Below are 461,373 nucleotides of genomic sequence, written 5' to 3'. Positions count from 1 at the left end.
ACCAGAACCTCGGCCTCGACAAGCCCCTGCCGACACAGTTCTGGGACTTCCTCGTCGGCATCTTCGCCGGCCGCGACTACTCCATCGGCCACTGCAACGCACCCTGCTTCGGCTACTCCTTCGCCACCAAGCAGGACGTCTGGTCGACGCTGATCGACCGGCTGCCCACCACCGCCTCGCTGGCCATCGGCGGCGCCGCGGTGTTCCTGACCGTGGGTCTCGGTACCGGCCTGCTCGCCGCCTACAAGCGCGGCTCGTTCCTGGACAAGGCGCTGACCTCGCTCTCGATGGTGCTGAGCTCGGCCCAGATCTACATCCTCGGTCCGATCGCGCTGGGCCTCTTCGTCTACAGCGGTCTCATGGACTCGCCCAAGTACGTGGAGTTCACCTCCAACCCCGCGGGCTGGTTCATGGGGCTGCTGCTCCCCTGGCTCGTGATGGCGACGATCTTCACCGCGCAGTACACCCGTATGTCCCGCTCGACGATGATCGAGCAGCTGCAGGAAGAGCACGTCCGGACGGCCAAGGCCAAGGGCATGTCCAGCTCGTACGTCTTCATGCGCTACGCCTGGCGCGGTTCGCTGATCCCCATCGTGACCATCCTCGGTATGGACCTGAGCTCGCTGTTCGGCGGCGCCATGATCACCGAGTTCACCTTCCAGCTGGCAGGGGTCGGCCGGCTCGCGATCGACTCCGTCATCACCCTGGATCTGCCCATGGTCCTGGGCGTGCTGGTCTTCAGCGCCGCCCTGATCCTGGTGTTCAACATCATCGTGGATGCGACGTACGCCTTCATCGACCCGCGCGTGCGCCTGTCCTAGGAGAGCCTGAAGTGACCACACTCACCAAGACCGAAGGCACCACGGTGCCGGCCGGGTCCGACCCGTTCCTGTCCGTTCGTGACCTGCATGTGCGGTTCTCCACCGAGGACGGCGTCGTCAAGGCGGTCGACGGTCTCTCCTTCGATCTGGAGCGCGGCCAGACGCTCGGCATCGTCGGCGAATCAGGCTCCGGCAAGTCGGTGACCAACCTCGCGATCCTGGGGCTGCACAACCCCAAGGCCACCGAGATCGGCGGGGAAATCGTCCTGGACGGCCAGGAGTTGACCGGAGCCAGGGAGAAGACCCTGGAAAAGCTCCGTGGCAACAAGATGGCCATGATCTTCCAGGACGCGCTCACCGCGCTGTCGCCGTACTACACGGTCGGCCGGCAGATCGCCGAGCCGTTCATGAAGCACACCGGCGCCAGCAAGCGCGAGGGCCGGCAGCGCGCCATCGAGATGCTGACCAAGGTCGGTATTCCGCAGCCGACTCTGCGGGTGGACGACTATCCGCACCAGTTCTCCGGCGGTATGCGCCAGCGCGCCATGATCGCCATGTCGCTGGTCTGCAACCCCCAGCTGCTGATCGCCGACGAGCCGACCACCGCCCTCGACGTCACCGTCCAGGCGCAGATCCTCGACCTGCTCAAGGACCTCCAGCAGGAGTTCGGCTCCGCGATCATCCTGATCACCCATGACCTCGGCGTGGTCGCCAACACGGCGGACGACCTGCTGGTGATGTACGCGGGCCGGGCCGTCGAGCGCGGCTCCGTCAAGGAGATCCTCACCCAGCCCCGGCACCCGTACACCTGGGGCCTGCTGAGCTCCATGCCGCGGCTCTCCTCGGACGTCAGCGAGTCGCTGCACCCGATCCCCGGCTCCCCGCCGAGCCTGCTCAACCCGCCCTCCGGCTGCGCCTTCAACCCGCGCTGCGGCTTCACCGGCGAGGTCGGCGGTACGCGCTGCACCGACGAGCGGCCGCTGCTGGAGCTGGGGCGCGCCGCCGCGTGCCACCTGAGCGCCGAGCAGAAGCAGACCCTCTTCACCGAGCAGATCAAGCCCCGGCTGGGCTAGGGAGCGACCACCATGACAGACAACGTCACCCTCCCGGCGCCTCGCGACGCCGCGCCCACGCCGGGCGAGCCGCTGCTCACCGCCGAGGGCCTCACCAAGCACTTCCCGATCTACGGCGGCTTCCCGTTCAAGCGGAAGGTCGGCGCGGTCCAGGCGGTCGACGGCGTCGACCTGACCGTGCACGCCGGCGAGAGTTTCGGCCTGGTCGGTGAGTCGGGCTGCGGCAAGTCCACCACCGGGCGGCTGCTCACCCGGCTCATGGAGCCGACCTCCGGCAAGATCACGTACGCGGGTCAGGACATCACGCACGCCGGCCGCAAGGAACTGGCGCCGGTCCGCTCCGAGATCCAGATGATCTTCCAGGACCCGTATGCCTCGCTCAACCCGCGGCAGACCGTCGGCACCATCATCGGCGGCCCGATGGAGATCAACGGGATCAACCCGCCCGGTGGCCGGGAGAAGCGGATCCGTGAGCTCCTGGAGACCGTGGGTCTCAACCCGGAGCACTACAACCGCTTCCCGCACGAGTTCTCCGGCGGCCAGCGGCAGCGCATCGGCGTGGCCCGCGCGCTCGCCCTGGAGCCGAAGCTGATCGTCGCCGACGAGCCGGTCTCCGCGCTCGATGTCTCCATCCAGGCGCAGGTCGTCAACCTGCTCCAGAAGCTCCAGCGCGAGCTGGGCATCGCGTTCCTGTTCATCGCCCACGACCTGGCGATCGTGCGGCACTTCAGCGAGCGCGTCGCGGTGATGTACCTCGGCAAGATCGTCGAGGTCGGATCCCGCGACGACATCTACAACCGGCCGCGCCACCCGTACACCCACGCCCTGCTCTCGGCCGTGCCCGAGGCCAAGCTGGTGGAGAACGACGAGGAGGACCGCGAGCGGATCCGCCTGGCCGGTGACGTCCCCTCCCCCGTCAACCCGCCCTCCGGCTGCCGGTTCCGTACGCGGTGCTGGAAGGCGCAGGACAAGTGCGCGACCGAGGAGCCGCCGCTGGTCCAGATCTCCGGGAACGCGGGCGGCCACCTCACGGCCTGCCACTTCCCCGAGGAGCCGACGACCGCGGCCCGCGACGAGGACATCATCCTCGACCCGGCCCTGGCGGCGATCGAGGAGGCGGCGGCCGACCGGTCCGACAAGACCGCCTAGCCGGCCGCGACTGCCCCGCCCGGAGCCCGCTTCCCTCTATGGGGAGCGGGCTTCGGCCTTTGTACGCCCGGGGACCACCCGCTCCTCACCGTGGCGCTATTCGGTCGGCACCACATGCCGCTCCTCCGCGAAGTGGCAGGCCGAGGCGTGATGGGCCGGGCCCTTTGCGTCATGGAAGGCGGTGGGTACTTCCAGGGGTGGGACGACCTCTGCGCACAGCTGCTGGGCCTTCCAGCAGCGGGTGCGGAAGGGGCAGCCGGAGGGCGGGTTGGCGGGTGAGGGGACGTCGCCCGCGAGCAGGATCCGGTCGCGGTGGGCGCGGGCATCCGGGTCGGGAACGGGGACGGCGGAGAGCAGCGCCTGGGTGTAGGGGTGGGTGGGGTGGTCGTAGATCTGCTCCTCGGTGCCGATCTCGGCGAGCCGGCCCAGGTACATCACCGCGATGCGGTCGGAGATATGCCGTACGACGGACAGATCGTGGGCGATGAAGAGGTAGGAGAGGTCGAAGTCGTTCTGCAACTGCTCCAGGAGATTGACCACTTGGGCCTGGACGGAGACATCGAGCGCGGAGACCGGCTCGTCGGCGACGATGATCTCCGGGCGCAGGGCGAGGCCGCGGGCGATGCCGATGCGCTGGCGCTGGCCGCCGGAGAACTGGTGCGGATAGCGGTTGATGTACTCGGGGTTGAGCCCGACCACGTCCAGGAGTTCCTGGACCTTTCGGCGGCGGTCTCCCTTAGGAGCCACCTCGGGGTGGATCTCGTACGGCTCGCCGATGATGTCGCCGACCGTCATCCGGGGATTCAGGGAGGTGTAGGGGTCCTGGAAGACCATCTGGATGTTGCGGCGTACGGACCTCATCGCCCGTCCCGAGAGCCGGGTGATGTCCTCGCCGTGGTAGCTGATCCGGCCCGCCGTCGGTCGCTCCAGGCCGACCAGCAGCTTGGCGACCGTGGACTTCCCGCAGCCCGATTCGCCGACGATACCGAGGGTTTCGCCCTTGCGGAGGTCGAAGGAGACACCGTCGACGGCCTTGACCGCGCCCACCTGCTTACGGAAGAGCACCCCTTGGGTGAGCGGGAAGTGTTTGACCAGGTCGCGGACTTCGAGGATCGGTTCGCCGACCGCCCGCGCGGCGGCGGCCCGGAACTGCTGGAGCCGGCCGGGCTCCACGCCGTCCGCTGCGCGGCCACCACCACCGTGCTCCATCGGATGTCCAGACAGGGGACCCGTATCGTCAGGCGAGGGGGGAATACCTTCTTTCAATGGCTCTGACCTCGGCTTTCAGCATGGATCTGCAGTGTTGTCAGTGGTGGCCCGTAGGTTGAACGGGGGAAGGGAGGTGAACAACCGTGCGCCGTAGCTACAAGTTCTTGTTGAGGCCGACGGTGGGCCAGCAGGGCGCGCTGGTGGCGATGCTCGCGGATCATTGCGACCTCTACAACGCGGCGTTGCAGGAGCGGCGGGACGCCTGGCGACACTCCTCGAAGAGGACGGTCCGGTACGGCGACCAGTCCGCGCAGCTCAAGGGCATCCGAGCCTTCGCCCCCGAGCAGGCTCGCTGGTCGTTCTCCTCCCAGCAGGCGACGCTGCGCCGGTTGAACAAGGCGTTCGAGGCGTTCTTCCGGCGCGTGAAGTCCGGGGATATTCCGGGATACCCCCGGTTTCGGTCCCGTGCGCGGTTCGACACGGTGGACTTTCCCAAGGACGGCGACGGCTGCCGCTGGGACTCCACCCCGCGCGACGGAACCACCCGCGTCCGCCTCCAGGGCGTCGGTCACGTTCGCGTTCACCAGCACCGGCCGGTCAGGGGCCGGGTCAAGACGGTGAGCGTCAAGCGCCAAGGCCGCAAGTGGTTCGTGGTGCTGTCCTGTGATGACGTGCCTCCTGAGCCCCTGCCCGCCACTGGGCGCGAGGTCGGCATCGACATGGGCACCACCCACTTCCTGACCACCACCGACGGCGTACACATCGAGAACCCGCGCTTGCTCACCAAGGCCGCTGCCGAACTGGCCGCCGCGCAGCGGAACCTCGACCAGTTCCCGAAGCGGGGCAAGGCGAAGAACCGTACGAAGAAGCACCGCCAGGCTGTACGGCGGGTCGCGAAGCTGCACTCGAAGATCCGCCGTCAGCGTCTCGACCATGCACACAAGGCCGCCAACTTCGTGGTACACGACGCGGACGTGATCGCCCACGAACGCCTCGACATCGCAAACATGACGCGCCGTCCGAAGCCCAGGCCGGGCGGGGACGGCACCTTCGAACCGAACGGGGCCGCCGCAAAAGCGGGCCTCAACAGAGCTGTTCTGGACGCGGGTTGGGGGGTGTTCCTCGCGGTCTTGACCGCCAAGGCAGAGTGCGCCGGGCGTCGGCTGATCGCGGTGGACCCCCGCAATACTTCCCGCACCTGTCCGCTGTGCGGGCACGTGTCGGCGCAGAACCGCGACGGGGAAGGCTTCGAGTGCACCGCCTGCGGTTTCATCGAGCACGCGGACACGGTTGGTGCGCTCAACACAGCAATCAGGGCCGGGCTGGCCCTCTGCGCAGCGGCATAGCCACCGACGCAGGAAACCCGCCGCTTCAGTGGTGGGTGGAGTCACCGAGGGTCTCCTTCCAGAAGTGGCAGGCGCTGGCCCGGCCGGGCCCGGCCTCGTAGAGCGGCGGAAGGTCGGTCCGGCAGATGTCCTGGGCCAGGGGGCAGCGGGGGTTGAAGGGGCAGCCCGGCGGGATGGCGGTCAGATTGGGCGGCAGGCCCTTGATCGCGTACAGCCGCTGTCCCCTCTGGTCCAGCCGTGGGATGGAGTCCAGCAGACCGCGGGTGTACGGGTGGGCGGGCGCCTTGTAGAGCTGGTGGACGGGTGCGGTCTCGACGATCCGGCCCGCGTACATCACCGCGATCGTGTCGGCGACATCCGCGACCACGCCCAGGTCATGGGTGATCAGAATCAGCCCCATGGTGAGCTCGCGCTGCAGCTCCGCCAGCAGATCCATCACCTGCGCCTGGACGGTGACGTCCAGCGCCGTGGTCGGTTCGTCCGCGATGATCAGGTCGGGGCCGAGGGCCAGCGCCATCGCGATCATGATGCGCTGGCGCATACCGCCGGAGAACTGGTGCGGATAGTCCCCCACCCGCTCCCTGGCCGCGGGGATGCCGACCCGCTCCATCAGCTCCACGGCCCTGCCACGGGCCTCCTTACGGGACATCCCCTCGTGGACCCGGAACATCTCCCCCAGCTGCGCGCCGACGCTGAGCACCGGGTTCAGCGAGGACAGTGCGTCCTGGAAGATCATCGCCATCTTCGCGCCACGGACCTTGCGCCGCTCGTCCTTGCGCAGCTTGAGCAGATCGCGCCCCTGGAAGAGGACCTCGCCGCCGGTCACGAACCCGGGCGGCGAGTCGAGAATGCCCATCACGGCCTGCGCGGTGACGGATTTGCCGGAGCCGGACTCCCCGAGCACCGCCAGCGTCTGCCCCGGCTCCACCCGGAAGCTGACGCCGTTGACGGCCTTCGCCACGCCGTCCCGGGTACGGAACTCCACCCGCAGGTCCCGCACGTCGAGCAGGGCCGTGTACGCCGTGGCCGCGCCCGTTGCCGCGCCCGTGGGCCGCCCGTCCTCGTCCGTCATCTTCCCGCTCCTCAGCGCAGCTTGGGGTCGAGGGCGTCGCGCACCGCGTCGCCGAGCATGATGAACGCCAGCACCGTGATGCTCAGCGCGCCCGCCGGCCACAGCAGCATGTGCGGCGCGCTGCGGATGTAGGTGGAGGCCGTGGAGATATCGATGCCCCAGGAGACGGTGGGCGGCTTGAGGCCCGCGCCCAGGTAGGACAGGGTCGCCTCCAGCGCGATGTACGTACCGAGCGCGATGGTGGCGACGACGATGACCGGGGCGACGGCGTTCGGTGCGATGTGCCGCAGCAGCAGCCGTCCGTTGCCGGCGCCCAGCGCCCGCGCGGCCTGGACGTAGTCGTTCTGCTTGGCGGTGACGACGGAGCCGCGGGCGATCCGGGAGATCTGCGGCCAGCCGAGCAGCACGATGAAGCCGACCACCGGCCAGACCGTGGTGCTGACGACGACGGAGAGGAAGACCAGGCCGCCGAGGATCACCGGGATGCCGAAGAAGATATCGGCGAGCCGGGAGAGCAGGGAGTCCCACCAGCCGCCGAAGAAGCCGGCCATCCCGCCCAGCAGGCTGCCGAGCAGCGCGGCGCCGGCCGTGGCGCAGACGCCGACGGTGATGGAGGCGCGCGCCCCGTAGACCACCCGGGTGTAGACGTCCCGGCCCTGGGTGTCGAAGCCGAAGGGGTGGCCGGGCTGGGGTCCCTGCTGCGCCTTGGCCAGGTCCGCGCGGTACGGGTTGCCGGTGGCGATCAGCTGCGGCCAGATCGCGATGACCACCAGGAAGACGATGACCAGGGCGGAGACCACAAAGACCGGGTTGCGGCGCAGATCGTGCCAGGCGTCGCTCCACAGGCTGCGTGGTTTGCCCAGGGGCACTCCGGTGGGTGGCCCGGCGCCGGGCGGTGCGGCGCCCGGCCGGCGCTCCAGCGACTCCGCCTCGCCGATGGCCAGCGCGGCCGAGCCGCCGTCGCCGTGGCCGATGGCTTCCTTGGGTACGTAGGACTCAGGCATAACGGATCCTCGGGTCGAGGACGGCGTACAGCAGGTCGACGAGGAGATTGGCGAGGAGGAAGACCAGCACCAGGATCGTCACAAAGCCCACGACGGTCGGCGAATTCTGCCGCAGGATTCCCTGGTAGAGCTGGAATCCGACGCCATGGATGTTGAAGATGCGTTCCGTGACGATCGCGCCGCCCATCAGGGCGCCGATATCCGTGCCGATGAAGGTGACGACCGGGATCAGCGAATTGCGCAGCAGATGCCGGGTGATGACGCGGTGTTGGGGCAGGCCCTTCGCGATGGCCGTACGGACGTAGTCGGCGTGGGCGTTCTCCGCGATGGAGGTACGGGTCAGCCGGGTCACATAGGCGAGCGAGACCAGCGCCAGCACCAGCCCCGGCAGCAGAAGTTCGTTCCACGGCACTTCCGGTGCCACGGACGGCGCGGCCCAGCCCCACCGCACACCGAACAGGAATTGCAGCAGATAGCCGCTGACGAAGGTCGGGATGGACACCACGATGAGGGAGAGGAGCAGCACCGAGGTGTCGATGCCCCGCCCGCGCCGCAGTCCGCTGAACACCCCCAGCACGATGCCCACCACCATCTCGATGACGATGGCGACGATGGTCAGCCGTAGCGTGACGGGAAAGGCCGAGACCATCAGCTCGGTGACCGACTGGCCGTTGAACGCGGTCCCGAAGTTCCCCTGGAAGATCTGCCCCATGTAGTGCAGATATTGCTGCCACAGCGGGTGGTCGAGGTAGAGGTCGCGGCGGATCTGCGCGGCGGTGGCGGGGTCGGGTGCCCGGTCGCCGAACATCGCGGCCACGGGGTCGCCCAGCGCGTACACCATGAAGAAGATCAGGAATGTGCTGCCGATGAACACCGGGACCATCTGGAGCAGCCGCCGGATCACATAGCGTCCCATGAAGCCCAGCCTCCCTCACCGGTCGGTCAGTTGACCTGGATCTCGTTGTAGACGGGCACACTGAACGGATTCAGCGACACATTTCTGATCCGGTCCGAATAGCCGCCGCTGCCGTTCTGGTACCACAGCGGAATGGCCGGCATCTGCGCGGCGAGGATCTTCTCCGCGTCCTGGAACTTCGCGACGGCCCGGGCGGTGTCGGCGGCGGCATTGGCCTCATCGACCAGCTTGTCGAAGGTGGGGTTGCTGTACTTGCCGTCGTTCGACGAGGCGTTGGTGTAGTACAGCGGCTGCAGAAAGTTCTGGATCAGTGGATAGTCCATCTGCCAGCCGGCCCGGAAGGGCCCGGACAACGTCTTGGCCGAGATCTTGTTCCGGAAGTCGGCGAATGTCCCGACCGGATTCCCGACACATGCCTTGTCGCTCCCCAGCGAGGTGTTGATGCTGTTGCAGATCGCGTCGATCCAGTCCTTGTGGGACCCGCTGTCCGCGTTGTACGTGATCGTCATCTTCCCGCCGGGCAGCCCGCCCCCCTCCTGGATCAGCTGCTTCGCCTTGCCCGGGTTGAAGACACAGGCTTCCCCGCACAGCCCCGCCTTGTATCCGCCGCCCGCGCCCAGCACCGGCGAGGTCCAGTCCGTGGCGGGTGTCCGGGTCTTCTGGAAGATCTCCTTGGTGATCTGGTCCCGGTTGATCGCCATGGAGATCCCGCGTCGCACCTTGTCCTTTCCCGCCCCACCCCAATTCTTTTCGTACATCGGGAAGGTCAGGGTCTGAATGATCCCGGCCGGCTTATTGATATAGCGACCGCCGAGGTCCTTCCGGACATTCTTGAGCTGCGCGGCCGGCACATCGTCCACAAGGTCCAGATTCCCCGCCTGCAAATCGGTATAAGCGGTGTTGCTGTCCGTGTAGACCCGCAGATCGATCCCGCCGTTCCGCGCCGGATCCGCCCCCGGATACTTCTCCCACTTGCGCATCCGCAGCACGGACCCCTTGTCGTACGAGTCGACGGTGTACGGCCCGTTGCCGACCGGCTTCCGCAGCCAGGCGGCGTGGTCCTGGAAGAATGCCCGCGGCAGCGGCATGAACGCCGCGTACCCCAGCGTGTCCGGCCAGCTGGAAAACTTCTGGTTGAGCTTGACGGTAAAGGTCCGGTCATCCTTCACCACCAGCCCCGACAGCGTCTTGGCCGTGGGCGAGCCATGCGCCGGATGCACCCGGTCGAAGCCGTCAATATATTGAAAGAACGCCGCATTCTTCTGCTTGTTGTCCAGCAGCGCCCCATAATTCCAGGCATCCACGAAGGACTTGGCGGTGACCTTCTCCCCATTGCTGAAGAACCAGCCGGGTTTCAAGGTCACCGTGTAATTCCGCGAATCCGTCGTCGCGATCCGGTCCGCGATCACATTCTCCGCGGCCCCCGTCTTCGGGTTGTACCTCTTGAGCCCCCGGAACAGCATCTCCAGGACCTTGCCGCCCTGGACCTCATTGGTGTTCGCCGGCTCCAGCGGGTTCTGCGGATCCCCCCAGGACGAGCTGACCACCCCGGAGCGGCCCGCACTCCCCCCGCCGCAGGCCGTGGCCGCGAGGGCGACGGCGGCGGCGGCGCACACGCCCCACTTCGCGCGCAGGGCTCCACGCATGAAGCCTCCTCAGGTCCGGATCGTGCCTAGGGCCTGTCCGCCCTGGGCCACATAAGATCGCAAAGCCGGACGTAGCGCACTTCGGCGGCGACGGCCGGTGCTCCGAAGACCTGAGAAAACCCTCGTATGCCGGAACGGAGTTGGGGTCGGCGGCACGGCGCCGTGCCGTCGCGGTACGACAAGGGGGCGCCCCCTCGCGCGAAGGGGCGCCCCATCATGTCGACCGGCCCGGGCCGGCGGAAGTGTTACCGCTTGGCCCGGGAGGCGGTGCGGCCGCGCTCCTTCTGGTCCAGGACGACCTTGCGGATACGCACGGACTCCGGGGTCACCTCGACGCACTCGTCGTCGCGGCAGAACTCCAGGGACTGCTCCAGCGACAGCTTGCGCGGCGGCACGATCGCCTCGAAGGAGTCGGCCGAGGCGGAGCGCATGTTGGTGAGCTTCTTCTCCTTGGTGATGTTGACGTCCATGTCGTCGGCGCGGGAGTTCTCGCCAACGATCATGCCCTCGTACACCTCGGTGCCCGGGTCGGTGAAGAGCACACCGCGCTCCTGGAGGTTCGTCATCGCGAAGGCGGTGACGGCACCGGCGCGGTCGGCGACCAGCGAACCGTTGTTACGGGTCTTGAGCTCGCCGAACCACGGCTCGTGGCCCTCGTGGATGGAGTGCGCGATACCGGTACCGCGGGTGTTGGTCAGGAACTCCGTACGGAAGCCGATCAGGCCGCGGGACGGGACGACGAACTCCATGCGGACCCAGCCGGAGCCGTGGTTGGACATGTTGTCCATCCGGCCCTTGCGGGTGCCCATGAGCTGGGTGACGGCGCCCATGTGCTCCTCGGGCACATCGATGGTGATGCGCTCGACCGGCTCGTAGGTCTTGCCGTCCACCTGCTTGGTGACCACCTGCGGCTTGCCGATGGTCATCTCGAAGCCCTCGCGGCGCATCTGCTCCACCAGGATGGCCAGCGCCAGCTCACCGCGGCCCTGCACCTCCCAGGCGTCGGGGCGCTCGGTTTCCAGGACGCGGAGGCTGACGTTACCGACCAGCTCGCGCTCCAGGCGGTCCTTGACCTGGCGGGCGGTGACCTTGCGGTCCTTGACCGCGGCCTTGGCGTCCGCGCCCTTGCCGGTGCCGCCGCGGCCGACCAGCGGGGAGGTGTTCGTACCGATGGTCATGGAGATCGCGGGCTCGTCGACCGTGATCAGCGGCAGCGCGATCGGGTTCTCCGGGTCGGCGAGGGTCTCGCCGATCATGATGTCGGGGATGCCCGCGACCGCACAGATGTCACCGGGGCCGGCCACCTCGGCGGGCTTGCGGGTGAGCGCCTCGGTCATCATCAGCTCGGTGATGCGGACGTTGGAGGTGGAGCCGTCGCGCTTGATCCAGGCGACGTTCTGGCCCTTGCGCAGCTCGCCCTGCTCGACGCGGAGCAGCGCGATACGGCCGAGGAAGTTGTCCGCGTCGAGGTTGGTGACGTGCGCCTGCAGCGGGGCGGACTCGTCGTACTCGGGGGCCGGGACGTGCTCCAGCAGCGTGGTGAAGAACGGCTCCAGGTTGGTGCTGTCGGCCGGGACGGTGCCGTCCTCCGGCTTGGTCAGCGAGGCGACGCCGTCACGGGCGCAGGCGTAGACGATCGGGAACTCGATCTGGTCCTCGTCCGCGTCCAGGTCCAGGAACAGGTCGTAGGTCTCGTTGACGACCTCGTCGATCCGGGAGTCGGGACGGTCGGTCTTGTTGATGCACAGGATGACCGGCATCCGGGCCGAGAGGGCCTTGCGGAGCACGAAGCGGGTCTGCGGCAGCGGGCCCTCGGAGGCGTCGACCAGCAGCACGACCGCGTCGACCATCGACAGACCGCGCTCGACCTCGCCACCGAAGTCGGCGTGGCCGGGGGTGTCGATGATGTTGATCGTGATCGGGTCCCCGCCGGACTTGGGGTGATACTTCACCGCCGTGTTCTTGGCGAGGATCGTGATGCCCTTCTCACGCTCCAGGTCGTTGGAGTCCATCATCCGGTCGTCGAGCTTCTCGGCGGCGTGCTCGGCGAACGCACCGGCCTGCTTGAGCATGGCGTCGACGAGGGTCGTCTTGCCGTGGTCGACGTGGGCGACGATGGCTACGTTACGAATGTCGTGGCGGGTGGGCATACTGGCGGCGCTTCTCCCGGAATCGTGGATGGCGACACGTCCATCCGGTACGCGCGCCTGCCGGGCAAACACGCCACGGCCTCACCCCATGGTACGTGGCCGCGGCGGCATTACCCGCCGCAGCCCGTGTGCACACCACCTGACCTGCGGTTTCTTACCGATTGTTAGCTTTGGGGAAGCCCTGGCTTCTTGTAACCGATGTCTTGGAAGCGGGGCGTGGCGAAGCCGAAGGCGCCGACGTTGGCGAGCGACTTCTTCGTGGCCACCAGCGCGGGCCGCTGGTAGAGCGGAATCGATCCGGCGGCCGCCCAGATCCGGGCGTCGGCCTGCTCCATCAGCGTGTGCGCGGCGCCCTCGTCCAGCTCGGAGGCGGCCTGGTCGAAGAGCTGGTCGATGTGGTCGGTGCCGACCCGGGTGTAGTTCTGCTCGACGGTCAGCGAGCCGTCCGGCGCGGGCTGCGGCTTGGCGTAGATCGGCCGGGCGTCGGTCGCGGGGTAGGCGGTGCCGGGCCAGGAGTACAGCGCCAGGTCGTAGTCGCCGGAGGCGATGTGGTCCTGGAAGTAGCTGGCGTCGGAGACCCGCTGGAGGGAGGCCTGTACGCCGATCTTGCCGAGCATCGTGGCGATCCGGCGGCCGACGGCGCGCAGCTGCTCGGAACCGGTGCCGTCGGGGAGCACGAAGCGCAGGGTGAGCGGCTTGCCGTCCTTCTTGACGGTGGCGACCCGGGCCGCCTTGCCGCCGGCCGGCCCGGCCACTCGGACCGCGTCGTAGGAGCGCGCGGCGCCGATGTGCCGGGCGCCCGGGTTGCCGCCGGATCCGGGCAGTTGCGGGGGCTGGCCGTTCTCGATCAGCTCGGCGGCGGTCAGCGTCTGTGCCGCCCGCTTCTTGTACCGCTTGTACCGCGCATACGCCGAGGACCCGGTGTCACCGTCCGCGTCCTCCTTCTCACTGGCCGCCGCCTCCTTGTAGAACGAGGCGCTCTGCCGCAGCAGGGCGGCCTGCTGCACCTCGGAGCCGACCGCGCCGATGAAGGACAGCGGGGCCTCGGCGGCGGCGGGCCGGGCGCCGGCCTCGTGGTCGCCCCGGACGGGCGCGCCGGCATGGCCGGGAATGGGGCGTCCCGGGTTACGGCCGTCCGCATCGCCGTCGTACACGCCGTCGCCCTGCTCGCCGGGGAAGTCGTACCCGTCCCGGTCGCCGTCGGGCCCGTCCCCGTACCGGTCGTCCGACGGCTCGTCGCCGTCGTCGTACCCGTATCCGTCGGCATCGCGCCCGGCACGGGGAGCGGACGCGCCCCGCTTCTCGCCGGCCTGCTGCCGGTCGGTGCCGTCGCCCTTCCAGCCGGCGTCGGCGAGCAGCGCCTTGGCCGCGCCGGTGTCCTGGCCGCCGAGCGCATCACTGTGGTCCTCGTAGCCGTGCTGCCCGGCCATCAGCAGATGGCTGCCGAGCGGCTTGGACGGCAGGCCGAGCGGCTCGAGGACGACATCGGCGAGCGCCTGCCGGTCGATGGCGCGGGCCACCGCGCGACGCACCCGGTCGTCGGCCAGCGGCCCGCTGCTGCCGTTGAGGGCGAGCTGGGTGTAGGCGGGCTCCAGGGCCTTGCGGATGGTGTAGCCGCGCAGTACCGCGTTCTCCGCGGCGGCGGTCTTGGCGGTCTTGGCGGTCTTGGCGTCGGACCTGGCCTCGGAGCGTCCCTGGGCCCGCGCACCGTCGTCCTGCGGGCCGGCGTTGCCGGAGCCGGGCTTCCTGGGTGAGCCGGAGGCGGCCGGGCGCAGGGCGGAGGCGACCCGCTTCGCGGCGATCTGGTCGACCGCGGCGACATCGATGCTCCCGTCGGCCAGCGCCGCGGCCCGCTTGTCCCCGGGCAGCGACTGCAGCACGATCGTGCGGAGCTTGGCGGGCTCGCCCCACCACTTCGGGTTGCGTACGAGGACGACGCGCCCCTCCTCGGCGTCCCGCTTCCCGACCAGGAACGGTCCGGCGCCGATCTTGAGCTGCTCACGCGCGGCATCGTTGAAGGCGTTGGCGTCGCCCATCACGCTCTTGGGGTAGAGCGGTGTGAACAGGGACCGCCAGTCGGCATAGGGCCGGGCGAAGGTGACCTTGACCTCCCGGGGGCCGGCGCCCTGCTCGACCTTGCCGATCCGGTCGTAGCCGGCGTTGCGGGCGGTCCAGTACGCGTTGTCCTTGCCGCGCAGGGCATTCCACTGGGCGATGAAGTCCGCGGCGGTGATCGGTGTGCCGTCGCTCCACCGCGCCTTGGGGTTGATCTTGTACGTGACGACCTGCTTGGGGTCGCGGGCACTGATCTCCGCGGCGTCGAGGTAGTCGGCGTTGCGCTGCGGGGTGCCGGCGGCGTCGACGGTGAACATGCTGGGCAGCACCGCGCCGGCGATCCGCGCGGTGGTCGCGTCGGCATCGGCCTGGAAGGCGTTCAGGGTGCCGGGCATCGCGTCGATCGCCCAGCGCAGCGTGCCGCCGCTCTTGAGCTCGCTGCGGGGCGCGGGGGCGATGTCCTGGGACGCCGCGACGGACGCCTCGCGGTCGTCGCCGCTGCATCCGGTCAAGGCCGGCAGCGGGAGCAGCACCCCCGCCACGATGAGCGCGGCACTGCGGCGTCCGCGGCACACCGCGCGGCGGCCTGAGGGGTGGTCGTGGTCGGTCATGACGGTTACCTCCGGGCTCGCCCGCGCCGCGCCGAGCACTGTCCGAGAGCTGGCCGGCGCACCACGTTCGGCCGACTTTGCGGCTCATCACATCTATGGCCCCCTACTGAAAGCGACCGGTGCGCGGCCCGCCGCCCGACACGTCGGCCGCCGCGTCAAGGCCACCCACCCGGCCCAACACCGGGCCCGCGGGCGGGAAAAAGGCGGGACGTTCCAGGGGCACGGACGACCGCACATCCGCCCGCTCTCGTATCGGCGTTCGATCTCCGCCGCGGCGCATGGTTGCCGAAACGCACCGGTTCGAGTCGTAATCGCGCCGGACCCCTTCCCAACGCCTACTGTGACGCGCGACACTCTCGGGCGCATGAGATCGCCCACCACACCTTCAAAAGTGAGGGCACGTGCTATGTCCCTTCAGGACGAACTGACGGCGGTTGAACGCGGCCTGGACGAACTGATCCGGTCGGTGGGAAGACTGGAGGCGCGGATCGGCGCCGGTCTGGACATCCGCCGGGTGCGCAGTGACACGGACCATCTGCGCGAGAGTCTCGCCCTGCTGAAGCAGAGCGTGGCCGCCGGGCCACCCGGCCGTCCGGGCGCCGCCGACGAAGAGATGGTGCCGATCTCCGACGCCCCCTACAACTCCGCGCTGTGGACGGACGCCGAGGACGAGGGCCTCGGCTCCAGGAACGGCCACGCCCCCTGACGCCGAAAACAGCCCCACCGTCCGACCCTCATCCCGTCCCGCCCCGCCCCGGCGGTGCACCATCCGCCCCCGCCCCGACGGAGCGCCCTTCACGGAGACCGACGTTGGCCACTGGCACCGAACCCTCATCAGCTACGGGCGCGACCGGCGTGCACTCCGCCGCGCGCGCCGCGATCCCCGCCCGCCATCTGCGCACCGACCGCTGGTGGCTGGCGCCGGCCGGCACCGCCGCCGGGCTGCTCGCGTTCATCGTCTACTCGACCTGGCGGGCGTTCGCGAACGCCGACTACTACCACGCGCCCTATGTCTCGCCGTTCTACTCGCCGTGTCTGGCCGAGAACTGCGAGACCATGCGCGGCGGGCCCAACTGGGAGATCTTCGGCAGCTGGTGGGGCCTGTCCCCCGCGCTGCTGATCCTGATCTTCCCGCTGGGTTTCCGGCTGACCTGCTACTACTACCGCAAGGCCTACTACCGCGGCTTCTGGGCCTCGCCGCCGGCCTGCGCGGTCGCCGAGCCGCACAAGAAGTACACCGGTGAGACCCGCTTCCCGCTGATCCTGCAGAACATCCACCGCTACTTCTTCTACTTCGCGGTGCTGGTCGCCGGGGTGCTGACGTACGACACCGCGCTCACCTTCCGCGACGAGCACTACCACTGGGGCCATATGGGCCTGGGCTCCCTGGTGTTCCTCGTCAACATCGTGCTGATCTGGGCGTACACCGTCTCCTGCCACTCCTGCCGGCACATCGTCGGCGGACGGCTGCGGCACTTCTCCAAGCACCCCGTGCGCTACCGGCTGTGGGGCTGGGTCGGCAAGCTCAACGAGCGGCACATGCTGCTCGCGTGGTCCTCGCTGATCAGCGTGGCGCTGGCGGACTTCTATGTGTTCCTGCTGGCCAGCGGGGCGTTCGAGGATCCGCGCTTCTTCTGACGGCAACTGCCCCAACTACTCCTACGACAGCTTCTCCTAAGGAAAGGTGTGCCCCCAGATGGCGCATGTGGACCGGCAGGCATGGGACGTGGTCGTGGTGGGCGCGGGCGGCGCCGGTCTGCGTGCCGCCATCGAGGCCCGCGAGGCCGGCATGCGGACGGCCGTGATCTGCAAATCCCTTTTCGGCAAGGCCCATACGGTGATGGCCGAGGGCGGTATCGCGGCCAGCATGGGCAACGCCAACGAGCACGACAACTGGCAGGTCCATTTCCGCGACACCATGCGCGGCGGAAAGTTCCTCAACCACTGGCGGATGGCCGAGCTGCACGCCCGTGAGGCCCCGGACCGGGTCTGGGAGCTGGAGACCTGGGGCGCGCTCTTCGACCGCACCCCGGACGGCCGGATCTCCCAGCGCAACTTCGGCGGCCATGAATACCCGCGCCTGGCCCATGTCGGCGACCGTACGGGCCTGGAGCTGATCCGCACCCTGCAGCAGAAGATCGTCTCGCTGCAGCAGGAGGACGAGCGGGAGTTCGGCGCGTACGACGCCCGGCTGAAGGTCTTCCAGGAGTGCACCGTCACCCGCGTACTGAAGAGTGACGGGCGGGTCTCCGGCGCCTTCTGTTACGAGCGGGAATCCGGCCGCTTCTTCGTCATGGAGGCGCCGGCGGTGGTGCTGGCCACCGGCGGCATCGGCAAGTCCTTCAAGGTGACATCAAATTCCTGGGAGTACACCGGCGACGGCCATGCGCTGGCGCTGCTGGCCGGTGCGCCGCTGATCAACATGGAGTTCGTGCAGTTCCACCCCACCGGGATGGTCTGGCCGCCGTCGGTGAAGGGCATCCTCGTCACCGAGTCCGTGCGCGGTGACGGCGGGGTGCTGCGCAACAGCGAGGGCAAGCGCTTCATGTTCGACTACATCCCGGACGTCTTCAAGGAGAAGTACGCCGAGAGCGAGGACGAGGGCGACCGCTGGTACGAGGACCCGGAGCGCAACCGGCGCCCACCCGAGCTGCTGCCCCGCGACGAGGTCGCCCGCGCCATCAACGCCGAGGTCAAGGCGGGCCGCGGCTCTCCGCACGGCGGCGTCTATCTGGATGTCTCCACCCGGATGCCGGCCGAGGTGATCAAGCGCCGGCTGCCGTCCATGCACCACCAGTTCAAGGAGCTGGCGGATGTGGACATCACCGCCGAGCCGATGGAGGTCGGCCCGACCTGTCACTACGTGATGGGCGGGGTGGACGTGGACCCGGACACCGCGGCGGCGACCGGCGTACCGGGCCTGTTCGCGGCCGGTGAGGTGGCCGGCGGGATGCACGGCTCCAACCGGCTGGGCGGCAACTCCCTGTCCGACCTGCTGGTCTTCGGCCGCCGGGCGGGTCTGCACGCGGCCGAGTACGCGGCATCGCTGACCGACCGGCCACAGGCCGACCCGCTGCAGATCGACGCGGCGGAGGCGGAGGCGCTGCGCCCCTTCAGCGCCGAGGAGGCCGGGGACGCCGAGGAGGCCGCCGGCCGCGACAAGGGCCCGGCCGAGAATCCGTACACCCTGCACCAGGAGCTCCAGCAGGCGATGAACGACCTGGTCGGCATCATCCGCAGGGAGGGGGAGATGGCCGAGGCGCTGAAGCGGCTGGCCGATCTGCGGGTCCGGGCCCGGCGGGCCGGCGTGGAGGGGCACCGGCAGTACAACCCGGGCTGGCATCTGTCCATCGATCTGCGGAACATGCTGCTGGTCAGCGAGTGTGTGGCGCGGGCGGCGCTGGCGCGCGAGGAGAGCCGGGGCGGGCACACCCGCGACGACCATCCCACGATGGACCGGAGCTGGCGCAACATCAATCTGGTCTGCGAACTCGCCGATCCGCAGTGCGACGCGCGGGCCGCCGACCCGTCCCTGGGCCAGATCCGGCTGTCCCGCCGCGAGACCCCGCCGATCCGCCGCGATCTGCTGGAACTGTTCGAGAAGGACGAGCTGGCGAAGTATCTGACGGACGAGGAGCTGAGCCGGTGAGCGAGCCGCAGGCAGTACAGGACGGGAAAGAGAAGTCCGGACAAGCCGGTGCCTACCAGGCGCACTTCAGGGTGTGGCGGGGCGACGCGGACGGCGGAGAGCTGGCCGATTTCCAGGTCGAGGTGCACGAGGGCGAGGTGGTGCTGGACATCATCCACCGCCTCCAGGCGACCCAGACACCCGATCTCGCCGTGCGCTGGAACTGCAAGGCGGGCAAGTGCGGTTCGTGCAGCGCGGAGATCAACGGGCGGCCGCGGCTGATGTGCATGACGCGGATGTCGGTGTTCGACCGTACGGAGACGATCACGGTCACGCCGATGCGGGCGTTCCCGGTCGTCCGCGACCTGGTCACCGATGTGTCCTTCAACTACGCCAAGGCCCGCGAGATCCCCTCGTTCGTGCCGCCCGCGGAGCTGGCACCCGGTGAGTACCGCATGCAGCAGGAGGATGTGGGCCGTTCGCAGGAGTTCCGTAAGTGCATCGAGTGCTTCCTGTGCCAGGACACCTGCCATGTCGTCCGTGACCACGAGGAGAACAAGGCCGCCTTCGCCGGTCCGCGCTTCCTGATGCGGATCGCCGAGCTCGACATGCATCCGCTGGACGCGGCGCCGGAGTCCGGTATCGACCGCAGGGGCAGCGCGCAGGACGACCACGGGCTGGGCTACTGCAACATCACCAAGTGCTGCACCGAGGTCTGCCCCGAAAACATCAAGATCACCGACAATGCGCTGATCCCGCTGAAGGAGCGCGCCGCGGACCGTAAGTACGACCCGCTGGTCTGGCTCGGCAACAAGATCCGGCGCCGTACGGAATGACTCCCGGGGAGTTGACTCCTCCCCCTCGTAAAGGAGGGGGATTCCTAGCTCACGTCGCCTGCGGCCCGGCGGACCAACAGGTCTTACACGATCAGCACTAGCCGGGTTGAAGACCAGCCCGGACCAGCATCACGCGGGCGGAGTTCTTATCCCTGGGGGATACGGCTCCGCACGCGGTGCAGGCATAGGTTCTCTCGGAAAGAGGTAGTGCGTGCTTGGTTCTCGCTCCGCACTGCGCACAGTCCATGGTGGTGTGCGCGGGGTGTACCAGGTGCACGGCCCGCCCGTGCTTGCGGGCCATCTCGGCCAACGCCGCCTTGGTGGCGCCGATCGCGGCGTCGGCGGCCTTGCGGGCCATCGAGGACTTGACAAGGAACTTCGGCTTGAAGTCCTCCACTGCCAAAGCGTCATGGTCACGGACAACGCGCTTGGCCCACTTGCGGGCGGTGTCCTGACGCTGCCGAGCCACCTTCTTGTGCAGCTTCGCCGTCTGCTTCTTCGCGGCGTGGTAGCCCTTCGATCCGGGCTGCCCGCGCTTGGGCTTCCGTCGGGCCATCATCCGCTGATACCGGGCGAGACGCTGCGCGGCCTTCTCTCCATGCTGGGCATGCGGAAGGTCGTGGGCATCGGATGTGGTGGTCGCGGTCTCCTTCACGCCCCAGTCGATTCCGATCACCGCGCCGGCAACGGGCAGTTCCTCGGTCACCGTGGGGACAACAAAGCTTGCGTACCAATGCCCGATGCTGTCGCGGTAGACGCGCACACTGGACGGCGGTTGGGGCAGCTCCCGCGACCACACCACGGCCACCGCGATCCCGCCCGCCAGGTGCAGGCGCCCGTCCTTCAGCCGGAATCCGCGCTTGGTGTATTCAAAGGTCGGCAGCGCCTCGCACTTCTTCTTGTACTTGGGCATCCCGGCCCGCTGCCGCACAGGCAGCCGGGCCTTGATGTCCTTGAGCGCTTTGGCGCGGGACTTACCGAAGTCGCGTATCAACTGCTGCTGAGGAACGCATGCACCCGCACGCAGCCACGGGATACGAGCACGCGCCTCGGTCAGCATCGCGGCAAGCTGCACCGGCCCGCAGGTCCGCTTGTCCACACCTTCGGAACGGGTCTTGTTCCAGACCCCGACCTGCTTGGACTTGGCCACACACTCGTTCCACACCCACCGACACCTCGGACATGTTCCATGTGATGAAGGCGGCCGTCGGGCTCCAGCGGGCCCGGCACGAGGACGCCGGGATCCATCCCACGATCCCGGCCGTGCTGCGGATGGCGACCCTGGGCGGCGCGGAGTGCATCGGCATGGCGGACCGCGTCGGATCGCTGACACCGGGCAAGCGCGCCGATGTCGTCGTCCTGGACCCCGCCACGCTCAACTTCGCCCCGCGCTTCGACTGGACCGGCCAGATCGTGTTCAACGGGCAGCCGTCGAACGTCAGCGAGGTCTTCGTCGACGGCCGTCTGCGCAAGTCGCAGGGCGAGCTGGTGGAGGTGGACACCGCCCGGGTGGTCCGGGAGGCGGAGCGGGCGGCGGCGCGCCTGCGCACCGCCGCCTGACCCGACCGGTGGGCCGTAGGCCCTGTCGTCGAACTCCCGCCTGCCCCGCGTCCCGGCAGCCCTCCTCAGAACAGACTCAGCAGCGCTTCCGTCGGATCCGCCGCCGGCGACTCCCCGTCGGGCAGGCCGAGTTCGAACCAGACGGTCTTGCCGCGCGGGGTGCGGCGGCTGCCCCAGCCCTCGCTCAGCAGACCGACCAGCTGGAGTCCGCGGCCGCCCTCGTCGGTGTCCCGGGCGCGGCGGCGGCGCGGCTGGGCGAGATCGGCGTCCCAGACCTCGCAGACCAGCGAGCGGTCCAGCAGCAGCCGCAGCCGGATCTCCCCGTGGCCGTGCCGCAGCGCATTGGTCACCAGCTCGCTGACCAGCAGCTCGGTGGTGTCGACCAGCTCCTGAAGGCCCCAGTCCGTGAGCTGCTCGCGGGCCAGTTCGCGGGCGCGGGCCACCGACCGGGCCTCCGGCGCCAGACTCCAGTCGCCCACCGCGTCCTTGGGCAGCCCGTGCACCCGCGCCATCAGCAGCGCGATGTCGTCCTCGCCGTGCGAGGTGTCCAGGGCGCTCAGCACATGGTCGCAGGCGTCCTCCAGCGGGCGGTCGGCGCCCGAGAGCGCCGTACGGAACGCCTGCAGCCCCTCGTCCAGCGGATGGTCGCGGGACTCCACCAGACCGTCGGTGTAGAGCGCGAGCAGCGCGCCGTCCGGCAGCTCGACCTCGATCTCCTCGAAGGGCTCGCCGCCGACGCCGAGCGGCATCCCCGGCGGCACGTCGAGCAGCAGCGCGTCCTCGCCCTCCTCGACCAGCACCGGCGGCAGATGCCCGGCGTTGGCGAACGTACAGCGCCGGGTGATGGGGTCGTAGACGGCGTAGACGCAGGTGGCGAGGTAGACCTCGGAGAGATCGGCGGTACGGGCGGAGCGCCCGGTCTCGGGCGCGGGATCGGCGGCCCCGGACCGGCTGCGCGCGGCGCGCGCGCTGCGGCGGCCGTCGCCGTCGCCGCCGAGCCCGCGGGCGATCTCGTCCAGCGCCGAGAGCACCTCGGCCGGCTCCAGATCCAGCAGGGCCAACGTCCGTACGGCGGTGCGCAGTTCACCCATCGCCACGGCGGCGCGCAGCCCGCGGCCCATGACGTCGCCGACCACCAACGCCGTACGGTGGCCGGGGAGTTCGATGACATCGAACCAGTCGCCGCCGACCTCGGTGGCGGTGGTGCCGGGCAGATAGCGGCAGGCGATGTCCAGGCCGGCCGCCTCGGGGTCGCCGGGCGGCAGCAGGCTGCGCTGCAATATCAGCGCGCGTTCGTGCTCGCGGCGGTAGAGGCGGGCGTTGTCTATACAGACCGCGGCGCGCGCGGCCAGCTCCACGGCGAGCGCCGTGTCGCGCTCCCCGAACGGCTCGCTGCCCTTCGTACGGGAGAACTGCACCAGCCCGACGACGGTATCCCTGGCGACCATCGGGACGGCGAGGGTGGAGTGCACCACCGCGCCGAGCTCCGGCCCGTCGTCGCTCTCCCGGCCGGGGATGATCTGCGCCTGGGCGGTCCGCAGGGCGCCCGCGCAGGGGGAGTTGAAGGGGTAGCGGTGTACGGCGCCGACCGCGATCGGGTCCGAGGCGTCCTCGGGGACGGAGGCGGTGGCGAGCGGGGCGTCCGACACCGCGCTGGCGAAGGCGACCCGGCGCAGCTCCGCGCTGCCGTCGCTCATGCCGGGCGGGGCCTCGTCGTTGGACAGCAGGCCCTGGTAGAGGTCCACCGAGGCCAGATCGCAGAACTGCGGGACGGCGACGTCCAAGAGGGTGCGGGCGGTGGTCTCCAGGTCGAGGGAGTTGCCTATCCGGGCGCCGGCCTCGTTGAGCAGGGCGAGGTTGCGACGGGCGTTGGCGGCCTCGCGCTCGGCCCGGCGCCGGCCGGTCACATCGGCGGCGAGCGCCGCGACGCCGATCGGGCGGCCGCTGGCGCCGTGCAGCCGGTAGAGCGACACCGACCAGCGGCGGCGGTCGTCCTCGCCGGGCACCAGGCCGACCAACTGCATATCGGTGACCGGCTCGCCGGTGTCCAGAACGCGGCGCAGCGCGGCGGCCATCCGATCGGCCTCGGAGCGCGGCAGGAAGTCGTGCGGGGTGCAGCCGCGGTACTTGCTCGCCGGGCCGCCGAAGACGGTGGCGAACCGCTCGTTGACCCGCAGCAGCTTCAGGTCCGTGCCGAACAGGGTGAAGCCCATGGGGGATTGACCGAAAACGGCCTGCGAGGCGGCGAGGTCGGTCTCGATGCCGCGCAGCGCCCGGACATCGACGCAGACGCAGACCGCGGCGCGCTCGCCCTCCTCGTTGCGGGAGGGCATCACATAGATCTCGGCGAGCCCGTCGGCCTCGCCGCCCTCTTGCCTGCGGTAGGGCACCAGGCCGGTCCACTCCCGGCCGTCGAGAATCTCGGACACCTTGCGGTGGCCGGTCTCGTGCAACTCGCTTGGCACGAACGCCTCGACGGGGTCCTTGCCGATCGCGTAACGGGCGGGAATGCCGAGCATCTGCTCGGCGCGCTCGCTCCATTGGTCGATCCGCCCGTCGGGGCCGAGCGAGAAGGAGGCCACTCTGATGTAGTCGTAGATCGACCCGGGCCGGCTGCTCTGCCATACGGGCGGACCCGGCAGATCGCACGCGCGCGGACGGCCACCTGGGTCGCCGGGGCCGTCCGCACCACCCTGACCATCGGCCTGTGCGGGTTCTGCCCCGCCAGATGACATCTCGCTCACGAGCCCCGTCCCCTCCAGCTCATCGTGCCCGGACCGGACCAGCCTGAGTATCCAGTACCACGGCTATCCGGAACACGGTCTTCACGATCACAGCACAGTCTCGATCGCAGGCCATCTACAAAATGTCGATGAAATGGCAACGATCAGGACTCCACATGTCTCCTAACCAGCCACCGACAGCTCGAACCACACTGTCTTGCCACTCTTTCCACGCCGGGTCCCCCAGCGCCGCGAACTGCACGCGACCAGCTGCAATCCACGGCCTCCCTCGTCATCGGGGGTGGCGGTGCGCTCCTGCGGCGGGTCGGGCAGCGGATCGGAGACCTCGACGAGCAGCCCGCCGGCACTCAGCAGCACCATCCGGACGCCGATCGGTCCGCTGGCATGGCGCAGGGAGTTGGTGACGAGCTCGCTCACGAGGAGTACGGCCACATCGGCGGCACCGTTCAATCCCCAGTCGTCCAGCACCCGGCGGACCGCGGTGCGAGCGGTGCGCACCGCACCGGGGTCGGCCGGAAAGCTCCATTCGGCGACCGGTGAACCGGTGGCCCTGGCGCGCCTGCGGACGTTTCCGGATCCCGGTTCCGGGACCCCTGCCGCTGCGCTGTCGCTCACGCCGATCACATCCCAGCCTGATGGCATCCCCCGTCGAATGGCCCGCATGAAGGGGTCAATTTGGACATACCCGATATCGAGGGCTAAGTATCGCCTTCAACGGTGCACTGTGGCATAAATAGCGCATATTGCGGCAGTGGAGCCGGGCAGGCACGTCAGGCGGGCAACCTCACGCGGCGGAGGGGCCGCGGTACGCGGGGCGTGGGCAGCGGCGGGCGGATGACGACACGCTCTCGCCAGGGCTGCACGCTCCGGCTACGACCTGGCCGATTTTGACCGCACATGTGTCGGGACGGCGGTCATCGCCGTACGCCCGGCACCCCGGCCGTCGCCGCCAGCCGCCGCATCGCCTCGGCGACCGCCGGGCGGTCCTGGTCCAGCCAGTCGACCTGCGCCTCCTCGCCGGGCCGCAGCCAGCGCAGCTCGTCATGGTCCTGCAGCGGCCGCGGCACCCCGGACACCAGCCGGGCCGTCCACACCTGGAGGACATAGCCGGGCCGCAGCACCCACTCCCCCGGAATCCGCTCCAGGGCCCTCGCCTCGACGCCCAGCTCCTCGCGCAGCTCGCGCTCCAGCGCCTGTTCGGGCGTCTCACCGTCCTCCACCTTGCCGCCGGGCAGCTCCCAGCGGCCGGCCAGCGCGGGCGGTGCGCTGCGCCGGGCGGCCAGCAGCCGCCCGCGCTCGCACACCGCCGCGCCCACCACTACGCGCACGCTCGTCATGCGCGGCAGCCTACGTCCCCCGCCCTCGTCCCGCTTCTCGCTCCGCGCCCCTCAGGTCGTCGCGCGGTCGGCCTTCTCGACCACGTAAAGCCGCTGGTGGCCACGTGTATCGAGCCGGTCGGCCACCCGCTCCGCCTCCGCTCGGGTGGCATAACGACCGACGCGATACCGGTTGCCACCTTCGTCCTGGCGGATGACGAGCCAGGGGAGCACGGCTCCACCGTCGGTCATTGCGCCCCTCCGTCCGCCGCGTAGCGCGCCGTCACGCGCCCCTCGTCTGCTGATGCCGAAATCGCATTCCGCATATGCCCGAGCGTACGCCCGACCTTTACGCACCGGATATGGATTTACACAAAGAGGTACCGAACCGGCCACCCGCGGGCACCGGCGAACCGGAAGTGACCTGCGAGTGGCCGGTGGGGCCCGATGGGCTCGGGCGTACGTACGAAAGCGCTGAGGTGGCGCGGGACCGGCTCAGGCCCCGACGGGCGCCTTGTCCTCGTCGGCCTCAGCAGCCTTGTCCGCCTCACGGGCCTCGTCCGCCGCACGGATCTCGGCCTCGGCGCCGACCAGCGACGGGTTGCGCCACGAACTGCGCACGCCCCAGTAGTAGAAGGCGAGCCCGATCGCCGCGACCAGGAGGATGTCCCAGCCCTCCGGCAGATAGCCCTTGCCGCCGAATTCCTTGCCGCCCATGTACGAGACAGCGGCCATGACCAGCAGATACGCCACCATCCAGGCCCCGGCCTTGAGGTGCGGGAGCAGCGCGGCCCACGGCTTACGGCCCTGGGTCAGCGGCTTGCCGATCTCGTACCAGGCCCAGACCGGCAGCCCGACGGCCATGATCAGGATGACCTTGCCGGTGAGCGGCCAGCGGCCCCAGTACAGGACCAGCGAGCCGAAGACCATCGCGACCGGCGCGATGACCGGCATCGCCCGCAGCTTGACCGGACGCTTGAGATCCGGCGAGATGCGGCGCAGCGACATCACGGCAACCGGCCCCGTGATGTACGAGATGACCGTGGCGACCGAGACGATCTCGGCGAGCGAGCCCCAGCCGCGGAAGACCGCGAGGAAGAGGAAGGCGATCGCGAGGTTGAGCAGCAGCGCCGGGCGCGGGACACCGGTCTTCTTGTCCACCTTGCCGAAGATGCCGGGCAGATGGCCGTTCTCCTGCACACCGTGGATCATGCGCGAGGTGGTGGCGGCGTAGATCATGCCGGTGCCGGACGGCGAGACAAAGGCGTCCGCGTACAGCAGCAGCGCCAGCCAGTTCAGGCCCCAGGCCACCGCGAGGTCGGCGAGCGGCGAGTTGAAGCCCAGACCGGCCCAGCCGCCGCCGGCGGCCAGCTTGTCACCGGGGACCGCCATCAGGAACGCGACCTGCAGCGCGACATAGATGACCAGCGCGATCACGATCGACCAGATGACGGCCTTCGGCAGCGACTTGCCGGGGTTACGGGCCTCGGCGGCGAGGTTCAGCGGGGACTGGAAGCCGTTGTAGGCCCAGACGATTCCCGAGACGGCGACGGCGGTGAAGACCGAGCTCCAGCCGTTGGGCGCGAAGCCGCCGTGCTGGGTGACATTGCCGGTGTCGAAGTGCGCCGCCATCAGGGCGCTCGCGGTCAGCACCGGCACAACGACCTTGAAGACCGTGATCGCGGTGTTGGTCTTCGCGAACAGCGAGATCGCGAACCAGTTGAGGAAGAAGTAGAAGATCAGCAGGATGCTGGCGAGTCCGACGCCGGTGCCGGTCAGCTCCTGGCCGTCATAGAGCGCATGCGCCCAGCCGTAGTCCCAGGAGCTCATGTACTGAACGGAGGCGGTGGCCTCACCGGGGATGACCGAGACGATCGCGATCCAGTTCGCCCAGGCCGCGAGGTATCCGGCGAGCGAGCCGTGCGAGTACTGGCCGTAGCGGACCATGCCGCCGGCCTTCGGGAACATCGAGCCGAGCTCGGTGTAGGTGAGCGCGATCGTCAGCGCGACGAGCGCGCCGATGATCCAGGCCACGATCGCGGCCGGTCCGGCGATGGCGGCGGCCCGCTCGGCCCCGAAGAGCCAGCCGGAACCAATGATGGACCCAAGACCCGTGGCGGTCAGGGCGATGGTCCCGAGGGACCGACGGTAATTCGAGTGCGAGTCCTGCTCCGCACTCGGGGTATTCGTCGTGCTCACGTGCTTGGTCTCCTGGTCTTCCCCCGTGCCGTGCACAAACTTCGCCATCGTAAGAGCGATTCAGAGGGTCGACTTCCCCCACCTACGCAAAACTCCCGCCCAGTTGAGGGTCTGTGAGGTATCCAACACCGAGACCAGGGCCGCATTTCCTCACAATGCCGTACAAATGCGACATCAACCTGAGAACCAAAGGCAAGCCCGGGGCGTCCAGGCGGCACACGCAGGGCGTTGGACGGACACACCAATCACTTCACAGGCAGGTGATAGGCGACCCGATAGCGGTCCGCGAGCGTGACGACATCGGCCGTCTCGACCGGCCGGCCGCCCGCGAAGTAGGTACGCGAGATGACCAGCACCCCATGCCCCGGCACCCCGCCCAGCGCCATGGCCTCCTCCGCCAGGGCGGGCCGGGCCCCGACCTCCTCGACGACGTTGTCCACCACCACATCGATGGCCGCCATCCGCTCGACCACCCCGCGCCCCGCCAGCGGCCCCTCCTCCGGCAGCATCACGGGCGTCCGGCCGGTGACCTCCAGCGGCTCCCAGGACGTCGAGAGCATCGACGGCTCACCCTCCGCCCGGAAGACATAGCGGGTCCGCATCACCTTGGCCCCCGGCGGAATGCGCAGCCGGGTCGCGACCGCCGAACTCGCCGCCTCCTGCTCGCTGCTGGACTCCCAGGTGCCCCGCACCCGTTCGTCCGTCTGCTCCTGCCGGAACGGCGTACACCCACCGGCCGAGTGGAAGCCGGCGCGGGCGATACGGCGCGGGACGGGCTGCTCGCGCACATACGTCCCCGATCCCGAGCGGCCCTCGACCAGGCCCTCGGCCATCAGGACCTTGCGCGCTTCCAGGGCGACGGTGTCCGAGACGCCGTACTCCTCGCGGATGCGCGCCTGGGAGGGGAGGCGGGTGTGCGGAGGCAGCACCCCGTCGACGATTTTCTGGCGCAGGTCGCCGGCGACTCGGAGGTACGCGGGCTGCTCACCGAAAGGCACGTGCCCCTCCCAACAGCTTGACAGTCAGCAACAGCGTCGCAACCGCGCGTTGCCGACCGCAACCTTGGGCCAGATATTCACCTGATGTGATGAAACCCAGCTCAGCCTGTACGGATCAAGACCGGGCACCGGCGCGCCCGGGCGCCCCCGCACCTCCCGCCCCGTCCGCACCCCGCGCACCGCCACCCCACGCCACCCCGCTCCGGCCCCACTTCCCGGTACGCGCTGCCCACCCGTGTCACGATCGAAACGGGACCACGGCCGCCACGCGAAGCGCCCACCACGGGAAACGGTCGCCACGGGCCCACGCTCTCCACCGGACAAGAACCCCGGCAGGAAGGGACCCCATGCCCGCCGAACCCCACCTCTCCCCCATGCCCAAGGACTGGCAGCGGGCGCTCGCCGTGGTCGCCCACCCCGACGACCTCGAGTACGGCGCGGCGGCCGCCATCGCCGAATGGACCGCCGCCGGGCGGGAGATCAGCTACCTCCTGGTCACCCGCGGCGAGGCCGGTATCGACGGACTGGCACCCGCGGAGTGCGCCACGGTCCGCGAGGCCGAGCAGCGGACCGGCGCCGCGCTCGTCGGCGTGCACACGGTCGAATTCCTCGACCACCGCGACGGCACCGTCGAGGCCGGTACGACCCTGCGCCGCGAGCTCTCGGCGGCCATCCGGCGCCACCGCCCCGAGCTGGTGATCACCCTCAATCACCACGACACCTGGGGCGGCGGGAACTGGAACAGCCCCGACCACCGAGCGGTGGGCCGCGCCGTACTGGACGCGGCGGGCGACGCCGGCAACCGCTGGATCTTCCCCGAGCTCGCCGACGCACAGGGACTGGCGCCCTGGAACGGCGTCCGCTGGGTGGCCGTGGCCGCATCCCCGTACCCCACGCACGCCGCCGAGGTCGGCCCCGGCATCGACCGCGCGGTCGCCTCACTGGCGGCCCACGGCGCCTACATCAGGGGCCTGCGCGGCGCCGAACAGGACCCGCACGCCTACGCCCGCACGTTCATCGAGCAGTCGCTCCGCTCCGGCGGCGAACGCTACCGGGGCCACCCCGCGACGCTCTTCCAGGTCTTTCCCCGCTAGGGCGTGTCCCGGGAGGGCCGCCGCAGGGCCTCGGCCACGAACCCGGCCACCAGCGCCGCGACCTCCTCCGGCCGCTCCAGCGCCATGGCATGCGTCCCGTCCACCCCCGCGACGGTCACCTGCGGCCGTGTCCGCGCCAACTCCCCCAGATCGCGCCGCAGTCCCTCCACATGCGCCGCCATCAGCTCGTCGACCCACGGCGGCACGCCCGGCACCGGCGGATTCGGACGCAACGCCCGGGCGATCAACAACGGCCGCGCCACCCGCCGGTAGAGCGCGAACAGATCAAGCGCCGCCATCGCCTCCTGCGCCTCCACCGCCTGCTTCCGCCCCGGCCGCAGAAACAGCTGCCCGTCCGCGGTCTCCCCGAGCGACCGCCGCACCCCGGCCTCCATCAGCTCCCCCGGAATCCCCAACTGCGCGGCCATGGCCGCCTGATAGCCGAGTACACCGTCCAACGCCCCCGCATCGAACGGCCGCCCGCCCGCCTCCTCCGCGAACCTCCGCGCCTCCGCCAGCCGTTCCCGCACATACGACGCGTCCAGCCCCACGTACTGCTCCGGACGCCCCATCCCGTGCCCGTCCAGATTCACCGCCGCCGGCGCACCCCCGTCCCGCTCCAGACACAGCGCGGCGACCATCCCGCCCATCGAATGCCCCACCACCACGGCCTCCGGCGCCCCGCAGGCCGCCAATACCGCCGTCACATCCCCGACCGCCACCTCGAACGTCCACGGCACCGCACCGTCCCCCGACCGCCCGTGCCCCCGCAGATCCATCGCCCACACCCGATGCCCCACGGCCAGCAACGGCGCGACCCGCTCCCAGTCCGCCAACGTCCGCCCCGCACCGTGCAACAACAGGACCGGCACCCCGCCCCCGCCGTGGTCCCGCACGGCCAGCTCCACACCGTCGTCCGCCACACACACCATGTCCTTGCCTGCGCTCAGAGTCATACCTGCACGCTAGGCCCGGAAAAATCCTCCAAGATCATCTCTACAGGTGATGCCACAGCCGCGCATTTCACGGCATAATGAATCAACCCCGTTTTCCCCGGCCCCTGTTGGGCAGCGCGCCGAGGCGCGCCTCGGACCACGGGCGGGGCGCGAACGAAGACGGCACACAAGAGATGGCCCACCGCTGACGATCTCGCGGCCCGAACCTCTCCGTTCGCCGTCATGGCCCAAAGGTCGCATCGGGCGCTGCCGCCACCCGGGCCGGTTCTGTGGGCCGTCGGTGGCAAAGCGGCCCACGCCTGCTCGCGCCTGCCGTCAGGCTCCCCCACCGGGCTGAACAATCGCCCTGGTCAAGACGTACGGACGCGTCTCAGCGGACTGAGGGGAACGACCGATGGACAGAGCGGGACATCCGGATCGCAGAGCTCTGCTCGCCGGCGGACTTGCGGTCGCCACGGCCGCGCTTGCGGGGTGCTCATCGACGAGCGCCGCCCCGTTGGCAACCAGCGCTTCACCGGAAGCGCGGCCGACCACGCCCGCCGCGGCATTCGCAAGACTGATGGACGGCAACAAGCGCTGGGTGAGCGGAGACCTTCAACATCCCGACCGGGATCCGAACCGGCGCGAGTTCGTAGCCCAGGGGCAGGAACCTTTCGGGTCGATCCTCTCGTGCATCGACTCCCGGGTCCCGCCGGAACTCCTCTTCGATACCGGGCTGGGCGACCTGTACGTGATGCGCACGGGCGGGGAAGCGGTCGGCCCGGTGGTCACGGGTTCCGTGGAGTACGGGCCCATGACGAGTGGCACTCCGCTCGTCGTGGTCCTCGGGCATCAGCGTTGCGGCGCCGTCGAGGCGTCGTACAAGTCCCTCCGTGACGGCAAACCTCTGCCCGGGAAGCTCGAAGCGATCGCCAGGGCTCTGCAGCCGGCGTACGAGCTGGCAGTCCGGCAAGGTGGTGCCGACCCGGTCGAGACCATGGCTCGCGCCCAGGTCAAGCTGACCGCGGCCGCCCTGCGCTCCAACCAGGACCTGGCCCCACTCGTGCGAAAGGGCGACCTTGCCGTGGTCGGCGCCTACTACTCGCTCGACACCGGCAAGGTGGAAGTCCTGGCCGGCGCGCCTTCCTGAGCTGAGCGGTCGGATACGAAAAGGGCCGGACTCAACAGAGCCCGGCCCTTTCCGACCCACGCACGTGACGGACAACCTCACGTGCGGGACCGAACGGCTCAGACGTTGAAGCGGAACTCCACCACGTCCCCGTCCTGCATCACATAGTCCTTGCCCTCCATGCGGGCCTTGCCGGCCGCGCGGGCGTCGGGCACCGAGCCGGTTTCGACGAGGTCGGCGAAGGAGATGACCTCGGCCTTGATGAAGCCCTTTTGGAAGTCGGTGTGGATGACGCCGGCGGCCTCGGGGGCGGTGGCGCCCTTCTTGATGGTCCAGGCGCGGGTTTCCTTGGGGCCGGCCGTCAGGTAGGTCTGCAGGCCGAGGGTGTCGAAGCCGACGTGGGCGAGGGTGGCGAGGCCGGGCTCGTCCTGGCCGACGGACTGGAGGAGTTCCAGGGCCTCGTCCTCGTCGAGCTCGGCGAGGTCCGCCTCCAGCTTGGCGTTGAGGAAGATCGCCTCGGCGGGGGCGACCAGGGCGCGCTGCTCGTCCTTGAAGTCCTCGTCGGTCAGCTCGTCCTCGTCGACGTTGAAGACGTAGAGGAAGGGCTTGGTGGTGAGGAGGTGCAGATCGTGCAGGAGCTCCTCGCGCCCGGAGCCCTGGACGATGCCCGCGGAGAAGAGGGTGTCGCCCTTCTCCAGGATCTCCTTGGCCTCCTCGACCGCCTTGACCTTCGGGGCCACGTCCTTCTTGATCCTGGACTCCTTGACCAGGCGCGGCAGCACCTTCTCGATGGTCTGGAGGTCGGCCAGGATCAGCTCGGTGTTGATGGTCTCGATGTCGTCCTTGGGCGAGACCTTGCCGTCGACGTGGACGACGTTCTCGTCCTTGAAGGCGCGGATGACCTGGCAGATCGCGTCGGACTCGCGGATGTTCGCGAGGAACTTGTTGCCCAGGCCCTCACCCTCGGAGGCGCCGCGGACGATGCCCGCGATGTCGACGAAGTCGACGGTTGCCGGGAGGATCTTCTGGGAGCCGAAGATCTCGGCGAGCTTGGCGAGGCGGGGGTCCGGGACGCCGACGACGCCGACGTTCGGCTCGATGGTGGCGAACGGGTAGTTGGCCGCCAGTACGTCGTTCTTGGTCAGGGCATTGAACATGGTCGACTTGCCGACATTCGGCAGACCGACGATTCCGATCGTGAGCGACACGGTGGCGACTCGACTTCCGACGCGAGAGGTGGTGGGGTGGGCAGCCGCTCCGGGACCGGATGCCGGAACCCGGGAGGGGCGATCCACCAGTCTACGGGGCGGGCCGGTGCGAACGGTCGCTACCAGGGACGGCCGCCACCGGCCCGCCCCGGCTCCGTATCGAACGCAGCCCCAAGCTCGGCCAAACCGCGTGTCCCGCAACCGGTTAATCCCACTTAGCGGCCTACCGTTGGCGAGTGGAGCAACACGAAGCGCGCACCCCCCAACACAGCCCGCCGCGGTCCGGTCTCCCGGCCGCGGGCCAGGACGCCCGGCTCCCGCGCCCCGCGGAGGCCGTGGCTTCCGATCCCGACGACGACTTCCTCACCGCGATGCGGGCCTCCGGGTTCGCATCCGTGCCGGCGTCCGCATCCGCGGCCGTACCCGCCTCGGCGCGCGGTCCGGCGCAGGCCGCGGCCGCCCGTGCGCCCGCCAGGGCAGCCGTGGCGGCCTTCCCCGGACGTGCCCCGGCGCCACCGGGCGGCGCCGGATCGCCTGCCGTCTACCGGGCGCGCCCCCAGCGGCCGGTGCCCGCCCCGCCGCCCGCCCCGGTGCGCCGGATGCCGGCGGCCAAGCTCACCGGCCTCGGCTGCTGGCTGCTGGCGACCGTGGCGCTGCTGGCGTTCGCGTTCCTGGACCGGCTGCTCCTGGCCGGCGCGCAGCCCGCGTACGGCTTCTTCTTCCTGCTGGTCAGCGTGGGCGCGGCGATGTGGGTCAGGCCGTACGACCTGATCTGTGCGCCGGTCACCCTGCCGATCGCGTTCACGATCGGCGCGCTGCCGATCCACCACGGTGCGGACGGGTTCGGCGGGCTGCTGATGGGCGTCTTCACGGTCCTCGCGCTGAACGCCGGCTGGCTCTACGCCGGCACGCTGATCTGCGCGCTGCTCGCGATCGTCCGCCGCGCGCTGATCATCGCGCGGCGTCGGGCCAGCCGAGCGGCGAGTCGACCGCAGGGCGGGCAGTACGGGCCGCAGGACCGGTCGGCCGGGCGGCCGGCGGACCGGGCGCGGCCGGGTACCCGTCCGCGGCAGGTGGCTCGCCAGCCCGAGCGGCGGACGCAGCCATCGCGGCCCCGACAATCCCCGCGTTGTTCTGAAGCTGAGCCGGCACGATCTCGGCCCTGATGCCCTCGATCAGCGGCAGGAACTTCTCCGCCTTGCGGGACACCCCGCCGCCGATCACGAACAGCTCGGGCGAGAAGAGCATCTCCACATGGGCGAGGTACTTCTTGACCCGGTGCGCCCACTGCTGCCAGCTCAGGTCGTGGTCCTCCTTGACCTTGGAGGAGGCCCGCTTCTCGGCGTCGTGGCCGTGCAGTTCCAGGTGGCCGAGCTCGGTGTTGGGGACGAGGCGGCCGCCGGTGAAGACGGCGCTGCCGATGCCGGTGCCGAAGGTGAGGACGATGACCGTGCCGGACCGGCCGCGGCCCGCGCCGTAGCGCAGCTCGGCCAGGCCGGCCGCGTCCGCGTCATTGAGGACGGTGACCGGGCAGCCGCCGGTCTCGCCGCCCAGCCGGTCGGTGAGCAGGGCCGCGGCGTCGGTGTTGATCCAGCCTTTGTCGACATTGGCGGCGGTACGGGTGATACCGCCGGTGACCACGCCGGGGAAGGTCGCGCCGACCGGCCCCGACCACCCGAAGTGCTCCACGACCTGCCGGACGCCGTCCGCCACCGCATCCGGAGTGGCCGGGTGCGGGGTCAGTACCTTGTAGCGCTCCTCCGCGAGATCGCCGCGCTCCAGATCCACCGGGGCACCCTTGATGCCCGTTCCGCCGATGTCCACGCCGAAGACCCTCATGGGAAAAGGCTAGGCGTCGACGGGGCCCCTCGCCCCCGGGATCGACCGACCCGCCCCGGGGAGCGGCCGGCTCGCCCCGGGAGGGACCGGCTCGCCCCCGGAGGAGCGGCGCCCGGCCGTACGACGACCGGGGGCGGCAAAGCTGCGGCGGGCCTCAGCCCTCGGTGGCCGCCTTGGCCTCGGCGCGCAGGTCGCGGCGGAGCTCCTTGGGCAGGGAGAAGGCGATGGACTCCTCGGCGGCCGTGATGGTCTCGACGTCCTCGTAGCCGCGCGCGGCGAGCCAGTCCAGGACGCCGTGGACGAGGATCTCGGGGACGGAGGCGCCGGAGGTGACGCCGACCGTGCTCACGCCCTCCAGCCAGGCCTCGTCGATCTCCTCGGCGTAGTCGACCAGGTGGGCGTCGCGGGCGCCGGCGCCCAGCGCCACCTCGACGAGGCGGACGGAGTTCGAGGAGTTCTTGGAGCCGACGACGATGACGAGGTCGGCCTCGGCGCCCATCTGCTTGACCGCGGTCTGGCGGTTCTGTGTGGCGTAGCAGATGTCGTCGCTGGGCGGGGAGAGCAGGTTGGGGAAGCGGCCCTTGAGGGCGTCCACGGTCTCCATGGTCTCGTCGACCGAGAGCGTGGTCTGGGAGAGCCAGACCACCTTGTCCGGGTCGCGGACCTCCACGTTGGCGACGTCCGCGGGCCCGTCGACGAGCGTGATGTGCTCGGGGGCCTCACCGCTGGTGCCGATGACCTCTTCGTGGCCCTCGTGGCCGATCAGCAGGATGTCGTAGTCGTCGCCGGCGAACCGGACGGCTTCCTTGTGGACCTTGGTGACCAGCGGGCAGGTGGCGTCGATGGTGGCGAGCTTGCCGCGCTTGGCCTCTTCGTGGACGACCGGGGCGACGCCGTGCGCCGAGAAGATGACGATGTTGCCCTCGGGCACCTCTTCCGTCTCCTCGACGAAGATCGCGCCCTTCTTCTCAAGGGTTTTCACGACGTACTTGTTGTGCACGATCTCGTGGCGTACGTAGACGGGAGCGCCGTACTGCTCAAGGGCCTTCTCGACGGCGATCACGGCGCGGTCCACGCCCGCGCAGTAGCCACGGGGGGCGGCGAGCAGGACCTTGCGGGCGGGAGTTGCAGTCATGCGTCCCATCGTAAGGCCGTGCCCCCTCGCCGGAAGATCGCGGGCTGTGGCCCAGACTGGGGCTTCCTATTTCGAGGAGGCAGGGATGGGTTCGCTGCGGCGGACGCTGACGTTCCGGGACCTGATCGTCTACGGGCTGCTGTTCATCGCCCCGATGGCTCCGGTCGGAATTTTCGGCACGCTGCAGGCCACGTCGCACGGCGCGATCACCGTCGTCTACCTCGTCGCGACCGTCGCGATGGCGTTCACGGCGTATGCGTACGCCCAGATGGTGCGGGTCGCCCCGCAGGCCGGGTCGGTCTACACCTACGCCCGGGTGGGGCTCGGCGAGGGCGCGGGGTTCGTCGCCGGGTGGATGGCGATGCTGGACTATCTGCTGATCCCCGCGGTGGCGTATCTGTTCTCCGGGATCGCGCTGCATGCGCTGGTGCCGTCGGTGCACCAGTGGGTGTGGACGGCGCTCGCGGTGGTCGTGACAACGGTGCTGAATCTGTGGGGCGTACGGATCGCGGCGCTGGTGGGGTTCGCGGTGCTGGCGATGGAGATCGTGGTGCTGGTGGTCTTCGTGGTCGCGGCCGTATGGGCGCTGGTCGCGCACGGTGCGCAGCGTGGCTGGGCGACGCCGTTCACCGGCGAGGGCGCCTTCTCGACGAGCGCGGTGCTGGCGGCGGTGTCGGTCGCGGTGCTGTCGTTCCTGGGCTTCGATGCGATCGCGTCGTTCGCGGAGGAGTCCGCGGGCGGGGCGCAGCGGGTGGCGCGGGCGGTGCTCACCTGTCTGGTGGTGGCGGGGGTGCTGTTCGCCGTACAGACGTATCTGGCGGCGCTGCTCGCCCCGATGTCGGCGGCCGAGCTGGCGGCGGAACCGGGCGGGCAGGGGGAGGCCTTCTACACGACGGCCGACGCGGCCGTGGGTGAGTGGCTGCAGAAGCTGGTGGCGGGCAGCAAGGCGATCGGCGCGGCGTTCGCGGCGCTGGCGGGGCAGGCGGCGGCCGGCCGGCTGCTGTTCGCGATGGCCCGGGACCGGCGGCTGCCGGGGGCGATGTCGAAGGTGGACGCTCGCCGCGGGGTGCCGCACCGGGCGCTGCTGGGGGCGGCCGTGGTGACGCTGGTGGCGGCGGTGTGGGCGGCGCGCAGGGACGACGGGCTCGATCAGCTGTCGTCGATCGTGAATGTGGGCGCGTTGACCGCGTTCGGGCTGCTGCATGCGTCGGTGATCGGCTGGTTCCGGGTCCGTGGGCAAGCGGAGGTGCCGAGCGTGCTGCGGCATGTGGTGGTGCCGTTGCTGGGGCTCGCGGTGGTGATCGCGGTGGTCGTCGAGGCGTCCGCCACCGCGCAGATCGTGGGCGGGGTCTGGCTGGTGGTGGGGCTTGTGGTGCTGGCGGTGCGGTACGGGCGCCGGGGGCGGCGGACCGGGCGCGGGGCCGAGGGCCGGGGCTGAGCTCGAAGGGCTGAGCACGGACGGCCGCGGGGCTGTAGGGGGCGGCCCGCCCGGCGCCCCACGCCCGGCCACATACCGCGTGACCGCCGCCACTGTCAGTGCCCGCCGTTACTCTCGCTCGTATGGCTGTCTCTACGTCCCCGGAAACGCCGATCCCGGTCGGCGAGGTGTCCCGGCTCATCGGCGGGTGGATCGACCGGCTCGGCGCGGTGTGGGTCGAGGGGCAGATCACCCAGCTCTCCCGGCGGCCCGGCGCGGGCGTGGTCTTTCTGACGCTGCGGGACCCGTCGTACGACATCTCGGTGAGCGTGACGTGCTACCGCCAGGTCTTCGACAAGGTCGCCGACGTGGTCAGCGAGGGCGCCCGGGTGGTGGTGCACGCCAAACCGGAGTGGTACGCCCCGCGCGGCCAGCTGTCGCTGCGGGCCGCCGAGATCAAACCGGTCGGGGTCGGTGAACTCCTCGCCCGGCTGGAGCAGTTGAAGAAGTCGCTGGCGACGGAGGGGCTGTTCGCGGCGGACCGCAAGAAGCCGCTGCCGTTCCTGCCGCAGCTGATCGGCCTGGTCTGCGGCCGGGCGAGCGCCGCCGAGCGGGACGTCCTGGAGAACGCCCGGCATCGCTGGCCGGCCGTCCGCTTCGAGGTGCGCAATGTGCCGGTGCAGGGCGTGCATGCGGTGCCGCAGGTGATCGCGGCGGTCCAGGAGCTGGACGCGCTGCCCGAGGTGGACGTGATCATCGTGGCGCGCGGTGGCGGCAGCGTGGAGGATCTGCTGCCGTTCTCCGACGAGCAGCTCGTACGGGCGGTGGGCGCGGCGGCGACACCGGTCGTCTCGGCGATCGGACATGAGCCGGACACCCCCCTGCTGGATCTGGTCGCCGATCTGCGCGCCTCGACGCCGACGGACGCGGCGAAGAAGGTGGTGCCGGACGTGGGCGAGGAACTGGCCCGGGTCCAGCAGCTGCGGGACCGGGCGCTGCGCGCGATCGACGGCTTCCTGCAGCGCGAGGAGCGAGGGCTCGCCGCGGCGCTGCAGCGGCCGTGCATACAGCGGCCGCACCGGATGGTGGAGGACCGCGAGGAGCAGGTCACGGCGCTGCTGGAGCGCGGTCGGCGGACGCTGGGACATCTGCTGGACCGCGCCGACTCGGAGCTGACGCACACCCTGGCCCGGGTGGTCGCGCTCTCCCCCAAGGCGACGCTGGAGCGCGGCTATGCGGTGCTGCAGAAGCCGGACGGCACGGCGGTGCGCTCGCCGCGCGAGGTCGGCGCGGACGAGGCGTTGCGGGCCCGGGTGGCCGAGGGCGATTTCACGGTGCGGGTGGACGGCGCCCCGGGCGCGGTCGCACCCCCCGCATAGGACGAAGACGGACTCTTAGGGTGGGAAACATGGCAAAGGCGAAGACGGACGGCGCGGCGGACGCGGAGCAGCAGGGCGCGGCGGCCGGTGCGGAACCCCGGGCGGACGCGGTGGCGTCGGTGGACTCCACGCTCGGCTACGAGCAGGCGCGGGACGAGCTGATCGAGGTCGTCCGCAGCCTGGAGGCGGGCGGCACGACGCTGGAGGAGTCGCTGGCGCTGTGGGAGCGCGGCGAGGCGCTGGCGAAGGTCTGCCGTCGCTGGCTGGACGGCGCGCGGGCCCGGCTGGACGCGGCGCTGGCGGAGTCGTCGGGCGGGGCAGACGCGGGGGCGGAGCGCGCGTAACGGGAATGGAGTGGAGCGGGCCCGGCAGCGGGCGCGGCACTCCGCCGTACACACCCCTTCCGGATCGCGGAAGGCGACTGTCACGTCATGTGAACCGGCTCACAACCACCCCCATTTAGTTGAAACTTAATCTATCTGGATTACAGTGGTTTCCCGTAGAACCTCAGCCCACGCCGACCCACCGAGGTGCCTTTATGTCTCTCGCCCTTGACACCGCCGCTCAAGACCTCCTGTTCCGTGAGGCCCAGACCGCCAACACGTTCACGGACGAGCCGGTGACGGACGAGCAGATCCAGGCCATCTACGACCTGGTGAAGTTCGGCCCGACCGCCTTCAACCAGTCGCCGCTGCGGATAACCCTGGTCCGTTCCGAGGAGGCCCGTCAGCGTCTGGTCAACCACGCCATGGGCGCCAACGGCCCGAAGACCCTGAGCGCGCCGCTGACCGCGATCCTCTCCGTGGACCTGGACTTCCACGAGAAGCTGCCGCAGCTCTTCCCGCACGCCCCGGGCATCAAGGACTCGTTCTTCTCCGAGGCAGCCGTCCGCGAGGTCGCCGGCACCCAGAACGCCACCCTGCAGGCCGGTTACTTCATCGTCGGTGTCCGGGCCGCCGGCCTGGCCGCCGGCCCGATGACCGGCTTCGACTTCGCCGGTGTCGACAAGGAGTTCTTCGGCGACGGCAAGCAGAAGTCGTTCCTGGTCGTCAACATCGGCAAGCCGGGCGACGACGCCTTCTTCCCGCGCTCGCCGCGACTGGACTTCGACGAGGCCGTCGCCAGCATCTGAGCGGGCACGCCGTAGGGAGTCCGTACGACGACCCCATACGACAACGAGGCCGCCGCACCCTCCTGGGTGCGGCGGCCTCCGTGGTCTCCGTGGGCCCTGGGCCCTCAGCCCTTCTTCGCCACCAACGCGGCGGCCAGGTCCGCAAGCCGTCCGTACGGCGCGGTGCCGGTGATGACCGTGGTCACGCCGGACTCCTGGCGCACCAGCGCCTTGTACCTGTCGCCCTTGTAGCGGTCCCACTTCTTGCTGGCGACGGCCTGCTTGCCCTTGACCTTGGACGCGCCGAGCGTGACCTCCCGGATGAACTTCTTCGCCGGCGCGTCGCTCTGCTCGATGGCCGCGTACTCCTGCTCCGGGTCGAGCATGCCCAGATGCCAGGCGCCGCCCTTGCCGTCGTCGCTCGCCTTGTACGAGACCGAGGTGGCACGCCAGGTCTTGGGCAGCCCCTGGGGCGCGGCGACCGGGTACGGCGCCGCCCGCCGGGCGGTGATGAGCTCGACGCGGTAATCGACCGCCTTGACCGCGTTCTTCTCCGCGTCCGCGCCGTCATCGTGCGGGATGAAGAAATAGATCGCGCCTACAAGGACGCCGATCACTGCCAGCGACAGGACCATGTCCCGCACCGTTTGCCTGCCTCGCATACCTGCCACGCCCCTATGGTCCCCCATGCCCGCGGCGCCCCCCGACAGGCCCCCCGGTGACGGCTGTCACCTGCGCCGACCGCGTGGCCTCCGACGCCCCGGCGGCCGCTCATGCGTGGGGCCCTCTGCTCATTTTGGCGGCCTGGAGATACAGTCGTACCACCCTCATCCTTCGCGGCCGTCGCCGTACAGAAAGGTGCGCTCGATGACCGAGCATCATCTCCCGTCCCAACTCGAGGTCAGCCCCGAGGCCCCGGACCGCAACCTCGCCCTGGAACTCGTCCGGGTCACCGAGGCCGGTGCCATGGCGTCGGGCCGCTGGGTGGGCCGAGGTGACAAGAACGGCGCGGACGGCGCGGCGGTCAAGGCCATGCGCGCGCTGATCCACACCGTCTCGATGAACGGCGTCGTGGTCATCGGGGAGGGCGAGAAGGACAACGCCCCGATGCTCTACAACGGCGAGCGCGTGGGCGACGGCACCGGCCCGGAGTGCGACGTGGCCGTGGACCCGGTGGACGGTACGACGCTGACCGCCAAGGGCATGGCGAACGCCGTCTCCGTGATGGCGGTCGCCGAGCGCGGCTCGATGTTCGACCCGTCCGCGGTCTTCTACATGGACAAGCTCGCCACGGGCCCGGAGGCCGCCGACTTCGTCGACATCACGGCACCGGTGGCCGTGAACATCAAGCGGATCGCCAAGGCGAAGAAGTCCGCGGTCGAGGACGTCACCGTGGTCATCCTGGACCGGCCCCGCCACGACGGCCTGGTCAAGGAGGTCCGGGAGGCCGGCGCCCGGATCAAGTTCATCTCCGACGGCGATGTCGCGGGCGCGATCATGGCGGCCCGCGAGGGCACCGGCGTGGACCTGCTGCTGGGCATCGGCGGTACGCCCGAGGGCATCATCGCGGCCTGTGCGCTGAAGTGCCTGGGCGGCGCCTTCCAGGGCAAGCTGTGGCCCAAGGACGACGAGGAGCGGCAGCGCGCGCTGGACGCCGGGCACGACCTGGACAAGGTCCTGGAGATCGACGACCTGGTCCGCGGCGACAACGTCTTCTTCGTCGCCACCGGCATCACCGACGGCGAGCTGCTGCGCGGTGTGCGCTACCGCGCCGAGAACGCCTACACCCAGTCCCTGGTGATGCGTTCCAAGTCCGGCACCATCCGCCAGATCGACTCCCAGCACCGGCTGTCCAAGCTGCGTGCGTACAGCTCGGTGGACTTCGAGCGCCCCAGCTGAGCGGCGCCCTGACACACACTTCGCCCCCGTCGGAGATTCTCCGGCGGGGGCGAAGTGGCCCATGCGCCCTGCGGCCCGGCATGCCGGCCGAAGCCGCTGGTGCGGCGGTCAGCCTGCCGCGGGCATATGGGCCGCACGCTGGAGCTCGGTCTCCCGACGCCGTCGACGGGTCAGCACGACCCGTCGCTCGGCCGCGGTCAGACCGCCCCAGACGCCGTACGGCTCCGGCTGGAGCAGCGCATGCTCGCGGCACTCGACCATCACGGGACAGCGGGCACAGACCCGCTTCGCGGCTTCTTCCCTGGCAAGCCGCGCGGCGGTCGGTTCCTTGGACGGGGCGAAGAACAGCCCGGCTTCGTCCCGGCGGCACACCGCCTCCGAATGCCAGGGACCCGCCTCGTCGCGCGCAGGCAGGCGCTGGGACGGAACAACAGCGGCATCCTGCAGGGGCTGATGCGGTAGCAGCACGGTCTACTCCTGACGACGGCTTCGGCGAGAGAATCACCCTTGCCCGTCTCGCTGCGCACGGCCTTTTCGCACCCCGCAGCCGTACGAGAGACGATGCACCAGCCCTACCCGCTGTGCGCACGCTTATGCACACCGTGGCGATCGTGCGACAACGAGAAAACAACGAGAACGGCAGCCTCAGCCGTCGACGCCCTTACGGAAGCGGTCCCGGCGCTCGCGGTGATCCTCCCGCAGCCGCTCGTGCCGCTCCCACTGCTCCTGTCGCATGCGCTGATGCCGCTCGCGGTGATCCTCCCGCAGCTGCTGGCGCAGCTCCCGGTGCCCCTCGCGCAGCCGGCTGCGCAGATCGCGGATCCAGGCGCCGCGCTTGGGCTTGGCCTCCACGCTGCCCAGTACGGCATAGCCGTTGACGATCACCAGCGGGGCATCGGCGTCCTCCGCGTCGTTCGTCTCGACCTCGAAGGCGCCCAGCACACCGGAGCCGCTGCTGCGCAGCGTGATGTTCTCCGGGACCCGGATCTCCACGCTGCCGAAGATGGCCGTGACATTGATCTGGATCTGCTGCTGCGGGAAGACCGCCTCGGTCAGATCGATCTCCACACTGCCGAAGATCGCGACGGCGTTGATCCGCGCCGGGGCCTGCCAGCGGCCCTTGCGGACGGAGGCGCTGAAGATCGCGACGAGGTTCTGGTCCGGGACCGGGCTGCCGGGCCCGTACGCGTACGCCCCCGGGCCGGGCTGCGGGCGGCCGCCGCCCGCCGCGGGCAGGTCCCGGACGACGGGCTCCAGCTCGCCCATGGTCTTGGCGCGGTAGACCGTGTCGATCCGCTCGGCATGCTCCTCGGGGTCCAGCCGGCCCTCCGCCAGCGCCTCGCGGAGGATCTCGGCGACCCGGTCGCGGTCCGCGTCGGACGCGCGCAGGTCCGCCTCGGCCACGGGCTTGGTCAGATTCACCGGCTGCCGGTCCGGTCGCTGGTCCTGCTTCTGAAGCGGTCCGGTTTCGGGGCCCGGTCGTCCCCCGTTGTCTGCATCCACGGCCCCAGCGTATCGAAACGCGATAGATCGCGACCAGGGATACGCGAAGCCGGGTCGCGCGGCAACTGAGCCCTACCTCACAGCGGCTCCCGCGCACCAGGGTTCTACGCTGTTCAGGCGCTGCCGTAGATGCCAGCCGGACCCCTCCGAGTAAGGAATGACCTTCGATGCCGGAATTCGCCTACACCGACCTTCTCCCCGTAGGTGAGGACAACACGCCATACCGCCTGGTCACCTCGGAGGGCGTGAGCACCTTCGAGGCCGACGGCCGTACGTTCCTCAAGGTCGAGCCGGAGGCACTGCGCAAGCTGGCCGCCGAGGCGATGCACGACATTTCGCACTATCTGCGCCCGGCCCACCTCGCCCAGCTCCGCAAGATCCTGGACGACCCCGAGGCCAGCGCCAACGACCGCTTCGTGGCCCTCGACCTCCTCAAGAACGCCAACATCGCGGCGGCCGGCGTGCTGCCCATGTGCCAGGACACCGGCACCGCGATCGTGATGGGCAAGCGCGGTCAGAACGTCCTCACCGAGGGCGGCGACGCGGAAGCCCTCTCCCGCGGCATCTACGACGCCTACACCCAGCTGAATCTGCGCTACTCGCAGATGGCCCCGCTGACGATGTGGGACGAGAAGAACACCGGCTCCAACCTCCCGGCCCAGATCGAGCTGTACGCGACCGACGGCGGCGCCTACAAGTTCCTCTTCATGGCCAAGGGCGGCGGCAGCGCCAACAAGTCCTTCCTGTTCCAGGAGACCAAGGCGGTCCTCAACGAGGCCTCCATGATGAAGTTCCTGGAGCAGAAGATCCGCTCGCTGGGCACGGCCGCCTGCCCGCCGTACCACCTGGCGATCGTCGTCGGCGGCACGTCGGCCGAGTACGCCCTCAAGACCGCCAAGTACGCCTCCGCGCACTACCTGGACGAGCTGCCCGCCGAGGGCTCGCCGACCGGCCACGGCTTCCGCGACAAGGAGCTGGAGGACAAGGTCTTCGAGCTGACCCAGAAGATCGGCATCGGCGCCCAGTTCGGCGGCAAGTACTTCTGCCACGACGTCCGCGTCGTCCGCCTCCCCCGCCACGGCGCGTCCTGCCCGGTCGCCATCGCGGTCTCCTGCTCCGCGGACCGCCAGGCCGTCGCGAAGATCACCGCCGAGGGCGTGTTCCTGGAGCAGCTGGAGACCGACCCGGCGCGCTTCCTCCCGGACACCACCGACGAGCAGCTGACCGAGGGCGCGGGCCCCGACCTCGACGCGGTCGCCATCGACCTCAACCGTCCCATGGACGACGTCCTCGCCGAGCTGACCAGGCACCCGGTCAAGACCCGCCTCTCCCTCACCGGCACGCTGGTCGTCGCCCGTGACATCGCCCACGCGAAGATCAAGGAACGCCTGGACGCCGGCGAGGAGATGCCGGAGTACCTGAAGAACCACCCGGTCTACTACGCGGGCCCGGCCAAGACCCCCGAGGGCTACGCCTCCGGCTCCTTCGGCCCGACCACGGCCGGCCGGATGGACGCCTACGTCGAGCAGTTCCAGGCGGCCGGCGGCTCCAAGATCATGCTGGCCAAGGGCAACCGCTCCCAGCAGGTCACCGACGCCTGCCACGCACACGGCGGCTTCTACCTCGGCTCCATCGGCGGCCCGGCCGCCCGCCTCGCCCAGGACTGCATCAAGAAGGTCGAGGTCCTCGAGTACGAGGAGCTCGGCATGGAAGCCGTCTGGAAGATCGAGGTCGAGGACTTCCCCGCCTTCATCGTCGTCGACGACAAGGGCAACGACTTCTTCCAGGACCCGGCACCGGCACCGACGTTCACGAGCATTCCGGTGCGGCAGGCCAACTGACCGCCTGAGCCCCACAGAGCCCCTGGCATCCGCCAGGGGCTCTTGTCGTTGTACCGCTTCCGGCCCCCTAGGGGGTCCGCCCGCGGGTCGCTGTCACCGCACGCCCGACGCTGAGGAGTGGCGCGGAGTCCCCTTCCGGCACCCCCGCGACATGGAGGTATTGGGGGCTGAGGAACATCGGAACGAAAACTGGCGCCAAGGATCTGTCGGCCCTGGTGGGCGGCTGACGGTGCGTCGGCTCCGGGACGGGTCTGAAGTCGTTCCACAGATAACACCCCAATATCTGCCGTAGCTTGATCCGTGACCTGCGGTGACGTTCTCCGGGCCGTATGTGAAGCGGCCCTGTTATCCGCGGCAAGGGGGAAGTGGTGCCGACCGTTGTGCAGACGCCGACCGGGAAGGCGTTGACCGTTCGTGCGGCGGCCGAGGTGTTCCTCGACTCGCTCGGCAATCCGAACACGGTCCGGAACTACGGGATCGGCGTGGGCAAGACCGCCGAACGGCTCGGCGAGGCCCGGCCGCTGGCATCGGTCGCGGACGACGAGATCGGCGAGACCCTGGAGCTGCTCTGGGGCACCGCGGCGGTCAACACCTGGAACTCCCGCCGGGCGGGGGTGCTGTCCTGGCTCGGCTGGTGCCGTGAGCGCGGCTACGAGGGGCCGATGGTTCCGGCCTGGGCGAAGCGGCTGGCGGTGCCGGACTCCGAGACCCCGGCGCGCTCCAAGATGGCGATCGACCGGCTGATCGCGCGGCGCGAGGTCCACCTGCGGGAGAAGACGCTCTGGCGGATGCTCTACGAGACCGCCGGGCGGGCCGAGGAGATCCTGGGCGTCAATATCGAGGAGCTGGACTTCGCCGGGCGTCGTTGCCTGGTCAAGGCCAAGGGCGCGCGGAGCAAGGCCCGCCGCAGGGGTCAGGCGCGCGAGGACTTCGTGCTGGAGACCGTGTACTGGGACGCCGGCACCGCCCGGCTCCTGCCCCGGCTGCTGAAGGGCCGCATCCGCGGGCCGGTGTTCGTCACCCACCGCCGTCCGGGGCCGGGCAAGGTCGTCAGCCCCCGCGACGTCTGCCCGGACACCGCGCTGGCCAGGCTGTCGTATGGGCAGGCCCGAGCGCTGCTGGACGAGCACACTGCCCTCCGTGGTCCCGGTACGGGTTGGGACCTGCACGAATACCGCCACTCCTCTCTGACCCACCTCGGCGAGCAGGGCTCGTCGCTCCTGATGCTCATGGCGAAGTCCCGGCACAAGAAGCCGGAGAACGTCCGCCGCTACTTCAAGCCGTCCCCAGAGGCGATCGCCGAGCTCACGAGCCTGCTCGCTCCCGGCGACAGCAGCCGATGAGCCGCTGACCGCCTGACCACCTGATCAAGCCGATCGAGGACCGGCCGGGACACCGGCGGGAGGCGGGTGAGGTAGCTGAGGTAGCTGAGGAGGAGCGCGGACGGCCCGCTTCCCGTCCCTCCCGGCGGGGCCGGTCCCTTGACATCGCGGCGCCTGTTGTGGCTGGTCAGGGCGGTGAATGGGCCTTTTTGGCCCTCCGTCATAGTGGGCGCCATGGACTATGACGTAGTGGTGGCCGGAGGCGGCCCGGTCGGACTGATGCTGGCCTGCGAGCTCCGGCTCGGAGGCGCGCGGGTGGCCGTCCTGGAGCGCCTCACCGAAGTGAACCCGACGATCAAGGGCGGGGCGATCACCACGCCCAGCGCCGAGGCGCTCTACCGCCGGGGCATGCTGCCCGCGCTGGCCGAGGTGCAGCAGCAATCGATGGACCGCTTCCACGCGTTCATGCGCGAGCGCAACGGCGGGGACGGAGGCGGGGCTGCGAGCCAAGGGCTCGGGTTCGTCGGGCACTTCGCCGGGATCATGCTGCGCGCCGACCTGGTCGACCGTACGGAGCCGGGCCTCGGCGACGCCGGACCCGCCGCCGAGATCGCTCTCGTGACGCAGCAGGACATCGAGCGGCTGCTCGGCGAGCGGGCGGACGAGCTCGGCGTCGACGTGCGCCGGGGAGTGGAGCTGACCGGCTTCGACGCGGACGAGGAGGCCGTCACCGTGCGGACGAGCGACGGGGCGATACGCGCCGGCTGGCTCGTGGGCTGCGACGGCGGCCGCAGCGCGGTCCGCAAGCTCGCGGGGTTCGAATTTCCCGGTACGGACCCGGAGATCACCTGTCACCAGGCGGTCGTGGAGATGACCGGTGCCGAGGACCTGAAGGTCGGCTGGACCGCCACGGACACCGGGGTGTACGCCTACGGGCCGATGCCGGGCCGCGTCGTCACCGTGGAGTTCGACGGCCCGCCGGCCGACCGGGACGCGCCGGTCACCACCGAGGACCTCCAGGCGCGGCTGCGCCGCGTATCCGGCGTGGACGTCACGATCACCGGGGTGCGGACCGCGACCCGCTTCACCGACCACGCCCGCCAGGTCACCGAGTACCGCAAGGGCCGGGTGCTGCTGGCGGGCGACGCGGCGCACGTGCACTCCGCGTTCGGGAGCCAGGGGCTGAGCCTGGGCATCGGGGACGCGATGAACCTCGGCTGGAAGCTCGCCGCGGTGATCGGCGGCCGGGCGCCGGAAGGGCTGCTGGACACGTACACCTCCGAGCGGCACCCGGTCGGCGCGCAGATTCTGGACTGGACCCGGTCCCAGGTCGCGGCCATGCGCCCGGACCCGCAGTCCCGGGCCCTGCGCGAGATCGTCAGCGACCTGGCGGGGACGGTCACGGGCACCACGTACCTCACCGCGCGGCTCAACAGTGCCGGGGTGCGGTACGAGCTGCCGGGCGAACACCCGCTGACCGGCCGCAGCACCCCGGACCTCGAACTCACCGACGGCACCCGCCTCGCGGACCACCTCCACGGCGGCCGGGCGCTCCTGCTCGACCTCACCGACGACCCGGAGCTCCGCGCCCTCGCCGCGGGGTACGCCGACCGCGTCGACACCCTGACGGCCGGCTGCCCGTCCCGCCCGGAACTGGCGGCGGTCCTCGTCCGTCCGGACGGCTTCACGGCCTGGGCGGCCGACGCGGGGGCGCAGGCGCCGACGTCGACGGCCGGGCTGGCGGAGGCGCTGGAGGAGTGGTTCGGAGTGCCAGAGGGTGCGGTGACGCCGGGCTGATCCGCCGCTCTGCTGACCGACTCGAACCACGAGCCGATCCCACCCACGGCCGCCGCACCCACCCGGTGTGGCGGCCGCCCGCACCCCAGTCCCGGCCCAGCAGCGGCCCGGAGCTCTCACCGGCCGCCTACCGCACGCGCCGCCACGCATAGCCGCCACGCCCTCCGCCGGTGTTACGGCTCCCGGCACTTTACGAGCCGGTGAGCAGACCGGCGTCGATCTCGGCGGGGCCGACCCCCTTGCGGCCCATCAGGTCCGGCAGCGAACGCAGGGCCCTCAGGACGGGCAGGCCCTCCGGGGTGGCACCGAAGTCGACCACCCTCACCAGGAGCTTCAGAAACGGCCGTACGGTGCCGAACCGGGTGACCAGCTGGGTCCGCCATGCCTCGTCCGCGTCGGAGTCGAGCGGCGGGGTCAGCTCGAACAGTGCGGCGATCGCGGCGGCCAGCTCGTGCCGCGGCACCACCTGCTCGATCCGCTCCCACATCGCGTCCAGCGTCTCCACCTCGGGCGGGGTGACCTCCCCGGTGTCGGTGTCGACCTGCTCGGACGTGGTGTCGAACACGATCTGGAAGGCGGCGGCCGGCTTCGCCGACGTCGGCTCCACCCGCGGCAGGCGCTTCAGCTTCTCCTTCGCCGTCTCCCGCTCCGCGCGGGCCAGCAGCTTCGTCGCGATGAGCACTTCGAGCAGGTCCAGGGCGTCATCGACCGCGCGGGTCGTCAGGTAGACCGCGGTCGCCGGCAGCGTCGCCAGGCGCCGGGAGTCGCCGTGCCGGCGCAGCAGCGACGCCTTGCCGTCGATGCCGTACCGGGACAGCTCCGCCGGCCGCCGCGGCGGTATCGCGGACACGTCCACCTCGCCCATCCCGAGATCGGAGACCTCCGCCGCCCGCTCCAGCGCCCACTTCATCTGGGGCCCGGAGATCCGCACCGGTCCCCGGCGCAGCCGGTCCAGCTCCGACACCCGGGCGCCCGGCGGCACCGTCAGCAGGGAGTCCAGCACCGCCCGCTGACCGGTGCTCAGCAGGCCGTAGAGGGTGTCCCACAGCCGCTGGTTCGCCGCCTCTCGCACGGAGGCGACCAGCCGGGCCAGCGTGGTCACGCCGGGCAGCAGCCCCCGCCGCTCGCGCAGCCACCCCGTCGCCGCGTCGAACAGCGCCTTCGGGCCCTCCCCGGTCGTCCAGGCCCGCGCGTCCGCCCACGCCCGCAGCTCCGCCTCCGCGTCGGCGAACTCCGTGTACTCCAGGAGCTCCCGCAGCTCCCACATGTGCTCGAACCGGGTTTTCTCCCGTTCGCCGTACGCCTTCAGCACCGAGGCGTCCGCGATGCCCAGTTGCTCGGCGAGGTAGTCGACGACTCCGGCCGGCACGTCGGTCGGGTCGTCCAGGAACACCCCGAGGTAGCGCACGGTCGTCGGCTGTACCGCGAAGCCGAGCCGGTTGTGGGACCGCCGTTTGGACTCGATCAGTTCCCGGTCCGCATCGTCCAGGAAGAAGAACCGCTCCAACCCCGTACGCGACGGCGCCCCGTCGTACGCCGCATAGCTTGCGGCCTGCTCATCCGTCAGAAACTCGACCGGCACTCCGGACCTCCGGACAGTCAGTGATCAACACGACTGCCGAAGGCTCCGCCTCCGCCGAACCCCGGGTCAAAGTGCTCTCAGGCGCGCGAAGGGCTTAGCGCCAGTTTTCGTTCCGTTGTTCCTCGCCCCCCGTATTCGACCAGGCCGACGGCGGGAAGCATGACGGCGGGTCCATGCCCCCGGAGGCTCCCCGCGACCCCGCTCCACAGGGCGGCGACGGTAAGTAACTCCGTGACAGCCCCTGCGACCGGCTGAATCAGCCCCGTCCATCTGCTGTTTCCCCCTCGCGGGTGGGCGGGGTTGTCGTAATGCGGGAACGCGGGAATGCAGAAAATCCCCCGTACCCAGAAGGGCACGGGGGGATTCGCTCGCAACCGGCCTAGCTCCGGTTGGCGCCGCCGTTGCAGGACCAAATCTCGATCTCGGCGCCGGGGAAGGTCTGATTGTTCCTGGCGTCCAGGCAGCGACCGGACGACCTGCAGACGAGCTCATTCGTCGGGCCCGTGGCGGGGGGCCGCGGGCTCACCCGGTAGAGCACGGTGCCGCCGGCCGGAACGGTGGCGCTGATGGTGCCGTCGGTGCTGACGTGGCTGGTGTGTGCCCACAGGTCGTTGAGGTTGTAGCCAGCGCTGCTCGCCGGGAGGCCGGCGGCCGCCGCGGTGGTGGAGATGACGGCCTGGGAGGACGTTTCGTTGAACAGGGCCACGGCGACGTCGCCGTTGGCCAGGGGGCGACGCAGCACGTTCAAGCCGTTCTCGGTGGTGACCGCCGTGCCCTGTTCGCCACGGCTGTCCTGATTGACAGCGATGACGTCCTTGTTGAGGTAGACGCTCAGGTCCTGGTCGCTGATGGGGAAGCCGGAACTACCGGCGGCCGCGGGGGTACGCAGGTCGGCACCCGAGATCAGCGGGGCCGCGAGCACTGCGGCGACCGAGAGCTCGGACTTCTCCTGGTCATACGTCAGGCGCTTGTTGGGGTCGTTGGAACCCGACGCAAAAGCGTAGTTGCCGGTCCCCAGCATGTCGATGTCGTTCCATCCGCCGGGACCGGCCCACTTCGCCTTGTCCAAGTCGGTGTGGATGAGTCGTTTGAGGCCGTCGAAGGAGGCGTCCCGGTCCCCGTCGATGCGCCACATGTTGGCCACGCTCTTGCCCCATTCCCAGGGAGACTCGCCCTGGGCCGCGGGCTGGAGCGAGAGGCTGAAGACGATCGGACGGCCGGTCCTCTCAAGGGCGTCGCGCATGGTGCTGTCCCGGGTTTCCAGCGGCAGCTTTTCGTCGCCGGGCCGTTGGGAGGGGTCGCTGGCCGTGCAGTTGTCATACTTGAGGAAGTCCACGCCCCACGAGGCGAAGGTATCGGCGTCCTTCTGCTCATAACCAAGACTTCCGGGGAAGCCCTGACACGTGTGGTACGTCGGGCTCTCGTAGACGCCGAACTTCAGGCCCTTGCCATGTACATACGAGGCGAGTTCGGCCAGGCCATGGGGGTACTTGGTCGCATCGGGGACGAGGCGGCCTTCGGAGTCGCGGGACCGCTCCATCCAGCAGTCGTCGATGGTGAGGTACTGGTAGCCGGCGTCGCGCATGCCGCTGGATGCCATGAAGTCGGCAGTGTCCTTGACGATTTGCTCGGTTGCGTTGCAGCCGAAGGTGTTCCAGCTGTTCCAGCCCATCGGTGGGGTGAGGGCCAGGTGGTTGTCCAGGGCCTGAGCCTGGGCGGGGCCTGCGGTGAGCAGGGGGACGCCGAGCAGGGGAAGCGTGAGGGAGAGGGCTAACAGCAGACGGGAGAGCACACGCATGGAGGCCTCCAGTAGGGAGTGGGGGGCCGGGTGGATTCCGGCCGGCGAGCCGGGGACCCGGGTGTGTTCGACCGGCGGGAGCACGCCCATGTCCTGAGTGGTCGTCACCTCCGGCAGGGTGACCGTGCCCACCTCGGTCCAGGTGGTTGCGTCGGTGGAGTAGTCGGTGCGGCGGATCCGATGTCTGACGCGGTGCGCGGGCAAGCGAACCAAAAACAACATAAACAGTCAATGCCCACAGCAATTCACCTTGCTGATCCGGCCAGTTCAAACAAGATGAAACGGATCTCAACGTCTGCGCTACCTGCGGCGACCCTCTCGGGGCGCTCGGGGGGAGGGCCACCGTTGTTGCGTGCAGACCCTCGGACAACACCCCGGCAGCCGACCGTGGTCCGGGAGCCGAAGCAACTGCGCAGCGCGCCGCTGACCACGCCCTACCTGCCGCGATGACGAGGACAGGCACAGGGCGGCCAGGCCTGACCGAGCCCGAACGGGTCGACCCGGTCGCCGGTCACGACATGGACCGTCGCCCGCTCCTCCATCACGACACCGTCACGGGTCGCGGTGTAGACGCGCAGGGTCATCAGGGACTGCCGGGGTGGCGGCCCCGGCAGCGTGCGGTCGGCGCTCACCAGACCACCTCGGCGGGCTGCGGCCGACGCTCGTACGCGGCGTAGTACGGGCGGACGAGCGGCGTCGCATCACCGTCCAGCGAACGCTCGGCGGGCCCGCGGCGACAGGCCGCGCCAGGGAACTGCGGCGGGCTCCACGGCAGCACGAGGACCGTACGGACGGTCACCGGGCAGCCGCACGCCGAGGGGGCGGGCGCCCGGTGTCGTCCCGTCGCCCGGGGGGTGAGTAAAACCCACACCCACACGAGGCAACGGACAATAGGCTGAACCACGTTGACGCTCCTTGCTGATCAAGCGTTGGCCATGCCCCGGGGCCGTGTGCGCGGCCGCCGGGGTCACTTGTGCCGTCCGCACCGCCTTCGAGCGGATCATCACGTTCCGTGTTCACATCGTTGCCCTGCGGCGTAGCCTCCGAAAGGGAGGAGCTCCTTACTCCTGCAGCCGTAAGGACGGAAGTGAGGCTGTGGCCAAAGAAATTGATCCCTCGGCGTCGTTGGCGGCGCTTTTCGGATCCCGTCTCCGCAGACTCCGCCTGAGCGCCGGTCTGACGCAGGCTGAGCTGGGCCTGCGGGCAAACACGCACAGCACACGCATCAATCAAATCGAGCGAACCACCGGCGCCAAACCCACGCTTGAGCTGGCACGCGCCTTGGACGAGGCGGTGGGCGCCGAAGGATTGCTGATTGAACTGTGGCCGTATGTCTACCGGGAGACGTTTCCCGACTGGTCGCGGGCATTCATGGAGAAGTCGCAGCGGGCTGTGGTTATCAGGCAGTTCATGGCGGCCGTCGTACCCGGTCTCCTTCAGACCGAGGACTACGCCCGCGACCTCTTGAGACTTGACCGGTCGCTCGCATCCGCTGAGCAGCTGGAGGAACGGGTGGCTGCCCGACTCGGTCGCCAGGCCCGGCTTGAGCAGTCCGACGGCCCGGAGCTGTGGGCTGTCCTCGACGAGGCGGTGCTCGCGCGACCGCTGAGCGATCCAGCCGTAATGCGGGCGCAGTTCGCGGGGCTACTGACAGCAGCAGCCGATCCGCGCATTACGTTGCAGGTTCTGCCTTTCAGAAGCGGCGGGCACGACGCGATGGGCGGGTCTCTCACGGTCCTGACCATGCCGGACGGCTCCGAAGTGGCCTACACCGAAGGCTCCGACTACGGTCAACTCATCGAGGATCCACAGGAAGTGAAGTCGTACAGCGTCGCCTACGATCGGCTTCGAGCTCTGGCCCTGCCGCCGAACATGTCGCTCGACATGATCCGATCCGCGATGGAGGACACCCACGATGCTGAGCGCGTCCCGTCCCGATCTGCACGCCGCCGTCTGGCGCAAGTCCAGCTACAGCAATCAGGCGGGCGGCGACTGCGTGGAGGTCGCCGACAACGTCCCCGGCCTCGTCCCCGTCCGTGACTCCAAGACCCCCCACGGACCCGCCCTCCTCATCCCCGACCATGCCTGGGCCGCGTTCATAGCGGGCCTGAAGGGTGAGCGGCCCGCAGCCAGGTGACATACGCCGGTGCCATGATCACTAAACTGTTCGAGTGACACCAGACCTGTGTCACATCACTCAGTTCATGACCACATGGGGGAGACGAGCCATGCGCAAAATGAGCCGTTCACTGGCAGTTGCCGTCACGGCCGTGGCGGTTGCCGGTATCGCCTTCGCCGGGGTCGCGCCGGCCAGTGCCGCTCCGGTTGGTGCCGCGGCGAGCAGCGCCAAGTGCGACGACATCCGGAAGGCCATCAGGCACCACGTGGACGCGGGCTACAGGTACCAGGCACTCGCCAAGCAGGAAGCCGACAAGGCTCACCCGAACCGGGACAAGATCGCCCAGTACAAGGGGATGGCGAAGGCCGAGTTCAGCGCCGCCGATGCGTACCAGGTGCAGTACGCGAAGCAGTGCACGCGGTGATGTCGCTGCGGTGATGTCGCTGCGATGACGTACGAGGGCCTGGCTCTTCGGAGCCGGGCCCTCGTACGTGCGTGCGCCGTTGGGTGAGCGGGCTTCCATATCCGGGAACAGATCGGCGGCCGCGGGTACTGAAAGAGGTATGAGCGAAAACGGCGACTTCAGCGGATCCGGCGACGGCGGCTCCGGCGGCTTCAGGACCGAGCACGACTCGATGGGCGAGGTGCGGGTGCCCGCGCACGCCAAGTGGCGGGCGCAGACGCAGCGTGCGGTGGAGAATTTTCCGATCTCCGGGCAGCGGCTGGAGCGGGCGCACATCGAGGCGCTGGCTCGTATCAAGGCCGCGGCGGCAGTGGTGAATGCCGAGCTCGGGGTGGTGGACAAGGACATCGCGGGGGCGATCCAGGAGGCGGCCGCCGAGGTGGCGGAGGGGCGGTGGGACGAGCACTTTCCCCTCGATGTGTTCCAGACCGGGTCCGGCACGTCGTCGAACATGAACACCAACGAGGTCATCGCGACGCTGGCGAGCGAGCGGCTGGGCCGCGAGGTGCATCCGAACGATCACGTGAATGCCAGCCAGTCGTCCAATGACGTCTTTCCGTCCTCGATTCATATCGCGGCCACGTCAGCGGTCCTCAACGCTCTCATCCCGGCGCTGGAGCATCTGGCGGAGGCATTGGAGCGCAAGGCGGAGGAATTCGCGGGGGTCGTGAAGTCGGGGCGGACGCATTTGATGGATGCGACGCCGGTGACGCTGGGGCAGGAGTTCGGCGGCTATGCCGCGCAGGTGCGGTACGGCGTCGAGCGACTGCGGAGCTCGTTGCCGCGGCTGGCGGAACTGCCGCTGGGCGGTACGGCGGTGGGGACGGGTATCAACACTCCACCCGGGTTCTCGGCCGCGGTGATCGCCGAGGTGGCGCGGGCGACGGGGCTGCCGCTGACCGAGGCGCGAAATCACTTCGAGGCGCAGGGGGCGCGGGACGGGATCGTCGAGACCAGCGGTCAACTGCGCACCATTGCCGTGGGGCTCACCAAGATTTCCAATGATCTGCGGTGGATGGCCTCCGGGCCGCGGACCGGGCTCGCGGAGATTGCGCTGCCGGATCTGCAGCCGGGCTCGTCGATCATGCCGGGGAAGGTCAACCCGGTGATTCCGGAGGCGGTGCTGATGGTCGCGGCACAGGTCACGGGGAATGACGCGACGGTGGCTGCGGCCGGGGCGGCGGGCAATTTCGAGCTGAATGTGATGCTGCCGGTCATTGCCAGGAATGTGCTCGAATCCATCCGCTTGATTGCCAATGTTTCGCGGCTGCTGGCGGACCGTACGGTCGACGGGATCACGGCGAATGTGGAACGGGCCCGGGAATACGCGGAGTCGTCCCCCTCCGTCGTCACGCCGCTCAACAAGTACATCGGGTACGAGGAGGCGGCGAAGGTCGCGAAGAAGTCGCTGGCCGAGCGGAAGACCATTCGTCAGGTGGTCATCGAGGGCGGCTATGTCGAACGGGGGCTGCTGAGTGAGGAGCAGTTGGACGAGGCGCTGGATGTGCTGCGGATGACGCATCCGTAAGCGGGCATCCCGTGAGGCGCACGCACCCGCCGTACTCGTCCGTAACGGCGCAGGGGGCGCGCGTTACCGCGCCCGTAACGCCCGGTGCGACTCATGTCACGGCGGGCGTAATGCCGCGCCTCTAAGATCTGCGCATGACAGCGGACATGGTGGACACGACGGAAGGCGAGACGGCCGGCGGACGCGGGACGGCCGGGGCGAGGCGGGCGGCGGACGGTGCGGCGACAGCGCAGCACTGGGCGCCGGGGGACCATATCCTGTGGCGCTATCGCGACAACGCCGATGCCCGGCAGATCCACATCTGTCGGCCGGTGACCGTTGTCCAGGACACCGAGGAGCTGCTCGCGGTGTGGATGGCGCCCGGCACCACCTGCATCAAGCCGGTGCTCGCGGACGGCACACCGGTGCACCATGAACCGCTGTCCACCCGCTACACCAAGCCCCGCCGGACCACCCACGACCGCTGGTTCGGCACCGGGGTGCTGAAGCTGGCCCGGCCCGGCGACCCGTGGTCGGTGTGGCTGTTCTGGGAGCGTGGCTGGCAGTTCAAGAACTGGTACGTCAACCTGGAGGAGCCGCGCCGTCGTTGGACGGGCGGCATCGACTCCGAGGACCATTTCCTCGACATCTGTGTCTATCCGGACCGGCACTGGGAGTGGCGGGACGAGGACGAGTTCGCGCAGGCGCAGCGGGACGGGCTGATGACGGCGGCGCGGGCCGCCGAGGTCAGATCCGCCGGCCGGGCCGCGGTCGCACAGATCGCGGCGTGGGGCGGGCCGTTCGCGGACGGCTGGGAGGACTGGCGGCCCGATCCCGCCTGGGAGGTTCCCCCGCTGCCGGAGAACTGGGACCGTGCACCGGATTGTTTGCGGTCGTGAGGGAGTGAAGTGAAACAACGTGAGTGAAGGGGGCGAACCGTGGAAAGGTGCGCCTATGGGCGAAGCTGTTTCTCGCCGGGCGAGGAGCGGGGCCGAGCCCCCTTGCTGCGCCCCGGGTCTTCAAACGTAGGATCGTCCTCCGCAAGACTGCACAGGCGCAACTCCAGAACTGGAAAACGAACTTGACCGCGGTCGTAGGAGGGGCGAGGTCGTGAGTGCGACTAGCTACGACGGATACGAGGGTCTGAACCGGTTAGCGCTGGACCGGGCCGGTCAGGCCGAGGCGTTCGACGCGATCGGAGACCGGTACAACGAGGCCTTTCCGCACAAGGAGGGCCAAATCGCTTCGGGCGCCTGGCTGGCCGACGCGCTGCCGAACGGCTCGCGGATCCTGGATCTCGGCTGCGGCACGGGGCTGCCGACCGCTCGTCAGTTGTCGGACGCCGGGCACCGCGTCGTAGGAATCGATCTCGCCCCCTCGATGGTCAAACTGGCCCGGGACAACGCCCCGGGCGCTGAATTCCACCGGCTGGACATCGCCGATCTGCGCGGCGGCCGACTCGGCGGCCCCGGCTCTTTCGACGGTATCGTCGCTTATTTCTCCCTTCTGATGCTGCCCCGTGCGGAAATCCCTTACGCACTGGGCATGCTGCATGATCTGCTACGACCGGAGGGGCTGCTGGCCCTGTCGATGGTCGAGGCGGATGTGGACGACTTCACGATTCCGTTCCTGGGCAACTCGATCCGGGTATCGGGTTACCTGCGGGACGACCTGCGCCGGGTCGTGCACGACGCGGGTTTCGACGTCGTCGGGGAGGATGCCTACGCATACGCCCCGGCGAGTACGGACGTACCACCCGAGATCCAGCTCTTTCTGCACCTGCGACGCGCCTGAGACGCAGCGCGTTGGGCGCGCCCGCACAGGGCGGCGCGCTCGGAACGCGGAGCGTCGGGCGCGCAGCCCCGGACGGATGGAATCCCACGCGTGACGGAGCACCCCACCTCCCACGAATCGCGGCGGTCGGCCTCGACCGCCGCGCCCTCGGCGTCCCCTGCTCGGGGACCGGCCGGGACGGCGCCGCTCGGCGCGGTGCCCGACCCGCGCAGCGCCCTGCAGCAGCCTGCCGTGACCGGGTTCGCCCCGGTGCCCGGCAGCGGCTTCGCGGTGCGCGGCGGTGACGACGTCGGTCTGGCCGGTGGCGCCGTCATAGCCTCGGCGGGTCCGCAGGCCGGGCACGCCGATGACGAACCGGTCGCGGACCATGGCGCGGCGCGGCGGGACCCGGCGGCGGAGGCGGAGGGCACTGCCGCCGGTCACTCCAGCGGGCCTGCCGCGCCACGCGCCGCCGGTCATGACGACGATCATTTCGCCGGTCGTTCCGGTCGTGCCGGCGCGCGGGACGATGCGCCGATCCCGTGCGGTGAGGCGTACGGCGACTCTTACGGGGAGGTGGCCATGCCCGCGAGCGGGCGGCCCGGCGGCGCGCCGGATGCGGAGCGGGAGACGGCGCGAGCCGGGCGGCGGGTGGCGCAGGGCGCGGTGGGTCGCGTCGAGGCGCCCGAGCCGGGTGAGGAGCCGCACCGCGGGCAGCGCCCTCGGCACGGCGGCGAGGGCATCGGGCGGCCGCGCGAAGGCGGAAGTCCGGGCGGCGGCGGACGGTCGCGGCCGCGCGGCGGCGATCCGGGCGGGACGGTGCCGGGCCCGTCGCCGGCGCCGCACGACGGGCGGTCCTCCGCTTCGGGTGCCCACCACGATGAGACGTCACGGGCGGCGGGGGCCGGGGAGGCCACCGGGGCCCAGGTGCCGCCGCCGGCGAGCCCGCCGCAGGGCCCGCCGCCCGTTCCTCCGGCCCGCTCGGCGCATCCGGGCGAGAGCGGTGAGGTGGCGGCGGCCCGTCAGGCGGGCGGTGACCGGCTGCGGTTCATCGGGGCGGCCACCCGGCGGATCGCCCGGGGCATAGATCTCGACGAGATCGTGCTGGGCCTGTGCCGCGCGACGGTGCCGACGTTCGCCGACGCGATCCTCGTCTATCTGCGGGATCCGCTGCCGGTGGGTGATGAGCGGCCGACCGGCCCGGTGGTGCTGCGGCTGCGGCGTACCGACCGGATTCCGGAGGAGCCGGACACCAACGGCGCCCGGCTGCCGGTGCTGCCCGCGCAGCCCGATCTGGGCCCGGCGATGGGCGGCAGCGCGGCGGAGCTGGCCGAGGTGCGGCCCGGCGGTCCGCTGGCCGAGGTGCTGCGGGGCGTACGGCCGCTGTTCGGCGAGGCGCAGGCGGCGCGTACCGCGCTGCCCGAGCTGCTGGGTCCCGACCCGTGCCTGCCCGGCGGCCATCGGGTGATCCTGGCGCCGCTGCGCGGCCGTCGGCGGGTGATCGGTGCGGCGGTGTTCCTGCGCCGCCCGGACCGGCCGGCGTTCGAACCGGACGATCTGCTGGTGGCGGCGCAGCTGGCGACGCACACCGCGCTGGGTGTGGACAAGGCGGTGCTCTACGGCCGCGAGGCGTATATCGCCGATGCGCTGCAACGCACGATGCTGCCGGACTCGCTGCCGCAGCCGACCGGGGTCCGGCTGGCCAGCCGCTATCTGCCGGCCGCCGAGACGGCCCGGGTGGGCGGCGACTGGTACGACGCGATCCCACTGCCGGGCAGCCGGGTGGCGCTGGTGGTCGGCGATGTCATGGGGCACTCGATGACCTCGGCCGCGATCATGGGCCAGCTGCGGACGACCGCGCAGACGCTGGCGGGTCTCGATCTGCCGCCGCAGGAGGTGCTGCACCATCTCGACGAGCAGGCGCAGCGGCTGGGTACGGACCGCATGGCGACCTGCATGTACGCGGTCTACGACCCGGTGGCGCACCGGATCACCATCGCCAACGCGGGGCATCCGCCGCCGGTGATGCTGCACCGCGGCGGGCGCGCCGAGGTGCTGCGGGTGCCGTCGGGCGCGCCGATCGGCGTCGGCGGGGTGGACTTCGAGGCGGTGGAGCTGGACGCTCCGGCGGGCGCCACGCTCGTGCTGTACACGGACGGGCTGGTCGAGTCGCGGATCCGGGACGTGTGGACCGGTATCGAGCAGCTGCGGGAGCGGCTGGCGGAGACGGCCCGGCTGACGGGTCCCAACCCGCCGCCGCTGGAGCCGCTGTGCGACGAGGTGCTGGACATGCTGGGGCCCGGCGACCGCGATGACGACATCGCGCTGCTGGCGGCCCGGTTCGACGGGATCGCGCCGAGCGATGTCGCGTACTGGTATCTGGATCCGAAGGCGCAGACGGCCGGGCAGGCCCGGCGGCTGGCCCGGCGGGCGCTGGCGCGCTGGGGCCTGGACGAGCTGACCGACCAGCTGGAGCTGCTGGTCAGCGAGGTGGTGACGAACGCGGTGCGGTACGCGGAGCGGCCGATCACGCTGCGGTTGCTGCGGACGGACGTACTGCGCTGCGAGGTCGGGGACGACGTTCCGCAGCTGCCGCGGCTGCGTCAGGCCCGGCCGTCGGACGAGGGCGGGCGGGGTCTCTACCTCGTCAACCGGATGGCGCGGCGCTGGGGCGCGACCCGTCTGAGCATGGGAAAGGTCGTCTGGTTCGAGCTGTCGATGCCGCCGGGGGCGCCGCGCGGCTGAGTCCGGGGGCGCCCGTTCCCGTATCCCACATGTTGGACCCCGTCCGAGACCGGATGGGGTCCAACTCTTGCCGACATGCCGTCGGAAGAGTTGACTGCTTGGGTGGACGTAAGGGACTGACTGACCCAATTCGGGACTGACCGACCCCCTACTCCAGTCGTCGATACAGGAGGCACTCCTCCATGACCAGCACCGCGCACAACGTCCCGCGCACAACGAACAACGCCGGTATTCCGGTGGAGAGCGACGAGCATTCACTCACTGTGAGTGCGGACGGCCCCATCCTGCTCCAGGACCACTACCTGATCGAGAAGATGGCCCAGTTCAACCGGGAACGGGTCCCCGAGCGGGTGGTGCACGCCAAGGGCGCCGGCGCGTATGGACACTTCGAAGTCACCAACGACGTCAGCCAGTTCACCAAAGCGGATCTCTTCCAGCCGGGCAAGACCACCGAGATGCTGGCCCGCTTCTCGACCGTGGCGGGCGAGCAGGGCTCCCCCGACACCTGGCGCGATCCCCGTGGCTTCGCCCTGAAGTTCTACACCGAGGACGGCAACTACGACCTGGTGGGGAACAACACCCCGATCTTCTTCGTCCGGGACACGATCAAGTTCCAGGACTTCATCCGCTCGCAGAAGCGCCGCCCGGACAACGGGATGCGCGACAACGACATGCAGTGGGACTTCTGGACGCTGTCGCCGGAGTCGGCGCACATGGTCACCTGGCTGATGGGCGACCGCGGCATCCCCAAGACCTACCGCAATATGAACGGCTACGGCTCGCACACCTATATGTGGGTCAACGCCGGCGGCGAGAGGTTCTGGATCAAGTACCACTTCAAGACCGACCAGGGCATCGACTTCCTCACCCAGGAGGACGCGGACCGGATCGCCGGCGAGGACGCCGACGCCCACCGCCGTGATCTGTACGACGCCATCGACAGCGGCAACGCTCCGTCATGGACGCTGTATGTACAGGTCATGCCGTTCGCGGACGCCCCGGACTACCGGTTCAACCCGTTCGACCTGACCAAGGTGTGGCCGCACGGCGACTACCCGCTGATCGAGGTCGGGCGGATGACGCTCAACAAGAACCCGGACGACTACTTCATCCACATCGAGCAGGCGGCGTTCGAGCCGTCCAACATGGTGCCGGGCATCGGCCCGTCGCCCGACAAGATGCTGCTGGGCCGGCTGTTCTCCTACCCGGACACCCACCGCTACCGCATCGGCCCGAACTACGCCCAGCTGCCGCCCAACCGGCCGCGGGTGCCCGTCCACTCGTACGCCAAGGACGGCCCGATGCGCTACGACCCGAACCGTGTGGCCAGGCCGTACGCCCCGAACGGGTACGGCGGTCCGGCGGCGGACATCCTGCGCTACGGAGAGCCCGCGGGCTGGCAGACCGCCGGCGAGATGGTGCGCGAGGCCTACACGCTGCGCCGCGACGACGATGACTTCGGCCAGCCGGGCACGATGGTCCGCCAGGTCCTCGACGACGCGGCCCGCGACCGGCTCGTCAACAACGTCTCCGGACATCTGCTCAACGGCGTCAGCCGTCCGGTGATCGACCGCGCGCTCCAGTACTGGCGCAACATCGACAAGAACGTGGGCGACCGGATCGCGAAGAAAGTGAACGGCGGCTGAGCCGCCGAAACGCCCGCGCACACGCACCGCGGCCCCCGCCATCGAGGCGGGGGCCGCGGTGCTGTGTGCGCTCGGGCGTCAGTTGAAGCCGGGCACGCTGTTGGCTCTGTTGCCGTCGCCTCCAGGGCCGCCGGTGGTTCCGGTGCTGGTGCCGCCGGTGTCGACGCCGCCGTCCGTGCCGCCGTCCGTGCCGCCGGTCGGCGGGCCGGACGCGGTGCCGGTCGGTGTGGCCGGGCCGGTCGGCCGGCCGGTCTGGGTGTGGGTCGGCGTACCGCTCGGCGTGCCGGTCGGCGTCGGCGTACCGCTCGGCGACTTGCTCGGCGTCGGGGTCGTCGACGGGGTGTTGCTCGGCGTCGGCGTGCTGGTCGGGGGCACCCCGGCGCCGAGGTCCGTGTCCAGGTCGAATTCGGCGCCGATGTTGCCGCCGAGCGCGGACTCGGTGTACTCCGCCCACACCTGGGCGGGGTAGCCGCCGCCGTTGACCCGGCCGCCGCCGCCGGTGCCCTTGAGGGTGACCTGGGCGCCGCCCTTGGGGGACTCGCCGAACATGCCGACCGCGGTGACCAGCTTGGGCGTGTAGCCCACGAACCACGCCGACTTGTTGTCGTCGGAGGTGCCGGTCTTGCCGACCGCGTGGTAGGCGGTGTTCTTCACGGCGTCCGAGGCCGTGCCGTCGTTGACCACACCCGCCAGTACGGAGGTGACGGTGTCGGCGGTCTTACGGCTGAGCACCTGGTCGCCGATCGGGTTCTTCAGCGGCTGTTCCGTGTCGACGCCGTTGACCGGGTGCACGGCCTTGGTCACCAGCGTCGGGGTGACCTTCTTGCCGTGGTTGTCGAGCGTGGCGTAGGCCCCGGCCATCTGGAGCGGGCTGGCGCCCATGGTGCCCAGGGTCATGGCGGGCTTGACGTCCATCTTGGAGCCGTCCATGCCCAGGCTGACCGCGGTCTTCTTGATCTTGTCCAGGCCGACGTCCGCGCCCATCTGCGCGAAGACCGCGTTGACGGAGTTGTTGGTCGCGATCTGGACGCTGATCTTCCCGTACTGGTGCTCGTCCTCGTTGGGCGGTGCGAAGGGGATGGTGCCGCCGACGACCGGGCGGCGGTTACGGCCGTCGTAGATCGTGTTCGGGGTGATCGGCACCTGGTCCTGGGTGGTGACCGCGTTGTTCTCCAACGCGGACGCCAGGATCAGCGGCTTGAAGGTGGAGGCCGGCTGGTAGTCGGAGCGGGTGGCGTTGTTCGTGTAGTGCTTCGGGTAGCCCGCGCCGCCGTACATCGCCACGATGTGACCGGTCTTGGGGTCCACGGAGGTGGCGCCGAGCTGGGCGTCCCCGTCGACCTTGCGCTGCTTGGGCTTGAGGTCGTCGGTCAGCTTGCGCTGGACGGCCTTCTCCAGCGCCTTCTGCTTGTTCTTCTCGATACCGAGGGTGATCGTCCAGCCGCCGCGCTCGAATGCCTTCTCGTCGACGCCCTGGGCGAAGAGCTCCTGCTTGGCCTGGGCCACGAGGTAGCTGGTCTGGCCGGTCAGGCCGGGCAGCGGCTTGGGGTCCTTCGGGACCTGGAACTTCTGCTTGGCGCGCTCCTGCGGGGAGAGCCAGTGCATCTCGACCATGTTGTTGAGCGTGTAGGCCCAGCGCTCCTGGACCCGCTCCTTGCCGTCCTGGGTCGCCAGGGTCCAGTCGTACTGGTTCGGCGCCTGGAGCAGCGAGGCGAGGTAGGCGCCCTCCGAGACGGTGAGCTTCTCGACGTCCTTGCGGTAGTAGGCCTGGGCGGCGGCCTGGATGCCGTAGGCGCCGCGGCCGTAGTAGCTGGTGTTGATGTAGCCGGCGAGGATCTTGTCCTTGCCCAGCTTGTTGTCCACCTTGAGCGAGATGACGATCTCCTGGAGCTTGCGGCTGACCGTCTGCTCCTGGCTCAGGTAGTAGTTCTTGACGTACTGCTGGGTGATCGTCGAGCCACCCTGCTTGCCGTGGCCCATCAGCGTGTTGAGGATGCCGCGCGCGGTGCCGAACAGGTCGACGCCGGAGTCGTGGTAGAACGACTTGTTCTCGGCGGCGACGAAGGTGAACTGGACCTTCTTGGGTATGCGGTTGAGCGGGACGTTCTCGCGGTTGCGCAGTCCGGTACGCGCCATGATCTTGCCGTCGGCGTACTTGTAGACGTTGCTCTGCAGCTGCGCGTCCTTGTTGCCGTCGCTCGGGATGTCCACGTACAGATACAGGCCGATGAAACCGAGGATGCCCAGCAGGCAGACCCCGAGGAAGGTTCCGAGGATCTTCTTCCAGGTGAAGAGGCGGCGTATGCCGGACTTCTTCTGTTTCGGTTTGGCCCGGCGGGTGCTCCCCTGTCGCGCCCGTCTCGCTTCCGCTCGGCCCATCGCTTCAGCAACTCCAGTCGTTCCGCCCCCAGCTAATTCAGCTGTTGAAGCTAACACCGCATCTGTCAACAGATACTCATCGATCACGGCTTTTTCCGACGTGACATACAGCACCCGGGATTGACGGAACCTTCGGGTGGGTGTTCTGCGTCGCCACGCCCTCACCTGCGAACTTGTCACGCACGCGGCTCCGCATACGGCTGGACAGCTCGGCGATCCGAGGATTAAAGTGCTATCACTTTGCTAGACCAGCGACATCACCAATTGCGGCGGACATCACTCGCCGTATCTGGAGAAACGGGGACCCTTATGTCCGACCGGACAGCGGCCGACCGCACCACCGACCCCGGCGACGACCTCACCGTCGACGCCCCCCAGATGCCGCGGCCACAGGTCCGCGAGACCCCGGCGCACAGCATCCCGGGCGGCGTCGCCCTGCTGCTCACCGTCCTCGGCGTCGCACTGGGCATCGCCGTGATCATCGTCGGCGGCATACTCGGCTCCGGCGGCAACAACGCGGCCGGTGTGCCGATGGTCATCGTCGGCGTCCTGCTGCTGCTCGGCTCCTTCTTCTGTATGACCGGCGTGAAGATGGTCGCGCCCGGCGAGGCCCGGGTCATCCAGCTCTTCGGGCGGTACGTCGGCACCATCCGCACCGACGGACTGCGCTGGGTCAACCCGCTCACCACCGCCCGGAAGATCTCCACCCGGGTGCGCAACCACGAGACCGCGGTACTGAAGGTCAACGACGCCTACGGCAACCCGATCGAGCTGGCCTCGATCGTCGTCTGGCAGGTCGAGGACACCGCCCAGGCGCTCTTCGAGGTCGACGACTTCCTGGAGTTCGTCGCCACCCAGACCGAGGCGGCCGTCCGGCACATCGCGATCGAGTACCCCTATGACGCGCACGACGAGGACGCCCTGTCGCTGCGCGGCAACGCCGAGGAGATCACCGAGAAGCTCGCCCTCGAACTGACCGCCCGGGTCCAGGCCGCCGGCGTACGGATCATCGAGTCCCGCTTCAGCCACCTCGCCTACGCCCCCGAGATCGCCTCCGCGATGCTCCAGCGGCAGCAGGCCGGCGCGGTCGTGGCCGCCCGCCAGCAGATCGTCGAGGGTGCGGTCGGCATGGTCGAGCAGGCGCTGGAGCGGATCAGCGAACAGGGCATCGTCGAGCTGGACGAGGAGCGCAAGGCGGCCATGGTGAGCAATCTGATGGTGGTGCTGTGCGGCGACCGGGCCGCCCAGCCGGTCCTGAACACGGGCTCCCTCTACCAGTGAGCGAGCGGACCATCGAGTGGTGCGAGGCCGGGCGAAGCGAGGCTTGGGCATGAGCACCGACACTCCCGAGGGGGCCGGCGCCGAGCGCGAGCGGCCCCCCGCGCGCCGGCCGCAGCAGCGCAAGCAGGTGCTGCTGCGGCTGGACCCGTTGATCCATGACGCGCTGACGCGCTGGGCCGATGACGAGCTGCGCAGCGCCAACGCGCAGATCGAGTTCCTGCTGCGCAAGGCGCTGTCGGATGCGGGGCGGCTGCCCCGGGGGGCGGGGGCGATACCGCGGCGCGGGCGGCCACCCAAGGCGAAGGACCCGGACGGCGACCAGGACGGGCAGGGCGGACAGGGCGCCCGGAGCGACTAGACACCTCGTCTATACATTGCGCGTATACACCTGATGTAGAGTGCTCGGCATGCCCATCGGACACCCAGGGCGATGCCCCCTGCCCGCACTCCCGGAGGCCCACGCATGACCCCGGCCGGTTCCCTGCTCCACGCCAGCGCGCTGCGCAAGTCGTACGGCACCACCCCCGCCCTCGACGGCGCGGACTTCTCCCTGCACGCCGGCGAGGTCGTCGCCGTCATGGGCCCCTCCGGCTCCGGCAAGTCGACGCTGCTGCACTGCCTGGCCGGGATCATCGGCCCGGACTCCGGCACCGTCCACTACGGCAACCGCGAGCTGACCGCGATGAGCGACGCCGAGCGCAGCGCCCTGCGCCGCGCGGACTTCGGTTTCGTCTTCCAATTCGGCCAGTTGGTACCGGAGTTGACCTGTCTGGAGAATGTCGCGCTGCCGCTGCGGCTGACCGGCGCCAAGCGCAAGGAGGCCGAGGCCCGTTCGCTGGAGTGGCTGGAGCGCCTGGAGGTCGACACGGTCGCGGCCAAGCGGCCCGGTGAGGTCTCCGGCGGACAGGGCCAGCGGGTCGCGGTGGCGCGTGCGCTGGCCGGCACGCCCCGGGTGGTCTTCGCCGACGAGCCCACCGGCGCGCTCGACTCGCTCAACGGCGAACGTGTGATGACCCTGCTGACCAACGCCGCCCGCGACACCAGCGCCGCCGTCGTCCTGGTCACCCACGAGACCCGGGTCGCCGCCTACTCCGACCGCGAGGTCGTGGTCCGCGACGGCGTGGCCCGGGAAATGGTGGGCGCGGTATGAGGGCCCGCCATCTTGCCCTGGGCGTACGGTTCGCGGCCGGCGGCGGCCGCGAGGGCTGGATCCGGACGGTCCTGACGGCCGTCGGCGTGGCACTCGGTGTGATGCTGCTGCTCGCGGCGGCGTCGATTCCGCACGTCCTGGACGCCCGGCAGCAGCGCGGCGACGCCCGGACGGCCGTCGAGGGGGCGAAGCCGGTCGCGCGCTCCTCGGCGACCCTGCTGTACGCCCGCACCGAGACATCCTTCCGCGGCGATGCGATCACCGGCGCGCTGCTGCGCCCCGACGGGCCCGATGCGCCGGCCCCGCCCGGGGTGCGCGAACTGCCGCACAGCGGCGAGATGGTGGTCTCCCCGGCGCTGAAAGAGCTGCTCGCCTCACCGGAGGGAAAGCTGCTGCGCGAGCGGCTGCACTTCACGACGGTCGGCACCATCGGGCAGCCCGGGCTGGCCGGGCCGGGCGAACTGACGTACTACGCGGACAGCGACACCCTCTCCACCGCACACGGCGCCCATCGCCTCGCCCGCTTCGGCGTCGGGACGGAGGCGCCGCCGCTGAACCCGATGCTGCTCCTCACGATCATCGTGGCCTGTGTGGTGCTGCTGATGCCGGTGGCCATCTTCATCGCCACCGCGGTCCGCTTCGGCGGTGAGCGCCGCGACCGGCGGCTGGCCGCGCTCCGGCTGGTCGGCGCCGATGTCCCGATGGTGCGCTGGATGGCCGCCGGGGAGGCGCTGTTCGGTGCGCTCGTCGGGCTGCTGCTGGGGGCCGCGATGTTCCTGGCCCTACGGCAGTTCGTCGGCTCGGTCACCCTCTGGGGCGTCAGCGCCTTCCCCGGCGATCTGACCCCGCTGCCGGCGCTGGCGGCGCTGATCGCCGTCGCCGTCCCGCTGTGCGCCGTCGCCGTCACGCTCCTCGCGCTGCGCGGGGTGACCATCGAACCGCTGGGGATCGTACGGAACAACGCCGGCCGGCGGCGCCGGCTGTGGTGGCGGCTGCCGATCCCGGTCGCGGGTATCGCCCTGCTGCTGCTCAACGGCCGGGTCGACCGGGGCAACGGCGTGGTCAATCCGTATCTGATCGCGGGCGGCGCGGTGCTGGTCCTGTTCGGCATCACCCTGCTGCTGCCCTGGGTCGTCGAGGCGGTGGTGGCACGGCTCGGCGGCGGCCCGCTGCCCTGGCAGCTGGCCACCCGCCGGCTCCAGCTGGGCAGCGGCTCGGCGGCCCGCGCGGTCAGCGGGATCACCGTCGCGGTCGCCGGGGCCATCGCGCTACAGCTGTTCTTCTCCGCCATCCAGAGCGACTTCATGAAGGTCACCGGGCAGGACCCGAGCCGTGCGCAGCTGTCCCTCACGCTGCCGTCCGGTGATGTCGCGACGATCCGGAAGATGATGGCGCAGTTCCGCACCACCGAGGGCGTACGCGGGGTGATCGCGACCGTCGAGGCCTCCGCGTCCCGTCCCGGCCCGGTCCGCAAGGGGGAGGACTTCGCCCCGACCACCCAGGTCACCGTCGGCGACTGCCCCACCCTGAGCGAGCTGGCGCACACCGGTGCCTGCAAGGACGGCGATGTCTTCATCGTCAAGGACAACAGCGGGCTGGTCGACGACGACTATCTCTTCAAGACCGCGCGCCCCGGTGCCCAGGTGCTCTTCAACCGGGACCCGGAGACCGAGGAGTCCGACGGCGCACCGCGGCTGTGGACCCTTCCGAAGTCGGCCCGCACGGTCGACTCCCGCAAGGCCCCCTCGGGAGAGATGGTCTTCGGGATCTTCGCCACCCCCGGGGCGCTGGACACCACCGTGCTGGACGATCCGATGGCCCGCGCCATGGTGAAGACCGACCCGGCGGTGCCCGATGCGGCCGAGTACGTCCGCAACACCGCCGCCCGGATCGATCCGCAGATGCGCGTCATCACCCTGCAGAACCTGGAGCGGGACAAGCAGTACAACAGCGTGCGCACCGGGCTGCTGGTCGCGTCCACCGCGACCCTGGCGCTGATCGCCGCCAGCATGCTGGTGACGACGCTGGAGCAGCTGCGTGAGCGCCGCCGGCTGCTGTCCGTGCTGGTGGCCTTCGGCACCCGGCGGGCCACCCTCGGCTGGTCGGTCCTGTGGCAGACCGTCGTCCCGGTCGTCCTGGGGCTCGCCCTCGCGCTCGCGGGCGGCGCCGGGCTGGGCCTCGCGCTGCTGAACATGGCGGGCAAGACCACCTTCGACTGGTCGGTGGTCTGGCCGATGCTCGCGACCGGCGCCGGTCTGGTGCTGCTGGTCACTCTGTTCAGCCTGCCGCCGCTGTGGCGGATGATGCGCCCGGACGGGCTGCGTACGGAGTGATCCCGGCGGACCGGGGCGGTGCGCCCCGGGGCGCACCGCCCCGGTCCGCTATACAGCACGCGTATACACCAGCGATACACCCACGAGTAAGGTGGTCGGCATGTCAATCGGTCATACGCTGCTGGGCCTCCTGGAGTCCGGCCCCCGCCATGGCTACGACCTCAAGCGGGCCTTCGACGAACACTTCGGCCAGGACCGACCGCTGCACTACGGGCAGGTCTACTCCACGATGTCCCGGCTGCTGAAGAACGGCCTGGTCGAGGTGGACGGCGTGGAGGCCGGCGCCGGTCCCGAGCGCAAGCGGTACGCGATCACGGACGCCGGTATCACCGATGTCGCCCAGTGGCTGGCCCGCCCGGAGAAGCCCGAGCCGTATCTGCAGTCGACGCTCTACACCAAGGTCGTCCTGGCGCTGCTCACCGACCGCGACGCCGCCGAGCTGCTGGACACCCAGCGCGCCGAACATCTGCGGCTGATGCGCGGACTGACCGAGCGCAAGCGCACCGGCGACCTCGCCGACCAGCTGATCTGCGACCACGCGCTGTTCCATCTGGAGGCCGATCTGCGCTGGCTGGAGCTGACCGCCGCCCGGCTCGACAAGCTGGCGGAAGCGGTCCGTACATGACGCCGGAGGGATCCCTGCTCGCAGCGGAGGGGCTGTACAAGTCCTACGGGGTGACGCCGGCGCTGGACGGCGCGGAGTTCTCCATCCACCCCGGCGAGGTCGTCGCCGTCATGGGCCCCTCCGGCTCCGGCAAATCGACCCTGCTGCACTGCCTGGCCGGGATCATCAGCCCGGACTCCGGCACCGTCCGCTACGGCCCGCACACCCTCACCGGGATGAGCGACGCCCAGCGCAGCGCCCTGCGCCGTACCGAATTCGGCTTTGTCTTCCAATTCGGCCAGCTGGTGCCGGAGTTGACCTGTCTGGAGAATGTCGCGCTGCCGCTGCGGCTGAACGGCACCAAGCGCAAGGACGCCGAGCGGCAGGCCCGGGAGTGGATGGAGCGGCTGGAGGTCGAGTCCGTGCACGGCCAGCGGCCCGGTGAGATCTCCGGCGGTCAGGGCCAGCGGATCGCGGTCGCCCGCGCGCTCGCCACCCGGCCGCGGGTGATCTTCGCGGACGAGCCGACCGGCGCCCTGGACTCGCTCAACGGCGAACGGGTGCTGACCCTGCTGACCAACGCCGCCCGCGACACCAACGCCGCGGTCGTCCTGGTCACCCACGAGGCCCGGGTCGCCGCCTACTCCGACCGGGAGATCGTCGTCCGCGACGGCAAAGTGAAGGACATGCTGGCGGGCTTGATATGAGTCTGCTGCGCTCGCACGCCGGTGCCGACGGCGGGCGCGGCGGCGAACGCGCGCCCACCGCACCCGCGCCCCCGGGCCCGCGCGCCACCCCGCGCACCGGACCCGCCGGCTGGGCCCGTGACCTCGCGATGGGCATGCGGTTCGCGGCCGGCGGCGGCCGCGAGGGCTGGATCCGTACGGCGCTGACGGCCGCGGGCGTCGCCCTGGGTGTGGCCGTCCTGCTGCTCGGCTCGTCCGTGCCGACGCTGATGGACTCCTGGCACGGCCGGGAGAAGGCCCGCGAGAACCTCGGCCAGGCCCACGAGCCCCGGTCCGCCGACAACACCGTGCGCTACACCTCCGTCGACACCACCTTCCGCGGTGCGCCGATCCGCGGCCGGCTGGTGCGCCCGGACGGTGCGCATCCGCCCGTACCTCCGGGCATCCGCCAACTGCCCGGCCCCGGCCGGATGCTGGTCTCGCCGGCGCTCAAGGAGCTGCTGGACTCCCCCGAAGGCGCGCTGCTGCGCGACCGGCTGGACTACACGGTGGCCGGTGTCATCGGTGACGACGGCCTGCTCGGCCCGCAGGAGCTCACCTACTTCGCGCAGAGCGCCACCCTGGCCGCGCCCGACGGCTATCGCATCGACCACTTCGGCAAGAGCTGGGACCCGCAGCCGATGCGGGCACCCGCCGTGCTGCTCGTGATCATGACGTGTGTGGCGCTGATGATGCCGGTGATGGTCTTCATCGGCACCTCCGTACGGTTCGGCAACGAGCGCCGTGAGCGCCGGCTGGCCGCGCTCCGGCTGGTCGGCGCCGATGTGCGGATGACCCGCCGGATCGCCTCCGGCGAGGCGCTGTTCGGCTCGCTGCTGGGGCTGGCCGGCGGCGCCGTGCTGTTCCTGGGCGGCCGGCAGTTCGCCTCGGTCATCACACTGTGGGGCATCAATGTCTTCCCCTCGGACGTGGCCCCGGGCCCGCTCGCCACGGCGCTGATCGCCCTGCTCGTCCCGACGGCGGCGGTGCTGGTGACGCTGTTCGCGCAGCGCGGCATCACCGTCGAGCCGCTGGGCATCGTCCGCAACCGCCCGCCGATCCGCCGGCGGCTGTGGTGGCGGCTGGCGCTGCCCACCGTGGGCACCCTGCTGCTGGTGCCGCTGGTCTGGCAGCGGCCGTGGTCCGACACCCCGCTGAACACCATCCGGCTCGCGGCCGGTTCGATGCTGCTGCTGTTCGGTGTCACCGCGCTGCTGCCCTGGCTGGTGGACGCGGTGGTCGGCCGGCTGCGCGGCGGCCCGGTGCCCTGGCAACTGGCCGTCCGTCGCCTGCAGTTGAGCAGCGGCTCGGCCACCCGCGCGGTCAGCGGCATCACCGTCGCGGTGGCCGGCGCGATCGCCATCCATATGCTGCTGACCGGTATGCAGGCCGGTTACACCCAGGCGTACGCGGAGTCCGGCAAGCTCCCGCAGCTCGGTCTGTGGGGCAACTCCAAGGGCTGGCCGCAGACCCAGCGGGCGCTCGCCGCCCTGCGCGGGACCACCGGGGTGACGGCGGTCCGCGGCACGATCGAGGGCCTGGTCGTCCCGATGCCGCTCGCGGGCCGGGCCCCGGCCGACCGCGCCCAGGCGACGGTCGCCGTCGGCAGCTGCGCCGAGCTGCGCCACCTGGCCCGTCTGGGCTCCTGCCGGGACGGCGACGTGTTCCTCACCGACGTCCCGGCCCGGGACCGCGTCATCGCGCCCGGTGCGACCATCGACCTCAACGCCCCGCTCGCCGAGGGCGGCCCGGCGGCTCCGCACCCCTGGAAGATCCCCGGGACGGCCCGCACCGCCCGGCAGATCGCGCCCGGATACGGCCCCGGTACCTTCTCGTACGACCTGCTGGCCACCCCGTCCGCGCTCGACACGGGCCGGCTCAACGACCCCATGACGGAGATCAAGGTCGACTTCGACCGGGCCACCCCGGACGCGGTGGAGCACATCCGCAACACCGCGGCCCATATCGACCCGTCGCTGAACGAGTTCTCCGCGGTCGACAATCCGCACACCGCGCAGTACACCAGCGTCCGCAACGGCCTGTTCTTCGGCGCCGCCATCACCCTGCTGCTGATCGGCGCGGGCCTGATCATCTCCACCGTCGAGCAGCTCTACGAGCGCCGGCGGCTGCTGTCCACCCTCGATGCGTACGGCACCCGCCGCGCCACCCTCGGCTGGTCGGTGCTGTGGCAGACCACCCTTCCGGTCGTGCTCGGCCTGGGCCTCGCACTGGGCTGCGGGCTCGCGCTGGGGTCACTGCTGCTGTCGATGATCGACAGCGCGGTGATCGTGGACTGGCCCGTGGTGGCGGCGATGACCGGTATCGGCGGCGGCGTGATCCTCTTCGTGACGGTGCTGAGCCTGCCGCCGCTGTGGCGGATGATGCGGCCCGAGGGACTGCGGACGGAGTGAGCACACCGATACCCCCCAAGGGCCCGGCGGCCCGCCGCTGGTGCGCGGACCTCGCCATGGGCGCCCGGTTCGCCGTCACCGGCGGCCGCGAGGGCTGGATCCGTACGGCCCTGACGGCGCTCGGCGTCGGCCTGGGCGTCGCCGTCCTCCTGCTGGCCGCCGCCCTCCCCAACGCGCTGAACGCGGCCATGGACCGCCAGTGGGCCCGGGCCGCCGTCCCCGCCGTGGAAGGCACCGGCCCCTCGGACCACTCGCTGCTGACCGCCTCGCTGAACAGCGCCTACCGCGAGGTGCCGCTGCGAGGCCGGGTCGTACAGCCCGAAGGCCCGCACGCCCCCGTACCGCCGGGCCTGTCCCGACTGCCCGGCCCCGGCGAGCTCGCGGTCTCCCCCGCCCTCGCCGACCTGCTGTCCTCCCCCGACGGCGCACTGCTCAAGGGCCGCTTCCCGCATCTTCGGATCACGGCCGAGATCGGCGCCGCGGGCCTCACCCACCCCGGTGAACTCCTCTTCTACCAAGGCAGCGACGCCCTGCGGCGGTCCGTCGGCGGGGTCGAGCGGATCACCGCCTTCGGCGACCGCGGCGCCCCGTTCCGGACCAGCCCCCTGGTGGCGCTGGCGATCAGCGTGGGCTGTGTCGCGCTGCTCGCCCCCGTCGCCGTCTTCATCGCCACCGCCGTACGCTTCGGCGGCGAACGCCGCGACCGCAGGCTGGCCGCGCTCCGCCTGGTCGGCGCCGACCGCCTCACCACCCGCCGGATCGCCGCCGGCGAGGCGCTGGCCGGCGCCCTCCTGGGCCTGTTCACCGGCACCGCCCTCTTCCTCGCCCTGCGTATTCCGCTGGCGTCGCTCTCCGTCTTCAACTTCGGCGTCTTCCCCTCCGACGTCGTCCCCGACACCGCGCTGGGCGCCCTCGTCGCGCTGGCCGTCCCCCTCGGCTCGGTCGGCGTCACGCTGTTCACCATGCGACGGGTCACCGTCGAACCGCTGGGCGTGACCCGTGCGGCGCCGCCGCTGCGCCGCCGGCTGTGGTGGCGGACGCTGCTGCCGGCCGCCGGGGTGGCGCTGCTGCTGCCGTCGGCGATCGGCGGACTGCGCTCCGGCGACGCCGCCAACGCCCGGCTGATCCTGGGCACATCACTGCTTCTGCTGGGCGTCGCGGCGCTGCTGCCCTGGCTGCTGGAGGTCGCGGTGGCCCGCCTGGGCCGCGTCGGCCACGGCGGCCAGTCCTGGCAACTGGCCGTCCGGCGGCTCCAGTTGAGCAGCACCGCAGCCAGCCGTTCGGTCAGCGGCATCACCGTCGCGGTGGCCGGCGCCATCGCCGTACAGCTCCTGCTGACCAGCATCTGGAGCGACGGGCCCGAACAGCCCCGCTCCGCCACCGCGGGCACCGAGGTCAGCACCCGGGACGGCGCGGTGCCCGCCGCCCGGGTCCCCGAGATGCGCGCCCGGCTCCGCGCCACCGAGGGCGTCCTCGACGCCCGCACCCTGCTCACCGGCTACGCCGACACCGCCCGGCACCAACAGGCCATGGCACACGGCTCCTCCGCCGAGGACTTCGACCCCGAGCCCTACGCCCTGATCGTCGCCGACTGCCCCACCCTCCGCCGGACGGCCCACCTCACCACCTGCTCCGACGGCGATGTCTTCCTCACCGACGACCCCGAGGCCGCCCACCGCACCCCGCACCCCGGCGAACGGCTGGCCCTCGACCCGGTCGGCAGCCGCGCGGACCACCGGGCGCCCGCCACCTGGACGGTCCCCACGACCGCCCGCCGCGCCACCGTCGCCGACACCGGCCTGAGCCCCGGCCTCACCACCCCCGGCCTGCTCGCCACCCCCAAGGCCCTGGACCCCAACCTCCTCCGCCGCCCCGGCATTTCCGTTCTGCTGCGTCTGGACCCGGCCCGCCCCGACGCCGTCGACCACGTCCGCAACACCGCCGCCCGCATCGACATCCGGGCCGACGTGGTCACCTACACCACCGACACCGGCAACGAGGCCGTCGACCTCACCCGCCGCGGCCTGACCGCCGGCGCCGCCGCCGTACTCCTGCTGATCGGCTCCGGCCTGCTGATCACAACCGTCGACCAACTCCGCGAACGCGCCCGCCTGTTGTCCGCGCTCGACGCCCTGGGCACCCCCCGCGCCCTGCTCGGCCGCTCGGTCCTGTGGCAGACCGCCGTCCCCGTCGCCCTGGGCCTGACCCTGGCGATCACCTGCGGCCTCGCCCTCGGCGCACTCCTGGTCCACACGGCCGGCCGCCCCCTGCACCCCGACTGGTGGGCCATCCTCACGATCACCGGCACCGCGGCAGCCGTCATCCTGGGCGTCACCGCCCTCTCCCTGCCGCTGCTGTGGCGCCTGATGCGGCCCGACGGCCTGCGCACGGAGTGAACCTGCGAGATCATTTCCCCGGCACCGCCACACCCACCGCCGCCCGGCCGCCCGGCCGGCGCCGCGCCAACTACTCAACGGGGGACCCCATATGCGCAAACTCGTCTACTGCATCGCCGCCACCCTCGACGGTTTCATCGCCGGCCCGGACGGCGCGGATCCCACCGGCCCCGACGGCTTCTGGCCGATCTCCGAGGACTACCTCCAGCACCTGATCACCGAGCTCCCGGAGATCCTGCCCGTCCACGCCCGGTCGGCGCTCGGCGTCACCGCCGAGGGCACCCGCTTCGACACCGTCCTGGAAGGCCGCCGCACCTACGAGATCGGCCTCGCGGCCGGCCTCACCGACGCCTATCCGCACCTGCGGCACATCGTCTTCTCCCGGACCCTGCGGCAGAGCCCCGACCCGGCGGTGGAGCTGGTGGCCACCGACCCGGTCGCGACGGTACGCGAGCTGAAGAGCCGGCCCGGCAAGGACATCTGGCTGATGGGCGGCAGCGAACTCGCCGGCGCCCTCTACCCGGAAATCGACCAGCTCCTCATCAAGCTGGGCCCGCTCACCCTCGGCAACGGCATCCCCCTCTTCTCCCGGGACACCACCTTCGACCCGCGCACCTGGGAGCTGACCGAGCACACGGTCCTCAAGAGCGGGGCGGCGTTCTTGACGTATACGCGGGCGGCCGAGGCGTAGCGATTACGGGCGACACCCACGAACGGACGAAGGCGGTCGTACAAGACGTGTGCGGCCGCCTTTGCCTACGATGATGGCCTCGACACCAGCCAACGGGAGGCATCTGATGTCTGCAGCACCCGTCGAGCCACCGCACCAGGACGAGCCGCTGACGCAGCTCGCCGTGGCGAACAGGCTCATGGAGCAGAACCCGGGCCACCGCGTCGAGATCATCGGAGGCGTCATCGTCGTGACCCCACCACCGAACGTTCCTCACGAGCGGGCGCTGAAGAAGATCGCGGCCCCCTTGGCCGCAGCAGGCCTGGACGACGGCGAGGAATCGGAGGTGTTCCAGGGGATCGGTGTATGGCTGCCGGACGGCCCCGAGGACTACGCCATCCCGGATCTGTGCCTGGTCGACGCCGATATCGACGATCACAAGATCACAAACAATTGCTACGACCCCGCGGCCTTCCGCTTGGTCCTCGAAGTCACGTCGAACAACTACAACAACGATCTCAAGGCGAAGGTCATTGCCTACGCCAACGCCAAGATTCCCGTCTACGTGATCATCGACCGCAAGCACAACCGCATCCACGTTCTCACCGATCCGGCCCAGAACGGGTACGACAGCCATCGGGTCCACGCCCCGGGCGAGCAGATCACCCTTCCTCCCTCCATCGGCGCCGAGGTCAAGCTCGACGTCGAGGCGCTGCTCAAGGCCGGGCAGCCGCGAGCCTGACCCTCACCCCTTCGCAATCCGCACCGGCAACCCCCGCAACGCCCCCCGCAGCGCCTCCGCGAACTCCTCGAACTCCCCCTGGCGCGCGGCGCCCGTGCGCATGGCCAGGGCGATCGTCCGGGAGGGGGCCGGGTCCGCGAAGTAGCCGGTGGTGAGGTGGTCGTTGCGGCCGGTCTCGACCCGTAGCGCGGTCCGCGGCAGCAGCGTCACCCCGAGCCCGCCGGCCACCAACTGCACCAGCGTGGACAGGCCCGCCGCGCTCGTCGTGACCGGGGTGTTCTCGTCCCTCCCGGCCTCCCGGCAGATGTCCAGGGCCTGGTCGCGCAGGCAGTGCCCCTCGTCGAGCAGCAGCAGATCCAGTTCCTGGAGGGCCTGGCGCGGAATGTCGCCGCGGCCGCCCAGCCAGTGCTCCTTGGGGGCGACCAGCACGAAGTCCTCGTCGAAGAGCGGGAGTTCGGTGACCTGGGGGACGCCGAGCGGCACGGCGAGCAGCAGCAGGTCGAGGCGTCCGTGGGCCAGGCCGTCCAGGAGGGATGCGGTCTGCTCCTCGTGCACCTGGAGGTCCAGGTCGGGATAGGTCTCGTGGACCAGCCGCAGCACGGCCGGCAGCAGATACGGCGCGACGGTCGGGATCACACCGAGCCGCAGCACGCCGGTGAACGGCGCACGGGCCGCCTCCGCCTCCTCCATCAGATCCCCGACGGCCTCCAGGACCGTACGGGCCCGGGCCGCCAGCCGCTCCCCCGCGGGCGACAGCAGCACCTTGCGCGTCGTACGCTCCACCAGCTGCACCCCGAGCGCTTCCTCCAGTGCGGAGACCGCCCCGGACAGCGCGGGCTGGCTCATACCGATCTCGGCCGCCGCCTCGCGGAAATGCAGATGCTCGGCCACCGCCACGAACGCCCGCAGCTGGGCCAGGCTGGGCTGGCGGGGCCGTCCGCCCTGACTCACGGGTGACACCACTGATAACCACCTCCGATCAACATCAACCAGTCTAGCTATTTCCCTGATCAATGCCTGCTATGGCACTGTGTAACCCGTCCAAGCCTCAAGGAAAGTCCTCAAAAGGGACTTTTTGTGCAACAAGGAGAGCGCGTGCTCACTGTCGGTGACAAGTTCCCCGAGTTCGACCTGACTGCCTGTGTCTCGATGGAGAAGGGCAAGGAGTTCGAGCAGATCAACCACAAGACCTACGAGGGCAAGTGGAAGATCGTCTTCGCATGGCCCAAGGACTTCACCTTCGTGTGCCCGACCGAGATCGCCGCCTTCGGCAAGCTGAACGACGAGTTCGCCGACCGTGACGCCCAGATCCTCGGCTTCTCCGGCGACTCCGAGTTCGTGCACCACGCCTGGCGCAAGGACCACCCGGACCTGACCGACCTGCCCTTCCCGATGCTGGCCGACTCGAAGCACGAGCTCATGCGTGACCTCGGCATCGAGGGCGAGGACGGCTTCGCGCAGCGCGCCGTCTTCATCGTCGACCAGAACAACGAGATCCAGTTCACGATGGTGACCGCCGGCTCCGTCGGCCGTAACCCCAAGGAGGTCCTCCGGGTCCTCGACGCTCTCCAGACGGACGAGCTGTGCCCGTGCAACTGGAGCAAGGGCGAGGACACCCTCGACCCGGTCGCTCTCCTCTCGGGCGAGTGAGCTGATCTGAGATGGCTCTCGACGAACTGAAGTCCGCCGTACCGGACTACGCCAAGGACCTCAAGCTGAACCTCGGTTCGGTGATCGGCAACAGCGACCTGCCGCAGCAGCAGCTGTGGGGCACCGTCCTGGCCTGCGCGATCGCCTCGCGCTCGCCGAAGGTGCTGCGCGAGCTGGAGCCGGAGGCCAAGGCCAACCTCTCCGCCGAGGCGTACACCGCCGCCAAGTCGGCCGCCGCCATCATGGCGATGAACAACGTCTTCTACCGGACCCGGCACCTGCTGTCGGACCCGGAGTACGGCAACCTGCGCGCCGGTCTGCGGATGAATGTCATCGGCAACCCGGGCGTGGACAAGGTCGACTTCGAGCTGTGGTCGCTGGCCGTCTCAGCCATCAACGGCTGCGGTATGTGCCTGGACTCGCACGAGCAGGTGCTGCGCAAGGCCGGTGTGGACCGCGAGACGATCCAGGAGGCCGTCAAGATCGCGTCCGTCCTCCAGGCCGTCGGCGCGACCCTGGACGCCGAGGCCGCGCTCGCCGAGTAATTCGGCCGGCCGGTCGGCCGGTTGACCGGTGGCCCGGTCGACCGCCGCGTACGTTGAACCCCGCAGACAGGACGTCTGCGGGGTTCAGTGCGTCGGGGCGCCGGGCGGCCAGGGCCCGACAGGCCCTAGTCCCGCGACTCCTCGGCGGCGCGCGTCGCCGGGGGCAGAGTCGGCGCCACCCCGAGCGCGGTGGCGCCGCGTGGGGCCACCGACATCCGTAGCGCCTGTTCCCTGGAGTGCGACCGCAGATAGCCGACGACGGTGTTGGTGACCGCCACCAGCGGGACCGCGACGACCGCGCCGCCGATGCCCGCGGTCAGGCCGCCCGCGGCGACCGACAGGATCACCGCGAGCGGGTGGACGCGGACCGCCCGGCCCAGGATGAACGGCTGGAGGACATGGCCCTCGATCTGCTGGACGGCCAGGACGACCGCCAGCACCATCAGGGCCTGGAACACGCCCTGGGTGACGAGCGCGACGACACATGCCAGTGCGCCCGAGACCACCGCGCCGATCAGCGGGATGAAGGCGAACAGGAAGATGAAGACGGCGAGCGGGACGGCGAGCGGCACATTGAGGAAGTAGAGGCCGATGCCGATGAAGATGGCGTCGATGAGGGCGACGATGACCGTGCCGCGTACATAGGCGGTCAGCGTCCGCCAGGCCCGCGGCCCGGCGCCCGCCACACCCTCACGGGCCGCGCCCGGGACCAGCTTGAGCAGCCACTCCCAGATCCGCCGCCCGTCGTAGAGCAGGAAGAGGGTGGTGAACATCGCGAGCAGGATGCCGGTGAACACTTCGAGGACGACGGTGACGCCCTCCAGGCCGGCCGAGGTGATCGCCTCGGTGTTGGCGCCGATCGCGTCCTGCAGATTCTTGGCGATGCTGTTGATCTGACCCTCGGTCACATGGAACGGGCTCTTCAGCAGCCAGCCCTTGAGCTCGGTGATGCCCTCCTGGATGCGGCTGGAGACCGAGTCGATGTTGTCCTGGACCTGCCACACCACGAACCAGCCGACCAGGCCCATGATGACGAACCCGCCGATGAAGGTCAGCGTGGTGGCCAGCCCGCGCGGCAGCCCGCGCCGGCGCAGCCACCCCACGGTGGGCTGCAACAGCGCGGTGATCAGCGTCGCCGCGGTGAAGGACAGCACGACCAGTTCGATGGTGGTGATGACGCGTGCGAGCACCCACAGCGTGGCCGCCAGCACCAGCAGCCGCCAGCCCACCTCGGCGGCGACGCGTACGCCCCACGGCACCGCCGCGACCGGGTCGGGGCGGGCCGCGACGGCCGGCGCGTAGGCGGGCGGCGCCGGCACGGACTCCGGCGGACGGGCGGCCGGGGCCGCATGCTCCGTGCCGTCATGCGGCACACCGTCCACCGTCTTCGGCACCTGTGTACGGGGCGTGGTGAGGATGCCCACCGCACCGTCACCCACCGGACCGTCTCCCACCGAGCCGGCGGCCGCAGGCGCGTCCGCGTGCCCGGCACGCCTCAGCTCTTCCGGGTCGTCGGCCTCCGCCGCAGCCTCCGCGCGGCGGCGCTGCTCCTCCAGCCGCTGCGAGAGCCGCGTCAGACCGGCACCGAGGCCACCGACCCACTGAGGCAATCTGGACATGTCCTTCCTCTTCCCCTCCCACGCACCACGAACTGTCGGCACGACGTTACCTGTGCCGGATACGCGAAACCCCCGACGCTGTCGCGTTCGGGGGTTTCGGAAGTGCCGGTGCTGGGCCGACGGGCCTAGTACCAGCTGTTGGCCTGCCAGAACGACCAGGCGCCACAGGGGCTGCCGTAGCGGTCGTTCATGTAGTTGAGGCCCCACTTGATCTGGGTGGCCGGGTTGGTCTGCCAGTCGGAGCCGGCCGAGGACATCTTGGAGCCGGGCAGCGCCTGGACGAGTCCGTAGGCGCCCGAGGAGGCGTTGGTGGCACGGTAGTTCCAGCCGGACTCGTGGTCCACGATGTTGCTGAAGCACTGGAACTGGTCGCTTGCCATCATCTGACGCGCCATGGACTGCGTCTCAGCGACGGAGTACGAGCCCTTGACGGTGAAGTCGCTCGCGTCGCGCGCCGCGGAGCGGGACGCGGCCAGCGCCTTCTCCTTGCGCGCGTCGGCGTCCTTCTTCGCCTTCGCCTCGTCCGCTGCGTCCTTCTTGGACTGCGCGGTCTCCGCAGCTGCCTTACGGGCCGACTCCTGTGCCGACTTCAGGGCTGCCGCATCCGCCTGGGTGGACTGGTCGTCCGCCTGCTGCGTCAGGGAAGCCGTCTGCACCTGGGCCTGTGCGCCCGCGGGGATATCAGCGATCGTCGCATCGGCAGCGGCTGCCTCGGTGTTGCCTACCGAGGCGGGCTGCCCTGCAGCGACGCCGACTACGGCGCCGACGGTGGTGACCGCGGTGGCGGATGCCACGGCGAATCCCCGGACCGAGATCCGGCTCACACGTTTTCCTTCCAGCATCGCCCGCATAGGTGACCTCGCGGACGCAATCGTGCCCCTGGCGCTGGTCTCCCCTTGTTCCGGGCCCTGTTGAGCGGGCGGGACCGGCTGGTCACGGGAGGCACTGGCCCGGTACGTCCCCCTGGGGGTCCGCGTGGTGCTCGGGCGGCATACGGCGACTCACTATGAAGTTCGCTTGCTCTACGCACCGCTGGGGGTGCTGGATGCCGTATGCGGGGCCTGACAGGACCCAGACTCTGCCCGAACGGGCTACCGGGAATCAATTCCCCGACGGGTGTGAAAGCTCACACCTCGTTTACGCCTCAAGATTTTCGGATATTCGAGCGCAGCAGAACGCCGCCCGGTTAAGCTCCTTGGCTTCACCGGGCGGCGCGTGGTTCACAACGGGTCAGATCCTGCCGTCCTCCAGCATTTCGGTCACCAGCGCCGCGATCGGCGACCGCTCCGAGCGGTTCAGCGTGACGTGGGCGAACAGCGGATGCCCCTTCAGCTTCTCGACGACCGCGACCACGCCGTCGTACCGCCCGACCCGCAAATTGTCCCGCTGTGCGACGTCATGGGTCAGTACGACCCGGGAGTTGGCGCCGATACGGGACAGAACCGTCAAAAGGACGTTCCGTTCCAGCGACTGGGCCTCGTCCACGATGACGAACGCATCGTGCAGCGACCGTCCGCGGATATGGGTCAGCGGCAGCACCTCCAACATGCCGCGCCCCACCACCTCTTCGATGACGTCCTTGGTGGTCACCGCGGACAGCGTGTCGAAGACGGCCTGGGCCCAGGGGCTCATCTTCTCCGCCTCGCTGCCCGGCAGATAGCCCAGCTCCTGCCCGCCGACGGCGTACAGCGGGCGGAACACCATCACCTTGCGGTGCTGCCGGCGCTCCAACACGGCCTCCAGGCCCGCGCACAGCGCCAGCGCCGACTTGCCCGTGCCTGCCCGCCCACCCATCGAGACAATGCCGACGTCCGGGTCCAGCAGCAGATCCAGCGCGATCCGCTGCTCGGCGCTGCGACCGTGGATCCCGAACGCCTCCCGGTCGCCCCGCACCAGCCGGACCGCACCCTCCGCGGTGACCCGGCCGAGCGCCTTGCCGCGCTCGGACTGCAGCACAAGTCCGGTATGTACCGGAAGTTCGGAGACTCCCGGTACGTGAGCGGTCTCGTCGGCGAACAGGTCGTCGACCTGCTCGGCGGAGACGGTCAGCTCGGCCATCCCCGTCCAGCCGGATTCGGTGATCGCCAGCTCGGCGCGGTACTCCTCGGCCAGCAGCCCGACCGAGGACGCCTTGATGCGCAGCGGCAGGTCCTTGGAGACGACCGTGACGTCGTACCCCTCGGCCTGCAGATTGCGCGCCACCGCGAGGATCCGCGAGTCGTTGTCGCCGAGCCGGAAGCCCGCGGGAAGTACCCCGGGGTCGGAGTGGTTCAGTTCGACCCGGAGTGTCCCGCCGAGATCCCCGATGGGGATGGGCGAGTCCAGCCGCCCGAACTGCACCCGGTACTCGTCCAGCAGGCGCAGCGCCTGCCGCGCGAAGTAGCCGAGCTCGGGATGGTGCCTTTTGGCCTCCAGCTCCGTGACCACCACGACCGGCAGCACAACCTCGTGCTCGTCGAAGCGGGCCATGGCGCCTGGATCCGCCAGCAGCACACTGGTGTCGAGGACATAAGTACGCCGGTCGTTCTCACGGCGCTGCTTGCTGTTCACCACGGGTGGACGAACCCCCTCGGATGAGGTTGGGGTGCGACGGCGTCGCGGGGCGGTGTTCTCCTGGGGACTCCGCTCTCCCAGCAACCGCTGGGCGGCGTCCCCAGGACCCCCGGCCATCTAGTGACCGGACCGGGCTCGGGCCACGATGCATGGGCCGAGCGCCGGCCCCTCGCGTCGCCCGTGCGGTGCGCACGGCTCTCCGTGATGTGCAAAGGGCCTCCCGGGCGGACGACCCCATGCCGTCCGCTGAGATGCGGCGCCCGATGGCTTGTTCCGGACGCCGACCTGGAAGGGATATTCCCTCGAACCCCCGCCCCCATGCCACGGCATATGACGCACGGTCGATGAACCTTTGGTTACGCGTGATCGCGAACCGTCGGCAAGCGGACGGGCGCCCGGAAGGGAGGGTGCGTCAAAAAGCCCCCGCCAGGGCTTTTTGGGGCCGGCGGGGGCTGATGACGCCCGGCGGAAACCGGGGCGTAGCAGCTATAGAGGATGTGCGGCACATCACGGGTGCCGAGGAGGTACGGGCCTCATCAGGGCCAACAGCCCCAAAAAGGGACCAGATAACTAGAAACCGTAGCGCCGGTGACGGGCCGCGTAGTCGCGCAGTGCGCGCAGGAAGTCGACCTTCCGGAACGCCGGCCAGAAAACCTCGCAGAAGTAGTACTCCGAATGGGCGCTCTGCCACAGCATGAAGCCCGACAGCCGCTGCTCACCACTCGTCCGGATCACCAGGTCCGGGTCGGGCTGGCCGCGGGTGTAGAGGTGCTCGGAGATGAGGTCGATGTCGACGATCTCGGCCAGCTCCTCGAAGGAGGTGCCGCGCTCGGCGTGTTCCAGCAGCAGCGAGCGCACCGCGTCCGCGATCTCCTGCCGGCCGCCGTAGCCGATCGCGACATTCACCAGAATGCCGTTGTTGCCGAGGGTCGCCTGCTCGGATTCCTTGAGCACCTGCTGGGTGGCATCGGGGAGCAGATCGCGGTTGCCGACGTGGTGCACCCGCCAGCGGCCGTCGGCCGCCAGATCGCGCACGGTGTTCTCGATGATGCCCAGCAGCGGCTTCAGCTCGCCCTCGGGCCGGTCGAGGTTGTCCGTCGACAGCAGCCAGAGCGTGACGACCTCGACATCGGTCTCCTCGCACCAGCCCAGCAGTTCACCGATCTTGGCCGCACCCGCCTGGTGGCCCTGCTCGGTCGTCCGCCCGTCGGCCCGCGCCCAGCGCCGGTTGCCGTCCAGGATGACGCCGATGTGCTTGGGCACCTGGGCGTGATCCAGGCGACCCTCCACCCGGCGCGCGTACAGCCGGTAGACGAGATTGCGCAGTGCAGGCGGATACGGGATGCGCATCCCGGAAGATCGCAGCATGTGTGGTCCAGCCCCTCCGTGCCGAATGGCGGTCGCCCCGTCGCCTCAAGTGGGCAACTTTACTTCTCGGCTGTCTCGACAGCCCAATCAGGTAGGTCACAGGTACGTGATAGGGAGATGAGCATGACTGGCACCGACTACCGCGCCGCGGATTCCCGCTACGACTCGATGAAGTACCGTCGAACGGGCCGCAGCGGCCTCAAACTCCCCGCTATCTCCCTTGGACTCTGGCACAACTTCGGGGACGACCGCACCCTGAGCTCCCAGCGGGCCATCCTGCGCCGCGCCTTCGACCTGGGTATCACCCACTTCGATCTGGCCAACAACTACGGCCCGCCGCCCGGGTCCGCCGAGCTGAACTTCGGAAAGATCTTCGCGCAGGACTTCCGTGGCTACCGCGACGAGATGATTCTCTCCACGAAGGCCGGATATCTGATGCACCCCGGCCCCTACGGCGAATGGGGTTCGCGGAAATATCTCCTCTCGTCGTTGGATGCGTCACTGAAGCGGATGGGTGTCGATTACGTCGATATCTTCTACTCGCACCGCTTCGACCCGGAAACCCCGCTCGAGGAGACGATGGGCGCGCTGGCCTCCGCCGTCCAGCAGGGCAAGGCCCTGTACGCCGGTGTCTCCTCCTACAACGCCGAGCAGACCCGTGAGGCGGCCGGCATCCTGCGTGACATGGGCGTACCGGCGCTGATCCACCAGCCCTCGTACTCGATGATCAACCGCTGGACCGAGGACGACGAACTGTTGGACACCCTCGAAGCCGAGGGCATGGGCTGCATCTCTTTTGCGCCACTTGCGCAGGGCCTGCTGACCGACAAGTACCTGCACGGCATTCCCGAGGGCTCGCGCGCCTCCCAGGGCAAGTCGCTGGACCCGAACCTGCTGTCCGGCGAGGTCGTACGGCGGCTGCGCGGCCTCAACGACATCGCCGCCCGGCGCGGCCAGTCGCTGGCCCAGCTCGCCCTGAGCTGGGTGCTGCGCGACGAGCGGATGACCTCCGCCCTGATCGGCGCCAGCAGCGTCGCCCAGTTGGAGGCCAATGTCGCGGCCCTCGACGCCCCCGTGATCACGGACGACGAACTGGCCGAGATCGACGAGTTCGCCAGGACCACGGATGGCGTGAACATCTGGGCGCGGCGGTAAGGCTCTCCGTCCGGCCGTTGCGCACGTAACAAAAAAGCGGGCCGGTCCGTGGGGGGGATACGGACCGGCCCGAGGGGGGGGTTCCACCATAACCCCGCGGGAGGGATGCTCCGTGCACCGGCGCGCGCGGCGGCGTGGCTCGGGCGGATGCGGGGCGTACGCGCCGGGCCCGGCCCGGCGGGGCGCAGGCCGCGGTCAGGCGGCCGCGGCGGCGCCCAGGAGCAGTCCGCAGAATGCCCCAAGGATCATGAAAGGCCCGAGCGGCATGGCCGCTTTCCGTGCGCCGCGCCGGACGATCATGATCCCCGCGCCGTAGAGCGCACCGATCAGCACCCCCGCCGCACCGCCGGTGACCAGGGTGCGCCAGCCGTACCACCCAAGGGCGACGCCGAGCCCGATCGCCAGCTTGACGTCACCCAGCCCGATCCCCGGCGGGTTGACGACGTACAGCAGGAGATAGAACGCGCCGAGGAACAGACCGCCCAGCAGCGCCCGCCGCCACGCCCCGGTGTCCCCCGTGAGCCAGCCGACCAGCCCCAGCGCCCCCGCCCCCACCACGGCCAGCGGCAGCGTCAGCTCGTCGGGGAGGCGCCGGGCCCGCCAGTCGACGGCCGCCATCAGCACCGCGACCGGCGCCATCACCAGCCAGACGGCGAGTTCCGGCCGCGGCCCGGTGGCCGCCGCCAGGGCGGCGCAGACCAGCGCGGTGACCGTCGCCGTCGGCAGCGCCCCGGGCCCGTACGTCCCGCAGTCCGCACAGCGCCCCCGCCCCAGCCAGCCCCGCACCGCCCCCGCGATCGCATGTCCCCCGGGACACACCGCGCGCCATTCCTCCCCGGGCTCCACGGCCATCCGGTGGGCGGGCCGCGGTATGAGCATCCCGGCCGCGGCCCCGTAGGCGGCGGCGAGCACCATCAGCATCACTGACACGCGTCGACCCTAGAGGGCGGGAGCTGATAGAACGCTGGGCATGGCGCGTTGGGAGAACGGCCCGGGGGTTCTGCGGGGCGCGGATGTCGGCATTCCGGTGGAGATCGCGGCGTCCTACCGCGCCCGCACCCGCGGACTGCTGGGCCGCGACGGCATCGAGGGGGCGCTGCTGCTGACCCCGGCGAGCGGTGTGCACACCTTCCGGATGCGGTTCGCCATCGATGTCGCCCATCTGAGCCGGGACTTCACCGTGCTGGCCGTATGCACGATGTCCCCGGGACGGCTGGGACTCCCCCGCCTCCGCGCCCGGCACATCCTGGAGGCCGAGGCCGGCGCCATGGTGCTCTGGGGCCTGCGCCCCGGCCTCCGCCTGAGCATCGAAACGGCCGACGGCACGCGCTGACCGGCCCGCCGGCCGCCGCACCGCCCGCGCCGGGCGGCGCTCACTCCCGCCGGTCGGCGACCAGCGCCAGCAGTCCGGGGAACCGCGCTTCCAGATCGTCCACCCGGACATGGCTGCGCCGCTCCAGCCCGTACTGCCGCTGACGGATCAGACCGGCGTCCCGCAGCGCGCGGAAGTGGTGGGTGAGCGAGGACTTGGGCCGGTCGAGGCCGAACCAGCCACAGGTGTGGTCGAACGCCTCCGACTCCAGCAGCAGCGTGCGCACGATGCGCATCCGCAGTGGATCGCTCAGCGCGCCCATCACGACCTCCAGCCGCAGATCGGCGCGCTCCGGCTCCGGCAGCGGCTCGGGCGCATCGGCCGGCACGGGCCGCTGCGCCGCCACGAAGCCGGGCCGCGATGCGCACACCTCGGCCTGCGGCCCGCCTGTCTCGCCCGCCTCATGTGACGCGCTTGCCGCACCTGACTCCGCGGCACATACGCCCGTCTTGGTCGACATCCGGCGCTCCTCCCGGTCACCCGATCACTCAGTACGACTTGCATCGTACTGCGACTGCCTGTACGAATCTTCTCGTACCGCTTGTACGAATCATCTCGTACAAGCCGGAGGAGGGGACCCCTATGCCCGAAACCCGTACGGCGCCGACGGCCCGCACCGTGGCGACACCCGCGCCCGCGCCGCCGGCGACCTCGGCGCCGCCGCCCACCCGCGAGATCTGGTTCGCCGCCTGGCCGGTGGTCGCAATCTTCATCCTGTCGAATGCGGCGATGCCGCTGTACGCGGTCTGGCAGCGCCAACTCGGCTTCGGCTCCGGCACCTTGACGCTGATCTACGCCGCCTACGTGGTCGGGCTGCTCGGCGCGCTGCTGGTGGCGGGCGTCGCTTCGGACCGTGTCGGGCGCAAGCCGGTGCTGGTGCCGGCGCTGCTCCTGGGCATCGTCGCCTGCCTCATCTACGCCACCGCGCCCTCGGTGGCCGCCCTCGCCACCGCCCGGCTGCTGACCGGCGTGGCCACCGGAGCCGCCGTATCGGCCGGCATGGCCGCCGTCACGGACATCGCCGCCAGGGTTGGGACCGGCGTCGGGCCGCTACTGGCCTCCACCGGGATGGTGCTGGGCGCCGGGATCGGCCCCGTACTGGCCGGGGTGCTGTCGGAGACCGTGCCCGCGCCGACCGTCACCGTCTTCGTCGTCGAAGCCGCTCTGCTGGCAACGGCGTTGGCGGCGGTCGTCAGGATGCCGCTGCCGCAGCGCCGTACGGGTTCCGGCACGGGGTCGGGTACGAGGTCCAGCACGGGCGCCGCCACCGGCTCCTGGGTCCGGCTGCCGGCCGTCCCCCGCGCGAACCGCCGCCATCTCGCCCTCGGACTCGCCGCCTTCGCCCCCGGCATCAGCGCCACCGCCTTCGTCCTCTCCCTCGGGCCGTCCCTGCTGGCCGGTCTGCTCGATACGGCGAACCGCGCGGTCGCCGGCGGTATGGCGCTGGCGATGTTCCTGGCCGCCACCGGCGTGCAGTTCGCACTACGGCGCCTGGCGGTCCGGACGATCCTGCTCACCTCCGGCGCCGCCACCGTCGCCGGCACACTGGCCCTGGTCACCGCCGTGCACACCGCCGCGCTCGCCCCGCTGGTCGCCGCCGTGATCCTGGCCGGCGCGGGCCAGGGCGCGGGCCAGCTGGGCGGGCTGACGCTGCTGAGCCACGAGGTCCCGGCCACCCGCCGCGCAGAGGCCAACGCGGCCCTGAACGCGGGCGGTTACTTCCTCGCCGGCGCCCTCCCGGTCGCCGACGGCTACCTCGGCGACGCCATCGGCCTCCCGGCGGCCGCCACCGCCTTCGGCCTCGCGGTGGCCGCGCTGGCCGCGGCGGGCGCGGCGCTGGTGGCGGTACGGGGCGCGGATGCGCGGTGAGCCGGTGCCCCCGCGGGCATACGGCGCGGTGCGGGGGGCGCGGCGCGTACGTGCGGCGCGTACGTACGGCGACGGCCTACACCGCGACGTGCACCGGGCGGTCGGCAGCGGGGTCCCCGCTCCGCTCCGACCGCCGTTGCAGGGCCGCCGCCCACCCCGTGGCCGCGAGGGCCAGCACTCCGGTGCCGGCGCCGACCCAGGCCACCGAGGCGAAGCCGAGGCCCGCGTCGATGGTGAGGCCGCCGAGCATCGGGGTGAGCGTGATCCCGACGTTGAAGGCCGAGGTGTTCACGGCCGGTACCAGCGTCGGCGCCTCGGGGGCGAGGCGGAACACCCGTGACTGCACCACCGGGTTGACGAGATATCCGGTGAACCCGAGGACGAAGACCAGCGCGATGGTGACACCGAGGCTCCCGGCCGTCAGCGCCAGCGCCGCGGAGGCGACCGTGAGCGCACCGCCCCCGATGACCAGGGTCCGCAGCGGCGCCACATCGGCGACCCGGCCGCCGAGCGTCACACCGATCAGTCCGCCGGCCCCGTACAGCGCGAGCACCGCCGGCACCCAGCCCTCGGGCAGCCCGCTCACCTCCGTCAGCAGCGGGGCGAGATAGCTGAAGGTGACCACCGCGGCGCCGAAGGTCAGCGTCGTGACGAGGTAGGACACCCACAGCGCCGGGCGCGTCAGCCCGGCCAACTCCCGTCGCACAGAGGGAAGTTCGGCCCCTTCGGCGCGTCCCGCTGGCAGTGCGGCCCGCAGCGAGAGCGCGCTGAGCGCGGTGAGTCCGGCCACGCCCCAGAACGCCGCGCGCCAGCCCGCGTGCTGACTGAGGACCGTACCGGCCGGCACACCCACGATGGTGGCGAGGGTGAGCCCCATGGCGACCACCGACAACGCCTTCCCCTTGGCCCCCGACGGCACCAGGCTCACCGCCGTCGCCGCAGCCACCGCCCAGAACCCGGCGTATGCGAGGGCGCTCACCACACGGGTCGCGAACAGCACCCCGTATCCCGGCGCGAGCGCGCCGACCACATGGCCGGCGACAAAGACGAGCTGGAAGGCGATCAGCGCGGTACGGCGCGGCACCCGCAGCGTGGCCACGGCCAGCACCGGTGCGCCGATGACCATGCCGATGGCGAACGCGGAGATCAGCAGACCGGCATCGGGGATGGAGACGCCGAGGTCGGTGGCGATGTCGGGGAGGAGCCCGGAGAGCATGAATTCGGAGGTGCCCTGGGCGAATATGGCGAGCCCCAGCAGGTGCACGGCAAGTGGCATGAGACGGCGCTCCGTTACGTAGAGGGAGGAGATCTGCGGGCATGATTTTGAATTGGTCAGTACAAAACGAGCTCGAACGAGCCCGGGAGGGATGCCAGGAAGAACCTGGAGTGGTGTCGGATCCGGTAACTCGGCGAGGACGGCTGACAGTTGAGCGGCGCGAGCGGTCCGCCCAGCAGGCGGTCAGCAGACGCTCAGTAGGCGCTCAGCGGGCGATCAGAAAGCGCCCAGCGCCGCGTCCGCGACAGCCTCCAGCGCCGCACGGTCGACCCCGGCCCGTGCCGAGACGCGCAGACCGCCGACCGATGCGATGACGAGATGGGCGAGGGTACGAGCGTCCTTGTCGGGTGCGATATCGCCGTCGCGCCGGCCGGACTCGATCGCGGCGCGGATCGCCTCCAGTCGTACACCGTAGTCGCGTTCCAGCGAGGCCGCGACGGACGGATCATGGGCCGATACCTCGACGCAGGTGTTGACGACCAGACAGCCGCGACCGTCCGTGTACCGCGTGAACTCCTCGTCGATCACCCGCTGCAGCAGCGTGCGAATCTTCTCCCGTACCGGCAGGTCACCCTCCAGCAGCTCGAACAACTCCCCGTTCTTTCGCTCCATGTAGCGGGCCAGCGACCGCTCGAAGAGGTCGTGCTTGCTCTTGAAGGTGTTGTAGATGCTGCTGCGCCCCAGCCCCGTGGCTTCGCACAGGTCCTGGGTGGACGTCGCTTCATAGCCGGTGGCCCAGAACGCCTCCATCGCGGCGTCGACCGCCCGCCCCTCGTCGAACTTCCTGGGTCGTGCCATATGACAACGCTAGCACGTATTAGAACAGTCGGTCCAATACTTGCCCACGGCGTCCATCTGCCCGTATCAACGGCCCGGGTCACGAACCGCGCGGGAAGCTGACCTCGACCCGGCGGTTCTTCTTGCGGCCTTCCTCGGTGCTGTTGTCGGCGATCGGATACTGCTCGCCGTAGCCGCGGATCTGGAAGCCGACGGACGAGCCGAGGTCCTTGGCCAGCTCCTGCTGCACGGCGTTGGCCCGCTGCCTGGAGAGCGTCAGACCGTGCGCGGCCGAGCCGAGGTTGTCGGTGAAACCGAAGACCCGCAGGCTGGTGGCGTGCTGCTTCTTGATCTCCGCGGCGATGGTCCCGATACGGGACAGCGCGTCCGGCGTCAGCTTGGCGCTGTCCTTGCCGAAGAGCACCTCGGCCTGGAGCGCGAACGTCACATTGTCGTTGGTGTCCTGACGGCGCTCCGAACCGTCGTCGGTCTCCACGATGGACTTGATGTTGAGGACCTTGGACGGGGCGAGCTTGGCGCCCTGGACCATCCGCAGATCCGGGTCGTTGGGGTCGATGTGCACCGGCGGGGTGGAGTCCTCGGTCAGGCCCGGCGGGTCGGCATGGGCGGCGGGGACCGTCAGCGCCGCGGTCAGCAGCAGCGCGACGGCGGCGGTGACGGCGGTACGGGGCGCTCGGCGCGCTCGACACATCCGGGGCATCTGGGTCGCGGTCATCGGTGCCCGCTCAATCCGTGATCTGCACGCTGGCCGGCGGCAGGGTCGGTAGCTGGAAATCGACCTCGGTCACCTTGGCCGGCGGCGCCGGGAACTGCGCGAAGATCGGGCGGCTGGCTCCCGGCAGCAGACCGCTGAGGCCGGTCGTGCACAGGCATTCGCCGTTGGTGTCACGGAGCACCAAATACCGTTTCTTGCCCGCCTTGTCGACGAGGGTGGCCCCGGAGATGGAGGAACGGGAGCGCAGCTCGGTCTCGTTGGAGCGCCAGTCGATGGCGTTGAAGGCGCGGGTGCCGTGGTTGGTCACCGTGCCGTTGACGGTGACGAATCCGCCGGAGTCACGGACGACGGAGTGCAGGGTGACCGCGATGCCGTCCGCGCCCTTCATCTCGCCGATCACCTTGTCGGAGTCGGCCGCGGGGGCGCCGGGGCCGGTGTCCTTGGGGGCGGTGCTGCGGGCCGGCGGCTTCTTGTCGTCCGTCGCCTGCGATCCGCCGTCGCCGCCACCACCGCAGCCGGCCACGACGAGAGCCAGGCCGACAGCGCTCGCCATGGCGACCGCTCCCCTGGCGGCCTTCGTGGTGCGCCGAATGCTCATGGATGCGATTCCTTTGATCGTCGTCCGGTCGGGCCGGTGATCGTCGTCCGGTCGGGCCGGGTGGTGGTCGGGGTGCGGGTGCGGGCGGTCAATGGGCGAGGCGTACGGAGAAGAGGTCAAAGGCCTCGGGGAGATCCTGGGGGCGGTCGGGGTCGAGCGTCCAACCCTTACCGTCGCAGGTGATCTTGACGAGGGCGGGCTTGGGGGCGTCCTCGGCCTTGCCCTCCTTGCCCTTGCCGTCCTTGGCCTTGCCTTCGTTGGCCTTGCCGTCGCTGGCCTTGCTGTCGTTGCCGTCGTTTCCGTCTGCCCCGTTCGTGTCGTCCTTGGCGGGGTCGAGGGTGCAGCGCGGGCCGACGACGGACTTCGCCTCGGCCGACGCATGCTTGCTCTCGGTCCCGGGGATCACCGAATCGCCCACGGTGTTACGGGTCTTGACCGTGACGGCGAAGGAGGTGGGCCAGGAGTCCGGGGTGCAGCCCGAGACCTCGGCGTCGTTCCGCCCGGCGAACCAGTCCGCGCTCCCGCAGGCCGCTTCGGACGGGGCGCCGCGCCCGTTCAGCAGTTCTTCCCAGGCGGTCGGGTCGCTCTCGTAGCTGCCGTCGCCGACGCCGTCGAGCAGGTCCTTGGTCAGCAGATCACGGTACTTCTGGCCGGCGGCGAGCGCGGCCGCGTCGGCGGCGGTCTGCGCACCGTTGCGGGTGGCCGCCGCCTGGCCGACGGCGAAGAAGGCGAGCGCGAGAAAGAGCAGGCCCCCGACCGCAACGATGTAGAGCGGAAAGGCCTGCCCGGCGTCGCGCCCACGATGGCGCGTGATGGTGGCCGTCACGGCGGTGGCGGCGGTGGCGCCTAGATACCGACGACGTCGGAAATCTTGTTGGCGATGGCATTGGCGATCTGACTGCCGAAGTCCGTGGTCGACAGGACCAGGACGATCGCCACGACCACCGCGATGATGCCGAGGTACTCGATCGAGGTCTGTCCCCGGTCGTTCCCCAAAATCCGCTTCGCCATCGATTTCCCCTCCATGGGCGGCCGTACCGCTCTGGTCCGGCTGGTCTGTCCCCGTGGTGTCGGCGCGTTCGACCGCGCTCATGACACCAGAAAAGTACGCCGGAACAGTGTCCCTGGAACAGGGATTCCGTACCCAATCCTCTTTTGGCAACACGGCTGACGGGCACAACGGCATGTTTCGGCCACTCAGTCGCACCCCGTCCACCCCCGCTCCCCCTCCGGGACCATGCCCCGTTCCGATGCCCATGCGGGCCGGCCGGCCTGAGGGCACCGTAGTGCGAACCCGGCCGCCGGCCCACCCACTGTGGCACAACTCGTTGCTCGTGCGAAGGCGTTGACGAGAAGCGGGCCCTGGACCGTACTCATCCGGCCGGGTGCGCGACGGTGCCGGCGGGCCCGTACGCCCGGCCCGGGCAGTCGTGGCCGCCGGACGGGTCGGGGGCGTACCGGGTCCTTACCGCGAAGGCCTCGGCCGCGGGACCGCAGCCGAGACCGGCCCGGCCGGCGATGTGCATCCGCAAGGACGGCCCGAAGTGGCGCCGGGTGAGCGAGGGCAGGACCGAGGCCGGTGCCATGGCCCGGGCCGGGGTTTCGGGCATGGGTCAATCGCCGATCAGGGAGCCGAAGCTGGTGCCCGAGCCCAGGAAGAAACCGGCGATGAGCAGGATCATCGTGGCCGGGACCATAAAGGTGGTGACGACCATGGTGGCCTTGGGGACCGCGCGGGCGGCCCGCCGCCTGGCGTTCTGGGCGTCCGTGCGCCGCATGTCGTTGGCGATCTGGATCAGGGTCTCGACGATCGGGGAACCCAGTTCCTCGCCCTGCTGGAGGGCGGTGACGAACTGGGCGACCTGTTCGGAGTCATTGCGTTTGCGTAGTTCGTCGAAGGCGGCGCGACGGCTGACGCCCATGTCCATCTGCCGGAGCGTGATGCGGAGTTCATCGGCCCAGGGGCCCTCGTACTTCTCCGCGACCCGGTCGAGGGCCTGCCGGAAGCTCAGACCGGCGCTGACCACGACGGCGAGCACATCCAGAAAGTCCGGAAGGGTGCGTTCAATGGTGTCCTTGCGCTGCCGGATCGCGGCCCAGATGCCGACCTCGGTCCAGAAGAGGCCGAACAGCACCATCAGGACGCCGAGAACCGGCTGACCGCGCAGAAACATCACCAGCGCGCCGAAGAAGCCGAGTCCGCCGTAGACGGCGCGCCGGGCGGCGTACCGGTCGACGGTCAGCCCGCCCGGATTGCCGGCCAGATCGATCCGCCGGCGGATACGGGCCACGCGCTTGTCGCCCATCAGCCGCAGCACCAGCGGCGCGTAGCGCATACCGGTGCGGTCCACCGCCGAGCCGACGGCCGTGGTGCGCGTCGCGCCGACCTCCAGGGACAGTGCCAGGTCGGGCGGGAGCCGGGCCTCGCGGCGGTAGAGCGCGATACCGCAGCAGATGCCGACGACCGAGAGGGCGAAGGCCGCGGCCAGCAGAATTCCGATTCCCATTCCTGTTCCCATCGCGATACCGGTGCCGGTCCCGGGCCCTAGACGTCGATCTTGGAGAGGCGGCGGATGAAGAAGAAGCCGAGCCCGTAGAGGGCGAAGGCCACCACGACGGCGAGCTGTCCCAGGAAGGAGGAGGTCATCCGGTCGATGGCGCCCGGCGCGATCCGGTTCATCAGCAGCAGGGTGCCGATGCCGAGCAGCGGGACGACATAGGCGGTGACCACGACCTGGGAGAGCTGGGTGCGCACCTCGCGGCGGGTCTCCTTGCGCTCCTCCAGGGTCTTGGTGAGGTTGCGCAGCGAGCCGACGACGGTGCCGCCGGCGCGGTTGGAGAGCACCAAGGTGGTGACCAGGACGACGAGTTCGCGGGAGGGCAGGCGTTCGGCCAGTTCGCCGAGCGCTTCGTCGATGGAGTGGCCGACGGCGAGCTTGTCGGACACCTTGGCCAGCTCCTCACCGGCCGGCGCCTCCAGCTCCTCGGCCGCCATGCCCAGTGCGGTACGCAGCGCCAGCCCGGCCTGGGTGGCGTTGGCGAGGATCCGGGAGAGTTCGGGGAGCTGGTTGATGAACTTCTCGATGCGCTTCTGGCGCTGCCAGTTGAGGAAGGCGAACGCCGCCCAGACGGCGACGAGTGCGGCGATCGGTCCGAAGAAGGGGGCGAGGGTGGCCTGGGCGATCAGCCACAGCGCGAGGACCGTACCGAGCATGTAGACGAAGAATTCGCCGGGGGTGACGTCCAGTCCGGTGGCGGCGAGCCGCAGTTCTAGCCGGCGGCCGAAGCGGGTGCCGCGCAGGGTGCGGTCGACGGACGGGAAGCGGCGGCGCCGTCCCGTCACCGGCAGCCCGCGCTCGTCGGCGAGCCGGTCGACGATGGCCTGCCGCTGGGCGCGCCCGGCCGCGTAGCTGCGTACGCCGGCGATCGCGAGCACCCCGCACAGCAGGGTGGCCCCGATGGTGAGCAGGGCGAAGGGGTTCCCGCCGGTCATGAGCTGGCCTTCCGGGTGGCGAGTTGGTCGTCGGTGGCCGCGACGCCGAAGGCGGGCGGGGTGGGTTCGCTCGCCATGAAGAGGCGTTCGGCGACCCGGCGGGGCAGCGGGAAGTAGCGGAAACGGCCGTGCACGACGCGGTCGGCGCCCATCGGCTCGGCGTCGAAGCGGCAGACCGTGGCGATCCGGTAGTCCTCGTGGCCGCGGGAGTCGAGGAGGGCGATCTCGCTGATCCGGCGGGAGCCGTCGGCGTGCCGCCCTAGCTGGACGATGCAGTCGACGGCGCTGTTGATCTGGTCCCGCAGCGCCTCGAAGGGGATCTTGACATCCGACATGGAGGCCAGCGTCTGCAGCCGCATCAGGGCGTCCTCGGCGCTGTTGGCGTGGACGGTGGCGAGCGAGCCGTCGTGGCCGGTGGACATCGCCTGGAGCATGTCGAGGGTCTCGCCGCCGCGCACCTCGCCGACGATGATGCGGTCGGGGCGCATACGCAGCGAGTTGCGCACCAGGTCGCGGATGGTGATCCGGCCCTTGCCCTCCACGTTGGGCGGCCGGGACTCCAGGCGGATGACATGGCTCTGCTGGAGCTGGAGTTCGGCGGCGTCCTCGACGGTGATGATCCGCTCCCCGTCGGGGATCAGTCCGGAGAGCGCGTTGAGGAGGGTGGTCTTGCCGGCGCCGGTGGCACCGGAGACCACCACATTGAACTTGGCGCGCACCAGCCCCGCCAGCAGCATCAGCATCTGCTCGTCGAGCGTGCCCATGCCGATGAGTTCGGCGAGGGTGTAGGCGCGCGGGAAGCGGCGGATGGTGAGGGTGGCGCCGTTCAGGGCGAGCGGCGGGATGATGACATTGACGCGCTCACCGGACGGCAGCCGGGCGTCGACCATCGGATTGGACTCGTCCACCCGGCGGTTGACGGTGGAGACGATCCGCTCGATGGTCTGCATCAGCTGCTCGTGCGAGGCGAAGCGGACGGGGACCAGCTCGACCCGGCCCGAGCGCTCGACGTACACCTGGTCGGGGCCGTTGACCATGATCTCGGTGATCGAGGCGTCTTCGAGCAGCGGCTCCAGCACGCCCAGGCCGAGCGCCTCGTCGACCACCCGGCGGATGAGCTGGGCGCGTTCGGCGGTGGAGAGCACCGGGCCCTCGCGGCTGATGATGTGCCCCAGTACGCGTTCCAGCCGCGAGCGGCGCTCGGCCGCGGCCAGTGAGGACATCTCGGCGAGGTCGATCTCCTCCAGCAGTTTGGCGCGGTAGACGGCGACCATATGGCTGTCCTGGCGCGCCTCGCCGGCCGGCTCGGGTGCGACGATCCGGGCTTTCAGACTCATCGCGGGGGTGCTCCTTCGTACGTACGCGCCGCTGGGCCGAGCGCACGGTGCGTTTCGGGGCGGGGCATGGTGGCGCTGCGGCTGGCGGAGCCGAAGTCGACGCCGGGGATGATCGAGGGGATCGGTACGCGCACCGTGGCACGGACCGAACCGCCTGCGCCACCCACCGAGATCGTCGCGCCGTCCGCGACCCAGCCGGTCATCGCGGCCTTGCCGGCGGCCTGCGGGTCAACCTCCCGGTCGGCCCGGTCCATCGAGGCGGTACGGGCGGCGGCGCGCGCTCCCGTGCCGGCCTGCTGGACGGTGAACGCCGCCAGACCCAGCTGGACCACGGCCAGCCCGATGACCAGCAGGATCGGCAGAAAGCCGAGGAATTCGATGGACACCTGGCCCCGGTCGCGGCCGTGGCCGCGGAGCCGGGCGGGGAGGCGTACGGCGATCACCCTGTGTCCTCCTTCGCGGCGCCGGCCGAGCCGGTGACCTTCCACGGGAAGGTGCCCGCGCCGGGGAAGAGCACCGGGACCTTGATCCGGACCGTCGTCTTCCACAGGCCCGCCTCGGTGCCGCAGGTGATCGCGGCGCCACCCTGCCAGGCGCTGGGCAGCTCGTCCTGGGCGGCGGTGTGGCAGGCGCCCGGGCCGCCGCCCTCGGTGGCGGTGGCGGCCCGCGCGCCCCGGTCGGCGGCGTGGGCGGCGAGCGAGTAGGTGTACCCGACCAGCACGAGCTGCCAGAGCAGGACGAGGACCAGCAGGATCAGCGGGAGCAGCCCCATGAACTCCACGGAGACCTGCCCGCGGTCGTTGCCGCCCAGGGGGCGCCGCACCGCTCAGCCCTCCTCGTACGGACCGGCCGGATCGAACGGCCCGGGGCCGCCGGCCGCCGCCGCGGGACCGCGCCGCGCACCGAACCGGGGGGCCGGCCCCGATCCGGACCCGGAGGCCGACCCCGAGGCCGGACCCGGACCTGCCCCGGAACCGGGAGCCGCCCCCACCGTTATGGCCTTGCGCTTACGCCCCGTCAGCGAGGGGCGCGCCCGGTGGCTGCCCCGCCCCTGCCGCGCGGCCGGCGAGTCGACCAGGCCCAGCTCACCGGCCAGCGCCCACAGCGCCTGCTTGACCGTCGACCGGCCGTCCAGGTCCTGCAGCCGGCCCGCGTCGACACAGGGCTGGAGCTCCTTGAAGGCGGCCGGCACATGCGTCCTGGCCACCTGGGTTCCGGTGGCCTTGGCGACCAGCGGCGGCTGGATCTCGGTGTTTCGGGTGAGGCGGTTGACCACCGTCGTGGTGTCCTCCGCCTTACGGATCTGGAGCCGGTCCCACAGCCGCACCTGCCGCTTGGCGGCCCGTACGGCCACCACGTCCGGGGTGGCCACCAGCAGCGCCACATCGGCGAGTTCGACGGCCGCGGCGTTCGCGGACTGCATCTGGGAGCCGCAGTCGACCAGCACGACTTCGTAGCGGGAGCGCAGCGCGCCGATGATCTGCCGGGCCGCCCGGTCGTCGACCTCCTCGCCGCGCTCCCCCTCCTCGGGCGCCAGCAGGATGCCGAGCCCGGTGTGGTGATCGTGCACCGCGTCCTGGAGCACCCGTACGGAGATGTCCTGGATCCCCGCCAGATCGACCACCGAGCGGCGGAACTGCACGTCCAGATAGGAGGCCACATCGCCGGACTGGAGGTCCAGGTCCACCAGCGCCACGCTGCGGCCCGCGGCCCGCGCGGCCAGCGCCAGCTGCACGGCGGTGACGGTGGTGCCGACCCCGCCCTTGGCGCCGGTCACGGTCACCAGCGTGCCGCTCGGTCCGGGCAGCGTCTCCGGGCTGCCCCCCAGGTGCACCCGTACGCCCGCCGACCACTGCGCGGCGGCCTGCACCCGGGCGGCCAACTCGTCGTACCCGAGCGGTAGTCCCACGATGCCGCGCGCGCCGGCGTCCATCGCGGCGGAGAACAGCGCGGGTCCGGCGTCCGTGGTGATCAGTACGACGCCGACGGCGGGGAAGCGCAGCGCCACCTCGCGGATCAGCTCCAGCGCCGGTGTCGGCCCGATCCGCTCATGGACGAGCACGACCTCGGGCAGCGCCTCGACGGCGGACGGCGGACCGGCGGGCGGGGCACCGGCGGGCGGTGTGCCGGCCCCCGCGGCGGCGCCGGCCAGCGCGTCGATCAGCGCCGTGGAGTCGGCGACCGCGGGTGCGGGCTCGGCGTCCGGCAGCTGGTTGAGCAGCGAGGACACCGCTCGCGCCGCGTCCGGGTCGCCGATCGCCGGGAGGATACGGATGGTCACCTGAGCCTCCGGGTCACTTGTCGCCGTCGAGGGTGTAGGTGCGCTGGCCGGGCGGGATGGCGGCCTCGCTGCCGGGGGCGAGCAGGGCGAGCCGTACGTGGGAGGCGAAGGACTCGGCGTAGGCGACCCGTTGGGCGTCCTGGGTGCCGAGCGCGAAGGTGATCGGGACGGCCTCGCCGGCCTGGCGGCCCGTCGTGGTGCTGCCCGGGTCCTTGGCCTCCAGCGGCGTCAGCTTGCCGACGTCGATGACCTGGGCGCCGGCCACGATGACCTTGGAGACCGGCTTGTCCTCGGGGCGCTTGCCCTCGAAGGTGGCGTAGATGTTCACCCGGGCACCGGGGTTGATCTTGCCGGCCACTCCGGTGGCGGCGTCGATCATGATGGCGATCTCCTGCTGCCCGGCCTTCAGCGCCGGCCGCTCGACGATCATGTCGTCCTGGAGCAGCGACCCCTTCTTCAGCGGGGTCACCGCGATCTTGCCGCTGACCTGGTCCAGATCGGTCACGGCGGTGGGCGGCAGCCAGCGCTGCGGCATCTTCACCTTCTCGAACTGCCCAGGATCCAGCGCTTTATAGGCCGCGACATCCGTCTTCAGCCGATACGCCGTCTTTTCCGGCCCGACCTTGGACTCGACGTTCTTGATCACCGACAGCACGCCGACGAACGCGCCGACCGCACAGAGGACCGACAGGAGCAGCAGGATCACTCCGCGGCGCTGGCGTGAGTTCATGGGGGAGGGACCTCGATCAGGACGGGGGACGGAACGGGCGGACGGTCAGGGGGCGGGGCGGTCGTCGGGCGGGTCGTTTCGGCGGGGGGGGGCGGAGGGTGGCCGGCCGGCGCGGGGCGGGCCATGGGCGGTCCGGTCGGGCTCAGCGCACGCGGGCCACCGTCCGCGGGGCGCCGGGCACCTCCCGATGACCGGACAGATCCGGGTGGCCGGGGAGGTCCGGATGCCGGAAGCCGTCCGGTTGACCGGCGAAATCGGGGTGGCCGGGCAGATCCCAAGTTCCGGGGGTGCAGGGGCCGTCGGACGCATAGGGGTTACCCGGCACCGGACGTCCCGACCCGTACGGGTTCCCCGGCGCTCCCGGGCCGCCGCTCGCGACGTCGGGGCCGCGTACGTCCAGCTGCCCCGGGCCACCACGGCCACCGGGCCCGCCGCCCGGTACGTCCGTGCCGCCGGGTCCACCGGACGTACCGGGCACCCCCGACGGGGCCACCGGCGACAGCCCGCGCTCCGCCCACGGCGGGGGAGGCGGCTCGGTCGCCGGCCCCGAGGGGGCGGCGGGCGCGCCGGAGCCGTGCGGCGCGGGGGCCGGTGCGGGAGCGGCCGCGGGGGCGGAATCCGGCGCGGGAGCGGAGTCGGCGGCCGGCGCGGAAACCGGAGCCGGGTCCTTGGCCGGTGCCGTGGCGGTGCCTGCCACCGGCCCCGGCCCCCCTATGGCCGCGGGGCCTCTGCCGGACCCGCCACCCCCCGCCGCCCGGTCCCTGGCCAGGGGCGCCGCGCAGAACGCACAGCGGTCCCCCAGGACTTCCAGCCCGCACCAGCCGCACTCCTCGCGCCGTACCGACGCCACCAGCTGGTAGAGGACCGACAGGTCCGGAATGGCCGCCGCGAATTCGATCAGCTTCTGGGTCCCCCACCACCGGGCGGACTCGGCGGGCAGCCGCGCCTCGTACACCCCCTGCACCCGCCAGGCCGGCGCGAGCGCCCCGGTCACCCACTCCGCGGTGAGCTGGCCGCGGGCGACCGCGAGCTGGGTGGCGAACCCGGGCGCCCGCAGCCCGGCCTCGGTGCTGTGCCGGTCCAGATGCAGCAGCTGCGGCTCGGGGTTGGCCAGCACCGCGAAGTGCGCACCGGGCAGCCAGGACTTCATATGGGAGCGCAGATCGACCTCGACCCGGTCCAGGCCGCTGACACTGCCCAGCAGTGCGCCCGCATGGATGTAGTGGGACAGCAGCCGCGCCGCACTGGCCAGCACCCCGGGGCTGAAGTCGCAGAGCGACAACTGCCGCAGCTGACGGGCCAGCAGGGCCACACCCAGCGGCGGCAGTGACAGCGGCAGGATGGCGATCCGGTCGCTCTCCAGGACCGCGCGCAGGGTGTGCAGCCGGCGGATGTGTTCCGGCGGACAGGCGGCGGAGTACAGCACGACGAGATGGCCGTGGTGTTCGAGTACGGCGCTGGTCTCCGTAAGGGCGTCGTCCAGCGGCTGCAGATGCGGGGCCTGCAGGACGACCGCGGCGGGGGTCTGCCGGTCGGTCGCCGGCAGCGCGAGGTCAGGGCTGGTGACTGCAATCGCGGTCGGCACGTCGCTCCCCCACTCCCTCCGGCCGCCGGGGGTCCCGGGACCGCGGATCGGCACAGCTCTGCGCCATCGGCGCCATACGCTCAGCACTTTATCCACAGAGATACGTCCCAGAGAACACGTTCTGGGCTACTCGTCATGACCATCCCTCCGCAGGGAAATGACGCATACCGCCCAAGCGACAATCACGGGAACGCCCGCTTCCGGCAAGAGTCTTGACAGGATCAATGGTCTGGACCACGTTGTACCGCAAGCGCAGGGGCCCCTGAACGCGCATCCGCACCACTCCCCCACCTTCCCCCCACCCGGAGGCAGTCGTGGTTCGCGCACGATCAGGAAGAGCGAAGAGCAGGTTCAGGACAAGGCTGCTGGCAGGAGTGGCCGCCACGGTGCTGACGTCGGCCGGCATCGTCACGGCGGGCACCGCCAGCGCGTCCGAGGAACACCCGGCCCCGGCCTCCCCCGCCGCCGTCCCCGGACACGCCGTCACCGGCTACTGGCAGAACTTCAACAACGGCGCCACCGTGCAGAAACTCAAGGACGTCGACGCCGCGTACGACATCATCGCGGTCTCGTTCGCCGAGGCCACCGGCCAACCCGGTGCGGTCACCTTCCAGCTCGACCCAGCCGTCGGATACGGCTCCACCGACGAATTCAAGGCAGATATCAAGGCGAAGCAGGCGGCCGGCACGTCGGTGGTCCTCTCCGTCGGCGGCGAGAAGGGCTCGGTGTCCGTCACCGACGACACCTCCGCCAAGAACTTCGCCGACTCCGTCAACGGCCTGATGGACGAATACGGCTTCAACGGCGTCGACATCGACCTGGAGAACGGCCTCGACTCGACCTATATGACGCAGGCGCTCAAGGCCGTGCACGACCGGCACAGCGACGTCGTGGTGACCATGGCCCCGCAGACCATCGACATGCAGTCACCGCAGAACGAGTACTTCAAGACGGCGCTCGGCATCAAGGACTTCCTGACCGTCGTCAATATGCAGTACTACAACAGCGGTTCGATGAACGGCTGCGACGGCAAGGTCTACGCACAGGGCTCGGTCGACTTCCTGACCTCGCTCGCCTGTATCCAGCTGGAGGGCGGCCTCGATCCCTCGCAGGTCGGCATCGGCGTACCGGCCTCCGCCCGCGCGGCCGGCAGCGGCTATGTCCCGCCGTCCGTCGTCAACGCCGCCCTGGACTGCCTCACCCAGGGCACCCACTGCGGCTCGTTCAAGCCGTCCAAGACCTATCCGGGCCTGCGCGGCGCGATGACCTGGTCCACCAACTGGGACGCCGCCAACGGCAATGAATTCGCCGGCCAAGTGGGCGCCCACGTCCACGGCCTGCCCTAACAGGAACCCGCGCGCCGCGCCCTCCGGCGTCCCGGCGCCCCCCACAGCCAGGTCCCGCGCACCCCGTGCACGGGACCTGGCGACCTGCTGCCCTTATTTCCTGCTACGTGCCGCTTCCCGCCGGATCACCTGCGGGTGGCCGCCGGCTTCGGCAGCGTGCATCCCTCGGCGCTCAGATCCAGCTTGTTGCCGACGCCGAAGCACTTCGGGATCCCGTACGTCTCCTGCGCGTAGTTGATGCCCTTGTGCACCGTGACATTGCCGTTCTCGTCCACCTCGCACGGGTTGTTGACGGTGCACTTCTCGCCGTCCTCGTTGCCCGTGTTGTTGATGGCCGTGACCTTGCCCGTGGTGGTGTCGACCACCGGCGACCCGGAGGTCCCGCCTATGGTCTTGCACTCGGGGGTGTAGCGGACCGAGTCCTTCCAGGTCCAGTCACCCTCCTTGAGGGTGGGCACGAACCCGTCGATGTTGCAGGAGTAGATCTTCTTCCAGTAGCCGGAGACGACGCTGATCCCCGCACCCTTGGCCGGGTGGTCGGTGGCCAGCTCCAGCGGCTTGATCCCGTACTTCTGCTCGATCTCGGCGTAGGTCGACCCGGTCTCGTACAGCGAGACATCGGTGTCGGTCATCGTGGCGTACGCGATCTTGGTGGCCTTGATCGTGCCCAGGTTGCCGGCCGACTTGTCGAGCAGCGTGAAACTGCGGCTGGACGACTGGTCGACGATGACCTCGCCCGCGCCGGGCATACCGCTTTCCAGACAGTGGCCGTTGGACATCACCAGGGCCGGGTCGTTCTGCTGCGAGGTGGGCATCTTGACGATCGAACCGGAGCAGTTGCTCAGCGCGACGGTGCCGGCGAAGTCCACCGCCTTGGTCTTGTGACGGTCCGGGTGGTGCGGGGCCGCGTGGGCCGTTCCGACGGTGCCCACCAGGGCTGCGGCGCCCAGCACGGCCGTGGCCAGGGTGCCGACGAGAGGTCGATTCATGTGGGGGTCCTCTCAGCTTCTGTCACCGAAGGTCCTTCCGGCACCTTCGGTTTTGTCGTGCGCATTGTTAGTGCCACAGCCGCCCGAGGCAATGAATTTCCGTAAAACGATGGCAAGTTGCCGGGTTCACCCACACCCCGGCCGCCGCCCCACAACCCCACATCTGGCCATCCAACACCTTGACCCGGCCATGCCAACGCCCAAAACTGGCGCAGTCGCTTCGCCTCACACCCCACAGGAGACCGCATGCGACCACGTATCCGCGGCGGACGCACCACCGTCCTCGCCGCACTCCTCTCCCTCGCGCTCGCCGCCCCGATAGCCGCCGCCCAGGCGCAGGAATCCCCGCCCACCGGGCCCGCGCCCGGCGCCGCACGGGACGCCGAACTCCCCCACCAGTACGAGGTGAAAGGCCCCGCCACCCCCACGGAGCGCACCGCCCTCACCGCGACCGGCGTCAGCATCGACGAGGTACACGCCCGCGCCGTCGTCATCACCGCGACCCGCACCCAGGCCGCCTTGGTGCGCCAACTCGGCTACACGCTCCGCCTGTTGCCCGATCCGCCGGGCGCCACCACGGCCTCCCCCAAGCCCCGCGTCAAGGACTTCCCGGCCGGCTACACGAACTACCACACCTACGACGAGGCGACGAAGGAGATCGACGCCCTCGTCGCCAAGTACCCGGCCATCCTCGGCAAGCAGGTCATCGGCACCTCCCACGAGGGCCGCAACATCCTCGCCCTCAAACTCAGCAAGAACGTCACCAAGGACGAGCAGGAGCCCGAGGTCCTCTTCACCGCCCACCAGCACGCCCGGGAACACCTCACGGTCGAGATGGCCCTCTACCTCCTCAACGAGTTCACCTCGAAGTACGGCAGCGACGACCGCATCACCAAGATGCTCGACTCCCGTGAGATCTGGATCATCCCCGACCTGAACCCGGACGGCGGCGAGTACGACATCGCCTCCGGAAAATTCCAGAGCTGGCGCAAGAACCGCCAGCCCAACGCCGGGACCAACGAGGTCGGCACCGACCTCAACCGCAACTGGGACTTCAAATGGGGCTGCTGCGACGGCTCTTCGACCGACCCCGGCGACGAGACCTACCGCGGCCCCTCCGCCGCCTCGGCCCCCGAGGTCCAGGTCGTCTCGAAATTCGTCCACAGCCGCAACGTCGGCGGCAAGCAGCAGATCAAGACCGCCATCGACTTCCACACCTACAGCGAACTCGTCCTGTGGCCCTTCGGCTTCACCAATGACGAAACCGGCCCCGGCATGACCCAGGACGACCACGACGCCTTCGCCACCATCGGCAAGGACATGGCCGCCAGCAACGGCTACACCCCCGAGCAGTCCAGCGAGCTCTACATCACCGATGGCGCGATCGATGACTGGCTGTGGGGGGACCAGAAGATATTCGCGTACACGTTCGAGATGTACCCGTCGTCCGCGGGGAGCGGCGGCTTCTATCCGCGGGACACCGTGATCCCCAAGGAAACCGCCCGCAACAAGGACGCGGTACTCAAGTTCCTGGAGATCTCCGACTGCGTCTACCGCTCGATCGGCAAGGAACAGGAGTACTGCAAGGAGGGTTGAGCGACGCACAACGCGGCGCCCCGGAACCCGTCGTCGGGTTCCGGGGCGCCGGCTCGTGGCGTGCCGGGGCGCGTGCCCTAGACGACCAAGCTCACCAGCGCCGCCACCGCGAATCCGGCGACCGAGAGCACCGACTCCAGGACCGTCCAGGACTTCAGCGTGTCGCGCTCCGAAATACCGAAATATTTCGAAACCATCCAAAAGCCCCCGTCATTCACGTGCGAGGCAAAGATCGACCCCGCCGAGATCGCCATGATGATCAGCGCCAGATGGGCCTGCGACATGCCCTGGCCCTCGATGAGGGGGACGACGATTCCCGCTGTCGTCACGATGGCGACCGTTGCCGAGCCCTGGGCCACCCGTAGGACGAGGGAGAGGAGGTAGGCCAGGACGATGACGGGGAGGCCGACGTTGTGGAAGGTGTCGGAGAGGGCGGTGGCGACGCCGCTGCCCTTGAGGACGGCGCCGAAGATACCGCCGGCGCCGACGACCAGGATGATGTTGCCGACCGGCTTGAGCGAGGCGGTGGAGACGGTCTCCAGGGACTTGCGGGACCAGCCGCGACGGATGCCCAGCAGGTGGTAGGAAAGCAGCAGGGCGAACGTCAGGGCGACGAAGGGGTGCCCGAAGAACTCGATGACCGAGCGGCCGGTGGAAGGCGCCAGGGCGATCGAGGAGAACGTCGCCAGGAGGATGAGGATCAGGGGGGTGCCGATGATGGTGAGGACGGTGCCCAGGGAGACCGGCCGCTCGTGGGGTTCGACGCCGTCCCCCAAGCTCTCGGCTTCGTTCGAGCAGGGGGTACCCCCATCGGCCTTCTCCGCGGTGACGGCGGCCTTGGCCTCCTCGGCGGCCTCGACCATGTCCTGCGGGACCGCGACGAAGAGGCGCTTGCCGATCCAGGCCGCGTAGCCCCAGGCGGCGAGCACGGCCGGGATGCCGCAGACGATGCCCATGAGGATGATCCAGCCCAGGTCGACCTTGAACAGGCCGGCGGCGGCGACCGGGCCGGGGTGCGGCGGCAGGAAGGCGTGGGTCATGGACAGGCCGGCCAGCAGGGGCATGCAGTAGAGGAGGATCGACTTACTGCTGCGCTTCGCCGCCGCGTAGACGATCGGCGCGAGGACGAAGATGCCGACGTCGAAGAAGACCGGGATGCCGAAGATCAGGCCCGTGAGGCCCATGGCCAGCGGGGCGCGCTTTTCACCGAAGACCCGGAGCAGGTGGGCGCTCAACACCTCGGCGCCGCCGGAGACTTCGAGGATCGCGCCGAGCATGGTGCCCAGGCCGATGATGATCGCGACATGCCCCAGGATGCCGCCCATACCGGTCTCGATCATCGAGACGGCGTCGGACTTCTGCACCGTGCCGAAGAGTTCGGTGACGGAGAGGCCGGCGGCCAGGCCGACGGCGATGGAGACGCCGAGCAGCGCGACGAAGGGCTGCAGCCGGACCTTGATGATCAGGAAGAGGAGCAGGGCGATGCCCAGGGCGGCGACCGTCAGGAGGCCCGCGGTGCCCGGTATCAGGGCGAGCAGTCCACCGGTGTGGGGTGGTGGCGGCGGGGTGGGGGTCGTGGCAGCGAGGAACATGGAGTGACTCCGTGGGCAGGCAGGGGAGCTTCCAGGGCAGGGGGGACCGCGGCACGGCGCCCCGTCGGTTCGGGACGCCGTGCCGTGCGGCGAGGGGTGCGCGTGCGGTGGGTGGTGCGCTCGCGCCGGTGTTAACGGCAGGCGGGGCAAGGGGGTGGGCGCCTCAGCTCAGGACCGCGAGCGCGTCGATCTCGATGAGCAGGCCCTTGGGCAGCCCGACGTAGACCGTGGTGCGGGCGGATGCCGCCTCCTTGAGGCCCTCGGCCTCGAAGTAGGCGTTGTAGATCTCGTTCATCTCGGCGAAGTGGTCCACGTCCGTGAGGTAGACGCGCATCATCATCACGTCGTCCCAGCTCGCGCCGCCCTCCTCCAGGATCGCCTTGACGTTGGCGAAGGTCTGCAGGGTCTGCTCGCGCAGTGTGGGGCCGGCCGGGGTGGGGGCCTGGCCCTCGACGGCGGGGAGGAAGCCGACCTGGCCCGCGACCTGAAGGAGGTTGCCCTTCTTGACGCCGTGGGAGAACTTCGCGGGCGGGGTGGTGTGGGTGGCCGGGGTGAGCGCGATCTTCTCGGTCATGGTGTTCAGGCTTCCTGTACGGGACCGGTGGGTGAATGGGGAATTGCGGTTCCGGAGTACTCCCGGCTGATGGTGTCGGCGGTGCGGCGTACCAGCGGGAGCAGTGTGAGGAGTTCATCGGCGGTGACGACGACGTTCGGCGCGGAGACCGACATGGCGGCGACCACGCGTCCGTCCGCCCCGCGGATGGGGGCTCCGACGCAGTTGATGGACTCCTCGTGGCCACCGAGGTCGGTGGCCCAGCCCTGTTCGCGGACCTTGGCCAGTTCGGCGAGGAAGGCCGTGGCGTGGGGCGTCGAACGGGACGTGTAGAGGGGGTAGTCGAGCTTTTCCGCGAGGGCGCGGCGCTCGGGTTCGGGGAGGTCGGCGAGGAGCAGCTTGGCGACCGCGGCGACGGTGATCGCGACGGGTTTGCCGATCCGCGAGTACATCCGGACCGGGTAGCGGCTCTCGACCTTGTCGATGTAGAGCACCTCGTTCTCCTCGTAGACCGCGAGGTGGACGGTGTGTCCGCATTTCTCGTTGAGTGCGACGAGGTGGGGGTGGGCGATCTCGCGTACGTCGAGGTTTTCGACGGCTTGCTGGGCGAGGGCGAAGAGACGGGCGCCGAGGCGGTAGCGCTGGTCGGGCTGGCGGTAGACGATGCCGTGTTCGTGCAGGGTGCGCAGCAGGCGCAGGGCGGTGGATTTGTGCACGCCCAGCCGGCTCGCCACCTGCTCCAGGTTGGCCGGCCCTTCGGCGAGCAGCGGAAGGATGCTCAGTGCGCGATCGACTGTCTGACTCATGATCGAACCTCGCCGGTCCCGCCCCGACGTGCGTCCGGGACGCGCCTTTTCATGGTTCTCTCGCTTGGCTCGTTCACTGTGCTCGGACCTCCACCCGTGCGGTGCGCACCCCGTCGGTCGTCCAATCGGGGCCGAGTCGCAGTGTGCCCCAGTCGGCGGCGCCGAGGGCGGCGAGCCGGTCGGCGAGGGCGCGGGCGGGCGGGGTGCCGAGGTCGCCGGGGACGGTGAGGGAGGCGGCGGCCATGAGGTGGCCGTGCCGGATGCGGGCGTGGACGGGCAGGTCGCGGAGGGTGCCGGAGAGGAATCCGGCGGCGAAGGCGTCGCCGGCGCCGACCGGGGCGACGACGGCGACCTTGAGGGCGGGGGCGTGGGTGACGGTGTCGGTGCCGTCGGCCTGCCGGTCGAGGACGGTGGCGCCGGCGGCGCCCTGTTTGACGACGAGGGTGGCGGGTTCGGGGAGGGCGTCGCGGATCGCGTCGGGGCCGTGCAGGTCCCAGGCGGCCTCGGCCTCGTCCTCGCCGACGAAGACCAGGTCGCAGCCGCGGGCGAGGTCGAGGAGGATCTCGGGGCCCTGGGCGGGGTTGCGCCAGAGGCCGACGCGGTAGTTGACGTCGAAGGAGACGAGGGGGCGGCCGGGGGTGCGGCGGGTGAGGGTGCGCAGGACGTCGAGGCAGCTGCCGGAGAGGGCCGCGGTGATGCCGGTGAGGTGGATGATGCGGGCGTGGTGCAGCGCGTCGTGGTCGAGAAGGCCGGGGGCCATGGCGGAGGCGGCGGAGCCGGCGCGGTAGTAGAGCACTTCGGCGCGGTCGGTGGCTTCGCCGTCGACGCCGGTGGCACGTTCGCCGGCGGTGCGGAAGTAGATGCCGGTGGGGCGCAGCGGGTCGCGCTGGACGTGGCGGGTGTCCACGCCGCAGTCGGCGATGGCGGCGACGAGGTGGTCGCCGAAGCCGTCGGTGCCGACCCGGGAGATCCAGCGGGTGGTGTGGCCGGTGCGGGCGAGGGTGCAGGCGACATTGGATTCGGCACCGCCGATGGCGCGGTCGAAGGAGGGTACGTCGGCGAGCCGTCCGGGCAGGCTGGGCAGGAAGGTGACCATGGACTCGCCGAGGCAGACGACATCGACGTCCGGGACGGTTTCGCCGTCCGGGCCGGTGGTGTCGCTGACGTTCGAGGGCCTGGTCACAATCGGCTGCGCTCCTTCGCTGTGCGTGGGACGCGGCGGACGCGGATGTCCGGTGTCCTTGTGCGTCCGGGCGGGGCCGTGTCCGCACGGCATGCGGACGTTTCCCGCCTGGTTCCCGCCAGGTTTCGCACCATTGACCGGGCGCTGGCTCGGATGTTAGACAGCTGTAAGCGATATGCGCAATGAGTGTTGCAGAGAGTGCAACAGGATATCTGAGGAGGCCCCATGACCGGCGAGCGGCTCGCGCAGGGACTCAAGGGACTCGCGGACGAACGGGTCGATCACCGCTTCAAGGCGCTCCCCCCGGACGCCGAGGGCCTGACCGTCGGCGAGCTGGCCGCCGAGCGACGCAACCTCTTCGCCGACGGGTTCACCACCCCCGTCCTCGCCCTCTCCGCCGAGTCGGTCGAGCACAACCTGGCGCTGATGGAGACCTACTCCACCCGGCACGGCCTGGCCTTCGCCCCGCACGGCAAGACCTGCATGGCCCCGCAGCTCTTCGCCCGCCAGTTGGAGCACGGCGCCTGGGGCATCACCGCCGCCGTTCCCCACCAGGCCCGTGTCTACCGCAGCTACGGCATCCAGAAGATCTTCCTGGCGAACGAGGTCGTGGACGCGGCCGCGCTGCGCTGGCTCGCCGGCGAGCTGGCCGACGATCCGGACTTCCGCTTCATCTGTTACGTCGACTCGCTGCGCGGCATCGAGCTGATGGACACGGCGCTGCGCGCGGCCGGCGCCACCCGCCCGGTGGACGTCGTGGTCGAGCTGGGCGCCGGTGAGGGCGCCCGTACCGGGGTCCGTACGGAGACCGAGTGCCTGGAACTCGCCGATGCCATCGCGGGCGTGGACACCCTGCGCCTGGTCGGCATCGCCGGCTACGAGGGCGAGGTGCCCCGGGCCGACTTCGAGCGGGTGGCGGCCTGGCTGCGCCGACTGGTCGCGCTGGCCGTGGAGTTCGACAAGGCGGGCCGGTTCGCCGACCTCGACCAGATCGTCATCAGCGCCGGCGGCAGCGCCTGGTTCGATACGGTCGCCGAGGTCTTCGCGGAGATCCCCGCCCTGTCCGCCCCGGTCCTCAAGCTGCTGCGCTCGGGCGCGTATGTCTCGCACGACGACGGCCACTACCGCCGTCTGACCCCCTTCAACCGCATCCCGGAGGAGGGCGCCCTGGAGCCCGCGTTCCGTCTGTGGGCACAGGTCGTCTCCCGCCCCACGCCCCAGCAGGCGTTCCTCAACGCGGGCAAGCGCGATGCGGCGTACGACCTGGATCTTCCGCAGGCCCAGGTCGTACGGTCCGGCCGGGACGGCACCCTGCGGCCGGCGGACGGCCTCACCGTCACCGGGCTGTCCGACCAGCATGCGTGGGTCGCCACCGAGCGGAGCGGCGATCTGGAGGTGGGCGACTGGGTCGGTCTGGGCCTGTCGCACCCGTGCACATCCTTCGACAAGTGGCAGCTGATCCCGCTGGTCGAGCGGGACGGCACGGTCACGGACTTCATCCGCACCTTCTTCTAAAGGCAGCCCCGGCCCATGGACACCGTGCTCCGCGGCATACGCGTCATCGACGGGTCCGGCGGCCCGTCCTACCGCGCCGATGTCGCCCTGGCCGGCGGCCGGATCGCCGAGATCCACCGCGAGTCGGACGGCGGCCCGCGCCCGGGCGCCGCCCGTGTCGTCGCCGCCGACGGGCTCGCCCTCTCCCCCGGCTTCATCGATATGCATGCGCACAGCGATCTCGCGCTGCTGCGTGACCCCGGGCACGAGGCCAAGGTGGCCCAGGGCGTCACCCTCGAAGTCCTCGGCCAGGACGGCCTGTCGTACGCGCCGGTCGACGACCGCACGCTCGCCGAGGTCCGCGCGCAGATCACCGGCTGGAACGGCGGGGCGCCCGGCGACACCTCCCTCGACTTCAACTGGCGCACGGTCGGCGCATACCTCGACCGCCTCGACCACGGCTTCGACGGCCAGGGCATCGCCGTCAACGCCGCCTACCTCGTCCCGCAGGGCACCGTCCGGATGCTCGCCCTGGGCTGGGACGACCGCGAGGCCACCGCCGACGAGCTGGCACGGATGAAGCAACTGGTCGCCGAGGGCCTGGAGCAGGGCGCGGTCGGCCTCTCCTCCGGTCTGACGTACACCCCCGGTATGTACGCCTCGGACGCCGAACTGACCGAACTGTGCCGGGTGGTGGCCCGCTACGACGGCTACTACTGCCCGCACCACCGCTCCTACGGGGCGGGCGCCCTCCAGGCGTACGAGGAGATGGTCGCGCTCACCCGCGAGGCCGGCTGTGCGCTCCATCTCGCGCACGCCACCATGAACTTCGGCGTCAACAAGGGCCGCGCGCCCGAGCTGCTGTCCCTCCTGGACGGCGCCCTGGACGCCGGCGCGGACATCACCCTCGACACCTACCCCTACACCCCGGGCTGTACGACCCTGGTCGCGATGCTGCCGAGCTGGGCGAGCGAGGGCGGTCCCGAGGCGATCCTGGCCCGCCTGAAGGACGATGCGACGGCCGAGCGCATCCGCCACGTCATGGAGGTGGAGGGCGCCGACGGCTGCCATGGCGTCCCCATCGAGTGGGACACCATCGAGATCTCCGGGGTCTCGGACCCGGGCCTGGCGGGCTGTGTCGGCAAGACCCTCGCCCGCAGCGCCGCCGAACGCGGCGAGGAACCCTGGGTCACGGCCCGCCGCCTCCTGATCGACGACCGCCTCGGCTCGACGATCCTCCAGCACGTCGGGCACGAGGACAACGTCCGCCAGATCATGCGCCACCGGGTGCACACCGGCGGCAGCGACGGCATCCTCCAGGGCTACAAGCCGCATCCGCGCGCGTACGGCACCTTCCCCCAGTACCTCGGCACGTACGTCCGCGAACTGGGCGTGCTGTCGCTGGAGGAGTGCGTCGCCCATCTCACCTCGCGCGCCGCGGCCCGACTGCGGCTGCCCGACCGCGGCCTGGTCCGCGAGGGCTACCGCGCCGATCTGGTCCTCTTCGACCCCGACACGGTCGCGGCGGGATCGACCTTCGACGCCCCACGCACGCTCCCGACCGGCATCCCGCACGTCCTGATCGACGGCCGGTTCGTGATCGAGGACGGGCGGCGGACGGATGTGCTGGCGGGGCGGGCGGTGCGGCGGACGGCCGGTCGCGGCTGAGGGTCAGAGGGCCAAAGGGGCCCACCCCTCCGTCTCCCCGAAGTGCCGTTTCGCACGCCGAGGCGGCTTCTTGTCACGCGGCGGAGTCGGGGGCCGGGTCCCGTCCCCGTCCCTGTCCTGCATGGCGGCCAGCACCAGTTCGCGCAGCTCCTGCTCGTTGTTGGTCAGCTTGGCGCCCATCGCGGCGGCCCGCTCCTCCCGGTCGGTGGAGCGACGGATGGTGAAGAAGACCACCGGACCGTCGTAGTTCCCGTCCGCCTTGAGCCGCTCCACCATCTCGAAGCCCGCAGAGTGGTCCGAGCCCCGGCTGATGTCGGAGATCAGCAGGTCCGGGGTGCGATTGCGGAGAGCCTGCACGGCGGCGGCGCTCTTCGGCACGTGGTTCACCTGCGCCCCGAGACCCTCCAGCACCTCGCGCACCACGCCCTTGCGGTCCGGCTGGTCGTCAACCCACAGGACGTCGAAGGCCGGTGCCGGGTAACCGCTCTGCGGCGGGTACCCGCTCGGCGCCGGGTACCCGCTCGGCGCCGGGTACGCCCCCTGTGGCACCGGGCCCTGCGGCGCCTGCCCCACCGGCACCCCGCCCTGCTGCGGCGGCATCTGCAACGACTGGGGCTGCGGTGTCCCGTAACCCCCGTACGGCTCGTGCCCCGGCCACGCCAGCGGCGGCCCGAAGCCCGTGGCGTAGCCGTCCACGCGGGACCCCGGCATCTCCTGCCACACCGGGGCCCACTCCTGGGACATCCGGGTCGGCTCCCCGCCGGAGCCGAGGGGGCCCTCGCGCAGCCGCTGGAGCAGCCGGTCCGCGTCCGGGCGGCCGGTCAGCTCGTCGACCAGTGAAGTGAACGCCGGATTGATCACCAGGTCCGGGAATTCATTGGGCAGTTGGCGCTCCAGCGCGGTCAGTACCGCTTCGCCGGACGCGCTGAGCGGCTCCGGCGGCAGCAGCTCGTACCTCGCGAGAAAGTCCCGTACCTCCGCCAGCGACTGTACGACCGGCTGCCCGGCCGCGGCGGCCAGCAGCGTCCGCCGCACCTCCCGGTACGTACGGAATTCGGCCATCACATCGCCGTCGATGGTGCCCGACGGGCCGGTCATCATCCGGTAGAAGTCGGGATAGAAGTACTGCAGCAGCAGCGTCCTGATCACCGCGCCGGGGCCGAAGTCGCGCCAGACGGGGTTGAGTGTGGCTTCCAGGACGAAGCCGTTGACCAGGCGCTTGACGCGGCGCGGGTTGCGGTCCGAGCGCTGGGCCAGCAGGTCCACCAGGGCGTCGTCGAGCAGCGGCTCCACGCCCGCGGTCCGGGCGCACCAGCGGATGTACTCCTTGACGCCGTGGTTGTCGGCGGCCGGAATCCGGTAGCTGGTCTGAAAGATCTTTTCCATGAACGCCGAGCCGGCCGGCGACAGATCACGCAGCAGTCCGTTCGGCCCCAGCGCCGAGCGGTCGCAGCCGATCACGAACGCCAGCCCCGGTACGTCCAGATAGACCTTCACCGCCTCGCAGACCGCGAGGACCGTCTCCTCCGAGCAGCGGTCGAGGTCGTCGATGAAGACCACCAGGAGCCGGCGTGGCCGGAACTCGGCGGTCTGCGACCACTCCTGCACCAGATCGCCGATCGCGCCCCGCATCTCGTTGCGGGCCTGGGAGTTGACGGAGAGGCTCTTCCACAGCTCGTCGACCAGGCCGGCCACCCCGAGCGGCCCGGCGGCGACCGTGGTCAGCGCCCGTACGGCCCGCAGCAGCGCGCGCCGTTCGGTGACCCGCTGCAGTCCGCGGCGCAGCACCCGCCGGTCGAAGCGCATCAGAACGGACTTGATCAGCCCTTCCAGCGCGTCGGCGCCGGTCGAGGTCCAGGCGTTGTACCAGACGGTCTCCACCTCGGGAGCGAGCGCCAGCTCCGCATCGACGAGCCGCATCAGGCTGCTCTTGCCCATGCCCCAGCCGGCGTCCACGGCGAGCGTGAACGGGGTGGACTCACGGGAGGCGACCAGCAGCCCGGCGAGCTGGCGGGCGGCCCGGCCGGCGCCGAGCAGATCCGCGCCGGACTCGGCGACCGGTTCGTCGTTGAGCAGTGCGAAGGGGCCGTGCGCCGGGGGCGGTGCGGGCGTGCCGGTCGGTGCGGGGGCGGGTGGCGGTAAGGGCGCCGAAGTGGACATGCGCCCGGAGCGTACCGGCGTACGTCTCCGCCCGCCGGTCCCCCGCGAAATCAGCAGCACGCACGGAATCGGCGCCGCGGTGGCCGGCGCATCCCGTCACCGTCCGTGAGGAATCCCACACCTTCCGCTGATCGACGTGGGGAAAAACACCGGGCGGGCGCCGAAACGCGCCCGTAAAGTGGCGGACATGCAGGTCATCCAGTCAACGAAGCTCGCCAACGTCTGCTACGAAATCCGTGGCCCGGTGCTTGAGGAGGCCATGCGGCTGGAGGCGGCGGGGCACCGCATCCTCAAGCTCAACACGGGCAACCCGGCGGCGTTCGGCTTCGACTGCCCGCCCGAGATCCTGGAGGACATCCTCCGTACGGTCGGGACGGCGCACGGCTACGGCGACGCGAAGGGCCTGCTCTCCGCCCGCCGCGCGGTGATGCAGCACTACCAGACCAAGGGCGTCGACCTCTCCGTCGACGACATCTACCTCGGCAACGGCGTCTCCGAGCTGATCCAGATGTCGATGCAGGCGCTGCTGGACGACGGCGACGAGGTGCTGGTGCCGGCCCCGGACTATCCGCTGTGGACGGCGTCGGTCTCACTGTCCGGCGGCACGGCCGTGCACTACCGCTGCGACGAGCAGGCGGACTGGATGCCGGACCTCGCCGACATCGAGCGCAAGGTCACCGACCGCACCAAAGCGATCGTCGTCATCAACCCCAACAACCCCACGGGCGCGGTGTACGGCGATGAGCTGCTGCGGGGCATCGCGGAGATCGCCCGCCGGCACAACCTGATCGTCTGCGCCGACGAGATCTACGACAAGATCCTCTACGACGGTGTCACCCACACCCCGTTCGCCTCGCTCGCCCCCGACCTGCTGACCTTGACCTTCAACGGGCTGTCCAAGGCGTACCGGGTCGCCGGCTACCGCAGCGGCTGGCTGGCGGTCTGCGGCCCGAAGGCGCATGCCTCCTCGTACATCGAGGGGCTGACGATCCTCGCCAATATGCGGCTGTGCGCCAATATGCCGGCCCAGCACGCGGTCGCCACCGCCCTCGGCGGCCGGCAGTCGATCAATGATCTGGTGCTGCCCGGCGGCCGGCTGCTGGAGCAGCGCGATACGGCGTACGAGCTGCTGACGCAGATCCCCGGTGTCAGCTGCGTCAAGCCCAAGGGCGCGCTGTACGCCTTCCCGCGGCTGGATCCCAAGGTCTACAAGGTCAAGGACGACCGGCAGATGGTGCTCGATCTGCTGCGCGCCGAGAAGATCATGATCGTGCACGGCACCGGCTTCAACTGGCCGGAGCCCGATCACTTCCGCCTGGTCACGCTGCCCAGCAAGGACGATCTGACGGATGCCGTCACCCGGATCGGCTCCTTCCTCGACGGTTACGGACAGTACTGAACCACCGCGACTTCTATACGGACCACAACTTTAGACAGTGTCTAAGCTAGGATGGCCTCCTGGACGTTCTTCAGGAGGCCATCCCATGTACGAACCGATCCGCACCAAGTCGGTCCACACCATGGCCGCAGCCCAGGAGATCCCGCACCGCTCCCGCGAGGAGGAGCTGGACATCCGGCTCGCGGGGCAGCTGACCGCCCTGCTCACGGTCACCGACGAGCTGCATGCGCTGGCGACGCGGGCCGACACCCAGGAGGCCCGGGAGCTGGACGCCGCCGCGCTGTCCGACGCCGCAGACCGCATCGCCGAGCAGGTCGCGCGGCTGAGCGGCGGCCACTACCCGCTGCGCGCCGAGCCCAGCGACGGCGGCACCCCCGCCCGGGTCGAGGCGCTCCGGCAGCGCGCCCACACCCTCGCCGGGAACGCCCTGGCGGTCGCCACGTCCCGGGACGACGCCGCGGCGATGGCCCTCGCGACGGAGCGGATGGAGGCGCACACCGCGCCGCTCCGGGATCTCGCCACGGCGTGAACGTGCCGGTGGGCGGGCCGCCGTCGGGCGCACCGGCGCGGCTCCGGCATCACTCCACCGGCCTATCCGGGGCGGTTCATCTCGCGGCGGCCGGTGCGACGCGGTCGGCCGCGGACGTGACCTCCGGTGTGTCGAGACGGTCCGCGGACACCTCGGCGACCACGTCCCGATGATGGTGGACGCCAACCAGCAGTGGGACCGGGCCACCGCCCAGCGGTTCGGCCGGATCCTGGAGCAGGCGCTCGCCGACCACAAGCTCTCTCGCGGGCATGCGCATACAGTCCGGGGCCGCCCGCCCGCTTCGAGTAGCCGAAACCGAGGCCCTCGTGCCCGGCCTCGGTGGTGATCTTGCCGTCATGCGGTCCCGCGAACCGTGACGCCGTGGTGGCGGGAAACCCTCTCCCGCCACCACGGCGATCAGCCACCGGACACGGTGCTCAGCCGAGCCGCTGAACCAGCGCGCGGTACTCGTCCCACAGCTCCTTCGGCGTGTGGTCACCGAAGGTGTTGAGGTGCTCGGGGATCAGCGCCGCCTCCTCGCGCCACACGTCCTTGTCGACGGTGAGCAGGAAGTCGAGGTCGGCGTCGTCGAGGCCGAGGCCCTCGGTGTCCAGCGCGTCCTTCGTGGGCAGCACGCCGATGGGGGTCTCGACACCCTCGGCCTTGCCCTCCAGCCGCTCGACGATCCACTTGAGCACCCGGCTGTTCTCGCCGAAGCCCGGCCACACGAAGCGGCCCTTGTCGTCCTTGCGGAACCAGTTGACGTAGTAGATCTTCGGCAACTTGGACTGGTCCTTGTCCGCGCCGACCTTGACCCAGTGGGCCATGTAGTCGCCCATGTTGTAGCCGCAGAACGGCAGCATGGCGAACGGGTCGCGGCGCAGCTCGCCGACCTTGCCCTCGGCCGCCGCGGTCTTCTCGCTGGCGACGTTGGCGCCGAGGAAGACACCGTGCTGCCAGGTCAGCGACTCGGTCACCAGCGGTACGGCGCTGGCGCGGCGGCCGCCGAAGAGGATCGCCGAGATCGGTACGCCCTTGGGGTCCTCCCACTCGGGCGCGATGATCGGGCACTGGCCGGCCGGGACGGTGAAGCGGGCGTTGGGGTGCGCCGCCGGGGTCTCGGACTCCGGGGTCCAGTCGTTGCCCTTCCAGTCCGTGAGGTGTGCGGGCAGCTCCTCGGTCATGCCCTCCCACCACACATCGCCGTCGTCGGTGAGCGCGACGTTGGTGAAGACGGAGTTGCCCCACATCGTCTTCATGGCGTTGGCGTTGGTGTGCTCGCCGGTGCCGGGCGCGACACCGAAGAAGCCGGCCTCGGGATTGATGGCGTAGAGGCGGCCGTCCTCGCCGAACCGCATCCAGGCGATGTCATCGCCGATGGTCTCGACCGTCCAGCCGGAGATGGTGGGCTCCAGCATCGCGAGGTTGGTCTTACCGCAGGCGCTCGGGAAGGCGGCGGCGACGTACTTGGACTCGCCCTGCGGCGGGGTGAGCTTGAGGATCAGCATGTGCTCGGCCAGCCAGCCCTCGTCGCGGGCCATGACGGAGGCGATGCGCAGCGCGTAGCACTTCTTGCCGAGCAGGGCGTTGCCGCCGTAGCCGGAGCCGTAGGACCAGATCTCGCGGGCCTCGGGGAAGTGCGAGATGTACTTGGTGGAGTTGCACGGCCACGGAACGTCGGCCTCGCCTTCGGCCAGCGGGGCGCCGAGGGTGTGCACCGCCTTGACGAAGAAGCCGTCCTCGCCGAGCTCGTCGAGCACCGGCCGGCCCATGCGCGTCATGGTGCGCATCGAGACCGCGACGTAGGCGGAGTCGGTGATCTCCACCCCGATGGCGGAGAGCTCGGAGCCGAGCGGGCCCATGCAGAACGGGACGACGTACATCGTCCGGCCGCGCATCGAGCCGCGGAAGATGCCCTTCTCGCCGGCGAAGATCTCCCGCATCTCGGCCGGGGCCTTCCAGTGGTTGGTCGGGCCGGCGTCCTCCTCCTTCTCGGAGCAGATGAAGGTGCGGTCCTCGACGCGCGCCACGTCCGTGGGGTCGGATGCGGCGTAGTACGAGTTGGGGCGCTTGATCGGGTCGAGCTTCTTGAACGTTCCCTTGTCGACGAGCTCTTCGCACAGACGCTCGTACTCCGCCTCCGAGCCGTCACACCAGACGACCCGGTCGGGCTGGGTGATCGCTGCGACCTCGTCGACCCAGGAGATGAGGTCCTGGTGACGGGTCGGAAGGGTGGGAGCCGCGTTGTCGCGCGCCACGATCGCTCCTAGATGAGGGTGTGGACGGATTCCTGCCCGTTTTGAGGGGAAAATCCGCTTCTTTTTTTGTTTGCCCCTTGGGGGCTGCGACCCGGATGCTTCGTGACCGCTCATCCGGTGCCGACCGCACTCATTTGATCATCCGACCCCAATAAGGTTCTGTCCAGAGGGCGACTTCGTGACCGTCACCACTTCCGCACGAATCGGTAACTTACGGTTGCGTAGGTAGCATTGCGCCATGACTTCCGCGCCCGACGCCGCCGAGAGCCAGCCCCCCTCCGCGCCGCCCGCGATCGCGGCGGTCGCCGCCGCGGCCGCGCCACTCAAACCCAAAATGCGTGGCTGGCTGCACGCCGGAATGTTCCCCGCCGCCCTCCTCTCAGGCGTCATCCTCACCGCGCTCGCCGACAGCCCCCGTGGCCGCCTGGCCTGCGCCATCTACACGCTCACCGCCTGCCTGCTCTTCGGGGTGAGCGCCCTCTACCACCGCGGAAATTGGGGCCCGCGCACCGATGGCGTCCTGCGACGCCTCGACCACGCCAACATCTTCCTGATCATCGCCGGCACCTACACACCGCTGACGATGCTGCTCGTGCCCGGATCGCGCGGCCAGGCCCTGCTCTGGGCGGTCTGGGCGGCGGCCGTGGCCGGTATCGCCTTCCGAGTCTTCTGGGTCGGCGCACCACGCTGGCTCTACACCCCCTGCTACATCGCGATGGGCTGGGCCGCCGTCTTCTTCCTGCCCGACTTCCTGCGCAGCGGCGGCGTCGCCGTCCTCGTGCTCGTCGTCGTCGGCGGACTGCTCTACAGCGCCGGTGGCGTGATCTACGGAATCAAGCGCCCCAACCCCTCACCCCGCTGGTTCGGCTTCCACGAGGTCTTCCACTCCTTCACGCTGGCGGCCTTCGTCGTCCACTACGTCGGCATCTCGCTGGTGGCCTATTCGCACGCCTGAGCCACCCCGGCCCTGACCGGCAGGCACCCCCGCCCCCTCGCGCCACCGTGGCCGCGGCCTTGAGGCCGCGGCCATCTGGCGTGTGGGGGCTTTCGCGCGCCGTCGCATGCCCCTCACCCCTCAAGACATCCCCCTCAAGTCAAGACACCCCACTTAGGCGTCACCCCTCAAGACATCACCGAAAGTAACGGTCCCCACGCCACAGAGTGACACACGCCACTGACAGTCAGGATCCCGTCAATAATTGACAGTCTCTTTCTTTTGCGAGTTACTGTCACTTCAGGCCCGGGTTCCGTTCCCGGCTTCTCACGTCCGACACGATCTCGGACGGCCGACTCTCAGAGGTGTGCCATGACTTCACAGACCGACCGGCGCTGGTGGGCGCTCGGCGCGCTGGTTGCCGCCATGCTCGTGCTGGGCTTCGACACGACGATCCTCAACGTCGCGCTGCCGACGATGGCCGCCCAACTGGGCGCCGACACAGGACAACAACAGTGGATCGCCGACGCCTACATCGTGGTGTTCGCCGCCCTGATGCTCCCGGCCGGGCTCCTCGGTGACCGGTTCGGCCGCCGGCGGATGCTGATCACCGGCCTCCTGATCTTCCTCGTGGGCTCGCTGCTCGGCACCCTCGTCGACGGCCCCGGACTCATCGTCGCGGCCCGCGCGGTGATGGGCGTGGGCGCGGCGCTGATCATGCCGCTGGCGATGTCCGTGCTGCCCTCGCTCTTCAGGCCCGACGAGCGGCCCAAGGCGGTCGGTGCGATCTCCGCCGCCTCGGCGCTCGGCCTCCCGCTCGGCCCGCTCGTCGGCGGCTGGCTGCTGGACCACTTCTGGTGGGGCTCGATCTTCTTCGTGAACGTCCCGCTGGTGCTGATCGGCATCGCCGCCTGCGTCTTCCTGCTGCCCGAGACCCGCGACCCGAGCTCACCGAAGGTGGACGCGCTCTCCGCGGTGCTCACCGTCGCCGGGCTCGGAGCCCTGGTGTTCGGCATCATCGAGGGTCCGGGGCGCGGCTGGGGCGACCCGCTCGTGGTGACCGCGCTCGCCGCGTCCGTCGCCCTGCTCACCGGCCTGGTGCTGCGCGGCCGCGGCCTGGACCGGCCGATGCTCGACCTGCGGCTGCTGCGCGGCCCCGGCTTTCTCTGGAACACCGTCGCCGCCGCGCTCGGCACGCTGGTGCTGTCCGGCCTGATGTTCCTTCTCCCGCCGTACCTGGAGGCCGTATTGGGCCATGACGCGTTCGGCACCGGGCTGCGGATGCTGCCGATGATGGCCGGGCTGATGGTCGCGGCCAAGGGCAGCGGCGCGCTCGCCGAACGCATCGGCCCACGCCCCGTCATCACCGGCGGCCTGACCGTCCTGGCCTGCGCCGCGTTCCTCGGCTCCACCACGGACGTGCACGACGGGTACGGCGCTACTGCTCTGTGGCTGTCCATCGCCGGCGTCGGCTTCGGTTTCACCATGGTCCCCGCCATGGACGCCGCATTGGGGGCCCTGCCCGCCGAGCGGGCGGGCAGTGGGTCGGGGCTGCTGATGACCGTGCGGCAGTTCGGCGGTTCGCTGGGCGTGGCGCTGCTCGGGAGTCTGCTCGCCGGGGCGTACGGCGAGCGGGTCGACACCGCCGGACTGCCCGCGCGGGCCGCCGACGCGGCCGGGGACTCGGTGGTGGCCGCCCACTTGGTGGCCGAGCGGACCGGCATACCGCAACTGGCCGCATCGGCGGACCGCGCCTATCTGCACGGGATGAGCCTGGTCCTGCTGCTGTGCGGGATCGCGGCGCTGGTCGCGGCGGCGCTGACGGCCGCCTTCCTGCCCGACCCGCGTGCGCGGCGGCGCGGCCGGCGTACGGAGCCCGGTACGCCGACGAAGCTCGGTATGCGTGCGGAGCCCGGTATGCGTGCGGACGAGGCCGTGGCCCCTGGGACACCTGATGCCTGACAATGAGGCCCATGGTCTCCGCACGTACATCCGCCACTACGCCGCCCGGGACGCCGAAGATCGGGCTGCGTGAGCGGAAGAAGATCCAGACCCGGCAGGCGATCCGGCGGGCCGCCTACCGGCTCTTCGAGGAGCAGGGCTACGACGCGACGCCCATCGATCAGATCGCCGAGGCCGCGGATGTCTCGCCGAGCACGGTCTTCCGCTACTTCCCCTCCAAGGAAGACATCGTGCTCACGGACGAGTACGACACCGTGCTGGAGGCCGGGATCCGGGCCCGTCCCGCGGGCGAGCCGATGGTCGAGTCGATGCGGCAGGTCACCATCGAGGCGCTGCGCAAGATCACCGCGGAGGACCGTGCCGAACTCGTCCAGCGCATCCGGCTGATCCGCGAGGTGCCCGCCATCCGGGGCCGTACGGCGGAGAACATCGCCCGGGACGCCGCGATGATCAGCGCCGTACTGGCCGAACGCTCCGGCCGCCCGGCCGACGACCTGGAGCTGCGGGTCATCAGCACGGCGATTCTGGCCGCGCTCCAGGAAGCGATGCTGAGCTGGGTCGAGGAGGGCCGGACCACCGACCTGGAGGCGCTGATCCATCAGACGATGGACGTGTTGGCGCGGGGGCTCACGCTCTGAGGGCGGGGGCGTGCGGGGAGAGGTGCGGGCCCGGCGCGGGGTCCGATGCGCCCGCGTCTCTCGCCGTTCCCCGCTCTTCCGGCTCCTCCGGCTCTCACGGCTCGCCCAGCCGGGCCGCCAGTCGCGTCCGTAGTTGCGTCAGCCTCTCTATATGCGCGTCCAGTTCGGCGAGCCGGTGCCGGACCACGGTCTCGGCGGCCGAACAGGCCCCTGAGTGCGGGCCCTTGGGAATCAGTTCCGGCACCCCGCTGGGCGGCATGGTGCGCAGCAGATGCGCAAAGGCCCGTACATCGCCCACGGTCAGGCCCGCCTCGCGCAGTTCGCGTACGGCGCGCAGCCGGCGGATGTCCTCCGCGTCGTACTCGCGATGGCCCGACGGTGTCCTGCGGGCCTCCACCAGCCCCTGCTGCTCGTAATAGCGCAGCGTCCGCGGTGTCAGTCCGACGGCCGCCGCCGCGTCTCCGATACGCATCCGCCGTTCCCCCTTCCCCGCTGTCCCCTTCAGTGCACTCTCGCTTCCTCCGCCGTCCCGTTCAGTACGCCCTCGATTCCGGCCGCCCCGTACAGCAGGGCTTCGTCCGCGCCGTATTCGCCGATGAGTTGGAGGCCGAGCGGCAGCCCGTTGGCGGCGTGGCCGGCGGGCAGGCTGACGGCCGGGAGGCCGGCGTTGCTCCAGGGCAGGCACATGATGGAGGTGCCGGTGGTGGTGAGATCGGCGGGCGCGGGGCCGGTGGCCGACGGGGCGATCCACAGGTCGATACCGGCGGCGGCCCCGTCCGCCGCGAGCCGTTCGCGGAACGCTCCCCGTCGTATCCGGGCCGCTTCATAGGCGGCGTCCCCGATCGTGTGCCCCTGCCGGATCGCCGCCGTGGTCTGCTCCCGATAGCGGTCGCCGTAGCGCGCGAACCATGCGGCGTGCGCCCGCGCGACCTCATAGCGGTTCATGGTGAACAGCTGCTCGACGATTCTCTCGAAGTCGTCCATCACCGGCACCTCGTGCACCGTGTACCCGGCGGCCCGTAGAACTTCCTGCTGTTCCTCGAAGGCGCGGAGGGCCTCGTCGCCGGCGCGCTCCAGATAGGGGCCGGCCGGCACGCCCAGCACCGGGCGCCGCGCCCGCCCCGGACCCGGCTGCCGCCACCCGTCGACCAGCACCGACGCCGCAAGGGCAACGCCTGCCACGTCCGTGGCGTAACACCCCAGGGTGTCGAAGCTGGCGGCGTTGGGGATCACCCCGTCGACCGGGATCCGCCCGTAGCTGGGCTTGAAGCCGACCACTCCGCAGTAGGCCGCGGGCCGGATCATCGAGCCGACGGTCTGCGTCCCGATGGCCAGCGGCACCATCCCCGCGGCGACCGCGGCCGCCGACCCGCTGCTCGAACCGCCCGGTGTATGCGCCGGGTTGTGGGGATTGCGGGTCGGGCCCGGGGCGGTGACCGCGAACTCCGCGGTCACGGTCTTGCCCGCGATCAGCGCACCGGCGGCGCACAGCCGGTCGACGACGGTGGCCTGCCGGCCGCCGAGCACCTGCGGCGGCAGCGCCGAGCCCGCCCGGGTCGGCAGACCGTCGGCCCGCACGATGTCCTTGATGCCTACGGGAACGCCGTAGAGGGCGGGCCGGCCGGCGGCGTCCCGCGGACCGGCCGCCGCTCTTCGCTTCGCCGCCTCCAGGAGCCGCGTACGCCGCCCGTCTTCCGGCACGAACGCCCGCACCTGCGGATCGATCGCGTCGATACGGTCACACGAACGGTTCACCGCGTCGACGGGGCCGTCCGTGCCGGCCCGTAACGCCGCGGCTTCCTGGACAAGGGGTCGATGCCCGAGCAAGGTCGTCACGCTGTGCAGGCTACAACCGGCCACTGACAGCGGCCAGTTGCTCGCCGTTCACCGCGGCTTCCCTGCCCCTGACCTCACAACTCCACGATCACGGCGCCCAGATGACGTCCTTCGGTCAGCTCGCGCAGCGCCCGCGGTGCCTGCTCGATGCCCTGCAGCCGGGCGTGCGGGAAGGTGAGTGTGCCGTCGCGCAGGCCCTTGCCGAACTGCGCGTTCCACTCCGGGATCAGGTCCAGGTGGTCGTAGAGGGCGACGCCGCGCAGGGTGATGCTGCGGGAGAGCAGCGAGAAGGTGTCGATCTCGGTGGTGGCCGGGCCGTCCTGGGAGAGCTGGCGGGAGAGCGCCCCCACGATGGCGAGCCGGGCGCCCCTGTTGGCGACGGCGATGGCGGCCTGCAGCTGCTCGCCGCCCACGTTGTCGAAGAGCGCGTCGATGCCCTCCGGGGCGGCCCGGCGCAGCTGCTCCTCGATGGGGCCCGCGCCGCGTATCACCACCGCGTCATAGCCGAATTCCTTGATCAGCCGGTCCGCCTTCTGCTGCGATCCCGTACTGCCGATGACCCGGGTGGCACCGCGCAGCCGGGCGACCTGGCCCGCCAGGGAGCCCACACCGCCCGCCGCACCGGTGACGAAGACCGTGTCGCCGGGGCGCACTTCGGCGCCGCGCACCACGCCCATCCAGGCGGTGGGGCCCTGGGAGAGGTGGCCGGCCGGGTCCGGCAGCAGGTCAGGGTCGAGCCGGTGCGCCTGGCCGGCGTCCAGCAGGGCGTACTCGCGCCAGCCGAGGAAGTGTTCCACCAGGTCGCCCGGCTCGAGGTCGGTCCCCGGGGCGGCGACCACCTCGCCGATCGCGGACCCGTGCAGCGGCTCACCGAGCTGGTAGGAGGGCATCGGCACAACGCTGGTCTCGTCCATCAGGGTGCGCATCACGGCGGCGACGCCCATCAGGGTGTTGCGTACCAGGACCTGGCCGGGCCCGGGTTCCGGGACCGGCACCTCCACGATCTCGAAGAGGTCTTCGGTGACCGGCCCCTGGGGGCGGGCGGCCAGGCGGACTTCGCGGTGCGTGCGGTTCGTCATGCCCCGAGGCTAAAACTTGACGCGCACGTCAAGGTCAATCCGGTCGCTGGTCCTAGGACTTGAGGCGGGGCCCGGTAGGAGGCCGCTGTGCTGACGCCCCCGGAGGACCCCGGCAGAAGGCCGCTGTGCCGACGCCCCCGGAGGACCCCGGTAGAAGGCCGCTTTACCGGCCCCCGGAGGACCCCGCCCTCCCGCCTCACCCCCGCAGTCGCTCCGTCAGCTCCTCCGGGTCCGTGGTCGGCCGCTCGCAGGTGAAGTGGCGGCAGACGTAGGCGGCCGGTCCGCCGTCGACGAGGGGGCGGTCCTTGAGGAGCGGCACCTCGTCGGCGTCGTCGGACCCGGGGGAGCCCAGCGCGACGACCGCTCCCGGGGCGGTGCCGAGCAGCGCGGCGCGGTGCAGCGCGACGGTGGCCGGGTCGCCGTGCGGGCCGACGACCGCGACCTCGCGAGGCCCGTCCAGCGCGGCCTCGGCGACCGCGAGCCCCCAGCCGATGAAGCGCGGGGCCCGGCCGCCGAGTGCGGTGACGATGCCCAGGGCGCGCTCCGCGGCGTCCCGGTGGAGCTCGCTGCCGGTCAGCGCCGCGTACGACAGCAGCGCGCCGGCCGCCGCGGTCCAGCCGGAGGGCGTCGCGTTGTCGGTCGGGTCCTGGGGGCGGCGGATCAGCGCCTCGGCGTCGGCAGCGGTGTCGTAGAGCGCGCCGTCCTCGGTGGTGAACTGGAGCAGCACGGTGTCCAGGAAGAAGCCCGCGAACTCCACCCAGACGCCCTCCCCGGTGACCGAGGCCAGGGTGAGGAAGCCCTCGGCGACGTTGGCGTAGTCCTCCAGAACGCCCGAGTTGGCGCCGGGTGCGCCGTCGCGGGAGGTGCGGTGCAGCCGGGCCTGCCAGTCCATGTGGACGCGGACCAGCAGGTCGGCGGCGTCGGTGGCGGCCTGGATCAGGTCCGGGCGGCCGAAGTAGGCGCCGGTCTCGGCGAGCGCGGCGATGGCCAGCCCGTTCCAGGAGGCGACGACCTTGTCGTCCCGCCCCGGCCGCGGCCGCTCCGCGCGCGCCGCCAGCAGCCGCTCCTTGACGGAGACCACCCGCGCGGCGTCCATCAGGCCCTCGATGTCGGGGAGTTGGAGGACCGAGGCGCCCTCTTCGAACGTGCCCTCCTCGGTGACGCCGAAATAAGTGGCGGCGAACTCGGCGTCCTTCTCCCCCAGTACGGCGCGCAGCTGCTCCGGCGTCCATACGTAGTACGCGCCCTCGGTGTGCCGGCCCGTACCGTCGTCGCTGTCCGCGTCCAACGCGGAGGCGAAGCCGCCCTGTTCGGTGCGCAGTTCGCGGACCATGAAGTCGGCGGTCTCGACGGCGATCCGACGGGCCAGGTCCGAGCCGGTGGACCGCCACAGGTGGGCGTAGGTCCGGCACAGCAGGGCGTTGTCGTAGAGCATCTTCTCGAAGTGCGGCACGGTCCAGTTCGCGTCCACCGCATAGCGCGCGAATCCGCCGCCGAGCTGGTCGTAGATGCCGCCGCGGGCCATCGCCGCGCAGGTCGCCTGCGCCATTTCCAGGGCCGCCGCGGAGCCGGTGCGCGCGTGGTGACGGAGCAGGAATTCCAGCGTCATGGACGGCGGGAACTTGGGCGCGCCGCCGAATCCGCCGTGCACCGCGTCGAATTCGCGGGTCAGGCCCATCAGGGCGGTGTGCAGCTCCTCGGGGCGCGGCGGCCGCCGGTCCGCGGGCAGCGACTCGGTCAGCGACCGTCCCGCCAGGTCGGCGACGATCCGGCCGGCGACCTCGCCGACCTCGTCGCGGCGGTCCGTCCAGGCGCTGCGTACCCCTTCCAGGACCTGCCCGAAGGACGGCATGCCGTGACGGGGCTCGGGCGGGAAGTAGGTGCCGAAGTAGAAGGGCTCGGCGTCGGGGGTGAGGAAGACGGTCATCGGCCAGCCGCCCTGGCCGGTGGCGGCCTGCACGGCCTCCATGTAGACGGCGTCGACGTCCGGGCGCTCCTCGCGATCCACCTTGACGGCCACGAAGTGTTCGTTGAGCAGCTCGGCGGTGGCCTGGTCCTCGAAGCTTTCGTGGGCCATCACATGACACCAGTGGCACGAGCTGTAGCCGACGCTGAGCAGCACCGGCACACCGCGCCGCCGGGCTTCCTCGAACGCATCGGTGGACCAGGGCCACCAGTCGACCGGGTTGTCGGCGTGCTGAAGCAGATACGGGGAAGTCTCATGAGCCAGGCGGTTCGGCATGGGTCCATCCTCTCCCAAAGGGGCTCGGTGAGTCGGGAGCGGAGGGAGTTATCCACAGGCCTGCCGGAATTCGTGCGGACGCGGAACACTGTGCGTACGGCGACGATCACCGCTGGAGACTGCTGGAACTGCTGGAGGGGGATGGCATGCCGGGCTCACTGGCTGTGCTGCGCGACGGCCACCGGGCGGAAGCGGAAGCGCTGTTGACCAGGGCTGTCGAGGAAGAGGTGCGGCGCTCGGGCGGGCGCCTCGACGGGGACTCGCTGAGCGGCAGAGCGCGGGCGGCGCTGGAGGATCTGGCGGCCAGCGCCGCCGAGGAGTACGCCGCGTATGTCCGGGCGCTGGACGAGGAGGCCGCCGGTCGGTCGTCGCTGGGGCAGCGGCTGTCGCGCAAGGAACTGGGCACCCCGGCGGTGGCGACGGCCGTGGCGGCGGTGGCGGCTTTCGGCACGGACCTCGCGTACGGCACGGGCGCGGGCGCGGCCCTGGGTGCCGGGGCCGCCGTGGCGGTGGCGGGCGCGGCGGCCACGGTCGTGAAGCTGACCGCGGGCCACTGGCCGGCGGCGCACCGGGAGGCGGGGATGCGGGGCCGGCCGGGCGGCCCCGAGCAGCTGCGGCTGCAGTGGCTGACGGCGCTGGAGGTGCGGGGCATCCGGCCGTTCCTGGACCAGCAGCGGATGCTGACGGCGGCGGCCCGGGGCAGCGGTAACGCCGCCAAGCCCGCGGCCTCGAAGACCACCCGGGGGCCTCAGCTGCGCGGTGCGGACCGTAGCGCGGCGGCCCGGCAGCGGTCCCTTCTGGAGCACTCCTTCTCCCAACTGCCGCGCCCGGACGGCCCGTTCGCCGGGCGGCGGGCGGAGCTGACACAGATCGCGCAGTGGGTGCACGCGGCCCGGGCGAGCACGGAGACCAAGCCGACGGTGGTGGTGCTGCACGGTGAGCCGGGCTCGGGGCGTACGGCGCTGGCGGTGCGGGCCACCCATCAGCTGCGCGATCAGTTCCGCGGCGCGTGTGTGGTGGATCTGCGCAGCGAGACGCCCGGTGAGGTGCCGTTGCCGACCCGGGACGCGCTGCTGCATCTGCTCAACCGCCTGGGGGCGCCGCGCGAGCAGCTGCTGTTCCGTGAGCGGCCGTCCCAGGAACAGCACGTCAAGCGGCTCACCGAGCTGTATCACGATCATCTGACGGGCCTCCCGGTGACGGTTCTGCTGGATGACGCCGCGGATCCCGAGCAGGTGCGCACGTTGGTGCCCGAGCGGTCCGACAGCCTGGTGCTGGTCACCTCCCGTACACCGCTCGAACTGCCCGCGGACCTTCAGGCGTGGGTGCATCAGCTGCCGGTGGGGCCGCTGGACGCCGTGGGCACCGAAGAGCTGCTGCGCGCGACCGCCGACGAGGAGGCCGCGGGCGAGAGCGGGCCGTACGACTCGCAGGCGATCGAGGAGATCTCCGAGCTGTGCGCTGGCCTGCCGATGGCACTGCGGGTGGCGGGCTCCTCGCTCGGTTCGCGCACCGCCGCCACGCTGGCCACGGACCTGGCGGCCCACCGCCCGGTGCCGGCGGTGGAGCGTGCGCTGTCGCTGCGCTACGCCGACCAGACGGAGACGGCCCGGCGGCTGCTGCGCCGGCTGGCGCTGGTGGGCCGGGCGAGCCTGGGAGCCGCGGCCGCGGCGGCGCTGCTGGGGGTCGAGAACGCGGAGGCGGAGCGGCAGCTGGCGACGCTGGCCCGGGCGGGGCTGATCGAGCATGTGCGCGGCGAGCGCTACCGCCTGCACGCACTGGTGCACACCTTCGCGCACGACCGGCTGGAGGACGAGGAGGATCCCGGCGAGCGCGGCGCGGCCCAGGAGCGGCTGATCCGCGGCTATGCGGAGCTGGCCGACTCGGTGATCCGGCTGGTCGACGGCAATACCTCCACCCGCGCCGACCGCTTCGGATCGCACGGCTTCACCTCCCTGGACGCGGCCCTGCAGTGGCTGGACGACGAGACCAGCTTCATCACGTCCGCGCTGCGCCACGCCGACCAGGGCGTGGACCAGGCGGCGGTCTCGCATCTGCTGGGTGCGCTGGCGGACTACTGCCTGCTGCGCGGCGACCTCTACCGCCTGGGCGAGCTGAGCGAGCTGACCCGGGCCGTCGGCCAGGGACTGCTGGTCCGCTCGGTGCAGTGGCGGACCGGTGTGGCGGCCCGGCAGCTCGGTGAGCTGGACAAGGCCCGTACGACGCTGTCGTCGGTGGTCGATCTGTATTTCGAGGCGCAGCATCCGGCCGGCGCCGCCCGTGCGCTGCGCGACCTGGGCATCACGCTCCAGCAGCAGGGCAATCTCACGGAGGCCGCGGCCAAGCTCCGGGAGGCGCTGGAGCTGCAGTCCGGTGCGGACATGCACGGCGACCGGGCCTGGACGCTGCACGCCCTGGCGGCGGTGGAGCGGGACCGGGCGCAGATCAGCGAGGCCATCGCCATGCTGCGGGAGGCGCTGGAGCTCCATGAGGAGAGCGAGAGCGTGCACGGCCAGGCGTGGGCACACTTCCAGCTCGGCCAGGTGTATCTGCGGATGGGCGATGTGCCGCGGGCGGAGAGCGCCCTGCACGCGGCGATGGAGCTCTACGGCCGTACGCACGACGAGCGCGGCGAGGCCTGGGCGATGACACAGCTGGCCCGCGCCCGGCTGGTGGACGACGATCCGGGGCCCGCGGTGGACCAGCTGCGGCAGGCGCTGCCGCTGCACCATCAGCACGAGGACGCGCGGGGTGAGGCCTGGACGATGTACTACCTGGGCCAGGCGCTGGAGGAGCGCGGCGAACACGATGCGGCGCTGCGGCAGCTGGAGCGCTCGCGGACGATGTTCAGCCGGATGCAGGACGGCTACGGCCTGGCGTGCGCGCGGCACCACTCGGGGCGGGTCACTCGTGATCTGCGGGCCGAACAGACCGGTTCGCTGCGCAACAGCGGCTTCGCCCGGCAGCTGCTGCAGGACGCCCGTAAGGACTTCCAGCGGATAGGAGTACCGCACGGCGAGGCATGGTCCTGCCTGGAACTGGTGATCATCGATGCCGGCAACGGCCGGGCGGCACAGGCGCTGGAGCTCGCCGACGAGGCGGCGCGGACATTCGCCGGCTACGGCGACCGGCGCGGCGAGGACTGGGCGCGCTTTCTGCGCGTCACGCTGCTGCCGCTCGCCTCACCGGGCGGATCCGTCGTGGGCGCGGCCGTCGCCCAGGAGGAACTGGCGCAGCTGATCCGGGACAAGCACGCGGCCCGCGACTCCAAGCTGGAGGACTGCGCCGAGGCGTTCGCCCTGCTGCTGGACCGCGGGGTGGAGCCGGAAACGGGCTGGCAGGCATGGCGCCTCGGCATGGTGCCGAACCGCCATGCGCGCGAGGTGATGGGGGTGCTGGTCGCACCGATCGCGGAGTGACGACGGCCTCCGGCGGCGTGCGCGTGGCACGCCGCCCGGTCCGCCCGCCGGTGGTGCACCGGCGGCCGGTGACGGTCCGGTCGCGATCGGCCCCGGCTCGCTGACCGCTTGGATCAGCGAGCCGCCGGGCCGGTCAGCCGGCCACAGCCATTCGGCCGGCCATCGACCGCCACCCGGTCTTCACGCAGCGCCCGGCCCCGCGGCCCTTTCGGCCGCGCGGACCACCCGGTCCTCGCGGCCGGGACCGGCCGTCCTTGGACCTCAGCTGGTCTTCGGCTTCGGTGCTGTCGACGTCGCCGAGGCGGTGGTGCCCGCCTCGGTGTCCTCCGGCTGTTCCTCGAAGTCCACCTTCTTCATCTGCTTGTTCATGGACTTCATCAGCAGCCACACGGCGCCGCCGATGACCGCGAAGACGATGAAGCCGAGGACGCCGGGGGTCACCTTGTCCTTGTCGAAGCTGTCGGCAAGGGTGACGAAGTGCGTCAGGGCGAGGGTGCTGGTCGCGCTCATCATGGGGTCAATTGTTGCGGATGCCCGCGAAGAGGTCGTCCTCGGGGAGGGAAGTGTCCACGAGAGACTTCGCGAGCTCGTACTCCTCCGTCGGCCAGACCTCCCGCTGGATGTCCATCGGCACCCGGAACCAACCGCCGTCGGGGTCGATCTGGGTGGCGTGCGCGATCAGCGCCTTGTCACGGATCTCGAAGAACTCGTCGCACGGGATGTACGTGGTCAGCGTGCGCTCGCGCTGCTCGAACTGCTTCCAGCGCTCCAGCCACTCGCCGTACGGCGATTCCATGCCGCGCTCCAGCAGCGCCTCGTGCAGCGCGATGGTGCGCGGCTTGTTGAAGCCCTGGTTGTAGTAGAGCTTCTGGGGCTGCCAGGGCTCACCGGCCTCCGGGTACTTCTCCGGGTCGCCGGCCGCCTCGAAGGCCACCATCGTGATCTTGTGGGTCATGATGTGGTCCGGGTGCGGGTAGCCGCCGTTCTCGTCGTAGGTCGTGATGACCTGCGGCTTGAACTCCCGGATCAGCTTGACCAGTCGCCCGGCCGCCTCGTCGACGTCCTGCAGGGCGAAGCAGCCCTCGGGCAGCGGCGGCAGCGGGTCGCCCTCGGGCAGCCCGGAGTCGACAAAGCCCAGCCACTCCTGCTTGACGCCCAGGATCTCCCGAGCCTCGTCCATTTCCTTCTTGCGTACCTCGTGGATGTGCTCCTCGATGTACGGGTCGCCCTGGAGTTTGGGGTTCAGGATGGAGCCTCGCTCACCGCCTGTGCAGGTGGCGACCAGCACGTCCACCCCCTCGGACACGTACTTGGCCATGGTGGCCGCACCCTTGCTCGACTCGTCGTCGGGGTGGGCGTGGACCGCCATCAATCGCAGCTGCTCAGTCAAGACTCGATCCTCAGTGAAGGGCCGGAGAAGATGCCTCCTATAGTGACCGAAGCAAGGGGGCGCTGTATTCCCTGGGGCGGGGACCCCCCGGGGGTTCATGGTCCAGGTCCCCGTACCAGGAGGACTGATCATGACCGCGGTGCGCGAAGGGCTCCCGGACGGACGCTACGGCCGCTCCGCCGACCAGCGCGCGGACCGCAAGCTCAAGATCGTCGGCTCGGTGCTCGGCGTCGCGCTGCTGGGCGTGATCGGCTGGGCGGGCGTCTCGTACATCACAGGGCAGGATCTCAGCGGCCGGGTGATCACCTGGGACGCGGTGTCCGACCACGCGGTCAAGGTCCATCTCGAGGTCGTCAAGGGCACGGACGACAAGGGTGTGTGCACGCTCCGCTCACAGTCCGCCGACGGCTCCGAGGTCGGCCGCAAGGACGTCACCATCGACCGGCGCGCGGACCAGGTGGACACCGAGGTCACAGTGCGTACGACAAAGCGGGCGACCAACGCGGTGCTGGTCGGCTGTACGGTGTCCGGCAGCCGCTGACCGACCGGACCCCCCGGCCAAAGTCAACCGAAGCGACCTGACCGCGCCCACCCGCTCATCGGCAGGGCGTGTCGTGACCGCCTCTGATCAGCGATGATGCGTTCCTGTGCGGTCACTGTGAATTTCCTCTTCCCCGTTTTGTGCCGGAATTGTTAGGCTCGTGGTTTCGCCCACCTGTGAAGGCGCAAACCTTCCTGGTAGGGCGTTTGATTTATCCCCAGTACCGACGAGGAGCACCTGTGACCCAGACCAGCGAGAACGTCACCTGGCTTACCCAGGAGGCGTATGACCAGCTCAAGGCCGAGCTGGAGCACCTGTCTGGTCCCGCACGCGCCGAGATCACCGAGAAGATCGCGGCGGCCCGCGAGGAAGGTGACCTGAAGGAGAACGCCGGGTACCACGCGGCCAAGGAAGAGCAGGGCAAGCAGGAGCTTCGCGTCCGCCAGCTCACCCAGCTGCTGCAGAGCGCGAAGGTCGGCGAAGCCCCCGCCGCCACCGGCGTCGTCGCTCCCGGCATGGTCGTCACCATCGCGTTCGACGGGGACCCGGACGACACGCTGTCGTTCCTTCTGGCCTCGCGGGAGTACGCGAGCTCGGACATCGAGACCTACTCCCCGCAGTCGCCGCTGGGCACCGGCGTGAACGGCAAGAAGGTCGGCGCCGCCGCGGAGTACGAGCTCCCCAACGGCAAGAAGGCGTCCGTGAAGATTCTCGACGCCAAGCCGTACACGGGCTGAGGCCCGAGACGCCCGCAGACGACGAAGCGGCCCGGAGCGTGAGGCTCCGGGCCGCTTCGCTGCGTCGTACGCCGTCGGCGTGCTCCACGCCGTACGCCCCTCAGGCCGTGGCCGACCGGTATTTGCGGACCGCCAGCGTCCGGAAGAACGCGATGATCAGGACGGACCAGATCACCGAGGCCAGCACCGGGTGCTCCATCGGCCAGGCGCCGGTCACCGACTTCGGCACCCGGTCGATGGAGTTGCCGAACAGCTCCCGGGCCGCGGCCACCGTCGCGCTGAACGGGTTCCACTCCGCGACATGCTGCAGGAACGCCGGCATGCCGTTGACCGGGACGAAGGCGTTCGAGATGAAGGTCAGCGGGAAGAGCCAGATCAGCCCGCCGGACGTGGCCGCCTCGGGCGTACGCACCGAGAGGCCGATGAGCGCGCCGATCCAGGAGAAGGCGTAGCCGAGCAGGAGCAGCAGCGCGAAGCCGGCCAGCACCCCGGCGATGTTCTCGTGGGTGCGCCAGCCGATCAGCAGCGCGACGACCGCCAGCACCACCAGCGTCAGCGCGGTCTGTACGAGGTCGGCGAGGGTTCGGCCGGTGAGCACCGCGCCGCGGGACATCGGCAGCGACCTGAACCGGTCGATGAGCCCCTTGTGCATATCGTCGGCGATGCCCGCGCCGGCGCCCGCCGTGGCGAAGGTGACGGTCTGCGCGAAGATCCCGGCCATCAGGAACTCGTGATAGGCCTCGGCGTCGCCCGCCGGGGCGCCGGGGATGTTGATGGAGCCGCCGAAGACGTAGGTGAACAGCACCACGAACATGATCGGCTGGATCAGCCCGAAGATCACTACCTCGGGGATCCGGATCATCCGGATCAGATTGCGCTTGGCGACGACGAGTGAGTCGCGTATGGACCGGCCGAGGCCGCCGCGGGACTGTGGGGTCCGGATGCGGGCGTCACCACCGGCCGTTCGGGTCACCGTGGTCACTTCACGCCCTCCTTGTTCGTCGTCACGCCGGCGTCCACGGCTTCGGCCGCGGCGGCCGCACCGCTCGGCGCGACCGGCTCGCCCGGCTCGGCGCCCTTCCTGCCCTTCTTCTGCCGCCCGACGGCGCCCCCGCCGCCCTTGCCACCGTTCTTGCCGTTCGCGCCGTTCTCGTCGGCCTCGGCGGCGTGCCCGGTCAGCGAGATGAACACATCGTCGAGGGTGGGGCGGCGCAGCCCGATGTCGTCGATCTCCACGCCCCGGGTGTCCAGTTCGCGGATGACCTCGGCGAGCAGCTTGGCGCCGCCGGTCACCGGGATCGTGAGCTTGCGGATGTGCGGTTCGATCGTGCCCTCGCCCTTGCCGAAGCCGCGCAGGACCTCGTCGGCGATGGAGAGGTGCTCGGGGGCGTGCACCACGACCTCGACGCGCTCACCGCCGGTGCGCGCCTTGAGCTGGTCGGACGTACCGCGGGCGATGACCTTGCCGTGGTCGACGACGCAGATGTCGTGCGCCAGGCGGTCGGCCTCCTCCAGATACTGCGTGGTGAGCAGCAGGGTCGTACCGCCGGCGACCAGTTCCTGGATGACGTCCCACAGCGCCTGGCGGTTGCGCGGGTCCAGGCCGGTGGTCGGCTCGTCCATGAACATCACGGGCGGGCTGACGACCAGCGCGGCCGCGAGGTCGAGCCGGCGGCGCATACCGCCGGAGTACGTCTTGGCGGTGCGGTCGGCGGCGTCGCCGAGATTGAAGCGTTCCAGCAGCTCAGCGGCCCGGCGCTTGGCGTCGCGACCGCTCATCTGGTAGAGCTGCCCGACCATCACCAGATTCTCGCGGCCGGTCAAGTACTCGTCTACGGCGGCGAATTGGCCGGAGAGGCCGATGGACCGGCGCACTTGGTCAGGGTGCGCGAGGACATCGATCCCGGCGACCACCGCCTTGCCCCGGTCGGGCTGGAGCAGGGTCGTCAGGACCCGTACGGCGGTGGTCTTGCCGGCACCGTTGGGGCCGAGCATTCCGAGGACTGTTCCTTCGGGAACGTCGAGATCGACGCCGTCCAGTGCCCTCACGTCACCGAAGGTCTTCACCAGACCTTCGGCGTAAATGGCGCCTGGCATATGGGTACTCCCATGGCTTGGGTCAGTTCCAGGTCGAATATTACGTTTCGCGGACTTCGCCTGCCCTGTGGGCATTTGTCCGCAGCGGGAGGCCATGACTCACCCGGCGCCCTCGCAGCCGCGATGCTACTCACGAACGCGATACATCGCGATCGAATTTCGATTTCCACCGCACGAACAGAACGGGAACACCTGTTCGCCAACATGCGTGCGGCGCCACGGTATACCCGCGGCGCCGCACGTCCCATCCTCTATCGGCGTAGTTCGCTTATCGGCGTCGTCCACTCATTCCGCGACGACGTACCCCGCCTCGCCGAGCGCCGCGCGCACCTCGTCGCAGTGCTCCGGCCCCTTGGTCTCCAGATGCAGCTCCACCTCGACCTCGGTCAGACCGAGCTGCGGATCCGTACGCACATGGCCGACATCGACGACGTTCGCATCGACCACCGACAGCACACCGAGCAGCATCGCCAGCGCCCCCGGCCGGTCCGTCAGCCGCAGCCGCAGCGACAGATAGCGGCCGCCGGCGGCCATACCGTGCCGCAGGATGCGCTGCATCAGCAACGGGTCGACGTTTCCGCCGGACAGCACCGCGACCACCGGCCCCTCAAAGTGACCCGGGTCGGCCAGCAGCGCCGCCACCGGGCTGGCCCCGGCCGGCTCGACCACCAGCTTGGCCCGCTCCAGGCACAGCAGCAGCGCGCTGGAGAGCTGGTCCTCGGTCACCGTACGGACCTCGTCCACCAGTTCCTCGACGATCCCGAACGTCACATCGCCGGGCCGCCCCACCTTGATGCCGTCCGCCATCGTCGACAGCCCCTCGATCGCCAGCGGACGCCCGGCCGCCAGCGACGGCGGATAGCAGGCCGCGCCCGCCGCCTGCACCCCGATGACCTTCACATCCGGCCGCAGCGCCTTGACCGCTAGCGCGATGCCCGACGCGAGCCCGCCGCCGCCGATCCCGACGACGATGGTGCGCACCTCCGGGCACTGCTCCAGGATCTCCAGGCCGACCGTGCCCTGGCCGGCGATGATGTCGCGGTGGTCGAAGGGGTGAATGAAGACCGCACCGGTCTCGCGTGCGTACTCCTGGGCGGCGGCCAGCGTCTCGTCCACCACCTGGCCGTGCAGCCGCACCTCCGCGCCGTAGTCGCGGGTCGCGGCGACCTTCGGCAACGGGGCGCCGACCGGCATGAACACCGTCGACCGGACACCGAGCAGGGACGCGGCGAGCGCCACGCCCTGCGCGTGGTTGCCCGCGCTCGCGGCCACCACACCGGCCGCCCGCTCCTGCGCCGAGAGCCCGGCTATCCGTACATAGGCGCCACGGATCTTGAAGGAGCCGGTGCGCTGGAGGTTCTCGCACTTGAGATGTACGGGGGAGCCGACCAGCCCGGACAGATAGCGGCTGCCCTCCATCGCGGTGGCCCGGGAGACACCGGAGAGCATCTTGTGCGCCTCGCGTACCTCATCGACCGTGATCATGGCATGCGCGCCCGCGGTGACCGGACCATCGGCGGGGGGTGCGGCGGGGGTCTCGTGCGGCGTACGCGGCGTGTGATCGGCCATGCCGCCAGTCTCGCAGTTTGCCGACCGGCGGGCCTTTTTGTCCGACGGGCGGACCTTCCTGGTCGCAGGGCGTGTCACGCCCGCGGCGGGCAGCTGCCGGACCGCGCGTCCCCTACGGCCGCCCGGGGGTTACGGGGCGTTATCGGAATGGACAGCGCAGGTACGCTCCGCGCCGGGTCCGCGTACTCTGTCCTCCAATCCGTACACACCCCATGAAGCGAGCTCCCGGCCATGCCCACCTCTTCGGACATGACGACCCACACCGACCCCGCTCTCCTCGACGCGCTGCAGCACCAAGTGGCCGTCTTCGCCCGCCGCGCAGAACAGAGCCGGCTCGGCGGCGTCGGGCAGGCGCGCAACTCCATGGACCGCGCCGCCTACCTGCTGCTCAACCGCCTGGACCAGGAAGGTCCGATGGGCGTCAAGGCCCTGGCCGCCGGCATGGGCATCGACTCCTCGACGGTCACCCGGCAGGTCGCCCCGCTGGTCGACTCCGGGCTGGTCAGCCGCGCCACCCACCCCGAGGACGGCCGGGCCGTGGTGCTCCAGCTGTCCGAGCGCGGCCACGCCCGTCTGGACGAGGTGCGGGCCTCGCGCCGTGCGCTGATGGCCCTGGTGACCGACGAGTGGTCCGAGGAGGAACGCGAGGCGTTCACCACGCTCCTGACGCGGTTCAACGCCTCCCTCGCCGACATCACCGCGTCCTTGACGCCGGCGGGCCCGACGTCCTGACGTCGGCGGTTCCGACGTCCTGACGTCGGCGGGTCCCGCGCCCGGACCGCGCCGGGCGGCCGCCTGCCCGCCGTCCGCCGCGTCCGCCACGTCCGCCGCGCCTCTTGACCCGGTGGCCGCACTGCCGTGCTATAGGAGCGCCAAGGGTCGGGTGTCCGTCATCCGGGAGGCGCGGTGCGAGAGCGGCGACTGGCGCAGGAGCGCCGCCACGCCCGGGAGTTCGAAGTGTTCGTGGCGGGCGCGGCGGGCCGTCTGCTGCATACCGCCGCCCTGCTCACCGGTGAGCCGGTATCCCGACCCGCCCCGGCCGCCGAGGAGTTGCTGACCTGCGCGCTGTCGCGGACCTACGCCGTCTGGGACCGGCTGCGCGGCGAGGATCCCTACGAGCGCACCCGCCAGGAGATGGCCGCCCACTTCGCGCACACCGCGTGGCGGCACCGCCGGCCACGCGGCGGGCTCCTGGACCGGCTGTCCCCACAGGAGCGGCTGGTGCTCGTCCTACGTCTCTACGAAGGCGTGGCCGAGGAGCAGACCGCCGCCCAACTCGGCCTGCCCACCGAGCGGGTACACGCGCTGTGCCTGCGCGCCCTCGCGGAGATGCGCAGCCGCCGGCCCGAACCGAAACCGGCGGCCCCATGAGCCTGCCCGACCGCAAGGAGACCGAGGTACGGCGGATGCTGGCCGGGCCGCATCCGCTCGTACCGCCCGATCTGGCCGTCCGGGCCGCCGCCCGCGGCCGCCGTCGTAAGGCGCACCGCCGGGTGCTGCGCCGCATCGGCTGGCTGCTCGCGCTCCTCGCGCTGACGGCTCTGGCCTGGGCGGTCGTCGCCCAGCCCTGGACGCCGCCACCGGTCCGCACCACCCCTCCGGTGGAGGGGTGGTGAACGCCGGCGACGACCGGACCGTCAGCCCAGTGCCTGGGTCAGATCGGCCAGCAGATCGTCGACGGACTCGATGCCGACCGAGAGGCGTACGAGGTCGTTGGGGACCTCCAGCGCGGAACCGGCCGTCGAGGCGTGCGTCATCCGCCCCGGGTGCTCGATCAGCGACTCGACGCCGCCCAGCGACTCCCCGAGGGTGAACAGCCCGGCCCGGTTGCAGACCTCCACCGCCGCCTGCTCGCCGCCCGCGACCTGGAACGACACCATGCCGCCGAAGGACCGCATCTGCTTGGCCGCGATCTCGTGGCCGGGGTGCTCGGACAGCCCCGGGTAGTAGACGCGGGTCACCTTCTTGTGGGAGACCAGCAGCTCCGCGATGCGTGCCGCGTTGGCGCTGTGCCGGTCCATACGGACGGCCAGCGTCTTGATGCCGCGCATCACCAGCCAGGCGTCGAACGGTCCGGCGATCGCGCCCATCGCGTTCTGGTGGTAGGCGAGTTCCTCGCCGAGGGTGTCGTCGTTGACGACCAGGGCGCCGCCGACCACGTCCGAATGACCGCCCATGTACTTCGTCGTGGAGTAGACCACCACGTCGGCGCCGAGGGCGAGCGGCTGCTGAAGGTAGGGGCTGGCGAAGGTGTTGTCGACGACGAGCCTGGCGCCCGCCTCGCGGGCGATGCCGGCCAGCGCCGCGATGTCGCTGATGCCGAGCAGCGGGTTGCTGGGCGTCTCCACCCAGATCACCTTCGTACGGGGCCGCAGCGCCTCGCGTACGGCCTGCGGGTCGGAGGTGTCGGCCACCGACCACTCCACGCCCCACCGCTCGACGACCTTCGCGAACAGCCGGAACGTCCCGCCGTAGGCGTCATTGGGGATGACGACATGGTCGCCGGGGGTCAGCAGGGTCCGCAGCAGGCAGTCCTCGGCAGCGAGGCCGGAGGCGAAGGCGAGGCCGCGGCGGCCGCCGTCGAGGGCGGCGAGGTTCTCTTCCAGGGCGGTACGGGTCGGGTTGGCGCTGCGGCTGTACTCATAGCCGCCGCGCAGCCCGCCCACGCCGTCCTGCTTGTAAGTGGACACCTGATAGATGGGCGGCACCACCGCGCCAGTGGCCTGGTCGGGCTCCTGACCTGCGTGGATGGCACGGGTTTCAAAATGCTGGGGGCGCTGGTCGCGTTGATCGCTCATGCCTGCTGAGGGTAGTCGGCCCCGCGCCCGAGGGCGCCGCCTGTGGCAGGGCCGAACTTTCCGGAACTTTCTGGTTCGCTGGATAGTGGATACATACGAAGGACCGCACACCGGTTCCCACCGCGGTGCTGCGGCCCCGCTCCACCCGCCCGACCGCTCCGCGTACGCCCGCACGCCGCACCGTTACAGGTACAGGACACCCCACATGGATGCTCTGCTGGTTCTCCTCGCCGCGCTCACGCTCGGCGGCTTCGTCTTCCTGCCCTGGATGCGGCGCCGGCGGGCCGTACAGCACACCCGGCAGGGTCTGGTGGTGGCCACCGACCCGATGGCCGGCTACGGCTTCGTCCCGCTGGAGCAGCTCGACGTACGGCTGCCGGGCCCCGACCAGGAGCTGGACGAGGCGCTGGCCGAGATGCGGCGGACGCACGACTGGCGCCCGGCGGCCGAGCTGCTGAAGTCCACCGGCGACGACTGGGAGCGCCGCTGGCAGCGGGTGCAGACGCTGGCCGGCGCGGCCGCGTTCGAGCTGGCCGAGGGCGGCACGGAACAGGGCGGCGGGGGCCGGACCGGCGGCATCTGGCTGCGCACCTGGCGCTCCGAGGCCCCCAAGGACCCCGGCGGCGCCCAGACACACGCCCAGTTCCTGGTCGTCCAGGCGTTGCGCGATCCGGGCTCGCAGGACTTCCGCATGATCCTTGAGGAGGCCCGTACGGTCTGCCGGGAGGCGGCGCTGCTGGCGCCCGGCAGCCCGATCCCGTACATCACCGAGCTGGCCGTCGCCCGCGGCCTGGGCGACCGCCCGGCCGACTACGAGGAACTCTGGTCCAAGGTCGCCCAGCGCGCCCCGCAGCACATGGGCGCGCATCTGGCCGCGCTGCCGTACTGGTCACAGAAGTGGCACGGCTCCCGCACGGAGGCCGAAGCGTTCGCCGAGCGCGCCGCGGCCGCCGCCCCCGCGGGCACCCTCCTCCCCGCCCTCCCCCTCTTCGCGGTCTACGAGCACCTCCCCGAGGCCAACATGGTCCGCAGCCTCTACCAGAGCGCGGTCGTCGAGCGCGCCATCGAGGGCGCCCACTTCGCGCTCCGCGAGGCGCCCGCCGACCACCCCATGGCACCGCACGTCCGCCATCTGCTCGTCTGGTTCCTGGTACGCGCCGAGCGCTACGCCGAAGCCATGGAGCAGCTCCGTCTCGTCGACGGCCATGTGGGCGCCGTCCCCTGGTCCTACGGCCGCAGCCCCGCCGCCGAGTACGCCGCCTACCGCGCCCTGGCCATCGCCGGCTGGGAACAGCTCGGCGGCACCTCGGCGGGCTTTCCGCCGCCGGGAAAGTAGGGCGGGTGCCGCCGGGAAAATAGGGCGGATAAGGAAAAGAGGGCGGGTAACCGTCCGCGGAATGCCGTCCCCTCCCCCGGTGTTGATCCCCATGCCCCCTCAGGTCCCCTCTCCCTCCTCAGGAGCCTGATCCTCATGCTGTTCTCCCGCTTCAAGACCCACCTCCCCACCCCCGAGGAAGCGCTCGAAGGCCGCCCCGAACGGGCCTTCACCGTCCCCGCCCGGCACACCGTCCTCGGCAACCCGCTGCTCGGCCCGTACCCGGACGGTCTGGAGACCGCCGACTTCGGCCTGGGCTGCTTCTGGGGCGCCGAACGGAAGTTCTGGCAGGCCGAGGGCGTCTGGACCACCCTCGTCGGCTATCAGGGCGGCCACACCCCACACCCCACCTACGAAGAGGTCTGCAGCGGCCACACCGGCCACACCGAGGCCGTCCGCGTCGTCTACGACCCGGCAGTCGTCCCCTACACGTCCCTCCTGAAGCTCTTCTGGGAGTCCCACGACCCCACCCAGGGTTTCCGCCAGGGCAACGACGTCGGCACCCAGTACCGCTCCGCGATCTACACCCACTCCCCCGCCCAGCAACAGGCCGCCGAAGCCTCCCGCGATGCCTACCGCACCGTCCTCCACAACTCCGGCTACGCCGACATCACCACCGAAATCCTCCCCGCCGACAGCCGCCCGTTCTATCCGGCGGAGGGCTACCACCAGCAGTACCTCGACAAGAATCCGGCGGGGTACTGCGGGATCGGCGGGACGGGGGTCAAGCTGAGTACCCCGTTCGAGACGAACTGGGGGGCCTCATGCCCCACAGGACTCGCCCCGGCACCGACGGAGGAATGACAGGTCGGCCGGCGTCCGGGCCAGGTCGGCACCGTGCCGACTGAGGGTCCTCCGTGCCGCTGCCACGGCGGTGCCCTGACGTGCATGGGCGACGGCCGACGGGTCCTACGGAATAAACAAGTCCGCCAGATAGGTCGGCTTGGCCTCTACCTCCGCATAGCGCCCGGTCTCCTTCGACCAGGCGACGTTCCCGGCGGTGAGCGCATGGAAGTCCCTGACACAGCGGAGCGCGTCGACGATGACGTCGTCGGCGAGGCCGGAACGTGCCAGCCGCCCGGGCAGGACCTGTTCGAGATCGAGGATGCGCTGGACGTATCCGGCCTGCATCACGGCCACTCGCTCCGCCGCCTCCTGGAGGCTGCACCGGTGATGGTGGCAGATCACCGCGACGGCGTTGAACGCGTAGTCATGGGCGAGTTCTTTGGGCAGCGAGTAGAGATCGTTAATGCAGGCATTCGCGTAGATCACTGCCTCTCGCATGTCCGCGAAGGCTGGATTCGCATGCAGTTGGTCGGGCAGGTCCACACCGATACCGATTTCCATCAGGTCCAGAACGGCGTCGAATGCGAATGAGGCACGGCGATGGGCGAGATATTGCTGCAGGCCGGGTACACGCCCTTCCTCCCGATGAATCATATCGGCCCGGTAGCTGTCGAAATACCACAACAGGTGCGGGACAAATCTGCGCTGCCATGCGGAAGAACGGACAGCCACGGTACGGCGCCACAGATCGGCCAGAGAACGCGCCAGTCGCCCAGTCGTAACGTTTCCGTCGAATACGGCGAACAACGGACCGAACGCGTCCCGCCACTGCTCGGGTTGGTAACCGCGCACCGGGTCATCGTCGAACTGGTCGTCCAACTGGAACAGCCACGCGTTCCACTGGGTGATCAGCGTCAGCGCCTCCTGTGAGGCGTTCGGGCACAGCCACGCGGTGAGCCGGTCCACACGAGTGCGCTGCACATGCCGACGTGCCTCTTCGGTGGGCACCAGACCGAACTCGTCCAACCACGCCTCAGCGGCCGCCGCGGCCTCCTGGAGTTCTGGATTGAGCGCTGCCAGTACGGGTATGTACAGGTCCGGAATTCGGAAATTTTCCATACGTCAGCTCGCTCTCGGTAATTCTCTGCCATTCGCGGCATCCAGCGACATTGCCGATGCGGCATGCCAAGGCCCGCATGGAGCATGACCAGGCAGTCCCAACCACCGATGTAAATTACCCTGCTGGTCGATGACGTTCGACAGAGGTCTCGTTTCTTTGGCGCTCTTCGTCTTGCGCCGGGCAGCACCGCAGACGGGAAATTCGATTGGTCGTGGATACAAGTGCCCTGCGATCCCAGCCAGTTGAGGACATTCCGGGTCGGGCCTGGGTCAGCTGCGGCGGTCGGGCTTGTTCAGACGAGCCAGGAGCAGAGCGACGTCGTCGCCCAGGCCGTGAGCCTTCTGCGTACCGGCAAGCAGGGCATCGACAACGGTCTCCAGGTCCGCCGTGGGAGCCCCCCGCAGACCCCGGAGAAACCTCTCGAAGCCCTGGTCGATGTCCTTGTTCACGGCCTCGAGCAGGCCGTCGGTGGTCAGCGCGAGCACGCTGCCCGGAGCGATGCGCAGGCGGGTGGTCGGGTACCGCTGCTCCCGGTCGATCCCCAGAGGGAGGCCGCCGGGGACCTCCAGGAGGCGCGGCGGCTTGCGGGGCGTGATCAGCGCTGGGGCCGGATGGCCCGCCCGGCACACCTGGAGCCTTCCGTCGGAGGGGGTGAGCGCGATGTAGCAGCACGTGGCGAACAGGGCCCTGTCCGGGTCGGTGTTCAGCTCGGCCAGCAGGCGGTTGGTGCGTTCCAGGACGGCCGCGGGTGGGTGTCCTTCGTTCGCGTAGGCGTGCACGGCGGTGCGCAGCCGCCCCATGAGAGACGCGGCGTGAACGCTGTGTCCCTGCACATCTCCGATGACCAGAGCCACGCCGCCGTCGGGCAGGCTGATGGCGTCGTACCAGTCCCCACCGATCCACATGCCGGAGGTGGCGGCCTGGTAGCGGGCGGCGATGGTCACACCCGGCACCGTGAGCGGCCCACGCGGCAGCATGCCGCGTTGGAGCTCGGTCGCGAGCGCGTGTTCCGACTCGTACATGCCGGCTCGCTCCAGTGACTGGGCGAGCAGTCCCATGGCGGCGACCAGGAGGGCCCGCTCCTCCGGCAGGAATTCCTGCGGCTCGGGGAAACTGACGAGGCAGGAACTGACGCGGCCGCGCGAGTCCGTGAGCGGCAGTGCCGCCCACGCCTGTCGGGCCGACTGCTCGAGCGGTGCCAGGTGCGGATATCCGGTGATCAGCGCGTCCGCGGAGCCGATGAGGACGGGCGCCCTACGGTCGAGTGACTCCTCCACGAGTGTGCGGACCGTGGCGTCGAGGACTCGCATGGAGTCCTCGCCCTGCTCGTCGTCGGCGCACGAGGCGACGACGGCCAACTGGTCCCCCTCCGGGGCGATCACTGCCAGCGCGCCTGCTCCGAAGGTACGCAGTCCTGCCTGTGCGGCGGCCATGATGTCCTTGACCGTCACCGCGGCGGCCAGAGCCGCGGTCAGCTCCTGCATCCAGCGGTCACGGGTGGCGCGCTCGTACAGCCGCCGCCTCTCCGCTTCGTGACGCTCATGGACGGCCGTGGTGTCCATGACTACTCCAACCATGCGGGCCGGCAGCCCGTCGGCGCCGGGCAGGACGCGGCCCCGGGCTTCCAGGGACCGGTGGCCGTCGTCGGAGGTGACGCGGTACTCGATCTGGTAGTTGCCGCAGGATTCCGCTATCAACCCCAAGGCATCGCGCACATCGGCCAGATCGGACTCGTGTACTGCGGCCAGGAAGCTCGAGATGTCCGACGGGCCGTTCTCGGGCATGCCGTGCAGCGCGAGGGTGAGCGGATCGCAGCTCACCTCGCCAGTGGAGATCTCCCAGAAGAAGAAACCCGCCTGCACGATGCTCGCGTTGGCCTGGAAGGCGCCGGGATTGGACTCATCCTCCCGGAATACGGCAGTACGCACCGACCCGACGTCTTTCACTGGATCCCCCTGCGGCGGCGTGCACTACTTCCCTCTGAGGAGCCGACCGGGCTCGACCGGATGAGCCACGCAGTGCAACGGGCGGCCGATGGAAACCAGCCAGTGAGGCGACTCGAGAGCCTGCGGGACTGCGACACCATTCCCTCCTAGATGCGAACGGGCTCTTGCAGCGGAGCGTGCTCTCGCCCTTCCAGGGAAGATCGCCGGACCGACCCAGCTGTGGCCGGATCGTGCGCATGGTAGTAACTTCCTGGATCTTTCGCCAGACGTCCCACCCGGCAGACCGCGTCGACCGGGCAAGCGAAGGCGTTCCTACGCTCGGCCCACGCCGGTCGCTCAACGCGCGGCACAGGTGGGTCCTGGCAGAGCGCCCGCCGCTTCGTTTCAGGCGCCCAGCTGGGCGCCTCAACCCGTACGAGCCGGCCTTGCCCCCGACCGCTGCACCTGGACGAGAACCCCAACGGCTACTGCGGGATCGGCGGGACGGGGGTCAAGCTAAGTGACCCATCCGAAGGCGGCTGGGGCTCGTGTCCGACGGGGATCGCGCCCGTCGAGGACTGACCTTGGGAATCTTGGCCGGAGCAGGGCGTAGGGGCGAACGCCCCGCTTGGCACGGATGACCCCGTAATTCCCGAGCTCAGAGCTTCGGAGCGATCAGGCCTCGGCAGCGGCATGGCCGCCGGCCGCACCCCGCCCTCCGGTCTACCTCTGATCTTGGCCAGTGCTCCGCCCTTCAGGGCGGGGGTGAAGGTCATCCTTGGTCCGGAGGCGCGGAGCGCCGGAGCGCTCTGCGGCTCCGGGGTGACGGTCAGACGGGACGCTGCTGGTTTTCGATGTACTGCTTGACGACGGTCAGGGGTGCCCCGCCGCATGATCCTGCGAAGTAGGAACCGGACCAGAAGTGTCCGCCCCACAGGTACCGGCGGACGTGGCTGTCGTACTCCTGGCGGAGCCTGCGGGAGCTGACGCCCTTGAGGGAGTTGACCAGCTTGGAGAGCTGGACTTTGGGCGGGTAGTGCACGAGCAGGTGGACGTGGTCCTGTTCGCCGTTGAACTGTTTCAGTTCGGCCTCGAAGTCGTCGCAGACCTCCCGCATGATCTCTTCGGTGCGGGTCAGCATGGCGTCGGTGAACGCCTTCCGCCGGTACTTCGTGACAAAAACCAAGTGAACATGCAGGTTGTGGACGACGTGACGTCCGGTGCGTACGTCGGGATTAGGATTCCAGCGCGGTGACATAAACCAATATTATGTTTCTCGGTCGTGAGTCAAGACGCCCTGGTCAAGCGACAGTTCGGGCACCGTGCCCGGCTTTCGCTGTCTCCTGCCGGGGTTCGCGCGGCGGATGATCAGGCGCACGCGGCCCGCACGATGTGGAATCTTCTCCACGCGTGGTGGCGGATGATGCCGAAGGAAATGCGGACTCTTGCGAACGCGGACGCCGCGATCCGACAGGCCCGCGAGGACATCGACTTCCTGGCCGCCCTCCCCGCCCAGGCCGCGCAAGCGGTACTCAAGACGTACTTCCGGGCGTGGAAGAACTGCTGGGAGGGCCGCGCCGACGCCCCGAACTTCAAGGGCCGGTTCCGCACGGTGATGTCCGTGGACATCCCGCAGGGCCGCGACCTGAACATCACCCGCGTGCACCGCCGCTGGGGCATGGTCAACATTCCCAAGGTGGGCCGGGTCCGCTTCCGGTGGACCAAAGACCTTCCGGTCGGCAAGCGTGCCAATGCGAACAACCGGATCACCGGGGCACGACTGATCAAGGACGCGCTCGGCTGGCACATCGCCTTCCGTGTTCAGACCTTGGAGGTCAAGCCCGATCCCCACCAGGGGCCGGACGTCGGCATCGACGTGGGTGTCACCGTGCCCATAGCCCTCTCGGACGGCGAAACGTACGAGCATGGCGAATGGCTGACCGGCAAGGAGAAGGCCAGGCTTTTGCACCTGGAGCAGCGCGCCGCGCAGCGTAAGCAGCACCGCAAGCCCGGCGAGCGCACCAGCCGCCGGCTGCACCGCACCTACGACCAGATCGCAGGACTCCGCGCGAAAGCCAAGCGCCGGGCCTTGGACTGGCAGCACCAGACGACCACCGTCATCGCCCGCACATACGGCACCGTCGTGGTCGAAGCGCTCACCATCACGAACATGGTCAAGTCGGCCAGGGGAACCATCGAGGAGCCGGGGAAGAACGTCGCCCAGAAGTCTGGGCTGAACCGCTCCATCAGCGGGGAGGCATGGGGCCGGACGGTCACCATGCTGACGTACAAGACCGCCCAGCTCGGCGGCACCCTGCACAAGGTCCCCGCCCCCGGCACCTCCAGGCGCTGCTCGGCGTGCGGCTTCACCACGCCCGGCAACCGGGAGAGCCAGGCCGTGTTCGTGTGCAAGAACCCGGACTGCGGCTGGTCGGGCAACGCCGACCACAACGCAGCCCGGAACGTCTTGCACCTGTACCGGATGGGCCTCGCGCTCATCCCGGCTGCCGGGAGGGCAGTCGTCAGGCGCGCGAAGCGCGTCAAGCCCGCTGCCGCAAGGTAAGCAGGAATCTCCCGGCTTCAGCCGGAAGAGCACTTCAATGAGGCGACGACAGGACGTTGACCACCGCGTTCAGTGGCTCCGGTGACGTGGAGAACTCACCGAGGAAGGGATAGGACAGTTCTGTGACGAGGAACAGGTTGGCGGCAACGAGGACGCTCACCGCCCCGACCATCCCGTAGTGCATCTGAGCCTGCTCGGAGCCGAAGACGACGGAGAACCCGAGGACCAGTCCAGTGGTCAGAAAGATCACCATCCACAAGGACAGGGGTGGGCCGACGTTACTGCGTGCCTCAAGCAGCCGTCCCGTTCGTGCGAGATCCAATTCCCTCAGGGACGCGAGCGAGCTGGCGAGGAAGGCTCGTTGGGTATCGCTGCGGGGCTTGATGTTCTCGTACGTGCTGTGCAGGCGGTTCAGCGCGTTCTCCGCCTCGGGCGTGGTATTGCCGCGCGCGGCGTGGGGCCACTCGGCCGCCGCCGCGCGTCCGTACTCCATCAGGCTCTGCCGGATCCGTGCGCTCTCGGCCGTGCCGAACACATTGCGGGCCCTGGCCATCTGCACCGCCGCGGCGCCCTCGGTCCGCGTCGTCTGGTCTGCCGAGTTCACCTGGCCCCAGAGCGCGAGGACGATGAAGCCGATGAGGAACCCGTAGACAACAGCGATAACAGGGAAGAGGAACTGTGCGACCTCGTTGTGCTCGCCTTGCTTGAGGCGAGGGAATCGGTGCCGGACAAACGCCTGGATGATTGCTGTCCCGCCGGCGATACCGACGACGAGCCCTGCCAGCAGCAACCAGGAAGGGAGGTTGATCACGATCCAACGGGTCACCGCTCCACGCTCCTGACATACCCCACACCCGCCACCACCGGCGCGGTGGCCAACGAAAGCCCCGGTCTGTGGACACGCCCTCTTCGTCTCTTCAGCGCGAGATGACCGCATCTTCGGCGCGAGACGACCGCACATGATCGGCATCCACCCGGCACGGGACGGGGGCTCGCCCGGGACGCAACGGAGGTGTTCAGCTCAGAAGAGGAGAGGCCTCTGTGGATCAGCCGGTGTGCCCCGGGGCCCGGGATTGTTGGCCGGGCCCCGCGAGACCCTGCGCGCCATGAGGGTGCACGTTCTGTACGGCGAGGGTGGGTTCGTACCCAACGAGCTGGGCCAGGGGCGACCGGATGCCTATCCATGGCACCTCGCCTTGGAGGCCGCCGAGCAGGCGGCGAACGCCCGGTCCTGACGGCCCAGGAACCAGAGGCCCCCACCACGGCTTGACGTGGATCAAGCAGCCGCGCAGGCGCTCTCAGCCATCAGTCGGCGTGCGATTGCCGTAGGGCAGTCCCGCCCCAGCTCTCCCCAGATGGGTCACTTAGCTTGACGCCCGTCCCTACCGGGTTGTGTTGCCACGTGCTTCGCTCGGCCGGTCAGTGGACGACGACGCCTGGGACAAGCGCGACGAGGCCGGAGACAAAGCTCCCTACGCCTGCGAGCGTGACGATGGTGGCCTTGCCATCCGAGAACAGGCCTGAGCAGAAGGCGCGTAGCTTAAGTTTCTGCCAGCGGTGCTGGCGGACCTGCGGACATCCCATGAGAAGTCCCGAAGCGTTGTTCCGGCAGCCGTCATCTCGCCCTCGGACCGGAGCACCACACGTAACAGGGGCTCGGAAGAAGCACCACGCGGTAGTGACTGCTGAGAGCACGATCACCACGATTGGTCCTGCCGCATGGTTGATCCACGCGGCGATCAGCAGAAGGCCACTTAAGACCCCCCACTACTTGCCCAGACCACCAAGCCCTTTTCCTGCCGCCCCCGAGGTTGCCATGACCTGCATTTTGTTGGGTCTGCTCCCGCCGTCTGTACGTGCTGCCCCTCCTTGGCTGGACAGCAGCGTAGATAGGCGGATTCGTGCTCGTTGCGGATCGACCAGTAGTCCGTTGCTGACCTGCTTCGACGCCACTCCGCCTCGCGCATGACGCGGGAGCACTTCATCCCGGTGGGGCGCACCGGCGATGTCCTCCACCGCATGGTCGACGCGGTCCGACCCGTCCCGGTGGGCATGCCTGACGACATCGCATGGATGAGCTGGGAGGATTCGCAGGTCGAGGTCTTCGAACACGACATCTACACCGTGCTGCTGGCAGCCGATCCGACCCAGATCCCAGCTGCGCTCGGGGACGTACCGCGGCACAAGCGGCCACGCTGGCCAACGGCGACTTCACCCTCACGCACGACGACCTGCTCGCCGGCGACCTGGACCGCTTACACCGTCTCCGGCCGATGGATGAATGACCGTCAGGCCGCAGATGAATGGCCGTCAGATCGCAGCAGGCTGTTCCGTGCCCCTCGCATTCGCCTCCGCATTGCGGATTCGGTGGCGCTTTGTCACGAGGACCGCGGTGCGGGTGAGGACCATGGCAAGTGACATGAAGACAAAGGCATTTGCGTAGACGTCCGGGCCGCTGAGTTCGTTCTCGATGCTGAAGCGGATCAGGTCGTCGGTGAACCAGTGCTCGGCTCCGTAGGCGAAAAGGACCCGGGCGCTGGAGAGGACGATCCAGACGAGGGCATATCCGAATCCGCCGGTGGTGTAGATCCGGCCGTCGGTGCCGCGGTGTGCGGGGAGCAGTGCGCCGGCCACCAGGCCGCAGATCACGCCCACGCCGAGGCCGATGAGCTGGAACGACGGCGCGTTCCCGGAAGTCGGGAAGGAGCGCACGAAGATTGCGATGATGAGGGCGACCGCGATCACGGAACGCAGCATCCGCATATTGGTGAGCCGGCGGTGGCCCAGGTCGGTCGCGAGGATGATGGTGAGGATTGTTCCGCTCGCAATGAGTGCGATGACGAACTGACTCAGGTGGCTCATCGGCAGCCGGGCCTTTCTTTTTACGAAAACCGCGGCGTCCGCGGCATGTCCTCAACGACGTTATGGCGGCGGGACTTTGTCGCGGGACGACCGACCGGTGGATTCGGGTGTCCACCGGTCGGTGGACAGCGCGGCGGTGGGGGGCGGGTGATAGGACAGGGGCATGGTGGAGGCTGGGGTGGGGCGCGCGGCCGAGGCGCGGGTGCGGTGGTTCGGGCTGTGGGACAGCTACTTCGTGATCTGCTATCTGGTCACCACGGGGCTGGTGTTCACGTCCGGGGTCCCGCAGAGTCACCGTGTCATCGCCATCGGCGCGCTGACGCTGGCCGTGCCCTGGTACGCGGGCGTCGGGCGGCCGCTGATGCTGCGCCACGACAGCGACCGGCGGAACGTCGTCTTCCCCGTCGGCCTCTTCGTGCTCTTCGTCGTGGCCGGCGCGGTCGATCTGATGAGTTCCTTCGCCCTGTTCGCCATCGTCCCGATGGTGATGATGAGCCTGGCGACCAGGCCGGCCATCGTGGTCGCCGGGCTCGGCAATCTCGTCCCCGTGACGATGCTGTGGTGGCAGGGCGGCACCGCGTCCCCGGCTGTGCTGTCCGTGCTGCTCGCCTCGCTGCTCGGGATCGCGCTGTCCGTACTCCTCGGGCTGTGGATCAAGCGGGTGGTGCGGCAGAACAAGGAACACGCCGAGCTGATCGAAGAGCTCCGGAAGAACCGCGAACAGATGGCTCGGCTGTCGCACGAGGCCGGCATCGCCGCCGAACGCGAGCGGCTGGCGCGGGAGATTCACGACACCCTGGCGCAGAGCCTGACCAGCATCATCGGCCTCGTTCAGGCCGCCGAATCGGAGGTGGAGGGAGCCCCGGGCCTGGACCGTGCCCGCAAACACCTGGCGCTGGCCGGGCGGGCGGCCAAGGAGGGCCTGGTCGAGGCGCGCGATTTTGTGGCCGCCCGGACGCCCGCTTCGCTGCGGGAGAGCTCGCTGGCCCAGACCGTACGGCGGCAGACGGACGCTCTGACCGCCCAGACGGGGCTGCCGGTGCGGTTCGCCGTCGAGGGGGACGAACAGCCCCTGCCGATGGCGGTCAGCGTCGTCCTGCTGCGCGGCGCGCAAGAGACCCTCGCGAACATCCGCAAGCATGCCGCCGCCCGCAGGGTGGTGGTCACGCTCCGGTACGCCGGGAGTCATGTCGCTCTCGTCGTCACCGATGACGGCGAGGGTTTCGACGCGGCCGCGGGAGAGGATGCGGGGGAAGACGATCGGGATGGGGGCTTCGGGTTGCGTGGCTTGCGGGCACGAGTGGCGGAGATCGGCGGGGTGACGGCGGTCAGCAGTGGACGGGGGGAGGGGACCACCGTCGAAGTGAAGGTTCCCCTGGTGGAAGCGCCCCGGGCGGAGGCGCCCCCGGCGGAGGCGCCCCGGGTGGAGGCGTCCCTGGGCCATGCGGCGGAGGGGGCGAGCCATGGGCGCTGAGCAGGCGGCCACGGTCAGGGTGCTGCTGGCCGATGACCATCCCGTCGTCCGTGAGGGGCTCTGCGCGATGCTGGAGTCCGACCCGGGGATCGAGGTCGTCGGGCAGGCGGGCTCCGGTGAAGAGGCCGTGACGCTGGTGGGCCGGCTCGCTCCGGACGTCGTGCTGCTCGATCTGCGGATGGGCGGGCTGGACGGGGTCGGCGCGACCGGGCAGATCCTTCGGCGGTCGCCAGGCACCAAGGTCGTGATCGTCACCACCTACGAGGAGGACTCCGACATCCTGCGCGCCGTGGAGGCGGGCGCGGCGGGCTATCTCCTCAAGGGCAGTTCCCGGGCGGAGCTGATCGGCGCGGTGCACGCTGCGGCGCGCGGTGAGACGGTGCTGACGCCGTCGCTGGCCACCAAGCTGTTCCGGGCGCGGGCGGTGGAGGCGCCGCTGCTGTCCGGCCGGGAGTGCGAGGTGCTGCGGCTGGTCGGCCAGGGTCTGACCAATGCGGAGATCGGCCGGGAGCTGTTCATCGGTGAGGCCACGGTCAAGACGCACCTGCTGCGCGCGTTCAAGAAACTGGAGGTGTCGGACCGGACCGCGGCCGTGATGACGGCGTGGGAGCGCGGGTTGTTGTCCTAGCGCCCGGGAGCCGCGCCGCCCCGGCCGCCCCTCTCCCTGTGACGCCCCTCCTGCGCCCGCGCACCCCTTGAGAGCAGTCACCTTCCGGAGGTCGGACAGCGATGCGCTCACCGTCGTCCGTGCCGAGCTCCTGGTGCGGCATCTGCTCACCACGGCGGTGGCGCCGGGCGGACGGCTGGTGATCGGCCCGTACACGGGGAGGCCGTTGTCCGAATGGGCTCGAACTCGGGGCAAAGTCCGTGGTGGTGAGCCCGTGTCTTCTTCATCGGCTTTCGGTCGCCGTAGCGCCGTCGCCCCCGTCCGGTCCGGCGCCAGGAACGCACCGGAGAAGAGAAGAAACGAATTTGCCCATCTCCGGCCGGGCCTGGATTTCGGCCATTCCTTGGCGATGAGGTTTCCCGATCGTGGCCTTGACGGCCGCATACGCATTACTCAACGCTGACCTGTGCGCCGGGCGTAACCGAGCGTTGCCCGTTACGTGTTACCCCCGCACTGCCCCAGATGGCCGGAGGTTCGCCGGACGGAAAGCGGCGAGCGAAAAGCGAAAGAAAAGCGAGAGAAAAAAGAAAAATGGTCGTGAAGGATCAGGCACTGTTCCCGTCCGCGAGATGTGGCGTGTTGCGCGCACCTCTTCATCCCGCGTCATGTGCGGCGGAAAACCGCGTCGGCTTTACGGAAGGCGGGCCCGAAGAAGGGCAGTTGCGGCCGTTACGGATTGCGGGGCCGCGGCGCCGTACACGCCACCAGGACCGACGCAGGAGGAAGCGATGACCGCTCCGGTAGCCGCCAAGGACACCGCGCGGGAGAGCGCCGGGCGGATCGTGGCCGACCTGGCCGAACGACTCGCCGACCCCGGGAGCGTGGTGCGGGCCGCCACCGCCCCGGGCAACCTGGACCGCTGTCCGGGCAGACCGGCGCCGGAGCCCCCTTGGCACGGTCTCGCCCTCTCGGAGGGCCACCCCGGAGTGGCGCTGCTCTTCGCCGAGCTCTCCCGCACGGCCCCCGCGCACCGCACCGCCATACACGCCCATCTGACCGCCGCCACCCGGGAACTGCCGGCGCCCAGCGGCGGCTGCCTCTTCGAGGGCGCACCGGCGCTGGCCTTCGCGGCACGCACCGCCAGGCACGATCCGGACGACTACGCCGAGCTGCTCGACCACCTCGACGAGCTGGTCGGCGCGCAGCTACGGGCGTTGCTCGCCGAGGAGAGCGCCCGTCTCGACGCGGGGCGGGCCGGTGCGCGACTGGGCGCGTACGACACCCTCGCCGGCGCCGCCGGACTCGCCCGCCATCTGCTCCTGGACCCCGCCCGCCACCCTCGGCTTCTGCGCGACACCCTCTCCTACTTCGTACGGCTCACCCGCCCGGTCAGGGCCCATGGACACACCGTCCCCGGCTGGTGGGTGCCCACCCAGCCGGCCGTCGACCCCGACGCCCGCTTCACCCGCGGGCACTTCAACCTCGGGCTGGCACACGGTATTTGCGGTCCGCTGGTGCTGCTCGCCCGCGGCTGGGAGGAGGGCATCCGCGTCCCCGGCCACGAAGAGGCCATGGCCCGGATCGCCGACCATCTCCTGGCGTTCCGGCGGTACGACGGCCTGTGGCCGGGTGCGATCGGCTTCGACGACTTCCTCTCCGGCGACCGTGCACCCGCCGTGGACGACAACATGGTCGCGTGGTGCTACGGCACGCCGGGGGTGGCGCGGGCGCTGTATCTCGCGGGGCGCGCGCTCGACCGCGCCGACTGGCGTCGTACGGCCGTGCAGGCGCTGGGTGATGCGCTGGGGCTGCGGCCGCCCGGGGCCACCGACAGCTCGCTGTGCCACGGCTGGGCCGGTCTGCTGCACATCACCTGGCGGATGGCCGACGACAGCGGCGACCGGCGCCTGACGGAGCTGGTGCCCCGGCTGGCCGCACCGGTCCTCGACGCGTACGACGCCGCTCTCCCCTTCGGCTTCCACTACGAGCGTCCGGGTCTGCCGCCGGACCGGTCCCTGGCAGCGCACCGCGCCGGGTTCCTGGAGGGCGCCGCCGGGATCGGGCTCGCCCTGCACACCTACGCCACGGGCCGGGCGCCGTCCGGGCATTGGGACGCGGCCCTGCTGCTCAGCTGAGGTCTGAGTCCTTCTCCCTCTGCTGCATCTTCTGCATCCGCTGCTGTGCGTTTCACGGACGGACCGCCCGGAAGCGGAAGTTGTCGTGGGTGAGTGTGATGTCGGGGTCGTGGAAGCCGGCCGCGCGCAGCCGGTCCGGGAGGGTTTCGGGGGGCACCGGAACGTAGGTGTCGCGCAGATGGATGAGGCGGAAGCCGCGGCCGGCGCGGCCGTCGCAGCCCGCGAAGACACCGCCGGGGCGCAGCACCCGGCACACCTCCGCGAAGAGTTGGTCCTGCTGCCGCGGCGACGGCACATGGTGCAGCATCGTGAAGCAGACGACGGCGTCGAAGCCGCCGTCCGGCAGCGGCATCGCACTGCCGTCGCCGTGCACGACGTCGATCCGGCCGCCGTACTCCGTGCGCAGCCGCCCGGCCGCGTCCTCGTCGACCTCGAGGACGCTCAGCCGGCCGCCGACCAGGCGCTCCAGCACGCGCGTCGTGGCACCGTATCCGGGCCCGATCTCCAAGGTGTCGGCGTCCAGTTGGACGTCTTCCAGGGCCCACGGCAGCAGGTCCTTCTCCACCGAGCGGGCCCACGTCCGGGAGTTGCACAACCACTGGTGATAACGGTTCATGGAGGTCATGGGCCGAGCGTAGGAAGCGGCCGCCGTGACCACCACGCGACAGGGGGACATGTTGTATCGCAGGACGGACAACGACGCCGCTGACCTTCCGGGCGGGCAGGACGGACCGGGTGGGAAGGACGGGCCGGAACGGCAGGTGGCACCGCCGGGGCCGCCCGCCGAAGCGGCCGTCGTTGTCGGGAGCTTCGCGATGGGCGGCGGGCAGTGGTTCCCGGCCCATCAGCACGCTCACCATCAACTGGCCTGGGCGAGGCGGGGAGTTCTGGCCGTACGGGCGGTCGGCAACACCTGGGTGCTGCCGCCGTCGATGGCGCTGTGGATCCCGGCCGGCACCCGCCATGCCACCGGGGCGGCGGGCCCGGCGCTCTTCCGGAGCCTGTACTACCTGCCGGCGCGCTGCCCGGTCGGCTGGACCGCGCCCACCGTCGTCGGCGTCTCACCGCTGCTGCGCGAGCTGATCTCGTATCTGGCGGACGACACCCTGGCCGCGGCCGCCCGCGAACGGGCCGAGGCCGTGGTCCTCGATCAGCTGCGCCCGGTGTCGGTCGCCACGGTGCAGGCCCCGATGCCCCGCGACCCGCGGGCCCGCCGGGTCGCGGAGGCGCTGCGCGCCGATCCGGCGGACGGGCGGACGCTGGCGGAGTGGGGCGCGCGGGTGGGCGCGAGCGGCCGGACGCTGGCGCGTGCGTTCGTCACGGACACCGGTATGCCGTACGGGCAGTGGCGCACCCGGGTCCGGCTCCAGGCGGCCATGCCACTGCTGGCCGCCGGCGGGACGGTCGCGGCGGTGGCGGCACGGGTGGGCTACGCCTCGCCGAGCGCGTTCGTCGCCGCGTTCCGGCGGGCGGTGGGGGTGCCACCGGGCGCGTACTTCGCGCCGCTGGAGGCTTGAGCGCGGGCTTACCCGTCTCCCAGTCGCGCCCGGTCCGCCGCCGCTCTGCCCTGGTGCCAGCCGTCCACGTCGCGTACGCCGCGCAGACGGACCGGGGCGGTGTCCGGGAAGAGGGCGGTGGTGGTTTCCTCGACGGCGAGTTCGCGGGCGGCGAGGACCGGGAGGAGGTCGGGGGCCGCGTCGGCGGACTCGACGGTGGCGGCGGCCGTGGCGGCTTCGGTGGCCGCGGCCAGCCGGTCGCGGATGCGGTCCGCGTAGCCGACCAGGAAGGTCTGGCGGAAGTCCCGGGTACGGCGGGAGCGGCCGCGGGCGTGGTGGTCGTCGCCCGCGCGGTTCATCGCGGCGGTCGCCTGGAGCAGCAGCGAGGTGTAGAGCATCTCGGCCGCCTCCAGGTCGGGCGCGAAGCCGACGAGGGTGGAGAAGCCGACATCGGCGGCCCAGACGGCCTGGCAGCGGTTGGCGGCCGCGACGGCGTCGAGGAGCAGCGCCTTGGCCTGTTCGTACGGTCCCTCGATGCCGATGCGGACCGCCGAGGGGCCGCCGGCCTGCCCGCCCGGGGAGCCGTCCGCGCGGTCGAGGAGCGCCTCGTCGATGCTGTGCCGGGCCATCAGCTCCTGAGCCTTGGCGGACAGCGCCTCGGCCTCCTCGGCGTAGTCGGTCGCCTCGGCCTTGGCGAGCAGTCCGCGGATCTTGCCGAGGGCGCGCGAGGCGGCCGCGCCGCCGGCCGCGGTCCTCGTCGGTGCGGCCTGCGGCGGTGTCGGCAGCGGGGCGATACGGGGCAGCCGGGCGAGGGAGCGCAGCGCCTTCAGCACGTCGTACGCGATCTCGAAACGGGAGGCGCGGCGGCGCTTGGCCAGTGCGTCGAGATAGCCGCGGTCGGATCCCCACCAGACCTCGGCGCCGAGCCGGTGCAGCTGCTCGGCCCAGCGGGTGTCGTGCGCGGACCGGGCCCCCGACGCGCGGGCCGCCTCGGCGGCGATGGCATCGACGACCAGCGCCACCAGCGCCGCGTCGGCCGCCTCGCGCCGTACGATCCGCTCCAGGTCGGCGGGGTGCCAGCCGCCCGCCCAGCACTGCCGTACGCCCGCCACGGCGGCCGCGACCACCGCCGCGCTCACCGCCTCCCAGCCGGCCTCGGCCGCGGCCAGCATCGAGGCGCCCGCCTCGATGGCGTCCTCGGCGCGCTCGCCGTCCGGCGCGTAGCGGACGCTGCCGAGCACATCTGCCACCAGCTCGTCGGCCGCCGACGGCTGCGGCCCGCCACGCCCTATTCTTCCGCGCTCACTCACCCGGTCACTGTACGGAGGGCGCGGCGGCCGCCGCGCCCCGGAGGCCGTCGGCGGTGGCGGACCCGGCTTGTCGCCGCTGGACGCTGCCCGGCTTCAGAGCCGCAGCTGATAGATGCCCACGCCGCTCTCCGCGCGGTAGCCGAGCGCCGCGTTGACCGCCCGCATCGGTGTGTTCTCGTCCGCGACGGTCGTCATGATCTCCTGTACGCCCGGCTGTTGTGCGCGCAGATACTCCAGCATCCGCAGCTTGACCGCCCGGCCCAGGCCGCGGCCGCGGTGCCGGGGGACGACGACGGTGTCGTACTGCACGGCCCGCACGGTCTCGGGTGTGGGCAGTACGAGCTCGGTGTAGCCGGCCACCGCGCCGTCCGCTTCCGCGATGACCGCCACGGTCAGCAGCACCCCGCCGCGGTCGAGGACGACCCGGGCCGCGGCGCGTACCCGTTCGACGTCCCACGGGTCGTGCTGTTCGTCCCGATCGCCGGTCGGCGCGTCCTCCATGGCGTCGTGGGCACGGGCGTGCGCGGCGGCGTGCTCGTCGGGGACGACGCCGCTCCAGCTGGCGAAGCGATAGCCGTCGGGGAGCGGGACGTTCCCGGGCCCGCCGGGGGCCGCCGGCGCGGTGACGTCCTGCACGTACGCCACCAGCGGCAGCGCGCACTCCGCGCCGTGGGCCAGGGCGAACTTCTCGCCCGCGCCGCCCTGTTCGACCAGGGCGCTCACCGACGTACGGCCCTCGGCGGCGAGAACCGTGCGCACCTCGGCCCACAGCGCGCGGCCCACCCCGCGACCGCGCTGGTCGGGGTGGACCGTGAGGGTGTCGAGGGAGGCGTTGCCGGCGTTCTCCTCGGTGTCGAAGAGGCGGAGCAGGGCGACTCCCGCGTAGCCGGTGGCACCGCCGGGAGCCGGCAGCGTGAACGGGACGGCTCGGCTGTGCAGGGAGGGTATCCGCAGCCGGCCGGCCTCGGCGGCCCGTTCGGGGGCGGGGCTGCTCGGCCGGTCGTGGGCGTGAGCGGCGGCCACCACGGCGAACCAGGCGTCGGTGTCGATTTCCATGTGGCGCACCGTACGCAGCGACGACGCCCGGCGCGCCGTATTTTCACGGCACCACCGGGCGTCGGTCACTGCGTGTCACGAACAGTCACATCACATCGAGTCATGTGGTGTCGGCAGCGCTGTCACATCGTGACGTCACTTCAGCGCGCTGCCGGCCACCCACTGCGACCAGTCCATGTTCCAGCCGTTCAGGCCGTTGTCCGGCTTGATGGTCTGGTCCGGGGAGTTCACCTCGACGACATCGCCGATCTGCGAGTTGTCGAAGAACCAGGCGGCTTCGGTCATGGGGTTCTTGGCCCCCTTGACGTCTTCCAGGCCGATGCAGCCGTGGCTGGTGTTGGTCTTGCCGAAGATGCCCTTGCCCCAGTAGTTGCCGTGGATGAAGGTGCCGGAGGCCGACAGGCGCTGGGCGTGCGGGACATCGGGGATGTCGTACTCGCCCTTGCCGTCCTTCTTCTTGAAGCCGACGGTCGAGCCGTCCATCCGGGTCTGCTGGAACCGCTCGGAGATGACCATCTTGCCGTTGTAGGTGGGGTGCTCGTCGCTGCCGGCCGAGATCGGGATGCTCCTGAGGAGCTGGCCGTCACGCACCACGAACATCAGGTGTGCCTTGGTGTCAACGGCGCTGACCTGCGAGTGACCGATGTGGAAGCTGACGGTCTTGTTCTGGATGCCCTTGACGCCCGGCGACGCCTCGACGCCGTCAAGGCCGAGCTCCATCGTGACGTCGGAGTTCGCCTGCCAGTACTCCTGGGGACGGAAGTCCAGCCGCTTGTCGTTGAACCAGTGGCCGACGACCTTCTGGTTGCTGCTGGAGGCGACCTTGATCGCGGACTCGACGTCCGCCTTGTTCTTGATCGGCTTGTCGAAGTTGATCGACACCGGCATACCGACACCGACGATCGAGCCGTCCTCCGGCGTGAAGTTCCCGACGAAGCTGTTCGCCGAGGAGACGGTGGTGAAGGTGGCGTTCTCCACCGCCGTGCGTCCCTGGGAGTCCACCGCATGCGCGGTGACCTTGTACTTCGTCGCGCGGCTCAGTGCCTGGTTCGGCTGCCAGGAGGTGCCGTCGGCGGACAGTGCGCCCTCGACCGTCTTCTTGGAGTCGACGGAGGTCATCGTGACGTCGGTGAGCTGTCCGCCACCGACCGTGACCGCGGCATCACTGTTGATGCCCACGCCGGTGGCGCCGTCCTTCGGCGAGATAGTGATCTTGGCGTCGGAGGCGTCCTTCGCGGCCGCCTCGTCCACCTGCTGAGTGTTCTCGTGCCGGGGGCCGTCGGCACCGCTACCGCCCCGGTCAGCCGCATTGCTGCCGCCACACGCCGCAAGCGTGAGTACGCCCCCAAGCAGCGCGGCGCTGGCTATGAGGCCCTTGCGGCGCTTGCTGTCCGTCATCACGTGTGCATCTCCATTACTACCGATTGCGCATAAATCCCCGAGCGAGCTGCCAACTGAACGCAGGCATGAGTGGACGCAGGCATTCCGGCCGACGCCATATGAACGCCTTTTCCGTTTCGCCCGTTCCGTGCATCCCAACAGTGTGGGGAGGGCCACCGGCCAATCTCTACAAATTGTGTGGAAAGCCACTTATTCATTTGCCGGCGCGAACGAGGCGCTGATCGAGGCGCCGATCAGGCCGCCGCGGGCCGCCCACGTAGTCGACCCCCGCACGGCCGGAAGCCGTACGGGGGTCGTGATCAGCAGGTGGGTCGGGGTACCGGGCGGCGCTACCCGGCCGTGTCGTCCGCCAGGTCCCATTCCGCCGCGTCCCACTCGGCGTCCGGGTCGTAGTCGGTCAGCTCCTCGCTGCTCCAGGAGGCCTGCGCCAGCTCGGTGCCCGGCACGGTGTTGACGAGGTCGAACGGATCGATCAGCTGGGCCAGCGCCTCCGCGGGATCCTCCTTGACCGTCTCCCGGGACTGCCGGCGCTCCTCGTCGGGCAGCGAGGGATCGCCGTCGATGTGGTCGAGGGCGGCGCCGGTCAGCTGCCCGGCGTCCGCGATCTCCATGATCAGTTCCACATGAAGCCGTACAAAACGTGATGTCTCACCATTGCTCATAGCACGGAGGTTAGGCATGGACGGGTCCTGACTTCCCCGCGACCCGCGGCGGTCACTAACATCTGAGGTCAACGGCCAATTCGCCGAACCCACAAGGGGGATCGCTTCCGTGTCCGCACGACGACCACTGCTGACCGCCGCAGCCGCGGGATCGGTGCTGCTCGCCCTGTGGTTCGTACCGTCCGCCAACGCGATCGTGGGGGATGACGGAGCGACAAATTCCGGTCTGCGGACGGCTTCCGCACCGGTCGAATCGGGCCTGGCCGACCGGGCGCACAGCGGGGCACAGGACACCGACACCCGGTCCACGACGACCACCTCGCGCGGCAGCGGCCCGGACACCGGCGCCGCCGCCACACCGCGGCACTTCCTCGCCGACACCGGCAGCCCGGACACCACGCCGTACGTGGTCGGCGGCGCCGCCTGTCTCGCGCTCGGCGCCGGCCTGGTCGGCTACTCCGTCCGCCGCACCCGCGACGAGACGGCCTGAGGCTCACCCGGGGCACCCGGCACCAGCCGTCCGGGCGCCCCGCCGTCCTGTTACGCCAGCTTTCCGGTGACCGACTCCGCCGCCGTCACCAGCTTCCCGGCCCGTACGAACGCATACGCGCCCTCCAGGTCCGGCGCCAGGAAGCGGTCCTCGCCCGGCCCCTCGACGCCCGCGGCACGCACCGCGTCCAGCACCGCGCGGGTGGCGGGAGCCGGCGTCAGGCCCTCGCGCATCTCGATGGCACGGGTCGACGCATAGAGCTCGACGGCGACGATCCGGGTCAGGTTGTCGATCGCGGTCCGCAGCTTGCGCGCCGCCGACCAGCCCATCGAGACATGGTCCTCCTGCATGGCGGAGGACGGGATGGAGTCCACCGACGCGGGCGCGGCCAGCCGCTTGAGCTCGCTGACCAGCGCGGCCTGCGTGTACTGGGCGATCATCAGGCCGGAGTCGACGCCCGGGTCGCCGGCCAGGAAGGCGGGCAGCCCGTGCGAGCGGTTCTTGTCCAGCAGCCGGTCCGTACGGCGCTCCGCGATCGAGCCGAGGTCGGCCGCGGCGATGGCGAGGAAGTCCAGGACATAGGCGACCGGCGCACCGTGGAAGTTGCCGTTGGACTCGACCCGGCCGTCGGGGAGGACGACGGGGTTGTCGACGGCGGCGGCCAGCTCGCGGTCGGCGACCAGGCGGGCGTGGTCGAGGGTGTCCCGGCCGGCGCCGGCGACCTGCGGGGCGCAGCGGATGGAGTAGGCGTCCTGGACGCGCGGGGCGTCGTCCTGGTGGTGGCCGGTGAAGCCCGAACCGGCCAGCACCTTGGCCATGTTGGCGGCCGAGGCGGCCTGCCCGGGGTGCGGGCGGATGGCGTGCAGCTCGGGCGCGAGGACCTTGTCGGTGCCGAGCAGCGCCTCCAGGGAGAGGGCCGCGGTGATGTCCGCCGAGGTGAACAGCCGGGCGAGGTCGGCGCAGGCCATCACGAGCATGCCGAGCATGCCGTCGGTGCCGTTGAGGAGGGCCAGGCCCTCCTTCTCGCGCAGCTCGACGGGGGCGATGCCGTGCGCGGCCAGCAGCTCGCCGGCCGGCCGTACGACGCCGTCGGGGCCCTCCGCGTCGCCCTCGCCCATCAGCGTCAGCGCACAGTGCGAGAGCGGTGCGAGGTCGCCGGAGCAGCCGAGCGAGCCGTATTCGTGCACGACGGGCGTGATGCCGGCGTTGAGTATGGCGGCCATCGTCTCGACGACGAGCGGGCGGACGCCGGTGTGCCCGGAGGCGAGCGTCTTCAGCCTCAGGAACATCAGGGCGCGGACGACCTCGCGCTCGACCCGCGGGCCCATACCGGCCGCGTGCGAGCGCACGATGTTGCGCTGGAGCTGGACCCGCAGCTCGGGGCTGATGTGCCGTACGGCGAGGGCGCCGAAGCCGGTGGAGACGCCGTAAACGGGGTCGGGCTTGGCGGCGAGCTCGTCGATGAAGGCGCGGGAGGCGGCGACGGCCGCGAGGGCCTCCTCGGACAGCTCGATCCGGGCGGCGCCGCGGGCCACCGCGATGACGTCCTGTGCGGTCGTGCCGGACGTCCCCAGCACCACAGTGTGCATATCCATATTCAGGCACCCTAGAGACTGAATCGCCGGATGTCACCACCGGATTTCGGGATCACCCCTTACCCGGAGTACACGCAAGGGACCGGGGGTGTGCAAACGACCCCGGTGTGTGCGGCACGAACTGGCTCCTCACCTCCGGAAGCGTCGACGCTCCGGCCCCGGCCGCCGGTCCGGGGCGTCCGCGAGCCGTACGACCGGGTCGTCCCTGCCGCCGTGCCGCCCGGCGACCACCGGCTCGCCCGACCGCGCCGCCTTGGCCTTGTACTGCGCGGCGTCCGCGAGCCGGAAGAGCCGGCGGGCGCTGTGCACCGGCCCGATCGGGTCGCCGGTCGAGGCGACACCCACGGCGACGCCCTCACCGAGGTCCAACTCCCCGGCCCGTTCGCACAGTTCACCGGCCACCTTGACCACCTCGTCGGCCGGCGGGCCCACCGCGAGCAGACAGAATTCATCGCCGCCGAGCCGGGCCGCGAGCGTGCCGGGCAGCATCGCGCCGCACAGGGACAGCACCGAGCCGAATCGTTCCAGCAGACGGTCGCCGACCGCATGGCCGCGCGAGTCGTTCACCAGCTTCAGCCCGTTGAGATCGCACACCACCAGGCTGACCACCGCCTCGTCCAGGCGGTGCAGCTCCAGCGCCTCGTCCAGCCGCATATCGACGGCCCGGCGGTTGGCGAGGCCGGTCAGCGCGTCGGTGAAGGCCAGCCTACGGGCCTCCGCCAGACGCTCGGTCTGGGCGATACCGGCGGCCGTCACGGCGGCGAGCACGCTCGCGAAGTCGGCGTCCGCCCGCCCGAACACCGGCTCGCCGGTGCGCCGGGCGACATACAGCTCACCCCACGCCCGGCCGTGCAGCACGATCGGCGCGACCACACAGCAGCCACGGCCGCGGCGGCGCAGCGCGGCCACCCGCTGCTGGTTTCCGGAGCCACCCCGCCCCGCCCCGGCCCGGCCCTGCGGCGGCTCCCCGGGCGCCGGGCCGCCTTCCGCGGTCTCCACCCAGGCGCTGGGCTCACCGCCGCCGGCCCACTGCTCGTGCAGAAAGCCGACGATCTCCGGGAATTCGTGTACGGGGTAGCTCTCGTCTTCCGGGAACTCCTCCTCGCCCTCGGCGAGTTCGCCGATATTGACCAGCACCCGCAGCTTGCCCAGTTCGCGCTCCCATTTCGAGATCGCCGCGAAAGAGCCGCCCAGGGCCTGGCGCACGCCCTGTGCCGCGGCGTGCGCCGATTCTCGCGGCGTATGCGCGGCCGCCATCGCCTGCGCCAGCTCCACCACGGCCCGCAGCCTCGCATCGCCCTCGCCCGTCACCGGATCCTCGCATTCCGTCACCGTGAGCACGCTCTGTACTACAGCGTAGGAATGTTTAACCCCTTTCGCCCCTTTCCGTACGTGATTGACACCCGGCCGTGATGCGCTTCATCCCTGGTGGAGGGCGAACCGGGCCACTTTGGGGGCACGTTGGCAGGGGCGCACGGAATCCCTTACGGAGAGTCACCGGTGGCTCGCCGTCCGGCGCCGTCTCACTCGCCGGGCCACTCCGGGTCCCGCTTCTCGTTGAAGGCCGCCACGCCCTCCGCGCGGTCCCCGGAGAAGGCCACGCTGCGCCACGCACCGTCCTCCAGGTCCAGGCCGGTCCGCAGGTCCAGGCCGTGCCCCAGCCGCATCGCGCGCTTGGCCGCGCGCAGACCCACCGGCGAGTTACGGGCGATCTTGGCCGCCAGCTCCAGCGCCTCGGCGCGGTCCTGCCCGTCCGCCACCACCTGGTCGACCAGGCCCAGCTCCGCGGCCTCGGCCGCCGGCACCCGGCGCGCGGTGAACACCAGCTCGGCCGCCCGGGCCGCGCCCACCCGGCGCGGCAGCAGCTGGGTGCCCCCGCCGCCCGGGATGACGCCCACCGACACCTCCGGCAGACCGACCACCGCCGTACCGTCCGCGACGATCAGATCGCAGGCCAGCGCCAGCTCGAAGCCGCCGCCGAGCGCGAAACCGTGCACCGCGGCGATGGTGGGCATCGGCAGTTCCAGTACGCCGGTGTAGGCGGCGCGGGTGTGCGGGCGCTGGCGCATCAGATCCGCGTCGGTGAAGGAATTGCGCTCCTTGAGGTCGGCGCCCACGCAGAACGCCCGCTCATGGGTGGAGCTGAGGACCACCGCCCGTACGGAGCGGTCCGCGGACAGCTCGGCGCAGGCCTGCGCCAGGCTGTCGGCCATGGCCGTCGAGACGGCGTTCATGGCCTTGGGACGGTCCATGACCAGTTCCGCCACGAAGCCATGGCGCTCGACGGCGACCCAGCCGTCGGCTCCGAACCGTTGCCGTTCCATGCGGCCCTCCCTGTTAACGGACGTTGACCTGAAGTGGGGATCATGTCAGGTGGAGCGTCCGCGGGACAGGACGGAAGGGAAGGCAACGGGCTCGGTCAGCTGCGGCGGCTCAGCAGCCACGGCTCCACGACGCCCAGGCCACGCACCGGCCGCTGCCACATCGGCTGCAGGGCGAAGCGGTAGGACGGCGGCGCCTCGCCCGTGCCCTCCTCGGCCGCCTTCTCCGCGGCCGCGGCGTCCGCCTCGGAGACGGGTGCGTCGCCGATCCGGCCCAGCTCCTCCGCGAACGCCTCGTCCACCAGCACGGTGTCCTTCGGCGCTATCGAGGTGAGGCGGCTGGCGAGGTTGACCGTCGTACCGAAGACATCGCCCATCCGGGTCGTGACCGTGCCGAAGGCGATGCCGACCCGCAGCTCGGGCATCGTCTCGTCGTTGGTCATCGTCTCGATCAGGCGCAGCCCGATCTCGGCGGCGACACCCGCGTCGTCGGCCGAGAAGAGGACCTCGTCGCCGAGGGTCTTGATGAGCCGGCCGCCGTGCGCGGCCACCAGGTCGGAGCAGGTGGTCTCGAAAGCCTCCACCAGCTCGCCCAGTTCTTCCTCCTCCAGGCGGCGGGTCAGGCGGGTGAAGCCCACCAGGTCCGCGAAGCCGACGGCCAGCCGCCGGTCGACCATCTCGGCGTCGTCCTGGGCCCGTACGACCCGGCCGGTGGCGGCGGCGAGCTGCCGCCGCCAGACGTAGACGAGGAACTCCTCCAGCTCGGGGAGCAGCAGCTCGACCAGCGGATAGGTGATCTCCGTACGTGTCAGGCCGGAGTCCTGGGGTTCGGTGAGGCCCTCCAGGAAGGAGTCGATCTGCCAGTCGGCGAGGCGGGCGGTGGTCTGGCCCGTGGAGCGCGCGACCTGGATGGCCATGGCCTCACTGAGCAGACCGGCCTCGACGAGACCGGCGAGGCGGCGCAGGGCCAGCACATCGGCCTCGGTCAGAGCCTTGACCTGGCCGATGTCGGCGAAGCCCATCGCCCGCCAGAAGCGGGCCGCGAGATCCATCGAGACGCCGGCGCCGCGGGCCGCCTGGAACGGCGTGTAGCGGCGGTCGGCGCCGAGGATGAGTTGTTCGAGGCGGATGGCGATGGTGTTCTCGTCGCCCTCGTCGGCGGCCCCTGAGGGATCGCCGACGGGGACGTCGCTCACGGCATCGTCCTCGGTGTCCATGTCGCGCGGGGCGGCGCCCGAGTCGTCGGCGGTCACCGGCCGCTCCCTGTCCGATCCCTGCGCACTGCCCTTCCGATCACTGCTCGCCGGTGGTCCGCTCCCTGGCGGACCGCCTCAACGATACGGCAGGTGTGCTCTGGCTCACTCTCACATGCCCGCTCTGACCACGGAAGAGGTGGGGACACGCCGGGCGGCGGCCGTGCCGTACCGGGTCAGCCGTCCGCCGGGCGCAGGTGGACGATGTCGCCCGCCGCCACGGGCTGCTGTACGCCGTCACCCGTGGCCAGGACCAGGCGGCCGTCGCCGTCGATGGCCACGGCTTCGCCGAGGATCTCGGTGTCGCCGGGGAGTTCGGCGCGTACGGAGCGGCCCAGGGTGGCGCAGCCGGCCACATAGGCCTCCTGGAGGCGGCTGGCGACGGGGTCGCCGTCGGCGGTCTGCCACTCGCCGTACCAGTGCTCCAGTGAACGGAGTACGGCGCGCAGCAGCGGGTCGCGGTCGGTGGTGCGGGCGCCGGCCAGGGTGAGGGAGCCGGCGGTGGGCACGGGGAGTTCCGCGGCGGTGAGGGTGACATTGAGGCCGATGCCGATGACCACGCCCTGGCCGGCTCGTTCGGCGAGGATGCCGCCGATCTTGCGTTCCGCGCCGGTGGGGATCCCCCCTGGACCGGGCTTGTCGGAGTCCTCGGGGGAATTCGCCAGGAGGTCGTTGGGCCACTTGAGTGCGGTGTCGATGCCGGCCGTGCGGGAGAGCGCGGTGGCGGTGGCGACGCCGGCGAGCAGGGGGAGCCAACCCCAGCGTTCCAGGGGGACGCGGGGGGTGAGGTAGACGGAGAAGAAGAGACCGGAGCGGGGCGGGGCCGACCAGGTGCGGTCGAGGCGGCCGCGGCCGGCGGACTGTTCCTCGGCCACCAGCACGGCGCCCTCCGCCTCGCCCTTGGCCGCGCGGGCCGCCAGGTCGGTGTTGGTGGAGCCGGTGGCGGGAACGACGTCAAGAGAGGTCCAGAGGGCGCCGGGGCGTACCAGGGCGCGGCGCAGCGCGGTGGCGTTGAGCGGGGGACGGCCCAGATCGCTCCAGCGGCCGGTTTCTTTGTCCCGGTTTTCCGGTGGTTGAGGGGTCATGGCACCAGCCTAGGTGTGGTCAACGACGCAGTGCCGCTGAGCAGTCCCGCCGATACGCTACGAGTCGGTAGCCAAACCCGTACCACCCTCAGTACGAGCACCAGTCCAGGACGAGCAGGAGCCGCATCCCGATGTCCGAGCCGGAAGCAAACATCCACACCACCGCGGGCAAATTGGCGGATCTGCAGCGACGGGTCGAAGAAGCCACGCATGCCGGATCCGCCCGTGCAGTGGAAAAGCAGCACGCGAAGGGGAAGTTGACGGCGCGTGAGCGCATCGATCTGCTGCTGGACGAGGGCTCGTTCGTCGAGCTGGACGAGTTCGCGCGGCATCGGTCGACCAACTTCGGGATCGAGAAGAACCGTCCCTACGGAGATGGTGTCGTCACCGGTTACGGCACCGTCGACGGGCGGCCGGTCTGCGTCTATTCGCAGGACTTCACGATCTTCGGCGGATCGCTCGGCGAGGTCTACGGCGAGAAGATCGTCAAGGTGATGGACTTCGCGCTGAAGAACGGGTGTCCGGTCGTCGGGATCAACGACGGCGGTGGCGCCCGGATTCAGGAGGGCGTCGTCGCCCTGGGGCTGTTCGCGGAGATTTTCCGGCGCAATGTGCATGCGTCGGGTGTGGTGCCGCAGATTTCGCTGATCGTCGGGCCGTGTGCGGGTGGCGCGGTGTACTCGCCCGCGATCACCGACTTCACGGTCATGGTCGACCAGACCTCGCACATGTTCATCACCGGTCCTGACGTCATCAAGACCGTGACCGGTGAGGATGTCGGGTTCGAGGAGCTGGGCGGCGCCCGTACGCACAACACCACCTCGGGTGTGGCGCACCACATGGCGGGGGACGAGAAGGACGCCATCGAGTACGTCAAGGGTCTGCTGTCGTACCTGCCGTCCAACAACCTCTCCGAGCCGCCGGCCTTCCCGGAGGAGGCGGATCTGGAGACCTCGGACACCGACCGTGAGCTCGATGTCCTGATCCCGGACTCGGCGAACCAGCCGTACGACATGCATGTCGCGATCGAGCATGTCCTGGACGACAATGAATTCCTGGAGACCCAGGCGCTGTTCGCGCCGAACATCCTGACCGGCTTCGGGCGGGTCGAGGGCCATTCGGTGGGCATCGTCGCCAATCAGCCGATGCAGTTCGCCGGCTGCCTGGACATCAATGCCAGCGAGAAGGCCGCGCGCTTCGTGCGGACCTGCGATGCGTACAACATCCCGGTGCTGACGTTCGTGGACGTGCCGGGCTTCCTGCCGGGGACGGACCAGGAGTACGACGGGATCATCCGGCGCGGCGCCAAGCTGATCTACGCGTATGCGGAGGCGACGGTCCCGCTGATCACGGTCATCACGCGTAAGGCGTTCGGTGGCGCGTATGACGTCATGGGCTCCAAGCACCTGGGTGCCGATCTCAACCTGGCCTGGCCGACCGCGCAGATCGCCGTCATGGGCGCGCAGGGCGCGGTCAACATCCTGCACCGCCGCACGCTGGCCGCGATCGAGGACCCGGCCGCGCAGGACGAGCGGCGCCAGGAGCTGATCCAGGAGTACGAGGACACCCTGCTCAACCCGTATGTCGCGGCCGAGCGCGGCTATGTCGACGCGGTGATCATGCCGTCCGAGACGCGCCGGCACATCGTCCGCGGGCTGCGCACGCTGCGTAACAAGCGCGAGGCGCTGCCGCCGAAGAAGCACGGCAACATCCCGCTCTGACCGGCAGCAACCACCGACCGTCGAAGGAGGCCCGGTCTCGATGATCAAGGTCGTGCGAGGTAATCCCACCCCTGAGGAGTTGGCCGCCGCACTGGCGGTGGTCCAGGCCCGCGCGGCAGCGGCCGCCGCTGTCGCGCCCGGTGGCACCGACCGTCGCAGTGAATGGTCGGACCCGGCTTCCACGGTTCCGGCGCGGGCCCGTATGCCGCACCCGGGCCCGCGTGCCTGGCGGACGAGTTACTGGCCGCGTTGACCGGCTGAAATCGAACGGTGACCCATGGCTCAGGTCGGTGCATGGTGCACTGACTAGTCCTTTGCGCCGCGGCGCCTGAGTACGCGTACTCAGGCGCCGCGCGCACGACGGGCACAGGATCGATACATGCTGTGGTCAGATCCGCCCGATGAACCGCCCGAGGAGCTGCGCGATGTGCAGGTCAAGCTCCGCCGGATGGGCATTGTGCTGGCCGTGGCCGCGGTGGTGCTGATGGTCCTGCTCTCCGGAAGGTGACCGTTCCCGTCCGCGGGGAGGCGACGCTCACACTTTCCACCCGCAACCATTGCCGCTGAAATCCCCTCTTTCCCTCTCGACAGCGCAATTCGGGCGTCCGCCGCCGGGGCGCCGGCCGACGGGAGTGGGAGAGCGATGAACAGGCCGCTGAGGCATATAGCCGTCTTCTGCGGGGTGCTGGTGCTGGCGCTGCTGGCCCGCGCGACCTGGGTCCAGTTCGTCCAGGGCAACGAGCTCGCCAACGACCCGAACAACCGCCGCGTCAAGATCGAGGCGTTCTCCTACCCGCGCGGCAACATCATCGTCGGCGGCAAGCCGATCACCGGCTCCGTGGCGACCTCCGGCGACTTCAAGTACAAGCGGACGTACAAGGACGGTCCGATGTACGCGCCGATCACCGGCTTCGCCTCGCAGGCCCAGGGCACGACCCTCCTGGAGGGCATCTACAACAAGGTGCTCAGCGGCAAGGACGACCGGCTCGCCCTCAAGCGCGCCAAGGACATCCTGACCGGCGAGAAGCCGCGCGGCGGCGATGTCCTCACCACCATCGACCCCAAGGCGCAGAAGGCCGCGTACAAGGGGCTGACCGACCTCAACGCCAAGGGCGCGGTGGTCGCCCTGGACCCGCGCGACGGCAGGGTCCTCGCGCTGGCCTCCACCCCCTCCTACGACCCGTCGGTCTTCGCCGGGATCTCCAACGCCGAGGGCAAGAAGTTCCAGGCGCTGGACGCCGACAAGAGCAAGCCGCTGAGCAACCGGGCGCTGCGCGAGACCTTCGCTCCCGGTTCCACGTTCAAGATCCTCACCGCGGCGGCCGCCCTGGAGCACGGCGTGGTCAGCGATATCAACGCCTCGTCGGGCGCCGCCGCCCCGTACCAACTGCCGCTCAGCACGACGAAGATCGGCAACGATGTCGCCGGCGCGCCCTGCGACAAGGCCTCCCTCAAGACCGGCATGCAGTGGTCCTGCAACAACGTCTTCCTCGACACCGCGCTGAAGGTCGGCAAGGACAAGATGCGCGAGACCGCGCAGAAGTTCGGCTTCAACTCCGACGTCTACGACAAGGACCTCGGCGACCTGCTGGCGACCAAGAGCCTCTACCCCGACAAGCTCGACAAGCCGCAGACCGCGCTGACCGGCATGGGCCAGGGCAGCCTGACCAGCACGCCGATGCAGATGGCGATGGTGGCCGCCGCGATGGCCAATGACGGCAAGCTGATGATGCCGCACATCGTCGACGAGGTGCGCGGCTCCGATCTGTCGACGATCGAGAAGATCGAGCCCAAGATGATGTCCCAGGCCGTCTCCGCCGACACCGCGAAGAAGGTGCAGGAGATGATGGAGTACACCGTCTCGGAGGGCACCGCCAACAAGGCCAAGATCGACGGCGTGACGGTCGGCGGCAAGACCGGCACCGCCCAGCACGGCGCGAACGTCAACGACGAGCGTCCCTACGCCTGGTTCGTCTCCTACGCCAAGCAGAGCGACGGCAGCTCCCCGGTGGCGGTCGCCGTCTTCGTCGACCCCAAGGACATGGACATCCCCCGGGAGGAGATCGCCGGTGGCAAGCTGGGCGGCCCGATCGCGAAGTCGGTCATGGAAGCGGTGCTGAACAAGTAGTCCGACCGTCCGGCCGGACCCGGTCCCCGGGGGCTCCGTACGATGGCGGGCATGACCGAAGAGCCCCGCCCCCGCCGTCTCGTCCTCGCCTCCCAGTCCCCCGCCCGCCTGGCCCTGCTGCGCCAGGCCGGGCTGGCGCCCGAGGTCGTCGTCAGCGGCGTCGACGAGGACGCCCTGACCGCCGCCACCCCCGGTGAGCTGGCCCGCATACTGGCCGAGGCGAAGGCCGCCGCCGTCGCCGCCCGCCCGGAGGCCGCGGGCGCGCTGGTCGTCGGCTGTGACTCGGTCCTGGAGCTGGACGGCCGGGCGCTCGGCAAGCCCGCCGACGCTGAGGACGCCACCGCCCGCTGGAAGTCCATGCGGGGCCGCTCCGGCATCCTGCGGACCGGCCACTGCGTCATCGACACCGCGGCCGGCCGCCAGGTGTCCGCCACCGCCTCGACCACGGTCCGCTTCGGCGAGCCCACCGACGACGAGATCGCCGCCTACGTCGAAAGCGGCGAGCCCCTCTTCGTCGCCGGCGCCTTCACCCTCGACGGCCGCTCCGCCCCCTTCATCGACGGCATCGACGGCGACCCCGGCAATGTCATCGGCCTCTCCCTGCCGCTGCTCCGCCGCCTCCTCGCCGACCTGGACGTGGCAATTACCGATCTGTGGACCTGAGTTCCTCATAGGCTGCCCGCATGGCAACCGTTGTCGAACTGATCAGCTACCCCGTCAAGGGGTGCGCCGGCGTCCCGACCGCCGAGGCGGAGCTGACGCCGGCCGGCCTGGCGCATGACCGCAGCTTCATGGTGGTCGCGGCGGACGGCGTCTTCCGCAGCCAGCGAAAGGACCCGCGGCTGGCGACGGTACGCCCCGAGGTGAGCGCCGACGGATCCCAACTCACCTTGTCGGCGCCGGGAGTCGAGCCGCTCCGCTTCGCTGTCGACCTCGGCGGCGAAGCCGGGGCGCCCCGGTCGGACATCGAGATGTTCGGGATGCCGTACCGCGCCGTCGACCAGGGCGAAGCGGCGGCCGGCTGGCTCTCCGAAGTGCTCGGCGCGCCCAGCCGGCTCGTCCGCGTACCGCCGGAGCACGACCGGGTGACCGACGGCCTCACCCCCGGCACCTCCGGCTTCGCCGACAGCAGCGCCGTACACGTCCTCTCCCGGGCCTCCCTCGACGACCTCAACGCCCGTATCACCGCCGCAGGCCGCGCCCCGGTCCCGATGGAGCGCTTCCGGCCCAACATCGTCGTGGACGGATGGGACGAGCCGCAGACGGAGGACGGGGCGCGGCGGATCACGGTCGGCGGCGGTGAGTTGGGGTTCGCCAAGCTCGCCATCCGCTGTGCCGTCACCCTGGTCGACCAGCCGACGGGGACGAAGCAGGGCCCGGAGCCGCTGCGCACGCTCGCCTCCTACCGGCGGGTGCCCGAGGGCGGGGTGGCGTTCGGCTCGAAGTTCTCCGTGCTGGCGACCGGAAAGGTGGCGGTGGGCGACGCATTCAACGTCACGGCGTGGGGAACCGATTGATCCGATACGGCCCGATCAGCCGGATCAGACCGATCAGTCCCGCCTCATGAGGAGTGCGCACATGCCCAAGATCCTGATCATCGCCGGCGACGCCACCGAAGATCTGGAGTTCTTCTACCCCTACCAGCGGCTGCTGGAGGAGGGCTACGAGGTCCGGATCGCGGCTCCGTCACGCAAGAAGCTGCAGTTCGTCGTGCACGACTTCGTCGACAACTTCGACACCTACATCGAACGGGCGGGCCACTCCTGGCCGTCCGACCTCGCCCTGTCCGAGGTCGACCCGGCCGAGTACGCCGCGCTGGTCCTCCCGGGCGGCCGGGCCCCCGAGTACCTCCGCAACGACACCGACTACCGGCGCGTGGTCACCCACTTCTTCGACGCCGACAAGCCCGTCGCCCACATCTGCCACGCCGCCATCACCCTCGCCCCCCTCGGCGTCCTCAAGGGCCGCCGCACCGCCTCATACCCGGCCTGCGCGCCGGACGTGGAAATGGGCGGCGGCACGTTCGTCGACGGCTCGGCGGTCGTCGACGGCAAGGTCGTCTCCGCCCGCGCCTGGAACGATCACCCGGACTGGATGCGCGCCTTCCTGCGTGTACTGCGGGAGGAGGCGCCCGTCCAGGGCTGAGCGGCCCCGGTGGCCCGCCGCAGTCCGCCGCACGGGCACCGGCCCGTCGGCCGGACTGCGGCCGTCGGCTCCCTCCGCGGCACACCCGGCCCCGGATCACCGGGCCGTGGCACACCAGGCGCTCAGGGCACCGGCAGCGCGTAGAGCGACGTGTCGTTGAGGATGAACACCCGGTTGCCGTCCGCCACCAGCCACGAACGCTCGGACTTGGGGAGCTGATACGTCAGGACGGTGACGCCGGTCGTCAGATCCGCCGCGTACACCCGGTACCAGGGCTCGCCCTCGATGGACCAGAGGGCGCGCCCGTGGATGAACACCGGGAGGCCGTAGGCGCTCTCCCCGTTCCCGCCCTGGATTTCGCTGCCGTCGCTGGTCTTCCTGATGCTGGGCCACTGGCCGTGCGCGGCGCAGACGGTGTCATCGTCGAAGACCGTCGGCGGGCTCCAGTCCTCGTGCCTGTCCCACGCGTCCTGCTCCTCGATCGACCACAGCTTCTTGCCGTCGCCGATCCGGCGGGCGGTGAGCGTCTTGCCGTTGAGGTAGACGGTGGTGCCGTGGACGGCCGGGCGGATCATGCCGGTTCCTTGGCCCCGCAGTTCCCACACCTGGTGGCCGTCGGCCGTGTCGACGGCGAGCACGTTGCCGTCGCTGGTGGAGAGGATCAGGCGGCCGTGAGCGACGGCACCCGGAGGTTTGATCTTGGTGCGGTAGTTGGCGGCGATCTTCGCCGTCCAGCGGATCTTGGCGTCGGAGCGGCGGACGGCGCGGAGTTGGTGGTCCTTCGTCAGGACGTAGACCGCCTCGTCGTCGGCGGCCAGGAGGACGCTCGCATCGGCGTCGACGGTCCAGCGGGGCTCGCCCGTCGAGGCGACGAAGGTGCGGATCGTGCCCTTGGTGTCGGCGGCGGCGATCAGCCGGTCCGAGAGGGAGAGATAGCGGCTGGGCGCGCTGACGTCACGTACGGCCCAACGGCGTTTGCCGTCCACGACGTTGTGGGCCGCGATCCCGCCGCCGGCCGCGCCGAAGACGATGACGTCGCGTACGGGCAGCGGCGCCGGGGTGTCGTCGGCGAGCACCTCGACCGGGCCCCAGAGCGCCTTCGGCGACCCGCCGACGATGTAGTCACCGTCGTCCGCGGACAGCACATGCGCCTCGGGGGTCTTGACGGCCGGTGGGAAGGCGAAGAGGTCGACCTTCTTCCTGGGCGCCGGGGTGTGGCCGGGCGGCCAGAGCGCGACGGCCGCGCCGCCGCCCGCCGCGAGGACCACCCCACCCGCGGCCAGGCCGGTGAGGAGCCGGCGCCGGGTCACCGCGTTCGGGGAGCCGGACGCCTCGGGCAGGACCAACGTGGTCAGCTCATGGATCCGGCTCTCCCGCTCCTTGATCGCGCCGGCCACCTTGCCGCGCCGCCAGGCCCGTTCGGCTCCCTTGGGCGGCGCGAAGGCCGCGTCGATCTGGGCCGGGGTGGGCCGGGCGGCCGGGTCCTTGGCGAGGCAGGGGGCGATGAGCGCCCGAAGCTGTTCCGGGACGCCGTCCAGGTCGGGCTCGTCGTGGACGACCTTGTACTGGAGGGCGGCGATATGGGTGGCGTCGAAGGCCCGTCGACCGCTGGCCGCGTAGGCCAGGACCGCGCCGAGGGAGAAGATGTCGGCGGGGGCCGCGACACGGCGGCCCAGGACCTGTTCGGGGGCGCCGTAGCCCGGCGTGACCGGGATCTGTCCGGTGGTGGTGAGGGTGAGGCCGTGCTCCGGGCGGGCGATACCGAAGTCGATGACACGCGGGCCGTCCGACGTCAGGACGATGTTCGGGGGCTTGAGGTCGCGGTGGATCAGGCCCGCGGCGTGAATGTCCGCCAGAGTGCGGGCGATCGACGCGGCGATGGCGCGTACGGCCGGTTCGTCGAACGGGCCGTACGCCTCGACGGCTTCGTCGAGGGTCGGTCCGGTCAGGAACTCGGTGGCGATCCACGGGCGGCCGCCCTCGGTCTGCGCGCCGAGGACGCACGCCACGCCCTTGCTGGTCACGGCCTGCGCCGCCTGCGCCTCACGGACGAAGCGCTGCACGAGGTTCGCCTCGTCGGTGAGCTCGGGCCGGAGCACCTTGACCGCGGCGACGGTCCCGGCGCCGTCCTGTCCGACGTAGACCTTGCCCATACCGCCTTCGCCGAGCACACCGAGCAGGCGGTACGGGCCGAGGCGCAGGGGATCGCCGGTGCCGAGGGGGTTCATGGGTGATGGTGGCTTTCTGCGGAGGTCGGTGGAGGGCTGGCCGTGGGTCTGTCCGTGGGGCTACTGGAGGGGGAATCCGGCGAGGAAGTGCTCCCCCGACGCGATGATCATCTTGCTCTGCTCATGCGCGGTGAAGCGGTTGCCGTTGGCCTTGTAGAGGTGGTCGGTGGTGCGCGAGGCGAGGCCGATCGCCCGGAGCGCCCCCGCACTCTCGCTGTACGTGTACGCGTACCGGGAGCCGATGACGGGGCGGGACGTGAGGGACGCCTGCGCGCCGTCGCCGCCCTTCTCCGTCCATCGCGGCTTCCCGCTGCCGGCGTCGGCCCCCACGAGGCCGAGGCCCTTCTCCACCGCGTACACCACACCGTCCTTCAGGACCGGCGGCCCGTAGCTCTTCCCTGCGGCCGATTCCCACGCCTGCCCGCCGTCGCTCAGCCGCAGCGCCCGCAACCGTCCGGTGCCCAGGTAGAGGTGCTTGCCGTCGGCCGTCAGCGGGTGGTGCACGTCGGCCGGCTTGACGCCGTCCCACGGCTTCTCCCAGGCGACCTTCCCGGTACGGATGTCACGGGCGACGACCCGGACCTTGCCGTCGTTCATCTCCTGGAGGAGCAGCAGCCGGTTGCCGGCGGCCTTGGCTGCGAGGAAGTGATGCCGGTGAGATTTGGCGGGATGGAACGGCAGCGGATCGTTCCACGGCCGGCGCCCCGTGGTGAGGTCCACGGCGGTCACGGACCAGGGAAGCAGGCGATCGTACCCCTTGACCTTCCCGTGGGAGATCGCCATGTAGAGCGTGTCGCCGGCGACCGCCAGCAATCGGGCGTTGAGGCCGCCGTGCTGGGCGTCCGACACCGCGGCAAGGTGCTTTCCGGCCTTGCCCGTGGCGAGGTCGACGCGTGCGATGAACCATGAGACGGATTTCGGGAACGCGCTGCCCTCGGCACGTTCCTCGACTCTCACGTTCTGATAGACGCGCTTGCCGTCCGAGACGACCTGCCAGGAGTCATCCGTCCACAGCGAGATCGGCGGCCATTTCGAGTCACCGGACTTCGGGTCGATGCCGCGCGCTTCGGCACCGGCCACCAAGATAGCCAGGTCGCCGGCCACGAAGGGCACTTCGGGCGACTGATCCTCACTGGGGCCACCGGACTGGATCTGCCACACCGAGTCCAGCTTTTCCCTCTTCAGCGCGCTGACGCTCGGCCCCGGCGTCGGCTTCTTGTACGGCCCCGCCGGCCCCGTCCCCGGCTCGCTCCGCCCCAGCCACGCCCATACGCCCGCCCCGGCCCCGGCCACGCCGAGTACGGACCCCGCCCCGGCCATCAGCAGCCCCCGGCGGGAGAGACCGCTCGCGGTGGGGGCGTCGGCGGACGGCACGGTCGGCGGCTGGTCGGCCGGTGCCGGCAGACGCTGCGGGACGATCTGCCAGACCTCGCTCGCCCGCCGCCCGATCTCCGCGAGCACCGCGGCCGGCAGATGGTCGGCGAACTCCCCGCTGCCGTCATGGAGTTGAGAGGAAAGCTCGGCGGTGGTCGGGCGCTCCGCGGAGTCCTTGGCCAGGCAGCGGGAGAGGATCGGGACGAGGGCGGCGGGGGTGCCGGTGAGGTCCGGTTCGCCGTAGCGGACCCGGTAGAGGAGGTCCGCGGGCCGGCCGTCGCCGAACGGGCCGTGGCCGGTGGCGGCGAAGACCAGGACGCCGGCGAGCGCGAAGACGTCACCGGCCGGGGTGTGCTCCTCTCCGGTGGCCTGTTCCGGCGACATGAACGCGGGGGTGCCGACCGCGGCGCCGGTGTGGGTCAGCCGGACATCGCCGAGGGCGCGGGCGATACCGAAGTCGATGACCTTCGGGCCGTGGGCCGTGACCATGATGTTCGACGGTTTGAGGTCACGGTGCACGACATCGGAGTGGTGCAGTTGACCGAGCGCCCCGCACAGCGCCGCCCCCAGGGCCCGTACGGATGCCTCGGGCAGCGGGCCGGCCAGCTCCACCGCCTCGTCGAGCGGCGGGCCGAGGACGTACTCGGTGGCCATCCAGGGGGTTTCGGCGAGCGGATCGGCGTCGACGACCTGGGCGCCGTAGCGTCCGCCGATGACCCGGGCGGCGTCCGACTCCAGCCGGAAGCGGGTACGGAATGCGGTTTCCGTGGCGATCCTGGCGTGCATCGTCTTGAGCGCCAGGGTCCGGCCGCCCGGGGAGCGGCCGAGATAGACGGTGCCCATGCCGCCGCTGCCCAGCCGGGCGATCAGGCGGTACGGGCCCAGGCCGGGCGGGTCGTCGTGGGCGAGAGGGGAAGGCATGGCGGGCGTCAGTCCTGGCGTGCGGCGGGCGGAAGCGGGATGTTGGCGGCCAGCAACTCGGCCGACTGGCGGGCGAGGGCCGCGATGATCCGGCCGGGCAGCCAGCCGGGGCCGAGCGCGGCGGCGGCGCGGCCGGCGGGGTTCCCGGCGGCGTCGAGCACGGTGGCGGGGGACGGCGCAGCGGCGGCGAAGCCGGCCGGGGCCTCGGGTGCGGGTGCGGGTGCGGGTGCCGAGGTGGCGTCGTCGGCGATCGGGCTGAGCGCGTCCAGCAGCTCGGCGGGGCGTGGCCGGACCGTCGGGTCCCGGGACAGACAGCCCGTGATGACGGTCCGCAAGGCGGCCGGCAGCTCTTCCCGCTCCGGCACGGTGTAGCCGGTGGCGGCGTAGGCGAGCGTCGCGCCGAGCGCGTAGACATCGCCCATCGGGTGCGGTCGCCCGCCGTTCGCCTGCTCCGGCGGCAGGCTCCCCGATTCCAGGCCCGGCAGTCCGGAGCGCGGTGTGCCGTCCTCGGCCGCGGCCCGTACCGCCCCGAAGCAGGTGAGCCGGGGCCCGTCCGCGGCCAGCAGCACGGCCGCGGGGGACACGCCGGCGTGGATCAGGTTCTGCCCGTGCCCGATGATCAGGGTCTCCACGAGGGCCGCGCCGAGCGCCCGTACGGTGCGTTCGGGCAGCGGCCCGCCGTACAGGGCGAGCGCGGTGGGCAACGGGACCGCGGGGAGGTACGGGCGGGCGTACCAGGGGGCGTCGCCGGGCGCCGCGAGCTCGGTGGCCGGTGAGGACCACGGACCGAGCAGATAGCGCGAGGCCTCCGCCTCGGCCAGGAACCGCCCGGGGTCGGCCCCCGGCAGCGGGACGCTGATCAGCACCGTACGGTCGCCGTCCGCGCTCCGCCCGATGAACCGCTGCTCCGGTACGGGTATGCCGGACGTCTCGTCGTCCAGCCCGCGGAGCACCGCGTACGGGCCGATCGGGCCCATCGCCCCGCTTCGCGCCCGGCCTCCCGTACCCGCAACTGGCGCATGCATGCGCACCATCCCCCGTCCGACGACACAGCGTGATGAGCCTACCCGGGCGTGTCGCGCGGTCTCGGGCGGAGTCGAATCCGCCCGGGAGCGGGCGGAGTTAGGGGCGGGCCGGCAGGAGGCGGGCCCGGCGGAATCCGGGGGCGGGTCAGGCGGAGGTGGGGGCCGCCGGGGCGGGGCCGTTCGGGGCGGCGTTCGGAGTGCGGTCCGCACCCTCGTCACCCGTACGGCCCTCTCCGTAGGCCACCAGTGTCAGCACCAGCAGCCCCAGCACCACCATCATCGCGAGGAACGCGACCCAGCCGACCAGGCCGACGGCGAAGGCGCCCAGGAGGCCGTGCACCACCGCGCAGCTGATGAGGACGGTACGGGTGAAACCGCCGGGGGCGCGGTCGCGCAGGGCGGTGCGGAGCAGGACGACGGCGCAGAAGAGGAGGTAGAGGCCGAAGAGGCCGCCGCCGACCCAGGAGCCGGTGGACATCGCGCGGGGCTCCAGCCCGGCCAGGGACATCTGCTGCCTGTCCACCACGATGCTCAGGATCCAGTTGAGCAGCACGATCCCGAACGCCTCCAGGATCAGTACCACCGCCGCGGCCAAGGCCACCGGCCGTCGCGCCATCACCCCGTCCACCCCACTTCCACCGTTTGCCGAGCACGATGCGCCATGAGGACGCCGGTTGCCGCTCTTACCGTTGGCCACGCGAGTACAGCTGTTACCTCAAGCACAAGAGGGCATCGCGCACGCTACTAACGGGTAATAGCTGGGGCAAGGGTTCTGCACGAGTGGGTGCGGATGAGTGCGGGCAAGCGGCCGGCGGCGCGCCGACGGACGGAGCCGGACGCAAAGTTTCCTTCGCCCATTCGTAGGGACTCCACAAAGAATTGACGATTCGCAGGACGCTCAAAGTTCGAGACCTAGGCCACACCGGGACGCGGGTCGGAGCCCAGGAATCCGGGCCTACCCTGGGATACCAGGGGGCTTAGGTCCCTCACTGGCGCCCCGAACACACTCCGTGTGGGCAAGCTCACCCCAGGGAACGGGTCGGCACGCGGTGTCGCCAGTCCCTAAAATCGCCGCATCCATTAGTTGCGGCGAAGCGCCAAGGAAGGACCCCCATCGTGCGCAAGGTGCTCATCGCCAACCGTGGCGAAATCGCTGTTCGCGTTGCCCGTGCTTGCCGGGACGCGGGGATCGGCAGCGTGGCCGTCTACGCCGACCCCGACCGGGACGCTCTGCACGTACGCGCGGCGGACGAGGCATACGCCTTGGGCGGTGACACACCTGCCACCAGTTACCTGGACATTGCCAAGGTCCTGGCCGCCGCCGCCGATTCGGGCGCGGACGCCATCCACCCCGGTTACGGCTTCCTCTCCGAGAACGCCGAGTTCGCGCAGGCCGTCCTCGACGCGGGGCTGACCTGGATCGGCCCGCCCCCGCAGGCCATCCGCGACCTCGGCGACAAGGTCGCGGCGCGGCACATCGCCCAGCGCGCCGGCGCGCCGCTGGTCGCCGGCACCCCCGACCCGGTTTCCGGTGCCGAGGAGGTCGTCGCCTTCGCCAAGGAGCACGGCCTGCCGATCGCGATCAAGGCGGCCTTCGGTGGCGGCGGCCGCGGTCTGAAGGTCGCCCGTACGCTCGACGAGGTCCCGGAGCTGTACGACTCCGCGGTGCGCGAGGCGGTCGCCGCCTTCGGCCGCGGCGAGTGCTTCGTCGAGCGCTACCTGGACCGCCCGCGGCACGTCGAGACCCAGTGTCTGGCCGACAAGCACGGCAACGTGGTCGTCGTCTCGACCCGTGACTGCTCGCTGCAGCGCCGCCACCAGAAGCTCGTCGAGGAGGCCCCGGCCCCGTTCCTGACGGACGAGCAGAACGACGAGCTGTACCGCGCGTCCAAGGCCATCCTCAAGGAGGCCGGTTACGAGGGCGCCGGCACCTGCGAATTCCTCGTCGGCCAGGACGGCACCATCTCCTTCCTGGAGGTCAACACCCGCCTCCAGGTCGAGCACCCGGTCACCGAAGAGGTCACCGGCCTCGACCTGGTCCGCGAGATGTTCCGGATCGCCGACGGCGAGGCGCTGGGTTACGACGACCCGGCGGTGCGCGGCCACTCCTTCGAGTTCCGTATCAACGGTGAGGACCCGGGCCGCAACTTCCTTCCGGCGCCCGGCACGGTCACCAGGTTCGACGCCCCCGCCGGTCCCGGCGTGCGCCTGGACGCCGGCGTGGAGTCCGGTTCGGTCATCGGCCCGGCCTGGGACTCCCTGCTGGCCAAGCTGATCGTCACCGGCGCCACCCGCGAGCAGGCGCTGCAGCGCGCCGCCCGCGCGCTGTCGGAGTTCCATGTGGAGGGTATGGCCACCGCCATTCCGTTCCACCGCGCGGTGGTCAAGGACCCGGCGTTCGCACCCGAACTCACCGGCTCCGACGGCCCGTTCACGGTCCACACCCGCTGGATCGAGACCGAGTTCGTCAACGAGATCACGCCGTTCGCCGCGCCCGGCGCGGACGAGGCCGAGGCCGACACCCGTGAGACGGTCGTCGTCGAGGTCGGCGGCAAGCGCCTGGAGGTCTCGCTGCCGTCCTCGCTCGGGATGCCACTGGCCCGCGCCGCGGTCGCCGGTGGCGCCAAGCCCAAGCGCAAGGCCACCAAGAAGGCCGGCAGCGCCGCATCCGGCGATGCGCTCGCCTCCCCGATGCAGGGCACCATCGTCAAGGTCGCCGTCGAGGAGGGCCAGCAGGTCGCCGAGGGCGAGCTGGTGGTCGTCCTGGAGGCGATGAAGATGGAGCAGCCGCTGAACGCGCACCGCTCCGGCACCATCAAGGGCCTGACCGCCGAGGTCGGCGCGGCGCTCACCTCCGGCGCGGTGATCTGCGAGATCAAGGACTGACGCGGTAGCACTTCGGACCACGTGCGGGGCTCCCGGCAACCGACTGCCGGGAGCCCCGCACGTCTGTCCGCACAGGCCTAGGAGTTGCCCACCACGTCCTCCGGGAACGTCAGCTGCTTGTCCATCCACTGGAGCGCGGCGGGCAGTTCGCGCCGCCAGGTGGCGAAGTTGTGGCTGCCGTGGTCGAGGACGATCGAGTCGGCCTTCATCGGCGGTTTGACCGCGGCCAGGAAGGCCTGGGCCGCCGGATAGTTCTTCTCGCCCGTACGGCTGGTGCCCACCAGGACGCTCACCTGCGGGGCGGGCAGATGCTGCAGCCGCCACATCAGATCGTGCTCCTGGCGGCGGCGCACCCGGTCCTGGCCGTCGCCGAAGAGGTCGCCGGTCGTGGGGTCGTTGCTGACCTTGTAGTCGGGCGAGAGGGCGGCCGCCGCGGTGTAGGTACGGTCGTGCCGCATGGTCAGCTGGAGCGCGCAGCTGCCGCCCGAGGAGTAGCCCAGGACGCCCCAGCCGCCGGGGTCGTGGCCGACGCGGTAGTGCGACCTCAGCGCGTCCGGCACATCGCGGGCGAAGAAGGTCTCGGCCTGCGGGCCGCCCGGTACGTCGACGCACTGGGTGTCGCGCGGCGGCGCGATGGTGGGCCGCAGCATCACGATCACGGTCGGCTGCATCTTGCCGGCGCGGATCAGCCCGGCGGCGGTCTGCGGCAGCCGCAGATGCTGGCCCAGCAGGAAGGTGCCGCCCGGGTAGCCGCTGAGCGCGACGATGACGGGGAACCGCTGGCGGGCGTACTGCGGCTGGAAGTACTGCGGCGGCAGATAGACATACGCCGGGTCCACCGCCCGGGTCCGCTTGCCGACGATCCGTACGGATTCGACCTTGCCCGACTGCTCCGGCGGGCCCTTCGGCAGGCCGTGCACCTTGTCCAGGCCGTCCGGGCCCGATGTCTGGACGAGGCCCTTCGACGGGTCCCCGGCGGGCCCGGCGGTACCGGCGTTGCCCCATTTGCCGTGGGCGGCGGGCGCGTCGTCGTACAGGCCGAGCAGCTCGTGCCAGGAGGCGTAGAACTGGAAGTTGGCGTTCACCGCGAGGCCGAGCGCCGCCACGATGGTCAGCTGGGTCGCGGCGATCGAGCCGAGCCGCCCCAGCAGCGCCCGCGGTCCGCGCCCGGCGAACCGCGGCCACAGCCAGAGCGTGAGTCCTACGCAGACCACGGCGACCGCGGCCATGGCGTACAACAGCGATCGGCTGGTCAGTCCCATGACGTTCCCCAGATGTTCCGCGCCGTCGCCCGCTCCCCCGGCGGTCCGCCACGGCGTATTCCAGGGCCTCCGGGAGAGCCCGGAAGACCTCATTGCGCCAGGTTTGATGCCTCTTGGCGGCGTGACGTTGCGACGCCGCCGAGGTGTTCGGCCGCGCGACCACCGGGGTATGCCGGGACTTCATGCCCGGTCCGCCGGCCGTCCACCCCAGGGGGCGGCGGGACCCGCCCGGCCCCGGCGGAGGACGCCTCCGACACCTCGTGCGTACGGCACCGGGGCCCCCTCCGATGGGGCAATGGCATGCTGGAGCCACCGGACCGCAACCGGCCGGGTCGAGGGAGGACGGCGATGGCGACCGAGACGGCAGGGCAGCGGCAGGCGACGCGAGGTGCGGTGGCGACCGTACCTGCGCGCACGCATGACGTACGCCCGATGCGAGCCGATGCGCGCCGCAACTACGAGCGGCTGCTGACCGAGGCGCGCACGGCCTTCACCGAGCACGGCACGGACACCTCGCTGGAGGACATCGCACGCCGCGCCGGCGTCGGCATCGGCACCCTCTACCGGCACTTCCCCAACCGCACCGCCCTGATGGGCGCGGTCTTCCAGGGCGAGGTGGACGCCCTGCTGACCTACGCCAGGGAGCTGGCCGATGCGCCGCAGCCGTGCGCCGCACTGGTCGAATGGCTGCGCGCGATCATCACGCACGCCAGCACCTACCGCGGGCTGTCGCGCGCGCTGATGACGGCGTCGGCGGACGACAGCTCGGGGATGGCGCGGTGCAGCGTGCCGATGCGCGAGGCCGGCGACGCGCTGCTGACCCGCGCCCAGCGGGCCGGGGCAGTGCGCCCCGATGTGAGCATCAGCGATCTGATGCAGCTCACCAACGGCATCGCGCTGGCCGTCGAGGAGTCCCCGGACGATCCGAAGCTCGCCGACCGGCTGCTGACGCTCACCCTGAGCGGGCTGAAGGCGGAGAGCTAAGGGCTGTCCCGTAGTCCCTGGTGGATCACGGCCGGGAGCTCTCCGAAGCGCCTTCGGGCTCCGAGGTGGCGCGCCCGTTGCCCGGCGCGCCCCCGGCTCCTCCGCTCAGCGGCGTCGTGGGGCCAGATCGGCGACCCGGCCGCCCGATGCCTCGGTCAGTGGCGTGGCCGAGCGCAGCTGTGGCGCGCCGCCTCCGCCGCCCGGCGGGTGGCTGCGCCGCTGGCCCGGCAGCGGGACGTCCCGCCGTGGGCCCCTGCGCTCCCCCGCGCCGCCGTCCAGGCCGGGCTGGCCCGGCCCGTGGCCCGCGCCCGAACCGCTGGCGACAGCGATCTGCACGCCCTGGTCGGCCAGCGCCTGAAGCTCCGTGGCGGCGCGGTCGTCGTGGCCCGGTGGCTCGTCCGTGACCAGGCGGGTGATCACATCCGTCGGCACGGTCTGGAACATCGTGTCGGAGCCGAGCTTGGTGTGGTCGGCGAGCACCACCACCTCCCCCGCCGCCTGGACGAGCGCCCGGTCGACGCTCGCGGAGAGCATGTTGGAGGTGGACAGGCCGCGCTCGGCGGTCAGCCCGCTGCCCGACAGGAAGGCGCGGGACACCCGCAGGCCCTGGAGGGACTGTTCGGCACCGCTGCCGACCAGCGCGTAGTTGGAACCGCGCAGGGTGCCGCCGGTCATCACGACCTCGACCCGGTTGGCATGGGCCAACGCCTGGGCGACGAGCAGGGAGTTGGTGACGACGGTCAGGCCGGGGACACGGGCGAGCCGGCGGGCCAGCTCCTGGGTCGTGGTTCCCGCACCGACGACAATGGCCTCGCCCTCTTCGACGAAGCCCGCCGCGAGATCGGCGATGGCCGTTTTCTCCGCGGTCGCTAGATGGGATTTCTGTGGAAAACCGGATTCGCGGGTAAAACCTCCCGGCAGGACCGCACCGCCGTGCCGGCGGTCGAGCAGTCCCTCTGCCTCCAGCGCCCGCACGTCCCGCCGTACGGTTACTTCGGAGGTCTGGACGACGCGGGCGAGCTCCCGGAGCGATACCGCTCCGTTGGCGCGCACCATTTCAAGGATCAATTGGCGACGTTCTGCAGCGAACACGAAACTGACAGTAACGCCAACGACCGTCTGTTTTCAGCAGGTTGCACCAATTAACGGAAGTTGTTCACACCGCGGAGCGTGACGTGGTATGCGGTGTGCATATGTCGGGCGAATGTCGAACTGCCGGGCGGTGCGACCTGCTTGCTACCTGGTCAGCACCCTTGGGGGAGCTCACCGCGGCAGACCCCCAGGATGACCCGGTCACCCTCCCCGCAGGGACGTTTCATCCCAAGTGCTCAGTGGGGGCACAAAGATTTCAATCGCTCATTGCCGTCCGCCCGGCGACTCTCTGTGGGCTGTTCGCGGGTCTTTCGCGGCTACTCGCCGGCCGTCTTGCGGCTGTGGAGCTGACGGGCGACCTCGGCGATCGAACCGGACAGCGACGGGTAGACCGTGAAGGCGCTGGCGATCTGCTCGACCGTCAGATTGTTGTCGACCGCGATCGAAATCGGGTGGATCAGCTCGCTGGCGCGCGGGGAGACGACCACACCGCCGACGACGATGCCGGTGCCCGGACGACAGAAGAGCTTCACGAAGCCGTCGCGGATGCCCTGCATCTTGGCGCGCGGGTTGCGCAGCAGCGGGAGCTTCACGACCCGGGCGTCGATCTTGCCGCTGTCGACATCGGCCTGGGAGTAGCCGACGGTGGCGATCTCCGGGTCGGTGAAGACGTTCGCGGAGACGGTCTTGAGGTTCAGCGGGGTGACCGCGTCACCGAGGAAGTGGTACATCGCGATCCGGCCCTGCATCGCGGCGACGGACGCCAGCGCGAAGACGCCGGTGCAGTCGCCGGCCGCGTACACACCGGGGGCGGTGGTGCGGGAGACCTTGTCGGTCCACACGTGACCGGAGTCCTTGAGCTTGACGCCGGCCGCTTCGAGGCCGATGCCCTCGGTGTTGGGGATCGAGCCGACCGCCATCAGACAGTGCGTACCGGAGATGGTCCGGCCGTCGGCGAGGGTGACCTCGACGCGGTCGCCGACCCGTTTGGCGGACTGGGCCCGGGAGCGCGCCATCACGTTCATACCGCGGCGGCGGAAGACATCTTCCAGGACGGCGGCGGCGTCCGGGTCCTCGCCCGGCAGCACGCGGTCACGGGAGGAGACGAGGGTGACGCGGGAGCCGAGCGCCTGATAGGCGCCGGCGAACTCGGCACCGGTGACACCGGAACCCACCACGATGAGCTCCTCGGGCAGCTCGTCGAGGTCGTAGACCTGCGTCCAGTTCAGGATCCGCTCACCGTCGGGCAGGGCGTCCGGGATCTCGCGGGGGTGCGCGCCGGTGGCGATCAGCACCGCGTCCGCGATCAGCCCCTCCGAGGTGCCGTCGGCGGCGGTGACCGTCACCTTGCGCGAACCGTCCGGCGCCTGGCCCGGCTCCAGACGGCCGCGACCGCGCATGACCCGGCCGCCGGCGCGGGTCACGGAGGCGGTGATGTCATGCGACTGGGCGAGTGCGAGGCGTTTGACTCGTCGGTTGACCTTGCCGAGGTCGACGCCGACGACCCGGGCCGGCCGGTCGATGTGCGGGGTGTCGTCCTCGACGATGATGCCGAGCTCCTCGTACGAGGAGTCGAAGGTCGTCATCACCTCGGCCGTAGCGATAAGAGTCTTCGACGGCACGCAGTCGGTGAGCACCGACGCCCCGCCCAGACCGTCGCAGTCGACGACGGTCACCTCCGCGCCGAGAGAGGCGGCCACCAGGGCCGCTTCGTATCCGCCGGGTCCGCCACCGATGATCACGATCCGAGTCACGTACTCCATTGTCCCGCACGCCCGAACCTTGCTCTCGCCCGGGGGCGGTCTGCGCGCCTTCCGGGCCCCGGGGTGGCTCCGCACCGCCGTGTTGTGCGAACCCCCGCTACCACGAGCCCGAGGGGCAACCTCCCGTACCCTCGGAACCATGTCGCTCTACGCCGCGTACGCCGGCAACCTCGACGCGCGGCTGATGTCCCGCCGCGCACCGCACTCGCCGCTGCGCGGCACCGGCTGGCTCAACGGCTGGCGGCTCACCTTCGGCGGCGAGCAGATGGGCTGGGAGGGTGCACTGGCGACGGTCGTCGAGGACCCGGACTCCCAGCTCTTCGTCGCGCTCTACGACATCGCCCCCATGGACGAGGAGTCCATGGACCGCTGGGAGGGCGTCGGCCTGGAGATCTACCGCCGGATGCGGGTGCGGGTGCACACCCTCGACGGCGACGAGACGGCGTGGATCTATGTCCTCAACGGCTACGAGGGCGGTCTGCCGTCCGCCCGCTATCTGGGCGAGATCGCGGATGCCGCGGAGTCGGCGGGCGCACCGCACGACTATGTGATGGAGCTGCGGAAGCGGCCCTGCTGAGGGGCGGGCCGTAATACGGGGGACGGCCTGGAACCGGCGAGGAACCGGCGAGGGCCGCCGCCGTACGGGCGGCGCCGCGCACCCGGGCCGGCTTTTGGCGGATGCCACAAGACAACGATCCGAGTACCGTGAGCAGCGACATCTACGCGCGTAGGGGATTACCGGCTACCCTCGTCCGCGTGAACGCATCTGTTACCCCGGACATCGCGCGCGACCCGCAGGGCGCCGCCGCCGACGCCGCCGCCCGCCTGCGCGAGCTGACCGGCGCCGAGACCCACGACGTCGCCCTGGTGATGGGCTCCGGCTGGGCCCCGGCCGCCGAGGCCCTGGGCGCGCCCGAGTACGAATTCCCCGTCACCGAGCTGCCCGGCTTCCCGCCGCCCGCGGTCGCAGGACACGGCGGCAAGATCCGCTCGTACCAGGTCGGCGCGAAGCGGGCGCTGGTCTTCCTGGGCCGTACCCACTACTACGAGGGCCGCGGTGTCGCCGCCGTGGCGCACGGCGTCCGTACCGCCGTCGCGGCCGGCTGCAAGACCGTCGTCCTCACCAACGGGTGCGGCGGTCTGCGCGAGGGCATGCGCCCCGGGCAGCCGGTCCTCATCAGCGACCACCTCAACCTCACCGCCACCTCCCCGATCGTCGGCGCGAACTTCGTCGACCTGACCGACCTGTACTCGCCGCGGCTGCGCGCGCTGTGCAAGGAGGTCGACGCGAGCCTGGAGGAGGGCGTCTACGCCCAGTTCCCCGGCCCGCACTACGAGACCCCCGCCGAGATCAAGATGATCCGGACCCTGGGCGCCGACCTGGTCGGTATGTCCACGGTCCTGGAGGCCATCGCGGCCCGCGAGGCCGGTGCCGAGGTGCTCGGTCTGTCCCTGGTGACGAACCTCGCCGCCGGTATGACGGGCGAGCCGCTCAACCACGAAGAGGTGCTCCAGGCCGGCCGCGACTCCGCGACCCGGATGGGCAGCCTGCTCGCCCAGGTGCTCGGCAAGCTCTGAGCCACCAGAGCAGGACGGCCGACGGCCGGCGGGTGCGCACACAGCGGCGCGGGCTGATCCGTGAAGATCGGCCGGCACGCCACCCGCCGGGCCGGCCCGCCGCCTGCCGCACGCTGCCATCGAGCGGCATCGACCGGCGTTGACCGGCATTGGCCGGATTGGCCGGTTCGGCGGCTCGATCCTCGCGCGTACGGGGTAAACGTGACGAGCCGGACGAGCCCGCCTCATCGGCACTCCTCAGCGCGCCCCCCACCCGTATCCACCGTCAGGAGCATCACGTGGCTACCGATCCCGCGGAGCTGATCACCCGGGCCAAGGCATGGCTGGCCGAGGACCCCGACCCGGAGACCCGGGACGAGCTGTCCAAGCTCATCGAAGCCGCCGACGACGCCGAGATCGCCGGCGAACTGGCCGCCCGCTTCGCCGGCACCCTGCAGTTCGGCACCGCCGGGCTCCGCGGTGAGCTGGGCGCGGGCCCGATGCGGATGAACCGTTCGGTGGTCATCCGCGCCGCGGCCGGCCTCGCCGCGTACCTCAAGGCACAGGGCGACGGCTCGGGGCTCGTCGTCATCGGCTACGACGCGCGCCACAAGAGCGCCGACTTCGCCCGCGACACGGCGGCCGTGATGGTCGGCGCGGGCCTGCGCGCCGCGCTGCTGCCGCGCCCGCTGCCCACGCCCGTCCTGGCCTTCGCGATAAGGCACCTGGGCGCGGTGGCCGGCGTCGAGGTGACCGCCAGCCACAACCCGCCGCGCGACAACGGCTACAAGGTCTACCTGGGCGACGGCTCGCAGATCGTGCCGCCCGCGGACGGCGAGATCGCCGCCGAGATCGCGGCGGTCCGCTCGCTGGCCGACGTACCGCGGCCCGGGTCCGGCTGGGAAACCCTCGACGACGCGGTGCTGACCGCCTACCTGGCCCGTACGGACGCGGTGCTGACGCCCGGCTCCCCCCGGGACACCAAGGTCGTCTACACGCCCCTGCACGGCGTCGGCCGGGACACCCTCGTCGCCGCCTTCGCCCGGGCCGGCTTCCCGGCGCCGACGGTCGTCGCGGAGCAGGCCGAGCCGGACCCTGACTTCCCGACGGTCGCCTTCCCCAACCCGGAGGAGCCCGGCGCGATGGATCTCGCGTTCGCCGCCGCGCGCTCCCTGGGCGCCGGCGACGTGGACATCGTGATCGCCAACGACCCGGACGCGGACCGCTGCGCCGTCGCCGTCCCGGCCCCCGGCACGCCGGACGGCTGGCGGATGCTGCGCGGCGACGAGGTCGGCGCGCTGCTCGCCGCGCATCTGGTGAGCAAGCGGGCGTCCGGCACCTTCGCGACCACGATCGTCTCCTCCCAGCTGCTGTCCCGGATCGCGGCCGCCGCGGCGCTCCCGTACGAGGAGACCCTGACCGGCTTCAAGTGGCTGGCCCGGGTGGACGGCCTGCGGTACGCCTACGAGGAGGCGCTGGGCTACTGCGTCGACCCCGAAGGCGTACGCGACAAGGACGGCATCACCGCCGCCCTGCTGGTCACCGAGCTGGCGGCGGAGCTGAAGCAGACCGGCCGCACGCTCGGCGACCTGCTCGACGACCTCGCGGTGGAATGCGGACTGCACGCCACCGACCAGCTCTCGGTCCGCGTCGAGGACCTGTCGCTGATCGCCGACGCCATGCGGCGGCTGCGCGAACAGCCGCCGGCCGCGCTGGCGGGCCTGACGGTGTCACGGGCCGACGACCTGAACCAGGGCACCGAGTCGCTGCCGCCGACCGACGGCCTGCGCTACTACCTGTCCGGTTCGCCGGAGGCCGGCATCGAGGCCGCCCGCGTCGTGGTCCGCCCCAGCGGCACCGAGCCCAAGCTCAAGTGCTACCTGGAGGTCGTGGTCCCGGTGGCCTCGGCCCAGGCCCTGCCCGAGGCCCGCACGCAGGCGGCCGCGGCACTGGCCGCGATCAAGCGGGACGTGTCGGCGGCGGCCGGTATCTGACACGCGGTCCGCCCGGTCGGGCAAGCGGCGATGTCGTGGGTCGGGCCCGCCTCTCGTACGAGGGGCGGGCCCGCGTCTGTTACGGCCTGCCCGGGCGCGTGGACGACGCTGCTGTACGGCGGCGCGCCAAGAGCACGGCGTGCGCGAGGACGGCGCTCAGGCGCTCAGAGCGCGATCATCACGGCCAGCCCCACCGCACCCACCACGGCCGGCGCGATGACCGCGTAGGACCAGCGCACCACCGGCTCGCCCTGGGCGCTCTCGCGATCCGCGGCGCGCTCCTTGATCTCGCGCAGTTCGTCGAGGGCCTGGTCGGCCATGGCGCGCGGCACCGGGCCGCCGGCGTCGGCGTTCGGCCCGAAGCGGGGCCGGGACGCGTCGGCGCCGCGCATCGCCTGCCGGCTGACCTTCTTGCGCTGCCGCAGCGAGACCGGGATGGCCCACAGCTGGTACTTGCCGCCGGCGGTGGACACCTCGGTGGAGAACGACGCCCGCAGATCCTGGACGGCGCCCCACGGCAGCGTGATCGTACGGAACGGGTTACGCACCGTCAGCCGGTCCTCGCCCGCCCTGACCAGCGGGCGCACGGTGTAGGCGACGACCAGCGGCGCGCCGAGCAGCAGCGCGAACAGCGCCGTGAGCTTGGTGTCGGCGGCACCCCGCAGCAGCGCGTCGCCGCCTAGCCAGAGTCCGAGCAGGAGCAGCAGGACGCCGCCGACGAGGGCGGCGGGCGAGCGGTAGCTGCGCTCGGCGTACTGCTGCTGAGGCGGGGTGGACCGTTCCTGGCGCGTCATGTCGCCGATTCTGCCTGACCGTCCGGATGCCGGACATTGCGTTACGGCATCATTCGGGCGGTGGCGGCGGACGCGCCCCGGCGCCCGTCACGGTCCTGCGCGGTGCCTGTGACCGGGCATGTTCCCGCCCCGGCGGGCTCCCGTACCATCCGGATTCGGACCTCCGAGGGGGATGACATGGCGCTACGCGCGTAGATATGCTCCCCTCGTGACCATGCCCATCACTGTTCCCGCATACGGCAAGGAAGCCGCGGGGCGTCTGGCGTCAATGGCGGACGTGACCGCCGACGACGGTGCGCTGCGCCGCTTCCTCCACGGCCTCCCGGGGGTCGACGCGGTCGGCCTCGAGGCCCGCGCCGCCACCCTCGGCACCCGCTCGATCAAGACCACGGCGAAGGCGTACGCCATCGATCTCGCCATCTCGATGATCGACCTGACGACCCTCGAAGGCGCGGACACCCCGGGCAAGGTCCGGGCGCTGTGCGCCAAGGGCATCCACCCCGATCCCACCGACCGCACCTCCCCCAAGGTCGCGGCGATCTGCGTCTACCCCGACATGGTCGCGACGGCCAAGGAGGCGCTGGGCGACTCCGGCATCCATGTCGCGTCCGTCGCCACCGCCTTCCCGGCGGGCCGCGCCGCCCTGCCGGTCAAGCTGGCCGACACCCGTGACGCGGTCGCGGCCGGCGCCGACGAGATCGACATGGTGATCGACCGGGGCGCCTTCCTCTCCGGCCGCTACATGGAGGTCTTCGAGGAGATCAAGGCCGTCAAGGAGGCGTGCGCCCGCCCCGATGGGAGCGCGGCCCACCTCAAGGTCATCTTCGAGACCGGTGAGCTCCAGACGTACGACAATGTCCGCAGGGTCTCCTGGCTCGCGATGCTCGCGGGCGCCGACTTCATCAAGACCTCGACCGGCAAGGTCGCCGTCAACGCCACCCCGCCGGTCACCCTCCTCATGCTGGAGGCGGTCCGCGACTTCCACGCCGCGACCGGCGTCCAGGTCGGGGTGAAGCCGGCCGGCGGCATCCGTACCACCAAGGACGCCACCAAGTACCTGGTGATGGTCAACGAGACGCTCGGCGAGCCCTGGCTGACCGCCGACTGGTTCCGCTTCGGCGCCTCCAGCCTCCTGAACGACCTGCTGATGCAGCGCCAGAAGCTCAGCACCGGCCGCTACTCCGGCCCCGACTACGTCACGGTGGACTGAGGCACCCATGACCTTCGATTACGCACCCGCACCCGAGTCCCGCGCGGTCGTCGACATCGCGCCGTCCTACGGCCTGTTCATCGACGGCGAGTTCGCCCCGGCCTCCGACGGCAAGGTCTTCAAGACCGTCTCCCCGTCGTCCGAGGAGGTCCTCTCCGAGGTCGCCCAGGCCCACGCCGACGACGTCGACCGCGCCGTGAAGGCCGCCCGCAAGGCCTTCGAGAAGTGGTCCGCACTGCCCGGCGCCGAGCGCGCCAAGTACCTCTTCCGGATCGCCCGGATCATCCAGGAGCGCTCGCGCGAGCTGGCCGTCCTGGAGTCGCTGGACAACGGCAAGCCGATCCGCGAGTCCCGCGACGCCGATCTGCCGCTGGTCGCCGCGCACTTCTTCTACTACGCGGGCTGGGCCGACAAGCTCGACCACGCGGGCTACGGCCCGAACCCGCGCCCCCTGGGCGTCGCGGGCCAGGTCATCCCCTGGAACTTCCCGCTCCTCATGCTGGCGTGGAAAATCGCCCCGGCGCTGGCGACCGGCAACACGGTCGTCCTCAAGCCCGCCGAGACCACCCCGCTGTCCGCGCTGTTCTTCGCGGACATCTGCCGCCAGGCGGGCCTGCCCAAGGGCGTCGTCAACATCATCACGGGCGACGGCTCCACGGGCGCCGCGTTGGTCGCGCACCCCGACATCAACAAGGTCGCCTTCACCGGCTCCACCGAGGTCGGCAAGGCCATCGCCCGTACGGTCGCCGGTACGGACAAGAAGCTGACCCTGGAACTGGGCGGCAAGGCGGCGAACATCGTCTTCGACGACGCCCCCATCGACCAGGCCGTCGAGGGCATCGTCAACGGCATCTTCTTCAACCAGGGCCACGTCTGCTGCGCGGGCTCCCGCCTCCTCGTCCAGGAATCGGTCCAGGACGAGCTGCTGGACGCCCTCAAGCGCCGGATGCAGACCCTGCGCGTCGGCGACCCGCTCGACAAGAACACCGACATCGGCGCCATCAACTCCGCCGAGCAGCTGGCCCGTATCACCGCGCTGGTGGAGGCGGGCGAGGCCGAGGGCGCCGAGCGCTGGGCCCCGGCCTGTGAGCTCCCCGGCTCCGGCTACTGGTTCGCGCCGACCCTCTTCACGGGCGTCACCCAGGCGCACCGCATCGCCCGCGAGGAGATCTTCGGCCCGGTCCTGTCCGTGCTGACCTTCCGCACCCCGGCCGAGGCCGTGGAGAAGGCCAACAACACCCCGTACGGCCTCTCCGCCGGCATCTGGACGGAGAAGGGCTCGCGGATGCTGTGGATGGCGAGCAAGCTGCGCGCGGGCGTCATCTGGTCCAACACGTTCAACAAGTTCGACCCGGCCTCGCCCTTCGGCGGCTACAAGGAGTCGGGCTTCGGCCGCGAGGGCGGCCGCCACGGTCTGGAGGCGTACCTCAATGTCTGACCGACTCTCCGTCTTCAAGACCTACAAGCTGTACGTCGGGGGGAAGTTCCCCCGGTCCGAGAGCGGGCGGGTGTACGAGGTGACCGACTCGAAGGGCGCATGGCTCGCCAATGCGCCGCTGGCCTCCCGCAAGGACGCCCGGGACGCGGTGGTCGCCGCCCGTAAGGCGTTCGGCGGCTGGTCGGGCGCCACGGCCTACAACCGCGGCCAGATCCTCTACCGCATCGCCGAGATGCTGGAGGGCCGCCGCGACCAGTTCATCGCCGAGGTCGCGGATGCCGAGGGACTGTCCAAGTCCAAGGCCACCGCCCAGGTGGACGCGGCGATCGACCGCTGGGTCTGGTACGCGGGCTGGTCCGACAAGGTCGCCCAGATCGCCGGCGGTGCCAACCCGGTCGCCGGCCCGTACTTCAACCTCTCCTCCCCCGAGCCCACCGGTGTGGTCGCCGTCCTGGCCCCCCAGGAGTCGTCCTTCCTCGGCCTGGTCTCGGTGATCGCCCCGGCGATCGTCACCGGCAACACGGTGATCGCGGTGGCCTCCGAGGACTCCCCGCTGCCCGCCCTCTCCCTGGCCGAGGTGCTGGCCACCTCCGACCTCCCCGGCGGCGTGGTCAACATCCTCTCCGGGCGTACGGCGGAGCTCGCGGCCCCGCTCGCCGCCCACCAGGACGTCAACGCCATCGATCTCGCGGGCGCCGACGCCGGATCGGCCAAGGACCTGGAGACGGCCGCGGCCGACAACCTCAAGCGGGTGCTGCGCCCGGGCACGACGGACTGGACCGCGGACCCCGGCACCGACCGCCTCCTGGCCTTCCTGGAGACGAAGACGGTGTGGCATCCGATGGGCGTCTAGCGCCAGGTTCGTCGCCCTTGTGACGACTGCGAAATCGACTGTGCGGGGCCCCGGCCGAACGGCTGGGGCCCCGCACAGCTGTCCGCTCTCTTCACTAAGATGATCATGCCCGCGCCATGGACGCCCCCCTCGTCGAGAGAGGCCTTTGTCGCCGCCCGGAACCGAGGAGAGTGACCGTATGCCGAAGATCGACCATCTGACGCCCTGCCGCCCGTTCCTCCACCCGGGCGAGGTGCTGCGGGAGGCCAGGAACTACTGCGTCTACCCCAACCTCCCGCTCGTGCCCGCCCATCTGCGGGCTCCCCGGAAGCAGTCGTCGGGCGAGAAGCGGGCCTGGGGAACACTGAGCAGCGCCCTCGACAAGGTGTCGCGGCCGCTCGGCCGGGCGGCCACCAGCCGGCTGGTCGACAACCGGCTGGTCAACAACCCGCTGTCGCGCGCGGTCGGGAACATCGCGGAGGGGCTGAGCCAGGCTCAGGAGAACTTCGAGGACGCTGTGGACGACGCCGCGGAGCGCATGATGTTCGGCAAGCCCATGGAGGGCGACTGGACGAGCATGGCCGGCCGGTTCCACGTCCAGGTCACCAACGCGGGCGGCACCCCGCGGCACCAGGCGATCACCGACCGCCGGCTGTTCGTGTTGACGGACCAGGCCACCGGGTGGCGGGAGCGCCCGCCCGAGCTGGAACTCGCCGCCCAGACAGCGCTTTCGAACATCGCGGAGCTGCGGCCCAGGCCGCGCACCACGTTCCCCCGTGGCCGCTTCGATCTGGTCTTCGTCGACGGCTCGTGGCTGGCGCTCGGCTGTTCGTTCAAGGACGACATGGAAGCGCTGATCGCGGCCTTCTACGGGCGCTGATCCGCGGACCGGCCGCGGCTCCGTCGGCGGGCGCGGGGGTCGCGCCCGCCGACGCCGGCCGGCGCCCGGGCCTCACCCCGGCAGGATTTTCGCCACGTGCTTCACCAGCGGTACGTCCCTGATGGCGGCGCCGCGGGAGAGGTTGCCGGTCACCAGGGAGGTGCTCAGCGGCTTGAAGTCGGCGACCTGAGTGCTGACTGCGTTGGCGAGCGGGTCGACGGGCGTGTTGGCCAGCGGGTCCAGCTGGATGTTCTTGAGTGGGCCGATGCCGCCGGCCGTGGAGTGCAGCAGCGCGCCGGTCAGCGCCGAGGCCGTCTTGCCGGTGTCGGTGCTGCGCGCCGGGGCGGGCGCGGGGGCCGCGCCCGCCGACGCCGCACCGCCCGCCGCGATCGCGGAACCGGCCGCGGAGATCACCAGGCCCGCGCGCAGCAGAGTGCGCGGGATGCGGCTGGGCTTGGGACGTGCGTGGGAGGGCATGTGCCACCTGCCTGTGGTTCGAGTGCCTTACGGGGCGGTACGGGGTGGTTCGAGTGCCGTACGGGGCTGTACGTGACCGTGCGGGGCGAGAGGGTTCGGGTAATCGATTGACTGCGTAGCGTAGTTGAGGGGGCGAGGGCCGATCCACCTCGCGCGCCAGGGGTACCCCACACAGCGCAATACGCGACAATGAGTACCCGTGAGCTCCCACTCCTCCACACGGCCGCCCGCCGCCCGCGTCGTCCTGCTGACCGGGCCCTCCGGTTCCGGCAAGACGTCCCTGGCCGCGCAGAGCGGCCTTTCCGTCCTCAATCTCGACGACTTCTACAAGGAGGGGACGGACCCGACGCTGCCGCAACTGCCCGAGGGCGGCGGCGCCGACTGGGACTCGCCGCTCTCCTGGGACGCCGGCGCGGCCGTCGCGGCCATCGACGCGCTGTGCCGTACGGGACGTACCGACGTCCCCGTGTACGACATCTCCGTCAGCGCCCGGGTCGGCGCCTCGGGGCTCGACCTCGGCGGCGCCCCGCTGTTCATCGCGGAGGGCATCTTCGCCGCCGATGTCATCGCGGACTGCCGCGCGGCGGGGCTGCTGGCCGATGCGCTGTGTCTGCGCGGCCGCCCCTCCACCACCTTCCGCCGGCGGCTGGCCCGGGATCTGCGCGAGGGCCGCAAGTCGGCCCCGTATCTCGTACGCCGCGGACTGCGGCTGCTGCGCAACGAGCGGTCGATCGTCGCCCGGCACACCGCGCTGGGCGCGCACGCGTGCGCCAAGCCGGAGGCGCTAGCCCGCATATCGGCCGCGAAGACGGCGGATGCGGTGGGCACGGCGGTACGTTCCTGACCCGCGCGGCCGTACGTCACTGACGCGCCCGGCCGTACATTCCTGACGCACACGGCCCTGCGCTCCCGACGCGCACGGACGTACGCTCGCCGGGCGCGGCCCGAACGGCGGCCGACGGCGAAGAGGGGATGCAGGCAGATGCCCAGGCAGCACAGCTATCGCACCAGCGTCACATGGACCGGCAACACCGGCTCCGGGACCAGCAACTATCGCGCGTACGACCGGGATCACGAGGTGCACGCCGAGGGCCCGCCACCGCTGCCGGGCACCGCGGACCCGGCGTTCCGCGGCACGGCCGACCGCTGGAATCCCGAGCAGCTGCTGCTCGCCTCGCTCGCGCAGTGCCACATGCTGTCGTATCTGGCGCTGAGTGCGCTGGAGGGTGTGGTCATCGTCGCGTACACGGACGACGCGGAGGGCACCATGGCGGAGGACGGCGCGGGCGGCGGACGGTTCACGGAGGTCGTGCTGCGGCCGCGGGTCGAGGTGGCCTCGGCCGACGATGCCGAGCGGGCGCGGACGCTGCACGGCGATGCGCACGAGAAGTGCTTCATCGCCAACTCGGTGAATTTCCCGGTGCGGCACGAGCCGGTGGTGACGGTCCGGGGCGCGTAGCCCTGCCCGGCCGCGGCGCCCCTGCCGGCCGCGGCACGCACACAGCAAGAAGCGGGTTCGGACAGACCCCCCGGCCGCCCGAACCCGCTTCTTTTCCCCCGTGCTCCCCCGTACTTTCCCCCGTATCCCCCGATACGCCCGGCCTCCGCGGAGCACTGATCGCTCCGCTTCCGCCGGTTCCCCCGTATCCCCGTTCCCCCTCGGGCTTTCCCCGTTGCCCCCTCGGGCTTCCCCCGATCCTTCAGGCCACCAGCTCGCCGAAGGACTCCTCCTCGTCACGGCCGAAGCTGAGGACCTCGTCCTCGCGCAGCCGGCGCAGGGCGCGCCAGATGCTCGACTTCACCGTGCCGACACTGATGTTGAGAATGTCCGCGATCTCCGGGTCCGTGCGGCCTTCGTAGTAGCGCAGCACCAGCATCGTGCGCTGCGTCTCGGGCAGCCGGACCAGCGCCTGCCACAGCACGGCGCGCAGCTCGGTGCCGCGCATCGCGTCCACGTCGCCGGCCGTCTCCGGCAGTTCCTCGGTCGGGTATTCGTTGAGCTTGCGCCGGCGCCAGGCACTGATGTGCAGATTGGTCATGGTGCGCCGCAGATAGCCGCCGAGCGCCGCCTTGTCACTGATCCGGTCCCACGCCCGGAAGGTCGAGAACAGCGCGCTCTGCAGCAGGTCCTCGGCCTCGTAGCGGTCGCCGGTCAGGTGGTAGGCGGTGGCGTACAGGGAGGCGCGGCGCTCCTGGACGTAGGCGGTGAAGGCCGCTTCGGCCTCGGCCGCCTCCGACGCGGAGCGCCGTTCCCCCGTGGCCTCCCCGTACTCCGCTCCCCCGTTGTTTCCCCCGTGGGAGGCGTTTCCCCCGTGGGAGGCGTTTCCCCCGTGGGAGGCGTTTCCCCCGTGCCCCCCGGTTCCCCCGTTGATCCCCACCGTCGTCGCGTCGATGGCCACCATGAAGGGCGGCCGCTGACGCCCGGCGCCGCGAGCGCACCCGCGCCCTCCGGCACTGGACTTCTCCGGCCGTACGACGTCATGGAGCCGCGTGATAACTGCGCTGGAAGTGGTGCCGTGCAGTGTGTTCATCTCGCGCCCCCCGTCGTAGAGCCAGCTCGTTCGGTGTGTCCGGGGTGTTGATCTCTCCCGGTGCCCAAAAGACTGCCAAGCCAGTTTCATCGCGTTGTCCGCCGACTGTCACAGCCCTGTCACAGGGGGCCGGTCCGCCCCGCGCCGGGGCGCGACGAGTGCGGGCCTTGTGTACGAGAGCGCCACTGGTCGATGTCCCGGCGTCCCATGGGCCAGAATGGCTGACGTGCCTTTCCTGTTGCTGATCGAGGACGACGACGCCATCCGCACGGCCCTCGAACTCTCGCTGTCCCGCCAGGGTCACCGTGTGGTGACCGCGGCGACGGGCGAGGACGGCCTGAAACTGCTGCGCGAGCAGCGCCCGGACCTGATCGTGCTGGATGTGATGCTGCCGGGCATCGACGGTTTCGAGGTGTGCCGGCGGATCAGGCGTACGGACCAGCTGCCCATCATCCTGCTCACCGCGCGCAACGACGACATCGACGTCGTGGTGGGGCTGGAGTCCGGTGCGGACGACTATGTCGTCAAACCGGTCCAGGGGCGGGTGTTGGACGCCCGGATCCGGGCCGTGCTGCGCCGTGGCGAGCGCGAGTCCAACGACTCGGCGACGTTCGGCTCGCTGGTGATCGACCGGTCGGCGATGACCGTCACCAAGAACGGCGAGGATCTGCAACTGACACCGACCGAGCTGCGGTTGCTGCTGGAGCTGAGCCGCCGGCCCGGCCAGGCGCTCTCCCGGCAGCAGCTGCTGCGGCTGGTGTGGGAGCACGACTATCTGGGCGACTCGCGTCTGGTGGACGCCTGTGTGCAGCGGCTGCGCGCGAAGGTGGAGGACGTACCGTCCTCGCCGACACTGATCCGTACGGTCCGCGGCGTCGGCTACCGGCTGGACTCCCCGCAGTGAGGGAACGTTTCACGGAGCGCGGGACGGCGGACGGCGCGGGCGGGGCGGACGGCACGGGCGGGGCGGACGGCACGGACGGCAGGAACGAAGCGCCGCAGGCGCCCGCGGGCAGGCGGCGGGCGCCGCGGCTGCTGCGCCGGGCGTCGGGGCTGCTGCGCTGGACCAGTCTGCGGCTGCGGCTGGTCGTGGTGTTCGCGCTGGTGGCGCTGACCGCCGCGGTCTCCGCGTCCGGTATCGCGTACTGGCTCAACCGCAACACCGTTCTGGACCGCACACAGAACGCCGTCCTCAAGGATTTCCGAAAGTCGCTGGAGGACAGTACGCGGTCGCTGCCGCTGCACCCGCGGTGCGCAGAACTCCAGGACGCGGCGCGGCAGATAGCGGGCGGGCCGCAGAATTACGCGGTGCTGCTGATCGGCGTGGACCGCGAGGGCAAGGACTGCGCGGCCACCACCGACAAGGATCTGCTGACGCTCAAGAGCGTGCCCACGTCGCTGCGTACCGCGGTCAACGAGGTGCGCCCGGTCGATGAGTCCAACCGCTACGAGCACCATCTGTACTGGCAGCGCAAGGAGGTCGGGGACACCCCCTACCTCGTCGCCGGGGCGAAGGTGATCGGCGGCGGACCGACCGGCTACATGATGAAGTCGCTGGCCACCGAGCAGCAGGACCTCAACTCGCTGGCCTGGTCGCTGGGGATCGCGACGGCGCTCGCGCTGGTCGGCTCGGCGCTGCTGGCGCAGGCCGCCGCGACGACCGTGCTGCGGCCCGTACAGCGACTGGGGCATGCGGCGCGGCAGCTGGGCGAGGGGCGTCTGGACACCCGGCTGCGGGTGACCGGCACGGACGAACTCGCCGATCTGTCCCGTACGTTCAACCGTACGGCGGAGCGTCTGGAGAAGCGGGTCGAGGAGCTGAGCGGGCGCGAGGCGGCGTCCCGGCGGTTCGTGGCCGATATGTCGCACGAGCTGCGGACTCCGCTGACGGCGATCACCGCGGTCTCCGAGGTGCTGGAGGAGGAGGCCGACTCCCTCGATCCGATGATCGCGCCCGCGGTGCAGCTGGTGGTCAGCGAGACCCGGCGGTTGAACGACCTCGTGGAGAATCTGATGGAGGTCACCCGCTTCGACGCGGGGACGGCCCGGCTGGTGCTGGACGATGTCGATGTCGCGGACCAGGTGACCGCCTGTATCGACGCGCGGGCCTGGCTGGACGCGGTGGATCTGGACGCGGACCGCGGCATCGTGTCCCGGCTGGACCCGCGGCGGCTCGATGTGATCCTGGCGAATCTGATCGGCAACGCCCTCAAGCACGGTGGCTCGCCGGTGCGGGTGTCCGTGCACACCGAGGACGCGGCGGGGGACGGCGAGGGCGGCAGGACGGGCGGCTCGGCGGTCACGGGCGGCGCCGGGGCGGGCGGTCCGGCCGGTCCCGAGACGGCCGGTGAGCCGGATACCGACGGCGGTGACGGCGGCCCTGAGGGGTTTGAGCAGGAGGCGGACGAGGGCCGGCCCGGCGGCGGGGAGCTGGTGATCCGCGTACGGGATCACGGCCCCGGCATCCCGGAAGAGGTCCTTCCGCATGTCTTCGACCGCTTCTACAAGGCGAGCGCCTCCCGGCCGCGGTCGGAGGGCAGCGGTCTGGGCCTGTCGATCGCGCTGGAGAACGCGCACATCCACGGCGGCGAGATCACCGCGGCCAACCACCCCGAGGGCGGCGCGGTCTTCACGCTGCGGCTGCCGATGGACGCCTCCCGGCTGGCGGGCGGCGGCAGGAGGGACGACGGTCCGGCCGGCGCGGCCGGCGAGGGCACGGAGGGCGAGCGATGACGCCGACCAGGCGGAGATGGCGGCGTACGGCCGGCGCGGCGGCGCTCGCGCTCGCCGCCGCGGGCTGCGGAATCCGGGGCACGTCCGTACCTGTCGACGCGGGCGGTGCGCCCTCGCGGGTGAGCTGCAAGGCGCCGACGGACGAGACGCCGCCGGGCTCGCCCAGTGGTACGCAGGCCACCGTCTATCTGGTGTGCGGCTCGGCGCTGGCGCAGGTGGAGCGGACGGTGCCCCCGGCCAAGGGCGCGTCGGACGCCGATCCGCGGCTGCCGGCCGCCCGGGCCCTGCTGAACGAGCTGCAGCGGCATCCGTCGGCCGACGAGGAGAAGGCCGGCTTCAGCAGCGCGCTGCCGACGGATCTGAAGGTCCGGGGGCCGCGCGCGGGCGATCCCGCCGATGCGCTGCGGCTGAGCATCCGGCCGGACGATCTGCCGTCCTTCGCGCTGGCGCAGCTGGTGTGCACCTACGGCGCGAACGCGGCGCTGGGCCGCACTCATGCGGCGGTGCTGGGCGGGCCGGGCGACGATCCGGCGCACCGCTATGACTGCTCCGCGGATGTGCTGGCCAATCCGGACATAGCGGAGAACGCCGGCTGGGGGGACCCGCTGTCCGAGAAGGGCTGAGCCGGGGCGGCCGGGGCGGGTGCGCCGCGGCGGGCCAACACGGGTGCAATGGGGCGGAACCGCGGCCCCCGCTACCGGCGTCCTGGCCTTTGTGCAGCCTCATGGCCCCGGCACCACCGCCGCCCCCCGTATGCGCGTCACCGGACTTCTCCTCCTCGTGGCGCATCTGCTGACCGTCGGCTGGCTCACGCTGCGTCCTCGTACCGTGCCATGGGTGCCCGCCGCGAATCTCGAACCGCTGGCGACGATCAGGGCCGAGCTGGCGCGCGACCTGTCGTGGGACGTCGTGCAGCATCTGGGCGGCCCGGTGCTGCTGCTGGCGCCTCTGGGAGTGCTGCTCCCGCTGTCGGCCGGGCGGCTGGACGTGTCCCCGCTGGTGTCCCTGACCCGTACCGTCTTCGCCGGTGCGATGATCGCGCTGGCCATCGAGCTGCTGCAGTCAGGGGTACCCGGCCGGGTGCCGGACGTCGACTCGGTGCTGCTGAACACCCTCGGGGTGGCCCTGGTGCATCTGGCGGTCGTCCCTGGGGCCCGGTCCCGGCTCCGTCGCCGGTACGAGCATCTCGGGGGAACGACCCCGAAGATCCCCAGGGTTGAACTGACCCCGCAGGCTGACGTCCTCTCGGTCAGCCGGACCTACCTTTGAGACATCGGGGCAAACGCCCCACGAAGTCGAAAAGGAGTCGCCCATCATGGCCGCCGCACTGGTCCGTACCCGCAACAACCGAATGATCGCCGGAGTGTGCGCGGGCCTGGCCCGTCGCTTCGGTACGACCCCGACGACGATGCGCGTGATCTTCGCGGTGTCGTGTCTGCTGCCCGGCCCGCAGTTCCTGGTCTATCTGGCGCTGTGGATACTCCTCCCCTCGGAGGACAAGGCCACCAGCGCCGCCGCCTGGTGAACCACCGGCCCGTACGCGCGAGGGCGTACGGGCCGTGGCTTGGCGCAGTGCGCGTCCCTACAGGACGGGCTGTCCTTACAGGACGGTGCCCGACGGGACGGGCTGTGTGCTGGGCTCAGCCGCCCAGGGGGAGGGTCTTGGCGACGGCGCTGGTCGGCAGGCCGCCGAGCAGCTTGTTGCCGCTGGAGTTCAGGTGGGTCTTGACCTTGTTGTCGTCCGACTTGGTCTTGGTGACACCGGAGACGGTCTTGGTGGCCCCCGAGACGGTCTTGGTGGCGTCCTGCACCGGCAGGCTCTTGAGCACGCCGGTGGCGCCGGCGGTGTCGATCGCCTGGGCCGCGTTGGCGGCGCCCGCGGCGGTGACGGCGAAGGCGGCGCCGAGCGCGGCGACACCGAGAGTCTTGATGGTTCCCTGCTTCATCGAATTACGTCCTCATTGATGGGGGCTTGACCGGCCAATCAACCTAGTGATGCGGCAACCGGCGCCGCAAACAGCCACGACGAATGAAAAAACGGCCGGTGGACATTCCACCGGCCGTTGCGCTATATGCTTCGCGCTACTGCTTACACAGTGTCAGATTCGCTGCTCACAGCGGTCGTTGCACTCACCGGGCGAAAGAGCCATTCGGCGCGCAGCTCCGCGTAACCGGGCTTGATGACGTCATTGATCATGGCCAGACGTTCATCGAAAGGAATGAACGCTGATTTCATCGCATTGACTGTAAACCACTGCATGTCATCGAGCGTGTATCGAAATGTCTTGACCAGGTGCTCGAATTCCCGGGACATGTTCGTACCGCTCATGAGCCGGTTGTCGGTGTTGACCGTGAGCCGGAACTGCAGTCGGCGCAGCAGACCGATGGGGTGCTCCGCGTAGGACGGGGCGGCGCCGGTCTGGAGGTTGGAGGTGGGGCACATCTCCAGCGGGATGCGCTTGTCCCGTACGTACGAGGCGAGCCGGCCGAGCTTGACCGAGCCGTCGTCGGCGACCTCGATGTCGTCGATGATCCGGACGCCGTGGCCGAGGCGGTCGGCGCCGCACCACTGGAGCGCCTGCCAGATGGACGGCAGGCCGAAGGCCTCACCGGCGTGGATGGTGAAGTGGTTGTTCTCCCGCTTGAGGTACTCGAACGCATCGAGGTGGCGGGTGGGAGGGTAGCCGGCCTCGGCGCCCGCGATGTCGAAGCCGACGACGCCGGTGTCGCGGTAGCGGTTGGCGAGTTCGGCGATCTCCAGGGCGCGGGCGGCGTGCCGCATGGCGGTCAGCAGGGCGCCGACGCGGATGCGGTGGCCGTTCTCGCGGGCCCGCCGTTCGCCCTCGCGGAAGCCCTCGTTGACCGCCTCGACGACCTCTTCGAGGCTCAGCCCCTGTTCGAGGTGCTGCTCGGGCGCGTAGCGGACCTCGGCGTAGACCACGCCGTCGGCGGCCAGGTCCTCGGCGCACTCGGCGGCCACCCGCACCAGTGCGTCGCGGGTCTGCATGACGGCACAGGTGTGCGCGAAGGTCTCCAGATAGCGCTCGAGCGAGCCGGAGTCGGCGGCCTCGCGGAACCAGATCCCGAGCTTTTCCGGGTCGGTTTCCGGCAGTCCTTCGTAGCCGGTTTCGCGGGCCAGGTCGACGACCGTGGCGGGGCGCAGGCCGCCGTCGAGGTGATCGTGGAGCAGCACCTTGGGGGCGCGACGGATCTGTTCACTGGTCGGGAGGGTGGTGGTCTCGCTCGTCATTTCGGCACTCTAGCCCCTACGCGCGTAGATCTCACCGAACGATACGTAACAGTGACCCGTCCACAGGGTGGCGGGCACGCCACCATCTGCCATCGTTCTCGTCATGGCTCAGCAAGCACTGCCGGTCCGCGAGGCCCGGCTGGGAAAACCGCTGGGAACGGGCGGGACGGAGAGTGCGGTGAGCGGGGTCGCCCTCTTACTGCCCGGTGGCGGACCGACCGGCGTGCGACGCCCGTCGCCGGTGTCCGCACTGGCGGTACGCCCGCTCGCGGCCCGGCTGGCGAAGGCGGGGCGCACCGAGGGGCTGACCGCCCATGTCGTGCACTACCGCTGCCGCGGCTGGAACGGCGCCGAGGCCCACCCGGCACGGGATGCGGCCTGGGCCCTGGAGGAGGTGGTCCGCCGCTACGGCGATGTCCCGGTCTGTCTCGTCGGCACGGGCATGGGCGCCCGCGCCGCCCTGCACGCCGCCGGCCACCCCGCCGTCAACTCCGTACTGGCGATCGCCCCTTGGCTGCCCGATCCCCGCCAGGACAGCACCCGGCCCGATCCGGTCAAACAGCTCATCGGCCGTCAGGTCCTGCTGGTCCACGGCACCAACGACGAGCGCACCGACCCCGATCTCTCCTACCGCTACGCCGAGCGCGCCAAGAAGGTCAACCGCGACACCTGCCGCTTCGAGGTGCACTCCGACGGCCACTCCCTGCACCAGCACCGCGCCGAAGTCCTCGCCCTGGCAGCCGACTTCATGCTCGGCTCCCTCTTCGCCCGCGACTACGCCCGCCCCCTGCGCGACGCCCTCGCCGCACCCCCACCCCTGGGCCTCCGCATGCCCCTGGCCGCGGGCTTCGGGACGTCACTGCGGCACTGAGCCCACGTCGGCGCCGGTCGCCCGGTCATCTGGGCAACAGGCGTCCCCGGCGGCTCAGCAGGAACTTTTTGAAGGCGGCCACCGGGGGTGTGTCGGGGTGGCCGTCGAGCCAGGCGACGCCGATTTCGCGGACCGCGCGGGGGGCTGTCACGGTCAGTTCGGCGACGCCGGGGCGGGGGACGGCGGGGGGCGGGAGGAGTGCCACGCCCAGGCCGGCGGCGACCAGGCCGCGGAGGGTCTCGGCTTCCTCGCCCTCGAAGGCGATGCGTGGGGTGAAGCCCGCTTCGGTGCACAGGGCGTCGGTGATCCGGCGCAGGCCGTAGCCCGGTTCGAGGGTGACGAACAGCTCGCCGGCGGCCTCGGCGAGGCGGACCCGTTTGCGAGCGGCCAGCGGGTGGTCGTCCGGGACGACCAGGCGCAGTTTCTGTTCATCGAGCCGGCGGGCGACCAGGTCCGGGTAGTCCGGGACCGGTGAGGTCAGGCAGAGGTCGAGGTCGCCGGCGCGGAGCCGTTCGATCATCGCCTCGCCGTAGTTCTGGACGAGCTGGAAGCGGACGCGCGGGTGGTCGGCGCGGAAGCTGCGGATCAGGCCGGGGACGGTCTCCGAGCCGAGGGTGTGGAGGAAGCCGAAGGCGACCTTGCCGGCGGCGGGGTCGACGTCGGCGCGTACGGACTCGGTGGCGCGTTCCAGGTCCGTCAGCGCGCGTTCGGTGGAGGCGAGGAAGGCGCGGCCGGCCGGGGTGAGGGAGAGGGTGCGGCCGTGCCGGGCGAAGAGGGCGACGCCGAGGTCGTCCTCCAGGCGGACGAGGGCGCGGCTGAGGGTCGGCTGCGGCATGCCGAGCTCCCGTGCGGCGCGGGTGACGTGCTCGTGCCGGGCGACGGCGGCGAACTGGGCGAGCCGCGGGGCCAGGGTCAGCGCCCACGAGTCGGTGCCGAGCTCGGCGGGCTCCCCCGCGTCCGGGCCAAGGCGGCCCGGTTCGGCCATGTCTTTTCTGTTGCGACCTTGCAACAGCGGTGCGCGTGAACTGGGATCATGTGTCACAGCATCGATTATGGCGTTTCTATGCATTGGACGCATGAACTGCGGAGTCCTACCTTCGAAACATGCCTCCCGCTGATACCGGGGCGTCCGTCACCGACCGTGCGGCCGCCTCTCCCCAGTCGTCCACAGACTCCTCTTCCTCCGCCGCCGCGCTCGACCCCGAGTCGGGCAAGCTGCGGCCGGGCGGCCCCGGCTACCGCCGGATGAGCTTCGCCCTCTTCGCCGCCGGAGTGGCCACCTTCGCGCTCCTCTACTCCACGCAGGCGCTGCTGCCCGCGATCTCCAGCGACCTCGGGGTGAGCCCGGACCAGGCGAGCTGGACGGTGTCGGCGGCCACCTTCGGGCTGGCGCTCGGGGTGATTCCGCTGAGCGCGGTGTCCGAGCGCTTCGGGCGGCGCACGCTGATGACGGTGTCCCTCTCGGTGGCCGCGCTGATCGCGCTGCTGGTGCCGTTCGCCCCGTCGATCGGCGCCCTGATCGCGCTGCGCGCCGTCCAGGGTGTGGCACTGGCCGGGCTGCCGGCCTCGGCGATGGCCTTCCTGGCCGAGGAGGTACGCGCCAAGGCGCTGGTGGCGGCCATCGGGCTGTTCGTGGCGGGCAACAGCATCGGCGGGATGTCCGGCCGGATCGTGACCGGCTGGGTCGCCCAGGCCTGGGGCTGGCGGGCCGCGCTCGGTGCGGTGGGTGTGCTGGCCGTGGTGTGCGCGGTGACCTTCCGGCTGCTGGTGCCCAAGGCCCGGCATTTCGCGCCCCGTTCGGTGGGCCCGCGGGCGCTGGCCCGTACGCTCGGCGGCCACCTCTCCGACCCGTTGCTGCGCCGCCTGTACGGCATCGGCGCGCTGTTCATGACGGTCTTCGGCGCGGTCTACACGGTCATCGGCTACCGCCTGGTCTCCGAGCCGTTCAACCTGCCGCAGGGCATTGTCGGTTCGATCTTCGTGGTCTATCTGGTCGGTACGGTCTCCTCGGCCGCGGCCGGCCAGCTGGTCGCCCGGGTCGGCCGCCGCGGCGCCCTCTACCTGGCCGTCGGCACCACGTCGACGGGTCTGCTGCTGACTCTTGCCGACTCGGTGTCCGCGGTGCTGGCGGGCCTCATCCTGATCACCGCGGGCTTCTTCGCGGGCCATGCGGTCGCCTCGTCCGCGGTCAGCCGCACCGCCAAGACGGCGCGCGCCCAGGCGTCGGCCCTCTACCAGTGCGCGTACTACGTCGGCAGCAGCCTGGGCGGTGCGCTCGGCGCCGCCGCCTTCCACGCCGTCGGCTGGGAGGGCACCGTCCTCCTCGGCCTCGCCGCGATGCTGGGCGCCGCCTCGATCACCGTCTACGCCACCCGTAAGGCCGTGGCCGAACGCCGGCTGCTCCACCTGGAGAAGGCCGCGTAACACCGCCGCAGCGCCGCGGCGCATCGAGCGCGAAGGGCCCGCCCCGCCACCTGTCCTGGTGGGGCGGGCCCTTCGTCCTGGCGGTCTCAGCCGGCGGGGAAGATCCCGGTGTCCAGGGTGAGTTCGAAGGGCGCCGGTAGCACCAGCTCGTCGCCGAACTTCACGGTCTGCAGTACGCGGTAGACGTCGTCCGTCGGTTCTCCGTAGAGCGTGATCGTCGGCCCGGCGGAGGCCCATCGGTCAACGAGCAGGTAGAGCGGGACGCCGGCCCGGGCGTACCCCGCGGCCTTTGCGATCCGGTCGTTGCTCGCGTTGGACTTGGAGGTGACCTCGACGATCAACTTGGCAGTTGCCGCCGGTACGTAGTGGCCGGGCTCGCCGCAGAGGACATCGACGGGAACCACGGCCAGATCCGGGATGTAGAGGCCCTTACGCAGCGGAATTCCCGCCCCGAGCGTCTGGTAGACGCCCCAGTCCTCCGGGAGCACGGAGTACAGGCGGCGATGGACCTTCTCGGCGATTACGTTGTGGTTGTTGTCGGGCGGCGGCGACATGGTGACGATCCCCTCGATGATCTCCACCTTCCAGCCCTCGGGTGCGTCCGCCTGTTCCCAGATACGGACGAGGTCGTCCCACTCGCGGCCATTGCCGGACGGGTGGTCGACGGTGAGTGCGCTCATGGCGGTCTCCTCTATCGGTACGTCACCGATCCCAGCATGCCGAACAGGACCCGAACCGGTCCACAGGTTCCGTTCACCCATACGAGAAAACCCCAGGTCAGCCGATACGTTCCAGCACCACGGGCCCCGCCGTATAGGTGGCGTCCTCCGAGCCGACGACGGCACCGCCGTCCAGCGCCTCCAGCGCGTACGGCAGCTTCTCGGGCGTGTCGGTGTGGAGGGTGAGCAGGGGCTGGCCGGCTGTGACGCGGTCGCCGGGCTTGGCGTGCAGCTCCACACCCGCGCCCGCCTGGACCGGGTCCTCCTTACGGGCGCGGCCGGCGCCCAGGCGCCAGGCGGCGAGGCCGACGGCGTAGGCGTCGAGGGTGGTGAGGACGCCGGAGGAGGTGGCGGTGACGACATGCTGTTCGCGGGCCACCGGGAGGGCGGCGTCCGGGTCGCCGCCCTGGGCGCTGATCATGCGGCGCCAGTGGTCCATGGCGGAGCCGTCGGCCAGCGCCTTGGCCGGGTCGGCGTCCTTGAGGCCGGCCGCGTCGAGCATCTCGCGGGCGAGGGCGAGGGTGAGGTCGACGACGTCCTGGGGGCCGCCGCCGGCCAGCACCTCGACGGATTCGCGGACTTCGAGGGCGTTGCCGGCGGTCAGGCCGAGCGGGGTGGCCATGTCGGTGAGCAGGGCGACCGTCCTCACGCCGTGGTCGGTGCCCAACTCGACCATGGTGGAGGCGAGTTCACGGGCGTCGTCGAGGTGCTTCATGAAAGCGCCGGAGCCGACCTTGACGTCCAGGACCAGGGAGCCGGTGCCCTCGGCGATCTTCTTGGACATGATCGAGGAGGCGATGAGGGGGATGGACTCGACGGTGCCGGTGACGTCGCGGAGGGCGTAGAGCTTCTTGTCGGCGGGGGCGAGGCCGTCGCCGGCGGCGCAGATGACGGAGCCGACGTCGCGCAGCACGTCCAGCATCTCGTCGTTGCTCAGCTGGGCGCGCCAGCCGGGGATCGCCTCCAGCTTGTCGAGGGTGCCGCCGGTGTGACCGAGGCCGCGGCCGGAGAGCTGGGGCACGGCGGCGCCGCAGGCGGCGACGAGCGGGGCGAGCGGGAGGGTGATCTTGTCGCCGACGCCGCCGGTGGAGTGCTTGTCGGCGGTGGGGCGCGGCAGCGACGAGAAGTCCATCCGCTCGCCCGAGGCGATCATGGCCGCCGTCCAACGGGCGATCTCCGTGCGGTTCATGCCGTTGAGGAAGATGGCCATCGCCAGGGACGACATCTGCTCATGGGCGACCTCGCCGCGGGTGTAGGCGTCGATCACCCAGTCGATCTGATCGGCGGTCAGCTCGCCGCGGTCGCGCTTGGTGCGGATGACGGAGATGGCGTCCATGGACGGTTCCTTTCGAACGGGTAACTCCCGTTCTACACGCATAGAAACGAGCGTGGCCAGAGAGGGCCGGGAAACGACGCGGATGCTACCGGGTCAGATGCCCCGGCCCGAACGCGTCCGGCAGCAGCTCGGAGAGCGGGCGGATGCCGGCCGCGGTGTCCACCAGGAGGTCCGGGCCGCCGTGTTCGTACAGGAGCTGGCGGCAGCGGCCGCACGGGACGAGCAGTTCGCCCGCGCCGTCCACGCAGGTGAAGGCGGTCAGGCGGCCGCCGCCGCCGGCGAACAGGGCGGAGATCAGGCCGCATTCGGCGCACAGGCCGAGACCGTACGAGGCGTTCTCGACATTGCAGCCGGTGACGGTGCGGCCGTCGTCCACGAGGGCGGCGGCGCCGACGGGATAGCCGGAGTACGGGGCGTAGGCCCGGGACATCGCGTCCCGGGCCTGCCGCCGCAGCGACTCCCAGTCGGGAGCTGTGCTCATGCCGATACCTCGCTTCGCGAGGCCTCGCACTCGCTCGGCGCGCACCTCTCGACGGTTCGGTCGCTGCGCTCGCTCACTTGCCCTGGCCTCTTCGGTAGATCTTGCCGATGGCCTTCGGTGGCCGCAGTCTCTGTGCGGCCAGCGAGAGCACCAGCAGCGTGGCGATGTACGGGGCGACGCCGACGATCTCCAGCGGGACCGTGTCGGAGGTGGCGTACCAGACGGCGAGCAGCACGGCGGCGACCAGGCTGATCACGGCCTGGGTGCGCTGTCCGCCGCGCAGCTTCCACACCGCCAGGCCGACCAGCAGAACGGCGAGCAGGAGCAGCAGCGCGTGGACGGTGGGGCCGCCGCCGCGCAGCTGGAGCGCGTCCATGAAGCCGAACAGGCCGGCGCCCATGGCGACGCCGCCCGGCCGCCAGTTACCGAAGATCATGGTGGCGAGGCCGATATAGCCGCGGCCACCGGTCTGGCCGTCCTGGTAGATGTGCACGTAGATCGCGAGGAACGCGCCGCCGAGGCCGGCCAGCGCGCCGGAGACGGCCACCGCCGCGTACTTGTAGCGGTAGACGTTGACGCCCAGCGACTCGGCCGCGATCGGGCCCTCGCCGCAGGAGCGCAGCCGCAGACCGAAGGCGGAGCGCCACAGGACGAAGAAGGTGAGCACGAAGATGACGGCGGTCACCACGGTCAGCCAGGAGACGTTGGTGACCAGGGAGCCGGCGATGCCGGCCACGTCGGAGACCAGGAACCAGTGGTGCTGCTCGATCGAGTAGAGCCAGTCGGACAGGCCGGGAACGGTGAACGTCGGCATGTCGGGCATCGGTGGCGACTGCTTGTCGTTGCCGCCCGCGGCCGACGCCGCGCTACCGTCCGCGCCGAACCACAGCTTGGCGAGGAACTGGGTCAGTCCGAGCGCCATGATGTTGATGGCGACGCCGGAGATGATGTGGTCGACGCCGAAGGTGACGGTGGCGACGGCGTGCAGCAGTCCGCCGAGCGCGCCACCGAGGACGCCGGCCAGCGCCGCGGCCCAGGGGCCGTGCTGCCAGCCGACGGCGCCCGCGGAGAAGGCGCCGAGCATCATCATGCCTTCGAGGCCGATGTTGATGACGCCGGAGCGCTCGGACCACAGACCGCCGAGGCCGGCCAGGCCGATCGGCACGGCGGCGTTGAGCGCGGCGGTGTACTGGCCGGATTCGGTCAGGTTGTTGGCGCCGGTGACGATCCGCAGCAGGGACAGCAGGATCAGGCTGCCCGAGATGATCAGCAGGACCTTGGGGTAGCTGAGCTTGGCCCGGCGGATCTTGGGCTTGTGATGGTGGGGGCTCTGGTCGACCGGAGCCGTGAGGTTCGTACTCACGAGGACACCTCCGCCTTCTCGGTCTTACGGGCCTGGGCGGCGAGCTCCTCGCCGACCTGCCGTTGCTGGAGTCTGAGGCCGTAGCGGCGCACGAGTTCGTAGGCGATGACGACGCAGAGCACGATGACGCCCTGCATCACGCCGACGATCTCCTGCTCGTAGTCCTCGAATTCGAGCTGGGTGCCGGTGCGCTCCAGGAAGCCCCACAGCAGCGCGCCGGCGGCCATCCCGGCCGGGTGGTTGCGGCCCAGCAGCGCGATGGCGATGCCGGTGAAGCCGATACCGATGGGGAAGTCGGTGCCGTAGTTGTACGAGACGCCGAGCAGGGTCGGCATACCGATCAGGCCCGCCGCGGCGCCGGAGAGCAGCATGGAGGTGACGATCATCCGCTTGACGCTGACGCCGCTCGCCTCGGCCGCGGACTCGGACTGGCCGACCGTACGGAGGTCGAAGCCGAAGCGGGTGCGGTTGAGCACGAACCAGTACACGAAGCCGACGATGACGGCGATGACGATGAAGCCGTCGATGGGCTTGGGGCTGGTGGGGATGGTGAAGAAGTGGCTGGAGGCCGGGAGGTTGGGCGTGTGGAAGAGGTTGCCGTCCTTCCGCGCCAGCCGGCCTTCCTGGAGGAAGTAGCCGATGACCGCGGCCGCGATGGCGTTCAGCATGATCGTGGTGATCACCTCGCTGACGCCGCGGGTGGTCTTCAGCAGGCCCGCGATACCCGCCCAGACCGAGCCGACCAGCATCGCGACGAGGATGATCAGCGGGATCTGCAGGAAGCCGGGGAGCGTCAGCGCACCACCGACCACCGCGGCGAAGAACGCCGCGATGCGGTACTGGCCGTCGACACCGATGTTGAAGAGGTTCATCCGGAAGCCGATGGCGACGGCCAGCGCGGACAGGTAGTACGGGATCGCCTTGTTGATGATCCAGACCTGGCTGTCGCTCTTGGAGCCGAAGTCGGCCATCACCGTGTAGGCGTGGATCGGGTCCTTGCCGGTGGCCAGGATGATCACCGAGGTGATGGCCAGCGCGGCGACGATCGCCAGGACGGGCGCGGCGATGCCCAGGATCAGCTTGTTCTTGTCGAGCTTCTTCACTCGGACTCCCCCTCCTGGGACGAGCGCGGCTCCGGGTCCGCGGCGGGGCCGTTGTCGGAATGGGTGAGATGGCCGCTGGCGGCGCCGGTCATGGCCGAGCCCAGCTCCTCCGGGGTGATGGTGGCGGGGTCCGCGTCCGCGACGAGCCGGCCGCGGTACATCACCCGCAGGCCGTCGGACAGGCCGATCAGCTCGTCCAGGTCGGCCGAGATCAGCAGTACGGCGAGACCTTCGTGGCGGGCGGTGCGGATCTGGTCCCAGATCTGCGCCTGGGCGCCGACGTCCACGCCCCGGGTGGGGTGCGCGGCGATCAGCAGCTTGGGGTGATGGCTCATCTCACGGCCGACGATCAGCTTCTGCTGGTTGCCGCCGGAGAGCGAGGCCGCGGTGACCTCGATGCCGGGCGTACGGACGTCGTACTCGGCGACGATCCGCTCGGTGTCCGCGCGGGCGGCCTTCAGGTCGAGCAGCCGGCCCTTGGCGTTGGGCTTTTCGGTGACATGGCCCAGGATGCGGTTCTCCCACAGGGGGGCCTCCAGCAGCAGGCCGTGCCGGTGGCGGTCCTCGGGGATGTAGCCGATGCCGTCCTCGCGCCGGGTGCGGGTGGGCAGATGGCTGATGTCGATGCCGTCCAGCGTGATGGTGCCGCCGTCGGGGTCGCGCATGCCCATGATGGCCTCGACCAGTTCGGCCTGGCCGTTGCCCTCCACGCCCGCGATGCCCAGGACTTCGCCCTTGTGGATGGTCAGCGACACATCGTCCAGGACGGTGCGCTCGATCCCCTCCGCGTCGGCGGTGGTCAGCCGCAGCCCTTCGACCTTCAGCAGCTCCACGTCCGTGACGGTGGACTCACGGGTCTGCGGCGAGGGCAGTTCGCTGCCGACCATCAGCTCGGCGAGCTGCTTGGGCGTGGTCTCGCTGGGGACGACGGAGGCGACGGTGGTGCCGCGCCGGATGACGGTGATGTCGTCGGCGACCGAGAGCACCTCGCCCAGCTTGTGGGAGATGAAGATGACGGTCAGGCCCTCGGCCTTGAGCTCACGCAGGTTGTCGAAGAGCGCGTCGACCTCCTGCGGGACCAGGACCGCGGTCGGCTCGTCGAGGATGAGCGTACGGGCGCCGCGGTAGAGGACCTTGAGGATCTCCACGCGCTGGCGGTCGGCGACGCCGAGGTCCTCGACGAGGACGTCGGGGCGGATGCCGAGGCCGTAGCGGTCGGAGATCTTGAGGATCTCGGCGCGGGCCTTGCCGCTGATGCCGTGCAGTTTCTCGCCGCCGAGAACGATGTTCTCCAGGACGGTGAGGTTGTCGGCGAGCATGAAGTGCTGGTGCACCATGCCGATGTTGCGGGCGATGGCGTCGGCCGGGCTGTGGAAGCTGACCTGTTCGCCGTCGATGCTGATGGTGCCCTCGTCCGGCTTCTGCATGCCGTAGAGGATCTTCATCAGCGTGGACTTGCCCGCGCCGTTCTCGCCGACCAGCGCGTGCACGGTGCCGCGGTGGATGGTGATGTCGATGTCATGGTTGGCGACGACTCCCGGGAACCGCTTGGTGATCCCGCGGAGTTCCACCGCCGGTGCTGCGGCGGGGGCGCTGTCTGCCTGGGGGCTGCTGGACGCTTTGATGGCGCACTCTCCTCGGGGGACAGGGAGTGGTACGGAGGAGCGGGGAGGTGACGATATCGCGCCAACTCCGCGCTACGCGCGTAGTGTTGGCGCCGAAAAAAGCCGAAAAGCTGCCGGGTTGCTCCGGCGAACGGCCCGGCGCGGCGGCGTGGTGGCCGCTGCGCCGGGCCGGAAAGACCCTACTGCTTGGCGGGGGTGTCGCTGACCTTCACCTGGCCCGACGCGATCTTCTTCTTCGCCGCGTCGATCTTGCCCTGGATGTCGTCGATGAAGCCGCCCGAGGTGGACAGCCGCACGCCGTTGTCCTTGAGCGTGTAGCTCTTGTTGCCGGTCAGCGGCTTCTTGTCCTTGACGCTCTTGACCAGGTCAAAGACCGCCACGTCGACGTTCTTCATCACCGAGGTGAGGATCGAGTTCTTGTACTGGGCCAGACCCGGCTGCTGGTACTGGTCGGAGTCGACGCCGATCGCCCAGGTGCCCTTCTTGCCGGCGACCGTCTCGATCGAGCCGTTGCCGGACTGGCCGGCCGCGGTGTAAATGACGTCGATACCGGCGTCGAGCATGCCCTTGGCCTTGCCCTTCGCGGCGGCCGGGTCGTTGAAGCCCTTGTCGTCGTTGGCGTAGAGGTACTCGGAGGTGACCTTCGCCTTGGGGTCGGTGTCCTTGACGCCCTGCTCGAAGCCGGCCTGGAACTTCTGGATCAGCGCGTTGTTCACACCGCCGATGAAGCCGACCTTGTGGGTCTTGCTCTTCAGCGCGGCGGCGACACCGGCGAGGTAGGAGCCCTCGTGCTCGGCGAAGACCATGCCGTAGACGTTCTTGGCCTCGGAGGGCGAGTCGACGACGCCGAAGGTGGTGTCCGGGTAGTCCTTGGCGACCTTGTTGACGGACTTGCCGTAGTTGAAGCCGACACCGATGACGGGGTTGTAGCCCGCCTCGGCCAGCGAGGACAGCCGCTGCTCGCGGTCCGCCTCGGTCTCGCCGTTCTTGGCGGTCATCATCTTGGCCTTCACGCCGAGGTCCTTCTCGGCCTTGTCCACGCCACGGGCCGCCGCCTCGTTGAACGAGTGGTCGTCCCGGCCGCCGACGTCGAAGGCCAGGCCGACGCCCTTGTCCTTGCCACCGGACTCGGTGGACGACTCGCCGCAGGCGCTCAGCGAGAACGTGAGGGCCGCGGTGGCAATGCCCGCGGCAACGATCTTGGATACCCGGTGCACGGTGGGCCCCTTCGACTCGTAGCGCCTCCGTCGGCGCTGATTCCGCGGAATCGTAACGCGCGTAGATGCCAGGTAAAGGGGAGCTTGGCAGCCGTTATCGGATCGTCGCGAACGGCATCTGACCGGGAGAGTTACGGACGGTTACCGTCGAGCAGCGCGGCAGCGGTGAAAAGCTCCACGCCGACCTTGATCGCCGCCTCGTCCACATCGAAGTCGCCGCGGTGCAGATCGTGCCGGCTCGGCTCGCCGGGCGCCCTTACTCCCAGGCGAGCCATCGCGCCCGGGACGTGCTCCAGGTACCAGGAGAAGTCCTCGCCGCCCAGGGACTGTTCGGTGTCCTCGATGCTGTGAGCGCCGCGCCGGGCGGCCATGGCGTCGTGCAGCAGCTGGGCGCTCGACGCCTCGTTGACCACCGGCGGGACCCCGCGGACGTAGGTGATCTGCGGCTTCGCGCCGTACAGGGCGGCGACCTCGTCGATCGCGGCGTGCACCGTGTCCGGGGCCTTGCGCCAGGCGTCGAGATCGAGGCAGCGGACCGTGCCGGACAGCTCGGCGTGTTGCGGGATCACATTGCAGGCGTGTCCGGACTCCACCCGGCCCCAGGTGACGGCGAGCCCGGCCCGGGCGTCGACCCGGCGGGCGAGCAGCGCCGGCACATCGAGGGCGACCCGGGCGGCGGCGGTGACCATGTCGGTGGTCAGATGCGGGCGGGCGGTGTGGCCGCCGGGCCCGTCCAGCGCGACCTCCAGCCGGTCGCAGGCCGAGGTGATCGCTCCCGTACGCAGCCCGATCCGGCCGGCGTCGACCCGCGGGTCGCAGTGCACGGCGAGGATCCGGCCGACGCCGTCGAGCACACCGGAGTCGATCGCGTCGGGGGCGCCGCCCGGCAGCACCTCTTCCGCCGGCTGGAAGATCAGTCGCACCGGGCGGGGCAGCGCGCCGGCGCGGGCGAGCTCGGCCAGGACCAGGCCGGCGCCGAGGACGACGGTGGTGTGGACGTCGTGGCCGCAGGCGTGCGCACGGCCGGGGACCGTGGAGGCGTACTCGACGGTCTTGGTGTCCGGGATGGGCAGCGCGTCGATGTCCGCACGCAGGGCCAGCAGGGGGCCGGTGGCGCCGGTGTCCGTACCGATGTCGCAGATCAGACCGGTGCCGGTGGCCAGGACGCGGGGCCGCAGACCGGCCCGCTCCAGGCGGTCCTTGATCGCGGCGGTGGTCCGGAACTCCTGGTTGCCGAGCTCGGGGTGCCGGTGCAAGTCGCGGCGGAAGGCGCTGAGTTCGGCGCGCAGCGCCTCGGGGAGGGCGCCGGGGAGCGGGGCGGTGTCGGCAGCGGCGTCAGCGTCGTCGGTATCGCGGGACATCAGTTGGTTCACCCGTTGAAGGTTACGGGCCCCGATGGGGCAACTGTCCCTCGATCAACAAAAGTTCAGCCTGTTAGGGGAAGAAAATCTGGTCCGCTCGGCGCATGGACCGATGACGAGAGGGGTATGCAGTAAGGCTTCGCGCAGTGGGATTCAGCCGGCGGCCATCCGCTGGGTGAAGGGCAGTCGCTGCACGTCGCGGGCGGTGCCGGTGACCCCGTCGAGGAAGCCCTGTGCGCGCGGTGAGGCGTTCGCCGTCAGCCACTCCGGGTCGATATCACAGACCGCCACCTTCACCTCCGTGCCCAGCAGCGCCAGCGGCAGGGTGTGGACGACGGTCGAGGGGAAGCTGACGATCAGCCGTCCGATGGGGCCGCGCCGGGCGATCAGTTCGAGCGGCAGATCGGGGCGTACGACCTCCAGACCGGTTTCGTTCGCGAGCCGGTGGAGCTTCTCGGTGCTCTCGCGGCGGTGCGCGAAGTAGCGGGTGGCGCCGTGCGTACGGGCCAGGGTGCCGACCGCCGTCAGATAGCGGTCGACGTCCACCACTCCGGTCTCCACCAGCGAGGTGCCGACGATGTCGGCGGCGCGGGTGAGCCGGGGCGGGCCGAAGCGGCCGCGGGTCCAGGCGAACTCGTTGGTGGTGACGCGCACGCCCGGCGGCACCTCTACGGGCATCGAACTGAACAGCCCGACGGTGCGCCGGCCGCCCTCGGGTGCCGGGGTGAGCCGGCGCCGCGCGGTGGCCGAGAACGGCGCGAAGACCAGGTCCCGCGCGCCGCGCCCGCTGCCGTGCCGGTGCCAGCGCACCAGCCGCTCGCCACGGGCGAGTTGGGAGATGAACTCCATGGTGGCGGTGCCGTCGTCGACCACGACCAGATGGCGCGCCCTGGTGAGGGTGAGCAGCAGCTGGACGTAGCGGGAGAACGGGTCGCCGATGACGACGCGGCGGGCGCGGCGCAGCAGCGGGGTGAGTCCGCCGATGGTGCGCAGCGGCGCGGTCGGGCCGCCGCGGGCCTCTTCCCAGCGCACCGTATGGCCTTCTTCGCGGGCGAGTTCGGCCATCCGGCGCAGCTGCCCGCGGGTCATCGGGTCGTGCGGGGAGAGCACGACGACGGTGAGCGCGGTGGCCTTGGCCGTATACGCCCATTCCAGGACGTTCAGCAGCTGCACCGGGGACTCGACGAAGGCGAGGGTGCCGGTGTCCGGGGCGGCCTCGCCGGTGCGCTCACCGGCGCGTGCGGTCCGGTTGCGCTGCCGCGGCACCCCCAGGAGACGACGGGCGGGAGTACCCGTCGTCTCCTGGGGCGGGACCTCGGCGCCGGGCGTGGCGGGCGCGGCGCTGGTCCCTTCAGGTGAGCTCACCTTGGCTCCCGTCGGTTTTCGGTCGGGTCTCAGACGGCCGCCGGCTCGACGTCGAGGCCGGCAGCCTCAGCAGCCTCCGTCTCGGCGACCACGCCGGTGACGCGGCGCAGCTTCTTCATCGGGCCGAGCTCGCTCTCGTAGACCTTCTTGACGCCGTCACCGAGGGACTCCTCGATGGTGCGGATGTCGCGGACCAGGCGGGACAGGCCGCCGGGCTCGACGGAGGCGGCCTGGTCGGAGCCCCACATGGCGCGGTCGAGGGTGATGTGGCGCTCGATGAAGGTGGCGCCGAGGGCGACCGCGGCGAGGGTGGTCTGCAGACCGGTCTCGTGGCCGCTGTAGCCGATCGGGACGTTCGGGTACTCCTCCTGCAGGGTGTTGATCATGCGCAGGTTGAGCTCCTCGGCCTTGGCCGGGTAGGTGCTGGTGGCGTGGCAGAGCAGGATGTTGTCGCTGCCCAGGACCTCGACCGCGTGGCGGATCTGCTTCGGGGTCGACATGCCCGTCGAGAGGATGACGGTGCGGCCGGTGGCGCGCATGGCGCGCAGCAGCTCGTCGTCGGTGAGCGAGGCGGAGGCGACCTTGTAGCAGGGCACGTCGAACTTCTCCAGGAAGGCGACGGACTCGACGTCCCAGGGGGAGGCGAACCAGGCGATGCCGCGCTTCTTGCAGTACTCGTCGATGGCGCGGTAGCCGTCCTCGTCGAACTCCACGCGGTGGCGGTAGTCGATGTAGGTCATCCGGCCCCAGGGGGTGTCACGCTCGATGTCCCACTGGTCGCGCGGGGTGCAGATCTCCGGGGTCCGCTTCTGGAACTTCACCGCGTCACAGCCGGCGTCGGCGGCGGCGTCGATCAGCGCGAACGCGTTCTCCAGGTCGCCGTTGTGGTTGATGCCGATCTCGCCGGTGACGTAGACGGGGCGGCCGGGGCCGGCAACGCGGTCGCCGAGGGTGCGGAGGCGGGAGTTGCTGCTCATGGGGAGGATTCCTTCGTGTGGATAAGGGGGGTGTGCGGGGGTGGGGGTCTGGGTGGGTTACAGGGCTGGGCGGGTGGGAGTTACAGAGCCGGGCCCAGCAGCCAGGCGGCGATCTCCCGGATCGCGCCGCTGCCGCCGGGCGTCGCGGTGACCGCGCGGGCCGCGCCGCGCACCACGTCGTGCGCCCCGGCGACCGCCACGGGCCAGCCGACGAGGTCGAAGCACGGGAGGTCGTTGACGTCGTTGCCGACGTAAAGCACGCGCTCGGGCGCGATGCCCGCTTCCTCGCACCACTGCTTGAGGGCGAGGTCCTTGCGGTCGATGCCGTGCAGGACGGGTACCTGGAGCTTGCGGGCCCGTGCGGCGACGACCGGGTTCTTCTCCGTGGACAGGATCAGCAGCTTCAGCTCCGCCTTGCGCAGGGCCGCGATGCCGAGGCCGTCGCCGCGGTGGACCGCGACGATCTCCCGTCCGTCGGCGTCGATCAGCACCCGGTCGTCGGTCTGGGTGCCGTCGAAGTCGAGTACCACCGCGTCGATGTCGTCCATGGTGGGAAGGGCCCGGGACGTGTGGGGGTACCCCCTGCACGAAGTGCTTGGGGGAGAGTCGAGCAGCGGCGCGAGCGCGCGGGCGCGGGCGAGATCGTGCGGATCGTCGATCTCCAGCACCCGGGCGGGGTCGGTGCGGACGAGCTCGGTGCGGCCGAAGAAGCGGTGGCCGCTGGTGCGGAAGCCGGCCGCGTCCATGGCGTAGGCGGCGCCGGTCTCCAGCAGGTCCTGGGGGCGGTCCTGGCGGCGCGGCCGGAAGGACTTGTCGTGGTTGACGCCGTAGCCGCCGGTGGTGCTGCCGGTCGTGGTGACGGTGGCCCGGGCGGTGGACTGCGCGGCGGCGGACTGGGCGGGGATCGCCGCGCCCACCCCCGCGTCGTCCGCGGCGTCCCGCCAGACGAAGCCGTGGAACGGTGCCACGGTCAGCGCGCTGTCGGCGCCGCCCTCGACGACCGCGGCGGCCACCCCGTCGATGTCCTCGCGGACGATGAACGGGCTGGTGCACTGGACCAGCAGCACCGCGTCGACCTGCCGGCCCTGTTCGGCCTCGTAGGCGTCCATGGCGTGCAGCACGGCGGCCTCGCTGGTGGCGGTGTCGCCCGCGATGTCGCCGGGGCGTCGTACGACGACCGCTCCGGCGCCGCGCGCGGCGGCCGCGATCCCGGCGTCGTCGGTGGAGACCACGACATCGGTGACCAGGCGGGCGGCGCGGCATTCGCGGACCGCGCGGGCCACCAGGGGCACTCCCCCGACGGCGGCGAGGTTCTTGGCGGGCACGCCCTTGGATCCGCCGCGGGCGGGGATGACGGCAACCACGGTCGGCGGGCTGCTCTGCGGGCTCTGCGGCATATCGGGCTCCTTCCGGGGGCCGTCGGGGCTCCGGGGGCTGGCGGGCGGCGGGGTGGTCACAGCTGCCCCCAGCGGCGGATGGCGGGGGCGACGCGCTGGACACCGTGGCGGTAGGCGCCGCGGGCGGCCTCGCGGACCGTGTCGCGGGCGACCCGGCGCAGTCCGCCGGTCTCCTCGGGGGCCTCCGCGTAGCCGGCGACCGGCTCACCGTGCGGGTCCAGGCCGTGCCGGGCGAGGATGCCGGGCAGGTAGCCGGGGGCGGTGCGGGGTGTGTAGTACGGGGTGATCGGCGGCAGGGCGTCGGCGGTGCGCAGCTCGGTGACCTTGGCGCGGGCCGCGTCGAAGGCCTTCTCATACGTGCCGTCCGCGGCGACCCCCTGCCGGGCCAGCCACTCCTGGTCGGGCTCCGGGCGGTGCCCGGCGTCCAGCTCGTCCCAGGAGGCGAGGCAGCCCGAGCCGAGGAAGTGGTGGTTGCCGAGGACCTCGCGGATGCCGAGGTCGGTGAGGACGGCGGTGGGGATGCCGCGGTGCAGCGATTCCAGCGCGGCCGTCGAGCTGACCGTCACCATCAGGTCGGTGCGGTCCAGGACCTCGCCCATGTTGCCGTACACCAGGCGGCAGTTGGCGGGCAGTCCGCCGGGCGCCTTGGTGGCGAGCTTCTGGTAGGGCAGTTCCTCGATGTGGGTGGTGTGCTCGCCCGGCTTGCTGCGGAGCTTGATCAACACCTCGCGGTCGGGGTGCTTACGGGCGTGCTCAACTGCCCTGCGCAGCAGGTACGTCCGGTCCGCGCGGCTCTCCGGGACGGAAGGCTGGGCGGCGAACACCACGGTATAGGGGTCGTGCGCGCCAGTGTCGCTACCGGCGGTGTCGGCGATGTAGCGGTCGCCGCCGAGGAAGGGCAGGGCGCATTCGACGACGCTGCTGTCGTCGGCGCCGACACCGCGGTAGACCTCGCGGAACCGGTCGGCGTCGTGGCGGGAGTTGGCGAGCACCACATCCGCGCCGTGCCGCAGCAGCAGCCCGTCGGCGAGCTTCTCGTAGACGACACCGACATAGCCGGTGACGACCACGGGGCGGCTCTGTGCACCCTGCCAGGCGCGGGCGAGGCCGTGCAGCATCGCCTGCACCGCGCCGCCGACACAGGCCAGCACGACGACGTCGTACTGCGTACGGTCGATGGACCGCACACTGTCCTTCATCTGTTCCAAGAAGGTGACGCCCCTGATTTCGCGCAGCGAGTCCGCACGGGCGCCGACCTCGTCGAGCTGGCGGACCGTGGGAGTGGCGCGGCCGCGGAGCAGATAGCCGTCGAGCCGGATGTCCGGTTGGATTCGGTACGCTGTCAAAGCGCCCCATTTCCACCGGGTATCCGAGTCGGCGAGCACGGCGACTCGCGGCGAAGAAGTGGTACGTGATGGCACGTTGAAGACGCTAGGAAGGCATTCCGTTTGGCGGGCCAACTGGGCCGCAACAAACGGTTAACAGCGGGTCGACGAATGGCGAACCGGCCCGATTGTCGGCCTGGTTAACCATCCCGCCATTCTTCGTTCACCTTGGGGCCCGCGCCCCGTAAAGACGAATGCCGACTCCGCACCTAACGTCACCCAGGTGGTTAAGCTCTCCGTCATCGTGCCGTTCTTCAACGTGCAGACATACGCGCCCGACACCCTGAAAAGCCTGGCGGCCAACGCCCGCGAGGACTTTGAATTCCTGCTCGTCGACGACTGTTCGCGCGACGAGACCCCGCAGATTCTCGAGCGCGCCGAGCGCGAGCTGCCGGGCGCCAGACTGCTGCGGCACGAACGAAACGGCGGCCTGGCCACCGCCCGTAACACCGGCCTGGACGAGGCCCGCGGCCAGTACGTCACCTTCCTGGACGGCGACGACTGGCTGGCCCCCGGATACTTCCCCGAACTCCTCTCCGTCATCGAGGAGTTGGGGTGCGACTTCGTCCGCACCGACCATGTCCAGTGCACCGCCCGGGCGCGCACCGTGCACCGTGTCCCGCACGGCCGGCGCGGTGTGGTGATGGATCCGCGCGACGTCATCCTGCCCGCCGACCGCTCCACCTCCGTCGACTACGCCTACGCCTGGGCCGGGATGTACCACCGCCGGCTGCTGGACGACGGGGTGCTGCATTTCAAGGACGGGCTGCGCACCGCGGAGGACCGCCCGTGGATCTGGCGGCTGCACCGCGAGGCGAAGTCCATGGCGGTGGTCGGACTGCTCGGCGTTTTCTATCGGCGGGGTGTGGCGTCCTCGCTCACCCAGATCGGAGACGTCCGGCAATTGGACTTCATTCGGGCCTTCGATCAGGTGATCGAAGAAACCGCACAAGATCGTGATGCGGATCTGCTGCTCCCGAAGGCGGTGCGCACCTATTGCGCGATCATTTCCCACCATCTCGGTTCGATCGAACGATTCGAACCGCAGGTCGCCCGTAAATTGCGCTCGATGAGCGCCGCGGCCATGAAACGCATGCCGCAGGACGTACTGAAGGAAGCACTGGATTCGATGGATGTGCAGCGCGCGTCCCGGCTGCGGCGGCTGCGCCGTCGCCCCGTCCCGGCGGAGGTCGCCGCCTGATGCCCACCCGACCGCGTACCCAGATCTTCATGGCGTCCACGCTCTACGGCGCGGCGACGCTGGCCGCCGCGCTGGACGCCGACTGCTTCGCACCGGCCGACCGCCGGCTGCTGCTGCTCAGCAACAACGCCACGACCCCGGAGACCACCGCGTCGCTGGACACCATGCCGGGCTTCGCGCGACTGCGCGGCCGCTTCGACCGGGTGCTGTCGTGGAACGAGACGATCAGCCCGTTCCACCCCGGCGGCTGGTCGCCGCGCCCGGACGACGTCCCGCTGTGGGAGCGGCATCTGCGGCTGCTGTGGGGCCTGGGTGACGACCATATCGAGCTGGTCGTGGAGTCCATCCAGGTCAACCCGGCGCTGGCGATCGCCCAGCTGTTCCCCGACGCCCCGATCGACGTCTATGCCGACGGGCTGATGAGCTACGGCCCCACCCGCAACAAGCTCGACCCGCTGGTCGGCACCCGTATCAACCGGCTGCTGCACCTGGATCTGGTACCGGGCCTGACGCCGCTGCTGCTGACCGAGTTCGAGGTCGAGGCGCAGACCGTACCGACCGACGCCTTCACCAAGGTGCTCCGCGAACTCTCCGACGCCGGCGGGGAGTTGGACGTGCCCGAGGGCGCCGCGCTGCTGCTCGGCCAGTACCTCTCCGCACTGGGCATCCTCACTCCCGAGGAGGAGGAGGACCTGCATGTGCGGATGGTGCGCGGCGCCGTCGAGCGCGGTCACCGCGAGATCGTCTTCAAGCCGCACCCGTCCGCACCGGCCCGCTGGTCGACGCTGCTGGAGCGGGAGGCGGAGAAGCTGGACATCGAGCTGACCGTGCTGGACAGCCCGGTGCTGGCCGAGGTGCTCTACCAGCGGATGCGCCCCGCGCTGGTCGTCGGCTGCTTCTCCACCGCGCTGCTGACCGCGGCCACGTTCTACGACCTGCCGACCGCGCGCACCGGCACCGGTCTGCTGCTGGAGCGGCTCACGCCGTACCAGAACAGCAACCGGGTCCCGGTCACGATCGTGGACGCGCTGGTGCCCGACCTCGGCGACCGCGGCGAGCGCCCGCGCGCCCTGGCCACCGCCAAGAGCGTCCAGGGGCTGGTCGCCGCCGTCGGCTACGCGATGCAGCACCAGATCTATCCGCAGCTGCGGCCGGCCGCCGAGCGCTATCTCGCGGCCCACCTCGACCCGTACACCTGGCGCTACTTCAAGCGCCGTCGGCTGACCGCGCTGGCGCTGCCCGGCGCGATCCCTTCCCAGCTGTCGTTCATCCCGCGCAACGCCACCGTCCGCAGGGTCGCGCGCCGTGCGCGGGCGGTGCAGCGGCGGCTGAAGAAGCGGGCCGCATTCGGATGACCACGCCTCAGCTGACGACCGGCGCGCCATCCGTCGCGCCGGATGTCGCCACCACCGCACCGAGGGCCGCGATACGGGGGCGCAGCCGCGACGGCTCGTCGCGGCTGCGCGCCCTGGACGGGCTGCGGTTGCTCGCCGCCCTGATGGTCGCCGCGTACCACTACGGAGGGCGCGGCGGCGACATAGCGCAGGCCTGGGGCGGTTCGCCCGCCCACCAATTCCCCACCGCCGCACCGCTGTTCGCCTACGGCTGTCTGGGCGTCCAGATCTTCTTCGTGATCAGCGGCTTTGTGATCTGCCTCAGCGGCTGGGGCCGGACGCTGCGCGCCTTCGTCGCCTCCCGGATATCCCGCCTCTACCCGGCGTACTGGGCGGCGATCCTCCTGGTCACCGCGGTCTTCGCACTGCCCTGGGTCGCCTACAAGGCGCTGCCGCCCAGCGAGGTGCTGACCAATCTGACGATGCTTCAGCAGCCGCTCGGCGTCCGCCGGGTACTCGGCGTGTGCTGGACCCTCTGGGCCGAGATGCGGTTCTATGCGCTCTTCGCGCTCTGCGTCGTCCTGCCCGGCGCCACCCGCGGCCGGGTCGTGCTCTTCTGTGCGGGCTGGACGCTGGCCGCGGCGCTGGCGCAGGCAGCGCACCAGCCCTTCCTCGACACCGTCCTGATGCCCGAGTACGCGCCGTTCTTCATCGGCGGCATCGGCCTGTACCTGCTGCACCGCTACGGCGCCCGCGATCCGATCGCCTGGGCGATAGTGCTGGTCAGCTGGTTGATCGGTCAGCACTACGCGGTCGCCGGACTCTGGCACGCGCCCTCGGCGACCGCCTTCTCCTACCGCTCGACGGCCGGCATCATCGCCGTCGTCACGATCGGCTTCGCGCTGGTCGCGGCGGTCGCCCTGGGCAAACTCCGCTGGGCGAACTGGCGCTGGCTGACCATCGCGGGCGCGCTGACCTACCCGTTCTATCTCGTGCACGAGCACCTGGGGTGGGTCGTGGTGCGTGCGCTGCACCGCGGGGTCGGCCTGCCGTCGTACGCGACGCTGATACTGACCGTCGGCCTGATGCTGCTGCTGGCGTGGGTGCTGCACCGCTGGATCGAGCGCCCGCTCACGCCCGTACTGAAGCGGTCGATCGACCCCCGTCGCTGATCAGCTCCCCGCAGCCCGGCCCGCGGTGGCCTCGATCCCGGCGACGATGATGCGCAGCCCGGCCTCGAAGGACCGCTCGACGTCGCCGAACATGACGCGCCCCGCCGACGCCGCGAGCGGATAGCTCTCACCGAGCTTCTGCTCGCGGTCGACCAGGTCGTAGGCCGGATCGCGGGTCGCCGGCGCGCCCGGCTCCGGATGGACCGACTGCTCCTCGATCACCAGGCCGATGGTGAAGTTGTACCCGGTCCACCAGGCCTGTGCCGCTTCGTCCGGCGCGAAGCCCCCTTCGGTGAAGCGGCTGATGAAGCGTTCGAGCGGCAGGGCGTGGCTGTCGTCGGTCATCCGTGTACCGCTGAAGACCTTGCCACCGTCGCGGTAACCGAGCAGCTCACGGCGTAGCCCCCGGCAGGCGGTGACGAGGGTGTCCTGCCAGGTGCGGCCGAGAACCGTCCCCTCGGGGCCCTCCCCCACCAGCGGTCCGGTCATCCGGTGGAACATCTCGGTGGCCATCTCGTCGAGCAGTTCCTGTTTGTTCTTGAAGTGCCAGTACAGCGCGGGCGCCTGGACGTTCAGCTCCTTTGCGATACGGCGCAGGGTGAGGCCGTCGAGACCGACCTCGTTCAGTAGCCGCAGGGCGGTTTCCACCACCAGTTTTCGGTCGATGCGCGATGCCATGTTGACAACTTAACACTGTTAAAGCCATGCTCGGGAACATGGAACTTAACAACGTTAAGGACGCCTTCGACGCCGCCATGCCGGAAGCCGGTACGACCGTCGACGTACTGATCGCCGGCGCGGGCCCGACCGGCGTCGCCCTCGGCATCGACCTCGCCCGGCGCGGCGTGCGCGCCCTGATCGTCGAGCGGCAGGACCGCCTCTCCCTCGGCGCCCGCGGCACCGGTCTGCAGCCGCGCACCCAGGAGGTCTACGACGACCTCGGGGTGCTGGACGCCGTACGGGCGGCGGGCGGCCTCTACCCGGAGATGGCCCGCTGGGAGGACGGCCGGATCGTCGAGACCTTCGACATCATCGAGCGGGTCGATCCGACGCCCGCCGCGCCGCACTCGAACGCCCTGATGGTGCCGCAGTTCCGCAATGTGGAGCTGCTGTACGCACGGCTGCTGGAGCTCGGCGGCAGTGTGCTCTTCGGCACCGAACTCGTCGAATTCGAGCAGGACTTGGAGGGTGTGAAGGCGGGCGTCCGCCTGGTGGACGGCGGCGGCCTGCGGACCGTACGCGCCGGCTATCTGGTCGCCGCGGACGGCGGGCGCAGCACCGTACGCCGGGCCCTCGGCGTCGGGATGAGCGGCCCGTCGCTGGAGCCGGGCGCCGCGGTGCTCGCGGACGTCCGGGTGGACGGGTTCGACCGCCACCACTGGCACCGCTGGGTCCTGCCGAACGGCGGGTTCGTCGCCCTGCTCCCGCTCGCCGGTACCGACCTCTTCCAGGCCTTGGTCGCGGCGCCCTCCGACGAGCCGGACACCTCGCCGGAGGCGGTCCGCGCCCTGATCGCGAAGTACACCCACCTCACCGCGGAGCAGGTCCGCGAGGTCGTGTGGGCCTCCATCTTCCGCCCCAAGGCGGGTATGGCCGACGCCTTCCGCCTCGGCCGGGTCTTCCTGGCCGGCGATGCCGCGCACGTCCACTCGCCGGCGGGCGGCCAGGGCCTCAACACCAGCGTCCAGGACGCCTACAACCTCGGCTGGAAGCTCGGCCAGGTGCTGCGGCACGGCGCCCCGGACACCCTTCTCGACACCTACCACACCGAGCGCCACCCGATTGCCGAGCGCATCCTGGAGACCAGCACCCGGCTGCACCGCTCCGGCTCACTGCGCCGCGGCCGGGACCTGCATCAGCTCGACATCGGCTACCCCGACAGCCCGCTGACGAAGGAACTGCGTACGGACCTTCCCGAGGGCGCGCTCGTGGCCGGCGGCCGGGCCCCGGACGCCCCCTGCCACACCGCCGACGGCAAGCCCACCCGGCTCTTCGACGCCTACCGGGGACCGCACTTCACCCTGCTCGCCCTCAACGGCACCGAGCTCGACACCGATCTCGACGCGACCGCGCTGCCCGTCGATCCCGACCTGCTGCGCATCGTCCGCGTCGGCGGCCCGGCTCCCGACCTGGTCGACACCGACGGCCATATCCGTGACGCCTACGGCAGCGACCCGGCTCTTTTCCTCATCCGCCCCGACGGCTACCTCGCCCTGGCCGCACCCGCCGAGAACGCCACGGCGCATGCGCTCGCCGGCCTGGCCCCGTACTTCGGTGCGAGCACGAGCGAGGGCGCGACGCCGGCAGCACGGTGACAAGCGCACGAGGCCGTACCGGCGGATGTCCGCTGGTACGGCCTCGTGCCGGGAACAGGCGCCTGAGGGGGGGTGGGGCGCCCGGGGCGGTGCTCCGCCCAGAAGGTCCAGGGTCCTAGAGGACCAGGGAGAGCAGCAGGACGCAGACGATCCCGACGACCGAGATCAGCGTCTCCATCACCGACCAGGTCTTCAGCGTCTGGCCGACGTCCATCCCGAAGTACTCCTTGACCAGCCAGAACCCGGCGTCGTTGACATGGCTGAAGAACAGCGATCCGGAGCCGATGGCCAGCACCAGGAGTGCGCCATGGGTGGTGCTCATCTCCGCGGCGAGCGGGGCGACCAGCCCGGCGGCGGAGATGGTGGCCACCGTCGCGGAGCCGGTCGCGAGCCGGATGGCGACCGCGATCAGCCAGGCCAGCAGCAGGGTGGAGAGGTGCCAGCCCTTGGAGACGTCCAGGATCATCTGGCCGACACCGGCGTCCACCAGCGTCTGCTTGAAGCCGCCGCCCGCGCCGACGATCAGCAGCACCCCGGCGATCGGGGCGAGCGACTTCTCGACGGTGGAGGCGATCCGGCCGCGGGTGAAGCCGGCCGCCCGGCCCAGCGTGAACATCGCGACGATGACGGCGGTCAGCAGCGCGATCAGCGGAGAGCCGATGACGTCGAAGACCCTCTGGACCGTGTGCTCCGGATTGTCGACGACGATGTCCACCAGCGCCTTGGCCAGCATCATCACGACGGGCAGGAGGACGGTGGCGACGGTGATCCCGAAGCCGGGGCGCTTCTCCAGCTCGTCCGAGGGGCGCCCGGCCTGCGGGTCCGAGGTCTCCCCGGAAGAGTGCAGCATCTTCTCGGGCGGGCGGATGTCCACCCAGCGGGCCGCGTAACGGGAGAAGAGCGGACCGGCGATGATCGCGGTCGGGACGGCGACGACCACGCCGAGCGCGAGGGTGATACCGAGGTTGGCGCCCACCGCGTCGATGGCGACGAGCGGGCCGGGGTGCGGCGGGATCAGACCGTGCATGACGGAGAGTCCGGCCAGCGCCGGGATGCCGATCCGCATCAGCGAGAAGTTGCCGCGCTTGGCGACCAGCAGCACCACCGGTATCAGCAGCACGATGCCGACCTCGAAGAAGATCGGCAGCCCGACGATCCCGGCGATCAGCACCATCGCCCAGGGCATCGCCCGCCGGCTCGACTTCGCCAGGATCGTGTCGACGATCCGGTCCGCGCCGCCGGAGTCGGCGAGCAGCTTGCCGAGGACGGCGCCGAGCGCGATCAGCACACCCGTGCCCGCCACCGTCGTGCCCAGCCCGGTCGAGAAGCTGGTGATGGCCTTGTCGAGCGGCGCACCGGCCACCGCGCCGAGCACCAGCGAGCCGATGATCAGCGACAGAAAGGCATGCAGCTTGAACTTGGTGATGAGCAGGACGATGACGGCTATGCCGGCCAGGACGGCGATGCCCAGCTGTGCGTGACCGGCCGAGGTGATGGGCTCGGTCGCATCCGCTGCGAGCATCTCGACGCTGAGATGTGTCACGGCGATTCCCTTGGTTGGAGGGGGGAGGGGGAGGGGGTACCGCGTACAGGGGGGTGCTGCGGTACGGGGGGGGTGGCGTGGTGCGGGGGGGCGTGGTGCGGGGCCTCGGGGTGGGGCCCCGGGGTGGGGCCTCGGGCTATCCGGCCGTTGCGGTCGCCACGTGCAGTGCGGCCACGGCCCGCTCGGCGATCTGCCGCGGGGTGCCGGACACATCCACGGCGACGCCCGCCTCGTCGGGGCCGAGCGGTTCGAGGGTGGCGAACTGGGAGTCCAGCAGCGCGGTCGGCATGAAGTGGCCCTTGCGCTCGGCCATCCGCTCCTCGATCAGCGCGCGCTCGCCGGTGAGGTGCAGAAAGACGACGCCGGGGGCGGCCGCCCGCAGGCGGTCGCGGTAGGCGCGCTTGAGCGCGGAGCTGCTGACCACCCCGCCGTGCCCGGCCCGCCCGTGCGCCCAGGCGCCGATGGCGTCCAGCCAGGGCCCGCGGTCGTGATCGTCCAGGGGGATGCCGGCCGACATCTTGGCGATGTTGGCCGGCGGATGGAAGTCGTCACCCTCGGCGTACGGGACGCCCAGCTCGGCGGCGACCAGCGGACCGATCGTGGTCTTGCCGGTGCCGGCAACTCCCATCACGACGATGACGTCGGGGGTGCTCATCCCGTGTACCTCGCTGCCTCACTGCCGCCATGGACCGCGTGCGCCGTAGCGCGCGCCACCCCACTGAAACCCATTAGGTACGACGTATTCAAGAGCCTGTGATGCAAACGTCATACTTAATTGGCCGAGGTGCGGGAACGTAGGCTTGGCCCATGGAAAACGAGGGGAAGGGACTGCACGCCCGTGTGCTGGAGTCCCTCGGACCCGCGATCACCGCGGGGGACTACCCTCCGGGCACGATCCTGCGCACGGACGAGCTGGAGCAGCGCTTCGACGTCTCGCGCACGGTCATCCGCGAGGCGATCCGGGTACTGGAGTCGATGCAGCTGGTCGCCTCCCGGCGCCGGGTGGGGGTGACCGTCCGGCCCACCGAGGAGTGGAACGTCTACGACCCGCGGGTGATCGGCTGGCGGCTGGCCGGCCGGGACCGCCCCCGGCAGCTGCGCTCGCTGACCGTACTGCGCTCGGCGGTCGAACCGGTCGCCGCGGGCCTCGCCGCCCGGCACGCCACCCCCGAGCAGTGCGCCGAGCTCACCGAACACGCCATGGGCATGGTCGCCACCTCACGCGGCCAGCAGCTCGACGCCTATCTCGTCCACGACATGGCCTTCCACCGGGTGGTGCTGACCGCCTCCGGCAATGAGATGTTCGCCCGGCTCGGCGATGTGGTCGCCGCCGTCCTGACCGGCCGCACCCAGCACCATGTGATGTTCACCGACCCCGATCCGGCCGCGGTCACCCTCCATGTCCAGGTGGCGGAGGCGGTACGCACCGGCGACGCGGCCCGGGCGGAGGCGCTGACCCGCGAGATCACCGTGGGCGCGATGGCCGAACTGGACGTACTGGCGCCGTAGTTGAGGCATCCCAGAGCCCGAGGCGACCAACAACGCCCCGGCTCAGAACAGCGGCTGCTGTCCCGGCATCGGTGGCTCCTCCGGGTCGAACAGCTTCTCCGCCGGCGCCATCATCGGCGCGATACGGCGCGACCCCGGGCAGGAGATCAGCTCCAGCACCGTCCGCCGGCCGGGAGGGTCATGACGGGCGAAGCGGCCGCCGACAACGGCGATCTCTCGGGTGCAGACGGGGCACGCGCGGCGGGGTGACGACATGACACCAGTGTGACTCAGGTCAGCTCGACGGTCACAAGCTCCCGCACCCGCGGGGCAAGGGCCCGCGCCCCGAGGTCCGCCCGCTCCGCCGCGTCCGCCAACCGCACCCACCGCACCCACCGCACCCACCGCACCCACCGCACTCAGAACGCGTCCGTGGGCACATACGTCCCCCAGACCTCCCGCAACGCATTGCACACCTCGCCCACCGTCGCCCTCGCCCGCAGCGCCTCCCGCATCGGGAGGAGCACATTGTCCGTGCCCTCGGCGGCCTTCCGCAGATCGCCGAGCGCCGCCGACACCGCACGGGCGTTACGGCGGTCCCGGAGCACCGCCAGCCGCTCGGTCTGCTGGGCCTCGATCGCCGGGTCCACCCGCAGCGGCTCGTAGGGCTCCTCCTCGTCCAGCTGGAAGCGGTTGACGCCCACCACGACCCGCTCGCCGGCGTCCGTCTCCTGCGCGATGCGATACGCGTTGCGCTCGATCTCTTCCTTCTGGAAGCCCCGCTCGATGGCGGCCACCGCACCGCCCATGTCCTCGACCCGCCGCATCAGCTCAACGGCCGCCTCCTCCACCTCGTCCGTCATCGACTCGACCGCGTAGGACCCGGCGAACGGATCGACGGTGGCGGTCACATCGGTCTCGTACGCGAGCACCTGCTGGGTACGCAGCGCGAGCCGGGCCGACTTGTCCGTAGGCAGCGCGATGGCCTCGTCGAAGGAGTTGGTGTGCAGCGACTGGGTGCCGCCGAGCACCGCGGCCAGCCCCTGGACGGTGACCCGGGCGAGGTTCACCTCCGGCTGCTGGGCGGTGAGCTGCACCCCCGCCGTCTGGGTATGGAACCGCAGCATCAGCGACTTGGGGTTCTTCGCACCGAACTCCTCCCGCATCACCCGGGCCCAGATCCGGCGCGCGGCACGGAACTTGGCGACCTCTTCGAGCAGCGTCGTACGCGAGACGAAGAAGAAGGAGAGCCGGGGCGCGAAGTCGTCCACGTCCATCCCGGCGGCAACGGCGGTACGCACATACGCGATGCCGTTGGCGAGCGTGAAGGCGATCTCCTGCACGGGCGAGGCGCCGGCCTCCGCCATGTGGTAGCCGGAGATCGAGATGGTGTTCCACCGGGGGATCTCGGCCCGGCAGTACTGGAAGATGTCCGCGATCAGCCGCAGCGAGGGCTGCGGCGGGAAGATATAGGTCCCCCGCGCGATGTACTCCTTGAGCACATCGTTCTGAACGGTCCCGTTCAGCTGATCCGCCGCCACCCCTTCCTCCTCCGCCACCAGTTGGTAGAGGAGCAGCAGCAGGGCGGCGGGCGCGTTGATGGTCATCGACGTCGACACCTTGTCCAGCGGGATGCCTCCGAACAGCACCCGCATGTCCTCGACGGAGTCGATGGCCACCCCGACCTTGCCGACCTCGCCGGAGGCGATCGGGGTGTCCGAGTCATGGCCCATCTGTGTCGGCAGATCGAAGGCGACCGACAGCCCCGTGGTGCCGTGGGCGATCAGCTGCCGGTAGCGGGCGTTGGATTCGCGGGCGGTGCCGAAGCCCGCGTACTGCCGCATCGTCCAGGGGCGCCCCGTATACATCGACGGATACACACCGCGGGTGAAGGGGTAGCCGCCGGGCACACCGAGCCGCTGCTGCGGGTCCCAGCCGTCCAGCGCCTCCGGCCCGTACACGGGCTCGATGGGCAGGCCGCTCTCGTTGTACCGAACACTGCCCGACTCGTGCGCCATGGGTGTACGCCTCCCGCTGGGTGACCGGTATCCGGCTTTACGCCTTGCTCACAGCATGCCCGCAGGTTCGCCATGCCGCAGCGCTGGGAAGCATCACCGGTGGCCGGTCGGGCCGCCGAGATCCGGGGGTAGTGCGTGATGCGGAGCAGCGGAAGAGGCACGGCGCCGGCGATGGCCGCCGTAGTGGTGGTGGCGGCGCTCGCGGTGGGCTGCCGCCCGGTGACGGTCACCGGCGGGGCCGGTTCGCCGGACAGCAAGGGCGTCCGTTACGCCCCCACCACCGCCGCTCCCCCACCTCTGTCCCATCACGCACCACCCGCCCCGACGAAACGCTCCAGCCCCTCGCGCCCCCACCGCACCGCCCACCACGCGCCGTCGGCGCCCAGGCCGGTCATGGCGGCCGGCTCGCGGGGTGCGCTGGTCCGTGAACTCCAGGCGCGGCTGGCCCAGCTGGGTCTCTTCGACCGTTCCCCGACGGGCTACTACGCCGCACTCACCGCCGCCTCGGTCCGCGCCTTCCAGAAGCAGCAGGGTCTGCCCCGTACGGGCACCGTGCAGCCCACGGCCTGGAGCGCCCTGCGCGCACGCACCCATCAGCCGTCACAGCAGGAGCTCCACCCGCCGACCACCAGGCCGATCGGCACGCCTGATCCGCGCTGTCTGAGGGGCAGGGTGATCTGCATCAGCAAGCGGAGCAACACCCTCGCCTGGATGGTGGACGGCGAGATCGTCTCGGCGATGGACGTCCGCTTCGGCTCCCAGTACACCCCCACTCGCGAGGGCACCTTCGCCATCACCTTCAAGAGCCGCCGTCACATCTCGACGATCTACCACACGGCCATGCCGTACGCGATGTTCTTCAGCGGCGGTCAGGCCGTCCATTACTCCGCGGACTTCGCCGCCCGCGGCTACACCGGCGCCTCACACGGCTGTGTCAACGTCCGCGACAAGGAAAAGATCGCTGCCCTGTTCGAGACGGTGCGGAAGGGGACGAGGGTGGTGGTCTACCACTAGGAGCTGTCCGGCCGATCATGTGCGAAGCCGGATGACCAGGGCAGCTTCCAGGGGGCGTCTCCCCGATTTTCGTGGGCCTGTGATGCCCGGTGCCGCTACTGCGGGGTGAGGGGGGCGCGGGCAGGGCCGGGGGAACGTGCCCCGCCCGCGCCGAGTGCGCAGAGCCGTAGGTACGGGGGGAACCCCGGCTCCTCGCGCAGCCGATGACCAGTCGGCTTCATTCAGTACTGCGTCACCGGCTCGAAAAACGTCACACCGTGCTGATGGCAGTTGCGCCGGGAGTGGCATTCGCGGGGTCCGTGGCGGTCGCCGACGGCCCGGGGGCCGGGGTCGAGGTGCCGGGGCCGGGGGTGCTGCCGGGCGACTGGGAGGGGTGTTCGTCGTCGTCCTCGTCGCCGCCCGAGGCGCCGCCCGAGCCGCCGCCGCTCTGATCGGAGCCGCCGATGCCGCCGCCGAAGCCATCGTTGTCACCCGAGCCGCCACCGACCTCGTAGCGGGCGAGGTAGGCGCGGCAGAAGGCATGCACCTTCTCCGGGCCGCCGGCCTTGCTTTCGAGGCGCCGCAGCGTGTCGCGGTCCATCTGGTCCCGTTTGCTGGATTCGTAGGCCCGGCACAGGGAGAGCAGAAGCTTCTTCTTGTCGCCGCGACCGGGGTTGGCGCCTCCGTCGCCGGCGCCACCGCTGTGTCCGGTGCCGCCGCCGGGCTTGCCCGCGCCGGGCGTTCGGGTGGCGCCGGAGCTGCTGCCGGGTGTCGGGGTGCCGCCGGGTCGCGTGCTCTGCTGCCCGGGGGTGGAGTCGGGGGTCCGCCCCGTGGTGCCGTCGGTCTGGGCGCCCGGCTCGCGGGTGTCGAGCGGGCCGGGGGTCTCGGCGGCGGAGACGCTGGAGGCCGGTGCGGGGTCGCCCCTGAAGGGGGTGGGCAGGACGCCGGTGCCGGCCGCGACGGCGACACCGCCGATGGCGCAGGCGGCGAGTGCGACGGCGAAGCCGCGCCGGAAGGGGCGGGCGAGCCGGGTGCGTTCGGCGATGCCCGTGGTGGGTGCGGCGTGCACGGCCGGCAGCGGTTCGCCGGTGGCGCGGTGGCGCGCGCCGACGCCGGCGCCGTGGCGGGCCCGGCGGAAGGCGGCAACGGCGGCCTCTTCACCGGGCAGCTCGGCGGTCCCGGGCATGTCGGCACAGGCCGCCGCGGCGGCCTTCAGCAGCTGCTCCAGTTCGCGTGCGCCGTCACCGTGCCGGGCACTGACCGGTTCACCGCGCAGCAATTGCTCCGCGGCATCCTTGTCGAGCCAGTTGTACCGGTCGTCGGCCATCACATGTCCTTCTGCGTTCGTGCGGCCGTTTCCGTCACACCTGGTACGTACGATTCCGCCGCGCCGTCGCGGCCTTCCCGGCCCTGTACGGGCACTCGACTCACCGTTCCGCCGCCTTTGCGCCGGCCCTGGCCGAGCCCGCCGGCGGAGGCGCCTTCCCCCTGGTCGGCGCCGTCTTCGCCACCGTCCTGACCGCCGCCCCGGCCCCCGTCCGGTTCGACGCCGATCAGCTCGGCGAGCCGGCGCAGTCCGCGGTGCGCTGCGGTACGCACCGCGCCGGGCCGTTTGCCGAGCACCTCCGCGGCGCTCTTGGCGTCGAGCCCGACCACCACCCGCAGGACCACCGCCTCCGCCTGGTCCTGCGGCAGCCGGGCTATCAGCCGCATGGTGCTGCCGGTGCCCAGGGCTTCGAGCGCCTCGCCCGCGGTGTCGGACGCGGCGGGGGTGTCGGTAAGTTCGCTCTCGTCGCCGCCGATCGCTGGGCGGCGGCCGCGCATCCTGATGTGGTCGAGGGCGCGGTTGCGGGCGATCCGGGCGGCCCAGCCGCGGAAGCGGTCGGCGTCGCCGCTGAAGCGGGCGAGATCGCGGGTGATCTGCAGCCAGGCTTCGGAGGTGACGTCCTCAACGTCCGGTTCGCTCACCAACGTCCGCACATACCCCAGAAGTCGGGGATGTACGGCCCGATAGACGGTACGGAACGCTGCCTCGTCGCCGTCCTGCGCCGCCTGCACGGCCACCGTCAGCCGACGATCGTCCGGCTGAATGTCGTCCCCTCGCACGGGTCCATCCTGTCGCACGTGGAATGTCCGCCGCCCGGTCCTTGCTGCTTTAGTGCTTCCCCCGACCACACCGCTGACCTTGCGGCGACGCCGGAGCTGTGACGATTACCGGCCGCCGTCGACCACGGCCCGCCGGGAACCCCCGGTAACCCGGCTGTTCCTGCTGACCGTAACCCGTGAGCCCACACGCTCCGAACCCGGGATGGGGGTACCGCCCGCTTTGGCCGGGTCGGGAGCGAGGGAGCACAAGGCGCCCGACGCACCGGCGAAGCGCGCGCACGGATCCATCTGGAACTCCCGGAAAAAACGGCTGTTTTCGGCCGCGACCATCCGCCGCGCCCCCTGCACCTATCGGTGCGGATCCGCACGTTACGGGCCTGGCCGGGCCCGCGTCCAGACCACTGGCCGTACCCCTGCCCGTACCCCGTGTGACGCTTTCGAGCCGTCTGGCGCTGTATCGAATAGGGGGCCTTAACCGGCCCTTCGCGAACGACGACCGGGGCCTCTCCTGTGGGGGGTGGCGGCCCCGGTCGTCCTCGCTTCTCACACCCGGTTCTTACCGGGCCACCTCTCACACCCGGTTGGCCAGCGCCTTGAAGTCCGTCCAGGACAGGGCGGGCGTCCGGGAGTCCCAGGTCTTCTGCGCCAGCGCCGCCAGCGGCAGCCGGATCCCGGCGGCGACCTGCTCCGGAGTCTGCGCCTGGGAGCGGTCGCACCAGATCGCGAAGCGCGCCCCGGGGATCCGGTCCGGGCCGGTCATGCTCGACGGCACCGCCACCGGCTGGGTGCCACGGATCACCCGCGGGGTCCAGTTCTCGTAGATCCGCTGGCCCGTCGGATAGAAGAACTGGTTGGGCTCGCCGAGCACGTAGTAGAGGAACTCGTCGTTGAAGTTCATGACGTTGCGGCCCTCGCGCAAGAACAGCGCGGGATCACGTTTCCCACTTTCCTTGCCGGTCCAGTAGTCGACCATCCGGTTCTTGTCGGCGCTCACCGCCGGGCTGGAGAAGAACCCGTCGTTCCAGGCCTCGATACGGTTCTTGCCCTGCCCCTCCACGGTCTTCTGCCGGTCGTTGAGCCAGCCGGTCGCCAGGTCCTCAAGGGTGCCGTTGGGGCCGTACTTCTGCCGTGCGGCCCGGGTGAGCTGCGGATATGTGGTCGCCGGGGTGGACGACAGCAGGGCCTGGTACTCATCGCCGCCCAGGTGCCAGTAGGCGGGCGCGCCCTTGGGGTTGGTGAACAGCTCGCTCATTTCCTTCAGCAGCGAGTCGATCAGCGGGGCCGCCTTGGGGTTGGAGATATCGATCGCACCGGGGACCACGCTGCCCGATGCGCGGTGCAGCAGCAGGTCGGGGTGGTGTTCCAGCACGGCGCCCAGGTGGCCGGGCGAGTCGAGCTCCGGGACGACGGAGATGTGCAGGCTGCGCGCGACCTTGATGATCTGGCGGACCTGGGCCTTGGTGAGATGGTCGGCGGAGACGACCTCGGGGTGGGTGTCGCTCTGGATGCGGAAGCCCTGGTCGTCGGAGAAGTGCAGCTGGAACTGGTTGAGCTTGAGGTCGGCGATCTCCCGGAGGCGGGCCTCGATCCAGTCCTGGGTGAAGGGCTTACGGGCGTTGTCCAGCGACATTCCGCGCTGCGGGCGGTCCGGCCGGTCCTCGATGGTGCCCTCGGGGAGCCCGCCGGCGGCGCGTACGGCCTGCTTCACGGTGCGGGTGCCGTAGAAAACGCCGGCGTCGGTGGGGGCCGTGAGAGTGAGCCGGGTGCCGCGGGCGGTGAGGGTGTAGGCCTCGTCGTCGGCGCCCTGGACGGGCACATTGTTGGCCTGGCCGGCTCCGCTCTTTCCCGTCAGCTTCACCTCGATGTCACCGGGCTGCACGGCCTGGTCGCCGTACACCACGGTCAGACCGCCCAGATCACGGGCCATCAGTTGCGCCTCGTCGGCGACAGTGCTCTTCTCGCCGGCCGGCACCACCACGCGGGCTCCCCCGGACGGGCGCCAGCCGCTCCCGTCGGCCTTACGGAAGTCGCGTACGGCGGGGATGACCTGCGGTGTTCCGGTCACCGGCGCCCAGCTCGGGGTCGGTGCGGCCGGGTTCACCTTGGCACTGGTGCTTCCGGGTGACTCGGTGTCCGCGGCGCCGGAGCAGCCGGTGAGCAGCAGCAGCGCTCCGGCGAGCACCGTGGCCGGCAGCGCGGACCGGGCCGCCGGGCCCTGCCGCGCCCTCGGCCTCGTCAGCGGGCTCGGGGAGACCGACGGCCGCGGGGCGCGCGGCGGCCGCATCGGGTTCGACATCGTGCAATCCTCACTTTTCGGGGCGAAGGCATTGCCAGGTGTACGGAGCCGGTCGTCCATCGAACGCGCGAAAGATCTCCCATCCGGGTGAAAATCGCGCATCCGTCGGACAGCGCTCGACGAGCGTCGTTAGCGTGGCGTTTCCATTCGTCACCCCCTTCACAGGGCTTCCCGGGAACCGTCGGATACCGCCGGGGTGTCGTGTTCACACGCACCACCGCCACACCCGCCGGCGCTTCGTCACGCGTCCCGGCTTCGGTCCGCTTCCCTCAGCTTCCGTCAGCCGCCCGTCCCGCACCCGTCGAAAAGAACCATTCGCATCCGTCCGAGGAGCCCACGCTGTCCGGTGACACCCCGGCCGCCCGGCCGACGACGTTGCACGGTCCACCGTCCCCGCGGTGCGGCATACCTTCGCAGCTCCGCGGCGCCGCCCTGCCGCGGCCCCGCCCCGAGGGCCTCGGGCTGCACCGTTTCAACACACTCGCCCCGGACGACACCCTGGCCGCGCTGCACAGCTGCTGCGGCAGCCGCCGCTGGGCCGAGCGGGTCGCCGCGCACCGCCCGTACCCGGATCTCGATGCCCTGCTCGCCGCCTCCGACGAGGCCTGCTACGACCTGACCGCGGCCGAGCTGGACGAGGCGCTCGCCGAGGAGCCCCTCTCCCCGCAGCCGCTGGTCGGCGCCCGCGGCCCCGGCACGCTCGCCGCCCATACCGCGCTGCGCGCCGCACACGCCGAGTACGAGCGGCGTTTTCGCCATGTCTTCGTGATCTGCCTGGACGGCTACCGCGACGACGAGCTGCTCGACCAGGTCCTGTCCGGCATCCGCACCCGTCTGGGCAACGAACCGGACGAGGAACGGTCGGTCGCCGCCGACGAACTGCGCCGGCTGGCCCGCGGCCGATTGGCGCGCCTCGCCGCCTCCACCCCGTGACAAACTGCGGCATACGGGCCGGAAAACTCCGGTTCGTCCTCGTGTGATAGCCCGTTGGTGCCTGTTTGATCACACCTAAGGACCCCGGCGCAACGAACCGACAACACGTCGCTACGATGGCCAGGGCCGGTGGACCGTACCCGGCCGGGCCAGACCGACAGAGAAGCCGGCAGGCCCTAATCCCCGCTCCCGGAGGGTTTTTCCGTGCCGGCTGGAACGCTGTACCGCGGCCGGGAAGGCATGTGGTCCTGGGTGGCTCATCGAGTCACCGGCGTCCTCATCTTCTTCTTCCTGTTCGTACACGTCCTCGACACCGCTCTCGTACGCGTCTCCCCCGAGGCGTACGACAACGTCGTTGCGACATACAAGACGCCGATCGTCAACGTGATGGAGTACGGCCTGGTGGCCGCCATCCTCTTCCACGCGCTCAACGGCCTTCGGGTCATCGCCGTGGACTTCTGGTCGAAGGGCCCGAAGTACCAGAAGCAGATGCTGTGGTCCGTTGTCGGCGTCTGGGTCGTGCTGATGGCCGGTGCCTTCTACCCCGTGCTGCAGCACACTCTGCGCACGCTGTTCGGGAGCTGACGCGAGATGTCTGCTGAAAACACCTCCACAGGTGCCACCGCGACGGACGACGTCACCCTCTACGACGTGGACCACCCCGCCCCGGTCATCGAGGCGCCGCGCAAGCGCACCGGCAAGTCCCCGAAGGCGACCCGCACCAACTTCGAGCTGTACGGCTGGCTGTTCATGCGGCTGTCCGGCATCGTCCTGGTCGTGCTGGTCCTGGGGCACCTGCTGATCCAGCTCGTGCTGGACGGCGGTGTCTCCAAGATCGGCTTCGCGTTCGTCGCGGGCCGCTGGGCGAACCCGTTCTGGCAGATCTGGGACCTGGCGATGCTGTGGCTCGCCATGCTGCACGGCGCCAACGGCCTGCGTACCGTCATCAACGACTACGCGCAGCGGGACAACACCCGCTTCTGGCTGAAGATGCTGCTGTACACCGCCACGGTGTTCACCGTCCTTCTGGGCACGCTGGTGATCTTCACCTTCGACCCGAACATCCGCTAAAGCCGGGGCTGACTGGAACAATGAAGATCCACAAGTACGACACCGTCATCGTCGGCGCCGGTGGCGCGGGCATGCGCGCGGCCATCGAGTCGACGAAGCGCAGCCGCACCGCGGTCCTGACGAAGCTCTACCCGACCCGCTCCCACACCGGCGCCGCCCAGGGCGGTATGGCCGCCGCCCTCGCGAACGTCGAGGAGGACAACTGGGAGTGGCACACCTTCGACACGATCAAGGGTGGCGACTACCTGGTCGACCAGGACGCCGCCGAGATCCTCGCGAAGGAGGCCATCGACTCGGTCCTCGACCTCGAGAAGATGGGCCTGCCGTTCAACCGCACCCCGGACGGCACGATCGACCAGCGCCGCTTCGGCGGTCACTCCCGTAACCACGGTGAGGCCCCGGTCCGCCGGTCCTGCTACGCCTCGGACCGCACCGGCCACATGATCCTCCAGACGCTGTACCAGAACTGCGTCAAGGAGGGCGTGGAGTTCTTCAACGAGTTCTACGTGCTCGACCTGCTGCTCCAGGACGTCGACGGCGTCAAGAAGTCCGCGGGCGTCGTCGCGTACGAGCTGGCCACCGGCGAGATCCATGTCTTCCAGGCGAAGGCGATCATCTTCGCCTCCGGCGGCACCGGCAAGTTCTTCAAGGTGACCTCCAACGCGCACACGCTGACCGGTGACGGCCAGGCCGCCGCCTACCGTCGCGGCCTGCCGCTGGAGGACATGGAGTTCTTCCAGTTCCACCCGACGGGCATCTGGCGGATGGGCATCCTCCTGACCGAGGGTGCGCGTGGCGAGGGCGGCATCCTTCGCAACAAGGACGGCGAGCGCTTCATGGAGAAGTACGCGCCCGTCATGAAGGACCTCGCCTCGCGTGACGTCGTCTCGCGCTCCATCTACACGGAGATCCGCGAGGGCCGTGGCTGCGGTCCCGACGGCGACCACGTCTACCTGGACCTGACGCACCTTCCGCCGGAGCAGCTGGACGCCAAGCTCCCGGACATCACCGAGTTCGCGCGTACCTACCTCGGTATCGAGCCCTACACGGACCCGATCCCGATCCAGCCGACCGCGCACTACGCCATGGGCGGCATCCCGACGAACGTCGAGGGTGAGGTCCTGGCGGACAACACCACGGTCGTGCCGGGCCTGTACGCCGCCGGCGAGGTGGCCTGTGTCTCCGTGCACGGCGCCAACCGGCTGGGCACCAACTCGCTCCTGGACATCAATGTCTTCGGGCGCCGGGCCGGCATCGCCGCCGCCGAGTACTCCGCGGACGCCGACTTCGTCGAGCTGCCCGAGGACCCGGCGCAGCAGGTCGTCGACCAGGTCGAGCGGCTGCGCAACTCCACGGGCAGCGAGCGGGTCGCCGAGATCCGCAAGGAGCTCCAGGAGTGCATGGACGCCAATGTGATGGTGTTCCGCACCGAGCAGACGATCAAGACCGCGGTCGAGAAGATCGGCGAGCTGCGCGAGCGCTACCGGAACGTGTCCATCCAGGACAAGGGCAAGCGGTTCAACACCGACCTCCTGGAGGCCATCGAGCTGGGCAACCTGCTCGACCTGGCCGAGGTCATGGCGGTGTCGGCGCTGGCCCGCAAGGAGTCCCGCGGCGGTCACTACCGCGAGGACTACCCCAACCGCGACGACGTCAACTTCATGCGGCACACCATGGCGTACCGCGAGGTGGGCGCAGACGGCACCGAGTCGATCCGTCTCGACTACAAGCCGGTCGTGCAGACCCGCTACCAGCCGATGGAGCGTAAGTACTGATGAGCACCCCGACTCTCGACAAGAACTCCGCGGCGCTGGACGCGGCCGAGGACGGCGCTTCCCACCTGATCAACGTCACCTTCCGGATCCGCCGGTTCAACCCGGAGATCTCGGAGGACGCCAGCTGGGAGGACTTCCAGCTGGAGATCGACCCCAAGGAGCGCGTCCTGGACGCCCTCCACAAGATCAAGTGGGACCAGGACGGGTCGCTGACCTTCCGCCGCTCCTGCGCCCACGGCATCTGCGGCTCGGACGCCATGCGCATCAACGGCCGCAACCGCCTCGCCTGCAAGACGCTGATCAAGGACATCAACCCCGAGAAGCCGATCACGGTCGAGGCCATCAAGGGCCTGACCGTGCTGAAGGACCTTGTCGTCGACATGGAGCCCTTCTTCCAGGCCTACCGCGATGTGATGCCCTTCCTCATCACGACCGGCAACGAGCCGACCCGTGAGCGCCGGCAGTCCGCCGAGGACCGCGAGCGCTTCGACGACACCACCAAGTGCATCCTGTGCGCCGCCTGCACGTCCTCGTGCCCGGTGTTCTGGAACGACGGCCAGTACTTCGGCCCGGCGGCGATCGTCAACGCGCACCGCTTCATCTTCGACTCGCGCGACGAGGGCGGCGAGCAGCGCCTGGAGATCCTGAACGACAAGGACGGCGTCTGGCGCTGCCGGACGACCTTCAACTGCACGGACGCCTGCCCGCGCGGTATCGAGGTCACCAAGGCCATCCAGGAGGTCAAGCGGGCGCTGATCACTCGGCGCTTCTGATCCCCGCGGCGATCCGGGTTCCGACCCGGCCGCCGATGAGGGCCGGTACGTCCCTGAGGGCCTCGCTTCCGTACATCCGGAAGCGGGGCCCTTCGGCATGGGTGCTCTCCGGCTCCCGGGCCGGATACACCAGCACCGGCGGCAGCGCCTCGTCCACCAGCGCCACCGGCTCGTCACGGCAGAAGTACGACGGGACGAAGACCAGCCCCCGCCCCTCCAGGAACAGCTCCCGCTGCACCGGGTAGGCGACTTCCAGGACCGGCGGCCGCCACCGCATCAACGGCCCGAACGTCCGCAGCATCGCCTCCGCCCCGGACTGCCCCAGCGCATGCATCCGCAGCGCCCGGTCGGCACCGACCCGCTGGGCGATCCGCGGCCAGCCGGGCGCGATCGCCAGATGGTGGTACGTCCGCAGGCTCCGGGCGAGCTGCCGCAGCGCGGCCGGCTCCCCCTCCGCGATGCCGCGCAGCCACCCCGGCAGCGCCCGGTGCCCGGCCAGCAGCGTCAGCTCGGTCCGCAGCCGCTCCCGAGGCGTGCTCATCACGGCCTCCAGCCCCGGTTCGACCCCGTCCAGCGACGCGAACGGCGTGAGGAAATCCGGGAAGTACCCGTGCAGCGGCACCAGCGGCAGCAAGTCCCGCAGCGGCCCCGGCCCATGGCGTACCGCATGCTGGCGCCATGCCGCCAGTGCCGGCTCGGTGCGGCACTCCCGCAGACTGTGCAGGCTCAGCGCCGTCTCCCACAGCGGATCGGCGCCGTCGGCCACTCGCGTACGCGCCAGATCCTGCGCGGTGAAGTGCACTCGTAGCACATCATCCCCCTGCTCCTCCGCCGCTCCCCCGAACGGCGTGCACACGAGGATCTGTCCGGCGGGTGGGTTGTGGCAAGTGGGACACGCGGGTAGCTTCTCCGCTCTCGCCGGAGCCTTACCGGGAGCTGCCCCCGTGATCTTTCAGGCCGACCGCAGCGCCCTCGCCGCCAGCGCCTCGTCCTGCGCCCGGCGCTCCCGCATGACCTGCGAATACGCCCCCAACGCGGCCCGCCGACGCGCCAACTCGGCCATCTCCGCGTCCAGTTGCGCCATCTGCCGCTCCACGATGCCGCGGGAGAGCGCACACGGGATCAGCCCGGGGCCGCCCTGGGCGCAGGGCAGCAACGCGCGGATGTCGTCGGTGTTCAGCCCGGTCGCGAGGAGCTCCCGGATGCGCCCGACGGTCTCCACCGACTCCTCGTCGTCATAGCGCCGGTAGCCGTTCGCGTCCCGCTGGGCGCAGAGCAGCCCCCGCTGTTCGTAGTAGCGCAGCACTCGCGTACTGACCCCCGTACGCCGCGCCAGCTCACCGATCCGCATCCCGTCCCCTCCCGTGTCCCGCCCCGCGCCACGGCCGGCTTGACCTTTACACCGGCGTCAAGGTGCAACCTCTTGCCCATGACGCAGATTCCCGCAGCACACGCCCCGGCCCCCGCCTTCCCGCCCCTCTCCACCCTCGTCACCGGCGACCCCGCCGGCCCCGGCATCCTGCTCGCCCACGGCGCGACCGGCAGCATCCAGAGCAACTACGGCGAGCTGATCCCCGCGCTGGTGGCCTCCGGCCACCGTGTGGTGGCTCCCGACTACCCGGGCTCGGGCGAAACCCCGCGGGTCAACGGCCCGTTGGAGCTGGACGCCCTGGCCGACGCGCTGGTCGCTGAGGCCACCGCGGCCGGTCTGGAGACCTTCACCCTGATCGGCTTCTCGATGGGGACGGCGGTGTCCGTACGAGCCGCCGCCCGGCACCCCGAGCGGGTACGCGGCATCGTCCTGACCGCCGGACTCACCAAGGCGGACGCCCGGGCAACGGTCTGGCTGGATCTCTGGCTGAGCCTCCTGGAGCGCGGCGACCACGCCGGCTTCGCCCGGGCCCGGGCCCTCAGCGGCCTCTCCCCCGAACGCTTCAACGCCCTGTCACCGGCGGAACTGGCGGCCGTGCTGGACCCGGACCCGTCCCTTCCGCCGAGCGGCTCGGCGGAGCAGGCCGCTCTCGTACAGGCCCTGGACACCACCGCCGACCTGCCCGGCATCTCGGTCCCCACCCTGGTCATCGCCACCACATTGGACGCACTGCTGCACCCGGACAACTCCCGTTATCTGGCGGACCACATCCCCGGCGCCGCATACGCCGAGATCGCCACCGGGCATCTACCCATGGTCGAATGCCCGCAGGAATGGCAGGACTTGATACAGACCTTCCTCACCAAGCACGGCCTGTGACGCCTGGCGATCTTCTGAAGATGTCCACCGCAAACCATGACTTTCGTCAGTACTGACCGTGGCAAAGCCTGCTTACGCTCGGAGCATGAACAAACTCCGTCGTAGCGCCGTCGCGTTACTCCTCGCCCTCGCCCTTCCGCTGCCCGTGGCCGCCGCCGGCGCCGCCGCTGCCGCACCCCCGCAGCCCGGCGCCCAGGCGGTGGCCGAAGCCCACACCCGCCTCGAACTCCCCCGCCCCACCGGGCCGTACGCGGTCGGACGCGACACGCTCCACCTCGTCGACAAGCAGCGCCGGGACCCCTGGGTGCCGTCCGCGGGCGCACGGGAGCTGATGGCATCGATGTACTACCCGGCCCGTCCGGGCACCGGCGGCACCCGCGCGCCGTATATGACCACCAAGGAGGCCCAACTCCTGCTGGAGGGCATCAAGCGGACGGACGTCCTGCCGCCCGAGGCGCTCGCCGGCACCCGCGTCCACGCCCGCACCGGCGCCCGGCCCATCGGCGGCAGACACCCCCTGGTGGTCCTCTCCCCGGGCTTCACCCTCAACCGCGCGACGCTCTCCCTGCTCTCCGAGGAACTGGCCTCCCGCGGCTATGTCGTAGCCCTCCTCGACCACGCCTACGAATCCTTCGGCGCCACCTTCCCCGGCGGCCGCACCCTCACCTGCGTCGCCTGCCAGACGGTCGAGCACGCGCCCGAGGACACCCGGAAGAAGCTGATGGCCAAGGTCGCCACCGGCCGCGCCGCCGATATCTCGTTCGTCATCGACACCCTGACGGCGGCTCCCCGGCACGGCGGGCCCGCCCCCGCGTGGAAGCGCTCGGCGATGATCGACCCGAAGCGGATCGGTGTCGCCGGCCACTCCATCGGCGGCAACAGCGCGGCAAGCGCGATGGCGGCCGACGAGCGGATCAGCGCCGGGGTGAACATGGACGGCACCTTCTTCGCACCGGTCCCGCGCTCCGGGCTCGACGGCCGGCCGTTCCTGATGCTCGGCGCCCTCAACGGCCATGCGCCGGGCGACGACGACACCACCTGGCTGCGCGACTGGCGCCGCCTGGACGGCTGGAAGCGCTGGCTCACGGTCAGCGGCGCCGGCCACTTCACCTTCATCGACATACCGGTACTGGCCGCACAGATCGGTGTCACCGATCCCACGACCCCGATCTCCGGCAAGCGTTCCGGCGAAATCACCCGGGACTACGTCAGCGCCTTCTTCGACAGGCAGCTGCGCGGCATACCCCGGCCCCTGCTGGACGGCCCGTCCGCCGCCAACCCCGAGGTGGTCTTCCAGAACCCCTGACCGGCGAGACGGCCGGAGGGGAGCGGGACAGTCTCCGTCCCACTCCCCTCCTCCCCGCCTCTCCCTCTTCCCCGCCTTACTTCTCTCCCTCAACCACCTTGTCCAGAAAGGCATCCAGGTTCCGCACGGTACGGGCGATCCGCTCCTCCAGCGGCAGAGTCTCCTCATGCCGTCCGGCAAGCTGGGACCGCTTACGTCCCCGTACGTAGAGGGAGCAGGCGAGGTCGGCACAGAGATACGTCCCGACGGTGTTCCCCTGCCGTCCCAGCGGCCCGGCCCGGCGCGCGGCGAGCAGGCTGACGCCGGACCCGGGGTGCCCGGTCACACAGACCGAGCACACCGTCGTCTTGGTGAAACTCCGCCGCACGCCCTGCGGCACCCGCAGCGTCACCCCGATGATCCCGTCGCCCCGCGGCGCGACCAGATAACTCCGGTCCGGCGCCCCCGGATCACGCCACCCCAGAAAGTCCAGGTCGCCCCACGGCAGTTGGGCCAGCCCAACCGGCAGATTGATCCTGCTCGCCTCGCCCTTCGAGCAATTGACGAACGAGGCACGTATTGCTTTTTCACCTACGGGGTCCATGACGCCCGAAGCTAACAGCGAGCCCCGGGGCCCGTCGCCCCATTTATCTCCGCACGGAACGGGACCGGAACGGCACCGGCCGGGCAGCGACGGCAGGAAGAACCGGCGCGCCCGCGGCACTCATGGCGCTCATGCGCCCGACCGCATCATCACCGCGTACTTCGTCTTGCTGTTGAGCTTCGCCCGCTGCGCCCTCGCGGTGCGCTCGGCGCCGGCCTCTTCCCGTTTCCGCGCGGTCTTTTCCCAATCCGCCGGCTTCAGGAACAGCATCGCATTACTCCCCGGCACCACCAGAACACCACCGAAGGGCAGGTCACCCGCAAGCCACGCGCCTTCCTCCACACCCTCCGGCCAACGGCGGCGTCCGGGCGCATTGACCGCCAGCATCAGCGGCGCCCCGTGCTGCCCGCGCGTCGTCACGCGGACCTCGAAGACGTTGCCGTACTGAGTCCACCGCTCACGCTTCTTGATCACCCGAGGATGGAACTCCAGCGGATAGTCACGGAGCACTCTCGCGCACTGGGAGACACGGATTCCGTAGATGAGGCGGTGAACCGTGAGGACAAATGCCCCCACCCCTGCGACAGTGAACAACATCAGGAAAGGCGAGTCCAGCCCCAGCAAGCGATCCGCCGCTACCGGGATTGCCACAAGAACAGCGGTGATCAGCAGACGCAGCGCAATGATTTTGGCCAGGGAAAGATAATTGACTCTCAGTACCTGCGCCACGTCCGGAGCCTCGGATGGGGCCGGAGTCTGCGGGTCGTACGCCATAACATTCTCCTTCTGGGGCTGCTACTGCTAACCGAACGGGTTGTTCGCCGTGTCGGCTGCTGCACCCGGCCTCGTACCCCCGGCCCCGTCCGCCTTTTCGGCAGGCGACGGGTCGAAGAACGACACAGTGTGCCCGACACCCAGCAGCACATCCCGGTATTCGTCGGCCAGTTCCAGAGCAGGCGTGACCAACTGCACCACGACGATGTCGGAGGTGCCCGGGCCCGTCACCGCGATCGTGCCCTGCCAGACCGGGTCCTCGTGAAGACTCCCGTCCTCCTCGGGGGGCCTGCCCGGCGCGACCGTGCGCCGGGTCTCGGCGGCAAGGAAGCCCGTACCGCACGGCAGCTCCAGAGGCTGGACGTCCTTGTCCGGGTCCTCGGCGGCCGCCACCGCCAGATCGGCCAGCACCAGGGCCGCGTTCACGCCCGAAGGGTCCACGGTGGAAAACGTCAGAACGGAGGAGGCGAAACCGCCCTCGTCATCCGGGTGCAAACCGATGGCACAGCCCTGGACGTTATGGGAATTCAGCGCCGTCACCACACCGGCGTAGAACCGGAGCACCCGCTCCGCCTGGCCCCTGGTCTCCTCAGGCAGCCCGAGTATGTGGTTCACCAACGCCATGAGCTGGTCGACCGGAGGGTCGAGATCCAACGGCAAGTAGCCGTGCGGAAGTCCGTACCAATAGGCCGGTATCGGATCGCTCGTCGGCTCTGTCCAGAGATCAGTCACTACCGCATTCGCCTTTCAGGGACCGCATCAACGCACCTCACAGCCAGCCGAACAAGCCTGCGATGTCATGGGCTGTGGCGGCGGCCTTGGTGCTCTCCGCGGTGTTGTGGCCCGCCCCTTCCTCCGGAAGAACTCCCAAGCTCTCCATGGACGACATCATGTTCGCTCCGACGTTCAAACCGCCGGCGCTGATGGCCCCCATCATCTTGGCGGAGCCACTGGCGGTTTCACGAGCCGCCTGCCAGGCCCCGGAGACCTCGCTGACAGCATTCGATTTGAAGGCCGGGACGATTTCCTTGAAGAATGCCGCCCCCTTTTCGGCATTCGACACGCCCACGCCCAGCCGGCCGGCCAAACTCACGCCCTCGGCGACCTCTCGCCCTGCGGCAGCCAACGCCGATCCCCCTGGGATCATGCCAACGGTGTCTCCGGCCATGGAGGCATACGCGGAGAAGATCTCCATGCCGCTCCCTTTGAACATCAAGGCATCTCTGAACTTGGGATCGGAGAGGTTCTTGGTCATCGATGCGGCGCTTGCCACCACTGCGATACCGGCGAAGAGCGGGGCGAGCGGCGTGGGGAAAAGCGCCAGCAACCCCGCGATGGCGCCGATGGTCCCCGCATGCTCGTAGAGGAACTCACCAACAGCCTTGATGCCGTCCCAGATCGCATTGACGGCCTTGCTCAGCCAGCCGGGCTCCTTCGGCGCCAGTTTGTCGGTGGCGCCGTCCAGCTCCTTGGCCACCGTGCGCGCCTGGTCACCATGCGTGGTTTCCAGGGTGTGCGCCTTGGTGATGACGTCGCTGTACGCCTGATTGGCATGGTTCAGCTGGGTAGTTGCCTCGTTCAGGCTGCGTTCTGCGGCCCGCAGCCGCGCCGTTGCCGCGTCGGCATCGGCCTGCGAGGGATATTCCTGGCCGGCGAGCTTGAGATCCGGGTGACTCTGAGCCTGTGCGTGATGCGCCTTGGCGCTCTCCACCGCCGACTTCTTCTCGGCGGCCGCATCGTCGTACTTCTGCGCCAGATCACGATTGGCCGACAGATGGTCGTCCCAGATCCTCAGCTGGGACGACGCCTTCTCCAGCGAACGGGCGGCATTCTTGATGTACGTCGGCAGCTCGCCGTCGATCGCATCCCGGAACGCATCTGCCGCGTCGCCCTGCCAGTAGCTGCTCTCTCCGATCAGCTTCTCGAGCTGGTTGTGGCAGTTGCGCAGTGCCGTCGCCGCCGAGGTGACCTTGCGCTGCAGCGCACCGACTTCACCGGGCACACCGGGTACGGGGTTCCAGCCGAGGTGTGCATAGGGATTCGTCGCCATTACTTCGAACCCCCGTGACCGCTCGTCGTTTTGCTCGCGATCGCCTTGAGCGTCTTCTCCAAGGCCTCTTCGACCTCTTCGTAGTTCTGCTTGTTGGCCTTCACACCCTCGCTGATGGCGTCGACCATCTTCTTGGTCTGTTCGGACCCATATTTCCAGCGTTCCTGGAAACCGTCACACGCCTCATCGAGTTCGTCCGTGCCTATCTGATCGGCACGGACATGTGACAGCGCCGTCCGGGCCTCGTTGAGCTCCTTGACGCAACCCTCAAGTGCTTTGAGGAACTGCCCCAATTGATCCACGTCCGCCTTGAAACGGTCCCCCATGACCGGATTCTCCTTGCACTGTTCACTGATGGATCACGACTACCCGGCGCGATGAACCATGTGGCTGCGGCAGCCGCCTCAGCCCCAGTTCTGACCGCCGGCGTTCTTGCGGCGGCGGGACACAAGGACGAGGGCGACGACGGCCGCGACGACCACCAGAGCGCCGGCGCCGATGCCGCCGTAGAGCAGGGCCGTATTCACCGCTTCCTTGCCGCCCATCGGCGGGTCGGCGTCGGGCGCGCCGGCGTCCAGCTGCGATGACGCCTTGCCCTTCGGCATCGGCAGCGGGCCCTCCTTGGAGCCCGCCGGGATGTCCTTCCGCAGGGCGGGGCCGGGCTGGATGAAGCCGTAGCCGTAGTGGACGTCCGGCAGCTTGAGGTGCTTGTCCTTCTCGGCCTGGGCCAGACCGGCGGTCTTCACCAGGCGGTTGGCGATCTGGCCGGGGGTGAGCTTCGGGAACTTCTGCTTGAGGAGGGCGGCGGCGGCGGAGACGTAGGCACTCGCCGCGGAGGCGCCGCTCGCTTCGGTGTTGTAGGCGGAGTCGCTCTTGCCCACCGCGACGGGGACCTTCACGCCGGGGGCGAGGAGATCGAGGGTGGAGTTGATGTTGTTGGCGTCGTCCGGCTCGCCGTACTGGTCGACCGATCCGGCGCCGATCACGCCGGGGCAGGCAGCCGGGTAGTTCTTCTTGGTGAGGCCGTCGTTACCGACGCCGGCCACCACCACGACGCCCTTGTCGAGGGCATACTGGATGGATTCACAGGTGTCGCCCATCAAGCTTTCGCCGTACGACATGTTGATGACGTTCGCGCCGTGCTCCACTGCCCACCGCGTGGCCTGCCCGCTGTTCTTGTACTCCGGAACAGGAAGAATCTTGGCGTCGGGTGCCAGCCCCTTGACGCCTTCCGAGCCACCCGGGCCGTGTCCGTGGCCGGCAATGATCCCGGCCATCGCGGTGCCGTGATCGCGGATGTCTTCGTTCGGGTTGTGCTTGGCGTTCTCGGCTTCGATCGCCTTCCCGAAGTCCGGCCCGGGAAGGAACTGCCCTTCGAGGTCCTGGTGGGTCGTACGGAAACCGCTGTCGAGCACGGCCACCGTCACACCCTTGCCGGTGGCTTCCTTCCAGAGCTGTTGCGCCCCGAACGCCTCCAGCGGCCACTGGCCCTTGCGCACTTGATCTGCGGAGGCAGTGCCGCCCGCGGCCAGCAGCAGCGCTCCGGTCAGCGCAGCACCCGCCGTCGCGCGCAGTGTTCGGGTGACCCTCATCCTTCGCTCCTTCTTGCTGTGCTCTCCGGGCGGAGTTGTTCCGCCTGAGGAAAGGCCCCGCACTCCCGAGTGCGGGGCCATGCCTCATCGGCCGCATGCGACGTTATCGTCGGCCTACTCGATGACGCGAGGGGCCACATTACGTTGCGGGGTCCAGGTCTCCTCGTCCTCGACGAGGTAGTCGGGACGCTGCCCTGTGGTGCGCTCCTTCTCCCCGCTGCCCTTGCCCTTGGCTCCGGCAGCGCCGGCCATACCCGCCTGCTTGCCGCCACGGCTGCGGTGCAGACCGGAGCCGCCCTGCTTGGCGCCGCCCGCCGGGCCGCCCGGCTTACCGGCAATGCCGCCACGGGTACGTGCCTGCGGACCACCGCGCCCGGCCGCCGCGCCCTTGGCGCCCGCCTTTCCGGCTCCGGCTCCGGCTCCGCCTCCCGGCATACCACCGCCGCGCATACCGCCACCGCGCATACCGCCGGCACCGCCGGCGGTACGCGCTCCGCCGGCGCGTATGGCTCCGGGCATGCCGACGGCACCGGGCGGCACCGCGCCGCCGGGGAAGCCGCCCGTACCGCCGGGCACGCCGTGGCTGCCGCCCGTCGTCCCGCCCCCGATGACGCCACCGCCAACCGACGGCGGGGGGAGGGTGCCGCCCTGCACGCTGTCGAGTCCGGTGGTCACCGGCACATCGGGCCGCGCGATCTTGGGGCCGTCGAAGCCCGGCGGGACGGCGTGACCGCCCGCTCCGTGGGGCATGTTCGGCATCTGCGACGACGGGTGCGGGTGGGTACCACTGATCACCGGCATGTTGACCGGGGGCGGCGCGTGATTCGTGGAGGGCTGCTTCGGCCAGTCGCCCCTGGCTCCGCCCGGGTCGTAGCCGTCCTTGAGGTTCTTGCCATGACCGTCATAGTTGGCCGCCAGCTCATCCATCACGATGACCGCCTCGACCTGACGCTCCTTGCTCAGGGACAGATTGTCCCGGTTGAGCTCCAGCGCCATGCGGGTGTCCATCTTAGGATTCGCCATGTCCCGCTTGAACTGGCTGTCGTCGCCACTCGCGTCAGTCGCCCGGTCCACGACGCCAGGGTCATGGATCTTCGACATGGTCTTCTTCGCCTCGCGAAGATTGTGGGCGACGCCGACCTCCGGGCCCGATCCTCGCGTACCGATCAGCGTGGACTCGACATTCCGGGAGTGCTGGTAGGTCCTGTCGATCTTCTCCAGGACCTTGCCGGCTTCCCTGCGAAATGCCTGGGCCGCCGAGCCCTCCCAGTGCGCCGAGGCGTGATCGACGGCAGCCATGAAGGCCTTGCGGATGCCACCGGTCCCGTCCTCGCCGCCCAGCCGGTCGGCGGAGGCCCGCCAGTGACGGCCGGAGGTCTCGATCGCCTCGGGGCTGGCGTGCTCGATCATCGCTCGGAGCGCGTTGATGCCGTGGTGATGGAAGTCGGAGTGCGACCTGGGAGTGGGCTGTTGACCCTTGAACGACTTCAGCCGCTCTTCCCGCTCACGGTCCTTGCGCTGCTTCTCCATCTGCTTGGCGCTGTCGTACTCCTGCTTGGCGTCAACCATGCAGGCCCCCCTTCATGTCCATCTCCGCGTCTCGTGCATGCATCACCGCGCGCCGTTCAGTCCTTCAGCCGGTCCACCGGTCAGCCGTTCATCGAGGTCTTGGTCTGGTGCTCCTGGTCCTCGTACGCGCCCCGGCTGGCTTCCGTCTTCTCACCGAACTTGTGGATGAGGTCCTGGAGGGCGTCGATGACCTGCGACATGTAGGACTGCATGTCGTCGTGCGCCTTGGCGAGTTCGCCGGCCTCGAGGAAGTCCGCCCCTCCGAACGCCGACTTCGGAATCGCCGTGCCGTACCTCATCTTCTGGCTGGGTTCGTCCATATCGCCCCGAAGATGCTTGAGCTGGCGCACGACACTGTCCAACTCGTCCAGGTCGACCTTGAATTGCTCAGCCATGACTACACTCCCCGTTCCCCCGCATGCCCTGCTCGTCCCCTTCACACCGCCCCGCGGAGCTACCGCGGTAAGGGCACCGTAAAGACACTAAAGACTAGGGAGTTGGTGCTCGGAATAGCAAGATCGTAAGTCGTGATCTGTCCGAATTCGCGGCAGATTGCGACCGCCTTTTGTAGGCGGGCCGTTACTTAGTACCCGCGGGGTGGGTCGCGTACCCGTCCGCGCACGGCTCATCGCCCCGAGTGCCATGCGCCTGCCGCTCCGGCTCGGCCGGTCGGAGCGGCTCGGTTCACGTCAGCGGATAGGACGTCCTCCCCGACGCCTCGTCGATCTCGTCGTGCGCCTTGGTCAGCAGCTTCATCGCCAGTTCGTTGAGCGCCCTGGCTCCCGCGATCTCCTCGCCGACCCTTGGCTGGTCCGCGTCGGCGGGGTGGCGGCTCGCGTATCCATGGCCCCGTACCTCGCTCCCGTCGGAGAGCCGAACGAGGGCGGCCGCGCGGGTGTGCTGGGTGTCCTCCTCGAACTCCAGCTCAACATGCCATCCGACAGCGGTCTGCAACATCACGATCACCTCCGAAGTCCCTGCTACCAGGGTGCGCCCGCTTCGCCGCCCGTGCACGACATGGGCGAAGGGCCGTGAGGTCCGGCTACGCCCGGGGGTCGGGTCGCGGCACAGCGTGCGCGAAGGGTGAGAAGGGGCCCGGACGACAAGCCGCCCCAGCCGTCTACGCCCGCATCGACGCCAGTTCCACCACCGTGATGTCGGGCGGCGCGCCCAGCCGTACGGGCGGCCCCCAGGCCCCGGCGCCGCGGGTCACGTACAGCTGGGTGTCGCCGTAGCGCTCCAGGCCGGCGACGGTGGGGTTGGTGGCGGCGGCGACGTAGGTGAAGGGCCACATCTGACCGCCGTGGGTGTGGCCGGAGAGCTGGAGGTCGACGCCGTGCCGGACGGTGTCGTGGATGGTGACCGGCTGATGGGCCATGAGGACGACGGCGCGGGCGGGGTCCCGGCCGCCCAGGGCCAGGTCGTAGTCGGGTCCGGCGTGCTCGGTTGCGCCCGCGAGGTCGTTGATGCCGGCGAGGTCGAAGCCGGGGAGTTCGGTGTGTGCGTTCTCCAGCGGGTGGATGCCCAACTCCCGTACGTGGTCGACCCATTGGGCGGCGCCCGAGTAGTACTCGTGGTTGCCGGCGACGAAGTACGCGCCGTGCCGGGAGCGCAGTTCGCGCAGTGGTTCGGCGGCCGGGGCGAGGTCGGCGACGCTGCCGTCGACCAGGTCGCCGACGATGGCCACCAGGTCGGGGTCGGTGCGGTTGATCGTCTCGACGATCCGCCGGGTGTGGGCGCGGCCCAGGATCGGGCCGAGGTGGATATCGCTGACGACGGCGATACGGAAGCCATGGGCGGCGCGCGGCAGTTTGGCCAGCGGGATCGTGACGCGCTTCGCGGTCGGTCCGCGCAGGGTCGTGGCGGTGCCGTATCCGACGGCCGCGGTGGCGGCGAGGGAGGCGCCGACGGCGACCGCCCGGGCGATGAAGAGCCGGCGGGGCGGGGCGGCGAGCGGCGGCAGGGCGGGGGTGCGGGGCGGGAGGAGGGTGGGGGCCGAGGAGGGTGACGGGGCGTGCGGCGGGTCGGGCGAGGGGGTGGGGGCCGGGATGGTGACGGCGGTCGCCGGGGTTTGCCGGCGCGTCTCCCGGCCGGCGAAGGCCCGGAGCCACACCGCCCGTACGGCCTCCCCCGCCAACAGCGCGAGTGTGAGATACAGCACCAGGGCCAGCCAGAGGTAGCCGGGCCAGGCGAGCACCTGTTGGAGGGGGAAGGGGACACCGGCGCGGCCGGCGAGCAGCGCGGCGAGGGCGGTCAGCGGGAGGACGTAGGCGGCGGCGGTGCCCGTACGGCGCGGCCGGCTGCCGGGCGTGGTCGTGTCACGGACGAGTCGGCACCACAGGTAGCGGTGCACGCCGAAGAACAGTCCGAGGACCGGGACCACGACCAGGGCGAAGATCACGGCGTCGTCTCCCCGTGCCCGGGGTTCAGGAAGCGGAGGAGGAGTCGGCCGGCTTCTCCGGCGCGGCCTCGCGGCGCAGGGCCCGTACGCCGCGGAACCCGATCACGCCGATCGCCGTCCCCAAGAGAAAGGAAGCCACCGCGAGCAGCAGATGGACCCAGAAGTAGGCGGTCGGGTCACCCGCGTCGTCGAAGGCGAGACCGCTCCCGTCCTTCCAGAGGTTTTTGACGAAAGTGATCCAGATGAACCAGCTCCACACCCCGAAGGCGAGCAGGAACCAGGACACGGGGCGAGAGAGCTTCATGAGTTCCAGTATGGGCAGCGGCTCCATCCGGCGGTCGGCAGGGGCACTCTTCCGTGGGGTGCTGTCGGCGGCGGGGGCAAAGCCGGGTACGTTCAGCGACGTGCCGACGACCTTCTGTGCTTCCACGGCTTCCACCGATCCGTCCGCTGCCACGACCGCCACCACTGCCCTCGCTTCGGGCGCTGCCGGCAATGCCGGGCGCACGGTGCGTAACGGCTTCCCCGTGCGCACCGTCGCCGCGCTGGCCGCCTCCGGGCTGCTGGCGACCCCGTTGCTGGCCGGCACCGCGTACGCCGATCCGAAGACTCCCGCGCCGCCCCGCAAGATGTCGCAGATCGGCGGGGACCGGCTGGGCACACCCGGTGTCCAGGTGGCGCCGAGGCCCGGTGCGCCGAAGCTGCCGGGGCCGGACGCGCTGACGGCCCGTTCGTGGATCGTCTCCGATGCCGCGTCCGGCAAGGTGCTGGCCGCCAAGAACCCGCACTGGAAGCTCGCGCCGGCCAGCACGCTGAAGATGCTGTTCGCCGACACGGTGATGCCGAAGTTCCCCAAGAACCAGAAGTACACGGTCAAGCCGACCGACCTGGCGGGGATGGGCGCCGGCAGCAGCCTCGTAGGGATAAAGGAGAACCTGACCTATACGGTCCACGATCTCTGGCTCGGTGTGTTCCTGCGCTCCGGCAATGACGCGGTGCACACCCTCTCGGCGATGAACGGCGGCACGGAGGCGACGGTCGCCGAGATGCAGAAGCACGCCAAGGAGCTGAACGCCAACGACACCCATGTCGTGACGCCGGACGGCTACGACGCGCCGGGCCAGGTCTCCAGCGCGTACGACCTGAGCCTGTTCGCCCGGTCGGGGCTGCACAACGCCGACTTCCGCGAGTACTGCTCGACGGCCAGTGCGCAGTTCCCCGGCGACAAGGGCAAGGACGGCAAGCGGGCGACGTTCGGCATCCAGAACACCAACCGGCTGCTGAGCGGTGATTACGACATCAAGCCGTACCCGGGCATCGCGGGGGTGAAGAACGGCTCGACCACCAACGCCGGGTCGACCTTCACCGGTGTCGCCCAGCGCGGTGACCGCAAGCTTCTCGTCACGGTCATGAACCCGGAGAAGAAGGAGCACAACGAGGCCTACAAGGAGGCCGCCAAGCTCCTGGACTGGGGCTTCGCGGCGGCCGACAAGGTGGAGCCGGTGGGCCGACTGGTCGGGCCCAGGAGCGAGGACGACGGCACCGGCGCCGCCAAGGGCGGCAAGAACGGGCACGGGAACACCCAGGCCGCGCTGAACAGCACCGACAGCTCGGCCGGGGCCTGGACCGCGCTGGGGATCACCGGCGGCGCGCTGGTGCTGCTGGGCGTCGTGGCGATGGCCGTGCACCGCCGCTGGCCGCTGCCGGAGTTGGTACGGGGCCGGCGGCCCCGTAAGTGAGGCGGCCCCGTAGGTGAGGCGGCCCCGTAGGTGAGGCGGCCCCGTAGGTGAGGCGGCCCCGTACGGTGAGCCGGAGCCGGACGGTGAGCCGGAGCCGGACGGGGTGGCGGGGTGCGGGGGCGGGCGCGGTTACGCCCCCTCCGGCCGCGCCCGTCCGGCCGGCCGCTCCCTTCCCTCCGGCCGCTCCCTTCCCTCGGCTCTGTCCGGTCCCTCGGCTCCGTCCGGTCCCCCGGCTCCGTCCGGTCCCCCGGCTCCGTCCGGCCCCTCAGCTCCGTCCGGTCCCCCGGCTCCGTCCGGTCCCCCGGCTCCGTCCGGCCCCCCGGCTCCGTCCGGTCCCCCGGCTCCGTCCGGCCCCTCAGCTCCGTCCAGCCCCTCAGCTCCGTCCGGCCCCCCGGCTCTGTCCGGTCCCCCGGCTCCGTCCGGCCCCCCGGCTCCGTCCGGCCCCTCCGGCACCTTGAGTTCCTCTCCCCCCGCCCCGTTCCGCTCCCCCGTCGTGGCCGTCCACGAAGCGCAGTACACCAGCAGCTTCGCCGTGAAGTTGATCCACAGCAGCAGCGCGATCGGGGTGCCGAAGGCGCCGTACATGCTGCGTGCGGCGACCTGCTGGAGATAGCCGCTGAGCAGCAGCTTCAGCACTTCGAAGCCGATCGCGCCGAGGAGCCCGGCGACGACGACGGCGCGCCGGGGCGGGTGAACGCCGGGGAGCCTGGTCAGGACGTAGCCGAGCAGCAGGAAGTCCGCGAGGACGGCGATACAGAAGCCGGCGACCGACAGCAGGATGCTGCCGATACCGCCCTCCGGCAGGCCGATCGCGTCGGCGACCTTGCCCACCGCGGCGGACGCGAAGGCCGAGCAGGCGAGCGAGAGCAGGGCCACGCCGCCGAGTCCGAGCAGCATGGCGCCGTCCCGGAGCTTGCCGACGAAGAAGTTGACGTCCTCGTCGCCCTTCTCCCATACGGCGCGCAGACAGTCGCGCAGCGACTGGACCCAGCCGATGCCGGTGAACAGCAGCACGGCACCGGCGACCAGGCCGACCGTGGTGGCGTTGTTGACGAGCCCGGCGAGGTCGAGCTGCGCGGCGATGCCGGGGATCTGTTCGGCGAACTTGCCCTGCAGCTTGTGCAGCTGGCTGTCGCTGAGCAGCAGGGCGCCGATCGCGGCGCCGACGGTGAGCAGCGGGAAGAGGGCGATGAAGCTGGTGAAGGTGATCGCGGCGGCGAGCCTGGTCCAGTGCACGCGGAGCATGCGTTCGTAGGCGCGCCAGAGGTGTGTGGTCATCAGCCAGATGACGGCCGGTCCGATCACCGGCAGCCTGCTCAGCCAGTCCATGGCGTTCCCCTCGTGCCCCAGTCGCCGTACGGCCGTTCCGCGCCGATGCGGTCGCGGCCGGTATCCCGGTGATCCGGAACACTAGCTTCCGCGTACCCGCGAAGCGCGGCCGCCGGCCCGGCCGGCTGCTAGCAGCTGGGCGCCGGCGGCCGGGAGAGATCCGCGGCCTGGCGCGGGACGCCCGCCGTCCGGGGGCCGAAGGGGTACTCGCGCTCCAGACGCCACACCGCGTCCGCGCCCTGCTCGTACAGAGCGAAGCCGCCGATCGTCCAGGTCGCGGAGAAGTCCTTGAGCTCGGTCTCGGCGCGGTCCATGGCGTCCTCGGCGATGCCGTGGGCGATCGTGACATGCGGGTGGTACGGGAACTGAAGATCGCGGGCGCAGGGGCCGGAGGCGGCACGGACCCGGGCCTGGAGGGCGGTGCAGCCCGCCTCGCCCTCGGTGACCTTGACGAAGACGACCGGGGAGAGCGGGCGGAAGGTGTCGGTGCCTTCCAGGCGGAGCGGGAAGGGGCGGAAGGCGGCCGCGACCTCGGCGAGGTGCCGTTCGATGCCGGGCAGCGCGTCGGCGCTGACCTCCGTCGGCGGGAGGAGGGTGATGTGCGTGGGGATGCCGTGTGCGGCAGGGTCCCCGAAGCCCTCGCGCTTCCTCTGGAGGAAGCTTCCGTGAGGCTCCGGGACCGCGATCGAAACGCCCAGCGTTACGGTCCCCACTGCGTTCTCCCTCCTGACGTGTGTGCGGCGCGCTCGCGCACCCTCTTAGTGTGCCGGGTGCGCGCCCTTCGCGGGGAGCGTCCTCGGTCCTGTTACGAGCAGGCCCCCGGACCCCACGGGTGGGGACCCCGGGCCCTTCGCGGACCGCGCCGCCGGCCGTGGCCCGCCGCGCGAACGGTCCCGTCAGTGCTTGGCCGGGAGCAATCCGAGCCGGTCATACGTGGTGGCGAGGGTTTCGGCGGCGACCGCACGGGCCTTCTCCGCACCCTTGGCCAGGATGGCGTCCAGCGTCTCGGGGTCGTCCAGATATTCCTGCGTACGGTCCCGGAACGGTGTGACGAAATCGACCATCACCTCTGCGAGGTCGGTCTTGAGAGCTCCGTACATCTTGCCCTCGTAGGACTGCACCAGGTCCGGGACGGGCGTGCCGGTGAGCGTGGAGAGGATCGTCAGGAGATTGCTGACGCCCGGCTTGGCCTCGCGGTCGAAGCGGATGACGGTGTCGGTGTCCGTCACCGCACTCTTGACCTTCTTCGCGGTGACCTTCGGGTCGTCGAGCAGGTCGATGATGCCCTTGGGCGAGGACGCCGACTTGCTCATCTTGATCGACGGGTCCTGAAGATCGAAGATCTTCGCCGTCTCCTTGACGATGTACGGGTTCGGGATCGTGAAGGTGTCACCGAAGCGGGTGTTGAAACGGTCCGCGAGATCGCGGGTCAGCTCCAGATGCTGGCGCTGGTCCTCGCCGACCGGGACCTGGTCGGCCTGGTAGAGCAGGATGTCGGCGACCATCAGCACGGGGTAGGTGAACAGGCCGACCGTCGTACGGTCCTGGCCCTGCTTCGCCGCCTTGTCCTTGAACTGGGTCATCCGGGACGCCTCACCGAAGCCGGTGATGCAGTTCATGACCCAGCCGAGCTGGGCGTGCTCGGGCACATGGCTCTGCACGAAGAGCGTGCAGCGCTCCGGGTCGAGGCCGGCGGCCAGCAGCTGGGCGACGGAGACGCGGGTGTTGCGCCGCAGCTGTTCCGGGTCCTGCGGAACGGTGATCGCATGCAGGTCGACCACCATGTAGAAGGCGTCGTGGGACTCCTGCAGCGCCACCCACTGGCGCACCGCACCGAGGTAATTGCCGAGGTGGAAGGAGCCGGCCGTGGGCTGAATGCCGGAGAGCACACGCGGAGGACGCTGCATGGCGAAGCCATTCCCCTGAGGGTGGTGGTGGGCGACGGGCGGGCGTTCGAGAGCCATGGCACCGATTGTCTCAGGTCGCGCGTGCTCCCCAGGCGTGGAGGCCCCTTGGGGGTTGACCGAACACATCCCGTAAGGGGTGCGAAGGCCCCCTTCGGGGCCCCAACGCGGGGGTTACCGGGGGGTATTCCCGTGGCTCAGGCCCCGATGGGCAGGCCCGGTGCCGGATACGCCGCCATCAGCTCGGCCACCTCCGTACGGATCACCGCCAGCGTCTCCTCGTCGCCCTTGGCCGCGGCCGCCACGCCGCGGTCGATCCACTCGGCGACCTGCGCCATCCGGTCCGTACCCAGCCCGCGGGAGGTGAGGGACGGGGTGCCGATGCGGATACCGGACGGGTCGAAGGGCTTACGCGGGTCGAAGGGGACGGTGTTGTAGTTGACGACGATGCCGGCCCGGTCCAGCGCCTTCGCGGCGACCTTGCCGGGGACGTCCTTCGAGGTGAGGTCGATCAGCACCAGGTGGTTGTCGGTGCCGCCGGACACCAGGTCGAAGCCGCGGGCCAGCAGCGCTTCGGCGAGCGCCCGGGCGTTGGCGACGACGGCGTGCGCGTACTCCCGGAAGGACGGGGCGGCCGCCTCGCGCAGGGCGACCGCGATGGCGGCGGTGGTGTGGTTGTGCGGGCCGCCCTGCAGGCCCGGGAAGACGGCCTTGTCGATGGCCTTGGCGTGGCTCGCCCGGGACATCAGCATCGCGCCGCGGGGGCCGCGCAGGGTCTTGTGGGTGGTGGTGGAGATGACGTCGGCGTGCGGTACGGGGGAGGGATGGGCGCCGCCCGCGATCAGACCGGCGATATGGGCGATGTCGGCGACGAGCACGGCGTCGACCTCGCGGGCGATCTCGCCGAAGGCGGCGAAGTCGATGGTGCGCGGGACGGCCGTACCGCCACAGAAGATGATCTTCGGGCGTTCCTTGCGGGCGAGGTCGCGTACCTGGTCGAAGTCGATGAGCGCGTTGTCGGCCCGTACGCCGTACTGGACGCCGCGGAACCAGCTGCCGGTCGCCGAGACGCCCCAGCCGTGGGTGAGATGGCCGCCCATCGGCAGCGCCATCCCGAGGACGGTGTCGCCGGGCTCGGCGAAGGCGAGGTAGGCGGCGAGGTTGGCCGGCGAGCCGGAGTACGGCTGGACGTTGGCGTGCTCGACGCCGAAGACGGCCTTGGCGCGCTCGACGGCCAGCGTCTCGACGCGGTCGATGTTCTGCTGGCCTTCGTAGTAGCGACGGCCCGCGTACCCCTCGCTGTACTTGTTCTGCAGGACGGTGCCGGTGGCTTCCAGGACGGCCGCCGAGACGTAGTTCTCGCTGGGGATCAGTCGCAGCGTGTCGGCCTGGAGCTGCTCCTCGGCGCCGACCAGAGCGGCGAGTTCGGGGTCGGCGGCGCTCAGCGCGGGATGGGAGACGGGTGCGGGAATCGTCATGGCGTCCTCCGGGGCGGTCGATCGGTGGTCCGGTCGTGTTCCCCGGGTGCCCAGGCGGGCGGCACCTCGTGGCGCCACCTGATGAAGGTGGCCGCACACCGCTCCCTCGGGGTTCACTCCCCGCACGCCAGTCGCGGTACGCATCGCAGAGTCTAGAGCCTGTCCGCCGGATCGGGGCCGAGGCCGGTCCGCCGGTCCGCAGGTCGGCCCCTGGTCGGCGCAACAATGGAAGGGGGCGCATCGGCGTATGTGCCCCTACGGCCTCACGGAACGGAGTCACCGGTGACGACCACGGACCTCAGCATCGCCGCCGCCGAAGCCCACAGCGCGCACAACTACCATCCGCTTCCCGTCGTCGTGGCCACCGCGGAGGGTGCCTGGATGACCGATGTGGAGGGCCGGCGCTATCTGGACATGCTCGCCGGGTACTCCGCGCTGAACTTCGGGCACGGCAACCGCCGGCTGCTCGACGCCGCCAAGGCCCAGCTGGAGCGGGTCACCCTCACCTCGCGCGCCTTCCACCACGACCGGTTCGCCGACTTCTGTACGCAGCTGGCCATGCTGTGCGGGATGGAGCTGGTGCTGCCGATGAACACCGGCGCCGAGGCGGTCGAGACGGCGGTGAAGACGGCCCGCAAGTGGGGCTACAAGGTCAAGGGCGTCCCGGACGGCCAGGCAAAGATCATCGTCGCGGACAACAACTTCCACGGCCGGACGACCACCATCGTCTCCTTCTCCACGGACCCCGAGGCGCGCGCCGACTTCGGCCCCTACACGCCCGGCTTCGAGATCGTGCCGTACGGCGATCTCGCGGCGATGGAGGCGGCCGTCGACGAGAACACCGTCGCGGTGCTGCTGGAGCCGATCCAGGGCGAGGCGGGCGTGCTGGTGCCGCCGCCCGGCTATCTGGCGGGTGTACGGGAGCTGACCCGCAGCCGGAATGTGCTGTTCATCGCCGATGAGATCCAGTCCGGGCTGGGCCGCACCGGCCGGACCTTCGCCTGCGAGCACGAGGGCGTGGTGCCCGATATGTATGTGCTGGGCAAGGCTCTGGGCGGCGGTGTGGTGCCGGTGTCGGCGGTGGTGTCCTCCCGCGAGGTGCTGGGCGTGTACGCGCCGGGCGAGCACGGCTCGACGTTCGGCGGGAACCCGCTCGCCTGCGCGGTGGCGCTGGAGGTCATCGCGATGCTGCGGACCGGTGAATTCCAGCAGCGGGCAACGGAGTTGGGTGAGCATCTGCACAGCGAGCTGGCGCTGCTGGCGGCCGGTGACGCGGTCGACGCGGTGCGCGGGCGCGGACTGTGGGCGGGTGTGGACATCAACCCCTCGCGCGGTACGGGCCGGGCGGTGTCCGAGCGGCTGATGGCGCGCGGGGTGCTGGTCAAGGACACCCATGGCCAGACGATCCGCCTCGCGCCGCCACTGGTGATCAGCAAGGAGGACCTGGACTGGGGGCTGGGTCAGCTGCGGGACGTGCTGGGGGCGTAGCGGCGCCGCGGGGCTTCAGGCGTGCAGCGGGTGGCCGGCGGGCGAGGAGTCCCGGCCGCTCGCTGCGCCCCGGCCCGGCGGACGGGGCGCGCCCGCTCCCGGCGGACGGGGCACCCTCAGCGGATCACATGCGGCAGGAAGCGCGCGTACTCGTCGGTGACCGGTCCCGCCGACTCCCGGATGCCGAGCCCCGCCGCCTCGTCCTCGACGACCCAGGCGCCGAGCACCACACGATTGCCGTCGAAGTCCGGCAGCGGCGCCAGCTCCTGGTAGCAGCACGGGTCGTCGGGCCCGCGCAGCACCGGCTCGGCTCCCGGCTCGTGCAGGGTGACGCCGGCGCCCTCCCGGCCCAGCAGCGGCTTCGCGGCGTAACCGCGGGTGTGCGCCAGCTCGCGCGGCCCGTCGAGATAGGCGGGCAGCAGATTCGGATGGCCGGGGTAGAGCTCCCAGAGGACCGCCAGCAGCGCCTTGTTGGAGAGCAGCATCTTCCAGGCCGGTTCGATCCAGAGGGTGGAGCCGGTGCCGCCGCCGTTGTCGAGGGTGTCCAGGACGTACGGGCCGAAGTCGTCGGTGGCCAGCCACTCCCATGGGTAGAGCTTGAAGCAGGCCCGTATGAAGCGCAGCCGCTGGTCGACGAAGCGGCCCGAGAGCCGGTCCCAGCCGATGTCCTCCACCGGGAGGGCGACCGTCTCCAGGCCCGCCTGCTGCGCCGTCTCCTCCAGATAGGCGACGGTCATCAGGTCCTCGCCGAGCTCGTCGCCCGCGGAGTGCGCGAAGTGCAGCGGCGCGCCGGGCGGCAGCAGCGGGGCCTGCCGCTTCCAGGCCGCCACCAGCCGCTCGTGCAGCGAGTTCCACTGGTCGGCGCCGGGGAAGCGGTCCTCCAGCCAGAACCACTGCGGACTCGCGGCCTCGACCAGCGAGGTCGGCGTATCGGCGTTGTACTCCAGCATCTTGGCCGGGCCGCTGCCGTCGTAGTGCAGATCGAACCGCCCGTAGAGGGAGGGGAGTTCGGCGCGCCGGCGCCAGGACTCGGCGATCAGCTTCGCCAGCCGGGGGTCCTCGATGCCGAGGTCGGCGAAGCGGCTGTGTTCGACGATGTGCGCGGCCGCGGCCAGGCACATGCCGTGCAGTTCCTCGACGACCTCCTCCAGGGCCTCGACCTCGGGGAGGGTGAACGCGTAGTACGCGCTCTCGTCCCAGTACGGGCGCAGCGAGTCGTCCGGGTAGCGGGTCAGCGGGTAGATCAGACCCTGTGCCTCGACGGTCTGCTGCCAGCCGGGCCGGGGCTCGATGGTGTGGCGTTCCATACGGCGCCCGTCACCCGCCGCCGGAGCCGTACCGGCCGTGCGAGCCCGAGCAGCCGAAGCCGCCGCGGTTGACCGCCGTGCTCTTGCTGAAGGTGCCGCTGTCGGCGTACTTGCCGCCGGCGTTGGACGGGTCGTAGTACCACTGGCCGTCGACGGACTGCTTGCCGGCGCCGCGGCCGCTCTTGCCGTATCCGCCGCCGGTACTGCTACCGCTGCTGCCGGAGGACGAACTTCCGCCCGCCGAGCAGTTCTTGGAGTCGACGATGCGGTAGCCCTTGACGGTGTCGTAGCTGTTGCGGTCCACACAGCGCTTGTCGGGCTCGGAGCCGCAGGACGTCAGCGCGGCGGCCAGGGCGCCCATACCGCCCAGGATCACCGTGCTCGACCGCAGTCGCCGGCGTGCTTTCTCGGCCATTTCTTGCCTTCCCCCGTGGATGTGGCAACGGACATGCGTTTGAGCGGGGGCCAGCCTAGACGGCGGCCTCCCGCTCCCCGGTTACGGGCCTGCCCGGTACCCGACTCCACCCCCTACAGTCGGTTCACGGCCCTTGGCATGGTCTGTGCACTTGGCTCCGCGTTGCGCTTCGGCACCGCCTCCGTACTGCAGGCCGTGGCCGGTCCGTGCGGGCGCATGCGGACGCCGGGCCGCCCCAAGGGGACGGCCCGGCGCTGTGTGGTGGGTCGGAGTGGAGGGTCAGGTGACGGTCTGGGTGTCGGTGTCGGTGGAGGTGGTGAAGTTCACGTCACCGGAGTAGACCGCCGTGACGTTGTAGAGCCCGGGCGTGACCAGCGGGGTGCTCACGGCGGCGACACCGGTGAGGTCCACGGTTCCGGTCAGGTTCACGGTGGTCACGCCATCGGTGATCGTGAAGGCGACCGTGCCGGTCGGAATGCCCGCTCCGGGCGCCAGCGCCGCCACGAAGGCGACGAACGCGACCGTGCCTCCGGAGACGGACGGGTCGGGGAACGAGGTGACCGTGGTGACGGTCGACGCCTGGTTCACCGTCTGGGTGTCCGTACCGGTGGAACCGGCGAAGTTGGCGTCACCGCTGTAGGTCGCGGTGACGGTGTGCGCACCGACGTCAAGGGAGTTGGTGGTGACGCTCGCCGTACCCCCGACGACGGTGGCGGTCAGCGTGCCGCCCCCACCACCGCTGATGACGAAGGTCACCGTGCCGGTCACGGTGCCGGCTCCGGGTGAGACCGGGGCGACCGTGGCGGTGAAGGTGACCGGCTGTCCGAAGACGGACGGGTCGGGCGACGAGGCCACCGAGGTGGTGGTCGACGCCTGGGTCACCGTCTGGCTGTCGGTCCCGCTGGACGCGGTGTAGTTGGCGTCACCGCCGTAGGTCGCGGTGACGGTGTGCGAACCGGCGTCCAGCCCGGTGGTGACGCTTGCCGTACCCCCGGAGAGGGTGGCGGTCAGGGTCGGGCCACCGCTGATGGCGAAGACGACCACGCCGCTGGGAGTACCCGCGCCCGGCGCGACCGGCGAGACGGTCGCGGTGAAGGTCACCGGCTCACCGCTCACGGACGGGTCCGGCGCCGAAACCACCGAGGTGGTCGTGGCCGCCTGCCCCACGGTCTGGGTGTCCGTCCCGACGGAACCGACGAAGTTGGCATCGCCTCCGTACGTCGCGGTGACGACGTAAGCGCCCGCGGTCACCAGCCCGTTGGTGCTCACGGCGACAGTGCCACCGCTGAGCGTCCCGGTGAGGGCCACCGTGGTCACCCCGTCGGTGGCGAAGAACGTCACGGTGCCGGTCGGAGTACCCGCACCCGGCGCAACCGGCGCAACCGTGGCCGTGAAGCTGACCGTCTGTCCCACTACGGACGGGTCCGGCGACGTGGCCACGGAGGTGGTGGTCAACGCCTGGGTCACCGTCTGGGTGTCCGTCCCGCTCGATCCGGTGTAGTTGGCGTCACCGCTGTAGGTCGCGGTGACGGTGTGCGAACCGGCGGTGAGCGCACTGGTGGTGACGCTCGCCGTACCCCCGGAGAGGGTGGCGGTCAGCGTCGGGCCACCGGTGATGACGAAGGTGACCGTGCCGGTGGGAGTACCCACGCCCGGCGCGACCGGCAAAACGGCCGCGGTGAAGGTCACCGGTTGTCCGACCACGGACGGGTCGGGCGCCGAGATCACCGAGGTGGTCGTGGCCGCCTGGACCACGGTCTGGGTGTCCGTCCCGCTGGAGCCGGTGAAGTTGGCGTCACCGCTGTAGGTCGCGGTGACGAGGTAACTGCCCGCGGTCACCAGCCCGTTGGTGCTGACGACGGCAGTCCCGGCCACGACGGTCCCGGTGAGGGTCACCGTGGTGTCCCCGTTGGTGGCGACGAACGTCACCGTACCGGTGGGAATCCCCGCACCCGGCGCAACCGGCGCGACAGTGGCCGTGAAGGTCACCAGCTGACCCACCACGGACGGATCCGGCGCCGTGATGACCGAGGTCGTGGTCGACGCCTGGTTCACCGTCTGGGTGTCCGTCCCACTGGAACCCGTGAAGCCGGCATCACCGCTGTAGGTCGCGGTGACCGTGTGCGAACCGGCGGCGAGTACGTTGGTGGTGACGCTGGCCGTACCGCCCGAGAGCGTGCCGATGAGCGTGGGACCACCGGAGATGACGAACGTGACGACGCCGGTCGGTGTCCCGGCACCCGGCGCGACCGGTGCCACCGTGGCCGTGAAGGTCACCGGCTGTCCGACCACGGACGGGTCGGGCGACGAGCTGACCGAGGTGGTGGTCGATGCCTGCCCCACGGTCTGGGTGTCCGTACCGGCGGAACCGACGAAGTTGGCGTCACCGCTGTAGGTCGCGGTGACGAGGTAAGTACCCGCGGTCACCAGCCCGTTGGTGCTCACGGTGACAGTGCCACCGCTGAGCGTCCCGGTGAGGGCCACCGTGGTCACCCCGTCGGTGGCGACGAACGTCACGGTGCCGGTCGGAGTACCCGCACCCGGCGCAACCGGCGCCACCGTGGCCGTGAAGCTGACCGTCTGTCCCACCACGGACGGATCCGGCGCCGTGACCACCGAGGTCGTGGTCAACGCCTGGGTCACCGTCTGGGTGTCCGTCCCGCTCGATCCGGTGTAGTTGGCGTCACCGCTGTACGTCGCGGTGACGGTGTGCGAACCGGCGGTGAGCGCACTGGTGGTGACGCTCGCCGTACCCCCGGAGAGGGTGGCGGTCAGCGTCGGGCCACCGCTGATGGCGAAGGTGACCGTACCGGTGGGAGTCCCCGCGCCCGGCGCGACCGGCGAGACGGTCGCGGTGAAGGTCACCGGTTGTCCGACCACGGACGGGTCGGGCGCCGAGATCACCGAGGTGGTCGTGGCCGCCTGGACCACGGTCTGGGTGTCCGTCCCGCTGGAGCCGGTGAAGTTGGCGTCACCGCTGTAGGTCGCGGTGACGAGGTAACTGCCCGCTGTCACCAGCCCGTTGGTGCTCACGGTGACAGTGCCACCGCTGAGGGTCCCGGTGAGGGCCACCGTGGTCACCCCGTCGGTGGCGACGAACGTCACGGTGCCGGTCGGAGTACCCGCACCCGGCGCAACCGCGGCAACAGTGGCCGTGAAGCTGACCGTCTGCCCCACCACGGACGGATCCGGCGACGTGGTCACCGAGGTGGTGGTCAACGCCTGGGTCACCGTCTGGGTGTCGACGCCGCTCGATGTCGCGAAGTTGGCATCACCGCTGTACGTCGCGGTGACGGTGTGCGAACCGGCGGTGAGCGCACTGGTCGTCACGCTCGCCGTACCCCCGGAAAGGGTGCCGGTCAGCGTCGGACCACCGCTGATGGCGAAGACGACCACGCCGCTGGGAGTACCCGCACCCGGCGCGACCGGCGCGACGGTCGCGGTGAAGGTCACCGGCTGTCCGAAGACGGACGGGTCGGGCGACGAGGTGACCGAGGTGGCCGTGGCCGCCTGACCCACGGTCTGGGTGTCCGTCCCGGCGGATCCGACGAAGTTGGCGTCACCGCTGTAGGTCGCGGTGACGAGGTAAGTGCCCGCGGTCACCAGCCCGTTGGTGCTCACGGTGACAGAGCCGCCGCTGAGCGTCCCGGTGAGGGTCACCGTGGTCACCCCGTCGGTGGCGACGAACGTCACGGTGCCGGTCGGAGTACCCGCACCCGGCGCAACCGGCGCAACCGTGGCCGTGAAGCTGACCGTCTGCCCCACCACGGACGGATCCGGCGACGAGGTGACCGAGGTCGTGGTCAGCGCCAGGACGACCGTCTGGGTGTCCGTCCCGCTGGAACCGGTGAAGTTGGCGTCACCGCCGTAGGTCGCGGTGACCGTGTGCGTACCGACGGCGAGTGCGCTGGTGGTGACGCTCGCCGTACCGCCCGAGAGCGTGCCGGTCAGCGTGGGACCACCGGAGATGACGAAGGTGACGGTGCCGGTGGGTGTGCCCGCACCCGGCGCGACCGGTGCCACGGTGGCCGTGAAGGTCACCGGCTGTCCGAAGACGGACGGGTCGGGCGACGAGCTGACCGAGGTCGTGGTCGACGCCTGGCCCACGGTCTGGGTGTCCGTCCCGGCGGATCCGACGAAGTTGGCGTCACCGCTGTAGGTCGCGGTGACGAGGTAAGTGCCCGCGGTCACCAGCCCGTTGGTGCTCACGGTGACAGAGCCGCCGCTGAGCGTCCCGGTGAGGGTCACCGTGGTCACCCCGTCGGTGGCGAGGAACGTCACGGTGCCGGTGGGAGTACCCGCACCCGGCGCAACCGCGGCAACAGTGGCCGTGAAGCTGACCGTCTGCCCCACCACGGACGGATCCGGCGACGTGGTCACCGAGGTGGTGGTCAACGCCTGGGTCACCGTCTGGGTGTCCGTCCCACTGGAACCCGTGAAGTTGGCGTCACCGCTGTACGTCGCGGTGACCGTGTGCGAACCGGCTCCGAGTGCGCTGGTGGTGACGCTCGCCGTACCCCCGGAAAGGGTGCCGGTCAGCGTCGGACCACCGGTGATGACGAAGGTGACCGTACCCGTCGGCGTCCCCGCACCCGGCGCGACCGGCGCCACGGTCGCGGTGAAGGTCACCGGCTGCCCCACCACGGACGGGTCGGGCGACGACGAGACCGAGGTCGTGGTCGACGCCTGGCCCACCGTCTGGGTGTCCGTCCCACTGGAACCCGTGAAGTTGGCGTCACCGCCGTAGGTCGCGGTGACCGTGTGCGAACCGACGGCGAGAGCGCTGGTGGTGACGCTCGCCGTACCCCCGGAAAGGGTGCCGGTCAGCGTCGGACCACCGGTGATGACGAAGGTGACCGTACCCGTCGGCGTCCCCGCACCCGGCGCGACCGGCGCCACGGTCGCGGTGAAGGTCACCGGCTGCCCCACCACGGACGGATCCGGCGACGACGAGACCGAGGTCGTGGTCGACGCCTGGCCCACCGTCTGGGTGTCGGTGTCGCTGGAGCCGGTGTAGTTGGCGTCACCGCCGTAGGTCGCGGTGATGACGTAAGTGCCGGCCGTGACCAGCCCGTTGGTGCTCACCGCCGCGACACCGCTGCCGTCCAGGGTCCCGGTGAGGGTCACGGTGGTGACCCCGTCGGTGGCGACGAACGTGACGGTGCCGGTCGGGACCCCGCCGCCGGGAGCAACTGCCCCCACAAAGGCGGTGAACGTGACCGACTGCCCCACCACGGACGGGTCGGGGAAGGAGGTGACCGTGGTGGTGGTCGACGCCTGGTTGACGGTCTGGGTGTCGGCGCCGCTCGAGGTCAAGAAGTTGGCGTCACCGCTGTAGGTCGCGGTGACGGTGTGCGTGCCGGCGTCCAGCGAGCTGGTCGTCACGCTCGCCGTACCGCCCGAGAGCGTGCCGGTCAGCGTGCCGCCGCCACCGCCACTGATCACGAAGGTGACCGTGCCGGTGGGAGTGCCCGCACCCGGCGCGACCGGCGCGACGGTTGCGGTGAAGGTCACCGGCTGCCCCACCAGGGACGGGTCCGGGGACGAGGTGACCGTGGTGGTCGTCAAGGCCGGGCCGACCGTCTGGGTGTCGGTCCCGGTGGAGGTGTTGAAGCTGGCGTCACCGTTGTACGTCGCCGTGACGGTGTGCGTGCCGGCGCCCAGCGAACTGGTCGACACACTCGCCGTACCGCCCGAAAGCGTGCCGGTCAGCGTGCCGCCGCCACCGCCACTGATCACGAAGGTGACCGTGCCCGTCGGTGTCCCCGTACCGGGCACGACCGGCGCGACCGTGGCCGTGAAGGTCACCGACTGCCCCACCAGGGACGGGTCGGGCGAGGAGGTGACCGTGGTGGTCGTCGACGCCTTGTTCACCGTCTGGGTGTCGGTCCCCGTGGAGGGGTTGAAGCTGGCGCTGCCGCTGTAGGTCGCGGTGACGGCATGTGTACCCACGCTCAAGGAGCTTGTGGAGACGCTCGCCGTACCGCCCGACAGGGTCCCGGTCAGCGTGGGACCACCGGTGATCACAAAGGTGACCGTGCCGGTGGGAGTGCCCGCACCCGGCGCGACCGGCGCGACGGTCGCGGTGAAGGTGACCGTCTGCCCGGAGACCGACGGGTCCGGCGCCGAGGTGACCGTGGTGGTCGTCGACGCCTTGTTCACCAACTGGGTGTCGGTCCCCGTGGAGGTGCTGAAGTTGACGTCACCGCTGTAGGTCGCGGTGACGGTGTGCGGTCCGACGCCCAAGGCGCTTGTGGTGACGCTCGCCGTGCCGCCCGACAGCGTCCCGGTCAGCGTGGGACCACCGGAGATGACAAAGGTCACCGTGCCGGTCGGCGTACCCGAGGCGGGCGGAACCGGCGAGACGGTGGCGGTGAAGGTGACCGGCTGCCCGAAGACCGACGGGTCCGGGGACGAGGTGACCGTGGTGATCGTCGCGCCGCTGGACTGGACCGTCTGTGTGTCGGTGCCGGAGGACGCCGAGAAGTTGGCATTGCCGCTGTACGTGGCGGTGACCGGATGTGTGCCGGCACTGAGAGTGCTGGTCGTCACCGTGGCCGTACCGCCCACGAGCGGCGCGGTCAGCGTGCCGCCCCCGCCGCCTCCGATGACGAAGGTGACCGTACCCGTCGGTGTCCCCGCGCCCGGCGCGACCGGCGCCACGGTGGCCGTGAAGGTGACCGGCTGCCCGAAGAGCGACGGGTCCGGGGACGAGGTGACCGTGGTGGTGGTCGACGCCTGGAACACGAACAGACCGCCGCTGCCGGTGGACGGCCCGAAGAAGGGGCTGCCGTTGTAGGTGGCGGTGACGGTGTGGAACCCGACGGCTGGAGCGCTGATGGTGACGGTCGCCGTGCCGCCGACCAGGGTCCCGGTCAAAGTGGGCCCGCCCGTGACGACAAATGTCACGGTGCCGGTAGGTGTGCCCAGTCCGATGGGGACGACCGTTGCGGTCAAGGTCACGGTCTGTCCGAAGACTGCCGGATTCGGCGCTGCGGACACCAACGTGATGGTGGGTGCCATAGTGCGGCCCTTCAAGTGGTGTGGAGGTGGCGGGCCGTTCACCTCCCCGCCAAGCGTGAAGGTCTCGGGGAGGCGGCAACATCCTCAGGGACGACGCCGGGCACATCTCAGGTGATGGGGATTCGCATCTGCATACCGATGTCCTCCCATGGGTGGGCGACCCGCCGGTCGATAGCATCAGTAACGGCGTTGACCGCACAGCCACGCCATAGTCGCCGCAAGGATTTCCCCTGATTGGCGCAGCGCCCATCGACCCGGCGGCACGCAAGGCGTGCACCACAGGGCGCAGAGATTGCGTACGCCGACGCGGGCCGCCCGCCGGCATGCGCCGGGCTCTCTCACGCCCGACGGAAGCTCCACCACTCCCAACGATTCACCCCTGCAATGCGTTCTGTTCATCGAGGGGCGGGTTTTGAGGGCTCCCCTCCCATCAACCGGCCTCGCTAATAGGGGAGTTGTAAAACCGTGTCCTACGTGGTGAGTTCGCTGAGGCGTTTGTAGCTACCCGATTCTCCCGAGGGAGCAATCTCCCGAGTCAGCAGGTGTCGCAGCTGGTCGAGGCCGGCTCCGTGGCACCGGTATCCGGGGTCGTCATGGACGTGGTAGTCGTCGCCGAGGGTTCGGTCGACTGCGCGGCACCCGTATCCGAAGTCGTCGTAGTCGCAGTAGTCGGCGTCGAGGATTCGGTCGACTGCGCGGCACCCGTAACCGGAGTCGTCGAAGTCGCAGTAGTCGGCGTCGAGGATTCGGTCGACTGCGCGGCACCCGTAACCGGAGTCGTCGAAGTCGCAGTAGTCGGCGTCGAGGATTCGGTCGACTGCGCGGCACCCGTACCCGGAGTCGTCGAAGTCGCAGTAGTCGGCGTCGAGGATTCGGTCGACTGCGCGGCACCCGTACCCGGAGTCGTCGAAGTCGCAGTAGTCGGTACCGAGGGCACGAACGGCTGATGGGTGCCATGCTGCGGAGTTGTCGCAGTCGCAGTCGTGGTAGTTGTAGGCGACTGCGCCGGACTGGACGACTGTTCCCCCAGCATCGTAAAGACCGTCATGTTAAGCATAGCTGCAGTCGTCGGGCCTTGAGATCCTTGAGGTTTTTGAGGTTTTTGAGGGCCTTGAAGTTTGAGCAGCTGATCCCTCTCCTCGATATACCCCGCTATCAGCCCCTGCCGCATTCCTTTGGCGTAGTCGGTGACGCCCGCGAATGCGGGAAGGGATCCTCCGTGACCAGTCTTCTTGAAATCGGTGTACGCCTTCTTCGCACCTATCGGCTTCCCTTCGTCAAAGCCGTTGTTGTAGGCATTCCAGTCGATGGGCTGGGATGGGGGCTTCGCTTGCCCGACGTAGTGGTCGACGCTCGGAGCCGCCCTCACTGCATGTGCTGTGTCCGGGACAGTATTCGCCAGAGCTGTACCGGCGCCTCCCAGGAATGTTCCTGTCGCCATCACGGCGACCACGGTCACCCTGCTCGCCCGCTTGATTCCTTGCCGGCGAGCGCGTTTGCCGGCCATTTCGAACCACCAATCTCGTTGAGCTCTCCACCACTTACTCCATCCTCATCAAATCAGGATACGTCGAAATCTCGATGCCGGGAGGGCCGGACGGCCCCATGACACATGAGCCGGTTGGGCGCGACGATGAGATTGCCGTGTATTCAATATTCTCGCTGCTGCGATCCCATACCCTGCACAGGTAAAGGCCCCTTGACCAGCATCTTTGGTCGGGGGCCGTCCAAGACCGTGCCCTACATGGTGAGTTTGATCAGGAGTTTGTAGCAGCACATGGCTGCGGCGAGGCCGAGAAACGCGAGGCACTTCCGGGGGGGCGTTCGTTCGCGTCCGGGTTCGGCGTCGGGACCACCACGGTGTACCGGTACATGACCAAGGCCGGTCACACCAGACACATGCGCAGTCGTTGCGCGGTCTTGTCCACCGTCACCTGGAAACAGTTATGGAGAGGCTCCGCCCCTTGCACCCGGTGCGCCGGGTACGGTTTGTCGTCGGGCAGCCCGCTCTTCTTGAAGCAGCCCCATTCTCCCGGGGGAGCAATCTCCCGAGTCAGCAGGTGTCGCAGCTGCTCGAAGTCGGTTGCGTGGCACCCGTATCCGGGGTCGTCATGGACGTGGTAGTCGTTACCGAAGGTTCGGTCGACTGCGTGGCACCAGTATCCGGAGTTGTCGTCGTCGCAGTAGTCGTCGCCGAGGATTCGGTCGACTGCGTGGCACTTGTACCCGGAGTTGTCGTCGTCGCAGTAGTCGGTACCGAGGATTCGGTCGACTGCGTGGCACTTGTACCCGGAGTTGTCGTCGTCGCAGTAGTCGGTACCGAGGATTCGGTCGACTGCGTGGCACTCGTACCCGGAGTTGTCGTCGTCGCAGTAGTCGGTACCGAGGGAGTTGTCGCAGTCGTGGTAGTCGTAGGCGACTGCGACGGCTGGGACTCCGGAGGTGCGTTGAGGATCGCTTGGACCGTCGTGTGCAGCATTTCTGCACTCAGGCCTTGACTCAGATCTTTTGGATGCAGAGCTATCTCATCGACATACCCCTGTATCATCCCCTGCCGCATTCCTTTCGCGAAGTCGGTGTTTCCCGCAAATGTGGGAGGGGATCCTCCGCGACCATTCTTCTTGAAATCGGCGTCCGCTTTCTTCGCGCCTATCGGCCTTCCCTCATCAAAGCCGTTGGTGTACGCATTCCAGTTTGTGGGCGCAGGTGGGGGCTTCGCTTGCCCGACGTAGTAATCGATGCTCGGGGCTGCCTTCACCGCATGCGCTGTGGCCGGGACGGTATTCGCCAGAGCTGTACCGGCGCCTCCCAGGAATGTTCCTGTCGCCATCACGGCGACCACGGTGATCCTGCTCGCCCGCTTGATTCCTTGCCGGCGAGCGCATTTGCCGGTCATTTCGAACCACCAATCTCCTTGAGTTTTCCACGACTTACTCCACTCCTCATCAAACTAGAATACGTCGAAACCTCGATGCCGGAAGGGCCGGACGGCCCCTCATGACGCATGGGCCGGTTGGGCACGTCGGCGAGATTGACCAGGCGTTTGTAGCAGCACATGGCTGCGGCGATCACGGACTTCAGGCCGTGACTGTCCGGAACAATCCATCCCTGAAAGTGGCCGAGAGACTGATGGGCGATTTTCCGCCAGGCTTCCAGATCACTCGCGTCTACGCTGATCGCTATGGATAAAGCGGTAGCCAAAGAGGTGGACACGGAGATGGACATGGAGATGGACGCAGAAGTGGCTGGAGAAGTAGAGGCAGAAGTGGAGACAGAACAGGCACTGCCAGGGGACCTGATACTGCGTCACCCGACGCCGTCGGACCACCCGCGGCTGCAACTGGCGCTGGCCGACTGGTGGGGCGGCCTGGGCGGCGACGCGGGCGCGCTGCAACGCCAGTTGCTCGTACCGCGGCTGTTCCTCCAGCACTTCGCCGACACCAGCTATCTCGTTGAGCGCCCCGATCGCACCCTGCACGCATTCCTGATCGGCTTCCTGTCCCAGACGGACCCCGAGACCGCCTACATCCACTTCGTGGGCGTGTGCCCGGACGGCAAACGCGGCGGCGTGGGCAGCGCCCTCTACCACCGCTTCTTCGCCACGGCCCGCGCGGCCGGCCGCACCGGGATCCGCTGCATCACCAGCCCCAACAACCGCGACTCCATCGCGTACCACGCCCGTATGGGCTTCCGGCTGGAGCCGGGCGACCGCACCGACGAGCACGGCGTACCGGTGCACCGTGATTACGACGGGCCGGGGCTCGACCGGGTGTCGTTCGTACGGGACCTGTGAGGCGGATGTCGTACGTACAGGACCTGTGAGGCGGGTGTCCTACGTACAGGCCCCGTGAGGCGGGTGTCGTGGGCACCCCGCCCGGACTTGCCAGCCCCTACTCCCCCGGCGGCAGCACCCTCAGCAGTGCGTCCAGAACGCCGGCGAAGGAGTGCTCGGGCGGGGTGCCGTACGCCACGACCAGGGCGTCGCGGGGAACGGCGGTGGCGGACGGGTCGGTGAAGCCGCCCAGGCCGTGCAGGGCGAGGCTCTGCCAGTTGGCGGCCTGGACGATGGACTGCTCGGTGCCGGGCGGGAGTTCGAGCACGGCGTGCAGCCCGGCCGCGATGCCCGAGACCTGGATGGCGGGGGCGTGCGCGGCGAGCGCCTCGACCAGTTGGTCGCGGCGGCGGCGGTAGCGCAGCCGCATACCGCGCAGATGCCGGTCGTACGCGCCCGAGGTCAGAAACTCGGCGAGCGTGAGCTGGTCCAGCGAGCTGGACGGCCATTCACCGGTCCGCTTGAGGGCGTGCACCGGGTCGAGGAGGCGCTCCGGCAGCACCATCCAGGCCAGCCGCAGCGCCGGGGCGAGACTCTTGCTCGCGGTGCCCATGTAGACGACGTGCTCGGGGTCCAGACCCTGGAGGGCACCGACCGGCTGACGGTCGTAGCGGAACTCGCCGTCGTAGTCGTCCTCCAGGATGTAATTGCCGGTGGCGCGCGCCCAGTTGACGGCGGCGGCCCGGCGGTCGGGGTGCAGTGCCACGCCGGTGGGGAACTGGTGCGCGGGGGTGAGCAGCGCCGCGCGTACATCGTCGAGGGCCGCCAACTCGCCCGTGTCGGCGCCGTGTTCGTCCACCTGGAGCGGCACCGTGCGCAGTCCGGCGCGGATGATGACATGGCGGTGGAAGTCGAGTCCGTAGGACTCCACGGCGATTTGGCCGTCGCCCTGCCGCCAGCCGTCGCCCGGCCGACCCGGCGGGTTGCCGCCTTCGGCACGCAGTACCCGGCTCAGCAGCCCCAGCGCCTGCATGAAGCCGGCGCAGACGACGATGCGGTCCGGGTCGGCGCGGACACCGCGGGCGCGGGCCAGGTAGTCGGAGAGTGCCCGGCGCAGTTCGGGGCGGCCGGCCGGGGCGGGGTATCCGAAGGCCTCGCTGGGGGCGGCGGTCAGCGCGCGGCGGGCGGCGGCCAGCCAGGCGGTGCGCGGGAAGGTGGAGATGTCGGGGGTGCCCGGGGTGAGGTCGAAGCGTGGCCGGTCGGCGCGGTCGGCCGGGCCGGGGGCGCGCCGGTTGGCGGGCGTGGCGCGCGCCAGCACCCTTTCCGCGACGCGGGTGCCGGATCCCTGGCGGGCGCTGAGCCAGCCCTCGGCGACGAGTTCGGCGTAGGCGTCGGCGACGGTGTTACGGGCGATGCCGAGGTCGACGGCGAGCGAGCGGGAGGACGGCAGACGGGTGCCGGGGGTCAGCCGCCCGGACCGTACGGCGTCCCGTAGCGCGCGCAGCAGTGCGGCCCGCAGCCCGCCGGGACCGGTGAGGTCCAGATGCAGATCACGCCCGAAAGTTGCCCACGAACTCTCCATGGAAATGGACCATACAGCTGCGCCACTGCCGCCGTAGCGTCGTAGGCATGACGACACAGACCACTCACACCACTGAGAGCACACAGAGCACCTCCGCGGCCGCCGGGGCCGCAGCGGTAACGGCGCACCGGCACGGCCCCCGGATCCACTGGGCGAAGCTGGCACCCGATGTCTTCAAGGCCATGATCGCGCTGGACGCCGCGGCGAAGAAGGGCCTCGACCCGGCGCTGGTCGAGCTGGTCAAGATCCGTGCCTCGCAGATCAACCACTGCGCATTCTGCATCGATATGCACATCAAGGATGCGCGCAAGGCCGGGGAGACCGAGGAGCGCGTCTACCTCCTCAACGCCTGGGAGGAGGCCACCGGCCACTACACCGAGCAGGAACAGGCCGCCCTCGCCCTCACCGAAGCCGTCACCGTCCTGACCGACGGCTTTGTGCCCGACGCCGTGTACGAGCGGGCCGCCGCCCACTTCGACGAGCCGGAACTGGCCCAGCTGATCGCTCTGATCACCACCATCAACGCCTGGAACCGCTTCGGCGTGTCCACCCGTATGAGCCCAGGCCAGGTGTGAACGGCGGGACCATGGCGCCGGCCACCACTCAGCGCTTTCCGTTCTGGAAGCTCTCGCCCGAGATCCACCGGACGCTGCTGGCGCTGACCACGGCCGCCAAGCGGCAGCTCGACCCGGCGCTGGTGGATCTCGTACTGATCCGCGCCTCGGTGATCAACCACTGCGCCTTCTGCATCGACATGCATGTGCCGGATGCGCGCAAGGCCGGGGAGACCGAGGAGCGCATCCACCTCCTCAACGCCTGGGAGGAGGCCACCGGCCACTACACCGAGAAGGAACAGGCCGCCCTCGCCCTCACCGAAGCCGTCACCGTCCTGACCGACGGCTTTGTGCCCGACGCCGTCTACGACCGGGTCGCCGCCCACTTCGACGAGACCGAGCTGGCCCACCTCATCGCCCTGATCACCACCATCAACGCCTGGAACCGCATCAATGTGACGGTCCGGGTCCCTCCGGGAGGCACCTCATGACCGGCTCGGCCACTCTGCGCGCCCTGCACCACGGACCGCACCTGCCGCTGGTCCTGCCGGGCCCGTGGGACGCGGCCAGCGCCAAGGTGTTCGCGGACGCCGGTTTCCCGGCGCTCGCCACGCCCAGCGCGGGGGTCGCGGCGTCCCTCGGATACGAGGACGGCCGGACGCCGGCCGACGAGATGTTCGCGGCCGTCGCGCGGATCGTACGGGCCGTGGACGTGCCGGTCTCGGCGGATGTGGAGGCCGGATACGGGCTGTCCGCGAAGGAGTTGGTGGGCCGGCTCGCGGACGCCGGTGCGGTGGGCTGCAACCTGGAGGACACCGACCCTGCCACCGGCGCGCTCCGGGACCCGCGGGAACAGGCGGACTGGCTGGCGCAGGTGCGGGCCGAGGCGGGCGACGCGCTGGTGATCAATGCCCGGATCGACACCTATCTGCGGGGTGTGCAGGACACGGAGGAGACGGTGCGGCGCGGCCGGCTCTACGCCGAGGCGGGTGCCGACTGCGTCTATCCGATCCTCGCCCCGCCGCCGCTGCTGGGTGAACTGGCCGCCGGTATCGGCCTCCCGGTCAATGCCGTGGTGACCCCGGGCGGCCCCACACCGCGCGAACTCGGTGCCCTGGGCGCTTCCCGGATCACCTTCGGCCCCGGGCTCCAGCATCAGGCCATGGCGGCCGTGGCGGGGATGGCGGAGCGGCTGCGGGAGGAGCTGTCGGCGGAGGGCTGACCCCGGTCCGGACGGCGGGCGGGGCGGGTGGGGCGGGTGGGGCGGGCGAATCGGGGACGCCCGCGCCGCCCCTCACCGCTCCCACCCCTCACCGCTCTCCCGCCCCTCACCCCTCCCACCTCACCGCTCGTCGGTCCCGGGCACCTTCGCCGTACTGATCGCGATCCGGTTCCAGGTGTTGATCGTGAAGATCAGCGCCAGCAGCCGGGCCAGCTCCGCCTCGTCGAAGTGCGCGGCGGCCCGGGCGTAGACGTCGTCCGGCACACCGCCGTGCGACACCAGCGTCACGGCCTCCGTGAGCGCCAGCGCCGCCCGCTCCTTCGCGGTGAAGAAGTCCGCCGCCTCCTCCCATACGGCCACCATGTGCAGCCGCTCCTCGCTCTCCCCCGCCTTACGCGCATCCGTGGTGTGCATGTGCAGGCAGTACGCGCACTTGTTGAGCTGCGAGGAACGGATCTGGACCAGCTCGACCAGGGCCGGGTCGAGCCCCTCGCGGGCGGCGGCGTCGAAGCCGATGAGGGCCTTGAAGGCCTTGGGGGCGGCCTTGGCGAAGTTCACCCGGGGGCTGCGGACCGCTGCGTCGTTGCTGTGCTCTTGATTCGTCATGCCTTGAATCTATGAGCCCGGGCGACCGGCTGTAGGGTGCATTTCCATGCCGGAATCATGGGTCAATCTCGCGGAGAGTCTGGGCGCCGATCTGCATCTGGAGCTGACCGGACCCGGCAGCCGCCGCGCCGTCCTCATCCGCGCGCTACGGGACGCCGTACGGTCCGGACGCCTCGCCCCCGGCACGCGTCTGCCGCCCTACCGCTCGCTCGCCGTCGACCTCGGCATCGCCCGTAACACCGTCGCCGACGCCTACGCCGAACTCGTCGCCGAGGGCTGGCTCAGCGCCCGCCAGGGGTCCGGCACCCGCGTCGCCCAGCGCGCCGAACCGCCGGCACCCACCCGCGCCCCGGCCCGCCGCGCCCCGAAGCGCCGCCCCACGCACAACCTCCTCCAGGGCCAGCCGGACGCCGCGTCCTTCCCGCGCACCGCCTGGCTGGCCGCCGCCCGCCGTGCGCTGACCGCCGCCCCCAACGACGCCTTCGGCCCCGGCGACCCGCGCGGCCGCCCCGAACTGCGCCGCGCCCTGTCCGACTACCTGGCCCGCACCCGCGGCGTACGCACCGACCCCGACCGCATCGTCATCTGCTCCGGCTTCGCCCACGCCCTGCGCCTGCTCTTCCCCGCCGTCCTCCCCGGCCCCCTCGCCGTCGAGTCCTACGGCCTCCCCTTCCACCGCCACCTGCTGACCACGACAGGCGTCCGCACCCACCCCCTCGCGATCGATGAACACGGCGCGAACACCGGCGAGTTGTCGGCTCTCGACGACATACGCACGGCGCTGCTCACCCCCGCCCACCAGTTCCCCACCGGCGTCCCGCTCCACCCCGACCGCCGCGCCGCCGCCATCAACTGGGCCAGAGCCACCGGGAGTTACCTCCTGGAGGACGACTACGACGGCGAATTCCGCTACGACCGGAAGCCGGTGGGCGCCCTCCAGGGCCTGGACCCCGAACGCGTCCTGCACCTCGGCTCGGTCAGCAAAAGCCTGTCGCCGGCCGTCCGCCTGGGCTGGATGGTGCTCCCCGGCCGCCTCGTGGACGCCGTACTGGAGGCAAAGGGCGAACGCGAGGCCTGGGCAGGCGTCACCGACCAGCTCACCCTCGCCGAGTTCATCACCTCGGGCGCCTACGACCGCCATATCCGCCGTATGCGCCAGCGCTACCGCCGACGCCGCGACCAGCTCGTCGACGCCGTGACGGCCCAGGCCCCGCACCTCACCGTCACCGGCATCTCCGCCGGTCTGCACGCCGTGCTCCAACTCCCCCACGATGCAACCGAGTCCGACGAAGGCACCGCCCTGCGCGCCGCCCACTGGCAGGGCCTCGCCCTCGACGCCCTCACCGACTACCGCCACCCCGACGCCACCATGCCACCCCGCCACGGCCTGGTCATCGGCTACGCGACCCCATCGGACAGCGCCTTCCCGGCCGCCCTGGAGACACTGTGCCGGGCGTTGCCGCCGGGGGCGTAGAGAGGCGCCGGGCGCGTAGAGAGCCGCCGGGGCGTAAAGAGGCACCGAGGGCGTAGAGAAGCCGGATGCGACCCCGATACGCGGCTTTCGCTCACTCATTGTCACTGCCCGCACCTACCCTCGATCGTAGTGCTGCGCATACGCACAGTGATCAACTCGGTGTGGAGGTAGGGAGTGACCGGAGAGTGACCGAAGACGCGCTTGACCAGGACGTCGAAGTGGAGGACGACTCCACAGCGGTGCTCGTGACCGTCGGCCGCCAGCTCAAACTCTGGCGCGAGGCGGCGGGGTTGAGCCCGGCCGAGTTCGCGGCGGCCATGGGGTACGGGGACAACCTGATCTACAAGATCGAGCGTGGTGCGCGCATTCCGCGTCCCGAGTTCCTCGACAAGGCCGATGAGGTGTTGGACGCGGGCGGAAGGATCGCCGCGATGAAGAAGGACGTGGAGGAGGCGCGGTACCCGAAGAACCTGCGGAATCTGGCCAAGCTGGAGGCCGGCGCCGTCGAGCTGGGCGCGTACAGCACTCATACGATCCACGCCCTGTTGCAGACGGAGGAGTACACCCGGACGATCTTCGGCATGCGACGCCCCCTGTACTCCGAGGAACTCATCGAGCGGGAGGTAGGCGCCCGGATGGCCCGGCAGGAGATCATCGACCGCACAAAGCTCGGGACCGTCTTCAGCTTCGTACAGGAAGAGGTGACGCTCCGGCGGCCGATCGGAGGGGCCATGGTGCTCCGAGGTCAGCTCGAACACCTTCTGGACGTAGGTCAGTTGCGGAACGTCGAGGTCCAGGTGATGCCGACCGACCGCGACGATCACGCCGGACTCGGCGGCTCCTTCCGGCTGTTCAAGCTCAAGGGCGGTGAAACCCTTGGCTACGCTGAGGTGCAGCACCTCACGCGCCTGGTCTCCGAGCCCAGGGAGGTGCAATCCCTGGAAATGCGGTATGGGAGCATCCGGGCGCAGGCTCTCACACCACGGGAGTCACTGTCCTTCATCGACAAACTGCTGGGAGAGACATGAGCATCGAGCCCGAGCTCGCATGGTTCAAGAGCAGCTACAGCAGCAACGAAGCCGGATCCGACTGCGTCGAGATAGCAGCCACCCCCCAGACGGTCCACGTCCGCGACTCCAAGAAGCCCCACGGCCCCCGGCTCGCCTTCAGGCCGGGGGCATGGACCGACTTCCTCGCGTACGCGCCTACGCCTACGGCTACTGGTTCGCGAACTTCTGGCTGATGCCGTCGAAGACACGCTGTGCCTCCGGGCCCAGGTGCGGGCCGGCCAGCCAGGTGTGGGCGTTGGAGCTGATCGACGTGTTGGACACCAGCGTCAGCTTGCCGCCGCGGTTGACGAACCAGCCGCCGCCGGAGGTACCGCCGGTCATCGTGCAGCCGATGCGGTGCATGGCGGGCGTGCCCTGCTCCATGACGAGGCGGCCGGGGCGGGCGGGGCAGTTCATCATGCGGGCGCCGTCGTACGGGGGCGCGGCCGGGTAGCCGAAGGCGTCCAGCGAGCTGAGCTGGTCGGCGGAGGGGGAGTTGAACCAGACCTGGGCGGCGGCACCCACGGTCTCCTGGAGCGACTTGCCGCCGCCGTTCTCCGGCTTCACATGCAGCACCGCGAAGTCGTAGGCGGAGCCGCCGTTGCCCCTCTCCTCGCTGCCCATGTTGATCCACTCACCGGAGGTGGTGATCCAGTCGGCCCAGAACCGGCCGTACGGCGTGATCTGCTGCGAGGGTGCGCTGCCGACCTGGTTCATCGGCACGCCGTTGTCGTTGTAGGACGGCACGAAGACGATGTTGCGCATCCAGCCGCCCTGCTTGCCGGAGTGCACACAGTGGCCGGCGGTCCACACCAGGTTGGACCTGCCCGGGTGCGCGGGGTCCTCGACGATCGTGCCGGAGCAGACCATCGGGCCCTTGGGGCTGTCGAAGAAGATCTTCCCGACCGGGGCCATGTGCTGGTGGTACGGGCGGTCGACCTGCTCGGCCGTGATCTGCCGCGGCTCGGGGTCGGTGGCGTCGAACTCGCTGCCCGCGCCGGTGGCCTGCACACCGATCTCGGGTGCGGCCTTGGCCTTCGCCAGCCGGTCCGTCTTCCAGTGGTCCTTGATGATCGGGTTGACGAAGTCCGATGCCTTACGGGCCCACTCGTCCCAGTTCTGCCACCCGCCGTCCTTCCACTGCTTCAGGTCGTCGAGGCTGGTCGGCACGCCCTTCGGAAGCGTGAGGCCCCCGTCCCCCTGCCCCTTCTGATCGGCGGCGGCCGAACTGCCGGGCGCGGCGGCCTTGTCGTCGCTGGGGCCGCAGGCGGTGGCGGTGACCGCGAGCAGCGCGGTCAGTGCCGCGGCCACGGCGGTGGAACGGCGGATGGCTGACATGGAGCGGAGTCCCCCTGATACGTGGCGGCGCGGAGCGGACGCCGCGCCGTTATTTGTCATGTCCCGCGTGGGGCTGCGCTCTACTATGCCGTCACGCCAGGGCCGCCTGGCGACCAGGGGTCGGCGGCCCGACCAACGACGGGACGGGGAGCGGACGATGGGCGACGCGGCGATCTCGGTGCGTACGGAGCGGCTGGTGCTCCGACGGTTCACGCCGGACGACGCGGAGCGGCTGGTAGCGCTGCACGGCGACCCGGACGTCATGCGCTTCATCGACACCGGGCGGCCCGTGCCGCGTACCGAGGTGCTGGAACGGACGCTTCCGGAGTTCATCGCGGGGCCCGGCCTGCCTGGAGATCCGGTCGGCGCACCCGGGGTGTGGGCGGCAGAATTGGCCGCCAACGGGGAGTTCATCGGCTGGTTCTCGCTCCGGCCGACCACCCCGGGTCGGGTGGCGGAGGCCGAGCTCGGCTACCGGCTGCGGCGGGCGGCCTGGGGCCGGGGGTACGCCACCGAGGGCGCCCGGGCGGTGATCGCGTACGGCTTCGCGGAGCTGGGCGTGCGGCGAGTGACGGCGACAACGATGACGGTCAATACCGGATCGCGCCGGGTGATGGAGAAGGCGGGGTTGCGCCACGTCCGGACGTTCTTCGAGGAATGGCCGGACCACATCGAGGGCGCGGAGCTGGGGGATGTGGAGTACGCGGTGTCGCGGGGCGAGTGGGAGTGCCTTGGCAGTGGCTAGGGGGGTGTCCGAAGCGTCGTGTGACCGGGGGTGCGTGTGGCGGGCCGACCGCCAACGCTGTGGCAGCAAAGGCGGTCGGCCCACCCGCTTCGACGAGCGAGCGTAGGTCTTCCACGGCACGGTGGCGTGCCGGGAGCCGGGGTGTCCGCCGGCCGCGTGACGGACGTAGCCCCGCGTTGCTGTCACCCGCTGATGTCAAAGGCCCCTTGCTTGAAGCGAGAGAGGGAGGCGGTCCTGCTGCGGACAGTTGCGCCCGCCAACCTGTGGCCGGAGAAAGACGCGACAGCACACCGATAGCCCGAACGGGTGGAACCCTGTCAATCACTTGCGTTGCAACGTGCGGTGGTGGGTTACTCCTGCTATCCGCGCAACGGGCCGCCCATTCCCTGCATGGACACGGATTCAGTCACTCATTCCGATCCGGGGTAGCCCTCTACATCGACACACGCGTACGCGAGTGGTGGTCACAGGGCCCCGGAAGTCCCGTCAGGAGCCCTCTCATGCGCCACCCCCGCATCCGGCCTTCCCGCCGTACCGCGCTCGCGGCCCGTGTAGTGGCCAGCGTGACCATCACCGCTGGACTCACCACCTTCATCACCGCGTCCCCCGCCCACGCCCTGAGCTTCGTAGGGTGCAGCACAGGAGCCCTCAACTCCGCCATCAGCAACGCCAACACCAACGGCGGCGACACTCTCCTTCTCTCCCACGGCTGCGACTACGACTACACCACCCCCTTCTCCGGCGATGTCGCAACGCCTGCCATCGCCTCACCCATCACCATCATCGGCAACGGCGCCACCATCCGGCGAGATCCCGCCGCCACAACCGACTTCCGCATCCTCGACATCGCCGATGGCGGAACCCTCAAGGTCAGCCTCCTCACCGTCAAAGGTGGCAATCTCACCGCCTCCGACGGCGGAGGAATCCTCGTCGAAGACGGTGGAACTCTCCGGGCGCACGGCATCACAGTCAGCGACAACGCCGCTAACCGTGGCGCAGGAGTCGAAATCAACGAGGGCGGAACCGCTGAAATCCACCTCAGCACCCTCACCCGCAACCAGGCCGGCCTTGCCGGAGGAGGCATCGACAACCCCGGAGGCACCCTCGACCTCACCACCTCGCGCCTCACCGATAACTCCGCAGGTAGTCCCCTGGTCGGCGGCGGAGGCGGAGGCTACGACCAGGACGACGGCACCGCCACCATCAAATTGACCACCATCAGCGGCAACACTTCCGTGTTTGCCGGTGGAGGAATCGACCACGACGGCGGTCCGCTCACCGTTACCGGCAGCGCAATCACCAACAACACCGCGAGCGGCGGAGGTGTACACGGCGGCGGCGGGGGAATCTGGACCGGGTCTTTTGAGACCGGTGCGCCGATGACCCTCAACGGCACCACCGTCACGGGCAACCATGCGCCAAACGGCCACGGCGGGGGCATCTCGAACCTCTTCGGCGCCGAACTGATCATCAACGCCAGTACCGTCAACGACAACACCGCCGCACTGGGGGCCGGGGGCCTCTACAACATCGAGGACGGAAACGTCACCCTCCGGCTGAGCACCATCAGCCAAAACACCGCCGGTGCGGCGCCCGGCGGCGTCTACAACGCAGGCGCCATCAGCAACGTGCTCTCCACCATCACCCTCAACTCCCCCACCAACTGCACCCCAAGCCCCAACCCGGTCCCCGGCTGCGTCAGCTGAGCCGCACCCACGTGGCGCCCTGGCATTGGTCGACTGCCAGGACGCCACCCAAGGGCTGCCCCGTAACCGCCCGTAACGGGTGAGATGGTCTTGGTGTGGCTGGTGTGATCACGGCGTCGGAGCCGTCTTGGATAGCCCCGTTCACCGGGCCGAGCCCCCGCTGCTTCAGCGAGTTGGTGACCGGGGTGCGGCGCGACGGTGCGGATGTCGTGCGGCGGGGCCGTCCGTGGGGTCTTCCGATGAGGACCGGGTACTCCTGGTCGCGGCGTACTGGCGCACCAACTTGACGTTGCGCCAGCTCGCCCCGCTGTTCGGGGTGTCGAAGTCGGCAGGCCCTGGAGCGCATCCGCAATCGGCTCAATGCTGAGGGCGGCCTTCCCCTCTACGCCAGCCACGTGCACATCACGCCGGATGGCGTATGCCATTTCTCGCGCGGAAAGTGGTCGGCCTCCTTCGGCTGACCTTCATCTACCGGCCCCGGCTGTCCGCTCACCCGAGACGGACGGCCGGGCCTTTGGAGCGCCGTAAATGAACGGCCGGAACGAGCAGGGCCGCCAAAGCCGGCTGGTGGGTCCTAGGGACTGTCCGACGAGTCCGGCGACCGACCCATCGGACAGGCCCTGGAGCACTGCCCCTGCCGAGCGCCCTACCGCCGGGCCGCCACCCTGGGATCGCGGTAGACGGCATTGCCCGGTGTCCCCGATGCCCCGTAACGGAACTCCGCGATCTGGTCCGCGGTGGGATACCACTGCTTGTCGCAGCGCTGGCACCACCAACGCCAGTTGTCCCAGTCGGTGTTGGTGTTCGTGGTGTCCTTCCACAGCCGGTCGTCGCACTCGGGAGTGGGGCATGTCGGCGGCAGGGGCATGACGGGCCGGACCTTTCGTCGGTGGCGCGTCATAGCCTGCTGTGTCCGCCCCCGCGCGCTGCCCCCGTTCGTCGCCCGCCACCCGAACGAGCGAGAGCGATGCACCAGCCGGAGGCCGACGCCCAGGCGCGGCAGCGGGCAGTCGCACGTACCTGTCGTGCGACTGCCCGCGGCTGCTCTCGCGTGGGCTACTTCTTGGGCAGCCAGCTCTTCCAGACGTCCGGGTGCTTGTCCACCCACTTCTTGGCCGCCTCATCGGCCGACAGGCCGCCCGAGGCGATGGATTCGGAGACCTCGTTCTGGTCGTCCTTGGTCCACTTGAAGTTCTTCAGGAACGCCGCGGCGCTGCTGCCGCTCGTGGCGAAGTCCGTGTTGAAGTACTTCTGGAGGGGGGTGGTGGGATAGGCGCAGTCGATGGACTGCGGATCCTTGGTGCCCTTTTCCGCGCAGGCGTCGGTGTACTTGGGGAGTGCGACCTCCACCATCGGCACCTGGTTGAAGAGCCACTGGGGCTCGTACCAATACGTCAGGAAGGGCTTCTTCGCCTTGGCGAACTGCTGGATCTGGGTGATCTGGGCCGCCTCGGAGCCGGCGAAGACGACCTCGTAGTCCAGGCCGAGATTCTTCACCAGCGCCTTGTCGTTGGTGACATAGGACGGCGAACCGTCCATCAGCTGGCCCTTGTTGCCGCTTTCCGAGGTGCGCAGCTGCTTGGCGAACTTGTTGAGGTTCTTCCAGTTGGTGACCTCGGGGTGCTTGTCGGCCCAGTACTTGGGGACGTACCAGCCGATGTGGCCGGTGACGCCGTTGCCGCCACCCGCGGTGATCGTCTTCTTGTCCTTGACGTAGCGCTGTTCCTGGTCGGGGTGGCCCCAGTCCTCCAGGATCGCGTCGACCCGGCCCTGGCTGAGGGCGTCCCAGGCGGGGATCTCGTCCACCTGGACGGTGTCGACGTGGTAGCCCATCTTGTGTTCGAGCAGGTACTTGGCGACCGCGACATTGGACTGGGCGCCGACCCAGGTCTGTACGGAAAGGGTGACGGACTTCGAGCCCTTGGCCGCCGCGAACGGCGAGGACTGCTTGGTCATGTCCGCCTTGCCGCAGGCGGAGAGCGAAAGGGAGAGCAGCACCGTGCCGGTGAGCACGGTCGTCCCGAGGATCTTGGTGCGCGTACGGGACATGGTCAGGCTCCCTTCCCCGTCGTACGGCGTTCGGTGGGCTGGGTGACCCGGTCGAGCATCAGGCCCAGGCACACGATCGCCACACCCGCAACCAGGCCGAGGGCCAGGTCTCCGGTGGCGAGGCCGGTGACGACGTCGTAGCCGAGGGCACCGCCGCCGACCAGACCGCCGATGATGACGACGGCGAGGACGAGGACCACGCCCTGGTTGACGGCCAGCAGCAGAGCGGGCCGGGCGAGCGGAAGCTGCACCTGGCGCAGGATCTGCCAGCGGGTGGCGCCCAGCGAGCGGGCCGATTCCATGGCCGCGGGGTCCACCTGGCGCAGGCCCTGGGCGGTGATGCGGATGACGGCCGGCAGCGCGTAGACGACCGCCGCGGCGGCGGCCGGGGCGCGGCCCACGGCGAACAGGGCGACCACGGGGATCAAATACACGAACTGCGGCATGGTCTGCATGACATCGAGGACCGGCCGCAGGATCGCTTCGAAGCGCTTGCTGCCGGCGGCGAGGATGCCGACGCCGAAGCCGATCACCAGGGTCACCGCGAGGGCGGCGAGGACCTGGGAGAGGGTGTTCATGGACGGCTTCCAGACGCCCAGCACACCGATGGCGGCCATCGCGAGGACGGCGGTCAGAGCGGTGCGCCAGGTGCCGATGAGCCAGGCCAGCGCGGCGACGATGAGCAGCGTGCCGTACCAAGGCAGCGCGGTCAGGCCGTCCCGCAGCGGGTTGAGCACCCAGTTGGTGAAGTGCGCGGCCCAGTCGGCGGTGCCGCCCACGACGGGGACGCCGGAGTAGAGGTGGTCGACCATCCACTCCTTGAAGTCGTTGACCGGGCGGGCGATGGCGACGACCCAGCCGGTCGGCCAGACCAGGGAGCCGGCCAGGCGGCCGACAAGGGCGAGCACGGCGGTGAGCGCGGCGATACCCGCCCATACCGGCCAGCCGCGGAGCAGCTTCGGGCCGGTGGTGTCCGGCTCGGTGCCAAGGCGTTCGCCGGCGGCCGCGGTGGTGCGGTCCATGACGATGGCCAGCAGGACGATCGGGATCGCGGCGGTGAGCGCGGCGCCGACGTCGACCGAGGCGAGCGCCTGGTAGACGCGGTCACCGAGACCGGCGGCGCCGATCATCGAGGCGATCACGACCATGCCCAGCGCCATCATGATCGTCTGGTTGACGCCGAGGAGGAGTTCCTTACGGGCCAGCGGCAGGCGGGCGGTCAGCAGCCGCTGCCGTCCGGTGGCGCCGAGGGAGGAGGCGGCCTCCAGCACTCCGGCGTCGGCGCCGCGCAGGCCGAGCGCGGTCAGGCGGGCCATCGGCGGAGCGGCGTAGATGACGGTGGCCAGGAGGGCGGCCGGTACGCCGATGCCGAAGACCAGCACGACGGGGAGGAGGTAGGCGAAGGCCGGCAGGACCTGCATGGTGTCCAGGACCGGGCGCAGGATCTTGAACAGCCGGTCCGACAGACCCGCGGCCAGGCCCAGCAGGGCGCCGACGATCACGGAGGCCAGCACCGCGACGACCATCAGGGCGAGCGTCTGCATGGTGGGGACCCACATGCCGAGCAGACCGCTGACCAGGAAGGAGATCAGGGCGGTAGCGGCGATGCGGGGGCCGGCCACGCGCCAGGCGAGAAGCGTGACGCCGGCCGTCACGCCGGTCCAGCCCAGGGCGAGCAGCAGCAGATAGACGCCGCGTACGGAGATCACCACGGCGTTGCTGAGGTGACCGAGGAAGTAGACGAACAGCGGGTGGCTGTCGCGGTTGTCGATGATCCAGTCGCTGGTCTTGCCGAGCGGGCCGGAGACATCGACGGTCAGCGACGACGGCCAGGCGGCGCCGTACTTGGCCTGCAGCAGCGGGACGATGACCGCCGCGGCGACGGCGAGCAGCAGGAGCTTGGCCAGGCCGCGGCGTTGCAGCAGCTGCTGCACCGGGGCGGGCTTGACGGTGTCGAGGTACCTCTGGGAGATCGGGGGCGTACCGAAAACACTCATGCGCGCCCCCGCTTCACGGTGCCGGTGGGCACATTCATTGCGGCGCAGCGCTGGGCCTCGCGCCAGTGGCGCAGCCAGGCGGCGCGCAGCCGGGCCCGCGGCGTGGCCGCGGGAGCTCTGGAGCCGACGGCGCGGACCGCGCCGCCGCGGGTGGTCGCGGCGTACATCAGGCTGCCACCCCACCGTGCTGCGGGCTGTCGAGCCGGGCGACCACGTTCAGCAGACAGGCGTGGTCGACGATGCCCAGGCAGCGGTTGCCGTCGACGACACGGGCCGCGCCGCCGGAGCGGGCGACCGCCTCGATGGCGTCGGAGATGAGGGTGTCGGGGCCCAGCGCGGGGCCCTGCTCGGCCTCGCCGTCCTCGGCCGGGCGCATCGCGCGGCGTACGGTCAGCACCTGCTCGCGCGGTACGTCACGGACGAAGTCGCGGACATAGTCGTCGGCCGGCGAGCCGACGATCTCCTCGGGCGTGCCGAGCTGGACGATCTGGCCGTCGCGCATCAGGGCGATCCGGTCGCCGACCCGCAGCGCCTCGGCGAGGTCGTGGGTGATGAAGACCATGGTCCGCCCCTCCTCGCGGTGCAGGCGGACGACCTCTTCCTGCATATCGCGCCGGATGAGCGGGTCGAGCGCGCTGAACGGCTCGTCGAAGAGCAGGACTTCGGGGTCGACGGCGAGTGCGCGGGCCAGCCCGACGCGCTGCTGCTGACCGCCGGAGAGCTGCCCGGGGCGGCGCTTCTCCAGCCCGGCCAGGCCCACCTTGTCCACCATCTCGGTGGCCTTCTCGCGGCGCTCGCCCTTGGCGACGCCCTGGATCTCCAGGCCGTAGGCGACATTGTCGACGACGCTGCGGTGCGGCAGCAGGCCGAAGTGCTGGAAGACCATGGCGGCGCGGCGGCGGCGCAGGTCGCGCAGTGCGCCACGGTCCATGGCGCGCACGTCCTCGCCGTCCATCTCCAGATCGCCGCTGGTCGGCTCGATCAGCCGGGTCAGACAGCGGACGAGGGTGGACTTGCCGGAGCCGGACAGGCCCATGACGACAAAGACCTCGCCCTTGTGGACGTCGAAGGAGACATCGCGGACGGCGGCGGTGCAGCCGGTCTGCTCGCGCAGCTCCTGGGCGCTGAGCTCGGCGACCGAGGAGTCGTCGGGGATCTTGTCGGCCTTGGGGCCGAAGACCTTCCAGAGGTGGCGGACGGAGAAGACGACCTCGCGGCTGTCCTCTTCGGTGTCCACGGCGTTGCGGACGTTGGGTATCTCGGATGCGCCGGCGGCGGTGGTAGCCATCACGCATCACCTCCTTGGGTCGGGGCTTCACGGAGCAGTTCGGCGCACTTCTCCCCCACCATGAGCACGCCCAGCATCGGGTTGACGGCCGGCATCGTCGGGAAGACGGAGGCGTCGGCGATACGGATGCCGGACAGCCCACGGATCTTCAACTCGGGGTCGACGACGGCCAGTTGGTCATCGGCGGCACCCATCTTGCAGGTGCCGGCCGGGTGGTAGACGGTGTGCGCGGCCTTGCGTACCAGCTCGCTGATCTCCGCGTCGTCGGTGACCTCGGGGCCGGGGAAGACCTCCCGCTTGAGCCACTTGGCGAACGGCTCGGCCTGCGCGACCTTGCGGGCCAGCTTGATGCCGTCGACGAGGGTGTCGCCGTCGTAGTCGACCCCGTTCTCGTCGCACTCGAAGTACCGGAAGTCGAGGGCGGGCTTGACCTCGGGGTCCGCGGAGGTGAGGTAAAGGCGGCCGCGGGAGCGGGACTTGGGGATGTTCGGGGTCATCGACACACCGTGCTCGGGGCGCTCGTAGCCCAGCCGCTCGGGGTTGTCGGTGAACGGGATCTGGTAGAAGTGGAACATCAGGTCGGGGCCCTTGTGCTCCGGGTCCCGCTTGACGAACAGGCCCGCGTCGGAGTCCATCGCGGAGTTGTCCGGGATCGGACCGTCGGTCTCCCAGACGATCACCGACTCGGGGTGGTCGATGAGGTTCTCGCCGACGCCCGGCAGGTCGAGCACGCAGGGCAGTCCCAGCGCCTCCAGGTCCTTCCTCGGACCGATGCCGGAGTGCATCAGCAGCCGCGGGGTGTCCACCGCGCCGGCGCAGACCAGCACCTCGCGGGCGGCCTCGACGTAGATCTCCTCGCCGTCCTTCGTACGGACGTGTACGCCCTTGGCGCGGGTCCCGTCCAGCTCCAGCTTGTGCGCCCAGGTCTCCAGCATCAGCGTGAGGTTCGGGCGGTCACCGGCCTCCATGTGCGGGTGGAGGTAGGCGACGGAGGCGGAGGAGCGCTTGTTGTTCTCCGGGTGGTAGGAGAGGTCGAAGAAGCCGACGCCCTCCTCGAAGGGCCGGTCGTTGAAGCCGACGACCTCGGGGACGTCCAGCGCGCTCTTGACGGCCTCGATCCAGTCCGACGCGATCTGGTTCTGGTCCTTCTTCGCCACCCGCACGATGTTGTTGCGCAGCTTGCCGAAGTAGGGGTCCATCTCCTTGGCGCCCCAGCCGGCCGCGCCCGCCGCCTCCCACTCGTCCCAGTCGGACGGCAGCGGCTTGAAGGAGATCAGGGTGTTGTGCGAGGAGCAGCCGCCGAGCACCTTGGCGCGGCTGTGCAGGATGTGCGAGTTGCCGCGCGGCTGCTCGGTGGTCGTGTACTCGTAGTCCAGCTCGCCGCCGAGCAGACCGAGCCAGCGGCGCAGCGTCAGCACCTCGTCACGGTCGAGGTCGGAGGGGCCGCCCTCGATGACGGCGACGGTGACGTCCGGGTTTTCGGTGAGCCGGGAGGCGATGACGGAACCGGCGGTGCCGCCGCCGACAACGACGTAGTCGTACACAGGCATGGGGTGCTCCTTACTGCAAAGCGCGTGGTGCGGGTGGTGCGAAGCGGGGGTCGGGTGTCAGCCCGCGAACCAGCGCACCGGCTCCGGCCGGAGGTTTTCGTAAATGTGCTTGCTTTCGCGGTATTCGTCCAGACCTGTGGGACCCAATTCACGTCCGATGCCGGATTTGCCGAAGCCGCCCCACTCCGCCTGCGGGAGGTAGGGGTGGTAGTCGTTGATCCAGACCGTGCCGTGCCGCAGCCGGGCGGCGACCCGGCGGGCGCGCGCGGTGTCGGCGGAGAACACGGCGCCGGCGAGGCCGTACTCGGTGTCGTTGGCGAGCGCGACGGCCTCGTCCTCGGTGACGAAGGTCTCCACCGTCAGAATCGGGCCGAAGGTCTCTTCCCTGACGACCTTCATCTCGCGGTGGCAGCCGTCCAGCACGGTCGGCGGGTAGAAGTAGCCGGTGGCCGGCCGTACGTCGGAGGGCTTGGGGCGGGCGCCGCCGCACCGCAGCTGGGCACCCTCGGCCAGCGCGGAGGCGACATACGCCTCGACCTTGTCGAGCTGCTGCTGCGAGACCAGCGGACCGCACTCCACGCCGTCCTCGGTGCCCCGGCCGAGCTTGATCTTCTCGGCGCGGCGGGCGAGTTCGGAGACGAAGCGGTCGCGCACCGACTCCTCGATGATCAGCCGGGCACCGGCCGAGCAGACCTGCCCGCTGTGGATGAACGCGGCGTTGAGGGCCTGGTCGACGGCGGTGTCGAACCCTTCCTCGGTGGCGCAGGCATCGGCGAAGACGACATTGGGGTTCTTGCCGCCCAGCTCCAGCGCGATCTTCTTGGCGCCGGAGACCGCCGCCGCGCCCGCCTTCGTACCGCTGACGAGGCCGCCCGTGAAGGAGAACAGATCCACATCCGGGTGCTCGGCCAGCCGCTGACCCACCGGCACGCCCGCGCCGGTGACGATGTTGGCGACACCGGCCGGCAGCCCGGCCTCGACCAGCAGCTTGATCAGATGCACGGTCGACAGCGGGGTGACCTCGCTGGGCTTGATCACAAAAGTGTTGCCGGCCGCGAGGGCCGGCGCGATCTTCCAACTGGCTTGCAGCAGCGGGTAGTTCCACGGCGTGATGAGCGCGCAGACACCGACCGGCTCATGCACGACCACGCTGTGCACCTCCGGCGAACCGGCGTCGACGACCCGGCCGCCGCTCTCGTTCATCACCACATCGGCGAAGTACCGGAAGGCGTTGGTGACGTCGTCGACGTCGACCCGGCCCTCCTCCAGCGTCTTGCCGGTGTCCCGGCTCTCGATGAGCGCGATCTCCTCGCGGTCGCGCTGCAGCAGGTCGGCGACCCGGCGCAGCAGCGCGGAGCGCTCGGCGACGGCCGTACGGGGCCAGGCGCCGGCGCCGCCGTCGAAGGCCCGCCTGGCCGCGGCGACGGCCGCGTCGGTGTCCTCGGTGCCGCCCTCGGACACCACCTGGAGCGTCGTCGCGTCGGCGGGGTCGAGGACCTCCCGCGTGGCGCCGGATGCGGCGGGGAGCCACACCCCGTCTACGTGAATGGTCTCGATTGACGACACGTCGTTCTGCCTTCCGGTTACTGAGTTGTTCCCACTGGTGCAACCACTGGCGTCACCAGCAACAGGGAGCCCTCCCCGGAAGCGCCGTACCTATGCCCAAACATTCATGGAAAGTGACCCGACTCACTCAACGTGCGGCCGGATGTCCCGGTACGTAGCCTGAATAGCTGTATGTCCATCGCTGTACGTCCCCTCCGCACCGGAGGTGCCGAGATGACCAGCAGACGCCGTGCCGCCACCGCCGCCGTAGCCCTGAGCTGCGGCGCGGCCCTGCTAGCCGGGGCCACCTCCACGGGCGCCGTGGCAGCGGCCGACGACCCCGACGGCGAGGGCGACCTCGCGGGTAAATCGGCCCAGCAGATCGCCGACACCGCGCTCCACGAACTCCTCGCCGCGCATTCCCTGCGACTGCGCACCCGGACCACCGCGGAGCCCACCCAGCTCGATCTCACCCTCGACCAGGCCGGCAACTGTGCCGGCGCCATCAGCAAGGGCCCGCTCGGCCGCGTCGAGATCATCAAGCGCGGCACCCAGGTCTGGCTGAAGCCGGACGCGACCTTCTGGAAGAGCCAGCTGCCCGGCAGTGAGGGCACCACGGCCGCCGACAAATACAAGGACACCTACCTGCACGGCACCACCAAGAACGATGCCGTCCTCCAGAGCCTGGCCGACGCCTGCGACCTCAAGGCCTTCCAGAAGTCGGCCACGGGCCACGACGAGTCCCCCTCCGGCACCCCGTCACCCTCCGCAACCGTCACCCTCACCAAGGGCCGGCCCACCACCTTCGAAGGCACCCCGGTCCTCCCCGTCGTCAAGAAGGCCAACGGCGCCGTCCAGACCGTCTACGTGGCCATCAACGGCAAGCACTACCCCCTCAAACTCACCGCCGAGATCGACCACGAGACCGGCACCATCCTCCTGAGCAACTACGACACCCCGGTCTCCGCCAAGACACCCGCCCCCGGCGATACGGTCGACATCTCATCGGTGAAGGAGCTGCTGGAGGGGCAGGGAGAGCCGAACGCGTAACCCCCGCATACGGCGCGTGACCGTTCGTACATTCGTATCGTTGAACCGTGCGGGCCGCCCGCAGGCGCGAGGCGGCGGGGAGGAGCGGCACGATGACCATCAGCCTTGAGCGAACCGACAGGATTGAGATGGCCGAGCCCAATGAGCCGACCTTGGACGAATTGTTCGAGCGGCTGGAGCAGTCCGTCCCCGAGGGCTACAAGTTCGAGATCGTCGGGGGAGCCATCCACATGTCGCCGCAGCGGGCCACGCACTGGGAGACGATCCTGGACATCGTCGAACATCTGCGTACGCGGTATCCGAAGAAGCGCGTGTTGTCCGACGTCCGCATCGACTTTCCCGGCCATCTGAACGGATTCGCCTCCGACGTGGTGGCCATGGCCGAGGACTACGCCAAAACCGAGAAGGGCCGCTGGCGCTACCAGGACATCGATTTCGTCGCCGAAGTCATCTCCGAAGGCACCGCAGCCAACGACTACGGCCCGAAGAAGACGGCCTACGCCCTCGCCGAGGTCCCGGTTTACGTGATCGCCGATCCCTACATCGGCCGTTGCCGCATCTTCACCCACCCGCAGGACGGCGACTACAAGGTCGACGTCACGCTCGTGTACGGCCAGCCGATCGATCTCACCGACACGGTGGTCGGCATCACCCTCTCCACCGAGGACTTCCCCCGGGACTGACCCCAGGAGCAGACCTTGGCCCAGGTCTTCGCGGCGTCACCCGCACTGCCGAACAGGAGGAGCCGTGGGCGGCGGTCCGGAAGACAATGCAGGCATGGCTGATACAGCGGCGAAGGCAGTGCTGGAGGGTGGCCCCGAGGAGTTCCCCGAGCGGATCGTGCCGATCGATCCTCCCGGGACGACCGAGCTGAAGATCCCGTTCCGCGCCGGCTATGAACACTTCCGGGCCACTGACCGGCAGCAGGACACCCCTGAGGGCCCGCTGCCCGTCTACGAGTGGTGGGAGCGTACGGAGCTGCCCGGATAGGGCTGCTCCGGGGCCCGTGCGAACGGTTCAGCCAGTGGGGGCGAAGGCCTGCAGCGCGATCTGCTGCGTCCGTTCCTGCTCCGGCCAGTCGGCCTCGGTACCCCTGACGAGTACGGTGAACCGGCGGCCGTCAGCGACGGTGAAGGCGCAGTCGACGACCTTGACGCGCTCGCCGATGCTCTTGTTGTCATAGGCGTAGACCAGCTGGGTGGCGTCCTGCCCGGGGGCCGGACCGTCCAGCGGTCCGAGGCTGATCTCCTCGTAGCCGGGGTTGCGGGACAGCTCCTCCGACGTCTTCTGCAGTGACTGGCGCGGGGTGTCCGGTTCGCGGATCTTGTAGATCTGCACCAGCCCCCGTTCGTCCGGCGCGGTGTAGAACACCGAGTTGTTGCGCTCGCTGCGCTGCCATCCGCTCGGCACGGCGGTGGTGAAGCCCCCGTCGTCGTGGACCAGGCGATAGCCGTCGGGGAGCTCGGTGGTGGAGGGACCGGTCGCCGTGCCGCCCGTGGCGTGTGCCGCGTCGCCGGTTGCGTCGGTGGGCGCGGTGGCGTCCGTGGCTGCCGAGGCGGCGGCCTTGGTGCCGGACGGCGGGCGGGCGGCGGCCGGGTCATCGCCGGAGTTGCCCCACAGCAGATAGGCGCCGCCGCAGGCCGCCGCGATCACGGCCACGGCCGCACCGGCGACCAGGGCGGTACGGCGACGGACGCCGGGTACGGGTTCGTGTTCGGGGGCGAGGAGCGGTGCCGGGTACGGGCCGGGGCCGGCCGTGCCTGGAGGCACCCCCTCAGGCGCGCCCGGTGCCGTACCCGTGGACGGTGCGAAGGCCGGCCGGGGCGGCATCGGCCCCGTATAGGGAGCGGGCGGCGGCGTGCCGTCCTCCCAGCTCTGGGTCTCCTTGTTCCAGCGGGCCTGGCCGCCACCCTTCATCGTCACCCTCCCACCAGGGCCGCGACCGCCTGTCCGACCGCCGCACCGGATGCCAGCAGACCGACGACGGCACCGGCGTCGGCGAGCGCCGTACGGAGCCGGGCGAGCCGGCCCGGCCCGGCCGCTCCGGTGTCCGCGATCTCCGTTTCGGTGTCGGCGAGTTCGCCGCTCAGCGCCGTGATCTCGGGGGTCTCCACCGCTCGGGAGAGGTCCTCGCGCAGTGCGCGGACGGCGCGCAGCAGCTCCTCCTGCGCCGGGTCCGCCGCGGGCCCGCCGGGGCCTTCGTTGTGGGTCACCGTGTTGTGGTCGCCGATGGCGAAGGCACCCCGGACGCTGCCGATGTGGATGCCGTTGCCGCGCTCGTCAGCCGTTGCCATGCTGGGTACTTCCCTTCTAAGCAGAGCCACGCTGGGTGGTGTTGTTGGTGATCGTGTTGTGGTCGCCGATGCCGACGGCGCCCTGTGCGGACTCGACGTAGACGCCGCCCGCGGCGACATGCACCACCCGCTGCTCGAACTCGTCGGTCTGATAGCCGGCCTCGCGCAGCGCCGTGGTCACCCCGGCCACCACCCGCTGCTGAATGGTCCTCAGATAGCGGGCGACGTCCATGTCCTGGAAGAGCGACGACTCACCGTAGGAACCCAGTTCGCGTACGGAGGCGCCGGGGCCTTCGGGGAGTGCCGCGCCATGGCCCGCGGTGGCCAGCCGCCAGCTCGGCAGCCCGCCGCCCAGCAACGTGATGAGGGCGTGTCCGGCGGAGCGGGGGGTGCGGGACAGCGCCCACACCGCCTTGCCGAAGTGGTCGTGGTGCCGGTACTGGTGGGCGAGCCGGTCGGCGTCCTGGAAGATCTGCCGCAGCGGCCACAGGACATGGGGCGCGACCTCCATCATCAGCATCCCGCCCTGTGTGTGGACCCGTACGAAGACCGTGGTGACGATGCCCTCGTTCCAGCCGCCGACCCGGATGCGCAGGAAGTGCCGCCGGGTCTCGCCGCCCTCCTCCACCGCTGCGGCCCGGTGTTCCTCGAACGCCTGCGGTGCGTACGGCGCCGCCTCGCGGGTCGGCAGCCCCTCGGCCGGCAGAAAGACACACTCGTCGATCTCCAGTGCGCGCAGCCGGTCGCGTACCGCGGCCGCGGACTGTGGCGAACCGTGCGGCGACGGCACCCGCAGCGCCGCCACGAGGGGGACGATGCGGGCCAGGATGGCGCTGTTGTCCAGTGGTTCGGGATCGCGGCCCGCCCGGGGGTTCAGCTCCACCGACAGCGACCAGGTCCGGTAGGACTGGCCGGCACCGCAGAACGGGTTGGTGGCCCGGTACATCACCAGCGGCCCGTGCTGCTCGGTCCGCACCCGGTCCCGCAGCCGATGGAAGCGGTAGCCCTCGGACCGTTCCGCGGGGTCGGACATGACGTCGGGGAAGCGTTCCCTGGACAGTTCGCGCGCCAGCGCCCGGGCGAACTGGCCGCGTTGCAGAGCGACCATGGCGGCCAGCACCAGCGGCAACAGCAGCGTGATCCACACCCGCAGCAGGGGGTTGCCCTGGCCGACGCCCCCGAGCGAGGCGCCCAGCGTCTGGCCGAGGGCGTCTTGCCACGGCGCGATGCCGTAGGACGAGCCGTAGCCGTCCGAGGCGTCGCTCGTCAGGGAGTTGAAGGCGTCCAGCAACCAGAGCGGCCCGCCCACGCCCATCATGTTGGCCCCGCCGCACACCACCACCAGCAGCGACAAGTAGAAGAAGGTCAGCGACAGCCGTCCGTACCAGCGCAGCAGGAAGGCGATCGGCACGGCCAGCCAGCGCGGAATCGGTGCCCGGCGGACGGCGCGGCCGAGCGCCATCAGGATGATGGGGAAGAGGTAGAGCGCCACGAGGCCGGAGGTCAGCGGGATGGCCACGATCCACAGCAGCAGGATCGCGGCCGCCCAGCCCAGCTGGAGACGCCGGGCGCGCAGCGCGTGGGCGAGGACCCGGGCGGCGTCGATGCCCAGGGAGGGCGCGGCGAACCGCTCCTCATGGACGTACAGCTCGTCGATGACCGCGTCGCGGAACGCGTCGTCCAGGTAGGTGCCCGCGCACAGCAGCCGGGTGGCCTCGCTGGCGCCCGGCGGGGTCGGGGGGAGCGGCGCGGGCTCGGGGCCCTCCGGTGTCCGGCCTAATCGCCGCGGGTCGTCGGGTTCTCCTTGCTGCGCAGGCACGTCGGTCCGGCTCATCGGCCTCCCCCGAAAACCAACTGGCCACCCCGGCGGCCTGGTTGGCGAGCGAGCTGCCGGTGGCCGGGCGGGGCGATGCGGAATCCGCAGCATAGGGGAGCGGGACGCACCGTGCCAGCGCGATTACCGAATGCTTCGGGCGATGCGGTGAAACGGCCGAGCCCGCACGGCCGTTGTGGACCGTGCGGGCTCGGGATGACTGCGGCGCCGCCCGTGGTGGGCGGCCGCGGCGGTGGCTCAGCCGAGGAGGCCGAGACCGCGGACGGCCTCGCGCTCCTCCTCCAGCTCCTTCACGGACGCGTTGATGCGCTCGCGGGAGAAGTCGTTGATCTCCAGGCCCTGGACGATCTCGTACTTGCCGTCCTTGGTGGTGACGGGGAAGGAGGAGATCAGGCCCTCCGGGACGCCGTAGGAGCCGTCCGAGGGGATACCCATCGAGGTCCAGTCGCCGTCGGCGGTGCCGTTGACCCAGGTGTGGACGTGGTCGATGGCGGCGTTGGCGGCCGACGCGGCGGAGGACGCGCCACGGGCCTCGATGATCGCCGCACCGCGCTTGGCGACGGTCGGGATGAAGGTGTCGGCCAGCCACTTCTGGTCGCCCACGACCTCGGCGGCGTTCTTGCCGGCGACCTCGGCGTGGAAGATGTCCGGGTACTGGGTGGCGGAGTGGTTGCCCCAGATCGTCAGCTTGCGGATCTCGGAGACCGGGGTGCCGGTCTTCTGCGCGAGCTGCGAGATGGCGCGGTTGTGGTCCAGACGGGTCATCGCGGTGAAGCGCTCACGGGGTACGTCCGGCGCGGCGGCCTGGGCGATCAGCGCGTTGGTGTTGGCGGGGTTGCCGACGACCAGGACCTTGATGTCGTCCGCGGCGTGGTCGTTGATGGCCTTGCCCTGCGGCTTGAAGATGCCGCCGTTGGCCTCCAGCAGGTCGCCGCGCTCCATGCCCTTCGTACGGGGGCGGGCGCCGACGAGCAGGGCGACGTTCGCGCCGTCGAAGGCCACGTTCGGGTCGTCCGAGATGTCGATGCCCTGGAGCAGCGGGAAGGCGCAGTCGTCGAGCTCCATGGCGGTGCCCTCGGCGGCCTTCAGACCCTGCGGGATCTCCAGGAGGCGCAGTTTGACCGGCACGTCCGCGCCGAGCAGATGACCGGAAGCGATGCGGAAGAGGAGTGCGTAACCGATCTGGCCGGCTGCGCCGGTGACGGTGACATTGACGGGAGTGCGGGTCATGGCGATCTCCTGCGCGGTGTTTTTCCGGGGGCAAGCCCCTGGACCACCATGGGTGGCGGTGGGTGTCCCTGCCCAGCTATCGAGGTCTCTTGGTATCGAGAGACCCGGCCGTCAGGCTATCGGACCCCTGCCCACAGCAAGCGACGGGCCGGTGTGGAACACCTCACCGGGTGCTTCGGGGCGTCCGTACGGCGGTCTGTACGGCGGTCTCCACGCCGTCGTACGGGGTGCGGCGGCCGCCCGCTCAAGGAGGGGGAGCGCGGGCGGCCGCCGAGTTGTGCCACACCCGTGGGGGGATATCGGTCGCATGCCCGGGATCCCGGCGGGCATGCCCCCCGTATTTCGGACGACGTCCCCCGACGGCGATTCCCGGCCAGCGGTGCGCGCCGGGCGGGCGCCGGCTCATCGGCTCGTGCGCTAACGGCCCGCCCCCGCGGCCGGACCGGTGGGCGTGCCGGGCCCGGTGGGCGTGCCCGGACCGGCAGCGGTGGTCGGCACCGGCCGGGCGCAACCCTTCACGCCCGCCATGGTCGTCCCGCAGGCCGCGACCTTCGCCGGGTCCCCCGCCACCTCGACCATCGCGGTGTACGCGGTGCCGTTCCGCTCGACCCGCGCCGTGGCACTGTGCCCGCCCGCGCTGATGGTGGCCTGGTCGCCCGGCGCCGCGCCGCTGATCCGGGCCCAGGCCGTATGGCAGAGAGAGCTATAGCGGACCTCTATCACCGCACCGCCCGCCAGACCGCGCGACGGGCTGACGGCGCGCGGCCCGCCGCACCCCATCGCCTCCGGGTCCTTCCCCACACAGCCGGCGCCGGCGCAGCGCACCCCGGCGGGCAGCACCGGCTGCTTGCTCGGTGCGGCCGCCGGGGAGGGCGCGGCGGTCTTCTTGCCGGCATCGGTGTCCGGATTCAGCAGCAGTACGGCGGAGACGGCCACCAGCAGCGCGCCGACCGCGCCGACGGTGAGCATGACCGCCCGGCTCCGGCGGCCGCGCCGGCCCTCGACACCTGCGGCAGGCGCGGCCGCCGGGGAGGGAGCCGCATCCGTGACCGGGGGCTGTGCCACTGTCTGTGCCCATTCGGGAAAGTCCGCCGGCGACGGCAGTTCCCCGCTCCTCTGGTGCGGCACCGGCGGGATCGGCTGCGGCTCCGCGACCCGTACGGACTGCGCGGCCCTGGCGGCCTGCGCGGACGGCGCGTCCTTGGCGGAGTCCGCGGAATCCGCGGACCGCGCGGTCTTGGCGGCCTTCGCAGGCTTCGCGGACGGCTGCGCCTCCGCCGGCTCTGTATCGAACTCCCCCAGAGCGGCCCGCGCCTGGGCCACCCGTATCGCCTCCATGGTGACGTCGTGCCGCATCTCCGACCGGCTCCAGGCACGTTCGGCCAGCTCCCACAGCGTGGTGAGATGGCCAGGGTGCGTTTTGGTGGCCTCGGCGAGCGCGATCACAGCGCGCTGGGGCGGCAGCAGCCGGCCGTTGAGATAGCGCTCCCACGACGTCTTGCTGTAGCCCGTACGGTCCGCGACGGTGGCCACACTCAGTCCGTTGCGGTCCACGAGCCTGCGCAGCTGGCCGGCGAACTCCCGCACCTGCGGATCCAGTTCCTCCGGAAGCGCCTTCCAGCGAGGCATTGCCTCCCCCTATCCCCACTCACCCACGACAGCGGCGGCTCCCCCCGGCCCGCCCTACTTGCTACCCACAGGGATGCCCCTGGCCGGACGACAGTTCCCTTCCCACGGGTGTACGGGAGCACTCGGCCGTGCGTTGCACATCCGCGCGCGCCCCGCGCACCGAGCAGTGTGACATTTCCGCCGGAGCTCCTACGACTTCCGTATGTATCCCGATAAGAACTGGCCAGGACGGCGCACGGGTATGCACACGGCCCGCGGCTCGGAGGCCTGGCACCGGCCCCGGCCGTCGCGACCGCCGCCCCCGCGCAGAAGGTCGCGCGGAACAACCGCGACCTCAAGCACTACGGCGGCGCCTTCAACCACCCGCTGTCGCAGGGCGCTCGGTCACACAGCGGCGGCCCGTCCTCCCCGGGGGGGGGGAGAGGACGGGCCGCCGTCTTTGCCGTGCCGCCGTCCGGCGTGGTCGTGGCACATTTCACACCGACGCCGTCGGTGACTCAGCGCACAGTGAAGTGGACGATGTCGTCCAGGAACGGGATGTGGATCCACGGCTTGGGCTGCACCATCAGCGCCAGCATCACGATCACGAAGCCCAGCAGCCCGTACGTCGCCATATCGGTGAAGCGGGAGCGCACGGCCAGCATCCCCACCGACGGCAGCGCCCACCGCAGCACGGCGCCCGCCAGCAGGGAGAGCCCGATCACCAGCGTCCCGATACGGAACGCGTCCAGCGCCACGAGCAGCAGCCCGGCCGCGACGCCGCCCATGACGGCGAGCAGCGGCCACTGCCGGGCGGGCGCGGGATAGCCGCCCGAGGCGGCCCGCCCGCCGCCTTCCGGCCGGGCCGTGTCGCGGGTCAGCGTCGGGAAGCGGCGCGAGGAGCGCTGCGGCTCGGAGGCCCCGTCCGAATGCGCTTCGGCACCCATGGCTGGCAGTCCCTTCCGGTGTCCGGATCCGTCTGTCAAAGACAAGGGTCTCAGGTTCCCGCGCGCTCAGCCGGCCGCGCGCTCGGCGGCCTCGACGACATTGACCAGCAGCTGGGCGCGGGTCATCGGGCCGACACCGCCCGGGTTGGGGGCGACCCAGCCGGCGACCTCGGCGACGCCGGGGTGCACATCGCCGACGATCTTGCCCGCCTCGTCGCGGCTGACGCCGACGTCCAGGACGGCCGCGCCGGGCTTGACGTCCTCGGGCTTGATGATGTGCGGCACACCGGCCGCGGCGACGATGATGTCGGCCTGCTTGAGGTGCGCGGACAGATCGCGGGTGCCGGTGTGGCACTGGGTCACCGTGGCGTTCTCCGACTTACGCGTCAGCACCAGCGGCATCGGGCGGCCGATGGTGATGCCGCGGCCGACGACCACCACATGCGCACCCTTGATCTCGACCTCGTGCCGCCGCAGCAGCTGGACGATGCCGTACGGCGTGCAGGGCAGCGGGCCCTCGATGCCGAGCACCAGCCGGCCCAGGCTCATCGGGTGCAGCCCGTCGGCGTCCTTGGCCGGATCCATCAGCTCCAGAACGCGGTTGGCGTCGATGCCCTTGGGGAGCGGGAGTTGGACGATGTAGCCGGTGCAGGCCGGGTCCTCGTTCAGCTCCCGTACGACCGCCTCGATCTCCTCCTGGGTGGCGGTTTCCGGCAGTTCGCGCTGGATCGAGGCGATGCCGACCTGGGCGCAGTCGCGGTGCTTGCCGTTGACGTACCAACGGCTGCCCGGGTCGTCGCCGACCAGGAGGGTGCCGAGGCCAGGCTGCACGCCCTTGGCCTTCAGCGCCTCGACGCGGGTGGCGAGCTCGGACTTGATAGCGGCTGCGGTGGCCTTGCCATCCAGAATCTGGGCAGTCATGCCTCCATCCTCCCGGATGAGGGGGGCCACGTTCCAATCAGGGCGCGCGGGACGTCGCGAAGGCGTCGTTGGCCGGAATTGATCATTGCACTTGGACAACAGCTAGCAACCTTGACTGGACAGAGTGAATGCGCAACTAGAAGGATTAACGCGCAGTGCCGCAGGCATCGTCGGGGGCGGGCCAGTGAAACAACCTGTTTTTCCTCCGAGTCACGCCGCGTCGTCCCCCACTGACCCAACGGAGGAAAACAGCAGATGAGCTTTGGTGACCCGAACAACCCGTACGGCCAGCAGCAGCCGCAGGCGCCGTACGGTCAGCAGCCCCCGGTGCCCCCGCAGGGCGGGCCCGGCTACGGCTACCCGCAGCAGCCGCAGGCCCCGCAGCAGCCGTACGGCTACCCGCAGCAGCAGGCCGTCCCGCCGCAGCAGCCCTACGGCGGCTACCCGCAGCAGGCGGCGGCCCCGTACGGCCAGCCCGGGATGCCGGGGATGCCGGGGATGCCGATGGGCTACGCGAGCTGGGGCTCGCGCGTGGGCGCTTACCTCATCGACGGCCTGATCGTGGGTGCGATCCCGGGCATCCTGTACCTCATCGCCGGGTTCATGGCGGCCGGCTCGGTGTCGTCGGCGACCCCGGACACCTCGTCCTGCCCGCCCGGCGACATCCAGTGCATCAGCGACGCCTACAACACGGCCTCGGAGAGCGCCACGCCGGTCGGCTCCATCATCATGATCGTGCTCGCCGGCCTGATCGCCCTGGCCGGCGGCCTCTTCGTCGTCGCCAAGGAAGGCAGCACGGGCCAGAGCCCGGGCAAGAAGGCGATGAAGATCAGGCTGGTCAAGGAGACGACCGGTCAGCCGCTCGGCTTCGGCATGGCCTTCGTCCGCAAGCTCTGCCACTTCCTCGACTCGCTCGCGTGTGACATCGGTTACCTGTGGCCGCTGTGGGACGACAAGTCGCAGACGTTCGCCGACAAGATCGCCGGCACGGTGGTCGTCAAGACCCAGTAAGTCGCTCACGGGCCTGCCGGCAATGGGCCGGCCCGATGGTGCACCACTCCTCGAAGGCCCCCTCGCAACAGCGCGATCGGGGCCTTCGCGGCGCTGTACGCACAGCGGGTCCCCACCCGCGGATCACGACGGAACCCTGGTGGCCTACCGTCCCCTTACACCACTGATATCCGCTCAAGAAGCTTGAAGGACACCGCTCGTGAGCTACCCCAACCAGAACCCCTACGGTCCGCCGCCGGGCCAGCAGCCCGGTTACGGCTATCCCCAGCAGCCCCAGCAGCCGCAGCAGCCCTCGCCGTACGGCCCGTACCCGGGCGGTGGGATGCCCGGTATGCAGCCGCAGTACCCGACGGTGATGCCCGGCGGGGTCAAGGCCGCGCGGGTGATGCTGTTCGTGCTCGCCGGCCTGAACCTCATCGGCCTGGTCCTCGCCGTGATGGGGCTGGGCGGCGTCACCAGGGCCGCGCACGAAACGTCGTCGTACGCCGGTGACGACGACATCCTCGCGATGAACATCGGCAAGGGCCTGCTGATCGCGGTGATCGTGCTCATCGTGATCTTCACCGCGGCCGCGATCACGCTGGCCCTGCAGTTCGCCAACGGCGGCGGTGGCGTCCGTGTCGGCACCATCGTCTTCGGCGTCGCCACCATCATGATGAGCCTGTTCAGCTTCCCGATCGGCCTGGTCCACACGGTCCTGGGCATCCTGGTGCTGGTCTTCGTCGCCAAGGACGACGGCAACGCCTGGTTCAGCCGGCCGCGTTACTGACCGGCGGACGCGGAACGGGCCGCACCCCCGTACGGGAGTGCGGCCCTTGTCGCCCCTGTGCGGCCCTTGTGGTCCCTGTGCGGCCCTTGAGCGGCCGTCGGGACGAACGGCTCAGTGGAAGAAGTGCCGCGTACCGGTGAAGTACATCGTCACGCCGGCCTTCTTGGCGGCCTCGACGACCAGCTCGTCGCGGACCGAACCACCCGGCTGGACCACGGCCTTGACGCCGGCCTCGGCCAGCACCTCGAAGCCGTCGGGGAACGGGAAGAAGGCGTCGGAGGCGGCGTACGAGCCGCGCGCCCGCTCCTCGCCGGCCCGCTGCACGGCCAGCTTCGCCGAGTCCACGCGGTTGACCTGGCCCATGCCGACGCCGACCGTGGCACCGTCCTTGGCGAGCAGGATCGCGTTGGACTTCACCGCGCGGCAGGCCCGCCAGGCGAAGGCCAGCTCGGCCAGCTCGTCGGCGGGCAGCGCGGCGCCGCTGGCCAGCGTCCAGTTCGCGGGGTCGTCGCCCTCGGCCTGCAGCCGGTCGGTGACCTGAAGGAGGGCGCCGCCGTCAACGGGCTTGACCTCCACCGGGTTCGACGGCGCGTCGGGGCAGCGCAGCACACGGATGTTCTTCTTGCGGGCGAGGATCTCGACCGCGCCGTCCTCGTAGCCGGGGGCCACGATGACCTCGGTGAAGATCTCGGCGACCTGCTCGGCCATCGCCACGGAGACCGGACGGTTGACGGCGATCACGCCGCCGAACGCGGACAGCGAGTCGCAGGCGTGCGCCTTGCGGTGCGCCTCGGCGACATCCGCGCCGACCGCGATACCGCAGGGGTTGGCGTGCTTGATGATCGCGACGCAGGGCTCGGTGTGGTCGTACGCGGCCCGGCGCGCGGCGTCGGTGTCCGTGTAGTTGTTGTACGACATCTCCTTGCCGTGCAGCTGCTCGGCCTCCGCGAGGCCGCCCTCGCCGTTGACGTACAGCGCGGCGCCCTGGTGCGGGTTCTCGCCGTAACGGAGGACGTTCTTGCGCGCGTAGGTGCCGCCGAGGAACTCGGGGAAGGCGGCGTCGTCGGCCGCGTAGTCGTCGACGAACCAGGAGGCGACGGCCACGTCGTACGCGGCCGTGTGCTGGAACGCCTCGGCCGCCAGCCGCTTGCGCCGCGCCAGCTCGAAGCCGCCGTCGGCGACCGCCTTGAGGACGTCCGCGTAGCGGGCGGGGTTGACGACGACGGCGACCGACGGGTGGTTCTTGGCGGCGGCGCGGACCATCGAGGGGCCGCCGATGTCGATCTGCTCCACGCACTCGTCAGGAGTGGCGCCGGAGGCGACGGTCTCCCGGAACGGGTAGAGGTTCACGATCACCAGGTCGAACGGCTCGACACCGAGGTCGGCCAGCTGCCGGCGGTGGTCCTCCAGGCGCAGGTCGGCCAGGATGCCGGCGTGCACCTTCGGGTGCAGGGTCTTCACCCGGCCGTCGAGGCACTCGGGGAAGCCCGTCAGCTCCTCGACCTTGGTGACCGGCACCCCGGCGGCGGCGATCTTCGCGGCCGTCGATCCGGTCGAGACGAGCTGGACGCCCGCCGCGTGCAGCCCCTGCGCCAGCTCCTCCAGACCCGACTTGTCGTAGACGCTGACCAGCGCGCGGCGGATGGGGCGCTTCGTGCCTTCGGTGGCGGTCACGAGATACGTACCTTTCGTCCCTCAATGCGGTAGCCGTGCCGGGCCAGACGCCCCACGACCTCGACGAGCAGCGATCGCTCGACTTCCTTGATGCGCTCATGCAGCGCGGATTCATCGTCCTCGTCCCGGACCTCGACCACGCCCTGGGCGATGATCGGGCCGGTGTCGACACCGTCGTCGACGAAGTGGACGGTGCATCCGGTGACCTTCGCGCCGTACGCGAGCGCATCGCGCACGCCATGGGCACCGGGAAAGCTCGGCAGCAGCGCCGGGTGGGTATTGACGGTGCGGCCGCCGAAGCGGGCGAGGAATTCCTTGCCCAAGATCTTCATGAAGCCGGCCGAGACCACCAGATCGGGCTCGTACGCGGCGGTCGCCTCGGTGAGCGCCGCATCCCAGTCCGCGCGGCTGTCGTAGTCCTTGACCCGGCGGACGAAGGTCGCGATCCCCGCGGACTCGGCGCGCTCCAGGCCCGCGATCGCGCCACGGTCGGCGCCGACGGCCACGATCTCGGCGCCGTACGCCTCCGGGCCCTGCTCGGCGATCGCGTCGAGCAGCGCCTGGAGGTTCGTACCGGAACCGGAGACGAGCACGACAAGGCGCGCCGGGCGGCCGACGGGGGCCTCCCCTGCGCGGGGAAGGTCGGGCTGGACGGGGGGTGGGGAGGAAGCCACGGCGGGGCTCTTTTCCGATCTCGCGTGCTTTGTGTGGTCGTACAAGGCCGTGGGTACCGCAAATCCGGGGAACCCTACGAAGGCGCCGACCGTCAGCAACGATACCGGCACACCGAGCGGCCCCCGCGGGACGGGGGCGGGCACGGAAGGTAGCGTCAGGCGTAAGACTGCATGCAGTTCGTGGTAACCGGGCGCCGGTCACGATGGCCCGCGTACGGACGAGACAAGGGGAAGACGCACTCCAGATGACGGACCGACGCCGCCGCGCGGCCCTCCTGCTCCCTCTGCCCGCCACCGCCCCCGGGGTGGTGCTGCTGCCGCGTGAGCGCAAGCCGTCGTCCTCGGAGTCCGATGCACCGGGTTCCGCGGGCTCCGCGGGCTCCGACCGCGACAATCCCTTCGCACCGCCGCCGGCCGACGCCCCCGACCAGGAGTGGCGCCCGCGCCACCCCGCCCCGTACGGCCAGGGCCAGGGCCACAACGGCGACGAGGAGCAGCCGCCGCAGGACGAGCCGACGCCCAGCTGGGGCAGCCAGTGGAGCCCCCGGCAGCCGGGCCGGCAGAGCGGCGGATTCGGCTCCCGGCCGGGCGGCCGCAACAACGGGCAGCAGGGCGGCGGCCCGGGTGGCGCCGGCGGGCCCGGCAATCTGCGCTGGGACCCCACCGACCCGTCGCAGCGCCGGGCGCGCTATGCGCTGCTCGCCGGCATGTGGGCGTTCTTCTTCGTGCTCTTCAGCCTGCCGGAGATCTCGCTGCTGCTGGGCGCGCTGGCGATCTACTGGAGCATCAGCTCACTGCGCGCCAAGCCGAACCCGGCGAAGGCGGCCGCCGCGGCGACCACCGCCGCCATGGAGGGCCGCCCGGCTCCCACCGAAGGTGCGCCCGCCCCGGGGCAGCACCCGGGCGCCCCGTCCGCGCCGGCCAGCACCCGACCGCAGGTCACGGCGGCGATCGGCGGGCTGGTGACCGCCACGCTCGCACTGATGATGGTGGCCGCGACCTTCACCGTGCAGGTCGTCTACCGCGACTACTTCACCTGCGTGAACGACGCGCTGACCCAGTCGGCCGGCAAGTCCTGCGAGAACCTGCTGCCGAAGGAGCTGCGGCCGCTGCTGAGCACGCAGCAGTAGCCGGTCTCAGTTGTCGGGAGCAGGGGCGGCGGGGGCGGGGGCGGAGGCGTTTCCCGGCCCGGTGGCCGCCAAGTTGTCGGCATCGGGGGCAGTGTCGGTGACAGCGGCAGAGGCGGTGACAGCGGCCGGGGCGGTGACAGCGGCAGTGTCGGTGACAGCGGCCGGGGCGGTGACAGCGGCGGCTTGAGCGCCGGTGTCCTTCTCGTCGCTCCCGGCCGTCCCCGCACAACGCCCCGCACGCAGTCGCCAGGCCCGTAGCCCGAGCGCGCCCGGGATGCCGATCAGGGCCGTCCAGCCCGCAGCCGCGAGGCCCGTACGCCACCATTCCGGGCCGAAGGAGGCGAGCGTGCCGGTGCCCAGCGCGCCTCCGGCGAGGGCCGCGAGCGCCGCCATGACGGCACCGCACACGGCGGCCCCCATGCCTGTCACACAGGTCGTCACCCACCAGGACCAGGGCCCGCCCGATGAGCCGGGTGCCGCCGCCGAACGGGCGGCACAGCGGGCGAGCAGCGCCCCCGCGACCATGGGCACCACGGCCACCGCCCAGGTCAGCGGGTTTCCCGGGCCCGCGTCCGGCAGCCCGCTGAGCAGCGGCAGATGCGGCAGCACAGGGTAGCCAGTGGCCCCCAGCGGTCCGACCGTGCTGCCCGCGCCGAGCGTGAAACCCGGCCCCAGGCCGTAGGCGGCGCCCCAGACGGCCGCGTTCGGGAGCAGTACGAGGCAGAGCAGCAGCACCGTGGCGCGGCTCGCCCAGTCCGGCGCGAGCTGGAGGAGATCCTGACGTACCCGGTCGGCGTGCAGCCCGAGGGCGAGGAGGGTGAGCAGCGCACCGGAGACGAGCAGGGCACCCAGGGCGTCGCCGGCGGCCCGGCAGGCGGCGGTGAAGCGGGGGCCGCCGAGAACGGTCCGCAGGCCGCCCGGCACCGCGGCCCGGACCCGCAGGACCCAGGCGGGCAGCAGATCGGCGCCCGCATGCCCGTCGATGCGCCAGGCCGTGCCGGCGAGGGTGGCGACCGCGGTGGCCGGTACGTACAGCAGCACGCTGGCCGGCTCGGCGGCCAGCCGCCCGGTCGAGGTGTAGAGCAGCGCACCGGCCGCGACCAGCAGATAGCCGGTGAGCAGCGCGCCGAGCAGGGTGCGCGGGGTGACCGTCCGGGCGGTGCCGGCGAAGGAACCGGCAGCGGGCCCCGGGTGGGCGGCGGGCGCGGTCGCCAGGGCGTGGCGGGCGGCCCGGTGCAGCAGCCAGACCGGGAGTACGGCGAGCAGCAGCGGTGTCACGGCGACCGGGGCCGGGGTGCCGGAGTGGGTGGCGGTGCGTACCAGGTCGCCGCCGTGCGCCAGCAGCCACAGATCGGCGGCGAGATGCAGGGCCCGGGACGGGCCGCTGTCGGGGTAGGGGGAGGCGACCCACAGCAGCAGCACGGCGACCGCCAGGGCGCCGAGGCCGAGGCCGGCGGCCGTCACGCCGCCGAGGAAGGCCGCGCCGATCGCGGAGGAGCGCTGCGCGGCGGTTCGGCCGTGCGAGGACAGGGTCGGGCCGCGATCGGTCAACTGGCTCACACGGCCATGCTGCCAACAACACCCTTTTCATCCATGTACTGGGCAAATGCCCGACGTGTCGCGTGTGCTGCGTGTGTCGAGCTGCATCTGGTGATGCGGGTTTTCCACACTCTCCGTATGACCCAGCGTGAGCAGGCCGCCGCCGCCTTCGACGATCTCCACACCCGGCATGCCGCCGCACTCATCCAGCAGGCGTATCTGCTCACCGGGCGGCCCCGGCTCGCGCGCCGCGCCGTGGAGAGCGGGTTCCGGCTGGCGTGGCAGCGGTGGCCGGAGGTCGCGGTGGATCCGGATCCGGCCGGGTGGGTGCGGGCGGCCGTGTACGAGTACGCGCTGACGCCGTGGCACCGGCTGTGCCCCTGGCTGCGACCCGCCCGGAAGCCGAAGAAGACCGGCGGGCCCGCCGAGCCGGCCGGCCGTGCGCTGCTGGAGGCGGTGCTGAGCCTGCCCGCTCCGTACCGGCGGACGCTGCTGCTGCACGACGGGGTCGGGCTCGGGCTGTACGAGACCGCGGCGGAGATCGAGTCGAGCACACCGGCCGCGGCAGGGCGGCTGACGCATGCCCGCGAGCGGGTCGCCGAGCGGCTGCCGGAGCTGGGGCTCGATGCACAGCCGCCGGTGCGGCAGGGCGAGATCCTGCATGCCCGGCTCGGCGAGCTGGCGGCCGCGCAGCGGGCGGAGCCGTCACCGGCGCAGCGCGTACGGACCGGCAGCGAGCACGGCGCCCGGCGGACCACCGGGGCGGCGTTCGGGGTGACCGGGCTGTTCGCGCTGGTGGCACTGGTCATGGCGATCGCCACGCCGGACCACTACACCCGGCCGCCGCAGCGGCCGCTGGCGACCGCGCCGCACTCCCCCGTGTCACCGGCCGGGCACGGCGCCGGAGCGACAGGCGCAGGCAGGCATGGAGGCACCCACGCAGGCGCGCGCAAAGGCGCGCACAAACGCACGAAGAGGCACGGCGACGCGGCCGGGCACGGCACGCCCCGGGAGGCCCGGCTCACCCCCGAGGCCCGTTAGAGCCGTCAGACCCGGCAGACCCGGCAGACCCGTCAGATCCGTCAGATCCATCAGATCCGCCGGACGAGCCACCGAAACGGACGCGGGCCCGCACCCCACCAGGGGTACGGGCCCGCGTCCGTATGCCATCCGCACTGCGCCGCAGGACGGGTCCGGCGGTGCCGGGAGGCGCAATCAGCCGACGAGGATCTCGCGGGCCAGGCGCGCGGTCTCCGACGGGGTCTTGCCGACCTTGACGCCGGCGGCCTCAAGGGCCTCCTTCTTCGCCTGGGCGGTGCCGGAGGAGCCGGAGACGATGGCGCCGGCGTGGCCCATGGTCTTGCCCTCGGGCGCGGTGAAGCCCGCGACGTAGCCGACGACCGGCTTGGAGACGTTGGCCTTGATGAAGTCGGCCGCACGCTCCTCGGCGTCGCCGCCGATCTCGCCGATCATCACGATCAGGTCGGTCTCGGGGTCGGCCTCGAACGCCGCGAGGGCGTCGATGTGCGTGGTGCCGATGACCGGGTCGCCACCGATGCCGACGGCGGACGAGAAGCCGATGTCACGCAGCTCGTACATCATCTGGTAGGTCAGCGTGCCGGACTTCGACACCAGACCGATGCGGCCGGGCTTGGTGATGTCGCCCGGGATGATGCCGGCGTTGGACTGGCCGGGGGTGATCAGGCCGGGGCAGTTCGGGCCGATGATCCGGGTCTTGTTGCCCTTGGAACCGGCGTAGGCCCAGAAGGCGGCGGAGTCGTGCACCGCGATGCCCTCGGTGATCACGACCGCGAGGCCGATCTCGGCGTCGATCGCCTCGACGACGGCGCTCTTGGCAAACTTCGGCGGCACGAAGATCACGGAGACATCCGCGCCGGTCTTCTCCATCGCCTCGGCGACGGAGCCGAAGACGGGCACCTCGGTGCCGTCGAAGTCGACCTTCTCGCCGGCCTTGCGCGGGTTCACGCCGCCGACGATGTTGGTGCCGTCACCGAGCATCAGCTTGGTGTGCTTCATGCCAGTGGCACCGGTCATGCCCTGGACGATGACCTTGCTTTCCTTGGTGAGGAAGATAGCCATGGTTGTAGTGTCCTCGTCCTTTACTTAGCAGCCAGCTCGGCGGCCTTGTCGGCCGCGCCGTCCATGGTGTCCACGCGCTGCACGAGCGGGTGGTTGGCCTTCGACAGGATCTCGCGACCGAGCTCCGCGTTGTTGCCGTCGAGGCGCACGACCAGGGGCTTGTTGACATCCTCGCCCTTGGACTTGAGCAGCTCCAGGGCCTGCACGATGCCGTTGGCGACCTCGTCACAGGCGGTGATGCCACCGAAGACGTTGACGAACACGGACTTGACGTCCGGGTCGCCGAGGATGATCTCCAGGCCGTTCGCCATGACCTCGGCGGAGGCGCCGCCACCGATGTCGAGGAAGTTGGCGGGCTTGACGTTGTTGTGGTTCTCGCCGGCGTAGGCGACGACGTCCAGGGTGCTCATGACGAGACCCGCGCCGTTGCCGATGATGCCGACCTCGCCGTCGAGCTTGACGTAGTTGAGGCCCTTGGCCTTGGCCGCAGCCTCGAGCGGGTTGGCTGCGTCCTTGTCCTCGAGGGCGTCGTGCTCCGGCTGGCGGAACTCGGCGTTCTCGTCGAGGGACACCTTGCCGTCGAGGGCGATGACCTCGCCGCTCGCGACCTTGGCCAGCGGGTTGACCTCGACGAGGAGCGCGTCCTCGGCGACGAAGGTCTTCCACAGGGTGACCATGACCTCGGCGACCTGCTCGGCGACGTCGGCCGGGAACTTCGCCTGGGCGACGATCTCGCGGGCCTTCTCGATCGTGACGCCCTCGTTGGCGTCGACCGGGACCTTCGCGAGCTCCTCGGGCCGGGTGGCCGCGACCTCCTCGATGTCCATGCCGCCGGCGACGGAGGCCATGGCCAGGAAGGTCCGGTTGGTGCGGTCGAGGAGGTACGAGACGTAGTACTCCTCGGCGATCTCCGGAGCGGTCTCGGCGATCATCACCTTGTGGACCGTGTGGCCCTTGATGTCCATGCCCAGGATCTGACCGGCCTTCTCGACCGCGTCGTCCTCGCTGGTGGCCAGCTTGACGCCGCCGGCCTTGCCGCGGCCGCCGACCTTCACCTGTGCCTTGACGACCGACTTGCCGCCCAGCCGCTGGGTTGCCTCGCGCGCCGCCTCAGGCGTGTCGATGACTTCACCGGCCAGCACCGGTACACCGTGCTTGGCGAAGAGGTCCCTCGCCTGGTACTCGAACAGGTCCACGCGCGTCCGTCCCTTGTCTTCTCAGAATCGCCGTAGTGATCGCGGTTCGTTGTCTGCGATGGGCGTGCCGCGAAGGGCAACGTGACGGCGCTGTCACAGGGGAGGCGTACACGGAGACCGGATACGCGGCATGTCCGTCCCGCAGGTTATCGCCGCAGGACCTGAGGCTCTAAATCGCAGATCACACTCCGGCGGTGATTACGGTCACAGATCTTTTGGCCAAGTTACGCCTCTCCCGGATTTCCGCATGTTGACGGCCGGTTTTCGGTGACCACTCAGGTAGCCCGCCGGCTCCGGTGCCACCCGGCGTGCACCTCCGCTTCACGCGCCGTTCGAGAGCGCCTCCCGGTACGCCCCAGTGCGCCCGGTCTCGCGTGATTCCGGTTCCGCCGATGCGGGAATCCGTTTGAGAAGAAGGTGCGCAACACCGTCACAACACCTCCGCAGCCGGTGTCCGGAAAGGTCTCTTGACCCTCCAACTACCCGCAGCGGAAACTGCGTTGAGCACTTACGCATGCATACGCATCAGGAGTCACAAGCTTCGTGCTTGGTCCCGTGCGGGTCGGTCGGAAGATCGCTCCGCACCGGGTGCAGACGGGGGAACTTGATGGGTGGCCGGGGGGATGCACGACCGCGGGCAGGGGGCGGCCGTGGGCTCTTCCGCACCCGCCGCTCCTCCCCCTTTCTCGATTTCTTGGTGTCCTCACACTGGTGCCTGAAGGGATTGGAGGGGGAATGCCGACACATACGACCTATCCCGGCGTTTATGTCGAAGAGCTTCCCAGCAGCATCCGCAGCATCACCACCGTCACCACATCCGTGACCGCATTCGTCGGTCACACCCGGCGCGGCCCGCTCAACCAGCCGGTACAGATCACCAGCTTCGCCGACTTCGAGCGCCGCTTCGGCGGTCTGACCTCGCAGAGCCCGGTCGCGTACGCCGTCCACCAGTTCTTCGGCAACGGCGGCACGGTCGCCGTGATCGTCCGGGTCGCCAAGGCCGGCAGCGGCAAGGAAGCCCACGTCACCCTGGAGTCGACCGAGGGCCACAGCCAGTGCCCGGTGCTCAAGGTGCACGCCAAGGAGCCGGGCGTATGGGGCTCCGGCCTCCGGGTCGCCGTCGACTACGACACGCCCACCCGTCGCCCGACCACCACCCCTGCAGGAGACGCTTCGCGCCGCCCCTCTTGTGAGGAGACCTTCAACCTCCAGGTGCTGGACGCGCACGGCACCGCCCGCGAGTCCTTCTCCGGCCTGTCCATGGATTCCGGCCACGGCAAGTACGCCGAAACGGTGATCAACGCCGGCTCCGCGCTGATCCGCGTCCAGGTCGTCGGCGAGGGCCGCCCGGACCCCTCCGGCACGGTCTCCAAGGCCTTCCACCATGAACTCCCCGATCTGAACGTCGACGTAACGGTGAAGATCGGCGAGGTGGAGCGCGAGTTCACGCTCTACGACCCGGACTGCGACGGCGAGGCGCCGTGCAATGTCACCGAGCTGGCGCTGCTGCTGGAGCACAAGCTGCGCGCACTGCCGGACGCCCCGGGCAAGCACGCCTTCGCGGGCGCCGAGGTCACTCCCTTCGGCCGCCGCATCCAGGTCGTCGCCGGGTCCGTCGACCCCGACGACGTGGTGCGCTTCCTCGGCGAATGCGCCAACGACCTGGGCCTGGAGGCCTCCGTCAACCCGCCGGTCTTCCCGCTGTGCGGCGGCGAGGACGGCGATCCGCCCGGACCGCGCGACATCATCGGCAGCGAGGCCCGCAAGAGCGGTCTGCAGGCACTGCGCGACGTCCACGACGTCAATCTGCTGGCGCTGCCCGAGCTGGCCTCGTACGCATCCGTCGACGACATGATCACGGTGCTCTCGGCGGCCGAGCGGCTGTGCAAGGAGCGGCGGATCTTCCTGCTCGTCGACGCGCCCGCCACCTGGGGCAGCGTGGACGCCGCCCGCGCCGGCATCGCCGCCTTCGCGCCGGTCCGCGGCAACCACTCCGGCCTGTACTTCCCGCACCTCCAGCTCACCGACCCGCTCTCCGGCCGGCTGCGCTCCTTCCCGCCGTCCGGCGCCGTCGCGGGCGTCATCGCCCGTACGGACAGCGAACGCGGCGTATGGAAGGCACCGGCGGGCACCGAAGCCCGCCTGGCCGGGGTCCACTCGCTGACCGTCAAACTCACGGACCGCGAGAACGGGCTGCTGAACCCGCTCGGCATCAACTGCCTGCGCACCCTCCCGGTGGTCGGCCCGCTGATCTGGGGCGCCCGCACGCTCGACGGCGCGGACGCGCTGGAGAGCGAGTGGAAGTACGTGCCGGTGCGGCGGCTCGCGCTGCATGTCGAGGAGAGCCTGCTGCGCGGCCTGCAATGGGTGGTCTTCGAACCCAACAACGAGCAGCTGTGGCAGCAGATCCGCCTCAACGCCTCGGCCTACCTGCACTCCCTCTTCGAGAAGGGCGCCTTCAAGGGCGGCACTCCGCGTCAGGCGTACTTCGTCAAGTGCGACAAGGACACCACGACCGACGAGGACATCGAGCGCGGCATCGTCAACGTCGTGGTCGGCATCGCGCCGGTCAGGCCCGCGGAGTTCGTGATCGTCAAGATCCAGCAGATGGCCGGCCAGTTCGACGTCTAGGCGCGCGAACGCGAAGGACGTGAACGCGAAGGGCACGAAGGACGCGAAGGACGCGAAGGACACGAAGGACACGAAGGACACGAAGGACACGAAGGACGCGAAGGACGCGGAGGACGCGGAGGACGCGGAGGACGCGGAGGACATGAAGGACGTGAAGGAATCCGATGGCTGAGTTTCAGATCAACGCCCATCGCTTCGACCCGTACAAGAACTTCAAGTTCCTGGTCCTGTGGGACGGTCGTACGGTCGCGGGCATCAGCAAGATCAGCCCGCTGAAGCGCACCACCGAGGTCGTCAAGCACCGGCACGGCGGCGACCCCAGCTCACCGCGCAAGTCCCCGGGCCGCTCCGAATTCGAGGGCATCACCCTGGAGCGCGGGGTCACCCACGACCCGGAGTTCGACCGCTGGGCCAACAAGGTCTGGCAGGTAGGCGCCGGCTTGGGCTCCGAGGTGTCGCTGGCCGACTTCCGCAAGGACCTCGTCATCCAGGTCCTCAACGAGGCCGGGCAGGTGGCCGTCTCGCACAAGATCTACCGCTCCTGGCCGAGCGAGTACCAGGTCCTGGGCGAGATGGACGCCAACGCCAACGCCGTCGCCATCCAGAGCCTGAAGCTGGAGTGCGAGGGCTGGGAGCGCGACTACGAGGTACCGGAACCGGAGGAGCCGTCGTTCACGCATCCCGCCTGAGGCGACCTTGCCCAGCCCAAAGCGACCTTACAGATAGTGATGCATTCCCAGGAACTCATCACTCTCCGTAATCGTTGCCGGGGTATGAGGAGGCGTCACGAGGCGTCTGAGGCGTCATGAGGCGTCATGAGGCGTCACAACATGAGGCGTCACAAGGGGCACGCACGGGCACGCACGGGCAGGAGCGCCAGGTAAGCGCATGGGCGCGAACACACGGCACACGCACGGGCGCGGCGGAGGAACGGCGGGACGACGCGAGACAGGCGAACGGCCGGCCGACGCGAGGCGGAGGAACGGCGGGACGACGCGAGGCAGAGGAACGGCCGACGCGAGGCGGAGGAACGGCGGGACGAGGTGAGGAATGGCGGTCACCGGGCCCGCTGAACTGCTGGCCACCTGGGAAGCCGGGCTGGCCCAGCAGGCCGGCGGCCGGGCCCTGCTGCTGCACCGGGCGGCCCGCCCCGAGGCGGGCACCGACGCGCTGCTGTCGGTGCCGCTCGGGGAGCGGGCGGCCGATCTGTTCGCCCTGCGCCGGGCGCTGTTCGGCGACCGGATGCAGGTCAAGATCGACTGCGCTGATCCGGACTGCGGCGAGGCCATGGAGTTCGAGCTCGACGCCGGTGAGATGGGTGCCCGGCCGCGGGTGCCGGAGGGCGGGCTGCGGATCGAGGAGGGCGAGTGGGTGGTCCGGTTCCGGCTGCCCACCCCCGCCGACCTCGCCGCCGTCTCCGCTGCTGCGGTGGACGCGGAGGACGCCCGGCGGCTGTTGGGCGCCCGCTGTGCGCTCTCGGCTCTGCGGGGCGGACGGACGGCGACCGGCGAGGAGCCGGCCCGGCTGCCGGATCCGGTGCTGAAGCGCTTCGCCGAGGCGGCCGAGCAGGCGGATCCGGCGGCCGAGGTGGTGCTGAACATCGCCTGCCCGGAGTGCGGCGCGGCCACCCCGGCCGAGCTGGACATCGCCGCGTACCTGTGGACCGAACTGGACGCCTGGGCACGCGATGTGCTCCTGGACGTCCATCTGCTCGCCTCGGCCTACGGCTGGAGCGAGCCCCAGATCCTGGCGCTGAGCCCGCTGCGGCGCCGCTACTACCTGGAGCTGTGCGCAGATGCCTGACCTGGCTGACTACTTCGACCGGCTGCTGGCGCGACATGCGCCGATGCCTGGGGGCGTCGGGGGTGCCTTTCCGGAAGCGCCCGGCAGCGGCCGTACGGGCGGGGCGACGGACGGAGCCACGGGCGGGGCTACGGGCGGAGCCCGGCGCACGCTCGTACAGCCCCGGCTGCCGGGCCCGTTCGAGCGCGTGGAGGCGCTGCGTGGCGCGGCCGGGGACGGGGACGGGGACGAGCCGGCTCCGCTGTATCCGCAGGCGCCCCGGACGTCGTTGTTCGACGCGGAACAGGTCCGGTACGAGCGGGAGATCAGGACCACGGAGCGGCAGACCGTCATACGGACCGAGGCCCTGCGGCCGGACGCTTCCGACCTCGTCGAGCCGACGGTACGCCCCACGGCACCGCTGCTGCGGCCCGCGGCGGCGGTTGATCCCGGGCTGCGACCTGGCGTGGCCGAGACCGCACGGCCGCAGCGGTGGGTGGGGGCGGGGGCGTCCGGCGAGGACGGGGCCGTACGCCCGGTGGCGGCCACGCGGGCCCCACCGGGCAGCAACGCCGCTTCCCGCTCGCCGGTCCCGGCGCTGCGGCCGCGTACCGACGCGGTGCCGGCGGCCCGTAACACCGCGCGGGCCACGGCCGCCGGGCGGCGCGGACAGCGCGGCGCCGAGCGCGTGGTGCACGTACAGATCGGACGTCTTGAGGTCAGCGCGGCCGGTACGGAGCGCCCCGCGGCGGGCGGGCGGCCGCCGCGTACGGAGCGCCGGGAGCCGTCGCTGAGCCTCGCGGACTATCTGGCGCGCGGGGGGAGGACGAGTTGACGGTGACGGTGACAGCCACGGTGGCGGTGACAGTCACGGTGGCGGTGACAGTCACGGTGACGCCTACGAGGACTTGGTCAGCGCCGACTTCGGGGGGACGGGTTTCAGGGGGACGGAATTCAGGGGGACGGAATTCAGGGGGACGGGCTTCAGGGGGACGGGCTTCAGGGGGACGGGCTTCAGGGGGACGGATTTCATGAGCAATGCACTCGCCGTCGCAACGGTCACCCAGGCCCTTGCGCTGCTGATCGAGCACAATCTGCACCCCGAGATCGATATGGCCGTCTCGGTGGAGACCCGTAAGCCGCCGTCCGATCCGCCGACGGATCCGACGATCACGGTCTTCCTCTACCAGGTCACCCACAACCCCTCGATGCGCAACAACGACCTGGTCACCCGCGCCTCCGACGGCACGCTGCTGAAGCGGCCCGCGGCCGCGATCGACCTGCACTTCGTGATCAGCGCGTACGGCGAGGAGACCGAGCTGGTCGGGCAGCGGCTGATCGGCAGTGTGGTGCGCACCCTGCACGAAATCCCCGTGCTGCCAAGGGAGTTGATCGAGGAGGCGGCGCAGCGGCCGTATCTGGAGGGCAGCGATCTCGCCGAATCCCTGCAGAAGGTCCGCTTCACACCGACCCAGATGGACGTCGACGAGACCTCCAAGCTCTGGGGGATGCTCAACAACACGCCGTACTCCCTGTCGGTCGTCTACCAGGCGTCGCTGGTGCTGCTCGACGGCCACCAGAAGCCGGTTCCGGCCAAGCCGGTACAGAGGCCGGAGGTGAAGGTGCTGCCGTTCGGGGCGCCGGGGGCGCCGGAGCCGCCGGTGGTCGGGAGTGGCGCCGCGGATGCTGGCGATTCCGGCGAGGTGGGGACCGTCGAGAAGGCGGCCGTCGGGACCGGGACCGCCGAGGCGGCGGGGGTCGGGGCCGCAGGGACCGCCGGGACCGCCGGGACCGCAGGAGCCACCGACGCCAAGGCCTCCGGTGGTGGCGCGCGGGCGGCGAAGAAGGTGGCGGGTGGTGCGTCGACCGGGCACGGGGGCGGGAAGTCCGGTGCTACGTCCGCCCGTTCGCGTACCCGCAAGGCGACCGGAGGGGCCGCACGGGACGGTGGACGGGCCGGCGGACGGGACGGCGGACGGACCGGCACGGGCCATGGCGGTGGCGGCGGCACTGGCGGCGGCGGTGCTGACGCCGGCCCCAGCGGTGCGGACGGCGCCGAGAGTAAGGCCGACTCGGCCCGTCCGGACGACGGCAAGCAGAGCTGAGGCGCGGTGCGCGGAACGGGGGCGGAGAAGGACATGGGGAGCGGCGGCAGCGGGCAGCCGGGCACGACGGCATCCGTCGACGCGGACGGCAGCGCGCTGGCCGCGGCGGTGCGGTCCGTACTGGCACGCCTGGACGCCCATGCCGCACGCGCCCACCGGACGACAACGAGAGGCACCGGCGAGGCAGCACCCGACGCGGCGCCCGACGCAACTCCTGACCCGGGTCCTGACCGAACACCTGCCCCGGCTCCTGACGCAGCGCCCGACGCATCTTCCGACGCGCCGTCCGGCACAGACACAGGCACAGGCACAGGCGCAGACACCGACACACCCACCCTCGACGCGCTGACCGCCTGTTTCGGTCTCAGCCCCTTCGAGCGGGAGATCGTCCTGCTCGCCGCCGCGGCCGAGCTGGACCCGACCGCCGATGCCCGCTGCGCCGCCGCAAGCGGCGACCCCACGCGCACCTACCCCACGTTCTCTCTCGCCCTGGCAGCGCTCGGCGAACCGCACTGGAGCGCCCTCACGCCCGTCGCGCCTCTACGCCGCTGGCGCCTGATCGAACTCGACGACGAGACCCGGCTGACGACCACCCGGCTCCGCCTGGACGAGCGCATCCTGCACTTCCTGGTCGGCTCGCCGTACCTGGACGCCAGGCTGCACGGGCTGTTGCGCCGTACCACCGCTCCCGGCGGCCTGCCGCCCTCGTACGACGCGGCCGCGGACCGCGTCGCGGCGGGCTGGGCGGGCGCCGGCCCCGACGCGCCGCTCCGTGTCGAGCTGGTCGGCGGCGATCTGCGTACCCGCGCCGACGTCGCCGCCACCGCTGCCCACCGTTCGGGCCTCGGCCTGTACTCCATGGCCGCCGACGATGTTCCGGCCGATGCCGCCGAACGCGACCGTCTCGCCCGCCTCTGGCAGCGCGAGGCGATCCTCCTGCCCGCCGCCCTCCTCATCGAGGTCGGCGAGATGGACCGTGAGCAGCACGCCGCCGCGGACTCGTTCATCGCGGCCGCGGCCGTCCCGCTGGTCGTCTCCGCCCCGGAGCCGCGTCAGACCGGCCGGCCGCGCGGTGAGCGCGTCACCGTGCCGAAGCTGAGCGACGAGGAGCAGCTGGGTCTGTGGACGGCGGCTTTCGCGGATGTTCCCGAAGTGACGTGCCGTCATATTCAGTCCCTTGTGGCTCAGTTCCAGCTGCCTCCGCATGTCGTACGGTCCGCCGCCGCGACCGTACGCCGCGATCTGCCCGGCTCGGGCACCCTCGATGCCGCCGAGCTGGCCTGGCAGGCCGGTCTCACCGAGGCCCGGATGGGCCTGGACGAGCTGGGCCGCCGGATCGAGCCACGCGCCGGCTGGGGCGACCTCGTGCTCGCGGACCGGCAGTTGCGCATCCTCCAGGAGATCGTCGCGCATGTACGCCAGCGCGGCACCGTCTACCAGGACTGGGGTTTCGCCAAGGCGCTGCGCAGCGGTCTCGGCGTCACCGCGCTCTTCGCGGGCGGCTCGGGCACCGGCAAAACGCTGGCCGCCGAGGTCATGGCCAAGGAGCTCGGCCTCGATCTCTTCATCATCGATCTCTCCCAGGTCGTCAGCAAATACATCGGTGAGACCGAGAAGAATCTGAGCCGGGTCTTCGACGCGGCCGAACGTGGCGGCGCCCTGCTCCTCTTCGACGAGGCGGACGCCCTCTTCGGCAAGCGCAGCGAGGTCAAGGACAGCCACGACCGTTACGCGAATCTGGAGGTCAGCTACCTCCTGATGCGTATGGAGGCCTATCGCGGCCTGGCCGTCCTCACCACCAACATGAAGAAGGCCCTGGACTCCGCGTTCATGCGCCGTATCCGCTTCGTCGTCGATTTCCCCTTCCCGGGCGAGAAGGAGCGGGCGGAGATCTGGCGCCGGGTGCTGCCGTCCCAGGCGCCGATGAAGGGCATCGACCCGGCGCTGCTCGCCCAGCTCACCGTCGCCGGCGGTTCGATCCGCAACATCGCCCTCTCCGGTGCCTTCCTCGCCGCCGAGGAGGGCGACCGGCTGCAGATGCGCCACATGCTGGCAGCTGCGCGTACCGAATACCTCAAGCTGGAACGCTCCTTGGCGCCCTCGGAGGTCCACGGATGGGTGTGAACGAGGTCAGGAAGGCCGCTCGGGAGGCTGCGTCGGCGGGAGCGTCCGCGGCGGGACGCCCCGTGGACGAACCGCCGCGGTCCTTCCGTATCGACATCGGCGAGCTGGTCCTGGACGGTTTCGACAGCCGGGTGGACCCGGCCCGTGTCACGGCCGCGTTCGAAGCGGAGCTGGCCCGGCTCGTACGCGAGCGTGGGGTGCCGTTGGCGGCGGACGGGACGGGCGTGGCGCTGGACGGGCTCGCCGGGCTGCCGCCGCTGCCGGCGACCACTTCTGCCGTACGGCTGGGCGAGGCGCTGGCCCGCGCGGTGCACGCGGGACTCGCGGGACGGGGGGATGCGCGATGAGTACGGCACAGTCCTCGGCACAGGACAACCGGTCCTCCGCGAGCGAGCGACGGCGCAAGCGCAAGGAACGGTCCGCCAGGTCCCGTATCCCGGAGCCGAAGAACATCGTCAGCGGCGCCGGCCAGCCGCTCGACCTGAGCGTCCGCCGTGAGCTGGAGGAGCGGCTCGGCCACGACTTCAGCCAGGTCCGTCTGCACACCGACCGGGATTCCGGGCGGCTGGCGGAGATGATGGGCGCGGATGCCTTCGCCGTCGGCCAGGACATCTTCTTCCGCGAGGGCACGTACCGGCCGGGCACGGCGGACGGCCAACGCCTGCTCGCCCACGAGCTGTTGCACACGATCCAGAACCCGCACGGTCTGGGCGCGCTGCGGGCCGGCCGCGACCTGGGCTCGGTCAGCCTCCCGCAGGAGTCCATCGAGCGGGAGGCGGAGTCGGCGGCCCGGGCTTCCGTACTGGGCGCGTTACGGGATTCCGTACGTGTGGAGGAGCCGGCGGCGGAGATCGGGCCGGGGCAGGCGACTCCCGGCTGGCTGCGGTACGCGACGGTCGATGCCGGTCGTCGCCGGATGGAGCACCTGGACCCGGCCACGCTGGTGGACCGGCTCGCCAACGGCGTCCTGCGTTCGCTCCGCGGTGACCCGGAGGACCTTTCGGGCCGCGTGCGCCTGCAACTGGCGCGGCTGGCGCCGGAGGTGCAGGAGACCGTGCTGGACCGCCTGGAGGTACGGCTGTCCACTCCCGAGCTCGACCGGCTGCTGGAGCTGGTCGAGGAGATGGCGGAGGGGCCGCCGCCGCTGGAGTCGGCCACGGCTCCCGAGCCGGTCCCCGATGAGGCCGGGGCCATCGAGGAGGAGCGTGCGCGGGCGGCCGCCGCCGCTCGCGACAAGCGCAAGAGCGACGAGAAGGAGAGCGACGGCCGCCGGAAGCGGGCGCAGCAGCGCAAGGACGCGGACCCGGCGGGCGACGGTGGCCCGGAGCGGGGCGGGCAGTCGGCGTCCGGGGGCGCGGGGAAGGGCTCTTCGGCGGCGGTCTCCTCGGCAGCGGCCCCTTCGGCGGTGGCCGCGTCGACAGCGGCCGCGTCGGCGGCATCCGGGCAGTCGGCCGGCCGCGACAAGGAACAGGCCACCGCGCGGCAGCAGGAGCAGGCCGAAGCGAAGCAGCAGGACAAAGAGGCTGACCAGCAGGCCGCGCGGCAGGACGGGCAGAGCGCGGCCGACGGCCCGGAGGACAGCGCCGAGACCGGGCAGTCGGAGGACGGCGCGGGGGATGCGGAGTCGCAGGGCGCCGAGGGCGAGCGGGAGGACGGGGCCGGTCAGCAGAACGGCAGCGCCCCGGAGGCCCTGGACACGAGCATGGCGGAGCCCGGCGAGAAGGACCGGGCCGCCGGCGATCTCGACGGGCGGAGCGGCAAGGGGGATCCCGAGAACGAAGAGGACGCCGACGACGAGCCGTTGGGGCTCCAGGAGGAGTCCGGGGATCTCGACGAGGACGGCGGGCAGGGCGCGGAGGAGGGTGAGGGCCTCGGCGCGGAGGGCGAAGTGGACTCCGGCGCGACGGCCGGAGCCGACCAAGACGGGCTTTCCCAGGGTGACTTGGGCGGCTCGACCGCGTCGGGGGCGCAGCGGAGGGACCGGAACGACTCGGCGGCCGGCAAGGGGGAGGGCGCTTCCGGCGTGCTCGATTCCCCTGCTGAAAGGGACTCGTCGGACGCGGCCGTACGGGAGGCGGACGGCACGTCCGGAGGCGTGGGGGACGGGGGCGCGGGGGCCGGGGGCGCCTCCTCCGGGGAGGAGCAGGAGTCCGACGAGCGGCTCTCCCCGGACCTTCAGTCCGACAAGTCGATCGAGCAGGAGATCGGGCCCGAGCCGGAGGCGAGCGCGGACGACAGGGTCGGCGAGGAATCCGGCGAGGTATCCGGCGAGAAGGGCGCGGGCGCGGAGGACGCGGACGACGCCGAGGCGGAGAAGGAGCTGGCCGAGGAGCGCAAGGAGGATGCCGAGGCCAGGCGGCGGGACGAGGAGGCTCGTACCGCCGTGGCGGGTACGAGCGGGGCGGCGCCCGGGCTCGGTGGCGATACGGTCGCGCCGGGACGGCTTTCGAAGGCCGACGAGGACGCGCGCAAGCAGGCCGTCAGTACGTCTTCGGAGTCGTCGGCCTCGGGTTCCGGTTCGGGTTCGGGTTCGGGTTCGGGTTCGGCTTCAGGGTCGGGTTCGGCTTCCGGCGACACGAAGAGCGCGGACGGCTCCGGGGCCAAGGACACCGCTCCGTCCGGCGGGAGCGGCGCACACTCCGGCTCCGGTACGGGTGCCAGTACGGCAGCCGGCAGCGGATCCGGTACGGAAACGGGCCCGACGGCCGGCTCGGCCGCCGGTGGGAGCGAGGAGCGGGCGGCGAGCGGCACGGCCTCGTCCGGGAGCGAGAAGCCCAAGGACGACCCGTCGGACGGCGCGGCCGCGGCGGCGAAGGACACCACCGGGCCGAAGGGCACCTCCGGGCCGAGGGGCGCCACCGAGGGCAAGGACGCCCCCGAGGCACCGGCCGCCGCCGAAACGAAGGACGTCACCGAGGGGAAGGGGCCCGCGACCACGCCGGGCTCGGACACCGGCCCGGAGAGGGTCTCCGCGACCGGCCCCGCGAACGCGCCGAAGCTCGCGCCGGGCAAGGGGGCGGGCGGCTCCGCGGCGGCCGTGGCGCATGCCGCCGGCGGCGCTCCCAAGGCGGAGCAGTCCGCGAAGCCCGGGCCGGGCAAGCCCACCGCACGGCCGAAGGCGGGGGCCACGCCCCGGCAGCGTCAGGTGGCGAGGCAGGCGGCCAAGAACGTCCGGCGCGGTGGAGGTGGCGGAGGCGGGGGCGGCGGCCGTACCGCTCCGGCGCCCGCACGAGGTGGCCGCGGTGGCGGTGGCGGCGCGGCGTCCGGCGCGGCGAAGCCGAAGAAGGACGCTCCGGCGCCCGATGTCTCCAAGAGCACGCCCGAGGCGGGGCTGGCGGCGGTGTCGCGGCTCAAGCCGTACCAGATGCTGGAGACGTTCAAGGGCGTCGACGGGGCGGTGGGCAACTCGGTCGGCAAGGAGCGTACGGCGCTGCGCAAGGGGCCGCCGAAGATGGCGCGTCCGACCGGCTCGCCGAGGACGGTGCCGGGCGGTCCCACACCCGCCGCTCCGGGGACGTACACCCATGCCAAGGTCGCCCGTACCGACGCGGCCAAGGGCAAGACGCCCGACATCAACGGCGAGCAGCGGCCGGAGGGGGAGCCGCCCGGCGCCGATGTGGAGGAGCCGAGCTGGTGGGACATCCTCATGGCGATCGGCGGTGCGCTGCTCAAGAAGATCTTCCCGTTCGACGACCTGATCGACTCGATCATGGATCTGCCGACCTCGGACGAGGGTCTCAAGGGCAATCGGGTGGGCGACGCTCCCGGGGTGCCGCTCCAGGACGATTCCGATCCGCAGCGTACGGACGAGCAGGCGCAGAAGCTCGACGAACGGAAGAGCGAGCTGCATCGGTCCGGCCGTGAGGACGCCGGGCGGCCGATGGGCGAGGACCAGATCTATCCGGATGTTCCGCCGGAGACCCTGACCGGCAAGGTTCGCGGGGGCGGCGGGAAGAAGGCCGGGCAGAAGGGCGGCGGGGCGGGCAAGGGGCCCGGTGGCGGTGTGCCGATCGAGTCGGCCTCTGCCGTGGCCGAGCACGATCACGGTCCGGAGATCCAGGCGGGCTTCGCGCAGGGCCAGAAGAAGATGGGCGAGGAGCGCAAGGCCAAGGATCAGCGGGCGAAGGACGACAGGCAGCAGCATGACCAGGACCTGAAGCGCGAGGTCGACGCCAGCGGCAAGAAGCAGGCGGGCGAGCGTGCGAAGGGCCAGTCCGAGATCGCCGATTCCCGCGACAAGTGGCGCAAGGAGCAGGACGACAAGGTCGCGGAGATCGACGACAAGAAGGGCACGAAGTACGACAAGGTCCGTAAGGACGTCAACGACAAGCAGGAGCAGACCGACAAGGACGTCGACAAGCGCACCGAGGACGACAACAAGAAGATCGACGGTGAGCATGCCGGCGCGCAGAAGGACGCGGAGCAGAAGCAGGAGGACAAGAAGAAGGAGGCCGAGAAGGGGGACGGCGGGTTCCTCGACGAGCTGAAGCAGTGGTGGGAGAACCTCAAGAACGACATCAAGAAGTTCTTCGAGCGGGCGCGTAAGGCTGTCACCGATCTCATCGACAAGTTCAAGCGCGAGGTCTTTCAGCTCATCGACGACGTGCGCAACTGGGTCGTCCAGCAGATCAACGATTTCGCCGACGCGCTGATCGCCTTCGGTGACGAAATGCTCGCCGACTATCCGGCGATGCGTGACAAGTGGCGCAACACCATCAACGCCGGCCGCGATTACGCCGTACGGAAGGTGAATGAGGCCGCGGACGCGCTGAAGGACGTCGCGGGAAAGCTGCTCGACGGGCTGTGCAGCGCCCTCACCGCGGGGCTGGACCTGCTGGAGGGCGGGCTGCTGGCGGCCGTCGATGTCGCGGAGAACGTCACGGTCAAGGCGGTGGAGGTCGGGCAGGCGGTGGTCTCGGCCCTCGGCGAGTGGGCCGCCATCTTCAACGACATCGTCTCCGATCCGGGCGGCTGGATCGACAAGGCGGGCTCCGCGGCGCATACGGGTGCGAAGGATTATCTGTTCGACGAGGTCAAGTCGGCGGTCAAGGAGTGGTTCAACCAGAAGGTCCAGGAGATTACCGGACTTGCCCCGGAGGATTTCCAGGCGTTGATCGAGGGCAACGTCAGCGTCGAAGAGATGGGCAAAATGGCCTGGGACGCCGCGGTCCCTCAACTGCCTCTCATCATCGGTGAATTGGTCATCGAAAAGGTGGTCGCCAAGCTGATCCCCGGGGCCGGCTGGGTCATGGCGATCATCGACGCGTTGAAGACCGCATGGGACACGCTCAGCGAAATCCTGGCCGCCTTCGGTCTCTTCATGGACTTCTTGAAGGCCGTCAAGAGCGGAAACGCGGCACGGCCCTTCGCCAAAGCAGTCGCGGCCGGCGTCGTGGCCCTCCTGGAGCTGATCTACCAGGCCCTGATCGACGGCCTCAACAAGTACATGGGCAAGGTGACCAGCAAGCTCGGCGAAATGCTCAAGAACATCCGCGGCAAGCGGCGGCCGGGCGGGCACGGCGGCCCGGGCGAACCCGGGGCACCCGGCCAGAACGGCCGGCCCGGCCAGGCCAACACGCCTGATCGGTCCGGCGGGCCCGGCCACCCCGACAGCCCCGCCCACGCGGACAAGCCGGGCCCCACGGCCGACAAACCCGGCCCCACCGACAAGCCCGACCAGCGCCCCGCCCCACGCAAGCCTTCACCGGACAAGACCTCCCGCCCGGAAACGGGCCCCCGCCCGGGGAAGCACCCCTCCCCCGAAAAGAAGCCGCACCCCGCCCACCGGCCCACGCCCAAGTCGAAGAAGAAGCCCGACGCGCACGAACGCCGCGACGACGGCAACGAGGTCAACGCGGCCCGCCGCCGAGCACGTGCCGCAAAGGACAAACTCCGCCGCGACGACAAGACCGGCCCCACCAAGCCCCGTCGCGGCCCGGCCCGCGACACCCTCCGCAAGAACAACCGCCCGGACAAGGACAAGTCCAAGGACCCCCTCCACAAGAAGGACCCCAACAAGCCCGACCTCAAGAAACCGGACCGCACCAAGGACAAAAAGAACGGCCCCAAGAAGCATCCCCGCCGCCCCGAATCCCGCACCCGCCGCAAACTCCGCCGCGCCCGCCAAACCATCAAGTCGGCCCTGTCCAGGGCCCGCCGCGCCGCCCGCCGCCTCCTCGGCAAGGGCCGCAAACTCACCCACAAACTCAACAACCGGGCCCACCGCCTCAGGAACCGCTGGCGCCACCAGCGGGACCGCTTGCGCCGCAACCACGACCGCAGGCGCGACAGCCAGCGCGACAAGGGGAAGGACGACCCTTATAAGTACGACATGCCGAAGGTGCGTTTCCGCCAAGAGAATGGCGAAGTACATACGCTCATGTACCGCGGCCGCGGAAGCAACGCCGGCCTCGTGGTACGCAGCGACCCGGCAGCAATTCGCGAATACCTGGATACCTGGCGGGAGGACATTAAATCCATCCTGGACACTCCGAACGGCAGGAATCAGGCCGCATTTATTGAGCAAGCCGAAGATGCCCTCAGGCTCGTGAAAGAAGAACAGCGAGAGCTGCCTCCGATAGGCGCAACGGAGAGGAGCATCACCTCGAGGCAGAGGGCTGCCCATGTGAGGCTACGCAGGCAGCTGAACAGGCTTGCGGAAATGCTCGCGCAGCGGGAAAAGGACCCCAAGCCTCCCCTGCTCAATACGTTCATTCCTAATTTTGACGACGGAGTGCGCGGCAGCAGCTTCGAGGCGACCGGAATCAACAAGAATCCCCCCAAGGGAGAAATATCGACCAAGGCAAAGCCTGGAAACCCGCTCGGCTGGGACACGCTGCCGCCCGTACCTACAAGGTGGGTGCGAATGCACCTCTTGACGGAGAAGCTTGGTGGCCCGGCCAGGGGAGCCAACCTGGTTCCAGCGCCTGGACCTGAGGTCAACACCAAATTCCACTATCGACTGGAGGGACCCGCCTATAACGCCGTGGCAGTAACAAAGTCGGAGGACATGATCTGGTACAAGGTTGACGTATCTTTCCACTCCAACAATCCTGCGGACCAGAACTATCCCTACCCCAAGTCCATCAGCATGAAATGGGGAGGGTACGACGTAAAGAACAGGAGGTGGGTGAAGAAGCCCACGCGTATGTCCTACGAGCGCGACAACATTGAAATCCCAGGGCATGGCGACACCAGATTCAACATAAACGGGCGAAGCCCCGCACGAATTCGCGACAAATTCAATGTCACCGAAACTTTCGCCAAGGCAGTGGTTCTGCAGTCACCTTTCCGGAATTTCCGCACCCTCAGGCTGAAGATGACGAAGTACAAGCGAGGTCTCCCTTCGAACCAGATGAGGGACTTTACTGTCGACATACAGAAGCTCGAGGCCAGGCAGAACGAACTTCGATACAACTAGAAGACGGAGGATTCTATGTCACCGTTGAGTGACTACGAAAAGCGCTACCTAGCCATGCTCGACGAGCTCACAAACTCTCCCGACGTTCAGGTCTACTACGAGGAGAGGGGCCCCGTTGAGGAAGAGGTCGGAGACGCCCAGGAAGCATTCGAGTTGATTGCCGATGAGCAAGGAATCTTCCTGGACCCGTCGCTGCATCGTACCTTTCTCCGCTTTGAAGAGCTCTCTTGCCACTGGGGGGTGGAGCGCGGCGATGCGTACTTGACCGGCGAATTTTCGCTCTACCACCTCGCCGCAGCGATGCTCACAGTTGGCGTGGATCTGGCAACGGACGACACCCCCGAAGGGGAAAGCACCCTCTACTCGGAACTACGTCTCTTCGATGACCACCCGCGAGGCGGGGGAGACACGATGGCAGCCCTACGCATCCATCCCGGGATGACATCCCCCGAGGTGTGGTATTACCACGGCACTCGCGGCGTATTCAAGTTGGATTTGAATTACAGCGAGTATCTCGATGCGCTACTGACCACCAAAGGAACCTACGGATGGCAGTACCTCTTCGCCGACGTTTCAATGCGCGACGTTGACTTCCAAGGCCCGGCGGAAAACATTCAAAACATGCTCCAAATTTTCCCGGAGATCTTCCCTGATCACGACTACGAGCCTTTCCGGGTGCGGCTGGCTGAACGCCTCCGCTAGAAAGGGAAACCGATGACCCGGCCACTCTCCAGGAGTCCCAGAAAGGCACGGTGCTCATGACCCGCTACGCCGACATCCCCAAGCCCATCCGATCCGGCCTAGTCATCGTCGATCCCGAGCGGGGGACGCCGCAGCGCATCATCGTCCTTCAGTTCAATCCGGACACGCTGGAGCGCTCGGTCGCGCCGCAAGCCGCCGGTGGGGAAGGGGACAGCGGTGGGGGCGGGAGCGGTGGGGACCGGAACGAGGCGTTGCGGCTCAAGGGGCCGGCGCAGGAGACATGGAAGTTCACCGCGGAGATCGATGCCACCGATCAGTTGGATGTGGCTGCGCCGCATGGGATTCATCCGCAGTTGGCGGTGCTGGAGATGTTGGTTCAGCCCACCACGGCGCAGTTGAGGGCCGCGTCGCATCTCAGCAAGAAGGGGACGATTGAGATCAGTCCCATCGAGACGCCGCTCACGCTCTTCACTTGGGGCAGTAAGCGGGTCATGCCGGTTCGGCTGACCGAGTTGTCGGTGAATGAGTCGGCGTTCGATGTGAATCTCAATCCGATTCGGGCTTCGCTCAGTGTCGGGATGAAGGTGCTGACGGTGAGTGATCTGCCGGCCGGGCATCGGGGGGCGGAGTTGTATTTGGCGCATCTGGCGCAGAAGGAGCAGTTGGCGCGGGCCGCGCAGGGTGGGAGTTTTGCGCAGTTGGGGCTCGGGAGGGGGATCTGAGGCGTGATCGAGCCGTATGAGCGGGCGTTGGACGAGGTGCCGGGGGCGCATCCGTATGCGCGGAGCAGTCGGTACAGCGGGGTGGAGATCGGGGTGTACCGGGCTCCTGATGGCACTGAAGTGCGGTATGCCAAGCGGAGGTTGTTGCCGGCGCTCGCCGATGCGGCCGAGGAGACCGTGTCGCATGTCGTGCGGAGTGGGGAGCGGGCGGATCAGCTCGGGCAGCGGTACTTCGGGGATCCGGGGCAGTGGTGGCAGATTGCTGATGCCAATCCGATTCTCGATCCGCGGGAGTTGACGGATGAGCCGGGTGAGGAGATAGCCGTTCCGCTGGCGGGTGGGTTCGCGGGTGGGACGGTCGGGACGGGGGTGCGGAATGGGTGATGACCAGCCCGTTGGGCGGGGGCCTATTCATGTGTCGTTGTACATGGGGCCGAAGTTGGCCAGGCCGGTGCCGCCCGAAGTGACCGAGGCGTTGCTGTCGGCGCAGATTACCAGTACGGCGGGTGAGCGGAGCGGGTTTCAGCTGGCTTTTGACCTCACGAAGAAGGGCGCCATTGTTCAGCGGTTGCTGCCGGAGGGGTTCTTCGATCCCAAGACGCGGGTGATTGTGACCGTGGCGATCAGGGGGACGGCGGCGGTGCTGCTGGATGGGTTGATCGTTCGGCAGGAGGTGGGGGCCAGTAATCAGCCCGGGCAGACGACGCTCACCATTACGGGAGAAGATCTGACGCTGTTGATGGATCTGGAGGAGCGGACCGACCGGTATCCCAACCTCGCTCCTTCGCAGCGGGTCGAGCGGATTCTGGGGAAGTACGCGGACTACGGGATCGATGCGCGGATCATTCGGGAGCAGGTGCCGCAGCCGCCTCGGGAGCAGTTGCGGGTCGACTACCAGACGGGTACTGATCTGCAGTATGTGAATGAGTTGGCGAGGGCGAATGGGTACACCTTTTACCTCGATCCTGGGCCGGTGCCGGGGCGGTCGACGGCGTTTTGGGGGCCGGAGCAGCGGTTGGGGCAGCGGCAGCATGCGCTGAATGTGAATATGGATGTGAACTCGACGGTGGATCAGTTGACGTTCGCGTATGACGGGACGGCACGGGAAGAGCCGCAGGCGAGGGTTCAGGACCCTGTGACGCGGCGGGCGCCGCTGCTTGCTCAGCCCGATATCAGTCCGTTGCGGCCGCCGCTGGGGCTGAGGGGATCACCGGCACTCAAGCGGAAGACGCTGAGCGGGACGGCCAAGAAGGATGAGGCGCTGGCCAAGGCTGAGGCGTTGGGGAGGGCGGCGACGTCCGCGGACGCCATCTCCGGGTCGGGGCAGTTGGATGTCAATCGGCACGGATATGTGCTGCGGCCGCGGGAGTTGGTCGGGGTGCGGGGGGCCGGGGTGACGTACGACGGCGATTACTACGTGAAGAGCGTGACGACCAATCTGAGGCCGGGTTCGTATCAGCAGAATTTCACGCTCTCGCGCGAGGGACTCATTGCGCGCAGCGGCACCGTACGTCCGTAGCAGCACTCAGCAGATCCAGGACGCCCAGTAGTTCCAGGACACTCAGCAGATCCAGGAGACGTGGAGAAATGGCCGGCGCATCGAACAACCGCTTTCTCGGCAAGTTCCGGGGCCGGGTGGCGGCGAATGACGATCCGATGGGGATCGGGCGGCTCAGAGTCGAGGTTCCGGATGTGCTGGGGGAGGAGACCTCCACTTGGGCTTTGCCGTGTTTTCCGTTCACGGGAGAACGGGCGGGGCAGGTTGTCGTGCCGTCGGTCGGGGCGGGTGTGTGGGTGGAGTTCGAGCAGGGGGATCCCAGTTTCCCGGTGTGGACCGGGTGTTGGTACGGGCGGCGGGATGAGTTGCCGGAGGATGCGCAGGTGGATCCGGCGATTTCGCATCCTGTTGTTGTGCAGACGCCCGGGAAGCACAAGTTGGTGATGTCCGATGTGCCGACGAACGGGATTTTGCTGGAGGCGCCCGGCGGTGCGTACGTGAAGATCGATGCGACGGGTGTGCATATCAATAATGGGCATGGCGCTTCGATTTCTTTGGTCGGGGATCAAGTCGATATCAATGAGGGCCGGTTGACCGTGCCCAAGAAGCGATAGGGCATGCGGGGGGAGCGAGTGACGTGGTGACCGGAATGGCTGGGACGGCCGGGAATCTGGTGCACGGTGGCGCGCTGATCAGTTGCCCGCACGGGGGCCGTGCGGTGGCCACCACCGCCTCCGGCGCCGGCGTGCGGATCGACGGCGCGCCGGTGGCCACCGCAGCGGACCTCTTCACGGTCAGCGGGTGTACGCACATGGTCGGAGGCCGTCCGCAGCCGTGCACCAGCGTGCGCTGGACGCCGGCCGCCGGCGGCGGTGCCGTACGGGTCGATGGTGTGCCGGTGCTGCTGGACACCACGGCGGCCATGTGTTTCAGCGCCGGGCTGGTGCCGCAGGGCCCGCCGGTCGTGGCGTCCGTCCACCAGGGCCGTCAGGGCCACCAGGGGGTGTCCAGCCGATGAGGGCTGCCAGGAAAGTACGTACCGAGATCGCGTTTCCGTTCCGTGTCGACCGGCGGGGGCGGACCGCGCATGCGGATCACGACGACCATGTGCGGGATCTGATCGAGCAGTTGCTGTTCACCAGTCCTGGCGAGCGGGTGATGCGGCCGGATTTCGGGTGTGGGCTGCTGGATCTGGTCTTCACGCCGAACAGTCCGGAGCTGGCGTCGGCGGTGGAGCTGTCGGTGCAGGCGTCGTTGCAGCGCTGGCTGGGGGACCTGATCGAGGTCGAGTCCCTGGATGTGGTGAGCGAGGACAACGTCGTACGGGTGTATCTGCGCTATGTGGTGCGCTCCACCGCGAGCCGGCGCGATGAAGTGTTCGAGGGGCGGGGCGAGGCATGAGTGAACAGCACGTCGCGACGGCGGAGTTGGTGTGCCGTACGGACAGCCGGCGTGGCCGGGTCAGGGCGGCGCGGCTCAATGGCGTCGATGCGGTCGAGGTGGCCGATGACGGGGTGACGCTGACCGTCACCTTTCTCGGGAAGGCGCCGCACGGGCTGTGCCCGGAGAACATTCGGATCGACGGCGGGCGGCGGATCACCGGTATCGAGGCGATGGAGGTCTCCGTCGAACGGGAGGAGGATCCCGAGCTCGACGACCGGCTGCATGTCGTTGTGGACCGGGCCGGGGACATCTCGCGGTATCGGCTGTCGGTGGTCGGGACGGATGCGTACGGGCGGCCCGGTACCGAGCCGTACGAGGGGTTCGACCAGCGGTATTTCAGCGCGGAGTTCTCCTTTCGGCCCGACTGTCCCAGCCCCTTCGACTGCGTGGACGAGGAGGCCGGTCGGGCCGAGGACTGCCCGGACACCTTCCGGCCCGCCCCGGTCACCGACTACACCGCGCGTGACTACGACACACTGCGCCGGCTGGTCCTGGACCGGCTGCGGCTGACGACCCCCGACTGGGTCGAGCGCAACCCCGCCGACCTGGGGATGACGCTGGTCGAGCTGCTGGCGTACACCGCGGACCAGATCAGTTATCAGCAGGATGCGGTCGCCACGGAGGCGTATCTCGACACGGCCCGGCGCCGGGTGTCCGTACGGCGCCATGTGCGGCTGATCGACTATCCGATGCACGACGGGTGCAGTGCTCGCGCCTTCGTGTCCGTCGAGGCGGTCGAAGAACTGACGTTGCTGCCGGGCGAGTTCCGCTTCGCGGCGGTCGATGTGCGGACGTTCGGGCCGCGCGACCGGCCGGAGACCGGGATCGTCCTCGACGACCGCGATCTGGCCGTGCTCGACGAGCGGGGCTCGGTCGAGGTCTTCGAGCCGGTCGCCGACGTGCCGCTCCGGCTGCGCCCGGAGCACAACGCGATCCGGATGTGGACCTGGGGCGACGAGGTGTGTGCGCTGCCGAAGGGGGCGACGGGTGCGACGCTGCGGGACGAGTGGGCGGATGAGGAGTGCCAGGCGCGTGCTCTCCGCCTCTCCCCCGGTGACCTGCTGCTGTTCGAGGAGGTCAAGGGGCCCCGTACGGGTACGCCCGGCGACCAGGACCCGGCCCACCGGCAGACGGTCCGGCTGATGTCCGTCACTCCGGCCGTCGATCAGCTCGACAACCAACCGGTACTGGAGGTCACCTGGGCGCCGGAGGACGCGCTCACCTTCCCGCTGTGCCTGTCGACGCGCGGCGGTACGGATTGCCGGCCGGTCGAGGACGTGAGTGTGGCGCGCGGCAATGTCCTGCTGGTGGATCACGGGCGGTCGCTGACCTTCGGGTCCGCGGCGCGGGAGAGCACCCCGGAGACCGTGACCGTCCCTCCGGTACCCGCCGTCCTGGGCTCCTGCGAGCCGCCCGCCTTCGGCTGCGGCGACCACAAGGACGGTGGCAACGCGACCGCGCGGGTCATCAACGCCCTTCTGGAGAAGACCCGTTGCCACCAGGCCCTCACCCCCGACGACATCCGTGAGCTGTTCACCGTGGTCGGCGAGGAGGCGACCGTACGCGCCGGGCTCGGCCTGGAGCTGGCCGGACAGCGCCGCGAACAGGTGGTCCCCGGCACCGCGTACGCCCAGGCCGAGGCGCTGCGTACGCTGCTGGCGCAGTCCGTCTATCCGGGTATCCGGCCGCGCTTCCGCCCCGTACTGAGCCGCTCCCCCGTCGCCCAGACCGTGCCCTTCCCCCGGCCCGCCCAGGTGTCCGCGGGCCAGGCCGGCCGGCTGGCGGGCATTCCCGAGCGGGTCCGGGCGCGGCTGGTGGAGCTGTGGCGCAGCGCCCGCGATCACGACGGGCTGGCCGACGAAGAGATCGCCGAGCTGACGGTGGTCTTCGGCCTCAAGGTCCTGGAACGGCTGGAGCTGCGCCGGCACCCGGTACGGGCGCTGCGTGAGCTGCTGCACCGCGGTGACCGGCTGCTGGACGCCAAGCTGCGCCGTCTGGAGGTGCTGAGCGCACGGGCCCGCGCGGGCACGGTACTGGACGGGCGGATCGCCTGGGAGATCGCGCACAGCTGGGGTCCGGCGTACGCGGCGGGGCTGCATCCGGACGATCCGGTGCTGCACGGCCCGGCCGCCACCCTGCTGCCCGATCCGCGCGCCGCGCTCCCCGCCGTACGCATCCAGGAAGAAGACGGCGAGCGGGAGTGGCTCCCCCGCCGCGATCTGCTCGCCAGCGGCCCCCGCGACCGTCACTTCGTCGGGGAGCTGGAGGACGACGGACGGATCGCGCTGCGCTTCGGCGACGGACGCCACGGCGCCCGGCCCACCCCCGGCAGCCGCTGGGAACTCCACTACCGCCTGGGCGGCGGTACGGCGGGCAACGTCGGTGCCGAGGCGATCAACCATCTTGTGCTCAGCCGCGGTCCACAGCAGTCGGACGCCGGTGACCCGATGCCGGTGGCGGGCGTACGCAACCCGCTCCCCGCGACCGGCGGCACCGAGCCGGAGCCCGTCGAGCAGGTGCGGCAGCTCGCGCCGCTCGACCTCAGGCGGACCCGTCTGCGGGCGGTGACCGCCGCGGACTACGCGGAGCTGGCGTCCGCGCTGCCGGGCGTGCAGCGGGCGGCGGCCGAGATCCGCTGGACGGGCAGCATCCAGGAGGCGCATGTCGCCATCGACGCGGCGTGCAGCGGTGAGCCCACGCCCCAGCTGCTGGACTCCGTCGCGTACGCGCTGGAGAGGTACCGCCGGATCGGGCACGACCTGGTCGTCGAGCCGGCCCGTGCGGTGCCGCTCGACATCGAGATCGAGGTCTGTGCCGCGCCGGGACATCAACAGGGCCGGATCCTGGCCGAGTTGACCCGGGTGCTCGGCAGTCGGCGGCTGTCCGGCGGCCGTCTCGGCTTCTTTCATCCGGACGCGCTGACCTTCGGCGAGCCGGTGCGGCTGAGCCGCCTCACCGCGGTGGCCGCGGCCGTGCCGGGTGTGCGGAGCGTGCGGGTCACCCGGCTGCGACGGCTTTTTCATCAGGAACACAGGGACAACAGAGCACTGGAGGACGGTGTGCTGCGGCTCGGCCCGCTGGAGATCGCCGTGTGCGACAACGACCCGGAGCGGCCCGAGAACGGCCGGCTGGTCATCGAAATCGGAGCGCCCGGGGGTGCGCGATGACTGCTTCCACCTGCGGCTGCGGCTGCGGCGGGGACAGGAGCGGCAGCGATGAGCGCCGCGCCCCGGACGCCCTGTACAACCCGCCGGGCCGTACGGCCCTGAACTACCGCGTGGGCGACTACGGCTCGTTCCTGGCGGGGATGCTGGACCGGCTCGCGTCGCCGGCCTACCCGGCGCTGCGCGGTCTGACCGTGGGGGTCCCCCCGCGCGAGCGAAGCCGAGCGTGGGGGAGGACCGCCGACGACCCGGCGATCGGGCTGCTGGACGCCTGGGCGGTGCTCGGTGACGTACTGACGTTCCACGGCGAGCGGATCGCGGACGAGGGCTATCTGCGGACGGCCAACGAGCACCGGTCGTTGGCGCTGTTGGGGCGGCTGGTCGGGCACCGGCCGCGGCCGGGTGTGGCCGCCGACACCCACCTCGCGTACACCTTGGACCGCGACCCCCGCGCCGAGGATCTGCCGGTGGTGATCCCGCGGGGGGCGCGCAGCCACAGTGTGCCGGCGGCCACCGGCGAGGAGTCACAGACCTTCGAGACCGATGAGGACCTGACCGCGCGCTGGGCCTGGAACGAGCTGGCGGTACGGCGCCGGCGGCCGGCGCTGCTGACCGCGGACGATCTGACGACGCGCCCGGAGCTGCTGGTCGCGGGCACCCATACGGCGCTGACGGTCGGCGACAGGCTGCTGTTCGACTTCGGGGCGGAGCGGGTGCTGCTGCCGGTCGCCAAGGTGCGGCTGGACCGGGCGGAAGATGTCACCGGGCTGGGGCTGCCGCGGTCGGCGCCGCCGTCGCTGAAGGAGCTGGTGGCGGAGTTGCGGGAGTGGATCACGGAGCCGGAGGACGCCGGTGACCCCGATGATCCGGACCATCCCGGGCACCCCACGCCTCAGACGCCCAACCCCCGTCCGGTCAGCAGGTTCATCGCGGACTTCGATGTGCAGGTGCTGGCGCCGCTGCGCAAGGACCTGGACGGCATCACCACGCCGGAGCAGTTCGTAGGGCGGCTGGCCGGGCCGCACGAGCGGCTGGCGGAGGCGCAGGCGGTGGCCGCCGGGTACGAGGAGGTGGCCGCCTGGTTCGAGCAGCTGGAGGCGGTGGTCGGCGAGCTGGCGGCGCGGGCCGGCGAGCTGTCGGGCGAGGTGACGGACGGGGCCCCGGCGGACGGATCGGAGGGATCAGGCGGCTCAGCCGGCGGCCGGACGGCCCCGGCGGACTCCGCCCAACCGGCCCGCGGCACAAGCCCCGACCGGCCCCAACCGCCCGCCGCCCTCTCCGCGTTGGCCTCCGTCCTGCCCGCTCTGCGGACCCGTGTCGTCCGCCCGCCGTCCGGCGCCCGGGCGCTCGCGGGCGAGCCGGGGCGGCTCTTCGGGACCGGCTCGGAGCTGGGTGCGCAGCTGCTGTCCGCGCTGGATCCGCGGGTGTCCGACGGGCTGTACCCGGCGTGGCGGCAGGCCGCGCCGGCCCCGTCCGGCGCTTCGGCCGGCGGCGGGCCCACCCCGCCGCTCCTCCGTGCCGTGATGGCGATGCGGGTCACCGCCGCTCCGTTCGGTGCGACCGCGCCGCTCAAGCCCGTACAGGACGAGCGCGGCCGGGTGATCAGGACGGCGGACTGGCCGCTCACCGGCGCCGCGCTGACCAGTATGCGGATCGTCTTCGACACCGCGGGCAAGGTGCCGGTGCGGGCGGAGTTCCAGCACATCGAGACCGGGAGTTCGGACCAGCGCAGCGAGAATCTGCCCGCCGATCTCCCCTTCGCCCTCGGGCCCGGACGGGTCGAACTGCACACCCGTACGGGCCAGGACCACGATCTGGGCTGGCTGGGCCGTCGTCCGGCCGATTCGCAGCAGCCGGGGGTCACCGCGCGGCTGCTGGCCGGGCTGCCGGAGCGCACGCTGTTCGTGTCCCGGCCGGGCGAGGACGGCACGCTCCATATCGCGGTGGACAACGGCACTCCGCTGTCGTGGGATCTGGGGCCGGGGCAGCACAAGCAGGTCACCCATGGCGAGTACGAGATCACCGTGAAGGTCGCGTCCGGTGGGGAGCCGCCGAGCGTGGAGATCGGTATCGCGACGGTGCCGAAGCCCGCCGACCGGCGCTCGCTGCCGCTGGACGGGGTGTACGACGGGATCACGGTCGGCAGCTGGGTCGCCATCGAGCGGCCCCGCAAGGGCAAGGACCCGGAGAAGGACCCCGACGGCATCCCGGGCGAGCGCAAGCTCGCGTTCGTCACCACCCGGGTGACGGCCGTCCGCACCGCCGTCTTCACGCACTACGGGATCACCGGCCGCGGCACCGTGCTCACCCTCGCCGACCCGTGGCTGGACGAGCACGATGTGGTGCTCTCCGCGATCCGGGACGCGACGGTGCATGCGGCGGGCGAGGTGCTGCGGCAGGCGGACGATCCGGTGGGTGAGGACGTCCATGGCGATGAGATCGAACTCGCCGAGCTGTACGACGGGTTGCGGCCCGGCCGGTATCTCGTGGTGTCGGGCGAGCGGACCGACATCCCGGGTGCGGCGGGGGTGCGGGGCACGGAGCTGGCGGTGATCGCGGGTGTCGAGCAGACCCTGGATCCGGATCTGCCCGGCGACCGGGTACACACCACGCTCACGCTCACCACCGGCCTGACCCACCGCTATCTGCGGGACTCGGTCCGTATCCAGGGCAATGTGGTGCCCGCGAGCCACGGTGAGAGCCGGGACGAGCCGATCGGCAGCGGCGATGCCGCACGCGCCCATCAGCGGTTCGCGCTCTGGCAGTCGCCGCTGACCTGGCTGCCCGCGGACAATCCTCTGGGCGCCACGCCCGAGCTGGAGATTCGTGTCGACGGACTCCTCTGGCACGCGGTCGACAGTCTGGCCGGGCGCGGGCCGCACGAGCGGGTGTATGTGACCGGGACGGCGGATGGAGGCCGTACGACGGTGACGTTCGGCGACGGGGTGCACGGCGCCCGGCTGCCGACCGGCCATGACAACGTACGGGCCCGCTACCGCTTCGGCACCGGGCGGGCCGCGAATGTCGCGGCGAACCGGATCACCCAGGCGGTCTCCCGGCCGCTCGGTGTGACCGGGGTGACCAATCCGCAGCCCGCGAGCGGCGGTGCGGACGCCGACGGTCCCGGGCTGACCCGGCGCACCGTCCCGCTGTCGGTCTCCGCGCTGGACCGGCTGGTCTCCCTCGCGGACTACGAGGACTTCGCCCGTTCCCGGGCCGGTATCGGCCGGGCGTCGGCGCGCGAACTCTTCGACGGGCGGCGGAAGGTGCTGCATGTGACGGTGGCGGGGGTGGACGACATCCCGATCGCGCCGGACGCCGAGGTGCTGCGGGCGCTGCGGGCCTCGCTCGCCGAGTACGGCGATGCCCGGCTGCCGGTGCGGGTGGACGTACGCGAGCCGGTGCTGCTGCTGCTCATGGCGAAGGTGAAGGTGGCGCCGGATCATGCGTGGTCGCTGGTCGAGCCGCGGGTGCGGCAGGCGCTGATGGCCGAACTCGGCTATGACGGGCGGGAGTTGGGGCAACCGGCGCAACTGTCGGAGGTGCTGGCCACGGCTCAGTCGGTGCCCGGTGTGGACCATGTGGACGTGGATGCCTTCACCGGCGTCCCGGCCTCCGTGACGCCCGCCGAACTCGCCGGTCTGGGCGATGAGTTCGCCGGTCCGCCGCGGACCTCGGTGCCGGCCCGGCTCGCCACGTACGACGAGCGGATCCATGAGGTGACGGCACAAGGCGGCGAAACCCTCACCGCCGTCGCCGGCCACTACGGCATCTCCCTCGCCGAACTCCTCCGTCTCAACCCCGACATCACCGACACCCGGCCGCTGGCGAGAGGCCGCGCGGTCTGTGTCTTCCGCGGTATCCGGCCGGCCCAGCTCACGCTGTTCTCGCCGCAGGTCGCGGACACGCTGATCCTCACGGAGGTGACCCGATGAACACGACCAGGGAGCCGGACGGGCTCGCGGAGCTGCTTCCGCAGTGGCACCGGTTGCGCGACGCGGAGGGCGGTGAGCCCCTGCGGGCGCTGCTGGCCGTGATCGCCGAGCAGGTGGACCGGGTGCGCGACGGGGTCGCCCAGCAGTACGACGACTGGTTCGTGGAGAGCGCCGCCGAGTGGGTGCTGCCCTATATCGGCGACCTGGTGGGCTACCGTCCGCTGCCCGGCTACGAGCGGGTGCTGGCGACCGGGCTGCGGGACGGCGGGCTGCCGGACTCCTCGCGGCGGCGGCTGGCCGAGGCGCTGGCGCCGCGCCGCGATGTGGCGGCGACGGTCGGCAACCGGCGGCGCAAGGGCACGTTGGCGCTGCTGGAGGAGCTGTCCGAGGGGGTGGCGGGCTGGCCGGCGCGGGCGGTGGAGTTCTCCCGGCTGGTCGCGCATCAGCAGCCGGTGAAGCTGTACGGGTCGGGCACCGGGGCCGCCAATGAGCGGCGGCGCGGGCGCGGGCGGCTGGTGGACGTACGGGAGGGGGCGGCGCTGGATCTGGCGGGCGGGCCGTTCGGTACGGTGGCCCGCTCGGTCGATGTGCGGCGGGTCGACTCCCGCCGTAAGCAGGGTGGTTGTACGCCGGCCGGGGTCGGGCTGTTCGTGTGGCGGCTGAAGCCGTACTCGGTGACCCGGGCGCCCGCGTACTGCGTCGACCGGGCCCGTAATCTCTACACCTTCTCGATTCTGGGCAACGACACGGCGCTGGTGACCCGCCCGGAGCCGGAGCCGTCCGCGACGCATATCGCCACCCTCGACAATGTGCCGGCCGCGATCCGCCGCCGGCAGCTGCACGACCGGCTCGCGGACTACTACGGGCCGGGCAAGAGCTTCACCATCCGGCGCGACGGCCATGACACCCCCGTACCGCTGTCCGACATCGTCGTCGCGGACCTCGGCGACTGGCGCTACCGGCCCAAGCGCGGGCAGATCGCGGTCGACCCGGAGCTGGGCCGGATGGCGTTCGGGGCGCGCTCGGCGCCGCGGCAGGGCGTATGGGTGGACTACCACTACGGGTTCGGGGACGACCTGGGCGGCGGTGAGTATCTGCGGGAGGACCGGGCGGACCGCGAGGGCCGCGCGACCCCTCCCGACAGCTCCGTCTACCGGGTCGGGCCGGGCCGGCCCTTCCAGCGGATCATGGACGCCTACGGGGCGTGGCAGCACGACCGGCGGGCCGGGCGCTGCGGCCCCGACGGCATCATCGAGATCACCCACAGCGGCGCCTACCAGGAGCAGCTGGACTTCGATCTGGACCCGGGCGACCGGCTGGAGCTGCGCGCCGCCGAGGGCACCCGGCCCGTCATCCGACTGCTCGACTGGTACAGCAACCGGCCGGACGCACTCAACATCCGTGCCAGGGAGGGTGATTGCGCGCCGGGTGAGCGTCCGCGGATGGTGCTGGACGGGCTGCTGGTCACCGGCCGCGGTCTCAATGTCACCGGGCCGATGGGCGCGCTGGTGCTGCGGCACTGCACGCTGGTGCCGGGCTGGTCGCTGGAGCCGGAGTGCGATCCGCACTCCCCCGAGGAGTCGAGCCTGGTGCTGGACCGCACCACGGCCTGTGTCGAGATCGACCGCAGCATTCTGGGCACGATCGAGGTGATCGGCGACGAGGTGGGCACCGATCCGCTGCCGATCCATCTGCGCGACAGCATCCTGGACGCCACGGGGTCGGACCGCGAGGCGCTGTCCGCGCCGGACTGCCGGCATGCGCATGCGGTGCTGTACGCGCACCGCACCACGGTCATCGGCGAGGTGCATACGCACGCCGTGCAGCTCGCCGAGAACAGCATCTTCACCGGGCGGATGCGGGTGGCCCGGCGTGGGGTGGGCTGTCTGCGGTTCAGTTACGTACCCCCGGGGTCGCGCACCCCGCGCCGCCACCGCTGCCAGCCGGACCTGGTCGGCCCACAGGACGCCGCGCGGGTGCGGCCGCTGCTGCGCGGCGAGCGCTACGGGACGCCGTGGTACGGGCAGTTGGCGGCCGGCTGCGGTGGGGGTGCCCCCGGTTCGTCCAGGGCCGGGGAAGAGATCCGGCGTGGCGCGGAGGACGGCGCCGAGATGGGCGCGTACCACGACCTCTATCAGCCGCAGCGCGAGGACAGCCTGCGGGCCCGGCTGGCGGAGTACACGCCGGCGGGGAGCGATGCGGGGATCGTGTTCGTGACGTGAACCCTCTGCGCGTTCGTGACGTGAACCGTCCGCCCGTTCGTGACGTGAACCGTCCGCCCGTTCGTGACGTGAACCGTCCGCCCGTTCCGACCACCGACCTTCTGAGCATCCCGTACGAGGGGGACCCCTTCCATGCACGCTGACCTCTCCCGCAACACCTTCCGGCCGGAGCGCCACTACTCCGCGGTCGTCTCCCAGCAGGGCCGCGTCCAGCTGGACGCCGACGCCAATGAGCAGACCGCGATCCAGCTGTTCCAGGCCCGTACGCTCGCCGCCGATCTGATCGGCCGGCACGGCGGGCCGCGCGACGCCACCGGCTTCAAGATCACCCTGCGCGGTGGCAGCCGCGAGCTGGACGACCTGGTCATCGGCGGCGGCCGCTATTACGTGGACGGCATCCTGTGCGACGCGACCCGTCCGCAGCCCGGGGTGCCGGTGCCCGCGGAGGGCGCGGCCGATGCCGGCGGCAAGGACGGCGCCGCGGACAAGGGCGGCCCGGACGGCGGTGACGGCGCGGGCGAACCGGCCGCGCCGCCCGCCACCTGGACGTACTGGGACCAGCCGGACGGCTTCCGGGACCCGGAGCGGCCCGGCGACCGGCTGCCCACCGCCTTCCCGTATCTGGCCTATCTGAAGGTGTGGGAGCGGATCGTGACCGCGGCCGAGGATCCGGCGCTGCGCGAGGTGGCGCTGGGCTCCGCGATGCCGGACACCGCGGCCCGCACCAAGGTGGTGTGGCAGGTGCTGCCGCTGCCCGCCTCCGCACTCGAACTGACCGGTGACAACCCGCCGATCGACGACATCCGCGCGGCGTTCGCCCGCTGGGCGCAGAAGGCGTCCACCCCCGGCTCCCGCCTCGCGGCGCGCAGCGAGCGCCCGGACCACGCGGACGAGGATCCCTGCCTGGTCGCCCCGGACGCCCGCTACCGGGGCCCGGAGAACCAGCTCTACCGGGTGGAGGTGCACGACGGGGGCAGCGCGAAGGACGCCACCTTCAAATGGTCCAGGGAGAACGGCTCCGTCACCTTCCCGGTCGATGAACTCGACGGTACCTGGGTGGAGTTGGCGAACCTGGGCAGCGACGACAAGCTTGATCTGAACGTCGGTGACCGGGTCGAGTTCGTCGACACCGGCTACACGAGCCGGGGCGAGGCGGCGCCGCTGCTGCGCGTGGAGGAGCTCGATCTTCCGGGCCGCCGGGTGCGGCTCTCGGACGAGCCGGCGCCGGGCGTCGGGCGGCGCCCCGAGCTGCACCCGTTCCTGCGCCGGTGGGACCACCACGAGAGCAGCCGGAAGACCGTCCGGCGCGGTGAGAGGGCCGGCCGGCTCAAGCACGGTGCGCTGCCGGTCGAGGAGGGCGGCTGGCTGCCGCTGGAGGACGGTGTCGAGGTGTACTTCGCGGCCGGCGGCCACTACCGCACCGGCGACTTCTGGGTGATCCCGGCCCGTACGGCCACCGGCGGAGTGGAGTGGCCGACGGACGCGGCACGCCGCCCGCTGCTGCGGGACCCGGCCGGCATCGCGGTGCACTTCGCGCCGCTGGCGTGGGTGGCGGGCGAACAGACCGAACCCGATCTGCGGCTGGCGTTCCGTCCGCTGTCGGCGAGCATCCCGGCCGCGGACGATGCGGCGCTGGCCGCCGAGGCCGAGGCGCGGGCGGAGGAGGCGGACGCCGCGGCGTACGACTCCGCGGGCCCGGCGCCGCGCAGGTCGCAGACCACCGCCGAGGCCGAGGCCGCGGTCGAGGAAGGGGGTGCGGGCTGATGGCCACACCCCTGACCGCGAGCAAGCTGCTCGCGGCGCTGCGCAACGAGGGCCTGGTGGTGCACGAGGTGCGCAACTGGCGTAAGCACAACCGCAATACGAAGGGTCGATGGGGTCCGATGAACGGGGTGATGATCCATCACACCGTCACCAAGGGCGTCGAGAGCTCGGTGGACCTGTGCTACGACGGGCACCCCGACCTGCCGGGCCCGCTGTGCCATGGCGTGATCGACAAGCAGGGCGAGATCCACCTCGTCGGCAACGGCCGCGCCAACCACGCCGGGCTCGGCGACCGTGACGTACTGGAGGCGGTGGTGAACGAGGACGCCCACCTGCCGAAGGACGATGCCGCGGACACCGACGGCAACCGCCACTTCTACGGCTTCGAGTGCATCAACCTCGGTGACGGCAAGGACCCGTGGCCGAAGGAGCAGCAGCTCGCGATCGAGAAGGTGTCGGCGGCGATCTGCCGGGCGCACGGCTGGAGCGAGCGCTCGGTGATCGGGCACAAGGAGTGGCAGCCGGGGAAGGTCGATCCGCGGGGCATCGCGATGGAGGAGATGCGCGGCCGGATCAAGAAGCGGCTGGCGAAGGCGCCGGAGGGCCCGGCGGACGCGGGCGACGCGGAGCCGGGTGGCTCGGGCGGTCCGGGTGACCCGGGCGGCTCGGGCGGCTCGGGCGGTGATTCCGGCGACGGTACGGGCCGGCCGGTGCCGCCCAAGCCGCAGCATCCGCCGTACGAACCGTTCCCCGGCCGCGAGGTCTTCCGGCCCGGGTCCCGCAGCCCGGTGATCACGGCGATGGGCGCACGCCTGGTGGCCGAGGGCTGCGGCCATTACAAGAACGGCCCCGGTCCGGAGTGGACCGAGGCGGACCGCAAGTCGTATGCGGCCTGGCAGCGCAAGCTGGGTTTCCGCGGCAAGGACGCGGACGGGGCGCCGGGGCGGGTGAGCTGGGAACGGCTGCGGGTGCCCAACTCGTAGGCGCCCGACGTCCGTTGCCCGGACACACCAAAGCCGGGCGGCCCTCCCCCACAGAGGACCGCCCGGCTGCTCATGGTGTTCCGGCATCGGCCGCCGCCGCGGCCGATGAGCCGGTGGTGTCGGCTCTAGGGCCTCAGACGCCCTGGACCGGGAGGACCGGCAGGACCGGCAGGGCCTGGATGTTGGCGGCGTCGGTCAGGTCGGCCGGCACGGCCGGGACGGCGACGGCGTCGGTCAGGTTGCCCGGGACGGCCGGCACGGCCGGGACGGCGACGGCGTCGGTCAGGTTGCCCGGGACGGCGGGCACGGCCGGGGTGGCCGGGACGGCGGGCACGGCCGGGGTGGCCGGGACGGCAGGCACAGCCGGGGTGGCCGGGACGGCGGGCACAGCCGGGGTGGCCGGGACGGCGGGCACAGCCGGGGTGGCCGGGACAGCCGGGGTGGCGGGCACGGCCGGAACGGCGGGCACGGCCGGAACGGCGGGCACGGACTTGACCGGGGTCACGCCCTGCACACCGGCGACGGCCTGGGCGGCGGTGCCCTGCGCGTCGGTCACGACCACGGCGGCCAGGCCCTGCGCGAACGGGGTGGCGTCAGCGGCCGCACCCTGGGCGAACGCGACGGCGCCGGTGACCTTGCCCTGGGCGAACGGCACCGCGTCGGCCGCCACACCCTGCGCGAACGGCACCGCGTCGGCGCCGGCACCCTGCACGAACAGCTGCGCCTGGCCGCCGATGACGGTCACGAACGGGGTCGCCTGGGCAGCCGCGTCACCGGCGAGCTGACCGGCACCGCCGACCGCACCCTGGGCGACCGGCACCACCTTGATGACGATGCGACGGGCGACGGGCGGCAGCACATCGGCAGCGGTCTCGTCGACGACCGGACGGGCCTTGGCCAGGGCGCCCTGGGCCTGGTTCGTCAGCTGCTCGGGACGGACGCCCGCACCGGCGAGAGCGGCCAGCAGGTTGTCGGCGGAGCCGGGAGCCTTGGGCAGCGCGGGGGCCTTGGGCAGCGCCGGGGTGCCGGGGAGCTGGGCGGACGGAACGCCCGGGGTCGCGGGCAGCGACGGGACGGAGGGCAGCGTGCCGTCCGTGAGGCGGCCGGCCTTGCCGAGGTCGGCGGCCTTGGCGGCGCGCTTGACGTCCTTCGCGGCCTTCTTGGCCTTCTTCAGGTCGGCGGCCTTCTGCACGCCACCGATGTTCGGCAGACCGCCGTTGACCAGCTTCTGCGCGCCGTTGGCGGCACCGGTCAGGTCGCCGGCCTGCGGCAGCCGGCCGGTGGGCAGGTCCTGGGTGGACACCCCGCCGCCGAGAACGCCGGTCGCCTTGCCGGCCGCGTCGCCCACCGTCTTCTTGGCGGTGTCGGTGACGGTCTTGGCGGCGCCGGTCACCGTGCCGGTGCTGGGCAGGTCCGGAGTGGCGGGCAGCTCGGCGGCGTTGGCGGCGACGGAGCCCAGGGCCCACAGACCGGTGGCGGCGGCGGCAACGACGATGGAACGGCGGATGTTGGAGCGCATGGTGGTGAAGTCCTTCGAATTCAGGAGGGGTGAAAGGGCAGACCTGTCCCGCCCCCGCGCGGCAGGTCCGGTTACAGACGCGGAGCGGTCTGCCCTAGCCCGGGAATTCGAGGATTTCTTCGGCACGCCGACGCGTCGGAGCGCCATCGGCCGTGCGGACGCCACCGGGCAGCAGCCGGAAGCGTGCGGAGTCCGCCGGAACGGCGGCGTGCTGGTCCCCGCCACGGGGACCGTGCCCCTCACTCGCGGTGTGCGAGGTGGGCGCGGCCGGGCCCTGCGGGAACTGCCCCGGAAGGCCGTGGTGGCCCGGGTCCCGCTGCTCGTGCACGGCCGGCGCGGAGTTCTCGGCGGCCGGCTTGCGCAGACCGTCGGCGAAGGGCGCGGCCTGAGCGGCGCCGGCAGCCGTCGCGGCGGTCCGTGAACCGGCTGGCTGCGCACCGCACGGCGTACGGCCGTGCTCCTGTGTACCGCCCTCGCCGGGCCGTCCCGTGTGCTCACCGGACGGGAGGTGTACGGGCAGCGCGACACCGGTCGCGCCCCCGATCTCCCGTACGACACCGGTCACCGGATCGGTGATCCGGTCGGTGACGGGCGCGGCCTGCTCGGCGGCGGGCCGTACGGCCTCGGCCATCGCGGCGGAAGCGGCGTGGGTGCGCTCGGCGATCTTCGCGCCGGACGCCTTGCCCTGCCGCTCGAACTCGGCTTCGGAGCCGGAGATCCGGTCCGCTCGGTCCGCCGCCCCGTCCCGGGTGGCGGCCCGGTCCGGGGTGGACGCCTCGGCGGGAGCCTTGGCCGGGGCGGTCGCCCCGGGCAGCTCCGCGGTCCGCGTGCGGTCGTCGGCATGGGCGCCGGGACCGAAGGCGAAGCCGAGGGCGACAAAGCCCACCAGGAAGAGCCCGGCCAGCAGCGCGCGCCGCACGGCCACCGTGCGCGGCAGGCGCACGGCAGCAGGCAGGGCGAACACAGCAGACAAGGAGGGGACCTTCCCAAACGGACGGGGACACACAGGCACACGGCCTCGATGTCACACGCGTCACGGGCGATCGAGCGATGCCCTGATCCTTGCACGAGGAGCCAGGTGCCACGCAAGTCCCCCCGGCACTCCTGTCACCGTTGCTCCGCCATGTCCGGTATGGGCAGCGGCCGTTTTTCGATCGCGGCCGCCATCACCTCCGGAAAGAGGTCGGGCGTACAGGCGAACGCCGGTGCGCCCAGGGCCGCGAGAGCCGCGGCGTGCTCCCGGTCGTAGGCCGGGGCGCCCTCGTCGGACAGTGCGAGCAAGGTAACGAACTGCACTCCGGACGCCTTCATCGCGGCGACCCGCTTGAGCATCTCGTCCCGGATGCCGCCCTCGTAGAGGTCGCTGATGAGCACGACGACGGTCTCGGCGGGGCGGGTGATGCGGGACTGGCAGTAGGCGAGCGCGCGGTTGATGTCCGTGCCGCCGCCGAGCTGGGTGCCGAAGAGGACATCGACCGGGTCGTCCAGCTGGTCCGTCAGATCCACCACCGCGGTGTCGAAGACGACCAGCCGGGTGTCGATGGCCCGCATCGAGGCCAGCACCGCGCCGAACACCGAGGCGTAGACGACCGAGGCGGCCATCGAACCTGACTGGTCGATGCAGAGCACCACTTCCTTCTTCAGCGACTGCGCGGCCCGGCCGTAGCCGATCAGCCGCTCGGGGACGACCGTGCGGTACTCGGGGAGGTAGTTCTTGAGGTTCGCCCGGATCGTGCGGTCCCAGTCGATGTCGCGGTGGCGCGGCCGACTGATCCGCGCGGAGCGGTCCAGCGCGCCGGTGAGGGTGGCGCGGGTGCGGGTCGCCAGCTTCTTCTCCAACTGCTCGACGACCTTGCGGACGACGGCCCGTGCGGTCTCCCTGGTCGTCTCCGGCATGACCTTGTTGAGCGAGAGCAGGGTGCCCACCAGATGCACATCCGCCTCCACCGCCTCCAGCATCTCCGGCTCCAGCAGCAGCGCGGACAGCCCCAGCCGGTCGATGGCGTCACGCTGCATCACCTGCACCACGGAGGACGGGAAGTACGTACGGATGTCGCCGAGCCAGCGGGCCACGCCGGGCGCCGAGGCCCCGAGCCCCGCCGTACGCCGCCCGCCGTCGGCGCCCCTGCCGCCGCTTCCCTTCTCCCGGCCGTAGAGCGAGGCCAGCGCCCCGTCCATCGCGGCATCCCGCCCCCGCAGCTCACACCCCGTACCGTCCGCGCCCCCACCCCCGAGCACCATCCGCCAGCGGCGCAGCCGTTCGGGGGCGGTGGTGTGGGTTTGGGTGTGGGGGTGGGTTTGGGTGTGGGGGTGGGTTTCGGCAGTGCTGGCATTGGTTCCCATATTGGTCAACTCCCTGCCTGAATAAGGTTCTTGGACGGCCGGATGTTGTCGGGCCGGGGTCCGGTGAGGGCGCTTACGTCGCCCTCCGGCTCGCCCGCCGACTCGTCCGCAGCCTCGCCCGCCGACTCGTCCCCGAAGCCGTGCTGTTCGATGCCCAGCAGCAGGCGCAGCGTGGGGAGTACGGCCGCGGCGCGGTCGCGGTCCAGGCCGGGGCCGAAGCCGGAGGCGGCGGCGTCCGTGGCGTCGTCGGTCGGCCGGCGGGAGGTGGGCGTGGGGCCGCGGCGGATCAGTTCGCCGAGCGTGCGCCGCACCCCGGCCTCGTACTCCGCGAAGGTCCTGCGCAGCAGCGGCAGCACATCCGTGAACGCGGCGTCCGGCACGCTCGTCAACCAGCCGTCGACCAGCGCCAGCAACCGTTCGTCGTGGACCAGCAGCATGCCGCCGTCCCCGCCGGGCCCGCCTCCGACGAATCCCTCGATCCAGCCGGCGGCGTCGGTGGGCGGGACACCCGGCGAGAGGGCGAGCCCCATCAGCCGCTCCGCTCCCCCGTCGGCCAACTCACCGTCGTCCAGCAGGAGTCGGGCGGCCCGTCCGCGGATCAGTCCCGGTACGGTGTCCCGTTCACCCACCGCCCGCAGCACCCCTGCCCACCGCGCCCGCAGGCCCGCCGCCCCGGGCCGCCGCCGGTCCGCTTCCGGCTCCGGCTCCGGCTCCGGCTCCGGCTCCGGCTCCGGCTGGGCGAGCAGACCGACGGCCTGATGGGTGGCATCGAGATGGCCGCGCATCTCCGCCGCGCCGTCGGCGTCCAGCCCCAGGCAGGCCGGTGGCAGTCCGACGAAGACCCGCTCGGCCAGGCCCGTCGCCACCTCGCGGAGCACCGCCGCATCCGTGCCGCGCACATCGCCGTAGCGCACCGACCGTACGAGGGCGGGCAGCGCCTGGGCGAGATGGCCGACATCCGCGTCGAGCGCCGCGCGGTCCGAGAGCGCCCGCATCACCACCGGCAGGGCGTCGGGGAGTTCGGCGAGCAGACAGCGCTCGGCGAGCGCCGTCACCTCGGCGAGCGTGGCCGCGCCGGATGCCTCGGACGCGGCCTTGGCGGTGGCGGCCGAGAGCACCGTCGTGCCCCAGATGCCTGCTTCCGCGACCCGCACCGACAGCTCGGGCTCCCAGCGCAGCCGCCAGGTCTCCCGGAAGGTGCCGGTGCTGCCGCGGGAGCGGGTGGGCTCGCCCCAGGGGACGCCGAGCAGCCGCAGCCGGTGCAGCAGCCGGCTGCGCCCGGCGTCGGTCTCCTTGCGCAGATCCAGCTCCAGTTCCCGCTCCAGAGCCTCCGGTTTGAGCCGCAGCGCCCGCTGGCTGCGGGCGATGTCCCGCTGCAGCGGCACCGCGGGGGCGTCCTCCGGAACCTCGCCCAGCACATCCCCGACCACCAGCCGCTCGTGGATCAGCGAGGACGGCGCATCGGAGCCGTCCCCCATGACGGCCCGGATCGCGTCGTCCAGCTCCGTCAGTCCGGCCAGCGGGCGGCCGCGTACCGTGGCGAGCCCCTCGGCGAGCCGTACCGCTTCGATGACATGCGCCGACGAGACGGCGTAGTCCTCCGCCCGCAGCAGCCCGGCGACCTTGGTCAGCCAGCGCTCGACGGGGCGGTCGGGGGCGCTGAAGAGATGGCCGTACCAGCCGGGCGAGTCGATCCCGGCGCCGTATCCGCTGCGGCGGGAGAGCCGCCGGTGCGTCCACGGCACCCAGGTCACCGACGCCTTCACCTTCGGCAGTCCCTTGAGCAGCTGCCGGTCGGCGGTCACGGTGGCGCGGCGTGCGAGTGCGGGTACGTGCCAGGCCCCGCACACCACGGCGATATCGTCCCCGAACTCCCGTTGCGCGGCGCGCAGTCGGAGCCGCATATGGGCCTCGCGCACCGGGTCGCGGTCATGGCCCCCGTCCCCGTACGCCTCGCGCAGCGCCCCCATCGCCTCGGCCAGCGCCGTGAACGGAGCCAGCGCATCCGCGCCCGGGCCTCCCCCTTCCCGGCGGTGCTCGACCACGTCCTCCCACCAGCGCTCGGGGTCGTCATAGCCGGCGGCCCCTGCCAGCACCCGGATCGGGTCGACCCGCAGGTCGGCCCGGTCGGCGGCCTCCTGGTGCGCGGCCTCCGCCTCGCCGCCGTCCTCCCCTCCGCCCTCTTCCTGGCCTTCCGCCGTCATGGCCAGGGAGTGCGCAGCGGGCAGGTCGATGAAGCGGACGGGGACCCCGCGCTCCAGTGCCCAGCGCATCGCCACCCACTCCGGGGAGAACTCGGCCAGCGGCCAGAAGGCCGCGCGGCCGGGATCGTCCTGCACATGGGCGAGCAGCGCGACGGGCGGCCGCATGCCCTCCTGTGCGGCGAGCGGCACCAGTTCGTCCGCCTCCGGCGGGCCCTCGATCAGGACCGCGGCGGGTGTGCACTGTTCCAGGGCGGCGCGCACCGCCCGTGCCGACCCGGGGCCGTGGTGCCGGACCCCGAGCACCACCGGCCCGTGCCTGTTGCCCGTCCGCTCGCCGCGCTCGCTCATGCGCTCACCTCACGGCAGGCGCGGTAGAAGTCCTTCCAGCCGTCGCGCTCGCGCACCACCGTCTCCAGGTACTCCTGCCATACGACCCGGTCCGCGGCCGGGTCGCGGACCACCGCACCGAGGATGCCCGCGGCCACGTCCCCGGAGCGCAGCACGCCGTCCCCGAAGTGGGCGGCCAGCGCCAGGCCGTTGGTCACCACCGAGATGGCCTCGGCCGTGGACAGCGTGCCGGACGGGGACTTGAGCTTGGTGCGGCCGTCGGCGGTGATTCCGTCCCGGAGCTCGCGGAAGACCGTGACGACCCGGCGGATCTCGTCCATGCCCTCCGGGGCGGCGGGCAGATCCAGCGAGCGCCCGATCTGCTCGACCCGGCGCGAGACGATGTCCACCTCTTCGTCCGGTGTCGCCGGCAGCGGCAGGACGACGGTGTTGAAGCGGCGGCGCAGCGCACTGGAGAGTTCATTGACCCCGCGGTCGCGGTCGTTGGCCGTCGCGATCAGATTGAAGCCACGGACGGCCTGCACCTCCTGGCCCAACTCCGGTATGGGCAGGGTCTTTTCCGACAGGACCGTGATGAGGGTGTCCTGTACGTCGGCGGGGATACGGGTCAGCTCCTCGACCCTGGCGGTCATGCCCTGCGCCATCGCGCGCATGACCGGGCTGGGCACCAGCGCCTCCCGGCTGGGGCCGTTCGCGAGCAGCTGGGCGTAGTTCCAGCCGTAGCGGATCGCCTCTTCGGGGGTGCCGGCGGTGCCCTGCACCAGCAGGGTGGAATCGCCGCTGACGGCTGCCGCCAGATGCTCGGACACCCAGGTCTTGGCGGTGCCGGGCACGCCGAGCAGCAGCAGCGCGCGGTCGGTCGCGAGGGTCGTCACGGCGACCTCGACGATCCGGCGCGGGCCGACGTATTTGGGTGTGATGACCGTGCCGTCAGCGAGCGTGCCGCCGAGCAGATACGTCGCGACCGCCCACGGCGAGAGCCGCCAGCGCTCCGGCCGCGGCCGGTCGTCGGCCGCCGCGAGGGCCTTCAATTCCTCCGCGAAACTGTCCTCGGCATGGGGCCGCAGCGCCTGGCCGCCCCCGGCCTCCGGCGCCGCCTCGTCCCGCGCCCTGCTCTCGTCGTCCGTCGTCTTGAAGCTGTTCTCGGACATGGGTCCCCCTCGTCGCAAGATCTGCGGCCGATGCCCCGAAAGCCCTGCGGCCGCTTGCGGAATCAAGCCTGCACCACGCCACTGACAATCCCCCGAAAGCCGCCTCCGACCTGCGGCTTCATCGCGGTCCGCGGCGATTGTCAGTGGTGCGTCGTAGCGTCGATGACATGAATCCGCAGGGGGAACGCTGGACGACGGATCAGGTGCTCGCGCTGGCGCCTGACGAGGCATCACGTAAAGCGGGCGGCAGGCTCGCGGCGCCCGGTCCGTGGTCGGAGACGGGCGCGGACGAGGGTGCGGTGTGGGGGCAGTGCAAGGGCAGCGGCAAGAAGCCGTATCAAGCGGTCGTGGACATCAAAGGCCCTGCCTTCAAGTGCAGTTGTCCCAGCCGTAAGTTTCCGTGCAAGCACGCGCTGGGGCTGCTGCTGCTCTGGGCGGGCGAGGAGCGGGCGGTGGCGGCCGGGGAGCCGCCACAGTGGGCGGGCGAGTGGCTGGCCGGCCGCCGGGAGCGCGCCGAGCGGTCGGCGGGCGCGCCCTCGGGCGGCGGCGCCCCGTCGCGCGTGCCCGCCGATCCGGAGGCCGCCAGGCGGCGGGCGGAGCGCCGGATGCAGCGGATCGGCGCGGGCGCCACGGAGCTGGAGCAGCGCCTGGAGGATCTGCTGCACTCCGGTCTGGCCTCGGCCGACCGCGCCGACGGGAGGGGGTCCTGGGACGAGACGGCCGCCCGTATGGTCGATGCCCAGGCTCCGGGACTCGCCGCGCGGGTACGGGAGTTGGGGTCGGTGGTGGCGTCCGGTCCTGACTGGCCGGCCCGGCTGCTGGAGGAGTGCGCCCTGCTGCACCTCCTCGACCAGGGATTCCTCGGCATCGAGCGGCTGCCGGCCCCGCTCGCGGCCACGGTCCGCTCGCGCGTCGGGCTGACCACGGAGGCGGCGGACCTGCTGACCGGCCCCGATGCGGCGACGGTCCGGGACCGCTGGCTGGTGCTCGCCCAACAGGACAGCGAGGACGGCAAGTTGACCACCCGCAGAATCTTTCTGCGCGGCGAGCGGACCGGGCGGATGGCGCTGCACCTCTCCTTCGGCGCTTCCCACCACCCCCTCGACCTGGCCCTGCCGCCCGGCCTGGTGCTCGACGCGGACCTCGCCTACTACCCGGGCGCCCGCCCGCTGCGTGCCGCGCTCGGCGAGCGGCACGCTCCGGCGGCCCCGGGGCCGGTGCCGCCCGGCTGCGGTGTCGATGCCGCCCTGGCCGCGTACGGCGATGCGCTGCGCGACGACCCCTGGCTGGATTCCTGGCCGGTGGTGCTCGCCGACGTCACGCCGATACCGGGCCGCGACGGAGCGGGCTGGCAACTGGCCGATGCGGACGGGGAGTCGGCGCTCCCGCTGGACCCGCGCTGTCTCGGCCGTACGAGCCTGTGGCAGCTGGCCGCCATATCGGGTGGCTCGCCGATCACGGTCTTCGGCGAATGCGGCCACCGCGGCTTCCTGCCGCTGACCGCCTGGGACCCCACCCCGGTGTCGCTGTGACGCGGCCCTGGGTCCCCGGCCCCCGGTCCCCCGGCGAGACGGCCCGCCCGGCCGCCTGTCCCGTGCACACCATCGATGCCTGGAGGAAGGGCATGACGAACTCCATCGACACCGGCCCCGGCCCCGGCCCCGGCACCACCCGAACCACCGCCGACACCACCACAGCCCCTTCGCCCACCACCCTGACCGCCACCCCGACCGCGACCCCGACCGCCGCCACCCCGACCGCTCCGGCCCCCTGGCCCGATCTCGTGAGCGCGGCGCTGCTCGGCACCGAGCGGCGGATGCCGCCGGTGGCGGTGCGGTCCGGGCAGGGCGCCGCGTCCGCGCTGCTGGACGCGGCCGCGGTGAGCACGGTGCGCCGGCGCGCCGCGCTGCGCCCCGCGCCGGCCGGTGAGCGGCCCGTCCCGGCCCCGGCCGACCCGCGGCCCCCGTTGCCGCCGGCCGCGCGCCGCAGACTGTCCCTGCTGCTCGCCGACCGCGGCGGCGCCGGAGGCGGCAGCCGCCGCGGCACGACCCCCGACCTCACCGAGCTGCTGCCCCAGTGGCTGGCCGCCGCCGAGGGGTACGGCTATCGCGCCCCGGAGGCACTGCTGCCCGCGCTGCTCGACGCCGCCCGGGCCCGTACGGACCTGCGACCCGCCGCGCTCGCCCTGGCGGGACCGCGCGCCGTGTGGCTGGCGCGGCTCAACGACGAATGGAAGTTCGCGCTCCGCGGGATCGGAGGCCCGGCCGCACCGCCCGGCGCCGACGACCCCGAGGAGGTCCGGCTCCGGTGGGAGGAGGGCCTGTTCGCCGAACGGGTCGCGCTGCTGACGGCGCTGCGCCGCCGCGATCCGCAGGCCGGCCTGGCGCTGCTGGTCACGACGTGGTCCACGGAGCGGGCCGAGGACCGTCTGATGTTCCTCGACTCGCTGCGCGAGGGCCTCTCGGCGGCCGATGAGCCCTTCCTCGAACAGGCGCTGTCCGACCGCAGCCGCAATGTCCGCGCCACGGCCGCCGAGCTGCTCTCCGCGCTCCCCGGCTCCGCGCTCGCGGCCCGTATGGCCCGGCGTGCCCGTACGTGCATCGGCCTGGACCGCACGGCCGACCCGGCGGCGATCGTCGTCGAGGCGCCGCACGAGTGCGATGCGGGGATGCAGCGGGACGGCGTCACTCCCAAGCCGCCGTCCGGACGGGGCGAACGGTCCTGGTGGCTGGGCCAGTTGGTGGAGGCGGCACCGCTCGAAGGCTGGCACGAACGGTTCGCGGGCCGCGACCCGGCGGCGATCGTCGCGCTCCCGGTGGCCGACGACTGGCGGACCGAGTTGCACGACGCCTGGTCCCGCGCCGCCGTGCGCCAGCGGAACGCCGACTGGGCAAGGGCGCTGCTGGGCGCGCCGGGCGCGCCGTCCCATGCCGCCGAGGTCGCGCCGGCCGGCTCGACCCGGGACCTGACGAAGCTGCTGACCGTGCTGCCCGATGACGAACGGGCCGGGTGGGTGGCGGAGTTCATCGCCGCGCACGGCCTCTCGGACGCCTTCCGGATGCTCGGCGTGTGCGCGGTCCCCTGGGCCGAGCCGCTGGGCCGCTCCGTCGTCGACGCCCTGGACATCGCCCGGGACGCGGGCAGCTATCCCTGGAGCTTCAGCGGGGTGATGGGCCTGGCCGAGCGCTGCCTGGACCCGGCGGCGGCGGACCGTCTCGACATGCTCACCGCGGTCACGGACGAGCCGGAGGGCGCCTCACCGGGCTCCGGCGGCTACTGGTCCGAGGCGTTCCAGCGCCTGGTCGGCACACTCCGGCTACGCGCCACGATGCGTGCCGAACTCACCCCTCCGCCCGGCGGCCGGACCGCGCCATGACCCTCCGCGCCCCGGCCGTCCCCGGTCATCCGCTCCCCGGCGTCTCAGACCGCCAGCGAGCGCACATGCGCATGGACCCACTCCACGATCGACGCGGTGGTCGCGCCCGGCGTGAAGATCTCCGCGACACCCAGTTCCTTGAGCGGGGGGATGTCCGCCTCGGGGATGATGCCGCCGCCGAAGACCTTGATGTCCGCCGCGTCCCGCTCCTCAAGGAGGGCGATGACCTTCGCGAAGAGGGTGTTGTGCGCGCCGGAGAGGATGGACAGCCCGATCGCGTCGGCGTCCTCCTGGATCGCGGTGTCGACGATCTGCTCCGGGGTCTGGTGCAGCCCGGTGTAGATCACCTCCATACCGGCGTCGCGCAGCGCCCGTGCGATGACCTTGGCGCCCCGGTCGTGCCCGTCCAGCCCCGGCTTGGCCACCACCACACGGATCGGCCCCGACCTGCCTGCCGCGCCCTGGCTCCCCGCTTGCGCCCCGTCCTGCCGAGCCACACTCATCACTGCCTCCAAGCCATGCACGGCACGGTGGTGCCGCCGAGCCGACAATCGATCGCGCGACCGCGATCCGGCGGCCACGAGCGTGAACGAACGTTATCGCCAGCATCGCGCACGCCAGCCGTTTCGTGACATCCGGGGAGGGGGAAATCACACATGGGACACGTTCGCTACGCGCCGCGTTCCGCGTGTCGTGCCGCCGTGGCCGGGCGGATCAGTGCGCGCGGACCGGGCGCACGGGGAGCCGCAGTAGGGCCACCGCGCCGCCGGGCGCGCATCAGGGCGGGCACGCCGCGTGCCCGCCTCGCCGCTCATGGCTTCCCACGAGGGCACACGGGGGTCGGAGCCGCCTCCCGCGTGCCGTTCGGGAGGTCGGCCATGCAGGCCCTGCCTTTTCTCTCCGCACCACTTCTGGTCGCGCGCATGCTCGCCACACCCCTTCAGTGCGCGCGCCTGCTCCCCACCCGCACCTCTTCCCTCTTCCTCCGCAGCACCGTCGTGGACCTGGCGGTCCTCGCCGGCCATCTCCTCCTCTACCCGACCGGCATCTCCCAGGAACGACCCGTGCCACGGCCCGCAGGAGGGCCCGCCGCGGCGGGCCCGGCATCGTCGCCGACCCGGCCCGCCGCCCCCGACCCCCCACCGCTTCTCCCGACCGAGGGCCGGGCCCATCCGCCCGTCCTTCTGCTCCACGGCTTCATCGACAACCGCTCGGTCTTCATGCTGCTGCGCCGCTCGCTGCACCGGCACGGCTGGCGACGTGTCGAGGCGCTCAACTACTCCCCGCTGACCTGCGATCTCCGTAAGGCGGCCGAGTTGCTGAGCCGCCATGTGGAGGAGGTGTGCCTGCGCACCGGTCATCGCCGGGTGGACATCGTGGGCCACAGTCTCGGCGGGCTCATCGCCCGTTACTACGTGCAGCGGCTCGGCGGCGACACCCGCGTCCGTACGGTGATCACGCTCGGCACCCCGCACTCCGGCACCCGCATCGCGCCTCTGATGTCGGCGCACCCGATCGTCCGCCAGATGCGCCCCGATTCCGAGGTGATAGCGGAGTTGTCGCTCCCGGCACCGAATTGCCGCACGCAGTTCGTCGCTTTCTGGAGCGAGGAGGACCAGGTGATGATTCCGGCCACGACGGCCAGAATCGATCACCCGGATTTGATCGCGTACAACGTGCAGGTCGCAGGTGTCGGACATCTCGCCCTACCGGTCAACGGCACGGTCGCGGCCGGAATACGGGAAGCGCTGGCCTCGGCGGAGACGGCGGAAGGGGCAGCGGACGCCATCTCGGTGGCCTGACCCCCGGTCCGCACCACCGGCCCGACCCCGCCCTCCCGCGACGCCGAAACCGCGTCGCGCAGACGACACGATCTTGACGCGCACTCGAACACTCTTCGAACGGGGTGCCAAGAACTCGCATGCGGGCCACCGAAAGGCGGCCAAATGCCCGGTCTCGCCGAGCCCAAAACCGGTTGAAGATTGTCGCCGTCGCGTACTGCCGGGTACAGTCGCCGCTAATTCTCCTGCTGCCGAGGCGAAAGAGAAGTTGGTGAACGACCGTCACCCATCGGGGGCCCAACCTCCGACCGGCTCCACTTCCGACGCCTCGTATGCGCACTATCCGGCCTACGACTCCTACGGGCAGCAGCAGTCCCCGTCCGTCAGCGCCGAATACGGCGACGGCGACCCCCTCTTCGGTTCACTCCCCGGCTCGCACGAGACGGGGATGTACGACACCGGCACATACGACACCGGGATGTACGACACCGGTGCGCACAGCACATATGGGGCAGGCGCGTACGGCACGGGCGGCTACCGCACCGATGCGTACGACATGGGGACTTACCCGGCGGGCCACGGCCATGACACCGGCGCCTATGACACCGGCAGCTTCGCCTCGGCGCAGTGGGACACCGGTACGTACGACACCGGCTCCTACGCCGTCGCCGACCCGCAGTCGGCCGCCGCCGGTTACGACCCGTACGCGCACACCGCCTACGAGTCGCCGGTGCAGGAAGCGCCCGCATACGACTCGGCCACGTACGCATCTCCCGGGTACGAGGCGACCGCGTACGAAGCCACCTCCTACGGGCACGGCGGCTATGACACCGGGAGCTTCCCCACCGGCGGGTATGACACCGGCAGTTATGCCACGGGCACCTATGAGGCGCCCGGTGCCTACGAGACCACCGGCGCCTACGAGCCGACCGCCACCTACGGCACCATCGGCCATCAGGCCACCGCGGTCGAGGAGACCGCGAGCTACGAGGCCACGGCGATCTGGTCGACCACCGACCAGCAGCTGATCGCCGCCATCCCGACACAGGCCGGCCCGCCCCCGGAAGACACCGTCCAGTGGGACAGCACCACTTGGGACGAGAGCACCCGGTACGGCACCGGCCGACTCGACATCGGCCCGTACGACACCGGCCGGCACGACGCCGACCAGCCGCTCGCCGGTGAGCACGAGTCCGACGACGGCTCCTCCGGCGAGACCCGCGACTCCGGCCACCCCGACGCGGCCGGCGACGCCGCCGCCGTGGCCGACGCCATGACGCAGGCCATGCCGATCACCACCGCGGTCGCCGCCCCCGCCGGCCGTCGGGTCGACGGGCCGAGCGCCGGCAAGGCCGTCCGTGGCCGCGGCCGGCGACGCCCGGCGAAGCGGTCGGCGCTGCTGACGGTCGCCGTGCCCTCGGTCGCCGCCATGGGCGTGTGCGCCGTGGCCGCCGCGGCCGTCGCCGGAGTCGGCGGGGACGACAAGAGCGACTCGACCACCCAGGCCGCGGCCGACCCCGGCGCCGTCAAACCGTCCGCGGCCAACAACAAGCTCGACACCCAGCTCGCCGGACTCAGCGCCAGCGCCGATGACTTCCGTGACCGGGCCAGCCGCACCCAGGAGCGGATCGACCTCAAGGAACGCCAGGCGCTGGAGCGTAAGCGCAAGGCGGAGGAGGCGGCCCGCAAGGAGGCCATGCGGCCCAAGTTCGTGCTGCCGGTCACCCAGCACGGGCTGAGCGCGCTCTTCGGCCAGGCCGGGGTGAACTGGATGTCCGTGCACACCGGCATCGACTTCCCGGTCAGCTACGGCACCCCCGTCATGGCCGCCACCGACGGCACCGTACGCACCCAGTGGAACTCCGCCTACGGCAACATGGCGATCGTGACCGCGCCCGACGGCACCGAGACGTGGTACTGCCATCTGAGCAGCACCAAGATCCGGTCCGGGTCGGTCAAGGCCGGTGACCAGATTGCGTATTCGGGCAACTCCGGCAATTCCACGGGCCCGCATCTGCACTTCGAGGTGCGCCCCGGCGGCGGCTCGGCGGTCGACCCGCTGCCCTGGCTGCGCAGCCACGGTCTCAACCCGAACTGACCGCCGCCGTACGGTTCCCGCGCGCCGGGCGTCCCCGCTCCGCCCGGCGCCGACCGCTCCTACAGCTTCTCCACCGGCGCATAGCGCAGCAGCAGCCGCTTCGGCTTCTCGCCGCCGAAGTCGATCGTCGCCTCGGCGTTGTCGCCGCTGCCCTTGACGCCGACGACCGTGCCGAGCCCGAAGCTGTCGTGGGTAACGCGGTCGCCGACGGCCAGCGAGGCCACCTGGCGGTCCGTGGCACGGCGGGTCGCAAAGCCGCTCGGGCCCTTGGAGCGGGCCGACGACAGCGTGGCTCCGATGCCCCCGCCGAAGCCGCCACCGCTCCCGCTGCCCGCCTTCAGGCCGCCCATCGAGGCGGACGGCGTCGCGGCGCCGGTGCGCTTCCACTCGACATAGTCGTCCGGGATCTCCTCCAGGAACCGGGAGGGCGGGTTGTACGAGGGCTGGCCCCAGGCGCTGCGCATCGTCGAGCGGGTGACGTACAGCCGCTCGCGGGCGCGGGTGATGCCGACATAGGCCAGCCGGCGCTCCTCCTCCAGCTCCTTGGTCTGGCCCAACGAGCGCATGTGCGGGAAGACGCCGTCCTCCAGGCCGGTCAGGAAGACGACCGGGAACTCCAGGCCCTTGGCGGTGTGCAGCGTCATGAGGGTGATCACGCCGCTGCCGTCCTCGTCCTCGTCGGGGATCTGGTCGGAGTCGGCGACCAGGGCGACCTGCTCCAGGAAGTCGGAGAGCGTGCCGGGGTTCGCCTCCTCCCGGTCCTGCTCGAACTCCAGGGCCACGGCGGCGAGTTCCTGGAGGTTCTCGATCCGGGTCTCGTCCTGCGGGTCGGTGGAGGCCTGGAGTTCGGCGAGGTAGCCCGTACGCTCCAGGACGGCTTCCAGGATGGTGGCGGGCCCGGCGCCGGACTCGACGATCGTGCGCAGCTCCTCCATGAGGACGTTGAAGCGCTTGACGGCGTTGGTCGAGCGGGCGGCCATGCCGTACGCCTCGTCGACCCGGCGCAGCGCCTGCGGGAAGGTGATCTTCTCGCGGGAGGAGAGGGCGTCGATCATCGCCTCGGCGCGCTCGCCGATCCCGCGCTTGGGGACGTTGAGGATCCGGCGCAGCGGGACGGTGTCCTCGGGGTTGGCGAGCACCCGCAGATACGCCAGGACGTCGCGGACCTCCTTGCGCTCGTAGAAGCGCACACCGCCGACGACCTTGTAGGGCAGCCCGACCCGGATGAAGATCTCTTCGAAGACACGGGACTGGGCGTTGGTGCGGTAGAAGACGGCGACATCGCCGGCCTTGGAGTCGCCGGCGTCCGTCAGCCGGTCGATCTCGTCGGCGACGAACTGCGCCTCGTCGTGCTCGGTGTCGGCGACATAGCCGGTGATCTTGGGGCCGGCGCCGGCGTCCGTCCAGAGGTTCTTGGGGCGGCGGTTCTCGTTGCGCTCGATGACGGCGTTGGCGGCGGACAGGATGGTCTGGCTGGAGCGGTAGTTCTGCTCCAGCAGGATCGTCGTGGCGTCCGGGTAGTCCTCCTCGAACTGGAGGATGTTGCGGATCGTGGCGCCGCGGAACGCGTAGATCGACTGGTCGGCGTCACCGACGACGCACAGCTCGGCGGCGGGCATCTCGGCCGTACCAGGGCCGACCAGCTCGCGGACGAGGGTGTACTGGGCGTGGTTGGTGTCCTGGTACTCGTCGACGAGGACGTGGCGGAAGCGGCGGCGGTAGTGCTCGGCGACATCCGGGAAGGCCTGGAGCAGATTGACCGTCGTCATGATGATGTCGTCGAAGTCCAGGGCGTTGGCCTCGCGCAGCCGCGCCTGGTACATCGCATACGCCTCGGCCAGAGTCTTCTCGAAACCGTCGGCCGCCGTCCCGGCGAAGGTCTCCTCGTCGATAAGCTCGTTCTTGAGGTTGGAGATCTTCGCGCTGAAGGACTTGGGCGGGAAGCGCTTGGGGTCCAGGTCCAGGTCGCGGCAGACCAGGGCCATCAGGCGCTTCGAATCGGCGGCGTCGTAGATCGAGAAGGAGGACGTGAAGCCCAGCTTCTTGGACTCGCGGCGCAGGATCCGTACGCAGGCGCTGTGGAAGGTGGAGACCCACATGGCGTTGGCACGCGGGCCGACCAGCTCCTCGACGCGCTCCTTCATCTCACCGGCGGCCTTGTTGGTGAAGGTGATCGCGAGGATCTGGCCGGGGTGGACATGGCGCTCGGCGAGCAGATGCGCGATGCGGTGGGTCAGCACCCGGGTCTTGCCGGAGCCGGCGCCGGCGACGATCAGCAGCGGGCTGCCCGTGTGCACCACGGCGGCCTTCTGCTCGTCGTTGAGCCCCTCCAGCAGCGCCGCCGCGTCGACGGGCGGGCGGGCGGCGCCGTCGCGGTAGTACGCCTCCCTGGGCACGGGCGCGTCGAACTTCCCGCCGAAGAGGTCGGCGGGGATCTCCTCCGGGGCCGGGCCGTGCTCGTCCTCGGGAGGTGGCGGGTGCTCCTCCTCGCCCTTGTGGCCGAGGTCCGCCAGGAAGCTGTCGTCAAAGAGGCTGCTCATCGCCCACCGAGTCTAGGCCGCCGCACCGACAGCGTGCTGCGGAGTGGGCGATAGTCGGCCTCGTGCGGGGCGGGCCGCGGCGCTGTGGCTGGTCAGGGGGCCGTCCGCGCGTCGGCCGGGGCGCGCACCCACCTACCCGAATCCGACATCTGCCACAAGGAGCCCCTCATCGCGTTCAGGTCACGAAAAGGTTTCGGGCATATCGAACATCAGCCTTCACAGGAGCCACACGAGTTGGCTAACGTCCTCGCTCAGGCAGCCCGCCTCCCCGCGGACGACCGCGTCCGCACGGGCCGCCCGCGCCGAGTCCGGCCCTGCCGCCAGGCACCCGGAGCCGGGGACCCACCAGCACCAATGGGGTGAATCGATCCGTACGACTGCGCCAGCAGACGTCCGGACCGTAGGGCAAGCCTTCCGTCAGCGACACCCGCCCGAACCCGACAGCTAACCCGGTAGGCGGTCCACGGAAGGAGTTGCCGGCCTTGGCGTCCCATCGCAAGCCGCGCACCAGCGTCCTCACCTCCCCCGGGAGTCGTCGTGCGGCGGCCGGGTTCACCACCGCCGCCCTCGCCTCGGTCACCCTGCTCTCGCAGTCCGCCGACGCGGCCCCCAGCGCGCCCAAGCCCACCATCGAAGAGGTCAAGCAGAAGGTCGACGGCCTCTACCGCCAGGCCGAGGTGGCCACCCAGAAGTACAACGCGGCCAAGGAGCACGCCGATCATCAGCGCGACACCGTGGACGGCCTGCTGAACGCCGCCGCCAAGCGCGCGGAGAAGATGAACGAATCCCGGCGCGAGCTGGGCATGTTCGCCTCGGCGCAGTACCGCACCGGCGGCATGAACCCGACGGCGCAGCTGATGCTCGCCAAGGACCCGCAGCAGTTCGTCGACCGCAACCACCTGATGGAGCGGCTGACCGGTCGGCAAAAGCAGGCGGTCACCGACTACCAGGAGCAGCAGGCGGCGGCCACCCGGCAGCGGGCCGAGGCGACCCGCAGCCTGGAGCAGCTGCAGACGTCGCAGGCCTCCCTGAAGGAGTCCAAGCGTGCCGTCCAGGACAAGCTGGCCGAGGCCCGGCAGCTGCTGTCCCGGCTGACCGCCCAGGAGAAGGCGCGGCTGGCGGAGCTGGAGCGCCAGAAGGAGGCGGCGGCCAAGCGCAAGGCCGAGGAGGAGGCGCGCCGGCAGCAGGAGCGGGAGCGTCAGCAGCAGCAGCAGGACGGCGGCGGCTCCACCGGCGGCCAGACCGGTGGTGGCTCGACGGACGGCGGCTCGACCGGCGACTCGTCCACCACCAAGGCCGAGAAGGCGCTCGCCTTCGCCCGCGCCCAGATCGGCAAGCCGTACGTCTGGGGCGCGACCGGCCCCACCTCCTACGACTGCTCGGGGCTGACGCAGGCGGCGTGGAAGGCGGCCGGGGTCGATCTGCCGCGCACGACCTGGGACCAGGTCAAGGTCGGCCAGCGGGTGGCGACCAGCGATCTCAAGCCCGGTGACCTGGTGTTCTTCTATGACGACATCAGCCACGTAGGCATGTACATAGGCGGCGGCAAGATGATCCACGCGCCGCACCCGGGTGCCAACGTCCGGGAGGAGTCGATCTACTACATGCCGATCTACGGGAGCGTCCGCCCGGCCTGAGCCCGGCCCCGCTCCCCCACAAGGCCACCCCCCACGGCCACCCCCCACACGCCACCGCGCGGCCGTCGCCTCCGGAGTCCGGAGCGCGATGCCCGCGCGGTGTGCCGTAGTGGTGCCGTGGTGGTACCGGCGGCTCAGGTCCAGAGCACCGCGATGAAGATGTTGGCGATCGTGAGTGCGCCGACCGCGCCGAACAGCGGCTTGTCGACCTTCTCCTCGTCCCGCTTGACGTAGACCAGCGCCAGGATCACCACCAGAACGGCCATCTTGATGCCGATCTTGATGTTGTTGACGGGGTGGTCCTGGGCCTGGTTGAGGCCGACCAGCACGATGCCGGTGACCAGCATCGTCAGCGCGCCGTGCAGCATGGCCGGCACGAAGCGGGCGGTGCCCGCGCTCATCGCCTTCATCTGGGTCAGAAAGCCGCCCAGCAGGGAGGCGATGCCGATGATGTGCAGGCCGACGAAGATATTGATTACTACGTCCATAGTGCTGGATCGTAGCCGCCGCATAGCACGGCCCTTCAGGCAGGGCGCCGACAATCGCCGCATCGGTCACGGCAGACCGCTCCCGGCCGTGCGCCCGCGGCGCCGCGGTCACCCGCGTACCGGCAGCGGTCGAAAGCGGGCAATGCCGCGCAAGCGGACTCACCTCCGTGGCGCCCAGGCTTAGCGTCCTCCTCCAAGCGGTCGACTCCCCGCCAACGCCGGGCTCCACACCGGCGTTTCGTCGACCGCCCCGCCGAGAGGTCCGGCGGCGGTCCGCTCCCCCGTTGCGGACCGCCTCCGGACCCAGGGCCCGAAGGGAAGGAAGTGACGGCCACCGTGGCCTCGCACCGCAAGCCCAGGCAGCATCCGCTCGCCTCGCTCACCGGAGGCGGCTCGCGCAGCGCGCGCACCGCCCGTACGGCCGCCACCCTGGCCCTCGCGGGTGCCGCCACCGCCACCACCTTCGACGGCACCGGCCAGGCCGTACCCGAGCCCACCCCCGCCCAGGTCAAGGGCCGGGTCGACGCGCTGTACCAGGAGGCAGAGGTGGCCACGCAGAAGTACAACGGTGCGAAGGAAGCCGCCGATACGGCACGCCAGGAGCTGAGCGGACTGCAGGACGAGGCCGCCCGCAGGACCCGGAAACTGAACGCCGCCCGCGGCGAACTGGGCACCATGGCCGCAAGCCAGTACCGCTCCGGCGGCGTGGACCCCACCGTACGGCTGCTGTTGTCCGCCGATCCGCAGCGCTATCTGGACGGCGCCGCGGTCCTGGAGCGTACGGGCAGCCACCAGGCGACCGCGGTGGCCGGTTACGCGCGCCGGCTCGGCAGCGTACGGCAGGTCCGGCAGCGGGCCGAGGACACCGCGGAGCGGCTGGTGGGCACCGAGACCGCGCTGAAGAAGCACCGGGTCACCATCGTGCGGAAGCTGGACGCCGCGGAGCAGCTGCTCGACCGGCTGACTGCGGAGCAGCGGCGGCGGATGGCGGGCCGGGACGGCTCCCGGGGCGGGGCGGCCGACGGCCGTGCGGACCGGGGGGCGGGGCGCGGTGACGGCCTCCTCGGCGGGGTCCCCACCGGCTCGGGGGCCGCCGCTGCGGCATCCGCGCAGGCTCCCAACGCCCGTGCCGCGCAGGCCGTTTCCTTCGCGTACGGCGCACTCGGCAAGCCGTACGTCTGGGGCGCTACCGGCCCCTCCGCATACGACTGCTCGGGCCTGACCCAGGCCGCCTGGAAGTCCGGCGGCGTCTCCCTGCCCCGTACGACCTACACCCAGGTCAGCTCCGGGCCACGTATCGACCGGTCCCAACTGGCCCCCGGAGACCTGGTGTTCTTCTACTCGGGCATCAGCCATGTGGGGCTCTACATCGGTGACGGCAAGATGATCCACGCTCCGCATCCGGGTGCGCCGGTACGGATCGCACCGATCGACCAGATGCCGTTCGCGGCGGCGACCCGGCCCGCGTAGGGGTCTGCGTACGGGCGCAGCGCCTCCGGCACCTCCGGCACACAATTCGGCGCTAGCAAAGCTAGCTATTGAAGCATTGCTACTGCAGGACAGGGCCATGCGAGTTAGCGTTGCTAGTAGAGTTAGCAACGCTAACCAAGGACCTCGTGGTGGCCGGCGACCGGGTGGTCGGGCGCTTCGTCTGCCGCGGCACCCACACCGGACCGTTCCTCGGGATACCCGCGACCGGCCGGAGCATCGAGATGCGCTCCATCGACATCTGGCGTGTGGCGGACGGCATGTTCGCCGAGCACTGGGACGAACTGAACACGCTGGAGCTGTTCCAGCAGCTGGGCGTGGTGCCTGCGCTGGACGCCGCGGCGGATGCCGACGGTGCCGCGTGACGGATCTCAGCCCCTGAGCTGCGTCCCGAACCACCGGAAGATCTCCGGCACCTGCTGCCGCCACACCGCCGTGGTGTGGCCGCCCGCGAGCGCCGAGATCTGCTGCACGGTCACCGTCGTCGGGCGCTTCGCGAGCTGACGCAGTCCGATGCCCGCCTGGTAGCCGTCGCCCGCGGCGCCCGACACATACAGCGCCGTACGCGGCGGCCTACCGGCGGCGTTGGCGGACTTCAGGATGTGCATCGGGTTGGACTCGATACGCAGCTTGGGGTCCTTGCCGGCGAGCGAGTCCGGCTCCAGCGCCGGGTCGTTGTAGCCGGACATGGCGACCGCGGCGCGGTAGCGGTCCGGGTGGGACAGCGCGAGCTTGGTGGCGCAGTGCGCGCCGGCCGAATAGCCGGCCAGCGCCCAGGAGTCCGGCTTGTCGCCGGCCCGGAAGTTGTCGACGATCATCTGGCGTACGTCGACGGTCAGCCAGCTGTCGGCGTTGACCTTCCCGGGGATGTTGACGCAACCGGTGTCGGCGCCGGTGAGGATATTGGTACGCGGCGCCACCAGGATGAACGGCTTGATCGCGCCGCGCTGCATCAGCGGCCCGAGCTGCTCGCCCACGTGCAGCGACCCGAACCAGGCCTTCGACGAACCGGGGTAGCCGGGCAGCAGCTCGACCACCGGGAACTTCTTGTTCCGGTAGGCGGGGTCGTTGTACTGCGGCGGCAGCCATACGTACACCTCGCCCAGCACACCCGAGATCCGGCCCCTGAGGTCGGTCATCGTGACACCGGCGCCCATCCTCGCGTCATCGGCCGGGCGGAACCGCTGGAGCTGCTTGGGCCGGTTCTTGATCTGCTGCCCGCCCATCCCGTCGGGGCCGAGATCCTTGGCCGCCTCGACATGGCTGTCGGTGCCGAGCAGATCGCCCCAGGTGTCGTAGAGATTGTTGGCGTTGTTGACCAGGACGAAGACCACGGTGATGGCCGTGATCTGGGCGAACACCAGCATCAGCAGCCGGGCGACGGTGCGGACCAGCCGCGGTCCGGCTATCCGGCTCCATACGGCGAGCGGCAGCACCACGGCGACGATCAGCAGCGCGATCGAGGTGAGGAAGAAGGGCGTGCCCGTCAGGCTCATCGGGATCTCGTTTCCAGGACATACGCGAAGGACGTGGGGGTGGTTCCGCCCCCGCCTTCGGCAGTGAGCCTCTCCGCGCCCTTAGATGGCGATCCGCGCGGTCCTGGTTGCCCGTCTTTGGTCGTTCTTTGCGACCTCGTCCCTCGGCTTTACCCCCTCGTGCCCGGGCCCCGTGCCCTCGCCCTCCGGCCGCTCGTCAACGGGATCCGCGCCGCGCGGCCGGGCGCGGGGCCTGCGCGGAGCGGATCCCGACGTCGCAGGTCAGACCAGCCGCCGGGCCGTGGCCCAGCGGGTCAGCTCATGGCGGTTGGAGAGCTGGAGCTTTCTGAGCACCGCGGAGACATGCGATTCGACCGTCTTCACGGAGATGAACAGCTGCTTGGCGATCTCCTTGTACGCATAGCCGCGGGCGATCAGCCGCAGCACCTCGCGCTCGCGCTGGGTGAGGCGGTCCAGGTCCTCGTCGATCGGCGGGGCATCCGTCGAGGCGAAAGCGTCCAGGACGAAGCCGGCGAGCCGGGGCGAGAAGACGGCGTCGCCGTCGGCGACCCGGAAGATCGCGTTGACCAGGTCCGCGCCGGTGATCGTCTTGGTGACATAGCCGCGCGCGCCGCCACGGATGACGCCGATGACGTCCTCGGCCGCGTCGGAGACCGACAGCGCGAGGAAGCGGACCGGGCGCTCGGCGTCGGCCATCATCGCGGCGCAGCGACGCAGCACCTCGACCCCGCCGCCACCGGGGAGATGGACGTCCAGGAGGACGACCTCGGGGCGGGTGGCCGTGATGACCGTGACGGCCTGGTCGACGTCGGCGGCCTCGCCGACCACCTCGACGCCGGTGCGCCCGGTCTCACCGATCTCGGCCTGGACGCCCGTACGGAACATCCGGTGGTCGTCGACCAGCACGACACGGACGGTCCGGCCCTCGGCCGTCCCGCCGCCGGTCTCGCCCTGCTGTGCGCCCTCGCTGCTCATCTCTTCCGCCCGTCCCTCGGTGTCTGGCCCGTCATCATCCCGTGCCCCGGCCCGCGGTGTCGCCGCCGGCCGCCCCTCGCCCTGCCCCGTCATGCGTCACGCTCCTGCGCGGTGCGCTCCACCTCCAGCTCGACGACGGTGCCGCCGTCGGGGGCGGAGCGCAGCCGGGCGGTGCCGCCGTGGCGCTCCATCCGGCCGATGATGGATTCCCGTACGCCCATCCGGTCCGCGGGGACCGCATCCAGATCGAATCCGGGGCCGCGGTCGCGCACCGAGACAAAGACCGTACGGCCCTCCACCTCGGCGAACACCTGCACCGGGCCGCCCTCGCCACCGTACTTGGCGGCATTGACCATCGCCTCGCGTGCGGCCTGCATCTGGGCGCCCAGCACCTCGTCCAACGGGCAGTCGCCGACGACCACGACCTCGATCGGGACGCCGTGGTGGTCCTCCACCTCGGCGGCGGACTTGCGGACCGCCTCCGCCAGGGTGGCCGCTTCCTCGTCCTCGTCCTTGCCGCGGCCCTCGGGTTTGTAGAGCCAGGCGCGCAGCTCACGTTCCTGGGCGCGGGCCAGCCGCGCCACCTCCCGGGCGTCGTCGGCGTTGCGCTGGATCAGGGTGAGGGTGTGCAGGACGGAGTCATGAACATGGGCGGCCACCTCGGCGCGCTCCTGGGCACGGATGCGCATCAGCCGCTCCTCGGAGAGGTCCTGGGCCATCCGTACGAGATAGGGGCCGGCCAGCAGCGCGATGCCGACGACGACGGCGAGCGAGGCCTGCAGCACCGAGCCGAGATGCCGCACCGAGCCCTGCAGCACGACGATGCCGGTCACGCCGACACAGACCAGCAGCACACCGGCCGCGCCGCGCAGCATCGGCAGCAGCCCCTTGCGGCGGCCGAGCTCCAGCCACTGGGCGCGGCGGGAGTTGTCCGCCTGGCGCCACACCAGGGCGACACCGGCGCCGATCAGCAGCACCGGCCAGAGATAGCCGTTGGCCTGACCCAGCTGGAACCTGGAGGCGACGATCGCGGCACCGATCAGCAGCGCGATCAGCGCGAAGACCTGCCCCTTGTCGGGCCTGCGGGCCAGCCGCCGCCGCTTCTCGTCGCCCGGGGCCAGGTGCCGTGGCTCCACGCCGCCGACGCCCAGCGGGACGAAGAACCAGAACGCGGCATACAGCAGGGCGCCCATGCCGTCGGCCATGAAGAGGGCCACGAAGACGATCCGGACCCAGGAGACCGGCAGTCCGAGATGCCCGGCGAGACCGCGCGCGACGCCACCGAGCAACCGCCCGTCGGCGCTGCGGTAGAGCTTGCGCACGGGCGGGTCGTCGGGGTCCGGCGCCGGGGCGTAGGCCGTCTCGGCGCGGGGTGGCGCTGTGGTCATGTCCCCGATCGTCACACGCCGTGCGGGCCCGGGGCATCAGGGTCGACCCTGAACCCGTCCCTGACGTTTCACGGGGCGGTCCCGGAGCGGTCCCGGGGCTGGGCCTCAGCTCTTCGACTCGGTCCTGCGGAAGCCGTCCTTCACAACCGAGAAGACCTTCTCGAACTTCGTCCAGTTCACTTCCGGCGCGGACACATAGATCGCGTACTCCTTGTCACCCTCGCGGCCGAACCCGAGGTCGATGCCGCGATAGGTGCGGGCCCGGCCCCCGAAGGTGAACTCCCAGATCGCGGCGGGATCGCCCTGGAAGACCGTGTCCTGCATACGCAGCCGTGAGTAGACGGGGTACGACCTCTTGAAGTCGGCCTCGACGTCCTTGAAGTGCTGCACCTGATCCGCCGAGGAGAAGTCCAGGACGCTGAGGGTCAGCCGCGCGAGCTCGCCCTCGGAGGCGTAGACGATCTGCCGTCCGCCGTCCCTGACCTGCCGCTGCCAGCCGTTGGGCACCGGGAAGGTGACGCCGAGCGCGGTCTCCGTGGCCTTGCGGTAGCCGTCGGGGAGGGGCGGCGGGGATCCGATGCTGGTGTTCGGGACGCTGGGGAGTACCGGGACGCCCTTGTTGCTCGCCTTCTTGGACACGCCGGAGTCGTCGCGGTGCAGCACGTACCAGGCCGTGCCCGCGCCGCCGCCGGCGGCCAGCACCCCGACGACGCTCCAGGCCACGACCCGGGCGCCACGCCGCTTGCGGGCCACGGGGCCGCCGGACCGCCCGCCGAGGGCTCCGTCCGGCACGGCCACCCGTCCGGTCACGGTGCCGCCGCTGCCCGCACCCGTGGCCCTATACGCCCCGGCGCCGGTCCCGGTGGCGCCGCGCGAGCTGGCCTCCGGCTCGCCCGTATGCGACACCGCACGCGTCGGCGCCTCCCCCTGCTCGTCCTGCTCGTCCGGCTTGGCCTCCGCGCCACGGCGCCCGACGGTCCCCAGGGCCAGTGTCGGCCAGCCGATCAGCGCCGTGTCCGCGTCGCCCTCGGCCGCGCGCAGCGCCTGCTCGACGACGTCGGTCGTCGGCCGGTCCTCCGGCTCCTTGGCGAGCAGCGCCTCGATCAGCGCGGTCAGCGGCCCGGCGTTGGCCGGCGTCGGGAGCGGGTCCATGGCGATCGCGTACGCCGTCTCGACCGCGGTGTTCTTCCGGAACGGGGGCCGTCCCTCGACCGCCTGATAGAGCGTTGCGCCCAGCGCCCACAGGTCCGAGGCGGGTCCGGGGGTGCCGCCCTTGACCCGCTCGGGCGCCAAGTAGTCGATGGAGCCGACCAGCTCACCGGTCTTGGTGAGCGTGGAGGTGCCGCTGGCGACCGCGATGCCGAAGTCGGTGAGCACGACCCGGCCGTCCTCGCCGAGCAGGACGTTGCCCGGTTTGACGTCACGGTGCAGCACACCGGCGGAGTGTGCGGCACGCAGCGCAGCGATCATGCCGCGGCCGATACGGGCGGCCTCGCGCGGTGTGACCGAACTGTCGGTCCGGGCGGCCTGCTTGATGGCGTCGCCGAGCGTCGTGGAGGGGACGTACTCCATGACGATGCACGGCAGCCCGGCGTCGTCCACGACGTCGTGCACCCCCACCACATTGGGATGGTTGATGCGGGCCGCGGCCTGCGCCTCCCGGGTGGTGCGCTCATGGCGGGTCGCCAGTTCGTCCTCGTCCAACTGCGGCGAGACGTGCAAACGCTTGACCGCGACCTGGCGGCCGAGGACCTCGTCCCGGGCGCGCCAGACCGTGCCCATACCGCCTTGGCCTATCCGTTCAACAAGTCGATACCGCCCGGCGACCAGTCGCCCCTCGTCCACCGACGCCGCCTCCGCCACCGCACGCCCCTCCGGAAACCCGTACGTATCCAGGGCGCAACGATAGTCTTTGAGGTCGGCGGACAGACCCCCGGCCACCGCCCGTCGCTGCCCTTCTTTCAGGCGGCGCGGGATCGCGGGGGCATATGCGAACCGGCGGGGGATTTCGGGACCCCCCTGGGGCATGTCGGGGCCGCCGGCAGCGGATCTCAGGGATCTGCCAGGGTTTCCACGGATACCGGGGCTCGGTCGCTCTTGTCACCATGGGTCCATGAACGATGCAGCCCCCGTCGAGGAGTCGGCACCCTCCGACCCCGCCGGCCCCACCCCGCCACATGCCCCGCTGCGCCGCAGCCGGCGGCACAAGGTCGTCGCCGGGGTGTGCGGCGGGCTGGGCCGGCAGTGGGATCTCGACCCGGTCATCTTCCGGATCGTGCTCGCCGTGCTCTCCGTCGGCGGCCTCGGCCTCATCGTCTACGGCTTCGCCTGGCTGCTCATCCCCCTCGACGGCGAGGACGAGAACGAGGGCCGCCGGCTGCTCTCCGGCCGTGTCGAGGGCTCCGCGCTGACGGCCCTGCTCTTCGCGCTGGTCGGCTGCGGACTGTTCCTGACGACTCTCTCCAAGGGCAGCATGATGTCCTTCGCCATCATGCTGATGCTGGTGGTGGCCGGCTCGGCGTATTGGTCGCGCCGGCGCCGGCAGGCCGAGGCCGAGGGGCCGGAGGCGATGGACTCCGCCACCGCCCAGGCGGTCGCCGACGCCCCGCCGGAGACCAAGGCGCCCCCGGTGCCGACCGGCCCCTCCTGGTGGCGTGAGCCGCGCTCCAAGGACGCGGCCGGTCCGGGCTATCTGTGGGGGCCCGAGAACACCCCGCTGCCACTCGACATCAGCTACCGGTTCGAGCACGGCGCGGGCGCGGCCACCGCTCCTCAGCGGCACGGCGCCTGGTCCGGGCCGGGCCGCCCTCCCGGCCCGTCGGTGCCACCGCACGGTGCCCACCCGGCCCGGGCCCCGCGCAGGACTCCGCGTACCGGCCGCCCGATAGGCGGCTGGACGTTCCTGCTGGCGCTGTTCGCCGGCGCCGGAACCGCGGCCTCCATCTACCGGCACGACGGGCTCGCACCGTCCCTCCAGGCGGGGCTGGCGGCCGCGCTGGTCGTCTTCGGCCTGGGGCTGGTGCTCAGCGCCTGGTTCGGCCGGACGGGCGGCGGCACGGTCTTCATGGTGGTGCTGACGGCCCTGCTGCTGGCGGGTGCGACGGCGCTGCCCGACAACATCACCGCCAACTGGCAGCACCGCACCTGGACCCCCACCAGCCTCACAGCCGTCCAGCCGCATTACGAACTCGGCTCCGGAGAAGCGGAGTTGGACCTCGGCGAACTCCCCCTCAAGGACGGCCGTACGGTCCGCACCAGCGCGGACGTGGGCGCCGGCCGCCTCCAGGTGACGCTGCCGCAGGGTGTCACCACCCATCTGCGCATCTCGCTCGGCGTCGGCGACATCCAGCTGCCCGGCGATGCGCCCGACGATGTGGACCTCTCTGCGGGTGGTCAGCAGCGGACGGTCACACTGCCCGCCGAGGGCCTCCAGAAGGGCGAAAAGCCGCGCGGCTCCCTGGACCTGGTTCTCAACGTCGGCGCCGGCCAGGTCGACATCCGGCGCACGGTCCCGGCTCCCGCCCCGCCGACACCCGCCGCACCGACACCCGCCGCGCCGACCGCCCCGACCCGTCAGGGAGCCCCCTCGTGAAGCGCCACCCCTTCGAACCGGCCCGCCTGATCTCGGGCATCGCCGCCCTCGCCGTCGGCACGGGCTACGGCCTCGACGCCCTCGACATCTGGCACGCACCCGGCCCCTGGCTCTTCTTCGCCCTCCCCGCCGGTCTGGTCCTCTCCGGCATCACCGCCGCCATCTGGGCAACGGCCCGCCGCCACCACGCGGACCGCGCCGACGAGCCGGCCATACCCCAACGCTCCTGATCCACCGGCCCCGGCCTGATCCACCGGACGCGCCTGGGCCTGCTTCTGATGGCGCTTGTTCTGCCGGGTGGATCAGAACTGGCGTTGGGCATGCATGTGGCTTGGTGGGGTCAACACTTCAACGGCTGGTGTCCCGTGGCCATGTACGGGAGGCCGGCAGTCCGCATGTGGGAGGCGCGCGTGAGCACGGAGCAACAGTGGGACATCGTTTCGGGAATCGGCATCACGGCCCTGGCGGTGGCGGCGAGCAGAGCCCGTGAAACCAGTCGCCCCGACGCCCTGGCCAAGGACCCGTATGCGGCTGTTTTCGTCAAGGAGGCCCACCCGCCGGTGCCGCTGCCGACGACCGAGGCCGAGGCGGCGGCAACGGAAACGCAGCGCACCTGGTCGGCCACTTCCGCGTACGTAGCCGTGCGTACTCGTTACTTCGACGACTACTTCCAACGGGCCGCCGAGGCCGGCGTCACGCAGATGGTGCTGCTGGCGTCGGGGCTCGACACCCGGGCATTCCGGCTGCGCTGGCCGGCGCACACCGTCGTCTACGAGATCGACCAGCCCTTGGTACTGGACTTCAAGTTGAGCGTCCTGCGCAAGCGGGGCGCCACCACCGGATGCGACCACCGGCCGGTGGCCGCGGACCTGAAGGAGGACTGGTCGGCGGCACTGGAGAAGGCAGGCCTCGACCGTTCGCGCCCGACCGCCTGGCTCGCCGAAGGGCTCCTGCCCTACCTCCCGCCCACGGCCGAGGACGACCTGTTCCAGGAGATCCACCGGCTCTCCGCCCCCGGCAGCCAACTCGCCGTGGAGTACATCGGCGACATGCAGGGGGCTCTGGACGACTCCGCGATTGCGGACAGCACCCGGCGCCTGGGAGTCGACATCAGGGGACTGGTCCACACCGGCCGGCAGCCCGCCCCCGGAGTGCGCCTGTCGGAACTGGGCTGGGAGACACGGGAGGTGTCGGCCGCGGAGGCGGCAAGAGGCTATGAACGCCCTCTGGACCCCACCTCCTTCATGAGCAGTGCCGTCTACACCTGTGCTCGCCGGTCATGACGCTCACCGAGAACGCCGCGACGAATGGCGAACGTTGCCGCCTACGGCGTCCCGGCGCGTCTGTGCGTCTACCGCGTCCCGATGCGTCTGTGCCTCTACGGCGTCCCGGTGCGCCTGTGCCTCTACCGCGTCCCGGTGCGCCTGTGCGGCGGAATGCGGCTGCCGGCGGCCGTTGGGCAGTTGTCGGCCTGGCCGGCGTGGCCGGCCAGGCACGGCGGGCAGAGCCCGGTCATGCATTCCGCCATGACCGGCTCGGCATCCCCGGCGGACTGCCCGGATCGCCGCCATGAGACTCGAGCCCGGCGTCACCTTGGACGTTGCCGAGACCAATCTCCGCTCCGCGCTGAACGTGCTGTCGAACGCCCGGTCCGGCGGTCCGTTCGAGACGCTCTGGCAGAGCTACATGGCAGCGGTCCACAAGGCCATGCCGCTGGTGGCCCGGACATTCGCCGAACCGGATATCGCCGCGGTACTCCAGTCGTCGGCGTACTGGCATCTCCTTCCCACTTCCGGGCTGGGAACGGAGCCGAACCAGGCCGCCTCCCACGAACTGTCCCTGCGGATAGCCGACCTGAAGGACGCGCTGCAGGACCTGGAGCGGCTCAAGCGGACCGCCGCCCGGCCGGGCGTGCCCGTGGTGATGGACACCAACATTCTCCTGTGGTGGCAGCAACCCGGAGGAGTGCGGTGGGCCGAGGTCCTCAAAAGCCAAGGAGCCGATACGAGTTCAGCGCGCCTTGTGGTCCCGCTGGTCGTCATCGATGAGCTGGACCGGCACAAGTACGGGGACGGCCTGCTGGCGAGACGGGCCGCGACGGCGATCCGGTACCTGGAGCGGGCGCTGGGCACCTCGGGGCCTGACGAGGCGGTGGAGCTCGCACCGCAGGTCACCCTGGAGGTCGCCCGACCCGCGGGACGTCATCCGGTGGGCGTCGATGCGGACCTGCGGATCCTGCTGTGCGCGGCGGACATGGATCAGCTCTGCCCGGCAGCGGGGACGCGGCTTCTGACCGACGACACGGGAATGCGGCTTCGAGCCCGTGACATGGGGCTGACGACGATGCGCCTGCCGCAGGAGTACAGAAAGCCGGGGACAGCGATCGGCGAGGAACCGGAGCAGAAGAACGGATCTTGACGGCCGCGCGCGGGATGGCCAGACGCCTTCCACCTGAAGCGCGGAGTGCGTCCTGCGATTCCGTTCACGACTCCGGGTGAGGCCGTCCCGGGAAGGCGGCACCCATGGTGAGTGGAGGTGTGCGTCAGCTCCGAACCGGCCGGGAACGGAGTGCCGCCGGCCACGCGGCACACACGGACTGCCGCCGCGACCGGCATACAACGAGGCTCGGCCGCCACCTGGATCTGGTCAGCCGCAGCGAACGTGCCCCCAGGCGTCGCGAGCCCGGGGGCACCTCACGGACGGAGTCCGGGGGAGGGAGTTTGCGGACACTCCCTAGCCGAACAGCTGCGCCCCGTGCCTCTTGCGGCGGTTCGCCAGGGCTGCGTCCAGGGAGAACATCGGTGTGCCGGCCAGTACGAGCGGGAGCCAGGCCATCAGATAGGCCAGGTCATTGCCGTAGTAGTACGGCGTGATCGCCCAGCTCACGGTGAGCCACAGCGTCAGCGAGATCAGCGCTCCGCCGAACGCCGCCAGCCGTCCCAGCAGCCCGACGAGGGTGCCGAGGCCCACCGCCAGCTCGCCGGCCGCGATGGCGTAGCCGAAGCCCACCGGGCTCTTCTGTGCCAGGTCCACCAGCTGCGGCAGCGCCGCCGCGTCATGCACCTGGCGCAGCGTCTCACCCAGCGACCCGGCACCGCCGGCGGCCAGAAACGCGTGGTCCATCAGTTTGTCCACGCCTGCGTAGATGAAGGTGGCACCCAGAAAAAGGCGCAACGGGAGCAGCGCATGGCGCGCCAGCTGCCCCCGCAACCCGGTGCCGGCGCCATCGACGCCCGCCCCTCCCAAGTCGGCACCGATCGTGCGATTCGCGTGAACCATGACGTCCGCCTCTCCGTTGCCACCGGGAGCAGACGATTGTGCCCGCGCCCGCGCCTCATGGGGAGATACGTACGCACGTGCGCAAGAGGTTCAACGGACCGATGCACTTCAGGCGGCTGCCGCACACAAAAACGTCACGCAAACCCGGTCCGCGGCGGCAGGCACCCCCGCCCGGCGCCGGCCTCAGTCCTGGACGTCGATCGGATAGCCGTTCGTCTCCACGCCCGCCGCCGTGACCACCCGGACCACCACCCGGCCCGGCTCGACATCGACCGGCACCGGCACCGTCAGCACCCCGTCCGTCGGATTGGCGAAACCACCGGCCACCGGGACCAAGGGGACCGGGACATGCACCGCACCGATCCGTACGACGGTCCGGGCGAGCCGGTCGGGCGTCGTGGCGCCCGGCGGGACGAAACCGGCGCCGCGGATCTCGATGTCATCGCCGGTACGGACCGGCGCGGCGAGATCGCCCAGCTCCCGGGAGCGCACCACCGAAAGGATCACCGGGCGGCCGCCGGCCACCCTCTTCGCCGCCAGATACGTGACGCCGGAAAGCGCCAGCAGAACCACCAAACCCCAGGGCAGCTGCGGCAGCTGGCCGGGCCGCCCGGCCAGCCGCACCAGGGCGCAGGCCAGCACGGCCGCATTGACCAGGACGTACTGCACGTCCATGAAGCTGCCCCGCCCCGCGTCGTCCGCGAGCAGATCGGAGGCCCGCGGCCGCTCCGCGGGGACCTTCTGCAGCCGCCCCGACCGCACCCGCGCGGCAACCACCCCGTACGCCAGCACCGCCACCGCGCACCCGACGGCGAGCGCCGCCAACAGCGCGGCGGAGCGGTCGAGTTCCAGGCCCTGGAGCAGACCTCGCCGCTCACCCGCCCCGGGGGCCGTCGCCAGTTGTACGACCACCATCAGCACGGCGTACAGCACCGCGGTCGCCCAGCCCGCCGCGACCGTCCGCGAGGTGGACAGCCGGCCGTCCTCGCCGATCAGCGGTGCCAGCGCCCCACCGTGCGCACGGTGCCGCCAGGCCGCCAGGGTCAGCCCCAGCGCCAGGACGACGGCGGCGATCAGTCCCGCCGTACGACCCGCGGTCCAGCCCGCGCCGATGGCGGTGAGCGCCTGTCCGACCAGCAGGGCCACCACAGCGCCCCAGATCACCAGCAGGGTGCGCCACCGTACGGCCGTCAGCCAGGCGACCCCCTCGTCGGCGCCCCGCTTGGCCAGCTCGCGGGCGGAAAGGGTCAGTTCGTCGGAGACCCACTGCCGGGCCGCGCCGGCGGAGTGCGCGAGTCCGGACGGCACACCGCGTCCGGCGGCGAAGTCCTCGCGCAGCGCGACGAACGCGGCGACCGCCTGCCGGTGCCCTACCCGGGCGCCGTGCGGGCACCGTCCGCACCGGCACTCACCGCCGTCGGCGCGCTCCGCGCCTTCCACCGGCTCGCCCGTTCCGGTCATCCTGCCCGCTGCATCAACCGACACGTTCGTTACCGCCCCGCCACCGCTTGCCGTCAACTTGTGTTATGCGAAGGGGAATTGTGCCTCAAATGGCCGGGGCGGATATCAAACGTCCACCTGGTGGCGGGTGGCGGGTGAATCGGCGCGTTGACGCCCGGTGACAGTCGGCCCTGGTCGCCGCGCACACCCGGATATACGTATACATACGCACACCCGATCGTCGGCCGACCAGGCAAACCCGACGCTTCCCCCGTTCGGGCGAACCGGGGCACGGCGAAGGCTGAGCGGCCCGCCCGCTGCGCAAGCTCTCGCCGTGTATCAACTACACGGATCGCACAGATCGCACAGCCGGGATGAACCACCCGGACGAGACGGGCCGCACGGGCAACAGGGGCGGTACGGGCAACGGGACCGGCGCAGACACCGGGGCCGGTACGGGCACATATCCCGCCTGGTGGCCGGCCTCCTGGCCGCCGCGCTTCTCCTGCTGGCCGGGGTCGCCGCACTGCTCGCCACCTCGGCGGCGGCAACCGCCCATGACCGGCCCCACCGCCCCGCCACCGGCGACAATTGCGCCTTCGCCGGCACCGCTCCGCCCGTAGACGTACCGACCGGCTTTCCCATGCCGCGCGGCTGGCACTTCCCCTGCACCCGGACCAAGCCGACGCCCGCGCCCTCGCGCACCCCGGCACCTCGTCCGCATATCTCCCGGCCCGCGCCACCGCCGCCGGCCCCCGAGCCCCGGCCGACGCCGTCCCCGACACCACCCCCGCCGCCACCTCCGTCTCAGCCTCCGCCCACGTCGCCGCCACCCGCGCCGCGTGCCCGCCCCGCTCCCCCGCCGCCGCCCGCGCCCAGGATCCCGCGGCGCCCGGCGTCACCTCCGCCCGCACTCCCCCGCAGCTATGCGCCGGCGTCCCACAGGCCGCGCGACGGGCGCTCCATGGTGACCACGACCTTGCTGATCACCGCCCCGGCCGTGCTGGCCGGCGCCGCCCTCCGTCCCCGTTCGCGCTCCTCGTCCGGTTCCGCCGGGCGCCGTTCCTCGTAGGAGGTCTCCATGTCGCAATGGCTGGTACTGACCATCGCCATGGCCGTAGCCTGCGGCGTCGTTCTGACCATCACCGTCCTCAAGGAGCGCCGGATCAGCGAGGACGACGACCCGTCCGAAACACCCGATGTGATCGAGTATCTGACGATGATGGTGGGGGTGGTGTACGCGATCGTGCTGGGTCTGGCCATCGCCGGTGTCTGGGAGGCCAGAAGCGCGGCCGAGGACACCGTACGGACCGAGGCGCAGGCGCTGCACGAGGTCAGCGCGCGGGCCCGGGCCTACCCCGCGCCGGTGCGGGACCGGATCCGCTCGGACGTCGAGGCGTATGTGACGCACGTGGTGCACAAGGAGTGGCCGGTGATGGCCGAGCAGGGACGGCTCACCCGGCGCGGCACCGACCTGCTGACGAAGGTCCGCGCCGATGTCACCGACTACCACCCGTCCAACGACTTCGAAGGGCAGTCCTACCAGCCGCTCGTCGACCAGGTCGCGGTGGCCGACGGGGCCCGCACGGCCCGTGCGGACGCCGCCGATTCGACGCTGCCGGGTGTGGTGTGGTTCGGGCTGATCACCGGGGGCGCCATCTCCGTGGGCGTGATGTTCACCCTGCAGATCCGGCGTTCGGGGCGGGAGTTGCTGATGGCCGGACTCTTCAGCGCGCTGATCGCCTTCCTGCTGTTCCTCGTCTGGGACTTCGACGCACCGTTCAGCCGCGGCATCTCCGCAAGTGCGGATCCGTTCCTCGACCTGTTCCCGCATCCGTGAGGCGGGGGCCTGCGGGTCGATACCCCGCAGGCCCCTGCCCGGGCTCATCCATATGACTCGCCCTGGTCGAACAGATCCGGCTCGCTCCGCGCGATCTGCTGGTACAGCGGCTGGTAGTTGATCCACGCCACCAGGTCGTTGCCCAGCTGCTCGCGGGTGTGGACGGCGTTGTGGTGATCGATCAGGACCGGCTTGCCGGCGGCCTTCGCGGTCAGCTGCACCTGGCAGGAGCGCTCCATGGTGATGAACCACCACGCCGCCGCGTCCACCGAGTCGCCGACCGTCAGCAGCCCGTGATTGCGCAGGATCACGGCCTTGTGCGGGCCGAGGGCGGCCGCGATCCGGCGGCCCTCCTCCTCGTCCACCACCACGCCCGTGTAGTCGTCGAAGAGCGCATGGTCCTCGTAGAACGCGCAGACGTCCTGGGTGATCGGGTCCAGCAGCTCGCCCAGCGAGGACAGTGCCCTGCCGTACGTGGAGTGGCTGTGGGCGGCCGCGATGACATCGGGGCGGGCCTGGTGGACCTGTGAATGGATCGCGAACGCCGCCTGGTTGACGTGGTAGCGGCCCTCGACGACCTTGCCCTCCGCGTTCACCAGGATCAGATCGCCGACGGTGATGTGCTTGAAGGACATCCCGAAGGGGTTGACCCAGAAGCAGTCGGGGAACTCCGGGTCGCGCGCGGTGATATGTCCCGCCACGCCCTCCTCGAAGCCGAAGCGCCCGAAGAGGCGCAGCGCCGCGACCAGGCGCTCCTTGCGGTGGCGTCGCTCGCCCTCGACGGTCTCGTGCGTCGGCGGCATCGCGAAGTGCAGCTGGTCGGTGGGTATGGGCGTCGGCTCGGGCATCGCGGCTCTCCTCCTGCGCATGCGGCTCTTGGTGCTCGATGCGGAAGCTACCTTCCACTACCGCAGGTAACTAGGGTCGTGACGGGGGCGGTTGGGGCTACCGGCATGATGAGGGCACCAGAACGGCACAGAGGGAGCACACCAATGAGAGCCGTATCGGCCAGCAAGGACATCGACGCCACACCGCAGCAGATCTTCGCCGTACTCCGGGACCCGGCCAGGCACGCCGAGCTGGACGGCTCGGGCATGCTGCGCGGCCGCCCCGAGGGGCCCTCGCCGCTGGGCCCGGGCGACCGGTTCAGCATGGGGATGGCGCAGGGCCGGATCGCGTACCGGTCGGTGAATGTCGTGGTGGAGTACGAGAAGGACCGCCTGATCGCCTGGGAGACCTGGGGCGAGGTGCGCGGCCGGCGGCTCGTCGGCGGGCAGCGCTGGCGCTACGAGCTGAGCGCCGACGGCGGGGGCACCACCCGCGTCACACACACCTACGACTGGTCGCGCGCCCGCCTCCCCCGTCTTGTCATCGAACTCCCCGGCTACCCCAAGCGGATGGGCTCGGCGATGGCCACGACGCTGGAGCGGCTGGCGTCGGCCGTACGGGGCTGAAGCCCGCCCGCGACCTACTCCGCCGGCCCGTACCCGCTCAGCAGCTCCACGCCGCGCAGCAGCGCCGAGTGGTCGAGGCCGCCGTCGCCGCGGGCCACGGCGGAGGCGATGAGCTGGGCCGCGGCGGCGCCGACCGGCAGGGTCGCGCCGACGCCGCGGGCCGCGTCGGTGACGATGCCCATGTCCTTGTGGTGCAGCTCCAGCTTGAAGCCGGGGGTGAAGTCGCGGGCGAGAAGGTTGTCCTTCTTGCGGTTCAGGACGGTGGAGCCGGCCAGTCCGCCGCCCAGGACGTCCAGGGCGGCCCGCAGATCGACGCCGGACTTCTCCAGGAAGACCACGGCCTCCGCGAGGGCCTGTAGATTCACCGCGACGATCAGCTGGTTGGCGGCCTTGACCGTCTGCCCGGCGCCGTGCGGACCGCAGTGCACCACGGTCGTACCGACCGCGTCGAAGACCGGCCGTGCGGCGTCGAAGTCGGCCCGCTCGCCGCCGACCATGATCGACAGCACGCCCTCGACGGCGCCCGCCTCACCGCCCGATACGGGGGCGTCGAGCACCCGGATGCCCTTGCCGGCGGCGGCCCTGGCGAGGTCGACGGAGGTCTGCGGGGTGATCGAGGAGTGGTCGATCAGCAGGGTGCCGGGGCGGGAGTTCTCCAGGATGCCGCCGGGGCCGTACGCGACCGCCTCGACCTGCGGGGACGCCGGGACCATGGTGATGACGACATCCGCGGCTCGGACCGCCTCGGCGATCGACGCGGCCTCCGTGCCGCCGGCGGCGACCAGCGCGGCCGCCCGGCCGGGGCTGCGGTTCCAGCCGAACACGGTGTGCCCGGCCTTCGCGAGGTTCACCGCCATCGGGCTGCCCATGGTGCCGAGTCCGATGAAGCCGATCGTGCCCATTGCGCCACACCCTCCACATTTCCGCATGATGGATTCTGATTGCCACCATACGAAAGCTGTCGACGGAAGTCATCCCGTAAGGCGCGCGTCTCCGCGTCCCTCACCACCGCCCCAGGCGTACCCCGGCACACCGCTCCCCCCACACGACAACGCCGCCGCTCAGCAGGCTGAGCGGCGGCGTCATCAGGCGGTCGGTGGGATCACTCCCACTCGATGGTGCCCGGCGGCTTGCTGGTGACGTCGAGGACGACGCGGTTCACATCGGCGACCTCGTTGGTGATGCGGGTGGAGATCCGCGCCAGCACGTCGTACGGCATCCGGGTCCAGTCCGCGGTCATCGCGTCCTCGGAGGAGACCGGGCGCAGCACGATCGGGTGGCCGTACGTGCGGCCGTCGCCCTGGACGCCGACGCTGCGGACGTCCGCGAGCAGCACCACCGGGCACTGCCAGATCTCGCGGTCCAGACCGGCCGCGGTCAGCTCCTCGCGGGCGATGGCGTCGGCCTCGCGCAGCAGGTCCAGGCGCTCCTTGGTGACCTCGCCGACGATCCGGATACCCAGGCCGGGGCCGGGGAACGGCTGGCGGTGGACGATCTCGTCCGGCAGGCCGAGCTCGGTGCCGACCATCCGGACCTCGTCCTTGAACAGCTGGCGCAGCGGCTCGACGAGCTCGAACTCGATGTCGTCGGGCAGGCCGCCGACGTTGTGGTGCGACTTGATGTTGGCGGTACCGGTGCCGCCGCCGGACTCGACGATGTCCGGGTAGAGCGTGCCCTGGACCAGGAAGGCGACTTCCTCGCCCTCGGCACCGGCCTCGGCGACCAGCTCGGCCTGGGCCTGCTCGAAGACGCGGATGAACTCGCGGCCGATGATCTTCCGCTTCTGCTCGGGCTCGCTGACGCCGGCGAGCGCGTTCAGGAAGCGCTCCTCGGCCTCGACGACCTTCAGCTGGACGCCGGTGGCGGCCACGAAGTCCTTCTCGACCTGCTCGGACTCGCCCTTGCGCATCAGACCGTGGTCGACGTAGACGCAGGTCAGCTGGTCGCCGATGGCCTTCTGGACGAGGGCGGCGGCCACGGCGGAGTCGACGCCGCCGGACAGCCCGCAGATCGCACGCTTGGTGCCGACCTGTGCGCGGATCGCGGCGACCTGCTCCTCGACCACGCTGTGGGTGGTCCAGTTCGGCTCGATGCCCGCGCCGCGGTAGAGGAAGTGCTCCAGGACCTGCTGGCCGTGCGTGGAGTGCATGACCTCGGGGTGGTACTGGACGCCGTAGAGCTTCTTCTCGTCGTTCTCGAAGGCGGCGACCGGCACCACGTCCGTGGACGCGGTGACCGTGAAGCCTTCGGGGGCGGCGGAACAGGCGTCACCGTGCGACATCCACACCGACTGCTCGGCGGGGGTGCCCTCGAAGAGGGTGGAGCTGGGACGGGAGACGGTCAGCGGGGTACGGCCGTACTCACGGGCGCCGGTGTTGTCGACGGTGCCACCGAGGGTGGTGGCCATGAGCTGGAAGCCGTAGCACATGCCGAAGACCGGGACACCGGCCTCGAACAGGGAACGGTCAAGGCTGGGGGCGTCCTCGGCATAGACCGACGACGGCCCGCCGGAGAGAATGATCGCCTTGGGGTTCTTGGCGAGCATCTCCGCCACCGGCATGGTGGACGGCACGATCTCGCTGTAGACCCGGGCCTCACGGACGCGGCGGGCGATGAGCTGGGCGTACTGTGCGCCGAAGTCGACTACGAGGACGACGTCCGGGGCAGCGGCAGGGGGCGCTGATGGCACTTCGGCGGCCTTCCGGCGGTGTGGAGCAGGGGTTGGACTTTCGATTCTAACGGGCTCATACTGAGCGCCATGTCCAAGCAGCTGACCTTCGTCTTTACCTATGGCACCGGCCCGTCCGGCTGCCATGGTCGTGCTGCTTGATCCACTGACAAGCAACTTCCCAGGCGCCCCGGGCCGACAAGGTCCGGGGCGTTCTGCATCTGTCCGGACCTGATCATCGGCTCCGGGGCCACCCACCCCAGGAGACACGGACATGAGCACCGAGACCAGCATCACCCCCGCCACGGCCACGACCGACGCCTCCGGCGCCCCCGACACCGGCGCCCGGACCCCGAAGGCGGCCGGGCTCATCACCGACGCACGGCGCCGGATCGACGATCTCGACGGCCGGATCATCGGCCTCGTACAGGAACGGATGGCCGTCTCGGCCGTCATCCAGCGCGAGCGCATCACCTCCGGCGGGCGGAGGGTGAACCTCTCGCGCGAGATGGAGATCCTCGCCCACTACCGCGACCAGCTCGGCAAGCCGGGCACCGCGCTGGCGATGACGCTGCTGGAGCTCTCGCGGGGCCAGATCTGAGGCAGGGGCGGGGCCACGGTTCCGAGGCAGGGACAGGGCCGTGGAGTGGCTGGTTCCGGTCGGTGTTCGGTCGGTTTCGGGGAGCGGTCGGGGCGCGTGCCACGAGAGTGTGCGCCCGGCGCAGCTGCCGCATCTGAGTTCGGTTGCCGACTCACCCGTACGGCGCGTGACCGGCCACAGCGAGGCTTCGTTGTTCCCGGTGCCACGCCAGCCAGGCGCGGCCTGCAGGACTACGCGTAGACGCCGCCCCACGGGCGGAAAGCCGGAGCGATGAGACGCCGACCGCTTGCCGCGGTCCGCGTCGTGGGACCTCGTTCCGGGGCCGTGGCCGGTCAGCAGGGGACAGCAGCCCGGTCACATCCGATGGGGTGGTCGGTCCTGGGGACGCCCGGGACCGACCGCATCCGGTCGAAACGGTTGCGCCAGGTGAGGCGTATCCAGGACGATGCTTGACGAACGACGTACCGCACTCGGTAGGGACTTTTGCACTGCCATTGGTCCGAACCACCGCGGATTCCGCACCATCGAGCACCACCTCATAAGCCAGCGGCGCTACCCCCCCCCAGCGCCGCCCGTCGGTGCCGGCGCTGCCCTGACGCCGGCACCGAAAGCCAAGGGCCCCGTGGCCGTCCGCACCCCCCCTCGCGGACGGTATCCGGGGCCCTTTGCTGTGGGGGGCGCAAGCCCGGCGCACGGCTTGCACGCGGTATGCGCTGTGCGTCTGCTTTGTTCCCGCTGTGTGGCAGCTGTGACGGGCGTCACGGGCAGAATTCCGTCCGAGCGAACAACCTTTTTTGGCCATGGCCGGTCATGTACCTGCAATCGCACGGCCATACCGCGCCCCACCGCGACGGCCCGCCACCAACTTGTGCCGACCAACGGCACTTTGGACCCCGAGAGGTCTTCTCGATGAAGCTTCGCCGTGCCTTGACGGCTGCCGCCGCGACGGCCGTCATAGCCCCCGCCGCCCTGCTGGCAGCCCCCTCCGCGTTTGCGACCGGTACCGACGCCGAGTCCACCGTGAGCGCCGAGCCGACCCCGGGCACCCCCGGTTCGGAGCAGACCGACGGCACCGCCACGCAGCCGGCGACCCCGGACGCCGGTGACGAGACCACACCGGGCGACACCACGCCGAGCGACGACACCAAGCCCGGCGAGGAGACCGGGGACGGTGACGACGCCACGCCGACCGCCCCGGCCACCCCGAGCGGCGACACCAAGCCCAGCGGCACCCCGAAGCCCTCCACCACGGCCAAGCCCACCGAGCCGGGCGACCCCGGGGACGAGCCGGAGTGCAAGATCGACGACGCCGCCATCAAGGTCACCGTCGCCAACCTGCCCTCCAAGCTCGTCGCGGGCGGCGGCTGGAAGGGCTTCAGCGTGAAGCTGGCCAACACCACGGACCAGACGCTGGACGAGGTCTACCCGGTCATCTACGCGGTGCCGACCGAGGACATGGACCACCCCAAGTCGCAGCTGGACCTGGAGTACCAGAACCCGGACACCGGCAAGTGGACCTCGTTCGACGAGTGGACCGACGGCCAGTACTTCGGCTGGTTCCAGCTCGACGCGCACCAGACCGCCGAGCTCAAGATGCGGATCCGCGCCGACAAGGGCGCCAAGGCCGGTGACGGCTTCGCACTGGTCGCGGGCGACTACCAGAACAAGGACGGCTCCTGCGGCTGGTCCGAGGAGCAGTGGTACGACTTCACGATCCTGCCCGCCAGCAGCAACCCGGGTGACATCCCGCCGGCCAAGCCCGGCAAGCCCGGCAACAAGCCCGGTACGCAGGGCGGCGAGAAGCCGATCAACAACACCAAGCCGAAGGGCGGCATGGACAAGCTGCCGGTGACCGGCAACCTTGCCGAGACCGGTGCGTCCTCCGCGCTGCCGACCATCGGCATCGTGGGTGGTGTCGCCATGGTCGTGGGCGCCGGCGCGATCTTCGTCGTCCGCCGCCGTAAGACGGACGGTGCGGCCGCCGCGTAACGGCAGCCGCAGATGAGGAGGGCCGCACCGGATCGGTGCGGCCCTTCGTCGTGTCCGCCTTCCGGGCGCCGGGCGTAACTGCCGTAGCGGGTACGGGACTTCTCGTCCTACGTCAGGGACTTCTTCGGCGGTGCCGGCGGGACGGCCAGGAACGGCAGATTCAGTGCGCCGAACGCCTTCGCGGGGACGGCCGGGCGGACCGGCTCGACCGGCGCCAGCCGCTGATACCCCTGGCTCTGGGCCGGACGCGGGTCCGCCTCGCCCTTGTTGGGCCACAGCGACATCGCACGCTCGGCCTGTGCGGTGATGGTCAGGGACGGATTGACGCCGAGGTTGGCGGAGACCGCGGCGCCGTCGACGACCGAGATGCCCGGATGGCCGTAGAGCCGGTGGTACGGGTCGATCACGCCATGGTCGGCGTCCTCGCCGATCGGGCAGCCGCCCAGGAAGTGCGCGGTCAGCGGCGTGCCCATCAGTTCGCCGACATTGCTGCCGGCGAAGCCGTTGATCTCCTGCGCGAGCAGGGTGGCCGCCTCGGTCGCCTCGGGGATCTGCTCGGGGTTGGGGGCGCCATGGCCCTGACGGGCGGTGAGCAGGCCCTTTCCTATGCCGTCCGGCTTGCGGTAGGTCGTCAGGGAGTTGTCCAGCGACTGCATCACCAGGCCGATGATGGTGCGCTCGGACCAGCGGCGGTTGGAGAGCGAACGCAACAGCAGCAGCGGGTGCCGTACGCAGTTGGCGGCCCATCGGGTGGCGCGCGAGCCGCGGCCGCCGACCGGCACCTGGAGGATGGACAGCGCGCCCATCGCGTTCGAGCCCTTGCCGTAACGGACCGGTTCGATATGGGTGTTGGCGTCGGGGTGGATGGACGAGGTGATCGCGACCCCGCGGGTGAAGTCGGCCTCGGTGCCGTGCCGCTTGCGGTAGCGGCGATTGTCGGTCTGCGCGCCGACCAGCGCCTCGGAGTTCGTCCGGGTCAGCTCGCCGAGCCGGGCGGAGATGCCGGGGAGCAGTCCGCCGTCCTTCATCTTGTGCAGCAGGGTCTGGGTGCCGTAGGTGCCGGCGGCGATCACGACCCGGCGGGCGGTGAAGGTACGGCCGCGGCCCTTGCGCTTGTTGTCGGTGGGGAGGGTGGCGAGGGCGAAGCCGCCGCGCGAGTCCTCGGTGACGGTGACGACCGAGGTCATCGGGTGGATGACGGCGCCGGCCTGCTCGGCGAGGTGGAGGTAGTTCTCGTTGAGGGTGTTCTTGGCGCCGTGCCGGCAGCCGGTCATGCACTCGCCGCACTCCGTACAGGCCTTGCGGGCGGGCCCCTTGCCGCCGAAGTACGGGTCGGGGACCTCGGTGCCCGGCGCCGTCCTCGCACTGCCGTCGGCGTCCTTGCCGTCCCCGAAGAAGACTCCTACCGGCGCGAGATGGAAGGAGTCGCCGACGCCCATCTTCTCGGCGGTCTCCTTGAGGTGGACGTCGGAGGGCGTCATCGTCGGGTTGAGCCGCACCCCCAGCATCCGCTTGGCCTGGTCGTAGTAGGGCGCCAGCTCCGCGTGCCAGTCGGTGATGTGGCCCCACTGCTGGTCCTCGAAGAACTGCTTCGGGGGGACATAGAGGGTGTTGGCGTAGTTGAGCGAGCCGCCGCCGACGCCGGCGCCCGCGAGCACCATCACGTTGCCGAGCAGATGCACCCGCTGGATGCCGTAGCAGCCGAGCGCCGGGGCCCACAGATAGTTGCGGATGTCCCAGGAGTTCTTCGGCAGCGTCTGCCGGGTGAAGCGGCGGCCGGCTTCGAGGACGCCGACGCGATAGCCCTTCTCGGTCAGCCGCAGCGCGGAGACCGAGCCGCCGAAGCCGGAGCCGACGACGATGACGTCATAGTCATGGCCGTCGTCCCCGGCGTCCTGGGCATCGTGGGCGTCCCGGTCGCCGTCCCGGTCCTGATTCCGGGCAGAGTTCTCCTGGGGCACTGGCTCTCCCTGCTGATCTTTTAGCGGAGTCGGAACGCCTTCATCACGCGCAGGCTGCGGGTCATGAACTGTGCGTACTTCTCATCGGTCATCCCGAAGGACGGCGCGAGCGGCATCAGCCGCTGCTGGGCGACGGTCTGCGCCTCGGTGTACTTGAGGATGCCCTCGGAGCCGTGCCGGCGGCCCAGGCCCGAGTCGCCCATGCCGCCCATCGGGGCCTGCACACTGCCGTAGCCGGCGGCGTAGGACTCGTTGACGTTGACGGTGCCGGTACGCAGCCGGGCGGCGACCGCGCGGCCGCGGCGGCCGTCCTTCGTCCAGACGCTGGAATTCAGGCCGTACGGCGTGGCGTTGGCGAGCGCCACCGCCTCGTCCTCGTCGTGGAAGCGGTAGATGGAGACGACCGGGCCGAAGGTCTCCTCGCCGCAGACCGCCATCGGGGCCTGGACGCCGTCGAGGATGGTCGGCTCGTAGAAGAGCGGGCCGATGTCGGGGCGGGGGCGGCCGCCGGCGACCAGCTCGGCGCCCTTGGCGACGGCCTCCTCGACATGGCGGGTGACGGCCTCCAGCTGGCGCTCGCCGACCAGGGAGCCCATGTCGGCGCCGTAGGCGAGGGCGTTGCCGAGCCGCATCGCCTTCGTACGGGCGGCGAACCGCTGGAGGAAGTCGTCGGCGATGGATTCATGGACGTACAGCCGCTCGATGGAGATGCACAGCTGGCCGGCGGAGGAGAAGCAGCCGCGGATCGCTCCGGAGGCGGCCTTCTCCACATCGGCGTCATGGAGCACCAACATGGCGTTCTTGCCGCCGAGTTCGAGGGAGACGCCGACCAGGCGGGCGGCGGCGCCCTGGGCGACCTCGCGGCCCGTGCGGGTCGAGCCGGTGAAGGAGACATAGTCGGCGTGCTCGACGACGGCGGGGCCGATGACCGGGCCCTCGCCGATCACGACCTGCCAGACGTCCTCCGGCAGCCCCGCCTCGATGAGCTGCTCACGGGCCCACAGCGCGGTCAGCGCGGTCTCCGTGTCGGGCTTCATGACGACGGCGTTGCCCGCGACGAAGGCCGGCAGGGCGTCGCCGACGGAGAGTTCGAGGGGGTAGTTCCAGGGAGCGATCTGCCCGACGACGCCGCGGGGCTGGCGGAGCTCGATGACCTTGGTGAGGGTCGGTACGACGCCGGTGTGGCCCTTGGGCCTGAGGTAGGCGGGGGCCTTGCGGCCGTAGTGGCGGGCGGCGACGGCGACCGCCTGCACCTCCTCGTGTGCGTGCAGCCGCGCCTTGCCGGTCTCCAGCTGGATCAGGTCGAGCACCTCGGCCTGGCGGCGCAGCACCAGGTCGTGGAAGCGGAGCAGGACCGCGGCGCGCTGCTTGACCGGGACCTTGGCCCAGCGCTCCTGGGCGGCGCGGGCGCGTTCGAAGGCGGTGGCGACGTCCTCGGGGGTGGACTCCGGCAGGTCGGCCAGCTTCTCCCCGGTGAACGGGGTGTGGTTGGCGGTGCGGCCTCGGCCGACCACACCGCGGGTGAGCCGGGCGGCGACCTCGGGGGTGACCACGTCCGCGGCGGTGCGGGTGCCTGCCGGGGAGGCCGCGACCGGGTTGCCGTCGGCGGGCGCCGTGGTGGGCGCTGCGGCCTCGGGGGCTTCGGGGGCTTCCACCGTGGGGGCTTCGGCGTCGGCGGGGGCCTCGTCGGCGGCGGAGGCCGTTGCGGTGTCCTGCGGGTCCGTCATGCGGGCGAGCGTATTCCTCCCCCGGCGCTTTGTGTACCCGGCAGTAATGAGTTTTCACGCGGCGCGCACAATCGTGCCAGTGTTTGCTGGCCGCAAGGGGCCTGGTCTGGGACGACCAGAGGGGCCCGCGGTCACGTCCCGGTCAGCCGGAACGCGTCGAGCGCGGTGTCGAAGTGGCGCTTGGCCTCGGTACGCGAGCCGAGCGGGGAGGAGATCCACACATCGATCATCCTGCCGCTCTCGTCCCAGCTGAGGTCGTAGGTGTAGCGCGGGCCGCCGTCCTGCGCGCTGCCGTTCCAGACGAACTCCCAGAGCCCGGCCTGGAGTCCGTTGTGGGTGGTCTCGGTGACCTGGTTCTGGCGGTAGCCGCGGTAGTTGGCGGGACCCTCGGCGTCCGCCGTGCGCATCGCGCCGATCGGCCCCTGCGGCACCCGCCTCTGCAGCTGGACGCCGATCCGGAACCGCTTGCCCTGGGAGTAGTAGTAGACCCGGTCGTTCTCGTAGGACCGGGTGAAGCCCTCCGGTACGGCGAGCGCGAAGCCGGCCGGGTCGCGGACGAAGCGGTAGCCGGCCGGGACCCGGGCGGTGCCGCCCGGGGAGGGCGACGCGGTGACCTGGGCGGTCGGGTGCGCCGCGCCGTGACGGCCGCCCCCGGTCGGCTTCGCGTCCGAGGCCTGCTGGGACCGGCTGGGGCGGCCGTTCCGGCCGCTGTCGTCGTCGGTGCCGCTCCCGTTCATCAGGAGGGCCGCGATACCCGCTCCCGCGCCGCCGATCACCACCGCCGCGAGCGCGACCAGCAGGATGGCGCGGGTACGGCCGGTGTGCGGGCGGGCCGCCGCGGCCAGCGCCCGGTCGTCGAGCGCGTCGCGGATCGGCATGCCCGGGGTGCGGCCGCCCGTACGGCCACCGGGCCGTCCGGCGCCATGTCCGACGGGCGGACGGCCGGGTACGGCCGGGGCGGCGGGCGGCTCGGCGGCCGGCGGGTGCTCGCTGGGCGGGTGTTCGCCGGGCAGACCGCCGCCGGGACCGTCGTACAGGGAGGCATGGACGTCGGGGACCGCTGGGCCGGGGTGGTGCGGATTCCCGGGGCCGCCGGGGCGGTGCGGGCCCGGGAGTCCGCCCGGCCCGCTCCCGTCCGCCACCGCCTCGGCGGCGAAACCCGCGGCCCCGCCTCCGTGACCGGGCCCCGCACCGTGCTGCCCCCGGTGCCCGCTCGCCCCGCGCTCCGGCGCGCGGCCCGACTGCAGATAGCCGCGCAGCAGCCGCTCCGTCTCGGTGACGTCCATCCGGTGCTCCGGATCGCGCTCCAGCAGGCCGTCCACGACGGCGCGCAACGGGCGGGCGGACTCGGGGAGTTGGATCTCGTCGTACACGACGGCGTGCAGTACCCCGCCCAACGAGTCACGGTGGAACGGCGATTTACCGCTGAGCGCGGCGCACAGCAGCACCCCGAGCGACCAGAGGTCGGCCTCGGGCCCGGTGCCGCGGCCGGCCATCCGCTCGGGGGCGGTGTATTCGGGCGAGCCGACAAAGCCGCCGGCGTCGGTCAGTGTGGTGACGCCGGGTACCTGGGCGATGCCGAAGTCGGTGAGGACGACCCGGCCGGTGCCCGACTCCATCAGGACGTTGGCGGGCTTGATGTCGCGGTGCAGCACCCCGCGGGTGTGCGCGGCCCGCAACGCGCCCAGCAGCGCGATACCGATCCGGGCCGCCTCGCGCGGCGCGACCGGTCCGCCGCTCAGCAGGCGGTCGGCCAGCGACGGGCCTTCCACCAGCTCCATCACGATCCACGGCCGGCCGTCCTGCTCGACGATGTCGTGCACGACAATCACATGAGGATGTTTGATCCGGGCGACCGTACGCGCCTCGCGCATCGCCCGTTCGCGCTGCACCCGGGACTCCGGCTCGGCCGTCCCCTCGTCCAAGTGCAGCTCCTTGACCGCGACTTGACGGCCCAACAGTTCATCGGTGGCGCGCCAGACCGTTCCCATGCCGCCGCGGCCCAGCCGTATTCCCAGGCGGTACCGGCCACCGATCAGTCGGCCCTCGCCCCCGAAGATCCCCATGGCTCCATCTTGCCGCACCACCACCCCGCCGGAAGGGGCGGCACCCCAACGCCCGGCCGGAGTTGGGGGCATACTGCCGCTGACCTGGCACGCTGTGTTCCACTGTTGCCATGGAGGCAGTTGTCGCAAGCGTCGTGGCCGTCGTCGGCACCCTGCTGGGTTCCGGCATCACCCACTTCTTCCAGAGCCGGGCGGCCGACCGCAGCGAGCGGTTCGCCCGCGCGGAGCGGCTGCGGCAGGAGCGGATCGATGCGTACTGCGCCTATGCGGGGGCGCTGTTGGACTACCGGCGGGTGGTCGTGCACCGCTGGTTCGTACTGAACGAGGAGGACCGCTGCGACGAGGACAGCCCGGAGCTGCGCGAGGAGATGTACAAGACTCGCTATACGGCTCAAGAGGCCATGTTCCGCGCGCAGATGGTGAGCGATGATCCGGAAATACTCGACCGCTCCGAGGAGGTGATGTCGGCGGTGACCGAACTGCACTGGGCCCGCGATCGGGAGGCCCTCACCGATCTGCGGACCACCACCCGACAGGGCATAAGGGATTTCATCGCGGCGACCGCCCGGCATGTGCGCTGATCACCTGATTTCTCCGAGGATGCCCCGGCCTTCAGGCCGGGGCTGGGGGGACCTCCCGCTTGCGGGGGAGAATCGGACTCCTGCGGAGCAGGACAGGGATAGCCGAATCGCCGCCGGGGCGGTTCAGCGTCCACCATCCACGCTGGTGAGCGGCACCACAAAGATCAATAGGGCTCAACTGTCGTACCTCCCAGATAGGTTGGTGGCTATGACTGCGAGGGCGAAGACGGAGGATGCCGGGTGCGCCCGGTACACCTACCGTCTGCGCCTCCCGGCGACGGCCCGGCGTGCACTCGAAGCCGAGTGGGACCGGTGCCGGTGGATCTGGAACGAATGCGTGGCGAAGTCCAAGCAGACCCACCAGCGCGCGAAGGCTACCGGTGAGAAGCTGACTTGTGGTCCGGCTCAGCTCGACAAGACGCTGACCGAGGCCCGCAGGGCGACGCCGTGGCTCGCGGAAGGATCCAGCGTCCCGCAGCAGCAGCTCATACGCGATTTCGGCAAGTCCCGCGCCAAAGCGTTGAAGGACATCAAGGACCGGCTTCCGATGCGGCAGCGGGCCGGTATGCCCAGGTGGAAGAAGAAGCGCGAGGCGCGGCCGACCCTGAACTACACCCGGCGCGGTTTCCGCCTCAAGGACGGATGCCTGCATCTGGCGGGCGGGATCGTCGTACGCCCGGTGTGGTCGCGCCAGCTGCCCAAGCCCCCCTCGTCGGTGCGGGTGTACAAGGACAGCGTCGGGCACTGGTGGGCGTCGTTCGTCGTGCCCGCGGTGACCGAACAGCTTCCCACCACGGGCCGTGTGATCGGCATCGACTGGGGCGTACGCGAGACCTCGACCACCACCAGCGACAACCACGACCTTCCCCACGCCCAGCATGGCAAGATCGTGGCCCAGAAGCTCGCTCGCTATCAACGCATGATGGCCCGCCGGAAGCCCCCGAAGGGGCAGGCCGCCTCGAAGGGCTACCGCGAGGCCAAGCGGCAGACGGCCAAGCTGCACCAGAAGGTGGCCCGCCAGCGGCAGGATACGGCCCGCAAGTGGGCCAAGACGGTGGTCCGGGACCACGACAAGATGGCGATGGAAGACTTCCGCCCCAAATTCCTGGCCAAGACCACGATGGCGCGCAAGGCCGCCGACGCGGCCATCAGCGCCACCAAACGGGCCCTTGTCGAGATGGGCCGCAAGCACGGGCGGGACATCCGCCTCGTGCACCCCGCGCACACCACCATGGACTGTGCGCAGTGTGGAGCGAGAACCAAGCACGCACTACCTCTCTCGGAACGAACCTATGCCTGCACTGCGTGCGGAGCCGTCTCGCCCAGGGACAAGAACTCCGCCCGCGTGATGCTGGTCCGGGCTGGTCTCAACCCGGCTGGTGCTGATGGTGTAAGAGCTGACGGGCCGCCGGCCCGCAGCCAACCTGAGCCAGGAATCCCCCGCCTTTAGGCGGGGGAGGTTTCAAACGGAAGAAGACCGCACGACACACGGGGTGGAACTCCACCGGCTCTCCAGCCGTCCTTGACACAGTGAGCTGCTGTACCGGAAGGGCCGGTACGGCGGCTACGACAGGCGGAGCGGGGGTCGGTCATGGTGATGCAGGACGGTGGAACGGTGGATGTCCGACCGGGCGCCGACCCGGGCCGCGCCGCCGCGGAGCACAGCGGCGCCTATCTCGCGACCGCGCTGTGCCTCGGGCTCTACGCCGGCACGCTGCTCGCATGGACGGTCTACGGCATCGCCCAGGGGGAAGGCAGCCCCTGGGACTTCCTGGAGGGGCTGTTCAACCCGGGCGCCTCGCCCGCCAACCAGGTACTCGGCCCGTACGAATGGTCCTTCACGGTCGTGTTCCTGGTGATCGCGGGGCTGGCGCTGGCGCAGCGACGGGTGGCGCGCTCCGCCGCCCTGCTGACCGCGTTTCTGCTGCTCGCCGTCTCCGTACGCGAAGGGGTGGGCCTCTTCGACGCCACCTACCGCGCCCAGTACGCCAACGACCCGCTGGGCGGCTGGACGCTCGCCACCCGTGGGCTGGGGCTGGTGGTGGCACTGGTCGTGCTGGCCGTGATGCTGCCGGCGACGGAACGGCGACCGGGCGGGCGCGGCATCCGCACGGGGCACGACGGCGGCCGGGGGGCCGGGGGCGCGGAGGGCTGGTGGCGCCGCTCCTCCCGTATCTGCGGCGTGCTGTTCGCGCTCATGGGCCTGGCCCGGCTGGGCTGGGCGGTGCACGATCTGCTGACGACCGGGATGGACAAGGGGAACTATCTGCGCGGAGTGGTCGACGGCTCCGTGCTCGGCACCCTCGACCTGGCGGCATCCGCCGAGTTCACCACCGTCGCCTCGGTGACCGTGCTGCTGGTCCTCGCGGTGCTGGCCCTGGGGCGGCGCGATGTCCGGGGCGCACTGCTGGCGTTCGCGGCGGTGGAGCTGTATCTGACGGTGCGCACGGTGGTCTGGCTGACCGTGACGGGCGCCTTCAGCCACTCCTTCGACACGACCGAGGGCGCGCTGTCCATGGCGACGACGGCGTACGCCCTGGCGGCGATGACGTCGGCGGTCGTGCTGGCAACGGGCCGCGGGTTCGGTCCGTATGGCGGGGTGCGGGCGGAGGGGCTGCGTACGGCGCGTGGTGGGGCGTAACGGCGGGCAGCGCGGCTGACGCGGGCGCGTGGTTCTCGGCGGTCCGGCGGGTTCCCACCTCCGGGTGAGCCGACGCACGTGCCTGCGTCCCCGCCGTACACGGGCGTAGCGTGGTCGATACGTCCTTCTCGCGGGGGTGGCCATGGAGTTGTTCCACCAGGAACCCAGCATCGGTGATCGCATCGCCCGGCTGCGCACACGCCGGAAGCTGACGCAGGAAGGCCTCGCCGAGAGCGCGGGCCTGTGCGTCGATATCGTTCGCAAACTCGAACAAGGCGTACGCCAGACGGCTCGGCTGTCCACGCTCAACGCGCTGGCCAGGGCCCTGGATGTGGAGACGTCCGTGCTCGTCGGGCAGCCCGCCACCTTCGAGGTGCGCAGCGAGGGTGAGCAGCCGTCCGTCCTGGCGCTGAGGCAGGCCATCTCGCCGGTGTCCGACCTGCTGGGCGACGACCCGGACCCCGAGGAGCCGCCCGGCATCGCGGCATTGCAGGCTTCCCTCCGTTCGACGGAGCGCATCCGTCGCGACGGGCGGATGGGGGAAATCGGGGCGCTGCTACCGCAGTTGATCAGGGATGCCAAGGCGGCGGCCCGCGCCACCACAGGGAGCGAGGCCGCCGCGGCCCAGTCCGTCCTGGCCGAGGCCTATCAGGTCGCCGCGACGACGCTGACGGCACTGGGCAAGGAGGACGCCGCACTCACCGCCCTCGAACGGTCGATGGCCGCGGCGGCCATGGGAGACGACCCCCACCTGGAGACCGTGGGCTTCTCCAGCCTTGCGTGGGTCCTCACCAAGCAGGGGCGGCTGGCCGACGCCGAGCAGGTAGCGCTGACCGCCGCCGACCGCATCGAACCCGGATTTCGCTCCCAGCCCCTCGAACTGGCGCTGTGGGGGATCCTGCTGCTCCGCGCGGCAACTGCCGCGGTCCGCCGGGAACAGCAGGACACGGTACGTGAGCTGCTCACCATGGCAAGCGCGGCGGCGGCCGGGATCGGCACGGACCGACTCGACTACGCGACGCCGTTCGGCCCGACCAACGTAGGCGTGGCCAAGGTCAACTTCCTGGTGGAGATGGAGGAGAGCGCGGAGGCCCTGCGCACCGCGCGCACCGTCCCGGAGCTGTATGCGCTGCCCCCCACGTGGCGTGCGCGGTTCCATGTGGACCGGGCCCTGGCCCTCGCCGACCTGCGCAAGGACGACGGCGCGCTGCACGCCCTGCTCTCCGCCGAGCGCACCGCCCCGGAATGGATGCGCTACCACTCCACCAGCCGCCGCCTCGTGGCCGACCTCCGCGGCCGCGAAAGGCGCCGCACCTCACCCCTCATCGAGCTCGCCGACCGGCTCGACCTCGACGGCTAGGACGTGGCGTCCTGGCACACCCCCGCAGTGGCACAGGGCGTCACTGTTCGCGCTGTCCACTCCTGCCTAGCGTTGTGGGTCCGTCGAGAACGACGGACCCCCGCGGCCGCTACGAACGGTCCGGGGGCATGGCCTACCTGATGAAAGCAGGTCGACGTGCCGCACCGTACTCCCGCCGGCGTCCGGCTGCTCCCCTGGACCGGTCCCGATGACCAGCCCTGCTATCTGCTCACGGATCGCGACGGCGGCTACGTCTCCCGGTACGCCGACGAAGTCGAGGCACTGCAGCTCGGCATGGGCGTGGGGTTGCTGGCGCATGCCCGGGTCCTGATCGACGACCCGAAGGCGGACGCGCGGCAGTTGCGGTTTTTGTCGGCGCAGCTCAGTGCGGCGCTACGGGATGCCGTACGGGTCGCGGAGAGCCGGGGCGGGCGGCTGGGGGACGACGCCTCGCGCGAGGAGGCGGGCGCCGAGTAGGACCCCTCTCGGGCGGGCTTTGGCGGTGCGGGGGAGATCCCCCTCCGAACCGCCCCCGCACGCCAAAGGCGGCCGCCGCGTGTGGGGGTCGCGGCGGCCGCCGATGTGAACTGCAACGCGTCCTGGGCTTGTGGCCTCTTCAGTGGTGCAGCATGAGAACCACTCTGCCCGTGGGGGCCTCCCCACGGCATCCTCCAGAGGTCGCGGGATCACCCCCGCCGCTCGGCGGGGGTGCGGGTCCGTCGCAGGGCGGGGCCGGGTGACAGGGGGCGGAGTCGCGCAGCGCCGGGCGGTTCCGCGGGCTCGAACGGGTGCGTAGGAGAAAGGGGCGGCCGGTGATCCGTGTCGCTGTGGTGGATGACGAACGGCTGGTCAGGTCGGGACTGCGGATGATTCTGGGGACCGCCCCGGACATCGAGATGGTCGCGGACTGCAGTGGCGCCGAGGCCGTGGAGACCGTGTTGGGGTGCGCGGCCGAGGTCGTACTGCTCGACATCCGGATGCCGGACGTGGACGGGCTGACCGTGCTGCGCCGGCTGCGCGCCGCCCCGGAGCCGCCGGCCGTGGCGATGCTGACCACGTTCGACGCCCAGGAGTATCTGACCGCGGCGCTGCGCGAGGGCGCGGCCGGGTTCCTGCTCAAGGACTCCGACCCGGAGCAGCTGGTGCGGGCCGTACGGACGTTGGCGGCGGGCGGCAGTGTGCTGGATCCGGGGGTGACCCGCGCGGTGATAGGCGGCTATCTCACGGCCGAGGACCAGGCGGCGGCCGCACGGGCGGTCAGCGGGCTGACGCCGCGGGAGTCGCAGGTGCTCGCCCTGCTCGGCGAGGGCCTGGGCAATGCCCAGATAGCCGACCGGATGGGGCTGGCCCCCAGTACGGTCAAGGACCATGTACGTGCCCTGCTGGGCAAATTGGGCGGTATCAATCGCATTCAGGCGGCCATCGTCGCCGATCGTGCGGGCCTGGTGGCGGGCGATCCTCGGGGGACGTGGTGAGGGCCGGCGGCGGGCGGGGGCGTCCGCGAGGGCTCGCGCGGACAGTGGTGGCGCGCGGGGCGGTGGCCTGGCGGGCGCTGGAGCGCGGTCCGTTGGGGCGGCGGTTGCGCAAGGTCGCTCCGGTGGTGGTGCCGGTGCTGCTGGCGATCGCCGACGCGCTGCTGGTCAACGGCCTGGAACTCGCCCTGGAGCTGGGAGTTTCGGTGGTCGCCGCGACGGCTCTGCTGCTGCGCCGCCGCTTCCCGCTGCTGGTCTTCCTGTTCACCCTCCCCGGCCTGTACATCGGCTACATCTGGTTCGCGCCGATGATCGGGCTCTACACGCTGGCGGCGCGACGGCCCGGGCGGGCGCGGCTGGGCATCTGTGCGGTGCTGCTGATCGCCGCGCACTTCTTCCCGTATCCGATGTCCGACTTCGAGCTCACCGCGTACCGCGAGAACACCCTGGTGCTGATCGACGCCTGTGTCACCTCGGCCGCGCCGATCGCCCTGGGCCTGCTGGTGCGCACCCGCCGGGAACTCGCCTCCCGCGTCGAGGACCTGACCCGCAGCCTGCGCCGCGAGGACCGGCTGCTGGCGGACCGGGTCAAGACCACCGAACGCGCCCGGCTCGCCCGCGAGATGCATGACGTGGTGGCCCATCAGGTCAGCCTGATCAGCTTGCAGGCGGGGGCGGTGCAGGTCAGTACGGCCGACGAGGCGGCGCGCGCGGGTGCCAGGACGATTCGCGAACTGTCCGTGCGGACGCTGGAGGAGCTGCGGCACATGGTCGGCGTGCTGCGGGCGGACGGCGGCGAGGCGGCGGAGGCGCGTGATCTGGCGCCCCAGCCGGACTTGGAGGAGCTGCCGCGGCTGATCGAGATGAGTGCGCTGGATGTGACGTACGAGCGCGGTGTGGTGGCCGGTGCGAGCGGCGCGAAGACCGTGGAGCGGGCCGCCTTCCGCACGGTCCAGGAGGCGCTGACCAACGTCCGCAAGCACGCGCCGGGGGCGCGGGTGCGGGTGCGGGTCGATCCGGTGGACACGGTCGGCGGGGAGCGCGGCGCGCGGACGGGTCCGACGGACGATGCGGATACGGGCCGTGCGGCGGAGGGGCTGCGGGTGGAGATACGTAACGGACCGCCCGACGCGACGGCGACGGTTCCCGCGCTTCCCGGGGGCGGCCACGGTCTGGTGGGGCTGCGCGAGCGCGCGCAGAGCCTCGGCGGGACGCTGGAGGCGCGGCACACCTCCGACGGCGGCTTCGTCGTACGGGCCGAATTCCCGTACGGAGCGGGATAGACCGGGCGAGGGCAGGCGTACGGCACGGGAGGGGCGCACCTTTGGTGCGTCCCGGCCGCGTCAGGCGGAGAGCGGAGCCGCGGCCTCGTCCACAGCGGTGTGCAGGTCCGGGTAGACCTCGAAGAGCCTGCGTACGCCCAGTGCGGCCAGCACCCGGTTGACGTGCGAGCCGTCGACGGCGCCCTGCGCGGGGAGGATCAGCCGCAGCCGCCCCTGACAGGAGCGCATCAGCCGGCGGGCGGCAATCAGCACGCCGACGCCACTGGAATCGCAGAACCGGACCTCGGAGAGGTCAAGTACGAGCGATCTCCGGCCGTCGGCCACCGCATCGTGCACATGCTGGCGCACCGCAGGCGACGTGACCAGGTCCATTTCGCCGGAGACCTGGAGTACGGCCCAGGGGCCCTGTTCGTCCTCTGCCACCTTCAACGACACGCGCTCGAAGCCTTTCGCTCGCTTTCGGACCGGATGTGTCCGGTTGCATACGGAACCCATCCTTCCCCGGCTCGACTGCCCGGCCTCGATCCCCTGAAACTCTTCCGAATCCTTGGCGCATCCTTGCCGCAACAGGCCGTTCCCGACCAAGGCTATGCCCAGGAGGCGGCAGCTTTTCGCCGACACCTGGTCACACACGGATAACACATCACCTCATACAGACACGAATGATCCGCATTGATCCGTTTCGATCGGGCATTACCACCACAAAGTGATGACCCCGACCACCGCACGACCGGCCACACAACGGGCGCCTCGCCGTCAGCCCTTACCATCCGCGTCCCCTCCCAAGGCTCGGTTTGCCGCAAAGGAGCGTCCGTTGTCGGACCCGCGCATTACATTCGATGGCACGGCGGATTTGTGGCCGGGTGCACGGATCTGGGCATGAGGGTGTGCAGGAGTGACTGCTGAGGTGTGAGCCCGAAGGCGACGGGCAGGGATGGAGGTCCCATGGGACACGACGCGCCACCGCGGTGGGACAGGCGGATGCAACAGCGGCTCGCCCACGGCGAGGCGGCCGCGCTCGGTGAGCTCTACGACCGCTTCGCCTCGCTCGTGCACAGCCTCGCCTACCGCGTCCTGGACGACGAGGACGCCGCCGACCGCATCACCCGCGAAGTGTTCGGCTACATCTGGGAACACCCGGATTCCTACGACCCCAAGCAGGGCCCGCTGCGCTCCTGGGTCGCCGGCATCACCCGCCATCAGGCCGTCCAGCGGCTGCGCCAGACCGAGGCCGCCTCGGCGCGCGACAGCGGAGCAGACGCCCCGGCGCCCGCCGAGATGGAACAGAAGATCCAAGAGGCCTCCACCGCCGCCCGGGCCGACTACATCGTCACGTCCATGCCCGCGCCCCTGCGGGCCGCACTGGAGCTGGCGTACTTCCAGCGCCGGGACTACCGCCAGACCGCCGCCGACCTCGGCGTCACCGAGGACGAGGCCCGGCGCCGGCTGCGCCTGGGCCTGCAACTGCTGTCCACCGCCCACACCCACCAGGCCCTGCCGCCCACCCAGCGCACCGCGTACGCGTCGAGCACGGTGCGCGCCACCTCTGCGGCGCCCCATACGTCACAAGCGCCACACGCCCCTCGTGGACCGCGCCCGCCCCATGCGCACCACTCCGGCCCGGGGTCCGCCGCACCGCCCGGCCCGGGCCACGGACGGACGCTGTGAACGGCCCCGACGAGTGGGACGGCCGCGAGCTGTCCGGCGGCCCCGGTGAACGGCCGCGGATACCGTCTCCGCGCTCCGCGGCCGAGGACCACGGCCCACTCCCGGATGCCCCTCCGGCACCCGTCTGCGATCCGGTGAGCGGTTCAGGTGCAGTCGACTCCCCGCGCGAACCGGAAGCCGAGCCCGTGACCGACCCCGCCACCGTCCCGCTCCCCCTGCCGGCTCCCGCCCCGCCGCACCGGATCCTCAAGTCACTGCTCGGCGCCTGGGCGCTGTCGGCCTGTTCGGCCGAGGAGACGGCCGCCGTCGAGCAGCATCTGACGGACTGTGCCTCCTGCGCGGACGAGGCGCTGCGACTGCGCGGCGCCGTCGGTCTGCTGCACCCCGCCGACAGCCTCGATCTTGATCCGCTGCTGCGCTCCCGCGTGCTGGAGGGCTGCCTGGGCCGCCGCCCCGCCCGTATCCCGGTGCCCGAGTGGGCGGCTCCGTACGACGCGGAGACCGCCAAACTGGATGCGCTGCTGCGCGACATGGGCGAGGCGGAGTGGCGCGCTCCGGTGCGGCTGCGCTGGTTCGAGGGCCAGCGCCCGGTCGAGCGGGAGACCACCGTCGCCGGCGTCATGGGCCATCTGATGGCGGTGGACGGCCTGGTCGCGACGGCACTCGGACTGCCCGACCCGCTCGGCACCGCCGCCCCGCCGGGCACCCCGAACCCCCTCATCCGCACGGAGACCCTGTGGCGCGCCGCGGACGAGGAGGAGAGCCCGCTCGCCACACACGGCCTGTGGCGCGACCAGAGCTACGCGCTGATAAGACAGGTGTCGTTCGCCGGCGGCAAGGTCGCCGAACTCTCCGTGCCGTACGGCGACTTCAGTCTCGCGCTGCGCGATGCGTTCCTGGACCGCGCCTTCGAGTGCTGGGTGCACGCCGGCGATATCGCGGAGGCCGTGGACTATCCGTACGAGGCCCCGGCCGCCGGGCATCTCCACCGGATGGTCGACCTCGCCGCGCGGCTGCTGCCCAGCGCGCTGGCCGACCGCCGGCGGGCCGGGCTCGCCTCGCCGCCGCAGCGGCTGGTCGAGGCGGGCGCCCCGGGCCGTACCCTCCATCTGGAGGTCGAGGGCAACGGCGGTGGCCATTGGTACATAGCGCTGGACTCGCCGGCCGCCCTCGGCACACCGGACCGCACCGTCGCGCATATCGCCCTGGACAGCGCCGAGTTCTGCCAGCTGGCCGCCGGCCACATCTCGCCGGAGGAGGCCGCCGCGGGCCAGCACGGCGAACGTGACGCGATCCGCGATGTGCTCTTCGCGACCGCGTCGCTCTCCCGCCTCTGACCGCGGCCGACGGCGGGATCGGCGCGGTCCTTACGCGAAGACGACCGTGCGGCTTCCGTTGAGCAGCACCCGGCGCTCGCTGTGCCACTTCACGGCGCGTGCCAGAGCCTGGCACTCGACGTCCCGGCCGATCGCCACGAGCTGGTCCGGCGTGACCTCATGGCCGACGCGCTCGACCTCCTGCTCGATGATCGGGCCCTCGTCGAGGTCCGCGGTCACATAGTGCGCGGTGGCGCCGATGAGCTTCACCCCGCGGGCATGCGCCTGGTGGTAGGGCTTGGCGCCCTTGAAGCTCGGCAGGAAGGAGTGGTGGATATTGATGATCCGGCCGGACAGCGCCTTGCACAGATCGTCGGAGAGCACCTGCATATAGCGGGCGAGGACCACCAGCTCGACGTTCTCCGCCTCCACCAGCTCCAGCAGCTGGGCCTCGGCCTGGGCCTTGGTGTCCCGGGTGACCGGAATGTGATGGAAGGGGATGTCGTACGAGCCGACCAGCTCGGCGAAGTCGGTGTGATTGGAGACCACGGCGGCGATCTCGATCGGCAGCGCGCCGATCCGGTAGCGGAAGAGCAGGTCGTTGAGGCAGTGCCCGAACTTGGACACCATCAGGACGACCCGCATCTTCTCGTCGGCCCGGTGGATCTGCCATTCCATACCGAAGGAGTCGCCCACCGCCGCGAAGCTGGCCCGCAGCTTGTCGACGCTCACCGAGGTGTCCGCGGTGAAGTGGACCCGCATGAAGAACAGCCCGGTGTCGCGGTCGCCGAACTGCTGACTGTCCTCGATGTTGCAGCCGGTGATGAAGAGGTAGCTGGACACGGCGTGCACGATCCCCTGCTTGTCCGGGCAGGACAGGGTGAGGACGTACTGATCGTTCTGACCGTTGCGATCGTGCTGACCGGGCTGGGTGGGCTGCGACTCGTTCATGACCTCATAGGGTCGCACACCTTCGGAGCAGGTCAGCCCCGGGTGTCCGGTCCCCCGGTCATGATGGCCAGCACCTCCAGCGAGCGGGGCGCTGCGTCGGGGTCCTCGCCGTCCGCCGTCGCCATCCGCACATGGGCCTCACGGGCCGCCCGTACGGCCTCCGGCCAGCCCTGGTGCTCCATGTACGCGGCGACCGGGGCGTCCGGGCCGACCTGGTGCATGATCCGCAGCACCCGCAGGACGGCGGCATCGACGAGCTGTGCTTCCTCGGCGTCCCGGAAGATCGTGTCGATGTATTTGTCGGCGGACCAGTTGTCCAGCCAGGTGTCCTCGACGAGCCGGTAGACGGCGTCGGTGACATCTCCGTATCCGGGCCGGCCGGCCAGCCAGGTCTCCTGCTGGAAGGCGGGGTCGGAGAGCATGTGCAGCGCGGAGCGCACATTGCTGCGCCAGCGCCACCACGGCATGTCATTGAGTGGCATGCCGCCCATGGTGGTCGAGCGGCGGCCGCGACGGGAAGACTTCTCCGAACCTTGCACAGTATTCGATCGTACGTTCCTCGCGGATGATCTCGTGCGGCCCCCCGGAGTTCACTGCCACGTCACCATCCGTTACCCCGACGTCACTCGCCCGTTCCGGGCAGGACGGAAGGCTGCTGTGCCATGACCGGTCGGCGACGCTCCTCCCCCCGCCCCATCAAACGTGCTCCCGCGGTCGCGATCGCCTCGGCGGTGGCATGCGGGGCGGCTATCGCGTCACTGCTCTCGGCCTGCGGCTCCCTCCCCGGCTCGGGGGATTCCGGGGAGAAGGAGCCGGTCACGGTGATGACCTGGGCCCCCGAGGACACCAAGGCGACCAATATGCCGGGTATGCCGGCCATGGCGCAGGCGTACGCCCGCTGGGTCAACTCCCGGGGCGGCATCCGCGGCCACCGCCTGAGGGTACTGACCTGCAACGAGCGCAACGACTCGGTGGCCGCCGCGCAGTGCGCCCAGCGCGCGGTGGACAGGGGCGCGGTGGCCGTCGTCGGCTCGTACAGCCAGTTCGGCCGCTCGTTCATGTCGCCGCTGGAGGTCAAGGGCATCCCCTACATCGGCGGTTACGGCGCCTCCGACGAGGAGTTCCAGAGCCCGCTGTCCTATCCGGTCAACGGCGGCCAGGCGTCCCTGCTCGCCGGGAACGGCCGCCAGTTGGCGGGCGACTGCAAACGCGTCGCACTGGTCCGCCCGGACACCATCCAGGGCGACCAGATGCCCTCTCTGCTCAACTCCGGTCTGCAGAACGGCAGTCGGCGCCCGGCCAAGGACGTCAAGGCGCCCGAGGACGGCACCGACTACACGCCGCAGGTGACCCGCGCCCTGGACGCGGTGGGCGCCGACCCGGCCGTCTACGGCACGGCGAAGGCCGGCGGCAAGGCGGCCGGCTCCTGTGTCACCGCCTCCCTCGGCGACCACACGGATGCCTTCTTCGACTCGTTCCGGCGGCTCCAGGAGGACAGCCCCAAGGTGCGGGTCGCCTCCGTCCTCGGCAGCGTGGGCCAGTCGCTGGTGACCCGTACGGGCGGCAGGTCCGGGCCGCTGGAAGGCGCGGAGATCACCGGCTGGTACCCGGTCGCGGATGATTCCCGCTGGAAGCCGATGCGCAAGGTCATCAGCGACTTCGCCTTCGACGACAACCGCATCGACCCGGCCGACCAGGGCATCCAGACGACCTGGATCGCCTACACCGTGCTGCGGGCCCTGATCGAGCAGCTCGATGAGGCGGGGGTCGAGGACATCACCTCGCACGATCTGCAGGCGGCGCTGGACCGCGGTGACCGTGCCATCGACACCGGCGGGCTCACCCCGAAGCTGCGCTGGCGCGAGGACGACATGCTCGCCGTCCAGGACTTCCCGCGCATAGTGAACGGGACGGTGACCTACCAGGTCGTACGGGACGGTGAGTTGGTCGCCGCCCAGGACGGCTTTGTGAACGTCACCAGGACACTGGAGCGCCGGCAGACGGACAACTGAGCGGGGGGGGCGGGGCGGCCCGTCGCCGCCCGGCCCCTCCTCGTGCTCCTGCCCGGCTCCTGCCCGGCTCCGGCTCAGAGCTGCTCGGGACGACGCTCCGTCAGCCCGTACTTCTGGGCGAGCGGGTTCCAGATCTGTGCCGCCTGCTTCTTGGCCAGCGTCGCCTGACCGCTGGCCGTATTGCCCTGGGCGGTCTGCCTGGTGAGCCGGGCCTTGCCCTTGTGGCAGCCCTTCTTGCCGCCGACCTGGCCGGCCCACGCCGCGTAGTGGTTGTCCGCGGCGGCCGAGGACTGCCAGGCCTTGGTCAGCGCCGCGGTCAGTTGGGCATTGTTCGGGATCTTGTCGACGGGCAGCTGCTGCAGCCGCTTCACCAGGTCGTTGCGCTGCCCGGCCGCGGCACGCAGGTCCTGGGCCGCGCCGCCGAGGTTGTCGCAGGACTTGATGCTGTTGACGGCACCGATCACCGAGGAGCGGCTGTTGTTGCTGTCGCCCAGCAGCGCGTCCAGGCCCTTGGCCTGGGCCTCGGCCGGGTCGGTGGTCGGCGTCGGCTTCGGCTTCGTCGACTCCTCGGCCGCCTTCGTCGCGCCGCTGCCGGAGTCCGGCTTCTTCGCGTCGTCCTCGCTGCCGCCGCCGCTCAGCGCCCAGCCGAGGCCGAGGCCGGCGCCCGCGAGCGCCACGACGATGATGCCGATGATCGCGGCCGGGGCGAGCCGCCGGCGCTGCCCGCCGTCGTCGTCATAGGAGTCGTAGGAGGGGGCCTGCTGGTCGTAGCCGCCGCCGGGCGGGAACTGCTGGCCGTAGCCCTGGCCCTGCGCCTGCCCGCCGTACGGGGGGCGGCCCGGGTCCTCGAAGCGGGGCAGCTGTGCGGTGGCGTCCGGTGCACCCGGCTGGCCCGGCGCGGCCGGCCCGTCGCGGAACAGGCCGTCGAACTCGGCGGGCGTGGGACGGTCGCCGGGCGCACCCGGGCGGACGCCGAACGGCGCGCCGGGCGGCGGGGACGGCACACCGCCGCCCACCGGTGCGATGAGCTGGGTGGCCTCGGAGTCGCCCGCGGCGTGGGCGCCGGGCATCGGCCCGGACTGCGGCATGGCCTGGCCCTGCGGATTGGCCTGCCCCGGCTTGATCGCGCGCAGCATGGTGGTGGACTCGTCGGGCGTCTCGGGCCGCGCGGCCGCCTCGGGGGGCAGCGGCGCGGCACCGGGGCCGCCGGGCTGTGCGTCGAAGGGGGGTATCAGCGTGGTGGCCTCGGCGTCGCCCGCGGCGGGCGGCAGCGGCGCAGCGGTCTGCGGGGTCGCCCGGACCAGCTCCCCGGACGGGCCCTGGGGCTGCTGTCCGTACTGCTGTGGCTGCTGCTGGTGCTGCGGGGGCTGGGCCTGCTGGCCGTACGGCTGGTGTGGCTGCTGCGCTCCGGCTCCGTAGGACTGCCCCTCGGGCGGCAGTGCGCCGGGTGCGCCCTGGCCGGGCTGCGCACCGTAGGGGATGAGCGCCGTCGCCTCGGCCTCCGAGCCGGCCGGCGGCAGCGGTGCGGCGCCGTGCTGGGGCGCCTGCTGCGGCATCGACGGCGGCACGGGCGGCACCGGCGGCTGCCCCTGGGGGGCGTACCCCTGCGGCTGCCCCTGGCCGTAACCCTGCTGCTGGACGGGCGGCTGGCCCTGGGCGGGCGGCTGCCCGTACGGCTGCTGGGGGGCGCCCTGCTGGCCGGGTCCCCAGGGCTGACCCCAGGGCTGGCCGGCCGGCGGCGCGGCCTGCTGGTCGGGCACCCACGAGTCGCCGCCGTTGGAGGGCAGCACAATGCCCTCTCGCGCGGGACCGGCCGCAGAATCCTGCGGGTCGTGGCCCTGTCCGCTCTGCGTCACCGTGACTCCTACCAACGTGCAGACCTACGGAATCGTCGGCTGCACGCTACCGGTTCGCAGCAACGTTCGACCACGCCCCCAGGTCACCACCCCCGCCCACCCCCGGAACGCACCGGGCGGGCCATGGTCACCGGCCCGCCCGGCGCGGTGCGACAAACCCGACGCCGCACGACAAAGCAGTCGGCGCCCCTGGTGAGGCGTGGGTCACGCCACGGCGACCCGCAGCTCCAGCCGTGCACTGAACTCCCTTACCACCGGTTCATCCCGATATGGCTCCAAACGCAGCTGAAAGTCCTCCAGATACTCCGTGCCCCGGTCCGAGCGCAGCCCGCCCAGCAGCTCCACCGCCTGGGTGCCCGTATGGCAGGCCTGCTCGACCTCGCGCTGCTGCGCCTGGGCGCCGGCCAGCAGCAGCAGACCGATGGCGCGCCGCCGCGCCCGGTTCTCCGGGTGCCCGTCCAGCGCCTCCTGCGCGCGCTGGCCGGCCGGCACCGGCTGTCCCAAGTCCCGGTGGCAGTGGGCGAGTTCATCGGCCAGATAAGCCTGGTCGAAGTGGGCGATCCAGGCCGGGTCGTCGCCCGCGTCGAGGGCCGCCTCGGCGCGCTCCATCGCCGCGACCGCCCGCCCGGCCACCACCTGGAAGGCACGGCCGTCGCCCATCAGGGCGTGCCCGCGCGCCTCCGCCGCGCAGAACATCGCCTCGGCACGTGGCGTGACATGTCCGCGGGCGCCTTCCTGTGCGGCTCGGGCGAGTTGGGCAATCTCCCGCGGGTTACCGAGCGAGGCGGCGAGATGGCTCATGCTCGCGGCGAGTACGTAGCCGCCGTAGCCGCGGTCACCGGCGGCCTGGGCCAGCCGCAGCGCCTGGATGTAGTAGCGCTGCGCGAGGCCGGGCTGACCGGTGTCGACGGCCATATAGCCGCCCAGCTCCGTCAACCGGGCGACGGCCGCGAAGAGTTCACGCCCGACCGACTCGCGGTACGAGCCCGCGAGCAGCCCCGAGACGACACTGTTGAGGTAGTGCACGACGACCGGTCTGACATGGCCGGCGCCGAAGCGGTGGTCGAGCTCGCTGAGCGCCGTGGTCATGGCGCGTACCGCCTCGACGTCCGAGATCCCGACCCGGGCGCCGGCGTTCCGGGCGACCTGGGTGTCCGCGCCGGTGATCAGCCAGTCGCGGCTGGGCTCCACCAGCGCCGAGGCCGCGACCGTGGAGCCGCTGAGGAAGTCGCGCCGTCCGACATCGCTGCGCCACAGCTCACAGACCTGCTCGATGGCCCCGAGGACGGTCGGCGAGAACTGCAGCCCCACCCCGGACGCGAGGTTCTTGCCGTCGGCCATCCCGATCTCGTCGATGGTGACCGTACGCCCCAGCTTCCGCCCCAGTGCCTCCGCGATGACGGCCGGGGCGCGGCCGCGTGGCTGCTGTCCGCGCAGCCATCTGGCCACGGAGGTCTTGTCGTAACGCAGGTCGAGACCGTGTTCCGCACCGCACATGTTGACGCGGCGGGCGAGCCCCGCGTTGGAGCAGGCGGCTTCCTGGATCAGCGCTTGCAGCCGTTCGTTGGGCTGCCTTGCGACGAGTGGCCTGGCGGCCATGCTTGTACCCCCTGAGTACTGCTGCGCGTTCACCGTCGAACGCCGTTCCTCGCGATCAATTCCCCGCGGATATCCCGGATATCCGAGAGATCCTTGATACGTGCAATACGAGGGATCGGAGCGATACGCGCTTTGCAGTGGATGCACAGATGTGAGCGATTTGGGCGATATCCGGTGCATCTTCGTGCGGCGCGCTCGTTCACGAGAGGTGGCCACGAGAAGCGAGGGTGCGGCGGTGCCCGTGCACGATCGCGGCGCCGCCGTGCAGGGCTCCCCCTCGATGCACCGCGGCCTGCCGCCGGGCGGCCTCTCCGCCCGTCACGCAGGTGGCTACCCGCTCTCAGGGCCCCACCCGCATACGCGCCCCCACCGGTGCACCCATGCGCCCCACGTGCGAGAACGATGCGCCGGGGACGTCAGCCATTCGGCCGTAACCCTTGGTCACAAGGGGAGTTGTCATCTGCGTGGAAGAGACCATCGGAGTCACAGGAGCCCCGCAGATCCCCAAGCAGCGCGGCGAGCAGCTGCTCGAAACTGCGGTGCGTTACGCGGAAGAACGGCACTGGGACGTGTTCCCCGGCGCATGGCTGGAGCACGACGGCGAGACGCCGCGCTGCTCGTGCAACGCCGCCGACTGCGCCGCGCCCGGCGCGCACCCCATCGCGCCCGGCTGGGCCGGCCAGGCCACCGGCAGCGCGACCGCCGTCCGCCGTATGTGGAGCAAGCATCCGCGGGCCTCCATCCTGCTGCCGGCGGGCCGGACGTTCGAGGCGCTCGATGTGCCCGAGACCGCGGGCTGCCTGGCGCTGGCCCGTATGGAGCGGATGGGGCTGGCGCTCGGCCCGGTCACCCGTACCCCCGACCGCCGGATGCTCTTCCTCGTCCTCCCCGGCGCCTCGGTGAAGGTCCCTGTTCTCGTACGCGGCCTGGGCTGGGCGCCGGCCGCCCTCGATCTGATCTGCCGCGGCGAGGGCGAGTACATCGCCGCCCCGCCGACCCGGGTGGGCGCGCACGGCTCGGTGCAGTGGGCGCGCCGCCCCACCTCCACCAACCGCTGGCTACCGGACGCGGAGGAGCTGATCAGCCCGCTCGCGTACGCCTGCGCGCGGGACGCGGTGGCGGCCCGGGCACGCTGACCCCGGGCCGGGCCTTCCCGCTCGTCACCGAGGGGGTACACCGCCCGGCGCCGTCCGGCACCCGCCCGTATCGTGGGATGCCGGACGGGGGTCAGGACGGCCCCTGCGGGGACGTCGAAGGGCAGGACCGGTGGCAAACGAACCGGAACAGAGCGATGAGCGGGCCGAGTCGGCACCGCCGGAGCGCGCATCAGCCGCTTCCGTGGACGGGCTGGCCGCGGCCCCCGAGGGTGCCGCGGCCGGCCCGCCCGCCGTACGTATCCAGGGGCTGTGGAAGAAGTTCGGCGAGCAGATCGCCGTCAACGGCATCGATCTGACGCTGCCCGCGGGCCGCTTCATCGGACTCGTCGGCCCCAATGGCGCGGGCAAGACCACCACCCTGTCCATGGTGACGGGCCTGCTGCGGCCGGACTCCGGGCTGGTCGAGATCGGCGGGCACGACGTCTGGCGCGACCCGGTGGCCGTCAAGTCCCGGATCGGGGTACTGCCCGAGGGGCTGCGGCTCTTCGAGCGGCTGTCGGGCCGTGAACTCCTCGGCTATATAGGGCGGTTGCGCGGCCTGCCGGGTGACGAGGTCGACAAGCGGGCCGGGCAGCTGCTGGACGTGCTCGATCTGTCGGGTTCGCAGCACAAACTGGTCGTGGACTACTCGACCGGTATGCGCAAGAAGATCGGGCTGGCCGCGGCGCTGCTGCACAACCCCGAGATCCTCTTTCTCGACGAGCCCTTCGAGGGCGTCGACCCGGTGTCGGCGCAGACCATCCGCGGCGTACTGGAGCGCTACACCGCCTCCGGTGCGACCGTGATCTTCTCCAGCCATGTGATGGAGCTGGTCGAGTCGCTGTGCGACTGGGTCGCGGTGATGGCTGCCGGGCGGATCCGTGCGGACGGCCCGATCGCGCAGGTGCGCGGCGCGGCGCCCTCTCTGCAGGACGCCTTCCTGGAGCTCGTCGGCGCCAACGACCGCGGCGCGGGGCAGAGCCTGGACTGGCTGGGCGGTGGCGGCGCCCGATGAGCACCGAATCCGCCGCGGTGGCCCCGCGCCCGGCCGCCGTACCCTCCCCGACCGCCGTCTTCGTACGGCTGAAGCTGTCGCTGCTGCGCAACGGGCTGCGCCAGTCGACCGGGCGCACGCTGGCGTATGTCGCCTCCGTCATCGTCGGCCTGCTGTTCGCCGCCGGTGCCGTGACGGGGCTGATCGCGCTGCGCGGCAATGATCACGTCGGCGCGCTGGTCGTCCTGCTCACCGGGATCCTCACCCTGGGCTGGGCGGTGATGCCGCTGTTCTTCCCCACGGGCGACGAGACGCTGGACCCGACCCGGCTGGTGATGCTGCCGCTGCGGCCGCGCCCGCTGATCGTCTCGCTGCTGGTGGCCTCGCTCGTCGGCATCGGCCCGGTGGTCACCCTGGCGCTGATCGTCGGCTCGGTGATCGCGGTCGCGCACGGGACGGCCGCCGCGGTCGTCGGCGTACTGGCGGTCGTTCTGGTGGTGTTGGTGTGCGTGTCGCTGGCGCGCGCGGTGGCCACCGCCTCGGTGCGGCTGCTGACCAGCCGCCGCGGCCGCGATCTGGCCGTACTGAGCGGCCTGTTCATCGCGATCGGTGCGCAGGGCGTCAATATCGCCGCCCAGAAGCTGGGGCGGCCGGACGGTCTGTCCGTACTGGAGCCGCTGGGGAACGTGCTGCGCTGGGTGCCGCCGGCCTCGGCGGTCAGCGCCGTCGAGGACGCCGGCCACGGGGCGTACGGACGGGCCGTGGCCGGGCTGGCGCTGACGGCGCTGGCACTGGTCCTGCTGCTGTGGTGGTGGCAGCGCACCCTGACCGCCCTGATGACGTCACCGGATTCCTCCACCCTCCAGGCGGTGGAGAAGGACAGCGCGCGCCGGGGCGGCACCGGTGAGCGGGGGCTCGCGCGCCTGCTGCCGGACGGACGTACCGGCACGGTCATGCTCCGTACGCTGCGCTACGCCTGGCGCGACCCCAAGTCGAAGATGTCGTGGGCGACGTCGCTCGCCGTCGGCCTGCTGGTGCCGGTCGTCTCGTCCGTACAGGGCAACGGCAGCATCTACACCGCGTTCTCGGCGTCCGCGCTGCTCGGGCTGCAGATGTACAACCAATTCGGACAGGACACCTCGGCGTTCTGGATGGTCGCCTCGACGATCGCCACCCCGCGGGACGCCTATCAGGAGCTGCGGGCCCGTGCGCTGACGCTGGCCATGGTGGCCGTTCCCTACGTCACGCTGGTCGTCGTCGGCACCGCGGCGTTCATCGGGCCGTGGTCGGACTTCCTGGAGGTGTACGGGCTCTCGCTGGCCGTGCTGGGCGCCCTGCTGGCCACCGGCGCGCTGTCGTCGGCGCTCTTCCCGTACTCGATCCCCTCGGAGGGCAACAAGAACGTCGCACCGGGGCAGGGCGCGATCGCGTGGTTCAGCCTCTTCGGCGGGCTTCTGATCGGCTCCGTACTGTGCGCACCGCTGCTGGCGCTGACCATCTGGCTCCATGTCGCGGGCCTGCACCACCTGTTGTGGCTGCTGCTGCCGGTCGGCGTGGTCTACGGCACCGGCATCGCGGAGCTGGGCCTGCGGATCGCGGCACCCCGGGTGGCGCGGCGGCTGCCGGAGATTCTGGTGGCGGTCAGCAAGGGGTGAGGGGTGCGCCGGGCGGTCGGTGCGGCCTCGTCGTGAGGTTATCCACAGGCTGCACCGGCCGGTGCGCGGTGGCGGTAGCTTCGTCGTGACGAGGTGAACGAGGGGTGGTGGGGGCGGTGCTGCGCGCCGGAATGGTGCTGGTGACGGGATGGTTGGCGGTGCTGTTCTGTGCCGGGGTGGTGCAGGCCGCGCCGGCCGGCCCCGACGGGCCGACGCAGACCGCCTACCTCGCCGAGCAGCTTCGGAAGAACCCGGTCTACATCAGCGACCAGATCCCGCGTGAGACCCCCCGGTCGACCGCGCCGGCTTTTGCCGCAGAGGCCAAACGGCTGGGCGTTCCCACCTATGTGATGGTGCTGCCGCACACCTCCTACAGCGCCGAGGCGTCCGGTCTGCTCGCCGGTGTCCATGACCGGCTGGGGCGCAAGGGTTTGTATGTCGCCGTGAGCGACATGGGTCTGGACGCGGTGCAGACCTTCGGCGTGAGCGTGCCCGGGGCCGCCGACGCGAGCACGGCGACGCTGTACGAGCTGCCGTACGACGCCACCCCGCGCGAGGTGTTGCGGCACTTCGTCGACGTGCTCACCTCGGGGCAGGCGCATCAGCGCGCCGAGGAGGCACGGGCGCAGTACTCGGACACCGATGACGAGCCGCCCGGCCTGCACACCGACGACACCGAGCGCGAGGACCAGAGCTTTGTGACGGGCATCGCGGTCACCGGAATCCCGCTCACCGCGCTGCTGATCACGGTGTACGCGCTCCAGCGGCGCCGGGTGCGGCGGGCCGCGGCGGCGGGCGGCTCCGTGGCCGTGCCGGGGGCGCGGGGTGGACAGAAGCGGGGTGGCCAGCAGAGGAAGGGAGCCGGGGGCAAGAAGGCGGCCGGCGGGAAGAAGGCGGCCGGTGGGCAGAAGGCGCGCCCCGGACAACAGGCGGGCGGTCCCGGGCCGTTCCCTCGTGCCCGGTTGCTGCCCCTGCTGGTGGGTGCCGGGGTGCTGGGCTGGCTGGTCGCCTTCACCGCGTCCCAGGTCTTCGACGACACCACCAGCGGCGACGGCTCCCGCCCCACGGCCGCCGATATGCGGGCCCGGATCGACCGGGTGGCCGACGGGCTGCGCCGCAATCCGCTCTACCTCGATCCGGAGAGCCCGTCCGCGCTGGACACCGCCGAGCGCGCCCATCTGCGCGAACGGCTGCGCGCGCTGGACGTTCCGGTGGTGATCGCCGCCGTGTCCAGCTCGATCGACGACGAGTCCGGTGGCAGCAAGGACGTGCTGGCCGAGGCGCTGCACGAGCGGCTGCACCACAAGGTGCTCATCGTGTTCGCCGACCCGTCGTCCGGCAGGATCGAGATCATCAACTACGGCACCCGCGTGGACGAGATGTACCTCATCGACCGTCCGCGCAACCTCGACTACATCTCATCCGCCGACCTCGAACTCGGCCCCCGTCTGGACCAGCTGCTGACGTACCTCAGCAAGTCACCGCCGGCCAAGACGGCCAATGTGCCCTATGACCCGCCGCCCGCCCCCGACCCCGTCGAGGAGAAGGCGCTGCCCGGCCTGTTCACCGGGGACTACGAACCGGGGCTGCTCATCGGCACCTTCGCCGCGGGGCTGGTGTTCGGGCTGGTGGCGGCGGCGTGCGCCCTCGTCCGCCGGATTGCCCGCCGCAGACGGCCGGCGGCCGACGGACCGGGCGGCGCCGCGGCCCCCGAGGCACCGGAGCAGCCGTCGCTGCCGTGGCTGCGGCGCACCGCCCGGCAAGACCTCGACACCCTCACCGCTGCCCTGGAGCCGGCGGCGTCGCTGCCCGAGGAGTCCCGACGCCGGGCGTGGGAGTGCCTGGACGCCGCCGCGCTGCTGATCGACGGCGACAGCGACGGCCGGATCGACGCCGATGCGACACCCGTCGGCCTCGCCTGTGCCATCGTGCTGGCCCGCGCCGGACACACCGCGATCGACGAGCCGGCCGCCGCGCAGCACGTCTGCCATCGCAATCCGCTGCACGGCGCGGCCCGCAAGCGCGCACAGATACGGCCTGACGGCGGTGGCCGGGCGCGGTCGCTGCCGGTGTGCGAGGCATGCCGGGCGACGCCGGGCGCGGTGCTGCGGCTGCGCTCCTCGGCAAGCGCCGGGCGCGGATCGTACGCCCCGTACCCCACTCTTCCCGGACCGCTGGCCGCGCTCGGCGACGGCGCCGCAATCGATCAACTCACCCGCGATGTACGGGAGTACTTCGGTGTTCACTGACCCCCGCCGCCGGCTGCGGACCGCCCTCGCCCTCGGCGCCTCGTCCGTTGCGCTGCTGTTCTGCGCCGCGGCGCCCGGGGCGGCCGCCGAGAGTCCGGGGCAGAAGATCGCCGATGCGCTGCGCCGCTCCCCCGTCTATGTCGATCCGTCCCTCGCCTCGGCCGTCGACGCGGGCGAGCAGCGGAAGTTGGTCAGCCAGATCCGGCAGACCCGGCTGCCGATCCGCGTGGCGCTGGTGCCGCTGGTCGAGGGCGACAGCTGGGGCGGCAAGCCGGAGCAGCTCGCCGAGGTGGTCCATGACCGGATGGGCGGCGGCCCGTCCGTCCTCATCACGCTCGGGACCTATCCCGACGACATCGCGGCCCGCGAATGGCCGTCGGGCGCCCATCAGGCGATGCACGCCGCGGCCGCGGTCTTCTTCCAGGACGATATGAAGGGCGCGGGGCCGGCGAGGCGTGTCTCGCGCGCGATCGGCATCATCAAGGCGGGCAACGGCGACAAGGTGTACGAGAAGGTCACCGCGCACCTCCAGGACGACGGGCCGGACAAGACCGCCTCGGCCTCCTCGTCCCCCTCCCACAGCTCCCCGCTCGTCCGGATCCTGTCCCTCGTCGTCGGGCCGGTGCTGCTGCTGGCCGCGGTCGGGCTGCTGCTGCGGCGCCGCTCGCGGCTGCGCGATCTCTCGACGCCGTTCGCGCTGCCGCGCTCGGTCTTCGCCGCCGCCCGGAAGGCCGATGAGGCCGGGCTCCGTGACCGTGCCACCGAAGAGGTCGTCCGGCTGGGCGAGGAGGCGCGTGCCGCACAGGGCGACCCGACGGCCATCGAGCGGGCGCTCGACGCCTACGCCGCGGCCGGCACGGTCCTGGACCGGGCGCGGGGAGTCGCCGATCTGGCGGGGGTGTTCGCGCTGATCGCGGAGGGCCGGGCGGCCCTCTCCAAGGCCCCGGTCACGCTCCCGCTCTGCTTCTTCCACCCGCTGCACGGGCCCGCCGTCCGCCGCATACCGTGGCGCCCGCTGGGCCGCCGCGAGCAGCTGCGGGTGGCCGGCTGCGAGACCTGCATCCGCGCGATACGCGGCCGGCGCGCCCCCGAGGTGCTCACCGACCGGCAGGCGGGCCGCCCGGTCCCCTACTTCGAGGTTCCCGCCGAGGACAGTCTCTGGGCGGCCACCGGCTATGGCTCGCTGCTCGGCGACGGCGATTCCCTCGCCGTGCGGGTCCAGCGCGGCGACTTCACGCGCACGCTGGACTGACGGGCGGGCGCCTCAGACGGCGGGCAGCGCGTAGATCTCGTCGCCGTGGGTGGCCAGCAGCCGCCGGCCGGAGGCGACGACATGCCACTGCTCCTCGATTCCGGCGTTGTCGTTGTAGTTCCAACGCGCTTTGCCGGTCTTCGGGTCCAGCGCGAAGATGCCGCCGCCATCGTCGTACGACGCGCCGTAGAGGGCCTCGCCGACCAGCACGAATTCGGTCGGCGCCCGGTGCGCCCCGGCGTCCTCGCACAGCCAGAGCTTCTTCCCGCGCACCGGATCGACGGCCCAGACCCCGCCGCTGTGGTCGGCCGCGTAGAGCACCTGGCCGACCACCATGGGCTGATAGAAGCTCAGCCGGCCGCCGGTCGACATCGACCAGTCGGGCTTGCCGTTGTCGAGGTGCACCGCCCGCAGTCGGTCGCCGCCCAGGAAAATCCGCCGGGCGTGCACGGCCGGGCGCCAGGCGATGTCGTCGCCGATCTTCTTCGTCCACAGCTGGCGGCCGTTCGCCGCGTCGCGCACGGTGACATTGCGACGGCTGTCGGTGTAGACGAGTCGGCCGTCCACCGCGACGCCTTCGAGGTCGTAGTCCATGGTGCCCTTGTCCCGCGGCTTCTGCCATTCCGGCTTGCCGGTACGGATGTTGAGGGCGGCGATCGCGGTGAGATGGACCGTGGTGTCCTTGGTGCGCACGGACGCGATGACATAGATCCGGTGCTCGTCCGCGGCGAGGATGTGCTCGACGGTCAGGGCGCCGTTGAGCCTGCTGCGCCAGACCTCCTTGCCGGTGTCCGGGTCGAGGCCGATGACATCACCGTCGTACTCGGTGCTGACGAAGAAGAGGGTGCCGGCCGCGAGGATCAGCGGGGCGCCGGGGGGCGCGACCTCCTTGCGCGTCCATTTCGCCTTGCCGGTGAGGGCGTGCCGGGCGACCAGCGGGTCACCGCTGATCAGCAGCAGGCCGTTGTGCGCCAGCAGCGGCTGATCGCTGCTGATGGTGTCGGTCTCGGCGGTGCGGTGCCACAGGACCTGGGGGGCGGTCCCGGGAGGCGGTGTACTGAACCGCTCCTGCTGTGCGCCGCCCGGCTCCTGCCCGTCGGCGGCCGCGCCCTTGCCGTCGCCCCGGTCCTTGTCCTTGCCCCTGAGCATCCAGATCCCGACCCCGCCGACGGCCACGGCACCGGCCGCGGCACCCGCCGCGAGCCCGAGGAAACGACGGCGGGAGGGGGCGGGGGCGCCGGCGGCAGCGGAAGCGACAGTGGAAGCGGCTGTGAGGGGGGCCGTGGGCGCGCTCGGCGGTGGTGTCGCGCCGGCCGGTACATACGTCGGCACATACCCGCCACCGGGCGGCGTCCCGCCCGGCGGCGGAACGGGTGTGCCGGGAGCGGCGGCCGGGGCCGGGGTGCCGTGTCCCGGGGCCGGGGTGCCGTGTCCCGATGCCGGGGTGCCGTGTCCCGGTGCCGGGGTGCCGTGTCCCGGTGCCGGGGTGCCGTGTCCCGATGCCGGGGTGCCGTGTCCCGGTGCCGGGGTGCCGTGTCCCGATGCCGGGGTGCCGTGTCCCGGTGCCGGGGTGCCGTACGCCGGTGCCGGGGTGCCGTACGCCGGGCTCGGCGTGCCGTACGCCGGGCTCGGCGTGCCGTATCCCGGTGCCGACGGTGGCGCCCCGTGCCCCGGCACCGCCGCCGTCCCCTGCTCCGGCGTCTCCAGGTCCAGAATGCGCGCGGCGTGCGTGGCGATGGTGGAAGCGACCGCGCCCGGAAGCCAGTTGGTGAAGACCGCGCCGGTGCCCTGCGGTGCCAGCGCCTCCGACACCTGCTGAGGCGTGGGGCGTCGGGCCGGATCGCGGTCGAGGCAGGCGGTGAGCAGGCCGAGCAGGCTCTCGGGGACGCCGGTGAGGTCCGGCTCGCCGTGTACGACCTGGTAGAGGACGGCGGCCGGGGTGGTGTCGCCGTATGCGGTACGGCCGGTGGAGGCGTAGGCGAGCACCGCGCCGAGCGCGAAGATGTCGCCGGCCGTGCCGACCGCCTGCCCGAGCGCCTGCTCCGGCGGGATATAGCCGGGCGAGCCGACGACCACGCCGGTCTGGGTCATCCGGTCGCCGTCGACGGCGCGCGCGATACCGAAGTCGATCACCCGCGGGCCGTCGGCGGCCAGCAGCACATTGGACGGCTTGAGGTCGCGGTGCACCAGGCCGACGGAGTGGATCTCGGTGAGCGCGGCGGCCAGCCCGGCGCCGAGGGCGCGCACGCTGTGTTCCGGCAACGCCCCGTGTCCGTCGACCACTTCGGTGAGCGACGGACCGAGCACGAAGGCGGTGGCGAGCCAGGGCAGCGCGGCTTCCGTGTCGGCGTCGACGACGGGTGCCGTGTAGCGGCCGGACACCGCCCGGGCTATCTCGACCTCCTGCCTGAACCGCCCCCGGAACGCGGTGTCCTGCGCCAGATCCGGCCGTACGACCTTCACCGCTACCGTGCGCCCGCCGGTCGACCGGGCCAGATACACCCGGCCCATACCGCCGGCACCGATCCGGCCCAACAGACGGTACGACCCGAGGGCTTGCGGGTCGTCCGGTAGCAAGGGGTCCATCACGGGCCTTTCCCATCGAGCGAACGGACTGTGCATCGTAGCGTCGCCCCTTTTCGGCAACTCCGTCGCTGTACCGCGCATACGGCGCACATACGACGCATATAACGCCGGAATACCGCATGCGGCGCGGCCGCTGCACCAGGCTTATCGAGGAATTGCTGATGCCCCATCAATGCCGCCGAATTCGCCCGCAATTGGACAACCTACCGGGCGAGCCCCCATGACCGTTTCGTGAAATGACCGCGAAATCCCCTCAGCAGGCCGCCAGGGCAGTCAGTTCAATGCTTCGACAAAGCCGAAAGCCCCCTCTTATGCTCCGCACACACAGCCGTTCGCAAACACACGGGGAACTGTGTTGCGTGACGGGGGAGAACGTCTGCTAGGAGATCGTTTTGCTGCACACGAAGACCGCGTGGCTGCGCGTCGCCGCGCCCGTCGCCGTACTGGCACTGGCCCTGACCGCCTGTGGCGGCGGCAAGGACTCGGCCGGCACCAAGGACGACAAGAAGCGCAATGCCGCCGACGCCCCCAAGACGGAAAAGAATCCTGCGGACGGCGGTGAGCTGAAGGCCGGTCAGAGCGCCACGGGGAAGTTCAAGGAAGACAGCGGGAAAATCACCTACGAGGTCGTCGCGCAGAAGATCCACGTGGGGACCGAGGCCGAGGCCAAAAAACTGGTTTCGAACCCGAAGGACGCCAAGGGGCTGGTCGCCGCCACCGCGTGGGTGAAGTACACGAACAAGGGCGGCGGGGTCGTCAAGGACATGCCCGAGGTGGCCAACGAGTCCGAAATCTATGCGGACGGGCGGCGCGGTGGTCTGCTCATCGGCGCCGCCGAGGACGGCCCGGGCTGCGAGGACACCATCGAGATCGAGAACTGGAAGGTGGGGCAGAGCCACACCATCTGCCAGACCTACATGATCCCCAAGAGCGCGAAGTCCGTGGAGGTCCACTGGGCGGGCGAGGGCCAGAGCAACGCGCCGTTCATCTGGAAGTTCGACAACGCCGGCTGAGCCGGCGGCATGTCATGCCGCGCGCCGCGGCCCGTTGTGGAGCCGTGGCGCGCGGCCGGGTCGCGCAACTCAGTTCGGCATTGTCGCCGTATGGAGAAACGGCTCGATGGCGGCGCACCATGCGTCGGGCTGTTCCCAGGGGAGCAGATGGCCCGCGTCGGGGATTTCGGCGTAAGCGCCGCGCGGGAGCACCCGGACCATCTCCTGGGCCTCGGCGCGGCCCAGTTCGGCGTCGAGGCCGCGAACGACCAGGGCCGGGCACGTGACTTGGGCGAGCTCTTCCCAATGGGCGTCATGGACCCAGGTCTCGCGGGCGGTGAGCATCTGCCGGCGGGAGAAGACGGGGCGCCAGCCGTCGGCGCGCTCGGCCATCACCTCGGCGAAGAATTCGCCTCGGGCCGGTCTGGGGCGCTCCAGGGTCGGGTCGTCCTCACCGAACCACTTGCGGACGTCCGCGAGGGTGGCGAACGGCACCGGCCAGGACCGGAACCACTCGGTCCATTCCCGCTGCGAGGCCGCACCCAGCGCCGACGCCCGCATATCGCAGATGACCAGCGCGCTGACCAGATCCGGGCGGCGGGCCGCTAATTGCCATGCCGTCAGGGCACCCATGGCATGTCCGACGAGGGCGACCGGGGCGAGGCCGAGCTGCTCGATGGCCGCGATGGCGTCATCGACGTACGCCTCGCGGTCGTACGGCCCGTCGGAGGGCTTTTCGCTGCGGCCGTGGCCCCGCTGATCCAGAGCGACCGGGCGGTGACGCGCGCTCAGCCGGCGGGCGGTGTCCGCCCAATGGGAGGCGCGCCCCATCAGACCATGGAGCAGCAGCACGCCCGGCCGGTGCTCGCTCCCCTCCAACCCGCCGCCGATCTTGGGCGGGTCGGTGAATTCCCAGGCGGCGAGACGTACGCCGCCGACCCCTGTCACATCGATGCGCCGCACCATGTGCCCTGGCACCCCCAATCGTCCCTTGAGCAGCTCCACACTATCGAACCCCTATTCGAACGCACCGCTCCGGCGCTCAATACCCCTCGTTCGAGTGACCTCGCTCAAGGGTTGGCCGCGCTCGCCACGGGGAGACATCTGCCGGGAGGCGGGCCCTACCGGGAAGGGGGCCCGTGGGGAAAGACCCTGGGAGCTCGGGGCTCCGGGTCTTTGGTGGGGGACATGGGGAGGCAGGGCCCCGGCTGCTCGCAGCGCCGGGGCCCTGACTGTTCCCAGACTCAGTGGATGCATCCGAGCCCCCTCCCCGGCCAGGACAGGCCGACGCGCGACCAAGCGTCAGCGTGACACGAGACCGGCCGTATCGCACGGATTCGCACAAGTCCGTTCAACGGGCAAGAACTTGCCGAGCCCGCCGAACGGCGCGTCGGCGCAGCTCAGCGGGCTCTCGGGCAGCGTGCTGGAGGAAGTGCGAAAAGGAAAGAAACTACTTTCAGCGCTTGGCGACGAAGACATGCGAGGCGATCTCGGAGTCCAGCTCGGCGGCCTCGCCGCTGCTGCCGACCAGCACCCCGGCCGGCGACTCCGTCACGCTCACCACCGCGCCCGGCTGCACACCGGCCCGCCGCAGGGTGTACATCAGCTGGGCGTCCGCCTGGATCGGCTCCCCGATCCGGCGCACGACCGCCGTCTTGCCGTCGGCCCCGGCGTCCAGGTCCATCAGGCTCACCATGCCCGCGTCCAGGAACGGGTCGGCCTCGGCCTTCTCGCCCAGCTCCTCAAGGCCGGGGATGGGGTTGCCGTACGGCGACTCCGTCGGATGCCGCAGCAGCTCCACGACGCGGCGCTCGACCGCCTCGCTCATCACATGCTCCCAGCGGCACGCCTCGGCGTGCACCTGCTCCCATTCGAGCCCGATGACGTCGACGAGCAGGCACTCGGCGAGGCGGTGCTTGCGCATCACCCGGGTCGCCAGCCGCCGGCCCTCCTCCGTCAGCTCCAGATGCCGGTCACCCGCGACCGTCAGCAGCCCGTCTCGCTCCATGCGCGCCACCGTCTGGCTCACCGTCGGGCCGCTCTGTTCGAGCCGCTCCGCGATGCGGGCGCGCATGGGGACCACACCTTCCTCTTCCAGCTCGAGGATGGTGCGGAGATACATCTCCGTGGTGTCGATCAGTCCGGACATGCGTGCCCCTCGATGTGTGGTGCGGTGGCCCTGGACTCAATTCTGACGCATCCCACTGACAACGGTGCCTCCTCGTCCGCAGACCGGACCCGCTCGGCCGTATTGACAGGGCACTGGTCCAGACCGCAACGTGATCCGCGCCACTGATCAAATGGCGACGCGATCCGACGAGATCCGACGAGAGGGGCCCGCGGCAATGGCTGACAGCGACCGGAGCGACCGGCTATCCGGGAAGTACTTCGACGCCGCGATCGACCTGCTGCGACAGGTCCGCGACGAGGAGGGCGACCGGATCATCGCGGCCGGGGGGCTGATCGCGGACACCGTCGAGGCGGGCGGGCGGGTCTTCTCCTTCGGCGCCGGCCACTCCTCGCTCCCGGCGCAGGACACGGTCTACCGCGCGGGCGGCCTGGCCATCATGAATCTGCTCTCCGTCCCGGGTGTCGTCGGCGTTGACGTACGGCCCGCGACGCTCGGCAGCGCGCTGGAGCGGGTCGACGGGCTGGCCGCGGCCGTTTTGGACACCAGTCCGCTGGAGCCGGGCGATGTGCTGGTGATCATCTCGCTCTCCGGGCGCAACTCGCTGCCCGTCGAGATGGCGATGAACGCCCGGGCCCTCGGCATCAAGGTCATCGGCGTGACATCGGTGGCGTACACGGAGGCCACCAAGTCCCGGCATGCCTCGGGCAGCTTCCTCAAGGACCACTGCGACATCGTTCTGGACAGCCGGATCCCGGTCGGCGACGCGGAGCTGACGCTGCCGGGCATCGACGCACCGTTCGCCCCCGCCTCCACGGTGGTCACCAGCGCGATCATGCAGGCCATGGTGGCGACGGCCGCGGGCACGCTCGCCGAGCGGGGCATCGACCCGCCGCTGCTGCGCTCGGGCAATGTCGACGGCGGGCACGACTGGAACGCCCGGGTGATCAGCGAGTACGCGGACCGGATCTTCTACCGGCAGTGAGCCCCCGGGGCCCGTCCGCCGCCGGTCCCCCGGACCCGCCTCAGAGCGACGCCGCGCCCGCGAGGTCCAGGGCCGCGGCGATCCGGGCCGCGACCTCCTCCGCGTAGTCCGCGTCCGCGCGGTCGAAGGGGCGGCGCGCGGGCGCCCGCAGAAACGTCACGACGCCGAGCGCGCGGCCACGGCTGCGCAGCACCACACACAGGCCGTGCACGGTGCCGTCCGGCCAGTTGCGGGCGGCCGCCCAGCCCTCGGGCGAGGCCGCCGGACCGGCGCTGCAACGCACCGAGCCGCGCCGCTCGTACGCCTGGAACGCCGGATGGCCCGGCGTGTACGCCACCGGGAGGCCGTTCGCCGGGGCCGCCTCGGAGGGGCCGGGCGAACCGGCCGGGGAGGCCAACGCCCGCACCAGGCGCGGCGCACCGCGCTGCCGTGCCCGGCGGTCGGCAGCCGTGCCGGTGGCCGCGGAGCCGGCCGGCCCACCGGTGTGGGGTGCCGGGTCGGCGCCCCACACCGCACCCGTCCCGTCGTAGGCGTCGTACGCCTCGTAGGCATCGTCCTCGGCGACCGCCCCGTAGGGCGCCGGTGCGGGCGTCGTGGCCAGATCGACCAGGCCGTGATCGGCGAAGCCCGCCAGCGCGAAGTCGAGGTGGACCGCGGCGGCCTCGGCCGGGTCCGGGCACTCGGCGGCCGCCCGTCCCGCGCGGTGCAGCTGATGGGCGCGGAAGCGCAGCAGGGAGTTCTCCTGCTCGGTGCGCTTGGCCTCCGTGACGTCCTGGAAGAGCCAGGCGACGCCCAGCGGCACCGGCTCCTCGGCCAGCGGCGAGGCCAGCCGGACGAAGCCGCTGCGCCAGCACCGGCGCGGCAGCTCGGCCTCCTCGGAGCGCAGCGTCACCCACAGCTCGGCGGCGGCCGGCGGTGCGCCCTCGGCGAGGACGTGCTGGAGAGCGCACTCCAGCTCCTCGACGCCCTGCGCCAGCAGCTCGCCCAGCGGGCGCCCCAGCATGGCCGTACGGCCCACGCCCAGGGTGCGGGCGGCGTGCGCGTTGACGACGGCGGGCCGCAGATCGGCGTCGACCAGCACCACACCCCATGACGCGTCCTCGAAGAGCGCCTCACTGAGCGCGATGGACCGCTCCAGGTCCATCTGGGTGTGCACCTCGCTGAACGCGCAGTACACGCCCGCGACCCGGTCGCCGGGGCCGCGGACCGCGGAGGACTGGGTGCGCACGAGCACCCGGTGGCCGTCCTTGGTCAGCAGGGCGAATTCATGGACCTGGCGGCCCGGGGAGCGCATGGCGGCGGTGAGCGCCGCCTCGATCACATCGGTGTCCTCCTTGCGGACCGCCCAGCCGGCCAGGCCGATACGGCCGACGGCCTCGGCGGCGGTCCAGCCCAGGATGCGTTCGGCTTCGTGGTTCCAGTGCGTGACCGTGCCGTCCGCGGCGAAGGCGACCAGGGCGGCGTCCATGCCGTCCAGGAGCGCGGCGAGCAGTCCGGAGTCGTCGGTCTCCTCGCCGGCACAGCGCGCCGAGGCCGCTGAGCCGGAAAGACCAGAAGAAGCTGACGAAGCAGTCACTGGCACCCCTTACGAACGGCCACACGTGCTCCACCTGGGCACATTCAACTGGAACGTGACACAGCACACACGCGATTCACGGAAATCGTTGCTTCCGGAAAATGTGGTTGTGCGACGCCGGCCGGCTTCCTAATGTGTGGAGCACACGAGAAGGGAGGTGGTTCGGCAGATGATTTCGCACCGGACGCGTGAGGTGGCTGCGGGCTAGCGGCCCGTCGCTTCACCGAAGTGCAGCGCCGGACCGGCGCATACTGCAGATGCGCAGCCGGCCAATCCCAAGCAGTCACCCGACCCGTGGGCTGCCGGTTCGTCCGACCGGCCCTTCGCGCCACCGAGCGCGGAGGAACCAGCCCGCGGGTCGTCTGCGTTTGCCCGCGGCGTCAGGGCGCCAGGCGCTCCACCCGCCAGGTCCAGGTCCCGGCCGCTTCCCCGGCCTCGCGGACGTACCGCAGCCGGTCGTGCAGCCGGTTGAGCCGGCCCTGCCAGAATTCGACCGTCTCGGCGGCGATCCGGTAGCCGCCCCAGTGCGGCGGCGCCGGCACCTGCTCGCCCTCCGGATAGCGGGCCGCCAATTCCTCGTAGGCGTGCTCCAGTTCCTCGCGCGAGGCGACCGGCGCGGACTGGTCGCTGGCCCAGGCACCCAGCTGGGAGCCGTGCGGGCGGGTACGGAAGTAGGCGGCGGTCTCGTCGCGGCCGATGCGCTCCGCGATCCCGCTCACCACGACCTGCCGGGAGAGCGGGTGCCAGGGGAACACCAGGGAGATATAGGGGTTTTCGGCCAGTTCACGGCCTTTTCGGCTGTGATAGTTGGTGAAGAACACAAAGCCGCGGTCGTCGAACGCCTTGAGGAGTACGGTCCGTGAACTCGGCCGGCCGGCGGAGTCCGCGGTCGAGACGACCATGGCGTTCGGCTCGTGCAGACGGGCGACGGTCGCGTCCTTGAACCAGCGTGCGAATTGGTCGTAAGGACTGGCGGCGAGGTCGGACTCGGCGAGTCCCTCGGCGCGGTAGTGCGCACGCATGGTGGAGGGATCGGGGGTCTCGGCGTGAGGCGCGTCGGCTGGGTGCACGGCCTCATCTTGCAACATCGGGTCCGACGTGGTCAGCCGGGAGGGGTGGAAGTCTGCCCCTCGTCGACCAGCCGTAACCCTCCCGTCGGCAAATCGACCAGTGTGCCGGATCTCACGCTTCCCCGCAGGTGAGGGACCCGCCAAAATCATGGGCCGGCCCACTGTGGCCTCCGGACAGGGAGAGCTATCGTGTCCGTCCGGCCTGAAGAGACGCACCACACCGCCACCCGGCCGCCCGTGGCCCGACCCACTGCGGGCAGGACCGTCGCGTGACCCATGCCCTGGCGGGGCATCACCGGGGTGACCGGTACGGACCGCGAGCTGCCCGGCGCAGCCGCGTAACCGCGCCGGCACCGCACACCAGACTCGACCGCACGGCAGCCGGTCAGGGACCGTATGCCGTGCCCATCTTGAGGAGCCGCCTGATGTCCGACTTCGTACCCGGACTCGAGGGAATCGTCGCGTTCGAGACGGAGATCGCCGAACCGGATAAGGAAGGCGGCGCGCTTCGCTATCGCGGGGTCGACATCGAAGATCTCGTCGGGCACGTGTCCTTCGGGAACGTCTGGGGACTGCTGGTCGACGGCGCCTTCAACCCCGGTCTGCCGCCCGCCGAGCCGTTCCCGATTCCGGTGCACTCCGGCGACATCCGGGTCGATGTGCAGTCCGCGCTCGCGATGCTTGCGCCCGTATGGGGCCTCAAACCGCTGCTGGACATCGACGAGCAGACGGCCCGCGACAACCTCGCCCGCGCCGCGGTGATGGCACTGTCCTACGTCGCCCAGTCGGCGCGCGGGCAGGGCCTGCCGATGGTGCCGCAGAGGGAGATCGACAAGGCCGAGACCGTCGTGGAGCGCTTCATGAAGCGCTGGCGCGGTGAGCCCGACCCCAAGCACGTCAAGGCCGTCGACGCCTACTGGACCTCGGCCGCCGAGCACGGCATGAACGCCTCCACCTTCACCGCCCGGGTCATCGCCTCCACCGGCGCGGACGTGGCGGCGGCGCTGTCCGGCGCGGTCGGTGCGATGTCCGGCCCGCTGCACGGCGGCGCGCCTTCCCGCGTGCTCGGCATGATCGAGGAGATCGAGCGGACCGGCGACGCCGCCGCCTATGTCCGGCAGGCGCTGGACAACGGCGAGCGGCTGATGGGCTTCGGCCACCGCGTCTACCGCGCAGAGGACCCGCGGGCGCGGGTGCTGCGGCGCACCGCCAAGGAGCTGGCCGCCCCGCGCTTCGAGGTCGCCGAGGCGCTGGAGAAGGCCGCGCTGGAGGAGCTGCACAACCGCCGTCCGGACCGGGTGCTGGCCACCAACGTCGAATTCTGGGCGGCCATCGTCCTGGACTTCGCCGAGGTCCCGGCGCACATGTTCACCTCGATGTTCACCTGTGCCCGTACGGCCGGCTGGAGCGCGCACATCCTGGAGCAGAAGCGGACCGGCCGACTGGTGCGGCCCTCGGCCCGGTATGTGGGGCCCGCCGCGCGCGGCCCGCAGGAGATCGCCGGGTACGGGGACATCGCTTCTCGCTAACCGCTGCGCTTGGCTGTTGTCCCACGTTTTCGGCTTTCCCGTCGTGGTGGTTTGTCGCCGTTGCGCCTGCGGCGGGCGGTGTCCGCTGCGCGGGGCTGTCGGGGTGCGGTGACGGTCCTCCGCGGGTGGGTGTCCGGACTGCTTCGCTTTACGTCCGGACACCCACCCGCGGAGGCCCGTCCCCTCCCGTTGGGGGGTGGGGAAAGGCCGGGTGGGGGTGCACGTAGCCGGTCCGGCGCGCCTCGTGATCACACCGAAACGCCCTAGGTAGAACCCGAAACACGCAAGAGGGCGCGAAACGCCCAAGATGGCACGAAATGCCCAAGAGGGCCTTACGCGCCCAAGAGAGGCCCACACGGCCAAGAGGGGCCCACACGCCCAAGAGGGGCCCATACAGCCAAGAGGGGCCCGCCCCCACCCACGTTCACTCATCCACCCACGGGAGGGGACGGGCCTCCGGGGGCTTGTTTGTGGACGTAAAGCGAAGCAGTCCACAAACAAGCCCCCGGAGGCCCGTCACCGCACCCGACAACCACCCGCCCGCCGCAGGCGCAACGGCGACAAACCACCACGGCGGGAAAGCCGAAAACGTGGGCAGACCCCCTACCCGGCAGGGCTCAGCACCCCGTCGATGATCTTCGCCCACTGCTCGACCACCCGGTCCCGGCGCCCCGAGTCGTCCGTCAGCAGATTGGCGAGCCCCAGTCCCCGGGCCATGTCGAGCAGCCCCTGAACGGTTTCCCGTACGCCGGGCACCGCTTCATCGGCGTCCAGCAGCGCCACCGCCGTACGGTGCGCGTCCCGCCCGACCCGCGCCTCCAGGGCGGTGACCCGCTCGCGCAGCTGCTCCTCGTCGGAGGCGGCCACCCACAGATGCAGCGCGGCGCGGAACAGCGGTCCCGTGTAGAGGCCGACGAGCTCCTCGACGATGATCCGGGTACGGGCGATGGACCCGGCCGGCGGCAGGTTGTGGGCGACCGCCTTCAGGGCGCCCTGGCGCTTCTCCGCGACATGTTCGACGGCCGCGGTGAAGAGGTCCTCACGGGTGCGGAAGTGGTGCTGGGCGGCGCCCCGGGAGACGCCCGCCCGCTCGGCGACCACGGAGACCGTGCTGCCGCTCCAGCCGCGCTCCGCCAGGCAGGAGACGGCGGCCTCCAGCAGCTTGAGGTGGGTGGCGCGGCTGCGTTCCTGCTGGGGCTGCTTGGCGCCGCGGGCCGGGGTCAGCGCGCCCATGCCGGGGCCCGTCGCTCCAGGAAGGCGGTCATGCCCTCGCGGGCCTCGGCGGAGTCGAAGAGCCGCGCCGACTGTTCGGCCAGCGCGTCGGTGTCGCGGTCGAAGGCGGCCAGCACCTGGGCGGTGACCAGCTTCTTCGACTCGGCCAGGCCCTGTGGGGAGCCCTTGCGCAGCCCGTCCAGTACGGGAGCGAGACCGGCGTCGACATCGTCGGCCGCGAGCGTGACCAGGCCGATCCTGGCCGCCTCCGCCGCGCCGAACTTCTCGCCGGTCAGGTAGTAGCGGCCGGCGGCGCGCGGGTCCAGCCGCGGCAGCAACGGCATGGAGATGACCGCGGGGGCCAGTCCGAGGCGGGCCTCGGTGAAGGCGAAGGTGGCGTCCGGCCCGGCCGCGGAGATGTCGCAGGCGCCGAGCAGACCGAGGCCGCCGGCTCGGACATGCCCGGTGACCCGGGCGACGACGGGCCGGGGCAGCTCGACGATGGTGCGCAGCAGCCGGGCCAGGCCCAGCGGCCCGTCCTTGGCCGCCCCCGAGGTGGCCTCGGAGAGGTCCGCACCGGCGCAGAACGTGCTGCCCGTGTGGGTGAGCACCACGGCGCGGGTGCCGTCGTCGGCCGCGGCGTCCGAGAGCGCCCGGTGCAGCTCGGCGACCAGACGGGCGGAGAGCGCATTGCGGTTGTGCGGGGAGTCCAGGGTGAGGGTGGTGATGCCGCGCTCGGTGGAGCGCGACACGAGGGGTGTCACGGGTGCGTCGGTCATCGGGCCGTCGAACTCCTTTCCCTGGCGCGCAGTTCGCGCCGCAGGATCTTTCCGGTGGTGGCGCGCGGCACGCTGTCCAGGAATTCCACGCGGCGCACCTTCTTGTACGGGGCGACCTGCCCGGCAACGTACGCGATGACCTCGTCCGCGCTCAGCCGGGCCCCCCGCTGCCGCACCACGAAGGCCTTGGGCACCTCGTTGCCGTCCTCGTCCGTGACGCCGATGACCGCCGCGTCGGCGATCGCGTCATGCCCGAGCAGCAGCGCTTCGAGGTCGGCGGGGGCCACTTGGTAGCCCTTGTACTTGATGAGCTCCTTGACCCGGTCGACGACATACAGCCAGCCGTCGCCGTCCGTCCGCCCGATGTCGCCGGTGTGCAGCCACCCGTCGGCGTCGATCATCGCCTCGGTCTCGGCGGGCCGCCCCAGATAGCCCTTCATGACCTGCGGGCCGCGGATGAGGATCTCGCCGCTCCCGCCCGGCGTGCGGTCCTCGCCGGTCTCCAGGGACACCAGGCGCATCTCGGTGTTGGGGATCAGCTTGCCGACGGCGCCCGGCGGCGGGTTGCGCGCATCGAGCGGTACGGCATGGGTGCCGGGGGAGAGTTCGGTCATGCCGTACGCCTGGAGGACCGGCGGCAGGCCGAGCCGCCGGGAGCAGGCCGCCGCCTGCTCGGCGTCCAGGGGCGCCGCGGCGGAGACGAGATAGCGCAGGGAGGACAGGTCGTACTCGGCGACCAGGGGGTGCTTGGCGAGCGCGAGCACGATCGGGGGCGCGACATAGACCGCCGTGATGCGGTGCCGGTCGATCGCGGTGAGGAACTGCCGCAGGTCGAAGCGTGGGAGCACGACGACGGTGGCGCCGTTGCGCAGCGGGGCGTTCATCAGGGCGGTCAGCCCGTAGATGTGGAAGAAGGGCAGCACGGCCAGCACCCGGTCGTCCGGGCCGTTGGCGATCAGTGGGGCGAGCTGGGCGAGGTTGGTGGCGAGGTTGCGATGGGTGAGCATCACGCCCTTGGGCGTGCCGGTGGTGCCGGAGGAGTAGGGAAGTACGGCGAGGTCCTCGGCCGGATCAATGGTGACGGCCGGTTCCGGGCCGGGGCGGTCGACCAGGTCCTGTACGGAGCGGTGGCCCGGGGCCCGGTCGCAGACGAGGATCTCGGCGATGCCGCCGGCCTGCCGGGCGGCCGCGCGTGCGGTGTCCAGCAGCGCCGCGACGGTGACGATCCAGCGGGCCCCGGAGTCCCTCAGTTGTTTGCCGAACTCGCCCTCGGTGGAGAGCGGGTGGACGGTGGTGACCGCCGCCCCGCAGCGCGAGGCGGCGTAGAACACGGCCGGGTAGAGCACGCTGTTCGGGCTGTGCAGGGCGAGCACCTCGCCCTTTCGGACCCCGGCCGCCGCGAGGGCGGCCGCGATCCGGCGGCTGAAGTGGTCCAGCCGGTCGTAGCTGAGGGTGGTGCCGTCGATGCCGTCGATCAGTGCGGGCCGGTCACCGTACTCCCCCGCCCGCCCGAGGACGGCCTCGTGGATCGGCAGCTCTACGGGCGCGACACCGGGGTACTCGCTGTGGAACACGTGGAACACCATGCCTGGGCCTTTCCCTTCGACGGGGGGGGGACGGCGGGGCAGTGCGGCTGCGGCATCCCGCCCTCAGTACGACTTCGGCAGCCCCAGCGACTGGTGCGACACGAAGTTGAGGATCATCTCGCGGCTGACCGGGGCGATCCTGGCCACCCGGGCGGCGGTGATCATCGAGGCGAGGCCGTATTCCTGGGTGAGGCCGTTGCCGCCGAGGGTGTGTACGGACTGGTCGACGGCGCGGACCGCGGCCTCGGCGGCCGCGTACTTGGCCATGTTGGCGGCCTCGCCGGCGGCCATGTCGTCGCCGGCGTCGTAGAGGTGCGCCGCCTTCTGCATCATCAACCGGGCGAGTTCCAGCTCGATATGGGCCTGTGCGAGCGGGTGGGCGATGGCCTGGTGGGCGCCGATGGGCTCCTTCCACACCTGGCGGGTACGGGCGTAGTCGACGGCGCGGTCGAGGGCGTAGCGGCCCATTCCGAGGGCGAACGCGGCGGTCATGATGCGCTCCGGGTTGAGCCCGGTGAACAGCTGCAACAGGCCGGCGTCCTCGTCGCCGACCAGCGCTTCGGCGGGCAGCCGTACCTCGTCCAGCGTCAGCTCGAACTGCTTTTCCGGGGCGGCCAGTTCCATCGCTATGGGGCTGCGGCCGAATCCGGGGGTATCACGGGGCACGATGAACAGGCAGGGCTTGAGCCGCCCGGTCCTGGCGTCCTCCGTCCGGCCGACGATCAGCGTCGCGTCGGCGATATCGACGCCGGAGATGAACACCTTCCGGCCGTTGAGGACCCACTCGTCCCCGTCCTTGCGGGCGGTGGTGGTGATGCGGTGCGAGTTGGACCCGGCGTCCGGTTCGGTGATTCCGAAGGCCATCTTGCGGGAGCCGTCCGCCAGCCCCGGCAGCCAGGTCCGCTTCTGCTCCTCGGTGCCGAAGCGCGCGATGACGGTGCCGCAGATGGCCGGGGAGACGACCAGCATCAGCAGCGGACAGCCCGCCGCGCCCAGCTCTTCGAGCACCAGGGAGAGTTCGACGATGCCGCCGCCTCCGCCGCCGTACTCCTCGGGGAGGTTGACGCCGAGGTAGCCGAGCTTGGCTGCCTCGGCCCAGAGTTCGTCGGTGTGCTTGCCCTCGGCGACGACGGTGGCGACGTACTCGCGGCCGTAGCGCTTGCCGAGCGCGGCGACGGCGTCCCGCAGGGCGCGGTGTTCCTCGGTCTCGATCACAGGGTTGCTCATGGCGGCTCCTTGTGTGCGATGGGCTCTGAGGGTGGTGCGGGGAAGGAAGCGGGGCTTTGGCCGGGCTCAGTCCGCCGGTGTCGCGGAAGGCTCCCCCACTACGGCGAGGAGGGCGCCCACCTCGACCTGCCGGCCGGTGTGTACGGGCAGCGCGGTGAGGATGCCGGCGGCCGGTGCGGTGATCTTGTGTTCCATCTTCATCGCCTCCAGCCACAGCAGTGGCTGGCCGGCCTCGACCCGGTCGCCCTCGGCGAGGCCCGGGGCGATGCGGACGACCGTGCCGGGCATCGGTGCGAGCAGCGAGCCGGGTTCCGTGCGGGCGGTGGGGTCGGGGAAGCGGGGCAGGGCGGTGAAGGCGTGGCTGCCGTGCGGGGCGTCGACGTGGACCCGGTCGCCGTGCCGCGAGACGGCGAACCGCCGTCGCAGTCCGTCGACTTCGAGTACCACCTCGTCGGGGGCGAGGGAGAGCAGGCGGACGCCGGGGAAGTCCTCGGCCAGCAGTCCGTCCCGGGTCAGCCGGTAGCGGATCTCGTGGTCGGTGCCCGCGTGGGCGTAGGTCTTGACCTGGGGGCCGGAGGGGACGTTGCGGAAGCCGCCGAAGCGGGAGCGGCCGTGTGCGTCGGCGAGGGCGGCGGCGAGGGCGAAGACGGCCGCCGCGTCCCCGCCGGGCCGGGTCAGCGCGGCGAGGTTGCGGTCGTAGAAGCCGGTGTCCAGTGCGCCGGCGTCGGTGAACTCCGGGTGGCGCAGGGAGCGTACGAGCAGTTCGCGGTTGGTGGCGGGGCCGTGGATGCGGGCCCGTTCCAGGGCGCCGGCCAGCTTCCGTACGGCCTCGTCGCGGCTGGGTGCCCAGGCGATGACCTTGGCGAGCATGGGGTCGTAGTGGACGCCGATGGTGTCGCCGTCGGTCACGCCGGAGTCCAGCCGTACGCCGTCGGGCAGCGCCAGCCGGTGCAGGGTGCCGGTCTGTGGTTGCCAGCCGGCCGCCGGGTCCTCGGCGTAGAGGCGGGCCTCGACCGCATGCCCCGAGGGGGCCGGCGGCCGGGCTTCGAGCGGCCGGCCCTCGGCCACCCGGACCTGGAGGGCGACCAGGTCGAGGCGGTAGATCTCCTCGGTGACCGGGTGCTCGACCTGGAGGCGGGTGTTCATCTCCAGGAAGTACGCCCGGCCGTCGGTGGTGACCAGGAACTCCACGGTGCCGGCGCCCCGGTAGTCGATGGCGCGGGCGGCCCGGGCGGCGGCCCGGTGCAGGGTGTCGCGCAGCTCGTCGGGCAGTGCGGGGGCCGGGGCCTCCTCGATGACTTTCTGGTGGCGGCGCTGGAGGGAGCAGTCGCGGGTGCCGAGCGTCCAGACCGTGCCGTGCGCGTCGGCGAGGATCTGCACCTCGACATGGCGCCCGCCGACGACATACGGCTCGACGAAGACCTCGCCGTCCCCGAAAGCGGCCGCCGCCTCGGCCTCGGCGGCCCTCAACTCGCCTTCCAGATCAGCGAGTTCGGTGACCAGCCGCATTCCGCGGCCGCCGCCTCCGGCCGCCGCCTTCACCAGCAGCGGCAGCTCGGCCTTGGTGGCGGCCGCCGGGTCCACGGGAGCGAGCAGCGGCACCCCGGCCGCCGCCATCAGCTCCTTGGCCCGTGTCTTGGACGCCATCGCCTCGATGGCGGCGGGCGGTGGTCCGATCCAGGACAGCCACGCTTCGGCCACCGCAGCGGCGAAGGCGGCGTTCTCGGAGAGGAAGCCGTAGCCGGGGTGGACGGCGTCGGCACCCGCGGCGAGTGCGGCTCGCACGATCAGGTCGCCGCGCAGATAGGTGTCGGCGGGGGCGTCGCCGGGGAGCCGTACGGCGGTGTCCGCCTCACGGACGTGCGGGGCGCCGGCGTCGGCGTCCGAGTGGACGGCGACCGTCGCGATGCCCAGCTCACGGCACGTACGGAAGACCCGTCGGGCTATTTCGCCGCGGTTGGCGACAAGTACGGAGCGGATCACTTCTGCCTCACATCCGGAAGATGCCGAAGCCGCCCCGCGCGCCCTCGACGGGGGCGGTGTGGAGGGCGGACAGGCACAGGCCGAGGACGGTACGGGTGTCGCGCGGGTCGATGACGCCGTCGTCGTAGAGCCGCCCGGACAGGAACATCGGCAGCGACTCCGACTCGATCTGCTGCTCGACCATCGCGCGCAGCCCGGCGTCGGCCTCCTCGTCGTACGGCTGCCCCTTGGCCGCGGCGGAGGCGCGGGCGACGATGGACAGGACGCCGGCGAGCTGCTGCGGCCCCATGACGGCGGACTTGGCGCTGGGCCAGGCGAAGAGGAAGCGCGGGTCGTAGGCGCGGCCGCACATGCCGTAGTGGCCGGCGCCGTACGAGGCGCCCATCAGGACGCTCAGATGCGGCACCGTCGAGTTCGACACCGCGTTGATCATCATGGCGCCGTGTTTGATGATGCCGCCCTGCTCGTACTCCTTGCCGACCATGTAGCCGGTGGTGTTGTGCAGGAAGAGCAGCGGGATGTCGCGCTGGTTGGCCAACTGGATGAACTGGGCAGCCTTTTGGGACTCCTGACTGAAGAGCACTCCCTGGGCGTTGGCGAGGATGCCGACGGGGTAGCCGTGCAGTTCGGCCCAGCCGGTCGTCAGGCTCGGCCCGTACAGCGGTTTGAACTCGTCGAAGTCGGAGCCGTCCACGATCCGGGCGATGACCTCGCGTGGGTCGAAGGGCGCCTTGAGATCGCCGGGGACGATGCCGAGCAGCTCCTCCTCGTCGTATGCGGGCGGCGCGGCGGGGCCCGGATCGGGGTGCGCCTTGCGCCAGTTGAGGCGGGTGACGATGCGCCGGGCCTGGCGCAGCGCATCCGGCTCGTCCACCGCGAAGTAGTCCGCGAGACCGGACGTACGGGCGTGCATCTCGGCGCCGCCCAGCGACTCGTCGTCGCTCTCCTCGCCGGTCGCCATCTTCACCAGCGGCGGCCCGCCCAGGAAGACCTTCGCGCGCTCCTTGACCATGATGACGTGGTCGGACATGCCGGGGACGTACGCGCCGCCGGCCGTGGAGTTGCCGAAGACCACGGCGACGGTCGGGATGCCGGCCGCGGACAGCCGGGTGAGGTCCTTGAACAGCGCCCCGCCCGGGATGAAGATCTCCTTCTGGCTGGGCAGGTCGGCGCCGCCGGACTCGACGAGCGAGATCACCGGGAGGCGGTTGGCGTAGGCGATCTCGTTGGCCCGCAGCGCCTTCTTCAGCGTCCAGGGGTTGGAGGCGCCGCCGCGCACCGTCGGGTCGTTGGCGGTGATCAGGCACTCCACGCCCTCGACGGTGCCGATGCCGGTGACCAGCGAGGCGCCGACCGTGTACTCGGGGGAGGCGCTGCCCCAGGCCGCGAGCGGCGACAGCTCCAGGAACGGGGTGTCGGGGTCGACGAGCAGTTCGATGCGCTCGCGGGCGAGCAGTTTGCCGCGCCCCCGGTGCCGGGCGATGTACTTCTCGCCGCCGCCCGCGGTCGCCCTGGCGTGTTCGGTCTCGATCTCCGCCAGCTTCGCGAGCATCGCCGCACGACGCTCCGCGTATTCGGCGCTCGCCGGGTCGAGCCCGGTTGCGAGCACGGTCACAACAGCACCTCCGGTATGTCCATGTGCCGCGCGCGCAGCCACTCCCCCACGGCCTTGGCCTGCGGGTCGAACCGGGCTTGGGCCGCCACGCCCTCGCCGAGCAGTCCGTCGACGACGAAGTTGAGCGCGCGCAGATTCGGCAGTACGTGCCGGTCGACCGGCAGTTCGGCGGTCTCCGGCAGCAGTTGCCGGAAGCGTTCGACGGTCAGCTCATGGGCCAGCCAGCGCCATGCCGCCTCCGTACGGGCCCACACCCCGACATTGGCGGCGCCGCCCTTGTCGCCGCTGCGGGCGCCGGCGACCAGGCCGAGCGGTGCCCGCCGGGTCGGCAGGGCCGCCGCGGCGTCCAGGGGTTCGGGGAGCGGCGGGTCCGTGAGCCGCTCCAACTGCCGTGATGCCGGGGCGGGTTGGATGCCCGTCCGGGTGCCGTCCGGGAGTACGGCCGTATGCGGCACCTCGTCGGCGTCCACCGCGACCGCCTCGAAGACGCCGTACGGGGTGCCCTTGCCGGGCGGCGCGGTGACATGGAAGCCGGGGTAGCTGGCCAGTGCCAGCTCGATCGCGGCGCCGCTGACCACCCGCCCCACCGCGTCCTGGTCGGCGTCCCGCACCACCAGCCGCAGCAGCGCGCTCGCCTCCTCCTGCACCTCGGCATCGGCCCGGTCGGTGCGGGCCAGCGTCCAGCGCACCTCGGCCGGGCGCCGGCCGGCCGCGTCGAAGGCCGCGTCCATCTGCGCCCGGACCAGCTCGGCCTTGGCCGGCACATCCAGGCCGGTCAGTACGAAGGTGACCTCGTTGCGCCAGCCGCCGAGGCGGGTCAGCCCGGTCTTGAGCGTCGGCGGCGGCGCCTCGCCGCGCACCCCGTCGATCCGTACCCGGTCCGGGCCGTCCTGGGCGATCCGTACGGTGTCCAGCCGCGCCGTCACATCCGGCCCGGCGTAGCGGGCGCCGGCCGTCTCGTACAGCAGCTGGGCGGTGACCGTGCCGGTGGTGACCGCGCCGCCGGTGCCCGGATGCTTGGTGATCACTGCGCTGCCGTCGGCGGCGATCTCGGCGAGCGGGAAGCCGGGCCGCAGCAGGTCATGGGCGCCGAAGAAGGAGTAGTTACCGCCGGTGGCCTGGGTGCCGCATTCGAGGACATGCCCGGCGACCACCGCGCCGGCCAGTCGGTCCAGGTCCTGCGGCCGCCAGCCGAAGTGCGCCTGGGCCGCCCCGCTGACCAGCGCGGCGTCGGTGACCCGCCCGGTCACCACGACATCGGCCCCGGCGCGCAGGCACGCGGCGATCCCGCCGCCGCCCAGGTAGGCATTGGCGGTGAACACCCCCTCGCCCCACCCCCCGCGCGCCAGCAGATCGTCCCCCGCCACATGGGCCACCCGTACGGGTACGCCGACCTTGTCCGCCAACTCCCTTACGGCGTCGGCGAGTCCGGCCGGGTTCAGCCCGCCCGCGTTGGTGACGATGCGCACTCCGCGCTCGGCGGCCAGCCCGAGGCCGTCCTCCAGCTGCCGCAGAAAGGTCTTGGCGTAGCCGCGTGCGGGGTCCTTCAGGCGGTCCCGGCCGAGGATCAGCATGGTCAGTTCGGCGAGATAGTCGCCGGTCAGTACGTCCAGGGGGCCGCCGGTGAGCATCTCGCGCAGCGCATCGAAGCGGTCGCCGTAGAAGCCGGAGGCGTTGCCGACGCGGAGGGTGGCGGGGTCTGCGCCTATGGGGCGCATATGGCTGCCGGGGCTGCCGTCGCTCATGAGGTGGCAGCCTTCCCCGACGGTGCGCGGCCCTTCCCGGGCGGGCCCGCGAAGGCCTGCGCGATCTCCAGCCACCGTTGTGCGTCGGCCCCTTCGGCCCGCAGGGACGGCAGATCGGCGCGGTGCGCCCGCTGGGTCACCAGCAGACAGAACTCCAGCGCCTCGCCGGTCACCCGCTGCCCGGCCGCCGGCGGCCCGTACTCCCAGAGCGTGCCGTCCGGCGCCCGTAGCTCGACCCTGAACTCCTCGTCGGGCGGGGTGAGTTGATGCGCGGCGTAGGAGAAGTTCCGGGCCCTTGCGCCGATCCGGGCGACATGCCGCAGCCGCACGGTGGGGATGCGGGTGACGCCCAGCGTGTCGGCGACGTCCTGGCCGTGCGCCCAGGTCTCCATCAGCCGTCCGGTGGCCATCGACGCGACGCTCATCGGCGGGCCGAACCACGGCAGTTTCTCGCCGGCCGGCCGCTCGGCCAGGGCCCGCAGCAGCGCCTCGCGGCCGGCGCGCCAGTCCGCGAGCAGCTCCCCGGGCGGCACCTGCGCACCGGCCGCGGCGGCCTCGTCGACGAAGGTCAGCGGTGAGCCGAGCGCCTCCCGGGCGGCCCGCAGGAAGGCCTCCGGGTCGGTGGCCGAGAGCAGCGCCTGCCGGTCGGTCCAGGCCAGATGGGCGATCTGGTGGGCGATGGTCCAGCCGTCGGCGGGCGTCGGTGCCGCCCAGCGCTCGGCCGGGAGCTCTGCGACCAGCGCGTCCAGCTCCTCGCTCTCCGCCCGCAGATCCGCCAGTACGGCGCCGGGATCGGACACGCGACACTCCCCTCATCGGCCCAACTGCCGTGGCAGCTGGGCGCGTTGGCATACGGCGATGGCCTCGGCGAACTGCTGCGGCCATACGGGTGCGGTGTGGTGCGGGTGCGCTCCGAGCGTGGCAGTGCGGGCAGAAACAATCAAGCACGCCTGCATGATTTTCTCGCCCGGTCCACCACCCGGGCACTGCAATTGCCGGCCTTCGGCAAGGATCCGCCGGCCTTCCTGGTGCGGCTGCGGGACGAGTTCGGGGACACGGTGACCTGGTCGCTGGGCCCGAGGCGAAGCCTGTTCCTCTCCCCTCCGCAACACATCGCCGAGCTGCTGGCGGCCCGTGAGCAGACCTTCGACATCCTGGAGATCGGCTGGGCGTTCCGGCAGTTCACCGGCCGGATCGTGATCGCCGGCCGGGGCACCGAGTGGCGCCGTAAACGCACCCTCGTCCAGCCGACCGTCCGCCCCCGCCAGGTCCGCGTGCACGCCGCGACGATGGTGGACTGCGCCCGGCTGGCGACCGAGCGCTGGCAGCCGCACGCACAGATCGACGTACGCGGCGAGATGGCGCTGATCACCCAGCAGGTCGTGCTGCGGACGCTGTTCGGCAACGACCTCGGCGAGCAGACCCGGGCGCTCGGCGACGCGATGGCGGTCGCCGAGAAGGCCGTCGCCGACGAACTACGGGGCATCAGCCTCTTTCTGCCGGGCTGGGTGCGTACGCCTTCGCGGCGCCGGCTGCTCGGCGCGGTGGCCACCATCGACGCCGAGGTGCACCGGCTGATCCGCGCCCGGCAGGCGGCGGAGGCCGGGCAGGACGGGCGGGACGACCTGCTGAGCCGGCTGCTCGCCGCCCGGGACGCGGAGGGCCGGCCGCTGTCGGCCAAGGAGGTGCGCGACGAGGCGGTCACGCTCTGGGCGCCGGCCATGAGACCACCTCCACCGCTCTGACCTGGGCCTGGTATCTGCTGGCCCGGGCGCCGCAGGTGCGTGGCCGACTGGACGACGAGCTGGCGCGGGTGCTCGACGGGCGGATGCCCACCATCGACGACTACGAGCGGCTGACCTGGACCCGGCAGATCGTCCAGGAGACGCTGCGGCTGCATCCGCCCGCCTGGCTGATTCCGGCCGTGGCGCGGGAGGGTGCCGTCCTGGGCGGGAGGGCCATCCGGGCCGGGACGACGGTGTGGTGCAGCCAGTGGTCGGCCCACCGGGACCCGCGGTGGTTCCGCGACCCGGCGGCGTTCCGCCCCGAGCGCTGGGACGCCGACGCGCCGGACGTCATCCCGGACCATGCGTGGTTCCCGTTCGGCGGCGGCCGGCGCGGCTGTCTGGGCGCCCGCTTCGCGCAGGTGGAGGCGGCGCTGATGCTGGCCACGCCGGCGCAGCGCTGCCATCTGGACATCCAGGCCGGCCCGATGGCGCCGAAGGTCGGCCTGCTGCTCCAGCCGGCGACGCCGCTACGGGCGAGGGTGCGCCGCCGCGAGTGACCGGCCGCACAGGCCCGTAGGAGCCGTAGGAGCCGTAGGCACCGGCGTATGACGGGCCCGCGGCTCAGTGCGAGCCCGCCCCCGCGCTCCGTACCGCTCCCACGCTCGCGATCACGACCAGCCCGATCGCCAGGATCTCCGCCCACCCCAGCGCCTGGTGCAGTACCAGGAATCCGGCGGTCGCCGCGGCGGCCGGCTCCAGGCTCATCATCACCGCGAAACCGGAGGCCGGGAGCTTGCGCAGGGCGAGCAGTTCCAGGGTGTAGGGCATGACGGACGACATCAGGGCGACCGCGGCGCCCAGCCCCAGCGTGACCGGGTTCAGCAGTGCGCTGCCCGCGCTGGCGATGCCGAGCGGCAGGCTGAGCACCGCGGCGACGGTCATCGCCAGCGCCAGCCCGTCCGCCTGCGGGAAGCGCTGTCCCGTACGGGCCGAGAGCAGGATGTACGCGGCCCACAGCCCGCCGGCCGCCAGCGCGAACCCGGCGCCGACGAGGTTGAGACCATCGAAGCCCTCCCGCCCCAGCAGCACCACGCCCCCCAGCGCCAGCCCCGCCCACACCAGGCTCATCAGCCGGCGCGAGGTGGCCACCGACAGGATCAGCGGTCCGAGGAACTCCAGCGTCACCGCGGCGCCCAGCGGAATGCGGTCGAGCGCCTGGTAGAAGAGCGAGTTCATACCGACCAGTGCGACGCCGAAGGTGAGCACCGTGGCCCAGTCGCCGCGCGAATGGCCACGCACTTTGGGACGGCAGAAGATCAGCAGGACCAGCGCGGCGGCGACCAGCCGCAGGGTGACGACGCCCAGCGCACCGGCCCGCGGGAAGAGCAGCACCGCCACCGAGGCGCCGAACTGCAGCGAAACGATCCCGCCGATCACCAGCGCCACCGACCCGATCCGCCCGCGCGCCCCCGCGGCTCCGGCGGTCCCGGCCTCGGCCTCCGCCGTCATCACCTCGGGCGAGGTCGGCACGGGTTGCGGAATCCCCCCGTTACCGGGGGGCATCATAGAGACGGAAGTGGCGGGTTCCGGTCCCTCGGGACCGGCGGGCGAAGCGTTCACACCCCCACGCTAAGGCCCGCACTTCCGGTCTGTGAAATGCCTTTTCCCCTGTTGTTATGCTCCGCACGCATGACCATCGAGCTGCGTCATTTCCGCTGCTTTCTCGCCATCGCCGACACCCTCAGCGTGACCCGCGCCGCCGAGCGTCTCCATCTGACCCAGCCCGCCGTCTCCCGCACCCTGCGCCAGCTGGAGGACGAACTGGGCGTCCGCCTGGTCGACCGCTCCACCCACCACCTCGCCCTCACCCCTGACGGCCTCGCCTTCCGCGACCGGGCCGCCATCGCGGTGAACGCCTTCGACGGGGCGCTCGGCCACGGGCACGGCACCTCCTGGCCCCTGCGCCTGGGCCACGCCTGGTCTGCCGCCGGTACGGACACCACCACGCTGCTGCGCCGCTGGCGTGAGGAGCACCCGGAAACCCCGCTCGAACTCCTCCGTATCGACGACCGCACGGCCGGTCTCGCCCGCGGTGACGTGGACGCCGCCCTGCTGCGCGGCGAGGTCCGTGCCCCGGGCCTGGTCACCGAGCAGCTCACCACCGAGCCCCGGGTGGCGGGCCTGCCCGCCGACGATCCGCTCGCCCATCGCGCCGCCCTCTCCCTCACGGAACTGGCCGACCGCACCATCGCCCTCAACACCGTCTCGGGCGTCACCACTCTCGACCTGTGGCCCGCCTCGGCCCGCCCCGCCTCGACCATCACCATCGGCAACACGGACGACTGGCTGGCCGCCGTCACCGGCGGCCGGGCCGTGGGCGTCACCACCTCCGCCACCGCCGAGATGCATCCGCACCCCGCGATGGCCTATGTCCCGCTGACCGACGCCCCGCCGGTCCCCGTGGTCATCGCCTGGCGCGACGGCCCGGCCCACCCCCGTATCCCCGACCTGATCACCCTGGCCCACGAGGTCATGGGCCACGGCCATGCGGGGGCATAACCGGACCGGCTCCGACACGTGCCTGACGGGCCACCGCAGCCGATCAGATTCACCAGGTCTGCGCGTTGAGGGCGGTCATGGGCAGGCCGTCAGAACCGGGAGAAGGCTCAACCACGCGATGTTCTCCCATGTTCTCGGAGAATGCCCGAATGTTCTTGTCTGTTCTCACGCGAGGGGGCAGCAACACGAGTGGGCTCCGTCCATGCGCCCGCCGTGGCCTACCACTTCCCCAGCGACAGCCGCAGCTCCAGGCGGGCACGCAAGGCACTCTGCCGCCACCTCCAGATCTGGTGCATCGGCGGCGAACTGGCGGATTTCGCAGAGCTGTTGCTGTCCGAGCTGGTCACCAACGCCGTGCAGGCACAACCGCCGGCTGCCCCGGCGATCGGCGTGCGGTTCGCCTTGTCGGCCAGCCGACTGCGGCTGGAGGTGCGGGACGCAAGCGGCGGACTACCCGTAACGAATCAGTCCGAGGAGGACCAAGAATGTGGGCGTGGTTTGGTGCCGGTAGATGCCTTAGCAAGTGGCTGGGGCGTCCACCGGGACGACACCGGAAAAACCGTGTGGGCCGAACTGGCCTTCTCCGACGCCTCGGCACCGTGTGGGCCACCGGCATGACGCAGGCCGCGACGGCCCCCAGACGCGTGGCTTACCGGGCGGAGGCCGAAGTCCGGCGCCCGGACGGGGCTCCGGTCGACCTCGGCGGGTGGGTGTCCAACTCGCCGGGCTGGGCCCTGGGCTGGGTCCGCGAGCGGGCGGAGCACGTGGCACAGCAGTTAGGCACCCCGTACGACGGGACAATGCGTGCCTGGCTGAACGATGTGGTCCGATACCGATCGGGGGAGCCAGCATGGCGCGTGAGGTAACACCGGCCCTCACCTTGACCACGCCCGGCTTCTGGTGCGAGCGGTTTGTCCATCGCTCCGCGCACGCGGATGACCTGGCTTCCTGGACGGCTGTCGCCACACAGAGCCCCGTACGCGCGGTCCGGATCATGAGCGCGGATGCACGGAAGACGGCCTCCGGTCTGTCCGGGCGCGAGCGACAGCGCGTGCTGGGACGGGTCAGCTCCCAGGGGCAGGTGGGCGCCATGGCCGCACTCGACCGGCACGAGCCCTGCGGCCTTGCCCTCACTCGTCAGCCGCACGGGACCACGTTGTCCGCGCCGAGCCGATCAGGCGGAAGGCTTTGGCTCACCCGTGTGGCCGGAGGACGGTTCCCCGTAAGCAAAGCAGGACCGCTCACCCATCAGTGGGGCCCGGGGCACGCCGGCGGTCCCGCTCCGCACCTCGGCGCAGTACGCGACCCTCCCGGCGAGCGGTGCCCGGACGCCCGAGCGCGGTGCCCAGGAAGGCCCGCGCTCGGTGTGTTTCGGTCTGTCAGAGGTAGGTGAATTGCACGGGGTTGCTGGTGCCGGTTGGGGTGGTGACGGTGAGGGGTACGGTGCCGGTGCCCGGCGGGACGACGGCGAGGATGACGTTGTCGGAGAGCACCGTGAAGCTCTCCGCCGGGGTAGCGCCGAAGGAGACGGCCGTGGCCCGGTTGACCTTGCAGCCGAAGATCACGATGGTGTCGCCGGTGCGGGCGCTGCTCGGCGTCGCCGCGAGGAGCCGGGGCGGCAGGGACGCGCTGTAGGTGAAGGGCACCCCATTGCTGGTACCACCGGGCGTAGTGACCGTCACCAGCACCGTTCCGCTTCCCGGCGGAGTGGCGATCCCCATGATCGTGTCCGAGGCGACCGTGAAGCCGGCCGCCGGGGTACCACCGAAGTCGACCGCCGTCGCGCCGGTGAAACCGGAGCCCACGGCGATGATGTCGCTGCCACCGGCCGGATCACCGGCCTGCGGGGCGAGCGCCTCGATGACCGGTGGTGAGAGGAAGGTGAACTGCACCGGGTTGCTGGTGCCCGCGGGGGTGGTGACGGTGAGGGGTACGGTGCCGGTGCCCGGCGGGACGACGGCCAGGATGACGTTGTCGGAGAGCACCGTGAAGCTCTCCGCCGGGGTAGCGCCGAAGGAGACGGCCGTGGCCCGGTTGACCTTGCAGCCGAAGATCACGATGGTGCGGCCGGGGCGGGCGCTGCTCGGCGTCGCCGCGAGGAGCCGGGGCGGCAGGGACGCGCTGTAGGTGAAGGGCACCCCATTGCTGGTACCACCGGGCGTAGTGACCGTCACCAGCACCGTTCCGCTTCCCGGCGGAGTGGCGATCCCCATGATCGTGTCCGAGGCGACCGTGAAGCCGGCCGCCGGGGTACCACCGAAGTCGACCGCCGTCGCGCCGGTGAAACCGGAGCCCACGGCAATGATGTCGCTGCCACCGGCCGGATCACCGGCCTGCGGGGCAATGGCCTGGATGACGGGTGAACCCGCCGAACCGACGTAGTTGTAGCTGAGGCTGTTGCTGGCTCCGTCGGCGGCGACGACGGTCACCGGAACGCTGCCGGTTCCGGGCGGCACCACGGCCGTGAGGGTGGTGTCGGAGACTACGGTGAAGCTCGGGACCGAGACGGGGCCGAAGGTGACATCGATGGCAGCGGTGAGCCCACAGCCGCTGATGGAGACGGTATTGCCCCCGGATTCTGGTCCCGAGCTCGGGACGAGTGAGGTGATGAAGACAGGCATGCCACGGCCTTCTTTCCTTCGTGGTCGAAGAGTTCGCGCACAGGTCAGCCGTCCTGCGCGAAGTGGCCGGCCGCCTCGGTAGCGCAAGGCGGCGGGCGGTCGGACGGAGGCGGCTTGCGGTCAACTGCCGAAGCGCATCGGGCCTCAGTCGATTGAACTGAATCCGTACAGACGAAGGGAAGGAGTGAAATTCCGCTCACTAAAGCATAAGTAGTGAATATTATTGTCTTACGAAGAGCCGGGAGAGGGTGTCGGCCAGCTTGAGGATTTGTGACGGCCCGCCAGTTTGACTGGCGAGCCGTTGGGAGCGTCTGGGGCTGAGTGCGGGCCGGGCGGTCGCCGAGCTGGCCGAGCCAGAACTGAGGCGATGCGTCCGGGCGCCCGTGATCCCGGTGCCGGCCCTCGGCGCCGCGCGTGCAGTCGTCACGGGCCGTCGCCTCGCCAAACATTGTCGAAGGCCGCCTGCTCGATGCCGCGCCGCTGCCGTTCGAACTGCAGGTGCCGCACCGCGTCATCGACGGCGGCGAGCACCGTCGCCACCGTGTCGTCGGCCGCGTCCGGGGAGTCCTCGGTCCGCTCGTCGCCGATCCCGACGGTCGCCGCGAGGGCGGCGAGGACGGGCTCCTTCGATGTCCAGCGGTCCGCCGCCTGGCGGCGCGCGGGCGAATCGACCAGCGTCGTCTCACCGGCCCCGAAGGGCATCCAGCGGCGGCGGCGCTGCCGGGTGAGCTGCCCTTCCGCCTCAAGTGCGGCCAGATACGACGCGGACAGGCCGCGGCCTCTCCGCCACAGCCAGTCGCCGACCGACTCGTACGGCGCTTCCCGGGCAAGCGCCGACGCGGCCTCGTCCAAGAGGCGATCCGCCAGTGCCGGCCGGTAGCCCGGCACCATGTGATCGCCGTCGAGTGTGAGCGCCCGGGCCTCCAGGAGGTCGATCACCTCGGCCCCCGCGAGCGCGAGCGACAGATCGCCGGGCTCCACGGAGCGACCGGACTCCAGGTCCATGGTGACGATCAACAGGTCCCGCGGTGTGGTCATGAGCGGCTCCCTGTCAGAGCCGGCGCCTCCATGGAGCCGGCGGCGCGCGGCGTCGTGTGCCGGGTGGACCTCGGCCCGCCGGTGAGCACTCCCACCTACGAGCTTACGGAGTGCGGACGACGGCTGCATCCGCGCCGCCACAGGCCCGCCGGGGCGCACCCCCCGGCGGGCCGGCGCCGGGATCAGCCGCCCTCCTCCCCCAACGCCTCCGCCAACACCTCGGCCAGATGGCGGCCTGGGCGGTTGCCCAGCTGGTCCAGCTGGGTGCGGCAGGAGAACCCGTCCGCGAGGATCTCCGCCTCCTCGGCGGATTCCCTCACCGCGGGCAGGAGTTGGTCCTCGGCACAGGCCACCGAGACGCCGTAGTGACCGCGCTCGAAGCCGAAGTTGCCGGCCAGACCGCAGCAGCCGCCGCTCAACTGCCCGCTGAGACCGGCGCGTTCGCGCAGCCGGCGGTCGGCCGCGTCGCCGAGGACCGCGTGCTGGTGGCAGTGGGTCTGGCCGGCGACGGGGCGGTCGATGCGGGGCGGCTGCCAGTCGGGGGCCAGCTCCTCCAGTACCTGCGCGAAGGTGCGTACGGAGGAGGCGAGTCGGGCGGCCCGGGGGTCGTCGGAGAGCAGTTCGGGCAGGTCGGTGCGCAGGGCGGCGGCGCAGCTCGGTTCGAGGACGACCAGGGGGCGGCCGTCGCGGAGCAGGGGGCTCAGCGCGTCGACCGTGCGGCGCATGACCGTACGCGCCCGGTCGAGCTGGCCGGTGGAGACATAGGTCAGGCCGCAGCACAGGGGCGGGCGGTGCAGACGGGGCAGGTTGGGCTGGGGTACGGCGCCGCCGGGCTGGCGCAGGGGGGCGGTCGGCGGGAGGAGGGGGCGCAGGCCGGCGGCCTCCAGGACGTGTACGGCGGCGCGGCCCACCTCCGGGGAGAGGAAGTTGGTGAAGGTGTCGGGCCAGAGGATCACGGTGCGGCCGGACGGGGCCTTGGGGGAAGGCACCGACTTCCGCCTCCGCCACCACCACCGCGTGAACGGATCGGTGGCCAGGCGGGGGATCGGCCGCTCGGCCGCGATCCCCGCGAGCCGTTTGCCAAGGGCGGCCAGCGGCGTACGGGCGAGGGCGTTGAGGGCGGGGGCTGCCGGGGCGGCGGCGTACAGCCACAGGGGGAGGCGGCCCATGGAGTAGTGCGCGGCGGGCCGCAGCCGGCCCTTGTAGTGGTGGTGCAGGAATTCCGCCTTGTAGGTGGCCATGTCGACGCCCACGGGGCAGTCGCTGCGGCAGCCCTTGCAGGACAGGCACAGATCGAGGGCCTCATGCACCTCCGGCGACCGCCAGCCGTCGGTGATCACCTCACCGGCGAGCATCTCGTGCAGCAGCCGGGCCCGGCCCCGGGTGGAGTGCTGCTCCTCTCCGGTGGCGCGGAAGGAGGGGCACATGACGTCCGCCGACCCCGGGCCGGTCGTGGCATTGCGGCACTTGGCGACGCCCACGCAGCGGCGTACTGCCGCGGAGAAGTCGCCTTTGTCGTGCGGATAGCCGAATTCGACCGGGACCGGGCGCTTCGGCAGCAGCTCGAAGCGGAGGTTCTCGTCGAGCCGGGCCGGCCGTACCAGCATGCCGGGGTTGAGGCCGGCGGCCGGATCCCACAGGTCCTTGAAGCGGCCGAAGAGGGCGACGAGTTCCGGGCCGTACATCTTCGGCAGCAGCTCGGCGCGGGCCTGCCCGTCGCCGTGCTCGCCGGACAGCGAGCCGCCGTGCGAGACGACCAACTCGCCCAGGTCGTAGGAGAAGGCGCGGAAGCGGCGGATGCCGGGGGCGGTCAGCAGATCGAAGTCGATACGGATGTGGATACAGCCGTCGCCGAAGTGGCCGTAGGGCGTGCCGCGCAGACCGTGCTGGTTCAGCAGGGCGCGGAAGTCCCGCAGATACGGGCCGAGTCGGGCGGGCGGCACGGCGCAGTCCTCCCAGCCCGGCCAGGCCTCGCTGCCGTCGGGCATCCGGGTGGCGGTGCCGGAGGCGTCCTCGCGGACCCGCCACAGCGCCCGCTGGCCGGCCGGGTCGGTGACCACCGTGTGGTCGGTGGTGCCGTCCGCGGCGGCCGCCCGGCACAGCGCCTCGGCCCGGGCCGCCGCCTCACCGGGGCTCGCACCGCCCATCTCCACGAACAGCCAGGCGCCGCCCTTGGGCAGCCCGGCCGCGCTGCCCACCAGGTCGGCGGCCATCCCCTCCACGGTCAGCGGACCGTGCGGAAGGAGGGTGTGTGCGGCCTCGGCGGCCGCGCTCTCGTCCGGATAGCCGAGGACGGCGAGCACCCGCGCGGCCGGCGTCTCCACCAGCCGTACGGTCGCCTCGGTCAGCACCCCCAGGGTGCCCTCGCTGCCGGTGAGGGCCCGCGCCACGTCGGTGCCGGCCTCCGGCAGCAGCGCGTCCAGGGCATAGCCGGAGATACGGCGGGGGAGGTCGGGGTAGCCGGTGCGCAGAAGCGCCAACTCGCCGTCCACCAGCGCCTTTACGCCGTCCCGCAGACGCGGCGGCAGTCCGGTGGGGCCGCCGGTGGGGTCGGTGCCGCGGCCGGCCCGTACCGGCTCGCCGCCGTACGTCAGCAGCTCCAGCTCGCGGACGCTGTCGGCGGTGGTGCCCCAGGCCACCGAGTGCGAGCCGCAGGAGTTGTTGCCGATCATGCCGCCGAGGGTGCAGCGGCTGTGGGTGGAGGGGTCGGGCCCGAAGGTCAGGCCGTGCGGGGCGGCCGCCGCCCGCAGGTCGTCCAGGACGACGCCCGGCTGGACGACGGCGGTGCGGGCCGCCGCGTCCAGCGACACGATCCGCCGCATGTGCCGGGTGAAGTCCAGCACCACACCGACGCCGGTCGCCTGCCCCGCGATGCTGGTCCCGCCGCCCCGCGGCACCACCGGTACGCCGTGCTCCCGGCACACCCGCAGCGCCGCCGCGACATCCTCGGCGTCCCGTGGCGCGACCACCGCCCTGGGCACCCGCCGGTAATTGGACGCGTCCATCGTCATCAGCGCCCGGTCGGCCGCGGTGAACGAGACCTCCCCCCGCACCGCGGCCGCCAACTCCTTCGCCAGGTCCCGCTTCTCCGACTCCGTGCGATCAGCCATGTCCCCAGCCTGCCCACTGAAGCGGGTTCATGGGCCCGCGGCAGGCCATGAACCGGGGACGGATTGCCCGCACGGGCCGGACTACCGGGGGACGGATGCCGCGACGGCCGGTTCGCGGTGTGCCGCCCCGCTCGCGGCATGGTGGAAGCGGAAGACGTTCTCCGGGTCGTGCAGGGCCCGCAGCCCGGCCAGCCGCCGGTGCTCCTCGGCACCGTGCACACTGCGTGCCACCTGTGCCGCGTCCGGCCGCTCCCCGTGCCGGCCCAACAGGAAGTTCACGTTACGGCCGAGCCACCACGGCGCGACCACCGCGAGCGCCTCGGCATGCAGCGCCCGTACGGTCGCGAGATCGCTGCCGTCCAGCGGTGACAGCACCCGCAGCGCGAACCGGGCCTCGCGGTGGCCGACCGCGCCGGCCTGCCCCGGCCCGGCCAACGCGCCCCCGAGATGGTTGAACTGCACCACGCACATCACCGGCGCGGCCGGCCCCGTCAGCGCGGCCACCCGCCGCAGCGCCTCCGCGTCCACCCCGCTGAGCAGCGCATTGTCCCCGTCGTAGGTGTGCGGGTCGCTGGGGTCCCGGTGGATGGTGTCCGAGTCCGCGTACGGCATCTCGCGCAGATCGTCGCTCACCCGCGGCCCCACCGCGCGCAGCGGCGCGACCAGCTTCTCGCCGTCCGCGGCGCTGCCCGTGTACGCGATCCGGATCTGCGCGAGATGGCGGCCGCGCAGTGACTCGGGCAGCTGCGGGATGTCGGGGTAGGCGATCAGCGCGAGCGAGGACGTCAGCTCGTCCGGGACGGTCTCGGTCCAGCGCAGATACGCCGCCAGCGCCTCGTCGATCTGCTCACCGCCGAAGACCAGTTGCCCGCCGTAGAGCCGGGCCACCGGCAGCAGCGCGAACTCCATCGCGGTCACCACCCCGAAGCCGTGGCCGCCGCCGAGCAGCGCCCGGAACAGCTCGGGGTCGCTGTCCATGGTGATGTGCAGCTGCCGGGCATCGGCGGTGACGAGATCGATGGACCGCACATGGTCGGCGGCGAATCCATAGGTACGGGCCAGCAGGCCCACACCGCCCCCGAGGGTGTACGAGATGACGCCGACGCCCGGGGAGGAGCCGTTGAGCGGCGCGAGCCCGTGCGGCGCCGCCGCCTCGATGACCTGCCCCCAGACCACGCCCGCCGCGACCCGCGCGGTGCGGGCGGCGGCGTCCACCCGTACCTCGTTCATCCGCCGGGTGCTGATCAGCAGCCCGCCGTCGGTGGCCACGGACAGCCCGTGCCCGGTGGCCTGGACGGCGACCGGCAGCTCCTGGTCGCGGGCGAAGCGCACGGCGGCGACCACATCGTCGGCGCACTCGGCCCCGACGATGACGACCGGCCGGTGCCGGTACGCCAGCTGGAATCCGGTGCGCTCGGCGTCGTACCCCTCGTCGCCGGGGACGAGGACCGGGCCTTGTACCTGCCGTACGAGGGGGGCGAGGGCTGTCGGGTCGAGGGCGGGGGCGGGCGTCGGCGCAAGGTCGTTGATCTCCATGCCCCGCACTCTGGCGCGATAACTTGACACCGGCCGTCATATATAAATTCGGCTGTGAAGTCGGACCGTCTGCTCTCGATCCTCCTGATCCTCCAGACCCGCGGCCGGGTGCCGGCCGGCGAGCTGGCCGAGCGGCTGGAGGTCTCCACCCGGACCGTCTACCGCGATATCGACTCGCTGTCGGCGGCCGGTGTGCCGGTCTACGCGGAGCGCGGCCGGCACGGCGGGATCGCCCTGCTGCCCGGCTTCCGTACCGATGTCACGGGGATGACCACCGACGAGGCCCGTGCGCTGTTCATCCTGGCCGCGCAGGGCGCGCACACCGCGCTCGGTCTGGACGACGCGCTCGGCTCGGCGCTGCGCAAGGTGATGGCGGCGCTCCCCGCACCACACCGTCCGGCCGCGGAACTCGCCGGCCGCCGCATCCTGGTCGACCCCGACCGCTGGCTGAGCGGCCCCCGTCCCGCGGTCGACCTGGACGCCCTGAACACCGCCGTCTTCACCGACCTACGACTGCGCATCCGCTACCGCCACAGCGGCGAGACCCGGCTGCGGACCTACACCGTCGATCCGTACGGACTGGTGGCCAAGGCGGGCACCTGGTACCTCGTCGCGGACCGGCGCGGCAAGCCACAGCTCTTCCGGGCCGACCGGGTGGCGTCCGCCGCCCTCACCGACGTCCCGGTGCGGCGCCGCGCGGGCGTGGAGCTCGCCGAGGTCTGGCAGCAGTTGCGGCAACAGGTGGAGGACCGGCCCGCCGATGTACGGGTGACCGCCCGGATCCGCCGGGACCGGCTGGATATGGCGGTACGGATCCTCGGCAGTGCGCTGGCCGGACCACCACGTACGGGTGACATCGGGGACGGCGAGAAGACGGCGGAGCGCGGCGACGACGGCTGGGCCGTCATCGAGCTGGCCTACCCGGTCCTCGGCGCGGTCCACCAGCTGCTCCAGTTCGGCGCTTCCCTGGAAGTGCTCGACCCGCCCGAGGCCCGCCGGATGCTGGCCCGCTCGGCGGCCGCCGTCGCCGAGGTGTACGCGCAGGACGCCCCGCCCCCATAGGCCCCCTCCGGCCCCGTCCACCGTACGAACTACTTTCATCTCACCCGCTGGACGCGCCGCCGGACCCCGCAGCACGACGGATTAGGCTTCCTCCGTGGCTGATATCCAGATTCCCGCTGACATCAAGCCCGCCGACGGACGCTTCGGCGCGGGCCCCTCCAAGGTGCGTACGGAGGCGCTCGGCGCCCTCGCCGCCACCGGTAGCTCCCTTCTCGGCACGTCCCACCGCCAGGCCCCGGTCAAGAACCTGGTCGGCAAGGTGCGCGACGGCGTACGCGACCTCTTCCAGCTCCCCGAGGGCTACGAGGTCGTCCTGGGCAACGGCGGCTCCACCGCGTTCTGGGACATCGCGACGCACGGTCTGATCGAGCGCAAGTCCCAGCACCTCAGCTTCGGTGAGTTCTCCTCGAAGTTCGCCAAGGCCGCCAAGCTGGCGCCGTGGCTGGAGGAGCCCACCGTCATCTCCGCCGACCCGGGCAGCCACCCGGACCCCGAGGCGGAGCAGGGCGTGGACGTCTACGCCTTCACCCACAACGAGACCTCGACCGGTGTCGCCGCGCCCATCAAGCGCGTTGCGGGCGCGGACGAGGGCGCGCTGGTCCTGGTCGACGCCACCTCCGGCGCCGGCGGCCTGCCCGTGGACATCACCGAGACCGATGTCTACTACTTCGCCCCGCAGAAGTCCTTCGCCGCCGACGGCGGTCTGTGGCTGGCGGCCTTCTCCCCCGCCGCCCTGGAGCGCGCCCGCGCCATCCACGCGTCCGGCCGCCACATCCCGGAGTTCTTCTCGCTGCCCACGGCGATCGACAACTCCCTGAAGAACCAGACGTACAACACCCCGGCGCTGTCCACCCTCTTCCTGCTCAACGAGCAGCTGGAGTGGATGAACGGCCAGGGCGGCCTGGACTGGGCGGTGCGCCGTACCGCCACCTCCTCGCGCACCCTCTACGGCTGGGCCGAGGACTCCAAGTACGCCACCCCGTTCGTCGTCGACCCGGCCAAGCGCTCGCAGGTCATCGGCACGATCGACTTCAACGAGGACATCGACGCGGCCGCCGTCGCCAAGGCCCTGCGCGCCAACGGCATCGTCGACACCGAGCCCTACCGCAAGCTCGGCCGCAACCAGCTGCGGATCGCGATGTTCCCGGCGATCGACCCGTCGGACGTCGAGGCCCTGACGGCCTGCATCGACTACGTGATCGGCCAGCTGTGAGCGTGACGCGGTAACGCGTCCGAACAGGCCCCGGCGGGCAATCGCCGGGGCCTGTTCGTCGCTCCGGGCCGGACGACGGCGCGTCAAGCCACGTAGCCGTATAGCCGTATTGAGTGAGCGCGGGCCCCTGGAGCCGCCCGAACGGACGCATCGCGGCATGACGAAACGGGTCGGATGTGCCTGTATGGGAGGCATGACGACTGCCCCGAGCCCCGGCCTGGCCCCCTTCGAGCGGCAGGGGGCGATTCTGCTCACCACGTACAAGCGCGACGGCGCCGGTGTCGGCACACCGGTCAATATCGCCGTCGACGGCGATCACGCCTACATCCGTACGTACGGCAGCGCCTGGAAGGCCAAGCGGATGCGGAACTTCCCGGAGGTGGAGATCTGTGCCGCCACCTGGCGCGGCCGGTCCACCGGGACACCCGTCAAGGCGCGGGTGCGGCTACTGGATCCGCGGACCCGGGAGTACCGGCGGGCCGAGCGCTCGCTGACCCGCAAGTATCCGCTGATCCACGGGCTGCTGGTGCCGTTGCTGCACCGGCTGAAGAAGGAAGAGACGCTCCATTACGAACTGCGGCTGGTCGAGGGGGAAGGGGAGGCGGCGGGAGAGCGGCCGACGGAGGGCGAGGGGCTCGGCCTGTAGCGGCCCCGTCGCCGCTATCGCCGCCGCAGCAGCCTCCGCAGGGCCACGACCAGCGCCGTCCCCACCGCCAGGACCATCGCGCCCTTGATGAAGCCGGGCTCCAGCTCCTTCCCCGAACTTCCCTTCTCACCAGGGCTGTTGGGGTCATCGCCATTCCCCGGATCATCCTTGACCGAGTCCGGCAGCTGGTCGTCGGCCAGGCCGACCGGCTTGACGTCGCTGTCGTGGCCCTCGGAGCCGTACATCAGGGTGCGCCCGTCGGGGGTGAAGGTGACCGACTCGCCCTGCTGCTGGACGGGTACGCCCACGCTGCCGAGGTCCTTCGGGCGGCCTTCCTGCCAGCGGTAGATCCGGGCGCCGAAGTAACTGCGCATCACCAGCCGGGTGCCGTCGGGCGAGAACGCGCCGTCGGTCACCCACAGGTCGATCGGCGCGACCTTGCGGAAGGTGTTGGTACCGGAGGTGGTGAGCTGCCGCGGGCCCTCGTAGAGCGCACCGCCGCCGCCCTGCTTCTTGCTGGCGATATAGACCCGGCCGGTCTTGGGGTGCACCATCAGCGCTTCGGCGTCCCGCGGGCCGTCCGCGTACTTCACATCGAACTGGGTGGCCGTGACGGTGGCATCGCGCAGCCGCTTCGGTTCGGGGAGGCGGTAGATCCAGACGTGGCTCCATGAGCCGCCGAGGTTGTCGCCGATGTCGCCGACGTAGAGATTGCCGTCCGGGCCGATCGAGATCGCCTCGACATCGCGCGGCGAGCCGATGCCGCGCAGTGTGATCCTGGCGACCGTACGGCCGGACCTGCCGTCGACGGCGTAGAGGTAGGGGCCGTCGTTGCTGTCGTTGTGGGTCCAGTAGATCCCGGGGTGCACACGGCTGGCGGCCAGGCCGCTGGACTCGGTGATCCGGGGATCGCTGAGGGTGAAGCCGTCGGGCTCGTCGGCGGCGGCGGGTACGGCGGCCGCCGCCCACAGGATCCCCGCGGCACCGGCCGCGCACAGAAGCGAACGCATGGGCACAGACTGCCATCCCGGGGTGCGGCGCGTGGGCCCGGCGGCGGTCGTGCCGGTCCGCCGCGGCGGCGCGTGGCCAGCGTCACGTACCAGGCGGTAGGGGTTCTCGGCCATCATGGCCGGATGAGGATCATGTTCGTCGGCGACTCGATGACGATTGGGAGCACCGGCGATTTCACCTGGCGTTACCGGATGTGGCAGCACCTGAACGCCACCTTCGGCGGCCCGTACCGCATCGTCGGACCACGCCATACGCTCCATGACCCCGTCGAGGGCGCCCCCACCTCGTACGACTACGGCGACCCCGGCTTTCCCGACGAGGCCCGGCGCCATCTCGCCGGCTGGGGCGAGGGCTGGCTGCACATGGCGCCGCTGATCGGCGACGCGGTGCGCCGGTACGACGCCGACACGCTGCTGGTCTCGCTCGGCCTGATCGACCTCGGTTTCTATACGAACGCCGAGCAGACCGCGGAGAATGTGCGGGAGTTCATGGCACAGGCCCGGGCGGCGGCGCCGCACATACGGGCCGTGCTGATGCCGGTAATACCCAATGTGCGGGCCGCGACGGACACCGCCTTCGGCGCACAGTGCGAGCGTTTCAACGAGCTGCTGGCCAAGGCGGTCGCCGATCTCTCCACCCCCGGCTCGCCGTTGCTGCTGGCCTCCGTGCCGGGCGGGTGGGAGATGGATCGCGCCACGTACGACGGGACGCATCCGTCGGAGTGCGGGGAGCGGCTGCTGGCAGGGGCGTTCGCCGATGCGATGCATCAGGCCTGGGGGGTCGGGGCGCCCTACGGGTCCGCCGACGAAGCCTTGGGCGGAACCGTGGGCGGTCCCGTTCCGTCGCCCTGAGACCGCCCTACGGGCGCGTCCATGAGTCGGCCAGCGCACACAGCTCCGCCAGCGCCGCCTCCGTACGCTCGCGGTCGCCGGTGACCAGGAAGTCGGTCTGCAGGCCCGCGTAGGCGCTGTTCAGGAACGTGGCGTGGACCCGGGCCAGGTCGGGGGCGAGGCCGCGGGCCTGCAGGGCGCCCGCGACGAAGTCGGCGCGGTCGGCGAGGAACTTCGGGACCCGGCCGCCGAGCCGGCCGGCCGCCGCCAGGCCCTCGATCTCGTGGATGAGTTTGGTCGCCCCGATGTTCTCCGGCTCCAGATGGCGGCGCCACGAGTCCCGCACGATCGCGCCGATGCCGCGCGTGGTGTCGTCCCAGCCCTCGGTGGCCCGCAGCTGCCCGTGCTGGATCTCGTCCAGCCGCTCCAGTACGGCCGTGAGCAGATCGTCCTTGTCCGCGAAGTGGTGGGTCAGCACCCGGGTGCTGTGGCCGAGCGCCTGGGCCAGCGGGCGCAGCGAGAGGGTGGCGATCCCGGTCGCGGCGAGGTGGTCGATGGCCGCGTCGAGGATCTCGGTACGGCGGTGCGGGTCACGGGGTCTGGCCATCGGTCGGACTCCTTGCGGTGCGGCTGGACTTCGCGTGCCTCCTACCCTAATTAAGGAAACAGACGTTACGTTAATGGCATGTCCACCACCTCTGACACGACCGCCGTGTTCCGCCGGCACCTCCCCGCCGCCTGGCTCTGCACCCTCACCCTCTGCGCCTTCGCCCTGCAGACCGACGACTTCGTGATCACCGGCGTACTGCCCGCCCTCGCCCGCGGTCTGACGGTCAGTGAGGCCGCGGCCGGACAGCTCGTCACCGTTTTCTCCGTCGTGTGCGCGGCGGCCGCCCCGATCGCCGCCGTCGGCACCGCCGAACTCCCCCGCCGCCGGCTCCTCATCAGCGCCCTGACGCTCTTCTGCATCGCCAACTTCGCGGTACCTCTGGCGAGTTCGTACGCCGCACTGATGGCACTGCGGATGTCGGCGGCACTCGCCGCCGCGGTCGCGCTGCCCACCGTCCTCGCCATGACCGCCCAGCTCACCCCGCCGGAACGCCGGGGCCGCAGCCTCGCCACCGTCATGGCCGGGCTGACCGGCGCCGTGGTCCTCGGCGTGCCGGTCGGCACCTGGGTCGGGGCGGCGCTGGGCTGGCAGGCCACCTTTGTGCTGGGCGGCGCGCTCGGACTGGCCGGACTGGTCTGCGTACGCGCCACCCTCCCCGAGGTGCCGCCCGCCCCCGCCGCCTCGCTCGCCGAGCGCCTGCGCCCGCTGACCCGGCCCGCCGTGCTGTGCACCCTGCTCGCCGCGACCGTCGCCGTACTGGGCAATCTGCTGCTGCAGACCTATCTCGCGCCCTTCCTGTCCGCCCTCGCGGGTGTCACCCCCGGCACGCTCGGGCTGCTGCTGGCGCTCATCGGCGTCGCGGGCATCGCGGGCGCACGGGCGGGCGGCACGCTGGTGGACCGCCGGGGTGCCGGGGCCGCCTTCGCGACGGCGTCCCTGGTGTTCGCGGCGGCGACGGCCGGGCTGGCTCTGTGCGGGGCGCTGCGGCCCGCCCCGCTCGCACTCGTCGTCCCGCTGCTGGTCGTCCGGGCGGCCGCGGCGTGGGCGGTGCCGCCGGCGGTCCAGACCCGGGTGCTCGCCCTGGCCGGCCCCGAACGCGGGCCGCAGGCGCTCGCGCTCACCAGCAGTGCGGTGTACGTCGGCGCCTCGCTGGGCGGCGCGCTCGGCGGCCGGCTGCTCGCCTGGTACGGGCCCGGCACGCTGCCCGTCGCGGCGGCCTGCTGCGCACCGGCCGCGCTGCTGCTCTTCGCCGCGGCGGCCGGGCGGAGCCGGGCGTCCGAGGCCGCCGAGGTACCCGCATCGGCCAGGTGACGGCCGCCGCGGTGGGCGGGCCCGCCCGAGAGCCCGTACCGCCCGTACGGCCCTTGCCTCGAGCGCGCTCGAACGAGTTGGCTGAGCAACCATGAAGTACACGCAGCTCGGACGCACCGGACTCAAGGTCAGCCGACTCGTCCTCGGGACGATGAACTTCGGGCCTCAGACGAACGAGGCCGACAGCCACACCATCATGGACGCGGCGCTCGGCGCGGGCGTCAACTTCTTCGACACCGCCAATGTCTACGGCTGGGGCGCCAACAAGGGCCGTACCGAAGAGATCGTCGGCTCGTGGTTCGCCAAGGGCGGCGGCCGGCGCGACAAGACCGTGCTGGCCACCAAGGTCTACGCGAACATGGCGCCGGACGGTGACAAGGTCTGGCCCAACCACGACAAGCTCTCCGCGCTCAACATCCGGCGCGCGGTGGAGGCCAGCCTCAAGCGGCTGGGCACCGACTACATCGATCTCTACCAGTTCCACCACGTCGACCGGGACACGCCCTGGGACGAGATCTGGCAGGCCATCGACGTCCTCATCCAGCAGGGCAAGATCCTCTACGCCGGTTCGTCCAACCACGCCGGCTGGCACATCGCCCGCGCCAACGAGACGGCCGCCCGCCGCGGTTCGTACGGTCTGGTCAGTGAGCAGTGCCTCTACAACCTCGCCGAGCGGCGCGCCGAGATGGAGGTCATCCCGGCCGCCGTGGGCTACGGCCTGGGCGTGATCCCCTGGTCCCCGCTGCACGGCGGGCTGCTGGGCGGCGCCCTCCGCAAGGAGCGCGAGGGCGGCGCGGCCCGCTCGGTCTCCGGCCGCTCCGCCGACTCCCTCGCCAACCCCACGGTCCGCGCCCAGATCCAGGCCTACGAGGACCTGCTCGCCAAGCACGGCCTGGAACCCGGCGAGGTCGCCCTGGCCTGGCTCCTCACCCGCCCCGGCGTCACCGGCCCGATCGTCGGCCCGCGCACCCCCGACCAGCTCTCCTCCGCGCTGCGCGCCGTCGAGCTGACCCTCCCGGACGATCTTCTCGCCTCGCTCGACGAGATCTTCCCCGGCCCCGGGCCGAGCCCGGAGGCGTTCGCCTGGTGAACACAGTGACCGCCCGGCCGCCGGTTTCCGCCGGCCGCCGGGCGGTCCCCGGCGCGCTCGGCGGGGCCGCGGCAGGTCTCAGCGCACCGCGGCCGCCACGATCACGACGATGAGCAGCACGGCGAACAGTCCGGACATGATCCGGTTACGGGTTTTGGGATCCACCCTCTGAGCGTAACCGGGGTGGACCCGAACAACCTCAACGCCCCGGTCGCGAGGGCGGGAGGCCGGTGCCTCAGTGGCCCAGCGGCCAGGAGGCGATCTCCTCGTACCGGGGCTGCGTGCCCGCCACGCCGGGCACGGGCGGATGGCTGCACATCAGGGAAAGCGCCTCGACCGTCCAGGACGCGCCGGCGAAGTCCTTGAGGGCGATCGCGTACGGGGCGAGGTCCAGGTTGGCGACGCGGTTCCTGGCGAGCGTCAGGTGAGGGGTGTACGGGCGGTGCTCCTCCTCCATGGACACACCCGCCCGGCGGGCCGCCGCCGCTGCCGAGTCGGCGAGCTTGCGCATGGCGGGCCGGTCGCCGTCGGCCCCCGCCCACACCACCCGGTCCGAGAAGCGCCCGCCACGGGCGATCCGCAGCTCGTAGGGGGCACTGCGGTGGGCGGCGCGCCCCAGGCGCTCATGCAGTTCGGGGAGGATGTCCTCGTGCACCTCGCCGTAGAACGCCAGCGTGAAGTGCCAGCCGCCCCGCCCGGTCCAGCGCAGCCGGTCGGCCGCCGGGAGCTTCTTCAACTGCGCTACCTCGGCGGCCAGTTCTTCGAGCACGGGGGCGGGGGGAAGGACGGCGGCGAAGAGTCTCATGCGGCCAGTGTGCCCACATCGGCCCACGTCGCGCTGGCTGCCGTCGTCCATCCCTCCCCCAGCTACCGCTGGGGGGACCCCCAGACCCTCACCGCTGCGGCTGATCGCCGTCGCGGCGGGAAAGGAGTGCGGCTCACGCCACCGCCGCCAG

General features: G+C 70.9%; 385 protein-coding genes, 10 pseudogenes and 2 riboswitches (2 of these 397 running past the window's edge). Of the genes and pseudogenes, 191 read left to right on the top strand and 204 right to left on the bottom strand.

Features of this window, described 5'->3' with window-relative positions; genetic code table 11:
• The 3 genes in view from KI385_RS29215 to KI385_RS29205 are tightly spaced (at most 12 nt apart) and all read left to right on the top strand, a layout consistent with a single transcriptional unit that may run on beyond the window.
• Positions 1–821, top strand: the 3' portion of a protein-coding gene (locus KI385_RS29215) for an ABC transporter permease (protein ID WP_238575122.1). The gene continues 151 nt to the left of window position 1, outside the view; the window shows 821 of its 972 coding nt (coding positions 152–972); the start codon falls outside the window, past its left edge; its stop codon occupies positions 819–821.
• A gap of 11 nt (positions 822–832) precedes the next feature.
• A complete protein-coding gene (locus KI385_RS29210; RefSeq protein ID WP_238575121.1) occupies positions 833–1,894 on the top strand; it encodes an ABC transporter ATP-binding protein in 1,062 nt (353 codons plus the stop codon).
• A gap of 12 nt (positions 1,895–1,906) precedes the next feature.
• Entirely contained in the window at positions 1,907–3,043 is a 1,137-nt protein-coding gene (locus tag KI385_RS29205; RefSeq protein ID WP_238575120.1) for an ABC transporter ATP-binding protein, read from the top strand.
• Positions 3,044–3,139: 96 nt separating this feature from the next.
• Here the strand turns inward: KI385_RS29205 and KI385_RS29200 are convergent, their stop codons facing one another.
• Positions 3,140–4,252, bottom strand: coding sequence for an ABC transporter ATP-binding protein (locus KI385_RS29200; RefSeq protein ID WP_238575119.1), 1,113 nt, complete (start codon positions 4,250–4,252; stop codon positions 3,140–3,142).
• A 143-nt stretch (positions 4,253–4,395) separates the two neighbouring features.
• Between KI385_RS29200 and KI385_RS29195 the strand changes: the two genes are divergently transcribed.
• Positions 4,396–5,598, top strand: coding sequence for an RNA-guided endonuclease InsQ/TnpB family protein (locus KI385_RS29195; protein ID WP_238575118.1), 1,203 nt, complete (start codon positions 4,396–4,398; stop codon positions 5,596–5,598).
• A gap of 25 nt (positions 5,599–5,623) precedes the next feature.
• Here the strand turns inward: KI385_RS29195 and KI385_RS29190 are convergent, their stop codons facing one another.
• From KI385_RS29190 to KI385_RS29165, 6 genes are all read right to left on the bottom strand, one after another.
• Positions 5,624–6,670 carry an ABC transporter ATP-binding protein gene (locus KI385_RS29190; protein ID WP_238575117.1) on the bottom strand — a complete coding sequence of 349 codons (1,047 nt, stop codon included), beginning with the start codon at positions 6,668–6,670 and terminating at the stop codon, positions 5,624–5,626.
• A gap of 11 nt (positions 6,671–6,681) precedes the next feature.
• Complete coding sequence (locus tag KI385_RS29185) at positions 6,682–7,674, bottom strand: ABC transporter permease (protein ID WP_238575116.1); 993 nt, start codon at positions 7,672–7,674, stop codon at positions 6,682–6,684.
• Positions 7,667–8,590 (bottom strand): ABC transporter permease, encoded by a 924-nt coding sequence (locus tag KI385_RS29180; protein WP_238575115.1) that lies wholly within the window; start codon positions 8,588–8,590, stop codon positions 7,667–7,669. Before KI385_RS29180 ends, KI385_RS29185 begins: the two co-directional genes overlap by 8 nt.
• A 26-nt stretch (positions 8,591–8,616) precedes the next feature.
• Entirely contained in the window at positions 8,617–10,236 is a 1,620-nt protein-coding gene (locus KI385_RS29175) for a peptide ABC transporter substrate-binding protein (RefSeq protein ID WP_238575114.1), read from the bottom strand.
• A gap of 245 nt (positions 10,237–10,481) precedes the next feature.
• The gene (typA, locus tag KI385_RS29170; protein ID WP_238575113.1) at positions 10,482–12,386 is read right to left on the bottom strand and encodes a translational GTPase TypA; all 1,905 of its coding nucleotides are present in this window, start codon (positions 12,384–12,386) and stop codon (positions 10,482–10,484) included.
• Between the two features lie 164 nt (positions 12,387–12,550).
• Complete coding sequence (locus KI385_RS29165) at positions 12,551–15,052, bottom strand: ABC transporter family substrate-binding protein (protein ID WP_238575112.1); 2,502 nt, start codon at positions 15,050–15,052, stop codon at positions 12,551–12,553.
• A gap of 406 nt (positions 15,053–15,458) precedes the next feature.
• Here KI385_RS29165 and KI385_RS29160 point away from each other — a divergent pair, with 406 nt between their 5' ends.
• The 4 genes from KI385_RS29160 to KI385_RS29145 all read left to right on the top strand — a co-directional run bounded on the left by KI385_RS29160 (position 15,459) and on the right by KI385_RS29145 (position 19,516).
• Entirely contained in the window at positions 15,459–15,758 is a 300-nt protein-coding gene (locus KI385_RS29160) for a hypothetical protein (protein ID WP_238575111.1), read from the top strand.
• A gap of 104 nt (positions 15,759–15,862) precedes the next feature.
• Positions 15,863–16,690, top strand: coding sequence for a hypothetical protein (locus KI385_RS29155; RefSeq protein ID WP_238575110.1), 828 nt, complete (start codon positions 15,863–15,865; stop codon positions 16,688–16,690).
• Positions 16,691–16,748: 58 nt separating this feature from the next.
• Positions 16,749–18,701: a fumarate reductase/succinate dehydrogenase flavoprotein subunit gene (locus KI385_RS29150; RefSeq protein ID WP_238575109.1), complete on the top strand. Its 1,953-nt coding sequence runs from the start codon at positions 16,749–16,751 to the stop codon at positions 18,699–18,701.
• A complete protein-coding gene (locus KI385_RS29145) occupies positions 18,698–19,516 on the top strand; it encodes a succinate dehydrogenase/fumarate reductase iron-sulfur subunit (protein ID WP_238575108.1) in 819 nt (272 codons plus the stop codon). Before KI385_RS29150 ends, KI385_RS29145 begins: the two co-directional genes overlap by 4 nt.
• A gap of 72 nt (positions 19,517–19,588) precedes the next feature.
• On the opposite strand, the pseudogene KI385_RS29140 reads toward KI385_RS29145, so the two are convergent.
• Positions 19,589–20,681, bottom strand: a pseudogene (locus KI385_RS29140) (RNA-guided endonuclease InsQ/TnpB family protein); the annotation flags it as partial.
• A 17-nt stretch (positions 20,682–20,698) separates the two neighbouring features.
• On the opposite strand from KI385_RS29140, the gene KI385_RS29135 reads away from it, so the two are divergent.
• Positions 20,699–21,076 (top strand): amidohydrolase family protein, encoded by a 378-nt coding sequence (locus KI385_RS29135; RefSeq protein WP_238575107.1) that lies wholly within the window; start codon positions 20,699–20,701, stop codon positions 21,074–21,076.
• Between the two features lie 65 nt (positions 21,077–21,141).
• Here KI385_RS29135 and KI385_RS29130 read toward each other — a convergent pair whose 3' ends face one another.
• The 6 genes from KI385_RS29130 to KI385_RS29105 all read right to left on the bottom strand — a co-directional run bounded on the left by KI385_RS29130 (position 21,142) and on the right by KI385_RS29105 (position 28,333).
• Complete coding sequence (locus tag KI385_RS29130) at positions 21,142–23,811, bottom strand: SpoIIE family protein phosphatase (RefSeq protein ID WP_238577896.1); 2,670 nt, start codon at positions 23,809–23,811, stop codon at positions 21,142–21,144.
• 171 nt (positions 23,812–23,982) lie between these two features.
• Positions 23,983–24,444, bottom strand: coding sequence for an ATP-binding protein (locus tag KI385_RS29125; RefSeq protein ID WP_238577895.1), 462 nt, complete (start codon positions 24,442–24,444; stop codon positions 23,983–23,985).
• 290 nt (positions 24,445–24,734) lie between these two features.
• Positions 24,735–25,157, bottom strand: coding sequence for a (deoxy)nucleoside triphosphate pyrophosphohydrolase (locus KI385_RS29120; RefSeq protein WP_238575106.1), 423 nt, complete (start codon positions 25,155–25,157; stop codon positions 24,735–24,737).
• Between the two features lie 51 nt (positions 25,158–25,208).
• Positions 25,209–25,388, bottom strand: coding sequence for an SPOR domain-containing protein (locus KI385_RS29115; protein WP_128503576.1), 180 nt, complete (start codon positions 25,386–25,388; stop codon positions 25,209–25,211).
• Between the two features lie 243 nt (positions 25,389–25,631).
• Positions 25,632–27,335, bottom strand: coding sequence for an APC family permease (locus tag KI385_RS29110; RefSeq protein ID WP_238575105.1), 1,704 nt, complete (start codon positions 27,333–27,335; stop codon positions 25,632–25,634).
• Positions 27,336–27,580: 245 nt separating this feature from the next.
• A complete protein-coding gene (locus tag KI385_RS29105) occupies positions 27,581–28,333 on the bottom strand; it encodes a GntR family transcriptional regulator (RefSeq protein ID WP_238575104.1) in 753 nt (250 codons plus the stop codon).
• 347 nt (positions 28,334–28,680) lie between these two features.
• On the opposite strand from KI385_RS29105, the gene KI385_RS29100 reads away from it, so the two are divergent.
• Positions 28,681–29,427 carry a PIG-L deacetylase family protein gene (locus tag KI385_RS29100; protein ID WP_238575103.1) on the top strand — a complete coding sequence of 249 codons (747 nt, stop codon included), beginning with the start codon at positions 28,681–28,683 and terminating at the stop codon, positions 29,425–29,427.
• Here KI385_RS29100 and KI385_RS29095 read toward each other — a convergent pair.
• Positions 29,424–30,383: an alpha/beta fold hydrolase gene (locus KI385_RS29095; protein WP_238575102.1), complete on the bottom strand. Its 960-nt coding sequence runs from the start codon at positions 30,381–30,383 to the stop codon at positions 29,424–29,426. The two genes, KI385_RS29100 and KI385_RS29095, sit on opposite strands and share 4 nt — an antisense overlap.
• Positions 30,384–30,942: 559 nt before the next feature.
• Here KI385_RS29095 and KI385_RS29090 point away from each other — a divergent pair.
• On the top strand, positions 30,943–31,512 hold the full coding sequence (locus KI385_RS29090; protein ID WP_238575101.1) for a carbonic anhydrase: 570 nt from the start codon (positions 30,943–30,945) through the stop codon (positions 31,510–31,512).
• A 98-nt stretch (positions 31,513–31,610) separates the two neighbouring features.
• On the opposite strand, the gene ychF is transcribed toward KI385_RS29090, so the two are convergent.
• Positions 31,611–32,699: a redox-regulated ATPase YchF gene (ychF, locus tag KI385_RS29085; RefSeq protein WP_238575100.1), complete on the bottom strand. Its 1,089-nt coding sequence runs from the start codon at positions 32,697–32,699 to the stop codon at positions 31,611–31,613.
• Positions 32,700–33,070: 371 nt separating this feature from the next.
• Between ychF and KI385_RS44250 the strand changes: the two are divergent.
• A pseudogene (locus tag KI385_RS44250) lies at positions 33,071–33,589 on the top strand (DUF6542 domain-containing protein); the annotation flags it as partial.
• A 61-nt stretch (positions 33,590–33,650) separates the two neighbouring features.
• On the opposite strand, the gene ppgK reads toward KI385_RS44250, so the two are convergent.
• A complete protein-coding gene (gene ppgK, locus KI385_RS29075; RefSeq protein WP_238575098.1) occupies positions 33,651–34,538 on the bottom strand; it encodes a polyphosphate--glucose phosphotransferase in 888 nt (295 codons plus the stop codon).
• Between the two features lie 154 nt (positions 34,539–34,692).
• Entirely contained in the window at positions 34,693–35,682 is a 990-nt protein-coding gene (locus KI385_RS29070) for a 4-hydroxy-3-methylbut-2-enyl diphosphate reductase (RefSeq protein ID WP_238575097.1), read from the bottom strand.
• Positions 35,683–35,758: 76 nt separating this feature from the next.
• Here KI385_RS29070 and KI385_RS29065 point away from each other — a divergent pair, with 76 nt between their 5' ends.
• From KI385_RS29065 to KI385_RS29050, 4 genes are all read left to right on the top strand, one after another.
• Positions 35,759–37,111, top strand: coding sequence for an APC family permease (locus KI385_RS29065; RefSeq protein ID WP_238575096.1), 1,353 nt, complete (start codon positions 35,759–35,761; stop codon positions 37,109–37,111).
• A 122-nt stretch (positions 37,112–37,233) separates the two neighbouring features.
• Positions 37,234–38,469, top strand: a complete 1,236-nt coding sequence (xseA, locus tag KI385_RS29060) for an exodeoxyribonuclease VII large subunit (protein ID WP_238575095.1) — start codon at positions 37,234–37,236, stop codon at positions 38,467–38,469.
• Between the two features lie 29 nt (positions 38,470–38,498).
• Positions 38,499–38,813, top strand: coding sequence for an exodeoxyribonuclease VII small subunit (locus tag KI385_RS29055; RefSeq protein WP_128508786.1), 315 nt, complete (start codon positions 38,499–38,501; stop codon positions 38,811–38,813).
• A gap of 194 nt (positions 38,814–39,007) precedes the next feature.
• Positions 39,008–39,601, top strand: a complete 594-nt coding sequence (locus tag KI385_RS29050; protein WP_238575094.1) for a malonic semialdehyde reductase — start codon at positions 39,008–39,010, stop codon at positions 39,599–39,601.
• A 104-nt stretch (positions 39,602–39,705) separates the two neighbouring features.
• On the opposite strand, the gene KI385_RS29045 is transcribed toward KI385_RS29050, so the two are convergent.
• Complete coding sequence (locus KI385_RS29045) at positions 39,706–40,242, bottom strand: DUF4245 domain-containing protein (RefSeq protein ID WP_281066989.1); 537 nt, start codon at positions 40,240–40,242, stop codon at positions 39,706–39,708.
• Positions 40,243–40,447: 205 nt separating this feature from the next.
• Here KI385_RS29045 and glpX point away from each other — a divergent pair, with 205 nt between their 5' ends.
• Complete coding sequence (gene glpX / locus KI385_RS29040) at positions 40,448–41,479, top strand: class II fructose-bisphosphatase (protein WP_128508789.1); 1,032 nt, start codon at positions 40,448–40,450, stop codon at positions 41,477–41,479.
• Positions 41,480–41,587: 108 nt separating this feature from the next.
• On the opposite strand, the gene KI385_RS29035 is transcribed toward glpX, so the two are convergent.
• Both KI385_RS29035 and KI385_RS29030 read right to left on the bottom strand, forming a co-directional pair.
• Positions 41,588–41,947, bottom strand: coding sequence for a WhiB family transcriptional regulator (locus tag KI385_RS29035; RefSeq protein WP_128508790.1), 360 nt, complete (start codon positions 41,945–41,947; stop codon positions 41,588–41,590).
• Positions 41,948–42,265: 318 nt separating this feature from the next.
• Positions 42,266–42,982: pseudogene (locus KI385_RS29030) on the bottom strand (DUF1707 SHOCT-like domain-containing protein); the annotation flags it as partial.
• Positions 42,983–43,149: 167 nt separating this feature from the next.
• On the opposite strand from KI385_RS29030, the gene KI385_RS29025 reads away from it, so the two are divergent.
• The 3 genes from KI385_RS29025 to KI385_RS29015 all read left to right on the top strand — a co-directional run bounded on the left by KI385_RS29025 (position 43,150) and on the right by KI385_RS29015 (position 47,942).
• Positions 43,150–44,823, top strand: coding sequence for a fumarate hydratase (locus KI385_RS29025; protein WP_238575093.1), 1,674 nt, complete (start codon positions 43,150–43,152; stop codon positions 44,821–44,823).
• Positions 44,824–45,191: 368 nt separating this feature from the next.
• Positions 45,192–46,166, top strand: coding sequence for a site-specific integrase (locus KI385_RS29020; RefSeq protein ID WP_238575092.1), 975 nt, complete (start codon positions 45,192–45,194; stop codon positions 46,164–46,166).
• 213 nt (positions 46,167–46,379) lie between these two features.
• Positions 46,380–47,942 carry an FAD-dependent oxidoreductase gene (locus KI385_RS29015; protein ID WP_238575091.1) on the top strand — a complete coding sequence of 521 codons (1,563 nt, stop codon included), beginning with the start codon at positions 46,380–46,382 and terminating at the stop codon, positions 47,940–47,942.
• Between the two features lie 193 nt (positions 47,943–48,135).
• On the opposite strand, the pseudogene KI385_RS29010 reads toward KI385_RS29015, so the two are convergent.
• The 4 genes and pseudogenes from KI385_RS29010 to KI385_RS28995 form a co-directional block, all read right to left on the bottom strand.
• Positions 48,136–49,524 (bottom strand): annotated as a pseudogene (locus KI385_RS29010) (DUF4158 domain-containing protein); the annotation flags it as partial.
• Between the two features lie 379 nt (positions 49,525–49,903).
• Positions 49,904–51,526, bottom strand: a complete 1,623-nt coding sequence (locus KI385_RS29005) for an alpha-galactosidase (RefSeq protein WP_238575089.1) — start codon at positions 51,524–51,526, stop codon at positions 49,904–49,906.
• Between the two features lie 230 nt (positions 51,527–51,756).
• On the bottom strand, positions 51,757–51,954 hold the full coding sequence (locus tag KI385_RS29000) for a hypothetical protein (RefSeq protein WP_238578107.1): 198 nt from the start codon (positions 51,952–51,954) through the stop codon (positions 51,757–51,759).
• Entirely contained in the window at positions 51,951–52,121 is a 171-nt protein-coding gene (locus tag KI385_RS28995; RefSeq protein ID WP_238575088.1) for a hypothetical protein, read from the bottom strand. The genes KI385_RS29000 and KI385_RS28995 overlap by 4 nt, the downstream gene beginning before the upstream one ends.
• Before the next feature lie 326 nt (positions 52,122–52,447).
• Between KI385_RS28995 and KI385_RS28990 the strand changes: the two genes are divergently transcribed.
• From KI385_RS28990 to KI385_RS28955, 8 genes are all read left to right on the top strand, one after another.
• The gene (locus KI385_RS28990; protein ID WP_238577892.1) at positions 52,448–53,362 is read left to right on the top strand and encodes a helix-turn-helix domain-containing protein; all 915 of its coding nucleotides are present in this window, start codon (positions 52,448–52,450) and stop codon (positions 53,360–53,362) included.
• The gene (locus KI385_RS28985) at positions 53,319–53,459 is read left to right on the top strand and encodes a DUF397 domain-containing protein (RefSeq protein WP_238575087.1); all 141 of its coding nucleotides are present in this window, start codon (positions 53,319–53,321) and stop codon (positions 53,457–53,459) included. The genes KI385_RS28990 and KI385_RS28985 overlap by 44 nt, the downstream gene beginning before the upstream one ends.
• Before the next feature lie 34 nt (positions 53,460–53,493).
• Positions 53,494–53,865 (top strand): hypothetical protein, encoded by a 372-nt coding sequence (locus tag KI385_RS28980; protein WP_238575086.1) that lies wholly within the window; start codon positions 53,494–53,496, stop codon positions 53,863–53,865.
• A gap of 139 nt (positions 53,866–54,004) precedes the next feature.
• Positions 54,005–55,432, top strand: a complete 1,428-nt coding sequence (locus KI385_RS28975) for a class II fumarate hydratase (RefSeq protein ID WP_238575085.1) — start codon at positions 54,005–54,007, stop codon at positions 55,430–55,432.
• A 134-nt stretch (positions 55,433–55,566) separates the two neighbouring features.
• Positions 55,567–56,310: a cytidylyl-2-hydroxypropylphosphonate hydrolase gene (gene fomD / locus KI385_RS28970; RefSeq protein WP_238575084.1), complete on the top strand. Its 744-nt coding sequence runs from the start codon at positions 55,567–55,569 to the stop codon at positions 56,308–56,310.
• Positions 56,311–56,521: 211 nt separating this feature from the next.
• The gene (locus KI385_RS28965; RefSeq protein WP_238575083.1) at positions 56,522–57,205 is read left to right on the top strand and encodes a class I SAM-dependent DNA methyltransferase; all 684 of its coding nucleotides are present in this window, start codon (positions 56,522–56,524) and stop codon (positions 57,203–57,205) included.
• A gap of 90 nt (positions 57,206–57,295) precedes the next feature.
• Positions 57,296–59,929 carry an ATP-binding SpoIIE family protein phosphatase gene (locus KI385_RS28960; RefSeq protein ID WP_238575082.1) on the top strand — a complete coding sequence of 878 codons (2,634 nt, stop codon included), beginning with the start codon at positions 57,296–57,298 and terminating at the stop codon, positions 59,927–59,929.
• A 182-nt stretch (positions 59,930–60,111) separates the two neighbouring features.
• Positions 60,112–61,575: a catalase gene (locus KI385_RS28955; protein ID WP_238575081.1), complete on the top strand. Its 1,464-nt coding sequence runs from the start codon at positions 60,112–60,114 to the stop codon at positions 61,573–61,575.
• 78 nt (positions 61,576–61,653) lie between these two features.
• On the opposite strand, the gene KI385_RS28950 is transcribed toward KI385_RS28955, so the two are convergent.
• Complete coding sequence (locus KI385_RS28950) at positions 61,654–63,954, bottom strand: transglycosylase domain-containing protein (protein WP_238575080.1); 2,301 nt, start codon at positions 63,952–63,954, stop codon at positions 61,654–61,656.
• A 309-nt stretch (positions 63,955–64,263) separates the two neighbouring features.
• Here KI385_RS28950 and KI385_RS28945 point away from each other — a divergent pair, with 309 nt between their 5' ends.
• The 10 genes from KI385_RS28945 to KI385_RS28900 all read left to right on the top strand — a co-directional run bounded on the left by KI385_RS28945 (position 64,264) and on the right by KI385_RS28900 (position 76,266).
• A complete protein-coding gene (locus KI385_RS28945; protein WP_238575079.1) occupies positions 64,264–65,235 on the top strand; it encodes an SPFH domain-containing protein in 972 nt (323 codons plus the stop codon).
• Positions 65,236–65,284: 49 nt separating this feature from the next.
• A complete protein-coding gene (locus tag KI385_RS28940) occupies positions 65,285–65,593 on the top strand; it encodes a type II toxin-antitoxin system antitoxin (protein ID WP_238575078.1) in 309 nt (102 codons plus the stop codon).
• Between the two features lie 105 nt (positions 65,594–65,698).
• Positions 65,699–66,385 (top strand): ABC transporter ATP-binding protein, encoded by a 687-nt coding sequence (locus tag KI385_RS28935; RefSeq protein WP_238575077.1) that lies wholly within the window; start codon positions 65,699–65,701, stop codon positions 66,383–66,385.
• Entirely contained in the window at positions 66,382–68,718 is a 2,337-nt protein-coding gene (locus tag KI385_RS28930; protein WP_238575076.1) for an ABC transporter permease, read from the top strand. Before KI385_RS28935 ends, KI385_RS28930 begins: the two co-directional genes overlap by 4 nt.
• 100 nt (positions 68,719–68,818) lie before the next feature.
• Positions 68,819–69,343: a PadR family transcriptional regulator gene (locus tag KI385_RS28925; RefSeq protein WP_238575075.1), complete on the top strand. Its 525-nt coding sequence runs from the start codon at positions 68,819–68,821 to the stop codon at positions 69,341–69,343.
• Positions 69,340–70,029 (top strand): ABC transporter ATP-binding protein, encoded by a 690-nt coding sequence (locus KI385_RS28920; protein WP_238575074.1) that lies wholly within the window; start codon positions 69,340–69,342, stop codon positions 70,027–70,029. The genes KI385_RS28925 and KI385_RS28920 overlap by 4 nt, the downstream gene beginning before the upstream one ends.
• Entirely contained in the window at positions 70,026–72,458 is a 2,433-nt protein-coding gene (locus KI385_RS28915) for an FtsX-like permease family protein (protein ID WP_238575073.1), read from the top strand. Before KI385_RS28920 ends, KI385_RS28915 begins: the two co-directional genes overlap by 4 nt.
• Entirely contained in the window at positions 72,455–74,854 is a 2,400-nt protein-coding gene (locus KI385_RS28910; RefSeq protein WP_342593477.1) for an FtsX-like permease family protein, read from the top strand. Before KI385_RS28915 ends, KI385_RS28910 begins: the two co-directional genes overlap by 4 nt.
• Positions 74,855–74,945: 91 nt before the next feature.
• Entirely contained in the window at positions 74,946–75,545 is a 600-nt protein-coding gene (locus tag KI385_RS28905; RefSeq protein ID WP_238575072.1) for a dihydrofolate reductase family protein, read from the top strand.
• A gap of 106 nt (positions 75,546–75,651) precedes the next feature.
• Positions 75,652–76,266, top strand: coding sequence for a Uma2 family endonuclease (locus KI385_RS28900; protein ID WP_238575071.1), 615 nt, complete (start codon positions 75,652–75,654; stop codon positions 76,264–76,266).
• 3 nt (positions 76,267–76,269) lie between these two features.
• Here the strand turns inward: KI385_RS28900 and KI385_RS28895 are convergent, their stop codons facing one another.
• Entirely contained in the window at positions 76,270–77,229 is a 960-nt protein-coding gene (locus KI385_RS28895; RefSeq protein WP_128507623.1) for a LysR substrate-binding domain-containing protein, read from the bottom strand.
• Between the two features lie 132 nt (positions 77,230–77,361).
• Between KI385_RS28895 and KI385_RS28890 the strand changes: the two genes are divergently transcribed.
• Both KI385_RS28890 and KI385_RS28885 read left to right on the top strand, forming a co-directional pair.
• Positions 77,362–77,916: a peroxiredoxin gene (locus KI385_RS28890; protein ID WP_128507620.1), complete on the top strand. Its 555-nt coding sequence runs from the start codon at positions 77,362–77,364 to the stop codon at positions 77,914–77,916.
• 11 nt (positions 77,917–77,927) lie between these two features.
• The gene (locus tag KI385_RS28885; RefSeq protein WP_128507618.1) at positions 77,928–78,461 is read left to right on the top strand and encodes an alkyl hydroperoxide reductase; all 534 of its coding nucleotides are present in this window, start codon (positions 77,928–77,930) and stop codon (positions 78,459–78,461) included.
• A 125-nt stretch (positions 78,462–78,586) separates the two neighbouring features.
• Here the strand turns inward: KI385_RS28885 and KI385_RS28880 are convergent, their stop codons facing one another.
• From KI385_RS28880 to KI385_RS28865, 4 genes are all read right to left on the bottom strand, one after another.
• Positions 78,587–80,080, bottom strand: a complete 1,494-nt coding sequence (locus tag KI385_RS28880; RefSeq protein ID WP_238575070.1) for an AI-2E family transporter — start codon at positions 80,078–80,080, stop codon at positions 78,587–78,589.
• A gap of 125 nt (positions 80,081–80,205) precedes the next feature.
• A complete protein-coding gene (locus KI385_RS28875; protein WP_425356970.1) occupies positions 80,206–80,904 on the bottom strand; it encodes an aggregation-promoting factor C-terminal-like domain-containing protein in 699 nt (232 codons plus the stop codon).
• Positions 80,905–81,310: 406 nt separating this feature from the next.
• A complete protein-coding gene (phoH2, locus tag KI385_RS28870) occupies positions 81,311–82,633 on the bottom strand; it encodes an RNA 5'-3' helicase PhoH2 (RefSeq protein ID WP_238575068.1) in 1,323 nt (440 codons plus the stop codon).
• 570 nt (positions 82,634–83,203) lie between these two features.
• Complete coding sequence (locus KI385_RS28865; RefSeq protein ID WP_238577890.1) at positions 83,204–83,983, bottom strand: isoprenyl transferase; 780 nt, start codon at positions 83,981–83,983, stop codon at positions 83,204–83,206.
• 141 nt (positions 83,984–84,124) lie between these two features.
• On the opposite strand from KI385_RS28865, the gene mgrA reads away from it, so the two are divergent.
• The gene (gene mgrA, locus KI385_RS28860) at positions 84,125–85,156 is read left to right on the top strand and encodes an L-glyceraldehyde 3-phosphate reductase (protein WP_238575067.1); all 1,032 of its coding nucleotides are present in this window, start codon (positions 84,125–84,127) and stop codon (positions 85,154–85,156) included.
• 195 nt (positions 85,157–85,351) lie between these two features.
• Here mgrA and KI385_RS28855 read toward each other — a convergent pair whose 3' ends face one another.
• The gene (locus KI385_RS28855; protein ID WP_238575066.1) at positions 85,352–86,086 is read right to left on the bottom strand and encodes a prepilin peptidase; all 735 of its coding nucleotides are present in this window, start codon (positions 86,084–86,086) and stop codon (positions 85,352–85,354) included.
• A 40-nt stretch (positions 86,087–86,126) separates the two neighbouring features.
• Between KI385_RS28855 and KI385_RS28850 the strand changes: the two genes are divergently transcribed.
• On the top strand, positions 86,127–86,489 hold the full coding sequence (locus KI385_RS28850) for a DUF192 domain-containing protein (RefSeq protein ID WP_238575065.1): 363 nt from the start codon (positions 86,127–86,129) through the stop codon (positions 86,487–86,489).
• A gap of 40 nt (positions 86,490–86,529) precedes the next feature.
• Here KI385_RS28850 and KI385_RS28845 read toward each other — a convergent pair whose 3' ends face one another.
• Complete coding sequence (locus tag KI385_RS28845; RefSeq protein WP_238575064.1) at positions 86,530–86,988, bottom strand: ArsR/SmtB family transcription factor; 459 nt, start codon at positions 86,986–86,988, stop codon at positions 86,530–86,532.
• A 122-nt stretch (positions 86,989–87,110) separates the two neighbouring features.
• Here KI385_RS28845 and KI385_RS28840 point away from each other — a divergent pair, with 122 nt between their 5' ends.
• A complete protein-coding gene (locus KI385_RS28840; protein ID WP_238575063.1) occupies positions 87,111–88,397 on the top strand; it encodes an MFS transporter in 1,287 nt (428 codons plus the stop codon).
• A 76-nt stretch (positions 88,398–88,473) separates the two neighbouring features.
• Here the strand turns inward: KI385_RS28840 and KI385_RS28835 are convergent, their stop codons facing one another.
• From KI385_RS28835 to KI385_RS28765, 15 genes are all read right to left on the bottom strand, one after another.
• A complete protein-coding gene (locus KI385_RS28835) occupies positions 88,474–89,673 on the bottom strand; it encodes a Cmx/CmrA family chloramphenicol efflux MFS transporter (protein WP_238575062.1) in 1,200 nt (399 codons plus the stop codon).
• A 216-nt stretch (positions 89,674–89,889) separates the two neighbouring features.
• Entirely contained in the window at positions 89,890–90,471 is a 582-nt protein-coding gene (locus tag KI385_RS28830) for a TetR/AcrR family transcriptional regulator (RefSeq protein WP_238575061.1), read from the bottom strand.
• A gap of 79 nt (positions 90,472–90,550) precedes the next feature.
• Complete coding sequence (locus tag KI385_RS28825; RefSeq protein WP_128509505.1) at positions 90,551–91,186, bottom strand: OmpA family protein; 636 nt, start codon at positions 91,184–91,186, stop codon at positions 90,551–90,553.
• A 10-nt stretch (positions 91,187–91,196) separates the two neighbouring features.
• A complete protein-coding gene (locus KI385_RS28820; RefSeq protein ID WP_238575060.1) occupies positions 91,197–91,784 on the bottom strand; it encodes a hypothetical protein in 588 nt (195 codons plus the stop codon).
• Between the two features lie 88 nt (positions 91,785–91,872).
• Positions 91,873–92,610 carry a pilus assembly protein TadG-related protein gene (locus KI385_RS28815; protein WP_238575059.1) on the bottom strand — a complete coding sequence of 246 codons (738 nt, stop codon included), beginning with the start codon at positions 92,608–92,610 and terminating at the stop codon, positions 91,873–91,875.
• 20 nt (positions 92,611–92,630) lie between these two features.
• Positions 92,631–92,795, bottom strand: a complete 165-nt coding sequence (locus tag KI385_RS28810) for a membrane protein (protein ID WP_018089307.1) — start codon at positions 92,793–92,795, stop codon at positions 92,631–92,633.
• Between the two features lie 362 nt (positions 92,796–93,157).
• On the bottom strand, positions 93,158–93,394 hold the full coding sequence (locus tag KI385_RS28805) for a hypothetical protein (RefSeq protein WP_238575058.1): 237 nt from the start codon (positions 93,392–93,394) through the stop codon (positions 93,158–93,160).
• Between the two features lie 3 nt (positions 93,395–93,397).
• Positions 93,398–94,291, bottom strand: coding sequence for a DUF5936 domain-containing protein (locus KI385_RS28800; protein WP_238575057.1), 894 nt, complete (start codon positions 94,289–94,291; stop codon positions 93,398–93,400).
• Between the two features lie 38 nt (positions 94,292–94,329).
• Positions 94,330–95,277 (bottom strand): type II secretion system F family protein, encoded by a 948-nt coding sequence (locus tag KI385_RS28795; protein ID WP_238575056.1) that lies wholly within the window; start codon positions 95,275–95,277, stop codon positions 94,330–94,332.
• A complete protein-coding gene (locus tag KI385_RS28790; protein ID WP_238575055.1) occupies positions 95,274–96,614 on the bottom strand; it encodes a TadA family conjugal transfer-associated ATPase in 1,341 nt (446 codons plus the stop codon). Before KI385_RS28790 ends, KI385_RS28795 begins: the two co-directional genes overlap by 4 nt.
• On the bottom strand, positions 96,611–97,057 hold the full coding sequence (locus KI385_RS28785; protein WP_238575054.1) for a TadE/TadG family type IV pilus assembly protein: 447 nt from the start codon (positions 97,055–97,057) through the stop codon (positions 96,611–96,613). Before KI385_RS28785 ends, KI385_RS28790 begins: the two co-directional genes overlap by 4 nt.
• Positions 97,054–97,437 (bottom strand): TadE/TadG family type IV pilus assembly protein, encoded by a 384-nt coding sequence (locus KI385_RS28780; RefSeq protein WP_238575053.1) that lies wholly within the window; start codon positions 97,435–97,437, stop codon positions 97,054–97,056. Before KI385_RS28780 ends, KI385_RS28785 begins: the two co-directional genes overlap by 4 nt.
• A gap of 3 nt (positions 97,438–97,440) precedes the next feature.
• On the bottom strand, positions 97,441–98,895 hold the full coding sequence (locus KI385_RS28775; protein ID WP_238575052.1) for a CpaE/TadZ family protein: 1,455 nt from the start codon (positions 98,893–98,895) through the stop codon (positions 97,441–97,443).
• 13 nt (positions 98,896–98,908) lie between these two features.
• Positions 98,909–99,625 carry a Flp pilus assembly protein CpaB gene (cpaB, locus tag KI385_RS28770; protein ID WP_181923853.1) on the bottom strand — a complete coding sequence of 239 codons (717 nt, stop codon included), beginning with the start codon at positions 99,623–99,625 and terminating at the stop codon, positions 98,909–98,911.
• Between the two features lie 142 nt (positions 99,626–99,767).
• Complete coding sequence (locus KI385_RS28765) at positions 99,768–101,210, bottom strand: hypothetical protein (protein WP_238575051.1); 1,443 nt, start codon at positions 101,208–101,210, stop codon at positions 99,768–99,770.
• 314 nt (positions 101,211–101,524) lie between these two features.
• Between KI385_RS28765 and KI385_RS28760 the strand changes: the two genes are divergently transcribed.
• Positions 101,525–102,556, top strand: coding sequence for a chitinase (locus KI385_RS28760; RefSeq protein ID WP_425356969.1), 1,032 nt, complete (start codon positions 101,525–101,527; stop codon positions 102,554–102,556).
• A gap of 125 nt (positions 102,557–102,681) precedes the next feature.
• Here KI385_RS28760 and KI385_RS28755 read toward each other — a convergent pair whose 3' ends face one another.
• Complete coding sequence (locus tag KI385_RS28755; RefSeq protein ID WP_238575050.1) at positions 102,682–103,545, bottom strand: trypsin-like peptidase domain-containing protein; 864 nt, start codon at positions 103,543–103,545, stop codon at positions 102,682–102,684.
• Between the two features lie 246 nt (positions 103,546–103,791).
• Here KI385_RS28755 and KI385_RS28750 point away from each other — a divergent pair, with 246 nt between their 5' ends.
• Positions 103,792–105,141, top strand: a complete 1,350-nt coding sequence (locus tag KI385_RS28750; RefSeq protein WP_238575049.1) for a M14 family metallopeptidase — start codon at positions 103,792–103,794, stop codon at positions 105,139–105,141.
• 77 nt (positions 105,142–105,218) lie between these two features.
• On the opposite strand, the gene KI385_RS28745 is transcribed toward KI385_RS28750, so the two are convergent.
• From KI385_RS28745 to KI385_RS28730, 4 genes are all read right to left on the bottom strand, one after another.
• The gene (locus KI385_RS28745; protein WP_238575048.1) at positions 105,219–106,733 is read right to left on the bottom strand and encodes a GntP family permease; all 1,515 of its coding nucleotides are present in this window, start codon (positions 106,731–106,733) and stop codon (positions 105,219–105,221) included.
• Between the two features lie 163 nt (positions 106,734–106,896).
• A complete protein-coding gene (locus KI385_RS28740; RefSeq protein WP_238575047.1) occupies positions 106,897–107,307 on the bottom strand; it encodes a RidA family protein in 411 nt (136 codons plus the stop codon).
• A gap of 5 nt (positions 107,308–107,312) precedes the next feature.
• Positions 107,313–108,092 (bottom strand): IclR family transcriptional regulator, encoded by a 780-nt coding sequence (locus tag KI385_RS28735; protein ID WP_238575046.1) that lies wholly within the window; start codon positions 108,090–108,092, stop codon positions 107,313–107,315.
• A gap of 73 nt (positions 108,093–108,165) precedes the next feature.
• Positions 108,166–109,275, bottom strand: a complete 1,110-nt coding sequence (locus tag KI385_RS28730) for a sugar kinase (protein ID WP_425356968.1) — start codon at positions 109,273–109,275, stop codon at positions 108,166–108,168.
• Positions 109,276–109,500: 225 nt separating this feature from the next.
• Between KI385_RS28730 and KI385_RS28725 the strand changes: the two genes are divergently transcribed.
• Together KI385_RS28725 and KI385_RS28720 are read left to right on the top strand one after the other, a co-directional pair.
• The gene (locus KI385_RS28725) at positions 109,501–110,790 is read left to right on the top strand and encodes an amino acid deaminase (protein ID WP_238575045.1); all 1,290 of its coding nucleotides are present in this window, start codon (positions 109,501–109,503) and stop codon (positions 110,788–110,790) included.
• Positions 110,791–110,805: 15 nt separating this feature from the next.
• Complete coding sequence (locus KI385_RS28720; protein WP_238575044.1) at positions 110,806–112,437, top strand: N-acyl-D-amino-acid deacylase family protein; 1,632 nt, start codon at positions 110,806–110,808, stop codon at positions 112,435–112,437.
• Positions 112,438–112,440: 3 nt separating this feature from the next.
• On the opposite strand, the gene KI385_RS28715 is transcribed toward KI385_RS28720, so the two are convergent.
• Positions 112,441–114,597, bottom strand: a complete 2,157-nt coding sequence (locus KI385_RS28715) for a P-loop NTPase fold protein (protein WP_238575043.1) — start codon at positions 114,595–114,597, stop codon at positions 112,441–112,443.
• 187 nt (positions 114,598–114,784) lie between these two features.
• On the opposite strand from KI385_RS28715, the gene KI385_RS28710 reads away from it, so the two are divergent.
• The 3 genes from KI385_RS28710 (at position 114,785) to KI385_RS44245 (ending at position 116,871) form a co-directional block, all read left to right on the top strand.
• On the top strand, positions 114,785–115,996 hold the full coding sequence (locus tag KI385_RS28710) for a pyridoxal phosphate-dependent aminotransferase (RefSeq protein ID WP_238575042.1): 1,212 nt from the start codon (positions 114,785–114,787) through the stop codon (positions 115,994–115,996).
• An 85-nt stretch (positions 115,997–116,081) separates the two neighbouring features.
• The gene (locus KI385_RS28705; protein ID WP_238575041.1) at positions 116,082–116,525 is read left to right on the top strand and encodes an SCO4983 family protein; all 444 of its coding nucleotides are present in this window, start codon (positions 116,082–116,084) and stop codon (positions 116,523–116,525) included.
• A 169-nt stretch (positions 116,526–116,694) separates the two neighbouring features.
• On the top strand, positions 116,695–116,871 hold the full coding sequence (locus KI385_RS44245; RefSeq protein WP_342593476.1) for a hypothetical protein: 177 nt from the start codon (positions 116,695–116,697) through the stop codon (positions 116,869–116,871).
• A gap of 91 nt (positions 116,872–116,962) precedes the next feature.
• On the opposite strand, the gene KI385_RS28695 is transcribed toward KI385_RS44245, so the two are convergent.
• Positions 116,963–118,783, bottom strand: coding sequence for a phosphoenolpyruvate carboxykinase (GTP) (locus KI385_RS28695; protein WP_238575040.1), 1,821 nt, complete (start codon positions 118,781–118,783; stop codon positions 116,963–116,965).
• Positions 118,784–119,021: 238 nt separating this feature from the next.
• On the opposite strand from KI385_RS28695, the gene trhA reads away from it, so the two are divergent.
• The 3 genes from trhA (at position 119,022) to KI385_RS28680 (ending at position 122,317) form a co-directional block, all read left to right on the top strand.
• Positions 119,022–119,738: a PAQR family membrane homeostasis protein TrhA gene (trhA, locus tag KI385_RS28690; protein ID WP_238575039.1), complete on the top strand. Its 717-nt coding sequence runs from the start codon at positions 119,022–119,024 to the stop codon at positions 119,736–119,738.
• Positions 119,739–120,089: 351 nt separating this feature from the next.
• Entirely contained in the window at positions 120,090–121,679 is a 1,590-nt protein-coding gene (locus KI385_RS28685; RefSeq protein WP_238575038.1) for an MFS transporter, read from the top strand.
• 11 nt (positions 121,680–121,690) lie between these two features.
• Entirely contained in the window at positions 121,691–122,317 is a 627-nt protein-coding gene (locus KI385_RS28680) for a TetR/AcrR family transcriptional regulator (protein ID WP_238575037.1), read from the top strand.
• A 94-nt stretch (positions 122,318–122,411) separates the two neighbouring features.
• Here the strand turns inward: KI385_RS28680 and KI385_RS28675 are convergent, their stop codons facing one another.
• From KI385_RS28675 to KI385_RS28660, 4 genes are all read right to left on the bottom strand, one after another.
• Positions 122,412–122,789, bottom strand: a complete 378-nt coding sequence (locus KI385_RS28675) for a MerR family transcriptional regulator (RefSeq protein ID WP_238575036.1) — start codon at positions 122,787–122,789, stop codon at positions 122,412–122,414.
• Between the two features lie 29 nt (positions 122,790–122,818).
• Positions 122,819–124,153 (bottom strand): amidase, encoded by a 1,335-nt coding sequence (locus tag KI385_RS28670; protein ID WP_238575035.1) that lies wholly within the window; start codon positions 124,151–124,153, stop codon positions 122,819–122,821.
• Between the two features lie 74 nt (positions 124,154–124,227).
• On the bottom strand, positions 124,228–125,232 hold the full coding sequence (locus KI385_RS28665) for an MDR family NADP-dependent oxidoreductase (protein WP_238575034.1): 1,005 nt from the start codon (positions 125,230–125,232) through the stop codon (positions 124,228–124,230).
• Between the two features lie 196 nt (positions 125,233–125,428).
• A complete protein-coding gene (locus tag KI385_RS28660) occupies positions 125,429–127,474 on the bottom strand; it encodes a thioredoxin domain-containing protein (protein ID WP_238575033.1) in 2,046 nt (681 codons plus the stop codon).
• Positions 127,475–127,620: 146 nt separating this feature from the next.
• Here KI385_RS28660 and KI385_RS28655 point away from each other — a divergent pair, with 146 nt between their 5' ends.
• Positions 127,621–130,893 carry a tetratricopeptide repeat protein gene (locus KI385_RS28655; RefSeq protein ID WP_238575032.1) on the top strand — a complete coding sequence of 1,091 codons (3,273 nt, stop codon included), beginning with the start codon at positions 127,621–127,623 and terminating at the stop codon, positions 130,891–130,893.
• Positions 130,894–131,154: 261 nt separating this feature from the next.
• On the opposite strand, the gene KI385_RS28650 is transcribed toward KI385_RS28655, so the two are convergent.
• Complete coding sequence (locus tag KI385_RS28650) at positions 131,155–131,406, bottom strand: RAMP4 family protein (RefSeq protein ID WP_128510053.1); 252 nt, start codon at positions 131,404–131,406, stop codon at positions 131,155–131,157.
• Between the two features lie 4 nt (positions 131,407–131,410).
• Positions 131,411–132,283 (bottom strand): mycothiol conjugate amidase Mca, encoded by an 873-nt coding sequence (gene mca, locus KI385_RS28645; protein ID WP_238575031.1) that lies wholly within the window; start codon positions 132,281–132,283, stop codon positions 131,411–131,413.
• 130 nt (positions 132,284–132,413) lie between these two features.
• Here mca and KI385_RS28640 point away from each other — a divergent pair, with 130 nt between their 5' ends.
• Together KI385_RS28640 and greA are read left to right on the top strand one after the other, a co-directional pair.
• Complete coding sequence (locus KI385_RS28640; protein WP_238575030.1) at positions 132,414–132,824, top strand: DUF4307 domain-containing protein; 411 nt, start codon at positions 132,414–132,416, stop codon at positions 132,822–132,824.
• Between the two features lie 239 nt (positions 132,825–133,063).
• Positions 133,064–133,561, top strand: a complete 498-nt coding sequence (gene greA / locus KI385_RS28635; RefSeq protein ID WP_128510056.1) for a transcription elongation factor GreA — start codon at positions 133,064–133,066, stop codon at positions 133,559–133,561.
• Positions 133,562–133,661: 100 nt separating this feature from the next.
• Here greA and KI385_RS28630 read toward each other — a convergent pair whose 3' ends face one another.
• From KI385_RS28630 to ilvA, 3 genes are all read right to left on the bottom strand, one after another.
• Positions 133,662–134,504 (bottom strand): ABC transporter permease, encoded by an 843-nt coding sequence (locus KI385_RS28630; RefSeq protein ID WP_425357101.1) that lies wholly within the window; start codon positions 134,502–134,504, stop codon positions 133,662–133,664.
• Between the two features lie 35 nt (positions 134,505–134,539).
• Positions 134,540–135,658: an ATP-binding cassette domain-containing protein gene (locus KI385_RS28625; protein ID WP_238575028.1), complete on the bottom strand. Its 1,119-nt coding sequence runs from the start codon at positions 135,656–135,658 to the stop codon at positions 134,540–134,542.
• 285 nt (positions 135,659–135,943) lie between these two features.
• Positions 135,944–137,143: a threonine ammonia-lyase gene (gene ilvA / locus KI385_RS28620; protein ID WP_238577887.1), complete on the bottom strand. Its 1,200-nt coding sequence runs from the start codon at positions 137,141–137,143 to the stop codon at positions 135,944–135,946.
• A gap of 315 nt (positions 137,144–137,458) precedes the next feature.
• On the opposite strand from ilvA, the gene KI385_RS28615 reads away from it, so the two are divergent.
• From KI385_RS28615 to KI385_RS28605, 3 genes are all read left to right on the top strand, one after another.
• The gene (locus tag KI385_RS28615; protein ID WP_128510058.1) at positions 137,459–137,959 is read left to right on the top strand and encodes a MarR family winged helix-turn-helix transcriptional regulator; all 501 of its coding nucleotides are present in this window, start codon (positions 137,459–137,461) and stop codon (positions 137,957–137,959) included.
• Between the two features lie 174 nt (positions 137,960–138,133).
• Positions 138,134–138,598, top strand: a complete 465-nt coding sequence (locus tag KI385_RS28610; RefSeq protein ID WP_238575027.1) for a sigma factor-like helix-turn-helix DNA-binding protein — start codon at positions 138,134–138,136, stop codon at positions 138,596–138,598.
• A complete protein-coding gene (locus tag KI385_RS28605) occupies positions 138,595–138,843 on the top strand; it encodes a hypothetical protein (protein ID WP_238575026.1) in 249 nt (82 codons plus the stop codon). Before KI385_RS28610 ends, KI385_RS28605 begins: the two co-directional genes overlap by 4 nt.
• 21 nt (positions 138,844–138,864) lie before the next feature.
• On the opposite strand, the gene KI385_RS28600 is transcribed toward KI385_RS28605, so the two are convergent.
• Entirely contained in the window at positions 138,865–140,025 is a 1,161-nt protein-coding gene (locus KI385_RS28600) for a cystathionine gamma-synthase (protein ID WP_238575025.1), read from the bottom strand.
• Positions 140,026–140,230: 205 nt separating this feature from the next.
• Between KI385_RS28600 and KI385_RS28595 the strand changes: the two genes are divergently transcribed.
• A complete protein-coding gene (locus tag KI385_RS28595) occupies positions 140,231–141,361 on the top strand; it encodes a hypothetical protein (RefSeq protein WP_238575024.1) in 1,131 nt (376 codons plus the stop codon).
• 135 nt (positions 141,362–141,496) lie between these two features.
• Positions 141,497–142,204: a peptide-methionine (S)-S-oxide reductase MsrA gene (gene msrA, locus KI385_RS28590; protein WP_238575023.1), complete on the top strand. Its 708-nt coding sequence runs from the start codon at positions 141,497–141,499 to the stop codon at positions 142,202–142,204.
• Between the two features lie 105 nt (positions 142,205–142,309).
• Here msrA and KI385_RS28585 read toward each other — a convergent pair whose 3' ends face one another.
• Positions 142,310–143,305, bottom strand: coding sequence for a terpene synthase family protein (locus KI385_RS28585; RefSeq protein WP_238575022.1), 996 nt, complete (start codon positions 143,303–143,305; stop codon positions 142,310–142,312).
• A 270-nt stretch (positions 143,306–143,575) separates the two neighbouring features.
• On the bottom strand, positions 143,576–145,234 hold the full coding sequence (locus KI385_RS28580) for a PP2C family protein-serine/threonine phosphatase (RefSeq protein ID WP_238575021.1): 1,659 nt from the start codon (positions 145,232–145,234) through the stop codon (positions 143,576–143,578).
• 459 nt (positions 145,235–145,693) lie between these two features.
• Between KI385_RS28580 and KI385_RS44670 the strand changes: the two are divergent.
• Positions 145,694–145,813: pseudogene (locus KI385_RS44670) on the top strand (peptide-methionine (S)-S-oxide reductase MsrA); the annotation flags it as partial.
• A gap of 247 nt (positions 145,814–146,060) precedes the next feature.
• Here the strand turns inward: KI385_RS44670 and tnpA are convergent.
• Complete coding sequence (gene tnpA / locus KI385_RS28575) at positions 146,061–146,489, bottom strand: IS200/IS605 family transposase (RefSeq protein ID WP_238575020.1); 429 nt, start codon at positions 146,487–146,489, stop codon at positions 146,061–146,063.
• A 78-nt stretch (positions 146,490–146,567) separates the two neighbouring features.
• Between tnpA and KI385_RS28570 the strand changes: the two genes are divergently transcribed.
• Positions 146,568–147,794, top strand: coding sequence for an RNA-guided endonuclease InsQ/TnpB family protein (locus KI385_RS28570; RefSeq protein ID WP_238577886.1), 1,227 nt, complete (start codon positions 146,568–146,570; stop codon positions 147,792–147,794).
• A 34-nt stretch (positions 147,795–147,828) separates the two neighbouring features.
• On the opposite strand, the gene KI385_RS28565 is transcribed toward KI385_RS28570, so the two are convergent.
• Positions 147,829–148,584 carry a bestrophin-like domain gene (locus KI385_RS28565; RefSeq protein ID WP_238575019.1) on the bottom strand — a complete coding sequence of 252 codons (756 nt, stop codon included), beginning with the start codon at positions 148,582–148,584 and terminating at the stop codon, positions 147,829–147,831.
• Positions 148,585–148,900: 316 nt separating this feature from the next.
• Here KI385_RS28565 and KI385_RS28560 point away from each other — a divergent pair, with 316 nt between their 5' ends.
• Positions 148,901–149,029 carry a hypothetical protein gene (locus tag KI385_RS28560; RefSeq protein WP_425356967.1) on the top strand — a complete coding sequence of 43 codons (129 nt, stop codon included), beginning with the start codon at positions 148,901–148,903 and terminating at the stop codon, positions 149,027–149,029.
• A gap of 1,075 nt (positions 149,030–150,104) precedes the next feature.
• Here the strand turns inward: KI385_RS28560 and KI385_RS28555 are convergent.
• Complete coding sequence (locus KI385_RS28555; protein WP_238575018.1) at positions 150,105–150,656, bottom strand: hypothetical protein; 552 nt, start codon at positions 150,654–150,656, stop codon at positions 150,105–150,107.
• A 163-nt stretch (positions 150,657–150,819) separates the two neighbouring features.
• Here KI385_RS28555 and KI385_RS44015 point away from each other — a divergent pair, with 163 nt between their 5' ends.
• The 3 genes from KI385_RS44015 to KI385_RS28540 all read left to right on the top strand — a co-directional run bounded on the left by KI385_RS44015 (position 150,820) and on the right by KI385_RS28540 (position 154,872).
• Positions 150,820–152,130 (top strand): sensor histidine kinase, encoded by a 1,311-nt coding sequence (locus tag KI385_RS44015; protein WP_281066918.1) that lies wholly within the window; start codon positions 150,820–150,822, stop codon positions 152,128–152,130.
• Entirely contained in the window at positions 152,120–152,758 is a 639-nt protein-coding gene (locus KI385_RS28545) for a response regulator transcription factor (protein WP_281066917.1), read from the top strand. The genes KI385_RS44015 and KI385_RS28545 overlap by 11 nt, the downstream gene beginning before the upstream one ends.
• Before the next feature lie 767 nt (positions 152,759–153,525).
• Positions 153,526–154,872, top strand: coding sequence for a lanthionine synthetase C family protein (locus KI385_RS28540; RefSeq protein ID WP_238575017.1), 1,347 nt, complete (start codon positions 153,526–153,528; stop codon positions 154,870–154,872).
• Positions 154,873–154,924: 52 nt separating this feature from the next.
• On the opposite strand, the gene KI385_RS28535 is transcribed toward KI385_RS28540, so the two are convergent.
• Positions 154,925–155,497 (bottom strand): class I SAM-dependent methyltransferase, encoded by a 573-nt coding sequence (locus KI385_RS28535; RefSeq protein WP_238575016.1) that lies wholly within the window; start codon positions 155,495–155,497, stop codon positions 154,925–154,927.
• Between the two features lie 25 nt (positions 155,498–155,522).
• Here KI385_RS28535 and KI385_RS28530 point away from each other — a divergent pair, with 25 nt between their 5' ends.
• A complete protein-coding gene (locus tag KI385_RS28530; RefSeq protein ID WP_281066916.1) occupies positions 155,523–156,389 on the top strand; it encodes an AraC family transcriptional regulator in 867 nt (288 codons plus the stop codon).
• Positions 156,390–156,397: 8 nt separating this feature from the next.
• Here the strand turns inward: KI385_RS28530 and KI385_RS28525 are convergent, their stop codons facing one another.
• The 4 genes from KI385_RS28525 to KI385_RS28510 all read right to left on the bottom strand — a co-directional run bounded on the left by KI385_RS28525 (position 156,398) and on the right by KI385_RS28510 (position 160,746).
• Entirely contained in the window at positions 156,398–157,609 is a 1,212-nt protein-coding gene (locus KI385_RS28525; protein WP_425357100.1) for a DUF2786 domain-containing protein, read from the bottom strand.
• A gap of 162 nt (positions 157,610–157,771) precedes the next feature.
• Positions 157,772–158,734, bottom strand: coding sequence for a GNAT family N-acetyltransferase (locus tag KI385_RS28520; RefSeq protein WP_238575014.1), 963 nt, complete (start codon positions 158,732–158,734; stop codon positions 157,772–157,774).
• 135 nt (positions 158,735–158,869) lie between these two features.
• The gene (locus tag KI385_RS28515) at positions 158,870–160,132 is read right to left on the bottom strand and encodes a L,D-transpeptidase (RefSeq protein ID WP_238575013.1); all 1,263 of its coding nucleotides are present in this window, start codon (positions 160,130–160,132) and stop codon (positions 158,870–158,872) included.
• A 332-nt stretch (positions 160,133–160,464) separates the two neighbouring features.
• Positions 160,465–160,746, bottom strand: coding sequence for a hypothetical protein (locus tag KI385_RS28510; RefSeq protein ID WP_238575012.1), 282 nt, complete (start codon positions 160,744–160,746; stop codon positions 160,465–160,467).
• Between the two features lie 160 nt (positions 160,747–160,906).
• Here KI385_RS28510 and KI385_RS28505 point away from each other — a divergent pair, with 160 nt between their 5' ends.
• Positions 160,907–161,287 (top strand): hypothetical protein, encoded by a 381-nt coding sequence (locus tag KI385_RS28505; RefSeq protein ID WP_238575011.1) that lies wholly within the window; start codon positions 160,907–160,909, stop codon positions 161,285–161,287.
• Between the two features lie 50 nt (positions 161,288–161,337).
• Here the strand turns inward: KI385_RS28505 and hutH are convergent, their stop codons facing one another.
• The 5 genes from hutH to KI385_RS28480 form a co-directional block, all read right to left on the bottom strand.
• On the bottom strand, positions 161,338–162,882 hold the full coding sequence (hutH, locus tag KI385_RS28500) for a histidine ammonia-lyase (protein ID WP_238575010.1): 1,545 nt from the start codon (positions 162,880–162,882) through the stop codon (positions 161,338–161,340).
• Positions 162,883–163,011: 129 nt separating this feature from the next.
• On the bottom strand, positions 163,012–164,139 hold the full coding sequence (locus KI385_RS28495) for a GGDEF domain-containing protein (RefSeq protein WP_238577883.1): 1,128 nt from the start codon (positions 164,137–164,139) through the stop codon (positions 163,012–163,014).
• 266 nt (positions 164,140–164,405) lie between these two features.
• Positions 164,406–165,206: an enoyl-CoA hydratase/isomerase family protein gene (locus KI385_RS28490; protein WP_238575009.1), complete on the bottom strand. Its 801-nt coding sequence runs from the start codon at positions 165,204–165,206 to the stop codon at positions 164,406–164,408.
• Between the two features lie 95 nt (positions 165,207–165,301).
• Complete coding sequence (locus tag KI385_RS28485; protein WP_238575008.1) at positions 165,302–166,456, bottom strand: adenylate/guanylate cyclase domain-containing protein; 1,155 nt, start codon at positions 166,454–166,456, stop codon at positions 165,302–165,304.
• Positions 166,457–166,632: 176 nt separating this feature from the next.
• Positions 166,633–167,541, bottom strand: coding sequence for a biotin--[acetyl-CoA-carboxylase] ligase (locus KI385_RS28480; protein ID WP_238575007.1), 909 nt, complete (start codon positions 167,539–167,541; stop codon positions 166,633–166,635).
• A 131-nt stretch (positions 167,542–167,672) separates the two neighbouring features.
• Between KI385_RS28480 and KI385_RS28475 the strand changes: the two genes are divergently transcribed.
• From KI385_RS28475 to KI385_RS28450, 7 genes are all read left to right on the top strand, one after another.
• Complete coding sequence (locus KI385_RS28475) at positions 167,673–169,262, top strand: acyl-CoA carboxylase subunit beta (RefSeq protein WP_128510077.1); 1,590 nt, start codon at positions 167,673–167,675, stop codon at positions 169,260–169,262.
• A gap of 40 nt (positions 169,263–169,302) precedes the next feature.
• Positions 169,303–169,515 carry an acyl-CoA carboxylase epsilon subunit gene (locus tag KI385_RS28470; protein ID WP_238575006.1) on the top strand — a complete coding sequence of 71 codons (213 nt, stop codon included), beginning with the start codon at positions 169,303–169,305 and terminating at the stop codon, positions 169,513–169,515.
• Between the two features lie 126 nt (positions 169,516–169,641).
• Positions 169,642–169,770 carry a morphogenic membrane protein MmpB gene (mmpB, locus tag KI385_RS44010; RefSeq protein WP_280525006.1) on the top strand — a complete coding sequence of 43 codons (129 nt, stop codon included), beginning with the start codon at positions 169,642–169,644 and terminating at the stop codon, positions 169,768–169,770.
• A 135-nt stretch (positions 169,771–169,905) separates the two neighbouring features.
• Complete coding sequence (locus KI385_RS28465) at positions 169,906–171,390, top strand: peptidoglycan D,D-transpeptidase FtsI family protein (RefSeq protein ID WP_238575005.1); 1,485 nt, start codon at positions 169,906–169,908, stop codon at positions 171,388–171,390.
• 51 nt (positions 171,391–171,441) lie between these two features.
• The gene (locus tag KI385_RS28460) at positions 171,442–172,053 is read left to right on the top strand and encodes a nucleoside triphosphate pyrophosphatase (RefSeq protein ID WP_238575004.1); all 612 of its coding nucleotides are present in this window, start codon (positions 171,442–171,444) and stop codon (positions 172,051–172,053) included.
• Between the two features lie 20 nt (positions 172,054–172,073).
• The gene (locus tag KI385_RS28455; RefSeq protein ID WP_238575003.1) at positions 172,074–172,907 is read left to right on the top strand and encodes an MOSC domain-containing protein; all 834 of its coding nucleotides are present in this window, start codon (positions 172,074–172,076) and stop codon (positions 172,905–172,907) included.
• Between the two features lie 61 nt (positions 172,908–172,968).
• On the top strand, positions 172,969–173,535 hold the full coding sequence (locus tag KI385_RS28450) for a DJ-1/PfpI family protein (RefSeq protein ID WP_238575002.1): 567 nt from the start codon (positions 172,969–172,971) through the stop codon (positions 173,533–173,535).
• Positions 173,536–173,657: 122 nt separating this feature from the next.
• Here the strand turns inward: KI385_RS28450 and KI385_RS28445 are convergent, their stop codons facing one another.
• From KI385_RS28445 to KI385_RS28430, 4 genes are all read right to left on the bottom strand, one after another.
• Positions 173,658–175,763 carry a serine/threonine-protein kinase gene (locus KI385_RS28445; RefSeq protein WP_238575001.1) on the bottom strand — a complete coding sequence of 702 codons (2,106 nt, stop codon included), beginning with the start codon at positions 175,761–175,763 and terminating at the stop codon, positions 173,658–173,660.
• A gap of 60 nt (positions 175,764–175,823) precedes the next feature.
• Positions 175,824–178,058 (bottom strand): protein kinase domain-containing protein, encoded by a 2,235-nt coding sequence (locus KI385_RS28440; RefSeq protein ID WP_238575000.1) that lies wholly within the window; start codon positions 178,056–178,058, stop codon positions 175,824–175,826.
• A gap of 8 nt (positions 178,059–178,066) precedes the next feature.
• The gene (locus KI385_RS28435; RefSeq protein WP_238574999.1) at positions 178,067–179,083 is read right to left on the bottom strand and encodes a protein kinase family protein; all 1,017 of its coding nucleotides are present in this window, start codon (positions 179,081–179,083) and stop codon (positions 178,067–178,069) included.
• 145 nt (positions 179,084–179,228) lie between these two features.
• Entirely contained in the window at positions 179,229–179,699 is a 471-nt protein-coding gene (locus KI385_RS28430) for a hypothetical protein (RefSeq protein ID WP_238574998.1), read from the bottom strand.
• A 500-nt stretch (positions 179,700–180,199) separates the two neighbouring features.
• On the opposite strand from KI385_RS28430, the gene KI385_RS28425 reads away from it, so the two are divergent.
• Complete coding sequence (locus tag KI385_RS28425; protein ID WP_238574997.1) at positions 180,200–181,969, top strand: acetyl/propionyl/methylcrotonyl-CoA carboxylase subunit alpha; 1,770 nt, start codon at positions 180,200–180,202, stop codon at positions 181,967–181,969.
• A 77-nt stretch (positions 181,970–182,046) separates the two neighbouring features.
• Here KI385_RS28425 and KI385_RS28420 read toward each other — a convergent pair whose 3' ends face one another.
• Entirely contained in the window at positions 182,047–183,231 is a 1,185-nt protein-coding gene (locus KI385_RS28420) for an alpha/beta hydrolase (protein WP_238574996.1), read from the bottom strand.
• A 432-nt stretch (positions 183,232–183,663) separates the two neighbouring features.
• On the opposite strand from KI385_RS28420, the gene KI385_RS28415 reads away from it, so the two are divergent.
• On the top strand, positions 183,664–184,215 hold the full coding sequence (locus KI385_RS28415) for a TetR/AcrR family transcriptional regulator (RefSeq protein ID WP_128511830.1): 552 nt from the start codon (positions 183,664–183,666) through the stop codon (positions 184,213–184,215).
• A 105-nt stretch (positions 184,216–184,320) separates the two neighbouring features.
• On the opposite strand, the gene KI385_RS28410 is transcribed toward KI385_RS28415, so the two are convergent.
• Positions 184,321–185,307 (bottom strand): DeoR/GlpR family DNA-binding transcription regulator, encoded by a 987-nt coding sequence (locus tag KI385_RS28410; protein WP_281066915.1) that lies wholly within the window; start codon positions 185,305–185,307, stop codon positions 184,321–184,323.
• 317 nt (positions 185,308–185,624) lie between these two features.
• Complete coding sequence (locus tag KI385_RS28405) at positions 185,625–187,211, bottom strand: NAD(P)H-quinone dehydrogenase (protein ID WP_281066914.1); 1,587 nt, start codon at positions 187,209–187,211, stop codon at positions 185,625–185,627.
• Here KI385_RS28405 and KI385_RS28400 point away from each other — a divergent pair.
• From KI385_RS28400 to KI385_RS28390, 3 genes are all read left to right on the top strand, one after another.
• Entirely contained in the window at positions 187,210–187,647 is a 438-nt protein-coding gene (locus KI385_RS28400; protein ID WP_238574995.1) for a gamma-glutamylcyclotransferase family protein, read from the top strand. The two genes, KI385_RS28405 and KI385_RS28400, sit on opposite strands and share 2 nt — an antisense overlap.
• A 179-nt stretch (positions 187,648–187,826) precedes the next feature.
• Positions 187,827–188,648: a purine-nucleoside phosphorylase gene (locus KI385_RS28395; RefSeq protein ID WP_238574994.1), complete on the top strand. Its 822-nt coding sequence runs from the start codon at positions 187,827–187,829 to the stop codon at positions 188,646–188,648.
• A 278-nt stretch (positions 188,649–188,926) separates the two neighbouring features.
• On the top strand, positions 188,927–190,621 hold the full coding sequence (locus KI385_RS28390; RefSeq protein ID WP_238574993.1) for a phospho-sugar mutase: 1,695 nt from the start codon (positions 188,927–188,929) through the stop codon (positions 190,619–190,621).
• Positions 190,622–190,785: 164 nt separating this feature from the next.
• Here KI385_RS28390 and KI385_RS28385 read toward each other — a convergent pair whose 3' ends face one another.
• Positions 190,786–191,415 carry a PH domain-containing protein gene (locus KI385_RS28385; protein ID WP_238574992.1) on the bottom strand — a complete coding sequence of 210 codons (630 nt, stop codon included), beginning with the start codon at positions 191,413–191,415 and terminating at the stop codon, positions 190,786–190,788.
• A 214-nt stretch (positions 191,416–191,629) separates the two neighbouring features.
• Between KI385_RS28385 and deoC the strand changes: the two genes are divergently transcribed.
• From deoC to KI385_RS28365, 4 genes are all read left to right on the top strand, one after another.
• Positions 191,630–192,625 (top strand): deoxyribose-phosphate aldolase, encoded by a 996-nt coding sequence (gene deoC, locus KI385_RS28380; protein ID WP_238577881.1) that lies wholly within the window; start codon positions 191,630–191,632, stop codon positions 192,623–192,625.
• 7 nt (positions 192,626–192,632) lie between these two features.
• Positions 192,633–194,063 (top strand): aldehyde dehydrogenase family protein, encoded by a 1,431-nt coding sequence (locus KI385_RS28375; RefSeq protein ID WP_238574991.1) that lies wholly within the window; start codon positions 192,633–192,635, stop codon positions 194,061–194,063.
• The gene (locus KI385_RS28370) at positions 194,056–194,916 is read left to right on the top strand and encodes an aldehyde dehydrogenase family protein (protein ID WP_238574990.1); all 861 of its coding nucleotides are present in this window, start codon (positions 194,056–194,058) and stop codon (positions 194,914–194,916) included. Before KI385_RS28375 ends, KI385_RS28370 begins: the two co-directional genes overlap by 8 nt.
• A gap of 178 nt (positions 194,917–195,094) precedes the next feature.
• Positions 195,095–195,775, top strand: a complete 681-nt coding sequence (locus KI385_RS28365) for a hypothetical protein (protein ID WP_238574989.1) — start codon at positions 195,095–195,097, stop codon at positions 195,773–195,775.
• A gap of 72 nt (positions 195,776–195,847) precedes the next feature.
• Here the strand turns inward: KI385_RS28365 and KI385_RS28360 are convergent, their stop codons facing one another.
• Positions 195,848–196,252, bottom strand: coding sequence for a hypothetical protein (locus KI385_RS28360; RefSeq protein WP_238574988.1), 405 nt, complete (start codon positions 196,250–196,252; stop codon positions 195,848–195,850).
• A 199-nt stretch (positions 196,253–196,451) separates the two neighbouring features.
• Here KI385_RS28360 and KI385_RS28355 point away from each other — a divergent pair, with 199 nt between their 5' ends.
• Together KI385_RS28355 and KI385_RS28350 are read left to right on the top strand one after the other, a co-directional pair.
• Positions 196,452–197,096: a uridine kinase family protein gene (locus KI385_RS28355; RefSeq protein WP_238574987.1), complete on the top strand. Its 645-nt coding sequence runs from the start codon at positions 196,452–196,454 to the stop codon at positions 197,094–197,096.
• A gap of 138 nt (positions 197,097–197,234) precedes the next feature.
• On the top strand, positions 197,235–197,711 hold the full coding sequence (locus KI385_RS28350; protein ID WP_238574986.1) for an OsmC family protein: 477 nt from the start codon (positions 197,235–197,237) through the stop codon (positions 197,709–197,711).
• A 241-nt stretch (positions 197,712–197,952) separates the two neighbouring features.
• Here KI385_RS28350 and KI385_RS28345 read toward each other — a convergent pair whose 3' ends face one another.
• Positions 197,953–198,783 (bottom strand): SigE family RNA polymerase sigma factor, encoded by an 831-nt coding sequence (locus KI385_RS28345; protein WP_238574985.1) that lies wholly within the window; start codon positions 198,781–198,783, stop codon positions 197,953–197,955.
• A 226-nt stretch (positions 198,784–199,009) separates the two neighbouring features.
• Here KI385_RS28345 and afsQ1 point away from each other — a divergent pair, with 226 nt between their 5' ends.
• The 5 genes from afsQ1 to KI385_RS28320 all read left to right on the top strand — a co-directional run bounded on the left by afsQ1 (position 199,010) and on the right by KI385_RS28320 (position 203,041).
• Positions 199,010–199,687 (top strand): two-component system response regulator AfsQ1, encoded by a 678-nt coding sequence (gene afsQ1 / locus KI385_RS28340; protein ID WP_181924064.1) that lies wholly within the window; start codon positions 199,010–199,012, stop codon positions 199,685–199,687.
• The gene (locus KI385_RS28335; RefSeq protein WP_425357099.1) at positions 199,585–201,516 is read left to right on the top strand and encodes an ATP-binding protein; all 1,932 of its coding nucleotides are present in this window, start codon (positions 199,585–199,587) and stop codon (positions 201,514–201,516) included. The genes afsQ1 and KI385_RS28335 overlap by 103 nt, the downstream gene beginning before the upstream one ends.
• Positions 201,513–202,139 (top strand): hypothetical protein, encoded by a 627-nt coding sequence (locus KI385_RS28330; protein WP_238574984.1) that lies wholly within the window; start codon positions 201,513–201,515, stop codon positions 202,137–202,139. Before KI385_RS28335 ends, KI385_RS28330 begins: the two co-directional genes overlap by 4 nt.
• Positions 202,140–202,269: 130 nt before the next feature.
• Positions 202,270–202,785 carry a VanZ family protein gene (locus tag KI385_RS28325; RefSeq protein WP_238577879.1) on the top strand — a complete coding sequence of 172 codons (516 nt, stop codon included), beginning with the start codon at positions 202,270–202,272 and terminating at the stop codon, positions 202,783–202,785.
• Positions 202,786–202,831: 46 nt separating this feature from the next.
• On the top strand, positions 202,832–203,041 hold the full coding sequence (locus tag KI385_RS28320) for a PspC domain-containing protein (RefSeq protein WP_238574983.1): 210 nt from the start codon (positions 202,832–202,834) through the stop codon (positions 203,039–203,041).
• 115 nt (positions 203,042–203,156) lie between these two features.
• On the opposite strand, the gene KI385_RS28315 is transcribed toward KI385_RS28320, so the two are convergent.
• Together KI385_RS28315 and KI385_RS28310 are read right to left on the bottom strand one after the other, a co-directional pair.
• The gene (locus KI385_RS28315; protein WP_238574982.1) at positions 203,157–203,462 is read right to left on the bottom strand and encodes a hypothetical protein; all 306 of its coding nucleotides are present in this window, start codon (positions 203,460–203,462) and stop codon (positions 203,157–203,159) included.
• 143 nt (positions 203,463–203,605) lie between these two features.
• A complete protein-coding gene (locus tag KI385_RS28310; RefSeq protein ID WP_238574981.1) occupies positions 203,606–204,766 on the bottom strand; it encodes an adenosine deaminase in 1,161 nt (386 codons plus the stop codon).
• 103 nt (positions 204,767–204,869) lie between these two features.
• Between KI385_RS28310 and KI385_RS28305 the strand changes: the two genes are divergently transcribed.
• The gene (locus KI385_RS28305; protein ID WP_238574980.1) at positions 204,870–205,637 is read left to right on the top strand and encodes an alpha/beta hydrolase; all 768 of its coding nucleotides are present in this window, start codon (positions 204,870–204,872) and stop codon (positions 205,635–205,637) included.
• A 25-nt stretch (positions 205,638–205,662) separates the two neighbouring features.
• On the opposite strand, the gene KI385_RS28300 is transcribed toward KI385_RS28305, so the two are convergent.
• Positions 205,663–206,622, bottom strand: a complete 960-nt coding sequence (locus KI385_RS28300; RefSeq protein WP_238574979.1) for a LysR family transcriptional regulator — start codon at positions 206,620–206,622, stop codon at positions 205,663–205,665.
• Positions 206,623–206,741: 119 nt separating this feature from the next.
• Here KI385_RS28300 and KI385_RS28295 point away from each other — a divergent pair, with 119 nt between their 5' ends.
• Positions 206,742–208,061 (top strand): MFS transporter, encoded by a 1,320-nt coding sequence (locus KI385_RS28295; RefSeq protein WP_238574978.1) that lies wholly within the window; start codon positions 206,742–206,744, stop codon positions 208,059–208,061.
• Between the two features lie 86 nt (positions 208,062–208,147).
• Here KI385_RS28295 and KI385_RS28290 read toward each other — a convergent pair whose 3' ends face one another.
• The 12 genes from KI385_RS28290 to KI385_RS28235 all read right to left on the bottom strand — a co-directional run bounded on the left by KI385_RS28290 (position 208,148) and on the right by KI385_RS28235 (position 222,390).
• Positions 208,148–208,741, bottom strand: coding sequence for a Uma2 family endonuclease (locus KI385_RS28290; RefSeq protein ID WP_238574977.1), 594 nt, complete (start codon positions 208,739–208,741; stop codon positions 208,148–208,150).
• A gap of 97 nt (positions 208,742–208,838) precedes the next feature.
• Positions 208,839–210,116 (bottom strand): thymidine phosphorylase, encoded by a 1,278-nt coding sequence (locus KI385_RS28285; protein WP_238574976.1) that lies wholly within the window; start codon positions 210,114–210,116, stop codon positions 208,839–208,841.
• Between the two features lie 85 nt (positions 210,117–210,201).
• The gene (locus KI385_RS28280; protein ID WP_238574975.1) at positions 210,202–210,597 is read right to left on the bottom strand and encodes a cytidine deaminase; all 396 of its coding nucleotides are present in this window, start codon (positions 210,595–210,597) and stop codon (positions 210,202–210,204) included.
• 73 nt (positions 210,598–210,670) lie between these two features.
• Positions 210,671–211,903 carry an ABC transporter permease gene (locus KI385_RS28275; RefSeq protein WP_238577878.1) on the bottom strand — a complete coding sequence of 411 codons (1,233 nt, stop codon included), beginning with the start codon at positions 211,901–211,903 and terminating at the stop codon, positions 210,671–210,673.
• A gap of 53 nt (positions 211,904–211,956) precedes the next feature.
• The gene (locus tag KI385_RS28270) at positions 211,957–213,063 is read right to left on the bottom strand and encodes an ABC transporter permease (protein WP_238574974.1); all 1,107 of its coding nucleotides are present in this window, start codon (positions 213,061–213,063) and stop codon (positions 211,957–211,959) included.
• Positions 213,060–214,688 carry an ABC transporter ATP-binding protein gene (locus KI385_RS28265; protein WP_238577877.1) on the bottom strand — a complete coding sequence of 543 codons (1,629 nt, stop codon included), beginning with the start codon at positions 214,686–214,688 and terminating at the stop codon, positions 213,060–213,062. Before KI385_RS28265 ends, KI385_RS28270 begins: the two co-directional genes overlap by 4 nt.
• A gap of 179 nt (positions 214,689–214,867) precedes the next feature.
• The gene (locus KI385_RS28260; protein ID WP_238574973.1) at positions 214,868–215,905 is read right to left on the bottom strand and encodes a BMP family lipoprotein; all 1,038 of its coding nucleotides are present in this window, start codon (positions 215,903–215,905) and stop codon (positions 214,868–214,870) included.
• A 131-nt stretch (positions 215,906–216,036) separates the two neighbouring features.
• Positions 216,037–217,266, bottom strand: coding sequence for an amidohydrolase (locus tag KI385_RS28255; RefSeq protein WP_238577876.1), 1,230 nt, complete (start codon positions 217,264–217,266; stop codon positions 216,037–216,039).
• 153 nt (positions 217,267–217,419) lie between these two features.
• A complete protein-coding gene (locus KI385_RS28250) occupies positions 217,420–218,631 on the bottom strand; it encodes a hypothetical protein (RefSeq protein WP_238574972.1) in 1,212 nt (403 codons plus the stop codon).
• 29 nt (positions 218,632–218,660) lie between these two features.
• The gene (locus tag KI385_RS28245) at positions 218,661–219,608 is read right to left on the bottom strand and encodes an N-acetylneuraminate synthase family protein (protein ID WP_238574971.1); all 948 of its coding nucleotides are present in this window, start codon (positions 219,606–219,608) and stop codon (positions 218,661–218,663) included.
• An 80-nt stretch (positions 219,609–219,688) separates the two neighbouring features.
• Positions 219,689–221,005: an acylneuraminate cytidylyltransferase gene (locus tag KI385_RS28240; protein ID WP_238574970.1), complete on the bottom strand. Its 1,317-nt coding sequence runs from the start codon at positions 221,003–221,005 to the stop codon at positions 219,689–219,691.
• 56 nt (positions 221,006–221,061) lie between these two features.
• Positions 221,062–222,390 (bottom strand): DUF6716 putative glycosyltransferase, encoded by a 1,329-nt coding sequence (locus tag KI385_RS28235; protein ID WP_238577875.1) that lies wholly within the window; start codon positions 222,388–222,390, stop codon positions 221,062–221,064.
• 223 nt (positions 222,391–222,613) lie between these two features.
• Here KI385_RS28235 and KI385_RS28230 point away from each other — a divergent pair, with 223 nt between their 5' ends.
• From KI385_RS28230 to KI385_RS28220, 3 genes are read left to right on the top strand one after another with little or no spacing between them, the layout of a single operon-like run.
• Positions 222,614–223,591, top strand: a complete 978-nt coding sequence (locus KI385_RS28230; RefSeq protein WP_238574969.1) for a glycosyltransferase family 2 protein — start codon at positions 222,614–222,616, stop codon at positions 223,589–223,591.
• On the top strand, positions 223,591–224,946 hold the full coding sequence (locus KI385_RS28225; protein ID WP_238574968.1) for an alpha-2,8-polysialyltransferase family protein: 1,356 nt from the start codon (positions 223,591–223,593) through the stop codon (positions 224,944–224,946). Before KI385_RS28230 ends, KI385_RS28225 begins: the two co-directional genes overlap by 1 nt.
• Complete coding sequence (locus tag KI385_RS28220; RefSeq protein ID WP_238574967.1) at positions 224,943–226,097, top strand: acyltransferase family protein; 1,155 nt, start codon at positions 224,943–224,945, stop codon at positions 226,095–226,097. The genes KI385_RS28225 and KI385_RS28220 overlap by 4 nt, the downstream gene beginning before the upstream one ends.
• On the opposite strand, the gene KI385_RS28215 is transcribed toward KI385_RS28220, so the two are convergent.
• Positions 226,098–226,775, bottom strand: coding sequence for a TetR/AcrR family transcriptional regulator C-terminal domain-containing protein (locus KI385_RS28215; RefSeq protein ID WP_238574966.1), 678 nt, complete (start codon positions 226,773–226,775; stop codon positions 226,098–226,100).
• Positions 226,776–226,813: 38 nt separating this feature from the next.
• Here KI385_RS28215 and KI385_RS28210 point away from each other — a divergent pair, with 38 nt between their 5' ends.
• Positions 226,814–228,412 (top strand): FAD-dependent monooxygenase, encoded by a 1,599-nt coding sequence (locus KI385_RS28210; RefSeq protein WP_238574965.1) that lies wholly within the window; start codon positions 226,814–226,816, stop codon positions 228,410–228,412.
• A gap of 115 nt (positions 228,413–228,527) precedes the next feature.
• On the opposite strand, the gene KI385_RS28205 is transcribed toward KI385_RS28210, so the two are convergent.
• Entirely contained in the window at positions 228,528–229,955 is a 1,428-nt protein-coding gene (locus KI385_RS28205) for a GntT/GntP/DsdX family permease (RefSeq protein WP_238574964.1), read from the bottom strand.
• Between the two features lie 136 nt (positions 229,956–230,091).
• Positions 230,092–230,610 carry a gluconokinase gene (locus KI385_RS28200; protein ID WP_238574963.1) on the bottom strand — a complete coding sequence of 173 codons (519 nt, stop codon included), beginning with the start codon at positions 230,608–230,610 and terminating at the stop codon, positions 230,092–230,094.
• 152 nt (positions 230,611–230,762) lie between these two features.
• Here KI385_RS28200 and KI385_RS28195 point away from each other — a divergent pair, with 152 nt between their 5' ends.
• Positions 230,763–231,464: a FadR/GntR family transcriptional regulator gene (locus tag KI385_RS28195; protein ID WP_238574962.1), complete on the top strand. Its 702-nt coding sequence runs from the start codon at positions 230,763–230,765 to the stop codon at positions 231,462–231,464.
• 42 nt (positions 231,465–231,506) lie between these two features.
• Here the strand turns inward: KI385_RS28195 and KI385_RS28190 are convergent, their stop codons facing one another.
• The gene (locus tag KI385_RS28190) at positions 231,507–231,719 is read right to left on the bottom strand and encodes a hypothetical protein (protein WP_128512165.1); all 213 of its coding nucleotides are present in this window, start codon (positions 231,717–231,719) and stop codon (positions 231,507–231,509) included.
• A 143-nt stretch (positions 231,720–231,862) separates the two neighbouring features.
• Entirely contained in the window at positions 231,863–233,461 is a 1,599-nt protein-coding gene (locus tag KI385_RS28185) for an acyl-CoA mutase large subunit family protein (protein ID WP_238574961.1), read from the bottom strand.
• 171 nt (positions 233,462–233,632) lie between these two features.
• Between KI385_RS28185 and KI385_RS28180 the strand changes: the two genes are divergently transcribed.
• Positions 233,633–234,475, top strand: a complete 843-nt coding sequence (locus KI385_RS28180; RefSeq protein ID WP_238574960.1) for a L,D-transpeptidase family protein — start codon at positions 233,633–233,635, stop codon at positions 234,473–234,475.
• A gap of 250 nt (positions 234,476–234,725) precedes the next feature.
• Here the strand turns inward: KI385_RS28180 and KI385_RS28175 are convergent, their stop codons facing one another.
• The 3 genes from KI385_RS28175 to KI385_RS28165 all read right to left on the bottom strand — a co-directional run bounded on the left by KI385_RS28175 (position 234,726) and on the right by KI385_RS28165 (position 238,856).
• A complete protein-coding gene (locus KI385_RS28175) occupies positions 234,726–235,781 on the bottom strand; it encodes a hypothetical protein (protein ID WP_238574959.1) in 1,056 nt (351 codons plus the stop codon).
• Positions 235,781–236,560, bottom strand: a complete 780-nt coding sequence (locus tag KI385_RS28170) for an RNA polymerase sigma factor (RefSeq protein ID WP_238574958.1) — start codon at positions 236,558–236,560, stop codon at positions 235,781–235,783. The genes KI385_RS28175 and KI385_RS28170 overlap by 1 nt, the downstream gene beginning before the upstream one ends.
• Before the next feature lie 571 nt (positions 236,561–237,131).
• Positions 237,132–238,856, bottom strand: a complete 1,725-nt coding sequence (locus KI385_RS28165) for a beta-N-acetylhexosaminidase (RefSeq protein ID WP_238574957.1) — start codon at positions 238,854–238,856, stop codon at positions 237,132–237,134.
• 201 nt (positions 238,857–239,057) lie between these two features.
• Here KI385_RS28165 and KI385_RS44665 point away from each other — a divergent pair, with 201 nt between their 5' ends.
• The 5 genes from KI385_RS44665 to KI385_RS28140 all read left to right on the top strand — a co-directional run bounded on the left by KI385_RS44665 (position 239,058) and on the right by KI385_RS28140 (position 243,408).
• Positions 239,058–239,789 (top strand): 2-oxo-4-hydroxy-4-carboxy-5-ureidoimidazoline decarboxylase, encoded by a 732-nt coding sequence (locus KI385_RS44665; protein WP_425356966.1) that lies wholly within the window; start codon positions 239,058–239,060, stop codon positions 239,787–239,789.
• Positions 239,790–239,993: 204 nt separating this feature from the next.
• Positions 239,994–240,374, top strand: coding sequence for a succinate dehydrogenase, cytochrome b556 subunit (sdhC, locus tag KI385_RS28155; RefSeq protein ID WP_281066913.1), 381 nt, complete (start codon positions 239,994–239,996; stop codon positions 240,372–240,374).
• Positions 240,375–240,380: 6 nt separating this feature from the next.
• Positions 240,381–240,860 (top strand): succinate dehydrogenase hydrophobic membrane anchor subunit, encoded by a 480-nt coding sequence (locus tag KI385_RS28150; protein ID WP_128512158.1) that lies wholly within the window; start codon positions 240,381–240,383, stop codon positions 240,858–240,860.
• A gap of 20 nt (positions 240,861–240,880) precedes the next feature.
• Entirely contained in the window at positions 240,881–242,635 is a 1,755-nt protein-coding gene (gene sdhA, locus KI385_RS28145; RefSeq protein WP_238574956.1) for a succinate dehydrogenase flavoprotein subunit, read from the top strand.
• Positions 242,635–243,408 (top strand): succinate dehydrogenase iron-sulfur subunit, encoded by a 774-nt coding sequence (locus tag KI385_RS28140; protein WP_128512156.1) that lies wholly within the window; start codon positions 242,635–242,637, stop codon positions 243,406–243,408. Before sdhA ends, KI385_RS28140 begins: the two co-directional genes overlap by 1 nt.
• Here the strand turns inward: KI385_RS28140 and KI385_RS28135 are convergent.
• Both KI385_RS28135 and KI385_RS28130 read right to left on the bottom strand, forming a co-directional pair.
• On the bottom strand, positions 243,392–244,210 hold the full coding sequence (locus KI385_RS28135; RefSeq protein WP_238574955.1) for a hypothetical protein: 819 nt from the start codon (positions 244,208–244,210) through the stop codon (positions 243,392–243,394). The genes KI385_RS28140 and KI385_RS28135 overlap by 17 nt on opposite strands.
• Positions 244,211–244,360: 150 nt before the next feature.
• Complete coding sequence (locus KI385_RS28130) at positions 244,361–244,759, bottom strand: MerR family transcriptional regulator (RefSeq protein WP_238574954.1); 399 nt, start codon at positions 244,757–244,759, stop codon at positions 244,361–244,363.
• Positions 244,760–244,837: 78 nt separating this feature from the next.
• Between KI385_RS28130 and KI385_RS28125 the strand changes: the two genes are divergently transcribed.
• Together KI385_RS28125 and KI385_RS28120 are read left to right on the top strand one after the other, a co-directional pair.
• Positions 244,838–245,659: an alpha/beta fold hydrolase gene (locus KI385_RS28125; RefSeq protein ID WP_238574953.1), complete on the top strand. Its 822-nt coding sequence runs from the start codon at positions 244,838–244,840 to the stop codon at positions 245,657–245,659.
• 85 nt (positions 245,660–245,744) lie between these two features.
• On the top strand, positions 245,745–246,965 hold the full coding sequence (locus KI385_RS28120; RefSeq protein ID WP_238574952.1) for an alpha/beta hydrolase family protein: 1,221 nt from the start codon (positions 245,745–245,747) through the stop codon (positions 246,963–246,965).
• 76 nt (positions 246,966–247,041) lie between these two features.
• Here the strand turns inward: KI385_RS28120 and KI385_RS28115 are convergent, their stop codons facing one another.
• From KI385_RS28115 to KI385_RS28065, 11 genes are all read right to left on the bottom strand, one after another.
• Positions 247,042–247,548, bottom strand: coding sequence for an FBP domain-containing protein (locus KI385_RS28115; RefSeq protein WP_238574951.1), 507 nt, complete (start codon positions 247,546–247,548; stop codon positions 247,042–247,044).
• A gap of 129 nt (positions 247,549–247,677) precedes the next feature.
• Positions 247,678–248,322 carry a hypothetical protein gene (locus KI385_RS28110; protein ID WP_238574950.1) on the bottom strand — a complete coding sequence of 215 codons (645 nt, stop codon included), beginning with the start codon at positions 248,320–248,322 and terminating at the stop codon, positions 247,678–247,680.
• Between the two features lie 27 nt (positions 248,323–248,349).
• Positions 248,350–249,054 (bottom strand): hypothetical protein, encoded by a 705-nt coding sequence (locus KI385_RS28105; RefSeq protein WP_238574949.1) that lies wholly within the window; start codon positions 249,052–249,054, stop codon positions 248,350–248,352.
• Between the two features lie 37 nt (positions 249,055–249,091).
• Positions 249,092–250,372 carry a putative T7SS-secreted protein gene (locus KI385_RS28100; protein ID WP_238574948.1) on the bottom strand — a complete coding sequence of 427 codons (1,281 nt, stop codon included), beginning with the start codon at positions 250,370–250,372 and terminating at the stop codon, positions 249,092–249,094.
• A complete protein-coding gene (locus KI385_RS28095) occupies positions 250,372–250,698 on the bottom strand; it encodes a hypothetical protein (protein WP_238574947.1) in 327 nt (108 codons plus the stop codon). The genes KI385_RS28100 and KI385_RS28095 overlap by 1 nt, the downstream gene beginning before the upstream one ends.
• Before the next feature lie 78 nt (positions 250,699–250,776).
• A complete protein-coding gene (locus KI385_RS28090) occupies positions 250,777–251,964 on the bottom strand; it encodes a S8 family serine peptidase (RefSeq protein ID WP_238574946.1) in 1,188 nt (395 codons plus the stop codon).
• Positions 251,965–252,078: 114 nt separating this feature from the next.
• Positions 252,079–253,533, bottom strand: coding sequence for a WXG100 family type VII secretion target (locus KI385_RS28085; RefSeq protein ID WP_238574945.1), 1,455 nt, complete (start codon positions 253,531–253,533; stop codon positions 252,079–252,081).
• Positions 253,534–253,613: 80 nt separating this feature from the next.
• The gene (locus KI385_RS28080) at positions 253,614–253,928 is read right to left on the bottom strand and encodes a hypothetical protein (protein WP_238574944.1); all 315 of its coding nucleotides are present in this window, start codon (positions 253,926–253,928) and stop codon (positions 253,614–253,616) included.
• A gap of 289 nt (positions 253,929–254,217) precedes the next feature.
• Positions 254,218–254,490, bottom strand: coding sequence for a DUF1876 domain-containing protein (locus tag KI385_RS28075; RefSeq protein WP_128512145.1), 273 nt, complete (start codon positions 254,488–254,490; stop codon positions 254,218–254,220).
• Positions 254,491–254,653: 163 nt separating this feature from the next.
• On the bottom strand, positions 254,654–255,934 hold the full coding sequence (locus KI385_RS28070) for a metallophosphoesterase (protein ID WP_238574943.1): 1,281 nt from the start codon (positions 255,932–255,934) through the stop codon (positions 254,654–254,656).
• Between the two features lie 25 nt (positions 255,935–255,959).
• Entirely contained in the window at positions 255,960–256,238 is a 279-nt protein-coding gene (locus KI385_RS28065; RefSeq protein WP_238574942.1) for an SCO4848 family membrane protein, read from the bottom strand.
• Between the two features lie 10 nt (positions 256,239–256,248).
• On the opposite strand from KI385_RS28065, the gene KI385_RS28060 reads away from it, so the two are divergent.
• Positions 256,249–257,673 carry a D-alanyl-D-alanine carboxypeptidase family protein gene (locus KI385_RS28060; protein WP_342593530.1) on the top strand — a complete coding sequence of 475 codons (1,425 nt, stop codon included), beginning with the start codon at positions 256,249–256,251 and terminating at the stop codon, positions 257,671–257,673.
• Between the two features lie 381 nt (positions 257,674–258,054).
• On the opposite strand, the pseudogene KI385_RS28055 reads toward KI385_RS28060, so the two are convergent.
• From KI385_RS28055 to KI385_RS28040, 4 genes and pseudogenes are all read right to left on the bottom strand, one after another.
• Positions 258,055–259,002: pseudogene (locus tag KI385_RS28055) on the bottom strand (YihY/virulence factor BrkB family protein); the annotation flags it as partial.
• Between the two features lie 128 nt (positions 259,003–259,130).
• Entirely contained in the window at positions 259,131–259,715 is a 585-nt protein-coding gene (locus KI385_RS28050) for a 2'-5' RNA ligase family protein (protein ID WP_238574940.1), read from the bottom strand.
• Positions 259,716–259,898: 183 nt separating this feature from the next.
• Entirely contained in the window at positions 259,899–260,909 is a 1,011-nt protein-coding gene (trpS, locus tag KI385_RS28045; RefSeq protein WP_238577872.1) for a tryptophan--tRNA ligase, read from the bottom strand.
• Between the two features lie 194 nt (positions 260,910–261,103).
• Positions 261,104–262,384, bottom strand: a complete 1,281-nt coding sequence (locus KI385_RS28040) for a serine hydroxymethyltransferase (protein ID WP_238574939.1) — start codon at positions 262,382–262,384, stop codon at positions 261,104–261,106.
• A gap of 41 nt (positions 262,385–262,425) precedes the next feature.
• A riboswitch (ZMP/ZTP riboswitch) is annotated at positions 262,426–262,529 on the bottom strand.
• Positions 262,530–262,666: 137 nt separating this feature from the next.
• On the opposite strand from KI385_RS28040, the gene rocD reads away from it, so the two are divergent.
• Positions 262,667–263,872: an ornithine--oxo-acid transaminase gene (gene rocD / locus KI385_RS28035; protein WP_238574938.1), complete on the top strand. Its 1,206-nt coding sequence runs from the start codon at positions 262,667–262,669 to the stop codon at positions 263,870–263,872.
• Positions 263,873–263,988: 116 nt separating this feature from the next.
• On the opposite strand, the gene KI385_RS28030 is transcribed toward rocD, so the two are convergent.
• The 3 genes from KI385_RS28030 to KI385_RS28020 form a co-directional block, all read right to left on the bottom strand.
• Positions 263,989–265,179, bottom strand: coding sequence for a glutathionylspermidine synthase family protein (locus KI385_RS28030; RefSeq protein ID WP_238574937.1), 1,191 nt, complete (start codon positions 265,177–265,179; stop codon positions 263,989–263,991).
• Positions 265,180–265,189: 10 nt separating this feature from the next.
• Positions 265,190–265,594 carry a hypothetical protein gene (locus KI385_RS28025; protein WP_238574936.1) on the bottom strand — a complete coding sequence of 135 codons (405 nt, stop codon included), beginning with the start codon at positions 265,592–265,594 and terminating at the stop codon, positions 265,190–265,192.
• A gap of 279 nt (positions 265,595–265,873) precedes the next feature.
• Positions 265,874–272,617, bottom strand: coding sequence for an Ig-like domain-containing protein (locus tag KI385_RS28020; protein WP_281066912.1), 6,744 nt, complete (start codon positions 272,615–272,617; stop codon positions 265,874–265,876).
• A gap of 542 nt (positions 272,618–273,159) precedes the next feature.
• On the opposite strand from KI385_RS28020, the gene KI385_RS28015 reads away from it, so the two are divergent.
• The gene (locus KI385_RS28015; protein WP_238574934.1) at positions 273,160–273,564 is read left to right on the top strand and encodes a hypothetical protein; all 405 of its coding nucleotides are present in this window, start codon (positions 273,160–273,162) and stop codon (positions 273,562–273,564) included.
• A 793-nt stretch (positions 273,565–274,357) separates the two neighbouring features.
• On the opposite strand, the pseudogene KI385_RS44660 reads toward KI385_RS28015, so the two are convergent.
• Positions 274,358–274,456 (bottom strand): annotated as a pseudogene (locus KI385_RS44660) (IS5/IS1182 family transposase); the annotation flags it as partial.
• A 272-nt stretch (positions 274,457–274,728) separates the two neighbouring features.
• Between KI385_RS44660 and KI385_RS28010 the strand changes: the two are divergent.
• The gene (locus KI385_RS28010; RefSeq protein WP_238574933.1) at positions 274,729–275,115 is read left to right on the top strand and encodes a hypothetical protein; all 387 of its coding nucleotides are present in this window, start codon (positions 274,729–274,731) and stop codon (positions 275,113–275,115) included.
• A 683-nt stretch (positions 275,116–275,798) separates the two neighbouring features.
• On the top strand, positions 275,799–276,410 hold the full coding sequence (locus tag KI385_RS28005; protein WP_238574932.1) for a GNAT family N-acetyltransferase: 612 nt from the start codon (positions 275,799–275,801) through the stop codon (positions 276,408–276,410).
• Between the two features lie 97 nt (positions 276,411–276,507).
• Here the strand turns inward: KI385_RS28005 and pdxR (KI385_RS28000) are convergent, their stop codons facing one another.
• Positions 276,508–277,971: a MocR-like pyridoxine biosynthesis transcription factor PdxR gene (gene pdxR / locus KI385_RS28000; RefSeq protein ID WP_238574931.1), complete on the bottom strand. Its 1,464-nt coding sequence runs from the start codon at positions 277,969–277,971 to the stop codon at positions 276,508–276,510.
• Positions 277,972–278,018: 47 nt separating this feature from the next.
• Here pdxR (KI385_RS28000) and KI385_RS27995 point away from each other — a divergent pair, with 47 nt between their 5' ends.
• The 3 genes from KI385_RS27995 to KI385_RS27985 are packed head-to-tail and all read left to right on the top strand — an operon-like array spanning position 278,019 to position 279,747.
• A complete protein-coding gene (locus KI385_RS27995) occupies positions 278,019–278,546 on the top strand; it encodes a carboxymuconolactone decarboxylase family protein (RefSeq protein WP_238574930.1) in 528 nt (175 codons plus the stop codon).
• Between the two features lie 11 nt (positions 278,547–278,557).
• On the top strand, positions 278,558–279,016 hold the full coding sequence (locus KI385_RS27990) for a carboxymuconolactone decarboxylase family protein (protein ID WP_238577871.1): 459 nt from the start codon (positions 278,558–278,560) through the stop codon (positions 279,014–279,016).
• The gene (locus KI385_RS27985) at positions 279,013–279,747 is read left to right on the top strand and encodes an isocitrate lyase/PEP mutase family protein (protein WP_238574929.1); all 735 of its coding nucleotides are present in this window, start codon (positions 279,013–279,015) and stop codon (positions 279,745–279,747) included. Before KI385_RS27990 ends, KI385_RS27985 begins: the two co-directional genes overlap by 4 nt.
• A gap of 120 nt (positions 279,748–279,867) precedes the next feature.
• On the opposite strand, the gene KI385_RS27980 is transcribed toward KI385_RS27985, so the two are convergent.
• Complete coding sequence (locus KI385_RS27980; protein ID WP_238574928.1) at positions 279,868–280,353, bottom strand: carboxymuconolactone decarboxylase family protein; 486 nt, start codon at positions 280,351–280,353, stop codon at positions 279,868–279,870.
• Positions 280,354–280,399: 46 nt separating this feature from the next.
• Here KI385_RS27980 and pdxR (KI385_RS27975) point away from each other — a divergent pair, with 46 nt between their 5' ends.
• From pdxR (KI385_RS27975) to KI385_RS27965, 3 genes are all read left to right on the top strand, one after another.
• Positions 280,400–281,827: a MocR-like pyridoxine biosynthesis transcription factor PdxR gene (gene pdxR / locus KI385_RS27975; protein ID WP_238574927.1), complete on the top strand. Its 1,428-nt coding sequence runs from the start codon at positions 280,400–280,402 to the stop codon at positions 281,825–281,827.
• 185 nt (positions 281,828–282,012) lie between these two features.
• Positions 282,013–282,855: a helix-turn-helix domain-containing protein gene (locus tag KI385_RS27970; protein ID WP_238574926.1), complete on the top strand. Its 843-nt coding sequence runs from the start codon at positions 282,013–282,015 to the stop codon at positions 282,853–282,855.
• A complete protein-coding gene (locus tag KI385_RS27965; RefSeq protein ID WP_238574925.1) occupies positions 282,852–283,070 on the top strand; it encodes a DUF397 domain-containing protein in 219 nt (72 codons plus the stop codon). The genes KI385_RS27970 and KI385_RS27965 overlap by 4 nt, the downstream gene beginning before the upstream one ends.
• Here KI385_RS27965 and KI385_RS27960 read toward each other — a convergent pair.
• Positions 283,045–284,214 carry a trypsin-like serine peptidase gene (locus KI385_RS27960; protein ID WP_238574924.1) on the bottom strand — a complete coding sequence of 390 codons (1,170 nt, stop codon included), beginning with the start codon at positions 284,212–284,214 and terminating at the stop codon, positions 283,045–283,047. The genes KI385_RS27965 and KI385_RS27960 overlap by 26 nt on opposite strands.
• Before the next feature lie 157 nt (positions 284,215–284,371).
• On the opposite strand from KI385_RS27960, the gene KI385_RS27955 reads away from it, so the two are divergent.
• The 3 genes and pseudogenes from KI385_RS27955 to KI385_RS27945 form a co-directional block, all read left to right on the top strand.
• Positions 284,372–284,959 (top strand): GNAT family N-acetyltransferase, encoded by a 588-nt coding sequence (locus KI385_RS27955; protein WP_238574923.1) that lies wholly within the window; start codon positions 284,372–284,374, stop codon positions 284,957–284,959.
• 563 nt (positions 284,960–285,522) lie between these two features.
• Positions 285,523–286,665, top strand: a complete 1,143-nt coding sequence (locus tag KI385_RS27950) for a hypothetical protein (protein WP_238574922.1) — start codon at positions 285,523–285,525, stop codon at positions 286,663–286,665.
• A gap of 95 nt (positions 286,666–286,760) precedes the next feature.
• Positions 286,761–286,996, top strand: a pseudogene (locus KI385_RS27945) (helix-turn-helix domain-containing protein); the annotation flags it as partial.
• A gap of 315 nt (positions 286,997–287,311) precedes the next feature.
• Here the strand turns inward: KI385_RS27945 and KI385_RS27935 are convergent.
• The 7 genes from KI385_RS27935 to KI385_RS27905 all read right to left on the bottom strand — a co-directional run bounded on the left by KI385_RS27935 (position 287,312) and on the right by KI385_RS27905 (position 295,115).
• Positions 287,312–287,533 (bottom strand): hypothetical protein, encoded by a 222-nt coding sequence (locus KI385_RS27935; RefSeq protein WP_238574921.1) that lies wholly within the window; start codon positions 287,531–287,533, stop codon positions 287,312–287,314.
• Between the two features lie 188 nt (positions 287,534–287,721).
• Positions 287,722–288,714 carry an ABC transporter substrate-binding protein gene (locus KI385_RS27930; RefSeq protein WP_238574920.1) on the bottom strand — a complete coding sequence of 331 codons (993 nt, stop codon included), beginning with the start codon at positions 288,712–288,714 and terminating at the stop codon, positions 287,722–287,724.
• Between the two features lie 2 nt (positions 288,715–288,716).
• Positions 288,717–290,711 (bottom strand): ABC transporter permease, encoded by a 1,995-nt coding sequence (locus KI385_RS27925; RefSeq protein ID WP_238574919.1) that lies wholly within the window; start codon positions 290,709–290,711, stop codon positions 288,717–288,719.
• On the bottom strand, positions 290,708–290,878 hold the full coding sequence (locus tag KI385_RS27920) for a hypothetical protein (protein ID WP_238574918.1): 171 nt from the start codon (positions 290,876–290,878) through the stop codon (positions 290,708–290,710). The genes KI385_RS27925 and KI385_RS27920 overlap by 4 nt, the downstream gene beginning before the upstream one ends.
• Positions 290,878–291,999, bottom strand: a complete 1,122-nt coding sequence (locus KI385_RS27915) for a quaternary amine ABC transporter ATP-binding protein (RefSeq protein ID WP_238574917.1) — start codon at positions 291,997–291,999, stop codon at positions 290,878–290,880. Before KI385_RS27915 ends, KI385_RS27920 begins: the two co-directional genes overlap by 1 nt.
• Positions 291,999–293,549 (bottom strand): GMC family oxidoreductase, encoded by a 1,551-nt coding sequence (locus KI385_RS27910; protein ID WP_238574916.1) that lies wholly within the window; start codon positions 293,547–293,549, stop codon positions 291,999–292,001. The genes KI385_RS27915 and KI385_RS27910 overlap by 1 nt, the downstream gene beginning before the upstream one ends.
• Positions 293,550–293,606: 57 nt before the next feature.
• A complete protein-coding gene (locus tag KI385_RS27905; protein WP_238574915.1) occupies positions 293,607–295,115 on the bottom strand; it encodes an aldehyde dehydrogenase family protein in 1,509 nt (502 codons plus the stop codon).
• A 213-nt stretch (positions 295,116–295,328) separates the two neighbouring features.
• On the opposite strand from KI385_RS27905, the gene KI385_RS27900 reads away from it, so the two are divergent.
• The 3 genes from KI385_RS27900 (at position 295,329) to KI385_RS27890 (ending at position 297,134) form a co-directional block, all read left to right on the top strand.
• Positions 295,329–296,144 carry a hypothetical protein gene (locus KI385_RS27900; protein WP_238574914.1) on the top strand — a complete coding sequence of 272 codons (816 nt, stop codon included), beginning with the start codon at positions 295,329–295,331 and terminating at the stop codon, positions 296,142–296,144.
• Between the two features lie 92 nt (positions 296,145–296,236).
• Positions 296,237–296,827: a Uma2 family endonuclease gene (locus KI385_RS27895; protein WP_238577870.1), complete on the top strand. Its 591-nt coding sequence runs from the start codon at positions 296,237–296,239 to the stop codon at positions 296,825–296,827.
• Between the two features lie 94 nt (positions 296,828–296,921).
• Complete coding sequence (locus KI385_RS27890) at positions 296,922–297,134, top strand: DUF5988 family protein (RefSeq protein ID WP_238574913.1); 213 nt, start codon at positions 296,922–296,924, stop codon at positions 297,132–297,134.
• Positions 297,135–297,161: 27 nt separating this feature from the next.
• Here KI385_RS27890 and KI385_RS27885 read toward each other — a convergent pair whose 3' ends face one another.
• The 7 genes from KI385_RS27885 to KI385_RS27855 all read right to left on the bottom strand — a co-directional run bounded on the left by KI385_RS27885 (position 297,162) and on the right by KI385_RS27855 (position 304,978).
• Entirely contained in the window at positions 297,162–298,061 is a 900-nt protein-coding gene (locus tag KI385_RS27885) for a hypothetical protein (protein WP_238577869.1), read from the bottom strand.
• 2 nt (positions 298,062–298,063) lie between these two features.
• Positions 298,064–298,438, bottom strand: coding sequence for a hypothetical protein (locus tag KI385_RS27880; RefSeq protein ID WP_238574912.1), 375 nt, complete (start codon positions 298,436–298,438; stop codon positions 298,064–298,066).
• Between the two features lie 16 nt (positions 298,439–298,454).
• Positions 298,455–300,272: a hypothetical protein gene (locus KI385_RS27875; RefSeq protein ID WP_238574911.1), complete on the bottom strand. Its 1,818-nt coding sequence runs from the start codon at positions 300,270–300,272 to the stop codon at positions 298,455–298,457.
• 237 nt (positions 300,273–300,509) lie between these two features.
• The gene (locus KI385_RS27870) at positions 300,510–301,502 is read right to left on the bottom strand and encodes a malate dehydrogenase (protein WP_128512450.1); all 993 of its coding nucleotides are present in this window, start codon (positions 301,500–301,502) and stop codon (positions 300,510–300,512) included.
• A gap of 417 nt (positions 301,503–301,919) precedes the next feature.
• Positions 301,920–303,131, bottom strand: a complete 1,212-nt coding sequence (locus tag KI385_RS27865; protein WP_238574910.1) for a helix-turn-helix domain-containing protein — start codon at positions 303,129–303,131, stop codon at positions 301,920–301,922.
• A 497-nt stretch (positions 303,132–303,628) separates the two neighbouring features.
• Positions 303,629–304,057: a DUF3017 domain-containing protein gene (locus KI385_RS27860; RefSeq protein WP_238574909.1), complete on the bottom strand. Its 429-nt coding sequence runs from the start codon at positions 304,055–304,057 to the stop codon at positions 303,629–303,631.
• 66 nt (positions 304,058–304,123) lie between these two features.
• Complete coding sequence (locus KI385_RS27855; RefSeq protein ID WP_128512447.1) at positions 304,124–304,978, bottom strand: bifunctional methylenetetrahydrofolate dehydrogenase/methenyltetrahydrofolate cyclohydrolase; 855 nt, start codon at positions 304,976–304,978, stop codon at positions 304,124–304,126.
• A gap of 255 nt (positions 304,979–305,233) precedes the next feature.
• On the opposite strand from KI385_RS27855, the gene KI385_RS27850 reads away from it, so the two are divergent.
• Both KI385_RS27850 and KI385_RS27845 read left to right on the top strand, forming a co-directional pair.
• The gene (locus tag KI385_RS27850; RefSeq protein ID WP_238574908.1) at positions 305,234–305,989 is read left to right on the top strand and encodes an RDD family protein; all 756 of its coding nucleotides are present in this window, start codon (positions 305,234–305,236) and stop codon (positions 305,987–305,989) included.
• 199 nt (positions 305,990–306,188) lie between these two features.
• Entirely contained in the window at positions 306,189–306,758 is a 570-nt protein-coding gene (locus KI385_RS27845) for a hypothetical protein (protein WP_238574907.1), read from the top strand.
• A 111-nt stretch (positions 306,759–306,869) separates the two neighbouring features.
• Here KI385_RS27845 and purH read toward each other — a convergent pair whose 3' ends face one another.
• Together purH and purN are read right to left on the bottom strand one after the other, a co-directional pair.
• Positions 306,870–308,432 (bottom strand): bifunctional phosphoribosylaminoimidazolecarboxamide formyltransferase/IMP cyclohydrolase, encoded by a 1,563-nt coding sequence (gene purH, locus KI385_RS27840; RefSeq protein ID WP_238574906.1) that lies wholly within the window; start codon positions 308,430–308,432, stop codon positions 306,870–306,872.
• The gene (gene purN, locus KI385_RS27835) at positions 308,429–309,106 is read right to left on the bottom strand and encodes a phosphoribosylglycinamide formyltransferase (protein WP_425356965.1); all 678 of its coding nucleotides are present in this window, start codon (positions 309,104–309,106) and stop codon (positions 308,429–308,431) included. Before purN ends, purH begins: the two co-directional genes overlap by 4 nt.
• 245 nt (positions 309,107–309,351) lie before the next feature.
• Here purN and KI385_RS27830 point away from each other — a divergent pair, with 245 nt between their 5' ends.
• On the top strand, positions 309,352–310,236 hold the full coding sequence (locus tag KI385_RS27830) for a hypothetical protein (protein WP_238574905.1): 885 nt from the start codon (positions 309,352–309,354) through the stop codon (positions 310,234–310,236).
• A 6-nt stretch (positions 310,237–310,242) separates the two neighbouring features.
• On the opposite strand, the gene KI385_RS27825 is transcribed toward KI385_RS27830, so the two are convergent.
• Entirely contained in the window at positions 310,243–311,796 is a 1,554-nt protein-coding gene (locus KI385_RS27825) for a cell division protein PerM (RefSeq protein WP_238574904.1), read from the bottom strand.
• Positions 311,797–311,913: 117 nt separating this feature from the next.
• Here KI385_RS27825 and KI385_RS44655 point away from each other — a divergent pair, with 117 nt between their 5' ends.
• Complete coding sequence (locus KI385_RS44655; protein WP_425356964.1) at positions 311,914–312,816, top strand: SigE family RNA polymerase sigma factor; 903 nt, start codon at positions 311,914–311,916, stop codon at positions 312,814–312,816.
• A 174-nt stretch (positions 312,817–312,990) separates the two neighbouring features.
• On the opposite strand, the gene sucD is transcribed toward KI385_RS44655, so the two are convergent.
• Both sucD and sucC read right to left on the bottom strand, forming a co-directional pair.
• Entirely contained in the window at positions 312,991–313,875 is an 885-nt protein-coding gene (gene sucD, locus KI385_RS27815; RefSeq protein WP_238574903.1) for a succinate--CoA ligase subunit alpha, read from the bottom strand.
• Positions 313,876–313,895: 20 nt separating this feature from the next.
• Positions 313,896–315,071, bottom strand: a complete 1,176-nt coding sequence (gene sucC, locus KI385_RS27810) for an ADP-forming succinate--CoA ligase subunit beta (RefSeq protein WP_238574902.1) — start codon at positions 315,069–315,071, stop codon at positions 313,896–313,898.
• A gap of 735 nt (positions 315,072–315,806) precedes the next feature.
• Between sucC and KI385_RS27805 the strand changes: the two genes are divergently transcribed.
• The 21 genes from KI385_RS27805 (at position 315,807) to KI385_RS27705 (ending at position 347,566) form a co-directional block, all read left to right on the top strand.
• Positions 315,807–317,702: a phage tail sheath family protein gene (locus KI385_RS27805; protein WP_238574901.1), complete on the top strand. Its 1,896-nt coding sequence runs from the start codon at positions 315,807–315,809 to the stop codon at positions 317,700–317,702.
• Positions 317,703–317,721: 19 nt separating this feature from the next.
• On the top strand, positions 317,722–317,874 hold the full coding sequence (locus KI385_RS27800; protein WP_238574900.1) for a hypothetical protein: 153 nt from the start codon (positions 317,722–317,724) through the stop codon (positions 317,872–317,874).
• The gene (locus KI385_RS27795; RefSeq protein WP_128512438.1) at positions 317,867–318,391 is read left to right on the top strand and encodes a phage tail protein; all 525 of its coding nucleotides are present in this window, start codon (positions 317,867–317,869) and stop codon (positions 318,389–318,391) included. The genes KI385_RS27800 and KI385_RS27795 overlap by 8 nt, the downstream gene beginning before the upstream one ends.
• Positions 318,392–318,752: 361 nt before the next feature.
• Complete coding sequence (locus KI385_RS27790) at positions 318,753–319,505, top strand: hypothetical protein (protein ID WP_238574899.1); 753 nt, start codon at positions 318,753–318,755, stop codon at positions 319,503–319,505.
• Positions 319,498–320,319, top strand: coding sequence for a hypothetical protein (locus KI385_RS27785; RefSeq protein WP_238574898.1), 822 nt, complete (start codon positions 319,498–319,500; stop codon positions 320,317–320,319). Before KI385_RS27790 ends, KI385_RS27785 begins: the two co-directional genes overlap by 8 nt.
• Positions 320,320–320,515: 196 nt before the next feature.
• Complete coding sequence (locus tag KI385_RS27780) at positions 320,516–321,589, top strand: Pvc16 family protein (RefSeq protein WP_238574897.1); 1,074 nt, start codon at positions 320,516–320,518, stop codon at positions 321,587–321,589.
• Positions 321,590–321,622: 33 nt separating this feature from the next.
• Positions 321,623–323,713, top strand: coding sequence for an ATP-binding protein (locus KI385_RS27775; protein WP_238577867.1), 2,091 nt, complete (start codon positions 321,623–321,625; stop codon positions 323,711–323,713).
• Between the two features lie 62 nt (positions 323,714–323,775).
• Positions 323,776–324,060: a hypothetical protein gene (locus tag KI385_RS27770; protein ID WP_238574896.1), complete on the top strand. Its 285-nt coding sequence runs from the start codon at positions 323,776–323,778 to the stop codon at positions 324,058–324,060.
• Entirely contained in the window at positions 324,057–331,133 is a 7,077-nt protein-coding gene (locus tag KI385_RS27765) for an eCIS core domain-containing protein (RefSeq protein ID WP_238574895.1), read from the top strand. The genes KI385_RS27770 and KI385_RS27765 overlap by 4 nt, the downstream gene beginning before the upstream one ends.
• A 24-nt stretch (positions 331,134–331,157) precedes the next feature.
• Positions 331,158–331,835 (top strand): hypothetical protein, encoded by a 678-nt coding sequence (locus KI385_RS27760; protein ID WP_238574894.1) that lies wholly within the window; start codon positions 331,158–331,160, stop codon positions 331,833–331,835.
• A gap of 56 nt (positions 331,836–331,891) precedes the next feature.
• Positions 331,892–332,557: a hypothetical protein gene (locus KI385_RS27755; RefSeq protein WP_238574893.1), complete on the top strand. Its 666-nt coding sequence runs from the start codon at positions 331,892–331,894 to the stop codon at positions 332,555–332,557.
• A 3-nt stretch (positions 332,558–332,560) separates the two neighbouring features.
• On the top strand, positions 332,561–332,941 hold the full coding sequence (locus KI385_RS27750; protein WP_238574892.1) for a LysM peptidoglycan-binding domain-containing protein: 381 nt from the start codon (positions 332,561–332,563) through the stop codon (positions 332,939–332,941).
• On the top strand, positions 332,934–334,076 hold the full coding sequence (locus KI385_RS27745; protein WP_238574891.1) for a hypothetical protein: 1,143 nt from the start codon (positions 332,934–332,936) through the stop codon (positions 334,074–334,076). Before KI385_RS27750 ends, KI385_RS27745 begins: the two co-directional genes overlap by 8 nt.
• A 68-nt stretch (positions 334,077–334,144) precedes the next feature.
• Positions 334,145–334,669 (top strand): phage baseplate assembly protein V, encoded by a 525-nt coding sequence (locus KI385_RS27740; RefSeq protein ID WP_128509562.1) that lies wholly within the window; start codon positions 334,145–334,147, stop codon positions 334,667–334,669.
• 35 nt (positions 334,670–334,704) lie between these two features.
• Positions 334,705–335,073 carry a hypothetical protein gene (locus KI385_RS27735; protein WP_128509563.1) on the top strand — a complete coding sequence of 123 codons (369 nt, stop codon included), beginning with the start codon at positions 334,705–334,707 and terminating at the stop codon, positions 335,071–335,073.
• Entirely contained in the window at positions 335,070–335,456 is a 387-nt protein-coding gene (locus tag KI385_RS27730) for a GPW/gp25 family protein (protein WP_128509564.1), read from the top strand. The genes KI385_RS27735 and KI385_RS27730 overlap by 4 nt, the downstream gene beginning before the upstream one ends.
• A complete protein-coding gene (locus KI385_RS27725; RefSeq protein WP_238574890.1) occupies positions 335,453–338,665 on the top strand; it encodes a putative baseplate assembly protein in 3,213 nt (1,070 codons plus the stop codon). Before KI385_RS27730 ends, KI385_RS27725 begins: the two co-directional genes overlap by 4 nt.
• A complete protein-coding gene (locus tag KI385_RS27720; protein WP_238574889.1) occupies positions 338,662–342,597 on the top strand; it encodes a putative baseplate assembly protein in 3,936 nt (1,311 codons plus the stop codon). Before KI385_RS27725 ends, KI385_RS27720 begins: the two co-directional genes overlap by 4 nt.
• Positions 342,594–344,819: a hypothetical protein gene (locus KI385_RS27715; protein WP_238574888.1), complete on the top strand. Its 2,226-nt coding sequence runs from the start codon at positions 342,594–342,596 to the stop codon at positions 344,817–344,819. The genes KI385_RS27720 and KI385_RS27715 overlap by 4 nt, the downstream gene beginning before the upstream one ends.
• Positions 344,820–344,951: 132 nt before the next feature.
• On the top strand, positions 344,952–346,583 hold the full coding sequence (locus KI385_RS27710) for a DUF6519 domain-containing protein (protein ID WP_238574887.1): 1,632 nt from the start codon (positions 344,952–344,954) through the stop codon (positions 346,581–346,583).
• Positions 346,583–347,566 (top strand): peptidoglycan-binding protein, encoded by a 984-nt coding sequence (locus tag KI385_RS27705; RefSeq protein WP_238574886.1) that lies wholly within the window; start codon positions 346,583–346,585, stop codon positions 347,564–347,566. The genes KI385_RS27710 and KI385_RS27705 overlap by 1 nt, the downstream gene beginning before the upstream one ends.
• Before the next feature lie 133 nt (positions 347,567–347,699).
• Here the strand turns inward: KI385_RS27705 and KI385_RS44005 are convergent, their stop codons facing one another.
• The 5 genes from KI385_RS44005 to KI385_RS27680 form a co-directional block, all read right to left on the bottom strand.
• A complete protein-coding gene (locus KI385_RS44005; protein ID WP_281066911.1) occupies positions 347,700–349,085 on the bottom strand; it encodes a hypothetical protein in 1,386 nt (461 codons plus the stop codon).
• 94 nt (positions 349,086–349,179) lie between these two features.
• A complete protein-coding gene (locus KI385_RS27695) occupies positions 349,180–350,058 on the bottom strand; it encodes a hypothetical protein (protein ID WP_238574885.1) in 879 nt (292 codons plus the stop codon).
• 134 nt (positions 350,059–350,192) lie between these two features.
• On the bottom strand, positions 350,193–351,326 hold the full coding sequence (locus KI385_RS27690) for a VWA domain-containing protein (protein ID WP_238577866.1): 1,134 nt from the start codon (positions 351,324–351,326) through the stop codon (positions 350,193–350,195).
• A gap of 107 nt (positions 351,327–351,433) precedes the next feature.
• Entirely contained in the window at positions 351,434–353,980 is a 2,547-nt protein-coding gene (locus KI385_RS27685; protein ID WP_238574884.1) for a DUF5682 family protein, read from the bottom strand.
• Positions 353,977–355,131, bottom strand: a complete 1,155-nt coding sequence (locus KI385_RS27680; RefSeq protein ID WP_238574883.1) for an ATP-binding protein — start codon at positions 355,129–355,131, stop codon at positions 353,977–353,979. The genes KI385_RS27685 and KI385_RS27680 overlap by 4 nt, the downstream gene beginning before the upstream one ends.
• 167 nt (positions 355,132–355,298) lie before the next feature.
• On the opposite strand from KI385_RS27680, the gene KI385_RS27675 reads away from it, so the two are divergent.
• Positions 355,299–356,663 (top strand): SWIM zinc finger family protein, encoded by a 1,365-nt coding sequence (locus tag KI385_RS27675; protein ID WP_238574882.1) that lies wholly within the window; start codon positions 355,299–355,301, stop codon positions 356,661–356,663.
• 92 nt (positions 356,664–356,755) lie between these two features.
• Positions 356,756–358,507 (top strand): DUF5691 domain-containing protein, encoded by a 1,752-nt coding sequence (locus KI385_RS27670; RefSeq protein WP_425356963.1) that lies wholly within the window; start codon positions 356,756–356,758, stop codon positions 358,505–358,507.
• A gap of 44 nt (positions 358,508–358,551) precedes the next feature.
• On the opposite strand, the gene KI385_RS27665 is transcribed toward KI385_RS27670, so the two are convergent.
• Positions 358,552–359,010: a cobalamin B12-binding domain-containing protein gene (locus tag KI385_RS27665; RefSeq protein WP_238574881.1), complete on the bottom strand. Its 459-nt coding sequence runs from the start codon at positions 359,008–359,010 to the stop codon at positions 358,552–358,554.
• 420 nt (positions 359,011–359,430) lie between these two features.
• Between KI385_RS27665 and KI385_RS27660 the strand changes: the two genes are divergently transcribed.
• Together KI385_RS27660 and KI385_RS27655 are read left to right on the top strand one after the other, a co-directional pair.
• Complete coding sequence (locus KI385_RS27660) at positions 359,431–360,309, top strand: esterase/lipase family protein (protein WP_238577864.1); 879 nt, start codon at positions 359,431–359,433, stop codon at positions 360,307–360,309.
• Between the two features lie 250 nt (positions 360,310–360,559).
• Positions 360,560–362,386 carry a M23 family metallopeptidase gene (locus tag KI385_RS27655; RefSeq protein ID WP_238574880.1) on the top strand — a complete coding sequence of 609 codons (1,827 nt, stop codon included), beginning with the start codon at positions 360,560–360,562 and terminating at the stop codon, positions 362,384–362,386.
• Between the two features lie 59 nt (positions 362,387–362,445).
• Here KI385_RS27655 and pcrA read toward each other — a convergent pair whose 3' ends face one another.
• Entirely contained in the window at positions 362,446–364,926 is a 2,481-nt protein-coding gene (gene pcrA / locus KI385_RS27650) for a DNA helicase PcrA (RefSeq protein WP_238574879.1), read from the bottom strand.
• 305 nt (positions 364,927–365,231) lie between these two features.
• Positions 365,232–365,401, top strand: a riboswitch (cyclic di-AMP (ydaO/yuaA leader).
• Positions 365,402–365,408: 7 nt separating this feature from the next.
• Here pcrA and KI385_RS27645 point away from each other — a divergent pair.
• Positions 365,409–366,563, top strand: a complete 1,155-nt coding sequence (locus tag KI385_RS27645) for a C40 family peptidase (RefSeq protein WP_238574878.1) — start codon at positions 365,409–365,411, stop codon at positions 366,561–366,563.
• 134 nt (positions 366,564–366,697) lie between these two features.
• Here KI385_RS27645 and KI385_RS27640 read toward each other — a convergent pair whose 3' ends face one another.
• Positions 366,698–367,051 (bottom strand): hypothetical protein, encoded by a 354-nt coding sequence (locus tag KI385_RS27640; RefSeq protein ID WP_238574877.1) that lies wholly within the window; start codon positions 367,049–367,051, stop codon positions 366,698–366,700.
• Between the two features lie 324 nt (positions 367,052–367,375).
• Between KI385_RS27640 and KI385_RS27635 the strand changes: the two genes are divergently transcribed.
• Together KI385_RS27635 and KI385_RS27630 are read left to right on the top strand one after the other, a co-directional pair.
• Positions 367,376–368,521, top strand: coding sequence for a C40 family peptidase (locus tag KI385_RS27635; protein WP_238574876.1), 1,146 nt, complete (start codon positions 367,376–367,378; stop codon positions 368,519–368,521).
• A gap of 149 nt (positions 368,522–368,670) precedes the next feature.
• Entirely contained in the window at positions 368,671–368,904 is a 234-nt protein-coding gene (locus KI385_RS27630) for an ester cyclase (protein WP_238574875.1), read from the top strand.
• A 6-nt stretch (positions 368,905–368,910) separates the two neighbouring features.
• On the opposite strand, the gene KI385_RS27625 is transcribed toward KI385_RS27630, so the two are convergent.
• The 4 genes from KI385_RS27625 to KI385_RS27610 all read right to left on the bottom strand — a co-directional run bounded on the left by KI385_RS27625 (position 368,911) and on the right by KI385_RS27610 (position 374,180).
• Positions 368,911–370,035: an alpha/beta hydrolase gene (locus KI385_RS27625; protein ID WP_238574874.1), complete on the bottom strand. Its 1,125-nt coding sequence runs from the start codon at positions 370,033–370,035 to the stop codon at positions 368,911–368,913.
• Between the two features lie 261 nt (positions 370,036–370,296).
• On the bottom strand, positions 370,297–371,010 hold the full coding sequence (locus tag KI385_RS27620) for a LuxR C-terminal-related transcriptional regulator (protein ID WP_238577863.1): 714 nt from the start codon (positions 371,008–371,010) through the stop codon (positions 370,297–370,299).
• Positions 371,011–371,099: 89 nt separating this feature from the next.
• Positions 371,100–372,398, bottom strand: a complete 1,299-nt coding sequence (locus KI385_RS27615; protein WP_238574873.1) for an ATP-binding protein — start codon at positions 372,396–372,398, stop codon at positions 371,100–371,102.
• Between the two features lie 105 nt (positions 372,399–372,503).
• Positions 372,504–374,180 (bottom strand): serine/threonine-protein kinase, encoded by a 1,677-nt coding sequence (locus KI385_RS27610; protein WP_238577862.1) that lies wholly within the window; start codon positions 374,178–374,180, stop codon positions 372,504–372,506.
• Positions 374,181–374,511: 331 nt separating this feature from the next.
• On the opposite strand from KI385_RS27610, the gene KI385_RS27605 reads away from it, so the two are divergent.
• The 4 genes from KI385_RS27605 (at position 374,512) to KI385_RS27590 (ending at position 378,408) form a co-directional block, all read left to right on the top strand.
• Positions 374,512–375,990 (top strand): PspC domain-containing protein, encoded by a 1,479-nt coding sequence (locus tag KI385_RS27605; RefSeq protein ID WP_238574872.1) that lies wholly within the window; start codon positions 374,512–374,514, stop codon positions 375,988–375,990.
• Positions 375,987–376,220: a hypothetical protein gene (locus KI385_RS27600; RefSeq protein ID WP_238574871.1), complete on the top strand. Its 234-nt coding sequence runs from the start codon at positions 375,987–375,989 to the stop codon at positions 376,218–376,220. Before KI385_RS27605 ends, KI385_RS27600 begins: the two co-directional genes overlap by 4 nt.
• A 180-nt stretch (positions 376,221–376,400) precedes the next feature.
• Positions 376,401–377,273: an SAM-dependent methyltransferase gene (locus tag KI385_RS27595; protein WP_238574870.1), complete on the top strand. Its 873-nt coding sequence runs from the start codon at positions 376,401–376,403 to the stop codon at positions 377,271–377,273.
• A 286-nt stretch (positions 377,274–377,559) separates the two neighbouring features.
• A complete protein-coding gene (locus KI385_RS27590) occupies positions 377,560–378,408 on the top strand; it encodes a PIN domain-containing protein (RefSeq protein ID WP_238574869.1) in 849 nt (282 codons plus the stop codon).
• 315 nt (positions 378,409–378,723) lie between these two features.
• Here the strand turns inward: KI385_RS27590 and KI385_RS27585 are convergent, their stop codons facing one another.
• The 3 genes from KI385_RS27585 to KI385_RS27575 form a co-directional block, all read right to left on the bottom strand.
• Positions 378,724–379,269, bottom strand: a complete 546-nt coding sequence (locus KI385_RS27585) for a TQO small subunit DoxD (RefSeq protein WP_238574868.1) — start codon at positions 379,267–379,269, stop codon at positions 378,724–378,726.
• 183 nt (positions 379,270–379,452) lie between these two features.
• The gene (locus KI385_RS27580) at positions 379,453–380,730 is read right to left on the bottom strand and encodes a hypothetical protein (protein ID WP_238574867.1); all 1,278 of its coding nucleotides are present in this window, start codon (positions 380,728–380,730) and stop codon (positions 379,453–379,455) included.
• 903 nt (positions 380,731–381,633) lie between these two features.
• Entirely contained in the window at positions 381,634–381,792 is a 159-nt protein-coding gene (locus tag KI385_RS27575) for a hypothetical protein (RefSeq protein WP_238574866.1), read from the bottom strand.
• On the opposite strand from KI385_RS27575, the gene KI385_RS27570 reads away from it, so the two are divergent.
• Entirely contained in the window at positions 381,791–382,549 is a 759-nt protein-coding gene (locus tag KI385_RS27570) for a bestrophin-like domain (RefSeq protein ID WP_238574865.1), read from the top strand. The two genes, KI385_RS27575 and KI385_RS27570, sit on opposite strands and share 2 nt — an antisense overlap.
• A 44-nt stretch (positions 382,550–382,593) precedes the next feature.
• On the opposite strand, the gene KI385_RS27565 is transcribed toward KI385_RS27570, so the two are convergent.
• A complete protein-coding gene (locus KI385_RS27565; RefSeq protein WP_281066909.1) occupies positions 382,594–383,418 on the bottom strand; it encodes a class II aldolase/adducin family protein in 825 nt (274 codons plus the stop codon).
• 123 nt (positions 383,419–383,541) lie between these two features.
• On the opposite strand from KI385_RS27565, the gene KI385_RS27560 reads away from it, so the two are divergent.
• Positions 383,542–384,003 carry an SRPBCC family protein gene (locus KI385_RS27560; RefSeq protein WP_238574863.1) on the top strand — a complete coding sequence of 154 codons (462 nt, stop codon included), beginning with the start codon at positions 383,542–383,544 and terminating at the stop codon, positions 384,001–384,003.
• 14 nt (positions 384,004–384,017) lie between these two features.
• Here KI385_RS27560 and KI385_RS27555 read toward each other — a convergent pair whose 3' ends face one another.
• Both KI385_RS27555 and guaA read right to left on the bottom strand, forming a co-directional pair.
• The gene (locus KI385_RS27555) at positions 384,018–384,905 is read right to left on the bottom strand and encodes a 2-hydroxy-3-oxopropionate reductase (protein WP_238574862.1); all 888 of its coding nucleotides are present in this window, start codon (positions 384,903–384,905) and stop codon (positions 384,018–384,020) included.
• A gap of 200 nt (positions 384,906–385,105) precedes the next feature.
• Positions 385,106–386,692 carry a glutamine-hydrolyzing GMP synthase gene (gene guaA, locus KI385_RS27550; protein WP_238574861.1) on the bottom strand — a complete coding sequence of 529 codons (1,587 nt, stop codon included), beginning with the start codon at positions 386,690–386,692 and terminating at the stop codon, positions 385,106–385,108.
• Between the two features lie 253 nt (positions 386,693–386,945).
• Here guaA and KI385_RS27545 point away from each other — a divergent pair, with 253 nt between their 5' ends.
• On the top strand, positions 386,946–387,272 hold the full coding sequence (locus tag KI385_RS27545; protein WP_238574860.1) for a chorismate mutase: 327 nt from the start codon (positions 386,946–386,948) through the stop codon (positions 387,270–387,272).
• A gap of 909 nt (positions 387,273–388,181) precedes the next feature.
• Positions 388,182–389,261 carry an LAETG motif-containing sortase-dependent surface protein gene (locus KI385_RS27540; protein ID WP_238574859.1) on the top strand — a complete coding sequence of 360 codons (1,080 nt, stop codon included), beginning with the start codon at positions 388,182–388,184 and terminating at the stop codon, positions 389,259–389,261.
• A 107-nt stretch (positions 389,262–389,368) separates the two neighbouring features.
• Here the strand turns inward: KI385_RS27540 and KI385_RS27535 are convergent, their stop codons facing one another.
• The 3 genes from KI385_RS27535 to KI385_RS27525 form a co-directional block, all read right to left on the bottom strand.
• Positions 389,369–391,222 (bottom strand): GMC family oxidoreductase, encoded by a 1,854-nt coding sequence (locus KI385_RS27535; protein WP_281066908.1) that lies wholly within the window; start codon positions 391,220–391,222, stop codon positions 389,369–389,371.
• Between the two features lie 20 nt (positions 391,223–391,242).
• On the bottom strand, positions 391,243–392,949 hold the full coding sequence (locus KI385_RS27530) for a succinic semialdehyde dehydrogenase (protein ID WP_238574858.1): 1,707 nt from the start codon (positions 392,947–392,949) through the stop codon (positions 391,243–391,245).
• 131 nt (positions 392,950–393,080) lie between these two features.
• Positions 393,081–395,015 carry a serine/threonine-protein kinase gene (locus KI385_RS27525; RefSeq protein WP_238574857.1) on the bottom strand — a complete coding sequence of 645 codons (1,935 nt, stop codon included), beginning with the start codon at positions 395,013–395,015 and terminating at the stop codon, positions 393,081–393,083.
• Positions 395,016–395,125: 110 nt separating this feature from the next.
• Here KI385_RS27525 and KI385_RS27520 point away from each other — a divergent pair, with 110 nt between their 5' ends.
• The 7 genes from KI385_RS27520 to KI385_RS27490 all read left to right on the top strand — a co-directional run bounded on the left by KI385_RS27520 (position 395,126) and on the right by KI385_RS27490 (position 402,352).
• Positions 395,126–395,596, top strand: a complete 471-nt coding sequence (locus tag KI385_RS27520) for a hypothetical protein (RefSeq protein WP_238574856.1) — start codon at positions 395,126–395,128, stop codon at positions 395,594–395,596.
• A gap of 208 nt (positions 395,597–395,804) precedes the next feature.
• On the top strand, positions 395,805–397,046 hold the full coding sequence (locus KI385_RS27515; RefSeq protein ID WP_238574855.1) for an RNA-guided endonuclease InsQ/TnpB family protein: 1,242 nt from the start codon (positions 395,805–395,807) through the stop codon (positions 397,044–397,046).
• 165 nt (positions 397,047–397,211) lie between these two features.
• A complete protein-coding gene (locus KI385_RS27510; RefSeq protein WP_238574854.1) occupies positions 397,212–398,237 on the top strand; it encodes a hypothetical protein in 1,026 nt (341 codons plus the stop codon).
• A gap of 142 nt (positions 398,238–398,379) precedes the next feature.
• Positions 398,380–399,597, top strand: a complete 1,218-nt coding sequence (locus tag KI385_RS27505) for a helix-turn-helix domain-containing protein (protein WP_238574853.1) — start codon at positions 398,380–398,382, stop codon at positions 399,595–399,597.
• 156 nt (positions 399,598–399,753) lie between these two features.
• Positions 399,754–400,074, top strand: a complete 321-nt coding sequence (locus KI385_RS27500; RefSeq protein WP_238574852.1) for a hypothetical protein — start codon at positions 399,754–399,756, stop codon at positions 400,072–400,074.
• Positions 400,075–400,409: 335 nt separating this feature from the next.
• A complete protein-coding gene (locus KI385_RS27495; RefSeq protein ID WP_238574851.1) occupies positions 400,410–401,072 on the top strand; it encodes a response regulator in 663 nt (220 codons plus the stop codon).
• A gap of 44 nt (positions 401,073–401,116) precedes the next feature.
• Positions 401,117–402,352 carry a sensor histidine kinase gene (locus KI385_RS27490; RefSeq protein ID WP_342593474.1) on the top strand — a complete coding sequence of 412 codons (1,236 nt, stop codon included), beginning with the start codon at positions 401,117–401,119 and terminating at the stop codon, positions 402,350–402,352.
• Between the two features lie 60 nt (positions 402,353–402,412).
• On the opposite strand, the gene KI385_RS27485 is transcribed toward KI385_RS27490, so the two are convergent.
• Positions 402,413–402,787: an STAS domain-containing protein gene (locus KI385_RS27485; RefSeq protein WP_026169623.1), complete on the bottom strand. Its 375-nt coding sequence runs from the start codon at positions 402,785–402,787 to the stop codon at positions 402,413–402,415.
• A 510-nt stretch (positions 402,788–403,297) separates the two neighbouring features.
• On the opposite strand from KI385_RS27485, the pseudogene KI385_RS27480 reads away from it, so the two are divergent.
• Both KI385_RS27480 and KI385_RS27475 read left to right on the top strand, forming a co-directional pair.
• Positions 403,298–403,837, top strand: a pseudogene (locus tag KI385_RS27480) (sigma-70 family RNA polymerase sigma factor); the annotation flags it as partial.
• Between the two features lie 179 nt (positions 403,838–404,016).
• Positions 404,017–405,357: a zf-HC2 domain-containing protein gene (locus tag KI385_RS27475; protein ID WP_238574850.1), complete on the top strand. Its 1,341-nt coding sequence runs from the start codon at positions 404,017–404,019 to the stop codon at positions 405,355–405,357.
• 30 nt (positions 405,358–405,387) lie between these two features.
• Here KI385_RS27475 and purU read toward each other — a convergent pair whose 3' ends face one another.
• A complete protein-coding gene (gene purU / locus KI385_RS27470) occupies positions 405,388–406,287 on the bottom strand; it encodes a formyltetrahydrofolate deformylase (protein WP_238574849.1) in 900 nt (299 codons plus the stop codon).
• A gap of 32 nt (positions 406,288–406,319) precedes the next feature.
• Positions 406,320–406,778: an SCO4402 family protein gene (locus KI385_RS27465; protein WP_238577859.1), complete on the bottom strand. Its 459-nt coding sequence runs from the start codon at positions 406,776–406,778 to the stop codon at positions 406,320–406,322.
• A 171-nt stretch (positions 406,779–406,949) separates the two neighbouring features.
• Here KI385_RS27465 and KI385_RS27460 point away from each other — a divergent pair, with 171 nt between their 5' ends.
• Positions 406,950–408,299: an ABC transporter substrate-binding protein gene (locus KI385_RS27460; RefSeq protein WP_238574848.1), complete on the top strand. Its 1,350-nt coding sequence runs from the start codon at positions 406,950–406,952 to the stop codon at positions 408,297–408,299.
• A 74-nt stretch (positions 408,300–408,373) separates the two neighbouring features.
• Here KI385_RS27460 and KI385_RS27455 read toward each other — a convergent pair whose 3' ends face one another.
• Both KI385_RS27455 and KI385_RS27450 read right to left on the bottom strand, forming a co-directional pair.
• A complete protein-coding gene (locus KI385_RS27455; protein ID WP_342593473.1) occupies positions 408,374–410,155 on the bottom strand; it encodes a hypothetical protein in 1,782 nt (593 codons plus the stop codon).
• Positions 410,156–410,359: 204 nt separating this feature from the next.
• Positions 410,360–411,754: an NsdA family TPR-like regulatory protein gene (locus tag KI385_RS27450; protein ID WP_238574847.1), complete on the bottom strand. Its 1,395-nt coding sequence runs from the start codon at positions 411,752–411,754 to the stop codon at positions 410,360–410,362.
• A 464-nt stretch (positions 411,755–412,218) separates the two neighbouring features.
• Between KI385_RS27450 and KI385_RS27445 the strand changes: the two genes are divergently transcribed.
• The 5 genes from KI385_RS27445 to KI385_RS27425 all read left to right on the top strand — a co-directional run bounded on the left by KI385_RS27445 (position 412,219) and on the right by KI385_RS27425 (position 419,040).
• Positions 412,219–412,890 (top strand): bifunctional DNA primase/polymerase, encoded by a 672-nt coding sequence (locus KI385_RS27445; protein WP_238574846.1) that lies wholly within the window; start codon positions 412,219–412,221, stop codon positions 412,888–412,890.
• A 130-nt stretch (positions 412,891–413,020) separates the two neighbouring features.
• Complete coding sequence (locus KI385_RS27440; protein WP_425356962.1) at positions 413,021–413,905, top strand: ABC transporter ATP-binding protein; 885 nt, start codon at positions 413,021–413,023, stop codon at positions 413,903–413,905.
• Positions 413,902–415,539 (top strand): transporter, encoded by a 1,638-nt coding sequence (locus tag KI385_RS27435; RefSeq protein ID WP_238574845.1) that lies wholly within the window; start codon positions 413,902–413,904, stop codon positions 415,537–415,539. The genes KI385_RS27440 and KI385_RS27435 overlap by 4 nt, the downstream gene beginning before the upstream one ends.
• 104 nt (positions 415,540–415,643) lie before the next feature.
• On the top strand, positions 415,644–417,788 hold the full coding sequence (locus KI385_RS27430; protein ID WP_238574844.1) for a hypothetical protein: 2,145 nt from the start codon (positions 415,644–415,646) through the stop codon (positions 417,786–417,788).
• Positions 417,760–419,040 (top strand): hypothetical protein, encoded by a 1,281-nt coding sequence (locus KI385_RS27425; protein ID WP_425356961.1) that lies wholly within the window; start codon positions 417,760–417,762, stop codon positions 419,038–419,040. Before KI385_RS27430 ends, KI385_RS27425 begins: the two co-directional genes overlap by 29 nt.
• Positions 419,041–419,052: 12 nt before the next feature.
• Here KI385_RS27425 and KI385_RS44000 read toward each other — a convergent pair whose 3' ends face one another.
• The gene (locus KI385_RS44000; protein ID WP_281066907.1) at positions 419,053–421,626 is read right to left on the bottom strand and encodes a serine/threonine-protein kinase; all 2,574 of its coding nucleotides are present in this window, start codon (positions 421,624–421,626) and stop codon (positions 419,053–419,055) included.
• A gap of 392 nt (positions 421,627–422,018) precedes the next feature.
• Between KI385_RS44000 and KI385_RS27410 the strand changes: the two genes are divergently transcribed.
• Entirely contained in the window at positions 422,019–422,639 is a 621-nt protein-coding gene (locus KI385_RS27410) for a hypothetical protein (protein ID WP_238574842.1), read from the top strand.
• 69 nt (positions 422,640–422,708) lie between these two features.
• On the opposite strand, the gene KI385_RS27405 is transcribed toward KI385_RS27410, so the two are convergent.
• Positions 422,709–423,584 (bottom strand): alpha/beta fold hydrolase, encoded by an 876-nt coding sequence (locus tag KI385_RS27405; protein ID WP_238574841.1) that lies wholly within the window; start codon positions 423,582–423,584, stop codon positions 422,709–422,711.
• A gap of 490 nt (positions 423,585–424,074) precedes the next feature.
• Positions 424,075–424,767 carry an iron-dependent transcriptional repressor DtxR gene (locus KI385_RS27400; protein ID WP_238574840.1) on the bottom strand — a complete coding sequence of 231 codons (693 nt, stop codon included), beginning with the start codon at positions 424,765–424,767 and terminating at the stop codon, positions 424,075–424,077.
• Between the two features lie 196 nt (positions 424,768–424,963).
• Here KI385_RS27400 and KI385_RS27395 point away from each other — a divergent pair, with 196 nt between their 5' ends.
• Entirely contained in the window at positions 424,964–425,731 is a 768-nt protein-coding gene (locus KI385_RS27395) for an SIS domain-containing protein (protein ID WP_238574839.1), read from the top strand.
• 40 nt (positions 425,732–425,771) lie between these two features.
• Here KI385_RS27395 and KI385_RS27390 read toward each other — a convergent pair whose 3' ends face one another.
• Together KI385_RS27390 and pdxH are read right to left on the bottom strand one after the other, a co-directional pair.
• Positions 425,772–427,307 (bottom strand): PAS domain-containing protein, encoded by a 1,536-nt coding sequence (locus KI385_RS27390; RefSeq protein WP_238574838.1) that lies wholly within the window; start codon positions 427,305–427,307, stop codon positions 425,772–425,774.
• A 380-nt stretch (positions 427,308–427,687) separates the two neighbouring features.
• Positions 427,688–428,395, bottom strand: coding sequence for a pyridoxamine 5'-phosphate oxidase (gene pdxH, locus KI385_RS27385; protein ID WP_238574837.1), 708 nt, complete (start codon positions 428,393–428,395; stop codon positions 427,688–427,690).
• 407 nt (positions 428,396–428,802) lie between these two features.
• On the opposite strand from pdxH, the gene KI385_RS27380 reads away from it, so the two are divergent.
• Positions 428,803–429,906, top strand: coding sequence for a citrate synthase 2 (locus KI385_RS27380; protein WP_238574836.1), 1,104 nt, complete (start codon positions 428,803–428,805; stop codon positions 429,904–429,906).
• A 603-nt stretch (positions 429,907–430,509) separates the two neighbouring features.
• Here KI385_RS27380 and KI385_RS27375 read toward each other — a convergent pair.
• From KI385_RS27375 to KI385_RS27340, 8 genes are all read right to left on the bottom strand, one after another.
• Positions 430,510–431,139, bottom strand: a complete 630-nt coding sequence (locus tag KI385_RS27375; RefSeq protein ID WP_238574835.1) for a TetR/AcrR family transcriptional regulator — start codon at positions 431,137–431,139, stop codon at positions 430,510–430,512.
• The gene (locus tag KI385_RS27370; RefSeq protein WP_238574834.1) at positions 431,127–431,897 is read right to left on the bottom strand and encodes an enoyl-CoA hydratase family protein; all 771 of its coding nucleotides are present in this window, start codon (positions 431,895–431,897) and stop codon (positions 431,127–431,129) included. Before KI385_RS27370 ends, KI385_RS27375 begins: the two co-directional genes overlap by 13 nt.
• Entirely contained in the window at positions 431,894–433,483 is a 1,590-nt protein-coding gene (locus KI385_RS27365) for a 4-coumarate--CoA ligase family protein (RefSeq protein ID WP_238574833.1), read from the bottom strand. Before KI385_RS27365 ends, KI385_RS27370 begins: the two co-directional genes overlap by 4 nt.
• A 63-nt stretch (positions 433,484–433,546) precedes the next feature.
• Complete coding sequence (locus KI385_RS27360) at positions 433,547–434,710, bottom strand: acyl-CoA dehydrogenase family protein (protein WP_238574832.1); 1,164 nt, start codon at positions 434,708–434,710, stop codon at positions 433,547–433,549.
• Positions 434,711–434,776: 66 nt separating this feature from the next.
• The gene (locus tag KI385_RS27355) at positions 434,777–436,693 is read right to left on the bottom strand and encodes an ATP-binding protein (RefSeq protein ID WP_238574831.1); all 1,917 of its coding nucleotides are present in this window, start codon (positions 436,691–436,693) and stop codon (positions 434,777–434,779) included.
• Between the two features lie 7 nt (positions 436,694–436,700).
• Positions 436,701–438,308, bottom strand: coding sequence for an acyl-CoA carboxylase subunit beta (locus tag KI385_RS27350; RefSeq protein ID WP_238574830.1), 1,608 nt, complete (start codon positions 438,306–438,308; stop codon positions 436,701–436,703).
• A complete protein-coding gene (locus tag KI385_RS27345) occupies positions 438,305–440,053 on the bottom strand; it encodes an acyclic terpene utilization AtuA family protein (RefSeq protein WP_238574829.1) in 1,749 nt (582 codons plus the stop codon). The genes KI385_RS27350 and KI385_RS27345 overlap by 4 nt, the downstream gene beginning before the upstream one ends.
• Positions 440,050–440,853: a TIGR03084 family metal-binding protein gene (locus KI385_RS27340; protein ID WP_238574828.1), complete on the bottom strand. Its 804-nt coding sequence runs from the start codon at positions 440,851–440,853 to the stop codon at positions 440,050–440,052. The genes KI385_RS27345 and KI385_RS27340 overlap by 4 nt, the downstream gene beginning before the upstream one ends.
• A 96-nt stretch (positions 440,854–440,949) precedes the next feature.
• Here KI385_RS27340 and KI385_RS27335 point away from each other — a divergent pair.
• A pseudogene (locus KI385_RS27335) lies at positions 440,950–442,337 on the top strand (cytochrome P450).
• 64 nt (positions 442,338–442,401) lie between these two features.
• On the opposite strand, the gene KI385_RS27330 reads toward KI385_RS27335, so the two are convergent.
• Positions 442,402–443,289, bottom strand: a complete 888-nt coding sequence (locus KI385_RS27330) for an EamA family transporter (RefSeq protein WP_238577855.1) — start codon at positions 443,287–443,289, stop codon at positions 442,402–442,404.
• A 180-nt stretch (positions 443,290–443,469) separates the two neighbouring features.
• Here KI385_RS27330 and KI385_RS27325 point away from each other — a divergent pair, with 180 nt between their 5' ends.
• Both KI385_RS27325 and KI385_RS27320 read left to right on the top strand, forming a co-directional pair.
• Positions 443,470–444,339 (top strand): LysR family transcriptional regulator, encoded by an 870-nt coding sequence (locus tag KI385_RS27325; protein WP_238574827.1) that lies wholly within the window; start codon positions 443,470–443,472, stop codon positions 444,337–444,339.
• A gap of 213 nt (positions 444,340–444,552) precedes the next feature.
• A complete protein-coding gene (locus KI385_RS27320; RefSeq protein ID WP_238574826.1) occupies positions 444,553–444,957 on the top strand; it encodes an ATP-binding protein in 405 nt (134 codons plus the stop codon).
• 761 nt (positions 444,958–445,718) lie between these two features.
• Here the strand turns inward: KI385_RS27320 and KI385_RS27315 are convergent.
• The 4 genes from KI385_RS27315 to KI385_RS27300 form a co-directional block, all read right to left on the bottom strand.
• Positions 445,719–446,960 (bottom strand): IPT/TIG domain-containing protein, encoded by a 1,242-nt coding sequence (locus tag KI385_RS27315; RefSeq protein ID WP_238574825.1) that lies wholly within the window; start codon positions 446,958–446,960, stop codon positions 445,719–445,721.
• Positions 446,961–447,383: 423 nt separating this feature from the next.
• Positions 447,384–447,998: a GOLPH3/VPS74 family protein gene (locus KI385_RS27310; RefSeq protein WP_238574824.1), complete on the bottom strand. Its 615-nt coding sequence runs from the start codon at positions 447,996–447,998 to the stop codon at positions 447,384–447,386.
• 182 nt (positions 447,999–448,180) lie between these two features.
• Positions 448,181–451,108 carry an FAD-binding and (Fe-S)-binding domain-containing protein gene (locus tag KI385_RS27305; protein ID WP_238574823.1) on the bottom strand — a complete coding sequence of 976 codons (2,928 nt, stop codon included), beginning with the start codon at positions 451,106–451,108 and terminating at the stop codon, positions 448,181–448,183.
• Positions 451,109–451,189: 81 nt separating this feature from the next.
• Positions 451,190–452,644 (bottom strand): FAD-binding oxidoreductase, encoded by a 1,455-nt coding sequence (locus tag KI385_RS27300; protein WP_238574822.1) that lies wholly within the window; start codon positions 452,642–452,644, stop codon positions 451,190–451,192.
• Between the two features lie 54 nt (positions 452,645–452,698).
• Between KI385_RS27300 and KI385_RS27295 the strand changes: the two genes are divergently transcribed.
• The 3 genes from KI385_RS27295 to KI385_RS27285 all read left to right on the top strand — a co-directional run bounded on the left by KI385_RS27295 (position 452,699) and on the right by KI385_RS27285 (position 455,565).
• Positions 452,699–453,706 carry a helix-turn-helix transcriptional regulator gene (locus tag KI385_RS27295; protein WP_238574821.1) on the top strand — a complete coding sequence of 336 codons (1,008 nt, stop codon included), beginning with the start codon at positions 452,699–452,701 and terminating at the stop codon, positions 453,704–453,706.
• Positions 453,707–453,800: 94 nt separating this feature from the next.
• Positions 453,801–454,919, top strand: coding sequence for a phosphoserine transaminase (gene serC / locus KI385_RS27290; protein WP_238574820.1), 1,119 nt, complete (start codon positions 453,801–453,803; stop codon positions 454,917–454,919).
• A gap of 193 nt (positions 454,920–455,112) precedes the next feature.
• A complete protein-coding gene (locus KI385_RS27285) occupies positions 455,113–455,565 on the top strand; it encodes a PPOX class F420-dependent oxidoreductase (RefSeq protein ID WP_238574819.1) in 453 nt (150 codons plus the stop codon).
• Positions 455,566–455,579: 14 nt separating this feature from the next.
• Here the strand turns inward: KI385_RS27285 and KI385_RS27280 are convergent, their stop codons facing one another.
• Positions 455,580–456,575, bottom strand: coding sequence for a hypothetical protein (locus KI385_RS27280; protein ID WP_238574818.1), 996 nt, complete (start codon positions 456,573–456,575; stop codon positions 455,580–455,582).
• Positions 456,576–456,707: 132 nt separating this feature from the next.
• On the opposite strand from KI385_RS27280, the gene KI385_RS27275 reads away from it, so the two are divergent.
• Positions 456,708–457,427, top strand: a complete 720-nt coding sequence (locus KI385_RS27275) for a GDSL-type esterase/lipase family protein (RefSeq protein ID WP_425357098.1) — start codon at positions 456,708–456,710, stop codon at positions 457,425–457,427.
• Between the two features lie 7 nt (positions 457,428–457,434).
• Here the strand turns inward: KI385_RS27275 and KI385_RS27270 are convergent, their stop codons facing one another.
• Positions 457,435–458,013: a TetR/AcrR family transcriptional regulator gene (locus KI385_RS27270; protein ID WP_238574816.1), complete on the bottom strand. Its 579-nt coding sequence runs from the start codon at positions 458,011–458,013 to the stop codon at positions 457,435–457,437.
• A gap of 78 nt (positions 458,014–458,091) precedes the next feature.
• On the opposite strand from KI385_RS27270, the gene KI385_RS27265 reads away from it, so the two are divergent.
• Positions 458,092–459,327 carry an MFS transporter gene (locus KI385_RS27265; RefSeq protein ID WP_238574815.1) on the top strand — a complete coding sequence of 412 codons (1,236 nt, stop codon included), beginning with the start codon at positions 458,092–458,094 and terminating at the stop codon, positions 459,325–459,327.
• Positions 459,328–459,418: 91 nt separating this feature from the next.
• Positions 459,419–460,417, top strand: coding sequence for an aldo/keto reductase (locus KI385_RS27260; RefSeq protein WP_238574814.1), 999 nt, complete (start codon positions 459,419–459,421; stop codon positions 460,415–460,417).
• A gap of 235 nt (positions 460,418–460,652) precedes the next feature.
• Here KI385_RS27260 and thpR read toward each other — a convergent pair whose 3' ends face one another.
• Together thpR and KI385_RS27250 are read right to left on the bottom strand one after the other, a co-directional pair.
• Positions 460,653–461,222 (bottom strand): RNA 2',3'-cyclic phosphodiesterase, encoded by a 570-nt coding sequence (gene thpR, locus KI385_RS27255; protein ID WP_238574813.1) that lies wholly within the window; start codon positions 461,220–461,222, stop codon positions 460,653–460,655.
• A 133-nt stretch (positions 461,223–461,355) separates the two neighbouring features.
• Positions 461,356–461,373 carry the final stretch of an MFS transporter gene (locus KI385_RS27250; RefSeq protein ID WP_238574812.1) on the bottom strand. The gene runs 1,410 nt beyond the window's last position, so the window shows 18 of its 1,428 coding nt (coding positions 1,411–1,428); its start codon lies off the right edge, out of view; it ends in the stop codon at positions 461,356–461,358.

This window comes from Streptomyces inhibens, assembly GCF_022221585.1.
GTDB classification, from domain to species: Bacteria; Actinomycetota; Actinomycetes; order Streptomycetales; family Streptomycetaceae; genus Streptomyces; species Streptomyces inhibens.
Note: the sequence above shows the minus strand (reverse complement) of the source record. Positions and strands in the feature narration are given on the sequence as shown.

Coding starts and splice junctions, on each gene's coding strand:
- KI385_RS27755 (WP_238574893.1), top strand. CDS start 331,892: ATGACCCGCTACGCCGACATCCCCAAGCCCATCCGATCCGGCCTAGTC.
- KI385_RS27675 (WP_238574882.1), top strand. CDS start 355,299: ATGAATCCGCAGGGGGAACGCTGGACGACGGATCAGGTGCTCGCGCTG.
- KI385_RS27890 (WP_238574913.1), top strand. CDS start 296,922: ATGGCTGATACAGCGGCGAAGGCAGTGCTGGAGGGTGGCCCCGAGGAG.
- KI385_RS27990 (WP_238577871.1), top strand. CDS start 278,558: ATGGCGCCGGCCACCACTCAGCGCTTTCCGTTCTGGAAGCTCTCGCCC.
- KI385_RS28945 (WP_238575079.1), top strand. CDS start 64,264: ATGTCCGACCGGACAGCGGCCGACCGCACCACCGACCCCGGCGACGAC.
- KI385_RS29185 (WP_238575116.1), bottom strand. CDS start 7,674: ATGCCTGAGTCCTACGTACCCAAGGAAGCCATCGGCCACGGCGACGGC.
- KI385_RS28445 (WP_238575001.1), bottom strand. CDS start 175,763: ATGAACCCCCTCGGCACCGGCGATCCCCTGCGCCTCGGCCCGTACCGC.
- KI385_RS28795 (WP_238575056.1), bottom strand. CDS start 95,277: ATGACCGGCGGGAACCCCTTCGCCCTGCTCACCATCGGGGCCACCCTG.
- KI385_RS27850 (WP_238574908.1), top strand. CDS start 305,234: ATGAGCTTTGGTGACCCGAACAACCCGTACGGCCAGCAGCAGCCGCAG.
- KI385_RS28215 (WP_238574966.1), bottom strand. CDS start 226,775: ATGGCATCGCGCATCGACCGAAAACTGGTGGTGGAAACCGCCCTGCGG.
- KI385_RS27875 (WP_238574911.1), bottom strand. CDS start 300,272: ATGAGCCGGACCGACGTGCCTGCGCAGCAAGGAGAACCCGACGACCCG.
- purU (WP_238574849.1), bottom strand. CDS start 406,287: ATGAACGAGTCGCAGCCCACCCAGCCCGGTCAGCACGATCGCAACGGT.
- KI385_RS28025 (WP_238574936.1), bottom strand. CDS start 265,594: ATGGCCGAGAAAGCACGCCGGCGACTGCGGTCGAGCACGGTGATCCTG.
- KI385_RS28885 (WP_128507618.1), top strand. CDS start 77,928: ATGGCTCTCGACGAACTGAAGTCCGCCGTACCGGACTACGCCAAGGAC.
- KI385_RS27545 (WP_238574860.1), top strand. CDS start 386,946: ATGAGCACCGAGACCAGCATCACCCCCGCCACGGCCACGACCGACGCC.
- KI385_RS28315 (WP_238574982.1), bottom strand. CDS start 203,462: ATGAAGCAGGGAACCATCAAGACTCTCGGTGTCGCCGCGCTCGGCGCC.
- KI385_RS27795 (WP_128512438.1), top strand. CDS start 317,867: ATGGCTGAGTTTCAGATCAACGCCCATCGCTTCGACCCGTACAAGAAC.
- KI385_RS27365 (WP_238574833.1), bottom strand. CDS start 433,483: ATGGTGTTCCACGTGTTCCACAGCGAGTACCCCGGTGTCGCGCCCGTA.
- KI385_RS28880 (WP_238575070.1), bottom strand. CDS start 80,080: ATGTCCAGATTGCCTCAGTGGGTCGGTGGCCTCGGTGCCGGTCTGACG.
- KI385_RS27405 (WP_238574841.1), bottom strand. CDS start 423,584: ATGGTGCGGCGCATCGATGTGACAGGGGTCGGCGGCGTACGTCTCGCC.
- KI385_RS28420 (WP_238574996.1), bottom strand. CDS start 183,231: ATGGGACTGACCAGCCGATCGCTGTTGTACGCCATGGCCGCGGTCGCC.
- KI385_RS27980 (WP_238574928.1), bottom strand. CDS start 280,353: ATGACGAATCAAGAGCACAGCAACGACGCAGCGGTCCGCAGCCCCCGG.
- KI385_RS27375 (WP_238574835.1), bottom strand. CDS start 431,139: ATGGGCGCGCTGACCCCGGCCCGCGGCGCCAAGCAGCCCCAGCAGGAA.
- KI385_RS28615 (WP_128510058.1), top strand. CDS start 137,459: ATGCCCACCTCTTCGGACATGACGACCCACACCGACCCCGCTCTCCTC.
- KI385_RS44655 (WP_425356964.1), top strand. CDS start 311,914: ATGACCCAGCGTGAGCAGGCCGCCGCCGCCTTCGACGATCTCCACACC.
- KI385_RS28345 (WP_238574985.1), bottom strand. CDS start 198,783: ATGAACACACTGCACGGCACCACTTCCAGCGCAGTTATCACGCGGCTC.
- KI385_RS28490 (WP_238575009.1), bottom strand. CDS start 165,206: ATGGAACGGCAACGGTTCGGAGCCGACGGCTGGGTCGCCGTCGAGCGC.
- KI385_RS27745 (WP_238574891.1), top strand. CDS start 332,934: ATGGGTGATGACCAGCCCGTTGGGCGGGGGCCTATTCATGTGTCGTTG.
- KI385_RS28475 (WP_128510077.1), top strand. CDS start 167,673: ATGTCCGAGCCGGAAGCAAACATCCACACCACCGCGGGCAAATTGGCG.
- KI385_RS28220 (WP_238574967.1), top strand. CDS start 224,943: ATGACCACGCCTCAGCTGACGACCGGCGCGCCATCCGTCGCGCCGGAT.
- KI385_RS28150 (WP_128512158.1), top strand. CDS start 240,381: ATGTCTGCTGAAAACACCTCCACAGGTGCCACCGCGACGGACGACGTC.
- KI385_RS27805 (WP_238574901.1), top strand. CDS start 315,807: ATGCCGACACATACGACCTATCCCGGCGTTTATGTCGAAGAGCTTCCC.
- KI385_RS28165 (WP_238574957.1), bottom strand. CDS start 238,856: ATGTCGAACCCGATGCGGCCGCCGCGCGCCCCGCGGCCGTCGGTCTCC.
- KI385_RS27685 (WP_238574884.1), bottom strand. CDS start 353,980: ATGAGCGAGCGCGGCGAGCGGACGGGCAACAGGCACGGGCCGGTGGTG.
- KI385_RS28320 (WP_238574983.1), top strand. CDS start 202,832: ATGGCCGCCGCACTGGTCCGTACCCGCAACAACCGAATGATCGCCGGA.
- KI385_RS27995 (WP_238574930.1), top strand. CDS start 278,019: ATGACGACACAGACCACTCACACCACTGAGAGCACACAGAGCACCTCC.
- KI385_RS28190 (WP_128512165.1), bottom strand. CDS start 231,719: ATGTCGTCACCCCGCCGCGCGTGCCCCGTCTGCACCCGAGAGATCGCC.
- trhA (WP_238575039.1), top strand. CDS start 119,022: ATGACTTCCGCGCCCGACGCCGCCGAGAGCCAGCCCCCCTCCGCGCCG.
- KI385_RS28325 (WP_238577879.1), top strand. CDS start 202,270: ATGCGCGTCACCGGACTTCTCCTCCTCGTGGCGCATCTGCTGACCGTC.
- KI385_RS27580 (WP_238574867.1), bottom strand. CDS start 380,730: ATGACCGGAACGGGCGAGCCGGTGGAAGGCGCGGAGCGCGCCGACGGC.
- KI385_RS28465 (WP_238575005.1), top strand. CDS start 169,906: ATGAACAGGCCGCTGAGGCATATAGCCGTCTTCTGCGGGGTGCTGGTG.
- KI385_RS28110 (WP_238574950.1), bottom strand. CDS start 248,322: ATGGCGTACGACCCGCAGACTCCGGCCCCATCCGAGGCTCCGGACGTG.
- KI385_RS28750 (WP_238575049.1), top strand. CDS start 103,792: ATGCGACCACGTATCCGCGGCGGACGCACCACCGTCCTCGCCGCACTC.
- KI385_RS27785 (WP_238574898.1), top strand. CDS start 319,498: ATGCCTGACCTGGCTGACTACTTCGACCGGCTGCTGGCGCGACATGCG.
- KI385_RS27425 (WP_425356961.1), top strand. CDS start 417,760: ATGTACGGGAGTACTTCGGTGTTCACTGACCCCCGCCGCCGGCTGCGG.
- KI385_RS27790 (WP_238574899.1), top strand. CDS start 318,753: ATGGCGGTCACCGGGCCCGCTGAACTGCTGGCCACCTGGGAAGCCGGG.
- KI385_RS28680 (WP_238575037.1), top strand. CDS start 121,691: ATGGTCTCCGCACGTACATCCGCCACTACGCCGCCCGGGACGCCGAAG.
- KI385_RS28225 (WP_238574968.1), top strand. CDS start 223,591: ATGCCCACCCGACCGCGTACCCAGATCTTCATGGCGTCCACGCTCTAC.
- KI385_RS28655 (WP_238575032.1), top strand. CDS start 127,621: ATGCCGGGCTCACTGGCTGTGCTGCGCGACGGCCACCGGGCGGAAGCG.
- KI385_RS27590 (WP_238574869.1), top strand. CDS start 377,560: ATGAGACTCGAGCCCGGCGTCACCTTGGACGTTGCCGAGACCAATCTC.
- KI385_RS27720 (WP_238574889.1), top strand. CDS start 338,662: ATGACTGCTTCCACCTGCGGCTGCGGCTGCGGCGGGGACAGGAGCGGC.
- KI385_RS27565 (WP_281066909.1), bottom strand. CDS start 383,418: ATGCGCAGGAGGAGAGCCGCGATGCCCGAGCCGACGCCCATACCCACC.
- pdxR (WP_238574931.1), bottom strand. CDS start 277,971: ATGGAGAGTTCGTGGGCAACTTTCGGGCGTGATCTGCATCTGGACCTC.
- KI385_RS27885 (WP_238577869.1), bottom strand. CDS start 298,061: ATGAAGGGTGGCGGCCAGGCCCGCTGGAACAAGGAGACCCAGAGCTGG.
- fomD (WP_238575084.1), top strand. CDS start 55,567: ATGACAGCGGACATGGTGGACACGACGGAAGGCGAGACGGCCGGCGGA.
- KI385_RS28515 (WP_238575013.1), bottom strand. CDS start 160,132: ATGACGGACAGCAAGCGCCGCAAGGGCCTCATAGCCAGCGCCGCGCTG.
- KI385_RS29180 (WP_238575115.1), bottom strand. CDS start 8,590: ATGGGACGCTATGTGATCCGGCGGCTGCTCCAGATGGTCCCGGTGTTC.
- KI385_RS29070 (WP_238575097.1), bottom strand. CDS start 35,682: ATGGGACGCATGACTGCAACTCCCGCCCGCAAGGTCCTGCTCGCCGCC.
- KI385_RS27910 (WP_238574916.1), bottom strand. CDS start 293,549: ATGCCTGTGTACGACTACGTCGTTGTCGGCGGCGGCACCGCCGGTTCC.
- KI385_RS27610 (WP_238577862.1), bottom strand. CDS start 374,180: ATGGGCACGGTCTGGCGCGCCCGGGACGAGGTCCTCGGCCGCCAGGTC.
- KI385_RS27400 (WP_238574840.1), bottom strand. CDS start 424,767: ATGTCCGGACTGATCGACACCACGGAGATGTATCTCCGCACCATCCTC.
- KI385_RS27300 (WP_238574822.1), bottom strand. CDS start 452,644: ATGGAGATCAACGACCTTGCGCCGACGCCCGCCCCCGCCCTCGACCCG.
- KI385_RS28705 (WP_238575041.1), top strand. CDS start 116,082: ATGTACGAACCGATCCGCACCAAGTCGGTCCACACCATGGCCGCAGCC.
- KI385_RS28210 (WP_238574965.1), top strand. CDS start 226,814: ATGGAACTTAACAACGTTAAGGACGCCTTCGACGCCGCCATGCCGGAA.
- KI385_RS28385 (WP_238574992.1), bottom strand. CDS start 191,415: ATGACGCGCCAGGAACGGTCCACCCCGCCTCAGCAGCAGTACGCCGAG.
- KI385_RS27310 (WP_238574824.1), bottom strand. CDS start 447,998: ATGACCACACCGCGGGACCTGTTGATCGTCACCATGGACCTGGAGTCC.
- KI385_RS27280 (WP_238574818.1), bottom strand. CDS start 456,575: ATGCGTTCGCTTCTGTGCGCGGCCGGTGCCGCGGGGATCCTGTGGGCG.
- KI385_RS28805 (WP_238575058.1), bottom strand. CDS start 93,394: ATGCCCGAAACCCCGGCCCGGGCCATGGCACCGGCCTCGGTCCTGCCC.
- tnpA (WP_238575020.1), bottom strand. CDS start 146,489: ATGTCACCGCGCTGGAATCCTAATCCCGACGTACGCACCGGACGTCAC.
- KI385_RS29095 (WP_238575102.1), bottom strand. CDS start 30,383: ATGACTCTGAGCGCAGGCAAGGACATGGTGTGTGTGGCGGACGACGGT.
- xseA (WP_238575095.1), top strand. CDS start 37,234: ATGGCTGTCTCTACGTCCCCGGAAACGCCGATCCCGGTCGGCGAGGTG.
- KI385_RS29190 (WP_238575117.1), bottom strand. CDS start 6,670: ATGACGGACGAGGACGGGCGGCCCACGGGCGCGGCAACGGGCGCGGCC.
- typA (WP_238575113.1), bottom strand. CDS start 12,386: ATGCCCACCCGCCACGACATTCGTAACGTAGCCATCGTCGCCCACGTC.
- KI385_RS29135 (WP_238575107.1), top strand. CDS start 20,699: ATGTTCCATGTGATGAAGGCGGCCGTCGGGCTCCAGCGGGCCCGGCAC.
- KI385_RS27765 (WP_238574895.1), top strand. CDS start 324,057: ATGAGTACGGCACAGTCCTCGGCACAGGACAACCGGTCCTCCGCGAGC.
- KI385_RS27435 (WP_238574845.1), top strand. CDS start 413,902: ATGAGCACCGAATCCGCCGCGGTGGCCCCGCGCCCGGCCGCCGTACCC.
- KI385_RS28640 (WP_238575030.1), top strand. CDS start 132,414: ATGACCGCGGTGCGCGAAGGGCTCCCGGACGGACGCTACGGCCGCTCC.
- KI385_RS29055 (WP_128508786.1), top strand. CDS start 38,499: ATGGCAAAGGCGAAGACGGACGGCGCGGCGGACGCGGAGCAGCAGGGC.
- KI385_RS28125 (WP_238574953.1), top strand. CDS start 244,838: ATGACGCAGATTCCCGCAGCACACGCCCCGGCCCCCGCCTTCCCGCCC.
- KI385_RS27870 (WP_128512450.1), bottom strand. CDS start 301,502: ATGACCCGCACTCCCGTCAATGTCACCGTCACCGGCGCAGCCGGCCAG.
- KI385_RS28715 (WP_238575043.1), bottom strand. CDS start 114,597: ATGTCCACTTCGGCGCCCTTACCGCCACCCGCCCCCGCACCGACCGGC.
- KI385_RS44245 (WP_342593476.1), top strand. CDS start 116,695: ATGATGGTGGACGCCAACCAGCAGTGGGACCGGGCCACCGCCCAGCGG.
- KI385_RS27860 (WP_238574909.1), bottom strand. CDS start 304,057: ATGGGTGCCGAAGCGCATTCGGACGGGGCCTCCGAGCCGCAGCGCTCC.
- KI385_RS27540 (WP_238574859.1), top strand. CDS start 388,182: ATGAAGCTTCGCCGTGCCTTGACGGCTGCCGCCGCGACGGCCGTCATA.
- KI385_RS28130 (WP_238574954.1), bottom strand. CDS start 244,759: ATGCGGATCGGTGAGCTGGCGCGGCGTACGGGGGTCAGTACGCGAGTG.
- KI385_RS28825 (WP_128509505.1), bottom strand. CDS start 91,186: ATGACCGCGACCCAGATGCCCCGGATGTGTCGAGCGCGCCGAGCGCCC.
- KI385_RS28365 (WP_238574989.1), top strand. CDS start 195,095: ATGCCGAAGATCGACCATCTGACGCCCTGCCGCCCGTTCCTCCACCCG.
- KI385_RS27530 (WP_238574858.1), bottom strand. CDS start 392,949: ATGACGGACCCGCAGGACACCGCAACGGCCTCCGCCGCCGACGAGGCC.
- KI385_RS29120 (WP_238575106.1), bottom strand. CDS start 25,157: ATGACGAGCGTGCGCGTAGTGGTGGGCGCGGCGGTGTGCGAGCGCGGG.
- KI385_RS28915 (WP_238575073.1), top strand. CDS start 70,026: ATGAGTCTGCTGCGCTCGCACGCCGGTGCCGACGGCGGGCGCGGCGGC.
- KI385_RS27640 (WP_238574877.1), bottom strand. CDS start 367,051: ATGGACGTAGTAATCAATATCTTCGTCGGCCTGCACATCATCGGCATC.
- KI385_RS28020 (WP_281066912.1), bottom strand. CDS start 272,617: ATGGCACCCACCATCACGTTGGTGTCCGCAGCGCCGAATCCGGCAGTC.
- KI385_RS28930 (WP_238575076.1), top strand. CDS start 66,382: ATGAGGGCCCGCCATCTTGCCCTGGGCGTACGGTTCGCGGCCGGCGGC.
- KI385_RS28800 (WP_238575057.1), bottom strand. CDS start 94,291: ATGGGAATCGGAATTCTGCTGGCCGCGGCCTTCGCCCTCTCGGTCGTC.
- KI385_RS27275 (WP_425357098.1), top strand. CDS start 456,708: ATGTTCGTCGGCGACTCGATGACGATTGGGAGCACCGGCGATTTCACC.
- KI385_RS28555 (WP_238575018.1), bottom strand. CDS start 150,656: ATGAGCCACCTGAGTCAGTTCGTCATCGCACTCATTGCGAGCGGAACA.
- KI385_RS28495 (WP_238577883.1), bottom strand. CDS start 164,139: ATGGCGGCCGCGCATACGCCGCGAGAATCGGCGCACGCCGCGGCACAG.
- KI385_RS27325 (WP_238574827.1), top strand. CDS start 443,470: ATGACCATCGAGCTGCGTCATTTCCGCTGCTTTCTCGCCATCGCCGAC.
- KI385_RS28200 (WP_238574963.1), bottom strand. CDS start 230,610: ATGAGCACCCCCGACGTCATCGTCGTGATGGGAGTTGCCGGCACCGGC.
- KI385_RS28660 (WP_238575033.1), bottom strand. CDS start 127,474: ATGCCGAACCGCCTGGCTCATGAGACTTCCCCGTATCTGCTTCAGCAC.
- KI385_RS27660 (WP_238577864.1), top strand. CDS start 359,431: ATGCTCGCCACACCCCTTCAGTGCGCGCGCCTGCTCCCCACCCGCACC.
- KI385_RS27725 (WP_238574890.1), top strand. CDS start 335,453: ATGAGTGAACAGCACGTCGCGACGGCGGAGTTGGTGTGCCGTACGGAC.
- KI385_RS28675 (WP_238575036.1), bottom strand. CDS start 122,789: ATGCGTATCGGAGACGCGGCGGCGGCCGTCGGACTGACACCGCGGACG.
- KI385_RS27460 (WP_238574848.1), top strand. CDS start 406,950: ATGACCGGTCGGCGACGCTCCTCCCCCCGCCCCATCAAACGTGCTCCC.
- KI385_RS28285 (WP_238574976.1), bottom strand. CDS start 210,116: ATGGACGCCATCTCCGTCATCCGCACCAAGCGCGACCGCGGCGAGCTG.
- KI385_RS28310 (WP_238574981.1), bottom strand. CDS start 204,766: ATGACGAGCGAGACCACCACCCTCCCGACCAGTGAACAGATCCGTCGC.
- thpR (WP_238574813.1), bottom strand. CDS start 461,222: ATGAGACTCTTCGCCGCCGTCCTTCCCCCCGCCCCCGTGCTCGAAGAA.
- KI385_RS28180 (WP_238574960.1), top strand. CDS start 233,633: ATGGCCGCCGTAGTGGTGGTGGCGGCGCTCGCGGTGGGCTGCCGCCCG.
- KI385_RS28650 (WP_128510053.1), bottom strand. CDS start 131,406: ATGATGAGCGCGACCAGCACCCTCGCCCTGACGCACTTCGTCACCCTT.
- KI385_RS28195 (WP_238574962.1), top strand. CDS start 230,763: ATGGAAAACGAGGGGAAGGGACTGCACGCCCGTGTGCTGGAGTCCCTC.
- KI385_RS28735 (WP_238575046.1), bottom strand. CDS start 108,092: ATGAGTCAGACAGTCGATCGCGCACTGAGCATCCTTCCGCTGCTCGCC.
- KI385_RS28440 (WP_238575000.1), bottom strand. CDS start 178,058: ATGCCTTCCCCTCTCGCCCACGACGACCCGCCCGGCCTGGGCCCGTAC.
- KI385_RS27965 (WP_238574925.1), top strand. CDS start 282,852: ATGAGCATCGAGCCCGAGCTCGCATGGTTCAAGAGCAGCTACAGCAGC.
- KI385_RS27705 (WP_238574886.1), top strand. CDS start 346,583: ATGGCCACACCCCTGACCGCGAGCAAGCTGCTCGCGGCGCTGCGCAAC.
- KI385_RS27330 (WP_238577855.1), bottom strand. CDS start 443,289: ATGACGGCGGAGGCCGAGGCCGGGACCGCCGGAGCCGCGGGGGCGCGC.
- KI385_RS28455 (WP_238575003.1), top strand. CDS start 172,074: ATGGCAACCGTTGTCGAACTGATCAGCTACCCCGTCAAGGGGTGCGCC.
- KI385_RS27880 (WP_238574912.1), bottom strand. CDS start 298,438: ATGGCAACGGCTGACGAGCGCGGCAACGGCATCCACATCGGCAGCGTC.
- KI385_RS28140 (WP_128512156.1), top strand. CDS start 242,635: ATGAGCACCCCGACTCTCGACAAGAACTCCGCGGCGCTGGACGCGGCC.
- KI385_RS28520 (WP_238575014.1), bottom strand. CDS start 158,734: ATGGAAATCGACACCGACGCCTGGTTCGCCGTGGTGGCCGCCGCTCAC.
- KI385_RS27855 (WP_128512447.1), bottom strand. CDS start 304,978: ATGACTGCCCAGATTCTGGATGGCAAGGCCACCGCAGCCGCTATCAAG.
- KI385_RS27560 (WP_238574863.1), top strand. CDS start 383,542: ATGAGAGCCGTATCGGCCAGCAAGGACATCGACGCCACACCGCAGCAG.
- KI385_RS28085 (WP_238574945.1), bottom strand. CDS start 253,533: ATGGTTGACGCCAAGCAGGAGTACGACAGCGCCAAGCAGATGGAGAAG.
- KI385_RS28010 (WP_238574933.1), top strand. CDS start 274,729: ATGGACGTGGTAGTCGTTACCGAAGGTTCGGTCGACTGCGTGGCACCA.
- KI385_RS27920 (WP_238574918.1), bottom strand. CDS start 290,878: ATGTACGCCGCGACCACCCGCGGCGGCGCGGTCCGCGCCGTCGGCTCC.
- deoC (WP_238577881.1), top strand. CDS start 191,630: ATGCCCATCACTGTTCCCGCATACGGCAAGGAAGCCGCGGGGCGTCTG.
- KI385_RS29050 (WP_238575094.1), top strand. CDS start 39,008: ATGTCTCTCGCCCTTGACACCGCCGCTCAAGACCTCCTGTTCCGTGAG.
- KI385_RS28925 (WP_238575075.1), top strand. CDS start 68,819: ATGTCAATCGGTCATACGCTGCTGGGCCTCCTGGAGTCCGGCCCCCGC.
- KI385_RS28360 (WP_238574988.1), bottom strand. CDS start 196,252: ATGCCCTCCCACGCACGTCCCAAGCCCAGCCGCATCCCGCGCACTCTG.
- KI385_RS27985 (WP_238574929.1), top strand. CDS start 279,013: ATGACCGGCTCGGCCACTCTGCGCGCCCTGCACCACGGACCGCACCTG.
- KI385_RS28370 (WP_238574990.1), top strand. CDS start 194,056: ATGTCTGACCGACTCTCCGTCTTCAAGACCTACAAGCTGTACGTCGGG.
- KI385_RS28245 (WP_238574971.1), bottom strand. CDS start 219,608: ATGAGCAGCAACTCCCGCCTCCGCACCCTCGGCGACCGCGTTGCCGGC.
- KI385_RS28405 (WP_281066914.1), bottom strand. CDS start 187,211: ATGGTTCCGAGGGTACGGGAGGTTGCCCCTCGGGCTCGTGGTAGCGGG.
- KI385_RS27895 (WP_238577870.1), top strand. CDS start 296,237: ATGACCATCAGCCTTGAGCGAACCGACAGGATTGAGATGGCCGAGCCC.
- KI385_RS29045 (WP_281066989.1), bottom strand. CDS start 40,242: ATGCGAGGCAGGCAAACGGTGCGGGACATGGTCCTGTCGCTGGCAGTG.
- KI385_RS28920 (WP_238575074.1), top strand. CDS start 69,340: ATGACGCCGGAGGGATCCCTGCTCGCAGCGGAGGGGCTGTACAAGTCC.
- KI385_RS29175 (WP_238575114.1), bottom strand. CDS start 10,236: ATGCGTGGAGCCCTGCGCGCGAAGTGGGGCGTGTGCGCCGCCGCCGCC.
- KI385_RS27270 (WP_238574816.1), bottom strand. CDS start 458,013: ATGGCCAGACCCCGTGACCCGCACCGCCGTACCGAGATCCTCGACGCG.
- KI385_RS28540 (WP_238575017.1), top strand. CDS start 153,526: ATGACCGCTCCGGTAGCCGCCAAGGACACCGCGCGGGAGAGCGCCGGG.
- KI385_RS27615 (WP_238574873.1), bottom strand. CDS start 372,398: ATGACCACAGCGCCACCCCGCGCCGAGACGGCCTACGCCCCGGCGCCG.
- KI385_RS27925 (WP_238574919.1), bottom strand. CDS start 290,711: ATGAGTGTTTTCGGTACGCCCCCGATCTCCCAGAGGTACCTCGACACC.
- KI385_RS28665 (WP_238575034.1), bottom strand. CDS start 125,232: ATGACGAACCGCACGCACCGCGAAGTCCGCCTGGCCGCCCGCCCCCAG.
- KI385_RS27680 (WP_238574883.1), bottom strand. CDS start 355,131: ATGTCCGAGAACAGCTTCAAGACGACGGACGACGAGAGCAGGGCGCGG.
- sdhA (WP_238574956.1), top strand. CDS start 240,881: ATGAAGATCCACAAGTACGACACCGTCATCGTCGGCGCCGGTGGCGCG.
- KI385_RS29130 (WP_238577896.1), bottom strand. CDS start 23,811: ATGTCATCTGGCGGGGCAGAACCCGCACAGGCCGATGGTCAGGGTGGT.
- KI385_RS27865 (WP_238574910.1), bottom strand. CDS start 303,131: ATGCCTCGCTGGAAGGCGCTTCCGGAGGAACTGGATCCGCAGGTGCGG.
- KI385_RS28120 (WP_238574952.1), top strand. CDS start 245,745: ATGAACAAACTCCGTCGTAGCGCCGTCGCGTTACTCCTCGCCCTCGCC.
- mmpB (WP_280525006.1), top strand. CDS start 169,642: ATGCTGTGGTCAGATCCGCCCGATGAACCGCCCGAGGAGCTGCGCGAT.
- KI385_RS28040 (WP_238574939.1), bottom strand. CDS start 262,384: ATGACGATTCCCGCACCCGTCTCCCATCCCGCGCTGAGCGCCGCCGAC.
- KI385_RS27570 (WP_238574865.1), top strand. CDS start 381,791: ATGTCGCAATGGCTGGTACTGACCATCGCCATGGCCGTAGCCTGCGGC.
- KI385_RS44005 (WP_281066911.1), bottom strand. CDS start 349,085: ATGCGCTCCAACATCCGCCGTTCCATCGTCGTTGCCGCCGCCGCCACC.
- msrA (WP_238575023.1), top strand. CDS start 141,497: ATGCTGTTCTCCCGCTTCAAGACCCACCTCCCCACCCCCGAGGAAGCG.
- KI385_RS29150 (WP_238575109.1), top strand. CDS start 16,749: ATGGCGCATGTGGACCGGCAGGCATGGGACGTGGTCGTGGTGGGCGCG.
- KI385_RS44000 (WP_281066907.1), bottom strand. CDS start 421,626: ATGGACCCCTTGCTACCGGACGACCCGCAAGCCCTCGGGTCGTACCGT.
- KI385_RS27775 (WP_238577867.1), top strand. CDS start 321,623: ATGGGGAGCGGCGGCAGCGGGCAGCCGGGCACGACGGCATCCGTCGAC.
- KI385_RS29205 (WP_238575120.1), top strand. CDS start 1,907: ATGACAGACAACGTCACCCTCCCGGCGCCTCGCGACGCCGCGCCCACG.
- KI385_RS29025 (WP_238575093.1), top strand. CDS start 43,150: ATGCCGGAATTCGCCTACACCGACCTTCTCCCCGTAGGTGAGGACAAC.
- mgrA (WP_238575067.1), top strand. CDS start 84,125: ATGACTGGCACCGACTACCGCGCCGCGGATTCCCGCTACGACTCGATG.
- KI385_RS27305 (WP_238574823.1), bottom strand. CDS start 451,108: ATGGCTGATCGCACGGAGTCGGAGAAGCGGGACCTGGCGAAGGAGTTG.
- KI385_RS28005 (WP_238574932.1), top strand. CDS start 275,799: ATGGATAAAGCGGTAGCCAAAGAGGTGGACACGGAGATGGACATGGAG.
- KI385_RS28950 (WP_238575080.1), bottom strand. CDS start 63,954: ATGGGCCGAGCGGAAGCGAGACGGGCGCGACAGGGGAGCACCCGCCGG.
- KI385_RS28865 (WP_238577890.1), bottom strand. CDS start 83,983: ATGCGCATCCCGTATCCGCCTGCACTGCGCAATCTCGTCTACCGGCTG.
- KI385_RS28080 (WP_238574944.1), bottom strand. CDS start 253,928: ATGGCTGAGCAATTCAAGGTCGACCTGGACGAGTTGGACAGTGTCGTG.
- KI385_RS28330 (WP_238574984.1), top strand. CDS start 201,513: ATGACGCCGACCAGGCGGAGATGGCGGCGTACGGCCGGCGCGGCGGCG.
- trpS (WP_238577872.1), bottom strand. CDS start 260,909: ATGCAGCGTCCTCCGCGTGTGCTCTCCGGCATTCAGCCCACGGCCGGC.
- KI385_RS28595 (WP_238575024.1), top strand. CDS start 140,231: ATGGATGCTCTGCTGGTTCTCCTCGCCGCGCTCACGCTCGGCGGCTTC.
- KI385_RS28935 (WP_238575077.1), top strand. CDS start 65,699: ATGACCCCGGCCGGTTCCCTGCTCCACGCCAGCGCGCTGCGCAAGTCG.
- KI385_RS27625 (WP_238574874.1), bottom strand. CDS start 370,035: ATGAGCCTGACGGGCACGCCCTTCTTCCTCACCTCGATCGCGCTGCTG.
- KI385_RS28090 (WP_238574946.1), bottom strand. CDS start 251,964: ATGAGGGTCACCCGAACACTGCGCGCGACGGCGGGTGCTGCGCTGACC.
- KI385_RS27665 (WP_238574881.1), bottom strand. CDS start 359,010: ATGAGTGTGGCTCGGCAGGACGGGGCGCAAGCGGGGAGCCAGGGCGCG.
- KI385_RS28435 (WP_238574999.1), bottom strand. CDS start 179,083: ATGCATGCGCCAGTTGCGGGTACGGGAGGCCGGGCGCGAAGCGGGGCG.
- pcrA (WP_238574879.1), bottom strand. CDS start 364,926: ATGAGCAGCCTCTTTGACGACAGCTTCCTGGCGGACCTCGGCCACAAG.
- KI385_RS27585 (WP_238574868.1), bottom strand. CDS start 379,269: ATGGTTCACGCGAATCGCACGATCGGTGCCGACTTGGGAGGGGCGGGC.
- KI385_RS28720 (WP_238575044.1), top strand. CDS start 110,806: ATGGACACCGTGCTCCGCGGCATACGCGTCATCGACGGGTCCGGCGGC.
- ilvA (WP_238577887.1), bottom strand. CDS start 137,143: ATGATCACGGTCGATGAGGTACGCGAGGCGCACAAGATGCTCTCCGGT.
- KI385_RS29160 (WP_238575111.1), top strand. CDS start 15,459: ATGTCCCTTCAGGACGAACTGACGGCGGTTGAACGCGGCCTGGACGAA.
- KI385_RS28840 (WP_238575063.1), top strand. CDS start 87,111: ATGCCCGAAACCCGTACGGCGCCGACGGCCCGCACCGTGGCGACACCC.
- KI385_RS28240 (WP_238574970.1), bottom strand. CDS start 221,005: ATGCCGCAGAGCCCGCAGAGCAGCCCGCCGACCGTGGTTGCCGTCATC.
- KI385_RS29065 (WP_238575096.1), top strand. CDS start 35,759: ATGGGTTCGCTGCGGCGGACGCTGACGTTCCGGGACCTGATCGTCTAC.
- KI385_RS27515 (WP_238574855.1), top strand. CDS start 395,805: ATGACTGCGAGGGCGAAGACGGAGGATGCCGGGTGCGCCCGGTACACC.
- KI385_RS28755 (WP_238575050.1), bottom strand. CDS start 103,545: ATGAATCGACCTCTCGTCGGCACCCTGGCCACGGCCGTGCTGGGCGCC.
- KI385_RS28545 (WP_281066917.1), top strand. CDS start 152,120: ATGGGCGCTGAGCAGGCGGCCACGGTCAGGGTGCTGCTGGCCGATGAC.
- KI385_RS28065 (WP_238574942.1), bottom strand. CDS start 256,238: ATGAAGCTCTCTCGCCCCGTGTCCTGGTTCCTGCTCGCCTTCGGGGTG.
- KI385_RS27710 (WP_238574887.1), top strand. CDS start 344,952: ATGCACGCTGACCTCTCCCGCAACACCTTCCGGCCGGAGCGCCACTAC.
- KI385_RS29090 (WP_238575101.1), top strand. CDS start 30,943: ATGGACGGCAACAAGCGCTGGGTGAGCGGAGACCTTCAACATCCCGAC.
- glpX (WP_128508789.1), top strand. CDS start 40,448: ATGACCGAGCATCATCTCCCGTCCCAACTCGAGGTCAGCCCCGAGGCC.
- KI385_RS28095 (WP_238574947.1), bottom strand. CDS start 250,698: ATGGGGGACCGTTTCAAGGCGGACGTGGATCAATTGGGGCAGTTCCTC.
- sucD (WP_238574903.1), bottom strand. CDS start 313,875: ATGGCTATCTTCCTCACCAAGGAAAGCAAGGTCATCGTCCAGGGCATG.
- KI385_RS28400 (WP_238574995.1), top strand. CDS start 187,210: ATGTCGCTCTACGCCGCGTACGCCGGCAACCTCGACGCGCGGCTGATG.
- KI385_RS28280 (WP_238574975.1), bottom strand. CDS start 210,597: ATGAGCACAGCTCCCGACTGGGAGTCGCTGCGGCGGCAGGCCCGGGAC.
- KI385_RS28790 (WP_238575055.1), bottom strand. CDS start 96,614: ATGAGTCTGAAAGCCCGGATCGTCGCACCCGAGCCGGCCGGCGAGGCG.
- KI385_RS29165 (WP_238575112.1), bottom strand. CDS start 15,052: ATGACCGACCACGACCACCCCTCAGGCCGCCGCGCGGTGTGCCGCGGA.
- KI385_RS28430 (WP_238574998.1), bottom strand. CDS start 179,699: ATGGCGCGACGGCCGGTGGCCTTGGCCGCGGCGGTGGTACTGATCCTG.
- KI385_RS28940 (WP_238575078.1), top strand. CDS start 65,285: ATGAGCACCGACACTCCCGAGGGGGCCGGCGCCGAGCGCGAGCGGCCC.
- KI385_RS44015 (WP_281066918.1), top strand. CDS start 150,820: ATGGTGGAGGCTGGGGTGGGGCGCGCGGCCGAGGCGCGGGTGCGGTGG.
- KI385_RS28060 (WP_342593530.1), top strand. CDS start 256,249: ATGGGCAGCGGCTCCATCCGGCGGTCGGCAGGGGCACTCTTCCGTGGG.
- cpaB (WP_181923853.1), bottom strand. CDS start 99,625: ATGAACTCACGCCAGCGCCGCGGAGTGATCCTGCTGCTCCTGTCGGTC.
- KI385_RS28290 (WP_238574977.1), bottom strand. CDS start 208,741: ATGAGCGCACTCACCGTCGACCACCCGTCCGGCAATGGCCGCGAGTGG.
- KI385_RS27315 (WP_238574825.1), bottom strand. CDS start 446,960: ATGCCTGTCTTCATCACCTCACTCGTCCCGAGCTCGGGACCAGAATCC.
- KI385_RS29015 (WP_238575091.1), top strand. CDS start 46,380: ATGGACTATGACGTAGTGGTGGCCGGAGGCGGCCCGGTCGGACTGATG.
- KI385_RS28975 (WP_238575085.1), top strand. CDS start 54,005: ATGAGCGAAAACGGCGACTTCAGCGGATCCGGCGACGGCGGCTCCGGC.
- KI385_RS27520 (WP_238574856.1), top strand. CDS start 395,126: ATGGAGGCAGTTGTCGCAAGCGTCGTGGCCGTCGTCGGCACCCTGCTG.
- KI385_RS28835 (WP_238575062.1), bottom strand. CDS start 89,673: ATGCCACTTGCCGTGCACCTGCTGGGGCTCGCCATATTCGCCCAGGGC.
- KI385_RS27955 (WP_238574923.1), top strand. CDS start 284,372: ATGGGCGACGCGGCGATCTCGGTGCGTACGGAGCGGCTGGTGCTCCGA.
- KI385_RS28305 (WP_238574980.1), top strand. CDS start 204,870: ATGGCTCAGCAAGCACTGCCGGTCCGCGAGGCCCGGCTGGGAAAACCG.
- KI385_RS27370 (WP_238574834.1), bottom strand. CDS start 431,897: ATGACCGACGCACCCGTGACACCCCTCGTGTCGCGCTCCACCGAGCGC.
- KI385_RS27265 (WP_238574815.1), top strand. CDS start 458,092: ATGTCCACCACCTCTGACACGACCGCCGTGTTCCGCCGGCACCTCCCC.
- KI385_RS28725 (WP_238575045.1), top strand. CDS start 109,501: ATGACCGGCGAGCGGCTCGCGCAGGGACTCAAGGGACTCGCGGACGAA.
- KI385_RS27935 (WP_238574921.1), bottom strand. CDS start 287,533: ATGCCCCTGCCGCCGACATGCCCCACTCCCGAGTGCGACGACCGGCTG.
- KI385_RS27930 (WP_238574920.1), bottom strand. CDS start 288,714: ATGTCCCGTACGCGCACCAAGATCCTCGGGACGACCGTGCTCACCGGC.
- KI385_RS28740 (WP_238575047.1), bottom strand. CDS start 107,307: ATGACCGAGAAGATCGCGCTCACCCCGGCCACCCACACCACCCCGCCC.
- KI385_RS28900 (WP_238575071.1), top strand. CDS start 75,652: ATGTCTGCAGCACCCGTCGAGCCACCGCACCAGGACGAGCCGCTGACG.
- KI385_RS28480 (WP_238575007.1), bottom strand. CDS start 167,541: ATGACCCCTCAACCACCGGAAAACCGGGACAAAGAAACCGGCCGCTGG.
- KI385_RS28175 (WP_238574959.1), bottom strand. CDS start 235,781: ATGGCCGACGACCGGTACAACTGGCTCGACAAGGATGCCGCGGAGCAA.
- KI385_RS27730 (WP_128509564.1), top strand. CDS start 335,070: ATGAGGGCTGCCAGGAAAGTACGTACCGAGATCGCGTTTCCGTTCCGT.
- KI385_RS28030 (WP_238574937.1), bottom strand. CDS start 265,179: ATGGAACGCCACACCATCGAGCCCCGGCCCGGCTGGCAGCAGACCGTC.
- KI385_RS28510 (WP_238575012.1), bottom strand. CDS start 160,746: ATGGAGATCGCGGACGCCGGGCAGCTGACCGGCGCCGCCCTCGACCAC.
- KI385_RS28535 (WP_238575016.1), bottom strand. CDS start 155,497: ATGACCTCCATGAACCGTTATCACCAGTGGTTGTGCAACTCCCGGACG.
- KI385_RS28905 (WP_238575072.1), top strand. CDS start 74,946: ATGCGCAAACTCGTCTACTGCATCGCCGCCACCCTCGACGGTTTCATC.
- KI385_RS28625 (WP_238575028.1), bottom strand. CDS start 135,658: ATGCCAGGCGCCATTTACGCCGAAGGTCTGGTGAAGACCTTCGGTGAC.
- KI385_RS27605 (WP_238574872.1), top strand. CDS start 374,512: ATGAACGATGCAGCCCCCGTCGAGGAGTCGGCACCCTCCGACCCCGCC.
- KI385_RS28450 (WP_238575002.1), top strand. CDS start 172,969: ATGCCCAAGATCCTGATCATCGCCGGCGACGCCACCGAAGATCTGGAG.
- KI385_RS27555 (WP_238574862.1), bottom strand. CDS start 384,905: ATGGGCACGATCGGCTTCATCGGACTCGGCACCATGGGCAGCCCGATG.
- KI385_RS28850 (WP_238575065.1), top strand. CDS start 86,127: ATGGCGCGTTGGGAGAACGGCCCGGGGGTTCTGCGGGGCGCGGATGTC.
- KI385_RS27450 (WP_238574847.1), bottom strand. CDS start 411,754: ATGGCCGCCAGGCCACTCGTCGCAAGGCAGCCCAACGAACGGCTGCAA.
- KI385_RS27395 (WP_238574839.1), top strand. CDS start 424,964: ATGGCTGACAGCGACCGGAGCGACCGGCTATCCGGGAAGTACTTCGAC.
- KI385_RS28295 (WP_238574978.1), top strand. CDS start 206,742: ATGCCTCCCGCTGATACCGGGGCGTCCGTCACCGACCGTGCGGCCGCC.
- KI385_RS29100 (WP_238575103.1), top strand. CDS start 28,681: ATGCCCGCCGAACCCCACCTCTCCCCCATGCCCAAGGACTGGCAGCGG.
- KI385_RS29200 (WP_238575119.1), bottom strand. CDS start 4,252: ATGGAGCACGGTGGTGGTGGCCGCGCAGCGGACGGCGTGGAGCCCGGC.
- KI385_RS28685 (WP_238575038.1), top strand. CDS start 120,090: ATGACTTCACAGACCGACCGGCGCTGGTGGGCGCTCGGCGCGCTGGTT.
- KI385_RS28415 (WP_128511830.1), top strand. CDS start 183,664: ATGCGAGCCGATGCGCGCCGCAACTACGAGCGGCTGCTGACCGAGGCG.
- hutH (WP_238575010.1), bottom strand. CDS start 162,882: ATGGATATGCACACTGTGGTGCTGGGGACGTCCGGCACGACCGCACAG.
- KI385_RS28115 (WP_238574951.1), bottom strand. CDS start 247,548: ATGGACCCCGTAGGTGAAAAAGCAATACGTGCCTCGTTCGTCAATTGC.
- KI385_RS28600 (WP_238575025.1), bottom strand. CDS start 140,025: ATGAGCGATCAACGCGACCAGCGCCCCCAGCATTTTGAAACCCGTGCC.
- KI385_RS28710 (WP_238575042.1), top strand. CDS start 114,785: ATGCAGGTCATCCAGTCAACGAAGCTCGCCAACGTCTGCTACGAAATC.
- KI385_RS27900 (WP_238574914.1), top strand. CDS start 295,329: ATGACCAGCAGACGCCGTGCCGCCACCGCCGCCGTAGCCCTGAGCTGC.
- KI385_RS27360 (WP_238574832.1), bottom strand. CDS start 434,710: ATGAGCAACCCTGTGATCGAGACCGAGGAACACCGCGCCCTGCGGGAC.
- pdxR (WP_238574927.1), top strand. CDS start 280,400: ATGCCGGAATCATGGGTCAATCTCGCGGAGAGTCTGGGCGCCGATCTG.
- KI385_RS28460 (WP_238575004.1), top strand. CDS start 171,442: ATGACCGAAGAGCCCCGCCCCCGCCGTCTCGTCCTCGCCTCCCAGTCC.
- KI385_RS28350 (WP_238574986.1), top strand. CDS start 197,235: ATGCCCAGGCAGCACAGCTATCGCACCAGCGTCACATGGACCGGCAAC.
- KI385_RS27505 (WP_238574853.1), top strand. CDS start 398,380: ATGGAGTTGTTCCACCAGGAACCCAGCATCGGTGATCGCATCGCCCGG.
- KI385_RS28375 (WP_238574991.1), top strand. CDS start 192,633: ATGACCTTCGATTACGCACCCGCACCCGAGTCCCGCGCGGTCGTCGAC.
- KI385_RS27715 (WP_238574888.1), top strand. CDS start 342,594: ATGAACACGACCAGGGAGCCGGACGGGCTCGCGGAGCTGCTTCCGCAG.
- KI385_RS27380 (WP_238574836.1), top strand. CDS start 428,803: ATGTCCGACTTCGTACCCGGACTCGAGGGAATCGTCGCGTTCGAGACG.
- KI385_RS27620 (WP_238577863.1), bottom strand. CDS start 371,010: ATGAGCAGCGAGGGCGCACAGCAGGGCGAGACCGGCGGCGGGACGGCC.
- KI385_RS28560 (WP_425356967.1), top strand. CDS start 148,901: ATGAGGGTGCACGTTCTGTACGGCGAGGGTGGGTTCGTACCCAACGAG.
- KI385_RS28810 (WP_018089307.1), bottom strand. CDS start 92,795: ATGGCGAAGCGGATTTTGGGGAACGACCGGGGACAGACCTCGATCGAG.
- KI385_RS27735 (WP_128509563.1), top strand. CDS start 334,705: ATGGCTGGGACGGCCGGGAATCTGGTGCACGGTGGCGCGCTGATCAGT.
- KI385_RS27830 (WP_238574905.1), top strand. CDS start 309,352: ATGACGGACCGACGCCGCCGCGCGGCCCTCCTGCTCCCTCTGCCCGCC.
- KI385_RS28605 (WP_238575026.1), top strand. CDS start 138,595: ATGAGCCTGCCCGACCGCAAGGAGACCGAGGTACGGCGGATGCTGGCC.
- KI385_RS28955 (WP_238575081.1), top strand. CDS start 60,112: ATGACCAGCACCGCGCACAACGTCCCGCGCACAACGAACAACGCCGGT.
- KI385_RS27740 (WP_128509562.1), top strand. CDS start 334,145: ATGGCCGGCGCATCGAACAACCGCTTTCTCGGCAAGTTCCGGGGCCGG.
- pdxH (WP_238574837.1), bottom strand. CDS start 428,395: ATGTTGCAAGATGAGGCCGTGCACCCAGCCGACGCGCCTCACGCCGAG.
- KI385_RS27915 (WP_238574917.1), bottom strand. CDS start 291,999: ATGGCTACCACCGCCGCCGGCGCATCCGAGATACCCAACGTCCGCAAC.
- KI385_RS27525 (WP_238574857.1), bottom strand. CDS start 395,015: ATGGGGATCTTCGGGGGCGAGGGCCGACTGATCGGTGGCCGGTACCGC.
- KI385_RS28745 (WP_238575048.1), bottom strand. CDS start 106,733: ATGTTCCTCGCTGCCACGACCCCCACCCCGCCGCCACCACCCCACACC.
- KI385_RS28585 (WP_238575022.1), bottom strand. CDS start 143,305: ATGGAAAATTTCCGAATTCCGGACCTGTACATACCCGTACTGGCAGCG.
- KI385_RS27465 (WP_238577859.1), bottom strand. CDS start 406,778: ATGGGCGGCATGCCACTCAATGACATGCCGTGGTGGCGCTGGCGCAGC.
- KI385_RS28255 (WP_238577876.1), bottom strand. CDS start 217,266: ATGTCCCGCGATACCGACGACGCTGACGCCGCTGCCGACACCGCCCCG.
- KI385_RS28470 (WP_238575006.1), top strand. CDS start 169,303: ATGATCAAGGTCGTGCGAGGTAATCCCACCCCTGAGGAGTTGGCCGCC.
- KI385_RS28300 (WP_238574979.1), bottom strand. CDS start 206,622: ATGGCCGAACCGGGCCGCCTTGGCCCGGACGCGGGGGAGCCCGCCGAG.
- KI385_RS27670 (WP_425356963.1), top strand. CDS start 356,756: ATGACGAACTCCATCGACACCGGCCCCGGCCCCGGCCCCGGCACCACC.
- KI385_RS27690 (WP_238577866.1), bottom strand. CDS start 351,326: ATGGTGCTCGGGGGTGGGGGCGCGGACGGTACGGGGTGTGAGCTGCGG.
- KI385_RS27260 (WP_238574814.1), top strand. CDS start 459,419: ATGAAGTACACGCAGCTCGGACGCACCGGACTCAAGGTCAGCCGACTC.
- KI385_RS28185 (WP_238574961.1), bottom strand. CDS start 233,461: ATGGCGCACGAGTCGGGCAGTGTTCGGTACAACGAGAGCGGCCTGCCC.
- KI385_RS27345 (WP_238574829.1), bottom strand. CDS start 440,053: ATGAGCGACGGCAGCCCCGGCAGCCATATGCGCCCCATAGGCGCAGAC.
- KI385_RS29115 (WP_128503576.1), bottom strand. CDS start 25,388: ATGACCGACGGTGGAGCCGTGCTCCCCTGGCTCGTCATCCGCCAGGAC.
- KI385_RS28075 (WP_128512145.1), bottom strand. CDS start 254,490: ATGTTGCAGACCGCTGTCGGATGGCATGTTGAGCTGGAGTTCGAGGAG.
- KI385_RS27960 (WP_238574924.1), bottom strand. CDS start 284,214: ATGTCAGCCATCCGCCGTTCCACCGCCGTGGCCGCGGCACTGACCGCG.
- KI385_RS28100 (WP_238574948.1), bottom strand. CDS start 250,372: ATGGCGACGAATCCCTATGCACACCTCGGCTGGAACCCCGTACCCGGT.
- ppgK (WP_238575098.1), bottom strand. CDS start 34,538: ATGAGGGTCTTCGGCGTGGACATCGGCGGAACGGGCATCAAGGGTGCC.
- KI385_RS28820 (WP_238575060.1), bottom strand. CDS start 91,784: ATGAGCATTCGGCGCACCACGAAGGCCGCCAGGGGAGCGGTCGCCATG.
- KI385_RS27575 (WP_238574866.1), bottom strand. CDS start 381,792: ATGGAGACCTCCTACGAGGAACGGCGCCCGGCGGAACCGGACGAGGAG.
- KI385_RS28830 (WP_238575061.1), bottom strand. CDS start 90,471: ATGGCACGACCCAGGAAGTTCGACGAGGGGCGGGCGGTCGACGCCGCG.
- KI385_RS27285 (WP_238574819.1), top strand. CDS start 455,113: ATGACGACTGCCCCGAGCCCCGGCCTGGCCCCCTTCGAGCGGCAGGGG.
- KI385_RS27780 (WP_238574897.1), top strand. CDS start 320,516: ATGAGCAATGCACTCGCCGTCGCAACGGTCACCCAGGCCCTTGCGCTG.
- KI385_RS28845 (WP_238575064.1), bottom strand. CDS start 86,988: ATGTCGACCAAGACGGGCGTATGTGCCGCGGAGTCAGGTGCGGCAAGC.